The sequence below is a fragment of the Pseudomonas sp. AC193 genome (genome assembly GCF_979258075.1).
This window is the reverse complement of record NZ_OZ409832.1, coordinates 2,647,784-3,105,074: the sequence shown is the minus strand read 5'-3', so window position 1 is coordinate 3,105,074 and position 457,291 is coordinate 2,647,784. Positions and strand designations below refer to the sequence as shown.

Genomic DNA, 457,291 nt, shown 5'->3' with positions numbered 1-457,291 from the left:
CCTTCGGCAGCTCCTACACTGGTATTCGGCGCATAGCAGATCCCTTGTAGGAGTGAGCCTGCTCGCGAAGGCGGCATCAAAGCCACTGCAAATTCCGAAAGAGAATCAAGCCTGCGCCGCCGCACTCACCACCGGCCGCCCCGGCTTACGCAGCGGTTCAAGCCGCGATCCCTCATACCGCGTCTCGCGGAAAAACTTCCAGCGTCCGAACAGGCAATACACGTGCATCACGCGCCCCTGCTCGTGATAGCCCATGCGAATGTGCAGCTTCAGCGCCGGAATATTGTGCGTCTCACAGACGTCCACCACCTTGTTGCAACCCTGCGCCGCCATCGCTTCCCACAGCGCCACTTGCACGTCCACCGAGAGGCTGCTGCCGAAATACGCGCGGATCATCTCACCGCCAAACTCAAAGAATTCACCCTGCTTCACCGGGAAGGTGCAGCCGTAATAATGACGGTCGTGATAGTCGCGAATGCTGCCCCAGATAAACCCGACCGCATGCCCCTCCGCATCGAGGTACATATGCCCGGTGTGACCCTCGGCGGCGAGCTCCGCCATGGTCTCCACGCGGTCACCAAAATGCTTGCTGAACGCGATCGCATTCTCCGGCGTAATGTCGACTTTGCTCAGGCCCTCGTACGGACGCAGCTTGTGCGGCTGCACCGGAGTGACCAGGTCGCGCTCCATCCACAACAGTTCCCAATGGAAAAACACGTAACGTTTCCACAACGTGCCGAAGGTGCGGCCCAGGCCTTTTTGGCGGATGCGTTCTTGTAGTTTTTTGATGAAGCTCATGATGCCCTCCGTGGCCGAAGCCCGGTGTTGTGGATGTCGCTTTTGTGGGTATAGATCACCCTTGGGGGTTCATTTCAAAGTGCCATCTTGGAAAGTATTGCAAGGTATGTAACTCAATCGAGTGCGGCGGTACCGCGTAGAAAATCCTTGTTCAGATCGGCGTAGGAAACCCGTGGAACGCCCGTCAACCGCTGCTCTAGCACGCGGCTCAGGGACTGCTCAGGGTTGAGATAAGCATCACCAAAATCGCCGCCCAGTTGCGTCGGGTGAGCGACGATTTCCAGCACGCCGTCGGTCGGCGAAATGTCATTGCGCAGGTCGATCGGCGTGCACACATAGTCAGCCGTCACACCAGCCAGACTCTGCAAGCGCCAATTGAGCAAACCCTTGAACACGCGCTTGGGCAGATTGAGGTTTTGCCCCAGATTGCGCGCCAGTCGAATCGGCACACCTTGATGCGCGGCAAACCGCGCGACGATCTCGCCGATCGGCCAGATGTTGTGCACGTGCTGATGTGAATCGATATGACTCGGCCGCACGCCGTGATCGACGCAACGCTGCCACTGCGCTTGCAATTCTTCACGCACCGCCTCGCGGTCTTCGCGACTGAGCCACAACCGATGGCGCGGCAGACTCAAGTCGAACACGCCATGGTCGTCGCAGAATGTACGGCGCTTGAGAATCGCCTGACTCAACGGCCGCCCGTAAGTCAGGTTGAAGTGCAATCCAACCCGGCCTTGCAACGTCGGATGCCGGGCCATCGCGCACGCCGCTTCGAACGCCGGCATGTTGGCCATGGCCGTGGCAGAACTGATGACCCCGGCCTGAAAGGCAGCGAAGATCACCGCGTTTTCGTTCGGGCTGAGGCCGAAATCGTCAGCGTTGACTATGACTTGGCGTGGCATGTTCGCCCTCCGTGGTGATCGCAACAGGTTTCAAAACAGGTTTCACTTGCTCGGCACGCCGCGCCCGCCAGGCTTGTACGCGCGGCTTGAGTCGATGCCACAGGCGCAAGCCAAGGCCGAGGACAAGACCACTCGGCCGCCAGGAATAAAAACTCCAGCGCCAGTGCTCCAGTTGTCCGGTCATGCGTTCGTGCAGTTGATGGCTGGAGTTTTCCAGGCTGACCCGCGAGGCATCGATCCAGTGCCAGTGATCGTCGAGCCCCCAGCGAATCCATTCCTCCAGCAGCACCCGGCCACTGCCCAGATCGGCGTATTGCGGCAGGAAGGCGAGGTTGTAATCGTAGAGCCGGCCTTGTTCCAGCAGGCCGAGGCGATAGCTGATGCAGCGCCCGTTCAACTCCAGCGTGACCACCCGAACCAAGCCTTGGCCGGAGAGGGCGATGAACGCGCGTTCGATCAATTGGCGACTGGCTTCGCTGGCAAAAATACCTACGCCTTCGTCACCTTTCCAGCTCACCGCTTCGACTTCGCTGATGGCCTGCAACAACGGGCCCATGCTCATCGCATCGGGAATAATTCTGCGCACTTCAGCGCCACACGCGGCGATCCGCTTGCGCGCCCGTCGCAGTTTGTAGCGCGGATCACCGGAGACTTCCTGATGATCGGCCTCGCTGATCAGGTGCACCGGCACTCGACAACTCAGCCGTCGTTCACCGGTGGAGCTGTGCGCCATCCATTCGGTGAGCGCACTTTCCTCACCGGCAGGTTCGGACAATTCATTGAGTTGCAGCAGCGCGTGGGGCACACGTTGGCGAATCATATTCAGCGCCTGACGCATGTCCTCAGCGCCCAACAACGACAGCAGCGCCAAGCGATCCGCCAGCGGATAACCCAAGTGATGCAGCACCCGAAACGGCACGCCGGCAAAGCGTTCGCGACTTGCCACCAGCGGCAGACACAGACGCAATTCGTCCGCCTCCCAACCCAGCAGGATGTGCAGACGCTCATCCGTACCAAGGGCCTGCTCGGCCGCGCACAACCAACCAAGGTTGTTGAACGGCGTGTGATCCGTCACCCGCAGACGCAGCGCTTCATACGCTGCTTCGGGGAAATCGGCGGCGCACAGTGAAGTGCGCCATTCAAATCGCGTCACCATAGGCTCAGGCCGCCGTTGCTGTTACGGGTGGACGGGACGGTTTGCGCAGTGCGTCCAGACGCGAGCCGCTGTAGCGGGTTTCGCGGTAGAAGCGCCAGCGACTGAACAAGGTGTAAACATTCATGATCCGTCCCTGTTCGGTATAGCCCATGCGCAGGTGCAGCTTGAGCGCCGGGATATTATGAAATTCGCAGACGTCGACGACCTTGTCGCAACCCTGTGCAGCCATGGCTTTCCACAGCTCCAGTTGCAGATCTACCGACAGCTCGGTGCCCCAATACTTGCGGGTCAACTCGCCGCCAAACTCGAAGAACTCGCCGGGTTTCACCGGGAACAGACAGCCGTAGTAATGCCGGTCAAAATAGTCCCGCGAACTGCCCCAGATAAACGCCACGGCAGCGCCTTGATCGTCGAGGTGCATGTGCCCGGTGTGGCCCTCGTTGGCCAGTTCGGCCATGGTGCCGACACGGTCACCAAAGTTACGGGCGAAGGCGCTGGCGTTGTCTGGCGTGATCTTCACTACCTGCAATGGCGGGTAGGGTTTGAGGTTGTGCGGCGGCACCGGGCTGACCAGATCACGCTCCATCCACAGCAGTTCCTGATGGGAAAAAACGTAGTGTTTCCAGGCTTTCGCCAAAGTGGCGCGCAGGCCTTTTTGTTTGATGTGCTCGCTGAGTTTGCTGACGATGCCCATGGTGTGTGCTCCTGAACCTTTCGGCGCAGCGACCCTAATTGTTGAGAGAACGCCTGTGGCGAGGGGATTTATTCCCGTTGGGCTGCGAAGCGGCCCCGCTTTAACAGGATAAGAAGCGACGACTGCTGCGCAGCCGAACGGGGATAAATCCCCTCGCCACAAAAGCTCAATCACATCGGGGTTAAAGTTCGCCTGGCCTTTCTCATGAATGTTCGGAATTGGCTTCATGACGCGATCCAGCTCAGTGCAAACAGGGTCTGGCCTGGCAGATCAAAGCTGACGCGTCCATCGCGGCAGGTGAACGGTGCGTCGCGGCTGCGGTTGTCGGTGCCGAAGTAGCGCAAGGCGCCGTTGTGCAGCGGGCACTTGGCGCCGCTCAGTTCCATGCGCTGCACACGCGTGCCTTTGTTGACGCCGAGCAAGCCGCGCTGATCGTCGCCGGCCATCGCCAGCACATCGACTTCAAAGGAATCGTTCTCCAGCCACAACACCTGATGCAGCCAATGCTGGGCGATAAACTGTTGCGCCAGGCCGACCGGTTTCAACTCGAAACGTTGTTCATCCGCCGAAACCCGCAACATGCCCTTGGGATATTGCGGCTCATCGGCAGCCTGGAACCAGTTGAGCATGCTCAACAAGCCGTCCTGTGAAGCGTTGATCACCACCGACGCCCACCACAGCGAAGCGTAGTGGGTTTCCTGATCGTAGGGGCTGAGGCTGGAGCCGCTGGACATATTGGTCTGATCGAGCAGCAAGGCCTTGCGCGGCTGACCTTTGCTGTCGAGGCCAACCAGGTCGGCGGCGCGGCGCACGCTGTCGCGATAAACGCGCGTGGCGAGCAGGTCGCGAATCATCCATTCGTGCCACGCCAGCGCATCGACCTGATCACCTGATTCGCTAAGCAAACGCCGCGCCCAATCGATCCCGCGTTTATCCGCCGCGTTGTCGGCGAACGGCCCGTTGACCAGTCGCGAACTGGCCGGCATGGCAATGCGCACACCAGCCTTGGCATTCGCCGGATCGCTGCGCACCTGCCGAGCCATGCTGGCGAAAATCGCCTGATACTGCGCGTAGCTCGAATAGTTGAGATTCGGCTCATCGGCAAAACCAATGTAATGCGTGCCTTTGCCGCCCAGCGCTCGGGTGCTGGCCAGCCACGCATCGAGGCCGCTGTTGCTCTGCACATCGGCGCGCAGATCCGCCTGTCGCTGACTGCCAGCGAGCAAGGTGATGTCTTGTTTGATGCCGAAACGATCCTGATACACCTTTCGGAACGCGTCTTCGAAATGCGGGTTCTTCGCCGTCACATCGACAAAACTGTAGTAACTCGCAGCGGTCGGTTTCAGCGCGTCCAGCACGGCGTGGCTGGCCGGCGGCGGCATCACGTAGGGCAGGGCGATGCCCAGATCGGGCGTGCGCCCGAGGACTTTGTCGTGCAGGGTCAAACGGGTGTGCCCGGCTTCTTCGCGCAGCGGCTTCAGTTGCTGCGGATTCTGCGCAAACAGGTTGGCCGTGCCATCCAGCCAGAACGCTGCTTTGCCGCTGCCCTGCAAACGCAGGCGCCAGACCTGTTCGCGCTCGCTGACGGGTAGGGCGACCTGATCGAACTGCCAATAAGCGCGATAAGGTTTCAGCGCCAGTGTCAGTGGTTGATCATCGCCAACGCGCTGCGCCTGCAAACCGCTGACGCCGCCATGAAACTTGCCGGCCAGCACCGCGTGCTCGCCTGGCGCGACTTTGAAATACAACTCGTCGCCGTTATGGGTATCAGCGCTGAAATGCACTTTCGCCGGGGCGAACAATGCGACGGTGCGCTCGTCATGTTCGACGCGATAATTGCGGAAGCTGTAGCCGGGAATTTCCAGTCGATAACTCGCCGCGCCGGGCAGCAGCGGCCAGCTCTGACTGCCACGGGTTTCACTGGCCTTGATGAACCGATCACCCTGCAACTTGCCTTGGCCATCGAGCAAATACACATGTTCTTCATTGGCCTCAGCCTGCCACGCCGGTGTCCAGCGTACGGTTACCGTGTCCGGACGATCCGCTTGCAAATACAGGCTGCCGTCGCGAATCTCGCCCCAGCGCATCGACGCCGCAAAGGCGTCCAGCGACAGGCCGAGACCGAGCAGCAGGGCCAGGCCTTTCATGCGGTTTTCCGCCGTTGCAGCATCAGCCACATCGGTGTGACGTCGCGCGGCAGGATGATCAGGGTTTGCCAGAACGGCACGCCGCTCAAGCGGCAATAAAGCACCAGCATCGCCACCGTCACCGCCAGATAAGCAATCGACGACGCCGCCGCCGCGCCGACGATGCCGTACGCCGGAATCATCACCAGGTTCAGCGCCAGGTTCAGCAGCGCGCCCAAACCCATCAGCATCGACACCGTGCCGGGGCGATTTTTACCGAGCAAGTCCAGGCGCAAAATGCTTGCGTAGCACAGGCCCAACAGCCCCGGCAGCAACGCCAGCAGCGCCGGATAGGCCGGTTGATACACCGCACCAAACAGCGTGACGATCAGCCATTCGCCAATCACCGCCATGGTCAGGCAGGCGCCGAGCATCACCGTCGCGGTCAGGCGCAGGGCCAGCGGCGTGACCTTGTCCATGCCTTCGTCTTGTTGCAGCAGGCGTTTCATCAGCGGCGTGGTTACCGCTTCCGGGACGATCAGCAGCAGTTCGGCGGCGGCGCTGGCCATTGCGTAATGACCGAGGGCGGTGCTGCCGAGCAGGGCGCCGATAAACAGATAATCCGAGCGCAATATCACCTGCTGGAACAGCAGATCCGGATGACTGCGCGCGCTGTAGCGCAGCAGTTCTTTCTGGCTGGCGCGATCCCATTGCAGCTGTAACGGCTGTGCGCGTTTGAGCCAGACCCAACCGGCCAGCACCACCAGACTGATCCCGGCCAGCCAACTGATCAGCGCGGCTTCGAGGGCGGCGCTTTTCCACATCCAGAACAGCGCGAGAAACAGCAGCAGCGGCGCCAGCGATTCGACCAGACGCAAGGCATTGAACGCGACCACGCCACCCGAGGCGTTGTGCAACGTCAGCAAACCGCTTTTCAACACGGTGAGCGGCACCGCCAGCAGCAACAGCCAGGCGAGCAAACCGAGCTGCATCGTCACATCCAGTTCACTGCCGAATTCCCGTACCAGCGCCACCACCAGCAAGGTCAGCAGCGCCGCCAGCAAACAGCCAAACACCAACACCTGACTCAGCAACAAACCCATCGGCCGCTGCTTGGCAGCCTGAAAACCCACCGCCGAATTGAGCCCGCCACTGGTGGCGGCGCTGATCAAGTCGGGCAGGGTGCTGAGCAGCGCAAACAAGCCGCGCTCACTTGGCCCGAGAATCCGCGCCAGCAGCACATTGCGCAGCAAACGCAGGGCGATCATCGCCAGTTTGGTGCCCATGCTCAGCGCCAGATGTTTGAGGTAGGTGCCTCGGCTCATGGCCGCGCCCCGCGAAAAATCCGCCACGACAACAATTCCGGATTGCGCGCGGTGCGCTGACTGACGCCGAAACGCGGCAGGTTCAACGGCTCGCCTTCGCCGCGATAAATGCCGGTGCCGGTGCCGAGCGCGAACGGATAATCGTGATTGGCGATCTGCTCGCGCACGCGTTCATCGTTGTCGCCGTTGGGGTAGCAATACACCGGCAGTGGCCGGTTACAGCCGTTGTACAAAGCATCGCGGCTGCGGCTGATTTCTTCGTTCAGGCGCTGATCATCAAGGCCGGTGAGGATGGCGTGACTGGCGCCGTGCGGGCCGAAACGCACCAGTCCCGAAGCTTCCAGCGCGCGGACTTGATGCCAGTCCAGCGCTTGCGGTTGCGATTCCGTTGGGCATTCGTCGGTGAGTTTTTCCAGCTCTCGCGGGTCAAGCGATTTCAATCCTTGCAGGTAGTGCAGCAACGCTAGGCTGCGGCGGTCGACATCGATGTCATCGAGCATCACCGGCAAGGGGTGATGCATCATTTGCAGGCACTCGATCAAATGCATCCGCGCCTTTTCGCCGTGGCTGCCCCACAGGGTTTCGCCGAGGCTTTCCCACCAGAAACGCTGGCGGCTGCCAATGAAATCGGTGGAGAGGAAAATGCTCGCCGGTAACCTGGTGTTTTTGTAGCAGCGGGAAGGCGTTGACCGCGTTGTCGCGCCAGCCATCGTCGAAGGTCAGCGCGACGCGCGGGCGCTCGGTGCGCAGCGAATTGGGCTGAAGAATTTCCATCAGCGGCACGCAATCGAAATGCTTGCGCAGCCACACCAGCAAATGCTCGAACGCCTTGGGCCCTACGCACAGTTCATTGCGGTGCGGCAGGTTGGCCGCGCGGTCGTTGGCCAGCACCCGGTGCAGCATCAGAATCACCCCGGCGCCGTGCAACTGGTTGCGGCCCATCGACGAGTTGAGATAGAGCCAGCCACTGGTGCGTTTTAGCAGTTGTTTGATCGCCATGGCTTCAGTCCTTTTAACGGTTCTGTTCGGGATTCCACTGGGCATACCGCTGACCGCGCAGGAACTGCCACAGGCCGAGACTCATCCCGGCGAGGGTGACCAGCAGAAACGCAGCGAGGCGGAAGGGTTTTGGCAAACGGTGTTGCGAATCCAGCAGCCCGGCAATCGCGATGGCGTAACCGACCAGTTGCGCGATCAGGGCGAGGCGGTAGAAACCGTGCTCGTTCCACAGCCAGAAATTACTCAGCAGCAGCGGCAGCAACAGGATCGGCGCCAGTCGGCGGATCAGTTTGTGGCTAATCAGCGCAATCGAATACAGGCCATATTTCAGCGGATTGAGCAGCTCACGACGTTGCGCGAGGCTTTGCAAACCGCCGACGGTGACGCGCTGACGGCGCCGGAATTGTTTGTCTGCTTCATCGACACCGTGGTCGATCACTTGCGCTTCCGGCACATAGACGATGCGTTTGTGCGCGACCGGTGCGCAGGTGCTGATAAAGAAATCGTCGTTAACCTCGGCCGGCACGTTCTGGAACAACTCGCGGCGCAGGGCGAGCAGGGCGCCGTCGGCGGAGACCATGCAACCGGTGCGGTTCTCGACCCGGCGCAACCAGCCTTCGTAATGCCGATAGAGACTGTCGCCGACGCTCAAGCCGCCGCCGGTGACCGGGATGACCATGTGTCCGGCGCAACCACCGACCTGCGGATCACTCAGCGGCGCGAGCAGATAACCGAGGGTTTCCCGTGACCATTGGTTGTCAGCGTCGGTGAACACCAGAATGTCGCCAGTGCTCAGCGCTACGCCGGCATTCAGCGTCGCCGCTTTGCCCTGACGCGGCAGGTCGAGGACGGTGATGCGCGGGTCAACGACTTTGTGCGCGCAAGCCACGGTGTCATCGGTTGAACCGTCGCTGGCCAGAATGATTTGCAAAGTGGCTGGCTGATAATCCTGCGCCAGCAACGTGCGCAACTTGTGCTCGATATGCCGCGCCTCGTTGTGTGCGGCAATCACGATGCTGACATTCAGCGGCGGCGCCGGGGTGTGCCGCCAGGCCGGAAACAGCGGCGCGACCAGCGTCAACAGCAGCGGGTAGCCGACGTAGGCGTAGACCGGTAGCAACAGGCACATCCAGAAAATGAATTCAGCCACGGGCAGGCCTCCTGGCGTTCCAATGACACAGACTCAAAATAAACGCGGCGCCGGCCAGGTGCAGACGCACCCAGTGCAGGCCCCACAATTGCAGGGTCAGGCCGATATCGTGGTGTTTGGCGCTCTGGCGCAGGCTGAGCACCAACCCCGGCAGACTGGTGATCGCCACCATGATCGCGGCGTGATGCGGGAAGCCATTGAACAGCGCCGAAATCGCCAGAAAATCCAGCAACCACACCAACAGCGACAACATTGGAAAGCGCAGCAGCCGCAGGCTGAAACCGTGGGTGCGCAGCAGTTGCAGATGACTGCCCTGACGCCACAATTCCTTGCCCATCCACTCGCGCCATTTCATCTCGTAACCCCAGTGCAGGGCGACGCTGTTGTTGATCGACAGCAACCGGGCGCCCTGTTCGTGCAGGCGCAACGTGAATTCCTTGTCCTCGCCGGTGCGCAGGGTTTCGTTGAAACCGCCGACCTTGTCGAACCAGCGCCGAAGCATCAGCAAGTTGGCGCTGGGCAGCCAGTCAACGACGTGCGAAGTTTGCGACGACACGCGCAAGGTGCGCCGTTGCCACGCGGTGGCGTACCACGGCGCTTCGGCGGGGGTGTGCAGATCCAGTGCGAAGACGTCGGCCTGACCGCTGGCCTCCAGTTCGAACAGCGGCTTCAGCCAGTCTTCAGGCATTTCAATATCGGCATCGATAAACGCCAGCCACTCACCGCTGGCGATGGCCGTGCCACGGTTGCGCAGTGCACCGATCAACAACCCCGGCAGCTCCAGCACTTGCGCACCGAACTGGCGAGCGATATGCGGGCCGTCATCGGTCGAGCCGTTATCGACCACGATCAGTTCGCATTCGATATTGGCGGCGAACGCGGCTTTTTGCGCGGCGAGCAAGGTGCGGCCGATGTGTCGCGCCTCGTTGAACATCGGAATGACGATGCTGATTCGGCTCATGCTCTGGCCTCCGTGGTCAGCGGCGCTTGCTCGGCTTTCAGACGCAGGACACTGGTCAGCGCGAGCATGATCCACACGTATTTCTGGTTCGGCGCGCTGAGGAACATCAGGAACAGCGTCAGCGACAGAAAACTCACGCCGAGGTGGGTCATCAGATCCGCCTGATACGCATCGCGGCGCAGCATCCACGCCGCCCGCGCGCGAATCAGGTTGTACAGACCGAGGGCAAGCATGCCGACAAACAACAGCCCGGCAGGCACCCCGAGTTCACTGAAAATCTCCAGATAAGTGTTGTGCGCGCGGCGGTACAAATCGCCGATTTTGCGGTTGGCGGAAAACGCCTTGGCGTAACCGGTGGTCGCGTAATGCAGCGGGAAGGTGCCGGGCCGGAGCCGAGCAGCGGGTTCTCGCGGATCATCTGGCTGCCAACGACGATGTATGAAGCGCGGCGGCCGAGGGATTCGTCCTGCGCCTTGGAACCGGCGCTGAGAATACTCAAGGACTGGATGCGCGCCATGTAACCGGCCGGCATCGCGTAGATCGCCAGCGGCAGCACGATGGCCGCACCGAGCATGGCAAAACCCAGATGCCGTGGACGAATCCGCGTCAGTTGCGAACGGTAATGCCAGCAGCCGATCAACAAGCTCAGCGCCAACACCACCAGCCCGGAGCGCGATTCGGTTTTGGTCATGCCGCCCAGCAACAGCAGGCAGCAACCGCCCCAGAACAACCGGTGCAGCAGGTTCGGGCTACGTATCACCAGCAGCAAACCCATCGGCACCGCGAAGGCAATCAGCATGGCGAAAGCGTTGGGGTCTTCGAGCAGGCCCGCCGCGCGGCCCTGATCCTGGAATTTGGCCGAGAACATCGCCATCGCGCAGGTGGTGCTGACGGCGAGGGTGACGAGGCGGGCGAACAGGTCGAGATTAAGGTCGCGACCGATCAACAGGGTAATGACAAACAGAATCAGGCCGACGCTGAGTTCACGCAGATGCCCTAGTGACATGCCCAGATCATCGGTGTTGAGCATGCTCAAAAAGTACAGAACCATGAACCAGATCAGGTAGCGCCAGATATTGCTGCGCAGGCGCTCCGAAGGAATTTGATGCAGAGCCAGTTGCAGCATCAAAATCACCGCCAGCCCGGCACCGAGCAATTTACTCCCGGAAAACGAACTGTCCTTGAAGAAACCCTCGAACGGCACCAGTGCAGCGATACCGAGCAGGCCCCAGGTCGGCTTGCGGTACAGCACCGCAAAACCGACCAGGCCGAGCACCACTCCCGGCGCCAGAAACGGATAAGGGCTGGCCAGCAAAGCGATGCAGACCAGACCGAGCAAACTGACGATCGAGAGCGGGAAAATCATGCGCGTGCCTCCCGTGCCGTGCGGATGTACAGCTGCGACCAGCGTTCGGCCAGGGCCTTGAGGTCGTAGCGATCCTGTTGCGTGCGTTTTGCGTTATCGCGCAGTTGCCGGGCCAGTTTCGGCTCGCTCAGCAAGGTGTCGAGCTGACGGCTGAGGTCGGCGCAATCGGCCGGTGTCGCGAGTAAACCGTTGTGCCGGTGTTCCAGTACATCGGGAATCCCGCCGACACCGAACGCCACCACCGGCACCCCGGCCTGCATGGCTTCGAGCAAAATCATCGGGGTGCCCTCGGTGCGCGAGCTGATCACCAGCGCATCGAGTTGCTGCCACCACGGTTGCATCGCCGTCTGATAACCCGGCAAACGAATGCGTTGCTGCAACCCGGCGTTGTCGATCCGCGCCTGCAACGCCTCGCGTTCCGGGCCGTCGCCGAGCATCACCGCATCCAGTTGCGGATGTTGATGACACAGCGGAATCAGCGCGTCGAGAAACAGATCAGGGCCTTTCTCACTGCTCAGACGGCCAACGTAACCGGTCAGCCAGCGTTGCCGATCGGCATCGGGAATCATGGCCGCAGCCGCCGGCAAACCGTTGGGAATGACCTGCAATTTATCCGCGCGCACGCTGGCCTCACGGTGCAGCGTGGCAATGCTTTCCGCCACACAGACGACTCGATCCACCGACGCGGTGCGGCACAGTTGCAGGCTGAGCCAGGTGTAAAACTTCTGCTTGCGGCTGCGCGGCGTGAAACCGTGTTGAGTGATGACCAACGGCAGGCGCAACAGCGTTGCGCCAACCCAACCGAACAACAGCCCTTTGAAATTGTGCGTATTGATCAGCGGTTTTTCAGCGCGACGCTGACGCAAGTGCTGCAGCAATTCCGCTAGTCCGGCACAACCGCGACAGTCCACCCCGGCCTCGCGAAAACGCGCGATCAGTTCTGCTGGCGCGTCGAGGAACAGCACCTGATGCTGCCCCGGCGTCGCCAGACAATGATCCAGCAACATGCGCTCGGCCCCATAGAAACCGCCGCTGCTGAGCAAATGAATGATCGGCAGCGCGGCATTCTGGGCGGATGCGCTGCTCAATTGCGCACCCAGTGCAGGAAGCTTGGTACGGTCCAGTTCTTGTGCGGATTGCTCGGCAGCACGTTTTGGTCGTTGATCACCAACAGCACCGGAATGCCCAGCTCGTGGCTGATTTGCGCCGGGTGTTTGAAGCGGTGATCGAAGAACTCACGCACGTAGACGAAGGCAATCGCCAACAGCAACCCGGTGAGCATGCCGAACGGAATGATCAGGCCCGGTTTCGGGAACGCCGCTTCGGTCGGTTCGAACGGCGGGCTGAGCACCCGCGCGTTGGACAGGTCGTCGCTGAGCGAACGGGTGGTGCTGCTTTCGGCGAACCGCTGGGCGTAGGTCGAGAACGCGGCGTGCAGCGCATCGATCTCGGTGTCCATCTGCCGCAGTTTGCTCTGAGTCTGCTGCAACTCGTGGATGCGGTTCTTGAACTGGGCGATGCGCGCGGTTTTCTGATCGATCACCTGCTTGACCACCGCCAGATCGTTGGTGCGTTCCTGAATGCGGTTGCTCACCACTTTGAGGAACTGGCTACGGGTGCGGGCGATTTGCTCGCGGGTCAGCAGCATCGGCTCGCTGCCAGGCTGGAACACCGCCAGATCATTCATGTAGCGGCTGACCTGAGTGGTCAGTTGCTCGCCCATCTGTTTGATCTCCCGATCCTCGAACGCCACGTTGTCGACGGTGGTGGTGAAGGTGTAGGGGAAGGTGTAGTCGTTGAGCTTGTTAGTGCTCGCGGCCGCCAGTGCGGTTTTCAGGTATTCGAGCCAGCGCTGGCTCTGCAGCAGGCGATCCTGATACAGGTTGAGCGCCTGCTCTTCGGTGTTGATCGCGTTGAGGCGGAAGGTGATTTCTTCCTTCGGATCCGACGCGCCGACGCTTTCCAGCAAGGCCTGACGGTTACCTTCCAGGCCATCGAGACGCACTTGGTAGAGCTGCTTTTTCGACTCATAGAACGACTGCGGCAAGTCGATCGATTGCAGGGCCTGACGGCTGACCAGATAGTTCTGCAAGAGGGCGGCGACAAACGTTGTGCCCTGGTGCGGATCGGGGAAGCTGTAGATGATCGAGATCACGTTGGAGCCGGGCAGCGTCTCGATTTTCAGGCTGTCGATGGCTTGCTGGGTCAGGGCGTCGAGCGCGGTGTCACGCACCGGATCGGTCTCCAGCCCGAGCATGTTGCGCACCGGGTTGATCACGTACTGGCGCAGCGGCGAACTGACGTAGCGCTTGAACGGATCGGCCACCAGTTTGCTGAACATGCCCGGCGAAGGCGTGTATTCGCCCTTGTCGCGCAGTTCGCTGATGGTCTGACGGATCAGCGCCGGCGAACGGAGGATATTGCTCTCGGTTTCCATGTCCGCCAGCGACGGTGGAATGAACGTGGCGTTGTCCACGGTGAGTGACGTGGTGGCGTCACCCTGAGAGAGTTTTTTCGACTGCACGATCACCTGCGCGGTGATATCGAAGCTCTGTTTGAGCAACAGCGGCAGGAGCAGGGCGATCACTGCAAAGATCAGGAAGACCCGTTTCACCAGTTGCTTGTTGGCGAAAAAGATCCTGAAGAACTCGTGCAGGTAGTTTTCCTTTGGATTCATGTCGGTCACCTGAGAGTTAGTTGCTGTCACTGTCTTTGTTGTCGACGCGGTAGCCGAAGCTGAACCCGACGCCCTGGAACAGCACCACGTCGGCCAGTTGTCGGGCAAGTTCGCCGGCGCTGGCCAGTTTGGTTTTCGGCACGTAGAGCATGTCGTCCGGTTGCAGGTAGGCGATTTGTGGCGCCTCGCCCGACAAGGCTTTCTCGACGTCGTAGCGCACGGCCTGCACCTGATTGCCGTTGCGGCGCATGATCACCACCGAATCAAGGCGTGCCTTGACGTTGGTGCCACGGGCCAGGGTCAGCGCTTCAAGCACCGAGACCGGCCGGCGGATCGGGTAGGAACCCGGTTGGCCGACTTCGCCGAGCACATAGATTTCGTTGCCGGCGGTGGACTTCAGCAGCACGTCCACGGTCATCCGGCCCGGCAGTTGCGCGTACTTCTTGTTGAGGAAGGTTTCCAGTTGATTGACGGTCATGCCTTGCAGCGGCACAGCGCCGATTTCCGGGAAACTCGCGTAGCCGTCAGTGCCGACGGTAATCTCGCGGCTCATGCCGGTGGCCGGGTGATTCAGCGCGCTTTTCAGGTTTTGCTCGTTGGTCAGCGGGCTGATGATCTGCACGGTCAACTGATTGCGGTTGGGCTGGAACAGCTGTTTGCGCTGATAGGCACGCTGGATTTCTTCGCGAGCCTGATCACTGGTCAGCCCGGCGATTTTTACCGAGGTGTTTGCGCCCGGCAGTTCGATGCTGCCATCCGGCAGCACCAGTTGATTGCCGTTAAGCTGGCTGGCGGCCGTGAAGTTCAGGCCGATCTGGTCACCCGACTGCACGCGGTAAGCGTCCGAGCCGCTGGTGCTGATATGGAAGATCACGTCGAGCACATCCTGCGGGCGCAGGGTTTGCTCGATCTTCGGCATATCCGTCGCTTGGGCGTTGGCCGGCGCGGCGGTGAGGATATTCACCGGCATGTTTTGCGTTTCAGAATTGCTGGAGCAACCTGCGAGCGGCAGCAACAGCAGGACAAGCATTTTGGCGTTCATGGCGTCATCCTTCGCGGTTGCTTACAGGTTTTTGTAAAGCCATTTGGGCATGTAGTACTTGCGCCGGTTGAACACGCTGCCGACCACTTTCGCGCCAGCCTGCGTCAGGCGTTGCACGGCGGCCTGAGCGACTTCCCAGCGGGTGTCTTCAGCGCGCACCACGAACACCACGCCATCGACCTGAGTGCTGATCACCAGGGTGTCGGCGGCGGAATACACCGCGTCGCCGTCGATCACGACGAAGCGATACTGGCTGCCCAGTTGATCAAGCAACGGGCTTAGACGCTCGGCGGTCAGGTGCTCCATGGTGCGGATCGGCCGGCCATTCGGCAGTACATGGAACGGCAGGCTTGAGACCTGCACCACGCAGTCCTGCAACAGCGGCGGGTTGTCCGGGTTGAACAGCAAGTCGCGCAGGCCGCGTTCCTTGCTAAGGTTCAGTTGCTGGGTGAGGTTGCTCGCCGACTGGCTGGCGTCGACCAGCAGCACCTGGCCGCTGCTCATTTGCGCCAACTGGCTGGCCAGCGCCAACGCACTGGTGGTGGTGCCGGCGCCGGGGTTGGCGGCGGTCAGGAACAGGATCCGCAGATCAAGATCCAGCACGGTCGAGGTCAGGTTCGATTCGCTGGGGTTGGCAATGCTCAGGCTTTTGTTGGTTGAACCGTCCATTAGCTTGCTCCGTGGCCGCTGAATACTTTGAAGGGGGTTTTCAACAGAATCTTCAGATCAAGCAAAAGGCTCTGCTCGGCGATGTAGCTGAGGTTCAACTCAACGCGCTGGTCGAAGTCGATGTTGCTGCGCCCGGAGATCTGCCAGAGGCCGGTCATTCCGGGATATATCGCCAGACGGGCGAGGTGACTGTCCTTGTAGCGATAGGCGTTGAACGAGGTCGGACGCGGGCCGACCAGGCGCATGTCGCCGGTCACTACATTGATCAGGTTGGGCAGTTCATCGAGGCTGGTGCGCCGCAGAAAACCGCCGATACCGGTGATGCGTGGATCCTGATCAATCTTGAAGTCGATGGCGTCGGCACCGTGCTTGTTCAGGTGGCGCAGCGACTCTTTCAATTCTTCGGCGTTGGCGACCATGGTGCGGAATTTGTACATGCCGAACTTGCGGCCGCGATAACCGGTGCGTTTCTGCACGAACATCACCGGGCCTTTGCTGGAGTACTTGATGGCCAGCGCGAGCCCGAGCAGCAGCGGCGAAATCAGCAGCAGAATCATCAGCGCACCGAGGCAAGCGACCACGCGGTTGGTGCGCGACAGTTGCCATGGGCGACCGCCGTCACGGCCGGTGAACCAGCCACGGCCCTGACGGTGAATCGCTGCATCGAGGCGCATTCGTTGTTCCGGATCCATGCGTTTATCACGCTGCAGTTGTTGGATCGGTACACCTTTTTCATGTCCAGTCATAAAGTCCTCCGCTGATGTTCAGCCGCGAGCGGCGCGTGGGCGATAGGCAGTCGGGTAGTAGTCGCGAAACCATGCGATGAAGCGTCCAAGTCCTTCGTCCAGCTCTATGCGTGGCTGGAACCCGGTGGCCTGGGCCAGATCGCTGGCGTCGGCACAGGTGTTGAGCACGTCGCCCGGTTGCAGCGGCAGCAGCTCGACAATGGCGTTCTGGCCGAGGTGTTTTTCCATCAGCGCCAGATAGGTTTTCAGCTCGACCGGATGCTGCCCGCCGATGTTGAACAACCGCCACGGCGCCATGCTGCTGGCCGGGTCGGGCTGCTCGCGATCCCACTGCGGTTGCGCTTGTGGTGGGCGATCGGTGAGGCGGGCAATGCTTTCGATGATGTCGTCGATGTAGGTGAAGTCGCGTTGATGCTCGCCGTAATTGAACAGCTTCAGCGGCTCGCCTTCGCTGATTGCCCGGGCGAACTGGATTGGCGACATGTCTGGCCGGCCCCAAGGGCCGTACACGGTGAAAAAGCGCAGGCCGGTGCAAGGAATGCCAAACAGGTGGCTGTAACTGTGCGCCATCAACTCATTGGCTTTTTTGGTGGCGGCGTACAGCGACAGCGGATGATTGACGCCGTCCTTCACCGAATAGGGCGTGTGCTGGTTGGCGCCGTACACCGAACTCGACGAGGCGTAGATCAAGTGCTCGACCGGGTGATGCCGGCAGCTCTCCAGAATGTTGAGGAAACCATTGAGGTTGCTGTCCAGATACGCTCGTGGATTTTCCAGCGAGTAACGCACCCCGGCCTGCGCCGCGAGGTGAATCACCACTTGCGGGCGTTCGTGAGCAAACAGCGCGTCGACGGCCGCGGGATCGGCCAGGTCAACCGTCGCGAGCTGGAAATCGCCGACCTGCTCACGCACCCATTCCACGCGGTCGTGCTTGAGTTGCGGGTCGTAGTAGCTGTTGAAATTATCCAGGCCGACCACCGAGTGGCCGTCGCGCATCAGCCGCAACACGCAATGAGCGCCAATGAAACCGGCCGCACCGGTGACCAGAATCTTCATGGCCGTGGTCGCTTCGGGCGCGATATGGCGCAGGCCGATGCCGCTGTAATGCAGGCCGGCGGCGGCGACGTGTTCCGGGTTGTAGAGGTTGCGGCCATCGACGATGACTTTCGAGCGCAGCTTTTCGGCGAGCAATTCGAAATCGACCACGCGGAAGTTTTTCCACTCGGTGCAGATCACCAGCGCGTCGGCGTCTTCCAGCGTGTCGTCGCGGGTGGCGCACAGGTGCAGATCGTTGCGGTAGCCGTAGAGGCGCCGGCACTCGGACATGGCTTCCGGGTCGTAGGCCTGCACGCTGGCGCCTTCGGCCCACAGTGCATCCATCAGATAACGGCTCGGGGCTTCGCGCATGTCATCGGTATTCGGTTTGAACGCCAAACCCCAGATCGCGATGGACTTGCCGGCCAGACCTTGCGGGAACTGTGCTTTGAGTTTGCTGAACAGGATGTGCCGCTGCAGGTCGTTGACGTCGGTGACGCTGCGCAGCAATTTCAGCGGCATGCCGTTGTGTTCGGCGGTGTGCAGCAGGGCGCGCAGATCCTTGGGAAAGCACGAACCACCGAAGCCGCAGCCCGGATAGATAAAGTGGTAACCGATGCGCGGATCAGAGCCGATGCCTTTGCGCACGGCTTCGATATCGGCGCCGAGCAGTTCGGTGAGGTTGGCCAGTTCGTTCATGAAGCTGATACGCGTGGCGAGCATCGCGTTGGCGGCGTACTTGGTCAGCTCAGCGCTGCGGTTGTCCATGAACATCAATTTTTCGTGGTTGCGGCAGAACGGCGCGTACAACTCGCTCATCTGCTCGCGGGCCGCTTCGTCGCGGGTACCGACGATGATCCGGTCAGGGCGCATGCAGTCGGCGAGTGCGCTGCCTTCCTTGAGGAACTCAGGGTTAGAGACCACGCGTACGTTCAGCTCGGATTTGCCGCGACGCAGCAGTTCACTGTTGGCTGCGGCGAGCACCTGATCCGCCGTGCCGACCGGCACCGTCGATTTGATGATCAGCGTACGATCGGCCTCCATGTGCGAGGCGATCTGGCGAGCGACATTGAGCACGTGGCTCAGGTCAGCAGAGCCATCCTCATCGGCCGGCGTGCCCACAGCGATGAAAATCAGCTCGGCGTGCTCCACCGCATCACTGGCCTGAGTACTGAACAATAAGCGCCCGGCTTTAATGTTTTCTTCCAGGGTGCTGGACAAACCCGGTTCACTAATCGGAGGAACTGCTTGTTGCAGTTGCTTGATTTTATTCGGATCAATATCCACGCATAAAACGCGGTGTCCAACATCGGCAAGTGCTGCTGCTTGTATCAGGCCAACATAGCCCGTACCAAATACGCTCACGTCCATATTGGCGTGCCTCGTAAGACGGTGGAAAGAGTTCGAAATGAGACTGTCAAAAGGGGTATAGCGCAGGGTGAGAAAGGCGTGTCAGCAAAATGACATGTTGCACCTGTATAACAGGCCCATTTTTGGGGGCGAATGGCCATCAAGTGCTTGCTATTGCTGGATTTGTCCCGTTCTTGACGCTTTTTTCACAATTCCATTAATGCGATAAACGGTCGCAGGCCGCGAAATTAGAGGCTTGCAGCAACTGGAGTGTGTCAGATTTGAGTCAACGTTTTTTTGACGCTTTAGGGAAAAGTCAGCCATTTCTTGCGCTTTGATGGCCGGGTGCTAGTGTCAGTTTTTGACCGACAAAACCTTGACCCTTTGCCGTTTCGCGCGTCCGGAAAAGCCATGTTTCGATACCTTAAAGAACTGCTTTTAATTATTTATCTGCTGCTTTATTGCGAATATTACATTGAGCGGTTAAATGCTATCGGCCTCGGTTTTTCTGTACTTCTTTTTGGCGCGATGTTTTTGGCGCTTACTTTAGCGTTATATCTAACGGCCTATATACGCCAGACACTCATACGACATCTATTCGCATTGGCAATGTTTGCCTCGGCGGTATTTTTTGATGTGTATACCCGCGTTACCGCGGATTACCTGAACTACAGCAGCTTCGTCTCGCTGGTGTATTCCGGCGGCTTTATTCAGGAAGCGGCGTATCAGTACCGCGATGCGATCCTGCGCGGGGTGCTCAGTGGGCTGTTGTTACTGTTCGGCATCGGCCTCAAACCTCGGCATGCGCTGGTGGTGCCGAACGCCTTGCGCGTGGCCGCGCCGATTGGTGGGGTTTTGCTGCTCAGCGCCGTGCTGTTTTTACGCGCGGGCGAGGGCGCCCGTGGCTTGCCGATCATGTACACGCCGCTGGCCTATCTGAACCTGTTTGCCTATGAGGCGCTGCACAACACCGTCGGCCCGCGTGAACCAGTGACGCTGGCGCGCGCCTCGCAACCGGTCGGGCATGACATCGTGCTGATCATCGACGAAAGCATCTCCGGCAATTATCTGGACATCAACGCGCCGTTCGGCGTGCACAGCAATCTCAAGCAGGCGCACGCTGGCGTCGACATTTTCAATTACGGCTATGCCGCCTCCATCGCCAATTGCAGCGCCGACACCAACGTCACCCTGCGCTACGGCGGCACCCGCGCCGATTACATGCGCATCAATAGCACGCTGCCGTCGATCTGGCAGTACGCGAAAAAGGCCGGGCTGCGCACGGTGTACATCGATGCCCAGCGCACCAGCGGCAATCTGCAGAACCTGATGACCGACACCGAGAAAAAGGACATCGACGAATTTGTGCAATTCGACAAGACCAGCGTGCGCGACCGCGACATGGCGGCAGCGGCGAAGCTGATCGAGCTGCTCAACGACGACAAAGCGGAGTTGGTGGTGATCAACAAGGTCGGCGCGCATTTTCCGGTGCACGACAAATACCCCGATGCATTCATGGCGTACCGCCCGACGTTGCCGCGCGGTCAGTTCACCGAGGTGGCGGACACTGGTGAGCGCACCGGTTTTAATGGCCAGCCCGATGATTGGGTGCTGTACCGCAATGCCTACAAGAACACCGTGCTGTGGAACGTCGGCGAGTTTTTTGCGCGGGTGTTTGCGCAGGCCAATCTGAACAATGCGTTGCTGATTTATACGTCTGATCATGGCCAGGATTTGCATGAACGCGGTAATCCCGGGCTCAACACCCATTGCGGTGGCGATCCGGTGGAGGAGGAGGGCTTGGTGCCGTTGGTGGTGATTCAGGGTCGCGATCTGAAGACGCTGGATTGGTCGGCGCAGTTGGCGGTGAACAAGGATCGCTCCAGCCACTACAACATTTTCCCGACGCTGTTGCAGTTGATGGGGTATGACCTGGCAGGGGTTGAGGCGGTGTATGGCAAACCGCTGAGCGTGGCGACGGGCGATGAGTTTACGTTTAACTACCGGTTTAATGCGCGGTTAGGGGCGAAGCCGGAGTGGAAGCATATTGATTTGGGGAGCATTGTTACACCGACACAGGCGCCGGCGAGTGTGGCGGCGGGGCAGTGAGTTTTGGGTTGGATGGGCGGGCCCTTTCGCGAGCAAGCCCGCTCCCACAGGTTGATCGCATTGCAAAATGTGGGAGCGGGCTTGCTCGCGAAGACGGTGTGGCTGTCACTGCAAATATTGAGTGTGGTACCGAGCCCGATAAACCCCCGGCGCACACCCCAGCCATCTCAAACACGCACGGTTGAAACTCTGCACATCGCTATACCCCAACCGATCCGACACCTCGACCAACTCCAGCTCTCCGGCCTGCAATAAATCCTCAGCCCGATAGCGCCGATACTCATCCAGCAATTCGGAAAAACTCCAGCCCAACGCCTTCAAGCGTCGCGCCGCTGTGCGTTCGATCAAATGCTGCGCCGCACAAAACTGCTTCCAGTCCGCCGCTGCGAGATCCTCGATCAGGTAATCGCTGAGCTGCTCCAGCAACGTCGATTCGCTGTTACGCCGCGTTTGCTCCAGCAACTCCACCAGCGTGTGTTCCAGCCCCTGATTGCCCGGCGTCAGCGCCGCGACAAACAGCTGTGGATCCAGCCGAATCGCCAGATAAGCATGCTCACCCAGCACCGGCGCCCGAAAGGCGCGCTCATGTTCCTCGCTAGTCGCCGAAAGCAGCGACACGCCGACAACAGGATCACGCCCCAAACCGCTGGCGAGCAATTTGCGCCGCAACATGCTGCACAGGCTGACCAGAATGTAATCGGCAATCGGCGCCGCCGCGCGCAGGCTGCCGGTTTCGACCAGACGCAATTCCACGCGGTCATCCTCACGCACGATCTGCGCATGGAAATGGCCGTTGAAGAAAGGGAAGAACCGCACGAAATAAGCGCAGGCACTTTCCAGCGACACCGCGACATCGAACAGATAGGTCAGGCCATTGGTGGCCGTCGAGACAAAGCGCCGTCCCGCCGCCAGACCGATCAGCGGGTCGCCGGTCTGCTCCAGTGCGAACGCCCAGAAGCGCCGCGACAGCACCAGCGGAATGCGCATGAACGGTGTGCGCAAATCGAACAGGTTGCGATGAAACTGCGCTTCGATGGCGTCCTGCGGGATGCCGCGCGCAAGCAGTTCTTCGATGGCCGGCAGCAGGGTCGGCGCGTAAAAGGCGTTGGCGGGCGGCTGATTGATTTTTGTCATGTAGGGCTCACCGCTTGATTCGGGACACTGGTTAGGCTGGCCGACGTTAAGCGATTTGCCGGAGCAAGACCATGCTTGATTTACGCCAGCTCGACCTCAACCTGTTGCTCGCCTTCGACGCGATCTACCAACAGCGCAGCGTCACCCGCGCCGCCGATGTGATGAGCCTGTCGCAACCGGCGATGAGCAATGCGCTGCGGCGCCTGCGTGAATTGTGCGGCGATCCGCTGTTTATCAAGAGTCGCTTGGGCGTGACGCCGACGCTGGTCGCGCATCGGCTGGCGGACTATGTACGTGCGGCGCTGGAGTCGTTGCGTGATGGTTTGCGGATGATCCCGGCGGCGCGGCAGAACAATCCGTTGCTGCGCATCAGTTGCCTGGATTGCCTGCAACCGGTGCTGCTGGATGCGCTGCTTGAAGCGCCGCATGCCGATTGGCAAGTGCGCTATTTCCAGCCGCGCCGGCGTGATGCGTTGCAGGAACTGGCCAGTGGCAAGCTGGATATTCTCATCGACATTGATCAGCCGTTGGCCGGGTTGAGTGGTTTGCATAAACGTACGTTGGCGGCGGATCACTATGTGTTTGCTTACGGTGCGGCGTTGAAAGAGCCGCCGCGTACCTTGCAGGCATATTTGCAGCAGCCGCAGATTCAGGTGTCGAGCCGAAGGGACGGGTTGAGTCCGGTGGATTTGCAACTGGGGCTTAAAGGACTGCGCCGTACGATCGCGGTGACCACACAAAGTACCCTGTCGGCGAAGCTGATTGCTGATCGTCAACCGTTTGGCTTGAGTTTGCCAAGTCGAGTCGCCAGCGCATTGGGTTTGCAGCAAGCGCCGCTGCCGCTGGAGGATGCGGTGGAGCTGAAACTGGCGCTGTACATCGAAGCGCGATACCGCTTCGAGCGCAGTCGCGAAGAGGCCATGCATTGTTTGTTCAATGCCCTCGGCGAGACCCAGCAAATCCCCGCGAAAACCCAGCACTTGTGGGAGCGTGCGGGCTCGCGGTAGTGAGCCAGCCTCCAGTTTTCTTAATGCAAGAATGCGATCAACCTGTGGGAGCGAGCCTGCTCGCGAAAGCGGTATCTCAGGCACCGCGAGGTTGAATGTGCCGGCCTCTTCGCGAGCGGGCTCGCTCCCACATTCTCCTGCCTGAATGCGATCACCTGTAGGAGCTGCCGAAGGCTGCGATCTTTTGATCTTGATCTTGAAAAACAGATCAAAAGATCGCAGCCTTCGGCAGCTCCTACAGGTGCGACGAGCAGGAGATCGACGGTGGATTAGTGGTTGGCCGCGAGCAGGCGTTGGTCGACGCTGAGGATCGCGTCAACCATCGCCCGCGCCGCCGGGGTCATGGAGTAGCCGACGCGGCTGACGATGCCGTAACCGAGTTGCAGCGCCGGGTCGTTGCGCGGCACGTCAGTGAAATCGAGCAAATGAATCAGCCCTTGATCGACCTGCTCCCGCAACGCTTCCAGCGTCGCCAGACCAATCGCATCAGAACGCAACACCACCCGTTGAATCGCATCAAACTGCGCGCATTCCACGCTCGGATTGAAATCCGGTTCACCCAAAATATCCGCGAGGATCTTGCGAATCATCGGCGGAATCCGCGTGCCCACCACCGGATAATCCAGCAGCGCGCGCAACTTCAAACCCTTCTGCCCGGCCAGCGGATGCCCGGCCCGACAGAAAAAGCGTCCCGGTCGCGTGCGCAGCAATTGCACGTGATACTGCGGATCGCCGACGAAATAGCGCGCATCCGCCACCAGAAATTCGATCTGCTGCTCACGCAACCACAGCGACAATTGCTGCCAGTCACCCTGATGAAAACGCGTGCGAATCGCCGGGTGCGCCTGAATGAATTCCGCCAGCGCTTCCGGCACCAGCACCTGCGCCGGGTACGGCCCGCAACCGAATTGCAGTTCGCCGCCGGTGAGGCCGTTGTACTGGGTCAATTCGTTGTGCAACGCTTGACTGCCGGCAAGCAAACGCCGCGCATGCTGCAACACCAGTTCTCCCTGGCCAGTGAGGCGAAACTCGCGGCTGCTGCGCTCGACCAGTTCGCAATCGAGGTCACGTTCCAGCGTCTGAATGCTACGGCTGAACGCCGGTTGGCTGAGGTTGATCGCTTCCGCCGCGCGGCCAAAATTGCGGTAGTCGGCGAGGGCCACGAGGTGGCGAAGCTGGCGTAAATCCATCATGCGTCTCCTGCATTCTGCGGATACTTTTAATGCATTGGATCGATAGCACGTTGGCTGGCATAAGTACACGCCTGTCCCTCGGTAAACGTCGCCATGTCGCATCCCATGTTCGCTTCCAGCGCTTTCACCCGCACCATTCTCGGCCACGCCGAACAGTCCGGCCTGTGCCCGCAAACCCTGGTGGCACGGGCCGGAATCTGCGCATCGGCTCTCGACGGTCACGACCAGCAAATCCCCGCGCACGCGGTCGAGAAACTCTGGCTTGAATGCGAGCAGGCCGGGGCTGCGCCGACGTTCGGTTGTGAATTGGTCAACGGTCTGGCGACCACGTGCTTGCAAGGCCTGAACATTCTGCTCGACTCTGCACCGACGTTGCGCGCCAGCCTCGATTGCTTTGTGGCGTTTGCGCCGCGCGTGACCAATTACGTCGCGGTCGAGTTGCAGGAGTCCGGCGATGACACGCATTTGCACCTGCGACCGGTGCAAGGCCAGGCCCATCACTTCGGCCTCGATGCAGCAACGATTACCTTGGTGCGCAACATCGCCCGGCGATTGGGCAAGTCGCCCGACGCAGTGTTCGTCAGCGTCACTCTGTGCCCAGCGCAAGCCGCCGGACACTGGCTGCACAACAACGGTATTCGCGTCGAACAAGGCGCTCATCCGCGCCTGACCTTGAAGCGCTCAACCCTCGAAGAACCACTGCTCGGCGCCAATCCGTTTCTGCACCAGAGCATGCTTCGCCACTGGCAAACCGAATCCTCCGCACCCAGTCGCAACGACAGTCTGGAACTGGCGCGGCACTGGCTGACCGCTGGCGATCAACCGATCGAACGCATCGCCGAACGCCTCGGTTATCGCCAGCCGAGCAACTTCATCCGCGCCTTCCGCAAACAGTTCGGCATCACGCCGAAGCAGTTCCGCCTCAATCCGCTGTAAGCACGCCAATGATTGGTTTTTGTCAGCCATCGCTTGTGTGTCAGCGCTGAGGGTTGGGCACCGTGTCAGTGCTGAGCAAACCTGACCGGAGCCCAATAATGATAAGAAAAAGCTCGGTTACGCCCCAAGTCCGTCCGCGACTTGCCCGGCGTGGCCACCCCCGTACGCAACCCCTGACCCTGGCGATTCTCGCCGCACTGTCGAGCCCCGGCTACGCCACCAGTTTCGACCTCAACGAAGACTGGAGCCTGTCGACCAAAACCACCCTGACCCTGGGCAGCAGTTGGTCGACGCAGAACCCCGACAAAAGCCTCATGACCCGTGCCAACGCCTTGCAAGCACAAGGCGTGCGCGCCAATGGCACCAGCGTCAGCGCCGACGATAACCGGCTGAACTTCGAGAAGGGCGACCCGATCTCGCAGAACTTCAAAGGCCTGACCGATTTCAGTCTCGATGGCCAAGGGCAGGGCGCGTTCATTCGTTTCAAATACTGGTACGACCACGCCTACGAAACCCGCAATGGCCGCTTCAAGGATTTCGACGATTCGGGTTGGGATGACCTGAGCAAGTTTCAGGGTTTCAAAACCCTCGACGCTTACGTCTGGAAGGACTTCCAGATCGCCGATCACCCGCTGAACGTCAAGGTCGGCAACCAGGTGTTGTCGTGGGGCGAATCGCTGCTGATCCAGAACGGCATCAACGTGATCAACCCGTTGGACATTTCCGCCTTCAACCGTCCCGGGGTGGAAATCAAAGAAGGCCAGTTGCCGGTGGAGATGATCTCGTTCAGCTTCGGCCTGTCCGACACCCTCAACCTCGAAGGTTTTTATCAGTACAACTGGCGCGAAAGCGCACTCGACGGTTGCGGGACTTTTTTCGCTTCCAGCGATGCGATCCAGAAGGGTTGCGGGCCGCTGTACCTGAGCCAGGTGCAGACCGATCAGCAGATGCAAGCCGCCGGTTTATACGCCTATTCGCGCGGCAACGAGTCGCCGTCGGACAACGGCCAGTTCGGCTTCGCTCTGCGCAATATGATCCCGGCGTTGAACGATGCCGAAGCGGCGATCTACTACATCAACTATCACTCGCGGCTGCCGTATTTCACCCTCGATGCGCGCAACACCTCGCTGCCCGGCACCTTTCCCGGCGGTATTCAGGCGCCGAGTTATGCCGCAGCGTTTCCGGAAAATATTCACCTGTACGGCATCAGCATCAACGGTGTTGAGCCGATCAGCGGCATCTCGCTCGCGGGCGAGTTGAGCTATCGGCCGAACATGCCGCTGGCGATCAATGCGCCGGACATCAACGTCGCGGTGATCTCCGGGCCGGGTGGTAATTCGTGGGTCGATCTGCCGCCGGGTTTCAACACCAATGCCGGCAGTCGTTACGACGGCTGGGTGCGCAAAGGCGTGTGGCAGATGACCGGTTCGGCGACGCAGGCTTTCGACAACATCCTCGGCGCCACGCGTTTGAGTCTGTTCGGCGAGGCCGGTGTCGTGCACATCGACGACCTCGGCGACGAACGTCTGGGCCGCAACGCCGCGTTCGGTCGCAGCGCCCCGCGCAATGGCTCAGCGTGCAACACCGTGGCGTCGGGCGTGACCAATCAGTACTGCACCGACAAAGGTTTCGCCACCGAGTGGTCGTGGGGTTATCGCCTGCGCGCGAGCCTTGAATACAGCGACGTGTTGCCGGGGATCAACCTGATTCCGGCAGTCAACTGGCGCCATGACGTCTCCGGTTATTCCTACGATCCGCAAGGGCCGTTTCAGGAAGGCCAGCAAGCCCTCGGCCTCAGCCTGACGGGCGTCTACATGAACGATTACAGCGTTGAACTGGCTTACAACACGTTCTTCGGTTCCAACGATTACAGCACCCTCGATGACCGCGATTTTGCCTCGGTCAGCTTCAAGGCCGACTTCTAAGGAGAACCCTCATGCGACTGCAATTGTGTGTACTGGCGCTGGCCTGCAGCGTTGGTCTGGCGCAAGCCAAAGGTAACGATCCGGCGCCGCTGGGTAAAACCCTGACGCCGATGGGCTCGGAAATGGCCGCGAATGCCGACGGCAGTATTCCGGCGTGGAGCGGTGGCCTGGCGAGCAACGCCGGTACCGTCGACAGCAAGGGCAGTTACAGCGATCCGTATGCGGCGGAAAAACCGTTGTTCACCGTCACTGCGCAGAATCTGGCGCAGTATCAGAAATTTCTCAGCCCCGGGCAGATCGCGTTGTTCAAGCGCTACCCGGACAGCTACAAAATGAACATCTACCCGACTCATCGCAGCGCCAATCTGCCTAAAGATGTGCTGGAACAAAGTCGCGGCAACGTCGCGAAAACCAGCATGGCTGACGGCGGCAACGGCTTGCACGACTATGCGCGCGGCATTCCATTCCCGCTGCCGACCGAAGGCCTTGAGGTGATGTGGAACCACATGACCCGCTATCGCGGCGGCAGTTACGAGCGCATCAGCAGCTCGGCATTGGTGCGCGAAAACGGCGCGACCAGTTATGTGCGCAACCAGTCGCTGATCAACTTTGCCGACACGGTTTCCGGGCTGGAACCGGGCGCCAATACGCTGTTCCTGTTCAAGAGCCGCGTGCTCGAGCCGGCACGTTTGTCCGGTGAAGCGGTGCTGGTGCACGAACCGATCGACCAGGTCGCCGAGCCGCGTTCGGCCTGGCAATACCTGCCGGGGCAACGCCGGGTGCGTCGCGCGCCGATGATCGCTTACGACAACAGCGCGCGCTACAGCAACGGCCTGATCACCGCCGACAACATCGACGGCTACAACGGCGCGCCCGATCGTTTCGACTGGAAACTGATCGGTAAACAGGAGCTGTTCATCCCTTACAACAGCTACAAGATCGGCAGCCACGCGCTCAAATACGACGAGGTGATCAAGCCCAATCACATCAATCAGGATCTGGCGCGCTACGAGAAACACCGGGTGTGGGTGGTGGAAGCCACGCTCAAGCCAAACGCCCGGCACATCTACGCAAAACGCCGGTTTTATGTGGACGAAGACAGTTGGCAGATTGCTCAGTCGGATCAGTACGACAGCCGTGGCGAGTTGTGGCGCAGCGGTGAATTGCACGCGATTCAGCAGTACGACCATGGCTTCACCTACAACGTGCTGGAGACGTCCTACGACCTGATTGCCGGGCGTTATTACGCCGGCGGCCTGGCCAACGAAGAGACCCAGCCAATGCGCGTCGGGTTCGCGGCGAAGACCGACGACTACACCCCGTCGGATCTGCGGCGTTGGGCTAAATAACCAAAACCACCACAGAACCCCTGTGGGAGCGGGCTTGCTCGCGAAGGCGTCATCAGCTTCAACACTTTTGTTGCCTGATACACCGCATTCGCGAGCAAGCCCGCTCCCACAAGGAAGTGTTTCAAGGGGAGATTGTTTATGCGTCACTGGATTTCTGCTCTAGCGGTCGGCGCCAGCCTCGGCACCGTTCACGCTGCTGACCTTGATGTGAGCCAGGCCAAAGCCCTCGCACAAGAGGCTTACGTCTTCGCCTACGCCACCGTCGAACACGACAAAGTGCTCACCGCGATCAATGCCAAACTGCCGTTCAATCGCCTCTACAGCGAACCGCGTCTGCTTGGCCCGCAAGACAACAAAGTCGTCTCGCCGAACAATGACACCTTCTATTCCCGCGCCTTGCTCGATCTGCGCGCCGAGCCGATGGTGCTGCAAGTGCCGGCGATCGAGGATCGCTACTACAGCTTCCAGTTGGTCGACCTGCGCACCGACAACCTCGACTACATCGGCACCCGCGCCACCGGCAATCAGGCCGGGCGTTATCTGATTGTCGGGCCGGACTGGAAGGGCGAAGCGCCGACGGGTTTTAACGGCGTGATTCGTTCGCCAAGTCGCGTGGTGTTTCTGCTCGGTCGCACCGAGGTAAAAGGCGAGGCCGATCAAAAAGACGCCGCCAAAGTGCTGATGGGTTATGCCCTGCAACCGTTGTCCCGCGTGACCAACAGCGCTGCACCCGACGCACCTGCGCCGTTGCATCTCCCGGCGTATCTGGACACCAAACACGGCGAAGCGCAGGCCCTGTTCAACACCTTTAATGCTTTGGCGCCGTTGCATCAATGGACGCCCAGCGAGCAGGCCAAACTCGCTCGATTCGCCGCGATTGGCGTGCTGCCCGGCAGCGCGTTCGCCCCGGCCGACAACCTTCGCCAAGCCATCGCAGAAGGCGCTGAAGCCGGCCGCGAGCAGGTTCGCGCGGCCTCCAGCCAACTGTCGAAAGAACAGAACGGCTGGTTTCCATCACCGACCAACATCGGCAAATTCGCCGACGATGACCTGACCCGCGCGGCTGTCGCCTGGCGCTACATCTACGCCAACGACGCGGTCGAAGCGGTTTACCCGATGGCCCTGCACGATGCCGAAGGCCAGTTGCTTGACGGTCGCCAGACCTATCGCCTGCATTTCCCCGCCGGGCAGTTACCGCCGGTGAACGCCTTTTGGTCACTGACCCTGTACGACGGCAAAACCCAATTGCTGGCGAGCAATGCCATCGGGCGTTACGCCTTGGGCGATCGCAGCGCCGATTTGCACTACGACGCCGACGGCGGCCTCACGCTGTTGTTGCAAGCGGACGCACCGGCACAGGCCGAGCAAGGCAACTGGCTGCCGACGCCACAAGGCCCGTTCAACCTGCTGCTGCGTTTGTACCTGCCGAAAGCCGCTGCGCTGGATGGCAGTTATCAGTTGCCGACGATTGCGAGGGTCGAACCATGAGTTTGACGATCAATCGTCGCCAGATGTTGGGCGGCATGAGTGTGCTCGGAGGCGGGCTGATGATGCCGCGCTGGTTGCTGGCCGATGAAACCCAAGCGGTCGCGCAAGAGGCGTGGATCTACGCTTTTCCGATGCTGATGCATTACCAGACGATGGAAAAACAACTGCTTGATCCGAGCGCGGCGGAGTACGTCGGCGGCTTCAATCGTTTCCGCCATTACAGCCAGCTCTACACCCCGGCCAATCGCGAAATCGTCACGCCGAACAACGACACGCCTTACTCCTGGACCTGGCTCGATCTGCGCACTGAGCCGCAAGTGTTGAGCGTGCCGGCGGTGGATGCCGATCGCTATTACGTGCATCAACTGGTCGATCAGTACACGCATAACTTTGCCTATGTTGGCGTGCTCAGCACTGGACGCGAGGCGGGGGATTATCTGATCGCCGGGCCGAACTGGCAGGGGCCGACGCCGAAGGGCATCAAAGCCGTGCTGCGCAGTGAAACCGAGATCGTCATGCTGCTCGGGCGTACCGGATTGAAGAACGCCGACGACATGCCGGCAGTGCGCGCATTGCAGGAGCAATACCGTTTGCGTGGGTTGCATGAATACAGCGGCAGCCCGGGCCCGCTGGCCGCGCCGGCGATTGACTGGCCGGCGTGGGACAGCAAAACCGGGTTGGGGCCGACGTTTATCGCGGTGCTTAATCAGATCCTCGCGCTGTGCCCGACCCAGCCTGCAGAACAAGCATTGCGCGAACGCTTCGCACGGATCGGCATTGTGCCGGGGCAGGCTTTTGATTTCGCCGCGTTGCCGGTCGAAAAGCAGCAAGCGATCGCCGCCGGAATCAAACAGGCGCAAGCGCAACTGCAAGAAACCGCCGCGCAAACACGCTCCACGCTTGGCCTGTTTGGTAACCGTGAGGCGATGCATGGCAATTATCTGAATCGCGCGGTCGGGGCGTATCTGGGGATTTACGGCAACAGTGTTGAGGAGGCGTTTTACACTGGCAGCCGACTGGATAATCAAGGGCAACCGTTGCAGGGCGGCCGGCGTTATCGTCTGCGTTTTGCACCGGGGCAATTGCCGCCGGCCAGCGAGTTCTGGTCGCTGACGTTGTATGACTTGCCGGATCGGCAGTTGGTGGCGAATCCGCTTGATCGGTATTGTTTGAGCAGTCGTGATCAATTGCAGCGTGATGCGGATGGTGGGCTGACGTTATGGATGCAGGCGAATTCGCCGGGGGCGGGGGAGGAGAGCAATTGGCTACCGACGCCGCAGAGCGGGGCGTTTAATGTGATTTTGCGCTTGTATGGGCCGAAGCGAGAGGTGGTTGAGCAGAAGTGGCGGATGCCGGTGGTTGAGGTGGTTTCGGCGTAGGCTGGTCGAACGCTTTCGCGAGCAAGCCCGCTCCCACATTTGAAATGCATTCCAATGTGGGAGTGGGGCGTTTAACGTGATTTTGCGCTTGTACGGGCCGAAGCAAGCGGTGGTTGAGCAGAAGTGGCGGATGCCGGTGGTTGAGGTGGTTTCGGCGTAGGCTGGTCGAACGCTTTCGCGAGCAAGCCCGCTCCCACGTTTGAAATGCATTCCAATGTGGGAGCGGGCTTGCTCGCGAAGAGGGCGACGCGGTTTAAGGCGTAACGATATTGAACTGCGGCCCAAACGTATCCAGGCTGCCCATCAACTCGCCCAGTTTCTTGCCGTTGCCTTGCAACTTGATCAAGCCTTTCTGCATCGCCGTCGGGAAATCCAGTTGCTTGAGGCTGATCTTCTCCAGCGTGTCTTTGCTCAAACTGACACTCGCATCCGCCGCTGGATTGAGCCCGGCCCGATGCGTCAGCACACCGTTGCGCAAGGTCAGATTAAAGTCCTTCTGCAGGTCATCAAACGTCCAGTTCAGCGTCAGGTCGTGACTCACAGCCTTGTCGCTGTCCAGCCGTACAGCCAGATAATCAAAGAACATCTCCGGGCTCATCGCCCGCACCATGTCCACCGACACTGACGTGCCCGCATGGGGCGGCACGCCGTTGCGCAGTTCCATCGCGCCAGTCAGGTACATGTTGCGCCAGGTGGCGTTCTCGCTTTGATAACCCAATTGCTCCAGCGTCTCGGCCTGCACTTTGTGCGCCTCGGCGTTGTCCGGCTCGGCGAACAACAACTGATTGCCCAACTGTGCCGCCCAGCGATAGTCACCGCTGGCCATGGCTTTGCGTATTTTTTCCAATACCGCAGCGCCGCCGCCCATGGCCTCGACCGTGCGTTTGGCGGTGTCCACCGGCGGCAGCGGATTGAGGTTGGCCGGGTTGCCGTCGTAGAAACCCATGTAGCGCTGATACACCGCGCGGGTGTTGAAACTCAGCGAACCGTAGTAGCCACGGGTGTACCACTTCTGGTCGAGCGAGCCCGGCAGTTTGGTGATGGTGTCGGCTATTTCCTGTGGCGTCAGGCCCTGATTGAGCAGGTGCAAGGTGCGGTCATTGAGGAACGCGTACATGTCGCGCTGGTCGGCAAGGAACGTACGAATCCGCTCGCCGCCCCAAGTCGGCCAGTTGTGTTGGGCGAACAGCACGTCAGCCTTGTCGCCGTAGCGCGCCAGGCTGTCGTCGAGGTATTGCGACCAGGCCTTGGCGTCACGCACTTGCGCGCCGCGCGGGGTGAGGACGTTGTGCATCATCTGCGTGGCGTTTTCGGCCATGCACAGGGCTTTCAGCTCCGGCAGATACATGTTCATTTCCGCCGGCGCTTCGGTGCCCGGCGTCAGCTGGAACTCAAATTGAATGCCGGCGATGGTGCGGGTTTCCAGTTCCTTGGCGATCAAATCCGTCGGCGGGATCAGCGTGACCGTGCCGCCGGTTGGCGAACTCTTGCCCAGACCGGCATCGACCTGACCGTTTTCACCGCGCGGCAACAGGCTACCGAACTGGTACTGCGCGCGACGGCTCATGGCGTTGCCGGCCATCACGTTTTCGCTCATCACGTGCTCCATAAACCCGGCCGGGGCGAACACCTTGACCTTGCCAGCCTTCACATCCGCCTCGTCGATCACCCCGCGCACGCCGCCGAAATGGTCGACGTGGGTGTGGCTGTAAATGACGGCGACCACCGGTTTGTGCGGACGGTTGGCGTAGTACAGATCCAGCGCCGCTTTAGCGGTTTCGGCCATGGTCAGCGGGTCGATGATGATCAGCCCGTCGTCACCTTCGATGATGGTCATGTTGGCCAGATCGAGACCGCGCACCTGATACAACTTCGGGCTGACTTCAAACAGACCGGCGTGCGCATTGAGCTGGGCCAGACGCCACAGGCTCGGGTTTACCGACTCTGGTGCTTGATCCTTGGCGAGGAAGTCGTAGGCCTGCACGTCCCAGATGACCTTGCCGCTGGCGTCCTTGATCTGACCTTTGAACGGCGCGATCAGGCCTTTGCTGATGGATTCGAAATCGGTGCGGTCGCTGAAGGGCAGCTGCTTCAGAACAGCGGCGTTGCTGGCGATGGTCTGTGCGCTGGGGGCGACGGGCGCGTCGGCGGCGAGCACCGACTGGCTCAGACACGCGGTGATCAGGCAGGCCAACAGGCCGCGGGGGCTCAAAGTGAAACGTTGCATGGCGTCTCCGGTTTTTATCGTTATGGGTGAACCAGTTTCAGAGGGTAGGGCGGCGCTCTGGCGCGGCGGTGATCGTCAACGGACAAAAACCATTCAGGGCCGCTATCCTTGGCGCAGGTTCATTGATCAGGTTTTGCCATGCTTGAGGTTCGCAACGTCTTCAAAAGCTACGCCACCCCCCAGGGCTCCTTGCCGGTGCTGCAAGGCGTCGACCTGACGCTGGAGGCTGGCAGCAGCCTGGCGCTGATGGGCGAATCGGGCAGTGGCAAAAGCACTTTGCTGCACCTGGTGGCCGGTCTGGACAAGGTCGATCACGGCAGCATCCGCAGCGGCGAGCATCGGCTGGAGGAGATGAACGAGGCGCAACTGGCGAACTGGCGGCGTACGGAAATCGGTCTGGTGTTCCAGCAGTTCAACCTGATCGGCAGTTTGCGCGTTGAGGACAATCTGGCGTTTCAGGCGCGACTCGCCGGGCGTCATGAACCACGCTGGCAGGCGCATCTGGTGCAACGTTTAGGCCTTGGCGATCTGCTCAAACGCTATCCGGAACAGCTTTCCGGTGGCCAGCAACAGCGCGTCGCGTTGGGCCGGGCGCTGGCGTCGCAGCCGAAATTGCTGCTGGCCGATGAACCGACCGGCAGCCTCGACGAAGCGACCAGCGATGAAGTGCTGCGGCTGTTGCTCGAATTACTTAATGACACGCCGACCACTTTGTTGATGGTTACTCACAGTCAGCGGGTCGCGGCGCAATTGGCGCAGCGGGTGGTGCTGTCCAAAGGTCGGCTGACGTGATGGTTTTTCGCCAGACCCTGCGCGCGCTGCTCAGCCATTGGCGGCGCCATCCGGTGCAGTTTTTCAGTGTGCTGACCGGGTTGTGGCTGGCGACCAGTTTGCTGACCGGCGTCGAAGCGCTGAACAGTCAGGCCCGCGACAGCTACGCCCGCGCCAGCCAGATGATCGGCGGCGAACCGCAGGCCAGCCTGAGCACGCCGAGCGGCGCAACGTTCACTCAGCAATGGTTTGTCGATCTGCGTCGACAGGGTTGGCCGGTGTCGCCGCTGTTGCAGGGCCGTTTGATCCTCAAGGATCACGAAAATCAGCGGCTGCAATTGATGGGCATCGAGCCGGTATCGCTGCCGACGGACTCGGCGGTGGCCGGGCAGGCCATGCCGATCGAGCGCATCGTCGAGTTCTTCTCGCCACCCGGCAGCACATGGATTTCCCCGGATACCTTGCAGGCCTTGAACCTCGCAGAGGGCGCCACGCCGCAGACGGTTAACGGCCTGGCATTGCCGCCGCTGCGGGTGCAAAAGGACATGGCGCCCGGTGTGTTGCTGGTCGACATCGGCATCGCGCAAACCCTGCTCGAACAGCCGGGGCAACTGTCACGGCTGTTGCTGCCCAAGGACTTTCACGCCGAGTTGCCGGCCTCGTTCACAGGTCAGTTGCAGCTGAAAAGCAGCGGTGAGGAAAACAATCTGGCGCGGCTGACCGAGAGTTTTCACCTCAACCTTGATGCCTTGGGATTTCTCTCGTTTCTGGTTGGCTTGTTCATCGTCCACGCGGCGATCGGCCTCGCATTGGAACAGCGTCGAGGCCTGTTGCGCACGTTGCGCGCCTGCGGCGTCAGTGCGCGAATGTTGATCCTTTGCCTGGTCGTCGAATTGGGCATGCTGGCGCTGATCGGCGGAGTGTTCGGCGTGATCAGCGGCTACTGGCTGGCCAGCGTGCTGCTGCCGGATGTCGCTGCCAGTCTGCGCGGTTTGTACGGCGCGGAAGTGGCGGGGCAGTTGCGCCTGAGCCCTTGGTGGTGGTTCAGCGGCATCGGTTTAAGCCTGTTCGGCGCCTTACTCGCCGGCGGCAACAGCCTGCTGCGCGCGGCACGATTGCCACTGTTGGCCGTGGCCGATCCGCAAGCCTGGCATCAGCAATATGCGCGCTGGTTGCGTCGGCAAGGTTGGCTGGCGGCAGTGCTGCTTGCGATTGCACTGGCTGCGTTGATCTGGGGGGACAGCCTGGCGAGTGGCTTTTTGTTGATGGCCGGGCTGCTGCTCGGCGCCGCGCTGGCGTTGCCGGTGTTGCTCAGCGCGATACTCAATCAATTGCTCGGGCGCAGTCGTTCGGTGCTCGGTCAGTGGTTTCTCGCCGACTGCCGGCAGCAATTGCCGGCGCTGAGTCTGGCGCTGATGGCGTTGCTGTTGGCCCTCGCCGCCAACATCGGCGCCGGCAGCATGACCTCGGGTTTTCGCCAGACCTTCAACGATTGGCTCGAACAACGTCTGAGCGCCGAGCTCTATATCAACCCGAGCAATCCGGCGCAGTCCCGCGAAATGTATAGCTGGCTGCGGCAACAGCCGAACGTCGCAGCAGTGCTGCCCAACTGGCAGGTGTCGGTGACGCTGCAAGGCTGGCCGGCGGATGTCTTCGGCGTGATCGATCACCCGCATTATCGCGAGCACTGGCCGTTGCTCGATTCCAGCGGCAGCGATCCGTGGGGCCATTTGGCGACGGACGATGCGGTGATGCTCAGCGAACAACTCGCCCGCCGCCTGAAACTGCAGGCCGGCCAGCACCTGACGATCCCCACGCCCAACGGCCCATGGTCGCCGCGCATCGTCGGCATCTACGCCGATTACGGCAATCCGAAAGGGCACCTGCTGGTCAACGTCAATCACCTATTGCGCGGCTGGCCGCAACTGACGCCGAACCGCTTTAACCTGCGTATCGAGCCGAAAAATATTCCAACATTGTTGAGCGCGTTGCAGACGCGGTTTCAGCTGGATGACAGCCGCATCGTCGATCAGGCGCGGCTCAAGGGCTGGTCGGTTCAAGTGTTCGAACGCACCTTCGCGGCGACGGCGGCGCTGAACAGTCTGACCCTCGCGGTCGCTGGCGTGGCGCTGTTTATCAGCCTGCTGACCCAGAGTCAGAGTCGCCTCAGTCAACTCGCGCCGCTGTGGGCGCTGGGCGTGACGCGCAAACAGTTGATGCTGCTCAACCTCGGTCAAACCTGGCTGCTGGCGGTGCTCACGCTGGTGTTGGCGTTGCCGTTGGGGATCGCGCTGGCGTGGTGCCTGGACGCGGTGATCAACGTGCAGGCGTTTGGCTGGCGCCTGCCGTTGCGGGTGTTCCCGTGGCAATTGCTGCAACTGATGGGGTTGGCGTTGCTGGCGACATTATTGGCGTCGGCATGGCCGCTATATTCGCTGTACCGCACGCAACCGGCGGATTTGTTGAGGACGTTTGCCCATGAGGATTAACCGCCTGGTGCTGATGCTCGCGCTGCTGCTCGGCGGTTGCGATCAACCGGCGCCTGAGCAGAAGGGCTTTGCCGGGATGGGCGATAAGGCTGAGGCGTACACAGCGGTGGTGCCGGGGCGGGTGTTCAGTTTTCCGGCGGATCACGGCGCGCATGATGGATTTCGCATCGAGTGGTGGTACGTCACCGCCAATCTCAAGGATCAGCAGGGCAACGAGTTCGGCGTGCAATGGACGTTGTTTCGCAGCGCCCTCAAACCCGTGCCGGAGCAGTCGGGGTGGAGCAATCAGGTGATCTGGCTGGGGCATGCGGCGGTGACGTCGGCGTCTGCACATCACGCCGCCGAACGTTATGCGCGCGGTGGCGTGGGCCAGGCCGGCGTTCGCGTGGCGCCGTTTGACGCGTGGATCGATGATTGGCGGTTTAGCAGTCAGGCTGCCGATCCCTTGAGCGATCTACAGCTCAGCGCTCGCGACAAAGACTTCGCCTATCAACTGCACCTCACCTCCAGTCGGCCATTGGTGTTGCAGGGTGAGAAGGGCTTCAGCCGCAAATCCGCAGAAGGGCAGGCGTCGTATTACTACAGTCAGCCGTTTTTTCAGGCCAACGGTACGTTGCAGATCGACGGGCAGACCTACACCGTCAGCGGCCCGGCGTGGCTGGATCGCGAGTGGAGCAGCCAACCGCTGAGCGCCAACCAGACGGGCTGGGACTGGCTCTCGTTGCATCTGGACAGCGGAGAAAAGGTCATGCTCTTTCGCACTCGCCAGAAGGATGGCGCGCCATACCTGACCGGCACGTGGATCGCCGCCGACGGCCAGACGCAAACCCTGAGCGGCGATCAGATCGCCCTCACACCGCAAGACACCGTCAACGTCGCCGGGCGCAAAATGCCGATCCGCTGGGTGATCAGCATCCCCGACAAACACCTCGATATTCAGGTCAACGCGCTCAACCCCAAAGCGTGGATGAACCTGCGCATCCCCTACTGGGAAGGCCCAGTGAACATCACTGGCAGCCACCCGGGCCAGGGCTACCTGGAAATGACCGGCTACTAATTATCCAAACACCACAAACCCCTGTAGGAGCTGCCGAAGGCTGCGATCTTTTGATCTCGCTGGCTAAACAATCAAAAGATCGCAGCCTCCGGCAGCTCCTACACGGATCGGTTTGAACTCGGGTTGCTGTGGTGTCCTCTACAGAGAAACCTGTCGAGGATTGATCATGAGCGACGACCTGCAACCCCCAGACCTCACCACCTGGCAGCGTCTGTTCGACGACGAAACCTACTGGCAGCAATCCCCCGACGCTCACTACCTGGATCTGCAACGCATCGCCGACGACCTGCTCGGCCAAGGCGCCATCGACCTTGAGCAATGGCAGATCCTCCGTGCCAAAGCCGCCGACCTGCACAAGGATTCGCCCGCCATCAACGTCGCCCGTGAACTCGACGACCCCGAAGCCTGAGGACACCCACCATGAAACCCATCACCCCCAGCGAGCACCCCGACGAACCGCGTCCCGCCGGCGAAACCGAGCGCGACAACGACGCCCTGCGCCCCACTGATCCCAAGCAGCGCCAAAGCCACGGCAAAGGCACCCCCAGCGGCGAATCCACCGCGCAAGACACCGCAAAACAATCTCAAACCAAGCCCTGAACAGCGTCTATGCTCAATCGGACATCCGTCGCCAAAAACGTTTTGGCGACGGTGGCTGCCATTCATCACAGGGAAAGTATTGCTTATGAAGCTCCACGCACTGGCCAAAGCCATCACCCTCGCAACCGTACTGTCCGCCACCAGCTTCGGAGCATTTGCCGCCGATATTCCGCTGTCCGCCACCATCGAAGCGGATCAGGTCACCACCAAAGTCGTCACCGTCGATCCCGCCAACCATCAGGTTGTGCTCGAAGGCGCGGAAGGCCGTCAGGTTCACGTACAACTCACCGACAAGGCGAAAAACCTCGCCAACCTCAAGGTCGGTGATCTGGTCAAAGTCCAAGTCCAGCGTTCTGTCGCCGCTTACCTGGATACCGACGTGGATAAAGGTCTGCCTGGCACGACCGAACGCACCGGCGAACTGCGCAAGGCGCCGGGCACTGATAACCCGGGTGGCGAAGCATTCCGTCAGGTTCAGGTGCAACTGAAAATCACCAAAATTGATTTGAAGAAGAATCAGGTAACCCTGGAAAACCCGTCGGGCCAATCGAAAACACTCGACGTGAAAAAGCCTGAGATTCAGGCGAAATTGAAAGATTTGAAAGTAGGGCAGAGCGTCATCGTCACTTACACCGATATATTAAAAGTGACCAGTCAGCATGAAAGCTGAGTATTAACTCTACAGAATGATTGTTCTTGTACAGCTTTGTGTATGAGAACAATCATATAAAAGATTCTGTAGGAAGTTTGCCGGTAAATATCCGAGTGACAGAGTTTTTAACTTTCCAGTACATAAATTTCACAATTCTTCATGACGACATAACCGCCAACTTCAATTAAAATCCCTTCCGTTCGCCCAGTGTCAGGGCTCTTTACCGGTGCATGGATTGCCAGGCCATAACACTGGGCGAACACTTTAAACGAAGCGTATGTATACAAAATTCGGCAACAAAAAAGGGCGACTGAATAGTCGCCCTTTTTTGTGTCTTTAAATTATGCCGATGCTTGCATCCCGGCCTTGCCTCGCTGCTGTTCAAGACGTTTGATCGACGCCTCGTACATTTTCGTACGCCGATGATCCTTGCCGTAGGTGCCTGCGGCGGCGACGGTGCCTGACTGAATGTGATCCAGATAGCTGAAGATCTTGCGTGGCGACAGAAACTTGATGCCATAGCCCAAGCTCACCATGCGATCCTGCAGCGTATATCCAGGCACCCGATCATCCATGCAAAAGTGCAAACCATGAGACTTGGCCAGACGAGCATTCCACAACGTGCAGAAACTCTTCAGATGAGTTTCCCGATACGGCTTCGGCTCTTTGGTTTTCAAACCCAACTGAGTTTTAGCGCGACGGACATAATGCTTGCAGAAACGCGAAGTTAATCGCCATGTCTCTCTGAGCATCCCGCGATTGATTTGCTCGACACAACCGACGGCGGCCATATCCGGATTATTCGCGCACTCGCGCATCATCATCGCAAACACCTCTTTGTTATAAACAAAGGTGTCGGTGTGCAACAGAAACAGATAATCGGTTTCAACCTTGTCCAGCACCAGATCCAGCGCCTTGCCATGCGCGATATGACCCTGCTCACCTTTTACAGAAGGGCGCTCGATCAAATTGATCCAGTCGAGCGTACGCAGATAATCGAGGCTAGCGTCTGCGGAATCGTTGTCCACCACCCACACCGGAATGCGCTGCTCCTGAGCGTGCTCACGCAGCAGCTCAAGGCACATTTTGGTCAAGTCCGGCGTCTTGTAATTCACCAGCACAACGCTGAAATTCGCCTGCTGCTGGGCTGGAAAATCTAAGGCTTTCATATCAGAAGGTCTCATCCGCGACTCATGGGCGACAGTGGTTCATGGGGCGGGATGGTAACGATGGAACCTTAGGTGAACCTTAATTTTGGGGTTAAGGAAGGGGGCGGGGTGTGTCGCGGGGGCGGCAGGCTGGTAGGTGAGTAAGAGAACAGTGGTGCCATCGGGACGTTGCTATGGACGAAGTGACGACGCGACAGCATTGAAGGCGATTGAAAAAAGAAGTAGCAGGAGCGGGTTATTTTTCTCAAGTCACAGTGCTTTTTATTGAAAGTTAGGATTGGGGAAGTTTTAGCGTAAGTAGGTCTAAATAGCACCATCGTTGCGGTAGGCTTTAATGTTAGCGATTGTAATGCTTTCTGCTTTAAAGGTGGCGCTGCATGAGTCATTGATCTCAAGTTTAAATTTGTAGATTTGATCATTATTTGTAATCGATATGCGTGCCACTCCAGTAAAACTGAAATTTTCTACCTTGATGTCTTTGACATTATTAATATAGATACCAAATTCATACTCGTTATATTGTTTTTCTAGCCATTTTTTGGGTGCGAATGCCTGCTCTATTTCGCTATGTAGTTTTAAATAAATGCAATTGCCTTCAAGCCGTGCATAGGAAATACACATTTTTGCTGGCGAGTGGCTCTCTCCAAAAATAGAAGTCCACTGTTTTTTGTTAGAAATTGAAGATGTCCACATGCTTTTTCACTCTGATAAGTGCTGGTATCCAAGTTTTTTCAGTAGAAGGCTATTAACATAGCCCGCTTAGAGAAAATAGCGGTGTCACGTGCAAGAAGCATTATTTTGTTTGATTTCGTGAAAACAATGTCGAGCTTCTTGAAATTAGTTTTTTAATATGTTGGAAGCTTCTTTTTTGCGCTGGGTGGGAATATTGGTTCTTGGATCGGTTTAATGGATGCTGAATTTATTGTCGAGAATGTGTGAAATTAATTTCCACGCTGGGAGTGCAATGGTTCACTATTTGGTGATTGGAAAAATAATGACGACCAGTCCATTGATTTCCGCATGTTGTAGATGTGGCATTGATTAAAGTTGTGTTGCCAATTGATTTTTTTCCGCTTGTGAACGGTGATAGATTCATTTTGATGCTTTCGAAAATGAATCTATACTATTTTGCCGTGGTGAATATTTTGTTTTTTTGTTGGGTTGGTTACTTTTTAAAGTTATATGGCTGTTATGTTCTAAGCTCGACGTATTCTTTGAAAAAAGAATAAAAATTATTAGCTATTTCTTTTGATGGTTTTTTCTTAAACAAGTCATAGCTAATGATTTTCCCGTTTTCAGATGGGCTGCAGTCAATTGCCCAGCAAATTTCATCGTCCTTGAAGTAGATGACTGCATATTGCCTTGGTAGTTCGAATTCTGCTCGGCAGCGCGTGGTGCTGTAATTTACTGTTCCGCCATTGTCGATAGTTGCATCGTTGTCCTCAATTCCGCATATTTCTGAATCCGCTGCGCCACCACCACCGCATACAACCAAAAAATCAAAAAAGTCTTGAGGCAATTTTAGTCCAAGAATACTTTCGAGTTTTTCAACTTGCTCGGTACTTGTGCGGCCAAGCCAAAAAGTTTCTTCGTCCGAATTGTCTAATTTTGTTATCAGATCTTGATAGTTATGCATGGTTGTACTCACTCAAAGTCTTTGGCTCGTTCCTTCCAGTATGCTTTCCTGAATTTTGCATACTGCCAATTCAGAGTTTTGGATCATTCCTGAAACTGTCGCCATCTTCAATAGTACCATGTAGTTCTCTATGGTATTTCTTATGTACGGTGCCGGTAAGCTCTACCATTGGCCCTGGTTCATCACCCGTCACGTGGTGAAGGTTTATATATTTTCCATCTGGACCAATTGGGGCGTTCCCGTTTTTCATAAGATCCAGGTTGCTCCACCCGTCCTCTTCGATTTTTTTGCGTATCCGAGGGTCAACGCTTTTATCTATTGTGCTAGGGATCCCAGGCTCCACGTCTACAGAATTTTTATAGACTTTACGACCCAGTACTTCCTCGGGTTTGTATTTGGTGCTCGAAAATTTGCGAATATCTTTTTCGGGAGTACCCGGCTCCTCCGGGCAATCACCAGGAAAACAACTCAACCCCAACGGATCCACCCACCCCGTAGGGTTAGGCACGTACTGGTAGTTATTCAACCCACCCGCAAGCTTGATCGGATCCGGCGTCAAAAACCGTCCAGTACCCGGATTGTAGTAGCGGTGCCGGTTGTAATGTAACCCTGTCTCCGCATCGAAATACTGACCTTGGAACCGTAACGGGTTATCGATTTCGCTGATGTCCAACTCGGCGAGGTTGCCGTAGGCACGGTATTTCGCCGACCACATGATCTCTCCGCTGTAGTCGGTGAGTTCTTGAGGGGTGCCTAGGTGGTCGAGTTGGTAATAGAACGGCGTTGCCTTTATGGGGCCTTCGCCATCGAGCATGGCCAGTGGGCGGAAGCTGCCGGGTTCGTAGATGTAGGTGCGATAGCGATTCTCGGCGCTTTCGGCGATCAGGCGTTCACCTTGCCAGAGGAACTCGGTGGTCTGACAATTAACGGTTTTCTCAATGCGACGGCCAAAGGCGTCGTATTTGTAGCTGGCATTGCTACCACCGGGCAGGCTGACACCAATCAAACGGTGCTGGCAGTCGTATTGGTATTCGGTGACGAGCTTTTGTCCGGCACCGCGGCGTTCGCGGGCGAGATTGCCGTAGGCGTCGTAGTCGTAATGCCGGTCGCCTTGCATGAGCAGGCGATTGCCTTTGACATTGGCGAGGTTGGCAGCCGGCAGGTCACTTTGACCCAGCAGGTTGCCGGCGGGGTCATGGGCGAAGGTTTCGGGTGTGGCGCCGCGAACGCTGATCAGCCTATCGAGCGGATCGTAATGGTAGCTGCGATTGCCTTTGCGGCTGTCGTCAATGCCGGCGAGGTTGCCGTTGGAGTCGTAGTTGTAGCGACGCTGGAACAGATTGCGATCCTGCTGACCTACGGTGTGCGCTTGAAGCCTTCCCTGTTCGTCGTATTGGTATTGGCTGAGCAGAACGCCTTGTTGGCGCTGTTGTTCACGGCCAGCATCGAACTGGTGCGTAGTCAGGCGCGAACCATTGAGGTCGATACTGCTCAACCGACCGCCGGACAAGTGGCGATAATCGAGCGTGCTGCCGTCGGGGAGTCGGCACTGGCTCAGTTGGCCGACGCTGTCGTACTCGTAACGCGTGGTACCCCAGCCCTGGTGTTCCGTGATCAGTCGGTCTTGTACATCGTATTCATAGGCGAGGGGCCAGAGGCCATCGTTAACGTTTACCAGGCGACCCAATGCGTCGTAGCTGTAATGGATTTCTTCGCCGTCAGCGAGGGTTTTGACCAGCAAGCGGCCAGAGGTGTCGCGCTGATACGCGGTAACCAGCTCACTGCCATCGTCACCGAATTCAGTTTTCTTCAGCAGCTTCCCGTTGAGATCGTACTCGTACGCGGTGCGACGCCCGTCGAAACCGGTTTCCTGCTGGATCAGGCCGTTGGCGTAGTAATCAAGGTGGTAATTTTCGCCGCGTTCGTTTTCGATCTCAGTGAGCAGCAGGCGCGCATTGTCGTAGCGATAACGAAGTTGGCTACCATCCGGGTTGATTCGACGACTGACCAAGTGGAGATTGTCGGCGTATTCATAGCGAGTAATACGCCCAAGCTCGTCGCGTTCTGCGGTGACGCGCCCGTACGGGTTGTATGTGAACGCGCGGTTAGCGCCTCCCGGCAGGGTGATCTGTGCCAGTCGGTTAGCGGCATCCCATTGGTAATGAGTGATCGCTCCGGTTTCTTCCTGACGCGTAATTTGTCTGCCGAGGGCATCGTAGCGGTACTTGCGCTGGCCACCGTCGGGCAGACGCTCCTCCAACAATTGGCCGAGGTTGTTCCAACCCAGCTGGTGGCGGCTGCCGTCGGGATGACGGATCTCCAGCAAGCGGCCTTGGCGGTCGTAGCTGTAGTGTGTCGAGTTACCATCAGGGTCGATTTGTTCGGTGATATCGCCTTGGTCGTTACGCCAGTAAATCCACTTGGCAGTACCGCGATTCACCACTCGGACAAAGCCGTTGTAGTACTCGTAAGTGGTTGGCGCGTCTTCTGGCGGAATCACCGCGACCAAGCGACCTGCTTCGTTGTACTGATACTCGGTGACCGCACCCATCGGGTCTTTTTCTGCGATCAATCGGCCCTTGTCGTCGTAGGCCTTTAAGTGCTCAGCACCATCCGGATCTACTTTGGCGACGAGTCGTGCCTTGTCATCGTGGGTGTAGACCTCTTCGCTGCCATCGGCATTGATAACCGTGACGCTGCCTTTGTCATCCCACGCGTAGTGCGCATCCATCTGAGAGAAACTTGCCCAGTGATGAATGCAACGCGCGGACTTGCCTTCCTTTTCCCATTCCCAGTAAAAACTTGCGCCGCCGGCGAGTTGCCGCTCAAGAATAACGTTTTGCTCGTTGTAGGCGTAACGCTCGGACTCTCCCAGCGCGTTAGTGGCTTTGATCAAGCGATGTTGAGCATCGTATTCATAAGTGGTCAGCGTCTGGACGGTGTTCCAGGCGTCTTCAAGATTGTCAGCCGGAATAAATTGCTGATAATCGATGGCGACAATGTGCTTGCGGTCGTAACGGACGAGTAGGGCGCGGCCGGCCCCATTATCCACGCGCTTGATACGCCCATGGATGTCTCGCGTGATATGCAGGCGGTTGTCGTAGTGGTCGCTTATGGCGATCAGCGTCGCGCCTTTGCTGTTGAAGCGGAAGTGATAGAACTGCGGTTTATCGCCAGCTTGTGTCAGCACGAGTTCGGATGGATCGTCGCCAAGAAAGATCGCGGCTTCCGAAAGGCTGTTAGTGATCGCCGGCCGTTGTACGCTGGGCAGTGGGAAAGTGGTGACCCGGTTTTCGTGATCGGTCCATACAACTTCATCGCCGTTGATGTCCACTCGTTGTGCGAGCGCATGACTCCAGCCATAGCCCAGGCCGCAGTCGATCTCAGCTGCACTGGTTCGGTAAAGGCGAGTCCAACTGAACGGCAGCAAGCCACCGAGCTCACCATCAGTAATTGTCAGCAACTCTTCGCCCGTAACCATAGAGACAGGGCAGCCATTGGTGCAGGTCTTTTTGGCGCACGTAGCACTTTTGTCATCGGGTGTTTTGGACTGATTAGACGCGTCGTCGACTTTTTCTTTCGGTTGTAACGAGCCGCTATGTTTTTTGTCTCGTGGAAACGACGAGGCATCCTTGACCTCTTGCTTCGGAGTGTCCGCCGTTTTAGGTAGCTGCTTCTGGGGAGGCTTTTGCGCCACTTGGTTGCGCGGAGCCCCTTTCGGCGCTTCAGCAGCGGCTTCATCGATCTTCAATGCAGCCGTTTTAGCAGGCTTCATCGGGACGTTTTTGGCGCTAGCGATGACGGGTTTCGACACTTCCGCGTGCGCTGGCAGGCTGTGCTTGTTGCTGAGGGTCATCAGCGTTGAGGCGAGATCCTCAAGGTACTTGACCGCTTCGCCGGACTTCACGGTAGACAGGGCTTTCGTTCCCAGTCGAATGGCGAGACCAGCGCCGCCAGTGAGGCAGATACCGAGTACTATGTTGATCAGAAACTCCGAGGCGATCCCTCCGATGACATCAACCACAACTTGTGGCGGCAACATACCGACCCACGCCACGATTGCCGATACGTAGATGAACATCAGGGGTTCGTCGCTAAGGATCAGCAGCCCCGAGGCGATCGACTCTTTAGATGCCGCGTAAAGTTTGTCGATCTCAATATCTGTCAGGTAGTTCTTCAGCTTTTGATAGTTTTTCTCCGGATGCGCTAGCAGCTCGAAGAGACTCTTGATGTCATCCCAGAGTCGCAGCAGGGCTTCTTCGAAAGTTTTCAACGCTCTTTTGAGCAAAATCTCCGAACGTCCGATACGATCCGCTGCCGAGTAACTGGCCCACTGTGGCTGGAACTTGCCCGACCATTCGCTTTGCAGCCAGCCGCCAAGTTTGCCGATGACACCTTGATACGAATCATAGAGCGCCTTCACATCGCTCTGAGATACGTTGGGAAAAAGGTGATGCGATAGGTTTGCCCTTTCTTGGCGCCTTCGATCACTTTGATACCGCTTGGGCCGATCATGGTTTCGATAACCGGGCCGGTGACGTCGTCGTAGAAGGTGCCTTTGGTGACAGGCTCCAGTTTGACGGGGGTATTACCAATGGGCACGAAGCGCGCTGACTCGAACATGTGAATCAGCGTGAAGTCACCTACCAAAGGGCAGGTAGCATAGGTTTTCACCGCGCCGGTTTCGGTTTTCCGTTCGGTGATAGTCACTTCGTTACCGACCTTGAAGGTCTGGTCGACATCGAGCGCCCAGCCAGTCCAGAAGCCGTCTGCCCACTCCTTGTAATCGCTCAGGCAGTTTCTGAAGTCATTGAGAATCAGGTTCACGTCAGGCGCTTTCGCGTCCAGCACGCGCAGAACCAAGGTACCAATTGGGTCGTTCATGACGTGACTTCCTTTGTCAGCTGTGCAGCGAGACGCTCTGCCATATCTTCTGTGTTTGGGTTCTGGCGCACGAAGCGCTCAACCTTTCTGCGCAAGTTGGCTTCAGGGAATTCGAAGTACAACTGCGGGCAATCCTCTGATAGCCACTGCATCAGGTTCTCGACGACGGTGGTGTGATCCTTTTGCGCGAGGGTATCCAACAGCGATTGGGGCACCTCCCACCACGGCCACTGTTTTGCGGGAGGCACAGTTCTTATGCCGACCTCAAGGGTTTGTCCGTTGATCAAATAGCGTTGGAATACCGGGAGCAACTCGCCTGCTGAGGCGCCTAAACCTTCAATGATCGGGTAGATGTGTCGACCGTCCCAGAACCTGAAAAACACCTCAGTAGCGTCCGGCATTTTTACCTGAGTCAGGCTGCGCAAATGCTCCAGCACCGTTTCCGGCGCGCTGGTGGATACCGCCAGCCAGCCCCAATCCAATGCATCGGTTTCGGCCACCCATTCGAGGAAACGCGTACCGGCCGTGATCTCAGCGAGATAAGGCATGACCGGAAGCCAGTCGGCGTAAGGCGTTCCGCTCCAGATGGACAATAGTTGTGGCGCGGCATTTTGCTGATAAAAAGGTTTTAGCGGCGCGGCATCGCTCGCCGCGCTAATCACCAAGTACAGTCGCTCACCAGTTTGCAGCGGCTGTTGTGCCAGCCAGTCCTTGGGTGTCAGTCGATCAGATGGCACAGGCACCTGCCTTGCATTTTTCGCACTCTTCGCAGAATGGCGCGTTGCGTTTGAGGGTGTTGATTTGCGCCGGGGTCAGGACTTGGCCGGCCTTGTCGGCATCGGCCTGTTTGAGGATGCCGGGCATCAGCGGGGCGGCGCCGGTTCCGGTGCCGGGGCTGCCGCCGGAGTTCATGTTGATCACCGGGCCGCTCATGGTGACGCCGCCGGCGTCGATTTTGATGAAGCTGCCGCCGCCGATGAGGGTCAGTTCGGCGCCGGCTTCGAGCACGACTTTCATGCCGCTGCTGAGGTGGATTTCCTGGCCGGCGTCGATGAATTGGCCGGTGCCGATTTTGATGTGCTGGTTGACGCCCACGGTGAGGTGGTCGTTGGCGCGCGCTTCGACTTTGCGGTCGGCGTAGACGGTGTGGTGTTCTTCGGCTTTGAATTCGCTGTAGCTGTTTTGCTCGACGGTGTCGTGGCGCTCGTTGCCGACGCGGATTTTCTGGTCGTGCTCGATGTTCTCGTCCCAGTCGCGCTGGGCGTGCAGGAAGATCTGTTCCTGACCTTTTTTATCTTCGATGCGCAGTTCGTTGTAGCCGCCACCGCCCATAGAACTGAGTGTCTTGAACGTGCTGCGGGTTTTGTTCGCCGGCAGCTCATACGGGACGGTGTTTTCCTTGTGGTACAGGCAGCCGCTGATCAGCGGTTGATCGGGGTCGCCTTCAAGGAAGGTGACCAGCACTTCCATGCCGATGCGCGGGATGGCGATGCCACCGTATTGCGCGCCTGCCCAAGCGCTGGAGACACGCAGCCAGCAGCTGGTTTTGTCGTCGGCCAGGCCTTCGCGATCCCAGTGGAATTGCACTTTGACGCGGCCGTATTCGTCGCAGTGGATCTCTTCACCTTTGGGCCCAGTGACCACGGCGCTCTGACTGCCGAGGATGCGCGGTTTCGGGTGGTTCAGCGGCGGGCGGTTCGGCACGTCCCACGGCGTGGCCTGAAAGCGGTTGCGGTAACCCTGATGGAAATCGTCTTTCAGCGCGGTGGTGTCACTGGTGACCGACTCTTCCAGCACCTGCGGCTGCTTGCCTTCGTGGAGGACTTCGGTGAGCAGCCAGAGGTCATTCCATTTGGCTTTCGGGTGTTGCGTCAGCGCGAGAAAGTGGCCGCTGACCAGCAATGGCTGATCGCTTTTGCCTTCGGCGAGCTGGAAGTCGCTGCGATGGCGTTCGAGGGCGCGTTTGGCCAGGTGTTTGCCGCGCTCGCGGTCAATGAAACGGCCTGGGTAGTCGTAGTCTTCGAGGTCGGGCAGGGCGTCGCCACGGTTTTCGCTTTCGAGGGTGAGGCGCGGTTTTTCGAAGTCGTAATCGCGGCGGGTGGTGCGGCTGGTGCGAGTTTCCAGGCGCAGGTCGAAGCGTTTGATTACCGGATCGCTGGCGACCATGCCGGAGTCTTGCTGATAGGCCACGGGCGCGAGTTTCGGGAATATCGTCTGGTCATCGCCGAACAGCAGTTTGTGGCCCATGGCGCTGTGCTGGAAGTGGTAGTGAATGCCTTCTTCTTCGCACAGGCGCTGGATGAAATGCAGATCCGATTCATCGTATTGCACGCAGTAAATGCGCTCGGGATAAATCGAACCGGTCTTGAATTCGTAGGCGTTGCCTTGGATACCGTGCTCTTCAAGCACCATGCCGATGATTTTCGGCACTGTAAGGTTCTGGAAGATGCGCTGGTTGACGCGGTGCGCGAGGTACGCGAGTTGCGGGCGCAGGGTCACGGAGTAGCGAGTCAGGCGTTTGCCGGAATCGCCTTGCGCGGCGCGGTAGATCTGGCCGTGAATGCCGCTGCCGTCGGGCGACAGTTGCAGAAAGGCCGGTTTGTGCAGCAGGGTTTCGAGATCCAGCGACGGCTGCTCACTGACCAGCTCCACCTCGAAGACAAAAGGCTGGCTGATGGCTTCCCGGCCTTGCAGGGTAAACACCTGAAAGTCAGCGGAAAGACCTTCGATGGTCAGGGCAAAGTGGGTTTCATTGGCCGGCGCGAACATCCCTTGTTCCTCGTGCTGTCACAAAAATCTGGAGTTGCGAAAACAACATCGACCAGCAGAGCTGGCCGATGCTTGTAACAATCAGCCGTAATTAAACGACTGGAGCACGCCAGTCATCGGAACCCGAAGTACCGGATACTTCGTGGGTCCAGGTGATTTTGCGGTAGGTGAACTGCACTTCTTCCAGGTGGGTGAAGTGCGAGTTGCCTGGATCCTGGCAGTTGTGCATTTTGTTGTTGATGGCGACGATGATCGCGTCTTCCAGTTTGGTGGTGTAGTAGTGCTCTTGGGTACCTTGAGCAGAAGTACGGAACCACTGGATAACGATTTCGCTCATGCGCTCGCCGGAGGTCAGAGCAGCTTGCAGCAGAGGCGAAGCCTTGTCGTAGACCTTGGTGATCACAACTGGCTTGTGAACGCGCTGACCGGTTGGCTGACCGGATTGTGGGTCACGCGGGATGATCACGTCGTGGCTGAAAGCCTGAACCATAACCTGGTCTTCGTGGCCTTCCTGGTAGGTGTTGCCAACGGAGTCGGCGGTGAAGGCGCCGGCAGTGATCAGGCCTTGTTTTTCGCCGGTAACCGACATGTACGCTGGTGTTGCCATGGGGTGCTCTCCTTGCGGAATAAAGTTTAGGTGCCCGGAGGCGAAAACGCCCGGTGGGTGCCTGACAGTTATCAAGGAGCGTGCCAACAGGTTTTAGAGCCAGTGAAACCGGGGAGTTCGCTAATGCGCAGAGCTGAATTCAGGATGACTTACGGTGATTCATGGCGAATGTGCGCAAGAAGTTGCGCAGTGGTGCGCAACTTCTTGCGCACTCGCCTGAAGCCCTTGTCGCCTCTGGTGTGTAGCGGGATTGATGGCCGCGGATCATCAACAAGTGCGCAACTTCTTGCGCATCAAGGCCTGATGCCATCACCCGCTCATTTGAAACGATCCTGCGTTACTGAGGGTCAATCACTCACACCCGCAGACCTGCGTCTGAAAATTCCTCAAACCGAGTGAGACCGAACGACATGAAAATTCTGATGGTTCTGACCTCCCACGATCAATTGGGCGACACCGGCAAGAAAACCGGCTTCTGGCTGGAGGAGTTCGCTGCCCCGTATTACGTGTTCAAGGATGCCGGCGCGCAGCTGACACTGGCCTCGCCCAAGGGCGGTCAGCCGCCGCTGGATCCCAAGAGCGACGAGCCGGACGCGCAGACTGAAGCGACCGGGCGATTTCGCAAGGATTCTGCGGCGCAGTCGGCGTTGGCTTCGACGGTGACGCTGGACTCTGTGAAAGCGGCTGATTTCGATGCGGTGTTTTACCCGGGCGGTCATGGGCCACTGTGGGATCTGGCCGAGGATCGGCATTCCATCGCGTTGATCGAGGCGTTTTATAACGCGGGTAAACCGGTAGCGGCGGTGTGTCATGCGCCGGGCGTGTTGCGCCATGCCAAAGGTCCGGACGGTGAACCGCTGGTCAAGGGCAAGCAGGTGACCGGGTTTACCAACAGTGAGGAAGAGGCGGTGCAGTTGACGAATGTGGTGCCGTTTTTGGTTGAAGATGAGTTGAAGGCCAAGGGCGGGATTTTTTCGAAAGGGCCGGATTGGTCGGTTTACACCCGTGAGGATGGGTTGTTGCTGACGGGGCAGAATCCGGCTTCTTCGGAAGAGACGGCGTTTGCGTTGCTTTCAAGATTGCGCTGAGGTTTTTTTAAGATCAAAAGATCGCAGCCTTCGGCAGCTCCTACAGGGGGAGTGCGCAGCAAAAGGTAGGAGCTGCCGCAGGCTGCGATCTTTTCAGCGGTTACCCGAAAGCGCGGCCAAGCTCTCATCAATTGAGCGCTTTTGGGTTTCGGCATATAAGCCCAACTCGTCGATGGTCGCGCGACCCAGTGCCTGTTCGAGCGCCTGTCGGTTGGAATGCTCGCCATAGTGCGTTTGCGCGGCATCGCCAAGGTTCGACTGAAAAATCCCCGCAGCGCTAACCGGCAGGAAATCTTCGTACACCAGCGGTTCTGCCTTCACGTAGCCATCGCGCAGTAATTGCTCCAGTGACGCGTCGCCAAGTCCTTGCGCCGCAAGTCCCTTTTCCGTAGCGAAATAGCGAAAATACGCCAGCCCTTGTTCGCGCATGCCCTCGACGCTGTCAGGAAATTCGCCAAAGTGCTGAGTCATCAGTGCGTTGTAGTGTGCGGCGTTGGCTTCGTTGGGGAAGTCCCCCAGTTCATCGCGAGCAGCATTCAACAGTAAGTCATACAGGGCGCGACCCTTGGGTGTGAGTGCTGCACCGCGCTGTTCGATTTCGCCGAATCGCGCGCTGTGGCTGCCTTGGGTTTCGTCTTGATCGGTGAAGGCGATCGGCTCATCCAGCGCTTTGAAACTGGTCTGGCGCAGCAAGATCGGGCACTGCCTGCGCGGCGGGCCTTCGATCACGGCTTTCGGGGTGATGCCATGGGCGGGCATTTGCTCTTGCACGCGGTCGATGTCCAGCGTGCGCGGGGTCAGATGGTTGATGTGCGGGCCTTTGAAGGCGACTACGTCGGCGATCAATCGATGTTGAGCGCTGAGCGTCTGGTACTGCGCGGCGGTGACCGTTGCGCTGTGATGCCAGCGAAAGGTCTCCAATGCCTGTAGGACGAACTCCTGTGCTTCGTTTTCCGTCAGTCCGCCAGTCGTTTCTGCCTGGGAAATCAGACGCAACGCTGTAGGGGTAAAGATCGAACGCTTGGCCAGCACGGATTCAGCGAAGGTGCGCACATCGGGATCGTTGATCAATTCCAGCCGCAGCAACGACGTGAAGACCCTGAACGGGCTGACTTGCAGCGAATCCTCATGCACCGCGCGAAACGCCGTGGAATGCACCGGCACACCCGCCGGCGTCAGATCGTAATAACCCACTGGTTGCATGCCCATTACCGCAAACAGGCGGGCGAGGGTGGCCAGTTCGGTCGCAGTGCCGACGCGGATGGCACCGTGGCGTTCCATGTACAGCCGTTCGATTTCGCCGGTGCTTTCCAGTTGCCGGGCAATTTGCGTGTCCCGGTCAAGAACGCTGCGATTAGTCTGTTCGACCAATTCCATCAGCGCGCCGTACAGCGGCACCTCTTCGCGGTACATGTCGGACATCGCTTTGGAGAAGCGTTGGCGGATCAGGTCGGGGCTGACGAACGGCTGCACGGTCATGAAAAAAATTCCTGCCACGGTCACGTATTGGATAGATGAAAAGATCGCAGCCTTCGCCTACGTCGGCAAACGAAGAATCCTACGAACTTCATTCTGCCAACGACTGATCCACCAGTTCGATCCAGTGCATGACTGGCGTGCGGCCGGCGCTGGCCAAGTGGCTTTGGCAGCCAATGTTTGAGGTGACGATCAGCTCAGGACGGCCGCTCTCCAGCGCATTGAGGCGGTTGTCGCGCAGTTGCCGGGCCAGCACCGGTTGGGTCAAAGAGTAAGTCCCTGCTGAACCGCAGCACAAATGGCCATCGGGGACAGCGGTGAGGTTGAAACCGATGCGGGACAAGACTGCTTCGACGGCGCCGCCAAGTTTCAACGCGTGCTGCAAGGTGCACGGGCAATGCACGGCGATGCGTCGTTCGCTGGCGGCGCACACTTGCTCCAGCGGTTCTCGGGTGAGGATCTGCACCAGATCCACGGTCATTTCGCTGACGCGCTGCGCTTTCGCCGCGTAGACCGGATCGTCCGCGAGCAAATGCCCGTAATCCTTGATGAATGCGCCGCAGCCGCTGGCCGTTTGCACAATTGCTTCGGCGCCGTTTTGCAGATGTGGCCACCACGCGTCGATGTTCTGTCGGGCGCGGGCGAGGCCTTTGGCTTGGGCGTCGAGGTGATAATCCAGCGCACCGCAACAACCGGCCTCGGCCACCGGCGTGACGCTGATGCCCAAGCGATCCAGCACCCGCGCCGTCGCGTCGTTGGTGTTCGGCGACAAACCCGGTTGCACGCAGCCTTCGAGCAACAACACACGGCGAGCATGCCGAGGGGCAGGGCGCGAACCGTTGACCAACAGACGCTGCGGCAGTTTGCTCTCAAGCAAGCGCGGCAGCAGTGGGCGAAACGTTGTGCCCACCCGCAGCAGTCCTTTAAACAGTCGCGGATTCGGCGCCAATGCGCGCAGACCTTCGCGCAATAGACGTTGAGCGGCCGGGCGCGGCACCGCGTGGTCGACCACCGCGCGACCGATGTCGAGCAAGTTGTGATAGTCGACGCCGGACGGGCAGGTGGTTTCGCAGTTGCGGCACGACAGGCAGCGATCCAGATGCAGTTGTGTCTGCGCGGTTGGCGGCGCGCCCTCGAGCACCTGCTTGATCAGGTAGATGCGCCCGCGCGGGCCGTCGAGTTCGTCGCCGAGCAATTGATAGGTCGGGCACGTCGCGTTACAGAAACCGCAATGCACACAGGTGCGCAGGATTTTTTCCGCCTCGGCGGCGCGGGGCAACTGTCGCGATTGTTCGCTGAGGGTGGTTTGCATGGCTAGAACTCCGCGTACATCCGCCCAGGGTTGAACAGCCCTTGCGGGTCGAGTTGCGCCTTGAGTTGTCGGTGATAGCGCAGCAATGTCGCGGGCAAAGGCTGAAACGGTGATTCGCTGGCGCCATGGGTGAAGCAGGTCGCATGGCCACCGAGTGACTGGGCGAGGGCATGAATGTCGGTGCTGGAGGATTTCAGCCAGCGTTGCGCACCGGCCCAGTCGATCAGTTGTTCGCCGGGCAAGTCCAGCGGCCCGAGGTTGTTCGGCAGCGACAGGCGCCACAGCGGCTGGCCTTCGTCGAAAAAGCTCAGGCGCTGCTCATTCAAATCACGCCAAAACGACGAGTCCAACGCTTCGCCACCGAGGCGTTGATGCGCTGCGGTCACCGAGCCTTCGCCGCCCTCAAGACGCAAATAAAGGCTTTCGCCATCGTGACACGCGGCGCTGATCGGCAACGGTTGCTGGCCCCACTCGGCCAGTTTGGCCAGCGCCCGCGCACAGTCGATATCGAGGCGAATGCTCAGGCATTGGCGGGGTTTGGGCAGGACTTTCAGCGAGACCTCGGTGAGCACACCGAGGCAGCCGAAACTGCCGGCCATCAGCCGCGACAGGTCATATCCGGCAACGTTTTTCATCACTTCACCGCCGAAACGCAAATGCTGACCGAGGCCGGTGATAACGCGCGTGCCAAGCACGAAATCCCGCACTGAACCCGACCACGGTCGCCGAGGCCCGGACAATCCTGTCGCGATCATTCCGCCGACCGTGGCGCTGTCGGCAAACGACGGCGGTTCGCATGGCAACATTTGCCCATTTTCATCCAGCGTCGCGAGCAGTTCGGACAACGGCGTGCCGGCGCGCGCAGTGATCACCAGTTCGGTGGGATCGTAAGCCACGATGCCGCGATGCGCGCGAGTGTCGAGCACTTCACCGGCCACCTCGCGACCGAGAAACGCCTTGCTGTTGCCGCCCTGAATTTTCAGCGGTGTGGCATTAGCCCGCGCTTCGTTGACCTGATCGAGCAAGGCGTCGACGTCAGCCATCAAAAACGCTCCAGTTCTGGGAAGGGCAGTTGCCCGGCGTGAATGTGCATCGCACCGAATTCAGCGCAGCGGTGCAGAGTCGGAATGTTTTTGCCGGGGTTGAGCAGGCCTTTCGGGTCGAACGCGGTTTTTACTGCGTGAAACAGGCTCAGTTCGTCGCTGTTGAATTGCGCGCACATTTGATTGATTTTCTCGCGACCGACACCGTGCTCGCCGGTGATGCTGCCGCCGACCTGCACGCACAGTTCGAGAATTTTGCCGCCCAAGGCTTCGGCGCGATGCAGTTCGCCGGGTTGGTTGGCGTCGAACAGGATCAGCGGGTGCATGTTGCCATCGCCGGCATGGAACACGTTGGCCACGCGCAAGCCGTATTCTTCGCCGAGGCGGGCGATGCCTTGCAAAACGCCGGGCAATTCGCGGCGCGGGATGGTGCCGTCCATGCAGTAATAATCGGGTGACAGCCGACCGATGGCCGGGAAGGCATTTTTGCGTCCGGCCCAGAAACGCACGCGCTCAGCCTCGTCGCGGGCCTGGCGCACTTCGGTGGCGCCGGCCAGATTCATGACCTCGCGCACGCGTTGGCAATCGTCGTGGACGTCGGCTTCGACGCCGTCGAGTTCACACAGCAGAATCGCCTCGGAATCCACCGGATAACCGGCGTGGATAAAGTCTTCAGCGGCGCGGATGGCGAGGTTGTCCATCATTTCCAGGCCGCCGGGAATGATCCCCGCTGCGATGATTTCAGCGACCGCACGACCAGCCTTTTCCACCGAATCGAAACTGGCCAGCAGCACTTTCGCCACTTGTGGTTTGGGCAGCAGTTTGACCGTGACTTCGGTGATGATCCCGAGCAAACCTTCGGAGCCGGTGAACAGCGCGAGCAGGTCGAAACCGGGAGAGTCGGGGGCGTCGGAGCCGAGGGTCAGGCGTTCGCCTTCGATGGTCAGCACTTCGATTTTCAGCAGGTTGTGCACGGTCAGGCCGTATTTTAGGCAATGCACGCCGCCAGCGTTTTCGGCGACGTTGCCGCCGATGGAACAGGCGATTTGCGAGGATGGATCCGGCGCGTAATACAAGCCAAACGGCGCGGCAGCCTGGGAAATCGCCAGATTGCGCACCCCGGGTTGAACCCGCGCGATACGGGCGGCGGGGTCAATGTGCAGGATGTTGTTGAAGCGTGCCATGACCAGCAGCAGGCCTTTTTCCAGTGGTAACGCGCCACCGGATAAGCCGGTGCCGGCGCCGCGAGCGACCACGGGGACGTTGTTTTGGTGGCAGAGTTTGAGCAGGGTTTGCACTTGCTCGATTCGCCGGGGCAGGGCGACCAGCATGGGTGTGGTGCGGTAGGCGGAGAGGCCGTCGCATTCGTAGGGTTTGAGTTCTTCTTCGCGCCACAAAATGTCGAGATCGGGGATGGCTTGTTGCAGGGTTTTCAACAGTTGGACTTTATTAACGTCCGGCAGCGCGCCGTCGAGGCGTTCGTCATAAAGAATGTTCATCTCACACCCGGTTCCATGGATGCACACTTTCCATTGTGGCGAGGGGATTTATCCCCGTTGGGTCGCGCAGCGGCCCCAATCCTGAGAGTGCGGTGTGTCTGATACCACTCAATGGAAGAGCTGGGGCCGCTGCGCAGCCCAACGGGGATAAATCCCCTCGCCACAGGAATGGGTTGATTACATTCATGCGCGTTGATTACCCAAAAACTCCCGATACAACCGCGCGGTATTCGACGGCTGTTCGACCATCGGCATGTGCCCGACGTTATCCCACACGTCCACGCGCAGATTGGCGATGCCCTTGCTCCAGACCGGCACGCTGCTGACGTCGATCAGCCGATCCTTGCGTCCCCAGAGCAGCAGCGCCGGGCATTTGATGTCAGCGAGTTTCGGCTCCATCGGCGGGCTGGCGCGGAAGTCGCGGAAGATTTCTTCGAGGTCATCGCGATTTTGTTCGTAGCGCTGAGCGATCGCGTCGAGCACCAGTTTCGGCACCCACGGCGGCGATTCCATGGTCATCGCGTAGAAGTTTTTGAACTCTTCGCGGGAATTGATCAGAAACGGGTTATGCCCGCGCGCCAGATGCCGTTCCATGTCGCTGGCCTGCGGTGCAGTGACGCCGGCCGGGTCGATCAAGGCCACCGAGGCGATGCGATCCGGGTACGTCGCCGCCAGCCACGCCGCAATGTAGCCGCCCATCGAGTTGCCGATCACATGGACTTTCTCCACACCGCAGACGTCGAGCAACTGAATCATGCGTTTGGCTTGCAGCGGAATGTCGTAACCACCGCCCGCCTTGAAGCCAGTTTCGCCATGGCCGGCCAGATCCGGAATGATCACTCGATACTGCCGGACAAAATGCCGGGCGAAGCGCAGCCACAAATTCTTGTCGGCGCTGTAGCCGTGCAACATCAGGATCGCGCTGGACGCTTCATAAGGCCCACCCTGCCAGGTCGACACCGTCATCTCGGCGATCGGCACTTCGATTTTGTGCAACTTGTACAACTTGGCCTCGATGGCCATGTTCAGGTCGTACAGCCAATGGCCGACCGCCGGGTAACTCAACCAGCTCCAGGCCACGAATACTGCGAGGGCGACAAACAGCAAAAGCATCGACGTCTTCCTTTTACGTGTTCAGGACAGAATGTGGTCGGCCGGTTTCAGCGCCCGGGTCAACCGGTAATAACTGAAACTGAAGCCGGGAAACATCGCGATCACATGACCGCTCTTGCTTTGATACCAACTGTGGCAACCGCCGGACTTCCAGACCGTGCGCTCCATCTCCCGATGGATCATCTCAGTGTAGGTACGTTCCGCTTCGGGGCGCACTTCGATGCTGCGCAAACCTTTGGTTTTGAGCGTTCTTATGCAGTCGATGATGTAGTTCATCTGCGATTCGATGATGAACAGCGCCGATGTATGGCCAATGCCGGTGTTCGGCCCAGTGACGATAAACAGGTTGGGAAAGTCCGGCAGGCTGGTGCCGAGGTATGCGCGGGGATATTCGGCCCAGACATCTCTGAGTTGTACAGCGTTTTTGCCGCTGACGGGGTAGGAAATAACGCCGTCGGTGGCGTCGTAACCGGTCGACCAGACGATCAGATCCACATCGATGTGTTGGCCATCAACCGTGTTGATTCCGCTTTCATTGATTGAGGCGATGCCATGGTCGCGGCTGTGCAGCGTCACGTTGGGGCGGGTTAGCGCCGGGTAATAGGTGCTGGAGACCAACACCCGTTTGCAACCGATGGTGAAGTCGGGCGTGAGTTTTTCGCGCAGCACCGGGTCAGGCACCTGGCGTTTGAGAAACTTGAGAGCTTGCTTCTGCACCAGATGAATCGCTGGTTTCGAGTATTTGAAAGCGATCACGCGGGTTTCGAATTGCCAGTAAATCAGCCATCTCAGCAGCTTGTAGGCGGGTTTGATGCCGAGCAGCCAACGTTGAAGCGGCCCGAAAACGCGATCCGCGCGGGGTAATACCCAGTGCGGCGTGCGCTGGAAAACGTGTAAATGCTCGACCTCCGGAGCAATCGCCGGAATCACCTGCGCCGCGCTCGCACCGCTGCCAATGATGGCGACGCGTTTACCGCGATAGTCGTAGTCGTGATCCCAATTATTTGTATGAAATGTCTTGCCCTGAAAGCGATCCTGCCCCGCAAAGTGTGGGATCACCGGTTGGCTCAGCGGGCCAGAGGCGTTGATCAGAAACTGCGCGTAGTAAATACCTTTGGCGCTGGTGTAAACCGTCCAGCGTTTTTCCAGCTCATCCCACTCGACGCGCTCGACATTGGCCTGCAGTTCCACGCGCTCGCGGAGGTTGAATTGGTCGATCACGTGTTCGGTGTAACGCTGTAATTCCGCTTGCCCGGCAAACATCTGCGACCAGCGATACGGTGCAAACGACAGGGAATACAGCGGCGACGGCACATCCACCGCTGCGCCGGGGTAGGTGTTTTGGCACCAGGTACCGCCGAAAAAATCGCGTCGCTCCAGCATGCGAAAATCGTCGATCCCGGCCTTGAGCAAATTGACCGCCGCGCACTGGCCGCCAAAACCGCTGCCGATGATCAACACTTGATAACTGCGCATGGGCCTCCTTCTTATAGTTGTTTTTCCGTTTTGCTCCTTTCATGTATAGCCAAATATTCGGCCTGTAGGAGCTGTCGAGTGAAACGAGGCTGCGATCTTTTGATTGTTGTCAGAGCCAGGATCAAAAGATCGCAGCGTGCCACAGCTCCTACAGGGAGTGTGTTGTTGCCGTTTTGTGGCCGCTGGCCGGTGATGGCTATTTAACGTTGCCCTGATAGACTCCCAGCACATCTATTCAATGCTGTGCGCAGGTTCCGTCGAGTCATCGAGGCCCTTATGGGAAACACCGGGGGAAAAGGACTTTCATTGGCCAGGAGGCTTTATACATCGCGCACCATTGGGCTGGCGCTGGGGCTTGTTTGCGTCAGTGTGGCGATGTATCCGCTTGATCCGCCGGCCTGGGTGTGGGCGGTGATGTTGATCAACGGGGCCGTCTGGCCGCATCTGGCGTTTCAATGGGCGCGACGCTCACCCACGCCGTATCACGCCGAACACCGTAATTTATTGATCGACGCCTTTTTCGGCGGCTTTTGGGTCGCGGCGATGCATTTCAATCCGCTGCCCAGCGCCACCACCGTTTCGATGATGGCCATGAACAACGTCGCCATCGGCGGGGTGCGTTTTCTGTTGGCGGGCCTGGCGGCGCAGATTCTCGGGGTTGGCGTTGGTCTTGTGGTGTTTGCCCCGGCATTTGTTGCGGTCACTTCTCCCACACAACTTTACGCCTGCTTGCCGCTGCTGATGCTGTATCCGCTGGCGTTGGGCTGGATCTGTTTCCGTCAGGCCTACACGCTGGGGCAGCACAAACGCGAACTGCTGGCCCTGAGCCGCACCGACAGCCTTACCGGGCTGCTCAATCACGGCGCCTGGAAGGATCAACTGGACAGCATGTTTCAACGTTGCAAGCGACAAACTCAGGGCGCGGCGATTGCCTTGATCGATATCGATCATTTCAAGTCGATCAACGACACCTACGGCCATGTGGCGGGGGATATTGTGTTGCGGCAGTTGAGCAAAATGCTCAAGCAGAACCTGCGCTCCACTGATGTCGCCGGGCGTTATGGCGGTGATGAGTTCTGCGTGATTCTTCCGGACTTGCCGCTGTTCAATGCCGCGCAGGCGATGGAGGCGTTGCGCGAGCGGTTCGCCACGATGGTTTATGAGCAGAATCCGGCGCTGAAGGTCAGTTTGAGTATCGGCCTGGCGGCGTACGACCCCGCGCATGTTGACGCGACCCGTTGGCTCAATGATGCCGATCAGGCGCTGTATGAAGCGAAGGCGGGCGGGCGCAATCGGGTGATCTGCAATTGCGATAGCAAACCGCGACACGAGTTGCTTGATTCGGTCTGATAGCTGCAGCGCATTACCCTTGTGGGAGCGGGCTTGCTCGCGAATGCGGTGGGTCAGACGCTCAAATTGTGCCTGACACGCCGCCTTCGCGAGCAAGCCCGCTCCCACAGTTGACCGCGTTCCAATGTGGGAGCGAGCTTGCTCGGGAAGGGGCCCGCCGACCCAGCGCTTTACTCTTTGACACTCATGTATTCCTTAGCCCACAGGATGTATTCCTCAGGCTGGGTATAGGTGTGCGTCAATTCGGTCGCGCTCAGATCCGATGCCTGAGTGAAGATCTGCCGCTGTTCGCGCAGGCTGTCGTACGTCGCTTTGATCGCCGCAAAGTACGCACCATGACCGTCGATGGTCACGCGCACGCCGAGCTCGGCCAGACGCTTGTCGTCGCGCAGCGCCGGGTTGCCGTAGGTGACCAGCATCAGCGGCACGGTCAGGTGTTCGGCGATCTGTTCCAGTTGATCGAAGTCTTGAATGCCAACCATGCAGATGCCGTCGGCGCCCGCCGCTTGGTATTGCTTGGTGCGGCTGATGATTTCCTGGTTGGGCAGGATGCCGGCGTTGGTGCGCGCGATGATCGCCATTTCCGTGTCGACCCGGGCTTCCAGTGCCGCGCGAATCTTGCCGACGCCTTCGGCCACGGTGATCAGGTCGGTGGATTTGCGGCCGAATTGCGCGGGCAGCAAGGTGTCTTCGATGGTCAGGGCGGCGACACCGGCGCGTTCCAGTTCAACGATGGTGCGCATCACGTTGAGGGCATTGCCGTAGCCGTGGTCGGCGTCGGCGATTACCGGCAATTGCGCAACGCGGCCGATACGGGTGGCCTGTTCGGCGAACTCGCTGAGGGTGATCAGGGCAAAGTCAGGGGCACCGAGCACCTGCAACGAGGCCACCGAGCCACCGAGAATTCCCACTTCAAAACCCAGGTCAGCGGCGATGCGGGCCGACATCGGGTCGAACACCGATGCTGTGTGGTAGCAAGTGTCGGAGGCCAGCAACTGACGGAAGTTACGGCGCAAATCTTGATGAGAAAGCCTGGACATACGAGTTCCACCAATACAAAGGAATGGAAAGGCTTGAGCAAATGTGTCAACGCCGAAGGTTTAAAAGGCTATCACGCGAATGGGTCAAGGATCATGACGAATTTGCGCGGGCAGTGTTGGCGAAGGACTGTTTGCTGAAAGGTATCACCTGTTGGGAGGGGATTTGTCTGTGCTCAGGCAATTTCTGAAGTGAGGAGATTTTTTGAGGAGTGGAGATTACTGTGGCGAGGGGATTTAGCGAAACGTCGCACCGCCCCGATCGGCTGCGAAGCAGTCGTAAGACCGGCAAATGCGGTATGTCTGGATAAATGAGGTGGCTGTTTTGGGGCCGCTTCGCAGCCCATCGGGGATAAATCCCCTCGCCACAGGGGTCTCCTTGGCACATATACCACTATGGCGGATCGTCAGGCAGCGACAGCCTGCTGCTGTTGATTCGGCAGCATCACCGCGCGTACCGAATTGCCCGGTTGCAGCTGCAAACGTTGCGCCGTCAGGCGATCAACCACCAGGCTGCTGCCGACGCGGCGACCGCGGGCGACGGTGATCCGACAGTTTTCCAGACGACGGTTGTGGATCAGCCACAACGGCGCCTGTTCGTCCGGCGTGCCAAGGCTCAAGGTCAGTTCCAGGCTGTCGCGCACGGTGCGGATGTTGCGGATCGGCGCCTCTATCACCGGGCCGCCGTCAAAAATGTCGATGTAACCTTTGTGCGCAAATCCTTCGGCTTGAAGAATCTTCAGCGCCGGCTCGGTATTCGGGTGCGCCTGACCGATTGCAGCCTGCGCCTGTTCGGTGAGCAGGCAGGTGTACAGCGGCTGACGCGGCATCAGTTCGGCGATGAAGGATTTGTTGCCCAGCCCGGACAAGTGATCGGCATGGGTGAAATCCATCTGGAAAAAGTGTCGCCCCAGACTGTCCCAGAACGGCGAACAACCCTGCGCATCAGCGCTGCCGCGTAGTTCGGCGATCATCCTTTCGCCAAACAGATGCGGAAACTCGGCGACGAACAGCAAACGCCCCAACGACAACAATCGTCCATTGCTGCCGGTGCGCTGATCATGGCGCAGGAACAGCGAACACAGCTCCGATTGCCCGGTCAGTTCGTTGTTGAGGAACAGCGTCGGAATCTGCCGCTGAATCCCCAGATCCGGTGCCGAACTGACGGTCAAACCAACGCGATAGTTGTACCAGGGCTCGCGCAAACCAACAGCACCCGACATCGCGCTGACGCCGATCACCCGCTGGTCATCGTCTTCAAGCACGAACAGATAGTCGGCGTCGGCGCGTTCCACCTGTTCGGCGAACGCACGTTGCGCCCAGCGCACCCGGTGGGCCAGGCGATCTTCGTTGGCCGGCAGGGTGGTGAACCCCGGGCCGGCCTGTTGAACCAGCGTCATCAACGCAGGCAGGTCGCTGACTTTGACCGGGCGGACAATCATGCGGTAACTCCTTTTACGCGCCTGTTCGGGCGGCTCACAGGGCAATCAGCCGGATCGGGCTGCCTTCGCTCACGTGCAATGCGGCACACATGGCCGGGGTGAGGGCCAGTGGTTGCCCTGGCTGATAATCCAGTTCGGCGACAATCGCGCGGTAACCGTGCAGCGCGTCATTGCTCAGCAGATAACGGCCACGCGCATCGATCTGTGGTTGCGAATGGACTTGAGCGGTCTGGCTATGGGTGATCGAGCGAATGTTCGCGGTGCGCGCATACAGCGTCGGGCCAGCGTCGAACAGGTCGATGTAGCTGTTGGTTTCGAAGCCTTCGCGCTGAAGAATGTCGAAGGCTTCCTGACCGTCCGGGTGGATGCGACCGATACATTCCTGCGCCGCCAACGGCAGCATTGGCACGTAAATCGGGTACTGCGGCATCAATTCGGCGAGGAAGCGCCGGCTCTGCAAGCCGCACAGGCGCTCGGCTTCAACATAGGGCAAGTCGAAAAAATGCTTGCCCAGTGCATCCCAGAATGGCGAGTTGCCGTCCGCATCGCTGTAACCGACGATTTCGGTAATCACTGCCTCGGCAAAACGTTGCGAATGAGCGGCGATAAACAGCAAACGCGCTCGCGAGAGCAATTCAGAAAATGGCGTGCGCTCCAGCGCCGCGTCGATGTGGAAACCGCGCAGCAAGGTGTGATCGTTGAGGTCGTGGCACAGCGACAATGCAGGCACGCCGTGTTCGATGTTCAGCTCGCGCGAGGCACTGGTGAAGTGGCGGTTGCGCAGGCTGTAGAACGGTTCATCAAAACCCGCCGTCGAGACAATCTCGGAGCAACCGACGAGGCGCCGGTTATCCATATCTTCGAGCACGAAAAAGTAATTCTCCGGGCCGTGCGCGCTCGCATCGCGATCGAACGAAGCGCAGGACGCGGCGATTTTCTCGCGCAACCGTTCGCTGTCATCCGGCAGGGAGGTCACGCCCACCAGACTTTCACGGGCCAATTGTTGCAACTGAGGCAGGTCGGTTATCTCGACTGGGCGTAAGACCAGCATGGATGTACTCCTGTATCAAAAGATTCGGCGAATTCGCCGAACCTGACTATCACTGTCGGTTTCCACGCGCGAAATCAGCGGTCGCCTGATTTGTTGTCAGACGCCGCCCTTTTTTATGTCAGCCATTGCTCGGATCGGGAAGTGCGGTGCTGGCGCCGAGCTTGTTGAGAAAGAACAGGTACACCAGCCCCAGTGCGATCCAGATCAGGCCGAGTTTTTGTGCATCGACGCCCATGTTGTACATGATGGCCGCGACGATGATGAAGCCGATCACCGGGCAGATCAGGTGGCGGATAAACTGGCCGGATTTCTGCCGACGCCAGTAGTAATTGATCACGGTCAGGTGCAGCAGCATGAAACCGCTGAGTGCGCCGAAGTTGACCAGCGAGGTCAGGGTGTCGACCGAATTGATGAACAGGTAGCAGATCAGCAGCGACAGCACCGCGACCAGATAGATACTCAAGTACGGCGTGTTGTGTTTCGGGTGCACCTTGGCCAGCACTTTCGGCAGTTTGCCGTCGCGGGCCATGCCAAACAGCAGACGCGACACGGCGGCTTGCGAGGTGATCGCCACAGCAACGCCCCACGCCAATGCAGTCGCTACGCCGGTGACGGTTGCCAGCCAGCTGCCAGCGGCGATTTCGGCGATTTCATAGAAAGCGGTGTCGGCGGATTTGAAGCCCATGCCGGCTGCCAGATCGGTGGCAATCCAGGTTTGCGCGACGAAAATCACCCCCATCACGATCAGCGTGATCAGTGCGGCTTTGCCGACGCTTTTGCCCGGATCACCTTTGATTTCCTCGGCGAGCGTCGAGATCGCGTCGAAGCCGAGGAACGACAGCACGGCAATCGATACCGCTTGCATCAGCAGGGCGAAGTTGAAGGTTTCCGGGTTGTACAGCGGCGCCAGGGTCAGCTCGCCGTTACCGCCACCGTTGTGCAAGGCCGTCCACGCGTAGAACAGGAAAATGCCCAGCACGACCAACTGTGCCAGCAGAAAAATGATGTTCATCCGCGCCGTGAAAGTGATGCCGCGCAGGTTGACGAAAGTCGCGCTGACCAGGAACGCCAGAATGAAGCCGACTTTCGGAATGTCCGGATACAAATGGTTGAGTGCCATCGCCGCGTACACATACAGCAGCGGTGGAATCAGCAGATAGTCGAGCAGCATCAGCCAGCCAGCGATGAAGCCGACGTGTTGATTGAGGCCGCGTTGCGCGTAGGAATACACCGAGCCGGCAATCGGAAAAGCCTTGGCCATGCTGCCGTAGCTCAGCGCGGTGAACAGCATTGCCACCATGCCAATGATGTACGCCAGCGGCACCATCCCCGGTGCCTCGGCGTTAACGTAGCCGTACACGCCGAACGGGGCGATGGGGATCATGAAGATCATCCCGTACACCACCAGGTCGGTCAGCGTCAGGCTCCGTTTCAATTCTTGCTTGTAGCCGAATTCTTCAATTTCCATGAAGCGCAACTCCTTGTCAGCCAATCGGTCGTTTTAGTTGTTATGTCGGTCCATCGTTTACAGCTTCAGCGGTCTTTCGTTACAGCAATGGCGCGAGGTATCCGGCCCAGCGCGATACGGCTTCGGGGCTGCGCAGCAAATCGTTGCGCACCTCGATCAGCACCGAGTCGAGGCCCCGCGCATCGCCGTGTACGGGCACGGTCATGTCACCCAGTGGATCAATCTTGTACGGCTGATTGCCCGCGACTTTCAGCGGATGTTCGCCGAGGCCATCGAGCAGACGTTGCGCGTACTCCTTTGCTTGACCGAACAGCACGCCGATTTCCAGTGGTCGTGGCTGGCCGTAATACACCGGGGTGAAGCTGTGGATCCCCACCACGCGCACCGGTTGTCCTTGTGCAACGCGTTCATCGATCAGCGTCTGCAAACGCGCATGAAACGGCTTGAACAGTGTCTGACGCCGGTATTCGCGCGTGGCTTCGTCCAGCTCGCGGTTACCCGGAATCTGATAAATCTCGCTCTGTGCCGGAATGCTGTCCGGCGCATGGCGTGGGCGATTCAGGTCGATCAGCAACCGTGAATAGTTTGCGCTCAACAGCGTTGCGCCCAGTTGTTCCGACAATTGCTCGGCCAGTTGCAGCGCACCGATGTCCCAGGCGATGTGTTCACGCGCGGCGGCATCGTCCAGGCCCAGATTGTTCAGGGCTTCGGGGATGTAGCGGCTGGCGTGCTCGCACACCAGAATCAAAGGATGCGTCGAGTCGGCGCGGCTCAGGTTGTAGACCGATCGGGTAAACAACCCCAGCTCGGCGGATTCAGTACAGGCGTGCATAGTGCTCACACAGGTCAGCGGGCGAGAGCTGTTCCGTCAGCGCCAGTTCCTCGGTTTTAAGGGCGTGGTACGTGTCGAGCAACGGCTTGGGCAGCCATTCTTTGAAGGCTGCACTGTCGCGCAGGCAATCCAGTGCCTGGCCCAGCGAGGCGGGCAGGGCAACAATGCCCCGAGCCTTGCGTTGCTCATCGTTGAGTGAATCGGGAATTTCGTCGGTGATCGCGTTCAGCGCCAGACGCTGCTCGATGCCTAAGCGTCCAGCGATCAGTAAGGCGGCCATGGCCAGATGCGGCGAGGCAGTGGCGTCCATGGCGCGGAATTCGAGATTGAACTGGTGGGCCACGGATTTGCCGCCGAGAGTCACGGTCGGGCAGATGCGCAACGCCGCTTCCCGATTTTGCTGGCCGAGACAGGCGTAGGACGCGCTCCAGTGATGTGGCTGCAAACGCTCGTACGAAACCGGCGTTGGCGCGGTGAACGCGCACAGTGCCGGCAAGTAATGCAGAACCCCCGCTGCCCAGTGCTGGCCGATAGACGACAGACCATTGCTTGTACCAGCGTCATACAGCATCGGCTGACCGCCCAGATCGAGCAGGCTGACATGCAGATGCACACCGTTGCACACCGCGTCCGCCGCAGTTTTCGGCGCGAAACTCAGGTCGAGACCCATTTGCCGGGCGATCTCCCGGGTGATCTCGCGCACGTTCACCGCGCGGTCTGCGGCCGCTACGCCGAGCGTCGGACGGCAGGTGATTTCGTATTGATGCTTGCCGTATTCGGGCAGGAACATTTCCGGCTCGACGCCGCCAGCACGCAGGGCGCTGAGTAACCAGCCACCGAATTCGGCACCTTGACGCTGGGCTTCGAGGGAGAACGCCAAGTGTTCGGCTACACCTGCGTGAAGGTTGAATTCGTGTTCAAAAGCGGCGTTGACCTGCAAGCCCAACTCATCGCGATAACGTTCGACTTCATCACGCAGCAGCGTGCGCGGGCAGGCGCCCCAAGGGCGACCATCGGTCTCGCGGATATCGCCGTGAATGAAGTCCAGCGCTGGCGCATTCGCGTCCGGGCCATTGCTGACGGTGACGCGGCTGCTCAGATCCGGGATCAGCCGCAAGTCGCCATAAGCGCCCCATGGATTGGTCGAGGCGATAACGTCCTGTGGCGTCAACGCACTGTTGGCCGGCACCCAGCCGCAACCCGCCGCTTGATAATGCTCAAGCTCATCGGTGGGAAACGAGCGGCCACGGGTGATGCCGATCAAGTCAGTGGTGACGATGGTGGTCATCGGCAGCGGCGTCAGGCGCGCACTCATGGCTGCATCTCCTGCAACCGGCCGAGCACGGTTTGGGTGTCGGTGATCCAGCAGTAACCTTTAATCGCGTTCAGGCAGGCGTTGTGCCGTTCGGCGCTGTAAGTGGCGCAGGCGTCTTCGACCAGCGTGACCAGATAACCGCGATCAGCGGCATCGCGCACGGCCATGTCGACGCATTGATCGGTGACAATGCCGGCGATGATCAGGTGACGGGTTTCGAGGTTGCGCAGCACGTAGTCGATGTTGGTCGAGTTGAACACGCCGGACGAAGTTTTCGGCAGAACGATTTCGTTTTCTACCGGCGTCAGGTCTTCGATGATCCGCGCCTGCACGCTGCCCTTGGGCAGGTGCATGTCCGAAAGTTTGTGATCGAGCGAACGGTCGCGACCATCGGCAGTGAGGCTTTCGATAATAGTGTGCAGCACGTTCTGCTGCGCTTCACGAAAGGCACTGAGCAAGCGCCGTTGATTGGGCACCACCTGCATATGCGTTCGGGTCAGGAAGTACTCGGCGTGCGGATCGTTGAGGTGCGGATCGAACTGCGGTTCGAGCCAGGCACGCTGCATGTCCACCAGCAACAGCGCGGTATGGTCGGTGACAAACGGCAAGTCCCGCGGCGAGCGGTGGGGAAGGCTGAACATCCTTATTTATCCTCCAGCAAGTGGGTGGCGAAGTCGTTGCGCAAGGCGTCGATGCCGTCCAGGCGATCGGCGAGGTTGTCAGTGCGCAGGGTCAGGCAGGCGATCAGCGCCTCGACCTGGGCCAGCGCCGGCACCATGGTGTCGAACGGCGAGGCTGATTCAACCGGGGCGCTGATGATCAAGTCGGCCAGTTCGCGCAGCGGCGAGGCATAAATGTCGGTGAACAGCACCACCCGTGCGTTGTTGGTTTTCGCAGCGGTGGCCACGCGCAGCGCTTGCGTCTGATAGCGGCGATAGTCGAACAGCAGGACGACGTCCTGACGTTGCAGGTCGAACAGCCTGTCGGGCAATTGCGCGTTGTCTTCCAGCGCAAAGCAGCCGGGGCGCAGCAGACGCAAGTGATTGAGCAGGTAAGTCGCCATCAGGCTGCTGAAACGGCCGCCAAAGCAATACACCTGATGCCGCGCGTCGAGCAGCCAGTCGGTCAGGATGCGCACGTCTTCGGGTTGGGTCAGCGATTGGGTTTCGACCAGCAATCGATGGCTGTCGGCCAGGTAATGGCTCCAGGCGTCGTCCTTGTTTTGCTGTGCGCGAGGCTGCAACAGCGTGCGCGGTGAGCGCAGGCGATGATCCATGTCGCTGAGAAGGGCGTCCTGGAATTCGGCGTAACTGCCAAACCCGAGTTTTTTCACCAGACGGACGATGGTCGGATCACTGACGCCGGCGTGATCGGCCAGACGTGCCATCGGCCCCAGACCATTGCGCGGGTACTGATCGAGCAAGGCGCGAACGACTTTGCGCTCCGACGGCGTAAGATCCAGGCCGGGATCGGTGATCAGGTCTCTGAGAGGGGGCATCCGGGCTCCTGCTGGATGAGTTTGTCGAATTTGTTTCACAATTCGCCAAAACAGTATTTATGTAACTGAGGTTACATGTCTAGCGAATTTTTCCTAGGTGGGCCAAGCTGTGAAACAGCTACGAAACGCCCGTGTAACAGGGTCTACGCGGTGGTCGACTGGGCTTGTAGTCCATTGCCCATTGTTGTGTCAGACATTACCGATATTTGCTGACGCGGATCGTCACTGCCTGAACAGCGAGTTGCCCGCTAAGCCCCTGTTTACGGCACAATTGCCGCCCGCGAAGATTGCATTAGTCCATTTCAGACCCTTCGAGTGAGTGATCCCCTGTGCAAACCACCCGGTTGACTCTGATTTGCCATGCTCGAACCGTCGCACAGAAATTGGCGTGTTTTCCTACAAACGAGCCTGTTGAAAATCCGCTGGCGGCGTCCGACTTGCTGGCTGATCGATATGCCACAGCGTCCCGTGTGCTGTGTGGCCCGGAATTGCGTACACAACAGACCGCTGCGTGGTTTGGCGCAAACGCGCAGATCGACGAGGCACTGCGCGATTGCGATTGGGGTCGCTGGCACGGGCAGTCGATCAAGGATCTGCAACATAAGGAAGGCGAAGCGCTGCAAACCTGGCTGGCAGACCCGAGTGCCGCACCGCATGGCGGCGAATCGGTGGTTAAGGTCTCTGAGCGCGTGGCGAAATGGCTGGACGAATTGAAAGCGACGCCTGGCCATATCGTCGCGGTGACTCACCCCTACATCGTGCGCGCGGCGCTGATGCAGGTGGTGCAGGGCGCAGCCTTCAACGCGATAGATGTCGAACCGCTGGCGGCGGTCGAATTACGATTTAACGGTATCTGGCGTTTGCGTTTGCCGGGTATCGACCTTGAGGAAAGATTTTGATGAAACAACTATTGGTCATCGGCATCGGCGCCGGCAATCCCGACTACATCACCATGCAAGCGGTGAAAGCGCTGAATCAGGTCGACGTGTTCTTCCTGATGGACAAGGGCCAGAGCAAGGACAAGCTGATCGACCTGCGCCGGGAGATCTGTGATCGCTACATCACCGACCCCGACTACCGCTTCGCCGAAGCGCATTGCCCGGAACGCGAGCGTGGCGACGTAGATTACACCTCGGCAGTGGTGGATTTGAACCAGGCCAAGCAGCAGACTTTCGAGCGGATGATCAACGAAGAATTATCCGACGGCCAATGTGGCGGTTTCCTCGTCTGGGGCGACCCGGCGTTGTACGACAGCACCGTGCGTATTCTGCAATCGATTCTGGCCGAGGGCCGCTGCGAGTTCGAGTTTGAGGTGATTCCGGGGATCACCAGCGTTCAGGCGCTGGCGGCGCAGCACAAGGTGCCGTTGAACACGATCGGGCGCTCCATCGAAATCACCACCGGCCGGCGTTTGGCGGCGGGGAAGGTGAGTGACACTGACAGTCTGGTGGTGATGCTTGATGCGGAAGATTCCTACCATCATGTGGCGGATCCGCAGACGCAGATTTACTGGGGCGCGTATCTGGGCACGCCGGATGAGATTTTGATCAGCGGTAAGTTGGGGGAAGTGGCTGACGAGATAGAGCGCGTGCGCAAGGCGGCGCGGGCTGAGCACGGGTGGATTATGGATACCTATTTGTTACGCAAGCCTTAGGTCTTCGCTGGTCGGGCGGGCCTCTTCGCGAGCAAGCCCGCTCCCACAGGGGAATGCATTCCAAATGTGGGAGCGGGCTTGCTCGCGAAGGGGCCCGCCCAGCCAACTCAAACCCCACGCCCAAACCGCTCCCGATACACCGACGGCGGCACCCCGACCACGCTGCGAAACGCCACGCGAAAACTCTCCACCGAGCGATACCCGCAGCGCAACGCAATCTGATCGGTATTGTGCGGCGTACTCTCAAGCAGATCCCGCGCCCGCGCCAGCCGTTCATGCTGCAACCACGCCTTCGGCGACTGCCCACTGGCCTCGGTAAAACGCCGCAGAAACGTGCGCTCACTCATCGCCGCTTGGCTGGCCAGATCACGCACTTCCAGCGGCTCATGCAAACGCTCGCGCGCCCATTGCATCACCCGTGACAAATCATTGCGTGGCGTCGCGCTGACCGGCGTTGGAATGAATTGCGCCTGACCGCCGGTGCGCTGCGGCGACATCACCAATCTTCTTGCCACCGAATTGGCGACCTGAGTGCCAAAGTCCCGCGCCACCAGATGCAGGCAGGCATCGATTCCCGCTGCACTGCCCGCCGAAGTGATCAACTGGCCGGAGTCGACGTAAAGCACATCCGGGTCGACGTCGATCGCCGGAAAGCGCTGCGCCAGTTCCGTGGTGTAGCGCCAATGCGTGGTGGCGCCGTGGCCATCGAGCAAGCCAGTGGCCGCCAGCACAAACACGCCGGAACAGATCGACAGCAGTCGCGCACCGCGTGCGTGAGCCTGACGCAACGCCTCGAGCAGGGCCGGCGGCACCGCTGCATTGCGGTCGCGCCAACCGGGAATGATGATGGTGCGCGCCTCGGCGAGCAGTTCCAGGCCACCATCGGCCAGCACTTGAATTCCGCCCATTGCACGCATCGGGCCTTGATCGACGGCGGCAATCGCGTGCTCGTACCACGGGAAATCGAACTCCGGCCGCGCCAGTCCGAAAATTTCCACGGCGATGCCGAACTCGAAGGTACAGAGGCCGTCGTAGGCCAGAATCGCGACCAGTCCTGGTGAAGTAGGCATTTGGCGGAAAATTCCCGGTGAGTGTCTTGTGCGCCACTGTAGCGACTTGCGCCGGCTCGATAAAGTCTGTTCACACCCATCAGACGTAGGAGCAACACCCATGACCAGCCTGGTTCGCGACATTCCTGCCGCACCCTCGGCGATTGCCTTGATGCATTTCAGCAACCGTCTGACCTTCGAAACCGATTGTTCCGACGTGTTCAGCAGCCAGGAGGCGGGGGAGATCGATTTTTGCTGGTCGACGTGCGTGGGCCGCTGGCCTTTGAGCGCGGGCATGTACCGGGCGCGATCAACATTCCGACGCGGCTGCTGACGGCTCAGGGTTTGGCGGGCTACCCGAGCAACACATTGTTTGTGGTGTATTGCGCCGGCCCGCATTGCAACGGCGCCAACAAGGCAGCGGTGAAACTGGCGGCGTTGGGTTATCCGGTCAAGGAAATGATCGGCGGCGTAACCGGTTGGCTGGATGAAGGCTTTGCACTAAGCGTGGCGCACCCCGCCAACACCCCCATCAACTGCGCCTGCTGAATCATCCAATGTAGGAGCTGCCGAAGGCTGCGATCTTTTGATCCTGCTTCTAAAAAAACCAGATCAAAAGATCGCAGCCTTCGGCAGCTCCGACACGGGGATTTGTGAGATTTCTGCTCTGAAAAAGGACTTGTCCTACAGCCTCCGCACCACGACGGCGCAGCCTTTGACTTCGGTCAATCGACTCGCCGATCTTCTGTAAGTATTTGTCGCTTAAACACAATTTACCCTGTGCGCGCCGCCATAGACTGCCGGCCTCTTCGGTTTTTGCTGCTAATTGGCCATGACCGAACGCTGAATCGAAAGCTGCCAATAAAAGCCTCCGCACACAGGAGTTATAAATGAAGAAGCTAGTGATGTTCGGTGCCCTGGCACTGTCGATGTTGTCCCTGACCGCTGTGGCCGAAGACGCCAAACCGATCCGCATCGGTATCGAAGCCGGTTACCCGCCATTCTCGATGAAAACCCCTGACGGCAAACTTACCGGTTTCGACGTGGACATCGGCGATGCGCTGTGCGCGCAGATGAAAGTCAAATGTACCTGGGTCGAGCAAGAGTTCGATGGCCTGATCCCGGCGCTGAAAGTGAAGAAGATTGACGCGATTCTGTCGTCGATGACCATCACCGACGACCGCAAGAAGAACGTCGATTTCACCATCAAGTACTACCACACCCCGGCCCGCTTCGTGATGAAGGAAGGCTCCGGCGTCAAAGACCCGCTGACCGAGCTCAAAGGCAAGAAAGTCGGCGTGCTGCGTGCCAGCACCCATGACCGTTACGCCACTGAAGTGCTGGTGCCGGCCGGGATCGACCTGGTGCGTTACGGCTCGCAGCAGGAGGCCAACCTCGACATCGTTTCTGGTCGTCTCGACGCCATGCTGGCCGACTCGGTCAACCTTAGCGACGGTTTCCTGAAAACCGATGCCGGCAAAGGTTTTGAATTCGTTGGCCCGACCTACGAAGACGCCAAGTACTTCGGCGGCGGCGCTGGCATTGCCGTGCGCAAGGGCGATACCGCCCTGGCTGAGCAATTCAACAAAGCCATCACCGAAATCCGCGCCAATGGCGAGTACAAGAAAGTCCAGGACAAGTACTTCGACTTTGATGTTTACGGTCATTAATACGCCGTAAGAAAAAAGTGGCCCCGTTTGCGCGGTGGCCACTTTTTTTGCGCGTTCTTTTTGCTGTGCAAGACCCCTGTGGGAGCGGGCTTGCTCGCGAAAGCGGTTTAACATTCAGCATCACTGTTGTCTGATACACCGCCTTCGCGAGCAAGCCCGCTCCCACAGGGGATTTTCGCCGTTCAAATATTCAGGAGTTACCCCATGCAACGCATCGACCATGTTCTGCCCTGGAGCCACTTGGGCAGCGAGCGCTCCCTCAGCGTGTTTCGCTACGGCGCCGGCACTCGCAAGGTGTACATCCAGGCCAGCCTGCACGCCGATGAACTGCCGGGCATGCGCACCGCGTGGGAACTCAAGCAACGCCTCAATGAACTTGAACAGCAAGGTCGACTGCAAGGCGTGATCGAACTGGTGCCGGTGGCCAACCCGATCGGGCTCGATCAGCATCTGCAAGGCAATCACATGGGCCGCTTCGAGCTGGGCAGCGGCAAGAATTTCAACCGCGCGTTCGTTGAACTGAGCGCGCCGGTCGCGGCGATGATCGGCGAGCGTCTGGGCGCCGATGCCGAGGCCAACGTCGCGCTGATTCGTCAGACAATGCTCCAGGTGTTCGATGAGCTGCCAGCCCCGGCTTCGCAACTGGAAGCGATGCACCGCTTGCTGCTGCGTCACGCTTGCGATGCCGACATCACCCTCGATCTGCATTGTGATTTTGATGCTGCGATTCACCTATATGCGTTGCCGCAACACTGGCCGCAGTGGCAATCGCTGGCCGCACGGTTGAAGGCGGGCGTGGCGTTGTTGTGTGAGGACTCGGGCGGCAGTTCGTTTGACGAATCCTGTTCGACGCCGTGGTTGCGTTTGGCGCGGGCCTTCCCGGATGCGGCGATTCCCGCCGCGAACCTCGCGACCACGCTGGAGCTGGGCAGCATGGGCGACACCCGCGTCGATCAGGCCCAGGCCAATTGCGAGGCGATTCTGGGTTTCCTCGCCGAGCAGGGTTTCATCAGCGGCGAATGGCCGGCCGCACCGAGCGAGTGCTGCGAAGGCTTGCCGTTTGAAGGCACTGAATATCTGTTCGCGCCGCATCACGGTGTGGTGAGTTTCCTGCGCAATGCGGGCGAGTGGGTGGAGAAGGGCGATGCGCTGTTTGAGGTGGTGGATCCGTTGCAGGATCGCGTGACCACCGTATGCGCCGGCACCAGTGGTGTGTTGTTTGCGATTGATCGCGGGCGTTATGCGGAGCCTGGGATCTGGCAGGCGAAAGTGGCGGGGCGGGTAGCGTTTCGTACCGGAAAGCTGACTAACGACTGAAGGTCATCGGTAAATCTTCTGGCCTCATCGCGAGCAGGCTCACTCCTACATTTGGAATGCGTCCCCCCTGTAGGAGTGAGCCTGCTCGCGATTGCGGCATCAGCAGCACCCAACATTTGGATCCTCACCGAGGAATGTTAGGCTCACCCCCGAACCCGACACTCTGTGAAGGAAGGCTCTATGTTGAAGGCGTTTGCTCTGTTGACCCTGCTGGCGTCCACCGCCGTTCAGGCTCAAACCACGCTGCAATCCGATCTGCCGCTCAAGTACATCGAACAGGTTCACGCTGACGCCGAGCCGCGTCCGCTGGTGATTTTCCTGCACGGTTACGGCAGTAACGAAGCCGATTTGATCGGCATGAAGTTCCAATTGCCAGCGCAGTACAACTACCTGTCAGTGCAGGCTCCGTTGTCGTTGGGCGAAGGACGTTATCAATGGTTTCGCAAGAAAGGCGAAGGTGCCTACAACGGCGAGACCGATGATCTGAAGGTCAGCGGCCAGAAACTGCGGGATTTTGTCGCGCAAGCGGCGAAGAAATATCACACCACCCCGGACAAGGTGTACCTGATAGGTTTCAGTCAGGGCGCGATGATGACTTACGAAGTGGGCTTGCGACCGCCGGCAGCTGTTGGCGGTATCGCCGCGTTGAGCGGGCGCTTGTTGCCGGTGTTAAAAACCGAGCTGAAGGCCGAACAACAACCGCTGCCGCTGAGCATCTTCATCGGCCACGGTACTGCCGATGATCGCGTGCCGTACCACGACGGCACCGAAGCCAAAGCCATGCTGGAGAAGCTCGACTACAAACCGCAATTCCATGCCTATCCCGGCGTTGGCCACAGCATCAGTGCGGCCGAACTGCGGGATCTGAACGGCTGGTTGCAGCAGCTCAATCCTTGAGGATGGTTTTGATCAGCTTGTCGTGGCCGGCCTTGTCGCTGACCCGGGAAATCACCTGAACCAGCGCCATGTGCGTGCCGGAGCCGGCCATCAACGTGGTGTTGAGGGTCTGGCCGCCGCCTTGAGTGGCGGTGCTGTCGACCTGACGCAGGCCAAGGCCGGTGCCTTTCTGCGTCAGACTTTTCTCGCTGAGCTTGTTGAAGTCCGGCAGCGCCTTACGCTGAGCGTCGATGAAGTCCGACACGGTGCCGTCGAGGAACGCGCTGTCGTTGTCCTTGACGTTATTGCCTTCGGGAATCAGGTTTTCGGCGGCGATGACCACGGTTTTCGTGGTCTGGTTGGTGTACATCGTGCCCTTGGCGCCCGTTGGGCTGGTCGGCAACGGGTCGGCCACGAAGCCTTTGGGCAGGACGAAGGTGAACTTGCCGTCGAGCATCGAGACTTTCTCGGCGCTGGCGGTTTCTTTGGCCTTGGCCGCTTGAGCGTTGATGGCGCCGAGGCCGGCGACTGCCGCGAGTAAAAGGACAACGGCTTTTTTGCTCAACAGTGACATTCGAATCTCCAAGGGATGGTCGCGCTTAGGCGGGCGATCATCCCATGCAGAGGCCTGGCACTCCAGCCCGGCTCGTCTGAACCCGCCTCCTGAGGTCGGGTATGCACCTTGTGGCGAGGGGATTTATCCCCGCTGGCGTGCGCAGCGCGCCCATCTTTTTTACGACTGTTGCGCAGCCGAACGGGGATAAATCCCCTCACCACAGGGACAGTTTCAACTTTGAGGTTGGGGCGTTTTAGAGGAAGGAGGTTTTGCCAGCAGCTTGCGGGTAACGCCAAGCATCGCCACTGAAACCGCCACACCCACCGCAAAACCACTCAAGCCCATGCTCGGCAACGTCAGCGCCGACACCAGACAAAACGCTGAAAACGAATACATCCCCGTCGCCGTCGCGCGCAGCAATGCCGCTGTAAACGCCGGCCCGCGCGTCTGCTGGGAAAACACCGCCATCACACTGCCAAGCACCGGGAACACCGCGAGCAAACCGCTCCAGCGTTCACCGACGGTGCTGGCAAGCATCGTCACCACCAGCGTCAACGCCGCGCCGGCAATCATCCGCCAGATCAATTTGTCTGACTTTGGCGCCGTACCCTTCAGCACTGGTTGCACATCCGGAAACAGATAAGGCGAGGCGAGCAGGGCAACCGCCGCCGCCACCACCGAAAACGGCAGCGACGGTGGAATCAGCGACAGCACCAGCGCCAACACAGCCCAGACCGTCATCGATATCGCCAGCGCCCACGGCCAGTTCGCCCGTTGCGCGACCTGCGCATAGGTAATGCAGAAAGCGATCATCGCGAACATTGCCGACAACGCCGCCACCGCCGAATGTGCGGCAAATTGCGGCCCCTGTTCGATGGCGAGGAAAAACAGAATCGGCCCGACCACTACCGGCAACCCCGACAGCCACCCGGCCACGCTCGGCCCCCAGCGCTTGCCCGCCAAAGAAATCAGCAAGAGAAAACCGGGAATCAGCAGCAGTTTGAGGATCAGCACACAGGTGGCTCCGTCGAGTGAGAGACGCTCACGTTAGCATCGACGAACGCGGATTGCTGCATCGTTGTACAAAAATTGTATACAAAGTGCTTGAGCGGATAGCCGACTATGCTCTGCTTATCAGGGCTTGCCGGAGTCGATGCCGCGATGAACAGGACACCGAAGGTGTTACGTGGATGCTGCGGCATAGGCTTGTGGGCCTTGTTGCTCACGCCGACCTGGGCCAATTGGCAGGACGCCGTGCCCGGTGCGCAAATCATCGGCACCGGTGATTTCAGTGTGTTCGGTTTCGATGTCTACAACGCGCGATTGTGGAGTGCCGCGCGACCGCTGGCGGAAGGTCAACCCTTCGCGCTGGAGCTGATCTACCGCCGCACCATCTCTCGGGATGACTTGGTCAAAGCCAGTGTCGACGAAATCAAACGTCTCGGAGGGCCCAGCGTCAGCCCTGCACAGCTTGCCGGTTGGCAGATTCAGATGCAGCAATCCTTCGTCGATGTGCAGGCCGGCACGCGGATCACCGGTGTGTACTTGCCGGGGCAGGGCGCGCGGTTTTTTGTCGGGCAACAGTTGCAGCATGAGGTCGATGATCCGCAGTTCGCCCGGGCGTTTTTCGACATCTGGCTGGATCCGCGCACACGCAGTCCCGAATTGCGCGAGCAATTGTTGGGCGCGAGCCGATAAGATCAAAAGATCGCAGCCTGCGGCAACTCCTACAGGTGCGATCTTTTGATCTTCAACGTAACCGCTGAAACGTCTAAGCTGCGTCTTTCCGACTTGTTTCTGGATGTGTGCGTGAAATTCAGTTTGCCCAAAATCGCCACCGCGCCGTTTTGCCCACCGGAAGTGGCCGGCAGCGTCGCCGTTGATCCCAACGCCTCCTTCTTCAAACGTGTGCTGCGTTTCGCCGGCCCCGGTTTGCTGGTGTCGATCGGCTACATGGATCCGGGCAACTGGGCGACTGCGATCGAAGCCGGTTCGCGCTTCGGCTACAGCCTGTTGTTCGTGGTGTTGCTGGCGAGTCTGGCGGGCATGGTGGTGCAATGCCTGTGTTCGCGGCTGGGCATCGCCACCGGCCGCGATCTGGCGCAACTGTCGCGCGAACGCTACAGCACGCCGACCGCACGCTTGCAGTGGATATTGGCGGAGATTTCTATCATCGCCACCGACCTCGCCGAAGTGCTCGGATGCGCACTGGCGTTTCACCTGTTGCTCGGTTGTTCGCTGACCTTCGGCATCGCCCTGACCGCGTTCGACACGCTGCTGGTGCTGGCCCTGCAGAACCGTGGATTTCGCCGACTGGAAGCGATCATGTTGGTGCTGGTCGCGACTATCGGCGTGTGTTTCTTCGTTGAACTGGTGCTGATCAAACCGTACTGGCCGGATGTTTTTCAGGGTTTCAAACCATCTCTGTCGGCGATCAGCGACGCGGCGCCGTTGTACCTGGCGATCGGCATTCTCGGTGCGACGGTGATGCCGCATAACCTTTACCTGCATACCTCCATCGTGCAGACCCGGATGATCGGCAAGGATCTGGCGAGCAAGCAGGACGCGGTGAAACTGGCGCGCATCGACACTATCGGTTCGCTGGCGCTGGCGCTGCTGGTCAACGCGGCGATTCTGATTCTCGCGGCAGCGGCGTTTCACCAGTCCGGACATACCGACGTGGTCGACATTCAGGACGCCTATCACTTGCTCGACCCGCTGGTCGGTGGCGCGCTGGCCAGCGTGTTATTCGGCGTGGCGTTGCTGGCGTCCGGGCAGAGTTCGACCTTCACCGGCACCATCGCCGGGCAGGTGATCATGGAGGGTTATCTCAATCTGCGGATTCCGTGCTGGCAGCGGCGCTTGATCACGCGCGGGCTGGCGCTGATTCCGGCGTTTATTGGCGTGTGGTTGATGGGCGATAACGCGGTGGGGAAACTGTTGGTGATGAGTCAGGTGGTGCTGAGTTTGCAGCTGCCGTTTGCGCTGTATCCGCTGATTCGCATGACCAATGACAAACAGCTGATGGGGCCGTTGGTGAATCGGTCGCCGACAAGGGTGTTGGCGTGGGGGTTGTTTGTGGTGATCAGTGGCGCGAATGCCTGGTTGATTCTGCAATTGGCTGGCTGAATTTTTGTAGTGTTTGGGCTGGCCTCATCGCGGGCAAGCCTTGCTCCTACATTGGATGTGTGAACCCGATCCTGTAGGAGCCGAGCTTGCTCGCGAAGGGGCCAGAACGTTCAGCGCAGATTTTGAACAGACAAAAAAAGACCCGGTGCAACCAAAGCTGCAACGGGTTTTTGTTGCCAGCAACCAACGGATGTCGTGGATCCGCCGCCTGCCGTTGAACTCTTGCTTACGCGCGTTCCAGCGCCAGCGCCACGCCCTGACCGCCGCCAATGCACAAGGTCGCCAGACCCTTTTTCGCATCACGCTTGATCATTTCATGCAGCAGCGTCACCAGCACACGGCAGCCCGATGCGCCGATCGGGTGGCCCAGCGCAATGGCGCCGCCGTTGACGTTGACCTTGCTCAGATTCCATTGCAGATCCTTGGCCACCGCCAGCGATTGTGCAGCGAACGCTTCGTTGGCCTCGATCAGGTCGAGCTGGTCGATGTTCCAGCCAGCCTTGTCCAGGCAGCGGCGAGTCGCCGATACCGGGCCGATGCCCATGATCGCCGGGTCAACGCCGGCGTTGGCGTAAGCAGCGATTTTCGCCAGTACTGGCAAACCCAAGGCTTTGGCTTTTTCCGCGCTCATCAAAATCACTGCCGCCGCGCCGTCGTTCAGCGACGAAGCGTTGCCAGCGGTGACACTGCCGTCCTTTTTGAACGCCGGACGCAGTTTCGCCAGCGATTCAGCGGTGGTGTCGCCGCGTGGCTGCTCGTCGACCTTGAACGCCAGTGGATCGCCTTTGCGCTGTGGAATCAGGATCGGCGTGATTTCATCGACAAAGCGACCGGCCTCAATGGCGGCGGCAGCTTTCTGCTGGGACGCGGCAGCAAAGGCGTCTTGCTGCTCGCGGCTGATCTCGTATTTGTCGACGAGGTTCTCGGCCGTGATGCCCATGTGGTAATCGTTGAACGCATCCCAAAGACCATCGCTGATCATGGTGTCGACGATTTGCGCGTGGCCCATGCGCAGACCGGTGCGGGCGCCCGGCATCACGTAGTTGGACAGGCTCATGTTTTCCTGGCCGCCGGCGATGATCACGTCCGCGTCGCCGCAACGGATTGCTTGCGCGCCGAGGTGCAGGGCTTTGAGGCCCGAACCGCAGACTTTGTTCAGGGTCAGCGCCGGTACCGCGTGCGGCAGGCCAGCCTTGATCGCCGACTGACGCGCCGGGTTTTGACCTGCGCCGGCGGTCAACACCTGGCCCATGATCACTTCATCAACCTGCGCACCGTCCAGACCGGTTTGTTCGAGCAACTGGCGGATCACCGCCGCGCCCAGATCCACCGCAGAAACGCTGGCCAGGGCACCCTGGAAACTGCCGATCGCGGTACGCGTGGCGGCAACAATGACGACGTCTTGCATTTTCGAATTCCTCACTCGGCAGCGAACTGCATTTCCGGTACATGATCCGGGACGATCAGTTTACCAGCGGTTTTGGCGACGATTTCCTCGAGGCTGACGCCAGGTGCGCGTTCCTTGAGGACAAAAGCGCCATTTTCGATTTCCAGATAGGCGAGGTCGGTCAGCACACGCTTGATGCAACCGGCGCCGGTCAGCGGCAGGCTGCATTTGGACAGCAGCTTGGACTCACCATCTTTCGATGCGTGGGTCATGATCACGATGATGTTGTCGGCGCCCGCCACCAGATCCATCGCGCCGCCCATGCCCTTGACCAGTTTGCCAGGGATCATCCACGAAGCGATGTTGCCTTCAACGTCGACTTCAAACGCGCCAAGCACGGTCAGGTCGACGTGGCCGCCACGAATCATCGCGAAGGATTCGGCGGAGTTGAAAATCGACGCGCCGATGCGTGCCGTCACGGTCTGTTTGCCGGCGTTGATCATGTCGGCATCGATGGTTTCTTCAGTCGGAAACGGGCCCATGCCGAGCAGGCCGTTTTCCGATTGCAGCATGACTTCCATGCCTTCAGGAATGTAGTTGGCGACCAGGGTCGGAATGCCGATGCCGAGGTTCACGTAGAAGCCGTCCTGCATTTCGCGGGCGACGCGCTGAGCCATTTGTTCGCGGGAAAGTGTCATGTTTTTATTCTCCGTCAGCCTGAATTATTTGCGGATGGTGCGCTGTTCGATGCGTTTTTCGAACGTGCCGCAAATGACCCGATCGACGTAGATGCCCGGGGTGTGAATCTGCGTCGGATCCAGCTCGCCGGGTTCGACGATTTCTTCGACTTCAACCACGGTGATCTTGCCGGCGGTGGCGGCCAGCGGGTTGAAGTTCTGCGCGGTGTGACGGTAAACGACGTTACCGAAATGGTCGGCTTTCCAGCCTTTGACGATGGCGAAGTCGCCGGTAATGGACTCTTCCATCAGGTACTTGCGACCCTTGAACTCACGCACTTCCTTGCCATCGGCGACGGGAGTGCCGACGCCGGTGGCGGTGAAGAAGGCCGGAATACCGGCGCCGCCCGCGCGCATTTTTTCAGCGAGGGTACCTTGCGGGGTCAGGATGACTTCGATTTCGCCTTTGAGCAGTTGCTCTTCGAACAGCTTGTTTTCGCCGACGTAGGAGGCGATCACTTTGCTGATCTGGCGATCGGTGAGCAGCACGCCGAGGCCGAAACCGTCGACGCCGCAGTTATTGGAAACGACGGTGAGGTCGCGGGTGCCCTTGCGTTTGATCTCGGCGATCAGGTTTTCCGGAATGCCGCACAGACCAAAGCCGCCGGCGATGACGGTCATGCCGTCCTCAAGCCCGGCCAGGGCTTCCTCGTAAGAACTCACGCGCTTGTCGAAACCTGCCATATGCACCTCTTTTATTATTTGCGGGCGGCTGGCTAGCCGAATGGTTGGAGTGTCGCGCTGGGGGATATATTTGTTAAGTTGATTTTTAAGGTTAATTGATTGATAAAGCTCAATAATCACCGAAATCACCGAAATCACCGAAATCACCGAAATCACCGAAATGGATGATGACCTGTAGGAGCTGCCGAAGGCTGCGATCTTTTGATCTTAAAAAAATCAACGTCAAAAGATCGCAGCCTGCGGCAGCTCCTACATGACCGGGTTTCATGCTCAGAGGTTTTATTATGACCATTAAGCAGATCCGCGCCTTTCTCGCGGTGGCGCAGAGCCTCAGTTTCGCCGTGGCCTGCGAGCGGCTGCACCTGTCGCAATCGGCGTTGAGCCTGACCATCAAAGCTTTGGAAGAAGGTTTGGGCGGGCGCCTGTTCAGCCGCAACACACGCAACGTCGCGCTGACCCCGGAGGGTGAATCGCTGCTGCCATTGGCGCGACGGCTGATCGCCGACTGGGACAACGCCGAAGACGAAATGCGTCAGCGCTTCAGCCTGCAACGCGGGCGCGTGACGCTGGCGGCGATGCCGTCGTTTGCCGGCAACTTGCTGCCGCCGATCCTCAAGACCTTTCGTGCGCGCTATCCGAACGTCAACGTCACGGTCAACGACGTGATCAACGAGCAAGTGCTGGAGATGGTGCGCGATCGTCAGGTGGAATTGGGTGTAGCGTTCGAGCCGATGCAGAACACCTCGATGACGTTCACGCCGCTGTATATGGATCGCTTCGTCGCCGTGGTGCCGAAGGATTCGCCGCTGGCCCGGCTTAGCGAGATCGATTGGCAGACGTTGTTGCAGGAGCCGTTCATTACCTTGCAACGACCCTCGACAGTGCGAGTGATGCTTGAAGAACACTTGCAGGCGCGCGGTATGAAATTGCCGGTGGAGTTTGAGAGTCATCAACTGGCGACGGTGGGACGCATGGTGGCCAGTGGGTTGGGGGTGAGCGCGGTGCCGGCGTTGTGTGCCGAGCAAATGCAGGAATTGGGCGCGCATTGTTTGACGTTGATTGATTCGGTTGAGCGGGCGATTGGCGTGCTGACGGAACCGGGGAATGAACGCTCGGCGGCGGCGCAGGCGTTGTTCGATATTCTCCAGCAGGAAAACTATGCCTGAAACGCATCCCGTGTAGGAGCTGCCGAAGGCTGCGATCTTTTGATCTTTAAGACAAAATCAAAAGATCGCAGCCTTCGGCAGCTCCTACAGGGGGGTGTCAGTGAAGGGGATTTTGGCTGACAAGAGGCTTTCGCGAGCAAGCCCGCTCCCACAGGGGGAAATGCGGTGTCAGGGAGTCAGGTGTTGTGTCAGCAGGGGCAAAACCTGTTCGCAAGACGCTTCGATTTTCAGATCGAGCAAATCATCCGCTCGCGTCCTGCCCAGATTAATCGCAATCAACGGCTTGCCCCGATCCGCGATCACCCGGCACAAGCGAAACGCCGAATACGCCATCAACGACGAACCCACCACCAACAACCCCGCAGCACTTTCCGCCGCCGCCATCGCCCGTGCCGCCGTGTGTGCCGCGACGTTTTCGCCGAAAAACACCACATCCGGTTTCAGCCGTTCGCTGTCGCAATGCGGGCAGCGTGGCGATTGAAAGCGTGCTTCGAACGCCGGGTCGAGCAGGGTGTCGCCATCGGGTGCCTGCACCGCATCGACGCCGGCCAGATACGGGTTCTGCGCTTCCATCACCTGCTGAATGGCATCGCGTTCGCTGCGTTGGGCGCAATCCAGACACAAAACGCGGTGCAGGCTGCCGTGCAGTTCGATGACATCGTGACTGCCGGCCTGATCGTGCAGGGTGTCGACGTTTTGCGTGATCAAGCCGCTGATTCGCCCGTGGCTCTGCAACGTGGCCAAGGCCTCATGCGCAGGATTCGGCCGCGCCTGGCGCACTCGCGGCCAACCCAGCATCGCCCGCGCCCAGTAGCGGCGGCGTGATTCCGGGGCGGCGAGGAACTCTTGATACATCATCGGCTGCCGGCCCCGGCGCACACCGTCGCTGTCGCGGTAATCGGGGATGCCCGAAGGCGTGCTGATGCCGGCACCGGTCAGCACCAGAAAATCGCCATCGGCCATCGCCTGTTGCAGCGTGTCGAGGTGTTCGCGGGTCGGGCTGTCGAGCATGGCAAGCGCTCCGAAGGCTGGAGGATGACATGCAGGTTAGCACTGACTTTTCTGGCCGGGTTATTTACGCGCCTCCAGTATCAGGTTGAACGGTGTCTGTGTGGCGCGGCGAAAATGCTTGAAACCTGCCTCGGTAAATACTTTGCGCAAACGCAATTCCCCAGCCTGCGCACCGAGACCCAAACCCACCTCCTGCGACAACGAATTCGGCGTGCAAATAAACGTCGACGCCGCGTAAAACAACCGCCCGACCGGATTGATGTTGTCGTCCAGCGTATCGTTGGCGAACGGCTCGACCAGCAGCACCGTGCCGTCATCCTTCAACGAATCGTAGGCATGCCGCGCAGCACCGACCGGGTCGCCCATGTCGTGCAGGCAGTCGAAATAGCAGATCAGGTCATAGTCATCGCCCGGGTAACTTTTCGCGGTGCCCTGAAAAAACGTCGCCCGACTGCTCACGCCACCTTCTTCAGCGCGCTGAGTGGCGACGGTGATCGACGGCGCGTGGTAGTCGAAACCGACGAAACGTGAATTGGGAAACGCCTGCGCCATGATCACCGTCGAGGCGCCGTGACCGCAGCCGACATCAGCGACTTTGGCGCCGGCCTCCAGTTTGGCGACCACGCCATCCAGTGCCGGCAACCACTCGGCGATCAAGTGACCCTTATAGCCAGGCCGAAAGAAGCGTTCGGTGCCGGTGAACATGCACGGATGGTGATCGCCCCAGGGCAGGGCGCCGTTGCCGCGCATGGCTTTGACCAGTTTGTCTTTATCGTGGAAAAACGATGCCACCACGCCCAGTCCGCCGGCGACGTACACCGGCGAATCTTCTACGGCCAGCGCCAGTGCCTGTTCTTCCGGCAAGCGGAACTGGCCATCGAGGTGCTCCATGTAGCCAGACGCCGCGTGGGCGCTGAGCCATTCGCGCACCAGACGTGGGTTGCAGGTGGTTTTTGCGGCGAGGGCTTCGGGGCTGATTGGTTGGCTGTCGGCCATCGCCCGGTACAACCCGAGCTCTTCGCCGACGATGACATTGGCCAGCATCGCCGCGCCGCCCATGTCGTTGACCAGTTTGCCCATGAAGTCGTTGAGTCGAGCCTCGTCCATTGTGTGTGCTCCTGAAACAGGATCACAGTCCGGCGGCGTTGACGGTCGAGGCATGCGCCACCGGGCGGTGGTCGGGGATTCGGGCAGGGCGTTCGCTGCGCCCTGCGGCCCCCTCGACTGGGTATAAATGAGTGTAGGAGCTGTCGAGTGAAACGAGGCTGCGATCTTTTGATTTTGATGCTGATTTTCAAGATCAAAAGATCGCAGCCTCGTTTCACTCGTCAGCTCCTACAGGGGAAGGGGTGTGTTTTAGAGGTCGCGGGCCATCAGCGCGTGTTCACTGTCCCACGCGCGGAAGCGTTCCATCACTTGCCAGCCGCGTTTGGCGTAGTAGTCCTGCTTGGATTGGGTGTGCAGGTACAACCGCGCAAACCCGCAGTCCTTCGCCTCCTGACAAATTCCGGCAATCAAACGCTCCGCCAAGCCTTGCCCGCGCGCCTCGGGGCTGACGAACACGCAGGCCAGCCACGGGCCGAGATCCGGCCGATGGGCCAGATCATCGCGGGCCAATGCCGCGCCGCCGATCAGACGTTCGCCGTCCAGAGCAATCAGGCACGACCATTCACCGTTGCTTTGCCCTTGAGCAAATTCACGCTGCCAATCGGCCAGTGGTTGATGCGCATATTCGTAATGAAATTGCTGATGAATCCATTCGGCATAGCGGTCGCTGTGTTGCATGTGATGTGCGAGCCAATCGATTTGCAGTGACATCGGTCGAGTCCGTTTCAGAGGCGGTCGTGCATCAAAAACCAATCCTCCGCCGCTGGCAATCCCGAGGCTGTTGCAGCGGCTTTACAGATTTCCACCATTCATCGGCAAAGCAGCGGTTTTGACGGGTTGCCGGACGATTGGCCGGGACGCCAGGCAGACGCGGCGCGATAGTGATTGAGCGGGGTCACTGCCGGCCCGGTTTTCTATGTCCATAACAAGAACGCAGCGGAGCTCGAATTCATGACTGCACCGATTGATCTGACTGCCTTGAAAGAACGCCAGAAGGTCGCCTGGGCCAGTGGCGACTACGCCGTGATCGGCACCACCCTGCAAATCGTCGGTGAAAACCTCGCCGAAGCCTGTGATCTGCGTTGCGATGAAGAGGTGCTGGACGTCGCGGCCGGCAACGGCAATGCCACGCTGGCAGCGGCGCGACGTGGCGCATTGGTGACGTCCACCGATTACGTCGCAGCGCTGCTGGAACGTGGACAGGATCGGGCGCGCGCCGAACATCTCGACGTGACCTTTCAAGTCGCTGACGCTGAGGATCTGCCGTTCGAAGATGAGAGTTACGACGCGGTGCTGTCGACGTTCGGCGTGATGTTTGCTCCGGATCAGGACAAAGCGGCCGCTGAGCTGGGTCGGGTCTGTCGCCGAGGTGGACGGATCGGTCTGGCCAACTGGACGCCGGAAGGTTTCGTCGGCCAGATGTTCAAAACCCTCGGCCGGCATCTGCCGCCCCCGGCGATCGCCCAGCCACCGTCGAACTGGGGCACGGAAGCTTGGCTGCATGAGCATTTCGATGATCACGATTTTGTCGTGCAGGTAACACGCCGCGAGTTCAATTTCCGCTATCGCTCTGCGGCGCACTTCATCGATATCTTCCGCCATTGGTACGGGCCGGTGCACAAGGCGTTCGCCGCGCTGCCGCCGGAGAGTGGGCAGGCCTTGGAAAGTGATCTGGCGGATTTGCTCAATCGTATGAATCGAGCAGGAGAGGGTTCGCTGGTGGTGCCGAGTGAGTATCTGGAGGTGGTGATCAGCAAACGCTAGTGGAGATCCCCTGAACGCTAGTGGAGATCCCCTGTAGGAGTGAGCCTGCTCGCGATAGCGGTCTGTCTATGAAACATGTATCGGCTGATAGACCGCTATCGCGAGCAGGCTCACTCCTACAATGAGATTGTGGTGGGCCTACTTTTGATGCGCCCGATCAAACCATTCCAGCGCCGTGCGCCAGATGCAGATCCCCAGAAAGTACGCCGACATCAGCAACCACAACCCCATCACCAAAGGGTTGATCACCGGGTGATTGAGCACCAGCGACAAGCTGCACAGCAGCCAGATCGCCGTCACCGCAATGTTGATCGGCATAAACCGGCGCACGCGGAACGGATGCAAAAACTTCATCCGAGTCACCGTCAACAGCGCCAGGCCAATCACCGTTAAAAAGGTGATCCAAGGCCCCGGGCCGATGATGTACAAACACAACGCAACCACATTCCACGCCGCCGGAAACCCGACAAAGTAGTTGTCTTTGCTCTTCATATTGACGTTGCAGAAGCAGAACAGCGATGACACCAGAATCAGCGACACGGTCAGCAGCAGGGTGTAATCCGGCAGCGGAATATAGCGATAGATAAACAGTGCCGGAATAAATACGTAGGTCAGGTAATCGATCACCAGATCGAGGATCGAACCGTCGAAACTCGGCAGCACCGATTGCACATTAACCTTGCGCGCGAGGGCGCCGTCGAGGCCGTCGACGATCAGCGCCACGCCCAGCCACATCAGGCAATGGGTCGGCTGATTTTCCAACAGGGCGAGGGTAGCAAGGAAAGCAGTGACCACGCCGGTCGCGGTAAAACCATGGGCGCCCCATGCTTTGAGCCTGGCGATGTGTACGGTCGATATCACGGGGGCGTTCTCCAGAAAGTGAAGCAAGCCGGGTATCACCCTTGAGTGGCAAGGGCGCCGGCAAACCGGGTCGGGGTTGCAGCTATCGACCGGTCTGGCCGGGATAAGGTTCACCACCCTTGAATCTTAGCTGGCCGATGGAAAAATTCCCGGGGCAAACCGGCGAGGGCCTTGAGTGTCGGCCAAACGGTGCTGGCGCAATGGCCGCAGGGGTCTAGAGTTGCCAGACGCAGTCACTGCCAATGTCTGAGGATGACGCCATGAACACCACTGATTTACTCGAACAACTGCTGCGAGGCCAAGCCTCGACGGGACAACAAAGTAACGCCTCGGCCGGTGGCGGTCTGGGCGGGCTCGGGGGCTTGCTGGGTGGTCTGCTTGGTGGCGGCTCGGGCGCGGCCAGCGGCGGCGGGTCTGCCGGTGGTCTAGGCGGACTGGGCGGTTTGCTCGGTGGACTGCTCGGTGGTGGTGCGGCTGGCGGTGGTGGGTTGGGCGGCGCCTTGGGTGGCGCGTTGGGCGCCGGTGGCGGCACGCAAAGTCGTTCCGGCGGTGGCACCAATTATGCGGCACTGGCGTCGCTGGGGATGATGGCGTTTCAGGCGTATCAAGCCTGGCAACGCAGCCAGGCCAGCACCGCGCCACAACAGATTCCACAAACGGCCAACCTGCTCGCCGGCCCGGACGTCGAAGAACACAGCCACGCGGTGCTGCGCGCCTTGATCGCAGCGGCCAAGGCAGACGGGAGTATCGATGAATCGGAAAAACACCTGATCAGCGCAGAAATCGGCAAGCACACCGACGATCCACAATTGCAGCAATGGCTAGACGCCGAAGTCGCCAAACCGCTGGACGCCAGTGAAGTTGCGCAGTCGGCAAACGGTGACCCCGCCATCGCCGCCGAAATGTATCTGTCCAGCGTGTTGCTGGTGGATGACCAGCAGGATGCCGAACGCAGCTATCTGGATGAACTGGCGGCAGCGCTAGGAATCGATCCGGATTTGCAGGTGCATCTGGAGCAGCAGGCCAAAGGGCAGGCGTAAGCCAACGTCAAAAGATCGCAGCACATTGAGTATTTGTACCTGTAGGAGCTGCCGAAGGCTGCGATCTTTTGATCTGGATTTTCAAATCCAAACCGCATCCCACAACGGATAATCCCCCAACCGCGCAACCAACCCTGCAAAGGGTTCATCACGATATACCGCGCAGCCGCTTTCAAATCCTCCTCCCGCCGCAATGCCCGATCGTAATACCCACGCTGCCACAGCCGCCCCTGACTGCCCCGTCTGAGATTGATCGACCGATAACTCCGCGATTTAACGCGGCACATGAGTTGCGCCAATGAACCTTGTTTAAGCTCAACCAGCCAATACAAGTGATCCGGCATGACGACCCATGCCAGTGATTGAACCGATCCTGATTCTTCTGCCAAGCGTAATTGTTCAACCAACAACCGTCCGAATGAAAAATCGGCAAACACCGGCCGACGCTGATCAACCACCACCGTCAACAGATAAACCTGTCCTGACTCCGAATACCGCCCCTTCCTCAATCCACATCCTTTTGCCGCAAAAGGCATTCCTTTGCCCTCCAAAAATCATCGTCTTTGAACACTAGCCATCCCTCGCCCAAACGCGAATCCAACCCGTTGCACGATGTAACCCCATTACACGATGTGGCCCATGTAGGAGCTGCCGAAGGCTGCGATCTTTTGATCCTAAAAAATCAACATCACAAGATCGCAGCCTTCGGCAGCTCCTACAGATAATTTCGGCAGTTTCGGCAGTTTCGGCAGTTTCATCAGTTTCATCAGTTTCAGTGGTTTCAGGTGTCGCAGGAGATTCATTGGCTGCAAACGCTTCGAAAGGGCCGTCCGTCCGGGCAATTTTCACGTCGATTGAATTTTTCGAAGGCGCGACGCCTCTGCTGCTGTAGAGGCGCGTGAACAGCGTCCTGCCAATTGACCGAGAAAACTGCCATGACCGTCCTGACACGCCTGCATTCCACGCCTGCCCAGCCGCAGGCGATCAATCCTGCCGGGAATATCCGCTGCATTTATGACGCGTTGCTCAAGGATGAAAATCCGCAGGCGTTGGCGCAGTCATTCCTGCACGAGCAACTGCAAAACGCCGGGCAACTCCCGGATACCCTGCCGCAAGACCCGACGACGTGGCACGCCTGGGTGGCCGAACATTGCACCGATGTCGCGCAGCAATACGCCGAATATCTGCAACAACGTAAAGCCGGCGGGGCTCGGCAATTTTTCACCTGCAAGGCGCAGGCGCTGTACTTTCTGCAAGCAGTGGCGCCGACCAAACTGGTCGACGGCGCGTGGTTGTATGGCTTGCTGGCGCAGTGGCAGGATCCGCGTTTCGCCGGTTTGCTCACCACCTATCTGGAAGAACTCGGCGACGGCAACCCCGCGCAAAACCATGTGGTGATCTACCGCAAACTCCTTGCCGAACACGACTTGCAGGACAGCGCCGCGATCGCCGATGAACACTATCTGCAAGGCGCGTTGCAACTGGCGCTCGGCATCGCCGGTGTCGATTGCTTGCCAGAAGTGATCGGCTACAACCTGGGTTACGAGCAACTGCCATTGCACCTGCTGATCACTAGTTACGAACTCAGCGAGCTGGGCATCGATCCCTACTATTTCACTCTGCACGTGACCATCGACAACGCCAGCACCGGCCATGCGCAAAAAGCCGTGCAGGCGGTGCTCGACCTGTTGCCACTGGAGGCTGATCGCGCCGATTTTCTGCGTCGTGTATCGCTCGGTTATCGCCTTAATGATCTGGGGCAGGGCAGTCGCGCGATCATCGAAGGCTTCGACCTTGAGCGTGAATTGTTGGCGATGCTTGAGCGCAAGCGGCCGTTCGGCCAGCACATGCATTCCGACTACTGCCGCTTTGAAGGCCAGACCGTCAATCAATGGCTGTCGACACCTGAGCAATTGCCCGGCTTCATGCAAGCGCTGCAGGACAAAGGCTGGATCAAACGCAACGAAGACCCACAGAACAGCCGCTTTTGGCAACTGATCGCGGGTGACGGTGCGGCGATGTTCGGCGTGTTCAACGCCTATGAAAAACAACTGGTGCATGACTGGATTGCCGGCGATTGGAAATCTTCGGAAAAGCCGAAAGTCGCTCGGCGCCGGCCTCAAACGGCGGCATCGATCGCGGTGCCCGAGCAGGATCCCGATGTGCAGCAACTGAACACGGCGTTGCAAGGTCAGGACGGTCTCACGCAAATCGCGACGCTGATTCCGTGGCTCGCCCCGGATCGCCATGCACACCCGGCCGGGTTGCTCGCCACCCGACGATTTATCGAACTCAAATCACGCCAGCCGTAAGGAAATTTTCAATGAGTCAGGAAGAACAATTCAGCAGCCATGATCTGGCGCTGCTGCAACTGGGCCGGCGCCTTCAGGCCGATGGCTACCGTTTCATCACCCCGACGCCGCTGACGCATCAGCGCGTCAATCAGCGCGACGAAGGGCAAATGGCTGACAGCCTGCGTGATGTGTTTGGCTGGTCGCGGCCGTTCGAACCCGGATTGTTGTCCGCCGACGAACAGCGCCAGTTACAGGAGGCGCAAGTCATCGACACCTACGAAGGCCAACTGAAAAGTCGCGTGCGCTGGTCGAGCCTGGATGATCTGTTGTTCGTGCATTCGGCGTTCCCGACCGACGCGGCGGACTCGGTGTTCTTCGGCCCCGACACCTACCGTTTCGCCCAGATGATCCACGCTCATCTGCAACAGAACTTCGCCCCGATCCATCGCGCGGTCGACATCGGTTGTGGCGCGGGCGTCGGTGCGATCGTGATCGCCCGAGCCCGTCGCGAGGCGCAAGTCCTGGCGCTGGACATTAATCCCGCCGCGCTGCGCCTGACTGCAATTAACGCGGCGCTGGCGGAAGTCGCCAACGTTGAAGTTCACCCCAGTGATCTGTTGCAAGGCGTCGACGGCGAGTTCGATCTGATCGTCGCCAACCCGCCGTACATGGCCGATCCGGCGGAGCGCGCCTATCGCCACGGTGGCGGAACACTCGGCGCGGGACTGTCACTACGGATCGTCGAGCAAGCGCTAAATCGGCTGGCTCCCGGCGGTTCGCTTTTGCTCTACACCGGCGTGGCGATGGTCGATGGCCGTGATCCATTCCTCGACACGGTGCTGCCGCGACTCGATGAAAAACGCTTCGCCTGGACGTACTGTGAAATCGATCCGGATGTATTCGGCGAAGAGCTGCTGAACCCTGGATATCAACGGGTCGACCGGATCGCCGTGGTGGCGTTGACCGTCACCCGAATGGGCTGAAATCAGGCAGGTGCACGATGAACAGGAACCTCGACGACTACAACCGCATGCGCGATTTCTCGGCGACCTCGGAGCCGGCGGCAGTCAAACGCTCGGGCCGTAAAAACGCCGCCGAACACGCCTTGCAGTTCTGCATCCAGAAGCACGACGCTTCGCACCTGCATTATGACTTTCGCCTGGAACTCGATGGCGCGTTGAAGAGTTGGGCAGTGCCGAAGGGGCCGTCGCTGGATCCCAAGGTTAAACGCCTGGCGGTGCACGTCGAGGATCATCCGCTGGATTACGCGACCTTTGAGGGTAGCATTCCCGAAGGGCATTACGGCGCGGGGGATGTGATTGTCTGGGATCGTGGCGTGTGGATCCCGCAGGAGGATCCGCAACAGGCCTACGCCAAAGGCAAGCTAAAGTTCGAGCTGCAAGGCGAGAAACTCGGCGGGATCTGGAATCTGGTGCGCACGCACATGCCGGGCAAAAAGGAGCAATGGTTCCTGATCAAACATCAGGACAGCGCCGCGCGGCCGCAAGATGATTACGACGTTCTGGTCGCTGAGCCGGACAGCGTGTTGAGCGAACGCACCCTCGTCGACAAACCGAAACTCGCCGCCGAACAAAGCAGACCGGTGAAGAAACCCGCCGCGAAATCGCGCAAAAAAGCCACCGGCACGCTGACGGGCGCGCACAAAGCCAAGCTGCCGGCGCAGCTCAAACCCGAATTGGCCACACTGGTCGACAGCGCGCCTGAAGGGCAGTGGAGCTACGAAATCAAATTCGATGGCTACCGGATCATGGCGCGGATCGATCACGACCAGGTGCAACTGTTCACCCGTAACGGTCATGACTGGACGCACAAGCTGCCGCAACAGGCTGAAGCCTTGGCCGCGCTGGGTCTGGAATCGGCCTGGCTGGACGGCGAAATGGTCGTCGCCAACGAGCACGGCGTGCCGGACTTTCAGGCGCTGCAAAACGCTTTTGAAGCCGGGCGCAGCGGCAACATTCTCTACTACCTGTTTGATCTGCCGTATCTCAACGGCGTCGACTTGCGTGAGGTGCCGGTTGAAGAGCGTCGAGCCGCGCTGGCGACCATCCTCGGCGCGCAGAAAAATCCGCTGCTGCGCTATTCCGAAGCCTTCGACGAAACCCCCGACGCGTTGCTCAACAGTGCCTGTCAGATGCAGATGGAAGGCCTGATCGGCAAACGCCTCGGCTCGCCTTACGTGTCGCGACGCAGCGGCGACTGGATCAAACTCAAGTGCAAGCATCGGCAGGAATTTGTCGTCGTCGGCTACACCGATCCGAAAGGTTCGCGCAGTGCTTTCGGAGCGTTGCTGTTGGGTCTGCATGATCGTGACAGCGGCGAATTGCGCTACGCGGGCAAGGTTGGCACGGGCTTCAACGAAGCGACGCTGAAAAGCATTCTGGCGCAGCTGAAACCGTTGCAGGTGAAGAAGGCTGCCGTGGTCAATCCGCCGAGCGGTTTCGAGGCCAAAGGCGTGCACTGGCTCAAACCGAAATTGCTGGCCGAAATCGCCTTCGCTGAAATGACCAAGGACGGCTCGGTGCGTCACGCCGTGTTCCATGGTTTGCGCGATGACAAACCGGCCAAGGACATCACTGAGGAGCGAGCGAAACCGGTGAAGACTTCAGAGACGAAATCCGCAGCTCAAAGCCCTGTGAAAAAAACGGCGAAAAAAGTGCCTGCGGAGAAGGCTGAGACTGCGCCGTCGCAACTCGGTCTGGCCAACGGCAAGGTTCGCATTACTCACCCGGATCGGGTGATCGACGCGGTCAGCGGCACGACCAAAATGCAACTGGCCGAGTACTACGCCAGCGTTGCCGAATGGATTCTGCCGCAACTCAAGGATCGCCCGGTGGCGCTGGTGCGTGCGCCGGATGGCATTGCGGGTGAACTGTTCTTCCAGAAGAACGCCGAGCGCTTGGCGATCCCCGGCATCAGCACGCTGGACAAAGACGTCACCGGCCAACCGGTGATGTTGATCAACAACGCCGAAGCACTGATCGGCGCGGTGCAGATGAGCACGGTCGAGTTGCACACCTGGAACGCGACCACGGTGGATCTGGATAAACCCGATCGCTTCGTGCTCGACCTCGACCCGGATCCGGCGCTGCCGTGGAAAAGCATGGTCGAAGCCACCGCGCTGACCTTGACCGTGCTCGATGAACTGGGCTTGAAAGCGTTTCTGAAAACCAGTGGCGGCAAGGGTATTCACTTGGTGGTGCCGATCACGCGCAAGCTCGGCTGGGATGAAGTGAAGGATTTCAGCCACGCGATCGTCAGCCATATGGCCAAGCTGTTGCCGGATCGATTTTCGGCGGTGTCCGGGCCGAAAAACCGTGTCGGGCGGATCTTCATCGACTACCTGCGCAACGGCCTCGGCGCCACCACCATCTGCACTTACTCGGCGCGTACGCGCGAAGGGCTGCCGGTGTCGGTACCGCTGTTTCGCGAAGAGGTCGGGGAGATCAAGGGCGGCAATCAATGGAACGTGCATAACGTCCACGAGCGGTTGGCTGAGGTTGGCGATGAGCCGTGGGCTGACATGAAGAAAACCCGGCAGAGCATCACCGCCGAGATGCGCAAACGAGTCGGCATGAAAAAGTGATCAGCTGTCGCGCAGCAAGTCGTGGGCGTTAAGCAATTCAAAAGCGATTTCGGGGTTGTTGTTCAGGCCCCGTCGAATCGCCGTTGGAATCGACTTGCGCGTTTTACGGCACAGACCTGGCAGCGCGTCGATTTCGATCTCGATGCCGAGCATGGTGCGCACTTCGTGAAAACCCGGTGAGACGTCGACGCGAATGCCCAACTGCTCGAACATGCGTTTTTGCAGGTGCCGGAGGTCGTCGAGGTTTTTAAGTTTTTCGAGACGCGCGAGCAGGACTTTTTCTTCCTCGCGGGTCAGGCGCAGGATGCGCAAGTCCGCACCGGGTGTGTCCAGCAACGGGTCGCGCCCGCAATCGCAGGCGCCGGGTGGGCAGGGGGAGCGCAAAGGCGCAGTCGTCGTCATGGCCTCCATCATAGAGGCCGTCGGACAGTTTTGCCTATGCGCCTTCAGCGGCCATCCATCGGCTGCTTGCTCCGTGCCGGTTACTGATTCAGGCCTTCGTAATGCACCAGAATGGCGTTGGCGAGGTCTTCATCGCTGGCGTTGATGCCGGGATTTTCCTGACGAACCTGTTGCAACACCGACTCAAGATAAACCCCGCGAATGGCTCCGCCGCTGGCGACAAAGGCAGACAAGTCGTCACGCGCCGGGATCACCATTTTGTGATCCTTGAAGGTCGAATACAGCGAAGCGGAAACGCCGGCCGAAGTGGCCACATCCCCCGCATCGACCTTGGCCATAGCGGAGCCGACGGGCAGGCATAAGAGTAAAGAAGAAACGAGCAATAACTTGCGCATGACGGGGTTCCTCCACAAGCGCTAAGCAAAAAGGGAAGGACTGCATAATGTGAGAGGTGCGCGGAGGGCGGGAGTTCCGTGAGGCGTTAATTCTGCAGACGCGGGCACGCCATGGCGGGTGCCCGGTCTTGACGCGAGTTCTATCAAATCACGCCACAGGCCATGCGGTCACCGCCACCACCGAGGGGTTTTGGCATGTCGGAATGGTTGTCGCCACCGGCATGAATCATCAGCGCGTGGCCTTTGATCTCGGAGATTTTCTTCAGGCGCGGCGCCAGCACCGGGTAGTTGGCGATACCGTCAGCGGTCACGTACACCGCCGGCAGGTCACCGAGATGGCCGTCAGCGTAGGGGCCGAGGTGCTTGCCGGTTTTCTGCGGATCGAAGTGCCCGCCAGCTGCCAGTGCCGCGCCTTTGACGCCGTCCTTCATGCCCGGCTCGCAACTGCCGTTTTCGTGCACGTGAAAACCGTGCACGCCGGCCGGCAGGGATTTCAGATCAGGGGTAAACAACAGGCCATACGGCGTCTCACTGACGGTAATCGAGCCGATCGCCTGCGGTGCACCGTCGGCGCTGACCAGATTGATCGCGACTTTTTCCGTCGCTGCCTGAGCAGTGCCGATTGCGAAGGTGCCGAGCAGGCCTAACCACAGTGCGCGTTTCATAAGCGTTTCCTTGTGCTGCATGAGTTTTCAGAACGACGGACTCAATAGCCTGCCGGCATTAACCGGCGATGAAGACCTTGTCCGCGTGCGTTGAAAAGTAAGACTTGCCGCTCAAACTGAAAGTTTTATCGCCGTTGCCCTGCGCGCAGACATCTGCCGACACGCTCTGGCGCGGCAGACCGGCGCAAATAGGCTTAACTCTAGGACTGACAGGCCTTTACCGGCGTCCCCCAAGGAGAAACACACGGTGTCGATCAAACTGCGTTTAGTGTTGCTGATTGTTGCCATCTTCGCGAGCAAGCCCGCTCCCACATGGGGATTGATGGTGTTACATATATTGCATTTACACCGCAGAAACCTGTGGGAGCGGGCTTGCTCGCGAAGAGGTCAGTACAGTCACCCCAATACTTAAATGCCCGCCCCAAGATTCATGTTCAACCCCCTCCAGCCGATAAGCCCCTGAACGCAAAAGGACTATCAAGTCGGGAACAGACGCGCGGGTTTGCCCTGACGTGATATTCTTCGCGCCAACTTGGTTTGACCTAATTCAGTCTGCTTGCCGCGTGGCGAGCCGACGGAATCCCTGTCGCTCAAGTAGCTGATGCCAATAATGATAAGAAACCAGTTCAGAAGGGACATTAACTGAGGTCGATGCGGTACGTCGGCCTTGTGTGCCCACCCGTCAAAATTGCAGTGTGCCGGAATCTGCGACGCCAGCCTGAGCGTCACCAAAGCGGATCGCATGCTGATAACAGCGACGGGCGGAAGGCGTTTTATCATAGGTGCTACGGATGTTTAAGAAAGTGAACACAGCTCTGCTGGGGCTGGCTTTGGCGATGGGGATGTCGTCCGCCAATGCTGAAGAAGCAAAGAAAGTCGACGTGCTGTTGATCGGCGGCGGCATCATGAGCACCACCCTGGGTGTGTGGATCAATGAGCTGGAGCCAAGCTGGTCGATGGAAATGGTCGAGCGCCTCGACGGCGTCGCCCTCGAAAGCTCCAACGGCTGGAACAACGCCGGTACCGGTCACTCGGCTCTGGCTGAGCTGAACTACACCCCGGAAGATGACAAAGGCAACGTGACGATCCCGAAAGCTGTCGAGATCAACGAAGCGTTCCAGGTGTCCCGTCAGTTCTGGGCCTGGCAGGTTCAGCAAGGCGTTCTGAAGAACCCTCGCTCGTTCATCAACACCACACCGCACATGAGCTTTGTGTGGGGTGATGACAACATCAAATTCCTCAAAAAGCGCTACGAAGCCCTGCAAGCGAGCCCGCTGTTCGCTGGTATGCAGTACTCCGAAGACCCGGCTGTGATCAAGAAGTGGGTTCCGCTGATGATGGAAGGGCGTGACCCGAACCAGAAAATCGCGGCCACCTGGAGCCCGCTGGGTACCGACATGAACTTCGGCGAAATCACCCGCCAGTTCGCTGCCCACCTGCAAACCAAGCCTAACTTCGATCTGAAACTGTCGAGCGAAGTCCAGGACATCACCAAGAATGCCGATGGCACTTGGCGCGTCAGCTACAAAAACCTGAAAGACGGCAGCAAAACCGAAACCGACGCCAAGTTCGTGTTCATCGGCGCGGGCGGCGGTGCACTGCACCTGCTGCAGAAGTCGGGCATTCCTGAAGCCAAGGAATACGCTGGCTTCCCGGTAGGCGGCTCGTTCCTGGTGACCGATAACCCGACCATCGCTGAACAGCACCTGGCCAAGGCCTACGGTAAAGCTTCGGTTGGCGCGCCACCGATGTCGGTTCCACACCTGGACACCCGTGTTCTGGACGGCAAGCGCGTTATCCTGTTTGGCCCATTCGCGACCTTCAGCACCAAGTTCCTCAAAGAAGGCTCGTACCTGGACCTGCTGACCAGCACCACCACCCACAACATCTGGCCTATGACCAAGGTCGGCATCAAGGAATACCCGCTGGTCGAGTACCTCGCTGGCCAACTGATGCTGTCGGATGAAGACCGTCTGAACGCGCTGAAGGAATACTTCCCGAACGCCAAAGCCGAAGACTGGCGCCTGTGGCAAGCCGGCCAACGCGTGCAAATCATCAAGCGTGATGAAGCCGCTGGCGGCGTGCTGAAACTGGGTACCGAAATCGTTGCGGCACAAGACGGCTCCATCGCCGGCCTGCTGGGCGCATCGCCAGGCGCGTCGACCGCTGCTCCGATCATGCTGAGCGTGTTGCAGAAAGTCTTCAAAGACAAAGTGGCTAGCCCAGAGTGGCAAACCAAGCTGCACCAGATCGTGCCAAGCTACGGCACTCAGTTGAACAGCGATCCAGCGAAAGTGGCTGAAGAGTGGGCTTACACCGCCAAGATCCTCGAACTGCCGACGCCTCCACTGATCGGTCAGGCTGCTGCTCCGGCCGCACCTGCGGCTGAAAAAGCTGAAGCACCGAAGGAAAACGCTGCACGTGACATGGCTCTGTAATTAGACCCCTGACACACAAAGCCCACTGTACCGGCGACGGTCAGTGGGCTTTTTTTATCCCTCTATATCCTTATGTATCCCCTGTATCCCCTGTAGGAGCTGCCGAAGGCTGCGATCTTTTGATCTTGTTTTAGAATCAAAAGATCGCAGCCTTCGGCAGCTCCTACAGAATTGTTTCGGTGTTCAGGCGTTGAGACGTCCAGATGTTCAGATGTCAGGGTTTCGCGGAAGCCAGATAAGCGCCAAGTCGCCGCCCCATCTCTTCGCCCAACGCCTGCAACCCACTCAACGGCCGCACCATCACTTCAAACTCGACAATCTTCCCCTGCTCATCAAAGCGAATCATGTCGATGCCTTTCAGCTCTTTCGTCCCGACCTTGGCGCTGAACTCCAGAATCACATTCAAACCATCCGCCGTCGCCAGCTCACGGTGATATTCAAAGTCTTGAAACACCTCGAACACCGTATTGAGGATCATCGACACCACCGGCGCGCCAGGGTAGGGCGTGTGCGCCATCGGTGAACGGAATACGGCTTTGGCGTCAAGCAACTCGGGCAGGGCGCTCAAGTTGCCGGTGCGGATCATCTCGTGCCAGCGGTTCAGTGATTCGGCAACGTTGGGCTGCAGGTTCAATTCGGACATGGATTTACCCCAGAGTTTTTATTGTTTTCGCGCGACCGCAGTCACTCTAGCCTGTAGGAGCTGTCGAGTGAAACGAGGCTGCGATCTTTTGATCTTGATGTTCTAGGATCCAGATCAAAAGATCGCAGCCTTCGGCAGCTCCTACAGATCAGATGTCATCTGATATGCATTTTTCAATTCTATCTGCCTCTGTAACCGGTTCAGTCACCGGCTCAAAATACCCCGGCAGTGCGGTCACTCACGGCAGTCCTTCATTCCGAAGCGTCCAGTGCACCGCAAACCCTGCATTGAGGAGAGCTCTATGTTCAAGATGGCGATTTTCCTGGGTGGATTTCTGACACTGACCATTCTGATCGGCGTGCTCGCGACAATTTCTCCGGTTTGAAACGCGTCGTGAGCAGTTTTCACGACCCGATCCAGCAACAAACCCTAAGGGGTTGTTAGAACTTTTGAAGAAAACCGAACAGCTCAAGTGACCGGTATTAGACTCCCCTGAAGCTCCAATTTTATTTAGGGCTGAGCCCCGATCCATTGTGGCGAGGGAGCTTGCTCCCGCTGGACTGCGCAGCAGGCCCTGTTTTGAACTGAAGAGCGGGGGGCCGCTCGCACCCCAGCGGGAGCAAGCTCCCTCGCCACAGGTTCGGCGTCGTCCTTAACCTTTCGGGGAACCTCCGCCATGCGTCATTCACCATGGACTCACTGATCACCGCGGCCAGCCGTGCGCTTGCGGCGGGGGATCCGTTGGCGGCGCTGAATTTCGTCGCCCTGCGCGAGGATCCGCCGGCGCTGGCGTTGCGCGGTATCGCCATGGCGCAGTTGGGTGATCTGCCGCGTGCCAAGGCGTTGTTGCAGCGGGCGGTGAAGGCGTTCGGTCGCAATGAGCCGCTGTCGCGGGCGCGGTGTCTTGTTGCCGAGGCCGAAGTGGCGCTGGCGGCGCGTGATCTGGGCTGGCCGATGGAGGCGCTGGAGGCGGCGCGTCGGTTGCTGGAGGATCACGGCGACCGGCTCAACGCGGCGCACGCGCGTTACTTGCAGATTCGTCGATTGTTGTTGATCGGTGAGCTGGATGACGCTGAACGGTTGCTCGCTGAACAGGATCCTGCACCACTTCCGCCAGCCTTGCGTGCCGCCCATGAACTGGTGGCGGCGGGCATCGCCTTGCGCAGGGTTCAGGCGCACAGGGCGCAGGCGGCGCTGGTTCGCGCGCAACACGCGGCGCGGGAGGCTGGCATTGAGGCGTTGAGCGTTGAAGTCGAGCACGCCGCGCAAATCCTTGAGGCGCCGGTTGCCAGATTGATCATCAGCGGAAAAGAGCAGCCGCTGAAACTCGCAGAAGTAGAAACCCTGTTCGCTTCAAAAGCGCTGGTCATCGATGCCTGCCGCTACAGCGTGCGCGGCGCCGGCATGACGGTTGGGCTGGCCAGCCGACCGATTTTATTCAGGCTCGCCAGACTGCTGGCCGAAGCTTGGCCGGGCGATGTCTCGCGAGAGGCGCTGATTGCCAAGGCTTTCCGTTTGCAACTCAGCGACGAATCGCACCGGGCGCGGCTACGCGTTGAAATCGGCCGCTTGCGCTCAGCGCTGCAACCGCTGGCGAACATCCGCGCCACGCCTCGCGGGTTTACGTTGGTGGCGGAAGAGGTGGCGCTGCTGACGTTACCGGTCGAGGACAAACATGCGGCGCTGCTGGCCTTGCTCGCGGATGGCGAAGCGTGGTCGAGCTCAGCACTGGCACTCGCATTGGGCAGCAGTCAACGCCAAGTGCAACGAGCGCTCGAGACACTGGCCTCGGAAAACAAAATCCAGTCCTTCGGTCTGGGCCGATCACGGCGCTGGATGACGCCACCGGTGCCGGGTTTCGCGACGATCTTGTTACTCCCGGTTTCGCTGGGCAATGGCTAGGCTGGTCTCAACCAACACGAGGAAGCCCCCATGAAACACGCAAACGCAGAAATCCTTCGCGAGTACGGCCCGTTCGAAGGGATCGACGGCATCCACGGCGTGACCTTCGACGGTCAGCAAGTCTGGTTCGCCAGCGACGGTCAGCTCAATGCGCTGGATCCGGCCAGCGGCGAAACCGTGCGCACGCTCAAGGTCGGCGCTGATGGCGGCACCGCGTTCGATGGCAAGCATTTGTTCCAGATCGCCGACCGCCATATCCATATGATCGACCCGGCCACCGGGCGCATCCTCAACACCATCGCCGCGCCCGGTGGTGGCAACGATTCCGGCATGGCCTGGGCCGAGGGTTCGTTATGGGTTGGTCAGTATCGCGACCGTAAAATCCATCAGATCAACCCGGAAACCGGCGAGATTTTGCGCACGCTGGAGTCGAACCGCTTTGTCACCGGCGTGACGTGGGTTGATGGCGCGCTGTGGCATGGCACGTGGGAAGGCGAGGAGAGCGAGTTGCGGCGGATCGACCCGGATAACGGCGCGGTGCTGGAAAGCCTGACGATGCCCGACGGGACTGGCGTGTCGGGGCTGGAGGCGGATGGCAAGTATCGGTTCTATTGTGGTGGCGGGAATAGCGGGCGGGTGCGGGCGGTGCGTCGGCCCAAATAAATTGAGGGTGGCTGATCTGGCCCCTTCGCGAGCAAGCCCGCTCCCACATTTTGGCCGGTGTACGCCGAACCATTGTGGGAGCGGGCTTGCTCGCGAAGAGGCCCGTCGAGTCAACGCAAAATCACGGTGCACCAAACAGCATCGTCCAGTAAACCCCTTCATCACTACGCGCCTCGCTGGCAAAACCCGCCCCCACTTGGGTAAACATCGGGTTCATCAAATTGGCGCAATGCCCCGGACTGGCCAGCCACCCGGCCATCGCCTTGCCCGGCGAACTCTGCCCGGCGGCAATGTTTTCACCTATCTGCCGTCCTCGATAACCCGCCGCTCTGGCGCGATCCGCCGGCAAATCACCGTCCGGATCACGATGCGCAAAATAATTGCCATAAGCCATGGCCTTACTGTGCCCTTGTGCAGCCGCGCCCAGCGCAGCGTTCCAGCTCAGCGGTCGGGCGGCAGCGAAGCGTTGGCGCCCGCACATCCGTGGCCGGGCGCGGGCGGCATTGACCTCGGCGAGCAGCGCTTTGCCGACGCTGCGGTTATCGCCGACACGGTTGTCGAGCACCGGCCGCGCCAGCACCACCTGCCATTCACTGCGCGAACGGCTGATGCCGATGTCGGCGTACTGACTGTCGAGCAATGCGCCGCAGTAGTGGTCTTGTAGCTGGTCGAAGGCTTCGTCGGCATCCTCGGCACCGACGATGCGGATGCTGCGCACCGTCACCGCTGCATATCCGGACGATTTCAGCGCCTCGCGCATGCCGCCGCCGTAGCCATAGCCGATGGGCAGCGCGAGATTATCTTTCAACGCCAGCGGAGCCAGGCGCTGCGCGGGGCGACGGTCGCAGCGTTGCGGGTGGGCGCGGTAGTCGTTGATGGCCGCGACCAGTTGGCGTTCGGCGCCGGCGTGGGCGGATTGAGCAAACAAAGGCGAAAGCAGCAGGCACAGCGAAACCAGACGAAGTGGGCGGGCGGTGTGGCGCATGGAGTGGACGGCTCAGGAGAGGAAAAAGCGGCGCGTGTAGGACTGGGCTTTTTGGACTTGGTTCAGGGTGGCAGGTGTGGTTTTTTTCTGGGGTATTGATGTGATTTGGCCGGCCCCTTCGCGAGCAAGCCCGCTCCCACACTGGTTTGGTGTACACCGGACAAAATGTGGGAGCGGGCTTGCTCGCGAAGAGGCCAGACCCGCCAACACAAATCTCAGCGATTCAACACATCCCCCATCCACCGCAAATACTCCCCCCGCTCGGAAATCGAGTTATGCCCCGAATCCGGCACCACCTTAAGCACCGCCACCCCCTCGGGAAAATTCCTCAATAGCCGCTCGGTACTGTCCCGCGCAATCACCTCGTCATCACTCGCCGCCAGCAACAACGTCGGCACGCGAATATGCGCCGCGTATTTGCCTGATTCATAACGATCCTTGAGCAACCACTTCACCGGCACCCACGGATATTGCTTCACGGCGACTTCTTCGAGGCTGTTGTACGGCGTCACCAGAATCAAATTCTGCACCGGCCGTTGACTGGCCAGACGCACTGCGACGCCCGAACCCAGACTGCGCCCGATCACCGCCACCTGCGGATGGCTGGCGTACACCTGATCAAACAGCGCCAGCGCATCCTCGGCAATTGCCTCCTCGGAAGGCTTGCCGCCGCTGCCGCCAAACCCTCGATAGTGCAGAAAGTACAGCGCGTAATCCGGGAATGCCGCGGCGAACTCCGGCAGATTGTGCGAGACATCCTCGGCATTGCCGCCGAAATAGATCAGCGCCCGCTGCCCGACACGCTCGCGGGTGGTCACCCAGACGTCGGCATCCGCCATCGATAATTTCAGCCGTGACTCCGCCGTCTCCACCGTGCCGGCCTGCGGAAAATAGATCAGCGAGCGCTGAAAAACGAACAGCGCCGCGCACAGCACCAGGTACACAGCGACGATCAATGCGACGAGTAACATCAGGGTTCGGGACATTCGGCTACTTTTAACGGGGTAAGGAAGTCGGCAGTCGCAGTGTAGTCCAGCGATTTCGCCAGACGGTCTGCGCACACAACATGCAACAGATTCACGCAGCAGGGGAACCAGCATGAGCCACACTGAGGGTTACTCCCGTCGCCGATTGCTCACGCTGGCTGCCGGGGTTTCGGCAGTCTTCACTTTTGATCGGGCGTTGGCCACTGCCGCGCCACCCGCGACTATCCGAGGCCAAACCATGCAGACCCGCGCCATCCCCTCCAGCTCCGAGTCATTGCCCCTGGTCGGTCTGGGCACGTATCGCGGTTTCGATGTGGCGCCGGGCGACCCGGCTTATCGGCAGCTGCCGGCGGTGCTCGATGAGCTGTTCACCAAGGGTGGCACGGTGATCGACAGCTCACCCATGTATGGCCGCGCCGAGCAGACCACCGGCGAACTGCTGTCGATCCATGAACCCCGCTCGCCGGCGTTTCTGGCGACCAAGGTGTGGGTACGCGGGCGCGAGGAAGGCATCGCGCAGATGGAGCAGTCGTTCAGCCTGCTGCGCACCGAACGCATCGACCTGATGCAGATCCACAACCTGCTCGACTGGCAAACCCACCTGCCGACCCTGCGCGAATGGAAAGAGCAGGGGCGCATCCGCTACATCGGCATCACTCATTACACGTCCTCGGCTTACGATGAAGTCGAAGCGGTACTTAAGGCTGAGCAACTGGATTTTCTGCAAATCAACTACGCCCTCGATGATCGGGGCGTGGAGAAACGTATCCTGCCGCTGTGCCGCGAGCGCGGGGTGGCGGTGATCTGCAATCGGCCGTTTGGTGGCGGTGCTTTGCTGGGCCGGCTCAAGGGCAAACCTTTGCCGGCGTGGGTGTCGGACGTCCAGGTCAACAGCTGGCCGCAACTGGCGCTGAAGTTTCTGCTGGCGCATCCGGCGGTGACCTGTGTGATTCCGGGGACGAGCAATCCGCGTTATATGGCCGACAACGTCAGGGCCGGATTCGGGCCGATGCTCACCGATGCGCAGCGGCATCAGTTGATTGCGTTGGTGGGTTAGTCCGTGGCGATATCCAGCTTGCGACGAATCTTGCAGGAGCCGAGCTTGCTCGCGAAAGCGGTGTATCAGTCAGCGAAAATATCGACTGATATGGCCTCTTCGCGAGCAAGCTCTGCTCCTACGGAAAACAGGTTGGCGGTTGGGGTCAGGGGCGATAGCGCAACGCCTCCAGCAATAGTGCAAATGCCGGTGCAGCCTGACGCCGGCTCGGGTAGTAGAGGTGATACCCGGCGAATGTCGGGCACCAATCCTCAAGCACTTGCTGCAAGCGACCATCGGCCAGATACGGCGCGACAATGTTCTCCGGGATGTAGCTCAAACCGAACCCATCCAGCGCCGCATCAAGCAACGGGTAGACGCCATTCAACGTAATTTGCCCGGATACTCGCACCTTCAGGCTTTCGCCATCCTTCTCGAACTCCCAGCTATAGAGCCCGCCGTTGGTGGGCAGGCGCAAGTTGTTGCAGCTGTGGTCGGTCAGGTCGCGCGGGGTTTGCGGGGTGGGGCAGCGGGCGAAATACGCGGGCGAGCCAACCACCGCCATGCGCATGTCCGGGCCGATGCGCGTGGCGATCATGCCTTGCGCAACGTCTTCGCCCAAACGAATGCCGGCGTCGAAGCCCTGGCCGGCGATGTCGACGAAACCATAATCACAGCTGACTTCGACAGCGATGTCGGGATATTTCGGCAGGAACTCCTTGAGTACCGGGCGCAGCAGCCAGTCCAGCGAATGGTCAGTGGCGTTGATGCGGATTTTGCCCGCCGGGGTTTCGCGCAAGTTGCTCAGGGCCGCCAGTTCCACTTCGATCTCTTCGAAGCGCGGGCCGATGGTTTGCAGCAGGTGCTCGCCGGCCTCGGTGGGCGAGACGCTGCGTGTGGTGCGCGTCAACAGGCGCAGGCCAAGGCGCGCCTCGAGGGCGCGAATGGTGTGGCTCAGCGCCGATTGCGAGACGCCGAGCTTGGCGGCAGCTTTGGTGAAGCTGCGTTCGCGGGCCACGGCGAGAAAGGCGAGCAGGTCGGCGGCGTTTTCCCGAAGCATTGATGAGTGTCTCGCATAAGTTTTTTCAAATTCTAGTCGATTATCTGAAGAGTGCGGGTCGGTAAAGTGATGGCATTGATTCTCTGGAGGAACTTGCCATGCACCCGATTGCTGCTTCTGCTCTGACCCTCTCCCTGTTGGCAGATGAAGTGCAGGCCAATGAAAATCCTCGCGTGAGCGTTACGCCCAACGGCTCACAACCTTCGGCCCGTGGCCCGGCGGATTGGTTCACCGGCACCGTGCGCGTTGATGCACCGTTCAAGGGGTCTGATGAAGCGCGGGTCAGTGGCGCGACGGTGACGTTCGAGCCGGGCGCGCGCACGGCGTGGCACACCCATCCACTGGGGCAGACATTGATCGTTACCGCCGGGGCGGGTTTCGTGCAGGAATGGGGACAACCGGTACGCGAGATTCGCCCGGGGGATACTGTATGGATTGCGCCGGGTGCTAAACATTGGCACGGGGCGGCGCCAACCACGGCGATGACGCATATCGCGATTGCGGAAGTGCTTGATGGCAAGGTGGTGGAGTGGATGGAACAGGTGAGCGCTGAGCAATACCCGCAGATCGACTGAGACTACCCCGTGATCCATGTAGGAGCTGCCGCAGGCTGCGATCTCTTGATCTTGCTTTTAAAAATCAAAGTCAAAAGATCGCAGCCTTCGGCAGCTCCTACAGGGATTTTTTTTAGATCATCTGGGGGAGTGAAGAGAGGATTTTATCCAGCGTAATCGGATACTCCCGCACCCGCGCCCCCGTGGCGTTATAGATCGCATTCGCCACTGCCGCGCTCACCCCGCAAATCCCCAACTCACCCACACCCTTGGCCTTCATCGGCGAAGAAATCGGATCGGTTTCATCAAGAAAAATCACCTCCTGATGGGGAATGTCGGCATGCACCGGCACTTCATATCCCGCCAGATCATGGTTGACGAAAAACCCGAGCTTCTTGTCGATCGACAGTTCTTCCATCAACGCCGCACCGACGCCCATGGTCATCGCGCCGATCACCTGACTGCGCGCCGCTTTCGGGTTAAGAATCCGTCCCGCCGCACACACCGCGAGCATGCGCCGCACGCGGATTTCGCCAGTCGCCGCGTCCACAGCCACCTCAACGAAATGCGCACCAAACGTCGACTGCTGATATTGCTTGGCAAGGTCGGCAAATTCGATGCTGTCCTCGGCCACCAACACGCCGTTTTGCGCAGCATTACGCAGCGGCACACGCTTGTCGCCGACGCGCACTTCACCGTCGACAAACTCAGCCTGATCCGCCGCCAACCCGAGCTTGCCCGCCACGGCCTCGCGCAGTTTCATGCACGCGGCATACACCCCGGAGGTCGAGCAGTTAGCGCCAAACTGTCCGCCAGAACCCGACGAAACCGGGAAACTCGAATCGCCCAGATGCACCGTTACATCCTTCAAACCCACGCCCATCATCTCGGCGGCTGTCTGCGCGATGATCGTGTAGCTGCCGGTGCCGATGTCGGTCATGTCGGTTTCCACGGTGACCTTGCCGTCGCGTTCCAGCTTCACCCGCGCGCCCGATTTGACCAGCAGGTTGTTACGGATCGCTGCCGCCACGCCCATGCCGATCAGCCAGCGACCTTCGCGGCGGGTGCCCGGCTGAGCATTGCGTTGGCTCCAGCCGAATTTATCGGCGCCGGTTTGCAGGCATTCGATCAAGCGTCGCTGGGAAAACGGCCGCTCGGTTTTCACCGGATCGACCTGAGTGTCGTTGAGGATGCGGAACTGGATCGGATCAAGTTTCAGCTGCTCGGCCATTTCGTCCATGGCGATTTCCAGCACCATCAGTCCGGGCGTTTCGCCGGGCGCGCGCATGGAATTGCCTTCGGGTAGATCAAGCGGCGCGAGGCGCATCGTGACCAGGCGATTTTCAGCAGCGTAGAGCAATTGACTCGGCTGCGCCGCGACCTCGACTTTGCCGTCCTCCAGGTTGCCCGACCAGCCTTCGTGGGCGATTGCCGTGAGTTTGCCGTCCGCCGTCGCACCCATGCGAATGCGCTGAATGGTGGCGGGGCGGTGGGTGGTGTTGTTGGCCATTTGCGGGCGGGCGAGGGCGACTTTTACCGGTCTGCCAGCCATCCGTGCGCCGAGTGCAGCGAGGATGGAGTCAGCGCGGATGAACAGTTTGCCGCCGAATCCGCCGCCAATGTACGGCGAAATCAGGCGGACTTTTTCCTTCGGCAAACCGAGGGTGGTGGCGATATCGTCGACGCTCCAGGCGATCATCTGATTGGACGTCCACAGCGTCAGCTCATCGCCTTTCCACGCGGCCAATGTGGCGTGCGGTTCCATCATTGCGTGGGACTGATCCGGCGTCGTGTAGGTCTGATCGAACTGCACCGGCGCGGCTTCGAACGCCTTGGCGAAATCACCGTGGCTGACGTCTGGCAACTCTTCTTTCGGCTCGACGCCTTTGTCGCGCACGCTGGCCAGATCGAACTCGCCAGTGGCCGCCACGTAATCAACCTTGACCATTTGCGCGGCGGCGCGCGCCTGTTCGAAAGTCTCCGCAACGACCAAGGCGACAGCCTGGTGATAGTGTTGAATTTCCGGCCCGGCGAGCAGGTGCGCGGCGTTGTATTTGCCCTTGCCGAGTTTGCCCGCGTTGGCGGCAGTGACGATTGCCAGCACGCCCGGTGCGGCTTTCGCGTCTTCAAGGTCGATGTTGTTGATCCGGCCCTTGGCAATGGCTGAGCCGACCATGAAGCCGTAAGCCTGATTGGCCACTGCCTCGTGTTGCTCGTAGGCATACGGCGCCTGACCGCTGGTTTTCAGCGGGCCTTCGACACGGTCGGTGGGTTTGCCGATGACCTTTAACTGGTCGATCGGGTTGGTGGTGGCGGGCGTGTCGAATTTCATGCTTGTTCCCTCGCTTGCGCCAACACCGAACCGAGCGTGCGCTCGACCAGGGTCAGTTTGAATTGGTTGTCGTGGGTCGGCGTCGCGCCATCGAGCAGGCGTGCGCTGACGGCTTTCGCGCCGTCGGGCAGCAGCGCTTCGGCGGCTTCGACGCGCCACGGTTTCGGCGCGATCCCGCCGACGGCGATACGGCCGCTGCCGTCCTTTTGCAGAATCAGACCGACCGAGACCAGCGCAAAGGCGTACGACGAGCGATCACGCACCTTGTGATAAATGTGCGTGCCGCCGACGGGTGCGGGCAGGGTCACGGCGGTGATGAATTCGCCGGGCGTCAGGCTGGTTTCAATGTTCGGCGTGTTGTCGGGCAACTGATGAAAATCGGCCATGGCGATGCTGCGGGTGCTGCCGTCGGGTTTCACCGTTTCGATCTGCGCATCGAGGGCGCGCATGGCGATGGCCATATCGCTCGGATGCGTGGCGATGCAGGCGTCGCTGACGCCGATGATCCCCAGTTGCCGACTGACCCCGCCAATCGCCGCGCAACCACTGCCGGGCTGGCGTTTGTTGCACGCCTGATTGGTGTCATAGAAGTATGGGCAACGGGTGCGTTGCAGCAGGTTGCCAGCAGTGGTCGCCATGTTGCGCAACTGGCCGGACGCGCCGGCGAGCAAGGCGCGGGAGAGCAAAGCGTAATCCTTGCGCACGCGTTGGTCGGCGGCCAGATCGGTGTTGCGCACCAGCGCGCCGATGCGCAAACCACCCTCGGGCGTGTCTTCGATCTGATCCAGGCCCAAGTGATTGACGTCGATCAGGTGCAGCGGGGTTTCGATGTCGAGCTTCATCAAGTCCAGCAGATTGGTGCCGCCGGCAATGAACTTGGCGCCTTCAATCTGCGCCGCTTGCGCAGCGGCAGCGGGGGAGTCGGCGCGGCTGTAATTGAACGGTCTCATGCCGGCACCTCCGCGACTTCAGTCATGGCTTCGATGATGTTTGAGTAAGCACCGCAGCGGCAGATGTTGCCGCTCATGCGCTCCTGAAATTCACTGGCGATCAGTTGCGGGGAATCCGTCAGGCTGGGGCTGACATGGCTGGGAATGCCATCGCGGATTTCTTTGATCACCGACACTGCCGAGCAGATTTGCCCGGGCGTGCAATAGCCGCACTGATAACCGTCGTGCTTGATGAACGCGGCTTGCATCGGGTGCAACTGGTCGGGCATACAAAGGCCTTCGATGGTGGTGATTTCACTGCCTTCGTGCATCACCGCCAAGGTCAGGCAAGAGTTGATTCGCCGCCCATCGGCAATCACCGTGCAGGCGCCGCACTGGCCGTGGTCGCAGCCTTTTTTGCTGCCGGTCAGGTGCAGGTGTTCGCGCAGGGCGTCGAGCAGGGTGGTGCGGTTGTCGACCTCCAGCGCCTGGGGTTTGCCGTTGACTTGAATCGTCACTTTGCTCATGGCGGGTTGCTCCAGGTTGGCCGCATAGGCCTTGAGGCTGATAAACGGGGGCATCGCGAAGGCTGTCGCGGTCACGGCGCCGAGGATTAAAAATCTGCGTCGGGAAATCGTCATGGTTCGATTCCTTGTCTCTCTCAATCAGGGCAGCGGGGTTGCGAATGGCCCAAACGGGCAGCCAGCGTGATCGCCGGTCTCGTTAAGGAGTGACCGCGGGGGGGAGGGAAAGGTTTTGTTGGATTTGCGGTGATGATCAATTCGGATTTTGCGGGGCTGTAGGGGCCTCTTCGCGAGCAAGCCCGCTCCCACAGGGGGAATGCATTTTAAATGTGGGGGTGGGCTTGGTCGCGAAGGGGTCGGCACGACAAACGGTCGATAGTGGCCACTGAATCAACACGGTTTTGTCCGGTCGTATCTGCGGCTGCGCGCACCGTGTCTTGAAGGCAAGGGCAGCGTGGCCGATTCCGTCGTCAAGACCTTGGTTTTAGGGAAGTGTTGAATGAAGCGCGCTACAACGATATTGCTGACCGTGAGCGCCGCCGTTTTGCTCGGTGGTTGTGTGGCGGATTTTGATGATGACCATCGCCATGGCCGGCACTACGACCGCGATCATGGCCGCGATTACGACCATGACCGGCGCTGGGACGATCGCGATGATCACCGCGACGGCCGTCGCTACTATCGTGATCGCGATGATGATTGATTGAATGAAAAAGGGCGTCCCGTGGGACGCCCTTGTTGTTAAAAGTGAGCGCTCGCCTGGACGCGGGATCGCGTAGGCACGGAGGCCTCGATGTCCAGCAAATGGGTGGCGAGAATGTCGCTCAGAAAGCGGAACTGATCGTTGATGCCGACCACTTCATTACTGAAGTGATTGATCGCGGCGGGCATCAGCAGATCTTCGAAAGCTTCGTTGAACACCAGCGCCTGTGTCTTGTGCGACACGTAGTGCTGGTCGTAGTAGTTGCTGCCGAACACCGGGAAACTCACGGAGAGTGTGATGGTGTGAATCATGATGTGAACTCCTCGTTGCGTCTCGGATGTGGCAATCGTGCCTTTGATGGGCGGTGGGCGGAAGGCAATCGTGGCGATGGTGGATATCGATGGCAGTGATGGTTGCGGTTTTGTGGTGAATTTGCTGGCCCCATCGCGAGCAGGCTCACTCCTACAATTTGAAATGCATTCCCCTGTAGGAGTGAGCCTGCTCGCGATAGCGTCCGTCTTGTTACAACCAGACCAACGGCCCATCCCCCGCACCTATACTCAAATCTGCCTCTTCCTGTTCAAAGGACTCCACCACCGTGAACCTGCGTGCGCTGCTCGTCGCCGCACTGTTTCTGCTGGCCGGCTGCGCCACGTCGGCCCGTGCCCCGGTGTCAGCGCCTAAAGCCGTGTTCGTCTCGCCTGCAACCTGGCAGCAGATCGACCGCGAGATCGTCAGCGCCTCCCAGCAGGCCACCGAGCAGGTCAAGCTGTTTGCCCGCGGTTCGATGGAACATTGGCGCATTCGCGTCTATGAGCAAACTGAAGAAAATTTCATCCCGTGGTTCAGCAGCTACTGGACGCAGGAATGGCTGTCGATGAAGGTCAGTTGGTACACCGTCAGTGCCGGTGGCGAACAGGACGCTTCCGCCAAACGCCTGGCGACGTATCTGCTTGAGCAGTATCAGAAAAAAGTGCTGGCGCCAGTGGCGGTGGAGGTCGACCCGGACGCGATTCTCGGTCAGGCCACGGCGTTCTATGCGCAGTTGATGGCCCAGCAGATGCCGCTCATCGCCCAGCGTCATGGCGTGCCGGTTGCTCAGCTCAATGGGCGGTTGCAGAAGATTCCGGCGATCGCGCTCGGCCCTCCGCCAGCGCGCGATGCTTCGTTGTATCAAGTCATCAGCAGCGAACCGCTGAACACGCTGCCGGCGTATGCCGCGCTCATCGACAAGATCCATACCGACGGCGGCGCCAAGGGGATTGCCTCGACGGACGCCGGCATGGCGCCGGTGGCCAAACGCGCGAGCCAGCGCATGGAAGCGGAGATGGCCCCGCGCGGAGCTGCCAGCGCCGTGGCAGCCGCCGCCGGTAAATTGGCCGGTGGCCTGATTTCGGTGGGTGTCGCGGGGATCCGCGCGATCATTCAGGCCAACGATCGCCCCGACAGCGAAGCGTTGATCCGCAACAGTCTCGGCAGCACCTTTGATAAGGCCTGGCTGAAACTGGTGCAGAACCCGACGACCGGCGTCATGGCCGGCACGCTGCACATGGCCGGTCAGGTCGAACGCAATCTGGGTGCGCGGGAGGAACCGTCGGTCGGCTTGGGCGTGAACCGTGTCGAATGGCAGCCGCCGGATTCGACTACTCAGCAGATCGAACCCAACGTACAAGGAGAATGATCATGGCTTACATCGATATTTTCGTGGCGCCTGTGCCGACTGCCAATCGTGAACAGTACAAACAACACTGCGTGATCGCGGCAAAACTGTTCAAGGAATACGGCGCGCTGAGCGTGGCTGAATGCTGGGGCGATGACGTGCCGGACGGCAAGCTCACGTCGTTTCCTATGGCGGTGAAACTCAAAGAAGGCGAAACCGTGGTGTCTGGCTGGCTGATCTGGCCGGACAAAGCCACCCGCGATGCCGGCATGGCAAAAATGATGGAAGACCCGCGCATGCAACCCGACGTCAACCCGATGCCGTTTGATGGGCAGCGCATGATCTACGGCGGCTTCCAATACCTCCTTGAACCGTAAAACGAACACAAATCCCCTGTGGGAGCGGGCTTGCTCGCGAAAGCGGTGTGTCATTCACAATGGTTTCATCTGACAGATCGCCTTCGCGAGCAAGCCCGCTCCCACAGGTTTTGTGTTCACTCGGGTGAGGGAGTGATTCGGCAGCTTTTGCGCTGGCGAATTTCTTCGTCGCTTGGCCGTTCGCGGACAAATTCGAAGCGCGGTTCACCCTCGCTGTAATGCACCAGCCAGCCCCATTCCAGTTCATTTTCGTCCTGCCCAGGATTCGGCGGTCGGGCCCACCATGGCTCTTTGCTGAGGATCTCGCGCATGGCGGCCTCCGGTTGATGGCAATCCTTGAACTATAGCTGCCTGTCGCGAGTCGTCAGTTCAGGCTGTGTAGAATCCGGCGGATTACGATCAACAGGGGAGCAGGGCCATGACCGATGAAGCGAAGCGACTGTTTTTCGCCCTCGACTGCCCGCCGGTACAGCGCAAGGCGATTGCTCAGTGGCGCGGCGAGTTGGGGTTGCGCACCGGCAAACCGGTGCCGGCCGATAACTTTCACCTGACGCTGTTGTTTCTCGGTGCGGTGCCGTTGGCGCAGATCAATGAAGTTTGCCAAGCCGCCAGCAAAGTGCGCACGCCGGGGGAGGCGTTGAGGATTTCACTGGATCGCTTGCAGGTCTGGCATCGTCCGGGCGTGTTGTCGCTGGCGCCTGAGCAGGCACCGCAGGCGTTGTTGCGCTTGGTCTATGCGTTGGAACAGGCGATGTTGCCTTTCGGTTTTGAAGAGACGCCCCGCGAGTTTCGCCCGCACCTGACGTTGGCCCGCGACTACCGCGCGCCGGAGCCGGAAGCCGCTACGCCACCGGAGTTCTTTCTGCGTGCTGAACGCTTTGCCTTGTTTGAATCGCACAAGGGCCGTTATCGCATGCTGCAAGACTGGCCGCTGACCTGACGCGACAAAAAAGGCGCCCGAAGGCGCCTGAGAATTCACCTGAGCCGAGGGAGCCAGGTGAGGCCGTTCATAGAGAGGTTGCAGCGGTGGTAAGGCGCTGCGCGAACGGGAAATCATTAATTCTTTCTGTCATAACACCGAACCACTGTGGGAGCGGGCTTGCTCGCGAATGCGTCAGGCCAGTCGATTCATTTGTGGCTGATACACCGCTTTCGCGAGCAAGCCCGCTCCCACATTTTGGATTTGCGCTGGGGTTATTTACCGAGCTTCACCCGGGTCCAGCCGCGCGTCATGATCCGCTGCGTGGCAATCGGTTGATCCGGCACGGCGTACAACGTCGCCATCACCGCGTCTGTCGGGTACGAGCCCGGGTCGTTGCGGATCGCTTCATCCACCAGTGGCGTGGCCGCCGCGTTGGCGTTGCTGTAGCCGATGCTGTTGGTGACTTCGGCGATGATGTCCGGGCGCATCAGGAAATTCATGAACAGGTAGGCGTTGTCGACGTTGCTGGCATCGCGCGGAATCGCGACCATGTCGTAGAAGCTGCCGGCGCCTTCCTTCGGAATGCTGTAATCGATCACCACGTTGTTGCCCGATTCCACGGCGCGGGCCTTGGCCTGCAGCACGTCACCGGAGTAACCGACCGCCACGCAAATGTTGCCGTTGGCCAGATCGGAGATGTATTTCGAAGAATGGAAATACGCCACATACGGACGGATTTTCATGAACAGCGCTTCGGCTTCGGCGATGTGCGCGGTGTCCTTGTCGTTCACCGGGTAGCCCAGGTAGTGCAGGGCGGCCGGGAGCATTTCGGTCGGCGAATCGAGGAAGCTGATGCCGCAGGCTTTGAGCTTTTCAGCGTTTTCCGGTTTGAACAGCAAGTCCCAAGAGTTGGTCGGGGCGTTGGCGCCGAGCACTTCCTTGACCTTGGCCGGGTTGAAACCGATGCCGATCGAGCCCCACATGTACGGGAACGCATGAGCGTTGTCCGGATCACTGGCGGCAGCGTTTTTCAGCAGCACTGGGTTGAGATTTTTCCAGTTCGGCAGCTTCGATTTGTCCAGCGTCTGATAGACGCCAGCCTTGATCTGCTTGGCCAGGAAACTGTTGGACGGCACGACGATGTCGTAACCGGATTTGCCCGCCAGCAAGCGCGCCTCAAGGGTCTCGTTGCTGTCGAAGACGTCATAGGTCACACGGATGCCGGTTTCGTCTTCGAATTTCTTGACGGTGTCCGGCGCGATGTAATCGGACCAGTTGTAAACACGCAGCACCTTGTCGTTGGCCTGGGCGCCCATGACGATTGCGCCCATTAAGGACAGTGTCAGCAGAGTCCTGCCAAACATTTTCATCGGTACAACTCCATTCTTTTTATTCACGTTACGCAAAGCCCCCTCATCCGACTGACCGAGGGGCTGACTACATTTTTGTAGGAGCTGCGGCACGCTGCGATCTTTTGATTTTGTTTTTCAAGATCAACAGATCGCAGCGTTCCGCAGCTCCTACAGAATTACGGCTGTACATGGAACTATGTGGCGAGGGGATTTATCCCCGCTCGGCTGCGAAGCAGTCGCAAAACCTGAATACAGAGTTTTCAGGTAGAACTGCTGGGGCCGCTTCGCAGCCCAACGGGGATAAATCCCCTCGCCACAGTTGTTCATCAGTGTTGCTTAGGCAGTCGCCGTTGCCGGCTGTTGCCACGACTCATTCGCGGTCTGATCCATTGCTTCCTGAATCGCACGCTTGCGGTTGGCTTCTGCCTTGCGGCCGAAGTACCAGACGAGGAAGGTCACCAGCGACACCGCCAGCAGAATCAGGCTCGCCACCGCGTTGATCTCAGGTTTCACGCCCAGACGCACGGCCGAGAACACTTCCATCGGCAAGGTCGTCGAACCCGGCCCGGAGACGAAGCTCGCCAACACCAGGTCATCCAGCGACAGGGCGAACGACATCATCCCGCCCGCCGCCAGCGACGGCGCGATCATCGGGATGGTGATCAGGAAAAACACCTTGAACGGCTTCGCACCGAGATCCATCGCCGCTTCTTCGATCGACAGATCCAGCTCGCGAAGGCGGGCGGAGACTACCACTGCCACATAAGCGGCACAAAACGTGGTGTGGGCGATCCAGATGGTGACGATGCCACGCTCCTGCGGCCAGCCGATCAACTGCGCCATGGCCACGAACAGCAGCAACAGTGACAGACCGGTGATCACTTCAGGCATCACCAACGGCGCGGTGACCAGGCCACCGAATAGAGTGCGGCCCTTGAAGCGAGTTACACGGGTCAGCACGAATGCCGCCAATGTGCCCAATGCCACCGCAGCAATCGCGGTGTAGCAGGCGATTTCCAGCGAGCGCACCACCGAGCCCATCAGTTGCGTGTTGTCGAGCAAACCGACGTACCACTTCACCGACCAGCCACCCCACACCGTCACCAGTTTGGAAGCGTTGAACGAGTAGATCACCAGAATCAGCATCGGCAGATAAATGAACATCAGGCCGAAGATCAACATGAACTTGGAAAAACCGAAGCGTTTCATCCCCGTGCCTCCATCTCTTTGGCCTGGCTGCGGTTGAACAGCAGAATCGGCACAATCAGGATCAACAGCATCACCACCGCCAGGGCAGACGCCACCGGCCAGTCGCGGTTATTGAAGAACTCTTGCCACAGCACGCGACCGATCATCAGCGTCTCCGGGCCACCCAGCAGTTCTGGGATCACGAACTCACCAACCACCGGAATGAATACCAGCATGCAACCGGCGATGATGCCGTTCTTGGCCAGCGGCACGGTGATTTTCCAGAAGTTGTTGAAGTTGCTCGAACCCAGATCCGACGCGGCTTCCAGCAGGCTGCCGTCGTGCTTGACGAGGTTGGCGTACAGCGGCAACACCATGAACGGCAGGTAGGCGTAAACCACGCCTATATAGACGGCGGTGTTGGTGTTGAGGATCTCGATCGGGTGATCGGTGAGCCCCGTCCACATCAGAAACGCGTTGAGCAGGCCGTTGTTGCTGAGGATGCCCATCCACGCATAAACGCGGATCAGGATCGCGGTCCAGGTTGGCATCATGATCAACAGCAGCAGGACGTTTTGCGTTTCCTTGCCGGTCTTGGTGATCGCGTAGGCCATCGGGAAACCGATCAGCAGGCACATCATCGTGCTCAGCGCGGCGACTTTCAGCGAACCGAGGTAGGCCGACAGGTACAGCTCGTCTTCGCCGAGCATGGTGTAGTTGCCGATGTTCAGCAGCAGCTGGAATTTCTGTTCGGCGTAGGTGTAGATCTCCGAGTACGGAGGGATCGACAGCGCGGCTTCCGAGAAGCTGATCTTCATCACCAGAAAGAACGGCAGCATGAAGAACAGGAACAGCCAGATGAACGGAATACCGATCACCAGTTTTCGTCCGCTGGGCACCAGGCGCAGGAATTGCTGATTGAAGGTTCTCATGAGCGCAGTACCACGCCGCTGTCGTCTTCCCACCAGACGTAGACTTTGTCGTCCCAGGTCGGACGCGCGCCACGGCGTTCGGCGTTGGCCATGAACGACTGGACGATTTTGCCGCCCGGCAGTTCGACGTAGAACACCGAGTGACCGCCGAGGTAAGCGATGTCATGCACTTTGCCTTCGGACCAGTTGTAGCGGAACTCCGGTTTAGTGGTGCTGACCAGCATTTTTTCTGGGCGGATCGCGTAGGTGATCGATTTGTCCTGCACTGAAGTGCTGACGCCGTGACCGACGTAAATTTTCTGCTGCAAGTCCGGGCTGTGAATGATCGCGTGACCTTCAAGGTCTTCCACCACGGTGCCGTCGAAGGCGTTCACGTTGCCGATGAACTCGCAAACCATGCGGCTGACCGGTGCTTCGTAGATGTCGATCGGGCTGCCGATCTGCGCGATCCAGCCCAGGTGCATGATGGCGATGCGCTCAGCCATGGTCATCGCTTCTTCCTGGTCGTGAGTCACCATCACGCAGGTCACGCCAACACGCTCGATGATCTGCACCAGCTCCAGTTGCATCTGCGAACGCAGCTTTTTATCCAGCGCACCCATCGGTTCGTCGAGCAGCAACAGCTTCGGACGTTTGGCCAGCGAGCGGGCGAGGGCGACGCGTTGACGCTGACCGCCGGACAACTGATGCGGTTTGCGTTTGGCGTATTGGGTCATGTGCACGAGGCGCAGCATTTCATCGACGCGGGCATCGATTTCACTGGCCGGCAAACGATCCTGCTTCAGGCCGAAGGCGATGTTCTGCGCGACGGTCATGTGTGGGAACAGCGCATAGGACTGGAACATCATGTTGATCGGCCGCTCGTACGGCGGCATGTCAGTGATGTCCACGCCGTCGAGCAGAATCCGCCCTTCAGTCGGCCGTTCGAAACCGGCGAGCATGCGCAGCAGGGTCGATTTGCCCGAACCGGAGCCGCCGAGCAGGGCGAAGATTTCGCCCTGATGGATCTCCAGGGACACATCGTCCACTGCCGTGGTTTCGTCGAACTTCTTGGTGACACGATCGACTTTCACCAGAACCTTTTTCGGTTGCTGATGACCTTCAAGTGCCTTCCGGTAAGTGCTGGAGGCGTTTGCCATGTGAAACTCCCAACAGGTTTCGTTCGCTCAGCCAACGTGGCCGGGCTTAAGTGGATTGCAAGCCTGCAGGTGCATTTCCGGTCGGATCACATCCCCCTGTGGGAGCGGGCTTGCTCGCGAAAGCGTCGTGTCAGTCGACATCGTTGCTGGCTGACACGACGCTTTCGCGAGCAAGCCCGCTCCCACAGGGTTTTGCGTTGATCCGGCGGTCTTGCTCCTGCCATCCGGCTTGTTCGGCGCCGCCGTCCTGGCTGCCTGGGTCGTACTTGTTGTTATTACAGGTGTTGCTGTTCACGAATGACGGATGTGCGCAGGCACACCCGACGTTCGTGGGGGCAGTAAATCGTGGTGATCTTTGGCTCGTGTCAGCGTTGGTTGCGCTGCGCCGCCCGTTGCCGGCAAGCCGCGCCGAATGCCTGGAAAATCTTCAGGTAGTTCGGGTTGTCCAGCACCTGCCATTCCGGATGCCATTGCACGCCGAGGGCAAAGGTCGGGCTGTCGGCGACCGAGATCGCTTCGATCAAACCGTCCGGTGCCACGGCTTCGGCACGCAGGCCGGGCGCGAGGCGGTCGATGCCCTGGCTGTGAATCGAATTGACCTGAAACTCACCCGGCAACTCGAGCGCTTCGAACACGCCACCGCCCAATACCGTCACGGCATGCGCCGGCGCGTACTGCACGGCGAGTTCCGGGCTGTCGGCTTCGCGGTGATCAAGCATGCCCGGCAGCTCATGCACCTTTTGGTGCAGGCTGCCACCGAACGCGACGTTCATTTCCTGGAAGCCACGGCAGATGCCGAGCACCGGAACGCCCGCCGCGATGGCTGCACGTAATAAAGGAAGGGTCGTGGCATCCCGCGCCGGATCGTGATCCGTGCCGGGTGCGCTGGCCGGGCCTTGATAGTGGAAAGGTTCCACGTTGGAGGGCGAGCCGGTCAGCAACAGACCGTCGAGTTGACCGAGCAGGTCATCGATTTCAGTCAGGTTGCCAAGGGAAGGAATGACCACTGGCAACCCGTTGGCGCCAACGCTGACAGCACGTAAGTACTTGTCACCGCTGATGTGATAGGGGTGCAGGCCAATCTGTTTGACGCACGCTGTAACGCCGATCAATGGCTTGAATGCCATTTTTATTCACCTCGAAGTTTGACACTTGAACGAGCTTTTCCGGAGCTTATCCGCGTTTATTTTAATTAACAACTGCCATGTAAAAAATTCTAAACGCCGTTCATCAAATCTTCATGAATCTAGGGGCTTTGGCGACTGTGTTGGCACGAGAGTGTTAATAAAAGCCCTAAAAATAAACCCTTGGAGGCCAGCTGTTCGCTATTGACTTCACTTTGCCTTTCGGATTGACTGGCTGCGCAACACGGTAGTGAACATAATAATTAACAGCTAAATAGGTGCATCATGTCGGTCCCTCTGCGTACCGTTCAACTCAACGAAGCAAACGCATTCCTTAAGAAATATCCTGAGGTTTTGTACGTCGACCTTCTGATTGCGGATATGAACGGTGTGGTGCGCGGCAAGCGCATCGAACGCACCAGTCTTCATAAGGTTTACGAGAAAGGCATCAACCTGCCGGCCTCGCTTTTCGCCCTCGACATCAATGGCTCCACGGTGGAAAGCACCGGCCTGGGTCTGGACATCGGTGATGCTGACCGCATCTGCTATCCGATCCCTGGCACCCTGAGCATCGAGCCTTGGCAAAAGCGCCCGACCGCACAACTGTTAATGACCATGCACGAACTGGAAGGCCAGCCGTTCTTCGCTGACCCGCGTGAAGTGTTGGCCAACGTCGTGCGCAAGTTCGACGAAATGGGCCTGACCATCTGCGCCGCGTTCGAACTCGAGTTTTATCTGATCGACCAGGACAACGTGAACGGCCGTCCGCAGTCGCCACGTTCGCCAGTCTCCGGCAAGCGTCCGGTATCGACTCAGGTTTACTTGATCGACGATCTCGACGAATACGTCGACTGCCTGCAAGACATCCTCGAAGGCGCGAAAGAGCAGGGCATTCCGGCGGACGCCATCGTCAAGGAAAGCGCCCCGGCGCAGTTCGAAGTCAACCTGCATCACGTCTCCGATCCGATCAAGGCGTGCGACTACGCCGTCCTGCTCAAGCGTCTGGTGAAGAACATCGCCTACGACCACGAGATGGACACCACCTTCATGGCCAAGCCGTATCCGGGCCAGGCGGGCAACGGTCTGCACGTACACATTTCGATCCTGGACAAAGAAGGCAACAACATCTTCGCCAGCGAGGATCCCGAGCAGAACGCCGCGCTGCGTCACGCGATCGGCGGTGTGCTGGAGACCCTGCCTGCGCAAATGGCTTTCCTCTGCCCGAACGTCAACTCTTACCGCCGCTTTGGCGCGCAGTTCTACGTACCGAACTCGCCAAGCTGGGGCATCGACAACCGCACCGTGGCCGTGCGCGTACCGACCGGTTCACCGGACTCCGTGCGCATCGAGCACCGTGTTGCCGGTGCCGACGCCAACCCGTACTTGCTGATGGCGTCTGTCCTGGCCGGTATTCATCACGGTCTGACCAACAAGATCGAGCCGGGCGCGCCGGTTGAAGGCAACAGCTACGAGCAGAACGAACAGAGCCTGCCGAACAACCTGCGCGACGCATTGCGCGAGCTGGACGACAGCGAAGTCATGGCCAAGTACATCGACCCGCTGTACATCGACGTCTTCGTCGCGTGCAAGGAAAGCGAACTGGCCGAGTTCGAAAACTCGATCTCTGACCTTGAGTACAACTGGTATCTGCATACGGTTTGATTGGCTGAGGCCCTCGAAAGCTGAAGAGCCCCTCACCCTAACCCTCTCCCAAAGGGAGAGGGGACTGACCGAGTTGTCTTGAGATATTCAGCGACCTGAACGATCCAGCCGATTATGGATTCGGCAAAGATTTTTCAGGTCGGCGGAGATTCTGAGCATCCCCCAATCAGTCCCCTCTCCCCTCGGGAGAGGGCTAGGGTGAGGGCAGCCATCTCAAGCCAGGCACAGTAACCCGACACCCCCAAATTCCCCCTTGTCGAGCCACAACAATGACAACTACCCGCAACGACTGGGAACAACGCTTCCAGTCTCTGACCATCGAGTCCCGCGCGTTCATCAACGGTGAATATCGCCCGGCGATCAGCGGCGACACCTTCGAATGCTTGAGCCCTGTTGATGGCCGTTTTCTCGCCTCCGTGGCCAGCACCGATGAAGCCGACGCCAACCTCGCCGTTGAAGTCGCGCGTCAGTCTTTCGAGTCCGGCGTGTGGGCGCACAAAGCCCCGGCCGAGCGCAAACGCATCCTGATCCGCTTCGCCGATCTGATCCTGCAGAACCAGGAAGAACTGGCGCTGCTGGAAACCCTCGACATGGGTAAACCGATCAGCGATTCGATGAGCATCGACATCCCGGCGACCGCCAACGCGATCCGCTGGAGCGCCGAAGCCATCGACAAAATTTACGACGAAGTGGCCGCCACCCCGCACGACCAACTCGGCCTGATCACCCGCGAGCCGTCCGGCGTGGTTGCCGCGATCGTGCCGTGGAACTTCCCGTTGATCATGGCCAGCTGGAAATTCGCCCCGGCGCTGGCAGCGGGTAACTCGTTCATTCTGAAACCTTCGGAAAAGTCGCCACTGACGGCGATCCGCATCGCGCAACTGGCGCTGGATGCCGGCATTCCGAAAGGCGTGTTCAACGTGCTGCCAGGCTTCGGCCACACCGTCGGCAAAGCGTTGGCGTTGCACATGGACGTCGACGTGCTGGCCTTCACCGGCTCCACGGCGATTGCCAAGCAACTGATGATTTATGCCGGCCAAAGCAACATGAAACGCGTCTGGCTCGAAGCAGGGGGCAAGAGCCCGAACGTGGTGTTTGCCGACGCACCGGATTTGCGCGCGGCAGCACAAGCAGCGGCCGGCGCCATTGCGTTCAACCAGGGCGAAGTCTGCACCGCGGGTTCGCGCCTGCTGGTCGAGCGTTCGATCCGCGAGCAATTCATTCCGCTGCTGGTGGAAGCACTGCAAGCGTGGAAACCGGGGCACGCCCTCGATCCAGCCACCACCGTCGGCGCCGTGGTCGATCAGCGTCAACTCGACAACGTGCTGCGCTACATCAGCATCGGTCGCGAGCAGGGCGCCGAGCTGATTGCCGGCGGCCAGCGCACCCTCGAAGAAACCGGTGGCCTGTACGTGCAGCCGGCGCTGTTCGACGGCGTGACCAACGCGATGACCATCGCTCAGGAAGAAATCTTCGGCCCGGTACTGTCGCTGATCACCTTCGACACCGTTGAAGAAGCGCTGCAGATCGCCAACGACAGCATCTTCGGCCTCGCCGCCGGCGTCTGGACCAGCAATCTGAGCAAGGCGCACACCTTCGCACGCGGCTTGCGTGCCGGCAGCGTCTGGGTCAACCAGTACGACGGCGGCGACATGACCGCACCGTTCGGTGGCTTCAAACAGTCGGGCAACGGTCGCGATAAATCGCTGCACGCGTTCGACAAGTACACCGAGCTGAAAGCGACCTGGATCAAGCTCTAACTCTTTTACCGCGGCGGTCGCCGGCAGTGATCGGCGACCTTCGGAGAACAAACATGAAACAGCAACACGTCAACAGCTACTACGCCGCCACCCGCAACGAAGTCATCGATTTTCCGATTCTCGAAGAAGCGGTGGACTGCGATGTTTGCATCATCGGCGCCGGCTACACCGGCCTGTCCTCGGCGCTGTTCCTGACCGAAGCCGGCTATAAAGTGACGGTACTCGAAGCGGCGAAAGTCGGCTACGGCGCCAGCGGTCGCAACGGTGGCCAACTGGTCAACTCTTACAGCCGCGACGTCGACGTGATCGAAGCGCGCTATGGCGACAAGACCGCAGAAATCCTCGGCAGCATGATTTTCGAAGGCGCCGACATCATTCGTTCGCGCATCAAGGATTACGACATCAAATGCGACTATCGTCCGGGCGGCATCTTCGCAGCGATGAACAAGAAACAACTCAACGGTCTGGCCGAGCAAAAGCGCGGCTGGGAACGTTACGGCAACAACAACCTGAAGATGCTCGACGCGGCTGAGATTCGTCGCGAAGTCGGTTCCGATGCTTACGTTGGCGGCTTGCTCGACATGCAGGGCGGCCACGTTCACCCGTTGAACCTAGCACTCGGTGAAGCAGCAGCCATCGTGCGTCTGGGCGGCAAGATCTACGAGCAGTCGGCTGCCGTGGAAATCAAATACGGCGAGCCGAATGTTATCCGTACTGCCAAAGGCCAAGTGCGCGCCAAGTATCTGTTGATCGCTGGCAACGCTTACCTGCCGCAAGGTCTGGACAACCGCGTGACCGCGAAAAGCATGCCGTGCGGCTCGCAGATCGTTGTCACCGAACCGTTGACTGAAAAGCAGGCGCGCAGCCTGATCACCAACAATTATTGCGTCGAAGACTGCAATTACCTGTTGGATTACTACCGCCTGACTGCCGACAATCGCCTGTTGTACGGCGGCGGCGTGGTCTACGGCGCGCGTGAACCGGACGACATCGAACAACTGATCCGTCCGAAGATCCTCAAGACCTTCCCGCAGCTCAAAGACGTCAAAATCGACTACCGCTGGACCGGCAACTTCCTGCTGACCATGTCGCGCATGCCGCAATTCGGTCGCATCGAGAAAAACGCCTATTACATGCAAGGCTACAGCGGTCACGGCGTGACCTGCTCGCACCTCGCCGGCAAGCTGATCTCGGAAATGATCCGTGGCGATGCCGAGCGTTTCGATGCGTTCGCCTCGTTGCCGCACATGCCAATGCTCGGCGGCCGCACGTTCTCCGCGCCGTTGACCGCTCTTGGCGCCGTGTACTACTCGCTGCGCGACCGTTTCGGCCTCTAAAGTTACCTCCCCGGCGACGGTCGCCAAGACCGCGCCGGTTTTTATTCTCGTATCATCTGGTACTGATACAGCAGAGATCCAATTGTGGGAGCGGGCTTGCTCGCGAAGAGGCCATTTCAGCCAATACAGATGTCGCCTGACACATCGCATTCGCGAGCAAGCCCGCTCCCACATTTGCTGTATTTTCAAGGCGAGAAGGACTTTTGCCCCACCGTCCATCGAACCTGCTGAGCAACACCACCAAACGTGATTTAATAGCCGCCTTTCACGGTTCCGGGACACGGGAGCAACGTGATCCGCGCCCTCGGCGCGTCACCCGCCACCCACCCCCATCGCCCTTAAGTCGTTCTCACATAAGGCTGTCATGGATACGGGTTCTCGACTCAAATTAGTACGCGAAAGCTACAAACTCTCCCAGCGCGAGCTGGCCCGGCGTAGCGGCGTGACCAATGCCACCATTTCCCTGATCGAACAGAATCGCGTCAGCCCCTCCGTCAGCTCACTGAAAAAGCTGCTCGAAGGCATCCCGATGTCCCTGGCCGACTTCTTCACCTTCGACCAGCCACCGCGCGAACATCAATACGTCTTCCGCGCCAATGAACAGCCGGATCTCGGCCGTCATGGCCTGCGCCTGCTGCTGATCGGTGCCTCGGTGCCAAGCCGCCAGATGCGTTTGCTGCGCGAGCAATACGCGCCGGGCGCAAGTTCCGGTGAAGAGCCGATCGTGCACGCCGAAGGCGAGGAGTGCGGGCTGGTCACGCGCGGCACTGTCGAGTTGACCGTCGACGGCCAGGTGAGCGTTTTGGGCGCGGGGGATGGTTACTACTTTCCCACCACGTTACCGCACAAGTTCCGCAATATCGGCGCCGATGAAGCCGAGATCATCAGTGCGAACACGCCGGCGAACTTCTAACGCAGTCACTCTGAGCAAACTAAAAACCGCAGCGATGCGGTTTTTTTGTGGGCACAAATCGAGCGATCAAAGTTTCAACGTTTAACTACTTCGCCTTCCACTGCCCGCCGCCATTCTCACAATCAATCCGCGCCTGGGCCAAATGCTCAACGTCGTAGTAATACGTGGTCACTTGCGCATTGTCGGGGATGTTCAGCGCCTTGGCGTTTTTGTCCTTGCTGGTGGAGTGCGGGTTGGCGAGCGATTCCTGAGTGATGGTCGCGATGCACGCGGCCTGATAGTGATCCGCACAGTTTTCCACTTTGTTTTTTGTGCTGCTGAGCATGTCTTTGCTTTCGTTGCTGCACGACCAGTCGATGGCATTCACCGGCATGCCTTCGTATTCGTAGCAGCTATGGGTTTCGATGGCCGGCACCGAGGCGCTGGAAGATTGGGTCTGGACGTCGCAACCCTCGGCCATGACGCAAGTCGGGATGATGGCGAACGTGGCGATCAGCAACAGAAATCGAATGTTCATCGGAATTTCCTCGAAGAGGGCGCCGCGTCTAACGATGAATGGGCGCTTTAGAGTTTCGAGGCAGTCCGGAGGAAGGAGGTTCAATCGGTTTTGCGGGCGATCGGACGCCTGTGGCGAGGGGATTTATCCCCGTTGGGCTGCGAAGCAGCCCCAAAACCATACAACTCGGTCTGTCTGGAAAAATCCGTTTGCAGGGTTTGGCGCTGCTGCGCAGCCCAGCGGGGACAAATACCCTCCAAAGGTTTGCGGCAAACATCAAATAATGTGCGCGGAAAAACCCTGTTGATCGGGCGCGACATCATCCTTCAACGTCAACGCCGGAATCTCGTACTCCCCGGCATTCTGCTGGCGAAACGCAATCGGCCGCGTGCTCCACAATTCATCCAGCCTCCGCCCCAATTCTTCACACGTCTCGGCATACCGCGCCTCATCCATGCGGCTGGTGCGATACACCACGAACGGCGGCACCACTTCAAAACCGGGGTAATACAAAATTCCGTGCTGGATCGGAAACAGCAGATCATCCATCGGGCCGTTGATCCCGCGTGAAGCGTAATGCGACTCCCAGCCGCCGGTGGTGACCATCAACATCGCGCGCTTGCCTTGCATTTTTCCCTCGCCATAACGCTCACCCCAGCGGCTGTCGGAATGTTCGCCAACGCCGTAGGCAAAGCCGTAGGCGTAGACGCGTTCGACCCAGCCTTTGAGGATCGCCGGCATCGAAAACCACCACATCGGGAACTGCAGAATCAGTGTGTCCGCCCACTGCAGTTTTCCCTGTTCGCGAGCGATGTCGGCGGCTTGGCTGCCTTCGGCGTACGCCACTTTGGAGTCCAGGGAGGCGTGGAACGGTTTTGTGGTGTCGCGCTCCGGGGCGTCGTCGGCGTCGAGGGTGGTTTTCCAATTCATCGCGTAGAGATCGGAGACCTGCACGGTGTGGCCGGCGGCTTGCAGGCGCTGGACGCTGAAGTCGCGGAGCGAGCCGTTGAGGGAAGTCGGTTCAGGGTGGGCGTAAACCAGTAATACATTCATGTTGTAGCTCCGTTGGCTGAGAACTGCAGGATCAGCGTTCAAGCGGTATATTGGAAATGAATGTCTGATATGTCTGGTATAGCCATGAATAATTTGAGACGCCTTGATATCAATCTGCTGCTCACCCTCGACGTGTTGCTGTCCGAGCACAACGTCACCCGCGCCGCGCAGCGGCTGAACCTGTCGCAGCCCTCTGTGAGTGTGCATCTGTCCAAGTTGCGCGACATTTTTGGCGACCCGTTGCTGCTGCCCGGGCCGCGCGGGATGCGCCCGACGGTGCGCGCCGATGAATTGCGCGAGCCGTTGCGCGAAGCGTTGGAGGCATTGGAGAGGGCGGTCGCGCCGGCCAGCGCGTTTGATCCGGCGCAGGCGACGCACACCTGGAAAGTCGCTGCCACCGATTACGGTGAAACGACGGTGGTGTTACCGGCGCTCAGCGGATTACGCAAACAGGCACCGGGCACGCGATTGGCCGTGATCGATCTGACGCCTGCGCAGTTGATGAAACAGGCGGAGCAGGGCGTCTTCGACATCGCCCTGCACATCAGCGAAGACGCGCCGCTGGAGTTGCACTCGCGGCCATTGTTCACCGAGCGATATGTACTGGCCGGTCGCATCGGTCATCCGGATTTGCAGCGCGTGCCAACGCGCAAAAAGTTCTGCGCGTTGGAACACGTCCTGGTGTCGCGAGAGGGCGGAGGGTTTTTCGGGGTGACCGACAAGGCGTTGGCCGAGGTCGGTTTGCAACGAAAAGTGGTGCTGTCGGTGCCGCATTTTCTGATGGCGATGTCGGTGCTGGTCAGCACCGATCTGGTGGCGATGCTGCCATCACGCCTGGTGCGCGGCAATCCGGCATTGCAAGTGGTCGACGCACCGCTGGCAGTGCCCGGTTACGAAATGGCGATGTTCTGGGGCGAACGCGCGCATCGCGATCCGGCGCACAAATGGCTGCGCGAGCACCTGTTGGCGTCGGTCTGAGACGCTGTCAGGCGTGACTGAGAGCCACCGCAAACGACACAACGATCATGCATGCGAACGCAAAATTGAGATTCATAAGGTGTTCATCCTGAGCCTTTTAAAGTGGGGCCATTCTGAACAGGCTGAAAGCAAAGAAAAAATTCGCCTTGTTGATTGCAATGATCGAAGTAATTGATACCCGCCGGTTTGTGTTTGCTCGAGGGTTTCGCTAGTCTCGCAGAAACCTGCAACTACAAGCACAAACAGGCATATCCATGCACGATCATTCCGCAGCCGAACTGCCTTCATTGCGCCGGCAAAAAATCCTCCTGCTGCTCGAACGGGACGGCAAAGTCATGGCCTCCGAGTTGAGTCAGCACTTCGCTGTTTCCGAAGACACCATCCGCCGCGACCTCGCCGAGCTGGATAACGCCGGTCTCGTGCAGCGGGTTCACGGTGGAGCGCTACCGCGTCCGAAAGATTCCGGCAAGGATTACTTCACGCGGCTGGATGAGACCGATGAGGTGAAAATCCGTCTGGCGCAACTCGCGGCGCAGCAGGTCGAGGACGGGCAGATTGTGCTGTTTGATTCCGGTTCGACGACGTTGCAGGTCGCTCGATCTCTGCGCCCTGATATTCAGATCACGGCAGTGACGGCTGCGCCGATGACGGCGATTGCGCTGGCGGAATTCAAGGGTGTGAAAGTGATTCTGGCAGGCGGGACATTGAATCCGCGAACGATGTCGGCGGGTGGGCATGAGGCGTTGCGCTTGCTGGCGGGGATCAAGGCGGATCTGGCGATTACCGGCGTCTGCGCGATTCATCCGGAGGTGGGGATTACTTCGCTGCATTTTGATGAAGTGCCGGTGAAGCAGGCGATGCTCGATGGCGCGACGCGGGTGATTGCCGTGACTACGGCGGACAAGTTGGGCGCGGTGGAGCCGTTTGTGGTGGCGGGGTGTGAGCGGTTGCACATGTTGATCACCGAGCGGCATGTGGCGTCGGGGAGTGTTGAGGATTATCGACGGTTGGGGATTGTTGTGGAGCAACTACCAGACTGAAACCACCCCTGTAGGAGCTGCCGAAGGCTGCGATCTTTTGACTTTGATTCTAAAAAACAAGATCAAAAGATCGCAGCCTTCGGCAGCTCCTACAAGGGAAGGTGTTGGTTCAACGCAACTTTTCGAGCATTTGGTAGTACCACATGCCGGCAGCCAGCATCGGGTTCCCGAGCAAATCGCCCATCGGCACACGAATGTGCTGGCACGCCGCAAACGTGTCGAACTGCTCCATCTGCCCGGTGATCGCGCGGCTCATGATTTCGCCCATGATGTGCGTGGTGGCGATGCCGTGCCCGGAGTAGCCCTGGCAATACCAGACGTTGTCCGAGAGTTTGCCCAGTTGCGGGATGCGGTTGATGACGATGCCCATCGCGCAGCTCCACTGGTAATCGATCTGTACGCCTTTGAGCGCCGGGAAGGTTTGCTCGATGCACGGGCGCAGTTCGCCGGCGATGTCGCGTGAATCCTTGCCGCTGTAGTTGGCGCCGCCGCCGAACAGCAAGCGACCGTCGGCGGTGAGGCGGTAGTAATCGAGAACGAAGCGGCAGTCGTAGACCGCGAGGTCTTCGGGGTTGATCTGTTTGGCCAGATCACCGAGCGGCGCGGTGGTGACGATGCCGCCCATGGCCGGGAAAATCTTGCCCTTGAGTTTGCCCGGTTCGAGCTTGTGATAGACGTCACCGGCGAGCATCACTTGCTTGGCGTCGATCTGGCCGTGAGCGGTTCTTATACCAGGCTTATCGCCATGAATGATCTCCAGCACTTCGCTGTTTTCGAAGATCAGCGCGCCGAGACTTTCCGCTGCCCGCGCTTCGCCGATGCACAGGTTGAGCGGGTGCAGGTGCATGTTGCGGGTGTTCTTGATGGCGCCGTGATAGAGGTCGCTTTGCAGCAGATCGCGGACCTGGCTGCGGTCGAGCAGGCTGACTTCATCGCCCAGTCCACGACGCACCGCCTCTTCGTAATCGTTGCGCAGATCGGGCATGTGGCTCGGCTTGTAGGCCGCGTGCAGATGGCCGTGTTTGAGGTCGCACTGAATGGCGTATTTCGCCACGCGTTGCTTGATGATTTCGTGTCCGCGCCAACGCAGGTGCCAGATGAAATCGTCGACGTCATCGCCGAGTTTCGCGCGCATCTGTTTGCGCATCGCGCCATCGCCGGAGAGGCTGCCGGTGACTTGCCCGCCGTTACGTCCGGTGGCGCCCCAGCCGATTTTGTTGCTCTCGACGATGGCGACTTTCAGGCCTTTTTCGGCGAGCTCGACGGCGGTGGCAACGCCAGTGAAACCACCACCGATGATCACCACGTCGACCGTGTGTCGACCTTGCAGGGTCGGGTAGTCGGTGTCCTGGTTGAGGGTGGCGGTGTAATAGGAATTGCAGCGTTCGGTCATGTCAGTGTCCACAATTTTCAAGGTCGGTACGCGATCCCTTGTAGGAGTGAGCCTGCTCGCGAAAGCGGTGTGTCAGGCAAATCATTGTTAACTGACAGGTCGCTATCGCGAGCAGGCTCACTCCTACAGGGGGAGGGGTGAGGCTTTAGGCTTCGGTCAGGTACCAACGCCAATCCTGCTCACCCACTTCAGCCATGAACTGCCGGTACTCGGCACGCTTCACCGCCAGATACACCCCAAGAAACTCCTGCCCCAAGGCATCCCGCGCCCACGCCGATTTTTCCAGTGCCTGCAGCGACGTCAGCCAATCAGTCGGCAGCAATTCCTTCGCCTGCGCATAACCGTTGCCTTCAACCGGTGCGCCCGGATCAAGGTTCTCGCTAATGCCGCGATGAATGCCGGCAAGGATCGCCGCCGCTGCCAGATACGGGTTGGCATCGGCGCCGCAAATGCGGTGTTCGATGTGGCGGGTATTCGCCGGGCCACCCGGTACGCGCAGGCTGACGGTGCGGTTGTCGACGCCCCAGGTCGGCGCCAACGGCGCGTAACTGTTGGCCTGAAAGCGGCGGTACGAGTTGGCGTTCGGGCAGAACATCAACAGCGTGTCGAGCAGCGAAGCGAGCATGCCGCCAATCGCCGTGCGCAGCAGCGGCGTACCGGCCGGGTCTTCGGAGGCGAACAGATTGCGCCCCTCGGCATCCGCCAGACTGACGTGCATGTGCATGCCGGTGCCGGCCAGATCATCGAACGGTTTGGCCATGAACGTCGCTTGCATGCCGTGCTTGTGCGCGACCGCTTTGACCAGACGTTTGTAACGCACGGCCTGATCCATCGCCTCCAGCGCATCGCCGTGTTCGAGGGTGATTTCCACCTGACCCGGGGCGTATTCGGAGATTGCCGTGCGCGCCGGAATGCCGTGCAGTTTGCAGGCGCTGTAGAGGTCGGCGAGGAACGGTTCGATCTGTTCCAGCTCGCGTAAACCGTAGACCTGTGTGTGTCGCGGTCGCCCACCGTCGGCATCCAGTGCCGGTTGCGGACGACCGTTGTGATCGCGTTTGGCGTCGAGCAGATAGAACTCCAGCTCGCAGGCCATCACCGGGTGATAACCCTCGGCTTTGAGGCCGTCGATAACCTTGATCAGCAGGTGACGCGGGTCGGCGATGCTCGCTGGCATGCCTTCCTTCGGGTGCATGCTGACTTGCACGGCGGCGGTCGGAATTTGCCGCCATGGCAGGCGCACCAGGCTGCCTTCCAACGGATAGGCACGGCAGTCGATATCGCCGACGTCCCAGACTAGACCGGAGTTTTCAACGTCTTCACCTTGCACGGTCAGACCGAGGATGGTGCTTGGCAGCGGCCGACCACTTTCGTAAACGGCGAGCAGTTCTTCACGGTGCAACAGCTTGCCGCGCGGTACTCCGTTGGCGTCGAGAATGAACAGCTCGATCATGTCGATATCAGGGTTTTGGTCGAGGAACAGGCGTGCGTCTTCAATCGCTGCGAATTTCATGGCAATCACTCAGAGTTGCGCCGCACAGGCGCGCAGATTCGGGCCAAGAGACGGTAGAGGGCGAAAGCCCAGGTGTCCTGGCAGGGATATCGAAAGAGAAAAGGCCTACACGTTTTTCAAACGTGATCAGGCAGAAACGCAGACATCCGGCGGGCGTGCGGAGTGACGCAACTTGGAACGGCGCAGGGCCATGGGGAGATTGACGATACGATTCATGCGCGGCCCCTATGACAGAGGGCGCACACAGCGGAGACGTTCAACGATTTTAGTTGTTGTAGATACGTACTCATAACGCGTGTTTCCGTTGGCGGAAAACGTCGGTGTCGGGGCTGACCCGTCGACCGGTGTGCCCGGATAGTAAGGGGGAATCCGCGGGCGTGTAAACGATCAATGTGAAATATCTTGAACACTCAAGCCGCAAGGAGAATCTGTGGCGAGGGGATTTATCCCCGTTGGACTGCGCAGCAGGCCCAGATTCTTTTGGGGCTGCTGCGCAGTCCATCGGGGATAAATCCCCTCACCACAAGTTTTGCATTCAATCTTTGTCAGTGCGGCGACTCTTGCTCAAGCATCTTCCGCGCTTCAGCAAAACACTTTTCAGCAATCGCCGAGCGCGGTTCGGTCTTGCGCATCACCATCCCCAACGGTGCGAGCACGTTGGCGTCTGGCAGGGTCATGAACGACAGATGTTCAATCGGCTCCTCCATTCCGCTGTCCAGCGGCATGATTGCGCAGCAGAAACCCTGGTGAATCGCCTGTAACAACTGATAGGTCGAATCACTCTCCATGATCGGCTGCGGACTCAAGCCGCGACTGCGAAAACTCAGGTCGATGGATTTGCGGTAATGCATGCCGGTGGTGATCATGCCCAGCGGCAATTGCGCGGCTTCTTCCCAACTCATCTGGGTGCCTTCGAACTGGAAATGCCGGTTGTCGTAGAGCAATCCGACGCGGGTTTGACCGATCTCGAAGAACTCGAAATAGGTCGGGTTGACGTGATCGAGATAGCACACGCCCAAGTCCAGCTGATTGTTGCCCAGACTGGCGATGATCTCGTCGGAGCTGAGCGAGGACAGGCTGAACGTCAACTCGGGATAAGACCCCGACAATCCCTGAATGTAATCGACCGGATTGAAGCTGCTCAGCGGCACCAGGCCGAGGCGCAAACTGCCGACCAGTTGCCCACGACAGGCTGCGGCTTCGGCGAACAAACCATCATGCGCCGCCAGCAACGTGCGGGCCCAGGCCAGTACGCGCTCGCCAGCCTCGGTGAACCCCTCAAAGCGCTGACCACGGTTGACCAGCACCAGATCCAGCTCCTCTTCGAGATTGCGCAAGCGCATCGACAGGGTCGGCTGAGTGATGTGGCAGCGGGCGGCGGCCTGACCGAAGTGACGGGTTTCGTCCAGTGCGATCAGGAATTTGAGTTGTTTGATGTCCACGACGGCACCTGCTCGATGGGATTTCTGGGTGGAGTATTGACGCAGATGCGTACCGCGCACCAAGGGTGCAGGGCGCGACGATCTCATCTGAGGGCGGATTCGTCCAATCGGAAGTGTTTAAAGGCTTATCGACCGCCGGCAAAGTGGCCGATGCGCAGCGTCTGGCGGACGGCGAACTCTTCAAAACCCTGCAAAAAACACAACTGTAGGAGTGAGCCTGCTCGCGATCGCGGCGAGTCAGGCGACAACGATGTTGGCTGGCAATCCGCTTTCGCGAGCAGGCTCACTCCTACAAGGGTTTTGTGGTGCTCGTCTATATTGGGTTGTTTGGGGAAATTTGGGGTCAGCTCAAGACATAGTCCACAGGCTTAAGCGCGGGCGGCATTTCTGCGCCGAGTTCCCAGAGAATATCGCGCTCCAGCGTGCGCACCAGCGCATCCGTGGGCAGGTCGTTTTCGTCGCGGCCAAACGGGTCTTCCAGCTCATCGGCAATCGCATCGAGGCCGAAAAACGTGTAGCTGACAATCGCCGTGAACAGTGGCGTCAACCAGCCCAACGGTTCGGCCATGGCGAAGGGCAACAGGATGCAGAACAGATAAATCGTGCGATGCAGCAACAGCGTGTAGGGAAACGGCAGCGGCGTGGTTTTGATCCGGTCGCACACCGCCTGCGCTTGGGTGAGGCAGGTCAAGTGATTGGCGAGCAGCATGTAGCGCCACTCCGTCAGCTCACCGTTTTGATGCAAGTCGGAACACTGCTGGCCAACCGTTTGCAGAATTCGTCCGCTGTAGTCGGGCGTCTGCGGATCGGGCTTGGGCATGACCCATTGGCTGCTGGCATCCGCTTCGCTTTCTTTACGTAACCGGGCGTTCAGCGCATGGGCGAAGCCACACAGATTGAGCAGCAAAGGCTTGCGCTCGGCGGAGTCACGGATGACGTGGGTTTCGCGAATGATCGAGCGAATGTGCACGATCACCTCGCCCCACGCCTTGCGCGCTTCGTACCAGCGGTCATAACAGGCGTTGTTGCGAAAACTCATGAAGATCGACAGCGACAAACCGAGCAGCGTAAACGGCGTCGCGCTGACACTGGCGAAATAGCTCGGATGGAGGATTTCCACCAGCACAATGGCCGACGCCAACAGCGTGATCATCAGCGCGCGCAACGCGATGCGTTTGGCGATCGAACCCTTGAGGGTGAACAGAATGGCAATGGGATGAATCTTGGGTCGGACGATCATGCTGTTCTGCCCTGGTTATGCATGGGGGCGTGGCGGATCAACCGGTTGTGCAGCGCCACGCCGATGAGTCTAGTTGGCTGCAATGGCGGCGCAGAATAAGAGCGCCAGAAAGGCGCGTCCAATCAGTTCGAATGACCGGGCGATTGATCAAATTGATGACCCCTGAAACCCCTGTAGGAGCAGAGCTTGCTCGCGAAGGCGTAAATACAGTCAATGCATATTTCGACTGGATAGACGCCTTCGCGAGCAAGCTCTGCTCCTACGGATTTTGCGGTGTTTGAGGACGCGGAGTTACTGCGCGCCGAACATGGCGGTTGCAGTAGATGCCTGCGCTGCTTTTCGGGTCGGTGGCGTAGGCAGCGCCGAGTTCTTTGTATTGTGGGTTCATCAGGTTGGCGCAGTGGCCGGGGCTGGCGATCCAGCCGTCGACGACTTTGCGCACGGTGTCTTGGCCGGCGGCGATGTTTTCGCCGACCAGTTGACCGTTGTAACCGGCCAGTTCAGCGCGGTCGCCGGGGGTGCGGCCGTCGCGATCCTTGTGGTCGAAATAATTGTTGTTGGCCATGTCGCGGCTGTGATCCTGGGAAATCGTGCCCAGCGCAGCGTTCCAGGCCAACGGTGCGGCAGCGGCGAAGGCCTGACCACCGCACTGGCGCGGCTGACTGCGGGCGACGTTGAGTTGCTCCAGCAGTTTTTGCCCTTCACTTTGCGTATCGCCGAGTTTGGCCGACAACAGCGGTCGCGCCAGCACAATGCGCCAATCGCGATCGGCGCGGTTGACGCCGACATCGACGAACTGCGGATCGAGCACCACCTGACAAAAACTCTCCTGAATCGCCTGCATCGCCGACGCCGCATCGCGCGGGCCGTTCAGGGTAATCGCCTGCACATTGACCATCGGGTAACTGGCGCTGGCCATGGCTTGCTGCAAATCAACCGCGCCACTGGCCGGCAGGCGCAAGCGCGGATCGGCCGACAGCGGCGGCAACTCATTGGACGCCTGCGAACCGCAGCGTTGCGGCTGGCTGCGGTAGCTGTTGATCGACTCGATCAGTTGCGATTCATCGCTGGCCAGCGCCGGGATGGCCAACACAACGCCAGTGGACAACGCGGCACAACGCAAAACGAATGGCATGAAGCGCATGGAAATCTCCCTTGAGCTGAATGCGCCCATGATGCGCGAAAGGCCCCCGGTGGGTGCAATGTCTTTTTCTTCATTCGGCGGTTTTTTCTGCGCAACTTTGTCTGGCGTTTTGCCGTCTACACTCACCGAAGACCCCGGGATCCGGGCGTCTCACCCACGCAACACGTTGCCCTTAGCGGGCGCTGCCGGAAGAACTGACATGGGATTGAAAGGCTTGGCTGGCTGTTTGGTTTGCATCCTGTTGGCGGGCTCCGCATGGGCCACCGATCAGGCCCCGATCAAGGCGAAGGCTGAAGAGAAAGCGCAGGTGCTGGAGGAGAAAGCGGCGGACAAAGTCAGCAGCGCACCGGCGCCGAGAGCCGAAGCGATTACCCCGACCGAAGCGCAAGCGGTCGACCCTGCCGGCGCTGCACCGCTAGATGATCCGCTGACCTGCCTGGCGCGCAGTATTTACTGGGAAGCCAAAGGCAAAGACACCCCGGAAATGGAAGCGGTGGCCAGCGTGGTGATGAATCGTCTCGGCCACGAAGGTTTCCCCGACACCGTATGCGCAGTGGTCAAACAGGGATCGGAAACCAAGAGCTGCCAGTTTTCCTGGTGGTGCGATGGCAAGGCTGACCAAGTCAAGGAGGATTCCGAATATGCGCTGGCCAAGGAAATCGCCGGCAAAGCGCTCAACCGGCAACTCCCGGATCGCACCCGCGGTGCGCTGTACTTCCACGACCGCAACGTCCACCCGAGCTGGGCCAAGGAGTACCGCAAAACCGCCGAAACGAAAAAATTCCTCTTCTACAAACCGGCCGGTGGCGACGCGCGTTAGGCGCAGACTTGACGCACACAATCGCGCAACCAGCGGTGTGCCGGATCAGCGTCCATGCGCGGATGCCAGAGCATTGAGACGCTGATCGGCGGCATCTCGAAGGGCAGGGCGAAACTGTGCAGGCCGCTGCGCAGTTTGCTGGTGTGGCGCTCCGGGACAGTGGCGATCAAATCGGATTCGCGCACCAGTGTCAGCGCCGCTGAAAAACCGCCGAACGAGGTGACGATGTCGCGCGTTAGCCCGAGCGCGAATAGCGCTTCGTCTACCGGGCCGCTGCTGCGCCCGCGCCGTGAAATCAGAATGTGCTCGCCACCGGCAAAACGCTTGCTGCTGACTTTTCCCGAACTCAAGGGATGCCCCTCACGCACCACACCGATCCAGTGATCCTGAAACAGAATGCGGCTGTGCAGCGTCGGGTCGGTGCTGTCGTCGATCACGCCGGTTTCCAGATCGACGCGGCCCTCGCGCAGCGGCGTGCTGTCCTTGTCGGCCTTCTGCACAAAGCGCAGGCGCACGCCGGGCGCTTCTTCAACGATGCGTGCGAGCAGGGCGGCGGCGAAGGTTTCGACAAAACCGTCGGTGTTGCGCAGGGTAAAGGTGCGTTGTAAACGGCTTGGGTCGAGCACCTCGGCAGGGCGCAAAACCGCCTCGGCTTCCTGCACCAGATGACTGACGCGTTCGCGTAATTCCAACGCACGCGGCGTCGGCACCAGACCGCGACCGGCCCGCACCAGCAGCGGATCGCCGGTGGTCTCGCGCAGACGGGCCAGGGCGCGACTCATCGCCGAAGGACTCAATCGCAGGCACTTGGCCGCGCGGGCGACGCTGCCTTCACGCAGCAGCACGTCGAGGGTGATCAACAGGTTCAGATCGGGTGCGGACATGACATGGCGTTCCATGCAGGTATCGAGTGCAAAGCATGCGTCTTGTGCCTTGTATTGTCGAGGCTCAGGCTATGCAGCATCACCTCTGCCAAGTGAACGCACGATGCCCCGAGAACCCCTGAACACTTCAGCCCGCTGGGCGCTGACCAGTCTGGCCCTGTCGATGTTGATGCCGTCGCTGGACACCAGCATTGCCAATGCCGGCTTACCGATGCTGGCGGCGGCGTTTGATGCGACGTTCCAACAGGTGCAGTGGATCGTTCTGGCTTACCTGTTGACAGTCACCACGCTGATTGTCAGCGTCGGGCGGCTGGGCGACGGCATCGGTCGGCGCCGATTGCTATTGATCGGCATCGGCATTTTCACCGCTGCCTCGTTGTGTTGTGCGTTGGCACCGGGACTGGGTTGGTTGATCGGCGCGCGAGCGGTGCAAGGCGTTGGCGCGGCGATCATGTTTGCCTTGACGGTCGCGTTGGTGGCCGATGCGGTGCCGAAGTCACGGGCGGGCAGTGCGATGGGTTTGTTGGCGACCATGTCAGCGACCGGCACCACCCTTGGGCCGTCGCTGGGCGGATTGTTGATGGCGCATCTCGGCTGGCATTCGATTTTTCTGCTCAACGTACCGCTGGGTTTGCTCAATGCGTGGTTGGTGTTCCGCTATCTGCCGGCAGATCGAGCGATCAGCACGCGGGTTGCCTTTGATTATTTCGGCACCGGGGTGCTGGTGTTGACGCTGGCGGCTTATGCGCTGGCGATGACGCTGACAGGCCTGGCCCTGCCGTTGTTACTGGTCAGCGCGTGCGGCGCGGGGCTGTTTGTTTTTATCGAGATGAGGGTGAAGGCGCCGCTTATTCGCTTGTCGCTGTTTGCCGACCGGCGATTGAGCAGCAGCCTCTTGCTGACGTTATTGGTGACTACCGTGATGATGACCACATTGGTAGTTGGGCCGTTTTACTTGAGCCGAGGTTTGGGTTTGAGCAGCGCCATGGTTGGACTGGTGTTGTCGGTCGGGCCGTTGTTGGCGGCGTTTGGCGGTGTGCCGGCCGGGCGTCTGGTGGATCGCTTTGGCGCGCGCCGGATCGTGCCGGGTGCGTTGCTGGGATTGGCTTGTGGTTGTGGACTGTTGGCGTCGTTGCCGATGAGCCTTGGCGTGTTCGCGTACGTGTTGCCGATTGTAATGGTTGCGGTCAGCTATGCGTTGTTTCAGGCGGCCAATAACACCGGGTTGATGGCCGGCGTGAGTCAGGATCAGCGCGGGGTAGTCTCGGCGCTGTTGGGGCTGGCGCGCAATCTGGGCTTGATCACCGGGGCGGCGGTGATGGGCGCGGTGTTTGCACTGGCGGCGGGGGATCCAACTGAAGCGCCGGCGGCAGCGATTGCCAGTGGTTTACACATCACCTTCGCGGTCGCCACGGCCCTCATGCTGACAACCCTGATCATCAGTCGAACCGCGGTCAAATGTAGGAGTGAGCCTGCTCGCGATAGCGGTATATCAGTCAATGAAGAGATAGGCTGAACCACCGCTATCGCGAGCAGGCTCACTCCTACAGGGGATTTGTGTTGGTTTGTCGGGCAGGGAAGAACAGTTCGAAGCAGGTCACGCCATCCGCACTGTTGGCGCTATACCGGCCCTGATGCAACTGCATGATCGTCGCAACAATCGACAGGCCCAAACCGTTCGATTGCGCTGAACGCTCGCGAGACTGATCCACGCGATAAAAGCGCTCAAACAACCGCGCCAGATGCTCAGGCGCAATGGTCGCGCCGTGGTTGCGCACCCGCAGATAACTGCCCTCAGGCTCAGCGATCGCTTCAACCTGCACTGTCGAATCCGCCGCACCGTACTTGATCGCATTCGCGCAAAGGTTCGCCAGCGCCCGCCGCAGCAACATCGGCTCGGCCCAGATCACACCGCTGCCACGCGCTTCAATGCACACGCCCACATCCGCCGCCAACCCTTCAAAATAATCAGCAATGCGCTGCATCTCGTCCGCCGCATCCAGCTCCTGACGATGGCTCAGCGCACTCGCCGGATCAGTGCGCGCAAGAAACAGCATGTTGTCGAGCATCCGCGTCAGCCGTTCCAGCTCTTCGACATTGGAGGCGAGCAACTGTTGATAGGCTTCGATGCTGCGGTTCTGATGCAGGGCGACTTGAGTTTCGCCGAGCAGATTATTGATCGGCGTACGCAGTTCGTGAGCCATGTCGGTGGACACCTGACTCAACTGCGCAAAACCTTTGGCGAGGCGATCGAGCATGGCGTTGAACGCATCGATCATCGGCAGCAATTCCCGTGGCGCGCCCAGGCTGTCTAGGCGTTCGCCGAGATTGCCGACACCGATGCCATGGGCGTGTTTGGCCATTCGGCGTAACGGCAGCAAACCGCGATACACCAGCAAACAGCCGATCACCGCGAGCAGCAGCGCCGCCAACGTCGCCAGGCCATAAACGCTCAAACGATAATTGGCGAGCATCGCCGTGCGTTCGCTCATCAGCCGTCCGGTTGTGACTTGCAGATTACCCAGTTCACCAGAGTCGATCGCCGCCGCCACTGCCGAAAACGGTACGCCGTCGACGTTCGGCAGATGCTGTACATCGTTCAGCGTCATCGTGTGATTGATCGGCACCGCTGGCAATGTCGGCGTGGTCAAGTTGCCCGGATTGACCACCAGCAATGGCGGTTCACCCGGCGCGCCGATGGTCAGCAGTGCCTCGCGGTTGCCGAGCATGTTCTGGAACAGCGCCGGTTTGTTCTTGATCAGCTCGAGGGTGTTGCTGTCGTTAAGGAAGGTGCGCAACTGGTCGACGCGGCTGACCAGCGAAATGTCGTCGCGGCGAATCAGCTGTTCTTCCAGCTCGCTGTACAGCGCCGCGCCGAGCCCGGCCAGCGACGCGAAGGCGAGCAGGGCGAACACCAGCGCCAGGCGCAGGGTCAGGGAATAAGCCCGTTTCGCGCTCATGGCTGCGTGTCGAAACGGTAGCCGATGCCGCGCACGCTGTGGATCAGCTTGAGCTGGAACGGGTCATCGATTTTCGCCCGTAAGCGGCGTACGGCGACGTCGACCACGTTGGTGTCGCTGTCGAAATTCATGTCCCACACCCGCGACGCGATCAGCGATCGCGCGAGCACTTGCCCGGTGTGCGTGGCGAACAGTTGCAGCAGGGCGAACTCTTTATTGGTCAGGGTGATGCGCACTCCGCCGCGGCTTACGCGGCGTTTGAGCACGTCGATTTGCAGGTCGGCGACTTGCAGTTGTTCATCTTCATGAATCGGCCCGCGCCGGGTCAGGGTGCGCAGACGCGCCACCAGTTCGGCGAAGGAAAACGGTTTGATCAGGTAATCGTCCGCGCCCAGTTCGAGGCCTTTGACGCGGTCGGCGATGTCGTCGCGGGCAGTCAGGAACAGCACCGGCGTGTCGGCTTCCTTGCGTAGTCGGCGCAGGACTTCCCAACCATCCATTTTCGGCATCATCACATCGAGCACGATCACGTCGAAGCTGTGCTCCAGCGCCAGGTGCAAACCGTCGGCGCCGTTGCGCGCCAGGCTTACGCTGTAGCCGAGTTCCTGCAAACCGTTGAGCAGGTAATTGCCGGCCTTGGGTTCGTCTTCGACAACCAGAATATTCATCGATCACTCTCAATGGTCATTGATGCAGCCGCTGCCCTGCACGTCATAGTTCAGCACATGTTCGCGGCCCTGATGGTCGAGGTAGTTGAGTTGCGCCGGAACCACACCGCAGGCCTGAGAAATATCGGTGCTGGAGAGGACTTTGTCGACATCCAGATGGACGTAGAAGGCGGATTTGTCATGGATGACGGCGGTGTCGGGCATGTTCGCGGCAAACACGGAACCGGTGGCGAGGAGGGTGGTGAGGGCGAGCAGGAGGGTTTTCATGGTCAGTCACTCAGTGGTTGGTGTTGATCGGCGTTAGCGCCGGGACAACATCAGGCTACCGAGCGATCCGCACGGCAAACCGACAGCTGAATGACAAAGTTGTAATGAAACACACCCCTGTAGGAGCTGCCGCAGGCTGCGATCTTTTGATCTTGTTTTTAACAGTCAAAATCAAGAGATCGCAGCCTTCGGCATCTCCTACAGGGGTTTTGTGGTGAGGGGTTAGCTCGCGTGGGTGCTGAGGATGCTTGCCACCTGCTGCGGCTGGCAGTTGAGGTACGGCGAGGATTTCAACCAGCGCTGATCCGGGTACCAGGAAAACATGAACTGGCCATCCTTCAATCGATCAATCACTTGCTTGGCAATCTGTGGCCGAACCGCCGGGCAACCCTGGCTGCGGCCAATGCGCCCCTGTTTCTTGCTCCACAACGGATTCACATAACTGGCGGCGTGAATGACGATCGCGCGATCGCGGGCCATGTCATTGAAGCCCGGTTCCAGACCGTCCATGCGCAACGAATAACCGTGGGCGCCGCTGTAACTTTCCTGGGTGCGGAACAGACCGAGGCTGGATTGGTAACTGCCTTCACGGTTGGAAAACTGCGTGGCGAAGTTTTCGCCGGAGTTGGAACCGTGCGCCACCAAATCGCGTAGAACCAACTTCTGTTTGCTCAGGTCGAAAATCCACAAGCGGCGTTCTGTGGACGGTTGCGAATAATCGATGACGGCCAGATGGCGGGACGGCTTCGCCCCATTGTTGACGGCACATTGCATGGCGCTTAATGCACCTTTCAGCGCCTGGGGATTGAGTTCTGGCGCGGCGTGGGCGAGGCTGTTGTAGAGAACCGGCGATGGTTTGCCAGCGGCAAAAACTGGACTGGTCACAGCGACAAGGGTCGCGGTGGACAGCAGAAGTCGGCGCAAAAACGTCAACATTTATAAAGTGTCCTCACTTGCTACTCATTTGGCACTTTGGCTCCTGACTCCCAGTCATAACCGCCACGCCCGAAGATCGAGCCTGACTGTTCAGCACACCTGATGTAAGGTTGACCGTCATCTGGACGGCCATGGATTGGAGTAAAGCAGTTGTTCAAAAAGTACGCATGCTACTTGAGCATTTGTTTGCTCGCTGCGCCGTTTGTCGCTTGTGCCGATGAGCCGCTGCCGCCCTTGCAGACGCTGCCGACGCCACCGGCCGAGTTGCCGGTCGAACCGCAGAGTCCGTTGCAGGCTGTTTTGATCAGTCTGCCGCAGGCCTGTCCGGCGATTGCTGCGCGTCTGAGCGTGGCGGCATTGACCCAGTTGCAGGCGTTCTATGAACAGCAGGACTGGATGCCAGTGTGGGCCAGCGAATCCGGACGTTTGCAGGCTTTACAAGCGCAATTGCCGCTGTTGGCCGACGATGGCCTGAATCCAAAACGCTACCCAGTAGCGAGCATTCCTCCGCAGGACGGTGAACTCTGCGCCGACATCGACATCAGCCGCTACTACCTGCAAGCCCTGCAGGATCTGCATTACGGCAGCCTGTTGCAGTCGCACTTCGAGCCGCTGTGGCATGCCGATGACACCCCGCGTGACCGTCAGGCGGAATTGTTGGCGATTGCCGTGCCGGGCATGCAGGACATTCCGGGCGCCTTCGATCGCGCGCGTCCACACCTCGCGCAGTATCAAAGCTTGCGTCACCTTTATGCCGCGCAACGCCTCAAGGCTTTGCCGCAGTGGCAATCGGTCGGTAATGGCCCGTTGCTGCGTCCGGACATGGAAGACAAACGCGTGCCGGAACTGGCGCAGCGTCTGTACAACGAAGGCTATCTGACCCACGCCGGCAGCACGCCCGGCAACGCTTACGAGGGCGTGCTGGTCGAAGCGGTGAAGAGTTTTCAGGCCAACCATTCGTTGCAGGCCGACGGCGTGGTCGGGCCGGGGACGATTGCCGAACTCAACATCAGCCCGCTGACGCGCCGCGAACAGCTGCGGGTCAACCTCGAACGTTTCCGCTGGATGGCGCAGGACATGGAACCGGATGGGTTGCTGGTCAACGTCGCCGCTGCTGAACTGACTTTGTATCAGGGCGGCCAACCGGTGTGGCAGACCCGCACCCAGGTCGGTCGTGCCGAACGGCAGACACCGCTGCTGAAATCCCGCGTCACGCGCCTGACCCTCAACCCGACCTGGACGGTGCCGCCGACCATCTGGAAAGAAGACAAACTGCCGGCGATCCGCAAGGATCAGACTTTCCTCAGCCGTCAGAATCTGCAAGTGCTCGATGCCAACGGCCAGCCTTTGGCCGCGGCGGATGTCGACTGGGACAATCCCGGCAACATCCTTTTGCGTCAGGACGCCGGGCCGCGTAATCCGCTCGGGCAGATGGTCATTCGTTTTCCCAATCCGTTTTCGGTGTATCTGCATGACACGCCGAGCAAGGCGCTGTTCGACAAGGGGCCGCGTGCGTTCAGTTCCGGTTGCGTGCGGGTCGAGCACCCGATGCAGCTGCGCGATTTGTTGCTGAGCCCGGCGGAAAAGGCCCGTACCGAAACGCTGTTGGCGACTGGCACCACGCATGAATTTCGCCTCTCCGCGCCGGTGCCGATCCTGATGACTTACTGGACGGCGCAAGTCGGCAGCGACGGCCACGTGCGCTACGCGCCGGACATCTACAGCCGCGACAACGCCTTGCTCGCAGGCCTCGACCGCGCACGCTGACTCCCCAGCCATCCCCCAATCCCCTGTGGGAGCGGGCTTGCTCGCGAAGGCGTCGGCACACATTGCACTGATGTGGCTGACACACCGCCTTCGCGAGCAAGCCCGCTCCCACATTTTGTTCATCAGGGTGTCAGTGAGGTGTGATCTGATTTGCCTGCGCAGCGTCTAGCCCCAGTGTCCCCGCAATCCCATGGGGCGAGACTTCGGAACCCGGCATGCAAGCGCTGTTGAACGAGATCCTTGACGCTGTCCGTCCTCTGATCGGGCAAGGCAAGGTGGCTGACTACATTCCCGCCCTCGGCACTGTGCCGTCCAATCAATTGGGCATCGCCGTGTACGGCAACGACGGCGAAATGTACTGCGCCGGCGACGCCGAAACGCCGTTTTCAGTGCAGAGTATTTCCAAGGTGTTCAGCCTGGTGCAGGCCATCGAACATTCCGGCGAAGCGATCTGGGAACGTCTCGGTCATGAGCCGTCAGGCCAGCCATTCAACTCGCTGGTGCAACTGGAATTCGAACGCGGCCGCCCGCGCAACCCGTTCATCAATGCCGGTGCGCTGGTGATCTGCGACATCAATCAATCACGCTTCGCCGCGCCGACCCTGTCGATGCGCGACTTCGTGCGGCGCCTGTCGGGCAATCCGCAGATCATGATCGACAGCAAAGTCGCCGACTCCGAATACCAGCACCGCGCACGCAATGCGGCGATGGCGTATCTGATGCAATCGTTCGGCAACTTTCACAACGACGTCGAGGCAGTGCTGCGCAGTTACTTCAGCCATTGCGCACTGCGGATGAATTGCATCGATCTGGCGCGGGCGTTTTGCTTTTTGGCCAACGACGGTTTTTGCAAACACAGCGGCGAGCAGATTCTCGCGCGGCGACAGACTCAGCAGGTCAACTCGATCATGGCCACCAGTGGGCTGTATGACGAGGCGGGCAATTTTGCTTATCGCGTGGGTTTGCCGGGCAAGAGCGGCGTCGGTGGCGGGATTGTCGCGGTGGTGCCGGGGCAGTTCACCGTGTGCGTGTGGTCGCCGGAGCTGAATGCTGCGGGTAACTCACTGGCAGGGATGGCGGCGCTGGAGATGCTTAGCGCCAGAATTGGCTGGTCAGTGTTCTAACCCAAACACCTCAATCTGTAGGAGCAAAGCTTGCTCGCGAAAGCGTCCTGACATTCAACAAACCCGTTGCCTGACACGCCGTCTTCGCGAGCAAGCTCTGCTCCTACAAGGGTTTTGTGTTGCCTGTTGGGAGGGTGTTCCTATACATTTTCCGGCCGCTCCCTGCATGGTGAATCCGCTTCATGTCTCTTGCACTCGAACGTCTCGTCGCTGGCACCCCGATCCCTTTCGCTGGCAACCGCGTCACCGTGGTCAGCCCCGAACTGGCCGCGCGGTTTCAGCCCGGAGACCACCTGCTGGTCGAGCAGGTGAGTGGCGAGTTGCTGCTGATTCCCGTGGTCGATCAACAAGCGGCCTCGGTGGCGATCGAACGCGCGGCCTCGGCTTTCATCGCGTTGTCGGCGGTCTCTGATGAAGCCATCAGCCAGTTTTTCGACCTGTTCGCACAGCGTCTGGAAACCGCAGAGAGCTGGGCGCAGATCGAAGCGGCGAACCTGGCCGACATCGAACGTGCCAAGGCGCGCGGCCGTTCCACCACCCGATTGCTCGCCGATGAGCGCATGCGCCGCGACATGATCGCCGGCCTGCGCGCCTGGCGTGATGCCGCCGCGACGCGCGGCAAAGTCATCAGCAGCGTCGAGCACGATGGCTGGAAAGTTGAGCAAGTGGTCTCACCGCTGGGCATCGTCGCGTTTGTCTTTGAAGGACGGCCGAACGTGTTCGCCGACGCAGCCGGTGTATTGCGCACCGGCAACACCGCCGTGCTGCGTATTGGCAGCGATGCCTTGGGCACCGCGCAAGCCATCGTCACCCACGCCTTGAATCCAGCGCTGGCCGAGGCAGGTTTGCCGGCCGGTGCGGTGTCGTTGGTGGAAAGCGTCAACCACGCCGCCGGTTGGGCGATGTTTGCCGACCGGCGTTTGTCGCTGGCCGTGGCGCGCGGTTCGGGTCGTGCGGTGAGTCAATTGGGCAGCATCGCCCAGCAGGCCGGCACCGCCGTCAGCCTGCACGGTACGGGTGGGGCGTGGCTGATTGCCGATCGTGACGCAGACGCCAAACGCTTCGCCGCGGTGGTGCGGAATTCGCTGGATCGCAAAGTGTGCAACACGCTGAACGTCTGCCTGATCCAGCGTGAGCGTGCGGCAGAACTGGTGCCGTTGTTTCTTGATGCGCTGCAGCAGGCCGGCACCGCACGCGGTCAGGGCTGCAAATTGCACATCGTCGAGGGCAGTGAAAGTTACCTGCCGAGTGAATGGCAGAACGCGACGGTCGAGGTGTATCGCGCCGAGGGTTATCAGACTGAAGCCTTGGCTGAACCGCTGGCGGAATCGGCATTGGGCCGCGAGTGGGAGTGGGAAGAAACCCCGGAAGTCAGCTTGATGATCGTTGACGATCTGGATCAGGCGATTGCGCTGTTCAACCGCTATAGCCCGCAGTTCACGGTGTCGTTGATCAGTGAAGATGCGGCGGTTCAAGAGCGTTTTTACAACGCGGTGAATGCGCCGTTTGTGGGCAATGGCATCACCCGTTGGGTCGATGGGCAGTACGCGCTGAACAAGCCGGAACTGGGGCTTTCGAACTGGGAGAGCGGGCGCTTGTTCGCACGCAGCGCGATTCTTTCGGGGGATGGCGTGTTCACGGTGCGCAGCCGCATGAGCCAGATCGACCTGAGCGTAAAACGCTAAACAGTGCGATATAACCTGTGGCGAGGGGATTTATCCCCGTTGGGTCGCGTAGCGGCCCCAAAAATCGGGCCTGCTGCGCAGTCCAACGGGGATAAATCCCCTCGCCACAAGTGTTCACTCGGCGTTGTTGCGGCGACGGAATAATTATCACAGTGCGGCGGCGGTGGCGTTTGTTGGAATGGTGTTGGGCAGGGGAATGCCCTCACCCTAACCCTTTCCCGGAGGGAGAGGGGACTGACCGAGGTGTTTGTGCAAGTTACGCCGACCTGAAAATGCTGTGCCGAACTCATATTTTGAAAACACCACAAATCGGCTCCCTCTCCCTCGGGAGAGGGCTGGGGTGAGGGGCTACAATTCCAGTCAAGCCATATCAATAAAGCGAACAAAAAAGGGCCCGCTTCTTTATAAGGAAGCAGGCCCTTTCAATTATTAAAGTAGTGAATCAGCAGAACCGATCAATCACCCGAACTTCGTTCTTGTTCTGCATCGAGTCCCACGCCTGTTTCAGCGTTTGCAGAACATTACCGATGAAGTCCCGATCGGCCGCGGCTTTCTTGCCGACATAGCCGTGGCCGCGGCGGTACATCTTCAGGCGGGCCAGCAGGTTCTGGTTGTTCTGGTCGAACTCTTCTTCACCAGCGTGGGGCGCCAGGCAGTCGATATGCACCTGACCCGATTTGCTGATCCACAGAATGTGGCTGTCGTGGCTGTCTTTTTGCGCAGCGAACATACGAGCCAGTTCTTCGATAGTAGGTTGATTGTTCAGATTCATAATGTTGCCCCTTGACCAGTCTGGTTATCTTTCAAAGTTGATTCGCTAATACAAGTAGCCCATCGGTTAGTTGATCCCTGGCACCGAAACCAGGACGTCAGCGCTCGCCCGTTGAAATACGGGGTCGTGCATCTGTTGCATGTAGTCGTGTTGAATAACTGCTACGCAATAGCGTCACAACGAGGAGAAGCAGCGAAAACCGGGAGGCTCCTTGCCGACCTGTGCAGCGTCGACCACAAGCGTCTTGAGAATTTTCGCCAGCGCTTCTCGTCCTTGTACTGGACGTTCAGGCCAGGTCAGCTTCTTCAATCTGCCTTGTGGGCAGCGTGTATCCGGAAAAAACAACTCGGCGGTCAGACGAGTTTGCTCAAGCGTGTTACCGATGTTCCCGATCGGGGAACGTCTTCATCATGCAAAAGCAAAACGACGCCGTCAACAGTTATGTAGTGATTATTTTTGCTCACTACATATTGTCGGACAAAGCTGTTTTGGAATGAGAAAGGATCCGTTCAAACAACGGAAAAAGGCGTGTGCAGGACGTAAAAGGTGCACGGGTAACCGTCTACTTCACCCTGCCGTCGGGTGAATTCGCCGCCGCTCAATCGAGGGATGAGCCCGGCCCAGAAGCGTTGCGCAGGCAGGTTGGCGTATATATGGAAAATTTGCCATTGCCCGGGGATCCGGCTCAAGAGGGTGGAGACGACAAACTGGGCGACACCTTGGCCACGCCAGCGTCGGGCGAGGAAGAAATAGCTGATGTTGTGCTCGGCGCTGGGGAGGTGGGTCTGGTTGTCGACGATGATGAAACCGGCGAGTTCGTCGTCGACGTGGATCAGGAAGGGTTGGGTGGCGGGGTGGCGCCAGTAGCGTTCTTCCAGTTGGTTGGGGAAGAAGCCGTGGTGGGCGAGTTTTAGTGGGAGCCATTCGCTGAGATCGTGCAGGTAGAACTGCATGAGATTGTTGACGGTGTCGAGGTCGTCGCGTTGGGCGGGGTGCAGGGTGATGATGGGCATGGCGTCAGCTCCGCAATGGCATTCCCCCAGTGTGGACTCTGTACTCTGTGGCGAGGGGATCTATCCCCGCTGGGTTGCGCAGCAACCCCTCTTTTGACTCTTAAAAAGCAGGGGACTGCTGCGCACTCCAGCGGGGATAAATCCCCTCGCCACAAGGTTGCAACAAATCAGAATTATTTGGCTGTGCGCTTGGCTGGGCTGCGGGTGGATTTGCGCTTTTTCTTCCACGGTGTCGCCGCTTTGCCGGTCGGCGGTGGGCCGCTGATGGTCAGGCTCAGCGCGGAGCAGCGTGTCACTTGCTTGCTCATCCACGCCGCTTGTTTGGTGACGAATTCTTCCAGACTCATCTCGCCGCTTTGCACCATGTCCAGCGCCTGTTCCCAGATCGCCGTGGTGCCGGGGTCGGCAATCGCGCGGGGCACGGCGTCGATCAGGCTGAACGCGGCGGGTGTGGCGGCCAGCGCCTTGCCGTTCTTCACCAGATAACCACGATCGAGCAATCCTTGAATGATCGATGCGCGAGTGGCCTCGGTGCCAATCCCGGTGGTGTCCTTGAGTTTCTGCTTGAGCAGCGGATCTTCCACCAGTTTGGCGACATTCTTCATCGCCTTGATCAGATCGCCTTCGGTGTAAGGCTTGGGCGGCTGCGTCCACAGATCTTTGAACTTCACGTCGGCCACCGCGCACTCAACACCTTGGCTCAGCGCTGGCAGGGTTTGCGGTGCTGGCGCCTCGCGTCCCTTGGCCGGTGCGAGCGCCTCAGGCAATGCGCGCTTCCAGCCCGGCTCGATAATCTGCTTGCCCACCGCGCGCAGCGCTTCACCGGCGCAATCGAAGTCGGCCTGAGTGCGATCGTATTCGTGGTTGGGCAGGAACTGCGCCAGATAGCGCGCGCGAATCAGCGTGTAGACCGCGCGATGTTTGCCGGTCAGGCGCTCAAGGTTCTTCGCTGCTGCTGTGGGAATGATGCCGTGGTGAGCGCTGACCTTGGCGTCGTTCCACGCCCGCGACTTGCGCTGAGGCTCGAGAAAGCCGTTCAACGCTTCAAGGCTCGGGTCGGCCTGGCGTAACGCCGCAAGAATCCCCGGCGCCTCGCTGTGCTGACTCAGCGGCAGGTAACCGCAATCACTGCGCGGGTAGGTGACGACTTTGTAGGTTTCGTAGAGTGCCTGGGCGATGTCGAGGGTTTCCTGCGCGCCGAGGCCGAGTTTCTTCGAGCAGACTTCTTGTAACGTGCCGAGATCGAAGGGCAGGGGTGCCACTTCGCGCATACGTTCGGTGTGCAGTTTGACCACTCGGGCACTCGCCGCATTGCCGATGGCCGCCGCCGCTTGCTGAGCCAACGCTTGATTGAGGCAACGATCCTGATCATCACAAGCATCCGACGGCGCCCGCCACTGCGCGGTGAACGGCGTGCCGTTGTGCAGCAGATCCACGTCGATCGCCCAGAACGGCACCGGCACAAAATCGGCGATGCTGCGGTCGCGATCCACCACCAGACGCAGGGTCGGTGTCTGCACGCGACCCACTGGCAGCACGCCTTGATAACCCGACTGCCGACCAAGCAGCGTGAACAGTCGACTCATGTTCATGCCGATCAGCCAGTCTGCTCGCGAACGGCCTAGCGCCGAGTGGTACAGGCTGAAGGTTTCGGCACCCGGTTTCAACGCTGCGAGCGCCTTGCGGATCGATGCTTCGTCCAGCGCCGACAGCCACAAGCGCCGGATCGGCCCGCGATAGCGGCAGTGCTCGACCAGTTCGCGGGCGATCATTTCGCCCTCACGGTCGGCATCGGTGGCGATGATCAGCTCGCTGGCCTCGCCGAGCAGACGCTTCACCGCTTTGTACTGGCTCGCGGTGCGCGGCTTGACGGTCATCTTCCATTTTTCCGGAATGATCGGCAGATCGGCCAGCACCCAGCGTTTATAGCGCGCGTCGTAGGCATCCGGCGGCGCGGTTTCCAGCAGATGGCCGATGCACCAGGTCACTGTGACATCCGTCCCCAGCCAGCAGCCGTCGCCCCGGCGCTTGGCACCGAGTACGGCCGCAATGTCTTTGGCCTGGGAAGGTTTTTCACAGAGGTACAGCCGCATAACCACCATCGTTGATCGTTGTTCTGGAGGTGCACAGGATGGCTTTTGTTGCGCTGGGGGCAACTTTTATCTGTATGGATATACAGATAAAAAGTGTTGCGGGGTCTGTTGGCCCTCACCCTAGCCCTCTCCCAGAGGGAGAGGGGACTGATCGAGGGATATCGGGGAAGTACGCCGACTTGAAAGATTGGTAGGGAATCCATAATCGACACAGCACATCCAGGTCGGCGCATGACGCCAGACACCTCGGTCTGCTCCCTCTACCCCTGGGAGAGGGCTGGGGTGAGGGGCTCTTGCCGTTCGGCTGTCCACCACCCGCAACCACATCACTTGGGCTATACCTGAACCGGTCTCTTCGCAGTCCTCAGGAGAAACCCCCATGAAAACCTCCGGCCCCAGCCCTGTCATCAACCTCGAACAACTCGTCGGTTGCCTGCTGGTGAAATTCCACGGCATCCAGGTCGCCGCTTCCTCACACGTGCTGATCCTCAACGAAGCCAATTACCCGCCGGTCTATTATGTCCCCCGCGAAGACATCGACGAAAAATATTTCGCCCGCACTGACCACACCAGTTATTGCCCGTACAAGGGCGACGCAAGTTATTTCAGTCTGCAAATCCCCGGACACGAAGGCGCCAATGCCGTGTGGACGTACGAAAACCCCAAAGTCTCGGTCGCGCCGATCCGCGATTACGTGGCGTTCTACCCCGATCAAGTGAAGTTCGAAGTGATCAAGGCCGACCCTTAGTAGTTCAGGTCAATAAACGGCTGATCCAGTTTCGCATCGAGGCCGAGCCGCAGAATCGTCTTCAGCGTGGTGGTCATCGCGTTCAAGTCATTATCAAAACCACCGTGCGAGGTGTCTGCTTTAGTGCCCGGCCCATAGGTCATTTTCACGTCGTTGTAGAGGTGCAGGGTTTTCGCCGACTCTGCACTCAGGCCGTTGCCGGTCAGGGCAAAACCTGTGGGGATTTTGTTGCCCCAGTAGAAGTAGTTCCATTGCACGGTCATGTCCTGCGCGGCGATGTTCCACTCGCACAAATCAGGTTTGCTGAAGTCCTGATACGCGCCGTCGAGACTCTTGGCCATGCCGAGCAACGGCATGCGCTGCAATTCTTCATAGGAGCGCGACACCAGATAGAGCAGCGACTTGTGATAGATACCGATGACGTTGTCATCCTGCTCGCGGTTGTCCGACATCATGTGCAGGTGGAAGTCCTTGCGCTTGAGGCCGCCGCCCTCGATGACTTTGCGGAAGGTCGAGTTGGCGAAGTCGAGCGTGCAGGCCGGCGCGAGCAGTGTTGAGGTGGCAATCGGCAGGCCTCTCGCCCAGAGCAACTGGATCAGGTGGCCATTAATCAGCGAGCCGGCGGAGTGGCCGATCAGGTGCAATTCGATCTTGTCGGCGCCGACATCCGCCGTGAGTTTTTTCAGATTGTCGGCCGTTTCAATCAGCCCGCGCGGGGTGAATCCGGCCACCGACGCGGCCTCGGCGTTCTGCTTCATCTGGCTCCACTGATCGCCACCGAGTTTTTTAGTGGCCATTTCCACAGTGCGATCCAGACCTTCGGTGGCTTTGTCCTTGATCACTTTGAGCACGTCGCCCAAGCCACCTGAATCTGGAAACAGGCCGGGCAGGGCATCTTTGACGATGTCGGTCAGCGTCTCCAGCACCCCGGTGCGCCAAGTGATGAATAGCGGATAGACGCCGTTTTCGAGGAAGTACGGCGCCATCGCGCAAATGCGTTTGATCGAATCCTGCTCCGAGTTGAGCCCGCCGTGAGCGTAGATTGCGATGCGCAGAATTTTCGGTTTTTGCCCGGCGGGGAGTTTGTCGAACCAAGCCTTGGGCGATTCGCGGACGATGCGCGCGACGGCGGCGCGCACGTTTTCCACATCGGTCAAACGTGGGCCGATGCTGCCGTTGTTTTCCATGACGATGGTCAGCCCGTAAGCCTGATCGTTGGTCAGCGCGGCCGGGCCTTTACGGGCGGCTGTCGGTGCTTCAGCGGAGAACAGCGAGACGCCTTCACGCTTGGCGCTGGAGGTCGGCAAGGCATCGCGGAACACCGATTCTCCCTGCGCTTTATCGAGCCGCGAATTGCGCGAAATCGCGCCGTGTCTGATCGGCACGCCAAGGCCCACGGCCCAGGCATCGGTGCCGTTGGCCAGCCAGTCCTCGTAGGTGAGAATCGCAAACCCCGAGTAACCCCAATCGGTCGACCAAGAGTTCTGCACGATAAATCCATCGTGGGTGTAGCCGATCAACGCGAAGGCGTGGCCGCCCTGAGGCTTGGCGTTCCATTTGATCACCGGCAATTGCGCGGTGCTCTGGAAGGCTTTGGTGTTGGCCTTGGGTTTGAGTGCCCAACCGGAATGCACATTGGCCGACACGTACAGCGCGCCGGTTTCGTAGAGCGCCGCCATCATCGACGTGATGTCGTCTTTTTCCACACGGTAATAAACCCCGAGCGGGCGAGTGACGGCGTCTTCCGCCCAGTTCGGCGCGGGGGCTTCGAAGTCTGGCACCGAACCGTCGGCGGCGACGGTGTAGGGCCACAGACTTTTCTCGCAGACGCCGTGCTTGTGCCAGCCCTTGAGCGCGCCACGGCAACTGGAACCGGCGTAATCCTCGCCAGGCCATTCGTCGTAGAGCTTGGCCAAATGGTAGAGCTGGCGCGGGCTGGTTTTCACCGAATCGCGATCGCGGCGCCACAGCAAATAGTTGATCACGGCGGACAGGCCGAACCCGGTGCAGGCGCCTTCCTTGCCTTGGTACAGCACCATTTCGCGGCCGAGATAATCGGCCAGTGGGCTGCTGACTTCAGCGTCTGCCGGGAACGAGGCGGGCAGCGATTGAACGCGCGCGGTGAAGATCCGGTCGCGCAGGTCGAGGCGATCAGGACGGGCGTCGAGGGTGATGGTGGTTTGCGCGAGGGCGAAGCGGGAGGCGGGCATGATGGAGTGCTCGATTCGACCCCACGTCACCAACGCAGTCCTGCGCCGCAGGGATTAAAAAGGGTGAGGGTTATCGTAGACGAGATTTGGCGGGTGGGCGCGAAACGCGATGGCCGAGCTGAGCCCCTGTGGTGAGGGGATTCATCCCCGATGGGTTGCGAAGCAGCCCCAATGCCTTCAACTCGGTGTGTCAGGTACACCTTGTTTGCAGGTTTTTGGGGCTGCTTCGCAACCCAGCGGGGATAAATCCCCTCGCCACAGGTTTTCTTTCTACTGGGAAATAATGGGTGGAGTTAGTTTTTATCGAGGTCGATATTTTTGGTCTCACGCAAAAAGATCATCCCCACCACCAGACTCACGCCGGTAATCAACACCGGGTACCACAGCCCATAAAAAATATCCCCGGTGTACACCACCAACGCAAACGACACCGTTGGCAGAAACCCGCCGAACCAGCCATTGCCAATGTGGTACGGCAGCGACATCGAGGTGTAGCGAATCCGCGTCGGGAACAGTTCAACCATCAGCGCCGCCAGCGGCCCGTAGCACATGGCCGAAATAATGATCAGCGCCACGATCAGCGCGACAATCATCGGCTTGTTGATCTGCTGCGCATCAGCCTGTTGCGGGTAGCCGGCGAGGGTGATCGCGCCGCGCAAAGCGGCTTCATCGTAGCCGTCGAGCTTCACGTCACCGACGCTGATTTGTATCGCACTGCCAGCCGGCGCAGCGACGCTGGAGTAGGGCAGGCCTTGCTTGACCAGGAAGGTTTTCGCCTTGTCGCAAGGGCTGTCGAATTTCGCCTTGCCGACCGGATCGAACTGGAAAGTGCAGGTCGCCGGATCCGCCATCACCGTGATCGGCGCCTGACGGCTGGCCTGATCGATGGCCGGGTTGGCGTAGTGCGCCAGCGATTTGAAGATCGGGAAGTACAGCGCCGTCGCCAGCAGAAGGCCGAGCATCAGCACCGGTTTGCGTCCGACCTTGTCCGACAGCCAGCCGAAAATGATGAAGAACGGCGCACCGATCACCACGCTGATAATCAGCAAGGTGTTGGCCACCGCCGGATCCATTTTCAGGAACTGGGTGAGGAAGAACAGCACGTAGAACTGCGCCGCGTAGAAGGTCACCGCTTGCCCGGCGTTGATGCTGAACAGCGCGATCAATACGACTTTGAGGTTTTCCCATTTACCAAAGGATTCGCGGATCGGCGCCTTGGAGGTTTTGCCTTCTTCTTTCATTTTCAGATAGGCCGGCGACTCGTGCAGGCTCAGGCGAATCCAGGTGGAAATGCCCAGCAGCACGATCGACAACAGGAACGGAATGCGCCAGCCCCACACTTCAAACTGATCGCCGGTGAAGTAGCGGCAACCGAGCACGACGAGCAACGACAGCAACAGGCCGAGGGTCGCCGTGGACTGAATCCAGCTGGTGTGGAAACCGCGTTTGCCGATCGGCGCGTGTTCCGCCACGTAGGTCGCCGCGCCGCCGTATTCACCGCCAAGCGCCAGGCCCTGAAGCATGCGCAGCACCACCAGAATGATCGGCGCGGCGATGCCGATGCTGGCGTAGGTCGGCAGCAGGCCGACGCAGAACGTCGCCACGCCCATCAAAATGATCGTCGCGAGGAAGGTGTATTTACGCCCGATCATGTCCCCCAACCGACCGAACACCAGCGCCCCGAACGGCCGCACGATAAAGCCTGCGGCGAACGCCATTAGCGCAAAGATGAACGCCGTGGTGTCGTTGACCCCGGCGAAAAACTGCTTGCTGATCACCGCCGCGAGGGCGCCGTAGAGGAAGAAGTCATACCACTCGAACACCGTCCCCAGTGATGAAGCGAAGATGACTTTTTGTGTGTCATTGCTGGTTGTGGCGCTGCTCGCAGCGGCCAGCGGCTGAGCGTGTTCTGACATATCGGTATCCCTCACAGTGATTGTTTTTGTTGTTCCACTGATGCTCGATGTCCATGAATCAAACGCATATCCCTGTAGGAGCTGCCGCAGGCTGCGATCTTTTGATCTTGGTTTTGATTTCAAAAATTCAAAGTCAAAAGATCGCAGCCTTCGGCAGCTCCTACAGGGTTTGGGCCAGTTCCGGTTTTGCGGTGCTGCTCCTGATGTGGGGGTTGAGAATGAGTTGTGCCGCTTTCTCGGCAATCATCAGCGTAGGCGAACAGGTGTTGCCCGAGGTGATGCGCGGCATGATCGAGGCGTCGGCGATGCGCAAACCGGGCACGCCGTGGACGCGTAGTTGCGCATCCACCACCGCGTCACCGTCATTGCCCATCCGACACGTGCCGACGGGATGGAAAATCGTCGTGCCGATTGTCGCTGCCGCTTGCTGCAATTCTTCTTCGCTTTGCAGGCTGGCGCCGGGCAAATACTCGACCGGTTTGAACGCTTGCAAGGCAGGGGCGCTGACGATGCGCCGGGTCAGCCGAATCGCATCCGCCGCCACACGCAAATCCTCTGGATGACTAAGGTAGTTGGGTTGAATCAGCGGCGCTTCCTGCGGATCCGCCGAACGAATGTCGATGCGCCCACGACTCTGCGGACGCAGATCGCAGACAGAAGCGGTGAACGCAGGGAAGCTGTGCAACGGCTCGCCAAAGCGCTCCAGCGACAGCGGCTGCACGTGATATTCCAGATTCGCCGAGGTCTGCTCCGGCCCCGAACGCGCAAACGCGCCCAACTGACTCGGCGCCATCGACAATGGCCCGCTGCGGTCATACAGATAACGCAGACCCATGCCCATCTTGCCCCACACACTGCCGGCGATCTGATTCAGGGTGCGCGCGTTTTCCAGTTTGTAGATCAGCCGTAATTGCAGGTGATCCTGCAGATTGCCGCCGACGCCCGGCAACTCATGAATCACGCCGATACCCAGGCGTTCCAGCAGCGGTCGCGGGCCAATCCCGGAGCGCTGCAAAATGCTCGGCGAACCGACCGAACCGGCGCACAAGACGATCTCTTTACGCGCCTTGAACTGTTTGACCTGACCTTCATGCCGCGCACTGACTTTTGAGGCGCGACCGTTCTCCAGCAGGACACGATCCACCTCAACCCCGGTCAGCACCGTCAGGTTCGCCCGGTCGCATACCGGTTTCAGAAAAGCCTTCGCCGCGTTCCAGCGCACGCCGGATTTCTGATTGACCTGAAAGTAGCCGCAACCCTCGTTGTCGCCCTGATTGAAGTCATCGATGCTGGCAATGCCGCTCTGTTCGGCGGCACTGCGAAACGCATCCAGAATCGGCCACGACAAGCGCTGTTGTTCGACCCGCCATTCGCCTCTGGCGCCGTGAAAATCAGCGGCGCCGGCAAAGTGGTTTTCGCTCTGTTTGAACAGCGGCAGCACGTCGTTCCAGGCCCAGCCCGGATTGCCCTCGGCCGCCCAGCCGTCGTAGTCGTTGGCCTGGCCGCGCATGTAAATCATGCCGTTGATCGACGAGCAGCCGCCCAGCACTTTGCCGCGCGGATAGCTCAGCGCGCGGCCATTGAGGCCGGCTTGTTGTTCGGTTTTGAAGCACCAGTCGGTGCGCGGATTACCGATGCAGAACAGGTAACCCACAGGAATGTGAATCCACGCATAGTTGTCGCGTCCGCCGGCTTCGAGCAGCAACACGCGCTGCTGCGGATCAGCCGACAGCCGATTGGCCAGCAAGCACCCGGCGGGGCCGGCGCCGACCACGATGTAGTCGAATTCATCGAGGGAAGTCTGCATTCCCTGACCTCACTTATTGTTTTTGTTGTCGGACACTCTAGTTGTTAGCTTTCGTCAAAAGAATGTTAGTTTTTGCGCAGCCGCTGTGCGTTTTTAAACAGCCTCACTAGACAATAGCCGACAAGGACACAGCATGTTCGACTGGAACGACCTGCGGTTTTTTCTCGAACTGCAACGCAGCGGCCGCCTGCTCACCGCCGCCCGGCGCCTCAACACCACCCACGCCACCGTCGCCCGCCACATCGAAGCCATTGAAAAAAGCCTAGGCACTGCGTTGTTTGTCCAGCACGCGCAAGGTTATGAGATGACCCCGGCGGGGGAGGCGCTGCTCAAGCATGCGGAGGCGATGGAGAACGTGGCGTTGCTGGCGCAGGAAGAGATCACTCAATCGACGGCGCCGCTGGGCAAGATTCGCGTTGGCGTGACTGAGGGGCTCGGCATCAAATTCCTCGCCAGCCGCATGATCGGCTTGTTCGATCGCTATCCGGGGCTGGAAGTGGAACTGGTCGCCGTGCCGCGCTTTGTCAGCATTCTCAATCGCGAGGCGGAGATCAGTATTCATCTGGAACGGCCGGCGGCGGACATGCTGGTCACGCGCAAACTCACCGATTATCGATTGGCGCTTTATGCCAGCCAAAGCTACCTCGACAAAGCGCCGCCATTGAGCAGCCGTGAGGATTTGGGCCGGCATGCGTGGATCGGTTATGTCGACGATTTGCTGTTCAGCCAGGAACTGATGTTCCTCAACAGCTTCTGCCGCAGCCCTCGGGTGGTGTTTCACAGCACCAGCGTCATCGCCCAGCAGGAAGCGGCGCGGTCGGGGTTGGGGATTGCGGTGTTGCCTTGCTACATGGCGGCGTCGGATCCTGATCTTGTGCCGTTACTGCCGGATGAAAGCATCGAGCGCAGCTACTGGATCAGCACACGGCGGGAGCTGCACAAGTCGGTGCGGCTGCGGGTGGTTTGGGACTATGTGGTGGGGTTGTGTGAGGCGGAGCAGGGGTTGTTGCTTAACCTTTGAAAATCAAAAGATCGCAGCCTTCGGCAGCTCCTACAGAGATCGGTGTAGGAGCTGCCGAAGGCTGCGATCTTTTAATCTGGCTTGATTAATATATGGAAATCCGTATATTCGGTTTTCCATATGTATCGAGCCCGCCCGATGATCACCCCCACCGAAGTCTTCAAAAGCCTGGCCGATGAAACCCGTGTCCGCGCCATTCTGCTGATCGCCAATCAAGGTGAGCTCTGCGTCTGCGAGCTGATGTGTGCGCTCGATGACAGCCAGCCCAAAATCAGCCGCCACCTCGCGCAACTGCGCAGCAACGGTCTGTTGCTCGATCGCCGTCAGGGCCAATGGGTCTATTACCGCCTCAATCCGGATCTGCCGGCGTGGATTGGCGACATCCTGCAAGTGACGGCCAAGGCCAACACCGAGTGGCTCAAAGACAACGCCGCACGCCTGCACAACATGGATGGCCGTCCCGTGCGCGACGCCTCGTGCTGCTGAATCTTCTACCGGAGCAACCCATGCGAATCCTGTTTATGTGCACGGCCAACAGCTGCCGCAGCATCCTCTCAGAAGCCCTGTTCAATCATCTGGCACCCGCCGGATTCGCAGCCGTCAGCGCTGGCAGTTTCCCGAAAGGGCAGGTGCTGCCGCGCAGTCTGACCACGCTGCAACAGGCCGGCATCGCCATCGACGGCCTGCACAGCAAAGGCAACGACGCCTTCGAAGATAACCCGCCCGACATCGTCATCACCGTCTGCGACAAAGCCGCCGGCGAGACCTGTCCGGTGTACTTCGGCCCGGCCCTCAAAACCCATTGGGGACTGGAAGATCCGTCCGAAGTGAACGGCGACGAAGCCGCGATCAACGCCGCTTTCCACGCCACCCTCGCGCGCATCGAACTGCGCTGCCAAGCCTTCCTCGAATTGCCCTTCGCCCGACTCAGCCGCGAGCAACTGCAACGCGAGCTCGACCGCATCGGCGCGCTCTAAGGAGAACCCATGTCCGACCATTTGCCCAACCTCGACCCAAGCCTGTTCGACGACGTCAAACCCTCGACCCCGGGCGAACACAAACCGCGCATCCTGCTGCTCTACGGCTCAACCCGCGAGCGCTCCTTCAGCCGCTTGCTGGTCGAAGAGGCGGCACGTCTGCTCGAACACTTCGGCGCCGAAACACGCATCTTCAATCCCTCCGGATTGCCGTTGCCCGATGACGTCCCCGTCGATCATCCGAAAGTACAAGAACTGCGTGATCTGGTGCTGTGGTCCGAAGGGCAGGTGTGGTGCTCGCCGGAACGTCACGGCGCCATGTCCGCCGTGTTCAAGGCGCAGATCGACTGGATCCCGCTGGAACTCGGCGCCGTGCGCCCGACCCAAGGCAAAACCCTCGCGGTGATGCAAGTCTGCGGCGGTTCGCAGTCATTCAACGTGGTCAACCAGTTGCGCGTATTGGGCCGCTGGATGCGCATGTTCACCATCCCCAACCAATCCTCGGTGCCGAAGGCCTACATGGAATTCGACGACGCCGGGCGAATGAAACCTTCACCGTTCTACGACCGCGTCGTCGATGTGATGGAAGAACTGGTGAAATTCACGCTGTTGCTGCGTGGCCAGCAAACGCATCTGGTCGACCGCTATTCCGAACGCAAAGAAAGCGCCGAGCAACTCATGAATCGCGTGAATCAGCGTTCGATCTAAGCGCCCGGCCGGCTGCTCGCCGCCGGCCCATGCAACTAAGTTCTCGCGCCACAGGTCACTCACTCAGCGGAGGTTGATTCAATTCCCACGACCTCGAACATTGAAGACGCTGCCCGTGGCCACACACCTCGATCGTCGCAATAACCTGTCACTCGACAGCCTCAACTTTTTCCTCGCGGACGTGCGCGACGGGCTCGGCCCTTATTTGGCGATTTACCTGCTGGCGGTACATCACTGGGATCCGGCGAGCATCGGACGGGTCATGACCATCGCCGGCATCGCCGCGCTCGTCACGCAAACGCCGGCGGGTGCGCTGGTCGATAACACCCGGCGCAAACGGGCGATCATTGCGATTGCGGCGCTGCTGGTGACAGGCAGTTGTCTGCTGCTGCCGTTCGTGACGTCCTTTAGCCTGGTCGCATTGACCCAAGCCCTCAGCGCCGTCGCCGCTTCGATTTTTGCCCCGGCCATTTCCGCGATCACCCTCGGCATTACCGGCCCGCGCGCCTTCACCAGACGCACCGGACGCAACGAAACGTTTAACCACGCCGGCAACGCTTGCGCGGCATTGTTGGCCGGGGTGTTCGCCTACCTGTTCGGCCCGGTCGCGGTGTTCTATCTGATGGCGGCGATGGCGATTGCCAGCGTCATCGCCGTCTCTTTCGTTTCGCCCAAAGCCATCGACCACGACGTCGCGCGGGGCCTCGATCCCGGCGGAGCGGGGCACGGCACACAACCGTCGGGGCTGACGGTGTTGCTCAAAAACAGACCCCTGCTGTTGTTCGCCATTTGCTGTGCGTTGTTCCACTTGGCGAACGCGGCGATGTTGCCGCTGGTGAGCCAGAAACTCGCGCAAGCCAATCTGCAGATGGCCACGCCGTTGACCTCCGCCTGCATCGTCGCGGCGCAACTGGTCATGGTGCCAGTCGCGTTGCTGGTCGGGGCCAAGGCCGATGTCTGGGGACGCAAACCGCTGCTGCTCGCTGGCTTCATGATTTTGCCGTTGCGCGGCGTGCTTTACATCTTGTCCGACGACCCTTATTGGCTGGTTGCGGTGCAATTGCTCGACGGCATCGGCGCGGGGATTTTCGGCGCGCTGTTTCCGGTGGTGGTGAAGGATCTGACGTTGGGTACCGGGCACTTCAATGTCAGTCTGGGGGCGCTGTCGACCGTGTTTGGATTGGGCGCGGCGTTGAGTAACAGCCTGGCGGGGTTTGTGGTTCAGGCGGCGGGGTACAGTGCGGCGTTTTTGACGTTGGCGGGGGTGGCGGCGGTGGCGTTGGTGTTGTTGTGGGTGGCGTTTCCGGAGACGTTGCAGCGTTCAACGGTTGATACGAATGATCGGCAAAACGAGAGGCCTCGAGCGACGGTGCCTTGAAGATCAAAAGATCGCAGCCTTCGGCAGCTCCTACTTTGATCGTGTGTAGGAGCTGCCGAAGGCTGCGATCTTTTGATTCTGGCGGCCTGAAAGCGCCAGAATCAGGTAAATTCTTCGGCAGCTTTATTGATGAATATTCACAGGGAGGCACCACCATGAGCGAAGACAACAAAGTCAAAGGCCCGGCGTCCTACTTCCCCTCCATCGAAAAAACTACGGTCAGCCCATCGACCACTGGCTCAACCTGCTCGCTGGCCACACCGACAAAAAACACATGGAACTGGTCACCTGGCTCAAGACCGAGCACGGCATGGGCCACGGCCACGCCAACGCACTGGTCGCGCATCATCTGGCCAACAGCAAAAAATGAGGGCAGTCCTCATTCACACGACACACAGCCAAGGCGCCACCGATGCCGCTCAGCTTCCATAAAATGCACGCCAACGGCGACGACTTTATCCTCGTCGACGCCCGTCACAGCGCCAACCCGATCACCAGCGCAATTGCCCAACGACTGGGCGACCGCCACCGAGGCATCGGCTTCAACCAACTCGCCGTGCTGCTCGACTGCGCCGACGCGGATGCCCGACTGAAATTCTGGAACGCCGATGGCTCGGTGCTCGACGTTTGCGGCAGCGCAACCCGTGGCGCTGCCGACCGATTGATGCGCGAGGCCAGCCGCAAATCGATCACCCTGCGCACAACGCGCGGCCTGCTCAATTGCGAACGCACACCCAGCGGATTGATCTCGGTTGATATGGGTGAGCCGCTTTTTCAATGGATGGACATTCCGCTGGCCGAGGAACACGACACGCTTGCATTGCCACTGCCTGGCAATCCGGTCGCATGCAGCATGGGCAATCCGCATTGCACGTATTTCGTTGACGACCTCAGTGGCCTCGACATCGCCGCGCTTGGCCCGGCGATTGAAAGCAATCCATTGTTTCCTCGCAAAACCAATGTGCACTTCGTGCAGGTGATTGATCGTCAGCACATTCGCTTACGCATCTGGGAACGTAACGGCGGCATTCCGCTCGGCTCCGGTTCATGCGCCTGCGGTGCCGCCGTCAATGGCATCCGCAAAGGCCTGCTCGATCGCAACGTCGAAGTCGAATGCGACGGCGGCAGCGTTCACGTCCATTGGAACGGCAAAGGCAACGTCACCCTCAGCGGCCCGGTAGAACCGATCTACTCCGGCACAATTCCGGATAGCCAACTAAAGCCCAACGCAACCCCACTGTAGGAGCTGCCGAAGGCTGCGATCTTTTGACCTTAACGCCGCCACATTCCCCCAACCCTAAAAAGTCATCAACCCTCAAACAAACACCCCGGTCAGTTCCTTCTCCCTCCGGGAGAGGGCCATCCAAAACACCGTGCACACCACCGTTCTAAACAACAAAAACCAAACCTGTTTAACCGAAGCCTCCAGTAACCACCCAAGCCCTACAACGCCTTGCGCCTTTGCCTACGACTAAGCCAGAATCGCCCGGCTTGTGCGTCTAGGGCGTGGGCTCTATCGTCTGTCGGTCACTGAAAAACAGTGATCGGGTTTGGTAGCCCGCCATAACTAGTCGCATCGCGCACCGTTCGCAGACCGCTTCAGGTTTGTCGTCAATGGTGGCCATGCGCAGGACACCTTCGGGTGTGCCGGTTTCCTAGTTACCGGTCTACCAACCCGCGTGTGGCCGCCACCCTTCGTTTGGTAGCGAAGGTGAAGGCTCCTCTTTAATAACTAGGAGTTTCACCATGTTCAAAGTAACCCCCAACCCTCCCGCAACCGACACCACATCCCCCTACGAATCCCTCGACTCGAAAAAACTCCACGAAGCCGCCGAACGCGCCCTCGACCACTACCTCGGCCCCGCCGACATCATGGCCAGCACCAACGAACCCGAATCCATGTTCCTCGCCAACCCGGCGTACGACACCGAATCCCTGCTGGCCAACGCCAGCGAATCCCTCGGCAGCGCCACCACCATGCTCAACGACTTCGCAGCCGTGCTGAACACCTCGCATCGCAAGACATTGCTCGGCATCGCCCAGGTCGTGATGCTCGGCGAACTCGCCGTCAACCAAGCGCTGGACAACGTCGAAATCGCTAAATAGCCAGCCACCCGGTCGAGGAGGAAACCCTCCTCGACACACGGTGTCTCACGGTGGCTGGCACAGGGCCACGCCTTGCGCCCCCCGGCCTCGACTGTCACCCTTCGGGCCGTTCTTCAAGGATCAGAACAAGGAATCATGGATGAGTGGATACGTTCCCAACCCGCCTAAAAACTACCGCTACGAAGAAGCCAAACCCGTCGATATTCATGCCCAGCGTTGGGCTGAGTATGAGAAATATGGGAAAGCGCCTGCGTCTCCAAGCGAAAAAGTCGGTATCGCCTTGCGTATTGGTGTGTTCTTCGACGGCACCGGTAACAACGCGAATAATACCGCTCTCGGGTTGCTATGCGCTGCTCACCACCCCATTGCGGCACAGGATATCGAAGCTAGCTGCAAGCCGTTTATGAAAGATCCAGATAGCAGCTACGCCAACGACACTAGTAATGTTTATAAGCTCAGTGAGTTGTACTTCGCGCCCCAAATCGCCGAAGGTGAAGGTTCTCAAAAGCAAGCTTTTCGCGTGGTTTATGTCGAGGGGATCGGAACTCGATCAGGCAATGAGGACAGCACATTTGGGGCTGGTACTGGTCGGGGTGATACCGGTGTGGCAAGCCGGGTGCAACTCTCATTCGACGATATCAAAACCAAAATTGAAGATGTACTGCAAACCAATCCCGACAGTGAAATCACATCACTAAAGTTCGATGTGTTCGGCTTCAGTCGTGGCGCAGCCGCTGCACGGCACTTTGCCAATCAAGTGGTGCGTGGTAAGCAAGGGCCCTTAGGTGAGGTTTTGCGGAGTAATGCAAGTGACTTCAGCCGTACCTTCATCGATCAATATCAAAGCAGTATCAATATTGGATTTATTGGGCTCTACGACACAGTCCCGTCAGTTGCTGGATGGTCAAACCTGGGCAATGTTAAAAGCCCGGTAGCAACGGGTATCAAGTTGTACCTCGATCCTCGTTTTTTTACGGATGTAGTCCAGTTGTCGGCGCGCGACGAGTGCAGAGCCAACTTCGCCCTTAGCTGCGTGAAGGACCAACATACGGAAATTATGCTTCCAGGCGTTCATTCCGACATTGGTGGTGGATACCGAGATGAGATTGAAGAGTGTGTGCTGATCAGCCCAATGCAAACGCTTGAAGTGGGGCAGTTTACTGATGTGTCTACTACTTCGATTTATAACGATGCTGTGATTGTGAGGAATCAGTGGATCGCTAGAGGCTGGCCGGAAGCGATGCTGGAAGTCGTCACTCCTGATCCACTCATCCTGCCAATTGATAGGGAACGAATCACGCCGCGCAAGCGCATATACGCCGCGGTGCAGCTCAAACGCCCTGTTAGCGGCCGGTTGTCTAGGGTGTACCTGCGAGTGATGTACCAATTGGCAAAAGAAAAGGGTGTTCGTTTCAACGATATGCCAGGCACGGAGGCGCTGGCGGTGCCATCAGAACTGCAAGCAATGTGCGATCGGTTTGTGGCAGGTGACTACAGCACCACTTCTCAAGAAGAAGTGCTGATGAAGCTCAAGTACATTCATAAGTCAGCGAACTGGAATCATCCCCTTGGACGAAGGGATGGCAGTGGCATCCGCGCCGTTTACATCAATGCACCTACGGCGGACGGGATTCGAGTCCAACATCCTCACGTACCAGACTGGACACTATGGTAATGAAATTAATCGTCACACTTGCATGTGCCTTATTCATGACTGGCTGCCAGTCTGCTGATCCGCTATCGGGTGAAAACGATCCAAAGTCCGAATGGTGGGAACTGGCCTTTACTGAACCTGATTACATGAAAGTCTGGGTAGAGGACAGCTCTGTCCAAGACATTACCGGTAAGGTTTACTTCCGGGCTGGTGGCGGCTCCGCGGCAGGTGGAGAGCCTGACAACGGAAAGGAAACTGCCCGGGGCTGGACAGCAGTGGGTGGTAGCGGGAAGAGAGTGGTGGGTGCCGATCTACCTGAGCGTATCTATGTCCGCTGGCAATCAATTGCAGAGCAGAAAACCTGGCAGGCGTGGGTCGATATCCCCGAGGAAGCCCGACAAATTATGGTGACCTCCACTACTCGGCGCTGTCCAGAGACACCAGAGAAAACGGCGCGCTTCATGGCCTCAGTCTATTTAGGGCTCGCTCCGGGCGGCGTGGTGCAAGTGTGGGTAAGAGATTCATGCCGACGGCCAATTAAAGTGGCGCGAGTTCAAGGCGAAATTGAACCGCTAGGCCCCGAACAGGGGAAGAACGGTGGTCGCTATGCCTATCCAGTGAGCGAAAAAGCCAAGCGTTATATCGACCAGTACGGCATCCCTTACGGGAGTTGGTAGCCGTCAAATGAGTCGATTGTTAATCGCGTTTTGCGTGCTGCTAGTGGCCGGTTGTCAGTCAAGTGATCCGTTATCGGCCAAAAATGATCCGAAGTCGCCCTGGTGGGAGCTCGGTTTTGCCGAACCTCATTACATGAAGGTTTGGGTGGAAGACACGTCTGTCGAAGATATTAAGGGCGAGACGTTTCTCAGCACTGGTGGTGGATCCGCATCGGGCGGTCAACCAGAAGATGGAACCGAGTCTGCACGCGGTTGGCACGGTGTAGGAAGTTCAGCAAAAGCAGTGGTGGGCGCTGACCTCCCCAAGCGAATTTTCGTTCGGTGGCAATCCATCGTAGAACCTCAAACCTATCGTGCGTGGATTGATATACCCGAAGAAGCCAGACAACTAATGCTGACTTCGGTCAACCAACGCTGCGCAAAAACTCCAGAGCAAGAGGGACGCTATATTTCCTCAATGTATTTGGGGCTGGCTCCCGGCGGCGTAGTACAGGTCTGGGTAAGAAACTCGTGCCACCACCCCGTCAAAGTCGCCAAGGCTCAAGCCGAAATCGAACCGTTGGGCCCGAGTCAAGGTAAAAACCAAGGTCGTTACGCGTACCCGGTCAATGAAAAATCCAAGCGATATATCGAGAAGTTCGGCATTCCGTTTGGCAGTTGGTAATCAAGAAAACAGATTGGATGCTCTGGTAATGAAAGGAATCGTGGTGCTGCTGAGCGGATTATTGTTGGCGGGATATCGAAAAATTCGGCATTCCTTACGATAGCTGGTAGTCGTTACAAGTGATTGGAAGCTTCGAAATGAAAGGATTCGTGACACTGCTGGGCGCATTACTTCTGGTGGGATGCCAGTTGGCAGGCCCCGAGACTGGCGAAAACGACCCTAAGTATCCTTGGTGGGAGTTGGTGTTCGTGGAGCCGAACTACATGAAAGTCTGGGTCGAGGACAGCTCCGTCCAAGATATTAATGACAGGGTTTTTTTCAGGGCTGGTAAGAGCACTGCCGCCAGTGGACAACCAAGCCTGGAAGCCGAGTCGGCCCGAGGTTGGGGCGTCGTAACTGGTTCCGGAATGCCGGTGATTGGCGCCGACTTGCCCAAACTCATCTTTGCGCGTTGGCAGTCCATAACAGAGCAAAAAACCTACAGGGGTTTCATTGCCATTCCAGAGGAGGCGAGACAACTGATGGTGAAGTCGACGCACCAGCGCTGTCAGGAAACACCTGAGAAAACCGCTCGATTCATGGCGTCGCTTTACGTAGGACTCGCCCCAGGCGGTGTGCTCCAAGCGTGGGTCAAGGACTCATGTCGAGAACCGGTCGCGGTCGCTCGGGGACAAGGCGAGATTGAACCGCTAGGCCCGGAGCAGGGAAAGCATGGTGGCCGGTATGCGTATCCCGTCAGTGAAAAGGCGAAGGCATATATCGACAAGTACGGTATCCCGTATGGGAGTTGGTGAGTCTTGCGCCAATGAAACGGATCCTTACTCTTTTATGCGCGCTGTGGGGTACTGGTTGTCAGCCGAATGACCCCCTATCAGCGAAGAACGATCCCAAGTCTTCTTCGTGGGAACTAGGATTTACCGAGCCTTACTATATGAAGGTATGGGTCGAAGACAGTGCCGTAGAGGACATCAACGGCAAGGTATTCAGACGCACGGGCGGAGGTACTGCCGCCGGTGGGGAACCGGAAAACGGTAAAGAATCCGCACGAGGCTGGCACGCCGTGGGTGCTGCCACCAAAGCTGTGACTGGAGCCGATTTACCCAAACGCATTTACGTGCGTTGGCAGTCCATCGTTGAGCCGCAGACCTATCAGGTTTGGGTAGATGTACCCGAAGAGGCAAGACAATTGATGGTTGCGTCGGTGAATCAACGATGCCCAGAAACGCCAACGCAACAGGCTAGCTACAGCGCCTCAATCTATTTGGGATTGGCTCCTGGGGGAGTCGTGCAGGTGTTCGTTCGTGACTCATGTCACCGTCCCGCCAAGGTAGCTAAGGCACAAGCCGAGATCGAACCTTTGGGGCCAAGTCTGGGAAAGAACCAAGGACGATACGCGTATCCGGTCAGTGAAAAGTCGAAGCGTTACATCGAGAAGTACGGCATCCCTTATGGGAGTTGGTAGCCGAAGGGCCAAAGTGTACGTTTCCCGAATATTGCCGCAAAATCTTATTAAGCAGAGGGTTTCGATTTCTTGCGATTGAACGTTTGCTTTGAATGTAAGAGACCGCTTTCGGCCGAAGCTGCTTTCGAACCAAATCGGACGTTCAGCAGTAGCTCCGGCAATGTGTTTTCTGACATGCTTCCCTTGAGTCCATCGCAAAACTGAATTCACGGGTACTTTGATCCCATGGCCACAGGTCTTAGTGATACCAACCTTGATTACGTACTGGGGATCATTCAAAAAAACCCAAATACCGAATTAAGTGTTATGTGTGAGCACCTGCAGATCGACAGTCGCGATCTTCTGAATCAATTGGCGATCTCAGTAGCAAGACTGTTTATTACGGGCGCTCGCGATTTTCATTACTCTGATGAGGTGATGAATATTGTCATCAGCGATATCGTCGATTTGTCCCTGCACGCGGAGATGCCCCAGCCGGCATTCTCTATCTACCAGGCATTTGATGCAGGCGAGTATTGGCACAGCGGCGATGACCGCAACGTATTTCCTTGGGAGAAGTGGACAAGGCCTGAGCTCGATAGAATTTTGTGTGAGGCTAATGACGGCGCGACCGGGCTTTCGAAGTAGGGCCGACTGAACTCCCAAAGGATCGCTTCTGACCGATAGCTGCCACTCACGAACGACTGCTTTCGGCCAGAAGCGGACGATCGCGACTGACCGCTTTTGACCCAAAACAGCCATACATCGTCTATACAGTCATGGTCGATTCTGTTCAACGTCCGCCCGGCTTTGTCAGCCCCCGTGACAAACCTTGTATTTTTTGCCCGACCCACAGGGGCATCTGTCGTTTCGCCCAGGGCGTTGCGATTTGATCTTTGCTATCTCCACGTCGAGGCTCATCTTGATCGCATGACCGATCTTCATTAAGTCCTTCGAGAAAGTGTCGTCGATGATCAGACGGAGATACATTGTAGCAGCCGTAAGACCTTTTTCGTCGGCCTCTTCGATAAGACGCTTGCCTCTTTCCTTATTCTCAACTCCGTGTTTGCCTTCGTATAAAATCCGTCCCAGTTCCATCTTGCATTTGGTGCAATTTCGGGTAACACCTGTTTCCAAGGCCTCAACAGCATTCTCGGGAGAGTAGTGCGGCGAGCCTTCCTCGTTGTAAATAATGAATAGACCTAGGTCGGCGAGGGGATCCCCGTGCTCAACTGCAAACCGCATCATGGCGAGTGCTTCATCATGACGGCCATTCATCCGCAGGTACTCTCCGAATTGGACGCAAGCCTCAACATGTCCGCGCTTGGCGGCTTCCTCAATCGCTAGAGCTCCGAGTTGCTGTGTTTCGTCCTTCACCTCCTTGTAGTAGGTAAGGCGCCCGAAGCGATACAGAGCTTCTGTGTCGGCACGTTTCACTAGCGCTGCCTGATCCCCCTCCAATGCCATTTGCACGTAGGTAATAGAGAGTGAATCCAGATCGGCACTAATTTCACAGGCTGCCCGGTACATCTCAATTGCCATAGTTAGGAGTGATTGTTTGTGCGTATTTTCTGTTCGAGAGATGATTACCGCCCTCTCGTTCAGGGCAATCATTGATTGCGCCTCCAAGATCAAGCCTGCGGCAAATTTGCTCTCGAAATCATCGAAGCGAGTCGCTGCCTTCCAGAGAGCTTGCTGACTGGAAACGTCGCCTACTTCTTCCAACTCTACGGTGGGCAAATCCTGGTCTTTGTTGAGCAGGAGGAAGATGCTCTCGAAGATGCCAACTAAAATCTTCCGAGCCAGGATCGCCTTGTTTACGTCACCAGCTGGGTTGGGCTCCACAGCGTTATCAGCCAAATTTGAGGGCCGGATCACGCTGTGGACTGCGTCGTTTCCCAGATTGCGTATCTCATGGAGAGAGCGACTAAGCGACCAGTCAATGAGCTGGCATTCTTTCAGCTCATTGATTCGCGAATAGAGATCTTTCTTCTCGAACTCGATGTAAAACTGTGACGCTAGGGTAGTCACTAGACACTCTGCAACACGCCTGAACTCAGCCAGCGCGTAGTCCGGGTACGCCATGAAAACATCCAGTGCCCGCCGGTAGAACCTTTCCGCGCTTGGCTCGAGGTGTCGGCAAAGATCAACGTCGGTTAGCGTTCTCTTAGTGTTCACTTCGTACATCCTTGTTTAGACGTCGGGTCATCATCGGAGTCTGATGCATCTGGAGCAGACATTGCCAGCCCCCTTGGAATCGGCCTTTGCCGCCAGTGAATAGTGAATCGCCCGTGATTTCGTAGAAATACTTGAATGACCGCTTCTGGCCGAAAGCAGCCCTACCAACACATTCATCTTCACGAGCTGTTTCCGGGCAATCACTGACTCGCGAGGTATTCCTCAACCAACGATCGTGAACTCAGCCCCACCCAAAACCTCCCCATTAACCATCACCCACACCCCATGCACCCCACCAAAATGCTTCCGCGTCGTAAAATCCTTTATCACCTGCCTTCTACCCACAACCACCTCCCCAAACCCCACCAAATCCACCACCTTCAACTTAAAAACCTTCCGCGAAACCCCGCCATTCGCCTTCACATAGTCAATCGCATAATCAATCACCAGCCGCTGTTCATGTGCCACCGTCGACTTCACCGAAAACGACAAGCCAATCCCATCTCCCAACCTCACAACACCCGGCACAACCCGCACATCGATCAACTCAACCTCAGCCTTCTTCCCCGCACCAATTACCGCCAACGCGCGCATATCCCCCTGCTTAATCAAACTCCTCAGCGCATGCTTGGCAATCCAGGCCGTATGCTTTTCCTCCAGCGACCACCCCTCAATCACATCCAGCACCCAACCCGGATGTTCCTTCGTTACATCATTCAAATGATTTGCCACGGACTTGCGCACGTACAAACTCTCGTCCGCCTTCAACCGATCCAATATCCCCGCCGCTAAATTCGGATTCGCCTGCACCGTTTCCAGTCGAAACGACCAGGGCAGGCGAGGGCGGCTGCCTTCGCTGGCCAGGCGACGCACATGGTGGTTCTCATCCAGCGCCCAGTCATGCATCAGTTCCAGTGAGCGTTCCAAGTCACTGCGCAGAAAGTGGCGAATGGCGAATTCAGAAGAGCCAAACGTGGTGAAGTACTTCAGCGCATCCATCGAGGTATCGAACGCATGCGCGCCATAGCTGGCGACGTAATGCGGCAGGCACATGCTGACGAATCCGCTATTCAGCCTCGGAGCAAGTTCAAACAGCACTTCGAGGGAATCTTCATACCCGAGCGGCAAAACAGCGTGCAGGCTTTCGCTGACGCGGGCCATGCGTTGCATCACCGATAGCTCGGCGAGTCCTTCATTGGCATGTTTGAGAAACGCTTTGGCCTTGAACGCGGGGTACACCGCGCTCATTTCGTCGGCGATGTGTTGCAGGCGTTCGGCGTTGAAGATTTCTTTGAGCGCGGGTGCGGCGGTGTCGGTTGTGCTCATGGTCAGGTCATCGGGGTGTTGATGAAGGCTTCGAGGCTTTCCGCGTAGGCGGTGTATTGGGCGATGCGCGGGTAGCGGTGGTCGTCGATCTGGTCGGGTACGACGAGGCCGGTGAAGCTCCACGCGACCGCGAGGCTGATGCCATCCTGGGCGAGCGTGCCGTCGGTGGGCAGGTGGTAGGTTTCAAGTTGTTCTTCGAGGGCGGTGAAGGCGGCGGCGAGTTGGCTTTCGACGCGCTCGACCCACGGTTGGTATTGGATGTCGGCCGGGCGCAGGTTGCGTTCGTAGTAGAGCTGCACGGCTTTTTCGCAGGCGGCGAGGCTGAGGCCGATCAGGCGCAGGGCTTGGGCGCGTTGGCTCAGGTCTTTCGGCAGCAGGGTTTTGCCGGTGGCGGCTTCGAGGTAGTCGAGGATGAGCGTGGAGTCCATCAGTACGACGCCGTCGTCGAGGATCAGTGTCGGCGCTTTGACCACCGGGTTGATCTGCTGGAATTGTTCGAAGTGGCGGAACACCGAGACCGACTCGTGTTCGAGGTCGATGCCCAGGCGCTTGGCGGAGATCGCCACGCGCCGCACGTAAGGGGAGTCGAGCATGCCGATCAGTTTCATGACGCGTTCCTTCAAGTCGAACCGGTGGGAAGGCATAACCTAGCCGAGCTTGAAGCAATTGTCAGTTGTCGAAGCCGACCTGTTGGTGAATTTCGTCGACCCTGATCCGCTCGCTTTGCGGGCGCCTGTCGCTGGCGATGCGTTTGGTGCAGATCTGTACTGGATATGGGCAATCCTGCTGATCTGTTCTTTTATATGGACGGCAGCGCCCCTGAATCCGGGGGGATGCGAAGGCTACAGGGCAGTTCTGAATAAAAACTCTGGCGGTCGAGAGTCATCGGTCGCAGGTCTTCGTTAGCCGTTTGTCTTCTATATACAGCCGCTCGATTGAATTTCTTGCTATAAACGCACTCCGAGTACCGCCATGAAGCCTGTGTCAGAGCAGTTTCCGGGCTTTGCCGGACGAATTCGCTAGATTTTCTGTTGCTGAGGTCGCAAGTCGGCCTTAGACTGCCGCCCCTCGTAAATTGAGTGCCGGGTGGCATTTGCAATAAACGATGCCTTTTCGACAGCCGCACGCGGTTTGCCGAAACGCTCCCTAATTCGCCTTAATGCACGTTTTTTTATAGAGATATCAATGACAAAGGACAAGTTGCTGGCCATGCCGGCAGATGACTACATGAATGCCGAGCAGCACGCTTTTTTTTCTGAGCTGTTGCAGAACATGAAAGTCGAAACCCACGAGCGCATTGAGCAAAATCGCATCGCCATCGAAAGCCTGGACACTCCGGCTGATCCGGCGGACGCGGCTTCGGTTGAAGAAGAGCGCACTTGGCTGGTGAACGCGATCGATCGCGACCAGCGCATGCTGCCGCAACTGGAACAAGCCCTTGAGCGCATCAAGGAAGACAGTTTTGGCTGGTGCGACGACAGCGGCGAGGCCATTGGCCTGAAGCGTCTGCTGATCAGCCCGACCACCAAGTACTGCATCGAAGCTCAAGAGCGTCACGAGCAGATCGACAAGCACCAGCGTCAGGCTTGATGCTGTGCGGTGACCCATGAATGTGGGTCGCCAGCAAAAGATCGCAGCCTTCGGCAGCTCCTACACGGAGATGTCGGGGCTGCGATCTTTGCTTTTGCTCGTCCGCAACATTTCCCGCCGATTCATTGACCTGCTGCAAGACCCCACGACTAACTGGACCATAGATAATGGCGTTGTAGTGGCGTTTAATGCAGTTACAACAATGAAAACAAGCGTGGGGTGATGATATGACGAGAGATGGATCTCTGGTTGGGGCTCTGCCTGCACCAGTGCTGTTGCCGAGAAACCGCTGGCTCGCACCGACCCTGCAAAGCATCGCCCTGATGCTGTTGTTGGCCGGCATGACCTTGGGTGAGTGGTCGCTGTACCTCGCAATGCCGTTGGCGGTGCTGATTGTCTGGCTGCCGCGCCTGCGCTCCCGAGCCGTACCCGCTGCACAGCCTGCCGATTCCGGCAGCGCTATTTCTGAATTGACCCGCGACCTTTCCTACACGACCAGCCATAACGCCTTGTCGGCGGCCGGCGTTGCCTTTTCGGTGAAGGAACTGGCGAGCAAACTCGAATCGCAACTGAATGCCGCCGCGCAAATCGTCAGCAACGCCGAAGTGATGATCGCCACTGAACACGCGACCTCGCAACTCAGCCGCGAAGCGCTCAGCGCTGCCAGCGAAGCCCATCACAGCAGTGCGGCGGGGCGCACGCAATTGCTCGATTCGATCTCGCGCATGCACCAACTCAGTCAACGCGCCAACGCCAGCCGCGAATTGATCGAAGCCTTGAGTGTGCGCAGCGATGACATCCAGCGGGTGACGCTGGTGATTCAGTCCATCGCCAGCCAGACCAATCTGTTGGCACTCAACGCTGCCATCGAAGCAGCCCGCGCTGGCGAGCACGGGCGCGGTTTTGCCGTGGTCGCCGATGAGGTGCGAGGATTAGCAGCGCGAACCGCATCGGCGACCGGCGAAGTCGGCGAGATGGTTGCCGACATTCAGCAACGCACCGCGCAAGTGGTCGAGCAGATTCGCGAGCTGTCCAGCGACCTGCGCACCGGCGTCGAGCAGGTCGAGCACACCGGTCAGCACCTGGAAAACATCGCGCGACTGGCCGCTGGCGTGGAAACCCAGGTCGGCGAAATCGCCCGGGGCGCGGAAACCAACCGCGAGCAACTCGACAGCCTGTTTAAGGCTATCGAGCAAATGCGCAGCGATCTGGCGATCAGCGATCAACAGACCCGCCGCCTCGCCGACGCCGCCGTGCAGATGGAAGGGCAGGCGGAAACCATCAGCGAACGGCTCGCCGAAGTCGGCCTCGATGACTATCACCAGCGTATCTACGACCTGGCGCGCGAAGGCGCTAATCGGATTGCTGCGCAGTTTGAAGCCGATATAGATCAGGGCCGGGTCAGCCTGGAGGATCTGTTTGATCGCCATTACCAACCGATCCCGAATACTCAACCGGCGAAATTTCAGACCCGTTTCGATCGCTACACCGATCAGGTGCTGCCCGCGATTCAGGAGCCGTTGCTGCCGCGTCACGAAGGGCTGGTCTTCGCCATTGCCTGCACGCAACAGGGCTATGTGCCGACGCACAATCAGGCATTCAGCAAGCCGTTAACTGGCGATGCGCAGGTCGATGCGCTGAACAATCGCACCAAACGCAAGTTTGCCGATCGCACCGGGATTCGTTGTGGCAGCCATCAACAACCGGTGCTGTTGCAGACCTATACCCGCGATACCGGCGAGTTGATGCATGACCTGTCGGTGCCGATCATGATCAAGGGCCGGCATTGGGGCGGTTTGCGTCTGGGCTATAAACCCGAAGGTGCGCGCTGAGCGATTGTTACCTTTGCTGCAATGAATCTGTGCACGGCCGTTGCTGTTTCCTCCCGTAGAAAACCATTAATCTAACTACGTAGTTAGCTAGCTAATGATTTTGGGAGGTCAGCATGCAGTGCAGAGTTGATGTCGCCGTGATGATCGGCAGCGGTGTCCCCGAGGGTTTACGCGCGATGGGGCAAAGCGTCTGCTGGGTGGTGTTATTGAATGGAGAGCGGCGCGGCACCGCGTTCGCCAGTCGCGATGAGGCGGAAGAGTGCAAGGCCGCATGGCTTGCAGAATTACAAGCCAAGGCGGGTGACAGCCTGCACTGATCGGTTTTACTTGCCGCGGTGCAGGCGTACGTTCAACTCATCGACCATGACCGCTTCATCGCCGTCGGCACGTAACCATTCTTTGAGCAATTGCGCTTGTTGTGGCGACCAGAAGTCGGCGTCGATCAATTTGACGTCCGCAGGCAGCGGATGGGCCTCGATGAAATCGTCGATGGCGGAGCCTTCCGAAGGCAATCCCAGTTGGTCGAACAGGGTCGTCAGATTGTTTGCTGTCAGTTCCATCGTATGCTCCTTGGTGTGGGCGCCGGGATGACGCGATCAAACACTCTCTTTATCTGAGGCAGCCGTTCGCCAGGAGTTCGATTTTCGATTCAAGTGATCGGGCTAGCGCACAGGCTTCGTTATGGTCTTCGCGGAAACCTCTTACACGACCCGTCGATTTTTCCTTGATGTGAAAAAACGAGTTGCCAGCCGGTACCACTTGAAAACGAGGTGTCTGATCATCTGGTGTGGCGATACGCAGGATCAGCGGCGATGTGGTGCGTGCATCAGAGGGCAGGGCAAAGTGGGTTAGAGTGCACATATGAAGTCCTTTTCATCGTTCGACCCCTATTTACAGGTCGTTTCGGGTAGTCGTAATGAGCATTGCTGCTCTAGAATCGCCAATACCTGTTGACGACGGGGCTTATCTAAAGCAATTTTTCATTTGCGATATGTCGGAAAAGTGCTTTTTTTCGTGAGAATTTTCCCTAAAGTTCGTAGTCAGTTTTATCTGTCGGCCACTGAGGATTTTTCCTTCAAGCTCTGGCGACAGTTGAGGCAAGTTTCGCGAGTGACATTCCAGTAGTCTAAGAACCTCGCGAACGATGAGCTGTCGGCTCGCTTCGGACTTTTATTTGAGTTATTTGGCAACACTGTCGGCCTGGCCGTTTTTTTGCCGTGCGCGTTTTCCGTGTGCGGCTTTTTCAGATGTGGGGATGTTTCTTTGGCAGTCAGTAACCTCGATATGCATGCTTTGTTCGTGCTGGGTGATTTGCGCGCGAAGCTGGTCAAGCTGTTTCAATCGCGTTTTGTTTACATCACCGAGCAGAGCGCCGAAGGCATTTACGTCGCCGAAATCGACACCGAAAGTGCCTTGGTGGTCGATGACAAACCCGGGCTTAAGCTCAAGGTTGGCGATCATTTCAGTGCGTCGGTCTTGCCCAGCCGTGAAGGCGGCAAGATGGACATCCGTTTTCGCGAAATCAAACTGACGGTCTATGGCTTGGGCGACTACGCCTTTGTCACGACGGCCGATGGCCAGGCGATTCTGTTCAAAGAAGGCCACAGCGTAGTCACGGTGTTCGCCGCCAATGAGCAACTGCAGGAAGGCCTGACCAAAACGCTGAAAGCCGTCACCGCCAAAGCCGCCAAATGGCGCAAAGGCGAACTGGTGACCTTCAAGGCCAGCGAGTGAGCCGGGCGGACTTCCACTCGCAGAACCTCGACACGGCGCGCGAGGAAGCCCAGCGTTTGTACGCGTCGAAGGCGCCAATGCAGGGCGCCTGGCTGGGCTGGGTGGCGTCGCAGATCTACACCTTGCGGCCGGCGGAATACGCCGCCATGGTCAGACGCTAGCTACAAAGCTTGCAGGAAAAATCTGAAACATAACCTCGACCGGATCATCTACCTGAAAACACTGGAACCTCGGCTACAGTCAGTTGACTGAGTATTCAGAGGCTTGCGGTCTTCTGTCAGGCCATCCTGCCAATGCTGTGAACAGCACGAGGGGTAATAGATGAACGGATTTCGACGGTTATTGGCCGCCAGCGTGGCGACATTCGGGATGCTGACGTCGGCGCAAGCGGTGATGGCGGCCGAGACGCCAATCCATTTCGCTGACCTGAACTGGGAAAGCGGCAGCCTAATCACCGATGTGTTGCGCATCATCGTCGAGAAGGGCTACGGGCTGCCGACCGACACGCTGCCCGGCACCACCATCACGCTGGAAACCGCGCTGGCCAACAATGACATTCAGGTCATTGGCGAGGAGTGGGCCGGGCGCAGTCCGGTGTGGGTCAAGGCTGAGGCGGAAGGCAAAGTGGTCAGCGTCGGCGATACCGTCAAAGGCGCCACCGAAGGCTGGTGGGTGCCGGAATACGTGATCAAGGGTGATCCGGCCAAAGGCATCAAGCCGCTGGCGCCAGACTTGCGCAGTGTCAGTGACCTGAAAAAATACAAGGACGTGTTCAAGGATGCGGAAAACCCGAGCAAGGGCCGGTTCCTCAACAGCCCGATCGGCTGAACCTCGGAAGTGGTCAACAAGCAGAAGCTGACGGCGTACGGGTTGCAGGACGACTACACCAATTTCCGCAGTGGTTCGGGCGCGGCGCTGGATGCCGAAATCAGTTCATCGATTCGTCGCGGTAAGCCGGTGTTGTTCTACTACTGGTCGCCGACGCCGCTGCTGGGCAAATTCAAACTGGTGCAACTGGAAGAGCCGGCGTTTGATGCCGAAGCGTGGAAGACGCTGACGGATGCCGATAATCCCAATCCAAAACCGACCCGTTCGCTGGCTTCGAAGCTGTCGATTGGCGTGTCGACGCCGTTTCAGAAGCAGTATCCGCAGATTACCGAGTTCTTCAGCAAGGTCGATTTTCCGATTGAGCCATTGAACAAGGCGTTGGCCGAGATGAGCGAGAAGCACACGGCACCACGGGAAGCGGCGGTGGCGTTTATGAAGGCGCATCCGGATGTGTGGCAGGCCTGGTTGCCGAAGGATGTGGCAGACAAAGTATCCGCAAGTCTATAGCCGACGCGATCCTGTAGGAGCTGCCGAAGGCTGCGATCTTTTGATTTTGATTGTTTTAAAAGCGAGATCAAAAGATCGCAGCCTTCGGCAGCTCCTACAGGTTTTTTTAGAATTTCGTTGCCACCGCCAATTCAAAAGTACGCGGCGTCCCGAGGTAATATGCCGGCGACACATGCGCAAATTCGGCATACACCTCATTGGTCAAATTGCGCACCCGCCCGGTCACAGTCGTGTGCGAATCCACCTTGTAGCTGAGGAAGCTGCCGAACAACGTGTACGACGGCACTGTCATCGTATTGGCCGTATCGGCAAACACCGACGCCACATAGCGCGCATCAACCCCTCCTTGCCATTGCGGCGAAAAATCATAAGTCAGCCACAGGTTCCCCACGCGATCCGGTACGTTGGTCGGCGTGTTGCCCTTGCGCGACACCACCACGCCGGCAGCGTTTTTCTCGGTGAAATCGTCGTACTGCGCATCGACCCAGGCGAAGTTGCCTTCGGCCAACAGCTTGTCGGTGATCCGCAGCGAACTGGCGATCTCAATGCCTTTCGACGTTTGCTGGCCCACCGGAATGCTGCTGGTCGGATCCAGTGGATCGGTCACGGCGAAGTCTTTGCGCTCAATCGTATACGCCGCCAACGTCGCCGAACCGCGCCCGTTCAGATATTCGAACTTGCTGCCGATTTCCCATTGCTTGCCCGTCGAGACGTCGAAGTCCTGGGTGCCGTTCGGTTGCTCGGCGGCGGTGCTGTATTGCACGTAAACGTTGGCCGACGGGATGAACTGGTACGTCAGGCCGGCGCGGCCAGTGAGCGGTTCCCAGCTGCGTCTAAGGTGCTTGGCATTAGCGGCGGTCACCACTCGGTGGTTGGTCACGTCGAGGTCGATATCGTCATAACGCAGACCGGTGAGCAGCGACAGTTTGTCGGTCAACGCCAAGCGGTTTTCCACGAATAAGGCTTTGGTGGTGACCTCGTTGGTCTTGTCGCTGATCAACGCCGGGTTGGTGCCGGGTATGTCGTAGAAATGCCCCGGCCGGTAGTTGTTCGGATCAACTGTGCTGGCGCCTTTGACGTTCAGCGGATAGTTGGTGGTCTGGTTGACCTTGTATTCGAAACCGCCCGACCACGTCGTCTCAAGTCCCAACAGCGTGTTGTCGTGGCGCAGTTCGAACTGGTTGCCGTTCTGCTCACCCTGATGGCGCACCTGATACGCGGTTGAGCGGTTCACCGCCGTGTTGTCGGCGTTGTACTGGTAGGTTTCGAGGTTGCGGTAATCGCGCTGGCTGTCGAGGTGATACAGCGTGTTGCGCAGTGTGGTGCTGTCGTTGATGCGGTAGTCGATGATCGAGCGCACCCAGATGGTTCGTTGCTCGTAGCGGCCGTCCTCGACGTTGTAGTTGTTGAAGCGGTTGTGTTTGTCGATCTTCAGCTCGCCGGCCTTGGGATTGAGCACTGGGGTTCCCCAATACGGACTGTCCTCGTGCTCGTCCTGGTATTCCAGCGCCAACGTGTGCGACAGATTTGGCGTCAGGTCGCTGAGCAACGAGAACGCCACGCTCCAGGCATCGCGTTCCTGGCGGTCGATGTAGCCGTTGCTGGTGTTGTGGCTGACGTCGAGTCGGGCGTAGTGCTGGATGTTGGCGCTCGGCTCGGTCAGAGCACGGTTGAGGCCGAACGCGGTTTCGGTGGTGTCGTAAGTACCGTAGCTGACCCGGCCTTCGATGGCTTGTTCATCGCGCGTGGCGAGTTTGGTCACGTAGTTCAGCGAACCGCCGACCGAGCCTGCGCCGTTGATCAGCGACGACGGGCCGCCGACCAGTTCCACCCGGTCGTAGATCCACGCGTCCACCGGTCGGGCGAGACCGCCGGAGACGTTGATGCCGTTGAACATCTGCGTGATCTGGCTGCTGGTGAAGCCGCGATAAGAGACGAATCCGCCGAAACCCGGCGGTGCGCTGGCATTGACGCCGGGCAGGGTGTTGGCGGCGTCCTGGAAGTTCTGCGCGCCGTGGCGTTCGATGTCGTTGCGGTTGGCGATGGCCACCGAGGCCGGGGTGTCGCGCAGGCTGAGGCCGAGGCGCGAGGCCATGCCGCTGGACTGGTCGAGGCTCAGGCCCGGTTCGGCGCCGGATTCGCCATCGATGGTGATGGGCGCCAGATCCACGGTGGATTGCGCCCAGACGTTGACGGACAGGCAGCCGCACAGGCTCGCCAGCAAAGTGAGTTGTTTCATCATTGAATCCTGAATGCTTGTCTAGGCGTCAGCGCACAGGCACACGCCGCGCGTTGGCGCAGTGGGCTGACAGATCAAAAAGGCAGAAATACTCAGGCGAGCGGTGGGGCGCGAGGGTTGGCCGAGGGCCAGGTGAAGCGGGCAGGGAGGTCGGCGCTGACAATGGGCGCCAGCGGCGGGCTGTGTTGTTCCGGCAGAACGGCGAGGGTCAGGCTGGAGTTGAACGCCGGGCCCATGCCGCCGCCGACCGAGCACAGCGGACAGCCGAACGCCTTGGACAGGGTCGGCAGTTTTTCTTCGGTGGGGTTGTTGGCGATTGGCGCTTGCGTGGCCGGGTCGACCGTACAGAACTGGCCGCCGATACCGTTCAGCTGCATGCCGACCATTTGTCCGTGACCGATGCTGCAGGCGAACACGTTGAACAGGACGCAGCAATACAGCATCCAGGCCAGCAGTGAGCGATCGGTACGGGAGAATTTCATGGGGCGGCACTTTACCGTACCGCCGATCGGTCGTGCACTTCAAAAAATGCCAACTAGGATGATTTGTTCAAATCCCTTTCCAAGGATTCTCGACCATGACCTTTGTGTTGGCTCAATGGCTGGTGACGGTTTTTGCGGTGATCGCCCTGGTGCATGTGTACTGGGCGCTGGGCGGGCAATGGGCGGCGGTGGCGGCCGTGCCGCAAGTGCCGGTGCAAGGTTTGGTGGCGACGGTGCGCCCGGCGTTTAAACCTTCCGGCTGGATCACGTTGCTGGTCGCGGCGGCGCTGTTGGTGATTGCGGCGCTGGTGTGTATGCGGGTTGGTTGGGGATTCGCGCCGGTGCATCACTGGTCGCTGCAATGGGGGATCAGCGCGATTGCGCTGTTGCTGTTCGCCCGGGCGATTGGTGATTCGAACCTGGTGGGGTTTTTCAAAGAGGTCAAAGGCTCACGGTTTTCGCGGCTTGATACGTGGGTGTATTCGCCGTTGTGCGTGGTGCTTGGCGCTGGATTGTTGGCTGTTGCGTGGGTGTGAGCAGACGCCCACCCAGAGGCCGAACTCTCATTTCCACTGTAGGAGCTGTCGAGGCAACGAGGCTGCGATCTTTTGGCTTTTAAAAGATCAGGATCAAAAGATCGCAGCCTCGTTGCACTCGACAGCTCCTACAGACCCACAATCACACAGTCCCATGGTTCCGCAGCACCTATAAGCGTTGGGGTTTCAGGGTTTGGCCACTCGCCATAGGTACCATGCGGCGACTGTGCGGTGTGGGCTCCAGGCCTGGCCGATGTCGATCATCTGTTTGCGTGTCGGTTGTACGTCGAGGCTTTTCAAGCGCCGATAACCTTCACGCACACCGAAATCATCCGCCGGCAGAATGTCCATGCGTTCAAGGCTGTAGATCAGCAGCATTTCCACCGTCCAGCGACCGACCCCGCGCAGGCTGATCAAGCGTTCGATCAGCGCCTCATCGTCCATCGCCAGGGCCGTCGCATAATCCGGTACCACGCCGTCCAGCGTTGCTTGGGCGATCCCTTGAATGGTCGCGATCTTGCCGCCCGAAAAGCCGCAACTGCGCATTCGATCAAAGTCAGTCGCGAGGATCTGCTCGGGGCGCGGAAAGGACTCTCCGCCAAACAACCCCACCAGCCGCCCGACAATTGCATCCCCAGCCTTGGCGTGCAGTTGCTGATAAGCGATCGCGCGCACCAGCGACTCGTACGGATCACGCGCCGGATGCGGTTGATGCAGGCACGGGCCGACAGCGGCGATGTGCTGCTGCCAGTCTTCGTCGAGCGCGGCCAGAAACTCGCTGGCCGCTTGATAGGCGGACATGCTTTTCAAAAATTGCCTTTTGTTGATCGATCAATTGGTCAGAAGGCCAGGGGTTGCGTGAGCTGTACCGCGGCGTTTTCCAGCCTGAGCAGAAATGCCTTGCGCGGCTGTCCTCCACCATAGCCGGTGAGCGAGCCATCCGCGCCGATCACCCGATGACACGGCACCACAATCGACAACCGATTGTGTCCATTGGCCAGGCCCACCGCGCGACTCGCGCCGGGTTTGCCCAGCGCGGTGGCGATGGTGCCGTAGGTGCTGGTCTGCCCGTAGGGGATTTGCTGCAGCGCCGACCAGACCTGCCGCGCAAACTCGCTGCCGGGCAAGTGCAGCGGCACGGTAAATTCGCTGAGTGTGCCGGCAAAGTACGCCGCCAGTTGCTGTTCGATCTGCTGCAGATGTCCGTTGTGTCCCGGCACGACCGCATAGCCGTAGCGGTTCTGCAATTCCTCGACTTCGCGGGTCAACGCCGGGCGATCAAGAAACTCCAGCAACACCAGCCCACGACGTTCGGCCATGGCGATCATCGGCCCCAGCGGCGTGGTCAGGCGGGTGAACAGCAGCGGTTCACTCTGCGCCGCGCGCCCCGGCGTGATGTGGAATGACTTCTGAAACGCATCACGAAAACCGCTGAGCGATTCATAGCCCGAGTCGAACGCGGCGTGATCAATCGACGTGCCTTGCTTGATTCCGCCCAACGCCATGCCCAATCGACGCGTGCGCAGCCAGGCATGGAAGGTCATGCCGAAATGCTGTTTGAACCAGCGCCGCAACTTCAGCGGCTCGATGCCTTCGGCGAGCAATTGCGCATCGCTCCAACGCACCTCGGGATCAGCTTCGACTGCTTTGAGCAGCGTCTGCACCCAGTCCGGCGCAATGGCGGCGGCGTCCAGCGGTTTGCAGCGCAGACAGGCGCGATAACCGGCCGACATGCATTCATCGGCATGGGCGAAAAACTCGACGTTCTCCGGTTTCGGCTTGCGCGCCGTGCAACTCGGGCGGCAGAAAATCCCGGTGGTTTTCACGGCCGTGAAGAACACGCCTTCATAGGCAGTGTCGCGTTCAAGCATGGCGCGAACCATCTCGGCGTGGGGCGGCAGGACAGCGGTTTGTATGTTCATGGCTTGAGAGTAAAACCAGATTGTCGATGGCTCCACCGAAAAATCGACAGTGAATTCCCACATCACCTGAACTACCGTGTAGGAGCTGCCGAAGGCTGCGATCTTTTGATCCTTGGACGCGGAGCGTCCGCGGCTGCATTCCCACGCAGAGCGTGGGAACGATCAGATCAAAAGATCGCAGCCTTCGGCAGCTCCTACACTGTGTGAGGCGTTGAGTTATGCATCCGTTTTCCATTCATCACATCGACCACATCGTCCTGCGCGTCGAGGATCTGCAACGCAGCATCGATTTCTACGGCCAGGTTTTCGGCGCCGAGGTGGTCAAGCGCAACGAGCCGCTGGGCCTGATCCACCTGCGCGCCGGCACCTCAATGATCGACCTCGTCGACCTGCAAGGCGAACTCGGCCGCAAGGGCGGTGGGGCGGCCGGGGTCGAGCGGCGTAACGTCGATCACTTCTGCCTGCGCATCGAACCGTTCGATGAAGTGGCGCTGACCGAACATCTGCAATCCTTCGGCCTGACCGTGGCCAAAGCCGAATCGCGTTTCGGCGCTGAAGGCAAAGGCCTCTCACTGTACTGCTTCGACCCGGATGGCAATCAGGTCGAACTCAAAGGCCCGTCCGAGGCGTAAACCTCACGCACGTTTCGCCAGCAGCAACACCGAAGCCGCCGCCGACAACAGTCCCGCGCAGCACCGATTGAAAATGCGCTTGCCGCGTGGCTCGGCGAACCAGCGGCGCATGTGCAGGCCCATGTAGGCGTAGGCGCTGATGGCGATCCACTCCAGCGACAGAAACAGCACACCCAACACGGCGAACTGTGCTGGCACCGGGCGGCCAGGGTCGACGAACTGCGGCAAAAACGCGGTGAACAACAGGATCGCTTTCGGATTGCCGGCGGCCACCAGAAACTCCTGTCGCGCCAACGCCCAGAATCCCACCGAAGCCCCGGCTATTTCCTCCTCGGTTTCGGTGTTGGCGCGCCACAGTTGCCAGGCCATGTACAACAAATACGCCGCGCCCACGATCTTGATCGCCTGAAACAGCCATTCCGACGTCTGCAACACCACCGACAGACCGGCGCCCGCCAGCGCAATCATCCCGGCAAACGCCAGAATCCGCCCGATACCCGCCGAGCAGGCGCGCTGAAAGCCGTAACGCGTGGCGTTGCTCACCGACAGCAAATTGTTCGGGCCGGGGGCCATGTTCAGGGCGAAGCAGGCGGGGAGAAACAGCGACAGCGTGGCCAGATCCATGACAGCACTCCAGAAACCAGAAGCGCATTTTTATCACAGCCCCCGTGCGGCCCGACCCGTACAGTCAGGCAGTGCTGTCGCGGTACAGCGCCCGGCGGTACTGGCGAAACCGTTCGAACTTTTTGCGAAATCTGAAACTCTGAAAGGTCAGAGGGCGGTGGTTTCGTCTTAAAAAACTAGTCGTCGGGTCAGAAAAATGACCTGTGCCGTGTAAAATCCCTCGATGCGATGCCAACCCCGAATGGCCCCAGGCGGCCTCACCAAGAGCGATCTACATGCAAGCAAAGGCCCGTGAAGTTTATGTGCCACCGGTGCTGCAAGATCTGCGAGCCGGCACTGCCGACCTGCACATCGCACTGGAAAAACGCCTTCCTTTTTTCTCCGACGCCCTCGATATTCAGGCTTTTCAACGGCTGATGCAGGCTTACTACGGCTTCTACCTGCCGCTGGAAAGCGCATTGCTGGACAGCCACTGCATCCCCGCCGATTTCGATCTGACGCCACGTCTCAAAACCGCCACCTTGCACGGCGACCTGCAAGCGTTGGGCGTCGCGGATGAAGCCATCAACCGCCTGCCGATCTGTAGCCAATTGCCGCAGATCAATTCCGGCGCCAGCTGCCTCGGCATACTGTACGTGCTCGAAGGCGCAACGCTCGGCGGGCAAATCCTGCGCCGGGAAATTTCTGCGCGGTTAGGCCTGGAAGCCGATAACGGCGCGGCTTTTCTCGATGTCTACGGCGCCGTCACCGGCCGTCGCTGGCGTGATTTCATGGAATACCTGGGCAGTCGACCGATGGATGCGGACGAGCGCAAGGCCGTGGTGGCGGCCGCACACACCACATTCAGCTGTTTCGAGCGCTGGCTCGAAAGCCGGGAGGTACTGGCATGACTCCGCAAGACAAACAAGCCTTTGAAGAACTGCTGGCCAACTGTGCCGACGAACCGATTCGGTTCCCTGGCGCGATCCAGCCGCACGGGTTGCTGCTGACCTTGAGCGAGCCTGCGCTGGAGATCATTCAGGTCAGCGCCAACATCGAGAGCCTGCTCGGCCGTCCGGCGCTGGAGTTGATCGGACAACCGCTGCAAAGCCTGATTGGCGATGAACACGCCGCGCAAGTACGCGAGACGTTGCAACAGCCAACTTTGTCCGACTCGGCGCCATTGCTGTTTCGACTCAACGACATGGCGTTCGAAGGCTTGCTGCACCGTCATCAAGGCGTGTTGATTCTCGAACTGGAAATCCACGTCGAAAACTTCCAGCCGCGCAACGTCGCCGGCAGCGAAACCCATTTGGGCCGCATGCTCCATCGGCTGCAAGGCGCGACGACGTTGCAGGCGCTGTACGACATCAGCGTCAAAGAAATTCAGGCGATGACCGGTTACGACCGGGTGCTGATTTATCGCTTCGAAGAAGAGGGCCACGGCCAAGTCATTGCCGAAGCGTCCGATCCGTCGATGGAAGTGTTCAACGGTCTGTTCTTCCCGGCGTCCGACATTCCCGAGCAGGCCCGCGAGCTGTATCGCACCAACTGGCTGCGGATCATCCCGGATGCCGCGTACGAGCCGGTGCCGCTGGTGCCGAAGCTGCGTCCGGACACGCAAACGCCGCTGGACTTGAGTTTCGCCACGCTGCGCAGCGTGTCGCCGATTCACTGCCAATACATGAAGAACATGGGCGTGTTGTCGTCGATGAGTATTTCCCTGCTCAAGGGTGACAAACTCTGGGGCCTGATCAGCTGCGGCAACCGCGAACCGCTGCATGTGCCGCACGAATTGCGTGCCGCCTGCCAGACCATCGGCCAGGTGTTGTCGCTGCAAATCAGTGCGATGGAGGCGCTGGAAGTCAGCCGTCAGCGCGAAGCAAAAGTCGACGCGCTGGCGATGCTCAATCAAGCGATGATCGACTCGCCGCAGAATGTCTTCGACGGTCTGGCTAACCAGCCCGAAGTGCTGATGGCACTGACCGGCGCCGGCGGCATTGCGATCATCGAAGACAAGCAATTGCACCGTTACGGCAACTGTCCGGAGCCGGACGAAATCCGCGCCCTGCACAAGTGGTTGCAGGACAGCGGCGAGGCGGTTTTCTCCAGTCATCATCTGGCCAGCGTTTACCCGCCGGCCGCGCAGTATCAGCAAGTCGCCAGCGGCGTGCTCGCCATGAGCCTGCCGAAACCGGTCGACAACGGCGTGCTGTGGTTCCGCCCGGAGGTGAAGGAAAACATCAATTGGAGTGGCGATCCGCGCAAACCGCTGGATCTGGAAAACTCCGACGCCGGCCTGCGGTTGCGCCCGCGTACGTCGTTTGAAATCTGGAAAGTCGAGATGGCCGGGATCTCCACCAAATGGAGCCACGGCGATCTGTTTGCGGCCAACGATCTGCGGCGTTCGGCGCTGGAAAATGATCTGGCGCGGCAGGTTCGACGCGAGCAGGAAGCGGTGCGTGCCCGTGATGAACTGGTGGCGGTGGTTTCCCACGATCTGCGCAACCCGATGACGGTGATCTCGATGCTCTGCGGCATGATGCAGAAGGCTTTCAGCTCTGACGGCCCGCATACGTCGCGACGGATCTCCACGGCCATCGACACCATGCAACAAGCGGCCGGGCGCATGAACACGCTGCTGGAAGACTTGCTCGACACCTCGAAAATCGACGCCGGGCGCTACACCATCACCCCGCAGAAACTCGACGTCGGGCAGATGTTTGAGGAGGCACAATCGCTGCTCGCACCGTTGGCAATCGACAAGGACATCAGCATTTCCTTTGAGGCCGACGCGGATCTGAGCATTCATGGCGATCCTGAGCGGCTGTTTCAGGTGCTGTCGAATCTGATCGGTAACGCGATCAAATTCACTCCGCGTCTGGGCACCGTCGGCGTGCGTGCGAAGTCGGTGGGCGATGAAATTGTCTTCACCGTGCGTGACAGCGGCGAGGGTATTCCCAAGGAGAACCTGCCGCACGTGTTCGATCGTTACTGGACGGTGAAGGACGGCAACCCGACTGGCACCGGTTTGGGTTTGTACATCACCCAAGGCATCGTCGAGGCTCATGGCGGGCGGATCGTCGCCGAGAGCGAACCGGGGCAGGGCAGCGAATTCCGCTTCACCGTGCCGCGTCTGGACTGATCGGTTTAAGAATCTCTGTCTAACCACAATCCCCTGTGGGAGTGGGCTTGCTCACGAAGGCGTCGGCACATTCAACATGGATGTGCCTGATCTGGCGCTTTCGCGAGCAAGCCCGCTCCCACAGGGGATTTGTGTGGGCAGGGTGATTTTCTTCAATACCGGGGATCGGGCGCTGGTTAGGGTGGGCGCCTTGTTCCTTGTTTTGAAGCAGGTGTGCGATGAGTCTGATTGTTTCGATGGCGGCGTTTGCGCTGGCGGCGTCCATCACGCCGGGGCCGGTGAATATTGTGGCGTTGAGTTCGGGGGCGCAGTTCGGCTTTCGCGCCAGTCAGCGGCATGTCGCCGGGGCCACGTTAGGGTTTGTGTTGCTCTTGGTGCTGATGGGGTTGGGGCTGCATGAAGTGCTGCAGCTCTGGCCATTCATGACTCGCGTGGTGCAACTGGCCGGGGTGGCGTTTTTGCTGTTCATGGCGTGGAAACTGGCTACCGATGATGGGCAACTGAACGCCAAGGGGTCAGCGCGGGCGCCGTCGATGCTATACGGCGCGGTGATGCAATGGCTCAACCCCAAGGCGTGGCTGGCCTGTGTAGCGGGGATGGGCGCGTTTGTCGCCGATGGTGAGGCGCGGCTGGTCTGGCAGTTTGCGGCGGTGTATCTGGTGATTTGCTATGTGTCGGTGGGTTGCTGGGTGTATGCCGGGACGTTCTTGCGCGGGTATTTGAGCAATGCGGCGGGGATGCGCTGGTTTAACCGCAGCATGGCGCTCTTGCTGGCAGTCAGCGCAATCTACCTGCTGATCACCTGACCCCTTGTAGGAGTGAGCCTGCTCGCGATAGCGGTCTTTCAATAAAAAATGTGTGGCTGACACACCTCTATCGCGAGCAGGCTCACTCCTACATTGGATCGCGGTCAGCCACGATATTGGCCGGGGGTTGCGGCCAGGTGTTGTTTGAACGCGCGCTGAAAATGCGCTTGATCAGCAAACCCAGCCTCCAGCGCCACATCGGCAATCAACTGCCCGCCACGCAAACGCTCGCGGGCAAACTGGATGCGCTGATTGACCAAAAATGCATGCGGGGTCATGCCGTAATGCTGCTTGAACGCGCGGATCAAATACGACGGTGACAGCTGCGCCGCCGCGCAAATATCCTCAAGGCTGAGCAGTTCCGTGCAGTGCTCACCAATGAAATCCGCCGCCCGTTCCAGTTTGTAATTCGGCTCGCGCAACGCTTGCCCGGCGGGGTTCAGGCGCAATTGCAGATCGCTGAAAAACTCCACCGCCGTGCTCTGTTTACGTAGCACATCCTGCTGATCGTCGACCAACACTTCGTACAGCGCCATCAAGCCGCGAAACAGCGCCGCATCCTGCAAGTGCGTGGCGGAAAACCGGCGAAATTCCAGATCCTCACCAAACCCCAACTGATGCTGCAAATCCGTCAGCCACGGCGTTTCGACGTACAGCATCACGTACGACCACGGCTGATCATCAATCGGATTGCAGGCATGCACGTCGCCCGGATTCATCAACACCACGGTGCCCGCCGCCACCTCGAATTGCGCCTGTTCATGCACATAAGTACTGCGCCCGGCAGTGATCGCGCCGATGGAAAAGTGCGCGTGGGAATGCCGGGCGTAACAGACTTCGCGACCATCGGCGATGGCCCGCGCTTCGATAAAGGGCATGGCGTCGTCGCGCCAGAAGCGCGGGGCTTTTTCAGGGTTTTTGGCGGCAGCGTGTTTCATTATGGTTATTCCCGGCAGGCCAGTGCCCGAGTGTATTAGCTCTGGCCGGCAAAGGCCCGTTCCAGTTCGGCAATGTCGAGTTTTTTCATTTTGAACATCGCCTGCATGGCCCGCTGCGACTTGCTGGTGTCGGCGTCCAGCATCATCTGCATAAACGCCACCGGGACGATTTGCCACGACACGCCGAACTTGTCCTTGAGCCAGCCGCATTGCTGGGCCTCGACCGGGCCGCCCGCAGACAGTTGGCCCCAGAAATGGTCGACTTCTTCCTGATTCTGACAATTGACCTGAAACGAAATCGCTTCACTGAACGTGAACATCGGCCCGCCATTCAGCCCGGTAAACGTATGGCCATCGAGCTCAAAACTGACGGTCATCACCGCGCCTTCCGGCTTGCCGTGAAATTCCTGACCGACCTTGCTGTAGTGGGTCAGGCCGGTGATTTTCGCGTGATCGAAGATCGAGCAGTAGAACTTCGCCGCCGCTTCGGCCTGATCATCGAACCACAGGCACGGCGTGATTTTTTGAAAGCGTTGCATGACAGTCATCCTCGGCAGGTTAGACACGCTGGACTTTCAGCGTAGACAGTACTTGGTCGAATGGCCGTGCCGTAGATCGACAAGTCGCGGCGTCAAAAATCCCAGCGCGCCGCCAGTTGCAAGCTGCGCGGTTCGCCGTAGAAGCCGGTGCCGAAGTTGCCGAGGCCGGTGTAGTAGGTTTTGTCGAAGACGTTTTTCACGTTGAGCGTGGTGCTCAAATGTTCGTTGAAGCGGTAGCGCGCCATCGCGTCGACCAGGTAATAACTGTTCTGAGTAATGCGCACGTTCTGATCGGCGTCGGGCTGGAACACGTTGCCGAAGAATTCGCTCTGCCAACTGATGCCGCCGCCCAGGGTCAGGTTTTCCCAGACACCGGGCAGGCGATAGCTGCTGAACAGGCGGACTAACTGCTCCGGCGCGGTGGTTTGCAGGATCGAGGCATAGACCGGATCGCCGTTGGCATCGCGGGTGTGGTTGTAGGCGTAACCGGCGGAGAGGTTCCAGCCGTCGGCGACTTCGCCAGCCAGTTCTAACTCGAAACCTTTGGTGGTCGCGCCTTGCACCGCGCGATAAACAGCCTGCGTGTCGAAGCCGCTGACCTGCTCGGCGACGTTGTCTTGTTCGATGCGAAACACGGCAAAACTGGCGTTGACCCGACCGTCGAAATATTCGGCTTTTATCCCCGCTTCATAGCTGTCGCCTTGCACCGGGTCGAGCACTTGGCGCGAAGCGTCCTTGCTCAGTTGCGGCTGATAAATGCGCGTGTAACTGGTGTACAACGAGTAGGTAGCGTTGAGGTCGTAGACCGCGCCGGCGTAAGGCGTGACCACGCCGGTCTGGCGGTAGCCATCGCGCACATCGGCCGTGGCCGGGTCGCTGTAGTCGAGGTGGTCGCTGGCGGTGAAATCACTGACGCGTCCGCCGAGGATCAGCGCCAGATCGTCGCTGGCCTTGAAGCGGGTCGAGACGTACGCGCCGGTCTGGCGTTGGCTGATGTCGTCGGTGCCGATCTTCGGGATATCGGGTTTGGCGAACTCGCCGTGCCAGTCGAAAATACTGCCGTCCAGCGGCGGATAAACCGAGCCGTACACCGGGTTGTTCTGGCGCGAGTTCATCGACATGAAACCGACGATCATCTGGTGCTCGCGACCGAACAACGAGAACGGCCCACCGAGGTTGAGATCGACGTTGTCCTGCACCTCGTCGCCCTTGAATTTGCCCATATACAGGAACATGCCATCGCCCGTCACCGGGTTCGGATTGCCGCCGCTGGCCGAGCCGAGCAAGGTGTCGTGCTCGCGGTGTTTGCGGTCGTAGCTGAGCTTCAGCGTCCAGTCGTTTTGCAGTTGTCGGGCGACGGAAGCGAACACAGTCTGATTGGTGAAATCGCGACGGCTCCAGTCAGTGGCCGGGTTGAACGAGCGAGAGAAATTCGTCCGTGAACCATCGCTGTAGAACATCGGAAAACCGGTCCAGCTCGCGCCGCGTGAGCGAGTGTTTTGCTGGTCGAAACCGAAGGTCAGCAGAGTGTCCGGACTGAGATCGGTTTCGACGATGGCGTAAGCGATGTCCTTGGTGTTCTGGTAGTGATCGGCGTGGGCGCTGCGCTCCTGATGAACGCCGACAAAACGTGCACGCAGGTTGCTGTTCAGAACGCCGGAGATATCGGCTTCGCTGCGGTAGTTGTCCCACGACCCGACGCTGCCGCTGAGCGCGGCTTTGAACGCCGGAGTAGGGCGTTTGCGGATCAGGTTCACCGTGGCCGAAGGGTCGCCGGAACCGGTCATCAAACCCGTTGCGCCCTTGATGATTTCGACGCGGTCGAAAGTTGCCATGTCGGTGCTGGTGGTGCCGTAATCGTAGACGCCGTCGTAGTCGGTATTGACGCCGTCGTACTGGAAATTGGTGATCGGCGCGCCACGGCTGGAAAACTCCCAGCGCTCGCTGTCGTAGTTCTGCACGATGATTCCCGGTGCACGGCGCAGCACATCGGCGATGCCGTTGGCGCCTTGGTCATCGATTTGCTGGCGGGTGATCACGGTCACCGACTGCGGGGTTTCGCGCAGCGACAGCGCCAGGCCGGTGGCGGATGCGCTGACGCCGGTGGTGTAGGCGTGAGTGTCCTCGGTGATCGCGCCGAGGGTTTTGCCGTTGATGGTGGTGGCGTCCAGTTGTAGCGGACTTGCAATGGCTGCGCTGCGCAAAACATAACCGCCGTCCGATTGCGGCTGGGCTTGCAGGCCGCTGCCCTTGAGCAGGATTTGCAGCGCCTGTTGTGGCGTGAAATCGCCGCTGAGGCCGGGGCTGCGCTTGTCCGCTGCAAGGTCATTGTGCCCGGCGATAAACACGCCGCTCTGTTCGGCGAAGCGGTTGAGCACTGTGACCAACGAACCGGGCGCAACCGAATAATGCTGAATCTGTCCCTCCGCCAACGCGCACACCGCTGGCATGGCAGACGCCACGGCCAGGGCAAAACGAGTGCGGGCGAGGGTAGAGCGCAACATGGAGTTCCCGGGGCGATCAACGAAGTGAGGGCTGCTTGGGGTTAACCGAATGAACCCGCCAAAAGGGAACCGCGATATGAAAAAAATCCTCAGGCTTTCGGCCCGACGCTGACCCACCAATCGAAGGTTTTGTTGATGCGGATCGGCAGCGCCGCTTCCAGCAGACGCAAGGCTTGATCGGTGTCCTTGAGCGGGAATGAACCCATCACCGGTAACGCGGCCACGACCGGATCGCAATGCAGATGCCCCGCGCGATAACGGCTGAGCTCCTCGATCAACTTGCCCAGCGGCAGGTTATCGGCCAGCAACACACCCCGGCGCCAGGCCTCGCGGGAAAGATCGGCAGCGCTGGCGATGTTCATGCGTTCAGTGCTGAAGTTGATTTGCTGACCGGCCTGAATCACGGCGGTTTCGCCCTGACGGTTAGTGGCTTCGACCGCGCCTTCAAAGACATTCAGTACGGTGTTGTGCTCGTTCTGCCGTACGCTGAAACGCGTGCCCAGCGCACGCATGCGGCCATGTTCGGTCTCGACCCAAAAGGCTCGGCCGAGGTCTTTGGCGGTGTCGATCAGCACTTCGCCGGCACGCAGTTGCAGCAGGCGCTGGTGCGCATCGAAACGCACGTTCAAGGCACTCAAGGCGTTGAGCCAGATGCGACTACCGTCGCTCAACGTCGCTTCGCGGGTTTCGCCGGTGCCGGTCGAGAGGTCGGCGGTCAATCGCTCGACTGAATCCATCAGCGGCGTGTTGCGCTCGATCGCCCATCCGGCCATGCCGGTCGCGGCCAGAATCAGCAAACCTTTGAGCGACTGACGACGGCTGATCGACGTGCGCGCGCTGCTGCGCAAGGTGTGGCTGACGGCTTCGGTCTCTTGCTGCAACGGCGCAAAACGCTGGCCGACCCGTTCGATATAACGCCAGGCGGCCTGATGCTCGGGGCTCTGTGCCAGCCAGGCCTGCCAGCGCAGATGTTCCTGTTCGGCGACCGGCTCGTCATGCAATTGCACGTACCAGTGCGCCGCTTGTTCGAGGCTGGCGTGGCTGAGTGTTTGCGTGGCGTTATTCAATCAGCAGACCATCGAGTTCGGCTTCAAGAATGGCGCAATGCATCATTGCCTGCGCCAGATATTTCTTGATCATCCGTTCGCTGACGCCGATTTGTTCGGCGATCAGTTTGTAGGGCATGCCGTGCAATTGCGTGAGGATGAACGCGTCGCTGACCCGCTGCGGCAGGCGCTGGAGCATGGCGTCCACTTCCAGCAGGGTCTCGACGATGATCGCCTGTTGCTCGGGCGAGGGCTGCAGGGCCGGCGGGCGATTGGCGAGGGTTTCCAGCCAGGTCTGTTCCAGTTGCCGACGGCGCCAGTGATCGACGCACAAGCCGCGGGCAATGGTCGCCAGATAAGAGCGTTCGTGGACTTCGCCGTTGAAGGTTTGCGGACGCTTGAGCACGCGGATGAAAGTGTCATGCGCAAGGTCGGCGGCATCCATTGCGTTGCTCAGGCGCCGACGCAATAGCTCGTGCAGCCAGCGGTGATGGCTGAGGTAGAGATTCTGCACGAGTGAGGTGTCGGCGACCGTCATCAGAGCAAGCGTCCAGAGTGACCGTTGCGGGTCTAAATAGGAATGGGTCGCGATTAAAGCAAAAGGACGCAGGTCGCGCAAATGATATTGGTTTGCTTTTAGGCGGTGGCGTTGATGGTTTGAGCTGAATGTAGTCTTAATGACAAATACCCGAGTCAAAAAGACCTTTATTGATCTGTGTCAATTTGACTCTGGTTTTTGCAGGTGGCTGATTTTGTTGGATTATAAATCTGGCACGAGACTTGAAGTGGTCAAGGTACAAAACTGAACAGCTCAGGAGTCCGCCACCATGCTCACTTTCTTCGAAAGCCCGCTGAACGTTCTGCACCTGTCGAGCAAAGTCCTTGTTGCCGGTCTGATCATGCTGCTGTCCGGGATCTACGGCGCTTATCTCTACGACGGCCACATGCCGATTGCGCTGCTGGTGGCGATGCATGCGCTGACCATCCTCGGCCCGACCCTGATCAAAATCGGCTACGTCATGCGTTTATTGGCGCAGTATCGCCTGCGCGGCCCGCGATTGATCCTGCAAACCGCGTAACCCCCTGTGGGAGCGGGCTTGCTCGCGAAGACGTCGTCACAGCTGCCTATTCGCTCCCTGACACACCGCTTTCGCGAGCAAGCCCGCTCCCACATTTGGTATGCGGTGTTGGCGGGATCAGCGGCCGGCGCTAACAGGGCTGGATTTGAGGTGATTTGGCGGCGGCGGACATCACTCCTGTGGGAGCGGGCTTGCTCGCGAATCCGTCGTCACAGCTGCCTATTCGCTCCCTGACACACCGCTTTCGCGAGCAAGCTCGGCTCCTACAGGGTTAGCGGTGTTTTTTGGATATCAGTTGCGCTCAGCCACCATCAGTAATGACTGCGGCACCGGGCTTTGCGGGTGCTGCGGCTCTTGTAGGCCGACCAGCCGCAACCCGGCCATATCCAGCGCATTGAACCAGCTCGACAACGTGCGGAAATACCACGGCATCGGCTGCCACTGGCCCTTGAACCCGGCGAACGATTCTTCGCGCCAGCCATCCTGATAATCGCCTGCCGCAACGGCCCATGGGTGCAACGTCTGGATGATCAGGGCGCCGCCCGGAGCCAGCAGGTCATTCATCGCAGCCAGCAATGGAATGATGTCCTGATGCAGCAGCGAAAAATTCGCGCAGATCAAATCGTAATCCCCGCCAACATCAACCTTCGCCTCGACCAACGCGTCGTAGTCGGCTACATGCACGGTGCAAGTGCCGGCCAGACGTGCCGCGCCCACCAGCGTCGCATCGCCATCGACGCCCACCGCCTCAATTCCCCGATCCGCCAACGCCCGCAGCAACCAGCCTTCGCCGCAGCCCAGATCAAGCACACGCGCCGGCTGACGCCCGATAATCGCCAGTAGAACGGCTTGATCTGTCACCTGCTGGCGGCTCTCAATGGCACCGCTGCGGATGACGTCGATCCACGCGTCGGCGTTGGCGTGCCAGCTCTGCAGCAGGGCGGATTCAGGGGTGGGCATGTCGGTCTCCGACAGGGTTGAAAGAAAGCAGTCCGGGAGAACCACAGTATGGACGCCGCGCCGCATTCAGCGAGCTTACCAAAGGGCATCAGTCTGCACGGCGGGCAGGTACCGATTGCGTGTATGCTCTGCTCCTTTCCTGTCTCACTCCGCACGCCTGCATTCGATTCCTTGCGTTTTGAACCCATGGCGCGTGCCTCCCTATGCTGGAGCCCTAATGATTTCGCAGAGCTTCATCGACCCGTGCGACTCGCCCGAACGTCTTGCCGTGCTGCACGGCTATGAAATCCTCGATACCCCACGCGAAGCGGATTTTGACGAGCTCGTGAGCCTGGCCGCCGCCATCTGCGACGCGCCAATTTCGGTGATGAACCTGATAGACCGCCACCGCCAGTGGTTCAAGGCGGAAACAGGCTTGGGAATCCGCGAAACACCCTTGGACGTTTCCATCTGCCGTCACGTCCTTCTGCAGCCTGGCATCACCGTCATACCCGATCTGCGCGCTGACCCGAGGATGAGCTCCAACCCGCTGGTGACGGCCGATGAGGGTTTGCGCTTCTACGCCGGCTGCTTGCTGGAGACGGCGGAAGGCTACGGCCTCGGGACGCTGTGCATTCTCGACCGACACCCGCGACAGCTGAGCCCGCAACAGAAAATCGCCCTGGTGACGTTGGCCAAACAGGTCATGGCGCAAATGGAGCTGAGGCGCTCGCTGCGGCAGAAAAATCAGCTGCTTGAGCAAAAGGACATGCTCCTCAAGGAAATCAACCATCGGACGAAAAATCACCTGCAACTGATCATCGGGTTGATCCAACTGCAAATACGCCAATTGGCAGATCCCGTCGCCCGCGCAGCACTCGTCGATACCAGCCGACGGATCATGAGCATCGCTGCCGTCCACGAAAAGCTGTATCAGGCCGATCAAGTGGAAACGGTCAACGCAGGTATTTATCTGGCCGAGTTGATCGATGGGCTGCGCGGTTCAGCCTCGGCGCAAACACGCTTCGTGATCGACCTGGACGACGTCATCCTGCCGCTGGACAAGGCGATCCCGTTGGCGCTGGTGCTGAATGAACTGGTCACCAATGCCCTTAAATACGCCTACGCCGACAAGTCGGCGGGGGACGTGTTTATCGAGCTGAAGGCGGCTGCTGGTCAGGTGCTGTTGAACGTGACGGATAAGGGCGCGGGGCTGCCTGCGGGGTTTGATCTGAAACAGCATTCGTCCGTGGGAATGAAGATCATCAAATCGCTGACCCGCCAACTGCGGGGCGAGATGTCGATGCTCAATATGAGCCCGGGTTTGCAGTGTTCGCTGAGATTTCCGTTTTAAGGCCGTAAGTATCGCCTTGCAGGTCGTTGAGGTTGGCGCGGGACATTGATGAGAATCTCTCATGAGGGGCGCGGGATTAATCCATGAAAGCAGGTTGCGCACGGACGCGCGACCCCCGAGAGTTGATTACAGTGCAAAAGTGTTTGGCTGAGTCCGGCTATTTTTCTTTGAGGAATTGCTGCGTCAGGTCAAACGGGCGATCACTTGAAAGCCGCGAGTGCCTCTTTCAGCGCCCCATCTGCACGTTCAGCCGTCTGCGCGTCGCCGTGTTTTTTCAGCAGTTCACTGACCTCGTGCAACTGTGCTGCGCTGAGTCCCACGCGCAGGCTCGCCGCCATGTGCGAGCGCAATTGCGATTCCACCCCCGGCGTTGCCGCCAGCGCCCCGACGGTCGCCAGTTCGCGGCTTTGCCAGTCGAGGTTGTCGCGCTCGAAGATGTCGCCGAACAGGTGGGTTTGCAGGAACTGGTTGGCTACCGGGGCGAACTCGAACACCGGGCCTTTCACCGGAGCGCCGGAGATCTTCGTTTGATTGGCGGTGCCGGCGGCCAGCAGTTCATCACCGGTCGGAATCGCCCGGCTCGGTTCACGCCCCGGCGCATCGTCAATGCCGCGCTGTTTGCGCGCTTGCACCACAGTCATCAATTCGTTCAAGGCGTTCAGGCTGCGCGGGAAGCCGACATAGGCGTAGAGCTGCACGAGAATTTCCCGGGTTTCGCTGATGGTCAGGCCGGCATCGAGTCCCTGGTTGAGCGCCGTGTTGAGGTTGGGCATGTCGCTGGTCGCCATGAACGCGGCGATCAGTGGAATCGATTGTTGTTGGCTGGACAAAGTTGCTGCGCTTGCTGGCGTACTGGTCATGGGTTGCGATGCCTCGGCTGCGTGAGTGGTAACGCTGAACATTGCCCCGACACTCAGACAGAGCGCCATGAGTGCGGGGCGGGCGGCGTGGTTGCGGACGTCGATGTTCATCAGATCAACTCCGTTCAGGTCGTGAAGCGGTGCCGCGCGGGGGCCGTGGCCAGCGTGCGGATTTTCAAGATGTCACTCGGTACAAAAATTCAATTAACGCGTGACAGGGTGATCGCTCAGCCAGCCGTTCACGCGTTCCATGGTCCTGCGCTCCTGCTCACCCTCCATCACAAAACCTTCCAGCACCTTGGCTTTCGGCGCGTGCTGGACGAGGATGCTGCGGCTATACCCAGTCCACGCTGGATCAGCCCGGCGACCACGCGGGTATTGCCCGAGCGCGAGAAGTACGCGACCAGAATCCGCGAGCCTGAGCGCGGTGTTTCACTGGTGCTTTGCGTGTCGGCGAGCGACAGCAGCGGGGCGCTGGCCAATGCGGCGATCACCGTGCGCCGCAGCGGATCGTGATCGTTACTCATCGGCCGACGCGCGCCTTGAGAGCCTCGGGATAACGCTCGCCTTCGATACGGATTTGCGCCAGTGCGGTGTCAATTGCCTTGAGTTCAGCAGCGTCGAGCGTGATGTCCGCGCCGCCGAGGTTTTCTTCCAGGCGATGCAGTTTGGTCGTGCCCGGAATCGGCACAATCCACGGTGCCTGTGCGAGCAGCCAAGCCAAAGCGATCTGCGCCGGTGTGGCTTGTTTCTGCGCGGCGATCTGACGGATCAACACGACGAGGCCCTGATTGGCTTGCAGCGCCGACTGGCTGAAGCGCGGCACGATGCTGCGAAAATCGTCGCTACCGTAAGTGGCCTCCGCCGACACCGTGCCGGTGAGGAAACCTTTACCTAGTGGGCTGAACGGCACGAAGCCGATGCCCAGCTCCCAAAGCGTCGGCAGGATTTCCTGCTCGGGCTCGCGCCACCACAACGAGTATTCGCTTTGCAGCGCGGTGACTGGTTGTACTGCATGGGCGCGGCGAATGGTTTGCGCACCGGCCTCCGACAGGCCGAAGTGCTTGACCTTGCCTTCGCTGATCAAATCTTTCACCGCGCCGGCGACGTCCTCGATTGGCACGTCCGGATCGACGCGGTGCTGGTAGAGCAAATCGATGTAATCAGTCTTCAACCGCTTCAACGAACCCTCGACGGCCTCCCGAATGTGCTCGGGGCGGCTGTTGAGAATCTGCTGCTTATTGTCGTCACCGAAGGTGAAGCCGAACTTGGTGGCGATGACGACTTTGTCACGAACGGGCGCCAGTGCTTCGCCGACCACCTGCTCGTTCAGGTAAGGGCCGTAGACCTCGGCGGTGTCGAAGAACGTCACGCCTCGGTCAACGGCTGAACGGATCAGTGCAATGGCTTGTTGGGTATCCGTCGCCGGGCCGTAGCCGTGACTCAAGCCCATGCAGCCAAAGCCGAGGGCGGATACTTCGAGTGAGCTGTTGCCGAGTGTGCGCTTGCGCATGTCGATCTCCCGTTGGCGTTGGGAGAACAGTAAGCGAGCTGACTGGTGAGGACTAGACGGGTAAAACAGGATGGCTTGATGAGTTGTGCTCATTAATAGACTGGGAGACGCACGTCCAAGACCGTTCGTGGCAACCGAGCAAACCTTTTCCAGACTGAATGATCTCTAACTTGAAGTTGAATAGCTGAGGTGCACCATGAATAAATCAACCGGCGGCTGCCTGTGCGGCGATGTCCGTTTCGAAGTGTCCGGCCAGCCTTACCGCGTCGGCATCTGCCATTGCCTCGACTGCCGCAAACGCCACGGCGCGCTGTTCCACACCTCGGCCATATTCCCCGAAGACGCGCTCAAGGTCAGCGGCGAAACCCGCGACTACAACGGACGATTCTTCTGCCCGCGCTGCGGTTCTCCCGTATTTACGCGTTCGGAAGATGAAGTCGAGATTAACGTCGGATCGCTCGATGAGCCGGATCAGTTCAAACCCACTTACGAACTCTGGACGATACGCCGGGAGGCGTGGTTGCCGGCACTTCCGTTGGCTCACCACTATGAACGTGACCGGGAAAGCACGGGCCGAACCGAAGAATAATTGCAGCCCATAATCTGCCTTTGTGGGAGCGGGCTTGCTCGCGAATGCGGTGTATCAGTCAGCCCGACATTGACGGACAGACCGCATTCGCGAGCAAGCCCGCTCCCACAGGGGACTGTGTGGATCTCAGAATTGAGGATTGGCACACATCATTGTGGGAGATGGGTGTGGATCTCAGAATTGAGGATTGGCACACGTCATTGTGGGAGCGGGCTTGCTCGCGAAAGCAGTGGATCAGTCAGCCCAACATTGACGGACAGACCGCATTCGCGAGCAATCTCCCACAGGGGATGGGTGTGGATCTCAGAATTGAGGATTGGCACACGTCATTGTGGGAGCGGGCTTGCTCGCGAAAGCAGTGGGTCAGTCAGCACAGCAATGTCTGATTGAATGCTTTCGCGAGCAGGCTCGCTCCCACAGGGGAGAGTGTGTATGACCAGCAATTTTAGCCGCGAATAAAGGCCAGCAGATCCGCGTTAATGGTATCGGCCTCCGTCGTCGGCATCCCGTGTGGAAACCCCGGGTACGACTTCAGTGTGCCGTTGGGCAGCAACTTCGCCGACAACGGCGCCGAGTTGGCGTACGGCACAATCTGGTCATCCTCACCGTGCATCACCAACACCGGCACGGTGACTTTCTTCAGGTCTTCGGTGAAGTCCGTCTGCGAAAACGCCACGATCCCGTCGTAGTGCGCCTTCGCCCCGCCAATCATGCCCTGGCGCCACCAATTGGCGATCACCCCTTCGGACGCCTTCGCCCCTGGCCGGTTGTAGCCGTAAAACGGCCCGGTCGGAATATCCCGATAGAACTGCGCGCGACTCGCCGCTAAATTCGCCTGAAACTCATCGAACACCGATTTCGGCAACCCACCCGGATTACTCTCGGTCTGCACCATCAACGGCGGCACCGCGCTGATCAACACGCCTTTGGCGACGTTGTCCTGGCCATGCCGGGCGATGTAATGAATGACCTCACCGCCACCGGTCGAGTGGCCGACATGCACCACGTTCTTCACGCCCAAGTGATTAACCACCGCCAGCGCATCATCCGCGTAGTGATCCATATCGTGGCCATCCCAGACCTGGCTCGAGCGCCCGTGGCCACGGCGGTCATGGGCAATCACCCGAAAGCCTTTGCCAAGGAAAAACAGCATCTGCGCATCCCAATCGTCCGAGCTCAGCGGCCAGCCGTGGTGGAAGTGGATCACCGGCGCGTCTTTCGGGCCCCAGTCTTTGTAGAAGATTTCGACGCCGTCTTTGGTGGTGACAAATCCCATGTTCGCTACTCCAGACCAATGTGATGGATAACCCGCGCGGTGGGCGCGGACCGGTATCGCTCATGACGCGTTTTCTAAGGGGATGGCTCGGGTGCGAGCCGTTATCAACTGTAGGATTAAAGTCGACATCTGCATGACCGGTGGTCGCAACGTCTGGCTTCATGCGCAATTTAGGCTTTGCTGAAAGGGATAAGCCGAGGCGCGCGTAGGCATGTTTGGCCACAGCGGCGCCCCTTCAGAACACCGTGAGTCTGAGGAATTTCCCCGATGCTGACCTTGAATATCAATGGCAAGGATCAGGAGCTCGATGTCCCAGCGGACATGCCGTTGCTCTGGGTTCTGCGCGATGTCGCGCACCTGACCGGTACCAAATTCGGCTGCGGCATGGCCCAGTGCGGGGCCTGCACCGTGCACGTCGACGGGGCGCCGTTGCGCGCCTGCATCACGCCGGCAACCGCCGTGGCCCACGGGCAGAAAATTCTCACCATCGAAGGCCTGTCCACCGACGGTTCGCACCCGGTGCAGCAAGCCTGGGCTGAACTTGACGTGGTGCAGTGCGGTTACTGCCAGTCGGGGCAGATCATGTCTGCCGCCGCATTGTTAGCGAAAATCCCCAAACCCACCGACAGCGATATCGACCAGGCGCTCTCCGGCAATATCTGCCGCTGCGGCACCTATCCGCGAATCCGCGCAGCGGTGAAGCGTGCATCGGAAATCGGCTGATGGATTACGTGGGAGTCGGGTGATGAATAGTCCTGTATCGCGTCGGGGTTTTCTCAAGGGCAGCGCCGTGTTGGGCGGCGGCTTGGTGGTGGCGTTCGTCGTCCCCGGCGGACATAAGTTTGCCTATGCGGCCGAGAACGAAGGCAAGGTCTTTGCGCCGAATGCGTTTTTGCGCATCGCGGCGGACAACAGCGTCACCGTGTTGCTCGGGCATTCGGAGATGGGCCAGGGCATCTGGACGGGCCTGACCATGCTGATCGCCGAAGAACTGGATGCCGATTGGTCGAAGATCCGCGTCGAGCATTCGCCCGCATCAGCAGCGGATTACGGCATGCCGGGGTTTGGCGGCATGCAGATTACCGGCGGTTCGACGTCGACATGGATGGAGTTCGATCGCTATCGGCTGGCAGGCGCGACCGCTCGGCAAATGTTGGTTGAAGCAGCGGCGAAGCGTTTTGAAGTGGCGCCCTCGGCGATTCGCACTGAGTCGGGCGTGGTGATTGCCGGCGATCAACGTGCAACTTACGGCGAGCTGGCGGACGCCGCCGGGCAACTCCCCGTGCCGGATCCGAAATCGATCACTTTCAAGGAAGCCAAGGACTGGAAAGTCATCGGCAAACCGACCAAGCGCCTCGACACGCCGGAGAAAATCACCGGCCGCGCCAAGTTCGGCATGGATGTGCAGTTCGAAGGGCTGATGACGGCGATGGTCGCGCGCGCGCCGGTGTTTGGTGCCAGCGTCAAATCCTTCGAGGGCGCCGAAGCGTTGGCGGTGCCGGGCGTGCACAAAGTGCTGCAGGTACCGACCGGTGTCGCGGTGATTGCCGAGCATTATTGGGCGGCGAAGCTCGGGCGAGATGCGCTGAAGATTGACTGGGATCTGGGCCCGCATGCGGATCTGAGCAGTGAAAAATTGCTGGAGAGTTTCCGCAAACTGGCCACGACGCAAGGCACGTCAGCCAGTCAGGCCGGGGATGCCAAGGGTACTTTTGGCAAAGCCACGAAGAAAATCGATGTCGAATACAGCGTGCCGTATCTGGCCCACGCGCCGATGGAACCGCTCAATTGCACGGTGAAGATCAGTGCCGAGAAATGCGAGATCTGGACGGGGACGCAGTTTCAGACGCTGGATCAAATGGTCGCCGGCAAGATCACCGGGCTGAAGCCTGAACAAGTGGAAATCCACACCGAGTTTCTTGGCGGCGGTTTTGGGCGTCGAGCCAATCCAACGTCGGACTTCGTTGCCGAAGCCGTGCAAGTGGCGAAAGCCGCGGCTATGCCGGTGAAAACCGTGTGGTCGCGGGAAGATGACATTCGTGGCGGTTACTACCGGTCGATGTTCCTGCATCAGGCGAAGATCGGTTTGGGCGCTGATGGTTTGCCGTCGAGTTGGCAGCATGTGTTGGTCGGGCAGTCGATTATGACCGGCACGCTGATGGAGGCGACGATGGTCAAGAACGGCATCGATCCCACTTCGGTCGAAGGCGTTTCCGACAGTCCTTACGTCAAAGGTCTGGCCAATCATCAGGTCGATCTGCATTCGCCGCAAACCGGCATCAATGTGTTGTGGCTGCGCTCGGTGGGCCATAGCCACACCGGTTTTGTCATGGAATCGTTGATCGATGAAATGGCCACGGCGGCGGGCAAGGATCCGGTCGAGTACCGACGAACCTTGCTCAAGGATCATCCTCGGCATCTAGGTGTTTTGAATCTGGCGGTGGAGAAGGCCAATTGGAAGGCTCCGTTGCCGGATGGTCATGCACTCGGCGTGGCGGTGCACGAATCCTTCGGCAGTTACGTGGCACAAGTCGCCGAGGTGTCGCAGGACAATCTGGCGATTCGCGTGCACCGCGTGGTTTGCGCGGTGGACTGCGGGATCGCGGTGAATCCGCAGAGCATCGCCGCGCAGATGGAATCGTGCATCACCTTCGGCCTGGGCATGGCGCTGCACAGCAAACTGACGCTCAAGGACGGCGCGGTGATGCAGTCCAACTATCACGATTATCAGGTGCTGCGGCTCAACGAGATGCCGGTAGTGGAAGTGCACATCGTGCCCAGCAGCGACAAACCCGGCGGCATCGGCGAGGCCGGTGTGCCGCCGACTGCGCCGGCGGTGGCCAACGCGGTGTTCGCCCTGACCGGGCAGCGTCTGCGCGAGTTGCCGCTGCAACTGTCGGGGGTGTGAGATGAAACGACATCTAGTGTTGGGCACGGTGGTTTTGCTGGGGCTCGGCGGTTATGCCTCGGACTTGTTTGCCGATGATCAGGAAGCATTGAAGGCGTTCGGCACGGTGCAGAAAGTCTTCCAGAGCCCGCGCTGCCAGAACTGCCATATCCCCGGCGATTCGCCGCTGCAGTTCGACGCGGGCGTTCCGCATGCGATGAACGTGGTGCGCGGCATGGACGGCAAGGGCGCGGCCGGTTTGCCCTGCGCCACCTGTCACGCGGAAAACAATCCGCCGGCCAGTTACGGCCCGCATGCACCGCCGGGTGCGCCGCATTGGAGCCTGCCGCCGGCGGCGCACAAAATGGCCTGGATCGGCCTGCCGCCGGACAAACTCTGCGCGATGATCAAGGATCGTTCCAGCAACGGCGACCGCGATTTCGCGGCGCTGATCAAACACGTCAGCGAAGACAAACTGGTGTTGTGGGGCTGGAATCCCGGGGCAGGGCGCGCGCCGGTGCCGGTGCCGCATGACATTTTTGTCGAGCAATTCAAGCTCTGGGCCGACGCGGGCGGGCCGTGTCCGGTGGCGGGCATCTGATGGGTGAACCTGCGCTGATTTGCGCTACGCTGAAAGTCATTGATGCCAACGGAGTGTGCGAATGCTGGTTCCAGGAAAACCTGCCAATGAAGCGGCGCGAATTCAGGTGCTGCACGGCCTCGACCTTCTCGATTCGGCGCCGGAGGAGCGTTTCGATCGGCTGACGCGGCTGGCCAAACGACTGTTCAATGTGCCGATTGCGCTGGTGACGCTGGTCGACAAGGATCGTCAGTGGTTCAAGTCCTGCGTGGGCCTGGCGGCTACCGAGACACCACGGGATATCTCGTTCTGCGGGCATGCGATTCTCAATGATGGTCTGCTGCTGGTGCCCGATGCGCGGGAGGACGTGCGCTTCCACGATAATCCGCTGGTGACCGGCGAGCCGAATATTCGCTTCTACGCCGGCTATCCGCTGACCGTGCCCAACGGCAATAAAATGGGCACGTTGTGCCTGCTCGACACCAAACCTCGCGAACTTGATGACGAAGAACGCGCGCTCTTGCGTGATCTGGCGGAAATGGCCGAGCAAGAGTTGACGGCCGTGCAGATGGCGAGCATGGACGAGTTGACGTTGCTGTCCAATCGTCGCGGGTTCAAGCAACTGGCGCAGCATGCGCTGGACGCCTGCGCACGGCTGGAGCGGCCGGCGACGTTGCTGTTTTTCGACCTGAATGATTTCAAGCAGATCAACGATCTATACGGGCATGCCGAGGGCGACAGCGCGCTGAAGACCTTTGCCGATGTGCTGCGAATTGCCTTTCGCGAGAGCGATGTGGTGGGGCGGTTGGGTGGGGATGAGTTTGTCGCGCTGCTGACGGGGTCGAGTCATATCGAAACCACGGCGATCATGGCGCGGCTCAAGGAGATCCTTGAAGAGCGTAATGCCACGCTGCATCGGGGTTATGCGATTCGCTTCAGCGTCGGGCAGATCGAATACGACGCCAAACGCCATGAAACCGTGGATCGCTTGCTGGCCGACGCGGATGGCGCGATGTATGCGCACAAGCAGGCCCTGAAGCGCTGTTGATTCGGGTTCCCATCGCTGGCAGGCCAGCTCCCATAGGTTTCTCGGGTGCTCTCGTTATCCCGTCTCCCCACAAATTCCTTGTAGGAGTGAGCCTGCTCGCGAAGGCGTCCATCCCTTCAACATCATCATTGCCTGACCCACCGCTTTCGCGAGCAAGCCCGCTCCCACAGGTTGCGCGGGTGCTCACAAAACCCCGTTTCACCACAAATCCCCTGTGGGAGCGGGCTTGCTCGCGAAGGCGTCCATCCCTTCAACATCATCATTGCCTGACCCACTGCCATCGCGAGCAGGCTCACTCCCACAGGTTTCTCGGGTGGTCACAAAATCCCGTTTCACCACAACCCCCTGTAGGAGTGAGCCTGCTCGCGAAGGCGTCCGTCCATTCAACATCATCATTACCTGACCCACTGCCATCGCGAGCAGGCTCACTCCCACTGGTTTCTCGGGTGTTCCCCAACCCCCGTTTCACCCTAGATCCCCTGTGGGAGCGAGCTTGCTCGCGAAGGCGTTCGTCAATTCAACATCATCATCGCCTGACCCACTGCCATCGCGAGCAGGCTCACTCCCACAGATTTCTCGGGTGTTCACAAAACCCCGTCACACCACAAATCTCCTGTAGGAGCGATAGCGCCCGGCCATTCAACATCGTCATCGCCTGACCCACCGCCATCGCGAGCAGGCTCACTCCCACAGGTTTCTCGGGTGTTCACATAATCTTGTTTCACCACAAATCCCCTGTAGGAGTGAGCCTGCTCGCGATAGCGCCCGGCCATTCAACATCATCATCGCCTGACCCACCGCCATCGCGAGCAGGCTCACTCCTACAGGTTTCTCGGGTGTTCACAAAACCCCGTCACACCACAAATCCCCTGTGGGAGCGAGCTTGCTCGCGAAGGCGTCCATCCCTTCAACATCATCATTGCCTGACCCACCGCTTTCGCGAGCAAGCCCGCTCCCACAGGTTTCGCGGGTGATCACAAAAACCCGTTTCACCCTAGATCCCTGTGGGAGCGAGCTTGCTCGCGAAGGCGTCCATCCCTTCAACATCGTCATCTCCTGACCCACCGCCATCGCGAGCAAGCCCGCTCCCACAGGAGGCGGGGTTGCGGGCATAAAAAACCCGCCAGGTTGGCGGGTTTTTTATCGGCTAAGCGAAGATCACTCTTCGATGTTGCCCATGGCGGTGGTGTTGAAGCCGCCGTCGACGTACATGATTTCACCGCTGATGCCGGACGCCAGGTCGGAGCACAGGAAGGCGCCGGCGTTGCCGACTTCGTCGATGGTGACGTTGCGACGCAGCGGAGTTTGCGCTTCGTTGGCGGCCAGCATTTTACGGAAGTTCTTGATGCCCGACGCTGCCAGGGTACGGATCGGGCCAGCCGATACGCAGTTGACGCGGGTGCCGTCCGGGCCGAGGGAGCCGGCCAGGTAACGGACGCCAGCTTCCAGCGAAGCCTTGGCCATGCCCATGACGTTGTAGTTCGGCATGGTGCGCTCGGCGCCCAGGTACGACAGGGTCAGCAGGCTGCCGTTGCGGCCTTTCATCATTTCGCGGCCGGCTTTGGCCAGGGCTACGAAGCTGTAGGCGCTGATGTCGTGAGCGATGCGGAAACCGTCACGGGTGGTGGCTTCGGTGAAGTCGCCGTCCAGTTGGTCGCCCGGGGCGAAACCAACGGAGTGGACGATGCAGTCCAGGCCATCCCACTTCTTGCTCAGTGCTTCGAAGACCTTGGCGATTTCTTCATCGCTGGCCACGTCGCACGGGAAGCACAGCTCAGGGCTCGAACCCCAGCCTTGGGCGAATTCTTCAACACGACCTTTCAGTTTGTCGTTCTGATAAGTGAAGGCAAGCTCAGCGCCCTCGCGTTGCATGGCGGCAGCGATGCCGGATGCGATGGACAGCTTGCTGGCGACACCGACGATCAGTACGCGCTTACCGGCGAGAAAACCCATGTGTTGCTCCTCTTTCAGGTTATTGCGCAGTGGCTGGTGCCAAAAAAGCGGCTTCCAGCAACTGCTGTGTATACGGATGTTGGGGGGCGGCAAAAATACTTTGCGCGTCTCCCTGTTCGACCACTTGGCCATGCTTGACCACCATCAACTGGTGGCTCAGCGCTTTGACGACAGCCAGGTCATGGCTGATAAACAAATACGTCAGGTTGTACTTGGCTTGCAGTGAACGCAACAGCTCCACCACTTGCCGCTGCACCGTCCGGTCGAGCGCCGAAGTCGGCTCGTCCAGCAGGATCAGCGCCGGTTTCAGCACCAAAGCCCGGGCAATGGCAATTCGTTGCCGTTGCCCACCGGAAAACTCGTGGGGGTAGCGGTGCCGGGTTTCCGGATCCAGACCTACCTCCTTCAATGCCGCAATAATCGCCGCCTGTTGCTCCTCAGCGGTGCCCATCTTGTGAATCCGCAGACCTTCGCCAACGATATCGCTGACACACATGCGCGGGCTCAGGCTGCCAAACGGATCCTGAAACACCACCTGCATCTCCCGACGCAACGGGCGAACCTCGTTCTGCGTCAGGCAGTCTAGCTGCTTGCCTTCAAAGCGGATCGCGCCTTTGCTGCCGATCAAACGCAAAATCGCCAGACCCAGCGTGGATTTGCCAGAACCGCTTTCCCCCACAATCCCCAAAGTCTGACCCTGAGGCAGGCTGAAATTGATGCCGTCCACTGCCTTGACGTGATCCACCGTTCGCTTGAGCAGGCCTTTCTTGATCGGGAACCAGACTTTCAAGTCCTCGACCTCAAGCAACGGCGCGCCGATTTTATTGGTCGCCGGGCCTCCGCTGGGCTCCGCACCGAGCAATTCCCGAGTGTACGGATGCTGCGGCGAACGGAACAGCTCTTCGCACGATGCCTGTTCGACGATGCAACCGCGCTGCATGACACATACACGATGCGCAATTCTTCGCACGAGGTTCAGATCGTGACTGATCAGTAACAGCGACATGCCCAATCGCGCCTGTAATTCCTTGAGCAAATCGAGGATTTTCAGCTGAACGGTCACGTCCAGTGCCGTGGTCGGCTCGTCGGCAATCAGCAGTTCCGGCTCGTTGGCCAAGGCCATCGCAATCATCACGCGCTGGCGCTGGCCACCAGACAATTCATGGGGCAGGGCCTTGAGGCGCTTGTGCGGCTCGGGGATGCCGACCATTTCCAGCAGTTCCAGCGTGCGTTTGGTCGCGACTTTGCCGGTCAGGCCTTTGTGGATGCCGAGGATTTCGTTGATCTGCTTCTCGATCGAGTGCAACGGGTTCAGCGAGGTCATCGGCTCCTGAAAGATCATCGCGATGCGATTGCCGCGAATGTGGCGGATGGTTTTTTCGCTCAGGCCCAGCAGATTTTGCCCGGCGTAATTGATGCTGCCGGCTGGATGGCGGGCCATCGGGTAGGGCAACAACCGCAGGATCGAGTGTGCAGTTACCGATTTGCCCGAGCCCGATTCGCCGACCAACGCCAGGGTTTCGCCACGCTTGATGTCAAAACTCACGCCCTCGACGACGCGGTGCACGCGCTCGCCGAAACCGAATTCGACGGCGAGGTCACGCACTTCGATCAGATTGTCCTGATTCATTTCACTTCCTCGGGTCGAAGGCATCGCGAGCAGACTCGCCGATAAACACCAGCAAACTCAACATCAAGGCCAGCACGGCAAAGGCGCTGATGCCCAGCCACGGCGCTTGCAGGTTGGATTTGCCCTGCGCGACCAGTTCACCCAGCGACGGACTGCCGGCCGGCAAACCGAAACCGAGAAAGTCCAACGCGGTGAGGGTGCCGATGGCGCCGGTGAGGATGAACGGCATAAATGTCATGGTCGAGACCATCGCGTTGGGCAGGATGTGGCGGAACATGATCGCGCCGTTCTGCATGCCCAGCGCCCGCGCCGCGCGCACGTATTCAAGGTTGCGACCCCGGAGGAACTCGGCGCGCACCACGTCGACCAGGCTCATCCACGAGAACAGCAACATGATCCCCAGCAGCCACCAGAAATTCGGCTGCACAAAACTGGCAAGAATGATCAGCAGGTACAGCACCGGCAGCCCCGACCAGATCTCCAGAAAACGCTGCCCGGCCAGATCGACCCAGCCGCCATAAAAACCCTGCAGTGCGCCGGCAATCACGCCGATGATCGAACTCAACACGGTCAACGTCAGCGCGAACAACACGGAAATACGGAAGCCGTAAATCACCCGCGCCAACACGTCGCGACCCTGATCGTCGGTACCGAGCAAGTTGTCCGCCGACGGTGGCGCCGGCGCCGGGACTTTCAGGTCGTAATTGATGCTCTGGTAGTTGTACGGAATCGGCGCCCACAACACCCACGCATCCTTGGCCTTGAGCAGTTCGCGGATGTACGGGCTCTTGTAGTTGGCTTCCAGCGGGAATTCGCCGCCAAACGTCGTTTCCGGATAGCGCTTGATCGCTGGGAAATACCAACTGTTGTCGTAATGCACCACCAGCGGCTTGTCGTTGGCGATCAGCTCGGCGCCGAGGCTCAGACCGAACAGGATCAGAAACAGCCACAGCGACCACCAGCCGCGCTTGTTGGCCTTGAACAGTTCGAAGCGGCGGCGGTTGAGAGGGGACAGGTTCATCTCAATGCTCCCGGCTTTCGAAGTCGATGCGCGGATCGACCAGGGTGTAGGTGAGGTCGCCGATCAGTTTCACCACCAGCCCGAGCAGGGTGAAGATGAACAAGGTGCCGAACACCACCGGGTAATCGCGGTTGATCGCCGCTTCGAAACTCATCAGGCCGAGACCGTCGAGGGAGAAGATCACTTCCACCAGCAAAGAGCCGGTGAAGAAGATGCCGATGAACGCCGAGGGGAAACCGGCAATCACCAATAGCATGGCGTTGCGAAACACGTGGCCGTAGAGCACGCGATGGCGGGTCAGGCCTTTGGCCTTGGCGGTGACTACGTACTGTTTGTTGATTTCATCGAGGAAGCTGTTTTTGGTCAGCAGGGTCATGGTCGCGAAGTTGCCGATTACCAGTGCCGTCACCGGTAGCGCGAGGTGCCAGAAGTAATCGAGGATCTTGCCGCCGAAACTCAGCTCATCGAAGTTGTTCGAGGTCAGCCCGCGTAACGGAAACCAGTCGAGATAACTGCCGCCGGCAAACACCACAATCAGCAGGATCGCAAAGAGGAACGCCGGGATCGCATAACCGACGATGATCGCCGAACTGGTTCAGCACGTCGAAGTGGCTGCCGTGTCGCGTGGCCTTGGCGATCCCCAGCGGGATCGACACCAGATACATGATCAGCGTGCTCCACAGCCCCAGCGAGATCGACACCGGCATCTTTTCCTTGATCAGGTCGATGACCTTGGCGTCGCGGAAAAAGCTGTCGCCGAAATCCAGCGAGGCGTAGTTTTTGACCATGATCCACAGGCGTTCCGGGGCCGACTTGTCGAACCCGTACATGTGCTCGATTTCCTTGATCAGCGCCGGATCCAGCCCTTGCGCGCCGCGATAGGAGGAACCGGCCACCGAGACCTCGGCACCGCCGCCAGCGATGCGACTGGTGGCGCCTTCGAAGCCTTCGAGCTTGGCGATCATCTGTTCCACCGGGCCACCGGGCGCAGCCTGAATGATCACGAAGTTGATCAGCAGAATGCCGAACAGGGTCGGGATGATCAGCAGCAGTCGCCGAAAAATATACGCCAGCATCTGATTACTCCGTGCCCGCAGGGTCGGCTTGCAGTTTGGTTTCGACTTCTACCGCCGGTTTAGCGTCAGGCTTGACCCACCAGGTGTTGATGCCGATGTCGTACTTGGGTGAGACCTTCGGATGGCCGATGTGATTCCAGTACGCCACGCGCCAGGTCTTGATGTGCCAGTTGGGCACCACGTAGTAGCCCCACTGCAACACGCGATCCAGCGCGCGGGCGTGGGCCACCAGGCTGGCGCGCGAGTCGGCATTGATCAGGTTCTCGACCAGTTGATCGACGATCGGATCATTCAAGCCCATGGTGTTGCGGCTGCTGGCCTTGTCGGCAGCGGCGCTCATCCAGAATTCGCGCTGCTCGTTACCCGGCGAATTGGATTGCGGGAAGCTGCCGACGATCATGTCGAAGTCCCGCGAGCGCACGCGGTTGATGTACTGCGAAACGTCGACGCGGCGGATCACCAGTTCGATGCCGAGGTCGCTGAGGTTGCGCTTGAACGGCAGCAACACGCGTTCGAATTCGGTCTGGGCGAGGAGGAATTCGATCACCACCGGTTTGCCGGTGGCGTCGACCATTTTGTCGTCGACGATCTTCCAGCCAGCCTCTTGCAGCAGTTGATAGGCCTCGCGCTGGTGATTGCGGATCATGCCGCTGGCGTCGGTCTTCGGGTTGTCGAAGGCTTCGCTGAACACCTGCGCCGGGAGCTTGTTGCGGAACGGGTCGAGGATCGCCAGTTGATCGGCGTCGGGCAGGCCGGTGGCGGCCATTTCCGAGTTTTCGAAATAGCTGCGGGTGCGGAAGTAGGCGCCGTTGAACAGTTGTTTATTGGTTCGATTCGAAGTCAAACAGCAGACCGAGCGCCTGGCGCACCCGTATGTCCTGGAACACCGGACGGCGCAGGTTGTAGACGAAACCCTGCATGCCGGTCGGGTTGCTGTTGGGGATCAATTCCTTGATCAAACGGCCCTCGGTGACCGCCGGGATGTTGTAAGCGTTGGCCCAGTTTTTCGCGGTCATCTCCAGCCAGAAATCGAACTGCCCGGCCTTCAGCGCTTCGACGGCGACGGTGTTGTCGCGGTAGTAATCGCTGGTCATCGTGTCGAAATTGTAGAAGCCACGGTTGACCGGCAGATCCTTGCCCCAGTAATCCTTGACCCGCTCGTACCGTATCGAACGGCCGGCCTTCACTTCGGCAACTTTGTACGGGCCGCTGCCGAGGGGAATTTCCAGATTGCCCTTGCTGAAATCGCGATCGGTTCACCAGTGTTTTGGCAGCACCGGCAACTGGCCGAGAATCAGCGGCAACTCGCGATTATTGTTGTGCTTGAACTTGAACAGCACTTTCAGCGGGTCTTCGGCGATGACTTCGGACACGTCGCTGTAGTAGCCGCGATACATCGGCGAGCCTTCCTTGGTCAGCGTGTTGAAGCTGAACACCACGTCGTCGGCGCGCACTGGATGACCGTCGTGGAAACGTGCTTCGGGGCGCAGGTAGAACCGCACCCAGCTGTTGTCCGGAGCCTTTTCGATCTTGCCGGCGATCAGGCCATATTCGGTGAACGGCTCGTCGAGGCTGTGCTTGGTCAGGGTGTCGTAGATCTGCCCGATGTCATCGGCCGGCACGCCTTTGCTGATAAACGGGTTGAGGCTGTCGAAGCCACCAAAACCGGCCTGACGGAATACGCCGCCCTTGGGCGCGTCGGGATTCACGTAATCGAAATGCTTGAAATCGGCCGGGTATTTCGGCGGCTCGTTGTACAGGGTCACGGCGTGTTGCGGGGCGGCAAACGCCAGCCCGGCGAACAGCAAGCCGCTGGCCTGGACGAGCAGGGCGCGGATGGGTTTCATCGATCTTTCTCCGAAGACTTCAGCCACCACGCGCTCAGGCCCAGGGTGTAGGGCGGCGTGGTGACGAAGGCCAACCGGTTGCGGTAGGCCAGGCGGTGATGATTCAGGTACCAGTTGGGAATGCTGTAGTGCTGCCAGAGCAGCACGCGGTCGAGCGCCTTGCCGGCGGCGACCTGTTCATCGCGGGTGCGCGCGGCGAGCAATTGTTCGAGCAGGTGATCGACCACCGGGTTGGCGATGCCCGCGTAATTTTTGCTGCCCTTGACGCCGACCTGACTGGAATGGAAGTACTGCCACTGCTCAAGGCCCGGGCTGAGGGTCTGGTTGAGCGTCATCAGGATCATGTCGAAATCGAACTGATCGAGGCGCTGTTTGTACTGCGCGCGATCGACCGTGCGCAGGCGCGCGTCGATGCCGATGCTGTTGAGGTTCTCAATGTACGGCTGGAGGATGCGTTCCAGATTCGGGTTGACCAGCAGCAGTTCGAAACGCAGCGGCTGGCCGTCGGCGTTTTGCAGGCGCTGGCCGTTGAGCTTCCAGCCGGCCTCGGCGAGCAGGGCCAGCGCTTTGCGCATGGTCTCGCGAGGAATGCCGCGGCCGTCGGTTTGCGGCAACGTGAACGGCTCGGTGAACAGCTTGGCCGGCAGTTGCTCCTTGTACGGTTTGAGCATCAGCCATTCGTGTCCGACCGGCAGGCCGCTGGCGCTGAATTCGCTGTTCGGGTAGTAACTGGTGGTGCGCTTGTAGGCATCGCTGAACAGCGCGCGGTTGGTTCAGCTCGAAGTCGAACATCAGCCCCAGCGCTTCGCGGGTTTTGACGTCGGCGAACGTGGCGCGGCGGGTGTTCATGAACAGGCCCTGACTCTGGGTCGGGATCTGGTGCGGGATCTGCGCCTTGATCACGTCGCCACGGCGGATGGCCGGGAAGTTGTAGCCGTTGGCCCAGTTCTTCGCCTGATGCTCGATGTAGATGTCGAACTCGCCGGCCTTGAACGCTTCGAAGGCGACATCGCTGTCGCGGTAGAACTCGACTTCCATGCGATCGAAGTTGTACTTGCCGCGATTGACCGCCAAGTCCTTGCCCCAGTAATCCTTGACCCGCTCGAAGATCAACTGCCGGCCCGGCGTCACCGAAGTAATGCGATACGGGCCGCTGCCCAGCGGCGGTTCGAAGGTGGTGGCTTTGAAATCGCGGTCTTTCCAGTAGTGCTGCGGCAGCACCGGCAATTCCCCGAGGCGCAGGATCAACAGCGGATTGCCCGAGCGTTTGAGCACGAAGCGAATGCGCTGCGGATTGAGGATATCGACGCGCAGCACTTCCTGAAGGGCGGTGCGGTACAGCGGATGGCCGTCCTTGAGCAGCAAACGATAGGAGAACGCGACGTCGTAAGCGGTGATCGGCGTGCCGTCGTGGAAACGTGCCTCGGGGCGCAGATTGAACACCACCCAGCTGCGATCTTCGCTGTATTCCACCGATTGCGCGATCAAGCCATAGCTTGACGCCGGCTCGTCACCGGAAGGCGAATACTGGCCAGTGCCGACCATCAGCGGCTCGTTCAGCTCGTTGATGCCGTACTGGAGGAAATTCGGCGTGGTGACCGGGCTGGTGCCCTTGAAGGTGTATGGGTTGACCGTATCGAAGGTGCCGAACGCCATCACCCGCAACGTACCGCCCTTGGGCGCTTGCGGGTTGACCCAGTCGAAGTGGGTAAATCTGGCCGGGTACTTGAGCGTGCCGAACTGCGCATAACCGTGACTTTCGGTAATCGTCGCGCTTGCGGTTGAGCTCAAGGCCAGGCTGATCAGGAGCAGGAGGAGGGGACGCTTCAAGTCAGATCTGATCCAGGCGGCTTGGGCTTTGTGGGCCGTACAGTAACAGCTTGTCTGGACAGGAAAAAGATCGCGGGTTAATGGGGGGTTAATCCGCTTGCCTGACAGCCCCTCACCCTAGCCCTCTCCCGGAGGGAGAGGTGACTGACCGAGGTGTTTGCGGAAGGTACGCCGACTTGCGATACCGAGCCGAACTCAAATTCTGAATAGCCCCCAATCGGCTCCCTTTCCCCTCTACCCCTTGGGGGAGAGGGCTGGGGTGAGGGGGATAGATCTCAAGAACACCAAAAAACCCGAACCAAAAAAAAGCCCCCGAAATCTCAGGGGCTCTTCTATCAGTGCGGCTGATAAACCGTAAGCATCTGCCCCGGCTTCAAAGCCTTGCTCGCACCCGGATTCCAGCGCTTGAGATGCTGCATCTCAACATTGAAACGCTTGGCCACCACGTACAACGTGTCGCCGCGCTTAACCTTGTACTGAGTCTGCTGCTTGCTATCGCCTTTTTTGCTCTTGCTGTTGGCCGCAATCACCGTGTTGACCCGGCCCGAGCTGCGGCTCTTGGTTGGTTTGCTCGTGTCGCGCATCACCAGGGTCTGACCAACCTTGAGGTTCTTGCCGGTCAGCTTGTTCCAGCGTTGCAGATCCTTCACTTCAACCTTGTTGGCCTTGGCGATGGAGCCGAGGTTGTCGCCACGCTTGACGCGGTAGGCGCGTTTCAGCTTCGCCACTTCCGTCGGATCAGCGCCTTCAAACACCGGTTTCAACGAGCGTTTGCTAATCAACTCGTCCGGCGACATGGTCTGCAGGCTGGTGGTCAGCAATTGCGCCTTCGACGTTGGCACCAGCAAATGCTGAGGGCCGTCGACGGTGATGCGCTGTTTGTAGGCAGGGTTGAGCTGGAACAGTTCGTCTTCGTCGATGTTGGCCACTTCAGCGACTTTGGACAGGTCCATGCGCTGATTGATTTCGACGACCTGGAAGTACGGTTCGTTGGCGATCGGGTTGAGGTTGACCCCGTACGCTTCCGGCGACTGCACCACTTGCGACAGCGCCAGCAACTTCGGCACGTAGGCCTGGGTTTCCGACGGCAGCGGCAGGTTCCAGTAGTCGGTTGGCAAACCGAGTTTCTCGTTACGTTCGATGGCGCGGCTGACCGTGCCTTCACCCGCGTTGTACGCGGCGAGCGCCAGCAGCCAGTCACCGTTGAACATGTCGTGCAGACGGGTCAGGTAATCGAGTGCAGCGGTGGTCGAGGCGGTGATGTCGCGACGACCATCGTAGAAGCGGGTCTGACGCAGGTTGAAGTAACGCCCGGTGGAAGGAATGAATTGCCACAAGCCAACCGCGTCAGCGCGGGAGTAGGCCATCGGGTTGTAGGCACTTTCAATCACTGGCAGCAGTGCCAGTTCCAGCGGCATGTTGCGTTCTTCGAGGCGTTCGACAATGTAATGAATGTAGAGACTGCCGCGATCGCCGGCGTTCTCAAGGAATGAAGGATTGCTGGCGAACCACAGGCGCTGTTGCTCGATGCGTGGGTTCACGCCCAGGCCTTCCTGCAACTGGAAGCCCTCGCGCATGCGCTCCCAGACGTCCTGAGGAATCTGTGGAGTGGGCTTTTCGCTGAGCCAGATCGGCTTTTGCTTGGCTCGCGCAGCAATGTTCGGCGTATGGGTCGCTTCAGTCTGCGGAGCATGGCTTGAACAGCCCGCCAGCGTGGCGGACACAGCCACCGCGATGGCTTGCGCCAAGCGGGTCAATGCGTCTGAATTGACGGACTTACGTATGGATGACGACATTGGCTGGAAGTAAGTTCCGGGCAAAAATGTCGGGCGATTCTAGAAAGCGCACCCCCTGCGGTCAACCATTGAGAATTTCTGTACCAAGCAGACCAGTGCTTAGAACTTATCTTTCCAAGCCCGCAGAGCCGCAAAAACCTCACTCGGCGCCCGGTTTTGAGCGCCTGCCCGTTCGTCCACTTTTTGTTTAACTAATGTTTCAGCGGTGCGTAAAAACGGATTTGTGAGCTTTTCCAGTGCCAAAGTTGACGGCAGGGTCATCACGCCGTTTTGCCGTTGTTGGGTAACTTTTTCCAGACGGGCGGCAATGTCGGCATTGGTCGGTTCGACCGCTGCGGCGAATTTGAGATTGCTCAGGGTGTATTCGTGAGTGCAATAGACGAGGGTGTCTTCGGGCAGTGCGGCGAGACGGCTGAGCGAGTGGTGCATCTGATCGGGCGTACCCTCGAACAGGCGACCGCAACCCGCGGCAAACAGAGTGTCGCCGCAGAACAGCAGACCGTGGTGATAATAAGCAATGTGTCCCAAGGTGTGACCGGGCACCGCATAGACATCAAAGTCCCAGCCGAGCACGCTGGCGGTGTCGTTGTCGTTCAGCGCCACGTCGCGCGCCGGGATATTTTCGCTGGCCGGGCCATAAACAGTGGCGCCGCTGAGGTGTTTCAAACGTTCGACGCCGCCAACATGGTCATGGTGATGGTGAGTGATCAAAATATCGCTCAAGACCCAGTCCGGATGTGCATCAAGCCACGCCTCGACGGGCGCGGCATCACCCGGGTCGACCACGGCGCAACGTTGGCTGCGGTGATCTTGTAACAACCAGATGTAGTTATCGGTGAACGCGGGCAGGGCACTGATCTGTATCATCGTCGGAATTCGCCAAGCGGGAAACATTGGCGCATCTTAGTAGTTCCTGGCGCTTTGGAGAATGCGATGAGTGATAAAGCGTTCGCACAGGCTGATCCTGACTGGCTGGCACTGATCGGTGCCGCCCGTGAATGGCTGTCCGGCCCGCTCGGGCAATTTCTGCTCGACGAAGAGCGGCGCATGCTCGAAGACGAGCTCGGCCGATTCTTTGGCGGTTATCTGGTGCATTACGGCCCGTCCGCTGAAACCCCACCGTCGGCGCCGCAAGTGCAGCGCAACGTGCGCCTTGGCGCGCCGCTGCCGGGGGTCGAGATTGTCTGCGAAGAGCAAGCCTGGCCATTGAGCGAGCATGCCGCCGATGTGGTGGTGATGCAGCACGGTCTGGATTTCTGCCTGTCACCCCACGGTTTGCTGCGCGAAGCAGCGAGCAGCGTGCGCCCCGGTGGCCATTTGCTGATCATCGGCATCAACCCGTGGAGCACGTGGGGCCTGCGTCATGTTTTCGCCCACGACGCCTTGCGTCAGGCGCGCTGCATCTCGCCATCGCGGGTCGCCGACTGGCTCAACCTGCTGGGCTTCGCGCTGGAGAAACGCCGCTTCGGGTGCTATCGTCCGCCGCTCGCGTCAGCCAAGTGGCAGGGCCGTCTGGCCGGCTGGGAACGCAAGGCCGGTGACTGGCAATTGTCGGGTGGCGGCTTCTATTTATTGGTCGCGCGCAAGATCGTGGTGGGCCTGCGGCCGTTGCGGCAGGAACGTCGTGAACCGATGGGCAAGCTGATTCCGCTGCCGATGGCCAAGGTCAACCGCCGCCGCATCGAACCGTAAACCTTCTTTTAATTGTGGCCGGGTTTGTCCCGGCCTTGGTCATTGTCGATCCGTGAACGGCAAGGCACGTATTTTTCTGGATAGAGTGGCATGAGCGAAAGCGTTGAAAGCGTCGACACCGTAGAACTGTTCACTGACGGCGCCTGCAAAGGCAATCCCGGCCCGGGCGGCTGGGGCGCCTTGCTGGTGTGCAAGGGCGTTGAAAAGGAACTGTGGGGCGGCGAAGCCAACACCACCAACAACCGCATGGAATTGCTCGGCGCCATTCGTGGCCTCGAAGCCTTGAAGCGTCCGTGCGAAGTGCTGCTGGTGACCGACTCGCAATACGTGATGAAGGGCATCAACGAGTGGATGGCCAACTGGAAGAAGCGCGGCTGGAAAACGGCGGCGAAAGAACCGGTGAAAAACGCTGACTTGTGGAAAGAGCTCGACGAGCAGGTCAACCGCCACACCGTCAAATGGAAGTGGGTGCGTGGGCACATCGGCCATCATGGCAACGAGCGGGCTGACCAGTTGGCGAACCGTGGTGTGGACGAGGTTCGCGGGTACAAGCAGAGCTGATTTCTTCCGTTGTACCGTGGTGTTGCCATTCGCGAGCAAGCCCGCTCCCACATGGGCTCAGTGTTGAACTCAAAATTTGTGGGCAACCAAAATCCCTTGTGGGAGCGGGCTTGCTCGCGAATGGGGCGCCACGGTCTGACTGAAACACCCCGCCGAGCGTGTTAACATCCGCGTTTTTGCACGATTGACCCGTTGAGAGCTGAGCACTGATGGCCACCAGATCCGTTGTACTCGATACCGAAACCACCGGCATGCCGGTGACCGATGGTCACCGGATTATCGAAATCGGTTGTGTCGAACTGATCGGTCGGCGCCTGACGGGCCGGCATTTCCACGTCTATCTGCAACCGGACCGCGAGAGTGACGAAGGCGCGATTGGCGTTCACGGCATCACCAACGAATTCCTCGTCGGCAAGCCGCGTTTCAATGAGGTCGCCGACGAGTTCTTCGAGTTCATCAAAGGCGCGCAGCTGATCATTCATAACGCGGCGTTCGACGTTGGCTTCATCAACAACGAATTCGCCTTGATGGGCGCGAAGGATCGCGCTGACATCACGCAGCACTGCTCGATCCTCGACACCCTGATGATGGCCCGGGAACGTCACCCGGGACAGCGCAACAGCCTCGACGCCTTGTGCAAACGTTACGGCGTCGACAACTCCGGTCGTGAACTGCACGGCGCGTTGCTCGACTCGGAGATTCTTGCCGACGTCTACCTGACCATGACCGGCGGCCAGACCAGTCTGTCGCTGGCGGGCAATGCTTCTGACGGTAACGGATCGGGCGAGGGCGCGGACAACTCTGCCACCGAAATTCGTCGGTTGCCGGTAGATCGCGAGCCTGCGCGGATTATTCGCGCGACTGAAGATGAATTGGCGGCGCATCTGGTGCGGTTGGAGATTATCGCCAAGTCGGCGGGTGGGCCGGCGATGTGGACACAGATTGCTGAGGCTGACGCTCAGGCCTGAAGATCAAAAGATCGTCCGATCGCGGCCCGAGCCTTCGGCAGCTCCTACAGGGGGCGCATTCTCATGTAGGAGCTGCCGAAGGCTGCGATCTTTTAATTTGTGGACATGAAGCCAACTGGCCACCCTCGCCACATTCGCTGCAACCCTCTACCCTGAGTGCATTGGCAGATTCATTTCTGCCGCCTCAGGACGCTGAGCCCCATGTACAAAGATTTGAAGTTTCCGGTGTTGATCGTCCATCGCGACATCAAGGCCGACACGGTCGCCGGTGACCGCATCCGTGGCATCGCCCGGGAACTGGAGCAGGAAGGTTTCAGCATCGTCTCTGCCACCGACTACACGGAAGGGCGTCTGGTCGCGTCGACCCATCATGGCCTCGCGTGCATGCTGATTGCCGCCGAGGATGCCTCAACCAACTCGCACCTGTTGCAGAACATGGCTGAACTCATTGGCCTCGCGCGGGTGCGCGCCCCGGATCTGCCGATCTTTGCCCTGGGCGAACAAGTCACCCTGGAAAACGCCCCGGCCGATGCCATGGCCGAGCTCAACCAGCTGCGCGGCATTCTCTATCTGTTCGAAGACACCGTGCCGTTTCTCGCCCGGCAAGTGGCGCGGGCGGCGCGCAAGTATCTGGATGGTTTGCTGCCGCCGTTTTTCAAAGCATTGGTGCAGCACACCGCCGACTCCAACTATTCCTGGCACACCCCCGGCCATGGCGGGGGCGTTGCCTATCACAAGAGTCCGGTGGGGCAGGCGTTTCACCAGTTTTTCGGGGAGAACACGCTGCGTTCCGACTTGTCGGTGTCCGTGCCGGAACTCGGCTCGCTGCTCGATCACACCGGCCCGCTCGCTGAAGCCGAGGCGCGTGCGGCGCGCAATTTCGGCGCCGATCACACCTTTTTCGTGATCAATGGCACCTCGACCGCCAACAAGATTGTCTGGCACTCGATGGTCGCTCGCGATGATCTGGTGCTGGTCGACCGCAACTGTCACAAGTCGGTGCTGCACGCGATCATCATGACCGGCGCGATCCCGTTGTACCTGTGCCCGGAGCGCAATGAACTGGGGATCATCGGCCCGATCCCGTTGAGCGAATTCAGTCGCGAATCGATTCAAGCCAAGATCGATGCGAGCCCGCTGACCAAGGGTCGCGCGCCAAAAGTCAAACTGGCGGTGGTTACCAACTCGACCTACGACGGCCTCTGCTACAACGCCGAGCTGATCAAGCAAAAACTCGGTAACAGCGTCGAAGTCCTGCATTTCGACGAGGCCTGGTACGCCTACGCGGCGTTCCACGAATTCTTTGCCGGACGTTACGGCATGGCCACATCACGCAGCGAAGACAGTCCGCTGGTGTTCACCACCCATTCCACGCACAAACTGCTCGCGGCATTCAGTCAGGCCTCGATGATTCATGTGCAGGACGGCGGTGCACGGCAGCTGGATCGTGACCGTTTCAACGAAGCGTTCATGATGCACATCTCGACCTCGCCGCAGTACAGCATCATCGCTTCGCTGGACGTGGCGTCGGCGATGATGGAAGGCCCGGCCGGACGTTCGTTGTTGCAGGAAACTTTTGATGAAGCGCTGAGCTTCCGTCGGGCGCTGGCCAATTTGCGTCAGCACATTGCTGCCGATGACTGGTGGTTTTCGATCTGGCAGCCGCCGGGCGTCGAAGGTATTGACCGCGTGCAGACTGAAGACTGGTTGCTGAAACCCGATGCCGACTGGCACGGTTTCGGCGATGTCAGTGACGATTACGTGCTGCTCGACCCGATCAAAGTGACCCTGGTGATGCCGGGTCTCAACGCGGGCGGTGCGTTAAGCGAAAAGGGCATCCCGGCGGCGGTGGTCAGCAAATTCCTCTGGGAACGTGGACTGGTCGTCGAAAAAACCGGCCTGTATTCGTTTCTGGTGTTGTTCTCCATGGGCATCACCAAAGGTAAATGGAGCACGCTGCTCACCGAACTGCTGGAGTTCAAGCGCAGTTACGACGCCAACGTGCGTCTGGAGACTTGCCTGCCTTGCGTAGCGTTGGAAGACACCGCGCGTTATCGCGGCATGGGCCTGCGCGACCTCTGTGATCAGCTGCACGCCTGTTATCGCAGCAACGCCACGGCCAAACACCTGAAACGCATGTACACCGTGCTCCCCGAAATCGCCATGAAACCGGCTCACGCCTACGATCATCTGGTGCGCGGCGAAGTCGAGGCGGTGCCGATTGATGAGCTGGAAGGAAGGATTGCCGCCGTGATGCTGGTGCCGTACCCCCGGGAATTCCGCTTATCATGCCCGGCGAACGCTTTACCGAATCGACGCGTTCGATCATCGATTACCTGAAATTTGCTCGCACGTTCGATAGCAGCTTCCCCGGTTTTGTCGCGGATGTGCATGGATTGCAGCACGAAGACGAGGGCAATGGGCGGCTATACACCGTCGATTGTGTGAAGGAATGAGGACTTTTCCCAGTATGCAACCGGCCGTGAATCCCAAATACCCAGGCCTGTCGGTGCGTGTCGCCGACGAAGGTTTTGCGCCCTATATCTGGGGCAGCGACTTCAGTTTTGAGGTGGCGGCGTATGGCGCGGCGGTGATTGGTCAGCCTGTCGAGCAGTGGCGGGTGACGCCGATCGTGCCGTACCGCAAGTGCTACGGCATCGACCCCGAAGAATTCAGCAGTTTCCGCGATGCGCCGGACAGTGCGATTTTCATGGCGTATCTGGATGATGAGGCGGTGGGCCATTTGGTGATCAGCACCAACTGGAACGGTTTCGCCCACATTGACGAATTGGCGGTGCACGCGCCGGCCCGGCGGCATGGCGTGGCCAAAGCGTTGCTGGATGTCGCGCAATTCTGGAGCCGCAAGAAGAAGCTGCCGGGGATCATGCTCGAAACGCAAAACAACAACCTCGGTGCTTGCCGGTTGTATGAGCGTTGCGGCTATGTGATTGGCGGTGTCGACGAGTTGCGCTATCGCGGCATTGATCCGAACACCGCTGAAGTGGCGCTGTTCTGGTACCGATTGTTTGATAACCCGCTGGAAAATCCGCTCAGTTCGACAACATCGCCTCGGCTTGTTCCGTGACGATCGCCAGCAAGGTCTGAATTGCCGCTGACGGCGCGCAGTGTTTATAGGTCAGCGCGTAGAGGCTGATCGGCACCGCCGGCGACAGTGGGCAGACATCGAGGCCGCCGGCGCGCGCACCGAGGGCGGTGAACGGGTCGACGATGGCCAGGCCTTCGCCTGCCTCAACCATGCTGCGCATCATCTGATGGGTTTGCACGCGAGTCTGGATGCTCGGCGCCGGGCGCAAGGCCTGGAGTTTGTTTTCCAGTGCCGGGCTTAGCGGATCCTGACCGTCGAGGCCGACCATCGCCTGACCGGCCAAATCCTGTAGAGAAATGTATTTCTGCTTCGGCTGCAGCCAACCGTGGGGCGCGAGCAGTTGCAGTTTGCCGTGGGCCAGTGGCTGGCAATCGATGTCGGGATGTTCGGGATCGTGCAGGCTCAGACCCAGATCGCTTTCGCGCAGCAGCAGGGTGCGGACGATGTCGCGGGTCGGCGCACTGAGCAGGCTGCACGGTGCATCGGGCAGGCGTCGGCGCAGGGCGGCGAGGCTTTGCGGTAATAGATGTTGGGTGAGCGGCGGGGTGCCGATGATGCGCAAGGGAGGGGCGAGGTACTGTTTGAGGCTGCTGGCCAGACGCTGAACCGGCTCGAGCGCTTCATAAACGTGGGCGATTTCGACTTGCAGCGCCCGCGCTTCCGGCGTTGATTGCAAGCGCCCGCGAACGCTGGCGAACAGCATGAACCCCAACTGACTCTCGGCTTCGCGCAAACGCTCTTCGACCTCGGTCACTGGCAACTGCAGCCATTCGGCGGCGGTGCCCAGGTGACCGGTCTGCAAGAGCGCCTGAATCACTTCGATATGGCGTAAACGCATGCGTGAAGTCCATGTTCAGCAGGTGGGGTCAGTGACTGATCCTAACCCAACTCTGCGCATATGACTTCTGCTCATAACGACGAGTTATGAAGCGACGGTTGGCTCAGGTTCGCGGGTCAGGGTGATACCCGACTGAACCAGTTCGAACGTCTGGTCGTCGATCTTCTTGATGCGATCGCCGATGGCCAGTTTGTAAATCGGCTCCGAGCCAGTGAGACCGTCTGCCGACGGGTTGGATTCCTGGAATTCATGCACGGAATAAACGCGGCCTTCCGCATCTCTTGCATGGAACTGACCGACGAGTACTGCTGCCATCTGTTTAGAACCTCTGGAGATAAAACGCTTGATTTGCGGTTTTAAGACCGCCACTCAGCGCTGTAAGTTTTCCTGCACGAAAAAAATATTCAGCAGCCGGGATTTTTCCCTCGTCTGCTGGTGGAATCGTCACGGGATCATCTATAACTACAGGCTCCCCCACGGACATCGAGAGTCTTCCATGAGCAATGTCTATAACGTCGCCGTCATAGTCGGTAGCCTGCGCAAAGCATCGATCAACCGAAAAGTCGCCCTGGCGCTGGCGGAGCTGGCACCGGCGAACCTGAAACTGAGCATTGTCGAGATTGGCGATCTGCCACTGTATAACGAAGACATTGATGGCGATTCACCGCCGGCAGCCTACAGTACTTTCCGGCAAAAAGTCGGTTCTTCCGACGCGGTGCTGTTTGTTACGCCGGAGTACAACCGCTCGGTGCCGGCGCCACTGAAAAATGCCATCGACGTCGGCTCGCGGCCGTATGGCAAGAGCGCCTGGAGCGGCAAGCCGGGCGCGGTGATCAGTGTTTCGCCGGGGGCCATTGGCGGTTTTGGCGCGAACCAGCACCTGCGCCAGTCGTTTGTGTTTCTCAATGTGCCTTGCATGCAGCAACCAGAGGCTTATCTGGGCGGTGCGGGGACAGCGTTTGATGAGGCGGGGAAGTTGAGTGAATCGGTGAAACCTTTTCTGCAAAGCTTTATCAACGCTTACGGACAGTTCGTCGAGCAACACAAAAAATAGTTTCTCCCGAGTTTCCTGATGTAGGCGGACAATGTGGGAGCGGGCTTGCTCGCGAAGGCGGTGTATCAGTCGACATCTGTGTTGTCTGACACACCGCCTTCGCGAGCAAGCCCGCTCCCACATTTGATTTTCTCTGTTCCTGACTTTTGAAGGCTGTTGCGGATGCTTGCTGCGTCACTGATTTTCCTGCTGACCATTACCCTTGTCATCTGGCAACCGAAAGGCCTCGGCGTCGGCTGGAGTGCGACGCTCGGCGCCGTGCTGGCGTTGATCTTTGGCGTCGTGCATCTGAGCGATATCCCGCTGGTCTGGCAGATCATCTGGAACGCCACCGGCACCTTTGTGGCGCTGATCATCATCAGTCTGCTGCTCGACGAGGCCGGTTTCTTCAATTGGGCTGCGTTGCACGTGGCGCGTTGGGGGCGGGGCAGTGGGCGCAAGCTGTTTGCCTTTATGGTGCTGCTCGGCGCGCTGGTGTCGGCGCTGTTCGCCAATGACGGCGCGGCGCTGATCCTCACGCCGATCGTGATTTCCATGCTGCTGGCGCTGCGCTTTTCCCCGGCAGCGACCCTGGCCTTCGTCATGGGCGCAGGCTTTATCGCCGACACCGCAAGCCTGCCGCTGGTGGTGTCGAACCTGGTCAACATCGTCTCGGCAGACTTCTTCCACATCGGCTTCAACCGCTACGCGGCGGTGATGGTGCCGGTCAACTTCGTCAGCGTCGCGGCGACGTTGGGCATGTTGCTGTGGTTCTTCCGCCGTGACATTCCCAAGGCCTACGACCCCGATCAACTTGAACGCCCCGAAACCGCGATCCACGACAAAGCCACGTTCTATGCGGGTTGGGCGGTGTTGGCGATTCTGTTGATCGGCTGTTTCGCCCTTGAGCCGTTGGGCATTCCGATCAGTGCGATTTCCGCTGTCTGCGCCGCACTGCTGCTGGGCATCGCCGCGCGCGGTCACAAGATCTCTACGCGCAAGGTGATGAAAGAGGCGCCGTGGCAGATAGTGATTTTCTCGCTGGGCATGTATCTGGTGGTCTACGGCCTGCGTAATGCCGGGCTGACAAGCTATCTGGCCGGCTGGCTGGATGTGTTTGCCGGCCACGGCGTGTGGGGCGCGGCGCTGGGCACCGGTGTGCTGACGGCACTGTTGTCGTCGATCATGAATAATTTGCCGACGGTGCTGATTGGTTTGCTGTCGATCGATGCGAGTCAGGCGAGTGGGGTGATCAAGGAGGCGATGATTTACGCCAACGTGATAGGCAGCGACTTGGGGCCGAAGATCACGCCGATTGGCAGTCTGGCGACGTTGCTGTGGCTGCATGTGCTGGAGCGCAAGGGGATTCACATTGGTTGGGGGTATTACTTCAAGGTCGGGATTGTGTTGACGGTGCCGGTGTTGTTGGTGACGTTGGCGGCTTTGGCGCTGCGTTTATCTATTTAGACCGTGTTGGCCTCTTCGCGAGCAAGCCCGCTCCCACAGGGGAATGCATTCCAAATGTGGGAGCGGGCTTGCTCGCGAAGAGGCCATTTCAAACACCAAAAATCTTAGGCCTGCCCCGGCACATTCGGCCAAAGATCCGACACCAGAAACAACCGCTCCGCCTCTTCCCAATCGCCCCGCGCATTCTCGGTCAGGCGCACCAGTAATTGCGCCGGCGCCATCGGTTCCAGCTCCTCCAGCCACGCCTGCAAATGCACTTCGCTCCAGGTTTGATCCGCCGGGTAATGCGCCGGGGCCAGCCATGCGTGACGGGGCAGGGGTTGCCAGCGGCCGGCCGGGCGCTGTGCGACGAACGCTGGCCAATCCTTTTGATGCAACCAACTGCCGCGCAGATGCTGCGGGTGCGCGCCGCATGGCGACTCAGCCTGACCAGGCCACGGATACAGCAGATAACCGCCAAGCCACAACTGCGCGCTGAACGACTCGATATCCAGCGCCGCCAAGGCTTCACGGCTTTCCGGTCGTGCGGAAATCGGCAGTTGATGACCGGCCAGATGCGCCAGTTTTCGATCCAGCCGATCATGACAACCCGGCCCCAGCCATTGCGCCGAATCACGCCCGTCGCCCTGTTGCGGCCCGAGGTACAGCTTGATCGCCAGTTCCAGATGATGCACGCCATCGCGGTCACGCAGCAGCATGTCCAGTTCGCCGAGCGTATGGCCTTCGCGGCGGATCGGCAGGTTGGCGGCAATCAACTCGATCCCCGGCGCCTGCGCCACGGCAAATTGCCACAGCCGCTCGTAATACAGGCCCAGACGCCGCGTGCGCGCCTGCGATAACCAATGCAGCAAACCGTAACTGTCGCGGTCGAGCTGGCGCAGCCAATGTTCGAGGCGATGCGGGTCATCCACCCAGTCGCTGCCGGCCAGCGGATGGCGCTGCGGCCACGGCGTGGTGGCGAGCATCGGCGGGGCGAGGATCACCCACGCCAGATCCCGCACTTCCGGATGGCGCAATTGGTGAGGCAACTGGAGCAGGTCGGGAAATAGGATCATCTTGCGAGCATAGCCGTAAACACGAGCGCGCCCTCGAGGCTGAAAGGATTTTGTCTATCTGGCGCTTTCGCCCATAATCCTGTTTTTCGCGTTTTCGATTGTCCGCAGAGGTCGCCATGGAGCAATTTCGTAATATCGGCATCATCGGTCGCCTGGGCAGTTCCCAGGTGCTGGATACCGTCCGCCGACTGAAACGGTTTCTGCTCGATCGTCACCTGCATGTGATCCTCGAAGACACCATCGCTGAAGTGCTGCCGGGCCACGGCCTGCAAACCTCGTCGCGCAAGATGCTCGGCGAAGTCTGCGACATGGTCATCGTCGTCGGCGGTGACGGCAGCCTGCTCGGCGCCGCGCGCGCGCTGGCCAAACACAATATTCCGGTGCTGGGCATCAACCGTGGCAGCCTCGGCTTCCTCACCGATATTCGCCCGGATGAACTGGAAGTCGAAGTCGCCAAGGTGCTCGACGGCCACTATCTGGTGGAAAACCGCTTCCTGCTGCAAGCCGAAGTGCGCCGGCATGCCGAGGCCATTGGCCAGGGCGACGCGCTCAACGACGTGGTGCTGCACCCCGGCAAATCGACGCGGATGATCGAGTTCGAGCTGTACATCGACGGCCAGTTCGTTTGCAGCCAGAAGGCTGACGGCCTGATCGTCGCGACGCCGACCGGTTCCACGGCTTACGCGCTGTCCGCCGGTGGCCCGATCATGCATCCCAAGCTCGATGCCATTGTGATCGTGCCGATGTACCCCCATATGTTGTCGAGCCGGCCAATTGTGGTCGATGGCAACAGTGAGCTGAAAATCGTCGTGTCGAAAAACATGCAGATTTACCCGCAAGTCTCCTGCGACGGGCAGAACCACTTCACCTGCGCGCCGGGCGACACCATCACCGTCAGCAAGAAAGCGCAGAAGCTGCGCCTGATTCACCCGCTCGACCACAACTACTATGAAGTCTGCCGCACCAAGCTCGGCTGGGGCAGCAAGTTGGGTGGTGGAGGCGACTGATGCTCGATCCCGCGCGCAGTTATGACCTGATTGGTGACGTGCACGGATGCGCCCTGACCCTCGAACACTTGCTTGACCGACTCGGTTATCACAAGCAAGGCGGGGTCTGGCGGCATCCATCGCGCATGGCCGTGTTCGTTGGCGACATCATCGACCGTGGCCCGCGCATTCGCGAGGCGCTGCACATCGTCCATGACATGGTCGAGGCCGGGCAGGCCTTGTGCATCATGGGCAACCACGAATTCAACGCACTCGGCTGGAGCACCCCGGCGCCACCGGGCAGCGGCAAGCAGTTCGTCCGCGAGCACACCAAGCGCCATGCGCGGTTGCTCCACGAAACCCTGACGCAGTTCGAAGGCCATCCCGGCGACTGGCACGATTTCCAGCGCTGGTTCTATGAGCTGCCGCTGTTTGTCGACGCCGGACGTTTCCGCGTCGTGCATGCCTGTTGGGATGGCGGCCTGATCGAACCGCTGCGCGCGCTGTTCCCTAATGGCTGCATCGACGAGCATTTCCTCCAGGCCTCGGCCGTACCGGATAGCTTCGCCTGCACCGTGTTCGACCGTTTGCTGCGTGGCACCGACATGCGCCTGCCTGATGGTTTGACCATGACCAGCGGCGACGGTCTGGTGCGTTCGTTCTTCCGCACTAAGTTCTGGGAAGACGACCCGAAAACCTACGGCGACATCGTCTTTCAGCCCGATGCCTTGCCGGAACCGGTGGCGCAAACGCCGCTGACTTCCACTGAAAAGAATTCCCTGCTGCGCTACGGCGTCGACGAGCCGTTGCTGTTCGTCGGCCACTACTGGCGCAGCGGCAAACCGGCGCCGATCCGGCCGAACCTCGCGTGTCTGGATTACAGCGCCGTGCTCTACGGCAAACTCGTTGCTTATCGCCTGGATCAGGAAACCTTCCTCGATCCAAATAAATTTGTCTGGGTCGATGTTGAGCGGCCGGAGGTGCTGCAATGAGTTCGGTAGCGGTATTACGTCTGCCTTTAGGCGTGGATCTGAGCGGTTTCGTCAAACTGCTGCAACGCATGCAAGTGCCGCATCGCGTCAGTGAAGAGGCGGGCGAGCAAGTGTTGTGGGCGCCGTCGGAAATCAGCGAAGACGTGCGCTCACTGTACGAACGCTTCCCGGCCGGTGATCCCGATCAGCAACTGGACATTCCCGTCGCGCCGACCGTCAAACGCCCAAGCTTCGCCGAACAACTGAAATACGCCAAGGCCACCGGCTTCATTCTGCTGCTGTGCCTGATCGTCGGCGGCCTGACTTACCTCGGTGAAAACCTGCAAACCCTGCGCTGGCTGACCTTCCTCGACTTCCAGGTGGTCGGCGAATACATCCATTTCACGCCGTTGGCCGACAGTCTGGCAGCGGGGCAGTGGTGGCGTCTGGTCACGCCGATGCTGATCCACTTCGGCATCCTGCACCTGGCCATGAACGGCATGTGGTATTGGGAACTGGGCCGGCGCATCGAGTCGCGGCAGGGCAGCATCAACCTGATCGGCCTGACGCTGTTGTTCAGCCTGGTCTCAAACTATGCGCAATACATCTGGAGCGGCGCGACGCTGTTCGGCGGCCTCTCTGGTGTGCTGTACGGTTTGCTCGGGCATTGCTGGATCTTCCAACTGCTGGCGCCGAACCCGGCTTATCGCCTGCCGCGCGGCGTGTTGGTGATGATGCTGGTGTGGTTGCTGGTGTGCATGTCCGGGGTGATCTCGGTCATCGGTTTCGGCGAAATCGCCAACGCCGCCCACGTCGGCGGGTTACTCATCGGATGCTTCACCGGTTTGTTGGGTGGTTTGTATAACCGCCGTAAACTGGCCGCCTGAATTTTTTTGTAGATAAAGAGCACGGAGACCCTGATGTCCTCTTTTAACGACATGATCAACAACATCACCCCGGACATCTACGAGAGCCTGAAACTGGCCGTGGAAATCGGCAAATGGTCGGACGGTGGCAAACTCACCGCCGAGCAGCGCGAGCTGTCGTTGCAGGCGATGATCGCCTGGGAAATCCAGAACCTGCCTGAAGATCAGCGCACCGGTTACATGGGCCCGCAAGAATGTGCATCGAAGTCGATCGAAGTGCCGAACATCCTGTTCAAGTCGGATGCTATCCATTGATCGAGATTGGCCGCGGTGCAATCAGCAAAATGTCGGCGCGCCTCGACGGGCCGAACGTGCAATACGCGTTTCGTCTGGATGACGTCGAGGTGCCGGTCAATCCCATGATCGGCACCACGGTGCGTCTGGAGTACCTGGGGGCGATCCACTGCACCCATTGCGGGCGCAAGACTAAAACCAGTTTCAGTCAGGGCTATTGCTACCCGTGCATGACCAAACTGGCGCAATGCGATCTGTGCATCATGAGCCCGGAGCGTTGCCACTATGACGCCGGCACCTGCCGCGATCCAGCGTGGGGCGAGCAGTTTTGCATGACCGATCACGTCGTGTATTTGTCCAATTCGTCGGGCATCAAGGTGGGCATCACCCGTGCAACGCAACTGCCAACGCGCTGGATCGATCAGGGCGCGTGTCAGGCGTTGCCGATCATGCGCGTGTCGACCCGGCAGCAGTCGGGTTTCGTCGAAGACCTGTTCCGCAGCCAGGTCGCGGACAAAACCAACTGGCGCGCGTTGCTCAAGGGCGATGCGGCAACGGTGGATCTGGCGCAGGTGCGCGATCAGCTGTTTGAAAGCTGCGCCGAAGGCCTGCAAGGTTTGCAAGAGCGATTCGGCCTACAAGCTATTCAGACGATTGCCGATGTAGAACCTCTCGAAATCCGCTATCCGGTCGAGCAATACCCGGCCAAAATCGTCAGCTTCAACCTGGACAAGAACCCGATTGCCGAAGGCACGTTGTTGGGCATCAAAGGCCAGTACCTGATCTTCGATACCGGCGTGATCAATATTCGCAAGTACACGGCTTATCAGCTCGCCGTGCATCAATAAGGACTCCAGCATGCGCACCGAACAACCGAAGATGATTTACCTCAAGGACTATCAGGCGCCCGAGTACCTGATTGACGAAACACACCTGACCTTCGAGTTGTTCGAGGATCACAGCCTGGTGCACGCGCAGTTGGTCATGCGCCGCAACCCGGCGCGTGGCCCGGGCCTGCCGCCGCTGGTACTCGACGGCCAGCAACTGGAATTGCTCTCAGTGACCCTGGCCGATAAAGAGCTGGGCGCTGCTGACTATCAAGTGTCCGAGAACCATCTGACCCTGCAGCCGACCGCCGAAACCTTCACGGTCGACACCAGCGTCAAGATCCACCCGGAAACCAACACCGCACTGGAAGGCTTGTACAAGTCCGGCACGATGTTCTGCACCCAGTGCGAGGCCGAGGGTTTCCGCAAAATCACTTATTACCTCGACCGCCCGGACGTGATGAGCAAGTTCACCACCACCGTGGTCGCCGAACAGCACAGCTATCCGGTGCTGCTCTCCAACGGCAACCCGATTGCCTCGGGCCCGGGCGAAGACGGCCGGCACTGGGCAACGTGGGAAGACCCGTTCATGAAACCGGCGTACCTGTTCGCGCTGGTGGCCGGTGATTTGTGGTGCGTTGAAGACACCTTCACCACCATGACTGATCGCACCGTCGCGCTGCGCATCTACGTCGAGCCGGAAAACATCGACAAGTGCCAGCACGCGATGAACAGCCTGAAGAAGTCGATGCGCTGGGACGAAGAGGTTTACGGTCGCGAATACGATCTGGACATCTTCATGATCGTCGCCGTCAACGACTTCAACATGGGCGCGATGGAGAACAAGGGCCTCAACATCTTCAACTCCAGCGCCGTGCTCGCTCGCGCCGAAACCGCCACCGACGCTGCCCACCAGCGCGTCGAGGCGATCGTTGCCCACGAATACTTCCACAACTGGTCGGGCAACCGCGTGACCTGCCGCGACTGGTTCCAATTGTCGCTGAAGGAAGGTTTCACGGTGTTCCGTGATTCCGGCTTCTCCGCCGACATGAATTCGGCAACGGTCAAGCGCATTCAGGACGTGGCTTACCTGCGTACCCACCAGTTCGCCGAAGATGCCGGCCCGATGGCCCACGCCGTGCGCCCGGACAGCTTCATCGAGATTTCCAACTTCTACACCCTCACCGTGTACGAAAAGGGTTCGGAAGTGGTCGGCATGATCCACACCTTGCTCGGCGCCGAAGGCTTCCGTAAGGGCAGTGATCTGTACTTTGATCGCCATGACGGCCAAGCCGTGACCTGCGACGACTTCATCAAGGCCATGGAAGATGCCAACGGCGTTGACCTGACCCAGTTCAAACGCTGGTACAGCCAGGCCGGCACACCGCGTCTGGCGGTGAGCGAGTCTTACGACGCCGCCGCGAAAACCTACAGCCTGACCTTCCGCCAGAGCTGCCCGGAAACCCCGGACAAAGTTGAAAAACTGCCGTTCGTGATTCCGGTCGAATTGGGCCTGCTCGACAGCAAAGGCAACGAAATTGCCCTGCGCCTGAGCGGCGAAGCATCGGCGCAAGGCACCACCCGCGTGATCTCGGTGACCGAAGCTGAACAGACTTTCACCTTCGTCGACATCGCTGAACAGCCGCTGCCATCGCTGCTGCGCGGTTTCTCGGCGCCGGTGAAACTGAGTTTCCCGTACAACCGCGATCAACTGATGTTCCTGATGCAGCACGACAGCGACGGTTTCAACCGCTGGGATGCCGGTCAGCAACTGTCGGTGCAAGTGCTGCAAGAACTGATTGGCCAGCAGCAGAAGGGCGAAAGCCTCAAGCTCGACCCGCGTCTGATGTCGGCGCTGCGTACTGTGCTGTCGGACGAATCGCTGGATCAGGCAATGGTCGCCGAAATGCTCTCGCTGCCGGGTGAGGCTTACCTCACTGAAATCAGCGAAGTGGCGGATGTTGATGCGATCCATATCGCCCGCGAGTTCGCGCGCAAGCAATTGGCCGAAGGCTTGTTCGAGGCGCTGTGGCTGCGTTATCAGGCCAACCGTGACCTGTCGAAGAAGACCCCGTACGTCGCCGAAGCCGAGCACTTCGCCCGTCGCGCGCTGCAAAACATTGCGCTGTCTTATCTGATGCTCAGCGGCAAGCCGGAAGTATTGGCGGCGGCGCTGGAGCAGTTTGAAAACGCCGACAACATGACCGAGCGCCTGACTGCGCTGGCGGTGTTGGTCAACTCGCCGTTCGAAGAGCAGAAAGCGCTGGCGCTGGCGAGTTTTGCCGAGCACTTCAAGGACAACCCGCTGGTCATGGATCAGTGGTTCAGCGTGCAGGCCGGCAGCACTTTGCCGGGCGGTCTGGAGCGTGTGAAGGCGCTGATGCAGCATCCTGCGTTCAACATCAAAAATCCGAACAAAGTGCGTGCGCTGGTCGGTGCGTTTGCCGGGCAGAACCTGATCAACTTCCATGCGGCCGATGGTTCCGGTTATCGCTTCCTCGCGGATCTGGTGATTGAGCTGAACGGCTTCAACCCACAGATCGCTTCTCGCCAATTGGCACCGCTGACGCGCTGGCGCAAATATGACGATGCGCGCCAGGCGCTGATGAAAGGCGAGCTGGAGCGAATTCGGGCGTCGGGGCAGTTGTCGAGTGATGTGTATGAAGTTGTAAGCAAAAGCCTGGCGTAACGCCGATCCCTGTAGGAGCTGCCGAAGGCTGCGATCTTTTGATCTTGATGTTTAAAATCCAAAGATCGCAGCGTGCCGCAGCTCCTACCGGGTTTAGATGGCCTGCACGACAAAATGTGGGAGCGGGCTTGCTCGCGAAAGCGCAGTGCCAGAGACGAAGATGTCATCTGATACACCGCTTTCGCGAGCAAGCCCGCTCCCACAGTTGGTTTTGCGTTCTGTAGGCGCTGACGAGTAAAACGAGGCTGCGATCTTTTGATCTTGATGTTTAAAATCCAAAGATCGCAGCGTGCCGCAGTTCCTACCGGGTTTAGATGGCCTGCACGATAAAATGTGGGAGCGGGCTTGCTCGCGAATGCGCAGTGCCAGAGACGAAGATGTCATCTGATACACCGCATTCGCGAGCAAGCCCGCTCCCACAGTTGGTTTTGCGTTCTGTAGGAGCTGACGAGTGAAACGAGGCTGCGATCTTTTGATCTTGATGTTTAACATCAAAAGATCGCAGCGTGCCGCAGCTCCTACAGGGTTTAGATGGCCTGCACGATAAAGTGTGGGAGCGGGCTTGCTCGCGAATGCGGAGTGCCAGAGACGAAGATGTCATCTGATACACCGCATTCGCGAGCAAGCCCGCTCCCACAGTTGGTTTTGCGTTCTGTAGGAGATGACGAGTGAAACGAGGCTGCGATCTTTTGATCTTGATGTTTAAAATCCAAAGATCGCAGCGTGCCGCAGCTCCTACCTGGTTCAGTTTTTCAGGTCAAAGCGATCGAGGTTGGTGACTTTGGTCCAGGCAGCGACGAAGTCCTTAACAAACTGCTCCTTCGCATCCGAACTGGCATACACCTCAGCCAATGCCCGCAACTGCGCATTGGAACCAAACACCAGATCCACCCGCGTCGCCGTCCACTTCACATTCCCGGTCTTGCGATCGCGTCCTTCAAACTCATCCGCATCCCGCGATGTCGGCTTCCACTCCACGCCCATGTCCAGCAGGTTGGTGAAGAAGTCATTGGTCAGCGCTTCAGTCTGGCTGGTGAAGACACCATGACGGCTCTGCCCGACGTTGGTGTTCAACACCCGCAAACCACCCAGCAACACGGTCATTTCCGGCGCGGTCAACGTCAGCAGTTGCGCCTTGTCGATCAACAGCGCCTCCGCCGATACCGAGTATTTGCCCTTGCTGTAGTTGCGGAAACCATCGGCAATCGGCTCAAGGAAACCAAACGACTCGACGTCGGTTTGCTCCTGCGTGGCATCGGTACGCCCTGGATGGAACGGCACGCTAACAGAATGACCAGCGTTTTTCGCCGCTTGTTCGATGCCCGCATTGCCTGCCAGCACGATCAGATCCGCCAGCGAGACTTGCTTGCCGGCTGCGCCGCCATTGAACTTGTTTTGAATCCCCTCAAGGGTACTCAGCACTTTATCCAGTTGCTCAGGCTGGTTGGCCTGCCAGAACTTCTGCGGTGCCAGACGCAGACGGCCACCGTTGGCGCCACCGCGTTTGTCCGAACCACGGAACGTCGAGAGTGCCGCCCAAGCCGTCGAGACCAGTTGCGAAACCGATAGACCCGACTCCAGGATTTTGCTTTTCAGCGCGGCGGCGTCGCTGTCGTCGATCAGCGGGTGCGTGACGTCTGGAATCGGATCCTGCCAAAGCAGTTCTTCGCTCGGCAGTTCCGGGCCGAGGTAGCGCGACAGCGGGCCCATGTCGCGGTGGATCAGTTTGTACCAGGCGCGGGCGAAGGCGTCGGCCAGTTGCTCAGGATTGGCGAGGAAGCGCCGGGAGATTTGCTCGTAGGCCGGATCGAAACGCAGCGCCAGGTCAGACGTCAGCATGGTCGGCGAAAGTTTTTTGCTCGGGTCATGGGCGTGTGGAACCGTGCCGGCACCGGCGCCGTTTTTCGGGATCCACTGGTGCGCACCGGCGGGGCTTTTACTCAGCTCCCACTCGAAGCCGAACAGGTTTTCCAGATAGTTGTTGCTCCACTTTGTCGGCGTGGTCGTCCAGGTCACTTCGAGGCCGCTGGTGATGGTGTCGGCGCCTTTGCCGGTGCCGAAAGCGTTGCGCCAACCGAGGCCTTGTTCTTCCAATCCAGCCGCTTCCGGTTCCGGCCCGACATTGTCGGCAGGCCCGGCGCCGTGGGTTTTACCGAAGGCGTGACCGCCGGCGATCAACGCCACGGTTTCTTCGTCGTTCATGGCCATGCGGCCGAAGGTTTCGCGGATATCGTGGGCGGAGGCGACGGGATCGGGATTGCCTTCAGGGCCTTCCGGGTTCACGTAGATCAAACCCATCTGCACGGCGGCGAGAGGGTTTTCCAGATTGCGTTCGCCCTGATCGGTACGGCTTTCCTCTTTACCGTGCAAATCCGGCTCCGCCACGAGCGTGCCGTCACCGGGCTCCTGCATCGGTGCGTTGTCTTTGCCATAGCGACTATCGCCGCCGAGCCATTCGTGTTCCGAACCCCAGTAAACGTCCTCGTCCGGTTCCCAGACATCGGCGCGGCCACCGGAATAGCCGAAGGTTTTGAAGCCCATCGATTCCAGCGCGACGTTACCGGTGAGGACAATCAGATCCGCCCAGGAAATATTGCGGCCGTATTTTTGCTTGATCGGCCACAGCAAGCGACGGGCCTTGTCGAGGCTAACGTTGTCCGGCCAACTGTTGAGCGGGGCAAAACGCTGTTGACCCGAGCCAGCGCCACCACGGCCATCCGCGGTTCGATAGGTGCCGGCGCTGTGCCAGGCCATGCGCACGAAGAGCGGGCCGTAATGGCCGAAGTCTGCCGGCCACCAGTCCTGGGAGTCGGTCATCAGCGCGGTGAGGTCTTGTTTCAGGGCTTGGAAATCGAGGCTTTTGAAGGCGCTGGCGTAGTCGAAGTCCTTGCCCAACGGATCGGACTTGGGCGAGTGCTGACTCAGGATTTTCAGGTTGAGTTGATTCGGCCACCAGTCACGGTTCGTCGTACCACCACCGGCGGCGTGGTTGAACGGGCATTTCGATTCGTTTGCCATGTTCGAGTCCTTATCAGGTCTGCTACGGCCGGCTCGTGCCGACTTCGGACTTGTAAGGCTAGACCCGACTGGGCAAGTCAGCTAATAGGCCGACTGATGGACACTGATAGGCACAGTCTTTTATTGCCTTACACGTGTAGGAGCTGCCGAAGGCTGCGATCTTTTGATCTTTCCTCTAAAAGATCAGGATCAAAAGATCGCAGCCTTCGGCAGCTCCTGCATTGGCATTGAGGCGAAAAATATTCAGGTGGATTGGGCGGTGTCGTCTTCTGGCACTTCGTCCAGGAGGTCTTCCTGGCCCGGCAGTTCAGTAATCACGCTGAAATCCGTGACCTCAACCGCGCCTTCCCCATATCCCAGCAGATGAAAAGAAAACGCCTTTCGCTGCTGCGGGTTATCAAAGCTGAAATCCATCTCCAGCGGTTGATCCGCCGTGGCGACCATTTCCGTCGGCAGACCCAACTGCACGTCTTTCTCGAATTCCTTGGCCTTGAGCTGAATAAAAGCCGTTTGCTGCGGATCAACCGCACGCACGGTCAGGCGCACGCGGGTGTAAGAACCTTTGGGCATTTCCAGGTATTGCGCGCCGATCAGGTTGTCAGCCCAGTCGTCCTTGATCTGCGCTTGCAGCGGGATGACGTTGGTGCTGCCGAACTGATAGCGCTGATTGAGTGGGGTGCGCAGCAGTGACAGGTCGAGTGCGTTGGCACGCGCCGCGATTTGCCGGGCAGGGTGGCCGCTGTATTTACCTTTGTACGTGGCGCTTTCGGCAATGAACCCGGCGCTTTCGTAGTAGCGGCAGCGGCGCGGCATATCGCATTCGGAGAAGATGCCTTGGCCATTGTGGTAACGCAGTTTGCCGTTGGTGAAGGACATGATTTCGCGACCGGAATCGTAGTCGCGGAACAGCGAACGACCGCTGAGTGCCGTGGGTACCGGCAGGTCGAAATAGTCGAGGATCGACGTGCTCAGGTCGACGTGGCCATACACGCCTTTGTTCAGTCGTGGCAGTTGTTCGTGCTCGGGCGCCAGCGTCAGGTTGAAACCCCAGGAGGAGGCGAGTCGAACGCCATCGATGCCATGGGATTCATCCGAAGTAATCACTACCAGCGTGTCTTTCAACACGCCTTGGCGTTCGAGACCGCTGAGGAACTGCTCCAGCGCGTCATCGAGATAACCGACGGCGGCTTGTTTGGGCGTTTCATAACGCTCCAGATATTCCTCCGGGGCGGAGTAGGGCTGATGCGTGCCAACGGTTAGTAGCGTGAGCATCCATGGCTGTTTCTGCTTCTTCAGTTCACCGACATAGTCCAGCGCACCCTCGAAGAAGGCCTTGTCATCCTTGCCCCAAGGGAATTCCAGGTAGTTGCTGTTGGTGAACCATTCCAGACCATGGGTCGCATCGAAACCGATGTGCGGCATGATTTTGTCTTTGGCCATGAAGCGCAGCCCTGCGCCTTGCAGGTAATGCGTGCTGAAACCGTGCTGGCGCAGTTGCGCCGGCAGACAGGCCTGATTGCGTTCATGCAGGGTGAGCATTTCCACGCCTTTGGGCGTGCCGTTGTTGAGCTTGTCGTAATCGCCGCAGAGCATCGCGTACAGGCCGCGAATGGTCTGGTGCGTGTGCAGCACGTAATCCGGAGTGTTCATGCCGCGCTCGGCCCAGCGGCTGAGGTTGGGCATCAGGTCTTCCTGATAATGGCTGCCAATGGCTTCGCGGTTAGCGCGGAGGTAGGCGCCGGGAATGCCTTCCAGCGCGATGATCAGCACGTTGCGCGCCTGGCCCGGCGCGGCCAGCAATTTGTGGCCATTGAGGTCGACGTCGGTGAGCCCGGCCATTGCCGGCGCGGGTTCTTCAATATCGCCGTCGAGCCATTCTTCGCCCTGAATCTGCAGATCGGCGACTTCGCTGGCGAGCAGTTGGTGCGGCAAGTTGTACAACCGCCACGGATCAGCTTCGTTCGGCCACAGATTCTGTGCGCCCCAATGCGCGGCGAACAACACCAGTGGCACGCTCCACACCGCGCGGGGCAGGGCTGGGCGAGTGACGCCGCGCCCGAGATACCGGGTCAGCAGCCAGACCATCAGCGCCAATAGCAAAACAACGCCCACCGCCGGATGCGCCAAACCGCCGCCGGTGGAGTTTTCGACAAATTGCGGATCGATCAGGTAATGAATGTCGGAAGGTGTCGGCAAGCGGCCGACTGCGCTCACCAGTTCAGCAGTCGCCACCGCCAGCAGGCCCCAGAACAACAGCACCGGCAGCGCCAGCCACCAGGCGCGACGATGCAGCAAAACCACCAGCGAACTGCCAATGGCCAGATCCGACAAATACCCCAGCGGTGACGACCAGCCCAATACCGCGCGCAGGCACACCGGTACGATCAGCACCAGAATGATCAACGAGACGAGGCGGGCATGCGGATGCCGCAAACGGTGAAAAAGAGCGCTCACAAAAAAAAGACCTTAGCGTCATTAAAACGTCAAAAAAGTGTGGGCGATGATACCAAGGGTGGGCGGACTGATCGCCCTTTTAAACTATTGGGCGATCTGCTTTGGGCAGGTGCTGAATGGCTTGAAGCCCACAGCGGCTCTACAGTTGCCCAACAATCGTCGATATTTCTATCGGCGTGTTTATTGTTTCAGCCTGTTTAATAACTCCAGAACCCAATCAAATCCCCTGTGGGAAAGGGGCAACCTTGCGCTGCCCCTTTATTCGTTACGCTGCGACTTCTTCGCGCTTCACCACCAACGTCAAAATGTCATAACTGGCCACCAGTTCACCGAGCTGGTTGGTGACTTCCACATCCCACGCCACCACGCCTTGCGGAATGCCTTGCGGGCTCTTCTTGCCTTGGTCGATCTTGCGTTTGCAGGTCAGGCGCGCCTGAATGGTGTCGCCGATACCGACCGGGTTGATGAAACGCAAAGTGTCGAGGCCGTAGTTGGCCAGCACCGGGCCGGGCGCAGCGGAGACGAACAGGCCAGCGGCCGCCGACAGCACGAAATAGCCGTGGGCGATGCGTTTGCCGAACTGCGATTCCTTGGCGGCGATGTCGTCGAAGTGCATGTAGAAGTGGTCACCGGACAGACAGCCGAAGTTGACCAGATCCGCTTCGGTGACAGTGCGGCGGTGAGTCAGCAGCGACTCGCCGATCTGCAGATCCTGGAAGTGTCGACGGAATGGATGCACTTCGGTCTCGATGACTTTTGCGCCGCGCACGTGTTCACCGGTGACGGCAGCGAGCATGGTCGGCGAGCCCTGCAAGGCGGCGCGTTGCAGGTAGTGTTTGACCGCGCGCAGGCCGCCGAGCTCTTCACCGCCACCAGCGCGACCCGGGCCGCCGTGTTTCAGTTGTGGCAGTGGCGAACCATGGCCGGTGGATTCGGCAGCGGATTCGCGATCCAGCACCAACAGACGCCCGTGCCAGGCCGCGGCAACCGGAATGGCTTTGGCGGCGATTTTCGGATCTTTGGTGACGAGGCTGGCAACTAGACTGCCCTTGCCGCGCGCGGCCAGCACCAACGCTTCATCGAGATCGTCGTAAGCCATCAGTGTGCTGACCGGGCCGAAGGCTTCGATGTCATGCGCGCCACCTTCGGCGTGCGGATCACGGGCCAGCAACAGCGTTGGAGCGAAGAATGCGCCTTGGCTGACGTTTGCGCCGCGCGGTTCGAAACCGTCCTCAGCGCCGAACAGTTGATCGCAGCTTTGCAGCAAGCTTTGCAAGCGTTCGCCGACGTCCTTCTGCTGATCATGGGAAGCCAATGCACCCATGCGCACGCCTTCCACGGATGGATCGCCGACGACGACTTTCGCCAAACGATCGCGCAGACGTGTGGCGACGGCGTCGATGTGTTGCTTGGGCACGATGGCGCGGCGAATCGCCGTGCATTTCTGCCCGGCCTTGGTGGTCATCTCGCGGGCGACTTCTTTGATGAACAGCTCGAACTCTTCGTCGTCCGGGGTTACGTCAGGGGCGAGGATCGCGCAGTTCAGCGAGTCGGCCTCGGCGTTGAACGGCACCGAGTTGCGGATCAGGTTCGGGTTGACGCGCAGCTTGGCGGCGGTGTCGGCGGAACCGGTGAAGGTCACCACGTCCTGGCCTTGCATGCGGTCAAGGAGGTCGCCGGTGCTGCCGATCACCAGTTGCAGGCTGCCGGTCGGCAACAGGCCCGAGGCATCCATCATGCGTACCACGGCCTCGGTCAGATAACTGGTGGCGCTGGCCGGTTTGACAATGCACGGCATGCCCGCGAGGAAGCACGGCGCGAATTTTTCCAGCATGCCCCAGATCGGGAAGTTGAACGCGTTGATGTGCACCGCGACGCCGCCGCGCGGCACCAGAATATGTGTGCCGGCAAAGGTGCCGAGTTTGCCCAAGGGCAGCGCCGGGCCTTCGTGGACGATGTTGCCCGACGGCAACTCACGCGCGCCGAGGCCGGCGTAGGTGAATAGCGTGCCGTTGCCGCCCTCGATGTCGATCCAGCTGTCGGCGCGGGTGGCGCCGCTGTGGTGCGAGAGCGCGTAAAGCTCTTCCTTGCGTTCGCTGAGGTACAGCGCCAGGGCTTTGAGGCGTTGCGCGCGTTGCTGGAAGTCGAGCTTCATCAGTTCGGTGACGCCTTGGCGGCGACCGAAGTCGATAGCTTCGGCGAAGTCCGGGCGCTCTTCATGCGTGCGCGCCAGTTCGTGGCCGTCGATGGCGCTGCGCAGGATTTGCGCGCCGTGCTGGCCGATCCAGCGGCCGGCGAGGAAGCTTTGCAGGGTAGGGGCGTGGGACATGAAATAAGCTCCTGTGCTTGAAATTAGTGTTGGCTGGCGCCGGACGCGCCGATGCCGGTCATCGAACGGATGAACTGAGTAAGTCCGCTCCCACATTGGTTCGTGTTGATGCCTGGCTCATTGAGCACCACCATTCCCCTGTAGGAGTGAGCCTGCTCGCGAAAGCGGTGTGTCAGGCAACTTCAGTGTTGAATCTGATGACGCCTTCGCGAGCAGGCTCGCTCCCACATGGTTTTGTGTTGATGCCTGGTTCATTGAGCACCACCATTCCCCTGTGGGAGTGAGCCTGCTCGCGAAAGCGGTGTGTCAGGCAACTTCAGTGTTGAATCTGATGACGCCTTCGCGAGCAGGCTCGCTCCTACATGGTTTTGTGTTGATGCCTGGTTCATTGAGCACCACCATTCCCTTGTAGGAGTGAGCCTGCTCGCGAAAGCGGTGTCTCAGATGACATCAATGTTGAATCTGATGACGCCTTCGCGAGCAGGCTCGCTCCCACATGGTTTTGTGTTGATGCCTGGCTCTGTGAGCACCACCGTTCCCCTGTGGGAGCGGGCTTGCTCGCGAAAGCGGTGTGTCAGGCGACATCAATGTTGAATCTGATGACGCCTTCGCGAGCAAGCCCGCTCCCACATTGTTTTGTGTTGATGCTTGGCTCATTGAGCACCACCATTCCCCTGTGGGAGCGAGCCTGCTTGCGAAAGCGGTGTGTCAGGCGACATCAATGTTGAATCTGATGACGCCTTCGCGAGCAAGCTCGCTCCCACATTGTTTTGTGTTGTTGCTTGGCGCTGTGAGCACCGCCATCCTCTGTGGGAGCGGGCTTGCTCGCGAAAGCGGTGTGTCAGGCGACATCAATGTTGAATCTGATGACGCCTTCGCGAGCAGGCTCGCTCCCACATTGTTTTGTGTTGATGCTTGGCTCATTGAGCACCACCATTCCCTTGTAGGAGTGAGCCTGCTCGCGAAAGCGGTGTGTCAGGCAACTTCAGTGTTGAATCTGATGACGCCTTCGCGAGCAGGCTCGCTCCCACATTGTTTTGTGCTGATGCCTGGCTCTGTGAGCACCACCGTTCCCCTGTGGGAGCGAGCCTGCTTGCGAAAGCGGTGTGTCAGGCGACATCAATGTTGAATCTGATGACGCCTTCGCGAGCAGGCTCGCTCCCACATTGTTTTGTGTTGTCTTTTAGAACTGGTCGAAATCGAGGACGACTTTGTCGCTCACTGGGTACGCCTGGCACGACAGCACATAGCCCGCCGCGACTTCGTAATCTTCCAGCGCATGGTTGCTGTCCATGTCGACTTCGCCTTCGATGACTTTGCACTTGCAGGTCGAGCACACGCCGGCCTTGCACGAGTACGGCAGCTCCAGGCCTTGCGCATTGCCGGCATCGAGCAGGCTCTGGGTGTTGCGCGGCAGTTCGAACGCCACGGCGCGGCCGTCGCTGATCACGGTGATCTGGCTGACCCCGGCGTCGAGCATCTGCGCGGCTTCGCGGGCTTCGCGTTTGTGCTGGCTACCGGCAGCGGCGAACAGTTCGAAGTGGATGCGCTCGGCGCCCATGCCTTTGGCCTTGAGGCTGTCGCGTACGGTTTCGGTCATCTCTTGCGGGCCGCAAATGAACGCTGCGTCGAGGGCTTTGACGTCGAGCCAGCGGCTGAACAGTTGCTCGCATTTCTGCGCGTCGATGCGACCGTTATAAAGGTCAACATCCTGCTGCTCGCGGCTGAACACGAAGATCAGATTGAGGCGTTGCAGGTAGCGGTTTTTCAGGTCTTCCAGCTGTTCACGGAACAATGCGCCCGAACTAGAGCGGTTGCCGTACAGCAACGTGACGCGGCTGTGCGGTTCGTTCTCCAGCGTGGTTTTGATGATCGACAGAATCGGCGTGATGCCCGAACCCGCTGCCACGGCGAGGTAATTGCCATGCCGCGCCGGATCCAGATCAACATGGAAATGCCCGGCCGGCGGCATCACTTCCAGCGTGTGCCCGGGCTGCAATTGCTCATTGGCAAACGCCGAAAACCGCCCGCCGGCCACGCGTTTGATCGCAATGCGCAGTTCGCCGTCATTGACCCCGGTGCAGATCGAATACGAGCGGCGCACTTCTTCGCCGTCCATCTGCGTGCGCATCACCAGGTGCTGGCCCTGAGTGAACTGAAAACTGTCCTGCAAATGCTGCGGAATGTCGAAGGCGATGGACACGGCGTCACGGGTTTCGCTGCGTACATCCTTGATGGTCAGGCTGTGAAATTTGCTCATTATTGTTCTCCCGACACGGCGCTGTGCCGTTCAGATGCACTTGAAATAGTCGAAGGGCTCGCGGCAATCGCAGCAGCGGTACAAGGCTTTACACGCGGTCGAACCGAACTCGCTGAGCACTTCGGTGTGGGCGCTGCCGCACTGCGGGCAGAGCACCGTCGGGCTCTCGCCGAGCAGCGTGCGTTTGCTTGCGCTGCCATCGGGCGGGGCGATGCCGTAAGCGCGCAGGCGTTCGCGGCCATCGGCGGTGATCCAGTCGGTCGACCACGCCGGGGTCAATTTGCGCTCCAGTTTCGGCGCAGTGAATCCGGCCTGTTCCAGCGCGGTGCGGATGTCATCCTCGATCACTTCGGTGGCCGGGCAACCGGAGTAGGTCGGCGTGACCACCACGTGCAGATGCCCGGCCTGCCAGTCGAGATCGCGGACGATACCCAGATCGACCACGCTGACCACCGGCACCTCCGGATCCATGACTTCGGCGAGGGTCGCCCAGGCCTTGTCCAGATCACCGAGCAGCGCCTGCCGGGCGCCGCGATCGCTGGTGATCAGCTCACCAGGTTGCATCGGGGTACGCTCGGGGCAGGAACTGCATTTCTGCGAGCAAAATGCCCAAGTGTTCGCTGTGCAGACCGCGACGGGCATTCAGATAGAAGTAGCTCGGCGCTGCCGGGACGGGCAGGGTGGCGCGGGCGAATACCTCGTTAACCGTGGTTTGCCATTGCGCAGCGACGCTGGCGATGTCCGGGGAAATACCGGCCGCGCACAGACGTTGTTCGCTGTCGTCAGCGGCGATCAGTTCGACGGTAAAACGCCAGACTTCCGGAATCGCCGCGAGCATGCGCCGATGGCTTTCTTCGGTGCCATCGCCCAAGCGCTCGATCCACTCGCCGGAGCGGCGCAGGTGATAGGTGACTTCCTTGACCGCCTTGGCGGCGATCCCGGCAATGCGTTCGTCGCTCGACTGGCTCAGGCCCTGCAACACCGGCAGGTGCCAGGCGTCGTAGAGGAATTGCTTGAGCATGGTCACGGCGTAGTCGCCATTCGGTTGCTCGACCAGCAGCAGATTGCGGTAGGCACGCTCGTCGCGGCGGAAGGCCAGATCATCGGCATCGCGGCCGTCATCCAGCAACTCGGCAGCGTATTCCAGCCAGTGCCGCGCCTGGCCAACGAGGTCGAGGCCGACGTTCATCAGCGCCAGTTCTTCTTCCAGCGCTGGCGCCTTGCCGCACCATTGGCACAGACGCTGGCCCTGAATCAGGGCGCTGTCACCGAGGCGCAGCAGGTATTCGATCAGATCGGTTTTATCGTTCATGGTCGACCTCACATGTGCCCGACTTCGGCCGGCAGTTCGTAGAAACTGGCGTGGCGATAAACCTTGTCGTCAGCCGGGTCGAACAGTGGGTCTTTTTCATCCGGCGACGAGGCGGTGATCAGCGCCGAAGGCACCACCCACAGGCTCACTCCCTCGCTGCGACGGGTGTAGAGCTCGCGGGCGTTTTCGATGGCCATGGTGGTGTCGGCGGCATGCACGCTGCCGACGTGTTTGTGATTGAGGCCGTGCTTGCTGCGCACGAAAACTTCGAAAAGGGTCCATTGGGACATGTCATTCACTCCACATCAGTTCGGTTAGTGCGGCTGACAATCGATCGTTCCCACGCTCCTGCGTGGGAATGCAGCCCGTGACGCTCCGCGTCACTGGACGCAGAGCGTCCCTTGAGGCGTTCCCACGCAGAGCGTGGGAACGATCAGCAGTCGTGCCTTGGGTCAGGCGGCGTTTTTGTTGTTTTTTTTACGGGCATGGGCGACGGCGGCTTCGCGTACCCAGGCGCCGTCTTCAATGGCTTTGCGGCGGGTGGCGACGCGTTCCTGATTGCACGGGCCGTTGCCCTTGAGCACTTCGTAGAATTCGTTCCACTGGATTTCGCCGAAGTCGTAGTGGCCGCGCTCGGCGTTCCACTTCAAGTCAGGATCGGGGCAGGTGCAGCCGAGCAGTTCGAGCTGCGGGATGGTCTGGTCGATAAAGCGCTGGCGCAGTTCGTCGTTGCTCTGGCGTTTGATCTTCCAGGCCATCGATTGCGCGCTGTTCGGCGAGTGCTCATCGCTCGGGCCGAACATCATCAGCGACGGCCACCACAGGCGATTGATCGCGTCCTGCACCATGTCTTTTTGCGCCTGAGTGCCGTGACGCATCATGGTCAGGAGGATTTCGTAGCCCTGGCGCTGATGGAAACTCTCTTCCTTGCAGATGCGCACCATGGCCCGCGAGTAAGGTCCGTACGAAGTGCGCTGCAGCACCACCTGATTGACGATCGCGGCGCCGTCGACCAGCCAGCCCACCGCGCCCATGTCGGCCCAGTTCAGCGTCGGGTAATTGAAGATGCTCGAATACTTGGCTTTGCCGCTGTGCAGCTTGGCGATCTCTTCATCGCGGTCGGCGCCGAGAGTTTCCATCGCGCTGTAGAGGTACAGACCGTGGCCAGCCTCGTCCTGAATCTTCGCCATCAATTGCAGTTTGCGTTTGAGTGACGGTGCGCGAGTCACCCAGTTGCCTTCCGGGAGCATGCCGACGATTTCGGAGTGGGCGTGCTGGGAAATCTGCCGGATCAGCGTCTGGCGATACGCATCGGGCATCCAGTTCTTCGCTTCGATCTTGATTTCTGAATCGATTTTTTCCTGGAAGGCGCGTTCCTCTTCGGACATCTCCGCAAGGTCTTTGATGCGCTTGACGCCGGTTTCTACAAGCTGTGCGTACATTATTGTTCTCCTGCCTCAGGTTTTTCGAAGGCATGTTCGAGGGCATGGAGAACTTTATAAGTGATACGGAAATTAATATCAAACACAAAATAACGTGTCGTATGTTTTTTCTGTATCGCTTCGGATGAGTGGTGAGCGTTGCCGCGCATTTGCAAAGCGGAAAAACGCGCACGGCGATGCTCGGCAGAGCATCGCCGTGGTTTTGCAGGGGGAGGGAGGGATTGCAGCGAGCAGCGAAGGCCTTGCACCTTCGCCGCTGTTATTGCTTTTAAGCTTTCACGCGTTTGTCGATCACATGGCAGGCCTTGCCTTCCGAGCGTTTGATCGAGAATGGCGGCTGCAGCAATACCCGTGAACTGATACCGATGTAGGTCTTGATGTGCTTGCTCAGCTCGCCGCACAGGGCTTTCTGCTGTTCATCACTCAAGCCTTGATGCTCGGTCTTGAGCTCGACGTGGACATCGACGCTGTCGAGATTGCCGTTGCGATACAGGTGAATCTCGTATGACTCCGACAGCTGTTTGACTTTCAGCACCTGCTCTTCGACCTGGGTCGGGAACACGTTGACGCCGCGGATGATCAGCATGTCGTCGCTGCGGCCGGTGATCTTGTCGATACGGCGCATCGGGCGTGCGGTGCCCGGCAGCAGGCGAGTGAGGTCGCGGGTGCGGTAGCGGATCATCGGCAGGGCTTCTTTGCTCAGCGAAGTGAACACCAGTTCGCCCATCTGCCCGTCCGGCAGCACTTCGCCGGTGATCGGGTCGATGATTTCCGGGTAGAAATGGTCTTCCCAGATCGTTGGGCCGTCGCGGCTTTCCGCGCATTCCATGGCTACACCCGGGCCCATGATTTCCGACAAGCCATAGATGTCCAGAGCAGTGATGCCCAAGCGTGCCTCGATGGCGCTGCGCAGTTCGGCAGTCCACGGCTCGGCACCGAAGATGCCCAGGCGCAGGGCCAGTTTATGCGGGTCGATGCCCTGACGTTCGATCTCGTCGGCGATGTTGAGCATGTACGACGGCGTGACCATGATGATGTCGGGCTGGAAATCCTTGATCAGCTGCACTTGTTTTTCGGTCTGGCCGCCGGACATCGGGATCACTGTGCAACCGAGGCGTTCGGCACCGTAATGCGCGCCGAGGCCGCCGGTAAACAGGCCGTAACCGTAGGAGATGTGCACCTTGTCACCGCGGCGGCCGCCGCCCGCGCGAATCGAACGGGCAACGATGTTGGCCCAGGTGTCGATGTCGTTCTGCGTGTAACCGACCACGGTCGGTTTGCCGGTGGTGCCGCTGGACGCGTGCAGGCGCACGACGTCATGCATCGGTACGGCAAACATGCCGTAGGGGTAGTTGTCGCGCAGGTCGGATTTGGTGGTGAACGGAAATTTCGCCAGATCGTCCAGCGAGCGAATGTCGTTCGGGTGCACACCCAGCGCATCGAAGCGTTGACGGTACAGCGGCACATTGTTGTAGGCGTGGTTGAGGCTCCAGCGCAGGCGCTCGAGTTGATGCTGACGCAACTGGTCGACGCTGGCGGTTTCCAGCGGATCCAGTTCTGGGTTGAGCACGGCTTGGGCAATTGGCATGTTCATGACTTCACTCGAATTATTTTTGTGTTTCAGCCCCGGTGGCGCAGGGCTCTGAGTGCATGCCCCAAGGATACCTGTCGGCACCTCGGGAATCGCGGTTCTTTAGTCGGATAAACGCTCGATCACCAGCGCGATGCCTTGACCGACACCGATGCACATGGTGCACAGCGCATAGCGGCCCTGACGCTCTTCCAATTCCTGCAGGGCGGTGGTGACCAGTCGCGCGCCGCTCATCCCCAGCGGATGGCCGAGGGCAATGGCGCCGCCGTTCGGGTTGACGCGTGGGTCGTCATCGCCCAGACCGAGTTCACGCAGCACCGCCAGACCTTGCGCGGCGAACGCTTCGTTGAGTTCGATGACGTCCATGTCGGCGAGGCTGAGGTTGGCCAGTTCCAGCACCTTGCGCGTGGCCGGCACCGGGCCGATGCCCATGATCCGTGGCTCGACGCCAGCGGTGGCCATCGCCACGACCCGGCCGCGTGCCTTCAAACCGTAACGCTGTGCGGTTTGCGCATCGGCCAGCAGCAAGGCGCAGGCGCCGTCATTCACGCCCGAAGCATTGCCGGCGGTGATGCTGCCGCCCTCGCGGAAGGGTGTGCCGAGTTTTTGCAGTTGTTCCAGCGTGGTGTCGGCGCGCGGGTGTTCGTCATGCTCGACGACTTTGGCCGGGCCTTTGCGCTGGGGGATTTCCACGGCAACGATTTCTTTCGCCAAGCGTCCGCTGGCCTGCGCGGCCGAGGCGCGTTGCTGGCTGCGCAGGGCGAAGGCGTCCTGGTCGGCGCGGGAAATGTTGAACTGTGCGGCGACGTTTTCTGCGGTCTCCGGCATCGAATCAATGCCGAAGATTTTCTTCATCAGCGGATTGACGAAACGCCAGCCGATGGTGGTGTCGTACATCTCCGCCGAACGGGAAAACGCGGTTTCAGCCTTGCCCATCACCAGCGGTGCCCGCGACATCGATTCGACGCCGCCGACCAGCATCAGCCCGGCCTCACCGCTGCGAATCGCCCGTGCGGCAGTGCCGATCGCATCCAGCCCTGAACCGCACAAACGGTTGAGCGTAGTGCCTGGCACGCTGACCGGCAGCCCGGCCAACAGCGCCGACATGCGCGCAACGTTGCGGTTGTCTTCACCGGCCTGATTGGCGCAGCCGTAGATCACGTCGTCGACCTGGCTCCAGTCGACTTGCGGGTGGCGGCGCAACAGTTCACGCAGCGGCACCGCACCGAGGTCGTCGGCGCGCACGCTGCTCAAACTGCCGGCGTAGCGACCGATCGGGGTGCGCACGGCGTCGATGATCAGAGCGTCATTCATGGGGAGTCTCCGGCGTCAGCACGGTGCCGCGCACTTTGTAGGATTTGCCGTGGAACAGGGCGATCAACTGGCCCTGCTGGTTTTCAATGCGCACGTCGTAGTTGCCAGTGCGGCCCGAGCGCGATTGCTCGGTGCAGCGTGCAGTGAGCGTGTCGCCCAACTGCGCGGGCGCGATGTAGTCGATGCTGCAACCGATCGCCACGGTGGCGTCGTTGTAACTGTTGCAGGCAAAGGCAAACGCCGAGTCGGCGAGGGCGAAGAGGAAACCGCCGTGGCAGGTGCCGTGGCCTTGAATCATGTCGGCGCGCACGCCCATGCCCAAGGTGCAACTGCCGGGCGCGGCGCTGATCAGGCGGATGCCCAAGCCTTGGGTGGCGGCATCGCGGTCGAACATGGTTTGCGCGCAACGGCTGGCGAGGCTCATGGCTTCAAGGCTGGTCATGGAATGTGCTCCCTTCGGCGACTTTGCGGCGCAACAGCAGCGATGGCCGATAGCGTTCTTCGCCGTAACTGGCTTGCAGGTGGTCGAGGACTTGGGTGATCTGCGCCAGGCCGATGCGCTCGGCCCAAGCCAATGGGCCTTGCGGATAATTGACCCCGGCGCGCATGGCCAGATCAATGTCTGCTGCCGAGGCAACGTCGTGCAGCACGGTGTCGGCGGCTTCGTTGGCGAGCATGGCGACGGTGCGCAGCACGGCGAGGCCCGGCGTGTCGCTGAGCAGACTGACCTGCAGGCCGGCGCTTTGCAGCAGGGCGATGCCTTGTTCGCGGGCGTCAGTGCTGATGTCTGCCGAGCAGCTGATGGCGATACGTTTGGCGCTGGCGTAATCGAAAGCCAGGTCGATCAGGATCAGGTTGCGCAAACCATCTTCCTTGGCGCGTTGGCTGGCCATGCGCCCGTCGCTCAGGGCCAATACCGCGTCGCCGACCCTTAACAGGCCTATGCCATCGCGCTTGATCACGCTGGTTTTCAGGCGTGGCAGCAAATCGTTGAGGACGCCGAGATCGCCTTCGACCATGCAGCTTTCGACGCTCGCATTGCTGCTGATTTGTTGCGGCTGCGGGCGTTGCGCGCCTTCGTTGTAATTGTAGAAACCACGTCCGCTTTTGCGGCCGAAACGCCCGGCGTCGACCAGTTCTTTCTGGATCAGCGACGGCTGAAAACGAGTGTCGCCGTAATAGGCGTCGAACACCGAACAGGTCACCGCGTAATTCACATCGTGGCCGATCAGATCAGTGAGTTCGAAGGCGCCCATAGCGAAGCCGCCAGCCTCACGCATCAGCGCGTCGAGGGTGGCGCAATCGGCGGCGCCTTCCCGCAACAGGCGCAGACTTTCGGCGTAGAACGGCCGGGCCACGCGATTGACGATGAAACCCGGCGTCGAACGGGTGTGAACCGGTTGCTTGCCCCAGGCTTTGGCCGTCTCGAACAAGGTCTGGGCGAGGGCGGGATCGCTGGCCAACCCGGAGACAATTTCCACCAATGGCATCACCGGCGCCGGGTTGAAGAAGTGCAGTCCGAGCAGACGTTCCGGGCGTTGCAGCCCTGCAGCAATGCTGGTGATCGACAGTGAAGAAGTGTTGCTGGCGAGAATGCAGTCATCGCCGCAAAGACTTTCCAACTGTTTGAACAACCCGCGTTTGACTTCAAGGTTTTCGACAATCGCTTCGATGATCAACGTGCAGTCGGCCAGCGTTTCGATGGCTTCTACCGCGTGCAGGCGAGCGACGATGGCGCCGCGCTCATCCGCCGCGAGTTTGCCTTTCTCCACGCGTTTGCCGAGTTGGCGGTCGATACCGTCGATGGCTTGCGCGGCGGCGCCCGGACGATTATCCAGCAGCAACACCGAATGCCCGGCTTGCGCCGCGACTTGCGCAATGCCGGCGCCCATGGCGCCGGCACCGATCACGGCGATTTTTGCGTTGCGGTCGAGTGCGCTCATGTTCAGCGACCCTTGAACGCTGGGGTGCGTTTGTCCATGAAGGCGCTGACGCCTTCGCGGTAATCCTCGCTGCGCCCGGCCAGCCGTTGCAGGTCGCGCTCCAGCTCAAGCTGTTCATCGAAGGTGTTGCTGAGGCTGGCGTTGAGGCTGCGTTTGATCAGCGCCAGACCGTAAGTCGGTTGTGTGGCCAAGTGGCGGGCGAGGGTCAGCGCTTCGTCGCGCAATTGCGCGTCATCGACGCAGCGATAGATCAGCCCCCATTGCTCGGCCTGTTCGGCGCTCAAACGGTTGCCGAGCAAGGCCAGGGCTTTGGCGCGGGCCATGCCGACCAGTCGCGGCAACGTCCAGGTGCCGCCGGAATCCGGGATCAGGCCGATTTTGCAGAACGCTTGAATGAAGCTCGCCGAACGCGCCGCCAGCACCAGATCGCAGGCCAGCGGAATGTTCGCCCCGGCCCCGGCAGCGACGCCGTTGACCGCGCAAATCACCGGCATTGGCAGATCGCGCAACTGGCGGATCAGCGGGTTGTAGAAGGTTTCGATCGACACGCCGAGATCCGGCGCTTCAGTGCCTGGCGCGACATTGCGGTCGCTGAGGTCTTGCCCGGCGCAGAAACCACGACCTTCACCGGTCAGTAGCAGCACGCGCACTTCCGGGCTCTGCCGCACCTGCTTCAGCGCTTCCTTGACCTCCAGGTGCATGGCGGTGTTGAAGCTGTTCAGTTGCTCGGGCCGGTTGAGGCTGAGCAGGGCGACGCCGGCCTCGATGGAAAACAGGATGTGTTCGAAGTTCATGGGCAAGGCTCTCCGGGAGATCGTTCGATTCGATTACTGGCCGCGAAACTGCGGCGCTCGCTTGTCTTGAAAGGCGCGGATGCCTTCATCGCGGTCGTCTGTGCCGGCCAGCAAGGTGAAGGCGTGGCGCTCGAAACGCAGGCCGCTGGCCAGATCGGTGTCCATCGCCTTGAGCAGCGCTTCCTTGGCCAGACGCACGGCCAATGGCGCTTTCGCGGCGATGGCGTGGGCGATCTGCAGGGCGCGTTCGACGGTGAATTCCGGCTGGGTGATTTCGCTGACCAGGCCGGCGCGCAGGGCGTGGCGGGCGTCGATGGCTTCGCCGGTGAGCACCATCTGCATCGCCAGGGATTTACCCACGGCACGCAGCAATCGTTGGGTGCCACCGGCGCCGGGCATGATCCCGAGGTTGATTTCCGGCTGACCGAAACGCGCGTCTTCGCCGGCAATCAGGATGTCGGCGTGCATCGCCAGTTCACAGCCGCCACCGAGGGCGAAGCCGTTGACGGCGGCGATCAGCGGCTTGCTGAAGCGGGTGATGGTTTGCCACGAGGCTTGGCGCGGGTCATTGAGGATGCCGACCAGATCGCGCTCGGCCATTTCCTTGATGTCGGCGCCGGCGGCGAAGGCTTTGCGGCTGCCGGTCAGCACCACGGCGCGGGTGTCGGGGTCGGTTTCGGCGGCGCTCAGTGCAGCGGCGAGTTCGCCGAGCAGTTCGGTGTTGAGGGCATTCAAGGCCTGCGGACGTTGCAGGGTGATCAGGCGCACAGCTTGCAGCTGTTCAACGGCCAGGGTTTGAGGCATGGCAAAGGCCCTCACGGAGCACGCTCGGCTAATGCCGGCTTGTTGTTGGTTCGACGTCAGGCGTCGGTTTTGCCGGAGTATAGGCTTAACGTGATACGTAAATGCAAGATTGAAATGTGATTAACGTGTCTCAAATGGAAGATTGTGGAATTTGCTACAGCTCGTTGGTTCTTGGTTGGCGTTGAGTAACTAATTGAAAACAAACGAATATTGTTTGGTTTTGTGGGGCCGGGATTGCCGATGAACGGTGTTCGACAAAAGCGATACGTTTTTCTCTCTTCACTGCATCGGAATGATGTGATACAAATCAAGCCTGTTTACGCATCGCTTTGCGTATCTCACCGCACAACGTCCACCAAAGGAGCCTGCGATGACCTGTTACAGCCTTGATGGACTGACCCCGGTGGTCGACCCTTCGGCCTATGTGCATCCGTCAGCGGTATTGATCGGCGACGTGATCATCGGCCCGCATTGTTATGTTGGGCCGCTGGCCAGTTTGCGCGGCGACTTCGGCCGCATCGTGCTGGAGGAGGGTGCCAACCTGCAGGACACCTGCGTGATGCACGGCTTTCCCGACAGCGACACGGTGGTCGAGCGCAATGGCCATATCGGCCACGGCGCGGTGTTGCACGGTTGCCGGATCGGCGCTGATGCGCTGGTCGGGATGAATGCGGTGGTGATGGACAACGCACGAATTGGCGCACGCTCGTTTGTCTCGGCGGCGGCGTTCGTCAAAGCAGGATTTGAATGCCCGGAACAGTCATTGGTGATGGGCGCACCGGCGAGTATCAAGCGCGTATTGAGTGATCAGGAAGTGGCGTGGAAACAGGCCGGCACTCGCGAGTACCAGGCGCTGGCCCAGCGCTGCCTCACGCAGATGCAGGTGTGCGAACCGCTGAGCGAACCTGAAGCGGATCGCCCGCGGATAAGCGACAGCGGCTTGCGCCCAAAAGCATCTTAATCCCAGTGAGATCAGGTCTTTCTGTGGTTGCAGGACTTTGTGGTGAGGGGATTTATCCCCGACGGGCTGCGAAGCGGCCCCAAAAGCCGGGACTGCTGCGCAGTCCATCGGGGATAAATCCCCTCGCCACAGGGTTCACTCATAAAGGTTTTGATTCGGTATATTCCATTCTTTTTTTCAACCCGGTACGCCCATGTCATCGCTGACACCTTTGAACCACCTCATCACCCGTTTCCAGGAGCAGACGCCGATCCGCGCCAGTTCCTTGATCATCACGCTGTACGGGGATGCCATCGAGCCCCACGGCGGCACGGTGTGGCTGGGCAGTCTGATCCAGTTGCTCGAACCGATCGGCATCAACGAACGGCTGATCCGTACTTCGATTTTTCGCCTGACCAAAGAAGGCTGGCTGACCGCCGAAAAAGTCGGCCGCCGCAGCTACTACAGCCTCACCGGCACCGGGCGCCGGCGCTTCGATAAGGCCTTCAAGCGCGTGTACAGCTCAACCGTGCCGGCGTGGGATGGTTCGTGGTGCCTGGCGATGCTCACGCAATTGAGCCAGGACAAGCGCAAGCAAGTGCGCGAAGAACTCGAGTGGCAAGGTTTTGGTGCGATTTCGCCGGCCGTGCTGGCGTGCCCGCGCAGTGATCGCGCTGACGTCAACGCGACGTTGCAAGACCTCGGCGCGCTCGAAGACACCATCGTTTTCGAAACCACCGCGCAAGACGTATTGGCCTCCAAAGCCCTGCGTGCACAGGTGCGCGAGAGCTGGAACATCGAGGAACTGGCGGCGCATTACAGCGAGTTCATCCAATTGTTCCGACCGCTCTGGCAAGCACTGCGCGAGCAGGAAAACCTGCTGCCGGCCGACTGCTTCATGGCACGTCTTCTGCTTATTCATGAATACCGCAAACTGCTGCTGCGCGACCCGCAACTGCCTGACGAATTGCTCCCCGGCGATTGGGAAGGCCGCGCCGCCCGCCAGCTGTGCCGCAACATTTACCGATTGATCTACGCCAAGGCCGAAGAGTGGCTGAACACTGCGCTGGAAACCGCTGACGGGCCGTTGCCGGATGTCGGCGAGAGTTTCTATCGACGTTTTGGCGGCTTGAAATAAGCGCCACAAGGAGGGAGCCGCACTGTTCAGGAAGAACGCTTGGATTGACGTAGATAATAAAAACAAGCCTGCGTGAGGCCAGACATGATTTCTTCAACTGCACAACGCCGTGACGGCTTCGATCAATGGATCCACCAGATCAACCAGATCTGTGGCGCCTTCAACGCGCAAACCCTCGGCGCCGATTTCTCCGGGCGCATTCGCGAGTACCAAAGCGGTGCGCTCAAGCTGAGTTTTGTCGACGCCTGCCAAGCGCGGCTGTATCGCACGCCGACGGAAATCGCTGCCGGCGAGGGCGGTAAATATTTTGCCGTGTTCCAGCTCGAAGGCTCGGCGGGCATGGCCCAGGGCGACAACAAAGCCTTGCTCTCGGCGGGCGACATCACCCTGATCGACGCCTCGCGCCCGAGCGATTTCACTTACCACGAAAACTCGCGGCAACTGTCGCTGATCCTGCCGACGCATCTGGTCGAGAAGACCTTGCGCTTCAATCAGGTCAAGTGCGGCCACCGCATCCCGGCGAGTTCGCCGATGGCCATGCTCTCGCACCATTTGATTCTCGACGCGACGCGGCAGAAGAACCTCAGCCTGAGCGAAAGCGAAGCGACGCTGGAGGCGATTGTCAGCCTGCTGCGCCCGGCGATCAGCCACAGCGAAGATTGCAGCGATCTGCATGAACGGATCTTTCAGAAGACCCTGGCGTGCATCGACGAGCACATTCGCTGCGAAGAGCTCTGTCCGGAATGGCTGGCGCGAGAAGTCGGGATGTCGGTGCGCGGGCTGTACCGGATCTTTGCAAAAAAGGGTTTGGTGGTGGCGCGCTACATCAAGAATCGGCGGCTGGATTTGTGTGCCGAATCGCTGCGTCAATCCGGGGCTGAGCAGAAGCTCTCGGTGCTCGGTTATTCCTGGGGCTTTTCCGATTCGAGCCATTTTTCCACGGCATTCAAATCACGTTTCGGCATTGCGCCGGGGGAGTACCGCAGGCAGCACGCCTGAGGCTCAGTAGTGCATGCCGTCATCGATGGCGATGCCTTGCGCGCGCATGGCTTTGATCAGCTCCGCCCGGGTGCCGGGCAGGTTGAGCATGGTTTCGTGGCGCAACTGCGCAATCTCGTCAGCGCTGTACGGCTGATAGTGCGCAGGCGTGCTTTTGCCAGCCATGCCGTCCTCGCGAATCAGCCAGTTGAGCAGGTCGGCCAGTTGCGCGTTGTTCAGCGCTGATTGCGACATGCCCGGCACGCGCACCAGAAACTCCCGGCCACCGGGCACCTTCAGGAAGTTGCCGACGAAACCGGTCAGACGCGGCGTGTCGTTGGCGGCTGAGCCGCTGCCGTCGGGCAAGTGGCAGCCAGCGCATTGCAGTTGGTAGTTCACGCCGACGCTGTAACCCGCCTGGGCGATGGGCGTTTGCGGCGATTCGTTGCCCGGCGCATGCCGCTGATTGGGGTTGGGAATGGCCCGGGCGTAAACCGCTGGCGCGGCCAACACCAAAGCCAGCCCCATCACGAACAAATGACGCATAACAACATCCTCAAAATTCACACAAACCCTGTGGGAGCTGCCGAAGGCTGCGATCTTTTGATCTTGATCTTGAAAAACAAAGTCAAAAGATCGCAGCCTGCGGCAGCTCCTACAGGGGGTTTTTGGTGATCAGGTCAGACGGCCACACCGCGAATAATCGAAACCGTGCAGTGGTAGATGTGCGATTTCGCCGCCAGGCACCAGTTCACGTCGTTGTTGTTGAACGGTCGATACGCCGGCTCTTCGCTGTCGTTGCGCGTACAGGCGCACTGCGCGCAGCTCTGTTTGCCGCAGCAATCGTTGTACGAAATGATGTAATCCTTGCCGTCCGCCGGGTTGCGGCAGGTGCCGATCCAGGTCACTTGCGAGGCTTCGGTGCCGGGTGGGCACGAGGTCACCGAGCCGCCGCAGCAACTGCACAGAAAGCCGTCGATCGAGCAGTAGCGCCAGTAGTCGCAGCTGTTCGGATCACCGGGATCGCCGGCCTTGGGATTGTCCGCCGCCAGCGCCTTGCTGGTGCGATCCAGCGGCAACAGCAGCGGCAGTGCGGCGCCGGCGACCATCAGCGAGCCCATGCGCGCCAGCAGTTTGCGTCGCGACGTGGTGTCAGCCACGCGGCGGGTCGAGCGCTCAAAGAGCAGATCCAGCAGTTTCATAAATGTCTCCCTGCTCAGTGGCTGTGGCTATGGCCGTGACTGTGGTCATGCGGCTGCGGCTGGCTGTTGAGGTATTCCTGCAGCGTGGCGCTGTGCAGGTGTTCGACCTCGAACAGGCTGTCGAGATGCTCACGGGAATTGACCAGACCTTTGGCGCGCAAGGTGCCGGATTTGTCGATCAGCGCCGCGTACGGCAGCTTGCCGATCTGGTAGGTCATGCCGACTTCCGGGCCGACTACGTAGGTCATGTCATCGAGTTTGTGTTCGCGGATCAGCGCTTGTTGGGCATCCATGTCGCCGTCGCTGATAAACACCACGTCGAGGCGATCGGCTTGTTGTTTGGCGATGGATTTGATCGCCGGCAGCAGCGATTTGCAGATCGGGCAGGTCGGCGAGAGGAAGAACAGCAACTGGTTCTTTTCCCCGGCATAACCAAAATTGACCGGACGACCATGACGATCAGCAGCGGTCACTTGCGGCGCCGCTTCGTTGACCGCCACACCCTTATCGACCATCAGCGCACCGGCCGGAGCAATGCGCCCGTGCAGCACGCCGATCTGCCGCACCAGGCCCATCACCGCGAACGCCAGCGCAATCAGCAGCACCCACAACAGCACGTTGGAAATCATCAGACCTTGCATAAATCACCTACCAATCAATTTGAGCAGAAGAGGGGAGTTGGCCAGCAAGCCGTCGGCGGCGGCGTAGATCAACAGCGCGACAGCACTGGCGGCGACGGTGACGAAACCGTCGAAGAAACCCAGGTCGCGAACGATCGGCGTGCTGCTCGCCAGTAACGCCAGAGCCACCAACACCGCGTTGCGCGCCAGCAGCACCGGGCGCAGTGGCTGTGCCTGATCCGGCCCGGCACAGCCGCAGTCGATGTCACGCCGACCGCGCCACAGGTTGATGCCGATAGCCGCGGCGTACAGCGCGATCAACACCGCTGCGCTGACCGCTGCGATCGCGCGGCTGAATGGCACCAGCAACGCAAACGCGATAAGCAATTCCAGCAGTGGAATCACTCGGCCAATCGGCCGTACCAGCGTTTCGGGCAGCAGTTGATAGTCCGCCAGTTGCTTGGCAAACCGCCCCGGTGCGCGCAGCTTGTGCGTCGCCGCGCTGGCCAGCAGCACGGCGACGGCCAGCGCACTGGCGATGATCAAAATCGGGTCAAGGGTCATGACTGAACCTCCTCAGTAGCTCATGACTTGCGTCGCGGTTTTCGCGACTTTCGGCATGCTCGATTGAAGCTTGTTGGTGCTCAGATCGAAGACCTGCAAACCGCCCTCGACGTCAGCGCCGAGCAGCAACGGTTTGTCGTCGCCAGTGGCTTGCAGGCTCCAGACCGGCGTCGGTGCTTCGAGGGTCGCGACCTTCTTGCCGGTTTTGATATCGAAGGCCCAGATCAGCGTGCTCGGGTCTTCCCACTTCATCGCTTCGTGGGCGTCGTGCATCAACACGTACAGGCGATCGAGCTTCGGTGCGACCGCCATCAACTGCCAGCCGCCGGGGGCCCAACCGGTTTTCTTTTCGGCGTCGTTGACCAGCGACCACGCCGGCAGAATCTTCGGCGCGTCGCCGGCAAAGTCGACCGGGCGCACAGTGCCGGTGGTGGTGACGAAGTAGTAGGTGTCGCCGACGTTGACCGCGCGCTCGTTGAGCTTCTCGGCGTTCGGGTCGAAGAACGGCGTGCGGCTGCGCGCGGTTTCCTGGCCCTGATCATTGAGGGTGACCACTTGCAGGCTGCCGTCGCCGCACAACGAGGCGAAGCGGCGGTTGCCAACCGGGTAATTGAGTACGCAACCGGGGATGGCGATTTCGCTGCTGACCGCATGGGACTGGGTGTCGACCACGGTCACCGAGGTCGATGGGGTGAAGTTGTAGACGTACACGAAGCGGTCATCGCCGCTCGGTTTCAGGCCGTAGCGCTGGGTCAGGGATTCGGCGCGTTTGCTTGGAATCACCACTTCCCACGAGGGCGACAGCGTCGAGGTGTCCCACGCGGTGAGCACGTCGGTGCGGGTGCCGCGAGTGCCGCGCGAGTAGAACAGGTCGGCGCTGTACAGGGTTTTGCGGTCGTGGCTCAGGGCCGATGGCGCGGCAAAACCGGTCGGCACCATGCCGAGGATTTTCTTCTTGTCGGGATCGACCACGGTGACGCGGCCCATCACGAAACTTTCGAATTCGACGTCGACCACATAAGCGCGGTGCGCTTCGGGCGGGAACGCCAGCGTGGTCTGGCCGATGGTGTCGGGCGGCAGATCGGCATGGGCGCTGTTCAAGCCGAGCATCAGCAGGCTCAAGCCCAGCGCTGACGGTACGGTGATCCGGTTGGTTCGCATTGAAGGGGGACTCCCTGACTGGTGCCCTGAAAAGTGGGTGCCAGTGGATTCTGCCTCTGCGGCGAAACCGGGGAATTGCTGTGTCTGCCAAGTGCTTGTGTGTCTGTGCCAGTCGCAATTGGCAGCCTTGCCAACACGACTGGCAGGCAGGGCAAAACCTGCTTTGGCGGCAGGCCAGACAATCCACATCAGCTCCCGTCGCCACCAATCCCTGTAGGAGCTGAGCTTGCTCGCGAAAGCGGTGGGTCAGGCAACTCCTGTTCTGAATGTGCTGACGTCTTCGCGAGCAAGCTCGGCTCCTACAGGGATTGGTGTGTATTCACTGATTTTTTGGATGTGTCTTCTATGTCCCTGCTCAAATTCGCCTGTGCTTCGTTGTTTTCTCTGACACTCGCCCAAGCCGCCGTCGCCGCCGATTGTGCGGCGGATTCATCCCACGGCGCACAAATTTTCAACACCGAATGCGGCGTCTGCCACGCGGTTAAAAAAGACGTCACCGGCATGATGGGCCCCAACCTCAACGGCGTGATCGGACGCAAATCCGGCGCGCTGGCAGGCTTCAGCTATTCCCAGGCGATGCGCAACAAAGACGTCACCTGGCAGGCCGAGACCATCGCCGAACTGATCACCCAACCCCAGGCCTACGTGCCCGGCACTTACATGCCCTACATGGGCCTGGCCTCGAAAGATGATCGTGAGGCCGTGGTGTGTTTCCTCAAATCCAAGGAGGCTTTATGAGCAACGTTGCAATGCTGCCGCAAGTCGCGGCGTTCATTGATCGTCGACATGGCTGCTTTATCGATGGCCAGTGGCAATTCGCTGACGGGCCGACGATTGCCGTGGTCGATCCGGCCACCGGCCAGACCTTGTGCGAAACCCTCGATGCGCCGACCGAACTGGTCGAGCGCGCGGTGCAGTCTTCGCACGCGGCGTTCAAGTCTGGCGTGTGGTCGGGGCTGCGCCCGGCCGATCGCGAGCGCATCCTGCTGAATTTCACCCGCCTGGTCGAGGAGCACGGCGAAGAGCTGGCGCAACTGGAAACCCTCAGCCAGGGCAAGTCGATCAACATGGCACGCGCGCTGGACGTCAACGCCACGGTGGAATTCATGCGCTACATGTCGGGCTGGGCGACCAAGATCGAAGGGCAGACCTTCGACGTGTCGATTCCGCTGCCACCGGGGACAAAATTCACCACGTTCACCAAACGCGAACCAGTGGGTGTGGTGGTCGGCATCGTGCCGTGGAATTTTCCATTGATGATCGCCGCGTGGAAGTTGATGCCGGCGCTGGCCACCGGTTGCACGGTGGTGATCAAACCGGCGATGGAAACTCCGCTGACCGCAATGCGTCTGGCTGAATTGGCGCTGGAGGCGGGTATTCCGGCAGGCGTGTTCAACGTGGTCACGGGCGGCGGGGCTTCGGTCGGCGGCGCGCTGACGGCGCATCCACTGGTGAGCAAGGTGTCGTTCACCGGTTCGACGGCGGTGGGCAAAACCGTTGGTGTCGCGTGCATGGCCAACATGACCCGTTTTGCGCTGGAACTGGGCGGCAAGAACCCGATGATTCTGCTGGCTGATGCTGATGTTGAAAAAGCCATTCAAGGCGCGATTCTCGGTGGCTTGCTGAACAACGGTCAGGTGTGCGCGGCGGCGTCGCGCTTCTATGTGCATCGTTCGATTCACGACCAGTTTGTCGAAGGTCTCGCGGCAGTGGTTTCGGCCATGCCGATTGGCGCGGGGATGAACTGCGAGGCAGCGATTAATCCGCTGGTGTCACGCAAGCAGCAACAGAGCGTGCTCAAGCACATCGAACTGGCCAAGCGTGAAGGCGCGCGAGTGGTGTGTGGCGGTGAGCTGCTGGAAGGCGAGGGTTTCTACGTGCAGCCGACGGTGCTGGCGGACGTTGATCACAGCATGGCCGTGGCCCGTGAAGAAGTGTTCGGCCCGGTGTTGGCGGTGATTGCGTTTGATGATGAAGACGCGATGATCGAGTTGGCCAATGACAATCCGTATGGGTTGGCCGCGAGTTTGTGGACGAACGATTTGAGCAAGGCAATGAACCTGGTGCCGCGTATTGAAGCGGGCACGGTGTGGGTGAATGCGCATGTGCTGCTGGATCCGGCGATGCCGTTTGGCGGGGTCAAGCAATCGGGGATGGGGCGAGAGTTTGGCAGGACGGTGATCGAGGCCTACACCGAACTGAAATCGGTGTGCATAGCCCATTAATTCACTTACAACCAATAACCTGTGGCGAGGGGATTTATCCCCGTTGGGTCGCGCAGCGGCCTCTCTTTTGATTCAGAAAAAGATGGGCCTGCTGCGCAGGCCAACGGGGATAAATCCCCTCGCCACAGGGGGCGGTGTTAACTCTCTTTGTCGTCGAAGATGTCTTCAATGTGCATTTCGAACGCGCGGGCAATCTGGAATGCCAGCGGCAAGCTCGGGTCGTAGCGTTCGTTTTCGATCGCATTTATGGTCTGTCGCGACACGTTCAAGCGCTCCGCCAGATCAACCTGCGACCACTTGCGCTCGGCGCGCAGTGCCTTCAGACGGTTTTTCATTGGTAGCGGCGTCGCGCAATCTGCAGCCCAACAATCCACATCAAACCCATCACCGGCCACACGCATGTCCACGGAATGTGCGGCGCGCCGACGTTTTCCAGAAACCCGTAACTGAACGTCAGCAGTGCCGAAGCGGCGAAGGCAAAACCGAGGGCTTCGAACTGGATACGCAGATGCATTTCATCCATGCGCCGCATGTTGCGCACGATGGCCCAGCACATCAGGCCTGCCGGAATGATCGGGGTCAGGGCCACCACGGATCGCAGAAAAATGTTGGCGTCCAGCAGGGATTGGCTGGCGATCAGGGAAAGGCTCAACACCAGCACGTAGAGAACCGATGCGGCGCCCATTTCGAGGTAGTAGCGGTTCATTCTTCACTTCCTATGTAAAAGACCCTTTACATCCTCGCCGAAGAATTTGCCGATGTAAAGCACGCTTTCCATGAGCTCAAAAAAACGGGGCGGCATGATCGTTGATCAGGCCGCCCCGCAGGTGTTTCAGTCAGTCAGATCAGTGCATTTTGCTGTGATCGTGACCTTCCATGTTGGTCAGCGAGCGAACCGGTGCTTTGACCTCGAGGGTTTCTTTCTCGCCCTTGGCGTTCTCGACGGTCAGGGTCAGCGGCACGGTTTCGCCTTCTTTCAGCTGCGCGCTCAGGCCCATCAGCATCACGTGGTAGCCGTTCGGATCAAGCTTTACGGCTTTGCCAGCCGGCAGTTCGACGAACTTCACCGGGCCCATGCTCATGACGTCATTCTTCATGGTCATTTCGTGGATCTGCACGTCTTTGGCGATCGGTGTGGCGACGCTGAGCAACTTGCTGTCGCTGTCGGCCGTGACGGTCATGAATGCGCCGCTGGCGGTCTGGGTCGGCACGGTGGCGCGAACCCAGGCATCGTCGACTTTGGTCTGCGCAGAGGCCTGAAACGCCAGGCCCATCAGCGACAGGGCAAGCGCAGCACGTTTGATGTTGTTCAGAACAGGGTGCATCAGCAAACCTCCATAACGGTAAGCAAGTCTTCCGTGCATTCTTCTGCCGAAAGCGAGGTGGACAGGCCCAGGCGCAGGCCGCCACGGGAGTCGTAGACGTAACTGGTCGACGTGTGCGAGATGGTGTAGGTGTCGCCGGCCGGGACTTTCTCGTAGAACACGTCGAATTCCTTGGCGGTGGCCTTGGTTTCTTCAACGCTGCCGTACAGCGCGACGAAGCTCGGGTCGAAGGCTTTCATGTAGGCGTCGAGGATTTCCGGGGTGTCGCGTTCGGGGTCGAGGGTGATGAAGATCACCTGCAAACGATCGCCGTCCTTGCCCATCAGTTTCTTGATTTTCGCCGCGCGGGCGAGGGTGGTGGGGCAGACCGCCGGGCATTGAGTGAAGCCGAAGAAGATCATCGGCATCATGCCGCGAAAGCTCGACAGCGACATGGTTTCGCCGTCAGTGTTCTTCAGCTTGAAAGTGCGTCCCAGGATCTTGTCGCTCAGATCTTTGCCGTACTTGTACGACAGTTCGCCGCGGGTGTCGCAGCCGGCGAGCAGGCCGAGCCCGAGTACGCCCATTCCCGCAAGCACCTTGCGGCGAGTCAACAAAGCCGTCATCTAATACCGCCTTTTGCAGCCCGCCCGTCGACAGGACGGGCGGTGGTTAACCGTAAAAGCGGCGCATGATACCAAACTGACGGCAACGACCGGCTCCGGATCGCCGTACGGCGTAGGATCTGGCGACAAAAGGTGTAAGAAAAAGTGACCGGTAGCGCGTGAGCGTCAGAGAGGGCGGCCCGTCGGACGCCTGTTTGTCTTGCCACCCGTTGTCATCAAATGAAAAGCCATTGTCGCCTGATGCGAAGCGATTGCCTGGCGCGCGACCTAGAGTCAGGTCAACGCCAATCGAGCGATACGCCCAACCTTGCAGGGAGAATAAGAAAAATGGCCAAAGCAGTGCGCTTCTACGAATCCGGTGATCCCGACGTGCTTCGCTATGAAGATGTCGACGTTGGCGATCCCGGCCCAGGCCAGGTGCGTCTTCGTCATGTGGCGGTGGGCCTCAACTACGCCGACACCTACTTTCGCAACGGCACTTACCCGATCCCGCTGCCTAACGGCATGGGCGTTGAAGCCTCCGGCGTGGTGCAGGCCATCGGCGAGGGCGTGAGCAATGTGCGGGTGGGCGATCGTGTCACCTACACCGGGTTTCTTAATACCTTGGGCGCCTACAGCACTGAGCGTCTGATATCCGCCGCACCGCTGATCAAACTGCCGGAAACCATCAGTTTCGAAACGGCTGCCGCGATGACCATGCGCGGGCTGACCTCGGCTTACCTGATGCGGCGCATCCACGACTTCAAAGCGGGCGACAGTATCTTGCTGCACGCTGCTGCCGGTGGCGTCGGTCTGATCGTTTCGCAATGGGCCAAGTTGCTCGGGCTGACGGTCATCGGCACCGTCTCCACCGAGGCCAAAGGCGAAATCGCCCGTGCCCATGGCTGCGACCATGTGATCAATTACAGCCATCAGGATGTCGCGCAACAGGTTCGTGAATTGACCGACGGCGTTGGCGTCAACGTAGTGTTCGACAGTGTTGGCAAGAACACCTTCATGGGCTCGCTGGACTCGCTCAAACGTCGCGGTCTGATGGTCTGCGTCGGTACGGCTTCCGGGCCGATTCCGCCGGTCGATCCGATGTTGCTGGCAATGAAGGGCTCGCTGTTCATGACCCGCCCGGCCTTGGCTGACTACATCGCCGACCCCGAGGAAAAAGCCGCGTTGGCCGGCGAGCTGTTCGACCTGGTCGGCAGTGGCCGGATCAAGATCGAAATCAACCAGCACTACGCGTTGCAGGATGCCGTTCAGGCCCACCGTGACCTGGAATCGCGCAAGACCACCGGCTCATCGATTTTCGTCATCTGAAGGAGTCGTCAGCCATGAGAGTCGAACAACTGACGTGCAGCATTGGCGCCGAGCTTGAAGGCGTCAGCCTTGCCGACGCGGTACATGACGACGGTCTTTTTGCCGAAATTCGCGCGCAATTGCTCAAGCACCGCGTGTTGTTCCTGCGTAATCAGGACATCAGCCGTGCCGATCACGTGGCCTTTGCCCGGCGCTTCGGTGAGCTTGAAGATCACCCGATGGTTGGCAGCGATCCGGATCATCCCGGGCTGGTGCGGATCTACAAGAGCCCGGAGCATCCGCCGGAACGCTATGAAAACTCGTGGCACACCGACGCCACCTGGCGTGAGGCGCCGCCGATGGGTTGTGTCTTGCGCTGTGTCGAATGTCCGCCGGTGGGCGGCGACACCATGTGGGCCAATATGGTCGAGGCGTATGCGCGCTTGCCGGAAGACGTGAAGATCAAGATTGCCGATCTGCGTGCCCGGCACAGCATCGAAGCCAGCTTCGGTGCCGCGCTGCCGATCGAAAGACGCCTGGCGCTTAGGGCGACGTACCCCGATGCCGAGCATCCGGTGGTGCGCACGCATCCGGACACGCTGGAAAAAGTGCTGTTCGTCAACGCCTTCACTACGCATTTCAGCAATTACCACACCGCTGATCGAGTGCGTTTCGGCCAGGACGCCAACCCCGGCGCAAGTGAGTTGCTGCGCTACCTGATCAGCCAGGCGTACATCCCGGAATACCAAGTGCGCTGGCGCTGGAAACCCAACAGCATTGCGATCTGGGACAACCGCAGCACCCAGCATTACGCCGTGATGGATTACCCGTTGTGCCATCGCAAGATGGAGCGTGCCGGGATCGTCGGCGACAAGACTTACTGATCGACCCTTACTGCATTCGCACTCGAAAACGCCAGCCCGGTGCGAACCCGGCTGCGCGGACAATCATAAAAAAGGAGTACCCCATGCAATTTCTCGACGATTCCCTGCACCCGGAAAACATGGAAAAAGTGGTGATCACCGTGGCTCCGTATGGCCCCGAGTGGATGCCGGAAGATTTCCCCGAAGACATCCCGCTGACCATGGATGAACAGGTGCAGAAAGCGGTCGATTGCTACGAGGCGGGCGCCACTGTCTTGCACCTGCATGTGCGGGAACTCGACGGCAAGGGTTCCAAGCGTCTGTCGAAATTCAATGAGCTGATTGCCGGTGTGCGCGAAGCGGTGCCGGACATGATTATCCAGGTCGGCGGTTCGATTTCCTTCGCCCCGGAAAGCGATGGTGAAGCCGCCAAGTGGCTGTCCGATGACACCCGGCACATGCTCGCGGAGCTGACACCGAAACCGGATCAGGTCACGGTGGCGATCAACACCACCCAGATGAACATCATGGAGTTGCTGTACCCGGAATACCTTGCAGGCACCTCGCTGGACAACCCGGCCATTCATGCCGCATACAGCGAAATGACCGTGCCGGCCGGCCCGGCCTGGGTCGCCGAACATTTGCGCCGGTTGATGGCCGCAGGCGTCCAGCCACACTTTCAGCTGACCGGCATGCATGCCCTGGAAACCCTGATGCGTCTGGTGCGCAGCGGTGTGTACATGGGCCCGCTGAACCTCACCTGGATCGGCATCGGCGGTGGTTTCGACGGGCCGAACCCGTTCAACTTCTTTAACTTTATCCATCGCGTACCGGACGCGTGCACCCTGACGTCCGAGTCGTTACTCAAGAACGTGCTGCCGTTCAACACCATGGCGTTGGCGATGGGCTTGCATCCGCGAGTCGGCAATGAAGACACGATCATTGATCACAAGGGCGATCGCTTCGGGTCGGTGCAACAGATTCAGCAGACCGTGCGCATTGCCCATGAACTGGGGCGCGAGATTGCTACTGGCAAGGAAGCCCGCGAGATTTATCGCATTGGCGTGGCGTATCAGAGCATCGAAGAAACCTTGCTGGCCAACGGCATGGCGCCCAACCGCAAGGCCGGGCAAAAAGGTCTGCCGCAACGCGGCTGACTGAACCGGGCGAGGGGCCGCTGGCCTCTCGTTCGTTGCGTTACCCCAACAGCTCGATAACAACAAATACAACAAAGTTTCGAGGAGGCTGCATGGCCTATCACCCCAGCGCCAGCGATGACGACGATAACGACGTCGGTGTTGCGCGCACATATGCCTGGATCGTTTTTGCCCTGACGTTCGGCTTGTTGATTTCCGATTACATGTCGCGTCAGGTACTCAACGCGGTGTTTCCGATGCTCAAGGTCGAGTGGGCCTTGAGCGACAGTCAACTGGGCTTGCTCAGTGGCATCGTCGCGTTGATGGTCGGGCTGCTGACCTTTCCGCTGTCGCTGCTGGCCGACCGTTTTGGTCGGGTGAGAAGTCTGGCCTTTATGGCTTTTCTGTGGAGCGTGGCCACACTGGGTTGCGCGGTGGCGCAGGACTATCCGCAGATGTTCATTGCGCGGTTTATGGTCGGTGTCGGCGAGGCGGCTTACGGCAGCGTCGGCATCGCGGTGGTGATTTCGGTGTTTCCCAAACACATGCGCGCCACCCTCGCCAGCGCGTTTATGGCCGGTGGTATGTTCGGCTCGGTGCTGGGCATGGCGTTGGGTGGGGTGATCGCTGCGAAGATGGGGTGGCGCTGGTCGTTCGCTGGCATGGCGCTGTTCGGACTGGTGCTGGCGCTGCTGTATCCGCTGATCGTCAAACAGGCGCGGATTGCGCCGCAGTGCGCAACCCGTGCGGCGAGTAAAGCCGCGGCGGCGATCAAGCGTCCCCTGAGCACCTTGTATTCCAGTCGCTCGGTGGTGGCGACGTACATCGGCAGCGGTTTGCAGTTGTTCGTCTGCGGCACGGTGATCGTCTGGATGCCCAGTTACCTCAACCGTTATTACGCCATGGGCACCGACAAGGCCGGTGCGGTGGCGGCGGTCATTGTGTTGTGCAGCGGCGCGGGAATGATTGTCTGCGGGATGATCAGTGATCGGCTGTGCCGTCATGCGCCTGAGCGCAAAGTCGCATTGGCCATCGCTTATTGTCTTGGCAGTTGCTTGCTGCTTTCGGCGGCCTTCGCCTTGCCGGCTGGGCCCGCGCAATTGCTGCTGATCGGCCTGGGCATGTTGATCGCCACGGGCACCACCGGACCTGCCGGGGCGATGGTTGCCAACCTGACGCATTACTCGGTGCACGGCACAGCTTTCGCCACACTGACCCTGGCCAATAACCTGCTGGGGCTGGCGCCCGGGCCCTTCATCACCGGCAAATTGTCCGATCTGATCGGCCTGCACGCCGCTTTTCAATTCGTACCGCTGGTGAGTATCGCGGCCGCCGCAGTGTTCTTCTACGCGCGCAGTCATTACCTCAAAGACATTGCCCGGCTGGCGGGCGAACGCGTCAGCGACCCGGTCAATGAAGTCGCCTGCGAGGTGAAAGTATGAGTCGTCTTCCTGCGTTGCGCGTTGCTGTACCAGACAACAAATGCCCGCCGAGAGGAGGGCGGTCACTGTTTGAGTTCGCCGATAAAAGCCTGGCGCTGTTCAACGTTGACGGTGAGTTGCTGGCCATCGACGACAGCTGTCCCCATCAGGGTGCATCGCTGTGTGGCGGTCGGCTGGAGGGCCAGGTCATTCAGTGTTGCGCGCATGGTTTGCGCTTCGATCTGCGCAGCGGCTATTTGCTCAATTCGAAGCAGGTCAAAGTCACATGCTACCCGGTTGAAGTCATTGATGGTCAGGCGTTTATCGTCCTCGCTTGCGAGGAGTCTGTGGCATGAGCACCGTTGCGCTTACCCGTATTCATAGCCAGACACGCGAGTTGGCACCGGGGTTTATCGTCAGCCTGATCGTCGCCGCAGCCGCTTCGTTTTTGTCCGAGCATTACGGTGCACCGGTGATGCTGTTCGCGTTGCTGCTGGGCATGGCGCTGAATTTTCTGGCCGGTGATGGCGTGTGCAAGGCCGGCATCGAATTTACTGCGCGCACGGTGTTGCGCATTGGCGTGGCGTTGCTGGGTATGCGCATCACCCTTGAGCAAATTGCCGCGCTGGGCTGGAAGCCTGTGGCACTGGTGGTGTTTTTGGTGGTGGTGACCATTGGCGTGTCAGTCGTGGCCGCGAAGGCGTTGGGCTTTCAGCGCTTGTTCGGCATGCTCACCGGCGGCGCCACGGCAATTTGTGGCGCTTCGGCGGCGTTGGCGCTGGCGGCGGCGCTGCCCCATCACCCGCAGAAAGAGCGGGCCACGCTGTTTACCGTCATCGGCGTTTCGGCGTTGTCGACCACGGCGATGATTGTCTACCCGATGATTGCCAAGTGGCTGGAACTCTCGCCGCAAGTGGCGGGCGTGTTTTTGGGCGCGACCATTCATGACGTCGCGCAGGTAGTGGGTGCCGGTTACAGCTTGTCGACGGAAACCGGTGACACCGCCACGGTGGTGAAATTGATGCGCGTGGCCATGCTGTTGCCGGTGATTGTCTGCGCGGCGATGGTCACGCGTTTGCAGGGGGCTGATACGTCAGGGAAACGCCCACCATTGCTGCCTTGGTTTGCCGTCGGTTTTCTGCTGCTGGCCTGTATCAACAGCACCGGTTGGGTAGCGCCGGCAGTGCAAGGCGCGGTCAATGAGCTGTCGCGCTGGAGCCTGGTGATTTCCATCAGCGCACTGGGCATGAAGACACAGCTCAAGGAGCTGGCCGCCGTTGGCATCAAACCGATTTTGCTGATGATCGGCGAGACGGTGTTTCTCGCGGTGCTGGTGCTTCTGGTGTTGCACTGGGGTTTCTAAGGTAAGGCAGGCCGCACCGTGCTGACTCGTCGGCCCGGTGCGGTAGTTAAACCGGTGCCAATCACACCGGTTTTTTCGCGGCGACTGTACCAGCAGTCGCCGTTTTTTGCCCGCCAGGTGGCGGGCGGCATGTCGAACTGGGTAATGAACCAGCGGGTGAAGGAGCTGGCCATCGAATAGCCGAGCAAGTCGGCGATGCGGCTCAGCGAGTAGTTGGGATTTTCCAGGTAGCGCAACACCAGATCGCGTCGCACTTCATTGATCACATCGTTGAAAGCACAGCCGTCGTCCTTGAGGCGACGTTGCAGCGTGCGCACGTTCATGCCTTGGGTCTGAGCAATTTGCTCGATGGTGGCGCGGCCCATCGGCAACAGCAGATAGATAGCCTTGCGCACTTCAAGCAGCAGCGAATGGCTTTCATGACCTTGCAGGGAGTCCAGATAACTCTGCGCATAGCGCGCCATGGCCGGGTCGGCGTTAGGGTTGGTGACGTCGAGGCTGGCATCGGAACAGACGATGCCGTTGAACTCGCTGCCGAACTCCAGCGTGCAGCCGAACAGGCGTCGATGCAGTTGCAGATTATCGGGCGCCTGATGCGTGAAGTTGACGCTGTAGGGATGCCAGTGCGTACCGAGCAGCGCCGAGCACAGACGGAACATCACGCCGATGGCCAACTCGGTGGCCTGTCGGCTGGGCATCGGCGTTTGCGTGACCACTTCTTCGCGAATGATCACCATCTTGCCGGCCTCTTCAACAAAGATCGCCAGTGAGTCATTCATCAAGTGCCGGTATTGCACAACCACCTGCAGGGCGTCACGCAGCGTGCGCTGATGGCTGAGCAGCAAACTGACCACGCCGAAATCTGAAAGCTGACGGGATTCGGCCATGCTCAGGCCGAACGTCTGGCAGCCACTGGCGGCCGCCGAGTCTTCCAGTAGCCGCACCGCCGAATCAATCGGAATGCGCTGCTCGGGCGCCAGCAGCTGTGCTTTGCTCAGGCCGACTGCCGCCAGTACATCACGCGGATTGAAGCCAAGGTATTGCGTGACCTCCAGGTAGTTGGTCAGGACAGCGGCGCGAACAAGCGTGGGCATGCTGGGTTCTTTCCTGGTTCGATAACGATAAGGAAGTACTGGGTGACTATATCCAGAGCATCTGCAATTGAACAGTTGCGACAGCGGCTGTGTTAACGCTGTCGCAAAGTCGTGAACAGCGATCCGTGTAGGAGCTGCCGAAAGCTGCGATCTTTTGATGTTGTCTTTCAAAAACAAGATCAAAAGATCGCAGCCTGCGGCAGCTCCTACGGGGGCGGCATCCGTCCGGCGGAGGAAATTCTGTCATCAAAAGAAAAGTGCCTGACGTCCAATGAAAAGCACCCCGGCCGAGCGCTCTTTAATGTCGACACAACAAAAAGATTCTGGCGAAACAGCCAGTCGAGTCATCGAGACAGCGAAGGTGTTGACGTGGACAAATTGCAGACTGCCGCAACCGTTCTGATCGTACCCGGCCTGCGCGAGCATGTGGCCGAACATTGGCAGACGCTGCTTGAGGCGCGTCTGGAAAAAGTCCGCAGTGTGCCGCCGCTGACCACCGACAAACTCGACCTCGCTGCGCGCGTTCGAGCGATTCAGCAGGCACTGGAGCAGATCGACGGCCCGGTGATTCTGGTAGCCCACAGCGCCGGCGTGTTGATGGTGGCGCACTGGGCGGCGCAGCACTCGCGTGCAATCAAAGGTGCATTGCTAGCGACGCCACCGGATCTCGATGCTCACTGGCCGGCAGGCTACCCGTCGCCCCAGACCCTGCAAGCGCAGGGCTGGAACCCTCTACCCCGTGGCCCATTACCGTTTCGCAGCCTGGTCGCTGCCAGCACTAACGATCACCTCGCCAGCCTCGAAGCCGTCACCCACCTCGCCGAAGGCTGGGGCGCTGAGCTGCGCTCGCTGGGAGCTGTGGGTCATCTCAACCCGGCCGCCGGTTTTGGCGCGTGGCCGGACGCCGAACTGTTGATCCAGGAACTGGATCGTTGATTCAGACGCCGGCTGGCTGAACGCCTGCCGGCACGTGCCCTCACTTCTGAAAACGTCTTCCCGCACACCGGGAAAGCGCGAGGGCGGCTGCGCTTAAAAACAACTACAAAAAAGCGGAGAAGACACGATGCACATCACCAAGCGCCATGGGCTTGCGCCTTCGCGTTACACCTTGCTGGCCTCGGCCATTCTGGCCGCAGCGCTACCGAGCGCCCATGCGGTCGAGATCGATACGGGCAATCCGGACTGGACGGCGCGGCTGGATAACACCGTCAAATACAACTACGGCGTACGCACTGAAAGTGCCGACAAACGGATGTTGGCCACGCCGAACAACAACGACGGCGATTACAACTTTCGCAAGGCCGGCACCAACATCAGCAACCGCATCGACCTGCTGACCGAGATGGACGTGGTCTACAAAAACTCGATGGGTTTTCGCGTCAGTGCGGCCAGTTGGTACGACCAGGCCTATGAAAATACCGGCTCCAATTCCAATCCTTTCGTCAATGGCAACGACGCACGATCGGGTCTGGTCGCCAATGACCCACGTCTGGCCGGCGTCAGCCAAGACAACGTCGGCAACGGCAGCCCGCACCTGAGTCGCTACGCACAGCGTTATTACACCGGGCCTTCCGGGGAAATTCTCGATGCTTTTGTGTTTTACAACACGGAAGTCGGCGAGCAATCGCTGCTGAGCCTCAAGGCTGGTCAACACAACGTGTTCTGGGGCGAAACGCTGCTCAACCCGGTGCATTCGGTCAGCTACGGCCAGTCCGGCCTGGATCTGGCGAAACTGTCGGCGTCGCCCGGCACTGAAGCCAAGGAGCTGTTCGTCCCGCGCAAGCAATTATCGACGTCCTTCACCGTCAACCCTGAGCTGACGTTGGGCGCTCAGTATTTTCTTGATTGGGACGCTGCTCGCTTGCCGGAGGCCGGCACTTACTACGGCGGCTCCGATCTGGTTGGTTTCGGTGCGCAGTCTTTTCTGCTCGGCAACACCAATGGCGTGGTGCCCGGCAGCCCGCTGGGCTGCGGCGTCGCTCCGTGCAACGGCCTGACCAATGTACGTCGCGGGCATGACCTGACGCCGGGCAGCAGTGGTGACTGGGGCGTCATGGCCAAGTGGTCGCCTGCGTGGCTCGACGGCACGCTCGGTTTTTACTACCGCAAGACCTCCGACATTCTCCCTCAAGCCTGGTTGAACGCCACCGGCCTGACATCGCTGAATGCCAACGGCAGCCGCCCGGCGGGGCAAGTGCCGGGCGTCGTCAACATCCTCAACTCATTGAGCACCAGCAGTTACCAACTGGCGTACGCCGACAACATTCAGATTTTCGGCCTGAGTTTGTCCAAGGACGTGGGCGGAGTGAGCGTCGGCTCGGATCTCAACATCCGGCACAACATGCCACTGGCGAGCATTCCGGCGATTGTCAGCTCGACCAGTCCTGCGGGGTTGGGCGCAGGTTTAGGGCTGTTGCCGGCACGCACCGCCGAGACGGGCGTGATCTACGACACGCCAAGCCGTGGCGACAGCATGAGCGCCACGGGTGACACGCTGCACTGGACGCTCAATGGTTTGATGTCACTGCCGAAGACGCCGCTGTTCGATTCGGCAACCCTGCTCTCCGAGCTGTACTACAGCAATCTGCTCAAGCTCGATGACAAGAACAAAGCGCTCTACAAAGGCGAGGACAGTTATCGCGGCATCGACGCGCCCACCCGGGATAACTGGGGCATCGCGATCAACTTTACGCCGACCTGGTACCAGGTGCTGCCAGGTGTTGATTTGAATATGCCGCTGTCGATCAACGCCGGTCTGGCCGGGGTGTCGCCGGTGTCCGGTGGCGGTGCGAAAAACACCGGCAACTATGCGGTCGGCCTCGGTGCCGTGGCGTACAACAAATACTTTATCGACCTCAAATACGTCGACGCTTTCGGCAAGACCGACAAGTGCGACACCAGCGGCCTGAGCTCCGGCGCCGACCAGGCCGGCAAAGGCGATGGTTCGACACCCAACGCGTTCAGTGGCAACCAGAACTACGCCTGTTACGGCGGCGGCTACTCGGCATTTTCCGGTGGCGGCGCGACCACGGCTGACCGTGGCGCCGTGTACCTGACGATGAAAACCACCTTCTGATTCAACCTTGGCTCAAGTCTCACAGACAGGAGAACCACACGATGAAATTCGTCCATACAATGCTCGCCGTTTCACTGACCATGGCGATCGCCGCGCAAGCGCAGGCCGCCGTTTCGGCGCAGGATGCGGCCAAACTGGGCAATAACCTGACCCTCGTCGGCGCGGAAAAAGCCGCCAATGCCGACGGTTCGATACCCGCTTATACGGGCGGGCTGACCACACCGCCGGCCACCTACAAAACCGGCGACAGCATGCGCCCGGATCCTTTCGCTGACGAGAAACCGCTGCTGGTGATCGATGGCAAGAACGTGGATCAGTACAAGGGTGAGCTCTCGGCGACGGCGGTCGAACTGGCCAAGCGTTTCGCCACGTTTCACATCAATGTCTACCCGACGCACCGCACCGTCTCACTGCCTAAAGCGGTGCTGGACAACGGTGTGAAAAATGCCACGGGCGCCAAGTCGCTCGAAGGTGGTCTGGCCGTCGACAATGTTCTGCCGGGGGTGCCGTTTCCGATTCCGCAATCGGGCAACGAAGCGATGTGGAATTTCCTGCTGCGCTATCAGGGCGTCAACATCAGCTCAAAATACGACTCATGGAATGTCGACGCTGCCGGGGTTGCCAGTCTGGCTATTACCGGGCAGGCGTTCATCTCCTACCCGATCTATGAAAACCTCGCGCAACCGATCAGCAGCGCTGACGTGTATTACCAGATGAAGCTGACGTACACCGGCCCGGCGCGCCGTGCGGGTGAAGCGATGATGCTCAAGGACGCCGCCAACCCGTTGCAACAACCGCGTCGCGCCTGGCAATACCTGCCGGGGCAGCGCAGGGTCAAACTGGCGCCGAACCTGGCGTACGACACGCCGAACCCGGGCACTGCCGGTGCGGGTACTTATGACGATGTGTTCGTGTTCAACGGCGCACTGGATCGCTACGACTGGAAGCTGGTCGGCAAGCAGGAAATGATCGTGCCGTACAACACCTACAAACTGACCTATGCCCAGGATCCCAAAGCGTTGACCACCGCCAATCATGTGGCGCCTGACTACGTGCGTTGGGAGAAGCACCGGGTCTGGGTGGTGGAAGGCAATCTCAAGCCCGGCGCCCGGCACATCTATCAGAAACGCCGCTTCTATCTCGATGAGGACAGCTGGGCAGCGCTGGCCTCCGACCAATATGACGCCCGTGGACAGCTTTATCGCGGCTCGTTTGCCTTTCTCAGCCAGAGCTACGACAAACAGGTGCCGGACTCGACCCCTTTCATGATCTACGACCTGGTCGGCGGCACCTACAACATCAACGGCGTCGTCGGGCCTTACGGCGGCATCAAGTACATCGATCCGCTTTCGAAGGCGCAATGGTCGTCGGAGTCGTTGGCCGGCAGCGGTATTCGCTAGAGGGCGCGGTATGCATTGGCAGAAAAAATACGGCGGTGTGACGCTCGGCATGTGCCTGCTGCTGTTGCAGGGCGTCGCCCGCGCGGACGGCTATTTCGATGTGCTGGATCAGCCTGCCAGAGTCAGTGCCCTGGCAGCCAGCAGTGCGCTGTCCGGCGTGGCCCGGGCAGGGGCACGACTGGTTGCCGTTGGGCAGCGCGGGCACATCGTTTACTCCGATGACGGCGGCCAGCATTGGCAACAGGCCGCCGTGCCGGTGAGCTGCGACCTCACGGCGGTGAATTTTTCTTCGCCGTCACAAGGCTGGGCGGTCGGTAATGACGGGGTGATTTTGCACAGCAGCGACGGCGGGGTGACGTGGCGCAAGCAGCTCGACGGGCGCCAGATCGGCCCGTTGCTGATCGAGCACTATCAGGCACTGGCCCGCGCTGAACCGGCTAACGAGCAATGGCCGTTGCTGGTTGCTGAAGGCCGGCGGCAGGTGGAGCAGGGCGCGGATAAACCGTTGCTCGACGTCTGGTTTGCCAATGATCAACTCGGCTATGCGGTGGGTGTCTTCAACCTGATCCTGCGCACCACGGACGGAGGCAAACACTGGATGCCGTTTCAGGATCGCACCGACAACCCGCAGGGTTTTCACCTCAATGCGATTGCCGCCACGGGGGATGCGCTGTACATCGCCGGCGAGCAGGGGCTGTTGCGTAAATGGGATGCAGCGCAACAGCGCTTCGTCGCCGTGCCCACACCCTATCAGGGCAGTTTTTTCGGCGTGCTTGGCAAGCCGGGTGAAGTGATTGCTTACGGACTGCGCGGCAACCTTTTGCGCAGTACCGATGGCGGACGCAACTGGATCGCGCAGGACAATGGCTTGCACACGAGCATTACCGCCGGGTTTGTCGACACTGACGGGCATTACCGATTGTTCACGCAGGGCGGGCAGATGCTGGTCAGTCACGGCAATGGTGCGCAGTTGCAATGGCGGCATGAGCCCGAACCATTACCGGTGACCGGCGCAGCACAGACGGCCGATGGCGCGATGCTGGTCGTGGGTACCCGTGGTGTTTCGACACTGCGCAAAGAATAAGAAAACAACCCTAAAAGCGAGAACCCGGATATGGGCAATATCGAACAAGACAGCATGCCGGTGATCCGTGATGTACGTGATTTCGAGTGCAACTCCGGCAGTCGGCTGGAGCGCATGGTGTTCAATTTTCGCCCGCTGTTCATGTTGCTGATGGCCATGATCACCGTGGTGCTCGGTTACATGGCCGTCACCCGTCTGGAGCTGAAACCGAGTTTCGAAAAAATGATCCCGCAGAGTCAGCCGTACATTCAGAACTACCTCGAGAATCGGCAGGCGCTGCGTGGTCTTGGCAACTCGGTGCGGGTAGTGGTCGAGAACACCCGGGGCGATATTTTCGATCCTGCCTATCTGGACGTGCTCAAACAGGTCAACGATCAATTGTTCCTCACGGCAGGCGTCGACCGCGCCTGGATGAAGTCGTTGTGGAGCCCGGCGGTACGCTGGACGGAGGTCACCGAAGAAGGCTTTCAGGGCGGCCCGGTGATGCCCGACGCCTATCAGGGCACCCCCGAGCAAATCGAGCAGTTGCGCCAGAACATCTCCCGCGCCGGCATCATCGGCAGTCTGGTGGCGAGTGATTTGAAGTCGAGCATGCTCGTGGTGCCGTTGCTGGACAAGGCTGGCGCCGGCGCTCAGCCAATCAACTACCGTGACTTCTCGCAGATGCTGGAAGAGCAATTGCGCGACAAGATCGAATTCGCCGGTGACAGCGCCGCGCGTAAGGCCGGCAAAGAGGGCGATGGCCCTTACAAAGTGCGCGTAATCGGCTTTGCCAAGCTGATGGGCGACCTGATCGATGGCCTGATTCAGGTGATGATGTTCTTCGCGCTGGCCGTGATCACATCGCTGCTCATCATTTATCTCTACACCCGGTGTGTTCGCAGTACTTTGCTGGTGGTGGGTTGCTCGTTGGTCGCAGTGGTCTGGCAACTGGGCCTTGTCGCGTGGCTGGGTTATGCCATCGATCCATACTCGGTGCTGGTGCCTTTTCTGATCTTTGCCATCGGCGTATCCCACGCCGCGCAAAAAATGAACGGCATCATGCAGGACATCGCCCGGGGCACGCACAAACTGGTCGCCGCGCGCTATACCTTTCGCCGCTTGTTCATCGCCGGCGTCACTGCGTTGTTGGCGGATGCTGTCGGGTTTGCCGTGCTGATGCTGATCGACATTCCGGTGATCAAGGATCTGGCGATCACCGCCAGTATCGGTGTCGCGGTGCTGATCTTTACCTCGCTGCTGCTGATGCCGGTGGCGCTGTCTTATGTCGGCGTGGGCGCGAAAGCCGCCGAGCGTGCGCTGAAAATCGATACCCGCGCTGACCGCCACAAAGGTTTCGGCAGGTTGTGGGACTGTCTCGACCGCTTCACCAGCGCCAAGTGGGCGACGGGCGCGGTAGTGGTGGCGGTGTTGATGGGGATCGGCGGATTCGCGATCAGCCTGCATCTGAAAGTCGGTGACCTGGAAAGCGGTGCGCCTGAACTGCGCGCCGACTCCCGCTACAACCGCGATAACGCCTGGATCACTGCGCATTACGCACTGTCCAGCGACCTGTTCGCGGTGATGATCAAGACCCCGCCCGAGGGCTGCCTGAGCTACAAAACACTGATCCTCGCCGATCGGCTGGCGTGGGAACTGCAACAGTCTTCAGGGGTACAGGCCACTGTTTCGCTGGTCAACGCGGTTCGGCAGATCACCGCCGGTACCTATGAGGGCAACCCGAAACTCAGCAGCATCCAGCGCAATCAAGACGTCCTTAACTATGGCGCGCAGCAGGCTTCGGTCAACTCGCCAGAACTGTTCAACACCGATTGCTCGGTGATGCCGGTGATTGCCTTTCTCAAGGATCACAAGGCCGAGACCCTCGACGAGGTGGTCGCGATTGCCGACCGCTTTGCCCGTGAAAACAGCAGCGACGAGCGCCAGTTTTTGCTAGCGGCGGGCAGTGCCGGCATCGAGGCGGCGACCAATATCGTCGTGCGCGAGGCCAATCGCACCATGCTGCTGTACGTGTACGCCGCCGTCACATTGTTTTGTCTGGTGACCTTCCGCAGTTGGCGCGCGACGCTGGTGGCGTTGTTGCCGCTGGTGCTGACGTCGATTTTGTGTGAAGCGTTGATGGTGGTCATGGGCATTGGCGTGAAAGTCGCGACGTTGCCGGTGATCGCTTTGGGCGTGGGCATTGGCGTCGATTACGCGCTGTACCTGCTCAGCGTGCAGTTGCACTATCAGCGTCAAGGTCTGCCGTTATCCGCAGCGTATCGCAACGCCGTGGCGTTCACCGGGCGCGTGGTTGGGCTGGTCGGGATCACCTTGGCGGCGGGCGTGGTGTGCTGGGTCTGGTCGCCGATCAAGTTTCAGGCGGACATGGGGATTTTGCTGACGTTCATGTTTCTGTGGAACATGCTCGGAGCACTGGTGTTGATTCCAGCGTTGTCGCATTTTCTGTTGCGCGGGGTGTCGGTCAAGCAATGGGTTCAGCCGCCAACCGCTGAACCCATTGAGTGCCTTAAAACTCAGGCGTGTACTTCACGCTGAACATCACATTGCGCGGGTCGCCGAAGTTGTTGTTGCCGTTGAGCTGGTTGTACGCGGAGGTGTAGTAGCGTTTGTCGAACAGGTTGTTGGCGTTCACTGCCAGGCCAATTTCCTTGCTCAACTGGTAGCCAAGGCGTGCGCTCCACACGGTGTAACCCGCCACGTCGTAGGTGTGTTCGTAACCCAGCGTATGGCTTTGCGTGGTGAAACCGAGGCCGGTGCTGACGCGTTCCCAGTCGCCGCTGAACTGGTAATCGCCCCACACGCGTAGCATGTGTTTCGGTGTCCAGGTGCTGAAGACTTTGCCTTCGTTGTCCGGGTCATCGAGGTACTTGGTGGTGTTGTAGGTGTAGCCGGCGAACAGTTGCAGATTGGTCAGCACTTCGCCGCTGATCTCGGCTTCAATGCCCTGGCTGCGGACTTTGCCGGCGGCGTTGGAGCAATACCAACCGTCGCAGATCATGCCTGACGCGAGGTCGTTGACGGCGCGGTTTTCCTGGTCGTAGCGGAACACGGCCAGCGAGGTGTTGACCCGGCCGTCCATCAATTCGCCTTTGAGGCCAACTTCGTAGTTGCTGCCGATCACCGGTTTCAGCATCGTGCCGCCGGCATCGCGGTTGGTCTGTGGCTCGAACACGTCGGTATAGCTGGCGTAGACCGCCCATTCGCGGCTCAGGTCATAGACGATGCCGGCGTACGGCGTGACTTCGCCGGTTTCGTTCGCGGTGCTTTCCGGCTGCTCGATCGCCGCACCGAAGGCTCTCTGTGTCGCGTACTTGTAGCTGTAGTCATACCAACTGACGCGCGAGCCGAGCACCAGCGTCAGCGAGTCGATCGGTTTGACGCGCCAGCTGCCATACAAACCCTTCTGACGAACGTCGTACTTGCTCGGTGTGGCTTGGCCGCCCGGCGTATTGAGGATGCCTTCGTAGCTGATGTCCGGGCGATCGTGATCGATGTCGAAGATCGTGTCGGTGGTGTTGTTGTTAAAGGTTCGGGCGTATTTATCGTCGGAGGTGTATTTGGAATAGTTGCCGCCGAGCATCACTTCGTGGGCCATGGACAAGGCGTCGAAGTGGCCGGTGATGTTCATGTCGAGACCGAGTTTGGTCGCGTCGAAATCGGTGGCGAAATCGGCGTACTGAATGCCGCTGCCATCGGGATTGATCCCGTCGCCGCTGGTTTGCAGACGTTGACTTTTGCCCTTGTTGGTTTCGTCCATGCGCACCGCGCCGACCTTGAACGCCCAATCGTCGTTGAAGCTGTGCTGGAGGTCGGCGTACAGCGTGGTGACGTCGATGTCCAGATGGTTCCAGCGCGCGCCGCCGTAAGTCGAGCGCGGCACATTCAGCGGCTTGCCGTCGGAGTAGCGGGGCAGGCCACGGATCATCGGGCGCGACTCGCCATCGGAGTTGCTGATCGCCAGACCGAGTGTGGTGTCGTCACGCAGGTCGAAGTCCAGTGCGCCGTACAGCGAGTGGGTTTTGCTCCATTCGTAATCGACGAACGATTGGCTCTGGTCTTCGTCGGCAACGAAGCGACCGCGCACGCTGCCCGTCGAATTCAACGGGCCACCGGCGTCCAGTTGCAGGCCGTAGTGATCCCACGAACCGGCCTTGCCAGTGATGGTCACGGTGGGTGCGTTTTGCCCGCGTTTGCGCACCAGATTGATCGCGCCGCCGGGGCTGCCGGTGCCTTGCAGCAGGCCGGAAGCACCACGGAGGATTTCCACGCGGTCGAAGAAAATCAGATCCTGCGTCGCCCAGTTGCCTAAGGCGTAAGTGTTGCGTGGGATCGGCACGCCGTCGTACTGCCAGTCATCGATCTGAAAACCGCGCGAGGTAATGATCATGCCTTTACCCACGCCCTGAACGCCGACCAGACCGGTGGTTTTGTTGACCGCGTCTTTCAGATCAACCAGATTCTGATCATCCAGCTGCTTGCGCGTCATCACGGTGATCGACTGCGGAATTTCCTTGAGCGTGTGCGTGCCTTTGCCGATGGTTACGGCGCGTGCAGCGTAAGAACCGGAGCCTTCAGTCGTGGTGCTGTCGAGGCTGCGTTCAACGATGTTGGTGGCGTCCAGTTGCAGCGAAGCGCTGTTGTCGCTGGCCGGCTCGACACTGAAGTTGCCTTGCCCCGTGACGCGCAGCTGCAAACCGCTGCCGGCGAGTGCCTTTTGCAGCGCTTGCTCGGCTGGCATCTGCCCGATCACCGCCGGCGCGCGCTTGCCCTGCACCAGCGCGGGTTCCAGCGAAATGATCTGCCCGCTCTGGCCGGCAATCGCGTTTAGCGTACTGGCGAGTGGGCCGGCCGGCAGGTTGAACGATAAGTCTTGCGCCAGCGCTGAGGTGCTCAGTGTCGCCAGAGCAACGGCTGCAGAAAGGTTACGGGGCCACGTGTTGAACACAACAATCTCCTGTTTTTGTTAAAGCGTCAGGAGATAGGTCGGATGAGAAATGAAAACCGGACACAAACAAGAATGATTTCCATAAAATATTTTTTCGCATTCATCTTTTGCTGATCATGGTCAGCCACGGGCTGTAGCGATTGATGCGGATTGGCAGGGTTTCGGCCAAGGCGTCCAGGGTTCGATCGGGGGCGTCGAGCGGGAACACGCCTTGCACGCGCAAGCCGCGCACTTCGGGGGCGACGCGCAGGAATCCGCGATGATAAGGGCGCAGCGCGTCGATCACTTGTTCGAGGGATTCATCGAGCACGTTCAAGCGGCCGTTCAACCATTCGGCGCGACCGCGTTCATCGTCGCTGGCCAAGGTGATGTTGCGCGTGGAGAGCAGCGCTGCCTGACCTTCCTTGACCACTCGCGTGGTGCCATCGAACAACCGCGCTTCGACCGAATGCTGCAACACCACCAGGCGGCTGGCGTCCGCTTCCTGAGCGACGAGGAAGCGAGTGCCCAACGCGCGCATTTCGCCCTCGGCGGTGCGTACGATCAGTGGGCGATTCGCATCCGGCGCGACATCGATCACCAGCTCGCCCCGGCGCAGGATGACCAGGCGCTGGCGGTCATTGAAACGCAGATCCACCGCGCTCTCGGCATTCAGGCTCAAGCGGCTGCCATCGGCCAGATTGAAGTTCTGCCGATGACCGCGAGCGGTGTGCAAATCGGCCAGCAGCGACTCGCCGAGCTGAGTTTTGCTGCCCAGCAACAGACCGCCGCCGAGCAGGCCGAGACCGGCGATTACGCGCAAGGCGTCGCGCCGCGAAGCCTGTGGCTTCAACAAGACCTGACGAGCTTCGCCGGCCTGACCGGGTAACCGTTGATCCAGCGTGCGAAACGGTTTGAACGTATCGCCGAGGCGTTCCTGCAATGTGTCCCAAGCCTGACGGTGCGCGCGATCCATCAACAACCAGGCGTTGAAACGCTCCTGCAGTCTGGCGTCGGGTGTGCCGGCGCGCAGCTTGACCATCCAGTCGATGGCTTGCTCGGTGACCGGGTCGATGCGCCGCTTGCTCATGGCGCCACCTCGCACAGATAGCACTTCAGCAACGCCTGTTTCATGTAGCGACTGACCGTGCGCTCCGACAACCCGAGTTTCTGCGCAATCGCCACATAGCTGAGGCCATCGAGTTGGCTATAGAGGAACGTGGTTTTGACGATCAGCGGCAAGCCATCAATGGCGCGGTCAATCGCGACCAGCGCTTCGATCAGTTGCAATTGTTCTTCAGGGGAGGGCGCCAGTGCTTCGGGCAGCGTCGACAAACGCTCAAGGTAGGCCAACTCCAGCTTGCGCCGGCGATGACGATCAAACACCAGACGACGGGCAATGGTCGACAGGTAAGCGCGCGGCTGTTCGATGCTGTCCGGATCGACGCGCGCCACCAGCAATTGGCAAAACGTATCGGCAACGGTGTCCTCGGCGTCCGCGTGGTTGCGCACCTGGCGATTGATATGTTGCAGCAGCCAACGGTGATGATCGCTGAAGAAAAATCCCAGCTTGCTGGACGGAGGAGAGTGCACTGGTGGGCTTTTCCAGATGTTAGTGAGAATCTCTCTCAATATTACCTGTGCCGTCAGATGCAGCGCAATGTTCCTGAAGGGCCACACACCCAACTGTGGCGAGGGAGCTTGCTCACTATATGGTCGGCTTGACCATCTGATTGTCTTGATTGGTGTACTTAGCGCTTTCGAACCTGTCGGCACTGGCGGAAAGATTTGATGTGTTTGTTGCGACGGATGCATCTGGCGTTCAGAACCATCTTGTAGCAGTTCGCTTGGAACTATATGACTCAAGGCGGCGCGGATGATGAACTGGTTCTCGGTGACGCTTCAAAGGCGAGATGTTCAGATTCTTTGACTTCGAGAGGGTCTTTCAACTTAAGCGAGTTTTGCAGATAGCCTTCAGTGTCGAAATCGCCAAAGGGGTCGAAAGTCATGCGCTGAGCTGCTTATTGCTGCGCCTTTTTTCCTGAAGGTACCGGCCCTGAAGGGCCATGATTTCAGACTTGCTCAGCACGCCTTTCCTTTTCAGATTGACGAGCAATTGTTCAACGCCATCGAGTTCGACGGCATCACCTGCCAGACGCGTAATCGTCACTGCCATGCGGCTCAGGCTATCGCGATCGCCGGTAACCTTATGCGCTTTGGCGAGCTTACGAACTTCAGTGGCGACACTGTCGGTCATTTTCAACGTCCTCAATTTTTCTCCCTCAAATCATAGCATGGCGTCTGATCTGCAAATTTGCCAGACAGCGCCTGACCCGTCAGCAAGCAGATTGATACGGCGAATGTACAAATGCTTATTGTCCCATTTGAGTTGACGGTGAAACGCTTTTCAGCCGATTTATCCTTTTTCAATGCGTCAGTAATCTGTACCCAACTTGAACGCAACAACAAATCCAACATTGAAAAAGGACGCACACCATGACCACTCCAACCTACAACCGCTTGAACAAAGACGACGCTATCGTGCTGCTGGTTGATCACCAGACCGGTTTGATTTCGCTGGTGCAGGACTTCTCGCCGAACGAGTTCAAGAACAACGTGCTGGCACTCGCTGACCTGGCGAAGTTCTTCAACCTGCCGACCATCCTCACCACCAGTTTCGAACAAGGCCCGAACGGCCCGCTCGTACCGGAGCTGAAAGAGATGTTCCCGGACGCGCCGTACATTGCTCGCCCAGGTCAGATCAACGCTTGGGACAACGAAGACTTTGTTAAGGCGATCAAGGCGACGGGTCGTAAGCAGATCATCATTGCCGGTGTGGTGACGGATGTGTGTGTGGCGTTCCCGACTCTGTCGGCGCTGGCGGAAGGGTTTGAGGTGTTTGTGGTGACGGATGCTTCCGGTACTTTCAATACCACCGTGCAACAGGCCGCGTGGAGCCGCATGACGCAGGCCGGTGCGCAGTTGATGAACTGGTTCTCGGTGGCGTGTGAGCTGCACCGCGACTGGCGCAACGACATTGAAGGGCTGGGTAACTTGCTGTCGCAACGGATTCCTAACTATCGCAACCTGATGAATGGCTACTCGGCGCTGACGGCTCAGAAAAAATAAACTGCTGTAGCAAAACCAAAAGCCTGCCCTGAAAAGCAGGCTTTTTTGTTCCGACAAATAACCTGTGGCGAGGGGATTTATCCCCGTTGGACTGCGCAGCAGGCCCCTGCTTTTTCAGTTAAGAAGCGGGGCCGCTGCGCAGCCCAACGGGGATAAATCCCCTCGCCACAGTTACGGCATCATCCTATTCACCGGTGGTGGCCATCAGGCCACTGACCCGCGATATCAGCGTCTCAATAGCAAACGGCTTGGTCAGCACCTGCATCCCCGGGCCGAGTTGGCCGTTGCCGATCACCGAATGTTCTGCATAACCGGTAATGAACAAGGTCTTCAACTGCGGGCGGATCTCCCGGCCGGCATCGGCCATTTGCCGGCCGTTCATCCCGCCCGGCAAACCGACGTCGGTAACCAGCAGGTCGATGCGTGCATTGGAGCGCAGTGCCGCCAGCCCTTCAACGCTGTCGGCGGCGACGAGCACGTCATAGCCGAGGTCGCACAGCACATCCGCCAGCAGCAGGCGCACCGTGGGTTCGTCGTCGACAATCAAAATCGTCTCGCCCACAGCGGTCACCGCAATCGATGTGCTTTGCGTGTCGTCGTGATTTTGCGGCGCCTGGCCGTGATAGCGGGGCAGGTAGATCGACATCGTGGTGCCTTGGCCCACTTGCGAATGGGCGCGCACCTGGCCACCCGATTGCTTGGTGAAACCGTAAATCATCGACAACCCCAGGCCCGTGCCCTGGCCCAAAGGCTTGGTGGTGAAAAACGGGTCAAAGGCTTTGGCGATGATTTCGGCGGACATGCCTGTGCCGGTGTCGGCCACACTCAGGCAAAGGTATTGCCCGGCGGGCATCTCCAACGCCTGAGCAGATTCGTCATCCAATGTTCGATTGGCTGTTTGCACGGTGATGCGTCCGCCATCGGGCATCGCATCACGGGCGTTAATGCATAAATTCAACAGTGCGTTTTCCAACTGACTCCCATCGACCAACGCTGGCCAGAGGTCGCTTGCGCCTTCGGTTTTCAGCAGGATGCTCGGGCCGACGGTGCGCTGGATCAATTCAGTCATGCCGACAATCAAGGTATTAACGTCGGTGGGCCGTGGATCGAGTGTTTGCCTTCTGGAGAACGCCAGCAGGCGATGGGTCAGAGCAGCCGCACGTTTGGTGGCGCCCTGCGCCGTGACCATGTACTTGTCGACGTCCTCCAGGCGACCTTGGGCGATGCGTCTTTCCATCAGCTCAAGCGCTGCGGAAATGCCGGCCAGCAGGTTATTGAAATCATGCGCCAGCCCACCAGTAAGTTGCCCGACGGCTTCCATTTTTTGCGATTGGCGCAACTTCTCTTCGGCCTGCATGAGGTCAGCCGTGCGCGCCGTCACCCGTTGCTCCAAAGTGTCATTCAGCGCACGCAGTGCCGAAATCGCGCGGTCTCGGTCAGCCTCGACATTGCGCCGGTCTTCGACATCAATGAGTACGCCAGGAAAGCGCAGCGGGGTGCCATCATCGTCACATTCGACGCGTCCGTTGGCTTCAATCCAAGTGTATTTGCCATCCGCACCGCACACGCGATACTGGTGGGAATAGGGGCCGCCACGGGCGATGACTTCGTTAATCGCGCGGGTAAGTCCGTCCCTGTCATAGGGGTGCACGGTTTGCACCACTTGCTCCAGGCTCAGACCGTCGCGACCCAGCGCCGGATCAAGATTGAAAACCCGGGCAAAGGCTTCGTCGACGGTGAAGCGATCAGTCGGCAGATGCCAGTGCCAAGTGCCGATAATTGCACCGGCGGCGAGGGCCAGTTGCACACGCTCGACGTTCTCGCGCGCCACCGCTTCGCTGACCCGCAGACGCTCCTCGGCGTCGCGACGCGCGGTCACGTCGCTGAAAAAAATCGCAATCTGTCGATCGGCAGGATCGCCAACGCGCACGGCGCGCACATCAAACCAGCGCTCAAAGGTATTCGCGTAATTCTCGAAATTCGCCGGCTCGCCGGTTTTGGCCACGTGCCCGTAAGTCTCGAACCAGAAACTCTCCAGATTGGGCGCAAACTCGGTGACCCATTTACCCCGCAAGTTGACCCCGGCCTGACGCTCGAACGCCGGGTTGGCCTCAACAAAGCAGTAATCCACCGGGCGGTCGTCAGCGTCGAATTTGACTTTGACGATGGCGAACGCCGCTTCGATGGTTTCCAGAATCGTGCGGAAGCGCTCTTCGCTGAGGCGCAAGGCATTTTCGGCATGGCGTGAGCGCGTCAGGTCGAGCATGGCGCCGATCATGCGTACGGCGCGACCGTCGGCATCGCGCATCAGATACCCGCGATCGACGACCTCGGCGTAGGAGCCGTCTTCGCAGCGAAACCGGTATTCGGCGCTCCAGTCGGTAGACGTGCCATCAATGACGGCGCGGATCGAGGCTTCGACACGCGGCCGATCCTGCGGGTGAATCCGCGCAAAACACCAGTCACTGTTGGTCTCGGTGGCGGTTGCCGTGTAGCCGTAAGCCTGTTGCAGGGCTTCGTTCCAGGTGATCCGGTCAGCGGTCAGATCCCAATCCCAGACCGCATCGCTGGTCGCCTTGACGGCCAATCGATAGCGCTCCCGGGTTTCGGCAACCGCACGGCTCGCCAAATGCAATTGATCAGCCAGATCCTGCGCGCTGTCCTGCTTGGCGGCTCCGACGTTGCCCAACGCCAGACGCAGCCGCGTGACCTCGGCCTCAAGCTCCTCGCGAGTAAGATGTTCCAGGATGTCACCCTTCGTGCGTTATTGGTTTTGGGGTCTGACTGCCATTGCTCACGCAGGCGCATCACTCATTGACACGATTGACCTGCCGCACAGAGGTTAAGTTGCACCGGGAAAGAAGGGCAATCCCCGGTGCGTTGTTTGATGCTGGCCGCCGTCAGCCGTGCACGGGGTAATCGGTATACCCTTCGTCGTTGCCGCCATACACGGTGGCCGGGTTCAGCGCATTGAGGGGCCAGTCATTGGCGATACGCGCGGGCAGATCCGGGTTGGCCATGAACGGGCGTCCGAAGGCGACAAAATCAGCCAGCCCGGAATCCAGCAATTTCGCCCCGGATTCAGCGTTATAGCGTCCGGCATAAATGATTGCGCCGCTGAAGGTCTCGCGCACGGCCTGACGAAATGACAACGGCATTGCCGGGGCATCGTCCCAATCGGCTTCGGCGATGGACAGGTAGGCGATGCCGACGTCTTGCAAAACTTTGATCGCTTCGATGTAAGTGGTGTGTGGATCTTCTTCGACCATGCCCAGGTAAGTTCGCGCTTCATCGGTGGTGGTGAACAACGGCGCGAAACGCACACCGACTTTTTCCTTGCCGATGCACTCGGCGACACCCGCCACCACTTCACGCAAAAAGCGCAGGCGATTGTGCAGCGAACCGCCGTATTGATCGTCGCGAAGATTGCTGTGCGCGGAGATGAACTGGTTGACCAGATAACCGTTGGCGCAGTGCAGTTCGATGCCGTCGAAACCGGCGTCCATCGCATTGCGCGCGGCTTGAATGTACAGCTGAATCAGTTCCTGAACTTCATCGGTGCTCAATGCACGCGGGGCCGACGGGGCGACCAGTTCACCCACGCCCGGCGCGGTTTCGATGAACACGCTGACACGCTCGGTGGCCAGCGCCGAGGCCGATACCGGCGCTGCGCCATTCGGTTGCAGCGCAGTGTGGGAGACGCGGCCGACATGCCACAGTTGCGCGAAAATAACACCGTCAACGGCGTGCACCGCTTCCGTGACTTTGCGCCATCCAGCGATTTGCTCCGGGGTATGAATGCCGGGTGTCCAGGCGTAACCCTGACCGCGTGGTTCGATCTGCGTGCCTTCGGTCACCAGCAGACCGGCGCCGGCCCGTTGCTGGTAATACTCGGCCATCAACTCATTGGCAATATTGCCCGGTTGGGTGCTGCGCTGGCGGGTGAGGGGCGGCAGGACGATACGGTTTTTCAGGGTGTGCAGGCCGAGCGTCGCGGGTTGGAAATAAGGGCTGTTGTGCATGGAGGTACCTTGTTCGACTGGTCTTATTAGACCAGTCGACTATTTCGAGGATAAAAATAAAACCGCGTAGCACGGTGATGAGGTTGAGCGATGAATCAGCCGAGCATTTTCAACAGTTTCTCGGCGACAGCGGCAGAGCTGGCGGGATTCTGGCCGGTGACCAATTGGCCGTCCGCAACCACATGCACCTGCCAGTCAGCGACTTTGGAGTAACGCCCGCCGAGACGCTGAAACTCGTCTTCGATCAGGAACGGCACCACGTCGGTCAGTCCGACGGCGGCTTCTTCCGAATTGGTGAAACCGGTCACCTGGCGATGCTGAATCAGCGGTTTGCCTGCCGCATCGACGACGTGACGCAACACGCCCGGCGCATGGCAGACAAAGCCGTGGGGCTTGTTGCTGCGGGCAAAAGCTTCGATCAACGCGATCGAGTGCGAGTCTTCGGCCAGATCCCACAGCGGGCCATGGCCGCCGGGATAAAACACAGCATCGAAATCCTCTACGCTGACCTCGGCCAGACGCCCGGTGCTGGCCAGTGCCTGCTGCGCTGCCGGGTCGTTGCGAAAGCGATCGGTCTCGGCAGTCTGCGCGCCGGGCTCATCGCTTTTCGGATCGAGCGGCGGCTGGCCACCGGCCGGCGACACCAAAGTGATCTGCGCACCGGCATCCTTAAAGGCGTAGTAGGGCGCGGCAAACTCTTCGAGCCAGAAGCCGGTTTTACGGCCGGTGTTGCCGAGCTGATCGTGGGAAGTCAAAACCATCAGAATTTTCATAGAGCACCCTGGTTTGATCGGTGACGTCGTGGCGCAAAGGATTCGCGTCACGCTTATACCCGCAAATGCGGTTGACGGGGCGCAGCATAGTTTCCAATTAGACCAGTCGTCTAGTAATTTTTTCTCAACAGGTTTTTACTCGGCAGGTATGGCAAACTCGCCATCCTCTGAAATAAACGACTGGTCTATTGCCTGGTAATTTGCGCCCCATGAAACCGACCTACGACGACACCCGCCAGCACTTGCTCGACACCGGCCACCGGATGATGGCCGAGAAGGGCTTCACCAGTGTCGGCCTCAACGAAATCCTGCAAACCGCCGGTGTGCCCAAGGGCTCGTTCTATCACTACTTCAAATCCAAAGAGCTTTACGGCCAGGCCTTGCTCGAGGATTACTTCGTCGGATATCTGGCCGACATGGAGCGGCGCCTGACCCTGCCGGGGCTGACCGCCTATGAACGGCTTATGGATTACTGGCAGGGCTGGCAAGACCGCTGCACCCTCGAAGGCCATGGCGATGAGTGCCTGGTGGTAAAACTCAGCGCCGAAGTTGCCGACCTGTCCGAATCGATGCGCCTGACCCTGCGCGACGGCGCCGAGCAAGTGGTCTCGCGCATCACGCTGTGCATCGAGCAAGGCCAGGCCGAAAAGACCCTGCCGACCGGTGATGCCCGGCATCTGGCGGAAACCCTGTATCAACTGTGGCTGGGCGCCAGTTTGCTGAACAAACTGCAGCGTACGGGGCAGTCGCTGAACACCTCGATGGCAATGACCAAAGCACTGTTGGCCAGCTAATTTGGCTTGATGGTGAGCACGTGCACCGTTCGTCCAGTACCCGGCACTTGCGCGGTGCCGTTGTCTCTCACCTTTAAGCGCGGATTTTCCGTGCGGCCGAGCGGAGAGCCAGTCATGGACATCGATGAAAATGCACCGGGTAACAAGTCGCAGCAAGACGTGACGCGAACCACGGACAATGAAACGGGACACGACCCGAAACGCGATCAACCGGAGGTTCCGTTGCCTGCCGATGACGAGTCACCGCTCGACGAGGACATGACGGATGTGGACGCCGCCAACTCGGTATCGAGTGAGCATCCGCCAGCGCAGTGAGGGGATTGCCATGAGCACGTCATTCAAGGTCGGCGACGCGGTGCGCTGGAACAGCGAGGCCGGCGAGATTCGCGGCACGGTGGTCAAGGTGCATACGCGGGATGTCGAGTTCATGGGACGGCATCGACCTGCTTCAAAGCAAGAGCCCCAGTACGAAGTCAAAAGCGACAAGACCGGGCATCTGGCGATGCATCATGCGGCGGCATTGCAGGTGAATCACAGCGTGAGCCACCCAATAAAATAAACAGTGGTGAGAAGGTTTAACCCAATGCTCTGTGCTCCTGTCAGGCATTCACCTGCTGACGGGTAGCCCCCCAGCACAGCAATGACCCTACCGTCACCAGCACCGCACCCTGCCAGAACTGCGCATTCAGTGCCGCGCCCAGCCACACCGCGCCAAACGCCGATGACAGCACCGGCGCGGAATACGAGGCGGTGGCGAGTAACGTGAGGTTGCCGCGCAAAATACCCATGTTCCACAACGCATAGCCACCGGCCATGGCCGTGCTGGCGGCGATCAGCTCCAGACTGTTGCGCAGGGAGAAGGCCGGCATTATCTCGCCGCTCACTGCGTATTTGCCCCACAGGACAATGGCCGTCAGCACGAAAAACAGCACCACAAGATTCTGTCCTCCGGCATAACGCCGGGTGATGTTGCAGTACAACGCGAACGTGATCGCACAGGCCAGCGCCAGACTGTAACTGAGCGGATTGGACTGAACGTTGGCGACAATGGAGTCCACCGACAAGCCCTCGCCGCTGACCACCCAGACTATGCCGAACAATGCCAGCGCCGTGCCTGGGACAATCATCCAGCGCGCCTTTTGCCCGTTCATGACAATCGCCAGCAACACGGTCAGGCACGGCCACAAGTAATTGACCACTCCCAGCTCAATCGCTTGATAACGACTGTTGGCGAACCCCAGCGCCAGCGAAAGGCACACTTCGTACGCCACAAACAACGCGCTGCCGCCGATCAGATAACGCCACGATGTAGCCCGCAAACGCGGTCGCCCCAACAGGGCCATGAGCATGACGGCCCCTAGCGAGTAGATCAGTGCCGAACCCGCCAACGGGCCGAACATCTCACTAACGCTGCGGATCAATGCGGCGGCGGTGCTCCACAAGATAATCGCCAACAAGCCACAGGCTGTGGCGCCACGTTCACTTCTGACTGACATCAACGCTCTCTGAGTTAGCGGTTCGAAGAAGGGCGCTACACCTTCAGTTCAAACCGTGTCGTTGCTTCCAGTCACCCGGATAGACCACGTAGCCAAACAAGGCATGACCGCCGTAAATGAGCTCAGTGCCTTCAGGAATCCACAGCATCTGCCCGGGTTCGACCCGGTGATGCTCGCCGTTGGCCGTGAGCTCAAAGCAGCCTTCGATGACGAAGATGACTTCGTCATACAGCAAAGTCCAGCTGACTTCGGCGCCTTCCCAGCGAGCGAAGCCGACGCCCAGGTTCGGCGAGACCTCATTGCTCAGCGCTCGCGCAACCATCGCTGCGCCGGGCGGGCCGCCGCGATGGACAAAGTCGAGATCGCGATGGTCAATGCGGTGTACCGGGCCTTTGCCAGTCAAGGTTTTCACAGTTCGCTCCGGCTGTTCCACGCGGCCAGGCGGATGCGGGTACGCACGCCCAGACCGAGCAACGGTTCGGGTGGATTGCGTGATGGCATGCCGGTGACGTTGCGAATATCACTCAGCGATTGTGAGTCGGCACCCACGGCCAGATCCGCCAGCAACGTGCCGGAAATCGTGCCCCATGCCGCACCGACACCATTGTCGCAAGCGGTCGCGTAGACACCGTCTTCCAGCTCACCGAAGAAGTTGGTGAAGTTGCGCGAAATGGCGTAGACGCCACCCCAAGTGTGCGTGAATTCAACGTTAGCCAATTGCGGATATCGCGAGATCAACGCCTTGCGATGGCCAGCACGAATTTCCTGCCGAGTGCTGTCGCTGACGCTTTTGCCGTAACGCGGCACATGCTTGTACGTGTTGCGGATCATCAGGCGTCGATCCTGGGTCATGCGCACGGTGGTGCCGGCATGGTCGGCCGGAGTCAGCCCCCAGTCAGCCTGCATGCCGATGGCGTCCATTTCTGCCTGAGTCAGCGGGCGCGTCCAACTGGCAAAAGTCATCACTGGCAGCAGACGACTGCGCAGGTAGCCGAACTCCTGGGTGAAAATACTCGTTCCCAGCAACAGGCGCGGCGTGCGGATTTGCCCGTCGCGACCTTGCAGCAGCCATTGTCCCTGAGCATCACGTTGCAAACCCTGAATCGGCGACTCTTCGAGCAACTCGACGTTGCCCGGCAGCGAGTCGGCCAACCCCCTCACCAACGCGGCCGGCTGCATCAGATAGCTGCCCGGCGTGTACACCGCGCGACGGTAGTGGCGGGTGCCGAGAACGTTGGCCAGTTCATCGCCCTCGACGCTGTGAAACGGCTCACCGAGTTCACGCATCAAGTGTTCGAAATGCTCCAGATACGCCAAACCCCGTGCACCGACTGCGCCCTGATATTTACCGGCGTGTGACCATTGGCAATCGATCCGGTGTTCGCCGATCAAGCGTTGCAACTGCGCGATGGCGCTGCGGTTCAACCCGAGCAGGCGCTGTTTGTGGGCCGGATCCGGATGTTCCAGAGCCATCTTGTGCGGCAAGTCGATAACGAAACCGGAGTTGCGCCCCGACGCGCCGTAACCAACACGCTGGGCATCGACCAGCACGATACGTGCGTCCGGTACATGTTCGGCCAACTGGCGGGCGGCGGCCAGCCCGGCAAAACCGGCGCCGATCACGGCGTAGTCAACCTGTTGCCGACCTGTCAGCCGACGCGGTGCAACTGGCGCGGGCAGGGCGGCGTACCAGCCGCAGTCCTGGTCATCGTGTGGCAAGTGAATTGCGCGGTTGTTCATAGTGTTGTTCTCAGGCCACGTTGGATTGGGCGAGTTGGCAGGTTTGCAGCCAGGCGCTGCGCTGTTGTTGTGCCTGGCGTCCGAGCAAGGCGAAGGCGCGCAAGGCACCGCTGTCATCGTGGAACGCCGCACTCAAACCGTCGGCGGTCGGTTCGATTCGCCATTGCCCCGCGCAGTCGGGCGGTGCCGGCAGCAGGCAGAGTGGCGCGGCGGGGGTTTTCACCGTCACCGGCATCAGCGGGTAACGCACGGCGGTTGGCTGCCCGAGCAGTGTGCGGGCCAAGGCATCAATGCCCTGATTGATCGGCGCCAGATACGGCATCAGTTGTCCGTTGATTTCGATGCAGTCGCCCAAGGCATAAATGCCCGGCGTCGATGTCTGCAAACAGTCGTCGACCTTGATCCCGCGTCCGCACGCGATGCCGCTGGCGGTGGCAAGATCATGGTTGGGTCGCAGCCCGATCGCCGATAGAACCAGATCAGCCTGATGCGTTTCGCCGTTGGCCAGGGTCAAGTCGAAGCCGTGTTCGCCACGTTCGATGCGCTGCAGGGTGGTCTGCAGGTTCCATTGCACACCCAGGTCGCCAAGGGCGTTTTGCAGATGCTGACCCGCCGCTTGCGGCAATAGACGTTCCATCGGCCACGCGCCGAGGCCAATCACGCGAACCTCGTAGCCGCTGCTGGCCAGGTCATTGGCGAACTCACAGCCAATCAGCCCGTCGCCGAGGATCGCGATGCGCCGCACGCCCTCGAGGTGAGAGCGGAAGGCCTGATAGTCGGCGAGATTATTGACGCTGACCAAGGCCTCCGAGCACCCTTCGACCGGCACGCGGATCGGCGCCGCGCCGCTGGCCAGTACCAGTTGCCCGTAACTCATTTCCCCCAGATTGGTGTGCAAACGCCCGGACGCCGCGTCAATTCGCTCGACATGGCAGTGCGGGTAAACGCGAATGCCCAAACGCTGCTCGATCGCCAACGGACTTTCACTGGCCAGCGCGGTCGCACTGCGTCCCTGAGCCAAGGCAATCGATAGGGCAGGTTTGGAATACACGTGCCCGCATTCACGCGTCAGCACGCGAATCTCTATATTCGGATCTTGCTTGCGCAGCGCCGCTGCCAGGCCGTAGCCGGCATGACCGCTACCGATGATGACCACCGGCCCGGCCACCGCGGCGATGGGTTTCGGAGCGGCGACGGCAGCGATAACAGGCTTGGCACCGATCGCGGCGATTGGCGCCGGCGCGGGCGCTTCGCTGATTTCGATCATCTCGAAATCGCTTTTGCCAACCTTGCATTCCGGGCACAACCAGTCATCGGGAATGTCCTCCCAGCGGGTTCCGGCGACAATACCGTCCTCGGGCCAGCCGAGGGCTTCGTCGTAGATCCAGCCACAAATAATGCACAGCCACTTTTTCATGGTTCAGTCCTCACTCGCCCTGAATGCGCACGGCCAGGTTCTTGGTACGCACATAGCTGTAGAGCGCTTCCTGACCTTTCTCGCGACCGTAGCCGGACAGACCGACGCCCCCAAACGGTGTCTCGATGCCGCCGGCATACCACTCGTTGATGAACACTTGGCCTGCGCGCAAACGCCGGCCGCAGCGCAAGGCGCGGTTCAGATCTTGGGTGAAGACACCGGCCACCAGACCGAAATCGGTACCGTTGGCCAAGGCAATCGCTTGCGCTTCAGTGTCGAACGGCATGATTGCCAGCACCGGGCCGAACACTTCGCTTGAGGCAATTTCCATGTCGGGAGTGACATCGCAGAACACTGTCGGCTGCATGTAGTTGCCGGTGGTTCCGCTAAGCGCTTCGCCACCGGCGACCACTCGCGCGCCTTGCGCTTGCGCCCGTTGGCACATCGCTTCGATGCCGCGTAACTGGCCCGAGGAAATCACTGGCGTCAGCTCGGCGTTTTCCGCGCCGGGGCCAACGCGCAAGTTGCGCGCCATTTGGGCAACCTGTTCGACCACTTCAGCGTAAATCGAGCGCTCTACCAGCAACCGCGACATGGCCGAGCAGACCTGCCCGGCATTAAAGAAAATGCCGTTGCGCACACTGCTCAGCAGTTGCTCACGATCAACATCGGCGAACACCAGTGCCGCGGATTTACCGCCCAACTCCATCACGCTCGGCACCGCGTTTTCAGCGGCGGCGCGCAGGATACTCTGGCCGGTCGGCACCGAACCGGTGAAGACGATCTGGTCAACCTGTTTGTGCCCGGCCAGATAAGCGCCGACTTCGCGGCCACGCCCGCAGATCAGATTGACCGCGCCCTGCGGCAGGCCCGCGCGCTCGATGGCCTGCATCAACACACACAGACCCAACGGCGAAAGCTCCGGCGACTTCACCACCACGGCATTGCCTGCGGCGAGTGCCGGTGCCAGGGAGCGGGCACAGATGGATACCGGAAAATTCCACGGCACGATCTGCAGGGACACGCCCATGGGTTCGTAAACGGTGAAATCCATGTAGCCGTTACCCAGCGGCACGGAAATACCTTCGATTTTGTCGGCCATCCCGGCGTAGTACTCGAAGTACCGCGCCGCTTCGGTGAACTCGTCGCGGGCGTCGTTCAGGGTTTTGCCGTTTTCGGCACAGAGAATCTGCGCGCCTTCTTCGGCGACCAGACGAATCTGTCGGGCAATTTCCAACAACCAGGTGACGCGCTGCGCCGGACGCACGCGCATCAGGTCGCCGCCGTCAGCGCAACGGCGCGCGGCCTGCAAGGCGCGCTCGGCATCGTCGACACTGGCCTGGGCCATGGTCGCGACCGGCTGATTGTCTGCCGGGTTGAGAATGGTCAAGTGTTGGTCGCTGTCGACCCACTGCCCGTCGATGAAGTTGAGCCAATGTGTGGTGGTCATGTTCATTCTCCCGCAGAGGCTGGCTTGACGCTGTCGAGCAGCGAACGCGCGGCCCACTTGTGGAAGTAATGGGTTGGCAAATCCATTTCCGGAGAGAACGCACCGCCGTTGTAACCCGGCGAACTGCGACCTTTTTGCATGCCTTCAACTGAAGCGATGTCCTCGGCGAACACCACACGCCACGACGCCATGACTGCATTGCGAGCGGCTTCGTAATGCGGGTCGAGCGCCTCGTCACCGACATAGAACAAGCGCAGATGCTCAACGGTTTTACCCGGAGCGATCGGCTCCAGCATCATCGCAAACGCGTGGTCGGCCTGGATGCCGAGCAGCACGTTAGGGAAGAACGCCACGTATTCGGCGTTGCGCAGGCGATCCGCTGGCCACGACGGGAAGGTCGGCAGGTGCGTACCGGCGACGTCCGACAGGTTGTAGGCGTAGCTGCCCTGACCGGCGAATTGATCAAAGAGAATGTTGTAGTGGTCTTCCAGGCGTGAGTAGGTGTTCAGGCTCGGGTGCACCCACGGCAAGTGATAGGCCTCGCAATAGTTCTCGACCGCCAGTTTCCAGTTGCAGTTGACTTCGATCGCCATGGCACCGCTGTTGCCTTCGCGACGCATCAGGCTCATGCCGTCGTCGCCAAGGAACTGCTTCCAGCGTTCGGTCAACGGGGCGAGGGCGTCTTCCAGTGCAGGGGCATCGCCAGACAGATTGATGAAGACCATGTCCATCCAGATCGCGCTGCGCAGCGCTTTCAAACCATGTTTTTCACAGGCGAAACGTTCGTCTTTGTGCTGGTTGATACCACCCACGTGCGGGGTGCCGCGCAAGGCACCATTGAGGTCATAAGTCCAGGAGTGGTAAGGGCAGCGGATCATGCCCTGGACGGTGCCGGCTTCCTGCACCAGCTTCACGCCCCGGTGGCTGCACACGTTGTGGAAGACCTGCACCTGACCTTCACGGTTGCGCATCATCAACAGCGGCAGTCCCATAAAGTCCACGGGTTTGACGTAGGCATTGGTTGGCAAGTCGGTGGCGAAACCGATGCACGCCCAGTTCTTGCCCATCACCTGATCACGGTCGAGTTCGAAGTAGTGTTGCTCGGTATAAAAATCGTTGGTCAGGCCGTGAGCGTGCTCGATAGGGGCGAGGACGTTTTCCAGGCTGTGTACGGGAATGAGGTTGGCGATGCCCATTATTGTTTTCTCCAGATCGCACGGTAGGTCGGCCTTTTCGGCCTGTGGCTGGATTGATTCTTGAGGTCGGGGCAGGGCGCGAACAAACCATTTTTCGACGCGGATTGATGAGAAAAAGTCATTTATGAGCGGTGCAGTCATTCATGCCGAAATCTCATCAATCGATGAGATTAAATGGTTTGTTGCGTGCCGATGGCTCGCTCATTGTTGGTCGCGCAATGGGTGACAGACGTTGCCTACAAAAAATCCCGTACAGCGCCTACTACAAAAACAAGGGAGATAGCTGATGCGTGCCAAAAGTGGCCTCTTCAAAGGGCTCAATCCAACAGTGACTGTCGTGTCGGTTGCCATGGTCGTTGCCTTCGTTCTGCTCTGCGCGTTAAAAGGCGATCAGGCAACAGTGGTGTTCAAGACCGCATCCGACGCCATCCTCCACAACTTCAAATGGTTTTATCTGGCCCTGGTCAGCGGCCTGCTTGGCGTGTTGCTGATGATTGCGTGCAGCCGTTACGGCGCACTCAAACTGGGTCGAGAGCATGACGTTCCGGAGTTCAGTTTCAGCGCATGGATTGCGATGCTCTTCAGTGCCGGCATGGGCATTGGCTTGATCTTCTGGTCGGTTGCCGAACCCGTTCTGCATTACGCCAATAACCCCTTCGCGCCGGGTCTGAGTGATGAAGCGGCAACGGTTGCGATGCGCCTGACGCTGTTTCACTGGGGCCTGCATCCGTGGGCGATCTTCACCATGATTGGCGTCAGCCTGGCTTATTTTGCTTATTGCAAAGGCTTGCCACTGGCGCTGCGCTCGATCCTCTATCCGCTGATTGGCAAACGTATCTATGGGCCGATCGGTCACGTGGTGGATATCCTCGGCGTGGCAATCACCGCGTTTGGTGTCTCTCAATCCCTGGGCCTTGGCGTGGTGCAAATCAATACCGGTCTGCATCAGGTATTTCAGATACCGGTGAGCATCGGTTTTCAACTGTCGATCATTGCATTTGTCAGCTTCATCGCAGCGGTGTCGCTGGTGGCGGGTTTGTCCAAAGGCATGAAACGCCTGTCGACCTTGAACATGTGGCTGTCATTCGGGCTGATGTTGGTGGTGCTGTGCCTGGGCCCGACGCGCTATATCCTCAATTTTTTCTTTGAATCGATGGGCGATTACGTCCAGCACATTGTCGGTCTGAGTTTCTGGACCGACACCCAGGCCGACACGTCGTGGCAGAACAGTTGGACAGCCTTTTACTGGCCTTGGTGGATGACGTGGGGGCCGTTCGTAGGCTTGTTCATCGCGCGAATTTCCAAGGGACGAACCATTCGCGAACTTATTCTCGGGGCGTTAGTGGTGCCGACGCTGGTGACCATTTTGTGGATGTCGGTATTCGGCGGGGCGGCATTAAAAGACGAGCAGCAGGCCCGTCATGCCCACGCACAATTGCCGGTGGCCGAGCAGGTTGAAGCGCAGCCATTTACTGGCGGCCCGGTACTGCAAGCGACCCAAAAAGAAACCACCGCCGCGATGTTCACGTTGCTGGAGCGGCTGGACGGCCCGGTCACTGGCGCTATCCTTTGTGTGATCGTTTGTTTGTTGCTGGCCGTGCATTTCGTCACGGCGGCCGATGCCGGGACGCAAGTGCTGTGCATGCTCAACTCGGTCGGCAGCATCAACCCGCCCAACTGGATTCGGGTGTTGTGGTGTGTGCTGGAGGGGGCGATTGCCGGCGGGTTATTGCTCGCTGGAGGGCTGGTGGCAATTCAGATGGCAAGCATCATTATCGGCCTGCCCATCGCCGTGTTTCTCTTGGTCACTGTCTACAGTCTGATCCGCAGCCTGCGGGCCGATACCATGAGTTCGGTCGAGGGTGTGATGGTGATGCGCGCCACCGCCAACGATCCGACAACACAAGCGGAGAACGGCGCTTTCGCAGCGGTAATGGCGCCCCGCGAACTGGCGTGAATTGACAGTTTTTCAGAAGTAAAAAGGCACCGGCGTTTATATCGCCGGTGCCTTTTTTTCAAGCTGCGATCGTTTGCCCAAGATGGCTCATCAACCACTGCCGGAAGCGATTGACGCTTTGTCTGTTCGCGGCTCGGCCCATGGGCTCGAGCATGCAGAACTGCGCATCGGTGCGAAGATACACATCAATCGGTTTAACCAGATTGCCGTTGTGCAGATGGTCTCCCATCAGGTTCGACCAAGCCAATGCAATGCCTTGTCCGGCGAGCGCCGATTGAATCAGCATTGAATAGCTATTGATGTTGATCCGCCGTCGCGGTGTCGGCACCGGGTAGCCCAAATGATCAAACCAGTCCTTCCAGCCGATCCAGTCACTTTGCGGATCCTCCAGCCATAACCAGGTGCATTCACCCAAGTGCTGTGGATCACTGATTTCTGGGTGCTGAGCGAGATAGGCCGGGCTGCACACCGGGAAAATTTCCTCACTGAACAGCGGCGTAACCAGCATATTCTTCGGTGGTGTGCTGCAGTAATACAGCGCCAGATCACAATCAAGGCGCGAGAAATCGCTGATCTGATCCGTAGCGATAATGCGCAGGTCAATTTCTTCGTTCTGTCGCTGAAATTCCGAGACCAGCGGCAATAGCCATAGCGATGCCATCGCGGTACTGGTCACCACCGTCACCTGCTGCGCGCCACGCCAATGTCGGACACCAGCCGTTGCGTGGGCGAGTTGTTGCAGGTTCTCGCGCACAGTTTCACAGTACTTTTTGCCAGTGACGGTCAGGTTGATTTCACGCGTGGTACGCGCGAACAGCGGTGTGCCCAGATAATCCTCGAGCACACGAATCTGTCGGCTGATTGCGCCTTGCGTGACGTTGAGTTCACGGGCGGCCAAGGTAAAGCTCAAATGCCGGGCGGCGGCCTCGAATGCCACCAGACTGTTGAGCGGTGGCAGCGGTTGCAGTTTCATCAGGCGATCACTTTTTTATAGGTTTTGTGCAGCGTTCGCGGATTGTGCAGAAGGCGCCAAACCGCCGCTACTTTTTTGTGACCGATCAGTGCTGATGACGACAGAAGGCAATGCGGGATGGCAGATTCGATGAGATTACGATGGCAGCGCCGCTACGACAGCGCTGCCACCGATTTGATGTTTAGCCGGCCAACGTCGCGTTATCGATCACAAACCGATACTTCACATCACCCTTGAGCATCCGCTCATACGACGCATTGATCTGATCCGCCCGGATCAATTCGATATCCGAAACGATGCCGTGCTCGGCACAGAAATCCAGCATCTCCTGAGTTTCAGCAATACCGCCAATCATCGAACCCGCAATCGTGCGACGCTTCATGATCAGGTTGAACACGTTCGGCGATGGATGCGACGTGGCCGGCGCGCCGACCAGGGTCAAGGCACCGTCACGTTTGAGCAGCACCAGAAACGCATCGAGATCATGCGGCGCCGCGACAGTGTTGAGGATCAAATCGAAGCTCTTTGTATGCGCAGCCATTTCCTCAGGATTGCGCGACACCACCACTTCATCGGCACCCAGCGCCAACGCCGCTTCGCGCTTGGATTCTGAAGTCGTGAAGGCAACAACATGCGCACCCAAGGCGTGCGCCAGTTTGATGCCCATGTGGCCCAAACCACCGATGCCAACCACGCCGACTTTTTTGCCAGGCCCGGCGTTCCAGTGGCGCAGCGGTGAATAAGTGGTGATGCCCGCACACAGCAGCGGCGCGACGGCGGCCAGTTGCGCTTCGGGATGGCGGATGCGCAACACGTAGCGTTCATGCACGACGATGTTTTGCGCGTAACCGCCCATCGTCCAGCCCGGTGCGTCCGGGGTCGGGAAGTTGTAGGTGCCGATCATGCCGTCGCAGTAGTTTTCCAGCCCGGACTCACAGTCGTCGCAGTGTTTGCAGCTGTCGACGATGCAACCGACGCCGACCAGATCACCCACCTTGTAATCGCTGACATGCGCGCCCACCGCCGACACCCGACCGACAATTTCATGCCCCGGCACACAAGGGAATTGCGTGCCGGCCCATTCCGCGCGCACCTGGTGCAGGTCTGAATGGCAGATGCCGCAGAAGGCGATATCGATCTGCACATCATGGGCCGCCGGGGCGCGGCGGTTGATCTGCATTGGCTCAAGGGGTTTGTCGCCAGCGTGGGCGCCGTAGGCTTGTACAAGCATGGGAACATCCTCAATCGGTTTGTCGTGGTGACATTCTTCGCTTTTCGGTGGGCCGGGAAGTAGTGCATTCCTGTGCGATCCTTGCCTGATCCTGTGCGCCGTTGTGACTTTGCGGTGACAGACGCTCGCGGCGTTTGCGGGTAATCTGCCGGTTCGCTGCATAAAACAAAAAACTCAAGCAGGAGTCATTGATGCAACCAATCCGTCTCGGTCTGGTGGGCTACGGCAAGATTGCTCAGGATCAACACGTCCCGGCGATCAACGCCAACCGCGCATTCCAGTTGGTGTCTGTCGCCACGCAAGGCAAACCTTGCGCTGGCGTAGAGAATTTTCAGTCGCTGAGCGAGTTGCTCGAGAACGGCCCGCCGGTGGATGCGATTGCCTTTTGCACGCCGCCGCAAGGTCGCTTCGCCCTAGTGCAGCAAGCGCTGGCGGCGGGCAAACATGTGCTGGTGGAAAAGCCGCCGTGCGCAACGTTGGGCGAGGCCATGGCCTTGGTCGATCAGGCAAAAGAGCAGGGCGTCAGTGCCTTGTTTGCCTGGCATTCACGCTATGCACCGGGCATCGAAATCGCCCGTGACTGGCTTGCCACGCGCACTTTGCAAAGCGTGCAGATCGACTGGAAAGAAGATGTGCGCAAGTGGCACCCCGGCCAGACGTGGATCTGGCAACCCGGCGGCCTCGGCGTATTCGATCCGGGCATCAATGCCTTGTCGATCGTCACTCACCTTTTGGCGCTGCCGCTGTTTGTCGAATCCGCAGAGCTGCGCGTGCCGGAAAACTGCCAATCACCGATTGCCGCTTCGATCAAAATGTCGGATGCGCAGCAGCTCGATGTGCGAGCGGAGTTTGATTTTGATCATGGGCACGATGAGTTGTGGAGTATTGAGATTCGTTGCAAGGAGGGCGTGCTGCGGCTGGATAACGGTGGGGCGCTGTTGAGTATTGATGGCGTGCGTCAGGCGGTATCGGAAGAGGGCGAGTACGCGGCGGTGTATCGGCATTTTCAGCAGTTGATTGCCGAGAGGGGCAGTGATCTGGATTTGCAGCCGTTGCGGTTGGTGGCGGACAGTTTCTTTGTCGGTAGCCGGGTATCGGTCGCCCCTTTCTACGACGCCTGAAGAAACCAAATTTTATGGCCTGACAAATTCCAAATGTGGGAGCGGGCTTGCTCGCGAATGCGGTGTGTCATTCAGCAATCAGAGTGGCTGAACGGACGCCTTCGCGAGCAAGCCCGCTCCCACAGGTTTTTAGAAACGGTCAAGCCTGTATGGCTCGTTTCTCGGCATCTCACGCAACGCCATCCCGACAACCATCTCCGCCGTCACCGCCGCCTGCGTCAGCCCCAAATGCTGATGACCAAACGCAAGCAAAACCTTGCCCCCGCACACCTGATCAATCACCGGCAGTGAGTCCGGCAATGACGGCCGAAAGCCCATCCACGGTGTCGCCGCTTCAGCACTCAGATCCGTGCGAAACAAGCCCTGACTCAACCGATGCAACTGCCACGCGCGCTCCATGCTCGGCGGTTTCTCCAGTCCCGCAAATTCAACCGTACCCGCCAGCCGCAACCCTTCGGTCATCGGCGTCATGATGAACTTGCGTTCCAGCGAGGTGACCGGGAAGGGCAGTCGACCTTGTTCCTGCGGCAACATCAGGTGATAACCGCGCTCGGTGTCCAGCGGTACTTTTTTGCCGGTCAGCGCGGCGGTCAGTTTCGCCGAGTGCGCGCCGCAGGCAATCAGCACGCGGCTCGCAGTCAAGCCTCCATTTCCGGTAATCAGCGAAACGCCGTTTTCCTGAACAAGGCCTCCCTGCACCTGCTGTTGCAGAAAACTCACGCCGCAGGCTTTTGCCGCTTCAACCAATTCGCAGACCACCCGGTACGGGTCGATGAAATGCCCGGTGCGCGGAAAAAACAAACCGCCCTGAATCTGCTCGCTGAGTTGCGGCGCCGTGTCCTGAATCGCCTTGGCCTGCCAGTAATCGACAGGCACTTCCTGCTGTCGCAATCGAGCTTGCAACGCGCCGATGGCCTGACGTGATTCCGGGCGTTCGAACACCAGCAACGAGCCGTCGACTTTCAGCAAGTCCGGCCGCTGGATGTCGGCGAGCAAGCGCTGCCACGCATCCAGACTGCTTTCATTCAGCGCGCGTAATCCGGCCACGGTTTTCTGAAACGGTTCCGCCCGCAGGTTCAGCAGCAGCCGCGTGAACCACGGCAAGGCGCGGGGCAGGTATTTCCAGTCCAGCCGCAACGGCCCCATCGGGTCGAGCAGCATGGCCGGCAGGCGTTTGAGGATCGACGCATCGGCAATCGGGAACACCTGTTCGGTCGCTAGATGCCCGGCGTTGCCGAAAGAAGCGCCGTGGCCCGGTAGCTGTTGATCGATGACGACCACGCGCAAACCCTGGCGGGCAAAACGCAAGGCGCAGGCGACGCCGATGATGCCGGCGCCGACCACAGCGATGTCGTGGGAGACGTTATTCGTCATTGGTCAGTGCTTCCCTGTGCCCATCGAGCAGGCGACTCAGGTGCAACGGATTTGCGTGTTTCAGTGCTGTCGGCAACAAGCTGTCGGGGAAATCCTGATAACAGACCGGGCGCAGAAAACGCAGGATCGCCGCCGTGCCCACCGACGTTGTGCGCGAGTCTGACGTCGCCGGGAAAGGCCCGCCGTGCACCATTGCATCGCAGACTTCGACGCCGGTCGGCCAGCCATTCACCAGCAAGCGTCCGGCCTTGCGCTCCAGTGTCGGCAGCAGCGCGCGGGCGTGATCAAGGTCTTCATCATCCAGGTGCAGCGTCGCAGTCAACTGACCTTCCAGACGCTCGGTGACTTGGCGCATTTCATCCACGCTGGCGCATTGCACGATCAACGATGCGGCGCCAAACGCCTCGGCCTGCAGATGGTGATCAGCGAGGAAATCGGCGGCGTCGCTGACAAACACCTGCGCCTGACCCTGATTCGGGCCGCTGCCGATCTGGCCGATGGCGGCGACATTTGCCCGAGCGTTTTCGGCCAGCGCATTCACCGCCGATTCATAGGCGTTGAAGATCCCCGGGGTGAGCATCGTCTGCGCCGGACTGTTTTTAATCCGTTCGGCCGTAGCGGCGATAAAACTGTCTAGCGCTGTACTTTTCAGCGCAATCACCAATCCTGGATTGGTACAAAACTGCCCGGCGCCCAATGTCAGCGAAGCCACAAACCCTTCGGCCAATGCCTGAGTGCGCTTCTGTAATGCCGCCGGAAACAGCAGCACCGGGTTGATCGAACTCATTTCCGCATACACCGGAATCGGCTCGGGCCGCGCCTGCGCCGCTTGCATCAACGCCAGTCCACCGCTGCGCGAACCGGTAAAACCCACAGCTTTGATGCGTGGATCGCGGACCAACGCAATGCCCACTTCGCGCCCGGAACCGTACAACAGCGAAAACACACCGTCCGGCAAACCACGGGTTTTCACCGCCCGTGCCACCGCGCGGCCAACCAGTTCACTGGTGCCGGGATGCGCACTGTGCGCCTTGACGATCACCGGGCAGCCGGCCGCCAGCGCCGATGCCGTATCGCCGCCCGCCACCGAAAACGCCAAGGGAAAATTGCTCGCGCCGAACACCGCCACCGGCCCCAGCGCAATCTGCCGTTGACGCAGATCCGAACGCGGCATCGGTTGACGATCCGGCTGCGCGTTATCGACGCGCACATCCAGCCATTCGCCCGCGCGCACGGTGCGCGCGAACATTCGCAATTGTTGGCAAGTGCGCCCGCGTTCACCCAGCAGGCGAGGGCGCGGCAGGCCTGTTTCAGCCATGGCGCGCTCGATCAATTCATCGCCGAGGGCTTCGATTGCCACGGCGATGCTTTCCAAAAAATCAGCGCGGACATTCAGGGTTGTTTCGCGATAAGCGTCGAACGCCGCCCAGGCCAGCGCGCAAGCCTGCTCGACGTGTTCCGCCGAACCGCCGGCATAGGCCGGTTCCAGCGTGGCGTTCGTGGCCGGGTTGATGCCCCGAATGGCTTCGCGATTACCCGCGACAATGTGCTGCCCGATCAGCATGTGGCCCGTCAGCGTCATGGTGGTTTCCCGATAAAAAAGTGATGCCCGCCGTGAGCTAAAAACTTCACGGCAGGCGAAAGCAAGGATCAGGCGAAGTTCTGTTCCGCCGACCAGTTCTCGTACCAGTGACGGAACAGCGCGTACTGCTTCTCGGCATACCGACGTTGCGAGTCGCTCAACGCATCGGTTTCGTTGAAGTGCAGGGTGTATTCCTTGTCGCCGTTGAGCACCATCAGATGCTTGTAATACAGCACCAGATCGCAGCCTTCATCGAACGACGACAGCACCGCCAATGCCGATTCCAGCTCCCGCGCCTGACGCCGCGCATTCGCATCACCTTGGGCCGCCTTCTTGCTCAGCGCGACCAATTGCAGCACCTCGCGGGGCAGGGCGTTGCCGATGCCGGTGATCGCGCCGGTGGCGTTGCAGTTGACGAAACCGTGCACCACTTGCGTGTCGACGCCGACCATCAGGGTCACGTTTTCATCTTTGGAGGTGATGTTTTCAGCGGCGTAGCGCAGGTCGGCGCCGCCGCCAAATTCCTTGAAGCCGATCAGGTTCGGGTACTCGCGGCGCAGTTCGAAGAACAGGTCGGCGCGGGTGGCGAAACCGTAGTAAGGGCTGTTGTAGATCACCGCTGGCAGGTTTGGCGCCGCTTGCAAAATGGCCGCGAAGTGCGCTTTTTGCGCAGTCACCGAGGCACCCCGAGACAGCACGCGCGGAATCACCATCAAACCCTGCGCGCCGACTTTCGCCGCGTGCGCCGCATGGGCAACCGCTTCACGAGAATTCACCGCGCCAGTGCCGACAATCGTTGGAATGCCCGCTGCCACCAGACGCGCCACGCCTTCCTGACGCTCGGCCTCGGTGAGCAGCGGCCAGTCACCCATCGAACCGCAATACACCACTGCGCTCATGCCGATGTCGATCAGCTCGCGACCCTTGGCCACCAGCGCGTCGAAGTCCGGTTTGCGCTGCGCGGTGCACGGGGTCATCAGGGCCGGCATGCAACCGGTGAAGATGTTGTCGCTCATTGTTTTACTCCTTGGCACATCGTTCAAATTGAGGTGAAAAGTCTGCGTGGCGGTTTAAATGCCCCACGCGAACGGGTCTGTTTCGTCGATCAGCAAGGTGCTGTCGGCGGTCATGTAAGCGCGGCCGGTGATGTACGGGCGAATGCGCTCGCCCTCCCATTCGAAGCGGCCTTCGAATTGGCTGCCGGTGATGCTCGCCTGCACCCAGATCGCGCCGGGTTGCAGCTTGTCGTCGGCGGCGAGGCAAGCGAGTTTGGCGCTGGTGCCGGTGCCGCACGGGGAGCGGTCGTAGGCTTTGCCGGGGCACATGACGAAGTTGCGGCTGTCGGCAACGGCGTCGTCAGCGAACAGCTCGATGTGGTCGATCACCGCACCGTCTTCGCCATGAATGCCTTGGTCTTCGAGGGCCTTGAGCATCGCCCAGGTGTAGGCGGTGAGGTGTTCGACGTTGTCCATCGTCAGCGTCTGGCCGTGTTCGGAAACGAGGAAGAACCAGTTGCCGCCATAGGCGATATCGCCGAAGACGCGGCCGAACCCCGGCACGTCCACCGACACTTGTTTGCGATGACGGTAAGCGGGGACGTTGCCCAGCGTGACCGAGCCGTCATCATGCAGCGTGGCGCTGACCGGGCCGACCGGTGTGTCGATCTTGTGCACGCCCGGCTGGATTTTTCCCAGGTACTGCAACGAGTTGATCAGGCCGATGGTGCCGTGGCCGCACATGCCGAGGTAACCGGCGTTGTTGAAAAAAATCACCCCGCACGTGGCGTCCGGCGATACCGGTTGGCAATACAGCGCGCCGACCAGCACATCGTTGCCGCGCGGTTCCAGCAGGCAGGCACGGCGCCAGGCATCGTGCTGATTGCGCAGGGCATCGCGTTTTTCCACCATCGTGGTGCCGGCCAGATCGGGGAAACCGCTCATCACCAGACGCGTGGGTTCACCGCCGGTGTGGGAATCAATGACGTGTACTTCTTTCATGAATAGATCCCGTTGGATGATTTCAGTAGGCGCCGGCAGGGCGCGCGGTCACGGTCGAAGAGGTTTCGGCGACTTCGCTTTCTTCATCGTCTTCTTCCAGACGCAGCAGGTGCGCCGGTACGCCCGTCGCGGCGCCCCAGTAATAAATACCGGTGGCGCAAACGGCGACGACGATGGTGTCGAACGGATGAGCGAGGATGCCGAGGCCACCAAAGGTGCCGAGTTTCGACAGGACGATGGTTACTGCGTAGAAGGCGATCAACCACGCGGAGGAGCGCACCTGGCTGGCCAAATTGAGGTGCGCGGTCGGCACGAAACGGCCGCACAGCAGGTACACAACGAACATCAGAATTTGCAGGCCAAGCAGCCACGACACGGTGTTCCAGCCCGACCAGTAAACGATCAGCGCGGCGATGATGAACGACACCGGCCCGAGCACGCCCATGCACTTGACCCGGAACGGACGCGGCATGTTCGGCGCATTGCGGCGCAGTGCAGCCACCGAAACCGGTGCCACGGCGTAGCTCAGCACCAGCGCGGCGGAGACCACGTTGATCAGCGCTTCCCACGACGGAAATGGCAGCGTCCAGAACACCGACAGGGCAAAGGTCAGCCACAGCGCCGGACGTGGGATGCCGGACTTCTCATCGATGTGGGTGAAGACTTTGAAGAAGGTGCCGGTCTGCGCCCAACCGTAGATCACGCGCGGCGTGGCGTTCATGTAGATGTTGCCGCAACCGCTTGGCGAGATCACCGCGTCGGCGACCACCAGATAGGCCAGCCAACCCACGCCCAGCGCCAGTGCGATGTCGCGATACGGCAGGGAAAACTCTTTGCTGATCCCAGCCCAGCCATTGGCGAGCATTTCGGTCGGGATGCTGCCGAGAAAGGCCATTTGCAGCAGCACATAAATCAGCGTCGACAGCAGCACCGAGAGAATCAACGCGATGGGAATAGTGCGCTGCGGATTCTTCACTTCACTGGCCACCGAGATGATCGGCGTCAGCCCCAGATAGGCGAAAATCACGCCGCCCGCCGACACTGCCATTTCGATACCGGACAAGCCGAACGGCGCAAAACCTTGCACGTGAAAGTTGGCCGGTTTGAAGAAGGTGAAGAGCACGCCGATCACCAGCAGCGGCACGATGAACTTGAACACGCTGACCAGATTGTTGGCCTTGGCGAAGGTCTTCACGCTGCGGTAGTTGAGCAGGAAAAACACGCAGAGCAGGCCGAACTGCACCATCCAGCCGAGGATCGTCGGGTTGCCGCTGCCCGCTTGGGTCAGCTCGGGAAACCATGCCGCCGCGTATTGGCGCGAGGCAACCACTTCGATCGCCACCAGACTGGAAAACGCGATCAGGGTGATGAAGCCCATCAGGTAGCCGAGCAGCGGCCCGTGGGAGTAAACCGGGTAACGCACCACGCCGCCGGCACGCGGTAATGCCGCGCCCAGTTCGCAGTAAACGATGCCCAGCAACAACACGGCAAAACCGCCTAGCAACCAGGAGAAAATCCCCGCCGGCCCGGCAATCGCCGACACGTGACTGGCCGCGAACAACCAGCCGGAACCGAAGATCGCTCCGAGCCCGATAAATGTGAGGTCGATCAGTGAAAGCTGTTTTTTGAACTTGCCTTGGCCTGACATGGCATCGCCTTCTTGTGAGTTATTGGATAGGCAGTTGTGTCACTGGGACGGCCAGACTTTGAACTCATCGACGGCATGGCGATTGATGTTTTGCGGCGGGTTGGATGACGAAATCAGCACAATGGCGCAGATTAATCGCGGCCCTCGACAGGCCTGCATTGATCCTGCAATCTGCACGCGAACGCCCCAGGGCGGGCACTTGGCCGATCCGCGTTTGAAGAGGAATCCGTAATGCAGCAAGCGTTTTCGATCCTGTCCCAAGGCATCGGCGGCCATCGTCCGCAGACCCTGGAAGAGTTACTGGCCGGTGCGGCGCTGCTGTTGCCGATGCTCGACGTGATCCCCAATGCGGCGATTTTCATCAAGGACACGCAGGCGCGTTACGTGCTCGCCAACCGCACGTTGGTGCAGCGTTGTGGCTTGAAGGATTTGCGTCCGTTGCTCGGTAAAACCAGTGCGCAGGTATTCCCGGCGCAACTAGGCCCGGGCTATACCGAGCAGGATCGCAAAGTGCTGGAGGAGGGCTTTGTGCTGGAGGATCAGCTTGAGCTACACCTGTACGGCAGTCGCGAACCGGGCTGGTGCCTGACGCACAAGCAGCCGCTGTACAACCGTGACGGGGTGATTATTGGGCTGGCGGGGATTTCGGTGGATCTGCAATCGGCCAGTGAAACGCATCCGGCGTTTGAGCGATTGGCGGCTGTCGATGAGCATATTCGTGGGAATTTCAATCGTCGGGTGACCTTGGTGGAATTGACCCGGATTGCTGGTATTTCCGTTGCGCAACTGGAGCGTTACTGCAAGCGCGTGTTCCATTTGACGCCTCGACAGATGATTCAGAAAGTGCGGCTGGAGCATGCGCATCGCCTGCTGCATAGCGATTTGCCGATCACTGACGTTGCGCTGCAATGCGGTTATACCGATCACAGTGCGTTCACTCGCCAATTCAAGGCATCTACCGGTTTCACCCCTCGCGAGTATCGACAGGCCACTTCTCAGTGAACGACTTTAATCCCCTGTGGGAGCGGGCTTGCTCGCGAAGGCGGTGTACCTGCAACGTGGATACTGAGCCTGCCGCCGCCTTCGCGAGCAAGCCCGCTCCCACAGGTTTTGCGTCGTATACAAAATCCCTGGCACACCACAAATCATTGTAGGAGCTGAGCTTGCTCGCGAAAGCGGTGTGTCTGTCACGATGATTTTGAATGTGCCAACGCCTTCGCGAGCAAGCTCGGCTCCTACAGGATTGTTGTGTTACTGGGGGCTGTTGAACTGGTCGGAATAGCTGCCGGTCATCAATGCTCAAGCGGGTGAGTGACCTTCCATTTTTCGGCAAAGGCTTTGCCTTGCTCGATTTGTTCGGGTGTCATTTTTTCAGAATAATCTTCTAATGTCTCCCGATTATCCTCTATTTCATACTTGTCATTATCCAGGCCCGCTAAAAAGAAGATAAGGCCATAAGCCTTCACCCTATCAAATGAAAAGCCATAGTAATTTGGATTGCTTGCATACTCTCGAGCAAGTAAAGCAATACCATTTTTGTCACCTGCCTTCGCAGATTCCTCTAGCCAATACCGGGAAATTGATAGATCTCCGTTATCTTCATAAACAGAGGCTGCATATTCAATCATTGCCTTTGGATAGCCATTTTCAGCCGCTCGCTTATACCACTTGATGACTTCTTTGCGGCGCTGTCCAAACCACCAAAAAAAGCCCTCGCCAGCTGAGTAACTCCTGGCAAGCTGATATTGTGCGTATGGGTAGCCTCCCTCTGCTGATTTAATCAGCATATTAAGATCAGAATTGCCAACGTATAATAAATAGGCGGCTTCCATGTCGCCGGAAGCAATTTTTTCCCGTGCAATCTTCTCAAATTCTAATTTCCATTCGTGCTGGGTTTTATCACCTTTTGGGCAATCCTTGACGATGGTACATAATATATCTCCATCACTTAGAGCCAGACGAAGCAGGGAATTAAAGTTTCCTTGATTGGCAGAGGGTACCAGCCACTCACGAGTATCTTCCACTCTGTGGTTCTTTGCATAACGAAGCTCATCCTGTAGATGAAACCACTCTCCTACAACATCCGACTCGGCCACCCAATCATTTAGTTTGCTTAGTTGTTGTAAATCATTTGAGGCAAACCTTTCCATTAACGTTTTTTTAAACTCTCGATCCCATTCATCCCAGCTTTTTTCCCCTTTTGGACAAAATGAAGCGGTGACACACAGCTTAACGTTGTGAGACAACTGATAGAGGGAGAATAAATTACCTTGATTAGCGGAAGCCACGAACCACTTTAGCGACTCTTTCGAGTCTAACGTTTTATTAAGTTCCAGTTGACGAAGTTGTTCCGCTAAATAAAATTGTGCTTCTGCATCGCCAGCCTCAGCGGCAATGCGCAATTCAGGTTCTGCATTTTTTTCTTGGTTGTATAGTGAAATGCCGCGTTCCTTGGCTGCCTGCTGCTTTGGCGTGAGCACTGCAAATGCAGTGATTGAATTGAATAAAAAGAGCAAACCTGCAATCGATTTAATTATATTTTTATAATGATTCATTTTCCTTCCTTGTGTAGTTGAGAAGCGAGCGCCGTATTCCATGTGCTGTTTGACACTAAGGGGCGAAGTGCAGCAGGTAAATATTTCGAGACGTGTGTTGTCGAGTCCGCACTGCAAATCGGAGCTCTTCAATCGGCAGACTTGATGCCATTTTCAAAAAAACTCGTATGACAATAAAAACCCCAGCGATCGAAAGACCTCAGGGGTTTTCGTGTGCAGAACATCTCGTGTTTACGCTGAGCCACTTCGCGCGCAGGGTGGGCTAAAAGTGCCCTGCACAACCATGATTATACGTCGCTCAAGCAGAGCAGAGACAGTTGGAAACGCCTGAATCAGGTAGTCGGAAAACGCTATTTCAACCTAACAGATCCCGGTGGTCGATCTGCTCGGGCTGGTGGTGGTTTGTTGATGGCGCAGGTCGATCCATAACACCGCTCTCCGGCAGCTCTTACACAATCCCCGTGTATTTCACGGCGGCAGCCGCCCGCGAAGGCACGTTCAGCGTGCGCAACAACGACGACACATGAATACGCACCGTGAACGGTGAAATATCCAGTTCGCGGGCAATTTCCTTGTTGGTCTTGCCTTGGGCGATCAAGCGCAGCACGTCCTGCTGACGGGGCGTGAGGGCGGCGCCGGTTTCCAGCGGCAACAGCCCGGACGGCGCAAACTTCACCAGTACTTCACCTTCGCGAATCGCCAGAATCGCCTGACCGATTTCATCGGGGGCGATGTTTTTGCCGATAAAGCCGTCGATACCGGCGGCCATCACTTCATTGATCAATGCTTGATCATCGACCATCGACACCACGATCAATGTCGTGCGCGGCAAGCGTCGACGCAGCTCGGCGAGTTGGCTGACGCAGGTCAGTCCGGGGAATCTGAGATCGAGAATCAGCGTGTCCGGCTCGTCACCCAAAGGCAAAAGGGCCAGTACGGCGTCGAGGTCACCGGCTTCCTCAAGGACGGCGTCAGGCAGCAAACGCTGAACCGTGCGCAGCATCGCTTCGCGAAACAACGGGTGATCGTCGGCTATGATAATTCGGCAGGTCATGGCGTGACCCTCCCTGGGTCAGGCGTGGCTCAAGGTCTGCACACTAGCACCGAGCGCAAGGGTTGCCTGTAGGCTGATTCGGAATCTGACGATTGCCGCACAAGGACGTTTACCATGAAGTTCGAGAAAAACACTGAACTCGATCAGGCCAATCTGCGCATTATCATCGCCAGCATTGCCGTGGTTTACATGCTCATACTGGGCTTTTTGCCGGGCCAGCGCTTCGATACCTATCTGCCGGTGATCACCTACATCATCGTGTTTTTGCTGGCCTCGATCGGCTTGCGTCAGGCGATTGCGCGCTGGCCGGGGCATTATCCGGCGCGACGGATTTTCGCCATGGTTCACGATTACACCGGCACCTGCTTCGGGCTGGTGATCGGTGGTGAGGCGGCGTTGCCGCTGTATGCGGTGATTATCTGGGTCAATCTCGGCAACGGCATGCGCTATGGCTCGCGCTATCTGGCGATTGCCACGGCGCTGGCGTTAGTGGCGTTGATGTGTGTTTATCGGCTGACGCCGGTGTGGCAAGCGCAGCCGTTTATGGTGTTGATGCTGATGCTCACCAGCACGGTGATTCCGTTCTATGCGCACTTGTTGCTGGAACGTACGCGCAAGGCCTCCGAAGAAGCGGTGGCGGCGAATCTGGAAAAGTCGCGATTTCTCGCTCAGGCCAGTCATGATTTGCGCCAGCCGATTCATTCGATTGGACTGTTTACTGCGTGCCTGCGTGAGTCGCGCTTGGGTGAGGACGAGCGGCGGTTGGTCGACAACATCGACCGTTCGTTGCTCAACGTCTCTCAACTGTTCCGCTCGATTCTCGACCTGTACACCCTCGACAACGGGCGCGTGTTGCCCAAACTGCAAAGCGTGAATCTCGGCGAATGGCTGGCGGAGCTGATCCGTCAGAACGCCGAGGCGGCGCGTTGGGCCGGGGTGGAGCTGCGTTTGCGTCCTTGTTCCTACTGGGTTCAGACCGCCCCGGCGTTGCTGGCGACCATGGTGCAGAACGTGCTGTCCAACTGCTTCAAATACGGTGCGCAGCGGCCGGTGTTGATCGGCGTGCGCCGGCGCGGGGCAGGGCTGGCCATCGTGATCCATGACCGTGGCAATGGCATCGCCGAAGAGCATCTGGGCAAGGTATTCGAGGAGTTTTATCGGGTGCGGCAAGTGCGCGACAAGGATGTCGAAGGCGTTGGGCTAGGCCTGTCGATCGTCAAGCGTCTGGGGGAGTTGATCGGTGTCGGCGTTGATCTGCGTTCGCAGCTCGGGCGGGGAACGGCGGTGAGCTTGTACGGCTTGCCAATCGCTGCGCCGCCGCAGGTAACGGTCAATCGTGATGAGGCGCGTCAGGTCGGTCTGCTGACCGGGTTGAAGGTGTGTCTCGTAGAGGATGATCGCAACGTATTGCTCGCGACTTCGGCGCTGCTGGAGCGCTGGGGCTGCTCGGTTCAGGTCGAGTTGACGGCCGAGGATCTGATCACAGACTGCGACATCATCGTTGCCGACTATGACCTTGGGACTCACGCTACCGGCATCGAATGCATCGACAATGTGCGCAAGCAGAGAGGCTGGGCAGTGCCGGCGATGATCATAACCGGGCACGACGTCGAAAAAATCCAGGCAGCCCTGCACGACCGCGACATTGCCATCCTGTCCAAACCGGTACGCCCGGCCGAGCTGCGCGCGACCTTGAGAGCCCTGCGCGACCGGCAACCCGAACCCGCTGAAAGCGTTTCGTGAACGATCATCGCGGACACACCAAAAATCCCTGTGGGAGCTAGCCTGCGAGCGATTTGGCCAGCAGGCTAGCTCCCACATTTTCAGATCAGCGCTTGCACAGGTAATCCTGGGTGATGGTGGTCTGCAGGCAGTTGTACTGCCCCATGGTGCGGCAGATGTTTTTCTCGGAGCCGGTGACCTCGGCGTTTTTGTAGCCCCAGGTCTTGCAGCGTTGTGCGGCGACGGTCAGGCCTTGTTCGGCGCTGGTCTGGCCGCTTTCGAATTGGCCCAGTTCATAGGAGACCTGGACGACGCCATCATTTTTGCTGCCGCCGGTGGCTTCCCACTGTTTCGGCGTGGCACAGCCAGTCAGAAACAGGGCGCTGAGAGTGAGTGTTGCGATCAGGGTTTTCATGGGCAAACGGTGTCCTTTACCGGGCGGGGAAGTTATTGCATTGGAATGGGCGAGGCGCCTTTCGGCAGGCATGACAGCGGCGGCGTCATGATGCCCATGCTTGCCACGGCTATGATTGCGCCACTGGGCAACTCGCAGTTGTATTCGCCGGCCGGGGTGTAGGCGGTGTAGTAGGTGAGGGTGCTGTCGCTGCGGATGTTGTCGATTTTCGACACCGGTTTACCGATCACTGTCTGAGCGCGTTCTTTCATACTCGCTTCGGTGGGTTTGGCGGTCTGGCAGCCGGCAACGCCGAGTAGCATGGCGCCGACCGCGGCGATCTTGCAGAGGTTTGTATGGAGTTTCATGGTGGTTCTTCCTTGGTGTTGTTTTGATTTCCAGGCACAACGATCCCCCACGCTGCGAACAGGCAACGTTGAGGAACATCGGGGGTTGCGGGGGAATATAACGCCGGGTGGCAGGACGGTCGATTAGCACAAATGTGCTAGTGCGGCGCGCAACAGTCGGCTCGCTGGAGCCGCCCGCTGGGCCAAGGAAGATTACTGTGGGCTGTTGAACTGGTCGGAATAACTGCCCGTCATCAACGCGGAGGCAACACGATCAGAACCGACCCCGACGCGGGAATAGGCAACCCGGTTGACGCCGGTACGGTCGGCGCCATCAGAAGCCAGTGCGCCCGCGCCGACATGATCGGCACCGTCAGAAGCGACGGCACCCGCGCCGACATGGTCAGCACCATCAGAAGCGACCGCACTAGCGCCGACATGATCAGCACCATCAGAAGCGACCGCACCAGCGCCGACATGATCGGCACCGTCAGACGCTACAGCGCCTGCACCGACGTGATCAGCTCCATCTGAGGCGACCGCACCCGCCCCAACGTGATCAGCACCATCCGAAGCCAACGCCTGCGGCTGCGCCGCCCAGACATTAGGCACCACCACGGTCGCCACGACCGCCAGAAGCACGCCTGACAACAGCTTGTGTTTCATAGTTTTCTCCACGCCCCGGCAGCCACAAAGCGATAAGGCATCGTCCGCCGCGTATTGGCTGGCGCCACGACTCATTTGGCTGGGGTCAGTCTGGTTGGCGAAAGGCACGGGCACGCTGTCAAGCATGCGGGTGTCGACAGAATCATGATCGAACTGATTGAGTATAGATCGCGATAGCGAGGCGGCGCGGCGGGGGGATCGACGGCTGTTAGGCGCTTCTCTTCCTGTACTGGTCAGGCACAGTTGAAATCAATCTAAAAACGCCACGGCGGTTCTGTGAGCCTTTGCTAGGCTCAAAGATGTAGGCGAAGACGCAGACTGATGCGCAATCGGATAGCAAGGGGACGTGGGGCGCGTTCCGAAGGGTTCACGGTTAGAAAGATCTCCGCGCTGAGATCCAGCCCTTATGCCGTGTGAAGCAGCTGAGACCGTTACTTTTCACCCTTGGTTCAGTACTGTGAGACTCCCGATAAACCTTGTAAGCCAGAGACCAGCACTGGCCGCCTACTCAAACACCAAAGCCCGCCCCGTGCGGGCTTTGTCGTTCTCCACAGGTCTCCCTTGTACCCCTGTGGCGAGGGGATTTAGCGAAACGTCGCACCGCCCCGTTGGGCTGCGAAGCAGCCCCCCTCGACAATTTCGAATCAAACCCCAAGACTTACATCCCAGCCAAAGCCTGCGCCAAATCCCCCCTTAGATCCTCAACATCCTCAACCCCCACCGACAGCCGCACCAACCCGTCACCAATCCCGAGTTTAGCCCGCGTCTCAGCCGGAATCGTCGCATGCGTCATGATCGCCGGATGCTCGATCAAACTCTCCACGCCGCCCAGACTTTCCGCCAACGCAAAGATCTTCACGTTCTCCAAAAACCGTCGCGCACCGGCCAGATCACTGTTCAGATCAACAGAAATCATCCCGCCAAAACCACGCATCTGCCGCTTGGCCAACTCATGCTGCGGATGCGACGGCAGCCCCGGATAGTAGACACGTTTAACCTGCGGCTGCTGCTCCAGCCACTGCGCCAGCTCCAGCGCATTGCTGCAGTGACGCTCCATGCGCAGTGCCAAAGTCTTCACCCCGCGCAAGGTCAGAAACGCATCGAACGGCCCGGCAATCGCCCCGACGGCGTTTTGCAGAAAACCCAGTTTCTCTGCCAGTTCAGCGTTCTGCCCAACCACGGCAATCCCGCCAATCACATCGGAGTGGCCGTTCAAATACTTGGTGGTCGAGTGCAGCACGATGTCGAAACCCAACTCCAGCGGCCGCTGGATATAGGGGCTGGCGAAGGTGTTGTCGGCAACGCAAATGATCCCGCGTGCGCGGCAGATGCGCGCAATCGCGGCCAGATCCGACAGGCTCAGCAGCGGGTTGGTCGGCGTCTCGACCATGACCATCCGCGTGTCGTCCTGCAATGACGCTTCGAACGCCGACAGATCGGCCAGGTCGACGAAGCTGAAACGATGCCCGGCGCTGCGCTGACGCACCTTGTCGAACAGACGGAACGTGCCGCCGTACAGATCGTTGCCGGAGACAATGTGCGAACCGGCATCAAGCATTTCCAGCACCGTCGAAATCGTCGCCAATCCTGAAGCAAACGCAAACGCCCGCGTGCCACCTTCAAGATCCGCCACGCAACGCTCCAGCGCAAACCGTGTCGGGTTGTGCGAGCGGCCGTAATCGAAACCTTTGTGCACGCCGGGGCTGTCTTGCAGGTAGGTGGAGTTGGCGTAGATCGGCGGCATCAGCGCGCCGGTGGTCGGATCCGGTTCCTGCCCGGCGTGGATCACCCGGGTCGCGAAACCTTGGGATTTAACGTCGTGCTGACTCATGCGAGGGATCTCCGTAATTGGTTGAGCATGTCGACGCGGGTGATCAGGCCATGGAAGCCCGAAGCGTCAGCGATGATGGCGACGAGGCCACGGCTGAGCACGCTTTCCAGCTCGGCCAGATCGGCGTTCGGCGCGAGGGTTTGCAGCTTGTCGGTCATGGCGCTGGTCACCGGTTTGCGGAAGTGCGCGGCATCTTCATGGACGCCGAGCAGGATGTCCGACTCATCGATCACGCCGACCAGTTGCTTGCCGTCGATCAACACCGGCAACTGCGAAACGTCGGCCAGGCGCATGCGCTGGAACGCGGTCAGCAGGGTGTCGTCGGGGCCGACGCTGATCACCCGGCCATCTTCAAAACGACGGGCAACCAGGTCGCGCAAGTCGCCATAACCTTTGCGTTTGAGCAGGCCCTGATCGGTCATCCATTGATCGTTGTAAACCTTCGACAGATAGCGCGTGCCGGTGTCGCAGACGAAACTGACTACGCGCTTCGGCTCGGTCTGTTCGCGGCAATAACGCAACGCGGCGGCGAGGAGGGTGCCGGTGGAGGAGCCGCCGAGAATGCCCTCGGCCTTGAGTAATTGACGGGCGTGATCGAAGCTTTCTTCGTCGCTGATCGAGTAGGCGTGGCGCACGCTGGAGAGGTCGGTGATCGACGGAATAAAGTCTTCGCCGATGCCTTCCACCGCCCATGAACCGGGCGTCGGCAGGCTGCCGTCGCGGCTGTATTGCGCCATGACCGAGCCGACCGGATCGGCCAAGACCATTTCCAGATCCGGTTGCACGCGTTTAAAGAAACGGGTCAAACCGGTCAGCGTGCCAGCCGAGCCAACGCCCACCACAATCGCGTCCAGATCATGTTCGGTCTGCGCCCAGATCTCCGGCGCGGTGCTGCATTCGTGGGCCAGCGGGTTGGCGGGGTTGTTGAACTGGTCGGCGAAAAACGCGCCGGGAATGTCTTTCGCCAAACGCGCGGCGACGTCCTGGTAATACTCGGGATGGCCCTTGCCGACATCGGAGCGGGTGATGTGCACCTCGGCGCCCATGGCTTTCAAGTGCAGGACTTTCTCGGTGGACATTTTGTCCGGCACCACCAAAACCACCCGATAGCCTTTGGCGCGGCCGACCAGTGCCAGGCCCAGACCGGTGTTGCCGGCCGTCGCTTCGACGATGGTGCCACCCGGTTGCAGACGGCCATCGCGTTCGGCGGCGTCGATCATCGCCAGGCCGATACGATCCTTGATCGAGCCGCCGGGGTTTTGCGATTCGAGTTTGAGAAACAGCGTGCAGGGCCCGGTATCAAAGCGGGTCACTTGCACCAGCGGAGTGTTGCCGATCAGCCCAAGTACGGCAGGGCGGGATTCCTTTGACATGTCTTCACCTCGGTGTTGGTGATTGATCGCGTTCCATTCGCGCAGAAGATGCTCGCAAGCAACATAGGCCCGGTTGGCACCTCTCGCAACCCCGATCCCCGTAGGAGCTGCGGAACGCTGCGATCTTTTGATGTTGGTTTTTGAAGGGCAAGATCAAAGGATCGCAGCGTTCCGCAGCTCCTACAGGGTGGAAGGGATCATGAGGATTTCTTGTGATGATCAGGATTATATTGAGTTTGATTCACTTGCGACCGATGCCGACAATGCCCGCCATCAACAAGACATTGGAGTTGTTTGTTATGGCACTGGCCCATTCCCTTGGATTTCCGCGCATCGGTCGCGACCGCGAACTGAAAAAAGCGCAAGAGGCGTTCTGGAAAGGAGAACTGAACGAAGCGGGCCTGCGTGACGTCGGGCGCGAACTGCGCAAAGCCCATTGGGACTTGCAGAAGAACGCCGGCATCGAGCTGTTGCCGGTCGGCGATTTCGCCTGGTACGACCAGGTGCTAACGCACTCGCTGATGTTCGGTGTGATCCCGGAGCGCTTCCGTCCGCACGACGGCAAAGCCAATCTGCACACCCTGTTCGGTATGGCGCGTGGCGTCAGCGACAGTTGCTGCGGCGGTGCCCACGCCCAGGAAATGACCAAGTGGTTCGACACCAACTACCACTACCTCGTCCCGGAATTCAGCGCGGATCAACAGTTCCAGTTGGGTTGGGAACAGTTGTTCGAAGAAGTCGAAGAAGCCCGCGCGCTGGGGCACAACGTCAAACCGGTGATCATCGGCCCGCTGACCTATCTGTGGCTGGGCAAGGCCAAAGGCGCTGAGTTCGACAAGCTCGATTTGCTCGATCGTTTGTTGCCGCTGTACGGGCAGATCTTCTCGCGCCTCGCTGCTCTGGGTGTGGAGTGGGTGCAGATTGACGAGCCGATTCTGGTGCTCGATCTGCCTCAGGAATGGAAGAACGCATTCGAGCGCGCCTACAACCAGATCCAGCGCGATCCGCTGAAGAAACTGTTGGCCACGTACTTTGGTGGTCTGGAAGAAAACCTTGGTCTGGCGGCGAATCTACCCGTCGACGGTTTGCACATTGATCTGGTGCGTGCGCCGGAACAGTACCCGACGATTCTTGATCGTCTGCCGGCGTATAAAGTGTTGTCGCTGGGTGTGGTCAACGGCCGTAACGTCTGGCGCTGCGATCTGGAAAATGCTCTTGCGACTTTGCAGCATGCCCATGAGCGTCTGGGTGATCGCTTGTGGGTGGCGCCGTCCTGCTCGCTGCTGCACAGCCCGGTGGATCTGGGCCGTGAAGACAAGCTGGATGCCGAACTGAAAAGCTGGCTGGCCTTCGCCGTGCAGAAGTGCGAGGAAGTGGCGGTTCTGGCTCAGGCGGTTAACGAACCGGAAGCGCCGCGAGTATTGCGGGCATTGACCCAGAGCCGTTCGGTGCAGGCTGCGCGTGCTGCATCGCCACGCATTCACAAACCGGCGGTTCAGGCGCGTGTGGCGGCGATCACTGCCAAGGACAGTCAGCGTCAATCGTTGTTTGCCCAGCGTATCGCCAAGCAGCGTGCCGGGCTCGATCTGCCGCTGTTTCCGACCACGACGATAGGTTCATTCCCGCAAACCGCATCGATTCGTCTGGCTCGCCAGTCGTTCAAGCAAGGCAAGCTCAGCGAAGCGGAATACACCGAGGCGATGCACAGCGAAATCCGCCACGCGGTGGAGATTCAGGAGCGTTTGGGTCTTGATGTGTTGGTGCACGGTGAAGCCGAGCGCAATGACATGGTCGAGTACTTTGCCGAGCAACTCGACGGCTATGTGTTCACCCGTTTTGGCTGGGTGCAGAGCTACGGTTCGCGTTGTGTGAAACCGGCGGTGATTTTTGGTGATCTGAATCGTCCGAAAGCCATGACCGTTGAATGGATTCGCTACGCCCAGGGCCTGACCCGCAAGGTTATGAAAGGCATGCTGACTGGCCCGGTGACCATGCTGATGTGGTCGTTCCCGCGTGAGGATGTCAGCCGTGAAGTGCAGGCGCGGCAACTGGCGCTGGCGATCCGTGATGAAGTGGTGGATCTGGAAGCCGCCGGCATCAAGATCGTACAGATCGACGAAGCGGCCTTCCGTGAAGGTCTGCCGTTGCGTCAGGCGCAGTGGCAGCATTATCTGGATTGGGCGACCGAAGTGTTCCGTTTGTGCGCCTCGGGCGTGCGCGACGAAACGCAGATCCACACGCACATGTGCTACAGCGAATTCAACGACGTGATCGAGTCCATCGCGGCGATGGATGCCGACGTGATCACCATCGAAACTTCGCGCTCGGACATGGAATTGCTGGAGGCTTTCGAAGCTTTCGCCTACCCGAATGAAATCGGCCCGGGCGTCTACGACATCCACTCGCCACGGGTGCCGGATGCGTCGGAAATGGCCAATCTGTTGCGTAAAGCGGCCAAGCGTATCCCGGCGGAGCGCTTGTGGGTCAATCCTGACTGCGGCCTGAAAACCCGTGGCTGGCCAGAGACCGAAGCGGCGCTGGTGCACATGGTCACCGCTGCCCGGCAACTGCGCAAAGAATTGGCCTGAACACAAAACCTGTGGGAGCGAGCCTGCTCGCGAAGGCTGTGGGGTTCTTTCTGACTGCGTATGCATTGACTGGCACAGAACCAATGTGGGAGTGGGCTTGCTCACGAAGGGGGCGGCACATTCAGCATTGATGTGACTGAGCGGACGCTTTCGCGAGCAAGCCCGCTCCCACAGGGACTTGAGGCGTATGCGGATGCATTGACTGGCACAGAACCAAAGTGGGAGTGGGCTTGCTCACGAAGGGGGCGGCACATTCAGCATTGATGTGGCTGAGCAGACGCTTTCGCGAGCAGGCTCACTCCTACAAGGGATCAATGCTTGCTCATCAGGCCGTGCAGGACGCCGAGGCGCAGGCCGGGTTCGGAGGGGGCCATTTGCGAGATGCCGAATACTTTGAACGCCGCGAGCATCAACACCAATCCCCCGGGCAGGATGCTTTGGCGGTGCGGTTGCAGGCCGGCGAGGTGCAGCTGTTGCACATTGCTCACTTTCAGCAGAAGCAGGGCCAGGCGCAACAGGCCGGCGTAGGTGATGCCGTCCTTGCCGAAGTCATTGAGGTGATTGGCCTTGAGCACTTTGGCCAGCATCCGCGCGGTACCCGACGAGCCGATGGTCTGCTGCCAACCCTGACTCCGATAACGCCGGGCAACCCGTTCAAATTGCAGGATGGCGAAACGTTCGGCTTCTTGCAGGGCACTGGCAGAAATTTCGCCGCCGCGAAAGAACCGCGTACTCAACGTGCCGCTGCCAATCGCGATGCTTTCGGTCAGCAACGCTTGCGAGCCCTGGCCGAGAATCAGTTCGGTGGAACCGCCGCCAATATCCACCACCAGACGCATGTCTTCAGCACCCGGCAGGGCATGCGCCACACCGGCGTAGACCAGTCGCGCTTCTTCTTGTCCGGAAATCACATCAATGGGAAAACCCAGATGCCGCTCGGCGCTGGCCAAAAACAACTGCGCATTGTCTGCCTCACGGACGGCACTGGTCGCCACCGCACGAACCCGACCGGCCTCGAAACCGCGCAATTTCTTGCCGAACCGCGCCAATGCCTGCCAGCCCCGATCCAGTGCCAGCGCATCCAGCGCGCCGCCGTCAAAACCTTCGGCGAGGCGCACCGGTTCGCGCAGGGTTTTCACTTCCTGAATCAGCAGGCCTTTGCGACTGCGCAGCGACTGGCCGATCATCAAACGAAAGGCATTCGAACCCAGGTCGATGGCGGCAAACAGCGGGGCGTCTGGTTTCATGGGAATCCTTGCTGAATATCCGCCGGAAGGCTCGAGACGGTTTGCGAGGATTCTGCCGTTCCGTTGATGACATCCTGATGACGGGGCAGGGGCGGTTCAGTGAATTTGTCGCTGTCATGACACTGTCATTATTCAGCGTCTATGCTGGGGTCAATACATCGCGTGTTCTTGAAGTTTCTGCTGCCAGTTTTGGCAGCTTTTTTTTGCCCAAAATTCTCTGATCCCCATCTCCCAACCTAAACGAAGAACCTGTAGGAGCTGCCGAAGGCTGCGATCTTTTGACGTTGATCTTTTAAAAGCAGATCAAAAGATCGCAGCCTTTGGCAGCTCCTACAGGGGAATGCGTTAGCAGGCTTGTGGGGTTTCACCTCGGGCCAGGCGCGCGTTGATGTCGTCGATGACCTCAGGCAAATCAGCAATGGTGTCGATCAAGTAATGCGGGCGCGACGGCGCGAACATCTTGCCGATACGCTCACGCTCTTCCGCGAGACGATCCGACGGCAACGCTTTGAACTGTTCGTAGGTCAATCCCAGCGCATTCCCCGAGCAAGTCAACGCCACCGTCCACATCCCCGCGCTACGCCCTTCAAGAATCCCCGGCCAGGTGTCATCAACCTTGACGCACGCGGCCACATCATCGATGCCCAAGGCAATCACGTTGGCCAACGACTGCGCCGGATACGGCCGGCCATTGGGCACTTCATCGGTGGCGACGACATGGTCAGCGACATAACCATTCTCTCGCGCCAGCTCGACAACCTTGGCCATCACCACCGCCGGATACCCGGAGCACGAACCAATCTTCAAACCCTTGTCGCGCAACGCCGCAATTGCTTCGAGCGCACCTGGAATGACCGCCGAATGCAGGGCGATTTTCTCGATCTGCAACGGCATGAAACGCTCGTAGATCGCTGTCACATCTTCATCACTCGGCAAGCGATCGAACGCGGCGCGATAGCGCTCGGCGATCTGCGGCAGGTTGCATAGCGTGCGAATGTGATCCCACTTGCCCATGCCCATCGGGCCACGCGCTTCTTCCAGCGATACCGCGACGCCGAACTCGGCAAAGGCCTCGACGAAAATCTGCGTCGGCGCAAACGAGCCGAAATCGACAACGGTACCGGCCCAGTCAAGGATCGCGGCTTGCAGGTGAGTCGGGTTTTTGTACTGCATGGTCAAATCTCCGTTTTCGGGTAAGCGTGGGCCGTCCCTCGGCAATGAGGTAGGCGGTTTCAAGGGTCAATGCTGATCAGGTCAGCGGTGGATTCGAATCAAACAGTTCGGCAATCACCGGTCGGTTGCGGCGGATGCCGAGACAGCACAGGTGGTATTCGATGAAAAACGGGTGATCGACAAAGGTTATCGGCGTGGTGCCCGGGGTTTCGGCGTACTCGACCGCCGAGACAAAACCGATGCCGATGCCTTTGACGATCGCGTGCACGATGGCTTCGCGGCTGTTCAGTTGCATGACGCGGTTGAGGTCGATGTCGAGGCGCTTGCAGCTTTCTTCGACCAGTTGCCGGGTGCGCGCACTTTGCTCACGCATCACCCATTTCTCGCGGCTGATTTCGCTGATGTGAACCTGCGACTGGCTGGCCCACGGATGGTCATCGCGCACCACGGCAATAATCGGATAGCGGTGATACAACCGGGTGTGGAAGCGCTCATCGAATTCCGACAACGCCAGAATCGCCACGTCGATATCGAAGTTGAACAGCCGCGCGAGGGTTTCCTTTTCCGAGGAAAACGAGGTTTCCAGTTCGATGTCCGGGTGCCGCTGCATCAGCTCGTAGGTCAGATTCATCGCAATCGGCGGCGACACCGCGCCGAGCCGCAGCATGCCGTTCTTGCGTTGCTTGAAACTCTGCAGCAGTTGCACCGCTTCGTCCTCCTGGCCGAACAAACCTTGAGTGATTGCGTAGAGCTTGTGCCCGGCGGAACTCATCTCGATGTAGCGCCCGCGCCGATGGAACAGCTCGACCGAGAAGGTTTTCTCCAGTGCGTTGACCTGCTCGCTGACGGTCGGCTGACCGACGCTGAGGTACTCTGCCGCGAGGGTGAAGCTGCCGGTTTTCGCCACTGCATGAAACGAACGCAACCACTTGTGATACTGGTACATGCAAGCCCCATCAGCGTCGGATGAACAATGCCACTGCCGCGCTGCACAGGCAGGCGCTGGTGACCACTATGAAGATGAGAGACGTGTTTGCCGTGGTGTCAAGCAAACGACCGATCAAAGGCTCGGCGAGGCCGGCAAACAGATAGGACGAAAAGTTCATGATCCCGGTTGCGGTGCCGGCGCGTTTGGCACCGACCAGATCCGGGCACAGCGCCCAGAAACTCGACGCCGGGCCATAAACGAAGAAGCCGCAAAGGAACAACGCGACCAGGCCGATCACGCTGTGCGGCGGCAGGCTCCACATCCACAAACTCGTCGCGGCGCCAAGGAACATGTAGAGCATGATCGCCAGATAACGCTTGGAGCCGAACAGCTTGTCTGACACCCAGCCATTGCTCAACGCCCCGACCGCCATGCCGACGGGGAGGGCGACGGTGATCCATTTCGGGTCGATCATGCCGTCGCCGCTTTTCCAGTCAGCGCCGAGAAAGTGCACCGGCACCCAGACGATCAGGCCGTAGCGCGCCGCGTTCTGAAAGCCCAGTGACAGCGCGGCGATCAGCAGGCGCGGATTCTTCAACACGGCTTTATAGCGTTGCGCCGAGGTCTCGACTTCGCCATGCGCGGCTTCCTGATGTTTGTCGTCAGCGTTGGCCACGCCGGTATCGCCTACCGGTTCGAAGCCCAGATCCTGCGGGCGTTCACGAGCAACCAGATAGAAAATAATCCCGCCGGCCAGCATCAGCAGCACCGGCAAACGGAAGATCCAGCGCCATTCCAGTTGCAGCACTTCAAGCACGACGATGGAGGTGACGTACGACAGAATCGACGCGCAACCGGCGGCGAAAGTGTAGAAGCCATAGACCTTGCCGCGTTCACCCGCCGCCCACCAATTGGCGATCAGCCGACCGCCCGGCGCCCAGCCCAAGGCCTGAAAGTACCCGTTGACGCCCCACGGCAGGATCAGACTGGTGAAACCGCCGGCAAAACTGGTCACCCAGTTTGCCGCGCAGGACAGCACCGCACCGAGGGTCATGATGCGCCGGCCACCGAACTTATCGGCGAGGTTGCCGTTGATGGCCTGGCCGACGGCGTAGGCCCAGAGCATCGCCGCAGAAGCCCAGCCAAGAGTTTCCTTGCTCAAACCGAACTCGGCCTGAATGCCCGGAATGGCAAAACCGAAGGTCTGCCGGCCGGTGTAGAAAAACAGGTAACAGAACATCGCCGCCAGCAGCATGCGCCACTGCGCGACCCGGAACGAGGCAGAACGTACGGCGAGACCAGGCATTGTTTCGGCACGATTCATGATCTTTTCCTTATTGTTGTGGGTTCCCGCCGTTTGTCGTCGGCGGGTGCACTCTTTTTCGGTGCGGCAGGAAATCACCACGGCTATGAGCCGCAGGCGGTGCTTGGGTGGATCGGGTGGCGTCGGGCGTCAGGCAGCTTGTGAACCGATGAAGTTCTTGCCGCGCGCGCCCTGCATCGCGAGGTGGATGATGTCTTCGGCGTCCTTAGCCGAGACGCCGTAATCGGCGAACTCGGTTTTCACTCCGAGGCTGTGGAGGAACTCGCGCAACTGCTGTTGCGCGGTGAGCAGATCTTCGCCGAATACCCGTTGCAAGATGCGGTCACGGGTGGCGTCGTGACCCCAGGCCAGACCGAGCACCAGCGGCAGGGTGAAGGAGCAGGCGATGCCGTGGGGCAAGCCGTGGCGCAGGGTCATCTCGTAGGAAATCGAATGCGCCAGCGCGGTTTTGGTGTTGGAAAACGCCAGCCCGGCCTTGAGCGCGGCGAGTGCCATGCGCGTGCGCAACTCTTGGCTCGACAGATCTTTTTGCAGACGCGGCAGGCATTCGAGAATGTCTTCAATCGCAGAAATGGCGAAAGTGTCGGAGACCGGATTGGCGTTGACGTTCCAGATCGCTTCCAGCGCGTGGGACAACGCATCGAGCCCGGTGGACACGGTGACGCTGGCCGGCACGGTGAGCATCAGTTGCGGATCGATGATCGCCACGCGCGGCCAGGTGCAATCCAAGTGCAGTGAGTATTTCTTCTGGCTGGCGCTGTCCCAGATCGTCGCCCACGGCGTGACTTCGCTGCCGGTGCCGGCGGTGGTCGGCGCAGCGATCAGCTGTTTGCAGCGCGCCGGGGTAAACGCCTTGCCGGTCGCCAGCAGGGTCAACAACTCATCGAAATGCCCGGATTCGGTGCCGACGATCAACGCTTTGGCGGTATCGATGGCGCTGCCGCCCCCGACCGCGAGCACCACATCGCAATCGCCGGCCTGCTGCCAGAACTGCTCATACGTGCTGCGCAAATGGGCGACGTCAGGGTTGGGCTGAACGTCTTCGAACACGTAGACCAGACGCTCACCGAGCAACGCTTGCAGGCGATCCACCAGCCCCAGCCCACGGGCCTCAGGGAAGGTGACGAGGGCCACGGTTTGCTGGTCGGTAATGGCAGCGAGGTCTTGCAGGCTGCCCCAGCCGAAACGGGTATCGACGGGGTTCTGGAAGCGGGCAGTCATGGTGGATCCTTATTGTTGTTGTCGTGTGGCGCCATACTCAGCGCCCGTCGACAACGGCTCAAATCGATAATTCGCAGGTTTGAATCGGCTCAGCCGATAGCTGTTCGACGTCAGTGCGCCGAACCGCTCTGGATCGCCGCACGCAGGCGACTGGAGAGGGTGTCGGCGACGATCACCATGAAGGTGATGACGATGATGCAAGTCGCGGTTTCCGGGTATTTGAACAGTTTCAGGCTGCTCACCAATTCGAAACCCAAGCCGCCGGCGCCGACCATGCCCAGCACCGTGGCCGAGCGCAGATTGACTTCGAAGCGGTACAAAATCACCGCAATCCACGCCGTGATCACCTGCGGTAAAACGCCAAACACGATCACCTGCAACGGTCGGGCACCGGTCGCTTGCAGCGCTTCAATCGGTCCTTGATCGATCTCTTCGATGCTCTCGGCGAAGAACTTGCCGAGCATGCCCAGACCATGCAGCGCCAGCGCCAGTACGCCGGGGAACGGGCCGAGGCCAACGGCCGAGACGAAGATCAGCGCGAGGATCAGTTCGTTGATGCTGCGGGTGAAATTCAGCGCCTGACGGGTGATGTGAAACACCCAGCGATTGCGGCTCAGATTGCGCGCGGCGAGAAACGACAGCGGAATCGCCAGCAACACACCGAGCAGGGTGCCCCAAATGGCGATCTGTAAGGTTTCCACCGCTGGCGCGACCAGGCGCGGCAGGATGCTCAGATCCGGCGGAAAGGTGCGTGAGAGAAAGTCACCAATCTGCGGCAATCCCGCTGCCAGTTCACCGAGGCTGAGTTGCGCACCTTGCGCGCTCCAGTTCAGCGTCCACAGCACGATCAGGACGATGCCGGCGGTGGTCAGCCAACCGCGTGTGCCACGGGGCCGCTCGCCGACCCACTGATAGTTTGGTGATTGCATGCTCAGGCCCTCGAGGCGGTGCGGTAGGACAGGGTGGGCGCCGGGACGTCAGCGGAGTGTTCTGCCGATTGCCCCGGATAGATTCGCGCCAGATCTGCGTCGGTCATGCTCGACGCTTTGCCATCGAACACCAGATTGCCGTGAGCGAGGCCGACCACGCGGTCGCCGAACTCGCGGGCATATTCGACCTGGTGCAGATTGCACAGCACGGTGATGCCCAGTTCGCGGGTGGCATCGCGCAGGTACTGCAACACCAGTCGCGCGGTTTTCGGATCGAGGCTGGCGATCGGTTCATCGGCCAGAATTACCTGCGGTCGTTGCGCCAAGGCGCGGGCAATACCGACGCGCTGCTTCTGCCCGCCAGACAATGAATCGGTGCGCTCACTGGCCTTGTGCGCCAGTTCGACGCGTTCCAGGCATTGCATCGCCAGCGCCACATCGTCACGGCGAAACAGTTGCAGAATCGAGGCGAGGGTGCCGACGGAACCGAGGCGCCCGGTCAGCACATTCTTCAATACGCTCAGGCGCGGCACGACGTTGTGGTGCTGAAAAATCATCGCCACTTCTCGGCGTAAAACGCTTGTGTCCGGGCAGGCGAGGGCATCAATGCCCGCCACGTTCAGCGTGCCGCTGTCGGCCCGCGCCAAACGATTGATGCAACGCAGCAAGGTCGATTTGCCGGCGCCGGACTGACCGAGCACCACGACAAATTCGCCCGCAGCGACGTCAAGGTCGATGCCGCGCAACACCGGGTTGCTGCCGTAGTGTTTGCTCAGTTGGCGGATGCTGATCATTTCATGCTCCGCAAATCGAGATCGAGCACCTTGGCGGTTTCGCGCACCACGTCATAGGACGCGTCGGTGGTGGGCTGGAAGCCATTGAGCACACCCTGATCGCCCCACGGCACGTCCTTGATCGAAGCCAGTGCGTCGGCGACTTTCTTCTTCAACTCCGGGTCAAGCGCCTTGCGCCAGACCATCGGCGATTCGGGGATCGGCTTGGAACTCCAGACAATTTCGAAGTCATCCTGCTTGACCGCACCTTTGGCCACGGCGCTGGCGAAGATGCGGTCAGCCACGGCGGCGGCGTCGACTTTCTTGTTCTCGACCGCGAGGATACTGGCGTCGTGGGAACCGGAGAAAATCACGCGTTTGAACAACGTGTCCGGCACAAACCCGGCCTGCTCCAGTCCTGCTTTCGGGAACAAATGACCGGACGCCGAGCTCGGGTCGACGAACGCGAATGTATGGCCCTTGAGGTCGGCCAGCGAATGGATGCCGCTGTCCTTGCGCGCCAGGATCACGCTTTTGTAAGCGCTCTGGCCGGTCTTCTTGGTCACCGCCACGGAGAACGCTTCGACATCGGCTACCGAGGTCGCCAGCACGTAGGAGAACGGCCCGAGGTAGGCGACGTCGAGTTTGCCCGAGCGCAGCGCTTCGATGATGCCGTTGTAGTCGGTGGCCACGAACGGCACCACCGGCATGCCGATTTTGGCTTGCAGATCGTCGAGCACTTGTTTGCTCGATTCGATCATCGCCTGGGAGTCTTCCGAAGGAATCAGGCCAATGGTCAGTTTGTCCTTGGCCCAGCCTTGGCTGGCACTCAGGGCAAGTACGGCAAGGCTGGCGGCACGCAGAAACTGGTTAATTGTTTTCATGGCATTCCACGGTGTGGTTGGGAGTTGCCACAGGCTAGGTCTGTCACGTGACAGTCATTCAATCAATTCAATATGCGAAACCGCAGCTAACTATTGATGGAGTCTATGGATGTCGAGCGCCAAATTGCGGGCCTTTCTCGCCGTCGCCCGCCACGGCAGTTTCAGTGCCGGGGCGCGGGCGTCGGGGCTGAGCCAACCGACACTGACCACGCAAGTGCAAAGTCTGGAGCGACAGCACAACGTCGAACTGTTTCATCGGCGTGGGCGGCGGATTGAGCTGTCCGATGTCGGTCGGCAATTGCTGCCCATCGCGCAACGGCTGGCCTTGCTGGAACTGGAAGCGCATAACCTGCTGCGTGATTCCGGGCGGCTCGACAGCGGCCAGCTCAAGGTCGGTGCGGTGGGGCCGTTTCATGTGATCGAAATGGTCGACAGTTACCTGCAACAGCATCCGAATATCGACGTGTCGATCCGCGTGGGTAACTCGGCGCAGGTGTTGTCGGATTTGGAAAACTATGTGACCGATATCGCGGTGTTGGCCGGGCGTCAGGATGATCCGGCATTGTGTTCGGTGCGTTATGCGCGGCACGCGATCATCCTCTTTGCCCACCATGAACATCCGCTGGCCAATCGCGGCAGCGTGCGCCTGGAGGAGTTGGAAGGGCAGCGCCTGCTGCAACGTGAGCCCGGTTCGACCACACGGCTGGTGCTGGAGCAGGCACTGAATGCGGCGCAGGTAAAACCGCGCATCGCCATGGAAATCGGCAGTCGCGAGGCACTGCGTGAAGCGGTGGTGCGCGGGTTGGGGCTGGGTGTGGTGTCGGAAGCGGAGTTCATTGCTGATCCAAAAATCCGCACGATCAGAATCGATGGCGAAGAACTCTTTACCGAGACTTATCTGTACTGCCTGGCCGAGCGGCGTTCCAGTCGGCTTATCTCATCGTTTTTCGATGCGGCGCTGAGTTGATTTGCAATTTCGCTTAAGGCTTGGCTAATATACGTTCCATATACACATCGTATCGGATTCATATATGGGCATCGTAAAGATTTCAGAGGACATGCACGAGAACCTGCGTATCTCCAGCAACGCTCTCAGCCGCTCGATCAACGCGCAAGCCGAGCACTGGATGCGTATCGGCATGCTCGCCGAACTGCACCCCAACCTCGACCACAGCGCCATTTGCCGCTTGCTGATCCGCGCCGAACAAAATGGCGGGCTCGACCTGCAACAACTGACTCAGGAAGCCGTCAGCGCATGAGAAACCAGATCAAGATCAACACCCCGGCCGACATCGCTCAATCCCGCGCTGCCGGCAAACTCGCCGCTGAAGTGCTGGCAATGCTGGTGCCGCACGTCAAGGCCGGCGTGACCACCGATGAACTGGATCGGCTGTGCAACGACTACATCGTCAACGTGCAGAAAGCGGTGCCGGCCAACGTCGGCTATCACGGCTTTCCGAAAACCGTCTGCGCCTCGGTTAATGACGTGGTGTGCCACGGGATTCCGTCGGGTACGCCGTTGAAGGATGGCGACATCGTCAACCTCGACATCGCGGTGATCAAGGACGGCTGGTTCGGTGACACCAGCCGCATGTACGTGGTCGGTGAGGCGACGCCTGAGGCGCAGCACTTGATCAAGACCACTTACGAAGCGATGTGCGCGGGTATTCGCGTGGTGCAACCGGGCGCGACGTTGGGCGACATCGGCCACGCGATCCAGAGCCTGGCGGAGAAGGAAGGCTTCAGCGTCGTGCGCGAGTATTGCGGGCACGGGATCGGCAAGGTTTATCACGATGAGCCGCAGATTCTGCATTACGGCTTTCCCAATCAGGGCATGAAGTTGAAGGCGGGGATGATTTTTACCGTGGAGCCGATGCTCAATGCCGGCAAGCGCCATGTGAAGAACATGCCCGATGGCTGGACGGTGCTGACCAAGGATGGCTCGTTGTCGGCGCAGTGGGAGCATATGGTGGCGGTGACGGAGACGGGCTTTGAAATTCTCACCGCCTGGCCCGACGACATCGAAGGCTATTCCCCGATCACCTAAACACCATAAACCCTCTGTGGGAGCTCGCTCGCGAAGACGCCGTGTCAGTCAACATCAACATTGAATGACACAGCGCATTCGCGAGCAGGCTCGCTCCCACAGTTGGAATGCACTCCTGTAGGAGCTGTCGAGTGAAACGAGGCTGCGATCTGTTGATCTTGTTTTTAACAGCAAGATCAACAGATCGCAGCCTGCGGCAGCTCCTACAAGTTATGTGGTGCGTGCAGGGACGCTTTGCAGCCAATCAAGCACCTCATCCCACAACGGCTGTGCGCTTTCACGGAAGTAACCCATGTGCCCGTACGGTTTGCTGCCCAGTTGCGGCTGCAGATCCAGCAATGTCAGCGGCGCATTCACCATGGCTTTGACAAACGCATCGCGCGAACGCGGCGGCGCCCACGGATCATCGACCGACGTGGCGAAAACGCATGGCGTTGTGACCTCGGCGTAGAGCGCATGCAGATGGCTCATCTCGGGGTCGTCGAAGTAGTAGTGGGGGAATTTGCACCAGCGTTTCCAGTCGTTGTAAACGCCCAGCGGCAAATCATCGCCCATGCCCAGCATGCTCCAGGCCATGTAGCCTTTGCGGGCGACAATCACCGGCAGCACAAACGTCCACATCAGACGGATTTTCCAGGCCTCGGTTCGGGACATCCAGCCGCTCCACCCCGCGCCACTGCCCAGGGTGTAGCAAGCTGTCAGGGCGGGGTGATTGGGCAACAGACCAATCGCATGACCACCAAACGAATGGCCGACCCAATACAGCGGCAATGCTTCCTGGCTTAGCAGATCCACTGCCGCCGCCAAATCCTGATAAGCCCAATCCAGATAAGACATCTCAAAGCCTTTGAGCGAAGCCGGTTTCGACTCACCGATGCCCCGGTAATCGAGGGTCAGCACGTGAAAGCCCTGGCGCGCCGCGTGCTCGGCAAAACGCCGATAAAAGCGCTGCTGGACCCCGGTAGCACCGGCCATGATCAGGTTACCTTTGACGACGCCCGCTGCGCCGTAGCGCTTGGCGGACAACGGATAACCATCGCGGGCAATGAGGGCGATGTCCTGTCTCTGGATCGATTCGGCAAAGGCTGCGGCCATGGTGTTCATGAAATTGTTCCGAGTGAGTTGAGCAAAGCCTTCAGCGACCTTTGAACTGCGGTTCGCGCTTTTGCATCATCGCCATGACGCCTTCGCGGACATCCTCGGTTTTGATCAGGGCCAGCAGTTGTTCATCAAGCGTCGACAGTGCCGCATCGTCTCCCTGATCCTGCGCCAGAAACGCCGATTGCAGCGTCGCCTGAATCGCCAGAGGCGCAGCCTTGGCAATGCGTTCGGCGTATTCGATGGCGCGTGCCAGAGTCTGGCCGGGTGCGACCACTTCGGTCAGCAGGCGCATGTGCAGGGCGGCATCGGCATCGAACTCTTCCGCCGTGAGCATGTAGCGCATGGCGGCGGTCCAGCCCGCTGCGCGGGTGAAGCGCACGGTGGAACCGCCGGCGGGAGAGATCCCGCGCAACACTTCCAGATGAGCGAAACGGGCATTGGTGGCGGCAATGCTGATGTCGGCGTTGAGCATCAATTCGATGCCCGCCGTCCAGCAAATGCCTTCAATGGCAACCACCACCGGTTTACGCCTGCGCGGTTTGGAAACGCCCCATGGGTCGATGCCTTCTTCAGGATACTTGAAGGCGCCTGACACCAGTTTTGGCGTCAGTTCCATCAAGTCCAGACCCGCAGTGAAGTGCTCGCCATGGGCGAACAGCACGGCGCAGCGCAGTTCGTCATTGCGCTCATACTCGCCGATGGCCAATGCCAGGTCCGTCAGCATTGCACTGTCGAATGCGTTGCGTTTGCCGGCGCGATCCAGACCGATCAAAAACAACTGACCGCGTTGTTCGCGGGTGACTCGGCCGGGGCCACTGTTGGCTTCGTTCATCTCTGCTCTCCCTGATTTTTTGTCGGCGGCCAGTTACTGACCATCCGTTCGGTAAATAGAAACTAAACGAACAGTTGGTAACCGTCAAATTGAGAAGGGCAGGCTTATGTCATAGAATCACCGCCAGTTATCCGGATCAGGAAATACTCGTGCGACCGTTGAAAATCCCCCGTGAAGAGCTGCTTCTGCGGTGCGCCAATACCTTCAAGCGCCTTGGCTATCATGGCACCACCATGGACGTGCTTGCGTCCGCTTGCGGCTTTACCAAGGCTTCGTTCTATCACCACTATCCGAACAAGGAGGCCTTGCTGCGTGACGTGCTCGACTGGACGCATCAGGTCATCAACCAGACCTTGTTTGCCGTGGCCTTCGACGAAAAACTCACGCCACAAGAACGCCTGAGCAAAATGGGCCGCAAGGCTGCGCGGCTGTTTCAGGATGACTCGATTGGTTGCCTGATGGGCGTGGTGGCGGTCGATGCGGCGTACGGTAAAAGTGAATTGCTGGAGCCGATTCGCGGTTTTTTCGATGCATGGGCCAAGGCGTTTGCGCATTTGCTGGAAGGCGAGGTCGATGAGGGACAAGCCTTGCTGACCGCTCGACAATGGGTGGCGGATTACGAGGGGGCGATTCTGCTGGCGCGGGTCTATGGTGACGCGGCTTACATTGATGCGGTGACGCGTCGGGCGCTGGAACATTTGAGTGCCTGTCAGGCACCGACATAAGGCTTACCCGCTGGGTGTCGTGTCCTCGACAGTTGTCAGTCACGACACACACTGATTTCTTATCCAATCAGGGAGCAACACGATGAGTGTAATCACCCCGGCCGTGATGGCCGATCTCGCGCCCGACGGCGTGCTGCATGCCGCCATCAACTTCGGTAACCCGGTGCTGGCGCAGCGCAGAGCAGATGGTGCGCCGCAAGGTGTTTCGGTGGCTTTGGCGATAGCGCTGGCTGCCGAGTTGGGTGTCGAGCTGGAGATGCGTACGTTTGATGCGGCGGGCAAGGTTTTCGCGGCGCTGGAGGAGGGCGTATGGAACCTGGCGTTTCTCGCCATCGAGCCGGTGCGCGAGGCTCAGATTGCGTTCAGTGAGCCTTACGTGATCATTGAAGGGACTTATCTGGTCGAGGCGCAGGCCCCGTATCGCAACGTCGAGGATCTCGATCAGCCAGGATTGCGATTGGCCGTTGGCAAAGGCGCAGCCTACGACCTGTTCCTCAGTCGCACGCTGCAGCACGCACAATTGGAGCGTGCCGAAACCTCGGCGGGTGCCGTTGACCTGTTTATCGAGCATCACCTGGATGCCGCCGCCGGTGTCCGTCAGCCCTTGCAGAAAGTCGCGGATGCCGACGCGCGTTACCGCGTGCTGGACGGTGCATTCACGGCGATTCGCCAGGCCATGGCCGTGCCCCGTGGGCGCAGGGCCGGCGCGGCGTATGTGCGGGCGTTTGTCGAGCGCAAGAAGGCTGAAGGGTTTGTCGCTGCAGCGCTCGCCGAGAGCGGGCAGGGCGATGTGACGGTGGCGCCTTGAGACCAAAAAAAGGGCCACCGCGGCCTTGAGGCGCAAACACGGTTTAATTGTAGGAGTGAGCCTGCTCGCGATAGCCTCTATGCGAGCAAGCCCGCTCCGACATTTGGAATGCATTCCTGTAGGAGCTGTCGAGTGAAACGAGGCTGCGATCTTTTGATCTTGTTTTTAACGGCAAGATCAAAAGATCGCAGCCTTCGGCAGCTCCTACAGGGGTTTTCAGTGGGAGCCGGCGGCTTTGTTGAGGTCGCTTTCGCTCCATTCGGTGTAGACGCAGGCATCAGCCGTGGCCCAGCGCACTTGCACAGGATCGCCAGCCTTGAGCGGCATGCCCGCGGCTGACAATGCTTTCACCGTCATTGAGGTTCCGCCGGAGGTGACCACGCTGCACGTCTGGCTCTCGCCGAGGAACAGCACCTCAACCACCTTGGCCGCCACTTCATTCCACCCCGACGGCAACGGTTCGCTGATCGCTTGCGCCACGCTCAACGCCTGCGCTTTTTCCGGCCGCACCATCAGCAACACATCCTGATCGGTGTGCAACCCAGCGGTCAGGCGAATCGATAATGACTGCCCTTCAAAAGAAGCCGCCGCATTGCCCTGCGCCTTGAGCTTGAGGAAGTTCGAGTTACCGAGGAACGACGCGACAAACGCATTCGGCGGATTCTGATACAGGTCATAACCACTGCCCAATCCAACAATCTTGCCGTGACTGAAAATCGCGATACGTTGCGACAAGCGCATGGCTTCTTCCTGGTCGTGGGTCACGTAAACGATGGTGATGCCCAGACGACGATGCAGTTGGCGCAATTCATCCTGCAAATCCTCGCGCAGCTTTTTATCCAGCGCACCGAGCGGTTCGTCCATCAACAGAATGCGTGGTTCGTAAACCAGCGCCCGGGCAATAGCCACGCGTTGTTGCTGGCCGCCCGAGAGTTGCGAAGGGCGGCGATGGGCGAATTGCTCAAGCTGCACCAGTTTCAGCATCGCATCGACACGCTTCTCGCGCTCCGCCGTCGCCAGTTTGCGAATCGCCAGCGGGAAGGCGATGTTGTCGCGCACCGACAGGTGCGGGAACAGCGAATAGCGCTGGAACACCATGCCGATGTCACGCTTGTGCGGCGGCACATTGACCAGCGATTCGCCGTTGACGAGGATTTCGCCGCTACTCGGCGTTTCAAACCCGGCGAGCATCGACAACGTGGTGCTTTTGCCCGAGCCGCTGGAACCGAGAAAAGTGAGGAATTCACCGTCCTTGATGTCCAGCGAAATGTTGTCGACGGCGGCAAAGTCGCCGTAGTGCTTGTTCAGGTTGCGCAGGCTGACCAGGGGTTTGTCGTTCTGCTGGGAAGCGTCTTTGATCACGGCACTCATGTCGTACTCCTGGCGCTCAGGCGCTGATTTCGTTACGCCGGCGCAATGCGGCGGCGATCACCATGACCAAAACAGACAAGCCGATCAGCAGCGTCGAAGCGACGGCGATCACTGGCGTCAGGTCCTGGCGCAGGGTGGTCCACATTTTCACGGGAAGGGTTTGCAGGGTCGGGCTGGCCATCATCACGCTGAGCACCACTTCGTCCCACGAAACGAGGAAGGCGAAGAGGGCGCCGGCAACCATGCCCGGACGGATCGCCGGGAACGTCACCTTGAACACCGCTTGCAGGCGTGACGCACCGCAAATCACCGCCGCGTCTTCAATCGACTGATCGAATAGCTTCAACGAGTTGATGATCGAGATGATGGTAAACGGCAGCGCGACAATCACATGGCTGACCACGAAGGCGAACATGGTCCCGGTGTAACCGAGCTTGAGGAACAGCGCGTACACCGCCACGGCGATGATCACCAGCGGCACGATCATCGGCAGGGTGAACAGACCGTAGAGCATTTCCCGGCCGGGAAAACGTCCGCGCACCAGCGCGAACGCAGTCGGCAAACCAAGGGCCACGGCGCAGATCGTGGTCAGCACAGCGACCTTGAGGCTCGCCGCTGCAGCGTTCATCCAGTCAGGATTGGAGAAGAACTGGCCGTACCATTTCAGCGTCCAGCCCGGTGGTGGAAACACCAGCCACTGCGAGGAGCCGAACGACAGCAGCACGATAAACACGATCGGCAACAGCAGGAACAGACCGATCAGCCCGGTGGTTGCATACAAGCCGAAGCGCATCCGGCGGCTCATCGCATTGGGGGTCAGGAGCATGTCGGCTTACCTCGCGTTACTGGCGCCAACCGGGGATTCCGGTTGAAGCTTCAGGTAGAAGTAGAACAGCACCAAAGTGATCGCGATCAGCAACGCGGCGCCGGCACTGGCCAGGCCCCAGTTGAGGAACGATTGCACCTGCTGAATGATGAACTCCGGCAGCATCATGTTCTGCGCCCCGCCGAGCAGCGCCGGGGTCACGTAGTAACCGAGCGACATGACGAACACCATCAAACCACCGGAGGCCAGACCCGGCCGGCACAGCGGCAGGAACACCCGGAAGAAGTTGCTCCACGGACTGGCGCCGCAGATCGAGCCGGCCTGCAGGATCATCGGGTCGATGGCCTGCATGGTCGCCTGCAACGGCAGCACGATGAACGGAATCATGATGTAGCTCATGCCGATCACCACGCCGGTGAGGTTGTGCACCATCTCCAGTGGCTGATCGATGATGCCCATCGCCATCAACGCCTTGTTGATCACGCCCGACGCTTGCAGCAGCACCAGCCACGAATAGGTGCGGGCGAGCAGGCTGGTCCACATCGACAGCAGCACGATGTTGAGAATCCAGCGCCCCCAGCCGCGCGGCACCAGAGTGATCGCCCAGGCCAGCGGAAAGCCCAGCAGCAAGCTGAACAGCGTCACCAGCCCGGCCACCGAAAAGGTGTTGAGCAGCACTCGGGCATAGGCCGAGTTGGCGAACAGTTGTTCATAGTTGCCGAGGCCCGGGGTCGGTTCGAGCACGCCGCGCAGCAGCAGGCCGATCAACGGCGCGAGAAAAAACAGGCCGATGAACAGCAGCGCCGGCACGAGGTTGCCGGCGCCGCGCCAGCGTTGTCTGAGGGACGGGGCTTGCTGCATCGCAACCGCCTGTGTTCCGTGGGCCGAACCGGCAGCGCTTTGGGCGCTGCCGGTGGCAGTGGAGGGACGGGACGCGGTGGCCGCCATTTTCATTTGACCAGCCATTCGTTCCACCGTGTCGCGATGGCCTGGCCGTTTTTGGCCCAGTACGCGAAATCAAGAGTGATCTGATCCTTAGCGTAGGCAGTCGGCAGGTTGGGGGCCAGCGCCGAATCCAGACGCTCCACACTGTCGAGGTTGACCGGGGCGTAGGCGGTCAGGTTGGAGAAGTCGGCCTGGCCTTTGGCGCTGCTCGCGCTGGCGAGAAACTTCATCGCTGCGTCCTTGTTTTTCGAGCCCTTTGGAATCACCAGAATGTCGGCCATGACCAGGTTCTGTTTCCAGCTCACGCCGACCGGCGCGCCGTCTTCTTGCAGGGCGTGAATGCGACCGTTCCAGAACTGGCCCATGCTCGCTTCACCGGACGCCAGCAGTTGCTGCGACTGCGCGCCGCCGCCCCACCAGACGATGTCTTTCTTGATGGTGTCGAGTTTCTTGAAGGCGCGATCCAGATCCAGCGGGTAGAGCTTGTCGGCAGGTACGCCATCGGCCAGCAGCGCCAGTTCGAGCACGCCGGGGCTTGGCCATTTGTAGAGGGCGCGTTTGCCCGGGTAGGTCTTGGTGTCGAACAGGGCGCTCCAGTCCTGCGGCTTGTTGGCGCCGAGTTTGCCCTCGTTGTAGCCGAGGACGAAGGAGAAGAAGAACGAGCCGACGCCGTAATCGCTGACGAAACGCGGGTCGATCTTGTCGCGCTGGATGACTTTGAAATCGAGGGGTTCGAGCAGGCCTTCAGCGGCGGCGCGCAGGGCGAAATCGGCTTCGACATCGACCACGTCCCACTGCACGTTGCCGCTCTCGACCATGGCTTTGAGTTTGCCGTAGTCGGTCGGGCCGTCCTGCACGACGGTGATGCCGCTGGCCTTGCTGAACGGATCGGCCCAAGCCTGTTTCTGCGCATCCTGGGTGCTTCCACCCCAACTGACGAAGTTCACGCTGTCGGCCGCCATTGCAGCCTGGCCGGTGACGCTGAGCAGTCCCGCGAAAAGGATCGCGGTTGCAGCTTTGTTCAACACCATGTTCACGCCCTCATTGTTGTGTTTTTGAGCGGGCTTGCGTTGTTGCCCGCCTATCGGGAGCAGTAGATGGACGTTCGTTGGAGTGTCCGGTCTATGGAATATCATATTATGGTATTCCAAACTTTGTGCAAGCACTTTGCCTTACCGGTTATCTGGCGGCTGTCCTTTTTTGTGGTTCGAAGAAATGAATCTGAAATGCAAGCCCCCTCCCACATTTTTAGCCTGGCCGCCCGGGGTTATTCGGTGAAGGGAATGCTTTCGACGACTTCCAGGTCATACCCGGTCAGGCCGGCGTATTTAAGCGGCGGCCCAAGATGCCGCAGCTTACCCACCCCCAGATTCTGCAAAATCTGCGCCCCAGTCCCCACCTCGGAATAAATCCGCGATTGCGAACGACTGAACTGCCGCGGCGGCTGGGTCAATTGCGGCACTCGCTCCAGCAGCGCCTGCGACGACTCGTGATTGGCCAACACCACCACAACCCCATGCCCCTCAGCCGCGACCCGTTGCAGCGCCGCCCACAACGTCCAGTTGGTCGGCCCGCTGTACTCGGCGCCGACCAGATCCCGCAGCGGATCAATCACATGCACACGCACCAGCGTCGGCTCTTCGCGGCGCAGATCCCCCATGAGCATCGCCATGTGCACGCCGCCCTCGATGCGATCCTCAAAGGTGATCAAACGGAACGTGCCATGCACCGTCGGCAGCTCACGTTCGCCAATCCGCTCGATGGTGTGTTCGGTGCTCAGGCGATAGTGGATGAGGTCGGCGATGGTGCCGATCTTGATCCCGTGCTTGCGCGCAAACACTTCCAGATCCGGACGCCGCGCCATGGTGCCGTCGTCGTTCATCACCTCGACGATCACCGATGCCGGCGTAAACCCGGCGAGGCGTGCCAAATCACAACCCGCCTCGGTATGACCGGCGCGGGTCAGCACGCCACCTTCCTTGGCGCGCAGCGGGAAGATATGGCCCGGCTGCACCAGGTCTTCAGCGCGGGCATTCGGCGCGACAGCGGCGGCAACGGTGCAAGCGCGATCCGCTGCCGAGATACCGGTGGTCACGCCAACCGCTGCTTCAATCGACACGGTAAACGCGGTGCTGAACACGCTGCCGTTGGCCGGCACCATTTGCTCAAGACCCAGACGCTGGCAGTGGTCGTCGGTCAGCGTCAGGCAAATCAGCCCGCGTGCTTCACGGGCCATAAAGCTGATCGCTTCTGGCGTGCAACGGTCGGCGGCCAGTAACAGGTCGCCTTCGTTTTCGCGGTCTTCGTCATCGACCAGCAAAACCATTTTGCCGAGACGATAATCTTCGATGATTTCTTCGATGCTGTTGAAGGCCATGCTGGACTCTCAGGGTTCGTTGGAAATATATTGGTATACCATAATACAAAATCAACAAAGAGGTCACTATGAAGGCGTACTGGATTGCTCATGTGGACATCGCCGATGCCGATCACTACAGCCAATACACCCAGCGCGCACCGGCGGCCTTCGCTGCGTTCGGCGCGAAGTTTCTGGCGAGGGGCGGGCGCAGCGAAGCGATGGAAGGGCGCGAGACGCCACAGCGCAGCGTGGTGATCGAGTTTGAGAACTACGAAAAAGCCGTGGCGTGCTACCACTCGGCGGCGTATCAGGAAGCGAAAAGTTACCGTGAAGAATGGGCGAGGGCGGAGATCATCATCGTCGAAGGCATCACCCCAATTTAAGACTCACCGTTAAGCCCCTGTAGGAGCTGCCGAAGGCTGCGATCTTTTGATCGTTCCCACGCTCCGCGTGGGAATGCAGCCCGGGACGCTCCGCGTCCCTTTTTAGAGCCGAACGCGGAGCGTCCGAGGAGGCGTTCCCACGCGGAGCATGGGAACGATCAATGTGATCAGCGGATAAAGTGGATCTTGCCGCTATCATCATTGCCCATATAGATCCCATAAACCCCGGCCAGGCGCTCTTCGATATAGCGCTCAAGAATCTGTCGGATCGCCGGGTAATAGATCTGCTCCCACGGAATGTCTTCCGGCGCGAAGAACTTGTAAGCCAAGGTCTCCAGTCCGAACTGCCCGGTAATCTCCAGGGCGATCGCGCGGAAGATGATGTACACCTCGCTGATCTTCGGCACGCTGAAAATCGAGTACGGCGAAACGATTTCCGCGCGCACGCCGCTTTCTTCCCAGACTTCACGAATGGCCGCTTGCTCAGTGGTCTCGCCGCTTTCCATGAAACCGGCGGGCAGCGTCCAGGTGCCCGGGCGCGGCGGGATCGCCCGTTGGCACAGCAGATATTTGCCGTCCTGCTCGATGATGCAGCCGGCAATGATCTTCGGATTGACGTAGTGGATGTAGCCGCAGCCGCGACACATCAGGCGCTCGTGCGTATCGCCCGCCGGTATCTGCTGACCGAGGTCAGGGCCACCGCATTTCGGGCAATAGCTCGGGCTGAACATATCAGTGACCTATACGGGGTTCTTTCAGTGCGATAGGCAGGGTCATGGCCGGCGTGCCTTTAACGACAGAGCCGGTCTCTTCCTGCTTGCGCTTGAGATAGTCGAGCGCTACCGCAGCGGCAGCGCGAACGTGATCAACACAGGCCTGATGCGCCACCAGCGGATCGCCGCTCTTGATCGCCTCGACCATTTTTTCCATTTCCTGATTACTCGCGCCGCGACGGTTTTCCTGCGACACCGAAGTCGCACGCAGGTAGCTGATGCGTGCCTGCAACTGACGCAACTGAGTCGCCGCAACATGGTTGCCCGAGCCTTCGAGCAGCACGTCGTAGAAACCTTGCACCGAGTCGATCACCTGCTGCAACTCGCCGTCCTTGAGCGCCTTGCGGTTCTCGTCGAGGGCTTTTTCCAGGGCTTTGATGTCCTTGGCTTTGGCGCGCAGGGTGAACAGCTGCACGATCAAACCTTCGAGTACGCAACGCAGTTCGTAGATGTCGACGGCATCGGCGAGGGTGATGATCGCCACGCGCGGGCCTTTGGCATCGGCAAACTCAACCAGACCTTCGGATTCCAGGTGACGCAAGGCCTCGCGCACGGAGGTGCGGCTGACGCCAAGGCGATCGCACAGATCGCGCTCAACCAGACGATCACCGGGCATGAGCTGGAAATTCATGATCGCGCTACGCAGTTTATCCAGCACGATTTCGCGCAGGGTAACGGGGTTGCGATTGACCTTGAAGCTGTCGTCGAGTGGCTGGCGTTTCATGGGATCCGCTCTTTCGGTTGGCTGTCCATGCCAGACGGGCATCTAAACAGCCGAGGGGTTAACTGGGGCTTCGGCGTCGGCTTCGGCGAAGGCTTCACGGGCCAGCCGGAAACTATCCACGGCTGCCGGAACGCCGCAATAAATGCCGACCTGAAGCAGAATTTCGCGTATTTGCTCACGACTCAGGCCGTTACGCAAGGCGCCACGCACATGCAGCTTGAGTTCGTGCGGACGGTTGAGCGCCGAGATCATCGCCAGGTTGATCATGCTGCGCTCCTTGAGCGACAAACCTTCACGACCCCAGACATGGCCCCAGCAGTATTCGGTGACCATTTCCTGCAGCGGGCGGGTGAAGTCGTCGGCGTTGTCTATCGAACGCTGCACGTAGGCTTCGCCGAGTACCTGAGTGCGGATCTTCAGGCCTTTTTCATACTTCTCGTTACTCATAAATCCTCCTGTGACCACGATCCCTTGTAGGAGTGAGCCTGCTCGCGATAGCGGTGGATCAGTCGACATCAATGTTGAATGTCAGTCCGCTATCGCGAGCAGGCTCACTCCTACAGGGTTTTGTGTGAATCCGTCAGGCCAATGTCGGCAACGGGCCGAGCTTGCCTTTGTGGTAGATCATCGGTGTCACCGGTTGCGCAGGCAGGATCAGGTTCTTCACCGCGCCAACGATGATCGCGTGATCGCCGCCGTCGTATTCACGCCACAATTCGCACTCGATGATCGCGGTGGCTTTGGCGAGAATCGGGTTACCCAATTCGCTCAAATGCCACTCGATACCGGCCGCCTTGTCCTTGCCTTTACCGGCAAAGGCATAGGCCTCTGCGGTCTGGTCAGCCGACAGCAAATGAATCGCAAACTTCTTGCTGTCACGCAGAATCGGATAAGTGTCGGAGGCGTAGTTAGGGCAGAACAGCACCAGCGCCGGGTCAATTGACAGCGCACTAAAAGCGCTGGCGGTGATGCCGACAATGCCGCCCTCCGGGTCAACAGTGGTAACCACCGTGACGCCGGACGGGAAGGAGCTCATGACGTCTTTGTAAATGCCGGGTTCGATCATTTCGCAGGACTCCTAGCGCATCACAAACGGATCAGGCATTGGCGCCTGAGACAAGTTGATCCACACCGTTTTCAGTTCGGTGTAGGCCAGCACCGAATCGATGCCGCTTTCGCGTCCATAGCCACTGTTTTTGAAGCCGCCGATCGGCGCCATCGCTGACACCGCGCGGTAAGTGTTGACCCAGATAATCCCCGAGCGCACATCGCGAGCGAGGCGATGCGCCCGGCCCAAATCACGCGTCCAGATGCCGGCGGCAAGGCCGAACTGCGAGTCGTTGGCGATGGCCAGCGCCTCGGCTTCATCTTTAAAGCGAATGACCGAAGCCACCGGGCCGAAGACTTCTTCCTGCATGATCTTCATCGAATTGCGATCGCATTCGAACAGCGTTGGCTCGTAGAACCAGCCGTCACCGAGATCGGTCGGCCGCTTGCCGCCAGTGCGCAACCGCGCGCCCTCAGCGATGGCATCAGCGACCAGACCTTCGACCACCGCCAGTTGCTGCGCGGTCGCCATCGGCCCCATTTCACTGGCGTCTTCCTGCGGGTTGCCGATGCGAATGCGCTGGGCGCGTTCGACCAGTCGATTGACGAATTCGTCGTAGATTTCATCCTGCACCAAAAGGCGTGAGCCAGACACGCAACTCTGCCCGGACGCCGCATAAATCCCGGCAATCGCGCCGTTGATCGCGCTGTCCAGATCGGCGTCGGCGAAGATGATATTCGGCGACTTGCCGCCCAGCTCCAGCGACAACTTGGCGAAGTTCTCGGCGCTGCTACGCACCACATGCCGCGCCGTCGCTGCGCCGCCGGTGAAGGCGATTTTGCGGATCAGCGGATGGCGGGTGAGGGCGGCGCCGGTGCTCGGGCCATAACCGGTGACGACGTTGACCACACCCGGCGGAATCCCGGCTTCGAGGGCCAGACGCGCCAGCTCCAGAATCGTCGCCGAGGCGTGCTCGGACGGTTTGATCACAATCGTGTTGCCAGCGGCGAGGGCCGGGGCCAGTTTGATCGCGGTCAGATACAGCGGGCTGTTCCACGGAATGATCGCCGCGACCACACCCATCGCTTCGTGCACGGTGTAGGCGAACAGATCAGGCTTATCCAGCGGCAGCGTGCCGCCTTCGAGCTTGTCGGCAAGACCGGCGGTGTAGTGGAAAAATTCGGGCAGATAGCTGACCTGGCCACGGGTTTCGCGGATCAGTTTGCCGTTGTCGCGGCTTTCCAGCTGCGCCAGTTGTTCTTTATTTTCGGCGATCAAGTCACCGAGACGGCGTAGCAGTTTGCCCCGTGCGGTGGCGGTCAGGCCGCGCCAGGCCGGGCTGTCGAAAGCAGTTTGTGCCGCTTGCACGGCGCGTTCGACGTCCGCTTCATCAGCGTCAGGCAATTCTGCCCAGGCTTGCGCGGAGGCCGGGTTGAGGCTTTCGAAAGTCTTGCCGGAGAGGGCGTCGACCCATTCTCCGCCGATGCACATCTGGAAGCGTGCGAGTGTCATGCAACGATCCCCTGTATAGGGTTTTGTCGGGAGTGTGCGAATTGGAGAAATTCCAGCAGCGTCTGATTGACCAGACGCGGGGACTCTACGGGCATCATATGCCGTTGCTCGGCCAGCACGGCAACCTTCGCACCGGGGATGCGTCGGGCCAGTTGCTCGGCCATTTCCGGGGTCGAACCCGGGTCGAGTTCGCCGGTGGCGATCAGCGTCGGCGCTTGAATACTGCCCAAGTCGTCAACGCGGTACATGTCTTGGGTGGCGAACAATTCATAAGTGGTCAGATAGCCTTGCGGATCATTACCGGCGAGGGTCTGGCGGATCGCCGCGATCTGCGCCGGGTTGGCCGCCTGATACTCGCGGCTGAACCAGCGCGACAGCGCCGCTTCGGCATTGGCGTCCGGGCCGTGCTCGGCTGCTTGCGCGGTGCGAGCAATGACGCCGGCTCTCTGTTCTTCGCTGCGGTTGAACACGCTGTTCAACACCACCAGGCTTTGCAGGCGCTCCGGGTAATGCAGGGCAAAGGCCCGCGCGACCAGACCGCCCATGGAGAATCCGATCACCGCTGCCTGTGGCAGATTGAGGTGATCGAGCAACTCCAGCAACTGGTCGGCGTAACCGAGCAGGTTGGTGCCGCTGGCCGGTCGCGGGCTGGCGCCATGACCGAGCATGTCGTAGGCGATCACCCGGTATTGGCTGGACAGGCCGACAATCTGGCCGCCCCACATTTCTTTATTCAGGCCCACGCCGTGGATCAAAACCACGGGCTGGCCTTGGCCGGTCGCCAGGTAACTGGTGCCAGCCGGGGTGAGTTCAGCGGTGAGCCGAATCATGGAGCGCTCCTGCAATGCCTTTTTATTGTGATTACTGGGCTTTTTCGGCGGCCAGTTCTTCCAGATCGATGTAGCGGTTGCCGATGCGCGGGTGCAGGCGACCACCGTCGGCGCAACCCAGCACGACAACGATTTCGTCGGCACGCGGCGCGTCTTCGATCTGCATTTCCAGGGTGATGTAGTGCGAACGCTGACCTTCGTCGTCCTTGTGCATCATCGGGATCTGAATCGAAGTGCCCGGGCCGCCGCGCTTGTTGGTGAAGCTCAGGTAGCTTTTGGCGTTGACGGCTTCGCGGTAGTGGTTACCGAAGCGCAGGGTGTGAATCACGGCTGAGGCGTGTTCGATCTCGCCATCAGCACCGACCACGGCGGCTTTGCCGTAAGCCTCGATCTTCTCCGCACCGCCGATGATGCCGACCAGACGCTCGACCATCAGCGCACCGAGGTCGGAGCAGTTGGCGCGGATCTGCGGTTTGAGGTCTTCGACGAAACCGTTGCCCACCCAAGGGTTTTTCATCACCACGGCGAGGCCGACCATGGTCACTGGCTTGTCGGTTGCCTTGCCGCCTTCGATGAAGGTTTCTTCGACATAGCTGACGATCTTGCGAATTTCGAAACTCATGAGCTGCTCCGTAGGGGGGATTGAGAGTGTCTGTGCGTCTGATGGTATACCATAATACCGATCGTGCAAGTCCCCCTAACAAGATTCCCTTCATCCATCCGACGAATCCTCCGTCATAACAACGCGAAATCCCTGTAGGAGCTGCGGCACGCTGCGATCTTTTGACTTTTAAAAGCCAGGATCAAAAGATCGCAGCCTCGTTTCACTCGTCAGCTCCTACAGGGGGATGCGTTCAGCCCGTGCGGTTAACAAAAGATAACGTGGCGCCGATTGTCAGACGTTTCTAAAGCCCGATAGGATGAGCCAGCTTCCGAAGTGGCTCTGGATTGCGGGTTTCAGGACTATGCTTCTGATCTGCCATCAGCGGAGCACACTTGCGGCGCCCTTGAAGGCCAAATGGCCTAACAATAATAAATAGGGGAAGGTCTATGAGTCGTTGCCGCCCGCCGGCGTTACGCAACACCGCGTTGCTGGCCACAGCACTCTCTCTGCTGGGCTTTGCCACGTTGTCGGCACCCGTCATTGCCGCTGAGGCCCCGGCCGACGTGGTCTATGCCACCGAATCCAGCAAAGCCGCAAAAAGCCTGATTCTTGATGTCGTCCACGCCGGTGCGCGTCTGGTCGCGGTCGGGGATCGCGGGCACATCGTCTATTCCGATGACCAGGGCAAAACCTGGAAGCAGGCCAAAGTGCCGAGCCGGCAACTGCTGACTTCCGTGTATTTTGCCGACGACAAACACGGCTGGGCGGTCGGCCACGACGCGCAAATCCTCGCCAGCGAAGACGGCGGTCTGACCTGGACCAAGCAATTCGAAGACCTCAAACGTGAATCGCCGCTGCTCGACGTCTGGTTCAAGGACGTCAACAGCGGCTTTGCCGTGGGCGCTTACGGTTCGCTGATGGAAACCACCGACGGTGGCAAACACTGGGAAGACGTTAGCGACCGCCTCGATAACGAAGACCAGTTCCACCTCAACGCCATCGCGGCGGTGAAAGACGCCGGCCTGTTCATCGTCGGCGAGTCGGGCAGCATGTTCCGCTCCGCCGACTGGGGCCAGACCTGGGAAAAACTCGAAGGCCCGTACGAAGGTTCGCTGTTCGGCGTGATCGGCACGGCCCAGGCGCAAACCCTGCTGGCCTACGGCTTGCGCGGCAACCTCTACCGCTCCAGCGATTTCGGCAGCACCTGGGAACAGGTCGAACTGAAAGCCGCGCGCGGTGCACTGGAATTCGGTCTGTCCGGCGCAACCTTGCTGCCCGACGGCTCGATCGTCATCGTCGGTAACGGCGGCTCGGTGGTCAGCAGCAGCGACAACGGCGAAACGTTCAGCGTCTTCAACCGTCCGGATCGCATCTCGCTGTCTTCCGTCACCGCGGCCGGCGACGGCAACCTGATTCTGACCGGGCAGGGTGGCGTTCACACCACTCAGCCAAACGGCGCCGAAGTTAATAATAAGAAGGCGGGGCTATGACTTCCTTGATCACTCCTCAGCAGGAAAAGGCGACGTTTCTTGAACGCCTGATCTTCAACAACCGCCCGGCAGTGATTCTGATCTGTCTGGTGGTGAGCATTTTCCTGTTCTGGCAGGCGACGCTGATCCGCCCGTCGACCAGTTTCGAAAAAATGATCCCGCTCAAGCATCCCTTCATCGAGAAGATGATGGAGCACCGTAACGACCTCGCGAACCTCGGCAACACCGTGCGCATTTCGGTCGAAGCGACTGACGGCGACATCTTCTCCAAGGAATACATGGAGACCCTGCGTCAGATCAACGACGAGGTGTTCTACATCTCCGGCGTTGACCGTTCCGGTCTGAAGTCGCTGTGGAGCCCGAGCGTACGCTGGACCGAAGTGACCGAGGAAGGTTTTGCCGGCGGTGAAGTGATCCCGCAGAGCTACAACGGCTCGCAGGACAGCCTCGATCTGCTGCGCAACAACGTGCTCAAGTCCGGCCAGGTCGGGCGTCTGGTGTCCAACGACTTCAAGTCGAGCATCGTTGATATCCCGCTGCTCGAGTCGTACCCGGATCCGCAGGATCAGGGCAAGCTGCTCGCGCTGGACTACCGCCAGTTCTCCCATGAACTGGAAGACAAGATCCGCACCAAGTTCGAAGCACAGAACCCCAACATCAAAATCCACATCGTCGGTTTCGCCAAGAAGGTTGGTGACCTGATCGACGGTCTGGTGATGGTGGTGCTGTTCTTCGGCATCGCGTTTGTCATCACCCTGATCCTGCTGCTGTGGTTCACCAACTGCGTGCGCAGCACCATCGCGGTGCTGAGTACGACGCTGGTGGCGGTGGTCTGGCAGCTTGGTTTGATGCACTTCTTTGGCTTCGGACTCGATCCGTATTCGATGCTGGTGCCGTTCCTGATCTTCGCCATCGGTATCTCCCACGGCGTGCAGAAGATCAACGGTATCGCCCTGCAATCCAGTGAGGCGGATAACGCCCTGACTGCTGCGCGACGCACTTTCCGCCAACTGTTCCTGCCGGGAATGATCGCGATTCTCGCGGATGCGGTGGGCTTCATCACGCTGCTGATTATCGATATCGGCGTGATCCGTGAACTGGCGATCGGCGCGTCCATCGGCGTCGCGGTAATCGTGTTCACCAACCTGATCCTGCTGCCGGTGGCCATTTCCTATGTCGGCATCAGTAAGCGTGCGATTGCCAAGAGCAAGAAAGACGCGAACCGCGAACACCCGTTCTGGCGTCTGCTGTCGAACTTCGCCAACCCGAAAGTCGCACGCATCTCGGTGGTGCTGGCGCTGATCGCTTTCGGTGGCGGCCTCTGGTACAGCCAGAACCTGAAAATCGGTGACCTCGACCAGGGCGCACCGGAACTGCGTCCGGACTCGCGCTACAACAAGGACAACAACTTCATCATCAACAACTACTCGACCAGTTCCGACGTGCTGGTGGTGATGGTCAAGACCAAGGCTGAAGGCTGCTCACGCTACGAAGCCATGGCGCCGATCGACGAACTGATGTGGAAGATGCAGAACACCGAGGGCGTGCAGTCGGCGATCTCCCTGGTGACCGTGTCCAAGCAGATGATCAAGGGCATGAACGAGGGCAACCTGAAATGGGAAACCCTGTCGCGTAACCCCGACGTGCTGAACAACTCGATTGCCCGCGCAGACGGCCTGTACAACAACAGTTGCTCGCTGGCACCGGTGCTGATCTTCCTCAACGATCACAAGGCTGAGACCCTCGATCGTGCGGTGGCTGCCGTGCAGGAATTCGCCAAGGACAACAACAAGGACGGCCTGGAATTCATCCTCGCGGCCGGTAACGCCGGGATCGAAGCAGCCACCAACGAAGTCATCAAACAGGCTGAACTGACCATCCTGATTCTGGTGTACATCTGCGTGGCGGTGATGTGCATGATCACCTTCCGTTCGTGGGCCGCGACCTTGTGCATCGTCCTGCCGCTGGTGCTGACCTCGGTACTCGGCAACGCGCTGATGGCGTTCATGGGCATCGGCGTGAAAGTCGCGACGCTGCCGGTGGTGGCGCTGGGCGTGGGGATTGGCGTCGACTACGGCATTTACATCTACAGCCGCTTGGAGAGTTTCTTGCGTGCGGGGCTGCCGCTGCAGGAAGCCTATTACCAGACGCTGAAATCTACCGGTAAGGCAGTGCTGTTCACCGGTCTGTGCCTGGCGATCGGCGTGTGCACGTGGATCTTCTCGGCGATCAAGTTCCAGGCCGACATGGGCCTGATGCTGACCTTCATGCTGCTGTGGAACATGTTCGGTGCGCTGTGGCTGCTGCCGGCACTGGCGAAGTTCCTGATCAAGCCGGAGAAACTGGCGGGGCAGAAGGGTAACTCGCTGTTTGCGCATTGATCTGAAGGGCTGAAACGACAAAGCCGCAACCTTAGGGTTGCGGCTTTTTTATTTACCGAATTCCATGCAGATCAAATGTAGGAGTGAGCCTGCTCGCGATAGCAGCGTGTCAGTCGGTAAAGGGTTACCTGATACACCGCTATCGCGAGCAGGCTCACTCCTACAAGGGATTTATGGTGTATCAGGAGAGTTCGGTGCCGAGCACTACGCTGAGCGCACTACGCGCATCATCCAGCTGCACCAACGTCGCATGCCGCGCGCCAAGGGCATCGCGGTTCTCAATGGCAGTCAAAATCGCCTTATGCCGCGGCAACGCCAATTCATGCAAATTCGGCCGCTGATTCGAATGCTTCAACGCTTCAGCAATCGCCACTGACAACATATTGCACAGATTCGCCAGCAAATCATTGTGCGTCGCATCGGCAATCCGGCTATGGAAATCCAGATCCGGCTGCAACAAGGCTTCCGGCGTCGGCGCCGCTTCCATGCGCTGATACGCTTCACCAATCGAAGCAATATCCGCCTCGGTCGCATGCTGAGCGGCGAGGGCGGCTGCCGCCGGTTCAATGATGCTGCGCACACTGGTCAGCACATTGAAGAACTCATTCTGCGGGCTGCTTTGCATCAGCCAGTGCAGCACGTCCGGGTCGAGCATGTGCCACTCGCGGCGTGCCTTGACCACCGTGCCCACACGCGGCCTGGAATACACCAGACCCTTGGCCACCAGCACTCGCGTGGCTTCACGCAACACCGGGCGGCTGACCGCGTACTCTTCGCAGAGCAAGGCTTCGGCGGGCAGTTTGTCGTCGGGCTTGAAGCGTCCGGAGACGATCTGCATGCCCAGTTCCTGGACGATGCGCGAGTGCATGCTTTTGCGGTCGGAGGGTTTGCGGTAATCCATGGGGAACGGCGCGATCCTGAGCGATGGAGATGCCGCGCATCATAGCAGGCACCAGACAAACTTGAGGGAGTACACAAAAGCAAATGTAGGAGTGAGCCTGCTCGCGATTGCGGTGTGTCAGCTGAACAATTGCTGACTGACACACCGCAATCGCGAGCAGGCTCACTCCTACAGGGGAATGCATTCCAAGGTAGGAGCTGCCGCAGGCTGCGATCTTTTGCTCTTAGTGGGAATGACGCGGCACTTCAGCCCCACGGCAACCCACCAAAAAGTCAAAGTCACACCCCTGATCCGCCTGCAGCACATGGTCGATGTACAACTGACGATAACCGCCCACCAACAATTGCTGCGGTGGCTGCAAATCAGCCATGCGCGCTGCCAGCTCAGCATCCGCAATATCCAGGTGCAAGCGCCCGGTGGCGCAATCCAGCTCGATCCAGTCGCCTTCCTTTACCGTCGCCAAAGGCCCGCCTGCCGCCGCTTCCGGCGCCACGTGCAAAACCACCGTGCCGTACGCCGTGCCGCTCATCCGCGCATCGGAAATGCGCACCATGTCGGTCACACCCTGCGCCAACAGCTTGGCCGGCAAGCCCATGTTGCCGACTTCAGCCATGCCCGGATAACCCTTCGGCCCGCAGTTTTTCATCACCAGAATCGAATCTTTATCGACATCCAGCTCCGGATCGTTGATCCGCGCCTTGTACATATCAAAGTTCTCGAACACCACCGCGCGACCGCGATGCTGCATCAGTTCCGGCGTGGCTGCGGACGGCTTGAGCACCGCACCTAGCGGTGCCAAATTACCGCGCAACACACAAATGCCGCCGTCGGCGCGAATCGGATTGTCGAGGGTGCGGATCACTTCGTCTTCGCCATAGATCGGCGCGTCCTTAGTGTTCTCGCCAATGGATTTGCCGTTGACGGTCAACGCATCCGGATGAGGAATCAGATTGGCTTCTCCGAGGCGACGCAATACCGCCGGTAGACCGCCAGCGTAATAGAACTCTTCCATCAGGAAACGCCCGGACGGTTGCAGGTCAACGATGGTCGGCATGCCGCGACCCATGCGCGTCCAGTCATCCAGATCCAGCTCGACGCCGATGCGCCCGGCGATGGCTTTCAAGTGAATCACCGCGTTGGTCGAACCGCCGATGGCCGCGTTCACCCGGATAGCGTTTTCAAAGGCTTCTTTGGTCAGAATTTTCGACAGCTTCAAATCTTCGCGAACCATCTCCACCGCGCGCATGCCGGACATGTGCGCCAACACATAACGTCGCGCATCCACCGCCGGAATCGCCGCGTTGTGCGGCAGCGAAGTGCCGAGTGCTTCAGCCATGCAGGCCATGGTCGACGCGGTGCCCATGGTGTTGCAGGTGCCCGCCGAACGCGACATGCCGCCCTCGGCCGCAAGGAAATCGTCGATGGTGATAGTGCCAGCCTTGACCTGCTCGCTGAGCTGCCAGACCACTGTGCCGGAACCGATATCTTTGCCTTTGTGCTTACCGTTGAGCATCGGCCCGCCGGTGACGACGATGGCCGGCACGTCGCAACTGGCCGCGCCCATCAGCAGCGCCGGGGTGGTTTTGTCGCATCCGGTCAGCAGCACCACGCCGTCAATCGGGTTGCCGCGAATCGCCTCTTCAACGTCCATGCTCGCCAGGTTGCGGGTGAGCATGGCGGTCGGGCGCAGGTTCGATTCGCCGTTGGAGAACACCGGGAATTCCACCGGAAAACCACCGGCCTCGATCACCCCGCGTTTGACGTGCTCCGCAATCTGGCGGAAGTGCGCGTTGCACGGGGTCAGTTCCGACCAGGTATTGCAGATGCCGATGATCGGCTTGCCATGGAACTGGTGGTCGGCGATGCCCTGATTCTTCATCCAGCTGCGGTACATGAAGCCGTTCTTGTCGGCCGTGCCAAACCATTGGGCGGAGCGCAGGGTGGGTTTCTTATCAGACATGATCGATTCTCTTATTGTATGACTATAGTGTTCCAGCTACGGCCTAATCTAAGCGCAAAATCCTAGGTTTGGAAGTGTTGTTGGTGAATTAGTATTACTATATAGTCGTTTTCGACGGAGGGATGGCCCTGACGGTTTTCCGCGAGAGGCGTCCCCAGAGGTTCTATAAAAACAACAATCGGAGACCGATCTCATGAGCCAGGAACTGCGGCTAATCCGGCGCATAACGCTGAAACTGATTCCCTTCCTGATCCTGCTGTACCTGATCGCCTATGTGGATCGCTCCGCCGTCGGCTTCGCCAAGCTGCACATGGGCGCCGACATTGGCATCGGCGATGCGGCTTACGGCCTCGGCGCCGGGCTGTTCTTCATCGGCTATTTCCTTCTCGAAATCCCCAGCAACCTGATGCTCGAACGCTTCGGCGCACGCCGCTGGTTCGCGCGAATCATGATCACCTGGGGCGCCATCACCATCGGCATGGCCTTCGTCCAGGGCCCGCACAGTTTCTACGTGATGCGCTTTCTGCTCGGCGCGGCCGAGGCGGGCTTCTTCCCCGGCGTTCTCTACTACATCACCCAATGGTTCCCGGTGCGCCATCGCGGCAAGATCCTCGGGCTGTTCATCCTTTCGCAACCGATCGCAATGATGATCACCGGACCGGTGTCCGGCGGTTTGCTCGGCATGGACGGTGTGTTGGGCCTGCACGGCTGGCAGTGGCTGTTCATCGTCATCGGCACTCCGGCGATCCTGCTGACCTGGCCGGTACTGCGCTGGTTGCCGGACGGCCCGCAGCAAGTGAAATGGATGGATCAGGCCGAGAAAGACTGGCTGACCGGTGAACTGAAAAAGGATCTGCAGGCATACGGCCAGACCCGCCACGGCAATCCGCTGCATGCACTGAAAGACAAGCGCGTGTTGCTGCTGGCGCTGTTTTATCTGCCGGTGACGTTGAGCATTTATGGCTTGGGTCTGTGGTTGCCGACGTTGATCAAACAGTTTGGCGGCAGCGATTTGGTGACTGGGTTTGTGTCGTCGGTGCCGTACATCTTCGGGATCATCGGCTTGCTGATCGTGCCGCGCAGTTCTGACCGTTTGAATGATCGCTACGGGCATCTCGCCGTGCTTTATGTGCTGGGTGCGATTGGCCTGTTCCTCAGCGCGTGGCTGACCTTGCCGGTGGCGCAACTGGCGGCGCTGTGTCTGGTGGCGTTTGCGCTGTTTTCCTGCACGGCGGTGTTCTGGACCTTGCCGGGGCGGTTCTTTGCCGGCGCGAGTGCGGCGGCGGGGATTGCGTTGATTAACTCGGTGGGGAATCTCGGCGGGTACATCGGGCCGTTTGTGATTGGGGCGTTGAAGGAATACACCGGCAACCTCGGCTCCGGCCTGTATTTCCTCTCGGGGGTGATGGTGTTCGGCCTGATCCTGACGGGCGTTGTCTATCGCGTACTGGAACGCAAACACGTCCTGCCGGTTGACCAGTTCGCCGCCAGCGCACGGGGCGCCACCCGCACCTGACTGACCTACACCGGTTCCCTGTAGGAGTGAGCCTGCTCGCGATAGCGGTCTATCAGTTGACAACTTTTTGGCTGACACACCGCTATCGCGAGCAGGCTCACTCCTACAAGGATCTGCGGTGTTTCGAATAACACAGGAGAAGAACATGCATCTGGTTCAATTCGAATTAAGCAACCGCGAACGCCGTGTCGGCGTGGTCGACAACGGTGTGGTGCGCGAAGTACAGGACGCCCGCAGCGTGCGCGATCTGGCGCTCGCCGCCATCGAGGCCGGCAACACCCTTGAGCAGCAAGTGCAAACCCTCGGCCTCGGCAGCAGCCACGACTACAGCGAACTGCTGTCGCAACTGCGCATCCTGCCGCCACTTGATCACCCGGATCCGGCGCACATGTTGATCAGCGGCACCGGCCTGACCCACCTCGGCAGCGCCTCGGCCCGCGACAAAATGCACCAGCAGGCCGGCGACGAAGCGACGATGACCGACACCATGCGCATCTTCAAATGGGGCGTGGAGGGCGGCAAACCGGCGGCGGGGCAGGCCGGTGTGCAACCGGAATGGTTCTACAAAGGCGACGGCAGCATCGTCGTGCGTCCGGGCCAACCGTTCCCGGTACCGCCATTTGCCGAAGACGCCGGCGAAGAACCTGAGATGGCCGGCCTGTACATCATCGGCAACGACGGCAAGCCGTATCGCCTCGGTTTCGCGGTCGGTAACGAGTTCTCCGACCACATCATGGAACGCAAGAATTACCTGTATCTGGCGCACTCGAAACTGCGCAGTTGCAGCTATGGCCCGGAACTTCGCACCGGTGAATTGCCTCAACATCTGACAGGCACCAGCCGCATCCTGCGTGACGGCGAAGTGCTCTGGCAGAACGAGTTTCTCAGCGGCGAGGCGAACATGTGCCACAGCCTCGCCAACCTCGAATACCACCACTTCAAGTACAGCCAGTTCCTGCGTCCCGGCGACGTGCACATTCATTTCTTCGGCACCGCGACCCTGTCGTTTGCCGATGGTATTCGCACCCAACCGGGTGACGTCTTCGAAATCAGCCAAGCCGAATTCGGCGCACCGCTGGTCAACGGCATCGTTCCGGTTCCAGCGGCGTTTGAACCGGACAGCATCGGCACCCTTTAAGGAGATCCCATGACTCAGATTCTCGGTCACAACTACATTGGCGGTCAGCGCAGCGCCGCTGGCAATGTAAAACTGCAATCGGTCGACGCCACCACGGGCGAGCAACTGCCCCACGATTTCATTCAGGCCACGGTTGAAGAAGTTGACGCAGCGGCCAAGGCTGCCGCTGCCGCCTACCCGGCGTATCGCAGCCTTAGCGCTGAGCGCCGCGCGCAGTTTCTCGATGCGATCGCTGATGAACTGGATGCCCTCGGTGATGATTTCGTCGCCGTGGTCTGCCGCGAAACCGCATTGCCGGCCGGGCGTATTCAGGGTGAGCGCGGACGCACCAGCGGACAGATGCGTCTGTTCGCCAAAGTGCTGCGCCGTGGTGATTTCTATGGCGCACGGATTGATCTGCCGCTGTCGGATCGTCAGCCATTGCCACGCCCGGATTTGCGTCAGTACCGCATCGGTCTCGGCCCTGTAGCGGTGTTCGGTGCGAGCAACTTTCCGTTGGCATTTTCTACTGCGGGCGGCGACACCGCTTCAGCGCTCGCCGCCGGTTGCCCGGTGGTGTTCAAGGCCCACAGCGGTCACATGGTGACAGCAGAACTGGTTGCTGATGCGCTGATTCGCGCCGCAGAAAAAACTGCGATGCCGGCCGGTGTGTTCAACATGATCTACGGCGGTGGCGTTGGCGAATGGCTGGTCAAGCACCCGGCGATTCAGGCGGTCGGTTTCACCGGTTCGCTCAAGGGTGGTCGTGCACTGTGCGACATGGCGGCGGCGCGCCCGCAACCGATCCCGGTGTTCGCCGAGATGTCGAGCATCAATCCGGTGATCGTTTTGCCGCAGGCATTGGCCGAGCGATCCGAAACCATCGCCCGCGATTTGACCGCTTCGGTGGTGCAAGGCTGCGGCCAGTTCTGCACCAATCCTGGCTTGGTGATCGGCATTCGTTCGCCAGAGTTGAGTGCGTTTGTGCAGCAGGTTTCTGGTTTGATCGGTGATCAACCGGCGCAAACCATGCTCAACGCGGGCACCCTCGGCAGCTACGGCAAAGGCTTGCAGAAGCTGCTGGCGCATCCCGGCATCGAACATCTGGCCGGCAATCCGCAGCAGGGCAATCAGGCGCAGCCGCAGCTGTTCAAGGCTGACGTCAGCCTGTTGATCGAGGGCGATGAAGTCCTGCAGGAAGAAGTGTTCGGCCCGACCACGGTAATTGTTGAAGTGGCGGACAAGGCGCAACTCAGCGCGGCGTTGCAGGGTCTGCACGGTCAACTGACGGCGACGATTATTGGTGAATTGGCGGATTTCGAGCGCTTCGCTGAACTGACGCCGCTGCTGGAGCAGAAGGTCGGGCGGATCTTGCTTAACGGCTATCCAACTGGCGTTGAGGTGTGCGATTCGATGGTGCACGGCGGGCCGTATCCGGCCACCTCCGATGCACGCGGCACTTCGGTCGGCACGCTGGCGATCGACCGCTTCCTGCGCCCGGTGTGCTTCCAGAACTACCCGGACAGCTTGTTGCCCGAGCCACTGAAAAACGCCAACCCGCTGCGCATCCAGCGCCTGGTTGACGGCAAACCCTCGCGCGACGCGCTCTAAAACCACCCCCAATCCCCTGTGGGAGCGGGCTTGCTCGCGAATGCGCTGTATCAGAAACACATTTGTAGACTGACACAACGCATTCGCGAGCAAGCCCGCTCCCACAGGGGTTGTGCGTTCACAATGAGCTATCATTGCCGGTTTCCCCCTGAAAGACTTGATTGCCATGACTGCCCAAACCCTTCTCAACGCCCTCGAACACTGCGGTATGGTCGAAATCGACGGCCTGCATGCCTTCGAATTCGCCCTCGACGAAGACGACAATCTGCACATCGAATGCATCGATGGCCGAGCGGCCAAGCATTGGGAATTTACCCCGGCTCAAGTTGCAGCGGCCACGTTCGATGACTCGCTGCAGAGCTGGCTGATCGTCGGCTATTTCAATGAAACCAAAGTGATCGGCGAACACCGCCTGGTGTGCCATGGCGATGTCGTCAGCAGCAGCGATGATGAGGATGACACTGATGAAAATGCGTAAATTCTGGCCGCTGCTGATGGCCGGCAGCGTGGGTGCCATGGGCCTGTCTACGGCATCGGCAGAAAGCTTTCAATTGCTGGTCGGTTCTTACACCGCCGGCACCAGCCAGGGCATCTATCGAATGAAATTCGACAGCGCCACTGGCCAGATCGACGCCAAGCCGCTGCAAGTGGTGAAGAGCGAAAACCCGTCGTGGCTGACCCTGTCCAAAGACCAGCATCGCCTGTTCGTGGTCAATGAAAACGGCCCGGGCCAGAAAGACCCGGTTGGCCGCGTCAGCAGCTATTCGATCGATCCGAAAACCCACGCCCTGACCCTGATCAATCAAGTACAGAGCCTGGGCAACGAGCCGACCCATTCGAGCCTCAGCGGCGACGCCAGCCACCTGTTCGTCAGCAACTATTCGGTGGTAGAAGATCCGGGCGGAACCTTGGCGGTGTTGCCCGTCGGTGCTGACGGCAAGCTGAAACCGGTAGTGCAAATGAGCGCGCACCCGGCGAGCCGGGTCAACCCTGAGCGCCAGGCGTCGAACCACGTGCACTCGACGATTTCCTCGCCGGACGGTCGTTACGTGTTCTCCAATGACTTGGGCGCTGACAAGGTCTTCATCTACCAATTCGACCCGAAAGCCAACCCTGATCTGCCGCTGACCCCGGCGAAAACCGCGTTCGTCGCTATGCCAGCCGGCAGCGGCCCACGTCATTTGCTGTTCAGCGCTGACGGCAAACATGCCTGGCTGACCATGGAAATGAGCGCGCAGGTCGCGGTGTTCGATTACAACGATGGCGTGCTGACGCAAACCCAACTGGTCGATCTGGCCGCCGGTCAACCGACCTCGGACAAGGCCGGCGCGGCGCTGCACACCTCGGCGGACGGCAAGTTCCTCTACGTCAGCAACCGTGGCACCGCGAATCAGATGGTGGTGTTCAGCATCGATCCGGCGACCGCTCAGCTCAAAGAGCTGCAAAAGCGTTCGGTTGAAGGTGATCATCCGCGCGAATTCAGCCTCGATCCGAGCGGCAAGTTCCTGCTGATCGCCAACCAGAAGAGCAACCAGATTGTTGTCGTTGAACGCGACAGCAAGACCGGTCTGCTCGGCAAAACCGTGCAGAAACTGCCAATGGACGCCCCGAGCGACCTGAAGTTTATGGTGCGACAATAAGCCACAGGCCCCGGTTTACGGGGCCTGTCTCTTTGTATCAATCGCGCTGATATTCGGTAATGCTACAAAGCATTTCAAGCGAGTAACCGTCGAGCGTTAAGTTTGCTTCACAGCCCAACCGGGCAAGCAAGCCAACCGAACACGAGGGTTACCGCCATGAACTTCAATCTCTTCTCCGTTATCGCCGCTTCCGCCATCTCCGCCACCGTTGTGCTGCCAGCCAGCGCCAACGTTGAAATCAACAGCAAAAAATCCCACACCCAGAGCTACACCCAAAAATACCTGCAACAGAGCGCCAACTTCTACGCTGCTCTGGATCACAAAGCCCAACACTGAAAGTCTGCACAAAACTCCCCTGTAGGAGCTGCCGAAGGCTGCGATCTTTTGATCTTAAACGTCAAAAGATCGCAGCCTTCGGCAGCTCCTACATGTTTGTGCGCGTGTGGTTTGATCGTTCCCACGCAGAGCGTGGGAACGATCCGTAAAGACCGTCGCCCCCGTGTTCGTGAAGCACGGTCATAGGTTTTCTCAAACGCGCAAATAGACCGGCTAAATAATCAACGCAACTGATGTTCACTATGGAAAACCCTGAGTGGTTGCCCGTGCTGTTTTGATCGATTCTGTGGCCATCGAAACATGCCCACGGGAGAACACCATGGCCAGCGCAATCATCACTTCAGCCAAACGCGGCGCCTACCTGGCCATCGGTCTTTACCTGGCCGTTGTACTGGTCGTCAGCATCGCCTCGCAGATGGAACACACTTTCGACGCACCGATAGACGTCGCCCATCCCGGCATCCAGTTCGAAGTCCGCTCGCAGAGCGTGATGGTCGACCGGGCTGAACTCGCAGGAGTCGGCGGCGCATGAAAGGCTACAGACTTTGGGTCATCGCCAGTCTGGCGGTCATGACTAACGGCGCTTCCTTACTGGGTGTCGGCCAAGGCTCGGTGGGCGGGCTGGCGCGGGCCATAGAGGCCAATCACAGCATTGCGCACAACATTGAACGGGCGAATACGCTGGGGCTGATGGCGGGGAATCCGCCGGTGAAGGTTTCGGCGGATTTCCTTGGGCCTTTCGAAGTGGATTGCATGGCGCTTGGGATGTGCAATGCGCTTGCCTAGACACCGCAATCCATTGTGGTGATGGAATTTATTGTGGCGAGGGGATTTATCCCCGATGGGCTGCGAAGCAGCCCCAAATCCTGCAACTCAAATTTGCCTGACACACCGCATAGAATGGTTTCACGACTGCTTCGCAGCCGAACGGGGATAAATCCCCTCGCCACAATAATACCCTCACCACAGGATTGATCATTCCCACGCTCCGCGTGGGAATGATCAATCAGGCAGGAAGTTGAGGGTTACTTCTTCATGATCGAGGTGAAGAGGTCGGACGCGAGGAAGTTGTGCAACCAAGCCTGCAGGCGCGGATAAGGCGTCTGCGCAAACCACTCGCGATCCACATGCGCGAACTGCCGAACAAACGGCAGCAGGGCGATATCCGCCAGGCTCGGATGATCAGCCAGCAAATAATCGCGATCCTGCAACAACCCCTCCAACCGCTGCAAAAACACCACGCCCTGAGCCCGATAAACCTCCATTGGCTGTTCCGGATACCGCTCGGCATACTTGTAGCGATTCAAATCCACCTTGAACCCCTGATCGTTCGCCTCGATCAACTCGGCAATTCGCGAATCTCCATCAAACAACCAGTTCTGCGGGTCATTCTGCGCCAGCGCCCAGCGCATGATTTCCAGGCTCTCATCAATCACCCGACCATCCGCATCCAGCACCGGCACCGTGCCCTTCGGCGAGATCGCCAGCATCTCCGACGGTTTGGCTTTAAGGCTGACCTCGACAATCTCCACCGGCACGCCCGAATAACGCAACGCCATCCGCGCCCGCATCGCATACGGACAGCGGCGGAACGAGTACAGCGTATTCATTTCACCTCCAGGGTGCTCAAACCATTGCCCTGACGCTGCACCTGAATCTGCACCGGAATCCGTTCGTGCATTTCCTGTACATGGGAAATCACCGCGACCTTACGGCCCTGGGCCTGCAAACCATCCAGCGCATCCATCGCCAGTTGCAGCGACTCCGGATCGAGGCTGCCAAACCCTTCGTCGATAAACAGCGATTCGATTTTCAGCGTGCTCGACGCCATCGAGGCCAGACCCAGCGCCAACGCCAACGACACCAGGAACGTCTCGCCGCCAGACAACGAATGCACCGAGCGCAGTTCATCGCCCATTTCGGTGTCCATCACCAACAAGCCGAGCATGCTGCCGCCGCGTTTCAGGCGATAGCGTTTGACCAGTTGGCGCAGTTGCACGTTGGCGTGATGCACCAGCAAATCGAGGTTGTAGGCCTGGGCGATCTTGCGGAACGTATCGCCGGTGGCCGAGCCAATCAGCGCACTGAGCCGCGCCCAACGCTGATACTCGGCATAGGCATCAGCAATCTGCTGCGCCAAGGCCTGATTGGCATTCTGCCGGCGCTGATCTTCGACCTGTTCAGCGCGAAGTTCAGCGCATTGCTGCTCGCTGACGTTGAACTGGTTCTGCAAATCCGTCAGGGCCGTGGCGAGTTGCTCGGCCTCGAGATTGCCGTTGTGCTGAGCCTGATGTGCGGCTAAGCGCTCGTCACGTTCCTGCAACAGCACTTTGGCCTGCTCGATGGCTTTTTCGTTTTGCTGCAAGTGTTGGCGCAGCTCAGCGAGTTGCGCGTCGTCAACCCGCAGCAGGTCTTCGAGGCCACCGTCATCCAGCTCCGGATGACGAGCGCGCCAGTCGGCAATCTTGCTGGCCAGATCCTTGTCTTCACTTTCCAGAGCCTGCAAATGTTGTTGCTGCGCTTTGAGTTCGGCGGCGATCTGCACAAGCTGCGTGCGCACACTTTGCAGTTCTTGCGCGGTACTGGTTTCGGCGGCGCGCGCTTGCTCCACGGCCTGTTCCAGTTGCTGCTGCCACTGTTCGGCGCTGCTGTGCTCGCCGAGCAATTGCGCCAGCTTCTGCTGGCACAGTTGCTGTTGCTCGGCCAGCGCATTGAACTGCTGCTCAGCCGTTTGTGCCTGCAACACGCGGGTCTGCTGCCGATCCTGTTCTTTATCCAGCGTCTGCTGCCGTTGCTGCTGTTCGCTCAGTTCTTCCTTTTGCTGATCGAGTTGCGTCAGACGCTCGGCGATCTGCCGGTCAAGCTGCATAAACGTCGCTGCCGGCTCCAGGCGCAGGGCTTCAAGGGTCTCGGCCGGCAGCAGAGGGCCGAATGCCGTCAGTTCTTCATCGAGGCGTTGACGGTCGCTGCTCAGTTCGCGCTGTTGATTGCTCAGGTGCTGCGCGGCTTGCTGATGCGCGGTTTCCGCCTGACGCAATTGTTGAGTCAACCGCGCCGCATCCTGTTGCAGGGTGAGCAGGGTGCTCTGGCGCTGTTCGTCCTGCGTGATGCTCTGGTTCAATTGCTCGTTCTGGCGCATGAGCCAGGCGTCGCGTTTGTCGGCGTCCTGATTGAGCAACAGAGCAGACAGCGGGTGCGCATCGAGGCTCGGCGCGAGGGCCTGTTGCTGGTTCGCCAGTTGCTCCTGTTGTTGCAGCAGTTCTTTCTGCTGAGCAATGACAGCGCCGACATCGGCCCGCAATTCGCTGAGTTTTTCCTTGAGCTGATCGACGACTAGCTGAGCGTTGGCCTGTTCGCTTTCATCGTGGCGACCGAGGCTTTGCAGCAGCGCTTCCGGCTGGTGATACGGGTGCTCATTGCTGCCACACACCGGGCACGGTTGATCGTCCTGCAACTGCGCGCGCAACTCTTCGACACTGGCACTGCGCGCCAGACGCTGGCGTTCAAGCAGTTCGCGGGTGACGTTGAGGGTTTGCTCGGCGACGGTCAGTTCGGCTTTGGTTTTGACGCCGTCCTGGGTCAGGCGCTCACGCTCCTGCTGCGCATTGAGCTGGCGTTGTTGCAACTCGGCGCCGCGCTTGTCCAGATCCTGTTGAGTGGCCCACAGCCGCGACAGGTCTTCGAAAGCGCGCAGTTGTTTGCGGTTGTCCTGCAACAGCGCACTGAGAATGCCGATCTGCTCGGCGACGGCATCCGGTTCGGCGCCGGCCTCTTTGAACAGCACTTCGAGTTGTTGCTTCTGGCTGGCGAACTCTTCAGCGCTGCGCGTGGCGTTTTGTTCGAGGTTGGCCAGTTCGGCCTGACCTTTGTTCAGGCGATTGCCGATCAGCATCAACTGCTGGAGACGATCGCGATAGGCATTCCACGCATCGCTCAATGGCGCCAGATGAGCGCTTTGTTCCAGCTCAGCGGCGATGCGTTGCAAGCGTTCGGCGACCTGCCCCTGCTTTTCCTGCAAGGCTTGAATGGCGCTCTGGCCCTCGGTGCAGGCCTGTTGCGCAGTGGCTTTGGCCTCAGCGCTCGCGGCCACATCTATGGCCAGACGGGCGAGGGTGCTTTGCTCTTCGAAGGCCTGACGCAACAGCGGCGCGTTTTCAGATTGGCGTTGCTGCGCCTCGGTCAGCGCGACTTTGGCGGCCTCAAGATTCTGCTCGAGTTGCGTCTGACGTTCAGTCAGTTCGGCGTGCTGGCGGGTGTGCTCGGCAATCTGCGCGGCCAACGGCGTCAACAACGCATCGAGTTCGGTTTTGCGGGCGAACTGGTGCCGTTGCGGGCCGAGTTGTTCCAGACGCGTCAGCTTGATGCGTTCGCCGGCCAGACCTTCTGATTGCTGCTGAGCGCTGTGCAGTTGCTCGCTGGCGGCTTGCTGCGCGTCCTGCAGCAGACGCAAATCCTTGAGCCAACTGTGTTGCTGCTCCAGTTGCTTCAATTGCGCCTGCTGCAACTTGAGTCGCTGCTGTGCAGCGTTGAAACGCTCATCCAGTTCGGCGCGCGCTTCGGGGGCGAGGGGAGTGACGCCAGTGGCCTGATCCTGCAACAGCTTGTGCGCTTCGCGGGCCTCTTTGGTCTTGTCGAATGCACGACGGCCGAGGCGGGTATACAGCGCGGTGTCGGTGAGTTTTTCCAGCAGTTCGCTGCGGTCGTTGTCGTCCGCTTTGAGGAACGCGCTGAACTCGCTCTGCGCCAGCAACACGGCGCGGGTGAACTGTTCGAAGTTCAGGCCCAGTGCGGCTTCCAGTTGGGTTTTGTATTCGCCTTTCTGGCTGGCGAGCAGTTGATCCTGATCAATGTCACGCAGGCTCTGGCGGCTGGCCTGCAACTTGCCGCCAGCCTTCTCGCGGGCGCGGTTGGCTTCCCAGCGCGCCCGATAGCGACGGCCATCAACTCCGACGAAATCCACCTCGGCATAGCCTTCGCCGGTGCCGCGACGCAGCAAAGTGCGCGGGTCACCCGTGGCGATCTCGCCATCAGCATCGGGCACTTTGGCGTCACGGCCGGTGTTGTTCAGGCGCGGTACAGCGCCGAACAATGCCAGGCACAAGGCGTCGAGCAGGGTACTTTTACCGGCGCCGGTCGGCCCGGTAATCGCGAACAAACCGGCACTGGCCAGCGGTTCAGCGGTGAAATCGATCTCGAACGGCCCGGCCAGCGAGGCGAGGTTTTTCAAGCGAATGGCGAGAATTTTCATGGCTGCTCGCCCTCCAGTTGCACGTCTTGCAGCAGTTCGGCGAAGTCCTTCAGCGTCTGCTCGTCGACCTCGCTGCCGTAGTTGTCGAGCCAGGCGCGGCTGAACAATTCCTGCGGGGTGAGTTGATCGAGTTCGATGAGCGCGGTGCCATCCTCCTCGCCGTCAGCGCCACGCTTGCCAGCGTATTCAGCGGCGATGCGCACCAGGCGCACGGCTTTGCCTTGCAGGGCGTTTTCCACTTGATGGCGCAGATCGGGCTGCGGCTCGTCGAGGGTCACACGCACTTCCAGCCATGGCTGGCGCTGGGTTTCAGCGAGCAGGTCGATGTTCGGCAGGTCGGCCAGTTGCAGGAGAATCTCGGCCAGCGGTGCCGGGCCGATGCGTTGCAGATTGACCGAACGCGGAATCAATATCGGCTCGACGCTGACCAGGGTTTCGCCGTCGAGGGTGACGTCGAGAATCTGATGCTGATAACCGATTTCCGAGAACGACAACGGAATCGGCGAACCGCTGTAGCGAATGCGCTCCTCGCCGTTGACCTTCTGTGGCTTGTGCAAATGGCCGAGGGCGACGTAACTGATGCTCGGCCCGAACAGACTGGCGGGCAGCGCTTCGGCGTTACCGATGATCAGGCTGCGCTCGGAGTCCTCCGAGACCGAGCCACCGGCCATGTGCGCGTGGCTGATGGCGATCAGCGCCTGACCCGGTTTGCGTTTGGCGTTGGCGGCTTCGATCAGCCATTCATGCACCTGACCGATGCCGCGCAAATAGTTGTCGCCCAGGTGTGCACCGGTGACTTCGGCCGGGCGCAGAAACGGCAGCGCCAGGCACCACGCGGCGATGTCGCCTTTGGCGTTCGGCAATGGCAGCAGCAGACGTTCGGAATCGAGCTGGCCGTCGTCCAGCCACAGCACGCGACCAAGCGCGTGGGTGCGCAAGCGGCGCATCAACGGCGCGGGCAGTTCGATGCGCGAGCCGGAATCGTGGTTGCCGGCGATCATCACGATGGTCAGCAAGGGCTGCTGCTCGTGGGCGTTGACGATGAAATCGTAAAGGCATTCCTGGGCTTTGACCGGCGGATTGACCGTGTCAAAGATGTCACCGGCAATCAGCAGCACATCCGGCTGCGCCAGTTTCAATTGGCGCAGCAGCCATTCGAGAAAACAGGCGTGCTCGAAATCGCGCTCCTGACCATGCAGGTTTTGCCCAAGGTGCCAGTCGGAGGTGTGAAACAGACGCAAGGCGGACTCCGCAACAAAAAGAGGTGATGGCCGCGCGGGAATTAAGAGGCGGCGAAAGAGGGGGAGAGTTTACTGGCAAAACTACACCTGTGGTCGAAGTCAGTCTGTTGGAATGGAGATGCAGGTTAGAAAGGGAACCCTGTGGCGAGGGGATTTATCCCCGCTGGGCTGCGAAGCGGCCCCAAATCCTGCAACTCAATATGCCTGACACACCGCATGGTCTGATTTTGCGGCTGCTGCGCAGCCGAACGGGGATAAATCCCCTCGCCACAGGGGGGGCTCCTACATTCTCGAGAGTGGTTATTTGGGGTAGAGCGGTGGCAAGCCGCTGTCACCCACCGGGTCGTGCACGCGCTCGGCGGTCGGAATCGTGCGGATTGCCCGCCACAAATCCTCGCCCTGCCAATGCTGCCCGGTTTCGCTATACAAGGCGCCATTGAGCCCATCCAGCGCATCCGACAACGGCACAAACCGCGCCGCCATGTCCGCCAGCGTCTCCGGCTGCTGACGCGCCCAGGCATCCAGCGCCTGCCGCGTCGCCTGAGGGTCATTGGCCTGGCTCGCGCGCTTGATGTCGTCGAGCAAGGTGCGCGGGCTCGGGCCGGTTTGTGCGGCGCGCAGGATCGCCGGCTGCCAGCGCGCTCGCCACCACAGACCAAAGCCGAGCAGGGTGGTGCAGGCCAGTATCAGCGTGCTGAGTTTCCACCACCACAGCGTGTCGTTATCGACAATCCCCGGTTGCAGATTGCCCGTCGGCGTGTCGACTTGCAGGCTCGGGTTATTGGCGACTTGCAGGGTGCGCGCGGGCAGGCTGCTGTGTTCCAGATGATCTTCGAAGGTGTTCCACCACACCACGTCCACCGTCGGCAGATCAATCGAGCCGCTGCGGCTCGGCACCAGCGCTTCGCGTTCTTCACGGCTACCGATCAGGCCACGGTCGCTGCTTTGATTGCTCAGCACCGGTTGATCGGGGTAGCGGCGCAGGCCATTGACGTCGGTGGCAGGCAGGGCGGGCAATTGCGAAGCGGCCAGACCTTCGACTTTCAGGGTCAGGCTGCGGGTCAGCGAATCGCCGATCTGCGTGTGTTCCGGCTCCGGATTCCAGCTCTCGCTCAAGCTCAGGCTGCGTGCCGGCAACCACGGTGCATCAGCAGGATAAGTCAGCGGTTTGGGCTTGACCGTCAGCGGAATTTCCGAAGAGGTGACGCGCATCAGTTTGCCCGGCTTCGGCCCTTGTGGGCTGGTGTCCTGGGCCGGTTGCGTGTCGACCAGCGTGGCGCTGAAAGTCTGCGGGGTGATCGTCAGCAAACCGCTGTGCTGCGGATAGATCGCGTAGCGCATTTCGATGACGCCGTGGCGCACACCGTTGATGTCTTTCTCGTAGGTGCGCGTGTCGCCGAGCTGCTCAACCCGTGCATCGACGATTTGCAGCGGCGACAGGCTGCTGTCGTCGTACAGCGAAACCGAGTGATAGACGCGCACAGTCAGGATCGCCTGCGCCTGCACATACACGCTGGACTGATCGAGACTGGCTTCGATAAACACCGGATCAAGGCTGTTCTTGTCTTCGCGGGTGTCGCTTTCGACCACCTGCACGGTGATCGGCTGGCTCTGCACCTCGCCCATTTGCAGCGAGGGAATCACCACGCTGCCGTTCTCTTTCGGCAGCAACGTGATGATCCAGCGTGTGGTCGCGCGGTTGTCGCCGTTGAGGGTATTGAGCTGGTTGACCTGCCGCGTGCCACGCACTTCGAACAGCGGCTCCAGCGGGGTCAGGTCGGGTTTGCCGAACTGGGTGACGTCGCTGATTTCGAGGGTGAGCTCGACCGTCTCGCCGGAATTCAGGCGACTGCGATCCACACTGGCGATCAGCTCGGCCGCGTTGGCGGTCGTGCAGAGCAGCAGGGGCAGCAAGAGAGCGGTGAAGCGGGTCATCGAGTGTTTTCCTGATCCTGATGTTGTTGCTGTTCGTACCAGAATTTGCGTCGCAGCAGTTCGCCCGGATCGTCCGGGATTTTACCCAGCCATTGTTCCAGTGCCTGACGTTGCTCGCCTTCTAGGTTGTCCTCGGTCGGGCGCAGCGTCGGCACGGTGTTGGTTTCCTCTTCCTCATCGTTGCTGCCCGGCACCTCATTGGGGCCTGGCTGCGGCGGTGTGGTCGGCGGCGGTTCACTGGCAGACTCGCCGGATTGCGCCTCACTCTGGGTTTCGCTTTTCACCGCTGGTGGCGGCGCGGTGGGTGGCGGAGGTTCACCGCCCGGCAGATTCTGTTCGGGCTGCTGGCTTTCCGGTTCGACCGGTGGCGGGGTGTTTTTCTGCTTCAGCAGATTTTCCACCAGCGCCTTGTTGGTCTGTGCCGGACGCAGATCCGGTTGCAGCTCCAGCGCCTGTTCATAGGCGTCGATCGCCGCGTCCAGCTCACCGCTTTTCGCCAAAGCGTTGCCACGATTGTAGTGGGCGCGGGCATCGCTGCCTTCGGCAAAACGCTGGGCGGCGCCACTGTAGTCGCCAGCCTCGTACAACGCCACCCCTTGCCACTGGTGATCGTCAAAATGTTCTGCGGCTTCGGCGGGGCGTTTCTGTTTGAGCAAGTGCAGGCCTTGCTGGTCGGGGCGCAGCCACAAGTCTTCGAAGTCAAAAGCGTAGCTGGGCTGCGGCAGGCAGAACAGCAGCGGCAGGCAAAACAGCCAGCCACGCCGCCCAGCACAGGCCGCGAGCAGCAGCAGTGGCAGCAGCAACCAATAACCCTGGTCGGCCCACGTGTCGAGGCGCACGGTCTGGCCATCGCTGCGCAAACTGCGCGGGCCGTTGAGCAGGCCGAGTGCGCCGAGATCGGCTTCATCCAGACGCGCCGCGTGGTAGTCACCGCCGACGCTATTGATGAACGCCGCCAGGCCCGGGCTGTCGAGTTGCGGCACACGGATCGCGCCTTGTTCGTCCTTGAGGAAACTGCCGTCCTCCTGCGCAATCGGCGCACCTTCGGCGGTGCCGATGCCGAGCATCAACAGCTGCGCCGATTGCCCGTTGAGCGCCCGCCGAATGCCTTGCCGTTCATCTTCGCTCAGCGACGAGCCGACCAGCAGAATCCGCCCTTGGCCGAGTGCTCCTTGTTTGAGTAAGTCCAGCGCTTTAGCGACAGCGAGATCGGCGCGATGACCGCTTTCCGGCATCAGCGACGGCTTCAGCGCGTCGAGCAGATTGCGGCTGGTCGCCAGATCATCCGACAGCGGCACCAGCGTGTGGGCGCTGCCGGCGTAAACGACGATGGCGGTCTGCGCATCGCTGCGCGCCTGCAACAGGTCGAACACCTTGCGCCGCGCTTGCTCCAGTCGCGTCGGCGGTGAGTCGGTGGCGAGCATTTCCGGGGTCAGTTCCAGCACGATCACCAATGGGTCGGCCGGTTTTTGGCTGGTCTGTTCGACGCGCTCCCAGCTCGGCCCGAGCAACGCGAGAATCGTCAGCAGCCACGCCACGCCAAGGGCCACCCACGGCAGTTTGCTGTCGCGACCGCTGCCGCCACTGAGCAGGGTGGCGTGGAACGCCGGCGGCAGAATCATCTGCCAGCGTCCGGCGCGTTTTTGCCGGTGCCAGAGTTGCCAGATCAGCCAGCCGAGCAGCGGCAGCAGCAGCAACCACCACGGACGGAACCAGTGCGGCCAGAGGGCAATCATCGACGCCTCCGCAGACGCAGGCGTTTGAGACGCTCGCGCCAGTCAGGCAGCGGACTTTGCAGATTAAGCTCCTTGTTGAACAGGCGTTGCAGCGGGTTGTCCGGCCACAATTCCCGGGCGACCAACAACAGGCTCAACCACAGCGCCAACGCCAGTGGCCAGTGATACAAGGCTTGCGCGGGACGTGCCTGGGTCGGTTGTTGGGTCACCGGTTCGAGCTGGTCGAGGGTGTCCTTGATCGCTTGCAGTTCCTGGCCATCATGCGCGCGGAAGTATTGCCCGCCGGTGACTTCGGCGATTTCCTTGAGCGCCGGCTCGTCGAGATCCAGGCTTGGATTGACGCCGAGCAGGCCGGTCGAACCGCTGTCCTCAGGATTGGCGCCGATGCCGATCGGGTAAATCTTCACGCCTTCGCTGGCCGCCAGTTTTGCCGCCGTCAACGGATCGATTTCGCCGCCATTGTTGGCGCCGTCGGTGACCAGAATCAGCACACGGCTTTGCGCCGGACGCATGCGCAGGCGTTTCAGGCCGAGACCGATGGCGTCGCCGATGGCTGTGTTTTTGCCGGCAATGCCGATGCGCGCCTCATCGAGCCAGACGCGCACGGTGTGGCGATCAAAGGTCAGCGGTGCTTGCAGGTAGGCCTGACTGCCGAAGAGGATCAAGCCAACGCGGTCGCCGTCACGGCTTTCCAGGAAGTCACCGAGCAGATGCTGCACCAAGGACAGGCGACTGACTTCTTCGTCCTGCCACTGCATGTCGGGGAAATCCATCGAGCCGGACACGTCCACCGCCACCAGTAAGTCTCGGCCGCTGGCGGCAATCGGCAGCGGTTCGCCGAGCCATTGCGGGCGCGCAGCGGCAGTCAGCAGTAGCAACCACAACAACATGAACGGCGCTTGCTGGCGCCACGCAGGCAAATTGGCGCGGGCACGACGGCGGGCGAGGCCTTCGAGGTCGGACAGAAAGCTGACTTTCAGCGCCGGTTCGCCGCTGTCCGCTACCGGCAGCACGAGGCGCATCAGCCACGGCAGCGGCAACAGCAGAAAAATCCACGGCCAGGCGAACTCAAACATGTTTGCGAATCCACGTGTCGACGGCTTGCGTCAGGCCGGCAATGGCTTTGTCGTCGAGTTTGCATTCCGGTTTGTACGCGCCTTCGACCAGCACCATCCAGCGCGTCAGGCCAGCGGCGGGGCAACGGTTGTCGAGGAACGCCAGCCATTTTCGGCCATTAAGGGTGTGGCTCTGGCTGTAGGGATAATGGTTGCGACACAGGCGTTTGAGCAGGCCATTGACCTGTTGCAGCCACGCGCCGGCCGGGGCACCGTCGTAGGGTTTGGGCATCTGCGCCAATTCTGCGAGGGCGGCAACGCGCACCGGATCGAGTGGCTGTTCAGCGCGCACGATCGGGCGTTTCTTCATGGGAATGAAACGGCGCAGGCGCCATACGGCGTAACCGAGCAGCGGCAATAACAGCAGTAATAACCACCAGCCCGGCGCCGGAGGCCAAAAAGCAATCGGCGGCGGCGAGATCAGCGGTTGCAATTGGTCGAGGCCGTTCATCGACCTTTCCCCGGACGCTGCGGATTGAGGAATTCGCGCATCTGCTCGACCATTTCACTCTGCGTGCTCAACGGCATCAGCAGCACCCGCAGCTTCTGCGCGAGCAATTCCCAGCGTGCGATGCGCGCTTCGGCCTGCGCGCGATAGGTTTGGCGCAGATCGAAATTCAGCGTGTCGAGCTCAAGCTGGGCGCCACGTTCGGCGAATCGTAAAAGGCCGGCGGCGGGGAGGGCGTGATCGAGTGGATCGGAAATCGGCAGCATCAACAGGTCGCAATGACGCGCCAACAAGCTCAGTTGTTGCTCGGCGCTGTCGGACAGCGCGCGCTCATCGCAAATCACAATGGCCAGACTGCCGGGGCGCAGCACTTCGCGGGCGCGGCGCAGGGCCACGCCGAAGGCATCGCGATCCGGCTCACGTTCGCTGTGCAGCGATTGATTGACCTTGACCAAACGATTGAGCAATTGCAGCAGGCTCTGCTTGCTGCGCCGAGGCTTGATTTCGTAGTGCTCGTTGTCGCCGAACACCAGCCCACCGACCCGGTCGTTGTGGCCGAGCGCGGCCCAGCCGATCAGCGCCGCGGCTTGTGCGGCCAACACCGATTTGAACATCAGCCCGGAGCCGAAAAACAGCCGCGTGCTTTGCTCGACCATGATGAAAATCGGTCGTTCGCGTTCTTCATGGAACAGCTTGGTGTGCGGCTCTTGCGTGCGAGCGGTGACGCGCCAGTCGATGGTGCGCACGTCGTCGCCGGCCTGATACACGCGCACCTGGTCGAAGTCGACACCGCGACCACGGAATTTCGAGTGATGCAGGCCGATCAGCGGGCTGCGCTGGCTCGGCGTGGAAAACAGCTGCACTTCACGCACCCGGTGACGCATCTCGATCAGCTCGGCGAGGCTGACGCGGATGCCCGGTTGGGAAGGCTGGGGGGCATTCATGGGGGTCAAGCGACGGCTACGACGTCGAGAATCCGCTGCACCACCCGATCCTGATCGATGCCGGCGGCTTCGGCTTCAAACGACAAAATAATGCGGTGACGCAACACGTCGAACAGCACCGCTTGAATGTCTTCCGGGCTGACGAAGTCGCGACCGGCCAGCCAGGCGTGGGCGCGGGCGCAGCGGTCGAGGGCGATCGAGCCACGCGGGCTCGCACCATAGGCAATCCACTCGGCCATCTCCGGATCGAACTTGGCCGGCGTACGCGTGGCCATGACCAGTTGCACCAGGTATTCCTCCACGGCGTCGGCCATGTACAAGCCAAGGATTTCCTTGCGTGCAGCGAAGATCGCCTGCTGGCTGACCCGGCGCTCGGGCTTGGTCTCGCCATTCAGCGCTTCGCCACGGGCCTGTTGGAGGATGCGGCGTTCGACGGCGGCATCCGGGAAGCCGATTTTTACGTGCATGAGGAAACGATCGAGCTGCGCTTCCGGCAGCGGATAGGTGCCTTCCTGCTCGATCGGGTTCTGCGTGGCCATCACCAGAAACAGCGGCGACAGCTCGTAGGTGCTGCGGCCGACACTGACCTGACGCTCAGCCATGGCTTCGAGTAGCGCCGATTGCACCTTGGCCGGGGCACGGTTGATTTCGTCCGCCAGCACCAGGTTGTGGAAGATTGGCCCTTGCTGGAACACGAAACTGCCGGTTTCCGGGCGATAGATCTCGGTGCCGGTGATGTCGGCCGGCAGCAGGTCAGGGGTGAACTGGATGCGATGGAACTGGGCTTCGATGCCCTCGGCGAGTTCTTTGATCGCTTTGGTCTTGGCCAGACCCGGGGCGCCCTCGACCAGCATGTGGCCGTCGGCGAGCAGGGCGATGAGCAAACGCTCGATGAGTTTTTCCTGGCCGAGAATCTGCGTTGAAAGAAAGGTTCGCAGCGCCAGCAGCGCTTCACGATGTTCCATCGGTGACTGTTCCTGGAAAGGGGTGGCCACAGGCGTTCGGATAACGCCGGGGCTGGGGGCGTTACTTTAATCCATCGCGGGGGGTGGCGACTAACGGCATTTTGCGCAAAGTGCGGGAAATGACTGGGGGAATTGTTGGATTTTTGTAGCAGGGGAGTGATTGGTTGCCTGTGCTGGCCCTATCGCGAGCAGGCTCACTCCTACAATGGATCGTCGTATACCGACCTGTAGGAGTGAGCCTGCTCGCGATGGGGCCAGTCCGGATACCATCACACCTCGTTAATAAACGTGCCCGTCCCATCCAGAATATTCGTCAGCGTCTCCACCACCTCATCCAGATCAACCATATCCGGGTTAAAGCTGATCTCCAGCACATCATCCCCATTCAACGCATCAGCATCCGCCGCGCCGATTTCAATTTTCAGCAGCGTCGAGGTCAACGTGACCTTCACGCCGTCCAGCGTCGATGGCTCGCCGTCCAGGGTGATTTCCAGCTCATCCTCGTCCGGATAGCGGCTCATCAGGAACATGTCGCCCTTGTCGCTGTGGCAGCAGAGCATGGCCATGTTGTCTTCTTCGTCGTCGCATGGGTTGACGATCAATAGGGCGGTGGTCATTTGCATGGGGAATTCCTGGTGGGCTAACGCGGTAGACAGTGCGCAAAAAGTGCGATTTTGCCAGCCTGAGGGAATTTCTGCTGAAACATCATCGAATGCAGGGCTGTTCTTAAAGACTATTCCCAGAGTCGAGTAAGAAAAATCCGCTGGCCTCGTAGGGTTTTTGAGAAGAATAAAAATAGCGTGAATTGGAGGCCTTTTCGCTTGTTTTGACGGATGTTTGCCGTCAGATTTTGCTGTTCGAACGCAACGGAGTGCGATGGCCAACATGCAAAAAAGGATGTCTTTTGATGAAGCGATATTTCCAATGGGCGCAAGAAATCAGTCATCTGTCCGAGGAGCAGGTGGAACAGCTTTACCAGCGCTACCTCAACGGCGAAAAAACCGCCGACCTGATTGCCGAGTACAAACTGCCGGGTACCGTACGCAGTGTGCTGAAAGTGCTGCCGCCGATCGTCAGTGCTGACCTGACATGCCCATATTGTGAATTGCCGATGTGGATGCACCGACCCTCACGCGGCACTCCGGTTTCCCTGCGCAGTGCTTACAAATGTGTGAATTGCGAGCATCAATACTTCACCGCCGGTGCGGGCTCACGGCGCAGTGTTTGTGGTTGTGATGCCTGTGTCCGCCTGCGCAAACAGCAACTCGCCGATCAGGCCGAACGTGACCGCAGTGATCTGGCCGCACGCTACGGTACGCCAAGCCCACCGGTGCCCTTTGCCAGTCTTGGATTCCAGCAAAAAGTAGCTCTGCTGGCGTTACTGGATGACGGCGGTCAAGGCGCAGGCGAACGCATTGCCGCGCTTGATGCTGAAATCAGAGGGGAAAAGCTCACGTCCACCGACGCTTTCAGTGAAGAGTTGGTGAAAGGTCTGCACGAGGCGGGCGCCTTGCAGGTCGATACGGCATCGGACATTCGGGCGTTCAATCGGGCCGACGAGTTCAGCATCAGCACGTATTCGGCCGTTTACTGGCGGGCCAATGTCGCGCTGGACGAATGCGTGCGCTGCACGCGCGATATGCTCTATCTGGCCCTGTACGAAGAGTTGTCCGGGCCTGTACTGCCAGGGTGGAAACGTGAGTTGTACGCATTGATCTTCAGGCTCGCGCGGGAGGAATCCATTCAATACGTTCACCTGCAGGCCAATATGGTCGGTACGGCGTTCACCGCCGAAGCCCGCGCCGACTCAGTGATCGGCACATTGCTGCAGAACTTCTCGGTCAGTCAGATCTACTACTTCGCCAGAGTCGCGGTGAAAAGCGCTGCGCATTTCTATGCCACCGGCAACTCCAAGGGTCGCACTCACGCCTCCAACACCATTCCGCGCAACATGCAGAGCACCGCGCAGCTCGCGTTGGCGGAGAACTGGCGCAAGGACAGCTACCGCGATACGCGCGTGCCGCAGCCGGCCATGACCCGCCTGCTTTACGACGTCGTGCTCAAAGACAGTGGTGCCGGTTTTTCCAAGTCGCCGGGGCTGTTCTGGCGAGACGAATTTGTGCCTCGGTTTCTCACCGGCTCGCCGGTCGCCGCGCTACAGGTCGACTATCCGCAGTTGTTCTGCCGCGAGTGCGACTCCAGCAATGTCGACGCCAGCATGGACAAATTGACCCTGCAGATGCAGTGCTACGACTGCGCCACCGTGAGCAAATTCCGGGCCTACGAAGAGTTGCCGGACTGATCCGTGTCAAAAGCCAGTGCTGAACCGGATGCCACGCTCAGGGTCGATAGAACGGCCCTGAGGGTTTTCGTTTCTGGATATGTAGCCGTCACGGGGCGGCGATTGGCACGAATGTCCCGTAAAACCGGGCATTCCCCCCGTCGTTTTCCGCCACGGCTGCTAGTGTTTACCGGTGCGAAAGCCTTCATTTACCTGCCTATGAACGAATATGTCGCAGCACCGCAAGCAGACACATTGTCGCAGCCATTAAGCTGCGCAACGGATGAGCACCCGTAAAGGCATTGTCGGCAAGCCTGGCAGTCGCTTTTGCAGATGCCCATTCAATGGAAGGTGAATGTGACCTGAGTGTCTCGTCCAGCTTCACCCACCTGTCCCCCTGTTTCCTCTGCCCGAGAATCAGGAACAGGGCGACACAAGCCCCGAAAGGGGTGTTGCACGCGACGCTTTCCATCAATAACAAGCTTAAGCGGAGTACCACAGATGGCGTTCTTCACCGCAGCCAGCAAAGCCGACTTCCAGCACCAACTGCAAGCGGCACTGGCGCAGCACATCAGTGAACAGGCACTGCCACAAGTGGCGCTGTTCGCTGAACAATTCTTCGGCATCATTTCTCTGGACGAGCTGACTCAACGTCGCCTCTCCGACCTCGCTGGCTGTACTCTCTCTGCGTGGCGCCTGCTTGAGCGCTTCGATCACGCGCAACCACAAGTGCGCGTTTACAACCCCGATTACGAACGTCATGGCTGGCAGTCGACCCACACTGCGGTCGAAGTCCTGCACCACGACCTGCCATTCCTCGTCGACTCGGTTCGTACCGAACTGAACCGTCGCGGCTACAGCATCCACACCCTGCAAACCACCGTGCTCAGCGTGCGTCGTGGCAGCAAGGGCGAGTTGCTGGAAATCCTGCCGAAAGGCACCCAGGGCGACGGCATTCTGCAAGAGTCGTTGATGTACCTGGAAATCGACCGCTGCGCCAACTCGGCCGAACTGAATGTGCTGAGCAAAGAGCTGGAACAGGTTCTCGGTGAAGTCCGCGTTGCGGTCGCCGATTTTGAGCCGATGAAAGCCAAGGTGCAGGAAATCCTCACCAAACTCGACAACAGCGCGTTCGCCGTCGATGCCGAAGAAAAGAACGAAATCAAAAGCTTCCTGGAATGGCTGGTGGGCAACCACTTCACCTTCCTTGGCTACGAAGAGTTCGTGGTCACCGATCAAGCCGATGGCGGCCACATCGAGTACGACCAGAACTCCTTCCTTGGCCTGACCAAACTGCTGCGCACCGGCCTGACCTACGACGACCTGCGCATCGAAGACTACGCGGTGAACTACCTGCGCGAACCGACCCTGCTGTCGTTCGCCAAGGCTGCGCACCCGAGCCGTGTGCACCGTCCGGCTTACCCGGATTACGTGTCGATCCGTGAAATCGACGCCGACGGTAAAGTCATCAAAGAACACCGTTTCATGGGCCTGTACACCTCGTCGGTGTATGGCGAGAGCGTGCGGGTCATCCCGTTCATCCGCCGCAAGGTCGCCGAAATCGAACACCGCTCCGGCTTCCAGTCCAAGGCTCACTTGGGCAAGGAACTGGCGCAGGTACTCGAAGTGCTGCCGCGTGATGACCTGTTCCAGACCCCGGTCGACGAGCTGTTCAGCACCGTGATGTCGATCGTGCAGATCCAGGAACGCAACAAGATCCGCGTGTTCCTGCGCAAAGACCCGTACGGTCGTTTCTGCTACTGCCTGGCCTACGTGCCGCGCGACATCTATTCCACCGAAGTTCGCCAGAAGATCCAGCAAGTGCTGATGGAGCGCCTGAAGGCTTCCGACTGCGAATTCTGGACGTTCTTCTCCGAGTCCGTGCTGGCTCGCGTTCAGCTGATCCTGCGTGTCGACCCGAAAAACCGTCTCGACATCGATCCGCTGCTGCTGGAAAAAGAAGTCGTGCAGGCTTGCCGCAGCTGGCAGGACGACTACGCCGCACTGACCGTCGAAAGCTTCGGCGAAGCCCACGGCACCAACGTGCTGGCGGACTTCCCGAAAGGCTTCCCGGCCGGTTACCGCGAGCGTTTCGCTGCGCATTCGGCCGTGGTCGACATGCAGCACCTGCTGAGCCTCAACGAAAAAAATCCGCTGGTGATGAGCTTCTATCAGCCGCTGGGCCAGGTCTCCGGTCAACGCGAGCTGCATTGCAAGCTGTATCACGCCGACACGCCGCTGGCGCTGTCCGACGTGCTGCCGATTCTGGAAAACCTCGGCCTGCGCGTGCTGGGTGAATTCCCGTACCGTCTGCGTCACACCAATGGCCGCGAGTTCTGGATTCACGACTTCGCGTTCACTGCCGCTGAAGGTCTGGATCTCGACATCCAGCAACTCAACGACACCCTGCAGGACGCCTTTGTCCACATCGTCCGTGGCGAAGCCGAGAACGATGCGTTCAACCGTCTGGTGCTGACTGCCGGCCTGCCTTGGCGCGACGTCGCACTGCTGCGCGCTTACGCCCGTTACCTGAAGCAGATTCGTCTGGGCTTTGATCTGGGTTACATCGCCAGCACCCTGAACAACCACACCGACATCGCTCGCGAGCTGACCCGGTTGTTCAAGACCCGCTTCTATCTGGCGCGCAAGCTCAGCGACGACGATCTGGAAGACAAGCAACAGCGTCTGGAACAAGCGATTCTGACTGCACTGGACGACGTGCAGGTGCTCAACGAAGACCGCATCCTGCGTCGTTACCTCGACCTGATCAAAGCGACCCTGCGTACCAACTTCTATCAGACTGATGCCAACGGCCAGAACAAGTCGTACTTCAGCTTCAAGTTCAACCCGCACGCGATCCCTGAACTGCCGAAGCCAGTGCCGAAGTTCGAAATCTTCGTCTACTCGCCACGCGTTGAAGGCGTGCACCTGCGCTTCGGTAACGTCGCTCGTGGTGGTCTGCGCTGGTCCGGACCGTGAAGAAGACTTCCGTACCGAAGTCCTCGGCCTGGTAAAAGCTCAACAAGTGAAGAACTCGGTCATCGTGCCAGTGGGCGCGAAGGGCGGCTTCCTGCCGCGTCGCCTGCCTCTGGGCGGCAGCCGTGACGAGATCGCCGCCGAGGGCATCGCCTGCTACCGCATCTTCATTTCCGGTCTGTTGGACATCACCGACAACCTGAAAGACGGCGCGCTGGTGCCGCCATTGAATGTGGTTCGCCACGATGATGACGACCCGTACCTGGTAGTGGCGGCGGACAAGGGCACTGCAACCTTCTCCGACATCGCCAACGGCATCGCCATCGACTACGGCTTCTGGCTGGGTGACGCGTTTGCGTCCGGTGGTTCGGCCGGTTACGACCACAAGAAAATGGGCATTACCGCCAAAGGCGCGTGGGTCGGCGTACAACGTCATTTCCGCGAGCGCGGCATCAATGTTCAAGAAGACAGCATCACCGTAGTGGGCGTCGGCGACATGGCCGGTGACGTGTTCGGTAACGGCCTGTTGATGTCCGACAAGCTGCAACTGGTCGCTGCCTTCAACCACCTGCACATCTTCATCGACCCGAACCCGAACCCGGCGACCAGCTTCGTCGAGCGTCAGCGCATGTTCGACCTGCCGCGTTCGGCGTGGACCGACTACGACACCAGCATCATGTCCGAAGGCGGCGGTATCTTCTCGCGCAGCGCGAAGAGCATCGCAATCTCCCCGCAGATGCAGGAACGCTTCGACATCAAGGCTGACAAGCTGACCCCGACCGAACTGCTGAATGCCTTGCTCAAGGCGCCAGTGGATCTGCTGTGGAACGGCGGTATCGGCACTTACGTCAAGGCCAGCACTGAAAGCCACGCCGATGTCGGCGACAAGGCCAACGATGCTCTGCGCGTGAACGGCAACGAGCTGCGCTGCAAAGTCGTGGGCGAGGGCGGTAACCTCGGCATGACCCAACTGGGTCGTGTGGAATTCGGTCTGAATGGCGGCGGTTCCAACACCGACTTCATCGACAACGCCGGTGGTGTGGACTGCTCCGACCACGAAGTAAACATCAAGATCCTGCTGAACGAAGTGGTTCAGGCCGGTGACATGACCGACAAGCAACGCAACCAGTTGCTGGCGAGCATGACCGACGAAGTCGGCAATCTGGTGCTGGGCAACAACTACAAGCAGACTCAGGCGCTGTCGCTGGCGGCGCGCCGTGCTTATGCGCGCATCGCTGAGTACAAGCGTCTGATGGGCGATCTGGAAGGCCGTGGCAAGCTGGATCGTGCCATCGAGTTCCTGCCGACCGAAGAGCAACTGGCCGAGCGCATTGCTGAAGGCCACGGTCTGACCCGTCCTGAGCTGTCGGTGCTGATCTCGTACAGCAAAATCGACCTCAAAGAGCAGCTGTTGGGCTCCTTGGTGCCGGACGACGATTACCTGACCCGCGACATGGAAACGGCGTTCCCGCCGACCCTGGTCAGCAAGTTCTCCGAAGCCATGCGTCGTCACCGTCTGAAGCGCGAGATCGTCAGCACCCAGATCGCCAACGACCTGGTCAACCACATGGGCATCACCTTCGTTCAACGACTCAAAGAGTCGACCGGCATGAGCCCGGCGAACGTGGCCGGCGCTTACGTGATCGTGCGCGACATCTTCCACCTCCCGCACTGGTTCCGTCAGATCGAAGCGCTGGACTATCAGGTTGCCGCTGACGTTCAACTGGAGCTGATGGACGAGCTGATGCGTCTGGGCCGCCGCGCGACACGCTGGTTCCTGCGTGCCCGTCGCAACGAGCAGAACGCTGCCCGTGACGTCGCGCATTTCGGTCCGCACCTGAAAGAGCTGGGCCTGAAACTCGACGAACTGCTGAGCGGCGAAATCCGTGAAAACTGGCAGGCGCGTTATCAGGCTTACGTCGAAGCCGGTGTGCCGGAATTGCTGGCGCGTATGGTGGCGGGCACCTCGCACCTGTACACCTTGCTGCCGATCATCGAAGCCTCCGACGTGACTGGCCAGAACCCTGCCGAAGTGGCGAAAGCCTACTTCGCCGTGGGCAGTGCGCTGGACATCACCTGGTACCTGCAACAGATCAGCGCGCTGCCGGTGGAAAACAACTGGCAAGCCCTGGCCCGTGAAGCGTTCCGTGATGATGTCGACTGGCAGCAACGCGCGATCACCATCTCCGTCCTGCAACAGGGCGACGGCACACTGGACGTGGAAGCACGTCTGGCGCTGTGGATGGAGCAACACGAAAGCATGATCTCGCGCTGGCGCGCCATGCTGGTGGAAATCCGCGCTGCGAGCGGCACGGACTACGCCATGTACGCGGTGGCCAACCGTGAACTGCTGGATCTGGCGTTGAGCGGGCAAGCAGTAGTGCCTGCAGCGACAGCGAATGCCGAGCTTGAAACGGCATAAGTAAGCGCTGAATGAAAACGCCCCGGTATCGTGAGACGCCGGGGCTTTTTTGTACTCAACGCAGGTAACGGAGAATCATCGGCCATCGGCGGTTATAGAACCGCGTCGTAGAGCTAATCAGGACGATTCGGCCCTTTTGATCGATCACTACGGACTCTCCTTTCGCACCGTTAGCGCGGAGCCATCCGGTTCTGTCTGCGAACGACATGTCTGGCTGACCATTGCTTTTGAACTGGGCGATCGGGATGAAACTATCCTCGCTAAGAAGCTCCCAGGAAGTGCCTGTGAGAACAATATTTCTTGCGTTGTCGACTGCCCCGCTCGTCCAGACAAATCTTTCATCTCCGCTCGGAGGGCTTATGACAGGCTTTCCATCAGCGAAAGCCGGATCAATTTCCCCATTCTCGTTCAGGCCAATCAGCAGGCCTTTTTGGGGTTCAGCAGAATCAGAGCCCACACAAAGAAGCTTGTTTTGATCAGTGACTATAATCTGATGAATAGACGTTCTTCTTCCCACATCTTTCAGAAGGAAGAACCCGCCCTCACCGAAGCGTGTATCCAGTTTTCCTGACATAAAGTACCGAGCAACCATCCCGACCCATGCACCGTCTACGTCCACCCAGCCTGACACCAAAATAAGATCGGGTGTGGGCTGGACTAAAAAATGAGCCGCCACGTCGTGATACTTCGGGTGCGTTACGCGGAAATAACCGGCGCCATTGGCGAAATCTCTATCAGGCGTTCCGTCAGGGTTCAGTAACGCCACATTGCCATCGAGGTTGTACAGGATTTTCCCATCAGGTGTTATGACTGCCTGACTGTATGAGCTGGAGGTGGAGTTCGGATCCTGAGAGGATTTTGCATGCAGATGTGGCATTTGATCAGGACGTGGAATAACAACTCTGCCACCTTCGCCAAAACTTTCTACGTAGTGGCCTGAAGGATCCAGTAAAGCGAAACCTGGGTCGGAAATCTGACCGGGATACAGGTGGAATCCAATGAGCAGAATATTTCCGGTTTTCTCGTCTACCAAGATGCTGCTGACAGCGGATGAGCCTTCGGCAGCGAATGTGCCTTTTATTTGCCCACCGACCCCGAATGTTAAATCCGCTGTGCCGTCATCCAGTAACCGGCCGACGAGGAAGTCATTGAGAATGGAGCACGCGAACAGCAAGCGACCGCTCTGGTCAATCGTCAGATATTCGCCTCCTCCTGAAGAGCGCTGTGGAATTTTGATGACGGCTTTACCTGCGTTACCAAACTCGAGATCAGGACGTGCTTGGCCTTTTGTGGTTTGTAGTGAAGTCATTCAACACCTCGGGATGTCTGTGGAGTCAGGGTTGAACATCGCTGTCGCGGTTCAAGCCAGAAACTCATTAGGTAGCCCATCAGTGCTGGTCGTCTACTGTCAACTCTGACAGTAGACAGGGTTGTTTTTGCAGGGGCGAATAAGGGGTTTGCTTGAACTGGCCTCGTCGCTGGAAAACCAGACTCCCACAGGTTTTTTGTTGAACTCGATCCTTGTGGGAGCGGGCTTGCTCGCGAAGAGGCCCCTTACATTCAATACAACTTCTGAGCCGGTTTAGTATCAAGCATCGACACTTTATCCGCAGGTCGTGCGACTAAATTGTTGAGCGATTGGTCAAACTTTTGCAGCGCCCGTACTTGCACGTCTTGCTGCTGATTAATATCGGCGACAATCTCTTCCGAGCGTTTGAAGTCCGCCCACACCGGTGTCAGTTCTTTCGCTTCTGAACCTTTCGCCGTGCCGATGTAGTTCAATCCCGCATCATAAAAATCGGCACTGACATCAGCCTTGATATCCGAGCTGCGCGAGGTGATCAGCTGGCTGTGAGTGTCGACGATTGCGGTGACATCCGGTTTGGCTGCACGCAAGCTTTGCATGTCCGGATACACCGTCACCGAGCCGAACTGGCGTTGCAGGGAGGCGTTGACCCATTCCACCGCCATGTCCGGTTTCGAGCTGGCGACGTAGGCGTCGTGGATCGGCTGTACCAGCAGGCTCTGGCCGAAACCGGTGCCGGCGTTGGCTTGATAGTCGCGCAGGTATTCGCGGTTGCTCTGGGTGCTTGGGCTGTAGACCACGCCGAGCGATACGCCGGGACCGCTTTTTACCTGAGTCGCGCTACTGCGACCGGTTGGATGCGGCAGCAGGGTATCGAGAGACGAGACTGCTTTTGGCGCCGTCGGCACTGAACAGGCGGAGAGGGCTAAAACCGATATCGCCAACATACTGGTGAACGCAAGTTTCATGGTGTTTCTCCCGTGAAACAACATCAGTCGGAAAGTTTAAAGTTGCCGTCAATGACGGCAGTTAATTCAGACTACCCCCGTCGCACGGCAAATAAGCTGACAATTTGCTGTCTGGTTTTGTATTGAATAGTTTTATTTGCTGTAAACCGATCCGGTTAATTGCATCGGGATATAAAAAGGCGCAAATCGGCAATTTGCGCCTTTTTATTTATGGCTGGCTAAACAACCATCAGTTTTTCAGCGGAATCAGCACTTGCTCATCCGGGGACAGCACCATGAACACCAGCAACTTGGCTGGCTTGGTTTGGCTGGCGTTTTTCGAGACCAAATGCTCGGAACCGGCCGGTTCGTACCAGAACTGACCTTTCTTGTAGGTGATCGCCTGTTCGCCCTTGACCTGAGAGATCACTTCGCCTTCGAGCACGTAGGCCATCGCGGTGCCGTCGTGTTTGTGGGCGATGGAAGACTGGCCGGGTTTGTAGTCGACTTCGATCATCATGGCTTTTTTGCCGGGGGCGTTTTTCAGCATCTGGTCTTGCAGTACGGTGACTTTTTCCGAGGGGTCGTGGGCGAAGGCCGAGGTGGAGAGGGCCAGGGCGAGGGCGGCAGCGACAAGGTGCAGGGTTTTCATGGTGGATTACCGGTTGGGGGTGGTTGGTAATCACAGTAGTCCGAGGGGCGGGGCAAGCAAACGGCCAATATTCGGGAAGATTGGGTGACCAATTGGCGGGGTTTACGGAAAATTATCGGTGGCCGGAAACCGCTTTCGCGAGCAAGCCCGCTCCCACAGTGGAGCGCATTTCAAATGTGGGAGCGGGCTTGCTCGCGAAGGCGTCAGATCAGACGATGGGGAAGCTGTTGAAGTCCACACTATTGGCCAGGCGGCTATCGATCAGGTCTATAAACCCCTGCGCTTCAGGCCGGTTGAAATGCGCCTGCATCGCCGCTTCCGACTGCCAGCGCGCACTGACCGTCCAGCGGTGGCTGTCCTCGGGGCAGCGGTCGACCAGGTAGGAATCGCAGCCCGGCGTTTCGCGCAGGGTTTCGACGATCCTCTGCAGTTGCTTGCCCAGCTCGTCAGAGCGGCCGGCAGCAGCCTGCACCTGCACCGTGTTGATCACTTCGTTGGACATTGCTCACACTCCTGAATCAGGCCGGACGAATCCTGCTCATTGAGGGATAACGCCTGTGCAGAATAGGCCTGCACCCGCCGATCACCAATAACCAATCGGCGGTTAATCCGTTAGGCCAATCGCTCAGGCGACTTGCTGGAGAATGTCGCGGAGGCGATCGAGGGCGATATCAATGTCCAGCGTCTCAATCGCGCCGAAGCCAAAGTACAAACCATCACGCGGTGTCTGCTGGTAATAGAAGCCATTGATGGCGTAGAGGCCGACTTCGACCTTTTTCGCCAGTTCGATCACCAGCGGCAGGTCGATCGGCACTTTGCAAAACACCGCCATGTGGAATCCGGCACTGGCCGGTACCGCATCAAGCCAAGGCGACAGATCGCTGGCCATGCGCGCCAGAATCCGTTCGCGGCGCTGCGCATAAATCGTGTGGCAGCGGCGAATATGCTTGAGCAAACAGCCCTCGGCGATGAACTTGGCCAGCGCCCATTGCGGCAGGGTGGACGCGTGCAAATCGGTGAGCTGCTTGGCGCGGATCACCGCTTCAAGGATCGCCGGCGGCAGAATTCCGTAGCCCAGGCGCAACTCGGGCAGCAAGGTTTTCGAGAAGGTGCCGACATACGCGACGAGACCGCGCTGGTCGAGGTTGTACAGCGAATCAGTGGGCCGGCCTTCGTAGCGAAACTCGCTGTCGTAGTCGTCCTCAATGATGATTGCGCCGAGCTCATGCGCACGCACCAGCAAGGCTTCGCGGCGCGCCTGACTCATCGGCATGCCCAACGGAAACTGGTGCGACGGCGTCACGTAAATCAGCCGCGTGCCTTCGGGAATGTGTTCGACCTGAATGCCCTCGGCATCCACTGGAATACCGACCACGGTGGCGCCGTGCGTGCCGAACAGCAGGCGTGCTGGCGGATAACCCGGATCTTCCATCGCCACCAGACTGCCGGGACGCAGCAGCACGCGGGCGATCAGATCCAGCGCCTGCTGCGCGCCGTTGCAGACCACGATGTCTTCGTCCTGACAGTTCACCCCACGAGAAAATGCGATGTGTCGGGCAATCGCGTTGCGCAGCGACGGCAAACCTTCGGCAACGCTGTAAAAGCCTTTCGACTGCACCATCTGCCGCATCGCATGAGCGACGCACCGACGCCAGTCATCCTGGGGAAACTGGCCCTTGCTGGTGGCGCCGCCAATGAAGTCGTAACGCAGCGAACCTTCCAGTGTCGGGTGCCGCAGAAATACCGGCAGATTGCGCCAGCTCTCGATCACCTCGGCACTGGCCAGTTCGCTGTGACTTTGCTTGCGCTGAACCTGCGCCGGGCGCGCGTTGACGTAGGTGCCTTTGCCGATCACGCCGGTGAGGAAGTTTTCGTAAGTCAGTTGCGCGTAAGTGTCGGAGATGGTCTTGCGCGAGATCCCCAGTTGCTCGGCGAGCAAGCGGCTGGGCGGCAATTGCGTGCCAGCGGCCAGACGCCCGGATTCGATGGCGCCGCGCAGCTGTTGGTACAACTGACCGGCGAGATCCTTGCGGCCGTTGATCACGACATGAAGTTCCATACCGACGTGGCTCCGAGGCAATGTGAAGTGCCCGCCAGATTAGCGCTGTTGGGCGATTGGCAGAAGTTGCGCAGCACAAATACCCGAAATTGGCATAAACCCCTGTAGGAGCTGCCGAAGGCTGCGATCTCTTGATGTTGCTTTTTAAGATCAAGAGATCGCAGCCTTCGGCAGCTCCTACAGGGGATTTGTGTTGAACCCGCTATTGGTGTGGCACTTTTCCGTGGAATTGGGGCTGTAACGCTAGCCTCTCGGCGCTTACTTTGAAGTCTTTATTGCGCCTGCCGAGATCAAGCCATGTCCCCGCGTCTGGATTACTACAGCGCTTCACCCAAAGCGATGAAAGCGATGATTGCCATGGAGGCGCTGACCAGCAACTTGAGCATCGAACAGCCGTTGCTGCAACTGATCAAGATCCGCGCCTCGCAACTTAATGGCTGTGCGTTTTGCACGGATATGCATTCGGTCGAAGCCCGGCGAGCGGGGGAGAGTGATCGGCGGTTGTATGCGATTGCAGTGTGGCGTGACAGCGGCTTTTTCAATCCTCGTGAACGCGCGGCACTGGCCTGGGCGGAGGCGGTGACCTTGTTAGCTGAGAGCCATGTGCCGGATGACGTGTATCAGCAGGCGCGGGAGCAGTTTAACGAGGCGGAACTGGTCGACCTGACCATGGCCGTGACCACGATCAACAGCTGGAATCGCCTGGCGGTGAGTTTTCGGCAAACCCCGAGCGATTGACCCAACACCGATCAAAACTGTGGGAGCGGGCTTGCTCGCGAAGGCGTCGCTTCAGTCACCATCCTTGTTGAATGACACACCGCATTCGCGAGCAAGCCCGCTCCCACAGGTTTTGTATCCATCCGTTAGTTAGTTGTTGTTAGTTGGATTTAGTGTTGCCTGGGCAACACTTATGTTGCTCTAAGCACACTCCGTCAAGCCGATATAACCTAAGCGTTATTGGTTCTTTTGCCACAGCCCTCCGCTCGTCTAGCATCGGCCTCCAAGGGGAAAAGCTTACTTTTGGGGATCCTGCGTTCTATTTGCACTTTCCGATCTAACAGCCTTCGCTGCCTTCCTGTTTTATAAAACTACAGCAGACATTGCCGTGCACTGATGGCCGACGACTTTTGGTTGGCAGGGCCGGGTATTAGCTGCGATTCAAGGAGCTGTTGCATGTATTACCGTTCGCGTTCATTACTCGCTGCTGCTGTGCTCACGTCCATCTGGCAACTTCCCGCGCAAGCTGACGATGAAGCCAAACTCGATACCGTATTGGTGACCGGCACTCGTGGCACATCGCGCACCGTGCTGGATTCGCCAGTGCCGGTCGACGTGCTCACCGCTGATGACCTGAAAGCCGCCGGCGCCGCGGATGGCGAATTGGGCGCAGCGTTGCAGACGCTGTTGCCATCGTTCAGCCTGCCGCGCCAGTCCAACTCCGGCGGTGCCGACCATGTACGCGCCGCTCAACTGCGGGGCATGAGCCCGGATCAGGTGTTGGTGCTGGTCAACGGTAAACGCCGGCACACTTCGGCGGTGGTCAACGATTCCTCGAAGATCGGTCGCGGCACGGCGCCGGTGGATTTCAACTCGATTCCGATCAGCGCGATCAAACGCATCGAAGTGCTGCGCGATGGCGCCGGTGCGCAATACGGCTCCGATGCGATTGCCGGGGTGATCAACATCATCCTCGACGACGCGCCCGAGGGCGGCGAAGTGACGACGAGCTACGGCGCCTATCACACCCATCAGGACGCGATCGGCAAAACCACCACCGACGGCCAGAACAGCGTGACCACCGCCAAGATCGGCACGCGCCTCGGCGAGGAGGGCGGCTTCATTCGCGGCGGCACCGAGTACAAGGATCGCAACCCGACCAACCGCGCCGGTTTCGATGGCTTCGACGACATCCCCAACCAGCGCAACTATGTGATGGGCGACGGTATCGCCCGCGACGTCAACCTGTGGTTCAACAGCGAACTGCCGCTGGCCGGCGGCAAGGCTTACAGCTTCGGCACCTACAACCAGCGCCACACCACCGGCGCCGAATTCTATCGCTACCCGTACGAGCAGCCGCAGTTCTATCCCAACGGCTACCTGCCGCAATCGCTTGGCGACAACAAGGACGTCTCCGCCACTGCCGGTTTCAAAGGCATGATCGGCGACGACTGGGACTTCGACAGCAGCGTCACCCATGGTCGTAACCGCTTCGATGGATCGACCCGACGCACCCTCAACGTCAGTCTCGGTGAAGACTCTCCCACCGAATTCGATACCGGCGATTACGAGTTGCGCCAGACCACGACCAACCTCGATTTCACTCGCGAACTGCGCCTCGGCGAACGCTCATTTGTGTTGGCCGTCGGCGGCGAATACCGCTACGAAAACTACCTGACTTACGCCGGTGACGCGGCTTCCTATGTCGGCTCCGGAGCCGATGGCGCCAATGGACTGCGCCCGAGCGAAGAGTCAGATCTGGATCGCAATGTGTTCGGCACTTACGCCGAGTTGTCCGGCGATCTCACCGACCGTTTCTTCGTTGATGCCGCCACGCGCTGGGAGCATTACGACGATGCCGGCAGCAAACTCACCGGCAAACTCAGTGGCCGCTACAAACTCACCGAGCAGTGGGCGGTGCGCGGCGCGGTGTCGAACAACTTCCGCGCGCCGTCTCTGGCGCAAAGCGGTTTCCAGAACACCACCAGCAACTTCGGCGACGGCGGCACGCTGACCGATATTCGCGTGCTCTCGGTCAACGATCCGATTGCCCGCGCATTGGGCGCAGAAAAACTTGATCCGGAAACCTCGAAAAACTTCAGCCTTGGCCTGACCTTCCAGTTGAACGAACGCTTCGATGCGTCGCTGGACGTGTTCCGCATCGACGTCAAAGACCGCATCACCCTGTCACAACGCATTGGCAGCGATGCGCTGGAAAACTACATCAATGACAACTTCGGCGTGGCCGGCATACATGACGTCAACTTCTTCACCAACGCCGCCGACACCAGCACCCACGGCGCCGAATTGGTGCTCAACTATCATCAGCCGTTTTACGAAGGGCAACTCGGCCTGACCACCGCGTACACCTACAACCACACCAAAGTCACCAGCACCAAAGGCACGCCGTCGCAATTGACCGCGCTGGGCATCGGCAATGACGCGCTGGTCGGCGTCGAAGAAACCAACACCTTGACCGACGCCGCGCCGAAGGATCGCTTCATTTTTTCCGCCAACTGGGCCAGCGAACATTGGGGCTTGCTCGGACGTCTGACCCGTCAGGGCGAGACTACTCGTGTGTTTGATTTCGGTGATTCGCAACCGGAGCAGACCTACGGTGCTGTGTGGCAGCTGGATGCCGAGGTGGCCTACAAATTCACCCCGAAATTCAACATCGCTTTGGGCGGCAATAACCTCACCGACAACTACCCGGAACGCTCCGGCTCGGCGATCAACTACGGCGGCAACCTGCCGTACGACGTGCTCTCGCCAATCGGTACCAACGGCGCTTACTACTACGCTCGCGCCACCTATGGTTTCTAACGCCGGGCCGGGGCGGCATCTGCCGGTGTTCCAGGCGCTGTTGATCACGCTGGGCATGGTGATCACCACCGACATCCTGAAAACCGCGCCGACCGTGGCGCTCAACGTCGGGCCGGAGCACTTCTACCTGGTGTGGGTGCTTGGCGGCGTGGCGTCGATGATCGGTGCGCTGTGCTTTGCGGAAATGGCCACAGCGTTTCCGCATCCCGGCGGCGACTACCATTTTCTGCGCACAGCGTATGGCGAGCGCATGGGGTTTCTGTTCGCCTGGTCGCGGTTTTCGGTGATGCACACCGGGTGGATTGCGTTGTCGGCGTTTATGTTTGCCGATTACGTAAATGCGGTGGTGCCGTTGGGACAGTTTGGATCGGGGCTGTTTGCCGGGGCGGTGATCGCGGCGTTGGTGCTGCTGAATCTGACGGGCAAGCACATCGGTTTCATCACGCAGACATTGCTGGTTGGCTTGCTCGCGTTAGGCTTTTTGAGCATCGCCAGTGCGGGGGTTTTTCTGGCGTGGCAAGGGGTTGAGCCGCCGCTGCCGAACTCGTCGGTTACGCCGGAAAACACCGGTATGGCCGGATTTTCGGCGGCGATGATTTTTGTGTTTCTCGCGTTCGGCGGCTGGAGTGATGCGGCGACGTTATCGGCGGAAGTGCGCGATGGTCGGCGAGGGATTTTCATCGCCATGATCGGCGCGCTGACGGTGTTGATGATTATCTATCTGGCGCTGAATTGGGCGTTTGTTCAGGGGCTGGGATTTGCCGGTTTGGCGGCGAGTAATGCGCCGGCAGTTGAACTGCTCAACCGTGCTTTTGGCGCGCCCGGGGTCATGCTGATTCTGCTGATGGTGGGGATTGCAGCGATCGCCACGATCAATTCGACGTTGCTGGTTGGCGCGCGGACTACCTACGCCGCTGCTCGCGATGTACCGCAGTTGCGCAGTTTTGGTGATTGGGATGATCGCCATGGCGTACCGCGCAAAGCGTTGCTGGCGGAGGGCGCGGTGGCGTTCTTGCTGGTGTTGTTCGGCAGTTTTACCCAGAGCGGGTTTAACACAATGGTCGAGTATTTGACCCCGGTGTATTGGTTATTTTTGAGTTTGAGCAGTGCCGCGTTGATCATATTGCGGCGGCGCTTTCCGCGCGTGCCGAGGCCGGTGCGGGTGCCGTTGTATCCGCTGTTGCCGTTGCTGTTTTTTGGGTTGTGCCTGTACATGCTGTATTCCAGCGTGACTGTAGTGGGGTATGGGGCGTTTTTGGGGATTGGCGTTCTTTTGGTTGGCGCGGTGGTTTTGGCCGGGTTGAGTCGCTTAACGGCAGACCCTCACCCCAGCCCTCTCCCAAAGGGAGAGGGGGCCGACCGAGGTGTCTTGAGTGATACATCGACCTGAAAAACCGAGTCGTTTATGGATTGTGTAAGGCATGTTCGGCAGACCGAGCCGATTATGGATTCGCCAGAGCACGTCCAAGTCGGCGTACCTCTCAAATATCCCCCAATCAGTTCCCTCTCCCTCGGGGAGAGGGCTAGGGTGAGGGGCTTTTAAGCTGTGCCTCAATCGACCTGAAAAAACCGAGTCGATGCTGGATTCGCCAAAGCAAGTCCAAGTCGGCGAACCTCTCAAATATCCCCCAATCAGTTCCCTCTCCCTCGGGGAGAGGGCTAGGGTGAGGGGCTCTTAAAACGACACCTCCGCCGGCTGCGACAACCGCAGTACCGACAAGTCTCCGGTAATGCGCTTGTACGCCAATCGGATCGCCTCAATATCGCTGCCACGCTTGGCACTGTTCTCATGCAAAATCACAATGACTTTAGTGCTCAAACGCTCCGGCTCCTTCGCGCCTTTATCGCTCCACTGTCCATAAGCATCGAGCACCGTGAACCCATCCGGAAAACGCGGCGTCACTTCCTTGTCGAGAAACTCGCGCCAGCGCGCCGGGCTGACCGCGCCTTCCTTGCGATCGATCGACCCCACCGAGAAGTACAACTCAGTGCGCAACCACTGCGCCTGCGCCGGCCGTGAGGCATCGCCTTGCAGGGTTGAACTGGCGGGATCGTGGGTGTGAACGGAAGCAGGAGGAGGGCTGGCGCAACCGGCGACTGCGACGAACAGTGCCGCCAGTAAAAGACGTTGAGGCATGGAACATCCTTATTGATGATTGGGCGAACCCGGCGAGTATAAGGTCGCCGTTTCATCACCAATAAAGACCTAAAAAGCAGGCTGATAGGCGCTTCAGGAATAACCCTTGGGTCGCTGCGCAACGAACGATCCGAAAGCCTGTAGGAGCTGTCGAGTGAAACGAGGCTGCGATCTTTTGATCGTGTTTTTTTACAAGACAGGATCAAAAGATCGCAGCGTTCCGCAGCTCCTACAGGGGTATTAGGGTGGGGGCGATGCCAATGCAATGCCGGCCGCTCCCAGCCGTTTGAGAATCTCGAACAGCAGATCACTCTTGGTCACCCCGACAATCCTCGGGCTGCCGACATAACCGGTCACCGTCAGCGTAATTCCGTCCGGCGACAACTTGCTGAAGCGCACAAACGACGCCGGTTTTTCGAGGATGGTTTCGTTCTCGTGGTAGGTGTTCAGCAGCAGATCCTTCACTGCCTCAGGATCGATATCCAGCGGAAACACCAACTCCAGCGACGCGACACCCTGAGCGCTGCCACCCAGCGTGACGTTGCGCAGATTCTGCGAGATCAACTGCGAGTTCGGCACGATCACAATCGAGCGATCGCTGAGCTGAATTTCGGTGGCGCGCACGTTGATCCGGCGGATATCACCCTCGACGCCGCTGATGCTGATCAAATCGCCCACCTTCACCGGCCGCTCGGTCAGCAGAATCAGACCGGAAACAAAGTTCTTCACGATCTCCTGCAAACCAAAACCAATACCCACCGACAGCGCACTGACGATCCACGCCAGGTTCGTCCACTGCACGCCCAACGACGACAGCGTCAGCAGAATCACGAACGCGTAACCGATGTTGGAAAACAGCGTGCTCAGTGACGCGCACATCCCCGGATCCATGTCGGTTTTGGGCAGGAATTCATTGTCGAGCCAACGACTCAGGGCGCGGATCAGCCAGATACCGATCAACAGCGCGAGTACCGCGTTAAGCAAATGCGAAGGGACGATGTTGAACTTGCGCAACCCGGCACCGCCGAGGATCGCCATGATGTTGGTCGCCAACTGCCCGAGCGTGGTGCCGATGCCACCGACAAACAAGGCGATCACCGCCAGCAGTAACAGCGCCGCGCGGCTGAAACCGGACAATAGAATCGAGATCTGATCGAGGCGCCGATCGCCTATTCCCAGTAACTGTTTGAGCGCCTTGCCGCTCGCATGCTTGGGCGAGAACGCGTATTCGCAGCCGTCCTTGATCACCTGAATCAGCAAGTAAAAACCCGACAGCACAATGTAGGCCCAGACCACTTCATAGGTGATGAAACGGGCCAGCGATACGTAACCGGTGAGCAGCGCAATCGCCGAGACGAACATCGAAATACTGGCGATGGTGTACATCACCCCGGCGAACGTACTGTTCGCCTGCGTGTCATTGGCGGCGACCAACGCTTTGCGCACCTTGCCGACGCGCAGCAGCAATGTCACCACAATCACCATGACCACAATCGATGTCACGCCGCGCCCGGTCAGAACGATCTGACTGCTCATGCCGGTGGCGTTGCACACCTGCACCAGCGTCACCAGCACCAGCAATGTGCCGGAAAGAATGCGTGGGAAGCGCTTCAGTGCCTGCGCGACCTGATCGTGAATGGCCGGCAAGCGCCACGATGGATGATCGATCGACAACAGCGCACGACTCAGCCCGGTAATCAGCACGCAGGCGTACACAGCCTTCTCGAATTCCTCGGAAAACGTCGACAGCACCGGCGTCAGCGGCGCGTGACGGGTGAGCGCGTAATACAGCACATGCAAGGCGAGAGCGGTGGTCGCAATCGTCGCCAGCGCCGAAGCAAACGCCAGCGCACTGCGACGCAAACGTCCCTCGGGCATGCGATGAATGCAAACCCAGGTCAGCCCGCGCTCGGCCAGACGACGGCCGAACGTCCACACCACCAGTGCCAGCGCGAGCAGCACCAGCGTATAAAAATGCCGCCCCGGCGCCCACACCGTCGCCCAGGTGTCAGAAACTTGATCAACGAAAAAACTGAAACGCTGCCGATCATCCCGCGAAGGATTGACCAGCGGTGCCCAGAAGTCCGGGTTCAACACACTCAGGGTGCCGAGCGTCAACTCGCTTTCAAGCAATGTGCGGCGGATGCCGGCGATCTGCGTGATCAGATCCGCCGCACTTTGCTTCAGCGCCGCCAGACTTTTCAGCGTGCCGTCGACTTTGTTTTTTTGCTCCGTCAGCGTCGCTCGCTGGGCGACGATATCCGCTTGCTCGGCGGCGATCTCGGTGTCCGGCGCTGCGCCCAAAACGCCCAGTTGCACCGTCAGTTGCGCCTGTTGCGGTAACAACGCCGCCGACAATTTATCGACGTCCAGAATGAACGCCTGCACCCGATCCTGTGGGCCTTCGAGTTGGTTGTAATTGTTCGCGGCGGAGATTTGCTGTTTCAGGCCATCGAGGCGTTGTTGCAGGGCTTGCAGGTCACTTTGCGAAATGACCGGGAGCGGCGCGGCGGCGGTCGCGGCAGGTGCTGGCAGATCGGCGGCCCACAGCGATGGACTGCCGGCGGTGAGCAGCATGAATGCGATGAGAAACAACGACTTCAACGTGTTGCGCATGGGACAGACCGACTCTCGATGAACACACAGTCTAAGAGGTTAGGTGATCAGGCCGGTCGAGGGGAAAAAGTTTCAGGGCGGCCCACTTGCCGACGAGGGCGGGTGTGCCGTGTAAGGCCTTGCGGTGCAGCAGGTGATGGCCTGAATCGAACTGACAGTGGCCGCTTCTGCAGCGACTCACTGTCAGCATGATAAGCGACCGCTAAGACATCTCAGGCCCTTCGAGATGGTAAACCGTGGGTTCTGCGGAAAAGTAATCTTCCAGACCCTGCATGAACAGCCGATGGTCTTCACTCGCTTCGAAGCCTGGCGTGTGATCCTCAAGTGATTGCCATTTTACGATCAGATTGAAAACGTCGGCGGTTTCGATCCCTTGCGCGAGCACGTGGCCCTTGTAGCCCTTGGCACGCATGAGCAACGGCGCGACCTCGGCAAACGCCGTTCTGAACCTTTCAATGTGTTGTTGGTGTAGGGGAAGTACAGCGATCTCATAAATCATGCGATGTTCCTCGGGAAGGACTGAAACGATTTGAAGTTCACACTGGCGTGACGATCGAGGGCCTGACCTCGATCACGATCTTTCCTTGAACACCGTTGTTGGGCGTCTCAAGCAATTTGTGAGCGAGGGGGAGGTCGGCGAGTGAAAAGACCGCGCCAACGTGTGGGCGCAGCTGTCCGCGTGCGACCAGTGCGCTCAGTTCATCCAGCTTGCCGCGGTTCTGGCGGGTGAACACGAAGTGGATACTGGCGTTCTTGCCCCAGGCCTGAACGAGGTTTTGCGGTTGGGCGATGTCGACAATCGTCACGATACGGCCCAGTTGCGCGAGTGCGTCCGGGCTGCGCGACAGCGTGTTGCCGCCGATGGTGTCGAACACCACATCGACCCCGTGGCCAGCCGTTTCGCGAAGGATGACGTCAACGTAGTCCTCTTTTTCGTAGTCGATGACGGTGTCGGCACCCAGGCTCCGAGCGAACTCGACATTGGTTTCACGCACGGTTGTGAACACTCTGGCGCCCATCGCTTTTGCCATTTGGATGGCCACATGCCCGACGCCGCCAGCGCCGCCGTGCACGAGGATACTTTCGCCGACTCGCAACGCCGCCCGGGTGACCAATGCCTCCCATGCCGTCCCGCCCACCAGCGTCAGACTTGCCGCCTCGAGATGGCTCAACGAAGGCGGTTTCTTGCCGATGATGGTTTCGGCGGCGACGTGGTACTCGGCGTAGCTGCCCGCACCGTCGAATATCTGCGGGGTGTACCAAACCTCGTCCCCTGGAGTAAACGCCGTTACTCCTGGCCCGACCGCTTCGACAACGCCTGAGACGTCGTGGCCGGTAATGCTCGGCAGCGATACCAGATCGGGATAATCGCCACGGCGGATCTGGTAATCCAAAGGATTGATGGAAGTCGCGTGGACTCGAACCAGCACTTGGCCCGCTTGCGGCAAGGGTTTGGGCACGTCGTGCAGCTCGAACGCGTCAGGGCCTCCGAAGGCTTTTAGCAACATCGCTTTCATGGTGTTTCCTCATATCTATAAAAAGGGATATCGAGATATCTCGATATTGTGCGGTAAAAAAATCTACAGCTCTTTTCCTATGATCTCGGCCAGAACACTGATGGTTGCTTCATTGCGTTTGTAGTACGTCCACTGACCAATGCGCCTGACTTCGACCAGGCCCACACGTTGCAGAGTTGCCAGATAACCCGACACCGTTGACTGAGACAGCCCGATGCCTTCTTGAATGCTGCTGACGCAGACCCCAACCGTGTGAACGTCGCCCTCGTCCTGCGCGGGGAAGTTCTTCACGGGATCCTTGAGCCCCTTCAGGATTTGAAGGCGGGTAGGGTTTGACAGCGCTTTGAATATTTCGAGTAAGTCCATGCGCCGAGGATATCGAGATTTACCGATATGTCAATGCGATGTTCGATGAGATTTTTGGTGGCGCTCCGAAGCACAAAATTTTCAGGGCAGAAGGTGGAGGAGTTGTGGATCAAGCGCGTCAGCCCCTATTTCCAGCAGCGCGAGGGTGACCGGTAATTTAAAACGCCGCCGCCCGGCGCTGCCTGGATTGAAATACAGCCGATCGCCGCGCCATTCAATCAAGGGTTTGTGCGAGTGGCCGGTAATGACGATTCGGGTGTGGCTATCGAGCAGAGCGGGAACATCGGCGATGTCGTGGGTGAGCAGGGTTGGCCAGCCGTTGAGGTTGAGGGTGAGGTGGTCGGGGAGGTCGGTGGCCCAAGGCAGGTTCAGGTCGTTGTTGCCGCGCACGGCGTGAACCGGGGCGATTTGCGCCAGTTGGCTGAGGATGTCAGCGCTGCCGATGTCGCCACCGTGGAGGATCTGTTCGACGCCCTCGATCGCGGTTAACGCTTCGGGGCGCAGGAGGCCGTGAGTGTCGGAAATGATGGCGATTTTCATGGAGGAGAGATTAGCAGGGTTGGTCTGGATGGCGGTGTTCAGCCGAAAATGCCAGAGTGCGCTTACGCCCCTTTAATGATCTGCCAAGGAACTTGCAATGCCCGCAGGAAAACGTGAACTGGCGCGCATCGAGCGCCGGCTGATCACCACGCTGACCGAAGCGTGCGAAACGGCAAAAAGTGAAATCAAAGGCTTTACCTGGCTCACTCACACGGCTGATCTGAATGCACTGGCTGAAACACTGAAAATCATCTGGGTGTTCGAAACCCTGGCCGACAGAAAGCTCGCCGAGGTTGACGCAAAAGCACAGATCTTCGCACTGACGGCTATTGCGCTGAATGAAGCGGGTATTGAGCTGAAACTGACAGATCGCAATGTTCGCTTTGATTCTGAGCAGGAGTGCGAAAACGCTCAGGGTGGCGATTGGCAAAAGCGTTTGGCCAAAGGGTATTGACGCTGGCTAAAGAAATCGAAAACTCTTGTGGCCCTCAGAGCAGGATGTGATCGAGAGGATGTACCACGACTTGCCGTTGATGCCGTAAAGAATTAGACATGCGGCAGCGCTTGCATCAACTGTTCAACGACCTTGGCCTCGATAGCCCCCTCACTGGCACCTCGCTCAAAAACAGCGCAACACGCTGATGCATCGCCCTCACGAACACGATAGACAGCGATAACACTGCCCGGCCCGCAACCGGTGTGCCCGCAGAGGGAATGCCCGCCGCCAATCGTGCCCTGCATCACCCCAAGGCCGTAGCCCGGAGTGATCCATGGGCGCCCGGGTATCGGGCCGCCCAATGTTCGCGCGGCCTGCATTGCCTGGCGCAAATTCGAGGAGAGCAAGTCAGTGCTGAGGAGGCGATCCAGAAATAGCGCTGCTTGCGAAACCGGTCCGAGTCAGCAGACCGTGATAAACCCAGGCAGGGTCGTAATTCAAGGTGCTTCCAAGGTGAGTCGTTTGTAAGTCTGCGCGCGTTTTAGCGAAGCGAACATTCGACAGACCCAGTGGTGAAATCGCCCGCTGTAGCACCGCCTCTTCAAGCGTCAGATCTGTTAGCCGCTGAATTAGCCTGCCGATAAGCAAATAACCGACATTTGAATAACGCCAACCGGTTCCGGGACTGTGTCGAAGTCGAGCAGCGTCAAGCCGTTGCATCATTTCATCTGGCGACCAGGCCGATTCGTCATTCCTGACGGCTGCGTGATACTCCGCAAGATCGCCGTAATCGGCCAGACCTGCTTCATGCCGCAGAAGCTGACGCAGCGTGAAAGGCTGATCAGTCACTGGCTCGTCTAACGTAGTCAGCCCATCTCGTACCAGCGACAGGGCTGTCGCCGCCAAAACTGTTTTGGTGAAGCTCCACCAAGGCACCGTCAGTTCTAATTGTTCAGGCGTTTGTACCTGACCATTTGATATGAGCGAACTGAGCATTGGCTTCCCTGGGCTATTAAGTGAATCAGCAGGCCGACAAGATAGCTCACTCTCATTCTTCGTGACCCGATATCAATCCCTGTTCGAATGGTGTTCGGGCTCCCATTTCGTCAAGCCTCGTGTTTTCGACCAAGCTCGTTCGATCACGCGCTCAGGGGATCGATATGAAAGCCGTACTCCACACGATCAAGCACGAAGTCATGAAGGCCATTCCGCCGACCGTATTTTTCTTCATTATTCTGCACATCGTCGCCCTCATCCGTACGTTGATGATGAAGGGCACAGGCGTTTCGATGCCGGTCTCCACGTCAATCCTGATCGCGTCGCTGGTGCTCGGCAAATCCGTGCTGGTCGCGGACATGCTGCCGTTCATTAATCGCTTTCCGGAAAAGCCACTGATCTGGAACGTCACCTGGAAAACGCTCATGTACGCGCTGGTGGCGCTGGTCGTTCATTATCTGGAGCGGCTGTATGAGTTCTGGAAAGAGGCACACAGCTTCATGGACGCGAACGCCACGTTGTGGACTTCGATGAACTGGCCTCAATTCTGGGCAGTGCAGATTCTGCTGATTACTTTGATCTTCGTGTATTGCGTCTTTTCAGAACTGACGCGCGCATTGGGTCGAGATCGATTGAAGAGAATGTTCCTCTGCCCGCTGCCACCAGACATCAACAAAGATTTGTAAGAAGAGAAGAGGCTAGGGCGTAGCGCCCTAGCCGATAGCAGAGGTTACTTTTTCTTCTTCGCCGGTTTGTCGGCCTTCTCTGATTTCTTGGCCTTTTCAGGCTTGCTATCAGCTTTCTTGGTGGCTTTCTTATCGGCCTTCTTATCGGCTTTTTTCGGTTCGGCGTCTTTTTTCTTGTCTTTCTTATCGGAAGATTTCGAAAGCGCTGAGGCTGCCGTTGATTTCTTTTCCGGTGACGACTTCTTGTCCTTCAAGTCCTTGCTGGCCTTGGAAGCTTCACCTTTGCTTTTCTTCTCGTCTTTAGCCACGTTGATCACCTCTCGGAGCATGCCGGTATTGGCACATTGCCTGTGGGAATACTCACAAGCTGATCATTAGGCGAGTGCGTTCTGAAGCGGTTCAAATTTTATCGAAGCGTCGCGACAGGCTGTTGGCAGAGAAAAGCAGACGCACAGTCTCAATGTTTGTGACCGTGTTTATTCTTGTGCTTGTGGTCATGGCCGGAGTGATGGTCGTTATCGTCAGCCAGGTTATTGCCCACTGCACCGCCGGCGGCGCCGCCCAATCCCGCGCCGATCAGACCGCCAGTTGATCCGCCCAGACTGGCGCCAACGACCTGGCCACCAGCGGCGCCGATACCGCCGCCAATCGCCGCTTCAGTTTTCTTGCCGCTTTTTGCACTGATTGCACCCCCGGTTGCACCGCCAACCCCGGCACCGATTAACGCGCCAGTGCTTCCCCCGACCGATTGACCGACAACACTTCCAAGCGCACCACCGAGCCCTCCGCCCAATGCTGTGTTGGTGGTTTCACCGGCGACGGCGTAATGAGCAACAAACAGACTTAATGCTGCAACCGATAATGATTTGCGCATCGAACTCACCTCAAACTTTTCAAATGAGCAGGAAAGTTTGTTGGCCCGACCTGAGCAGGTCAATGCGCATTCGTCCGTGCATTAATCTGAGTCAAGCAATTGCCGGGTAGGGGTACCGTTTATCGCGTAAGCCGTCAGATTCGTAGTGCGAGTTTTGAAGATCGACGGAGTGCCTATTACGAGTTTCAAGATGATCTTCTGTGACACAAGCGCTCGTTGATGAGTGGCCGCTACCGGCCATAAGCAGACATTCGTAAATGTCCGTTTTCGACCCAAAGCTGAAGTTGACGAAAGTCAGAAATCGGCCATAGCTGTCGCTTAATCTTTTGTTCGCGAAAAAAATGTCGAACCTAGTGGATCTACTTATAGATAAATGTATAGCTGACAATGTAGCTACCTATTTTGTTTGCGCGGGCACTCACCCAAACGGTCTTCATACCCTGCTTTATATTTTCCTCTAAGTGCATTTTATTCGTGCAGAGCTCAATTCTGCGGTGCGTATTTGTATCTTCGATCCACAGACCTGCCTCGCAATGACTAAATCTTCCGATGGAAGGCCCAGGGTAGGTTATTTCATATGAAGACTCATAACTAATAATCTTGCCAGGCAGAAGATAGGCGGCGGTCGCATAAATATTGACAGACAAGCCAAACCCTAAGCAAAACCAACCAATAAAAGAGTCTAAAGTTCGTTTTGCTATTTTGCCACCAGGACGCCGGTATAGTGTGCCAGTTACGGCGGTAAGCCCACTAATAGAACCGATCAACAGGTATGTCGTCCACTCGGGGATTTCAGGCATTAAAACTGTTCGCGCTGAAATACTAGAAGCCCAGCCAGCATAATAAAACCATGCACCAAAGAGCAGAAACGCTATCACTGAAAAAACTATTTTTTTTGATTTTTCCTCAAGCGTGCTGAGTTTCATTTGTAGCATGTTTTGATTTCTTCGTGCTCGAATTAATTATTAAAGCGTCGTAGGTGTTATTGACGACTACCAGATCGCGACTTGAGCCGACAAACGCCAAACGCCAAACGCCAAACGCCAAACGCCAAACGCCAAACGTCAATTGCCACTGCTAGCATATCGAACCTTGGGTAGTGCGGAACAATTGCCGAGAACTCCTGTATGGCAAAAGTCCAGTGACGTGGCAACAAGCCTCGCTGCACTCGGCAGGGGAATACTGGTGAGAATAGTACACAAATTCTGTTTTTTGAACGTCTGCTTTTGGCCGGAAGCAGCCAGTCGCTGACAGCCTCATTTAGCTGCCAGGTTTTCTTTCGGCCAAAGTGAACCTTGTCCTTAAGGTTGTTGTAACCCCGACGAGAGTTGCAATGGGTTCGCCTGCTGAACGCTACAAACACGCCTGCTCACATGGTTCTGCCGATGGCTTGCTCGTAGTAGGAAAGGAAATGCTGCCACTGCGACTCATCCCAGAAAGAATGCCGTCTGAGTTGAGGAATGTCGTGACGCGCTGCGCCCATGGCCGTGGCGCGACCGCGAGATTTTTCCAGGTCGAGCAACGCCAGTTCGAAGTCGAAGTCTGCGTCGGTAATCGATGCCTTGATAAAGATGTGCTTGGAACGCATGCAACCGTGCTGCCATTTGCCTGAGTGCATCCGCGCCAGCATTTGCGCTAAACGTTCAAAAAGTCGCTGATGCTGCTCTGTCGTCAACATGCTTGCAGCGCCTTGGCTATACCAGGTATCCAGATCGATGAAGCCACCGAGGTCTTCGGTAACTAAAACACCTTGCCAAGTGCCTTGGACTTTTCTCGCACCGTAAAACACCGGTCTTGGTGCGTTCACGCCCAGTTCCTCGAGCCTGGAAAGGGCAATACCTTCACGCAGTGCGGTGGGCCGGCCAGTGGGGTAGCGGAGGCTACGAAACAGGTGGCCGGTCTGACGCTTCACGAAGAACGTCCTGTTATCGTGAACGATCAGTTGGACGCCGCTAGTGCCGCTCCGGCGCACATTCGGTGGTTCCACCCACGACCCGGACGTACCCCACCAAAATTCAAACTCATCGCGTGCACGGCCCATTGTGTGCTCCATTTATTGTAGAAATCTGTTTGCTTGCGACGGTTGCATTATGGTCGCAATAGCACCTCAGTCTATTGGTGGACGTCAATAGTTCCCCGTCATTCGCAGATGTTAGTGCTTGGTTTTGGCTTTTACGCAACTACGTGGCGAATATGGGCAATGGGAGGGATACTCCCAAGTCTCAAGACATCACGGAAGGAATTGCTTGAATGGAGTGCCTGATCCGAATCGCAATGAAAGCGGACGCTGCCGCCATCAGCCAAGTCATCATTGGCACCCTTCGCGAGTCCAATGCTCAGGACTATTCAGCCGAAATCATCAACCAAGTGGAGCTGAGCTTTTCTCCACAAGCGATCCTCTGTTTGATGACGCAGCGTCAGGTGTTCGTCGCCCTACTCGAACATCGTATTGTTGCAACGGCCAGTCTTGATCAGGACGTTGTGCGAAGTGTGTTTGTCGAGCCGGCTTATCAAGGGAAGGGCATCGGGAGACAGCTGATGAAAAGCATTCAATCAAGCGCCATTGCTGAAGGGCGCAACCTGCTGCGTGTCCCTTCTTCGATCACGGCTGAGGGCTTTTATGCTTCGCTAGGCTTTATAAAAATCCGAGACGCATTTCACGAGTCCGAGCGCACGATCATCATGTCGAAGACGTTGGATGTGTAGCTTGACTGTATGAACTCAAATGACGATCGGTATCACGGCTAAAAAGGCTTGAAGTGGCGACGGCAAGTCGCCACTGAACGGGTTACTCAGTCCGTAACTTCAACCCTGTCCAACGCCCGATTCACCGCCAATTCTCCAAGCATCACCACCTGCGCAATGCCCAGCAACGTCCTGCGAATCGGGCCATCTACCAACCCCGCAACATCACCCAGCATGATGGAAGCTGAGGCCAGTGATTCGGATGCGTTAACCAGTAATGACTCGGTGTCCGTTTCCGGATTCACCAAAAACATCGTACTCGCCTGATACGGCGCAGCCATGATCGCCGCAGTCGGGTTGAGGTAATGATCGAGCGCACGTTCAGCCGCGTCGTGCATTTTTCTGGAATCGAGTGATTCGTACGGAGAGGTTGGATCAGTGTCTGGAGGGTTCGGCGTTATCTTGAACATGTTCTTCATTTTCCATTTGTGTGGCCGCCACTCCGAGCTACTAAACAGGGGGTGGCAGCTGTGCGCAGGTTAGTAGACCGGGGAAAAGAAGAAAGCCGGCGCGCCCGAAGGCGCCCTACACACAGCCGCCATCAAGTGCAGGTACGCGAATACCTTTCTGACGACGTTTGTGCACTTTCATTTACCACGGGCTACTAAACCCGATCACTGCGAATCAGTGACGCGAATCAAGTTAACGGTGGCCCGCAAAGCGCACAAGCCGGCGGATTCTGGCGTAGTCGTAGGCAAAGGCGCAAGGTGTTGTAGCCTTTCGGGCGTAACGCCAAGTGTCCTTAAACACAACGCGAAAAACGTTAAACACACTCCTACTCAGCCGCACTAACAACCCCGTCAAAGCGTCGTAATCTGCCCATTCCGATCCAGCTCATACACCTTGTTCCCCTGCAATTTCTCCTTCAGCCAACGCTCCGCTTTGCCCAGCGGACGTTGCCGCGCCCAGAGCAAATCCACGCCAATCTGCCAGTCCGTATGCGGATACGCCGTGAGCTGCAACTCGACCAATTCACCTTTGGCCAGTTCACGTTGAATCAGCTGCCGGGGCAGGGTGGCCCAGCCGAGTCCGGCGCGCACCATTTCCAGGAGTGCCAGATAACTTTCCGCTTGCCACAACTGCGTCGAGCGCAGGTATTCGCTGCTCGGCAGTTTGCTCGCGTGGGCGCTGAAGGCGAGGCGGCGGTGGACGTGCAGGTCGTCGAAGGTGACGTTGTCAAGTTGCGCCAGCGGGTGATCCGGGTGGCAGACGTGCAGCATGATCAGTTTGCCCAGTTGCTGGAACGCCAGTTCCTCAGGGTAGCCCGGTTGGGAGAAGGCGACGCCGAGTACGGCTTGGCCGCTGCTGACCAGTTCGCTGACGTCGCCGTGCACCGGGTGGCGGATGATCAGGTCAACGAAGGGGAAGGTCTGCTCGAAGGCTTTGAGTACCGGCATGATCGGGCCGTACGGTGTTTCGATTGCCAGCGTCAGGCTGGGTTCGACGTTGTCCGAGAGGCAGTCGGCGTGGGCTTCGAAGGTCATGCAACGTTCGAGCACGGCTTCGGCCTGGATCAGCAGTTTGTGGCCGCTGGCGGTGAGGGTGGGGCTGCGGTTGCTGCGGTCGAACAGGTCAACGCCGAGATCGGTTTCGAGGTTGGCAATCGCCGCGCTGATGGTCGATTGGGTCTTGCCGAGTTTGCGCCCGGCGGCGGAGAACGAACCGCTTTTGACCACTTGGACGAACATCAACAGTTGATCGAGTGAGAAGCGCAAGCGGTGAACTCCCGGGTCGAAGAAGAGGGGTGAAACTGCGTCATCAATAACCGATTTCGCCGCGTTCGCGCCATCGAAAAAAGCGATGGTTGCTAATTTGTTTCATCGCTATAAACGTTCAACTATGGCCCCGCGTCAAACGATCTCCGGGGCGGTTCTACCCTTCAAACGCCCCTGAGAATGCCCGCGATCTCAACAGATGCCGCACCTTCAGGAGCGTGTGAAATGACCACACAACGCATTCATCCGGTGGACGAGGTTTTGCCGCTGCGACAGTTGTTCACGTTTGGCTTGCAGCATGTTTTGGTGATGTACGCGGGGGCGGTGGCGGTGCCGCTGATTCTCGGCAGCGCAATGGGGCTGACCTCGGCGCAGGTCGTGTTGCTGATCAACGCCAACCTGCTGACCTCCGGTGTGGCGACGTTGATTCAGACTTTGGGCTTCTGGAAATTCGGCGCGCGTTTGCCGCTGATTCAGGGCTGCTCGTTTATTGCGCTGGCGCCGATGATCATGATCGGCAAGGAGTTCGGGCTAAGTCAGATATTCGGTGCGGTGATCGCGGCGGGATTTATTACCATCGCGCTGGCGCCGGTGTTCAGCCGACTGCTGCGCTTCTTTCCGCCGGTGGTGATTGGCAGTTTGATCACCATTATCGGTATCTCGCTGATGCCAGCGGCGGCGATCTGGTTGGGCGGTGGCAATCCTGATTCAGCGGATTTCGGCAACCCCGCCAATCTGTTGCTGGGCCTGGCCACGGTCAGCGTGACGCTGGTGATCTACGCCAAATTCAAGGGATTCCTCGGCAACCTCAGCGTGCTGATCGGCTTGTTCGCCGGCAGCCTGATCGCGGCGGCGTGCGGCATGACCCACTTCAGTCGGGTGAGCGAAGCGGCGTGGTTTGAGCTGAGTGCGCCGATGGCATTTGGTGCGCCGGAATTTTCGCCGGTGCCGATTCTGATCATGACTCTGGCGATGCTGGTGATCATGGCCGAGACCACCGGCAACTGCCTGGCGATCGGCAAATTGACCGGCAAACCAACCACACAGCAGACCCTCGGCAACGCGTTCCGCGCCGATGGTTTGTCGACCATGCTCGGCGGCTTGTTCAACAGTTTTCCGTACAACGCCTTCACGCAAAACACCGGTTTGATTGCGCTTTCCAACGTGAAGAGCCGCTTCGTCGTCGCGGCGGCCGGGGCAATCATGGTGCTGATGGGCTTGTTCCCGAAGCTCGGCGCGTTGATCGCGGCGGTGCCGACACCGGTGCTCGGTGGCTGCGCGATCGTGATGTTCGGCATGACCACGGTGGCCGGTATTCAGGAGCTGTCGCGGGTGCAATTCGAGGGCACTCGCAACGGCATCATCGTCGCCGTGTCGGTGAGTGTCGGCGTGCTGCCGATGTCCTTTCCGGCGCTGTTCGAGCACGTCGGCCCAACGCTGAAACTGGTGCTCGACAGCGGCATTTTCCTCGGTGCGATCACCGCCATCGTGCTCAATATTCTGCTCAACAATGAAAAAAAATCGACCGAAACCATCGGCGCTGCATCGGCTGAATTGGCCGACTGACTTTTGTTTTCCACTGCCCAGGAGTTACCCATGAATCAATTCACTCAGCTCATTCCAGCAGGCGTCAGCGATCTCGATCTGGCGTTGCTGCGCCAGACCATCGCCTTGTCCGAGGCCTCGAAACAGCGTGGCCGCCACCCGTTTGCTGCGTTGGTCGCCGACCGCAACGGCAAAGTGATCGTCGAAGCGGGGAACAACTCGATGCCGCCGGAAGGCGATCCGACCCAGCATGCGGAACTGGTTGCGGCGGCTGCGGCGGCCAAGTTGCTGACGCCGCAAGAGCTGGAACTGTGCACGCTGTACACCAGCGCCGAACCTTGCTGCATGTGCGCTGGCGCGGTGTATTGGACGGGCATCGGGCGGGTGGTTTATGCGTTGTCGGAGCACGCGTTATTGGGACTGACGGGTGACCATCCGGAGAACCCGACGTTCTCGCTGCCGTGCCGCGAAGTGTTTGCCAAGGGGCAGCGCAAGGTCAGTGTGTTCGGGCCGATGCTGGAGGGGGAGGCGGCCGAGCCACATAAAGGGTTCTGGTCTTAACGTTTGAACACTGCATTCCCGTTGGGAATGCAGTGCATGAAATCATTGAATTTCTCTTGTCACACTGGCCGGCGTAATTTGCTGAAAAAGGACATGGAGACCTGCCAGTGAAATTATCCTCAGCTGAAAAATTCGACAACTCCCGCGCCAATGAATACGCGAAGCAAAGCCGCATCGCTTTGGCCGGTTATGACGCCTGCCATGATCTGGCGGCGTGCATGCTGGCTGCGAGTCTCGGGCAGTCACGGCCGGCGAAAATTCTGGTGGTCGGCGCTGGCGGTACGGCGCAGGAAATCATCGCGATGGCGGCACTGGAGCCGGACTGGAGTTTCACTGCGGTCGATCCTTCCGAGCCGATGCTGGACGCCGCCGTGCAACAGCTACAGGCAAACGATGTGCTGCACAGAACCGAGATTCATCTTGGTCATGTCGATGATTTGCCGGAGGACGAATCCTTCGACGCGGCCACGCTCATCGGTGTGCTGCATCACCTGGATGGCGACGAGGCCAAACGCGAAATTTTGCGATCGATTGAGGCTCGGCTCAAACCCGGCGCACCGCTGATTGTGGCCGGCAATCATTACGCTTACGCCAGCCAACCGTTATTGCTGGAGGCATGGGGGCAGCGCTGGCGGCAGCAGGGCGCGAGCGCCGATGAGGTGCAAGCAAAACTGGGGAAAATTCTTCAGGGTGCTGATCCGCCGCACTCTGAGGCGGCGGTTCAGGCGTTGTTGCAGGAGGCGGGTTTTGCTCAGGCGACGCGTTTTTTCAGCAGTTTATTCTGGGGTGCATGGCTGACGGTTAAGGAAGAGCAACCGCGCACCTTCGAAAAACGCGCTGATTAAACCGTAAACCGCGATACCACTTTGCTCAATCCGATCGCCAGCTTCGACAGTTCATTGCTGGCAATCGACGTTTGATCAGCCGCCGATGTGCTTTGAATCGACAAATCCTTGATGCTCATCAAATTCTGATCTACGGATCGGGCAACGTGTGCCTGTTGCTCGGACGCCGTGGCGATCAACAGGTTGCGTTCGTTGATGTCAGCCACCGCAGCGGAGATATCGCGGATCGCCTGACCTGCCTGACGGGCAATTTCCAGGGTTCTGATGGCTTCGGCGCTGCTCTGCTGCATCGACAACACGGATTTGTCCGAGCCGGCGAGGATGCCGCTCATCATTTGCTCGATTTCTTGAGTCGATTCCTGTGTGCGGTGAGCCAAGGCTCTGACTTCATCGGCGACCACGGCAAAACCCCGGCCTTGTTCGCCCGCGCGCGCGGCTTCAATCGCGGCGTTCAAGGCCAGCAGATTGGTCTGCTCGGCAATCGCCCGGATCACGTCCAGCACCTTTCTGATGCCTTGGGTTTGCTGTGCCAATTGCTCAAGGTCGTTGCTCGTCTGACCGACCGCACCGGCGAGGTTCTCAATCGACGAAATGGTCTGCGATACCCGATCCAGACCGGTCTGCGCGGCTGTGCCGGATTGCTGAGTGGACTTGGAGGCCGACACGGCATTGCGCGCAACATCTTCCACCGCCACGGTCATCTCGTTGACGGCCGTTGCTGCTTGTTCGGTCTCGACGTTCTGGCGTTGTATGCCGCTTTTCGACTCTTCGGTGATCGCACTCATTTCTTCAGCCGCCGAGGCCAGCAACGAAGAGGATTCGGAGATGTGATTGATCGTGCTTTTGAGGTTGCTCAGCATGGTCGCGGCTGACTGTTGCAGCGCCGTGAGTTCATCCGCGCCTGACACTTCCACGTTGCCGCGCAGATCGCCTTCGGCAATTTTCTGATTGACGTTCAGCAGTGCCTGCATCGGCAATACGATGCTGCGGGTAAAGAAAATGGCGATCGACACCGTGAGTGCCAAGCCAATAATGATGATCGCGATCACCCACATCTGACCGCTCTCAAACGCAGCGCGCGCGGCGACGCCCGATGTGGCAGCGCCAGCGGTGTTAACGCCGGCCAACGTATCGATACCGTCCATCAAATCCACCGCTAAAGGAGCGGTGACGCTGCGTATATAGGCAAAGGAGTCTGCCTGGGATTGCTTGTCCGCCTGCGCCAGCAAGACTTCGACTTTGTCGTGGTAGTTTTTTACCAGCGCCTGGACTTTCTCGTATTTTTCGCGCTCGGCCGGCGAAGAAACATTGGGGTCGTAGTTACGGGTCACTTCATCGAGTTTGTTCTCCAACTCGATGACTTTGGCGCGGGACTCGCCGTTATCGTTCGCCCCTTGAACAATAAAGTTTGTCAGCGCAAGGCGGACGTTGTAGGCGGTCGACTTTATTAACGCAGACGCCTGAATGCTCGGCAGCCAGTCGACTTCCAGCCTTTTCGCCTGCGCGCCAATGGCCGACATTTTCCAGGCGGACACACCGCCCAAGCACATCAACAAGAGGCTGATCACCCCAAAGCAAAGGGTGGCGCGTGCGCTTAGCCGTATGCGTCTGATCATCATTTTTTTAGAGGTCCAGTATAAATTGACAGTTTCCATGGCCCGCGATTGGCCGAGGGTGGGGTAGGTTAGCTACGCACCCACGTTAGCGGCCCACGGAAACCAGAAACATCAGGTAAACCCTAAAAACAGCGGCGATCGATACACGTGCCGGCCATCCGCCGGGCACGGTCGCGCCTGCCGATCGCGGCCTCGTGTGGCATTCGACTTCTGATCTATAGTCACTGAATCGGCCACCGGACTCGGCCAGTACGACCCGCAGGAACGCGAGAATTGATCACTCGACTGCAAGCACTCAAGTTGATGCAACTGGACATCGCCTTGCCGGCCTATACCGTGCCCACCTGCACGACGATCGCCGCAACACTGTTTTTGGTCTTCGCCGTGCCGTTCAGCTTTGTCACTTCGCTGCCGCCGAGCGCTTTTTTACAGACACTGCCGTGGGTGACGCTGTTGCTGTTTATGCAATGGGCCTGCTGGAGCATTTTTGCTGACGTGCTGGAAGACATTCCGAGCGTGCGGCATTTGACGTTATTGGTGTTTGGGCTGTTGCTGACGCTGTTCTTCGGCGCGTTCGCCTGGTGGCTGTTTGACGATCACATTCTTGGACTGATGTGCGGCTCGCAAGGGATGGCGGCGAGTGTGCTGTTGGTGATCAATCTGCTGCGTAAACGGTTTCAGGCGGGTCAGCCCTGAATCCCTGGCATCACGATATTCGCTTCAATCTTCTTGCCCATGCTGATGCGCGGTTCGATCGAATAACCCAACGCTTCATAAAAAGCCGCCACGCTCGCATTGGCGCTGATGATCTGCAGATTAATCTTCATGCAACCGCGCGCAATCAGCGCGTCCTCGGCGTGACGAACCAGTTTGGCTCCCAAGCCTTCTCGACGATGTGCGGGGTGCACCGCCACCGAGTACAACCAACCGCGGTGGCCATCGTACCCGCCCATAACCGTGCCGATGGCTTCTTCATCTCTTACAGCCACGAAAAACAGCTCATCGGCGACGGCGAGTTTTTTGTCGATGGTGAGGCTGGGAGTGTTATGGGCGGTTTCGTAACCGAAGACGGTTTCCCATAACGCTATTACCGCGTGTCGGTGGTGGTTGTTTGAATAGTTGGCAATGACGTCCATGGCGCGGCTCTTGAGTTGAATGAGCTGACGCTAGCGCTCTGTGGTTTGTGTGTCCAGGGGACTTCAGATTGGATGGATGACAAAATTATCTGCAAAAAGCCGCATACATCGTTGATGTCCACCTACGCTAAGACCGTTCAGGCCATTGTGATCGTCGTGCAGCAGCGATCAAAGACTTGCGATTGCAACCCATTGGTACAGGCGGAACCTGACCTGAGTGGTTTATTTCCTGGAAACCCCGGAAATCAATGATCAAGTCACGTAGAGCCTTTTGAAATCCGGCGCAGTGAGATGACCCCAGACCAGATTTACTCGCATATCCGCATTGTCCTCAGCATCATCCTCGGGCTGGGTATAACGACGTTGCTTAAGGGAATCGCTTCGATCATCGAACACCCGCGCCAATTTGGATGGTCGTGGATACACATGAGCTGGGTGGTCTGGGCGCTCATTTCAATCATGACGTTCTGGTGGTGGGAGTTTCGTCTTACGCAGGTGCCGGTGTGGACGTTCGAGTCCTACTTTTTCATTGTCTGCTATTGCGCCCTTTATTTCATGGTGTCGACGATGCTGTTTCCGTCAGACGTGAGGGAGTTCGGCAGCTACGAAAACTACCTGCTGGAGCGACGTGCCTGGTTCTTCGGGCTCATCGCGCTTATCACGGCCATGGATCTAATCGACACCTCCCTCAAAGGCAACGCCCGCTGGCAGACGCTCGGAGCGGCGTATACCGCCCACACCGTCATCATGCTCGGTATCGTGGTGATTGGTATTACCCAGAAACGGCGTCGAGTACAGCTGACTCTTGCGCTGTTTACCCTGATCTATCAGGTCGGCTACTTTACCGTCGAATACTTCACGCTTTTAGCGGACTGAGTGTTAAGAACAGCCTTAGGCTGGCCACCGCACCGGGTTTCAAGACGGTATTTGGCAAAATTATTTCAGCGAAAGCAGACGCGATCGAGCTGCGGCGTTATGAAGGTCAACAAGGCGCGTAGCGTTTACTTCGATACAGATTCAATGGATGGAACACGAGCATATGGACATGAAATCAGTCTTCATCGCTGCGCTGAGCGCTTTATCGCTGGCTCAAACATCGCCGTCTCTGGCGGACAACAGCAACGGAAAAAACCTCTTCGTGCAGCGCTGCGCGATGTGTCACGGCGCTGATATCAAAGGTACAGGGCCGCTGGCGCATAAAAGCAATCCGCCGACGCCGGATCTGACAACAGCCGCTTTCAAGCAACGGCTGAGCGATTACCCGGGCGTCATTGTGTCGTCGATCATCCTTCGGCCAAACGGTGATTTGATCCCGAGAACGTTGCGCGAGAACGGTGTGAAGGTGCCGCCGCATGCCTGGAGTGTTAAGGATTTTCGCGATTTGAATCAGTACATGAAAAGTGTCATTTCAAAACGTTGAGGGCTGCGGATCAGGGCCTGCTGCGCGCAGCCCAAACATTCAGTGACCACCTCGGCAGACTTGCGCTATCTTTCCTGCGACTCACCTGCAAAGGGTGATCCCCGCCAGTAAGGACGCTTTATGAATCAACTGTCGCAACGCCTCAATCTGTTCGCGCTGACCCTGATGGGGGCGCTGGCCACCACCTGTGTTCTGGCCCCGCAAAGTTTCGCGAGCGAAGGCTCCGTCAGCGGCCCGGTCGCCAACACCAAGGTCACCGAGCCATACGTGCGCATGATGGCCCGTGAGGCGTATTTCTGGGGTTGGCCGATGGCCAATATTTTCAACCGTCGCCAAGCGTTCAAGGATCTCCCTGAACCTGGCTTGATGGGCGGCATTGTTCCGGTCGCGCCAATCAATCGACTGTCGATGCTTAGCGATTACATCGATCCGGCCGAACGCCTGGTGGCGTGCCCGAATCAGGACGTGGTCTACGGCGCGGGCAGCATCGCGCTGGATCTGGAACCGGTGGTGTTGCAGGTGCCGGATTTCGGTAGTCGCTTCTGGGTGTACCAAGTGGTGGATTTGCGTTCCGACAGCTTTGCCGAGCTTGGCAAAATGTATGACACCAAACCTGGTTTCTATCTGTTGGTGGGCCCTGACTGGAAGGGCGCAGTCCCGGCCGGGATCACTAAGGTGTTCCGCTCGCGCACCAACACCGGTTTCGTGATTCCTCGGGTGTTCCAGGACGATAGCGCCGCCGACCGTGCGGCCATTCAGCCATCGTTGTCGGGCGTCGACATGTACCCGCTGTCGCAATTCGACGGCAAGGTCAAACACCGCGATTGGGCAAAACTGCCGAAATTCCCGGCGCAGGCCGCCGGCAGTGGCGAAACCAAATGGGTGATCCCGGAGAAATTCTTCGACGAGTTGCCCGCGCTGCTCAAGGACGCCAAACCGCTGCCGGGCGAAGAAGTTCGCTACGCACAAATGGCCGCACTGGCCGCCATTGCCAAGGCCGATCCTCAGCTCAAAGCCGCGATGATCGATGAAGCGAAAAAAACCGACAGCGAAGTGATCGACCCGCTGTTGCAGTTCCGTAACTACGGCCTGCAATTGCCGGATCACTGGAGCACCATCAGCAACGGCGCGGCGTTCGGCACTGACTATTTCAGCCGTACCGCCGTCGCGCGCTCGAATATCTTCGTCAACCAGCAGAAAGAAACCAAGTACTTCTATCAGGATCTGGACAAGACCGGCACGCGCCTCAACGGGCAAAACGGCTACACCGTGACCTTCGCCAAAGGGCAACTGCCACCGGTCAAAGGCTTCTGGTCGCTGACCCTGTACAACGAACAGCACTTCTTCTCGCCGAACGACCTCAAGCGCTATTCCATCGGCACCAAAAACAAATCCCTGCAAGCCAATGCTGACGGCTCGCTAACAATTTACGTGCAGAGTGATTCGCCGGGCAAGGACAAGGAAACCAACTGGCTGCCGACGCCCAAAGGTGCGGATTTCTCGCTCTACATTCGCGCGTACTGGCCTGAGCCGGCTGCGCTGAACGGCCAATGGGTGCCGCCCGCTGTTGTCAAAGCCAATTGATCGCAAGGACGTTTACGATGAACACGTTAGCAAAATCACTGACAGCGCTGAGCCTGGCCGTATCGATCAGCGCCAGCGCCCAGGCCGCCAGCCATTACCAGCAATTGGCCGACCTGCCGTTCGCTGGCGGTTACCCGACGCTCGAAGGCGTGGCGCAGCTGCAAAACGAATTGCTCTTCCAGCGCGCCGTGCAGTCGTACATCTGGGCTCTGCCGGCGTTGAACATGTACGCCATGAAAGAGGGCTCGGAGAAAGCTTTCGGCGCCGGTTACAACGTGCTGCCGATCTGGAAGGATCGCCTCAACGCCAAGACCCGCGTGACCACGCCCAACTCCGACGTGATCTACGCCATGGGCTATCTGGATCTCAAGCAGGACGGCCCGATGGTGATCGAAGTGCCGCCGGGTTTGCAGGGCATTCTGGATGACTTCTTCCAGCGGCCGATTTGCTCCGAGGGCCAGATTGAGGGTCGCCAGTGGTGTGGCGATGTCGGTCTGCCGGGGCCGGACAAAGGGCAGGGCGCCAAGTACCTGGTGCTGCCGCCGGATTTCAAGGGCGAGGTACCGCCGGGCTATCTGACGTATCGCTCGCGAACGTACGGCGTGTTCGTGTTCTGGCGTGGCTTCTTCAAAGATCCTAAACAGCTCGATGCGCCGGTCGCGGTCATGGAGAAAACCCGTATCTATCCGTTGGGTAAACAGGCCACGGCCAAAGCGATGGTGTTCCCCAACGCCTCGAACACCCCGGTCAACATGCTGTACCCCACCGATGGCAGCGCTTTCGACATGCTGTCGCGGTTTATCGAACACGAATACGTCGACCCGCAGGACATGGAAATGCGCGGAATGCTCGCCGCACTGGGCATCATCAAGGGCAAGCCGTTCCAGCCCGACAAGGCCAGCCGTGATCTGCTCGACAAAGCGGCGAAAACCGCCAGCAAGATCGGCCATGCGATCTCTTACACGCCGCAGACGATTGTCGCCAACGGCACGTGGTACCCGGATCGCAAGTGGCTGAACGTATTCCCCGGCAACGCCACGTTTACCGCCGACACGTTCAACTACATCGACCCGCGCACCGGCTTCTTCACCAACGCCTATTCCGCCAGCCCGGGCATGGCCGTGAACATGGAAAACGTCGGCGCCAAGTACCCGGCCACGTTCGTCGATGCCAAGGGTGAATTCCTTTCCGGCAGCAACAGCTACACGCTGAACCTGCCCAAAGGTATTCCCGCAGCATTGTTCTGGTCGGTCACCGCGTACGACTCGATAACCGCGTCCGGCCTGGACAACGGCCAGCCGTTTCCATCGATCAATACCATGGACAAACCGGTCGCCAATGCCGATGGTTCGATCGATGTGCATTTCGGCCCGGACTCACCCGGCGCCGGTAAAACCTGGATCAAAACCCTGCCGGGCGAAGGCTATTTCGTGATTCTGCGCCTGTACGGCCCGACCAAAGCGTTCTTCGACAAAGTGTGGAAGCCGGGGGATTTGCACAAGCAATGATTTGAGAGGTTCTTGAGCGGCATGGGAGCCTCAGCGTCCTTATGCCCTCAATACGCTTGCCGACGGCGCCCGTCGCAATGGAAACTTGATCCCCGCAACGTCGCAAGAAATCGTTGAACAGGACACCCCGGTGATCAGAAACATTACGGACATGGATTTACGCCTGCTGCGGATTTTCGCCATCGTGGTTAAGTGCGCTGGTTTCACCGCTGCGCAAGCTGAGCTGAACATGAGTCAGTCGAACATCAGCACGCATATTTCCAGTCTGGAAAAACGTTTGGGCTACCGGATTTGCGAGCGCGGCAAGGGCGGCTTTCGCTTGACCGAAAAAGGTCAGCGGATTCTCAAGGCGTCAGCGGCGCTGTTTGGTGCGGTGGATGCTTTCCGTGATGAAACATCGATAAAAATTCATATGTTTGTAGGCTGGGTTCTGGAATTTCATATGTTTGGAAAAGGCAGCAGAGAAGAACGGCTGACCGTGATCAGCCGTCGTTGGTTGGCAAGGCGCGGGCTAGTCCCATTGCCCTCTGTAAAGCCCATAGCACTTGCATAGCGCAGGCACACCGGAAAGATCCAGTTCGGCGTCATACAAATGCCTTGCGCCCAGCTTGAGCATGGCGTTTTGCGAACGAAGATTATTAGGCGCGACGTGGAAGTAGACGATGTCATACGCCTTGAACGCATGCTCCAGCATCAATCGCTTAAGCTCGCGATTGGCCGGCCCGCCCCATTTCGCCCGCGTCAGAAAGGTGTAACCGATGGCGATTGCGTCAGGCTGGTCGGGCGGCGAGTAGTAGCTCGACATGCCGACGATCTGCCCGGAGGCAATCTCGATGACGGCGAGAGCTTTGCCGCTGGCCAGGCGCGCGGCGAAGTAGGGCGCGAAGACCTGTCGTTGATAGCGATCCGTGGCCGGGTGGCCGGCCCAGATCAGCGGGTCACTCGCCGCCAGCAGCATGCCTTCAAAATCACTGTCGGCGAGTGGTCGCAGTTGCAGCGTGTTGCCGCTTAAATCGGGTTGGTTATCAAAGTCGCGCACTGGACGGGTTTCCTTGTCAGGTGAGTCCTGAGAAAGAAACCAGTCTAGGGCGCGGGCTGATCAAGGAAAGATCCAATGGATCGGTATTTCAGGGAGCCATCGTTAAATGCTCCGGGATTACCAGACCGTCAGAGCGAAAACCGCGCCACCACCCGACTCAGTTCAGTCGCCATTTTCGACAACTCGTTGCTTGCGACCGAGATTTGCTCGGCAGCACTGGTGCTCTGCATCGACAGGTTTCGGATGGTGATCAAATTCTGATCCACCGATTTCGCCACGCACGCTTGCTGTTCGGACGCGGCGGCGATCAGACAGTTGCGCTCATTGATCTCTGAGACCGCGTGAGTAATTTCCGAGATTTCCTGTCCCGCTTCACGTGCGATCGCCAGTGCGGCGATCGCGCCGTTGTTGGTTTCATGCATCGACGACACTGCTTTTTCTGACCCGGCCTGGACGCTGCCGATCATTTGCTCGACTTCCAGCGTCGACACTTGGGTGCGATGCGCCAGTGCCCGCACCTCATCGGCCACCACCGCGAAGCCGCGCCCTTGTTCGCCCGCTCGCGCGGCTTCGATGGCCGCATTCAATGCCAGTAAATTGGTTTGTTCGGCAATGGCATGAATGACATCCAGTACTTTGGCAATGCCTTGGGTTTGCGTGGCGAAATGCTGGATTTGCACGCTGGTGCTCTCCACGGCGCAACTGAGGTTTTCAATCGAGGTGATGGTTTCGGCAACGCGTTCGAGGCCACGGTGGGCGGAGCTTTCGGATTGTTGAGTCGAGTGTGACGCGGCCACGGCATTGCGCGCGACTTCTTCAACCGCTGTGGTCATTTGGTTAACGGCGGTCGCCGCCTGCTCGGTTTCAACACGTTGTTGCTGGATGCCTTCGTTGGATTCTCGAGTGATGGCGTTCATCTCTTCGGCCGAAGACGCCAGCACGGAGGACGACTCCGCGATGCGGTGGATGGTGTCTTTGAGGTTGCAAAGCATCATCGCCGTCGCAGTTTGCAGTTCGCTCAATTCATCTTTACCGGTGACCGCAACCGTGCCGCGCAAGTCGCCTGAAGAGATCTTCTGCGTGGCGAGCAGCAGTTGGCGCAGGGGCGTGACCAGGCTTTTAGTAAAGAAAACCGTGATGACCAAGGCCAAGGTCAGGGCCACGCCGATGATGACAACCGTCGTCGTGTAACCGCGCTCTGCCGAATGCCGAGACACGGCGGTGGAGTGTTCAGTTTCGCTGATCATGAAACGGTTGAGTTTGTCAGCAGACGACAGTACTGCTAACGCGGCCGGGGCACTGACCAAGTTGATGTAATGGCGATAAATCTCTAATGGCGTCGTTTTGTCCATCGCCAGAATAACGTCGACTATTTCAAAGTAGGTATTAACGTTGGCTTCCACGGATTCGAAAATTTTGCGCTCTTCCGGGCTGTTGACCAGTTTCTCGTATCCTTTGACACTGTCGAGTAACTCTTCTTTTTGTACGCGGAGTTTTTCACCGAGTACTTCTTTTTCATTTTTGTCGCTAAGTGCATAAGTCAGAATCCCGACACGCATCTTATACGCGGCAAATTCGATCATATCGGCTTGCTTGATGCCGGGGATGGCATCGCTGGCCAGGCTGTCTATGCCGTCCTGCAACTCGTCTGTCGTCCACAAAGACTGGGCTCCCAATCCGATCAGCAGTAAGCACAGCAAGCCGAAGCTGAGTAAGGTTCGAGGCAAAAGCTTGATGTTTCTTATCATTGCATTCTCCAATAAATATCAATGGGTTTACCAAGCCTCAAATGGTTGGCGGGAGCAATCAGGCGTTCCTGAAAACCCATGAAATTCAGTATTCCGTTAATTGATTTGATCAACACAAGCAGGCTTTTTAAACAACACGCCTGGAACCATGTCAGGCGTGTTGAAACTTGATCTGGATCAAGTTGTGCGGTTTGGCCCATGCCTAGGCTGATGACAGGAAAGTAAGAACGCCGACCGGGTGGCTGAACTCGGGTTAATCATTTAACGAGGCAATGCCTATGATTCGCGAAGTTGAAGGCGATATTTTATTGAGCGACGCCCAAGTGATTGCGCATGGCATCGCGCCCCACGATCCGTTTGATTCCGGGCTGGCGCTCGCCTTGCGTGAACGCTGGCCGTCGCTGGTCGTTGATTACCGTCACGCCGCGCACGCCAAGGCCCATAAGCCGGGAGAGATCTGGTGCTGGGCCGGTGTTGATGAGCAGGGTCATGTGCGCTGTATCGTTAACTTGCTGACGCAGGATTCCCTGCATTCGGGGCATGCAGCCAAACCCGGCAAAGCCACATTGAAAAACGTCAGCCACGCATTGCGCGATCTGGCGAAATACATCGTCAGTGAAAACATCAGAAGTGTCGCGTTGCCGCGCTTGGCAACGGGGGTGGGCGCGCTGGACTGGAGCGAGGTCAAACCGCTGATTGCAAAGTATCTGGGGGATTTGAACGTCGACGTCATTGTTTACAAGGAATACCACAAAGGCGTGAAAGCGCCGGAACAGCTCGGTCAGGCGTAGCGCGCTCAGTCTTTCGCTGCCTCCCTGCAAAAGGACTTTTTGCAGGGAGTAGAGCAGGGCTTGCGGCGTGTTGGAATATCTTTGGTCTTTTAAGGAAATACGATGGTCGACGTGATCACGCCCACTACCGGCAATGGCTCCGCTGCAAAAACTCTTCGCCGGGCGCCGCGTCCTCGGCGTAGTCAGGCCGGTGACGTTGCTCCCACACAAAGTGCTGCGCGACTGGAGCGCTTTGTTGTCGAGGAAGAGACTCAGGCGCGGCAGGCAGCAACCGAGGCCGCGGTGCAGGACATTCTGCAAAAAATCCCCGAGGGTGATACCGACGGGCTGATCAAAACCCTGTGCACATTGATGGCGGGGCTGCCTCCCGACGATGCGGTGGTGTTGCGCAACGTGCTGGTCAGTGAGGAAAACCGTTTGCTGGCCGATCAACGACTGCTGCATCCGGACGATCAATTAGCGCCTGACTGGCGCAAGGGTGGATATCCCTATAAAAACTTGCTGTCGCGGCGCAGTTACGAGCGCGAGAAATATCGTCTGCAAGTTGAGCTGCTCAAGTTGCAGGCCTGGGTCAAGGAGACCGGGCAGAAAGTAGTGGTGTTGTTTGAAGGTCGCGATGCGGCCGGCAAGGGTGGCTCGATCAAACGGTTCATGGAGCATTTGAATCCACGCGGTGCACGGATTGTCGCGCTGGAGAAACCCAGCGAAGTCGAGCGCGGCCAATGGTACTTCCAGCGCTATGTAAAACACTTGCCGACGGCGGGCGAGATCGTGATGTTTGACCGCAGCTGGTACAACCGCGCCGGCGTCGAGCGCGTCATGGGTTTTTGCTCTGACGATGAATACCTCGAGTTTATTCGTCAGGCCCCCGAGTTCGAACGGATGCTGGCGCGCAACAACGTTCACCTGATCAAATTCTGGTTTTCGGTCAGTCGGGAAGAACAGCGTCGGCGTTTTGCAGAGCGCGAAAAACATCCGCTCAAACAGTGGAAGCTCAGCCCCATCGATCTGGCTTCGCTGGACAAGTGGGATGACTACACGAGAGCCAAAGAGGGCATGTTCACGCACACCGATACGGTCGATGCACCATGGACGGTGATCAAGTCCAACTGCAAGAAACGCGCACGGCTCAGCGCCATGCGTTACGTGCTGCACAAGTTGCCGTACGCGGGCAAAGACTTGAAGAATATTGGTTCGCTTGATCCGTTGGTGGTGGGGCGTGCCAATGTTGTTTACGAACAGGGTGAACGGGGATTGCCGATCTCGTTGTAATCGTCTCGGCTAACGGTGGCGTACCGAGTTCACCGCTTCATTCGTGGCGGCGGTGTTCTCGGTACGTGAGCGACCGGCTTAACGCTGGTAACGATTGCCCGGCCGCTGCAATCCCAGATGATCCCGCAGCGTGCTGCCGCTGTACTCAGTGCGGAACAACCCGCGCTGTTGCAGCAACGGCACTACGCCGTCAACGAAGTCATCCAGACCTTCCGGCAGGAACGGCGGCATGATGTTGAAGCCGTCGGCAGCCTGGCCGACGAACCATTCTTCAAGGGTGTCGGCGATGGTTTTCGGCGTGCCGATCACGGTGTGATGGCCGCGCGCGCCGGCGACTTTCAGGTACAACTGGCGAATCGTCAGGTTTTCCCGTCGCGCCAGATCGATGAACAAGGCCTGACGGCTTTGCATCGAATTGCTTTGCGGCAGCTCTGGCAACGGGCCGTCCAGGTCATATTCGGACAGGTCGAAACCACCGGCCATGCCCGCGAGCATCGCCAGTCCAACCCGTGGCTCGACCAGATCCTGTAGCTGTTGGTATTTATCTTCCGCCTCGCTTTGAGTGCGGCCGATTACCGGCGAAATCCCCGGCATGACTTTCAACTGCTCAGGACGGCGGCCGTAGCCGGCGAGGCGACCTTTGACGTCGGCGTAAAAGGCTTGGGCGTTGCTCAGGGGCTGTTGTGCGGTGAACACCACTTCAGCGGTGCGCGCGGCCAAGGCCTTGCCCGGTTCCGAGGAGCCGGCCTGAATCAGCACCGGGTAACCCTGTGGCGTGCGCGGAATGTTCAGCGGCCCGCGCACCCGGTAGTTTTCGCCGTGGTGATTGAGTACATGGAGTTTGTCCGGCTGGAAAAACACGCCGCTGGTTTTGTCGCGGATGAAAGCGTCGTCTTCGAAACTGTCCCACAGGCCGGTGACAACATCGATGAACTCTTCAGCGCGCTGATAACGGTCGCCGTGTTCGAAATGCTTGTCGCGGCCAAAATTCAGCGCTTCCAGATCGGTCGCCGAGGTCACCAGATTCCAGCCACTGCGCCCGCCGCTCAAGTGATCGAGGGAGGCGAACTTGCGCGCCAGTAAATAGGGTTCGTTGTAGCTGGTAGAGACCGTCGACACCAGGCCGATACGCTCGGTCACTGCTGCCAGACCCGAGAGCAGCACCAGTGGATCGAAGACATCGCCAGCGGTGGTGAACTGGCCCAGTTCCGGCGAGCCCATCAAGGCCAGGTTGTCGGCGAAAAATATAGCATCGAACTTGCCGCGCTCGGCGGTGGTGGCGAGGTTTTTGAAGTGCTGGAAATCCAGTCCGCCGCCGGCCCAGGCACGCGGATGGCGCCAGGCGGCGAGGTGGTGGCCGCTGCTCATGAGAAACGCGCCCAGGCTCATTTTTGCTGTTGTCATAGTGTCCTCAGAAGTCATAGCGCAAGGTCAGGCCGGCAGTGCGCGGCTGGCCTGGCGAGGCGGTGTAAAGACCGTTGGAACCACTGCCAACAGCCAGGTAATACTCACGATCGAAGGCGTTTTTCACCCACAGCGAGGCGTCCAGCAAACCGTCGCCGTAGTCCATGCGCGCGCCGACCGAGAAGTTGGCGAGGCCGTAGCCGTCGATCTTCGCCAGGTCGGAGTTGTCGAGGGTACCTTCGCTCTCGGAGCGATAGGCATAGCTGCCGGTGGCGTAAGGTTCGATGCGGTCAATGCGCGGCCACTTGTATTCGCCGTTGATGTTGCCGATCCAGCGCGAGGCGCCAGCCACACGCTGGCCACTGAGGTCGCAGTTGGTCTGGCCGGGGTTTTCCGAGGGGCAGGGCGCGTCTTTGAACGACAAATACGTGACGTCGTTGAACGAGCCGTTGACGTTCAGCGTCAGCCCGCGCACCGGCACGGTGGTGGCCTCAAATTCGAGTCCGCGTGAGCGCACGGTGCCGGCGTTAGTCAGCAATTGGTAGCCGGTCAACGAGCCCGGCGGCTGGTAGTAAGTGGTGGCTTGATAGCCGTTCACGCCCGTCCAGAATACGTTCGCGTTGAGTTGCAAACGCTGGTCGAACAGCTGACTTTTGATCCCCAGTTCCGCATCGTTCGCCCGCTCGGGGCCGACCAGCAATGACTCAGCGCCAGCGCTCGGTGCCGAGCCGACCGCAAGGTTGACGCCGCCGGATTTTTCGCCGTGGGACAACGAGGTGTAGCCCAACACATCGTCGCTGAAGTGGTAGCTCAAACTGGCCAGAAACGACGGTGCGGCGTTGTACAGGTGCAGGTCACCGGTGTCGTAGGCGCCGACCTGGCCGGCGCGGATCGCGTTGCCATCGACCACGCCCGGGATCACCACTGGCGTGCCGCCACCCTCAGGGGCGAAGCGCTTGACGTTGGCTTCTTTTTCTTCGTAAGTGCCACGGATGCCGGCGCTAAAATCGAGGCGGTGGGTCAGGTGCCAGGTGCCTTGGGCAAAAAGCGCGTAGCTCTCGGTGTCGATCTTGCCGTTGACCTTGCTGCTGACGTTGTTCAGCGCATTGAGATTGGCGCCGATCAGGTTGAGATCCGCCAGCGGCCCGAGGTCGGTGAAGATGCGGTTGCCGAGGTCTTGCTTGAACGCGTAGGCGCCAACCACGTAATCAAAGAACTCGCCTTTAGGCGAAGCCAGGCGCACTTCCTGCGAGAACTGCCGGTCGTGGACTTCGTAGCCGAAGTCGTTGATCACCGGGACTTCCAGTTGGTCGGCGTCGTTGGCCGGGTTGAAGTGCCAGCTGCGATAAGCACTGATCGAGGTCAGCGTGTAGCCGCCGGCGAGGTTCCAGTTGGCTTCGACGGAACTGGCGTTCTGGTGCACGCTGACGTTCTGGCGGCCATCGATGTTGCTCTCGCCCACCTGCGGATTCGCGCCAACGAGTGCCGCGCGGCGCCAGAACACGGGCCCCGCGCCGTAAATCACGCTGCTGCCGCTGCTGGAGTTTTCGCTGTTGTATTCGTTGATCCAGCGCAGGCTGAAATCGTCGTTGGGTTTGAACAGCAATTGCCCACGCAAACCTTCGCGCTCACCACCGAGCAGCGTGCGGTCGTCGTGGCGATTGTTCAGGTAGCCGTCATCGCGGGTGCGATAGAACGACAGGCGACCGGCGAGGGTGTCGGTCAACGGCCCGGACACCGTACCTTTGCCCTGAAAGTAGCCGTCCTGCCCACCCGACACTTCGAGGCTGCGCTCGGGGGTGAACGTCGGGCCACGGGTGGTGATGTTGAGCACGCCCGCCGTGGTGTTTTTGCCGAACAACGTGCCTTGCGGCCCGCGCAGCAATTCCAGTTGCTCAACGTCGAGCATGTCGAACGCGGCCATGCCGGGACGGCCGAGATAGACGTTATCCAGGTAAATCCCGGCGCTGCCTTCGAGGCCATCGCTGGCCGGGTTGTTGCCGATCCCGCGCACGGCAAAACTGGAAACCCGCGCATGGACATAAGCGACGTTGACGCTCGGCAAGGCCTGTTGCAGATCCTGAATCTTGTAGATGCGCTGGGTTTCCAGGTTGGCACCGCTGAGCGTGGTGATCGGCGTCGGTACGTCTTGCGACTGTTCTTCGCGACGGCGCGCGGTCACGGTGACCTGTTCAAGCCGTGGCGTCGAGTTGTCGGCTTGAGTTGCCGTCGGTGTGGACGCTTCGGGCTCATCGGCGGCGAAGCTCTGGGTCGAGCAGAGGACACCGGGCAGCGCCAGCCATAAGGAAAAGCTCAGGGGCTTGAGGCGATGGGCCGTGGTGGCCGAGTAACGTAAAAGCATGGACGCAGAGCTCCTTTTTTTGCCGCGCGACGCAATCGGTCGGGCTCGGTAGGAGTGCCATGCTAGAGCGTGTGAAGGAGAGAAAAGGGGCCTGCGCGGACAACCTATGGTTCGCCGCAGACAAGTGACTCAAACCGCGATCGACAGTGCTCGCTCAGCCGCGAAAACAGTGGGCCGTGGCACGTAACGTTGAGGTTGCAACGGCACATCATCACGCCGCCATTTGCCGGGACTTTCGCCGGTCCAGCGACGGAACGCGCGATTGAAACTGCTCGGCTCATTGAAGCCCAGTCGATAGCAGATTTCGTTGATCGAGCAGTCGGTCTGGCGCAGGTAACTGAACGCCAGTTGTCGCCGGCAATCGTCGAGCAACGCCTTGAAACTGCTGTCGTGTTTGAGCAAGTGCCGATGCAGATTGCGCACGCTCATGCCGAGCTCGTCTGCGACACGACTTTGCTGAACTTCACCCAGAGGCAAGTAACGAATAATCGCCGCGCGCACCCGCTCCGGCAGATTCAGGCGTCGTTGCCGTTCGAGGTAGTCGTTGAGCACGCCATCGAGTCCTTGGGCCACGGCGTGATTGGCCGTGGTCAGCGGCGCATCCAGCCAGCGGTTGCTGTATTCGATGGCATTTTCGCCGGCGTCGAAGCGGATCGGGCAACCGAGCAAACGTGTCCAGCGCAGCGGATCTTGTGGGGCAGGGCGGGCCAGGCGCACGCCGTGCACGATCGGCAAATCCACCCAGGTTTGCCGGGTGAAGCGCACCGCGCAGGCAATCGACGCTTCGGTGGCGATCTGCTCCACCTCGGCGCCGTCGGCCACGCCGTAAACCATGCGCGTGGTGTGCGGCCCGCGCACCAGACTCATTGCCGCCGACGTGGTGATCACCGGGGCGTAACGCACGCCCCGTTGCAACGCTTCAATCACCGTCGAACTGCTTTGCGCGGCGAAAAACAACCCGTGAAAATCGGTCGGATAACTGTGCTGCGCCACTTGCAGACCAAAACATTCGTCAGCACTGATGCGCCGCGCCGCCCGCCAGAATGCGCTCATGGCGGGGAGGGCGATGCGCTGATCAGGGTCATGCAGATGACAACGGCTGATACCGGCCTCGCTCAGCAGCGGGGCGGCGTCGATGCCCTGTGCTTCCAGCGTGCGGGCGATGACCTGGGCCCAGGTGGCAATGGTATCGGTGCTTGGCATGGTGGTTCTCCGGCGTGTTCGGTTATCCGTCCTCGGGGTGATTCAGGCGAGGCCTTCGGCGGCCAAGGTCTGCACCACTGATTCCCGCGCGCGGAAGCGACCGAGTGCGGCCTGCAGCGCAGGGAAATCGTTGAGCACACCGACGCGAGCGCTCCAGCCGAGGAACACGCCGAGGTAGGCGTCCGCCACGGTGAAACGATCACCGACCAGATACTCGGTTTGCGCCAGTCGTGCTTCGATCGGTTTCAGTGCGTTGCTCAGTTGTTCCAGCGCACGCTGGCGAATGCCGGGGAATGCGCTTTCGTCAGCGCTGTAACGCTCTGGGCGGTTGATCGGGCGAAACGCGCCGACGTGGATCTCGGTCGCCACGTAACCGAGCCAGCCTTGAATCTGCGCTCGCTCGACCGAACCTGCCGGTGCGAATAATTCTGTGCCGGGTTTGAGGTCGGCGAGGTACGGCAGGATCGCGGTGTTTTCGGTAAGCAGCGTCTGGTTATCCAGCAACAGCGCTGGTACACGGCCGGTCGGGTTGATCTGGCGATACGGCGAGTTCGGGTCGCCAAGGGTCACGCGCTCGACGTTGATCGGCAGTTGCAATTCGTGGATCACGACATGGGCAGCGAACGAGCAGGCACCGGGGAAAATGAACAACGTGGTCATGGAGAGTCCTTGTTTTAGCGGCTGGCTTGTGGGGTTTGCGAAGCGGTGTCGGTGTGTTGCAGGGCAGCCTCGATGAAGCGCGGCTCGGCCCAGGTTTTCACTTCAAAACCTTTGCGGATCAGTTTCGCCTGGAGCGCCAGATCGACGCTGCGCTGCAAGTTGTCGAGGAACGGCGCGTCGAGCTGCGGGGCGAAAATCTTTACCAGCGATTGGTCTTTGGCATCGGTGGTGAGGATGTCTGCGGGGAAGCTGGCGAGTTTTGAAACCAGGTTGATGTAGTCCTGTTTGTGGTCGTCGTTGCGCAGCCAGGTGATGGCGGGTTGTTGCGCCTTGATCAGGCGCGCGACCAGTTCTGGATGTGCGTCGACGAAGGCGCCACGGCCTAACAGCACGGCTTGCATGCTGCCGGCGCCATCGAGGTCGACGGTGGTCAGCGGCAATTCGGCGAGGCCGCGTGCCTTCAGCGCAATCACGCCGGCGCCCGACCAGGTCGCGTCGATTTGCTTGGCGGCGAGTGCCGCGTTGGCGGCGTTGTAGTCGAGGTTGACGACTTTGTAGTCGCTCTCTTTCAAGCCTTGGTGCGCGAGTGCCGAGGCAAACGAAAGTTGCGTGGCGGTGCCTCGGAAGATAGCGACGCGTTTGCCTTTCAGCGCTTCGAGGGTGGTGATGCCCGAGCCCGGCTGTACGGCGAGATAGAGTTTGACGTCACGGGCCGTCGCACTGAGCAAACGCGTGTCGAGACCACCAGCCTTGCCGATGATCGCCGGCAAGTCGCCGAGGTAAGCGAAGTCTTCCTGGTTGTTGGCCAAGGCCTCATTGATCGCCGGCCCCGCACCTTTGAAGAAGTCCCAACGAATCTTGATGCCGTCCTTTTCGAACTCCTTTTCCAGGGTTTGTCGGTCGCGTAACACATCGACAATCCCGGCGCCGCTGGGCGTCGGCCCGGCGCTGATGTCAGGCACGGCGATACGGATTTCCTTGACCGTATCGGCCAGCGTCAGACTGGAAACGAGTAAAGCGGCGAGGGTAAGCGCGGCTTTCGGAAGGGAAATTCTGCTAAACGACGTCGTTCGACTCACACGGATGCTCCTGCAAATTCCAGCGAGGTGCCGGATCGAAGGCGCAGGTATAGCGGCGTACACACGCAGAAATAAAATAATTAAAAATGTGCTGGTTAGTCGCTTTGGGCATATGAGCGACAGCGCATAGCTTGGGACAGCAATGCCTTTCAGGCATAAAAACTATGCCGAGCCAAATCCCCCTCAGACACCCGTTGTTCACTGTAGGAGCCGAGCGTGCTCGCGAAAGCGTCAGCCCAGGCAATGCAGTGTTGAATGACCCACCGCCTTCGCGAGCAAGCCCGCTCCCACAAGTTTTTTGTAGTACACAAAACCCCGAGCACACCCCAACCCCCCTGTGGGAGCCCACAAAATCCCTGTAGGAGTGAGCCTGCTCGCGAAGCGTCAGCTCAGGTAACGCATTGTTGAATGACCCACCGCTTTCGCGAGCAAGCCCGCTCCCACAGGTTTTTTGTAGTACACAAAACCCCGAGCACACCCCAACCCCCCTGTGGGAGCCCACAAAATCCCTGTAGGAGTGAGCCTGCTCGCGAAGGCGTCAGCTCAGGTAACGCATTGTTGAATGACCCACCGCTTTCGCGAGCGAGCCCGCTCCCACAGGTTTCTTTGTCGCCCACAAAATTCCGGAGCACACCCCAAATCCTTGTGGGAGCGAGCTTGCTCGCGAAAGCGTCAGTTCAGGCAATGCATAGTTGAATGACCCACCGCTTTCGCGAGCAAGCTCTACTCCTACAAGTTTTTCTGCCATACACAAAACCCCCGGCACGCCACACCCCCCCCTGTGGGAGCGGGCTTGCTCGCGAAGGCGTCAGCTCAGGCAATGCATTGTTAAATGACTCACCGCTTTCGCGAGCAAGCCCGTTCCCACAGTTCGTAATGTCATGCACACATTCCGGGGCGCGCTTCAAAACCGCTGCGTCAGCGTTGCGTCTCACCCGGCTCCACTTCGGCGGCGGCAGCTTTGACAGGCACTCCATCAACAAACGCTTCATGCGCTTCAGGATCGAGATTGACCTGGTGACGCTCACCCAGCGAGCTATAGCGATCGCGCAGTTTGCGCAGATCCCGTGAACCCATTTTATCCAGCCCCAACGTCGCATTCTGCGCCGCCGTGGTCGCGCGAATCAGTTCATCAATCTTCAGATGTAAAATGTCGTTGTCGCGGTTTTGTGTGTTCTGGATCAGAAACACCATCAGGAAGGTGATGATGGTGGTCGACGTATTGATGATCAGTTGCCACGTATCGTTGTAGTGAAAGTACGGCCCGGTCAGTCCCCAAACCCCAATCAAGACGATCGCGAGGAGAAAAGTTTTCGAGCTGCCGGCCCAGTTTGATAGGCCTTGGCAGAAACGTGCAAAAGTCATGAGTGCGAGCTCTCGTTGAATGTAACGAGTCTGACCGCAGCCAGTTCTTGAAATTCTTTTTTACATTTAGACCGCTCGTCGCCATGTTTGCGCGCGACCGTCGCTGCTGGAAAACCTTCTTGCAGGTCGCCCATCATCCTCTTTGAACTCTGCGTCAAACTCCCCCGTCCTCTGCAGTGAGGGGCTCAGGGCAATCCTTGCTGCGCAGTCCCGTTAAACGTTTTCATTCAGAAGGCGAGGGACGACATGAATACTTCAGACAGCAGAGCAGGATCTCAGACCGGCGATCCGGCAGGCAGCAAGCCTGAGCACGACTTTGAGCATTTAAAGGAAGAGGTCACCGAGGCGTTGGGCGGCGCGAGGCATCAAGCCGATGCGCAGTTTGGCCAATATCGCGACACCGCCGCCGATCAGATCGAGGCATTGGCGCAAGGTGCGAAAAGCTTTGTGTCGGAACTGGAGGACAAGGACTCACTGGGCATGTCCGACTACCTCAGCGACATGGCGGAGTCGATGACGGGGCTGGCCGGCAATCTTCGCGGCAAAAGTGCCGAACAGCTCTTGCACGATGCGGCGGATCTGGCGCGCAGCAATCCCGCGCTGTTCATTGCAGGGAGCATTGCCGTGGGGTTCGGATTATCGCGATTCCTCAAGGCCGGCACGGGCGCGGCGGTCACCGTCAGCGCCCAACACGATCCGGCAGCAGGCAGTTCCTCCATGCCGCCATCAGACGGTTATGGCGCCCATCGGCCTTATGAAACGTCGCCCGCACCGACCCCCGTTGCGCCAGTCGCGAAAGGAGAACTGTGATGAACAGAGACGATCCGGATCTGCCGGGCACAAGACCTCTTGCGCAACCTGACGACGCTTCAGTCGTCGGTCTGCTTCGACAGCTGTCCCGCGAAGTGCCCGCGTTATTCACCAAGGAACTGGCCTTGGCCAAGGCCGAACTGCAAACCAGCCTCACCACGCTGAAGGCCGGCATTGCAGCAGTGGCGGGCGGTGCAATCGTTTTTCTGGCGGGTTTCATCATCCTGCTGATGTCGGCGGTCTACGCTTTGAGCCTGTTCATGGCGCCGTGGCTGGCAGCGTTGATCGTCGGTGTTGTGGTGATGATCATCGGCTTCGCCATGTTGCAAACCGGCAAGAAACAATTCGAGCCGTCCCATTTCAAACCTGACCGGACGCTGGACGCTCTGAACAAAGATCAGGAAGCGCTGCGGAGGAAAGTCTCATGAATACTGAACTGGATATCGAATCGCAAAAAAGTCCCGAGCAGATCGAACGGGAAATCGACGCGCAGCGCGCCAGCATCGGCAACATCGTCGACCAGCTGGAAAGCAAGTTCACCCCCGGTCAGATGTTCGACCAGGCTTGGGGCCTGATGCAAAACAACGGCTCGACGTTTATCACTAACCTCGGCACCAGCGTGCGCAACAACCCCGTGCCTGCGGTGCTGACCTCGGTGGGTCTGTTGTGGCTGATGATGAGCCAGAACCGGCCGCCGGTGCCGCAACCCGTCTATCGAACCGGGCCCGATCAGGACAAGGCCGGGGAATGGGCGGATGGTTTGGCGGACGGTATCGACAGTGCGCGCGACCATTTGCACCAGACGGCCGATTCGCTGAAAGAAGGTTACCAATCGCTGAAAGGCAAAGCCGCACACTTGGGCGACAACGTTGGTGCCGCCAGTGAGAACCTCAGCCATGCGATGCACGATGCCGGTGATCGGTTAGCGCGCAACTCACAGGTATTGGGTCAGCAGTTCAATCAACTGCTCAAGGAACAACCCCTGGTGGTCGCCGCCGCCGGCATCGCTCTGGGCGCCTTGCTCGGTGCCGCGTTGCCAACCACCAGCACCGAGCAGCGCATGATGGGGCGCACCAGCGCCGGGCTGGTCGACAAGGTGAAAAAACAGGCGCAGGAAGGCTACGAAGCGGTTCGCGATACCGTGACGAAAACCACTGAACAAGAGGCTGTCGCCGCCCGTTCAGACTCCTCGCCTGCAACATCGTCGCCCCCGTCCGCCGATCTTTCCCAAGGCTTGGGCACCTCCTGATCGCGGAGAACCGGAGGCCCGCAATGGGCCTCCTTGCCGGGGCCAATGATCGTCGCTTGATCAGTGAAAACACATTGAATGGTGGGAATGATGTCCGAACCTGCAACGCCTTCCGAAACGTCTTCACGAAACTGGTTTAGCCATCTCACAAACGCTGGCTGGGGAGGTCGCGCCTTCTGGCTAGCGCTGGCGTGCGTGGCTGTTTTGTTGATGGTCAGCGGCTATGGCGCATTTGTCGGCGCCAACAAGGCGAATCTTTATTTTGCTTTTCTGGGCGGACTGTCCGGATTTGGCGCCACCGCATTAGGGGCGGTGGTGGCGATAGCGTTGCGCGACATCGCTGCGCGTACCCAGGACATCATGCTTGGGTTCGCGGCCGGCATGATGCTTGCCGCCAGTTCTTTTTCGCTGATTCTGCCGGGCATCGAAGCGGCACAGGCCTTGTGCGGCAATCAGTTGCTGGCGGCTTGTGTGGTGGTGGCCGGGTTGGCGCTGGGCGTGGCGCTAATGGTCGGACTGGATCGCTTCGTGCCGCACGAACACGAAAAAAGCGGTCGGCGCGGGCCTGAAGCGAAGCGCATCAATCGAGTCTGGCTGTTTGTATTGGCAATCACTCTGCACAACCTGCCGGAAGGCATGGCGATTGGTGTGAGTTTCGCCAACGGCGACATGCAGGTGGGTCTGCCGCTGACAACCGCCATTGCCATTCAGGATATTCCCGAGGGGCTGGCGGTTGCGCTGGCACTACGTGTAACGGGGCTTTCGGCACTGCGAGCGGCGCTGATCGCCGTCGCTTCAGGGCTGATGGAACCCATCGGCGCCATCGTCGGTTTGGGCGTTTCCAGCAGCTTCGCGTTGGGGTATCCGATCGCTCTCGGTCTGGCGGCTGGCGCGATGATTTTTGTGGTGTCCCATGAAGTCATTCCAGAGACCCATCGCAATGGTCACGAGACGCCCGCGACCCTTGGATTGATGCTTGGTTTTGGAGTGATGATGTTTCTCGATACGGCGTTGGGTTAACGCGCGTTATTTGCCCTCAAGAATCTTGAAGGCATCATCCAGCGGCGCATAGCCGACGACTTTTCGCGTTTCATCAATCGAAAGGCGCTTGTATCGATTGTCCGAAACGCCATGGACAACGTGGAATCCGTTCAGCTCGGCATCCGCGCAATCGCGCAGCAATGCGACGACGTCCCGCACACTGATAAACGCCGCAACGTCCCTGTGGCTGTGCGCTTCACCCGGGTGAAACTCGTTTACGTTGGCAATGCGCACGGCGACGGTGGTCATCGCACCGTCGTTGGCATGCAGCGATGCCAGTGCTTCGCCGAACGCTTTGCCGACCCCGTAAAGATTGCCGGGCCGGGGCGCCATGCTTTCGTGGACTTGTACATCCTTGGGGTAGCCTTCGATGGCCTGAGCGCTGCTGGCGAAGATGAAGCGCTTGCAGCCTTGCGTCTTCGCGGCGAGCAGCATGTTGTAGGTGCCGACGATATTCACTGGCAGGACGGAGGTCATGAAATCCGCGTCCGGATTCGGATCGGCCGCCAGGTGAATGACGGTGTCGATGCCTTCGCAGGCTTCATGGCAACGGGATAAATCGGTGATGTCGAGGGCGAAACGTTCGCTGGAATCGGCAAGTTTTGATACGTCTATATCGGCTAAGCGCAGAACCAGTTCATCGCCATACGCTTTGTAGAAGGCGCTGCCGATCTTGCCGGCAGCACCCGTGACTAATATTTTTCGTGCGCTCATGTCCGTATGTCCTCAGGGTGAGATTCCATTCTGGTTCTCGACCGACCGATGAGTACCATCCTTCTTCGCTTCCAATCAAGGTGTTTGCCAAACCCCACCCTCGGCGACAGGCACTTCGTCCAGATCGTAAGGGTTGACCCCTTCGAGGCAGCCGACATTGAAGCCGAACTCTTGCGGATTTGTACTGCGTCGGTGGTGCGTGTAGATCCCGCAGTTGCCACAGAAAAAATGCTCGGCTACGTGCTTGCCGAATTGGTAGGTCCGGAGCGCCGATTCGCCCCGGATGACCTTTAAGTCCACCGCCGGAACCGCTGCCACGACCGCGCCTTTGCGTTTGCAAAACGAACAATCGCAACGGTGCGGGGCCGGGAGACCCTCAGGCAAGTGCAGCTCAAGAATCACCGCGCCACAGTGGCAGCTGGCGCGGTGATCGACGCGGATGTGTGTGTTGCCGATTTGTTTAAGCATCGCAGTCCACCCCTCGGGTCTGCCGCATTAAGCTCAAGCCTCTGTCCAGTCCACGGTCGCCGTTTCACGCCACTTCACCTCCGTGACGCCGAATCGCTCGGCCTGAGGCTTGGATACGACTTTCAATGGCGGCTTGCCCGGTTTCGGAATCGGCGCGATGCCGGCATCACAACTCGCCCAATGCCAGGCATCGGCATTGCGCATGGTTTTCGCGCGTATGACGAAAGACTTCGGCTGCCCGTGAAGCTTGTATTCAATGACGAAAATGTCTGTCTGGCTCATGAGTTACTCCTTACGCTCATACGCCAATGAGTGGTGTCGAGAGAAAAAAATTCCAAGAATTTTTACGATGCGAACGACGCGGATAACAGCGCCGCGAAATCAACGCAAACTGCTTAAAAAAAGGAACCAGAGGACTCGCAAAAACTCTGAATCCTCTGCTCCTTTTTTAGCCGCTGAATGAAGCTTACGTAGCCAGAACCGCAACGCCGTCATCGAGCTCGGGCAAGGCAATGTGGCTGTCGCCTGGCGTCAGAATGACCTTGCGGCAATCCTCCTCACGTTTATCGAAAATCCTGTAGCCCTCGGCAGCCTGTTCGAGCGACATGCGATGGCTGATGATCACATCAGGGGAGAGCCGGCCTGTTTCGATGTGTCCGAGCAGTTCCGGGAGGAAACGATGAACGTGGGTCTGGCCCATTTTGAATGTCAGGCCTTTGTCAAACGCGTCGCCGAACAGAAAGCCATGAATGAACCCCGAGTAAACGCCCGGGACACTGACAATGCCACCGCGTCGCACGGCGGCGATGCACTGGCGCAAGGCTTTGCCGCTGCTGCCTTCGAGTTTGAGGGTGGCGAGGACGGTTTCGGTGGTGCTGCCTTTCGCTTCAAAACCCACCGCATCCACAGCACCGTCAACGCCACGCATGCCCTTGGTCTGGCGGATGATGGTGTCGGCGGGGTCATCGTCCTCATCAAAATTGATCGGGATCACGCCATAGGTTTTCTGCGCATAGGCGAGGCGATAGGGGTGGTGATCGACCATGAAAATCTGCTCGGCGCCGAGCATCCGCGCACACGCCGCGCTCAACAGACCCACCGGGCCGGCGCCATAGATCGCCAGGCTTGAACCCGGCCCGATGTCTGCATTGGTGACCGCCTGCCAAGCGGTGGGCAAGATGTCGGAAAGGAACAAAACCTTCTCGTCCGACAGGGTGCCCGGCACCTTGAACGGCCCGGTGTTGGCTTTGGGGACGCGCACGTATTCTGCCTGGCCGCCGGGCACGCCACCGTACATATGGCTGTATCCAAACAGCGCCGCTCCGGAAGGAATGGCTTTTTTATTGAGGATCGCGCCACGGCCGGTGTTGGTGGTTTCGCAAGCGGCGAACAAATCCATCTGACAGAAAAAGCAGCTGCCACAGGCAATCACAAAAGGGATCACCACGCGGTCGCCCGGCTGCACGGCAGTCACCGCTGACCCCGTCTCTTCAACGATGCCCATGAACTCATGGCCGAAAATATCGCCGTGCTCGACGGTGGGAATTTTGCCGCGATACAGATGCAGGTCGGAGCCGCAGATCGCTGTGGCGGTCACGCGCAGGATGATGTCGTCGCTTTGCTCGATAACCGGATCAGGAACCGTGTCGACCTTGACGCTGTGCGCGCCGTGATAAGTGAGTGCTCTCATGACGTCTTACCCGCTTCAGCTGGATGGTAAGCGGGAGAGGAGGAACGGCGAACGTAAGTTCATAGATTCAAGGACACAAATGACTGGCGGTCGCCAACGCGGCCACTTGTGCGATTTTTTAAACCTAATGGCTTAGCCACCGGTCGACTGCAGGAGCCTGTAACTCTGATAGTCGGAGGTAGCGTTAATGATCGGTGTCGTGATCCCTGCACATAATGAAGAGCGCCATATCAGGGCCTGTCTTGAGTCGGTTCTGTTCGCGGCGCAACATCCTGCATTGGCGGGCCAGTCGGTCTCGGTAGTGGTCGTCCTCGACGATTGCACCGACCACACCGGGCGGATCGTTTCAGCGCTGGGCGTGAGCACGATCGTGGCCTCTTTTCAGAACGTGGGAAAGGCCCGAGCCACCGGCGCAGAGCACTTGCTGGCCGCCGGCGCGAAATGGCTTGCCTTCACCGATGCCGACACCGCCGTGCCCGCCGATTGGCTGGCACGGCAGATTGAATTCAAAGCCGATGCCGTCTGTGGCACCGTCGAGGTGGACAGCTGGAACGAGCACGGTGAGTCGGTTCGCTCAAAGTACCTGGAGCATTATCAGTTCATCGAAAACCATCGGCACATCCACGGTGCCAATCTCGGCTTGAGTGCCGAGGCCTACCGCAACGCGGGTGGATTCCAGCATCTCACTGCCCACGAAGACGTCCATCTGGTGGGTGATCTCACGCGGATTGGTGCTCATATCGTCTGGACGGCGACAAATCCGGTGATCACCAGCGCTCGCAAGGATTACAAGTGTCGCGGCGGATTTGGTGAGTACCTGGCCAATTTGAGTACGTCACTGGCCGTGCCTGTGCTTGATCAACAAGTCAGTACCGGTGTTTCTCTTTGACGCGAATGTAGGCGGGAGCGGAAATTGCAGTACATCGATTGGATGCAGTGGCCGGCCATGGTCATTACGGTAGCCTCTGCCTGGTTTATCGGATCGCAACGAGCCTACCGGCGAATGATCGCTTTCTGGGGATTCATCCTCAGCAATGCGCTCTGGGTGATTTGGGGGCTGCACGCCGACGCCTACGCGCTGATACTCCTTGAGTGCATCCTTTTGGGGATGAATGCCCGAGGCTTCAAGAAGAATTTCGACGGCCACCGTCAATCTTGAGCTTGTTGGTTTTCCTTGCCCTTCGCGTTTTTCCTCAGCCCGCGAAGGTTCATCAGAAACAGACAAATCTGCAAAACGATCAACGCGTACGCCCCGGCATAGGCGCCCCAAATCACCCACAACACATTGCTCAGGCTAAAGCAGATAAAGCCGAACATTCGCCTTGCCGGTCGCTGCGATCCAATCAGCCATGCGGCGAGAACGGTCACAACCATCGCTGGCCATTGCACCCAATCCAGATAAGCCAAAATATCCTCCTGGCACAGTACGGTTTATGCATTTGGGCTTGACCACCTTCCTGTAGTTAAACCTTAGGTGTCCTGCACGAATAAGGGTTCCTTCACCGATTCTCGCCACTGGATCGTTCGCAGTCGTGTCGGGTCTAGATGCTGACTGAGAGATATCGCAAAGGGCCGGACAGGTGAACAAAGCAATCAACGCACACGAGTTGAACATCGACCTTCAGGGTGGTGAAGAAACGGCCCTGTTCAAATGGCTGCTCGCCAGTTTCTTGATGGGTAAGAGGATTCAGGGCGCTATCGCGGCCAAGGCCTATCAGGTGATTGTTGAGCAGCACCAGCGCGATACGCCGCAGAAACTGGCGCACTGCAGCCATCGACAATTGGTGGTGATGCTCGGCCAGGCTCACTACGTGCGTTACGACGAATCAACGGCATCGCGATTGCTGGCATTGGCGCACAAGCTCAACGCCGAATACGACGGCAAGATCGGCAATGTCGTTGAGGCGAGCGCCGATCGTCAGGCCTTCGAAAAACGTCTGGGTGAATTCGAAGGGATCGGGCCCAAGACCGTCGAGATTTTTATGCGCGAAGCCGCCGCAGTGCTTTTTTACACGAGCCAGCGAGGCCGGACCCGTTGCCTTTTGTAGTTGGGGGTTTAGAAGAGGGGGCGCTACGCTCCCCAACGGGGATAAATCCCCTCGCCACAGGGGGCTGTATTGTGATTTGGTTGAACTAAAAGCTGACCGGCTCGTCAGGATATTAAGTTGTCCATTCAACCACTGACGGATATCCGCATGCACACCTATACCCTGGAATACCTGTTTAACGGCAAGCCGCGTAGCCACACCTTCGAACTCAAAGACACCCATCTGGCCGAGCATGAAGCGGCCATGCATCTACTGGAGTTGCATTTGGGCGATGCCGAAAACGGTTTGCTGATGCCCACGGCAGACGCCACCCCGGAAGAAATTCTGGAACAGGCCGAGCGGGTAGGGTTGACGCAGATTCGCGTGGTCAATCAATCGCGATGAGGCAGCGCCGATTGCAGTGTGCGTTGCAACACTGCAATCGGGCCTGAAACGCGGGGATCAGCTTTCGGCGGTTTCGCTCGGGGTTGTAGCGGCCTCGGCGTCCAGCTTGAGGCGGTCAGCCTTGCTGACGTATTTCGGCTTTTTTGGCGCCAGTTTGGCGCTGGCCTTTTTGGCCTTTTCCTTGAACAACTGCTTGAGTTTCTTTTGACGGTTCATCGGTTTTACTCGGTTTTATAGGCGCAATAGCAACTAGCGAAGAGCGTACACGTAAGCGTCGATGGTTGAGCCGTCTGCCAGCGTTACCTGCGTCAGCAGGCGCTGGTATTCAGAACCTTCGAATTCATCGAGCGCTGCCCAGTGTTCGGCGAAATTCTCGGAAGAGAACACGTAGCCGGCAATGTCGTCGCCATCGTCGGCAATGATCAGACCGGGATAACCCAATTCCGCGCCCCAACCGGCTTCGGCCAAACGGCCTTTGAGCGTGGCAGTTTCCCAGACGCCGCCGATCTCTAGCATGACATGCTCATTCGGTCGCCCCGGGCCCAGGGTTCCATAAACGAATAGACGCTCCACGTTTGCTCTCCGCTGGAAAAGGGGTGAATCCTGACCTATGGATCGAGTCCAGGCAATCAACAACTGGGGTCACAGCGATATAAAGTCCCGAACGGCTTTAATCGTCGGCGCCGGTGCCTCTTCCATCAGCCAATGACCTGCCGCTGGAATCACCACTTCCGTGACGTTGTCGGCGGCGTTGCGCATGACGATCGCCTCGTTGTTGCCGAAGGATTTCTCGCCGCCCACCGCCAGCACCGGCATGCTCAGGTGTTTTTGCAGGACAGGCTCGTTGTCGAGGGCATCCTGACGAATGCTTCGAAATTGCGCGAAAGCGGCGTGCATGGCGCCCGGGCGCGCGTAGAGTTTGGCGTAGTGCTGACGGGTTTGTTCATCGACCTTGGCCGGGGTGCCGGCGAACTCGTTCCAGAAGCGGTCAAGGTAGATGCGCTCGCGGCCAGCCACCAAGCGCTCCATGTCCTTACCACCAAAATCGAAGTGCCAAAGCATCGGCGAACGCACGATGTCGTTCCATGGCGTAATGCCGGGCACGGGCGCGTCCATCACCACCAAACGATCGGTGAGCTGCGGATAGCGTGCGGCGTAGGCAAACGCGACCATCGTGCCGATGTCATGTCCGATGACCACCGAGTGTTCGATTTTCAACGCGCTCAACACCGCGCGAATGTCACCGGCCTGAGTCTTCTTGTCATAGCCACCCTCGGGGATCGACGACAACCCCATGCCCCGCAGATCCGGCACCACCACCGTGTGATCGCGCGCCAGATCCGTTGCCAGCGGCGCCCACATGTCGCCGGTATCGCCAAAACCATGCAACAGCACCACCGCCGGGCCTTTGCCGCCGACCCGAACGTGCATCGTCGCGCCTTCGACCTTGATGTCCTGCGTCTTGAAGCCTGCGGGGAATGGCGTGATGTCAGCGTGGGCTGGGAGGCTCAGCGCGAGCAGGGTGAGGGCGGTCAGCAAGGGACGGATCATGTCGGTGGCTCCGGATGCGGGGGTGGTGTCGGGGGAATGGAATGAGCGTAGACGCATCCAGAACACCGGTAGGAATTTCAGCCGAAGCCTTTTTTGTGTATGGCGCCAAATGACGAAAAAACGGCGGGATATGTCAAGTCGGCAAAAAAAACACAAGGCAGCCTACGGACACTGCTTTTCACCCAATAAATATAAGAAAGGATCTGACGATGATGAACACGAGCGACCGGCTCAAGCGCTGGTGCGGCGCGTTCGCCTTGCTGGCGGCGGGCATGTCTTCGGCACTGGCGGCCGATAAGCCGAACATTCTGGTGATCTTCGGCGATGACATCGGTATCACCAACATCAGTCGCTACAGCAACGGCATCATGGGTTACCAAACGCCCAACATCGACAGGCTGGCCAAAGAAGGCGTGATGTTCACCGACTATTACGGCGAACAGAGCTGCACCGCCGGGCGCGCGGCATTCATCACCGGCCAGCATCCGGTGCGCACCGGCCTGACCAAAGTCGGCATTCCCGGCGCCGTTACCGGGCTCAAACCCGAAGACCCGACCATCGCCGAACTGCTCAAGCCGCAGGGCTACGCCACCGGCCAATTCGGCAAAAATCACTTGGGTGATCGCGACGAATACCTGCCGACCCAACATGGTTTCGACGAGTTCTTCGGCAACCTCTATCACCTCAATGCCGAAGAAGGCCCGGAAGACCCGGACTGCACGAAGAACCCGGCCATGGACAAGCTGTTCCGCCCGCGTGGCGTGATCCGCAGCAGCGCCGACGGCAAAATCGAAGACCTCGGCGCGCTGACCAAAAAACGCATGGAAACCATCGACGAGGAATTCCTCGCGGCCTCGACCAACTTCATGGACAAAGCTGTCAAGGCGAATAAACCGTTCTTCGTCTGGTTCAACTCGACGCGCATGCATTACTACACCCACATCAGTGACAAAGTCGCGGGCAAGTCGGGGCAGGGCGAGTACAACGACGGCATGCTCGAACACGATGGTCAGGTCGGTCAGTTGTTGAAAAAACTGGATGAACTGGGCGTCGCCGACAACACCATCGTTATCTATTCCACTGACAACGGCGTGCACTTCAACCAGTGGCCGGACGCGGGCATCACGCCGTTCCGTGGCGAGAAAAACACCAACTGGGAGGGTGGTTTCCGTGTGCCGGCGATCGTCCGTTGGCCGAACCACATCAAACCCGACACCATTTCCAATCAAATCATGTCGCACCAAGACTGGATGCCGACCCTGCTTGCCGCTGCCGGCGTGACGGACGTCAAAGAGCAATTGCTCAAGGGCTACAAGGCCGGCACCAAGGACTTCAAAGTGCATCTGGATGGCTACAACTTCCTGCCGTATCTGGAAGGCAAAGAAGCCAAAGGCCCGCGCACCGATTTCTACTACTTCAGCGACGACGGCAAATTGCTCGGCGTCCGAGACGGCGATTGGAAGTTGGTGTTCGCTGAGCAGCGCGCGCATAAATTCGATGTCTGGCGCGATCCGTTTGTCGAGTTGCGCATCCCTAAAGTGTTCAACCTGCGACGCGATCCGTTCGAGCGCGCGGATACTGATTCCAACAACTACAACCAGTGGTGGGACAAGAAGGTGGGCGTCGTCGGTTTGCCGGCGATGGCGCGGGTTCAGCAGTTCCTTGCCACCTTCCAGCAATTCCCGCCACGTCAGCGCCCGGCGACATTTACGGTCGATCAGATGGTCGAGAAGTTCATGCAGTACAAGGTGCAGTGATCGGATAAGGCCGATGTCAGAAGGGGCGCACCGGTTGGTGCGTCTCACAGTAATGTTGGCTTAATGCGGTTGGGTTGATATCTCGCCTCATTGATAGTCAGCCCATTATTCGACGGCTACACTCCACCCCATGAAACGCTATCTGCGGTTTTTCCTCCTTTTTGTGATCAGCCTGACGCTTCCCCTCAGCGGGATGGCGGGCGTGCAGACGTCGACCGAGCCTTGCCCGATGCAGTCGATGGGCATGGCGATGATGGACGGCATGGGGATGGACTGCTGCAACGACATGAAAAGCCCCGTCGACCACGGCAAACCGTGCAAGTCGGGTCAAGAATGCAAGACCGGTGGCATGCTGCAAGTGTCGATCATCAAGCCTGCCGTCACCCTGTTCAGCCCCGTCGTGCAGCGCTCTGCCGGCGATTCCGTACCTGTCTCGACCCCGTCCGGGGTGTGGCGTCCGCCACGCGTTTGATTCCTGTCGCACCTTGAAGCGCATCCCGATTTAACGGGGTGACATGGCTGCGCGCGTGTTTTTCGCGCGGGCAGCGGCTCATCACAGGAATCTTCACCATGAACTCCAAGTGCTTTGGCGCAGGATGGTCGCTTGCGACCGTCCTGGCGACGAGCGTGCTTGCGTGGCCGGGTCTCGCCAGCGCATTGACGCTCGACGAGGCCTTACGGTTGGCCGAAAACACCGCGCCGTCGTTGATCGCTCAAGACGCAAAAATCCACGCCGCCAGCAGTGCCGTCATTCCTGCCGGCGAATTGCCTGATCCCAAGTTGCTGTTGGGCGTGCAGAACTACCCCGTCAGCGGTCCGAATCGCGGCAGCCTCGACGATGACTTCATGACCATGCAAATGGTCGGCGTCCGCCAGGAAATGCCCAACGCCGACAAGCGTCAGGCGCGCATTGAAGTAGCCAGCGCGGCGGTTGAGCGTGCGGCCGCCGAGCGTCGCATTGAACGCTTGAACGTACGCCAATCCACCGCCCTGGCGTGGATCAGCCGTTATGCCGTCGAGCGCAAGGACGCGCTGTTCCAGGATTTCTACAAAGAAAACCGCCTGCTCGCCGATACGGTCAACGCGCAAATTGCCGGCGGCCGCGCGCAGCCGGCAGACGCGGTGACACCGAAACAGGAAGCGGCGCAACTCGCCGAGCAGCAGGACGATCTGCAGCGCCAACGTGCGCAAACGCGGGCCGCACTCAAACGCTGGATCGGCCCTGCGGCCAACGACAAACCCACGGGGCGCTTGCCGGAATGGCCGGTGGATACCTCGGGTGTCGCGCACAAACTTCAACATCACCCCGACCTCGCGGCGTTTGTGCCAATGACCCGCGAAGCGGAAGCGCGCGTGCGCGAGGCTCAGGCGCAAAAGAAATCCGACTGGAGTTGGGAGCTGGATTATCAGCACCGTGATCGCCAGTTCGGCGACATGGTCAGCGTGCAGCTGTCGTGGGATTTGCCGCTGTTCCCCGAAACCCGGCAGAACCCGGTAATTGCCGCGCGGCAAGCCGAGCTGAGTCAGCTTGAGGCCGAGCGCGACGCCATGTCACGCGAGCACACCGAGCAGCTGGAAAGCCAATTGGCCGACTTCGAACGCTTGAATCGTGCGGTGTTACGCAGCCAGAAGAGTCTGTTGCCGCTGGCCGAAGAAAAAGTCGAATTGAGCATGGCGAGTTATCGCGCCGGCAAAGGCGATCTGAATGCAGTAGTGGCGGCGCGGCGTGAGCTGATTGAAGCGCGCCTGAAACAGGTTGACGTCGAAGAGCAGCGCGCGCTGACCAATGCGCGGCTGTATTTTGCTTATGGGGAGTATGCGCAATGAGCCTTAACCGAAACGGGGCATGGATCGCAGGCATCGCGTTGCTGGTGGGTGGTGCGGGTGGTTATTGGGTGGCTGATCTACGCAAAAGCGCGGCCCCTGAAATGTCCGCAGCACCCAATATGAACGCGTCGGCCGAACGCCAAGCGCTGTACTGGTACGACCCGATGTACCCGCAGCAGAAGTTCGACAAACCGGGCAAATCGCCGTTCATGGACATGCAACTGGTTCCGCAGTACGCCAGCGGTTCCGATGATCGAGCGACGATCAGCGTTGATCCCGCCGTGATGCAAAACCTCGGGATGCGTGTAGCGACAGTCAGCCGTAGCGTCTTTCAAACCAGCCTCGATGTCAGCGCCATCGTTGCCTTCAATGAGCGCGATGTCGCAGTGATTCAAGCGCGCACAGCGGGTTTCGTCGAGCGGGTTTATGCGCTTGCGCCCGGCGATGTGCTCAAGGCCAATGCGCCATTAGCGGACATTCTGGTGCCGGAATGGGCGGCGGCGCAGACCGAGTTTCTGGCGCTCAAGCGCATTGGCGATAAGGGTTTGCTGGACGCAGCTCGTCAACGTCTGCGGCTCACCGGCATGCCGTCCGCGCTGATTGCGCAGGTCGAGCGCGGCGGCAAGGTTCAGCCGTATCTGACACTGACTAGCCCGATCGGCGGGGTGTTGCAGGAACTCAATGTCCGCCTCGGAATGAGCGTCGCGGCGGGCGAAACCCTGGCGCGGGTGAATGGTTTGGGCAGCGTGTGGCTGGCCATGGCGGTGCCCGAAGCGCAAGCCGCGTCGATCGCTGTTGGGCAAGCGGTTGTTGCCCGATTGCCAGCGTTTCCGGGCAGGCCTTTCGAAGGCGAAGTCAGCGCGATTTTGCCGCAAACCAATGCTGACAGCCGAACCGTGCGCGTGCGGGTTGAACTGCCCAACCCGGATCAGCGCCTGCGCCCCGGTCTGACTGCGCACGTCACGTTGAATCAGCGTTCGGCAGACAGCGTGTTGTCGGTGCCCAGTGAAGCGGTGATTCGCACCGGACGCCGCAGTCTGGTGATGGTGGCTGAAGACGCCGGCCGTTACCGTCCGGTCGAAGTGCAAACCGGTCAGGAGAGTGCCGGCAACACCGAGATCATCAAAGGACTTGAAGAGGGCCAGAAGGTCGTGACGTCGGGCCAGTTCCTGCTGGATTCCGAGGCCAGCCTCAAAGGCATTGTCGCTGGCGACGGCATGGGCAACATGGAGGGACAGCCATGATTGCCGCGCTGATTCGCTGGTCGGTGGCCAACCGATTGCTGGTGTTGCTGGCGACGTTGTTCGTGACGGCGTGGGGCATCTGGTCGGTGCAAAACACTCCGATCGATGCGCTGCCGGATCTCTCCGATGTACAGGTGATCATCCGCACGCCGTACGCGGGGCAGGCGCCGCAGATTGTTGAAAATCAGGTCACCTATCCGCTGGCCACCACCATGTTGTCGGTGCCGGGCGCGAAGACCGTGCGCGGTTATTCGTTCTTCGGCGACAGCTATGTGTACGTGCTGTTCGAGGACGGCACCGACCTGTATTGGGCGCGTTCGCGGGTGTTGGAATATCTCAGCCAGATCCAGACCCGCTTGCCGGCCAGCGCGAAACCGGCGCTAGGCCCGGATGCCACGGGCGTAGGCTGGATCTATCAATATGCGTTGGTGGATCGCACCGGCGGCCACGATCTGGCGCAACTGCGCGCATTGCAGGACTGGTTCCTCAAGTTTGAACTGAAGACCCTGCCCAACGTTGCCGAAGTGGCCACGGTGGGCGGTATGGTCAAGCAATATCAAGTACAACTCGACCCGCTGAAAATGGCCAGTCTGGGCATCACTCAAGCGCAAGTCAGCGAGGCCATCGGCAAGGCCAATCAGGAGGCGGGCGGTGCGGTGCTGGAAATGGCCGAGACCGAATTTATCGTACGTGCTTCGGGTTACTTGAAGAGTCTTGAGGACTTCCGGGCGATCCCGCTCAAGCTCGGTTCGGGCAGCGTGCCGGTGACTTTGGGCGATGTCGCGACGATTCAGCTGGGCCCGGAAATGCGCCGGGGCATCACTGAACTGGATGGCGAAGGCGAGACCGTTGGCGGCGTGGTGATTTTGCGCAGCGGCAAAAATGCGCGCGAGACCATCGCCGCCGTCAAAAGCAAACTCGATGACCTGAAACGCAGCCTGCCGCCCGGCGTCGAGATCGTCACCACCTATGACCGCAGCAAGTTGATCGACCATGCCGTGGAAAATCTCAGCCATAAACTGATCGAAGAGTTCATCGTCGTGGCGTTGGTCTGCGGGATTTTCCTTTGGCACCTGCGCTCGTCGCTGGTGGCGATCATTTCGTTACCGGTGGGTGTGCTGATGGCTTTTATCGTCATGCGTTACCAAGGGATCAACGCCAACATCATGTCACTGGGCGGCATCGCCATTGCCATTGGCGCGATGGTCGATGCGGCGGTGGTGATGATCGAGAACGCGCACAAAAAAATCGAGGCGTGGCACGCGGCTCATCCCAGCGAAGAGTTGAAGGGCGAGCGGCACTGGCAAGTCATGACGGAGGCGGCGACGGAAGTGGGGCCGGCGCTGTTCTTTTGTCTGCTGATCATCACCTTGTCGTTTATTCCGGTGTTCACGTTGCAGGCGCAGGAAGGGCGCTTGTTTGGCCCGTTGGCCTTTACCAAAACCTGGGCAATGGCAGCCGCCGCCGGTTTGTCGGTGACGCTGGTGCCGGTGCTGATGGGCTATTGGATTCGCGGACGGATTCCCGGCGAACACCAGAATCCATTGAACCGTTGGCTGATCCGCATTTATCAGCTGGCGCTGGATGTGGTGTTGCGCCGGCCGAAAATCACCTTGCTAGTGGCGGCTTTGGTGTTTCTCAGTGCGCTATGGCCGCTGTTGCGTTTGGGCGGTGAATTCCTGCCGCCGCTGGACGAAGGCGATCTGCTGTATATGCCCTCGGCGTTACCGGGCTTGTCGGCGCAAAAAGCCGCGCAACTGCTGCAACTGACTGACCGGCTGATCAAGACGGTGCCGGAAGTCGAGCACGTCTCCGGTAAGGCGGGGCGCGCTGAAACAGCAACGGATCCGGCACCGCTGGAAATGTTCGAAACCACTATTCAGTTCAAACCGCACGATCAGTGGCGACCGGGCATGACTCCGGAAAAACTGGTGGAGGAGCTGGATCGCGTGGTGCGGGTGCCGGGGCTGACCAACATCTGGATACCGCCGATTCGCAACCGTATCGACATGCTCGCCACCGGCATCAAAAGTCCGGTCGGGGTGAAGGTCGCCGGAACTGATCTGGGGCGAATCGATGCCGTCACCCAAGCGGTCGAGCAAGTGGCGAAACAGGTGCCCGGCGTCAGCTCGGCGCTGGCCGAACGCCTGACCGGTGGCCGCTACATCGACGTCGATATCGACCGGCAGGCAGCGGCCCGTTACGGCATGAACATCGCCGATGTGCAGGCGATCGTCAGCGGTGCCATCGGTGGCGAGAACGTTGGAGAAACCGTCGAAGGGTTGGCACGCTTCCCGATCAACGTGCGTTATCCGCGTGAGTGGCGCGACTCGCCGCAAGCCTTGGCGCAGTTGCCGATCTACACCGCCTCCGGCAGCCAGATCACCCTCGGCACTGTGGCGAACATTCGCATCACCGATGGCTCGCCGATGCTCAAAAGCGAAAATGCCCGACCGTCAGGCTGGGTCTACATCGACGTGCGGGGCCGGGATATTGCGTCGGTAGTCGCCGATCTGCGCACAGCGGTCAATGCCCACGTCACGCTGGAACCGGGTATGAGCTTGAGTTATTCGGGGCAATTCGAGTTTCTCGAACGGGCCAACGCCCGGTTGAAACTGGTGGTGCCGGCCACATTGCTGATCATCTTTGTGCTGCTCTATCTGACCTTCAATCGTTGGGATGAGGCGGTGTTGATCATGGCCACGTTGCCGTTTGCGCTGACGGGCGGGGCGTGGTTTCTCTATCTGCTGGGGTTCAATCTGTCGGTCGCGACCGGTGTTGGATTTATCGCGCTGGCCGGGGTTTCTGCCGAATTCGGCGTGATCATGTTGCTCTACCTGAAAAACGCCTGGGCCGAACGGGAAGCGCTTGGCGAGCGCACCGAGCAAGGCTTGCTGGCAGCGATTCGCGAAGGCGCGGTGCAACGGGTTCGCCCCAAAGCGATGACCGTGGCCGTGATCATCGCGGGGCTGTTGCCGATCCTGTCAGGCAGCGGCGCGGGCAGCGAAGTCATGAGCCGCATCGCCGCGCCGATGGTCGGCGGCATGGTCACAGCGCCTTTGCTGTCGCTGTTGGTGATACCGGCGGCGTATCGTTTGATGCGTCGGCGTAGCGTTGTTCGCGGCGGATAAAATCCGGGCAGGAGGTTCGGCTGAACGCAACGTTCAGCCGAACACTACGGCCGGCGCCGCTTCGGGGTACTCAGTCGTCATATCCGCGAGGCATTTTTGCATCAGCCGCGCATCCCTCGGCAAACGGCTGGAAAACCTCTGCCAGCCTGAGATCTGCAAATTGACAGGCATTTCAACCAGCCCGGTAATCGCGTCCCAGAAAGCATCCCAGTTACAGCCGTACCAATCAGGGAAACCCAGGCTTTCACGCAGCAACGCGTGAAGTTCGGCGGAACTCGTCACTTCACTCAAATCAATGGTTACAGTCTGTAATCGCGACATCGTCAGCATCCTGATTTTTCACAGATGGGAACATGACCCCTGTGGGAGCGGGCTTGCTCGCGAAGAGGCCAGCACATTCAACTACATTGTTGTCTGAACAACCGCTTTCGCGAGCAAGCCCGCTCCCACAGGGGATCAGTGTTGATCAAGTTTCTTTTGTGTTTGTCGAGCGGTCAGATTGTTGTACTTACATTCAAACCGCCCGCTCACCCAACCGCTCCACCAACCTCACCAGATACCCATCCGGATCCTGAACAATAAACTCGCGCTGACCCACCTCCACATCCGCCGCCCGGTACCACGTGTCCTTGCACTCGCGGTACAGCGCAAACCCTGCATGACCCAGTTTCTCGATGACGGGGGCGACGGCGACAACATCAATCTGCAAGTTGATACCTCTGCCAAACGGCTTTTCCAACGGCGCGGTCAGCCACTGACCCGCCTGCGGATCGACTTGCTCCAGCATGACTTGGGCGCCGTTGAGATCCAGATACGCAAAGCCGTGTTCCGGGCGCTGGTAGGCGATGGTGAACCCCAGGCAGGACACCCAGAAATTCAGGCTGTCCGGCAGGTCGGTGACCATCAATTCCGGGACGAGCGTGTTGCGTTTGAACATGAGGTGAATTCCGTTTCGTTGAATATTTCGGCGCGAGTCTATCTCGAATCGCTATCCAATCCACACACTCAACACCCCGGCAGTCAAAGCGACCAGCGCCGTATTCAGACACACCAGCGCAAAGCCAAACCTGACCAGTTCACTCTCTTCTTTGGCCTGTGTTTTGGCTAACCCCAGAATCAGCATGACGATCGACAACGAGCCCAATGCCGCATGCCCGGCTGCGCTGTTTTGTACCGCTGCCAACAACAGACGCGAGGACTCGGGCAGCATCGCGATGGCGGGCATGAAGATCGCGTTGCCGCCGACGTTCGATCCGGTCATGTAGCCTGACAGCGCACCCAGCAGTGCAACCAGCGAGGTCGCGGCGCTGGGCGAAAGACCCGCGAGCAATTGCATCAGGCCCGCGAGAAAACCCGCTTTGACCATCATCTGCGACATCGCCAGAAAGAAGAAAATCGTCAGCAACGGCCGTTTGGCGCGCGCAGCCAATCCGCTCAGCATGCCGCTGTCGGTAACGGTCTTTCGCGTGTGAAAGCTTAACCCGATCAACACCAGAAGCAGTGCCACACCGGGTGACGCCAGTGGTTTCCAGCTGACCTGAGCACCTTGCACCACCCAGTGATTTTGCCAATCAGTGATTGCCCACAACACTTTCAGCGCGACGATGCTGACGATCAACAACAGATACGGCCAAGCCTGACGTGGCCAATGCAATTCATCGTGTTCGCTCATGTTGCGAGACCGTCGCCATAGTCCGGCAGACAACGCAGCAGTCGCCGTGACCAGGCCCGCAGCAACACCGGCGACTTCCGGCCCCAGCCAGCGACTGGTGCAATACAACACGCTGGTGAAGATCAACCAAAACGCGCCCAGCGCCCGCCATTCCTGCCATTGCCGCGCACCCGCCAGATACAACGCCAACGCTGCCAATCCGAGGAAAACCAGCGCACTGGTCAGCGCCGACGTCTGCGCCAGCATGGCGGCATCGAGATGCGCCAACGAAGCACCGATCACCGAGGCCAGGCCCAATGTGCCCCACGGCATGATCGCCATCCCGGTGAGCGCAATGCGCAAGGCAACCCGGCGTTCGAATAGACTTAACAGCAGCGGCACCGTCGCAATCAGCGACACACCGAAACCGGTCATCGCCTCCAGCAATGGCGCCAGCCCGAGCACGATAAACACCACTTGATCGCCGCGTCCCAATCCGAGCGAACGCACCCATTGGCTGACGGCCAGATTCACGCCCAGCCGCTCGATCACCATCACAAACGCCAGCCCCGGCACAATCACGAATGCAGTGCTGGCGAACAACACGGCGGTGTCTTGAGCGGCGGCCAGCAGGCTGCTCGATTGCCAGGCATCAGCTGCGCCTGCAATCCAGAGCACCATCACCAGCAGCGTGCCGGCGACAGCGGCCTGAACCGGAGGCCGGCGCAGTACGACCAACATGGCGGTCACCAGCAAAACAGGGGAGAGATGAAACAGTGCGTCCATGGCCAACATTACCCTGTGCAAGTTCTCGATCAGCCGGCGAATGCCGACTGCGAGCAAGATAATATTTCGCGCGACTGGATAAAGGTGCGCAGTTTTCTGCTAGTTTTCGAGAAATTTTCTCGCGAGCCTGACATGGTCAAAAGCGCTGCTGCACCTCAATCACTGGATAAATTCGACCGCGCCATCCTCGAACTGGTCCAGCGCGACAACGCCATGCCACTGCGCCTGATGGCCGAGCAGGTCAATCTGTCCACGGCGGCGGTTCAGCGCCGCATCAAGCGCATGGAAGAGGCGGGCGTGATCACCGGCAATGTCGCGGTTGTCGATCCGAATGCGGTGGGTCGCCCGATCACCATCATTGTTGAAGTCATGGCCGAGCGAACCAGCATCGAGGCACTCGAAGCGATGAAGACGCACTTTCGCGTGCCCGAGGTTCAGCAGTGCTACTACGTCACTGGCGAAGTGGATTTTGTCTTGGTGCTGACGGTCGCCAGCATGCAGGAATATCAGGCGCTGGCGCGGCGATTGTTTGCCGAGAACACCAACGTAACGTGGTTCAAAACCATCGTGGCGCTGGATCGGGTGAAGGTCGGGCTTGAGGTGCCGGCGGGTTGATGCGGCGCGGCTGAAAAAGCTATCGCGAGCAGGCTCACTCCTACAGTTTGAAATGCGTTCCCCTGTAGGAGTGAGCCTGCTCGCGAAGGGGTAGTCGGGCCACCGCAAAAGCCCCCTCAACCCCCCAATCCATCCAAAAACCGCGAAATCTGCCGCGCCCCGCAAAGCCGAACCACCGGCACCTGCGGCGCAATCGCCAGCCGATTCGCCTCGATGCTCGGCCGATTCACCCGGTCGTAATTCCAGACAAATTTCAAAAACCCCAAAAACGCCTTGTCCAGCCGTTCCGTACAACCCGCCGGCAGATCCGCCCGAGGCTTGTTCAGCGCGCTGCGCAGAATCACTCGCTTGATGCAGACAACGCGAGGCGTATCGAGCCAAACCACCAGGTCGGCGCGAGGCAATCGCAAATCAAACGTGCGCCGCGAATAATTGCCCTCGCACACCCACGCATCGCCGGCGACAGACTGACGTACTCGCTCGCGGAAAATTTCATTGTCCGGTTCGATCCAGCCGGGCTCCCAGAACAGTGTGTCCAAATGAACCACCGGCAGCGACAGTCGACGACCAATCTCGCGGGCGAGGGTGGATTTACCGCTGCCCGAATTACCCAAAACCACAACGCGCTGCATGTGCAAATCCCTTGCTGAAAAAAAGCGCGCAAGTCTAAAGCAATCCTTGATCGAAGGCGCAGCAAAAGGCGTCACTTGGTCAGCCTGATCGGCGCTGCGCTTGAGATGTCCGCAACCGTTGGGCAAACTCCGCCGTTTGACTGGCTGCCACACCTTCGCGAAGGGTCGCAAACCGCCAAAAACCGTCGCTCGAAGGAGTCTTTTGTTGAACCACAACACCTTGTCCCAACGCCTGGAACGCGTGGCTGCGCACGTGCCGGCGGGCGCACGTTTGGCCGATATTGGTTCCGATCACGGCTACTTGCCGGTGGCGTTGATGCGTCGTGGCGCGATCAGCTCGGCGGTGGCGGGGGAGGTCGCGTTGACGCCGTTTCGCGCCGCTGAACGTACCGTGCGCGAAAACGATCTTGAGCAACACATCACCGTGCGCCATGCCAACGGTCTGGCGGCGATCAAACCGGGCGACGCGATCACTGCGCTGACGATTTGCGGCATGGGCGGCGAGACGATTCGCGACATCCTCGACAGCGGTAAAACCCATCTCAGCGGCGAAGAGCGTTTGATCCTGCAACCCAACGGCGGCGAGCAGCCGCTGCGTCAGTGGTTGATGGACAACGGCTACACCATCCTCTGTGAAGAGCTGCTGCACGAAAACCGTTTCTACTACGAAATCATCGTCGCCGAACGCGCTGGGCCAGTGGCTTACACCGACGAAGAACTGTATTTCGGCCCACTGCAAATGCGCGCCCGCAGCGCGGCGTTTCTGAGCAAATGGCAGCGCAAGTTGAAGTACAAACAGAAAACACTGGCGCAGTTCGCCCATGCGCGCGATGCAGTGCCTGAGGCGAAAGTGCAGGACACCGCCCGACAGGTGCGCTGGATTACTGAACTGTTAGCTTGAGCGGCAGAACCGATCGGGGCGGCACGCCTCAAGTGCCGCCGATACGCGGCCCGCGCCAACCACCACAATGCGTTTGCCTGCTCCATTACCCATTTCAACGTCCCTGTACGCAGCGAAAAAAGTTCGAACTGATGGGTGATTGTAGCGTCCACCCACAGAGGCAACGCATCGCGCGCACATTCGCGGCGATGGCAAATTCAGTGTTCAGGAGACAATCATGAAGAAAATCTGCGCGTGTCTGGGGATCTGCAGCGTGATGCTGCTGCAAGGTTGTTACGAGGGTTCCAACGATGCTCCCAATAAGGAAGGCGACAAGAGCAAAGCGTCGCTGCAAATACAGCAGGACAAGCCTGAAGACAGTAAATGAACCCGATGGGTGAGGGAGCAATATCCCTCACCCTCTATCGGTTTAGCGGCTGGAATTAGAGGTCGCGCCATGGGTGATGTGCTTGGGCCCCGCCAACGCCCAAGCAATCAAACCGAACAACGGCACAAACACGATCAGCACGATCCACACGCCTTTAGTACTCGATTTTCCCTCGCTTTTGCGCACCCGATTGATGGCCCAAAGCTCGATAAGCAGAAGAACTGCCGCCAGTACGATCCACACGGTTTCGATATGCATTGGCTACCTCCTGATGGTCTAAGCGTTAGGTGGCCTTAGGTGCGTTGGGTTCATTTATTTTGTGGAATGCCTGATCACACGGTCGACTCCAGCGCAGCGTGGTCGCTGACCACGTTTGCCCGCGCGTGTTGAAAGCGCAAAAAATCCTCGACCGGCATCGCTTTGCCAAACAGCCAGCCCTGACCGAAGTGCACACCATTGGCGCGCAAGTAATCCCGTTGTGCCTCGGTTTCGATGCCTTCGGCGACGATCTTCAATTGCAGACTCTTGGCCATCTCAATGATGTGGCCGGTGACCGATCCGGTCGCTGCATCCTGTTCAATGTTGTCGACAAACGATTTGTCGATTTTCAGCACGTCCAGCGGCAGCCGTTGCAGGTGTTGCAGGCTGGAGAAGCCAGTGCCGAAGTCGTCGATCGCGGCCAGATAACCCAGTTCGCGGGCGTGATTGACCGTGGTGCGAGCGGCGTCGATGTCGAGGAAACCGCGTTCGGTGGCTTCCAGCCAGATCTGATTCTGCTGCACACCGGCCTTGTGCAATGCAGCCTCCAGGCCGGGCAGGAAGCGCCCGCTGCTGACGTCCCTGGCGGCGAGGTTGATTGCCACGTGCAGGCCGCGCTCCTTGACCAGCAAGGGGCCGAGGTCGCACATCACCGAATCGATGACTTGGTCGGTGATCGACAGAATCAGGCCACTGCGTTCGGCCAGCGGAATGAACGCGTCGGGGCAGACCATCGAGCCGTCGGGATGCTGCCAGCGCACCAGGGCTTCGGCGCCGACACAGGCGCCATCGCTGAGGCTGACAATCGGTTGATAGTGAACGACGAATTCGCGATTACGCACCGCCAGTTTCAGCTCGGCCAGCGGCGACAGGCGTTGGCGTGTGCGGCGCACAATCAGCAACACCAACAGGCCGGCGAGCAAACCGCCGATGGGCAACAGCAGCATTTCCCGGCGAACCAGCCCCTGCATCAATTCATGCCGGGAGATCGCGGCAATCGCCACCCAGTCACCGCTGTGCACGAGGGTGTAGAGGTAACCCCCGTCCAGAGCCGAATGCGAACCCGAGTGCACGCGGCTGAGAAAATGCTCCGCTCCCGGTCGCGAGGCGCTGACCAACTGGCCCGCTGCGGTGCCGACCGTCAGATGCATATCCTCTTCGAGCATCACATGGAGGAATTGTGCTGGGTCGACCAGCACATTGAACGCCGCGTATTGCAGCGCCATCATCGGCTTGGCCGGGACGATGCGTGACTGCACACCGAGCGACACGCGCACGCCGTCGGTGGTGGTGAAGTCCTCCGGCCATGGCGTTGCGTGGTGTCCGACCGGGCCCCAGGAACCGCAGGCATAAATCTCTTGCTCGACATAACCGACCGACTTCACTGAAAAGGTGTTGATGGTCAGCAGGCGCATCTCGTCGATGCTCTCGGGTGTGCAGGGCGCCAGGCTTGAGTCGGCGATAGTTTTGAGGGCGCTGGCGGCTTCGTTGAATGTGCCGCTGGCCCGACTGGAGGCGACGGCTGCGAGGGTTTCCAGACGCTGTTGCGCGGCGTGCAGATTGAGCACCCAGGCCAGATAACCCATCAACAATACGGGAAGCAAGGCACACGGAAACCCCAGGAGAATGCTCCCCCAGACGATGCGTTTTTTGTTCATTTGTCGCCACCTTGGCCCAAGGCCTGTGACGTGCGCACAGCACGGCTGTCTTCCAGCAAAGACAGATTACGGCGGCGCTGGCGGGCAAATATTGCTGTGGATCAAAAACTCAGCTGAATGGATAAAGCCGTGCAGAAACACTGCGCAGGCCACGGGTTTTCCGCCATCTTTCGAAATAGCTACTAAGGTTTAAAGCTGTATTCACCACGCAAGACTCCGGTGGTGCCGTCAGTCGCCTGCCACGGGGGAAAACGCTGGACAAGGAGGTTTTCATGCAAAGCGCTTGTGTGCATCCATTCAGCGGGCATGCCCCGCACTTTCTTCGCAGTGCCTTGCTGGTCGCCATGGCCAATGCCCTGACCCTGACCGATGCTTACGCCGCCTGTGGGCCGCTGGCTGCTGGCGCCTATAACGTCTCGCAAACCTGCACGCCGGCTGCCGGTATCGACGCCACGATCAGCACGCAAGCGGGCACGAGCATCACCACCACGGCTGGCTCCTCGGTGCTCGTTCGCGGCAACAACAGCAACTCGGCGCTCAGCCTCAGCGGCACGACCGTCAACAGCACACCACCGACCGCCGCCAACGCAGTGTTTTCCAATGTCATCGGCACGACCGGCAACGCGACGCTGACCGTCGACGGCGGCACCAACACCGTCAACATCGGCGGCAGCGGCCTCGATGCGCTGGCGATCACCAATGCCGGCGCGGGTTCTTCGACGGTCACGGTGACGTCCGGCACCACCCTGAACATCCTCAACACGGTCGTCGGCAACGAGCATGACGGCATCGACGTCAACGGCAGCGGCGGCGGGGCGATCAATGTCAGCCACCAGGGCAATGGGCAGATCACCCTGCTGGGCGGTAACGGAATCTGGACGAAGGCCACGGGCAGCGGCGACAACAACGTCAACGTCGGTGCCGGGGTGAACATTCTGGTGAACAACGATGATGCGCTGTCGGCCGGTCTGCCGATCATCGACGACACCTTGCCGACCGCTGGCGTCGGCAACCACGCCGGGGTGCATACCCGCGCGATCAACGGCAACACCACCGTGGTGAATGCGGCCAGTGTTCAGGGACTGGGCATGAACGCCTTCGGCATCTTCACTGAAGGCGGCGCTGGCAACACGCTTTTGAGCAACAGTGGCACGATCAACACCGACGGCCTCAACGGCTTCGGCATTCGTGCGATTTCGACCGTTGGCAGTATCAATGTCGTCAACAACGGCGCCATCACTACCACTGGCGGCGGTGGCCACGGGATTTACGCCAACGACAATACTGGTGGGCTAGGTTCGATCAGTATCGAAAACAATGCGCCGATCAACGTCGGCAACATCGCCAGTAATGTCGGTGCGCGGGCGATCTATATCATCAAGCGCGGTACCGGCGATGTCACCGTCACGGGCAGTGGCGATCTCACCGTGCTCGGCGCGCAGAGCACCAATCGCGCTTACGGCATCATCGTCAGCGCCGAACAGAATAATGTGCTGATCGATTACTCCGGCAACATCACCGCCAGCGGTTTCGGCGCGGGCGGCATTCGGGTGGATTCCACGGGAGGCAACGTCCGGGTCAACTATGCCGGCGATCGCATCGAGACGTTCAACAGCAATGCCAACGGTATTTACGCTTCCACGCAAGCGCCAACGGGCACGGTCGACATCAGTGCCAGCGGCACGATCATCACGCACTCCGACGCGGGGACGGGCGACGGCAGTGGCATTGGCTCATTTGGTTTGCAGGCGCTGACGCTGGGCGGAAATGTCAGCGCGGTGTTCACCGGCACGCTGATTGACGTCAACGGGGCTGGCGCGGCGATTCTTGCCGGTAGCGCGTTCAACGGCGGCACGGGCGCGGGCACGGTGAATATCAGCAATAGCGGGCAACTGATCGCTCGCGGTGATCAGCAGCGTGGCATCCGCACGTTGTCCGGCGATGGTACGCAAACCATCGTCAACACCGGCTCGATTCAAACGCAGGGCGCCAGCAACAGTCAGGGGATTCTGGCTGAAGCGTCGGGTGCGGCGAATGTTTCGGTCACGAATAGCGGAGCGATCACCTCGCGAGGGACGAATTCATCGGGTATCGCCGCGTTGACCGAGGGCGGCGTTGCCAACGTCAGCAACAGCGCAACGATTCAGGGGGGCTGGGCCGACAGCAGCGGTATCGCCTTGGGTGGTGCGACGCAATCGCTGAACAACACAGGCGTCATCGGTGCGCTCAGCGATGTCGCTGTGCGTGGTGATGCGACCACGCCCGGCACGACGTTTACCCTCGACAACATTGGGCAGATGACCGGCTCGGTGAACGCTGTGAGTGTGGCGAGCACGGTGGCCAACAGCGGCACCTGGACGCTGCGCAATTTTACCGATTCAACCGGCAGCGGCACGCGGGACACGTGGGGAGTGGCGGCCAGCAACCTCGGTACTTCGGGCGCCAACAGTATCGACAACAGCGGCGTGATCCGTCTGGCAGAGCAACCGGCGAGCGGTATCGTCAATTTCAATAGCAGTGGTGCGTATCTGCCGTTTGGGCAGACGTTCAACACGCCGACTGCGGGCGGTGCGGTGCAGGGGCAGTTGCTTGGCGTTAATCGCTTCACCAACAGCGGCACCCTCGATCTTCCGGGCGGCGGCAACACCGTCGGTAATGTGCTGCTGATCAGCGGCGCATCCACGCCGGGCACTAACGGTGGCGGGGTGTTCGTCTCCAATGGCGGTCGCTTGCTGCTCAATACCACGCTGAATGCGGGAGGTGCCGACAGTCGTTCTGACATGTTGGTGGTCGACTCGATCGCGACCGGTAGCGGCGGCGCCACCGGGCTTGCGGTGCGCAATGTCGGCGGGCAGGGCGCGGTGACGCAGGGCAACGGTATCGCGGTGGTCGAGGCGCTCAACAACAGCGCCGGAGCCGGTGATGCCAATGCGTTTCGCCTGGCCAGCCGCGTGGTCGCCGGGCCGTATGAGTATCGCCTGCAGCAGGGCGGCGATGATGGCAGTGCGCGCAACAGCTGGTTTCTGCGTTCCGATGCGCCCGTGCCGGATGGGCCGCCAGAGCCGCCTGCGCCTCCGACGCCTCCAGATCCGGATCCAACGCCCGATCCCGACCCGACGCCAGACCCCGATCCAACACCTGCACCTTCACCTGCCCCGGTGCCCAACTATCGCCCGGAAGTTTCTCTGTACGGTGCGGTACCCGCATTGGCGCTGGTTTACGGGCGGACGATGGTCGACACCCTGCACGAGCGCGTGGGCGAAGAACGCCTGAACGCCGGCGATCCACTGCCCAAAGAAGATGAATCGACGACGACACCGTCCATGGGCTGGGGCCGGGTGATTTATCGCAGCGGCAAGCAGGATGGCGATCGCAAAAACGCCCTGGGCAACACGCCTGAATACAACTATGACCTGACGGCGTTTCAGGTCGGCACTGACCTTTATCGCAAGGTCAGAACTGACGGCAGTCATGAGCAGGCCGGTATCTCGCTGTCGGCGGGCACCATCGACGCGGGCGTCAGCCATTACACCCGTCGCAACGCCGGGGAAGACACCTTGCGTGCTTATGGTTTGGGCGCCTACTGGACGCACTTCGGCCCGTCCGGTTGGTATCTGGATGGCGTGTTCCAGGTCAATCGCTTCGACGTCGAAGCCAAACCGAGCAACCTGCCGAAACTGAAAACCCGGGGCTGGGGCTACACCGCTTCGCTGGAGAACGGCTACCCGTATGAGTTCGACAAAAACTGGTACATCGAACCGCAATTGCAGGCGATCTACAGCTACGTCGACCTCGATAGCAGCGACGACGCCGGCGCAAAAATCCGCTTCCGCGACGTCGACTCACTGATCGGCCGTGCCGGTGTGCGCATCGCCAAGGATTGGGACACCGAAGGCGTCGATAAAAGCGCACGACGCACCAATGCGTGGATTCGGCCGAGTGTCTGGCATGAATTCAAAGGGCAGCCGAAGACCGAGTTTTCTTCGGAGACGGGTTACATCCCGTTCGAGTCGGATATTCAGGGCACGTG

General features: G+C 59.4%; 403 protein-coding genes and 19 pseudogenes (1 of these 422 only partly in view). 173 read left to right on the top strand and 249 right to left on the bottom strand.

What is annotated here, in order from left to right; genetic code table 11:
- Positions 1–105: 105 nt before the first annotated feature.
- The 17 genes and pseudogenes from ACZZ0D_RS14000 to ACZZ0D_RS13920 all read right to left on the bottom strand — a co-directional run.
- A complete protein-coding gene (locus ACZZ0D_RS14000) occupies positions 106–798 on the bottom strand; it encodes an N-acetyltransferase (protein WP_463553571.1) in 693 nt (230 codons plus the stop codon).
- Positions 799–911: 113 nt separating this feature from the next.
- Entirely contained in the window at positions 912–1,703 is a 792-nt protein-coding gene (locus tag ACZZ0D_RS13995) for a ChbG/HpnK family deacetylase (protein ID WP_463553570.1), read from the bottom strand.
- Positions 1,675–2,859: a GNAT family N-acetyltransferase gene (locus tag ACZZ0D_RS13990; RefSeq protein ID WP_463553569.1), complete on the bottom strand. Its 1,185-nt coding sequence runs from the start codon at positions 2,857–2,859 to the stop codon at positions 1,675–1,677. The genes ACZZ0D_RS13995 and ACZZ0D_RS13990 overlap by 29 nt, the downstream gene beginning before the upstream one ends.
- A gap of 4 nt (positions 2,860–2,863) precedes the next feature.
- The gene (locus tag ACZZ0D_RS13985; RefSeq protein ID WP_053119122.1) at positions 2,864–3,553 is read right to left on the bottom strand and encodes a GNAT family N-acetyltransferase; all 690 of its coding nucleotides are present in this window, start codon (positions 3,551–3,553) and stop codon (positions 2,864–2,866) included.
- A gap of 224 nt (positions 3,554–3,777) precedes the next feature.
- On the bottom strand, positions 3,778–5,700 hold the full coding sequence (locus ACZZ0D_RS13980; RefSeq protein ID WP_463553568.1) for a hypothetical protein: 1,923 nt from the start codon (positions 5,698–5,700) through the stop codon (positions 3,778–3,780).
- A complete protein-coding gene (locus tag ACZZ0D_RS13975; RefSeq protein WP_053119195.1) occupies positions 5,697–7,004 on the bottom strand; it encodes a lipopolysaccharide biosynthesis protein in 1,308 nt (435 codons plus the stop codon). The genes ACZZ0D_RS13980 and ACZZ0D_RS13975 overlap by 4 nt, the downstream gene beginning before the upstream one ends.
- Positions 7,001–8,003: pseudogene (locus ACZZ0D_RS13970) on the bottom strand (polysaccharide deacetylase family protein). Before ACZZ0D_RS13970 ends, ACZZ0D_RS13975 begins: the two are co-directional and overlap by 4 nt.
- Before the next feature lie 13 nt (positions 8,004–8,016).
- A complete protein-coding gene (locus ACZZ0D_RS13965) occupies positions 8,017–9,153 on the bottom strand; it encodes a glycosyltransferase (RefSeq protein ID WP_463553567.1) in 1,137 nt (378 codons plus the stop codon).
- Positions 9,146–10,114: a glycosyltransferase gene (locus ACZZ0D_RS13960; protein ID WP_463553566.1), complete on the bottom strand. Its 969-nt coding sequence runs from the start codon at positions 10,112–10,114 to the stop codon at positions 9,146–9,148. The genes ACZZ0D_RS13965 and ACZZ0D_RS13960 overlap by 8 nt, the downstream gene beginning before the upstream one ends.
- Positions 10,111–11,480: pseudogene (locus ACZZ0D_RS13955) on the bottom strand (O-antigen ligase family protein). The gene ACZZ0D_RS13960 and the pseudogene ACZZ0D_RS13955 overlap by 4 nt, the downstream one beginning before the upstream one ends.
- Complete coding sequence (locus ACZZ0D_RS13950) at positions 11,477–12,568, bottom strand: glycosyltransferase family 4 protein (RefSeq protein WP_463553565.1); 1,092 nt, start codon at positions 12,566–12,568, stop codon at positions 11,477–11,479. Before ACZZ0D_RS13950 ends, ACZZ0D_RS13955 begins: the two are co-directional and overlap by 4 nt.
- Complete coding sequence (locus ACZZ0D_RS13945) at positions 12,565–14,157, bottom strand: GumC family protein (protein ID WP_053119136.1); 1,593 nt, start codon at positions 14,155–14,157, stop codon at positions 12,565–12,567. Before ACZZ0D_RS13945 ends, ACZZ0D_RS13950 begins: the two co-directional genes overlap by 4 nt.
- Positions 14,158–14,173: 16 nt before the next feature.
- Complete coding sequence (locus ACZZ0D_RS13940; protein WP_053119138.1) at positions 14,174–15,199, bottom strand: polysaccharide biosynthesis/export family protein; 1,026 nt, start codon at positions 15,197–15,199, stop codon at positions 14,174–14,176.
- A 21-nt stretch (positions 15,200–15,220) separates the two neighbouring features.
- Positions 15,221–15,868, bottom strand: a complete 648-nt coding sequence (locus tag ACZZ0D_RS13935) for a CpsD/CapB family tyrosine-protein kinase (RefSeq protein WP_008084477.1) — start codon at positions 15,866–15,868, stop codon at positions 15,221–15,223.
- Positions 15,868–16,614 (bottom strand): sugar transferase, encoded by a 747-nt coding sequence (locus tag ACZZ0D_RS13930; protein ID WP_463553564.1) that lies wholly within the window; start codon positions 16,612–16,614, stop codon positions 15,868–15,870. Before ACZZ0D_RS13930 ends, ACZZ0D_RS13935 begins: the two co-directional genes overlap by 1 nt.
- 18 nt (positions 16,615–16,632) lie before the next feature.
- Positions 16,633–17,670 carry an NAD-dependent epimerase gene (locus tag ACZZ0D_RS13925; protein WP_463554808.1) on the bottom strand — a complete coding sequence of 346 codons (1,038 nt, stop codon included), beginning with the start codon at positions 17,668–17,670 and terminating at the stop codon, positions 16,633–16,635.
- 12 nt (positions 17,671–17,682) lie between these two features.
- Positions 17,683–19,020, bottom strand: a pseudogene (locus ACZZ0D_RS13920) (UDP-glucose dehydrogenase family protein); the annotation flags it as partial.
- A gap of 390 nt (positions 19,021–19,410) precedes the next feature.
- Between ACZZ0D_RS13920 and ACZZ0D_RS13915 the strand changes: the two are divergent.
- The gene (locus ACZZ0D_RS13915) at positions 19,411–21,108 is read left to right on the top strand and encodes a sulfatase-like hydrolase/transferase (protein WP_463553563.1); all 1,698 of its coding nucleotides are present in this window, start codon (positions 19,411–19,413) and stop codon (positions 21,106–21,108) included.
- A gap of 105 nt (positions 21,109–21,213) precedes the next feature.
- Here the strand turns inward: ACZZ0D_RS13915 and ACZZ0D_RS13910 are convergent, their stop codons facing one another.
- Positions 21,214–22,242, bottom strand: coding sequence for a helix-turn-helix domain-containing protein (locus ACZZ0D_RS13910; protein WP_463553562.1), 1,029 nt, complete (start codon positions 22,240–22,242; stop codon positions 21,214–21,216).
- A gap of 71 nt (positions 22,243–22,313) precedes the next feature.
- Between ACZZ0D_RS13910 and ACZZ0D_RS13905 the strand changes: the two genes are divergently transcribed.
- Positions 22,314–23,249: a LysR family transcriptional regulator gene (locus ACZZ0D_RS13905; protein WP_463553561.1), complete on the top strand. Its 936-nt coding sequence runs from the start codon at positions 22,314–22,316 to the stop codon at positions 23,247–23,249.
- A gap of 269 nt (positions 23,250–23,518) precedes the next feature.
- Here ACZZ0D_RS13905 and ACZZ0D_RS13900 read toward each other — a convergent pair whose 3' ends face one another.
- Positions 23,519–24,439 carry a LysR family transcriptional regulator gene (locus ACZZ0D_RS13900; protein ID WP_053119153.1) on the bottom strand — a complete coding sequence of 307 codons (921 nt, stop codon included), beginning with the start codon at positions 24,437–24,439 and terminating at the stop codon, positions 23,519–23,521.
- Between the two features lie 96 nt (positions 24,440–24,535).
- Between ACZZ0D_RS13900 and ACZZ0D_RS13895 the strand changes: the two genes are divergently transcribed.
- The 6 genes and pseudogenes from ACZZ0D_RS13895 to ACZZ0D_RS13870 all read left to right on the top strand — a co-directional run bounded on the left by ACZZ0D_RS13895 (position 24,536) and on the right by ACZZ0D_RS13870 (position 31,519).
- A complete protein-coding gene (locus ACZZ0D_RS13895; RefSeq protein WP_463553560.1) occupies positions 24,536–25,378 on the top strand; it encodes an AraC family transcriptional regulator in 843 nt (280 codons plus the stop codon).
- A gap of 98 nt (positions 25,379–25,476) precedes the next feature.
- Positions 25,477–27,303, top strand: coding sequence for a DUF1302 domain-containing protein (locus ACZZ0D_RS13890; protein WP_463553559.1), 1,827 nt, complete (start codon positions 25,477–25,479; stop codon positions 27,301–27,303).
- Positions 27,304–27,314: 11 nt separating this feature from the next.
- Positions 27,315–28,652: a DUF1329 domain-containing protein gene (locus tag ACZZ0D_RS13885; RefSeq protein ID WP_053119160.1), complete on the top strand. Its 1,338-nt coding sequence runs from the start codon at positions 27,315–27,317 to the stop codon at positions 28,650–28,652.
- A pseudogene (locus ACZZ0D_RS13880) lies at positions 28,630–28,770 on the top strand (DUF4381 domain-containing protein); the annotation flags it as partial. The gene ACZZ0D_RS13885 and the pseudogene ACZZ0D_RS13880, both read left to right, overlap by 23 nt.
- Before the next feature lie 20 nt (positions 28,771–28,790).
- Positions 28,791–30,140 (top strand): DUF1254 domain-containing protein, encoded by a 1,350-nt coding sequence (locus tag ACZZ0D_RS13875; protein ID WP_463553558.1) that lies wholly within the window; start codon positions 28,791–28,793, stop codon positions 30,138–30,140.
- Complete coding sequence (locus tag ACZZ0D_RS13870) at positions 30,137–31,519, top strand: DUF1254 domain-containing protein (RefSeq protein ID WP_463553557.1); 1,383 nt, start codon at positions 30,137–30,139, stop codon at positions 31,517–31,519. The genes ACZZ0D_RS13875 and ACZZ0D_RS13870 overlap by 4 nt, the downstream gene beginning before the upstream one ends.
- 253 nt (positions 31,520–31,772) lie before the next feature.
- Here the strand turns inward: ACZZ0D_RS13870 and ACZZ0D_RS13865 are convergent, their stop codons facing one another.
- Complete coding sequence (locus ACZZ0D_RS13865) at positions 31,773–33,746, bottom strand: alkyl/aryl-sulfatase (protein WP_463553556.1); 1,974 nt, start codon at positions 33,744–33,746, stop codon at positions 31,773–31,775.
- 138 nt (positions 33,747–33,884) lie between these two features.
- On the opposite strand from ACZZ0D_RS13865, the gene ACZZ0D_RS13860 reads away from it, so the two are divergent.
- The 6 genes from ACZZ0D_RS13860 (at position 33,885) to ACZZ0D_RS13835 (ending at position 39,333) form a co-directional block, all read left to right on the top strand.
- Complete coding sequence (locus ACZZ0D_RS13860; protein WP_282357393.1) at positions 33,885–34,538, top strand: ABC transporter ATP-binding protein; 654 nt, start codon at positions 33,885–33,887, stop codon at positions 34,536–34,538.
- The gene (locus tag ACZZ0D_RS13855) at positions 34,535–37,006 is read left to right on the top strand and encodes an ABC transporter permease (protein WP_463553555.1); all 2,472 of its coding nucleotides are present in this window, start codon (positions 34,535–34,537) and stop codon (positions 37,004–37,006) included. The genes ACZZ0D_RS13860 and ACZZ0D_RS13855 overlap by 4 nt, the downstream gene beginning before the upstream one ends.
- Positions 36,996–38,063, top strand: coding sequence for a lipocalin-like domain-containing protein (locus ACZZ0D_RS13850; RefSeq protein WP_463553554.1), 1,068 nt, complete (start codon positions 36,996–36,998; stop codon positions 38,061–38,063). The genes ACZZ0D_RS13855 and ACZZ0D_RS13850 overlap by 11 nt, the downstream gene beginning before the upstream one ends.
- 166 nt (positions 38,064–38,229) lie before the next feature.
- A complete protein-coding gene (locus ACZZ0D_RS13845) occupies positions 38,230–38,472 on the top strand; it encodes a hypothetical protein (protein WP_053119173.1) in 243 nt (80 codons plus the stop codon).
- A gap of 11 nt (positions 38,473–38,483) precedes the next feature.
- Positions 38,484–38,663 (top strand): hypothetical protein, encoded by a 180-nt coding sequence (locus tag ACZZ0D_RS13840; RefSeq protein ID WP_053119175.1) that lies wholly within the window; start codon positions 38,484–38,486, stop codon positions 38,661–38,663.
- Positions 38,664–38,748: 85 nt separating this feature from the next.
- Entirely contained in the window at positions 38,749–39,333 is a 585-nt protein-coding gene (locus ACZZ0D_RS13835; protein ID WP_053119178.1) for a hypothetical protein, read from the top strand.
- A 323-nt stretch (positions 39,334–39,656) separates the two neighbouring features.
- On the opposite strand, the gene ACZZ0D_RS13830 is transcribed toward ACZZ0D_RS13835, so the two are convergent.
- From ACZZ0D_RS13830 to ACZZ0D_RS13795, 8 genes are all read right to left on the bottom strand, one after another.
- Positions 39,657–40,484, bottom strand: coding sequence for a glycosyltransferase (locus tag ACZZ0D_RS13830; RefSeq protein ID WP_463553553.1), 828 nt, complete (start codon positions 40,482–40,484; stop codon positions 39,657–39,659).
- Positions 40,485–40,787: 303 nt separating this feature from the next.
- Positions 40,788–41,177 (bottom strand): Imm50 family immunity protein, encoded by a 390-nt coding sequence (locus ACZZ0D_RS13825; RefSeq protein ID WP_212549144.1) that lies wholly within the window; start codon positions 41,175–41,177, stop codon positions 40,788–40,790.
- A 496-nt stretch (positions 41,178–41,673) separates the two neighbouring features.
- The gene (locus tag ACZZ0D_RS13820) at positions 41,674–42,120 is read right to left on the bottom strand and encodes an SMI1/KNR4 family protein (protein WP_463553552.1); all 447 of its coding nucleotides are present in this window, start codon (positions 42,118–42,120) and stop codon (positions 41,674–41,676) included.
- Between the two features lie 70 nt (positions 42,121–42,190).
- Positions 42,191–46,543 carry an RHS repeat-associated core domain-containing protein gene (locus ACZZ0D_RS13815; protein WP_463553551.1) on the bottom strand — a complete coding sequence of 1,451 codons (4,353 nt, stop codon included), beginning with the start codon at positions 46,541–46,543 and terminating at the stop codon, positions 42,191–42,193.
- Complete coding sequence (locus ACZZ0D_RS13810) at positions 46,540–47,004, bottom strand: hypothetical protein (RefSeq protein WP_463553550.1); 465 nt, start codon at positions 47,002–47,004, stop codon at positions 46,540–46,542. The genes ACZZ0D_RS13815 and ACZZ0D_RS13810 overlap by 4 nt, the downstream gene beginning before the upstream one ends.
- The gene (locus tag ACZZ0D_RS13805; RefSeq protein WP_463553549.1) at positions 47,001–47,741 is read right to left on the bottom strand and encodes a DUF4123 domain-containing protein; all 741 of its coding nucleotides are present in this window, start codon (positions 47,739–47,741) and stop codon (positions 47,001–47,003) included. The genes ACZZ0D_RS13810 and ACZZ0D_RS13805 overlap by 4 nt, the downstream gene beginning before the upstream one ends.
- The gene (locus ACZZ0D_RS13800) at positions 47,731–49,773 is read right to left on the bottom strand and encodes a type VI secretion system Vgr family protein (protein ID WP_159812492.1); all 2,043 of its coding nucleotides are present in this window, start codon (positions 49,771–49,773) and stop codon (positions 47,731–47,733) included. The genes ACZZ0D_RS13805 and ACZZ0D_RS13800 overlap by 11 nt, the downstream gene beginning before the upstream one ends.
- Positions 49,774–49,864: 91 nt before the next feature.
- Positions 49,865–50,380, bottom strand: coding sequence for an Hcp family type VI secretion system effector (locus ACZZ0D_RS13795; RefSeq protein ID WP_007919523.1), 516 nt, complete (start codon positions 50,378–50,380; stop codon positions 49,865–49,867).
- A 410-nt stretch (positions 50,381–50,790) separates the two neighbouring features.
- Between ACZZ0D_RS13795 and ACZZ0D_RS13790 the strand changes: the two genes are divergently transcribed.
- The gene (locus ACZZ0D_RS13790) at positions 50,791–51,468 is read left to right on the top strand and encodes a type 1 glutamine amidotransferase domain-containing protein (RefSeq protein ID WP_426617825.1); all 678 of its coding nucleotides are present in this window, start codon (positions 50,791–50,793) and stop codon (positions 51,466–51,468) included.
- Positions 51,469–51,561: 93 nt separating this feature from the next.
- Here the strand turns inward: ACZZ0D_RS13790 and hglS are convergent, their stop codons facing one another.
- The 6 genes from hglS to ACZZ0D_RS13760 all read right to left on the bottom strand — a co-directional run bounded on the left by hglS (position 51,562) and on the right by ACZZ0D_RS13760 (position 59,387).
- Positions 51,562–52,947 (bottom strand): 2-oxoadipate dioxygenase/decarboxylase HglS, encoded by a 1,386-nt coding sequence (gene hglS / locus ACZZ0D_RS13785; RefSeq protein ID WP_463553548.1) that lies wholly within the window; start codon positions 52,945–52,947, stop codon positions 51,562–51,564.
- Between the two features lie 88 nt (positions 52,948–53,035).
- Positions 53,036–54,256 (bottom strand): glycolate oxidase subunit GlcF, encoded by a 1,221-nt coding sequence (gene glcF, locus ACZZ0D_RS13780; protein WP_463553547.1) that lies wholly within the window; start codon positions 54,254–54,256, stop codon positions 53,036–53,038.
- 2 nt (positions 54,257–54,258) lie between these two features.
- Positions 54,259–55,299 carry a glycolate oxidase subunit GlcE gene (gene glcE, locus ACZZ0D_RS13775; RefSeq protein WP_463553546.1) on the bottom strand — a complete coding sequence of 347 codons (1,041 nt, stop codon included), beginning with the start codon at positions 55,297–55,299 and terminating at the stop codon, positions 54,259–54,261.
- Positions 55,299–56,798, bottom strand: coding sequence for a glycolate oxidase subunit GlcD (gene glcD, locus ACZZ0D_RS13770; RefSeq protein WP_463553545.1), 1,500 nt, complete (start codon positions 56,796–56,798; stop codon positions 55,299–55,301). Before glcD ends, glcE begins: the two co-directional genes overlap by 1 nt.
- Positions 56,799–56,981: 183 nt before the next feature.
- Positions 56,982–57,911 carry an alpha/beta fold hydrolase gene (locus ACZZ0D_RS13765; RefSeq protein ID WP_212546123.1) on the bottom strand — a complete coding sequence of 310 codons (930 nt, stop codon included), beginning with the start codon at positions 57,909–57,911 and terminating at the stop codon, positions 56,982–56,984.
- A gap of 21 nt (positions 57,912–57,932) precedes the next feature.
- Positions 57,933–59,387: a flavin-containing monooxygenase gene (locus ACZZ0D_RS13760; RefSeq protein ID WP_463553544.1), complete on the bottom strand. Its 1,455-nt coding sequence runs from the start codon at positions 59,385–59,387 to the stop codon at positions 57,933–57,935.
- Positions 59,388–59,663: 276 nt separating this feature from the next.
- On the opposite strand from ACZZ0D_RS13760, the gene ACZZ0D_RS13755 reads away from it, so the two are divergent.
- The gene (locus ACZZ0D_RS13755; RefSeq protein ID WP_463553543.1) at positions 59,664–60,737 is read left to right on the top strand and encodes a diguanylate cyclase; all 1,074 of its coding nucleotides are present in this window, start codon (positions 59,664–59,666) and stop codon (positions 60,735–60,737) included.
- A 170-nt stretch (positions 60,738–60,907) separates the two neighbouring features.
- On the opposite strand, the gene ACZZ0D_RS13750 is transcribed toward ACZZ0D_RS13755, so the two are convergent.
- The 8 genes from ACZZ0D_RS13750 to ACZZ0D_RS13715 form a co-directional block, all read right to left on the bottom strand.
- Complete coding sequence (locus ACZZ0D_RS13750; RefSeq protein ID WP_053119221.1) at positions 60,908–61,777, bottom strand: isocitrate lyase/PEP mutase family protein; 870 nt, start codon at positions 61,775–61,777, stop codon at positions 60,908–60,910.
- Between the two features lie 404 nt (positions 61,778–62,181).
- The gene (gene astA, locus ACZZ0D_RS13745) at positions 62,182–63,216 is read right to left on the bottom strand and encodes an arginine N-succinyltransferase (protein ID WP_463553542.1); all 1,035 of its coding nucleotides are present in this window, start codon (positions 63,214–63,216) and stop codon (positions 62,182–62,184) included.
- A gap of 34 nt (positions 63,217–63,250) precedes the next feature.
- Positions 63,251–64,267 (bottom strand): arginine N-succinyltransferase, encoded by a 1,017-nt coding sequence (locus ACZZ0D_RS13740; RefSeq protein WP_463553541.1) that lies wholly within the window; start codon positions 64,265–64,267, stop codon positions 63,251–63,253.
- A 118-nt stretch (positions 64,268–64,385) separates the two neighbouring features.
- Positions 64,386–65,735, bottom strand: a complete 1,350-nt coding sequence (locus ACZZ0D_RS13735) for an APC family permease (protein ID WP_463553540.1) — start codon at positions 65,733–65,735, stop codon at positions 64,386–64,388.
- A gap of 79 nt (positions 65,736–65,814) precedes the next feature.
- Positions 65,815–66,567, bottom strand: coding sequence for an N-formylglutamate amidohydrolase (locus ACZZ0D_RS13730; RefSeq protein WP_463553539.1), 753 nt, complete (start codon positions 66,565–66,567; stop codon positions 65,815–65,817).
- Positions 66,551–67,882, bottom strand: coding sequence for a type I glutamate--ammonia ligase (locus tag ACZZ0D_RS13725; RefSeq protein ID WP_463553538.1), 1,332 nt, complete (start codon positions 67,880–67,882; stop codon positions 66,551–66,553). The genes ACZZ0D_RS13730 and ACZZ0D_RS13725 overlap by 17 nt, the downstream gene beginning before the upstream one ends.
- A complete protein-coding gene (locus ACZZ0D_RS13720; protein ID WP_463553537.1) occupies positions 67,879–68,523 on the bottom strand; it encodes a cysteine hydrolase family protein in 645 nt (214 codons plus the stop codon). Before ACZZ0D_RS13720 ends, ACZZ0D_RS13725 begins: the two co-directional genes overlap by 4 nt.
- Positions 68,524–68,525: 2 nt before the next feature.
- Entirely contained in the window at positions 68,526–69,380 is an 855-nt protein-coding gene (locus ACZZ0D_RS13715) for a MurR/RpiR family transcriptional regulator (protein WP_159812478.1), read from the bottom strand.
- A gap of 329 nt (positions 69,381–69,709) precedes the next feature.
- On the opposite strand from ACZZ0D_RS13715, the gene ACZZ0D_RS13710 reads away from it, so the two are divergent.
- Complete coding sequence (locus ACZZ0D_RS13710; RefSeq protein ID WP_463553536.1) at positions 69,710–70,279, top strand: histidine phosphatase family protein; 570 nt, start codon at positions 69,710–69,712, stop codon at positions 70,277–70,279.
- A complete protein-coding gene (cobF, locus tag ACZZ0D_RS13705) occupies positions 70,279–71,034 on the top strand; it encodes a precorrin-6A synthase (deacetylating) (protein WP_053119239.1) in 756 nt (251 codons plus the stop codon). Before ACZZ0D_RS13710 ends, cobF begins: the two co-directional genes overlap by 1 nt.
- Before the next feature lie 107 nt (positions 71,035–71,141).
- Here the strand turns inward: cobF and ftrA are convergent, their stop codons facing one another.
- Complete coding sequence (gene ftrA, locus ACZZ0D_RS13700) at positions 71,142–72,104, bottom strand: transcriptional regulator FtrA (protein ID WP_463553535.1); 963 nt, start codon at positions 72,102–72,104, stop codon at positions 71,142–71,144.
- 100 nt (positions 72,105–72,204) lie between these two features.
- On the opposite strand from ftrA, the pseudogene ACZZ0D_RS13695 reads away from it, so the two are divergent.
- From ACZZ0D_RS13695 to ACZZ0D_RS13680, 4 genes and pseudogenes are all read left to right on the top strand, one after another.
- Positions 72,205–72,632: pseudogene (locus tag ACZZ0D_RS13695) on the top strand (rhodanese-like domain-containing protein).
- A 341-nt stretch (positions 72,633–72,973) separates the two neighbouring features.
- Positions 72,974–73,753 carry an ABC transporter substrate-binding protein gene (locus ACZZ0D_RS13690; RefSeq protein WP_053119245.1) on the top strand — a complete coding sequence of 260 codons (780 nt, stop codon included), beginning with the start codon at positions 72,974–72,976 and terminating at the stop codon, positions 73,751–73,753.
- A 204-nt stretch (positions 73,754–73,957) separates the two neighbouring features.
- On the top strand, positions 73,958–75,070 hold the full coding sequence (locus ACZZ0D_RS13685) for a succinylglutamate desuccinylase/aspartoacylase family protein (protein WP_463553534.1): 1,113 nt from the start codon (positions 73,958–73,960) through the stop codon (positions 75,068–75,070).
- Between the two features lie 180 nt (positions 75,071–75,250).
- Positions 75,251–75,967: an alpha/beta hydrolase gene (locus ACZZ0D_RS13680; RefSeq protein ID WP_400647741.1), complete on the top strand. Its 717-nt coding sequence runs from the start codon at positions 75,251–75,253 to the stop codon at positions 75,965–75,967.
- Here the strand turns inward: ACZZ0D_RS13680 and ACZZ0D_RS13675 are convergent.
- Together ACZZ0D_RS13675 and ACZZ0D_RS13670 are read right to left on the bottom strand one after the other, a co-directional pair.
- A complete protein-coding gene (locus tag ACZZ0D_RS13675; RefSeq protein ID WP_053119253.1) occupies positions 75,957–76,520 on the bottom strand; it encodes a DcrB/PsbP domain-containing protein in 564 nt (187 codons plus the stop codon). The genes ACZZ0D_RS13680 and ACZZ0D_RS13675 overlap by 11 nt on opposite strands.
- Positions 76,521–76,733: 213 nt before the next feature.
- Positions 76,734–77,516, bottom strand: coding sequence for a hypothetical protein (locus tag ACZZ0D_RS13670; RefSeq protein ID WP_212545993.1), 783 nt, complete (start codon positions 77,514–77,516; stop codon positions 76,734–76,736).
- 147 nt (positions 77,517–77,663) lie between these two features.
- Between ACZZ0D_RS13670 and ACZZ0D_RS13665 the strand changes: the two genes are divergently transcribed.
- Together ACZZ0D_RS13665 and ACZZ0D_RS13660 are read left to right on the top strand one after the other, a co-directional pair.
- Positions 77,664–78,200 (top strand): chalcone isomerase family protein, encoded by a 537-nt coding sequence (locus tag ACZZ0D_RS13665; RefSeq protein ID WP_463553533.1) that lies wholly within the window; start codon positions 77,664–77,666, stop codon positions 78,198–78,200.
- 111 nt (positions 78,201–78,311) lie between these two features.
- Positions 78,312–79,631, top strand: coding sequence for an Nramp family divalent metal transporter (locus ACZZ0D_RS13660; RefSeq protein WP_463553532.1), 1,320 nt, complete (start codon positions 78,312–78,314; stop codon positions 79,629–79,631).
- A 226-nt stretch (positions 79,632–79,857) separates the two neighbouring features.
- Here the strand turns inward: ACZZ0D_RS13660 and ACZZ0D_RS13655 are convergent, their stop codons facing one another.
- Genes ACZZ0D_RS13655 through ACZZ0D_RS13645 form a run of 3 tightly spaced genes read right to left on the bottom strand, consistent with a single transcriptional unit; the run spans position 79,858 to position 82,439 of the window.
- Complete coding sequence (locus tag ACZZ0D_RS13655) at positions 79,858–81,039, bottom strand: acetyl-CoA C-acetyltransferase (RefSeq protein ID WP_463553531.1); 1,182 nt, start codon at positions 81,037–81,039, stop codon at positions 79,858–79,860.
- Between the two features lie 11 nt (positions 81,040–81,050).
- Positions 81,051–81,716 carry a CoA transferase subunit B gene (locus ACZZ0D_RS13650; RefSeq protein WP_463553530.1) on the bottom strand — a complete coding sequence of 222 codons (666 nt, stop codon included), beginning with the start codon at positions 81,714–81,716 and terminating at the stop codon, positions 81,051–81,053.
- A 24-nt stretch (positions 81,717–81,740) separates the two neighbouring features.
- Positions 81,741–82,439 (bottom strand): CoA transferase subunit A, encoded by a 699-nt coding sequence (locus ACZZ0D_RS13645; RefSeq protein ID WP_053119263.1) that lies wholly within the window; start codon positions 82,437–82,439, stop codon positions 81,741–81,743.
- Positions 82,440–82,723: 284 nt separating this feature from the next.
- Here ACZZ0D_RS13645 and ACZZ0D_RS13640 point away from each other — a divergent pair, with 284 nt between their 5' ends.
- Positions 82,724–83,605 carry a LysR substrate-binding domain-containing protein gene (locus ACZZ0D_RS13640; protein WP_463553529.1) on the top strand — a complete coding sequence of 294 codons (882 nt, stop codon included), beginning with the start codon at positions 82,724–82,726 and terminating at the stop codon, positions 83,603–83,605.
- Between the two features lie 168 nt (positions 83,606–83,773).
- Here ACZZ0D_RS13640 and ACZZ0D_RS13635 read toward each other — a convergent pair whose 3' ends face one another.
- The 3 genes from ACZZ0D_RS13635 to ACZZ0D_RS13625 all read right to left on the bottom strand — a co-directional run bounded on the left by ACZZ0D_RS13635 (position 83,774) and on the right by ACZZ0D_RS13625 (position 86,434).
- A complete protein-coding gene (locus tag ACZZ0D_RS13635) occupies positions 83,774–84,616 on the bottom strand; it encodes an NAD-dependent protein deacetylase (RefSeq protein ID WP_463553528.1) in 843 nt (280 codons plus the stop codon).
- A 60-nt stretch (positions 84,617–84,676) separates the two neighbouring features.
- Positions 84,677–85,723 (bottom strand): class I SAM-dependent methyltransferase, encoded by a 1,047-nt coding sequence (locus tag ACZZ0D_RS13630; RefSeq protein ID WP_053119269.1) that lies wholly within the window; start codon positions 85,721–85,723, stop codon positions 84,677–84,679.
- 249 nt (positions 85,724–85,972) lie between these two features.
- Entirely contained in the window at positions 85,973–86,434 is a 462-nt protein-coding gene (locus ACZZ0D_RS13625; protein WP_463553527.1) for a GNAT family N-acetyltransferase, read from the bottom strand.
- 240 nt (positions 86,435–86,674) lie between these two features.
- Between ACZZ0D_RS13625 and ACZZ0D_RS13620 the strand changes: the two genes are divergently transcribed.
- The gene (locus ACZZ0D_RS13620; RefSeq protein WP_400647723.1) at positions 86,675–87,487 is read left to right on the top strand and encodes a class I SAM-dependent methyltransferase; all 813 of its coding nucleotides are present in this window, start codon (positions 86,675–86,677) and stop codon (positions 87,485–87,487) included.
- A 138-nt stretch (positions 87,488–87,625) separates the two neighbouring features.
- Here the strand turns inward: ACZZ0D_RS13620 and pcsA are convergent, their stop codons facing one another.
- Entirely contained in the window at positions 87,626–88,348 is a 723-nt protein-coding gene (pcsA, locus tag ACZZ0D_RS13615; protein ID WP_053119275.1) for a phosphatidylcholine synthase, read from the bottom strand.
- A gap of 260 nt (positions 88,349–88,608) precedes the next feature.
- On the opposite strand from pcsA, the gene ACZZ0D_RS13610 reads away from it, so the two are divergent.
- A complete protein-coding gene (locus ACZZ0D_RS13610; protein WP_463553526.1) occupies positions 88,609–89,388 on the top strand; it encodes a tellurite resistance TerB family protein in 780 nt (259 codons plus the stop codon).
- A gap of 81 nt (positions 89,389–89,469) precedes the next feature.
- Here ACZZ0D_RS13610 and ACZZ0D_RS13605 read toward each other — a convergent pair.
- A pseudogene (locus tag ACZZ0D_RS13605) lies at positions 89,470–89,924 on the bottom strand (REP-associated tyrosine transposase).
- 399 nt (positions 89,925–90,323) lie between these two features.
- On the opposite strand from ACZZ0D_RS13605, the gene ACZZ0D_RS13600 reads away from it, so the two are divergent.
- Genes ACZZ0D_RS13600 through ligD form a run of 3 tightly spaced genes read left to right on the top strand, consistent with a single transcriptional unit; the run spans position 90,324 to position 95,286 of the window.
- Complete coding sequence (locus ACZZ0D_RS13600) at positions 90,324–91,700, top strand: iron-containing redox enzyme family protein (protein WP_463553525.1); 1,377 nt, start codon at positions 90,324–90,326, stop codon at positions 91,698–91,700.
- Between the two features lie 11 nt (positions 91,701–91,711).
- Complete coding sequence (locus ACZZ0D_RS13595) at positions 91,712–92,665, top strand: methyltransferase (RefSeq protein ID WP_463553524.1); 954 nt, start codon at positions 91,712–91,714, stop codon at positions 92,663–92,665.
- A 17-nt stretch (positions 92,666–92,682) separates the two neighbouring features.
- Positions 92,683–95,286 carry a DNA ligase D gene (gene ligD / locus ACZZ0D_RS13590; protein WP_463553523.1) on the top strand — a complete coding sequence of 868 codons (2,604 nt, stop codon included), beginning with the start codon at positions 92,683–92,685 and terminating at the stop codon, positions 95,284–95,286.
- Here ligD and ACZZ0D_RS13585 read toward each other — a convergent pair whose 3' ends face one another.
- From ACZZ0D_RS13585 to sodC, 3 genes are all read right to left on the bottom strand, one after another.
- Positions 95,287–95,688, bottom strand: a complete 402-nt coding sequence (locus ACZZ0D_RS13585; RefSeq protein ID WP_212549173.1) for a hypothetical protein — start codon at positions 95,686–95,688, stop codon at positions 95,287–95,289.
- Between the two features lie 80 nt (positions 95,689–95,768).
- Positions 95,769–96,083 (bottom strand): DUF2388 domain-containing protein, encoded by a 315-nt coding sequence (locus ACZZ0D_RS13580; RefSeq protein ID WP_053119287.1) that lies wholly within the window; start codon positions 96,081–96,083, stop codon positions 95,769–95,771.
- A gap of 143 nt (positions 96,084–96,226) precedes the next feature.
- Positions 96,227–96,748, bottom strand: a complete 522-nt coding sequence (gene sodC, locus ACZZ0D_RS13575) for a superoxide dismutase family protein (protein WP_159812454.1) — start codon at positions 96,746–96,748, stop codon at positions 96,227–96,229.
- Between the two features lie 791 nt (positions 96,749–97,539).
- Between sodC and mqo the strand changes: the two genes are divergently transcribed.
- A complete protein-coding gene (mqo, locus tag ACZZ0D_RS13570) occupies positions 97,540–99,186 on the top strand; it encodes a malate dehydrogenase (quinone) (RefSeq protein ID WP_463553522.1) in 1,647 nt (548 codons plus the stop codon).
- Between the two features lie 214 nt (positions 99,187–99,400).
- On the opposite strand, the gene ACZZ0D_RS13565 is transcribed toward mqo, so the two are convergent.
- Positions 99,401–99,829, bottom strand: a complete 429-nt coding sequence (locus tag ACZZ0D_RS13565; protein WP_159812453.1) for a nuclear transport factor 2 family protein — start codon at positions 99,827–99,829, stop codon at positions 99,401–99,403.
- 690 nt (positions 99,830–100,519) lie between these two features.
- Here ACZZ0D_RS13565 and ACZZ0D_RS13560 point away from each other — a divergent pair.
- Both ACZZ0D_RS13560 and ACZZ0D_RS13555 read left to right on the top strand, forming a co-directional pair.
- A complete protein-coding gene (locus tag ACZZ0D_RS13560; RefSeq protein ID WP_463553521.1) occupies positions 100,520–101,731 on the top strand; it encodes a helix-turn-helix domain-containing protein in 1,212 nt (403 codons plus the stop codon).
- 30 nt (positions 101,732–101,761) lie between these two features.
- Positions 101,762–102,394, top strand: coding sequence for a Vgb family protein (locus ACZZ0D_RS13555; RefSeq protein WP_463553520.1), 633 nt, complete (start codon positions 101,762–101,764; stop codon positions 102,392–102,394).
- Positions 102,395–102,515: 121 nt separating this feature from the next.
- Here the strand turns inward: ACZZ0D_RS13555 and ACZZ0D_RS13550 are convergent, their stop codons facing one another.
- A complete protein-coding gene (locus tag ACZZ0D_RS13550) occupies positions 102,516–103,379 on the bottom strand; it encodes a CAP domain-containing protein (RefSeq protein WP_212549179.1) in 864 nt (287 codons plus the stop codon).
- Between the two features lie 215 nt (positions 103,380–103,594).
- Positions 103,595–104,365, bottom strand: a complete 771-nt coding sequence (locus tag ACZZ0D_RS13545) for an alpha/beta hydrolase (protein ID WP_463553519.1) — start codon at positions 104,363–104,365, stop codon at positions 103,595–103,597.
- A 112-nt stretch (positions 104,366–104,477) separates the two neighbouring features.
- On the opposite strand from ACZZ0D_RS13545, the gene ACZZ0D_RS13540 reads away from it, so the two are divergent.
- The gene (locus ACZZ0D_RS13540; protein ID WP_463553518.1) at positions 104,478–105,422 is read left to right on the top strand and encodes an aldo/keto reductase; all 945 of its coding nucleotides are present in this window, start codon (positions 104,478–104,480) and stop codon (positions 105,420–105,422) included.
- Between the two features lie 145 nt (positions 105,423–105,567).
- Here the strand turns inward: ACZZ0D_RS13540 and ACZZ0D_RS13535 are convergent, their stop codons facing one another.
- Complete coding sequence (locus ACZZ0D_RS13535; RefSeq protein WP_463553517.1) at positions 105,568–106,461, bottom strand: LysR family transcriptional regulator; 894 nt, start codon at positions 106,459–106,461, stop codon at positions 105,568–105,570.
- 98 nt (positions 106,462–106,559) lie between these two features.
- Between ACZZ0D_RS13535 and ACZZ0D_RS13530 the strand changes: the two genes are divergently transcribed.
- On the top strand, positions 106,560–107,036 hold the full coding sequence (locus ACZZ0D_RS13530) for a (R)-mandelonitrile lyase (protein WP_463553516.1): 477 nt from the start codon (positions 106,560–106,562) through the stop codon (positions 107,034–107,036).
- A 112-nt stretch (positions 107,037–107,148) separates the two neighbouring features.
- Here the strand turns inward: ACZZ0D_RS13530 and paoC are convergent, their stop codons facing one another.
- Genes paoC through paoA form a run of 3 tightly spaced genes read right to left on the bottom strand, consistent with a single transcriptional unit; the run spans position 107,149 to position 110,917 of the window.
- The gene (paoC, locus tag ACZZ0D_RS13525; RefSeq protein WP_463553515.1) at positions 107,149–109,347 is read right to left on the bottom strand and encodes an aldehyde oxidoreductase molybdenum-binding subunit PaoC; all 2,199 of its coding nucleotides are present in this window, start codon (positions 109,345–109,347) and stop codon (positions 107,149–107,151) included.
- Positions 109,344–110,297, bottom strand: a complete 954-nt coding sequence (locus tag ACZZ0D_RS13520) for an FAD binding domain-containing protein (RefSeq protein WP_463553514.1) — start codon at positions 110,295–110,297, stop codon at positions 109,344–109,346. The genes paoC and ACZZ0D_RS13520 overlap by 4 nt, the downstream gene beginning before the upstream one ends.
- Positions 110,294–110,917 (bottom strand): aldehyde dehydrogenase iron-sulfur subunit PaoA, encoded by a 624-nt coding sequence (paoA, locus tag ACZZ0D_RS13515; RefSeq protein ID WP_463553513.1) that lies wholly within the window; start codon positions 110,915–110,917, stop codon positions 110,294–110,296. Before paoA ends, ACZZ0D_RS13520 begins: the two co-directional genes overlap by 4 nt.
- A 382-nt stretch (positions 110,918–111,299) precedes the next feature.
- Between paoA and ACZZ0D_RS13510 the strand changes: the two genes are divergently transcribed.
- Positions 111,300–111,503, top strand: a complete 204-nt coding sequence (locus ACZZ0D_RS13510) for a hypothetical protein (protein WP_463553512.1) — start codon at positions 111,300–111,302, stop codon at positions 111,501–111,503.
- A 38-nt stretch (positions 111,504–111,541) separates the two neighbouring features.
- On the opposite strand, the gene ACZZ0D_RS13505 is transcribed toward ACZZ0D_RS13510, so the two are convergent.
- On the bottom strand, positions 111,542–111,814 hold the full coding sequence (locus ACZZ0D_RS13505) for a hypothetical protein (protein ID WP_053119320.1): 273 nt from the start codon (positions 111,812–111,814) through the stop codon (positions 111,542–111,544).
- Positions 111,815–112,101: 287 nt separating this feature from the next.
- On the opposite strand from ACZZ0D_RS13505, the gene ACZZ0D_RS13500 reads away from it, so the two are divergent.
- Positions 112,102–113,184: a hypothetical protein gene (locus ACZZ0D_RS13500; RefSeq protein ID WP_463553511.1), complete on the top strand. Its 1,083-nt coding sequence runs from the start codon at positions 112,102–112,104 to the stop codon at positions 113,182–113,184.
- A 2-nt stretch (positions 113,185–113,186) separates the two neighbouring features.
- The gene (locus ACZZ0D_RS13495; protein WP_053119325.1) at positions 113,187–113,540 is read left to right on the top strand and encodes a DUF1428 domain-containing protein; all 354 of its coding nucleotides are present in this window, start codon (positions 113,187–113,189) and stop codon (positions 113,538–113,540) included.
- A 116-nt stretch (positions 113,541–113,656) separates the two neighbouring features.
- On the opposite strand, the gene ACZZ0D_RS13490 is transcribed toward ACZZ0D_RS13495, so the two are convergent.
- Positions 113,657–113,851, bottom strand: a complete 195-nt coding sequence (locus ACZZ0D_RS13490; RefSeq protein WP_401239026.1) for a hypothetical protein — start codon at positions 113,849–113,851, stop codon at positions 113,657–113,659.
- A 107-nt stretch (positions 113,852–113,958) separates the two neighbouring features.
- Here ACZZ0D_RS13490 and thpR point away from each other — a divergent pair, with 107 nt between their 5' ends.
- On the top strand, positions 113,959–114,480 hold the full coding sequence (gene thpR, locus ACZZ0D_RS13485; RefSeq protein WP_463553510.1) for an RNA 2',3'-cyclic phosphodiesterase: 522 nt from the start codon (positions 113,959–113,961) through the stop codon (positions 114,478–114,480).
- Positions 114,481–114,734: 254 nt separating this feature from the next.
- Here the strand turns inward: thpR and ACZZ0D_RS13480 are convergent, their stop codons facing one another.
- From ACZZ0D_RS13480 to ACZZ0D_RS13460, 5 genes are all read right to left on the bottom strand, one after another.
- Positions 114,735–115,832, bottom strand: coding sequence for a polyamine ABC transporter substrate-binding protein (locus ACZZ0D_RS13480; protein WP_159812438.1), 1,098 nt, complete (start codon positions 115,830–115,832; stop codon positions 114,735–114,737).
- 318 nt (positions 115,833–116,150) lie between these two features.
- Complete coding sequence (locus ACZZ0D_RS13475; RefSeq protein ID WP_008086901.1) at positions 116,151–117,023, bottom strand: ABC transporter permease subunit; 873 nt, start codon at positions 117,021–117,023, stop codon at positions 116,151–116,153.
- Entirely contained in the window at positions 117,020–117,901 is an 882-nt protein-coding gene (locus ACZZ0D_RS13470) for an ABC transporter permease subunit (RefSeq protein ID WP_163005261.1), read from the bottom strand. The genes ACZZ0D_RS13475 and ACZZ0D_RS13470 overlap by 4 nt, the downstream gene beginning before the upstream one ends.
- A gap of 29 nt (positions 117,902–117,930) precedes the next feature.
- Positions 117,931–119,073: an ABC transporter ATP-binding protein gene (locus ACZZ0D_RS13465; protein WP_053121089.1), complete on the bottom strand. Its 1,143-nt coding sequence runs from the start codon at positions 119,071–119,073 to the stop codon at positions 117,931–117,933.
- A gap of 365 nt (positions 119,074–119,438) precedes the next feature.
- Positions 119,439–120,200, bottom strand: coding sequence for a gamma-glutamyl-gamma-aminobutyrate hydrolase family protein (locus ACZZ0D_RS13460; RefSeq protein ID WP_212545961.1), 762 nt, complete (start codon positions 120,198–120,200; stop codon positions 119,439–119,441).
- 282 nt (positions 120,201–120,482) lie between these two features.
- On the opposite strand from ACZZ0D_RS13460, the gene ACZZ0D_RS13455 reads away from it, so the two are divergent.
- The 4 genes from ACZZ0D_RS13455 to ACZZ0D_RS13440 all read left to right on the top strand — a co-directional run bounded on the left by ACZZ0D_RS13455 (position 120,483) and on the right by ACZZ0D_RS13440 (position 125,869).
- Complete coding sequence (locus ACZZ0D_RS13455; protein WP_159812436.1) at positions 120,483–121,859, top strand: glutamine synthetase family protein; 1,377 nt, start codon at positions 120,483–120,485, stop codon at positions 121,857–121,859.
- Between the two features lie 269 nt (positions 121,860–122,128).
- Positions 122,129–123,619, top strand: a complete 1,491-nt coding sequence (locus ACZZ0D_RS13450; RefSeq protein WP_159812435.1) for an aldehyde dehydrogenase — start codon at positions 122,129–122,131, stop codon at positions 123,617–123,619.
- Between the two features lie 53 nt (positions 123,620–123,672).
- On the top strand, positions 123,673–124,956 hold the full coding sequence (locus ACZZ0D_RS13445; protein ID WP_463553509.1) for an NAD(P)/FAD-dependent oxidoreductase: 1,284 nt from the start codon (positions 123,673–123,675) through the stop codon (positions 124,954–124,956).
- Positions 124,957–125,320: 364 nt separating this feature from the next.
- Complete coding sequence (locus ACZZ0D_RS13440; protein ID WP_053121083.1) at positions 125,321–125,869, top strand: cupin domain-containing protein; 549 nt, start codon at positions 125,321–125,323, stop codon at positions 125,867–125,869.
- Between the two features lie 85 nt (positions 125,870–125,954).
- On the opposite strand, the gene ACZZ0D_RS13435 is transcribed toward ACZZ0D_RS13440, so the two are convergent.
- Both ACZZ0D_RS13435 and ACZZ0D_RS13430 read right to left on the bottom strand, forming a co-directional pair.
- Positions 125,955–126,386 carry a hypothetical protein gene (locus ACZZ0D_RS13435; protein ID WP_159812434.1) on the bottom strand — a complete coding sequence of 144 codons (432 nt, stop codon included), beginning with the start codon at positions 126,384–126,386 and terminating at the stop codon, positions 125,955–125,957.
- A 255-nt stretch (positions 126,387–126,641) separates the two neighbouring features.
- Complete coding sequence (locus ACZZ0D_RS13430; RefSeq protein ID WP_463553508.1) at positions 126,642–127,418, bottom strand: NAD(P)H-dependent oxidoreductase; 777 nt, start codon at positions 127,416–127,418, stop codon at positions 126,642–126,644.
- 84 nt (positions 127,419–127,502) lie between these two features.
- Here ACZZ0D_RS13430 and ACZZ0D_RS13425 point away from each other — a divergent pair, with 84 nt between their 5' ends.
- Positions 127,503–128,396: a LysR family transcriptional regulator gene (locus tag ACZZ0D_RS13425; protein WP_463553507.1), complete on the top strand. Its 894-nt coding sequence runs from the start codon at positions 127,503–127,505 to the stop codon at positions 128,394–128,396.
- Between the two features lie 254 nt (positions 128,397–128,650).
- On the top strand, positions 128,651–129,436 hold the full coding sequence (locus ACZZ0D_RS13420; RefSeq protein WP_463553506.1) for a DeoR/GlpR family DNA-binding transcription regulator: 786 nt from the start codon (positions 128,651–128,653) through the stop codon (positions 129,434–129,436).
- Positions 129,437–129,545: 109 nt separating this feature from the next.
- Here the strand turns inward: ACZZ0D_RS13420 and ACZZ0D_RS13415 are convergent, their stop codons facing one another.
- The 5 genes and pseudogenes from ACZZ0D_RS13415 to ACZZ0D_RS13395 form a co-directional block, all read right to left on the bottom strand.
- The gene (locus tag ACZZ0D_RS13415) at positions 129,546–130,829 is read right to left on the bottom strand and encodes an NAD(P)/FAD-dependent oxidoreductase (RefSeq protein ID WP_400750852.1); all 1,284 of its coding nucleotides are present in this window, start codon (positions 130,827–130,829) and stop codon (positions 129,546–129,548) included.
- Positions 130,830–130,974: 145 nt separating this feature from the next.
- A complete protein-coding gene (locus ACZZ0D_RS13410; protein WP_401238987.1) occupies positions 130,975–132,339 on the bottom strand; it encodes a glutamine synthetase family protein in 1,365 nt (454 codons plus the stop codon).
- A 545-nt stretch (positions 132,340–132,884) separates the two neighbouring features.
- Positions 132,885–133,781: a LysR family transcriptional regulator gene (locus tag ACZZ0D_RS13405; protein WP_463553505.1), complete on the bottom strand. Its 897-nt coding sequence runs from the start codon at positions 133,779–133,781 to the stop codon at positions 132,885–132,887.
- A gap of 343 nt (positions 133,782–134,124) precedes the next feature.
- Entirely contained in the window at positions 134,125–135,021 is an 897-nt protein-coding gene (locus tag ACZZ0D_RS13400; RefSeq protein WP_463553504.1) for a bestrophin family protein, read from the bottom strand.
- Positions 135,022–135,312: 291 nt separating this feature from the next.
- Positions 135,313–136,165: pseudogene (locus ACZZ0D_RS13395) on the bottom strand (CAP domain-containing protein).
- Positions 136,166–136,364: 199 nt separating this feature from the next.
- Between ACZZ0D_RS13395 and ACZZ0D_RS13390 the strand changes: the two are divergent.
- Entirely contained in the window at positions 136,365–136,985 is a 621-nt protein-coding gene (locus ACZZ0D_RS13390; RefSeq protein WP_463553503.1) for a cell wall hydrolase, read from the top strand.
- On the opposite strand, the gene ACZZ0D_RS13385 is transcribed toward ACZZ0D_RS13390, so the two are convergent.
- Positions 136,982–137,869: a LysR family transcriptional regulator gene (locus tag ACZZ0D_RS13385; protein ID WP_212549201.1), complete on the bottom strand. Its 888-nt coding sequence runs from the start codon at positions 137,867–137,869 to the stop codon at positions 136,982–136,984. The genes ACZZ0D_RS13390 and ACZZ0D_RS13385 overlap by 4 nt on opposite strands.
- 103 nt (positions 137,870–137,972) lie before the next feature.
- Here ACZZ0D_RS13385 and ACZZ0D_RS13380 point away from each other — a divergent pair, with 103 nt between their 5' ends.
- Positions 137,973–139,385 carry an MFS transporter gene (locus tag ACZZ0D_RS13380; RefSeq protein WP_463553502.1) on the top strand — a complete coding sequence of 471 codons (1,413 nt, stop codon included), beginning with the start codon at positions 137,973–137,975 and terminating at the stop codon, positions 139,383–139,385.
- 28 nt (positions 139,386–139,413) lie between these two features.
- Here the strand turns inward: ACZZ0D_RS13380 and ACZZ0D_RS13375 are convergent, their stop codons facing one another.
- The 4 genes from ACZZ0D_RS13375 to ACZZ0D_RS13360 form a co-directional block, all read right to left on the bottom strand.
- Entirely contained in the window at positions 139,414–140,829 is a 1,416-nt protein-coding gene (locus ACZZ0D_RS13375; protein ID WP_463553501.1) for a heavy metal sensor histidine kinase, read from the bottom strand.
- Positions 140,826–141,497 carry a heavy metal response regulator transcription factor gene (locus ACZZ0D_RS13370; protein WP_159812423.1) on the bottom strand — a complete coding sequence of 224 codons (672 nt, stop codon included), beginning with the start codon at positions 141,495–141,497 and terminating at the stop codon, positions 140,826–140,828. The genes ACZZ0D_RS13375 and ACZZ0D_RS13370 overlap by 4 nt, the downstream gene beginning before the upstream one ends.
- 9 nt (positions 141,498–141,506) lie before the next feature.
- Positions 141,507–141,764: a DUF2790 domain-containing protein gene (locus ACZZ0D_RS13365; protein WP_282359305.1), complete on the bottom strand. Its 258-nt coding sequence runs from the start codon at positions 141,762–141,764 to the stop codon at positions 141,507–141,509.
- Positions 141,765–141,986: 222 nt separating this feature from the next.
- The gene (locus tag ACZZ0D_RS13360; RefSeq protein WP_053121034.1) at positions 141,987–142,700 is read right to left on the bottom strand and encodes a murein L,D-transpeptidase catalytic domain family protein; all 714 of its coding nucleotides are present in this window, start codon (positions 142,698–142,700) and stop codon (positions 141,987–141,989) included.
- Between the two features lie 150 nt (positions 142,701–142,850).
- On the opposite strand from ACZZ0D_RS13360, the gene ACZZ0D_RS13355 reads away from it, so the two are divergent.
- The 3 genes from ACZZ0D_RS13355 (at position 142,851) to ACZZ0D_RS13345 (ending at position 147,276) form a co-directional block, all read left to right on the top strand.
- Positions 142,851–144,467: a L,D-transpeptidase family protein gene (locus ACZZ0D_RS13355; protein ID WP_463553500.1), complete on the top strand. Its 1,617-nt coding sequence runs from the start codon at positions 142,851–142,853 to the stop codon at positions 144,465–144,467.
- Positions 144,468–144,682: 215 nt separating this feature from the next.
- Positions 144,683–145,591 (top strand): glutaminase B, encoded by a 909-nt coding sequence (gene glsB, locus ACZZ0D_RS13350; RefSeq protein WP_426620407.1) that lies wholly within the window; start codon positions 144,683–144,685, stop codon positions 145,589–145,591.
- 182 nt (positions 145,592–145,773) lie between these two features.
- Positions 145,774–147,276 carry an aldehyde dehydrogenase family protein gene (locus ACZZ0D_RS13345; RefSeq protein ID WP_463553499.1) on the top strand — a complete coding sequence of 501 codons (1,503 nt, stop codon included), beginning with the start codon at positions 145,774–145,776 and terminating at the stop codon, positions 147,274–147,276.
- A gap of 442 nt (positions 147,277–147,718) precedes the next feature.
- Here the strand turns inward: ACZZ0D_RS13345 and ACZZ0D_RS13340 are convergent, their stop codons facing one another.
- The 3 genes from ACZZ0D_RS13340 to ACZZ0D_RS13330 form a co-directional block, all read right to left on the bottom strand.
- Positions 147,719–148,048, bottom strand: coding sequence for a hypothetical protein (locus ACZZ0D_RS13340; protein ID WP_053121022.1), 330 nt, complete (start codon positions 148,046–148,048; stop codon positions 147,719–147,721).
- 509 nt (positions 148,049–148,557) lie between these two features.
- A complete protein-coding gene (locus ACZZ0D_RS13335; RefSeq protein WP_463553497.1) occupies positions 148,558–149,061 on the bottom strand; it encodes a GNAT family N-acetyltransferase in 504 nt (167 codons plus the stop codon).
- 173 nt (positions 149,062–149,234) lie between these two features.
- Positions 149,235–151,154: a DNA topoisomerase III gene (locus ACZZ0D_RS13330; RefSeq protein WP_463553496.1), complete on the bottom strand. Its 1,920-nt coding sequence runs from the start codon at positions 151,152–151,154 to the stop codon at positions 149,235–149,237.
- A gap of 379 nt (positions 151,155–151,533) precedes the next feature.
- On the opposite strand from ACZZ0D_RS13330, the gene ACZZ0D_RS13325 reads away from it, so the two are divergent.
- Positions 151,534–151,902 carry a DUF427 domain-containing protein gene (locus ACZZ0D_RS13325; RefSeq protein ID WP_463553495.1) on the top strand — a complete coding sequence of 123 codons (369 nt, stop codon included), beginning with the start codon at positions 151,534–151,536 and terminating at the stop codon, positions 151,900–151,902.
- On the opposite strand, the gene ACZZ0D_RS13320 is transcribed toward ACZZ0D_RS13325, so the two are convergent.
- The 3 genes from ACZZ0D_RS13320 to ACZZ0D_RS13310 all read right to left on the bottom strand — a co-directional run bounded on the left by ACZZ0D_RS13320 (position 151,899) and on the right by ACZZ0D_RS13310 (position 157,835).
- On the bottom strand, positions 151,899–154,112 hold the full coding sequence (locus tag ACZZ0D_RS13320) for a C1 family peptidase (protein WP_463553494.1): 2,214 nt from the start codon (positions 154,110–154,112) through the stop codon (positions 151,899–151,901). The genes ACZZ0D_RS13325 and ACZZ0D_RS13320 overlap by 4 nt on opposite strands.
- Positions 154,113–154,405: 293 nt before the next feature.
- Entirely contained in the window at positions 154,406–156,028 is a 1,623-nt protein-coding gene (locus ACZZ0D_RS13315) for an MFS transporter (RefSeq protein WP_053121012.1), read from the bottom strand.
- A 160-nt stretch (positions 156,029–156,188) separates the two neighbouring features.
- On the bottom strand, positions 156,189–157,835 hold the full coding sequence (locus ACZZ0D_RS13310) for a GMC family oxidoreductase (protein WP_463553493.1): 1,647 nt from the start codon (positions 157,833–157,835) through the stop codon (positions 156,189–156,191).
- A 133-nt stretch (positions 157,836–157,968) separates the two neighbouring features.
- On the opposite strand from ACZZ0D_RS13310, the gene ACZZ0D_RS13305 reads away from it, so the two are divergent.
- From ACZZ0D_RS13305 to ACZZ0D_RS13240, 14 genes and pseudogenes are all read left to right on the top strand, one after another.
- Positions 157,969–158,856 (top strand): LysR family transcriptional regulator, encoded by an 888-nt coding sequence (locus tag ACZZ0D_RS13305; protein WP_463553492.1) that lies wholly within the window; start codon positions 157,969–157,971, stop codon positions 158,854–158,856.
- 138 nt (positions 158,857–158,994) lie between these two features.
- Complete coding sequence (locus ACZZ0D_RS13300) at positions 158,995–159,342, top strand: metalloregulator ArsR/SmtB family transcription factor (RefSeq protein ID WP_463553491.1); 348 nt, start codon at positions 158,995–158,997, stop codon at positions 159,340–159,342.
- A 20-nt stretch (positions 159,343–159,362) separates the two neighbouring features.
- Positions 159,363–159,833 carry an arsenate reductase ArsC gene (locus tag ACZZ0D_RS13295; RefSeq protein ID WP_463553490.1) on the top strand — a complete coding sequence of 157 codons (471 nt, stop codon included), beginning with the start codon at positions 159,363–159,365 and terminating at the stop codon, positions 159,831–159,833.
- Positions 159,834–159,842: 9 nt separating this feature from the next.
- The gene (arsH, locus tag ACZZ0D_RS13290; protein ID WP_212545937.1) at positions 159,843–160,541 is read left to right on the top strand and encodes an arsenical resistance protein ArsH; all 699 of its coding nucleotides are present in this window, start codon (positions 159,843–159,845) and stop codon (positions 160,539–160,541) included.
- A gap of 115 nt (positions 160,542–160,656) precedes the next feature.
- Positions 160,657–161,919: an MFS transporter gene (locus ACZZ0D_RS13285; protein ID WP_463553489.1), complete on the top strand. Its 1,263-nt coding sequence runs from the start codon at positions 160,657–160,659 to the stop codon at positions 161,917–161,919.
- A gap of 155 nt (positions 161,920–162,074) precedes the next feature.
- A pseudogene (locus tag ACZZ0D_RS13280) lies at positions 162,075–162,289 on the top strand (DUF4287 domain-containing protein).
- Between the two features lie 42 nt (positions 162,290–162,331).
- The gene (gene dapF / locus ACZZ0D_RS13275) at positions 162,332–163,162 is read left to right on the top strand and encodes a diaminopimelate epimerase (RefSeq protein WP_463553488.1); all 831 of its coding nucleotides are present in this window, start codon (positions 162,332–162,334) and stop codon (positions 163,160–163,162) included.
- 503 nt (positions 163,163–163,665) lie between these two features.
- On the top strand, positions 163,666–164,025 hold the full coding sequence (locus tag ACZZ0D_RS13270; RefSeq protein ID WP_159815177.1) for a DUF6124 family protein: 360 nt from the start codon (positions 163,666–163,668) through the stop codon (positions 164,023–164,025).
- Between the two features lie 139 nt (positions 164,026–164,164).
- The gene (locus ACZZ0D_RS13265) at positions 164,165–165,700 is read left to right on the top strand and encodes a phospholipase effector Tle1 domain-containing protein (RefSeq protein WP_463553487.1); all 1,536 of its coding nucleotides are present in this window, start codon (positions 164,165–164,167) and stop codon (positions 165,698–165,700) included.
- The gene (locus tag ACZZ0D_RS13260; RefSeq protein ID WP_463553486.1) at positions 165,700–166,356 is read left to right on the top strand and encodes a DUF2931 family protein; all 657 of its coding nucleotides are present in this window, start codon (positions 165,700–165,702) and stop codon (positions 166,354–166,356) included. Before ACZZ0D_RS13265 ends, ACZZ0D_RS13260 begins: the two co-directional genes overlap by 1 nt.
- Positions 166,357–166,363: 7 nt before the next feature.
- The gene (locus tag ACZZ0D_RS13255; protein ID WP_463553485.1) at positions 166,364–167,020 is read left to right on the top strand and encodes a DUF2931 family protein; all 657 of its coding nucleotides are present in this window, start codon (positions 166,364–166,366) and stop codon (positions 167,018–167,020) included.
- 137 nt (positions 167,021–167,157) lie between these two features.
- Positions 167,158–167,814, top strand: coding sequence for a DUF2931 family protein (locus ACZZ0D_RS13250; protein WP_463553484.1), 657 nt, complete (start codon positions 167,158–167,160; stop codon positions 167,812–167,814).
- An 11-nt stretch (positions 167,815–167,825) separates the two neighbouring features.
- The gene (locus tag ACZZ0D_RS13245; protein WP_463553483.1) at positions 167,826–168,482 is read left to right on the top strand and encodes a DUF2931 family protein; all 657 of its coding nucleotides are present in this window, start codon (positions 167,826–167,828) and stop codon (positions 168,480–168,482) included.
- 225 nt (positions 168,483–168,707) lie between these two features.
- Complete coding sequence (locus ACZZ0D_RS13240; RefSeq protein WP_463553482.1) at positions 168,708–169,109, top strand: hypothetical protein; 402 nt, start codon at positions 168,708–168,710, stop codon at positions 169,107–169,109.
- A 165-nt stretch (positions 169,110–169,274) separates the two neighbouring features.
- Here the strand turns inward: ACZZ0D_RS13240 and ACZZ0D_RS13235 are convergent, their stop codons facing one another.
- The 3 genes from ACZZ0D_RS13235 to ACZZ0D_RS13225 form a co-directional block, all read right to left on the bottom strand.
- Entirely contained in the window at positions 169,275–170,648 is a 1,374-nt protein-coding gene (locus ACZZ0D_RS13235; protein ID WP_463553481.1) for a DUF4145 domain-containing protein, read from the bottom strand.
- A gap of 213 nt (positions 170,649–170,861) precedes the next feature.
- Complete coding sequence (locus tag ACZZ0D_RS13230; RefSeq protein WP_463553480.1) at positions 170,862–171,965, bottom strand: DNA alkylation repair protein; 1,104 nt, start codon at positions 171,963–171,965, stop codon at positions 170,862–170,864.
- 2 nt (positions 171,966–171,967) lie between these two features.
- Positions 171,968–172,573 (bottom strand): glutathione S-transferase, encoded by a 606-nt coding sequence (locus ACZZ0D_RS13225; protein WP_463553479.1) that lies wholly within the window; start codon positions 172,571–172,573, stop codon positions 171,968–171,970.
- A 577-nt stretch (positions 172,574–173,150) separates the two neighbouring features.
- Between ACZZ0D_RS13225 and ACZZ0D_RS13220 the strand changes: the two genes are divergently transcribed.
- From ACZZ0D_RS13220 to ACZZ0D_RS13210, 3 genes are all read left to right on the top strand, one after another.
- Positions 173,151–173,555: a TraR/DksA family transcriptional regulator gene (locus ACZZ0D_RS13220; protein ID WP_007907888.1), complete on the top strand. Its 405-nt coding sequence runs from the start codon at positions 173,151–173,153 to the stop codon at positions 173,553–173,555.
- Between the two features lie 227 nt (positions 173,556–173,782).
- Entirely contained in the window at positions 173,783–175,387 is a 1,605-nt protein-coding gene (locus tag ACZZ0D_RS13215; protein ID WP_463553478.1) for a methyl-accepting chemotaxis protein, read from the top strand.
- 113 nt (positions 175,388–175,500) lie between these two features.
- Positions 175,501–175,704 carry a hypothetical protein gene (locus ACZZ0D_RS13210; RefSeq protein WP_053120974.1) on the top strand — a complete coding sequence of 68 codons (204 nt, stop codon included), beginning with the start codon at positions 175,501–175,503 and terminating at the stop codon, positions 175,702–175,704.
- A gap of 6 nt (positions 175,705–175,710) precedes the next feature.
- On the opposite strand, the gene ACZZ0D_RS13205 is transcribed toward ACZZ0D_RS13210, so the two are convergent.
- Both ACZZ0D_RS13205 and ACZZ0D_RS13200 read right to left on the bottom strand, forming a co-directional pair.
- Positions 175,711–175,947 carry a DUF2789 family protein gene (locus tag ACZZ0D_RS13205; RefSeq protein WP_053120972.1) on the bottom strand — a complete coding sequence of 79 codons (237 nt, stop codon included), beginning with the start codon at positions 175,945–175,947 and terminating at the stop codon, positions 175,711–175,713.
- A 49-nt stretch (positions 175,948–175,996) separates the two neighbouring features.
- Positions 175,997–176,248, bottom strand: coding sequence for a hypothetical protein (locus ACZZ0D_RS13200; protein WP_082341449.1), 252 nt, complete (start codon positions 176,246–176,248; stop codon positions 175,997–175,999).
- A gap of 402 nt (positions 176,249–176,650) precedes the next feature.
- Here ACZZ0D_RS13200 and ACZZ0D_RS13195 point away from each other — a divergent pair, with 402 nt between their 5' ends.
- From ACZZ0D_RS13195 to ACZZ0D_RS13185, 3 genes and pseudogenes are all read left to right on the top strand, one after another.
- Positions 176,651–177,121 (top strand): hypothetical protein, encoded by a 471-nt coding sequence (locus ACZZ0D_RS13195; protein WP_082341448.1) that lies wholly within the window; start codon positions 176,651–176,653, stop codon positions 177,119–177,121.
- Positions 177,118–177,282 carry a hypothetical protein gene (locus ACZZ0D_RS13190; RefSeq protein WP_463553477.1) on the top strand — a complete coding sequence of 55 codons (165 nt, stop codon included), beginning with the start codon at positions 177,118–177,120 and terminating at the stop codon, positions 177,280–177,282. Before ACZZ0D_RS13195 ends, ACZZ0D_RS13190 begins: the two co-directional genes overlap by 4 nt.
- Before the next feature lie 160 nt (positions 177,283–177,442).
- Positions 177,443–178,456, top strand: a pseudogene (locus ACZZ0D_RS13185) (ABC transporter substrate-binding protein).
- 106 nt (positions 178,457–178,562) lie between these two features.
- Here the strand turns inward: ACZZ0D_RS13185 and ACZZ0D_RS13180 are convergent.
- On the bottom strand, positions 178,563–180,695 hold the full coding sequence (locus tag ACZZ0D_RS13180) for a TonB-dependent receptor (protein WP_463553476.1): 2,133 nt from the start codon (positions 180,693–180,695) through the stop codon (positions 178,563–178,565).
- Positions 180,696–180,787: 92 nt separating this feature from the next.
- Entirely contained in the window at positions 180,788–181,177 is a 390-nt protein-coding gene (locus ACZZ0D_RS13175; RefSeq protein ID WP_159815167.1) for a DUF2946 domain-containing protein, read from the bottom strand.
- 95 nt (positions 181,178–181,272) lie between these two features.
- Here ACZZ0D_RS13175 and ACZZ0D_RS13170 point away from each other — a divergent pair, with 95 nt between their 5' ends.
- The gene (locus tag ACZZ0D_RS13170; protein WP_053120960.1) at positions 181,273–181,713 is read left to right on the top strand and encodes a DUF3995 domain-containing protein; all 441 of its coding nucleotides are present in this window, start codon (positions 181,273–181,275) and stop codon (positions 181,711–181,713) included.
- 186 nt (positions 181,714–181,899) lie between these two features.
- Here the strand turns inward: ACZZ0D_RS13170 and ACZZ0D_RS13165 are convergent, their stop codons facing one another.
- Together ACZZ0D_RS13165 and ACZZ0D_RS13160 are read right to left on the bottom strand one after the other, a co-directional pair.
- Positions 181,900–182,514, bottom strand: coding sequence for a DNA-3-methyladenine glycosylase family protein (locus ACZZ0D_RS13165; protein WP_463553475.1), 615 nt, complete (start codon positions 182,512–182,514; stop codon positions 181,900–181,902).
- 38 nt (positions 182,515–182,552) lie between these two features.
- A complete protein-coding gene (locus ACZZ0D_RS13160) occupies positions 182,553–183,635 on the bottom strand; it encodes a bifunctional transcriptional activator/DNA repair enzyme AdaA (RefSeq protein WP_463553474.1) in 1,083 nt (360 codons plus the stop codon).
- Between the two features lie 218 nt (positions 183,636–183,853).
- Here ACZZ0D_RS13160 and ACZZ0D_RS13155 point away from each other — a divergent pair, with 218 nt between their 5' ends.
- The gene (locus ACZZ0D_RS13155; protein ID WP_212549238.1) at positions 183,854–184,267 is read left to right on the top strand and encodes a VOC family protein; all 414 of its coding nucleotides are present in this window, start codon (positions 183,854–183,856) and stop codon (positions 184,265–184,267) included.
- 3 nt (positions 184,268–184,270) lie between these two features.
- Here the strand turns inward: ACZZ0D_RS13155 and ACZZ0D_RS13150 are convergent, their stop codons facing one another.
- On the bottom strand, positions 184,271–184,891 hold the full coding sequence (locus ACZZ0D_RS13150) for a LysE family translocator (protein WP_159815658.1): 621 nt from the start codon (positions 184,889–184,891) through the stop codon (positions 184,271–184,273).
- Positions 184,892–185,166: 275 nt separating this feature from the next.
- Between ACZZ0D_RS13150 and ACZZ0D_RS13145 the strand changes: the two genes are divergently transcribed.
- The 3 genes from ACZZ0D_RS13145 to ACZZ0D_RS13135 all read left to right on the top strand — a co-directional run bounded on the left by ACZZ0D_RS13145 (position 185,167) and on the right by ACZZ0D_RS13135 (position 188,821).
- Positions 185,167–185,781: a biliverdin-producing heme oxygenase gene (locus ACZZ0D_RS13145; RefSeq protein WP_463553473.1), complete on the top strand. Its 615-nt coding sequence runs from the start codon at positions 185,167–185,169 to the stop codon at positions 185,779–185,781.
- Complete coding sequence (locus tag ACZZ0D_RS13140; RefSeq protein ID WP_463553472.1) at positions 185,778–188,015, top strand: ATP-binding protein; 2,238 nt, start codon at positions 185,778–185,780, stop codon at positions 188,013–188,015. The genes ACZZ0D_RS13145 and ACZZ0D_RS13140 overlap by 4 nt, the downstream gene beginning before the upstream one ends.
- Positions 188,016–188,233: 218 nt before the next feature.
- A complete protein-coding gene (locus ACZZ0D_RS13135) occupies positions 188,234–188,821 on the top strand; it encodes a LysE family translocator (RefSeq protein WP_463553471.1) in 588 nt (195 codons plus the stop codon).
- A 104-nt stretch (positions 188,822–188,925) separates the two neighbouring features.
- On the opposite strand, the gene ACZZ0D_RS13130 is transcribed toward ACZZ0D_RS13135, so the two are convergent.
- The 5 genes from ACZZ0D_RS13130 to ACZZ0D_RS13110 form a co-directional block, all read right to left on the bottom strand.
- Entirely contained in the window at positions 188,926–189,759 is an 834-nt protein-coding gene (locus tag ACZZ0D_RS13130; RefSeq protein ID WP_463553470.1) for a helix-turn-helix transcriptional regulator, read from the bottom strand.
- Between the two features lie 35 nt (positions 189,760–189,794).
- Positions 189,795–190,298: a VOC family protein gene (locus ACZZ0D_RS13125; RefSeq protein ID WP_053119343.1), complete on the bottom strand. Its 504-nt coding sequence runs from the start codon at positions 190,296–190,298 to the stop codon at positions 189,795–189,797.
- A gap of 92 nt (positions 190,299–190,390) precedes the next feature.
- Positions 190,391–192,748 (bottom strand): TonB-dependent siderophore receptor, encoded by a 2,358-nt coding sequence (locus ACZZ0D_RS13120; protein ID WP_463554807.1) that lies wholly within the window; start codon positions 192,746–192,748, stop codon positions 190,391–190,393.
- Positions 192,749–192,891: 143 nt separating this feature from the next.
- Entirely contained in the window at positions 192,892–193,869 is a 978-nt protein-coding gene (locus tag ACZZ0D_RS13115) for a FecR domain-containing protein (protein ID WP_463553469.1), read from the bottom strand.
- Complete coding sequence (locus tag ACZZ0D_RS13110; RefSeq protein ID WP_463553468.1) at positions 193,862–194,386, bottom strand: sigma-70 family RNA polymerase sigma factor; 525 nt, start codon at positions 194,384–194,386, stop codon at positions 193,862–193,864. The genes ACZZ0D_RS13115 and ACZZ0D_RS13110 overlap by 8 nt, the downstream gene beginning before the upstream one ends.
- Positions 194,387–194,675: 289 nt before the next feature.
- Here ACZZ0D_RS13110 and ACZZ0D_RS13105 point away from each other — a divergent pair, with 289 nt between their 5' ends.
- Positions 194,676–194,927 (top strand): transmembrane sensor/regulator PpyR, encoded by a 252-nt coding sequence (locus ACZZ0D_RS13105; protein ID WP_463553467.1) that lies wholly within the window; start codon positions 194,676–194,678, stop codon positions 194,925–194,927.
- Positions 194,928–195,218: 291 nt separating this feature from the next.
- Here the strand turns inward: ACZZ0D_RS13105 and ACZZ0D_RS13100 are convergent, their stop codons facing one another.
- Complete coding sequence (locus ACZZ0D_RS13100) at positions 195,219–195,887, bottom strand: class I SAM-dependent methyltransferase (RefSeq protein WP_463553466.1); 669 nt, start codon at positions 195,885–195,887, stop codon at positions 195,219–195,221.
- A gap of 178 nt (positions 195,888–196,065) precedes the next feature.
- Between ACZZ0D_RS13100 and ACZZ0D_RS13095 the strand changes: the two genes are divergently transcribed.
- Positions 196,066–197,220 (top strand): sensor histidine kinase, encoded by a 1,155-nt coding sequence (locus ACZZ0D_RS13095; RefSeq protein ID WP_282359106.1) that lies wholly within the window; start codon positions 196,066–196,068, stop codon positions 197,218–197,220.
- Positions 197,221–197,420: 200 nt separating this feature from the next.
- Here ACZZ0D_RS13095 and ACZZ0D_RS13090 read toward each other — a convergent pair whose 3' ends face one another.
- From ACZZ0D_RS13090 to ACZZ0D_RS13080, 3 genes and pseudogenes are all read right to left on the bottom strand, one after another.
- Positions 197,421–198,191 (bottom strand): carboxymuconolactone decarboxylase family protein, encoded by a 771-nt coding sequence (locus ACZZ0D_RS13090; protein WP_463553465.1) that lies wholly within the window; start codon positions 198,189–198,191, stop codon positions 197,421–197,423.
- A gap of 93 nt (positions 198,192–198,284) precedes the next feature.
- Positions 198,285–198,607: pseudogene (locus ACZZ0D_RS13085) on the bottom strand (hypothetical protein).
- On the bottom strand, positions 198,604–199,593 hold the full coding sequence (locus ACZZ0D_RS13080) for an aldo/keto reductase (RefSeq protein WP_463553464.1): 990 nt from the start codon (positions 199,591–199,593) through the stop codon (positions 198,604–198,606). Before ACZZ0D_RS13080 ends, ACZZ0D_RS13085 begins: the two are co-directional and overlap by 4 nt.
- 196 nt (positions 199,594–199,789) lie before the next feature.
- Here ACZZ0D_RS13080 and ACZZ0D_RS13075 point away from each other — a divergent pair, with 196 nt between their 5' ends.
- Entirely contained in the window at positions 199,790–200,182 is a 393-nt protein-coding gene (locus ACZZ0D_RS13075; RefSeq protein WP_401238844.1) for a GFA family protein, read from the top strand.
- Positions 200,183–200,627: 445 nt separating this feature from the next.
- Here ACZZ0D_RS13075 and ACZZ0D_RS13070 read toward each other — a convergent pair whose 3' ends face one another.
- A complete protein-coding gene (locus ACZZ0D_RS13070) occupies positions 200,628–201,458 on the bottom strand; it encodes an alpha/beta fold hydrolase (RefSeq protein WP_463553463.1) in 831 nt (276 codons plus the stop codon).
- 267 nt (positions 201,459–201,725) lie between these two features.
- On the opposite strand from ACZZ0D_RS13070, the gene ACZZ0D_RS13065 reads away from it, so the two are divergent.
- From ACZZ0D_RS13065 to ACZZ0D_RS13050, 4 genes are all read left to right on the top strand, one after another.
- Positions 201,726–202,181 carry a (2Fe-2S)-binding protein gene (locus ACZZ0D_RS13065; RefSeq protein WP_003224136.1) on the top strand — a complete coding sequence of 152 codons (456 nt, stop codon included), beginning with the start codon at positions 201,726–201,728 and terminating at the stop codon, positions 202,179–202,181.
- A 22-nt stretch (positions 202,182–202,203) separates the two neighbouring features.
- Complete coding sequence (locus ACZZ0D_RS13060; protein ID WP_463553462.1) at positions 202,204–204,366, top strand: xanthine dehydrogenase family protein molybdopterin-binding subunit; 2,163 nt, start codon at positions 202,204–202,206, stop codon at positions 204,364–204,366.
- Position 204,367: 1 nt separating this feature from the next.
- Positions 204,368–204,946 (top strand): hypothetical protein, encoded by a 579-nt coding sequence (locus tag ACZZ0D_RS13055; RefSeq protein ID WP_159815511.1) that lies wholly within the window; start codon positions 204,368–204,370, stop codon positions 204,944–204,946.
- A 61-nt stretch (positions 204,947–205,007) separates the two neighbouring features.
- Positions 205,008–205,973, top strand: coding sequence for a sensor domain-containing diguanylate cyclase (locus tag ACZZ0D_RS13050; RefSeq protein WP_159815512.1), 966 nt, complete (start codon positions 205,008–205,010; stop codon positions 205,971–205,973).
- A 1,158-nt stretch (positions 205,974–207,131) separates the two neighbouring features.
- Here the strand turns inward: ACZZ0D_RS13050 and fabI are convergent.
- The 8 genes and pseudogenes from fabI to gloB form a co-directional block, all read right to left on the bottom strand.
- Complete coding sequence (fabI, locus tag ACZZ0D_RS13045) at positions 207,132–207,926, bottom strand: enoyl-ACP reductase FabI (protein WP_463553461.1); 795 nt, start codon at positions 207,924–207,926, stop codon at positions 207,132–207,134.
- 19 nt (positions 207,927–207,945) lie between these two features.
- A complete protein-coding gene (locus tag ACZZ0D_RS13040) occupies positions 207,946–209,556 on the bottom strand; it encodes an ABC transporter ATP-binding protein (protein WP_463553460.1) in 1,611 nt (536 codons plus the stop codon).
- A 1-nt stretch (position 209,557) separates the two neighbouring features.
- Positions 209,558–210,577, bottom strand: a complete 1,020-nt coding sequence (locus ACZZ0D_RS13035) for an ABC transporter permease (RefSeq protein ID WP_282358821.1) — start codon at positions 210,575–210,577, stop codon at positions 209,558–209,560.
- 1 nt (position 210,578) lies between these two features.
- A pseudogene (locus ACZZ0D_RS13030) lies at positions 210,579–211,653 on the bottom strand (microcin C ABC transporter permease YejB).
- A gap of 4 nt (positions 211,654–211,657) precedes the next feature.
- Positions 211,658–213,500 (bottom strand): annotated as a pseudogene (locus tag ACZZ0D_RS13025) (extracellular solute-binding protein).
- Positions 213,497–215,330: pseudogene (locus tag ACZZ0D_RS13020) on the bottom strand (extracellular solute-binding protein). Before ACZZ0D_RS13020 ends, ACZZ0D_RS13025 begins: the two co-directional pseudogenes overlap by 4 nt.
- Before the next feature lie 335 nt (positions 215,331–215,665).
- A complete protein-coding gene (locus ACZZ0D_RS13015; protein ID WP_282358147.1) occupies positions 215,666–217,126 on the bottom strand; it encodes a LysM peptidoglycan-binding domain-containing protein in 1,461 nt (486 codons plus the stop codon).
- A gap of 99 nt (positions 217,127–217,225) precedes the next feature.
- Positions 217,226–217,993, bottom strand: a complete 768-nt coding sequence (gene gloB, locus ACZZ0D_RS13010; RefSeq protein ID WP_463553459.1) for a hydroxyacylglutathione hydrolase — start codon at positions 217,991–217,993, stop codon at positions 217,226–217,228.
- A gap of 66 nt (positions 217,994–218,059) precedes the next feature.
- On the opposite strand from gloB, the gene ACZZ0D_RS13005 reads away from it, so the two are divergent.
- The 5 genes and pseudogenes from ACZZ0D_RS13005 to ACZZ0D_RS12985 all read left to right on the top strand — a co-directional run bounded on the left by ACZZ0D_RS13005 (position 218,060) and on the right by ACZZ0D_RS12985 (position 223,432).
- A complete protein-coding gene (locus ACZZ0D_RS13005; RefSeq protein ID WP_053119387.1) occupies positions 218,060–218,818 on the top strand; it encodes a class I SAM-dependent methyltransferase in 759 nt (252 codons plus the stop codon).
- A gap of 90 nt (positions 218,819–218,908) precedes the next feature.
- Entirely contained in the window at positions 218,909–219,379 is a 471-nt protein-coding gene (gene rnhA, locus ACZZ0D_RS13000; protein WP_053119389.1) for a ribonuclease HI, read from the top strand.
- Positions 219,380–219,588: 209 nt separating this feature from the next.
- Positions 219,589–220,347, top strand: a complete 759-nt coding sequence (dnaQ, locus tag ACZZ0D_RS12995) for a DNA polymerase III subunit epsilon (protein WP_463553458.1) — start codon at positions 219,589–219,591, stop codon at positions 220,345–220,347.
- A 276-nt stretch (positions 220,348–220,623) separates the two neighbouring features.
- Positions 220,624–222,803, top strand: a pseudogene (locus ACZZ0D_RS12990) (Orn/Lys/Arg family decarboxylase).
- A 14-nt stretch (positions 222,804–222,817) separates the two neighbouring features.
- On the top strand, positions 222,818–223,432 hold the full coding sequence (locus ACZZ0D_RS12985; RefSeq protein WP_282358149.1) for a GNAT family N-acetyltransferase: 615 nt from the start codon (positions 222,818–222,820) through the stop codon (positions 223,430–223,432).
- Here the strand turns inward: ACZZ0D_RS12985 and ACZZ0D_RS12980 are convergent.
- Positions 223,398–224,291 carry a LysR family transcriptional regulator gene (locus ACZZ0D_RS12980; RefSeq protein ID WP_463553457.1) on the bottom strand — a complete coding sequence of 298 codons (894 nt, stop codon included), beginning with the start codon at positions 224,289–224,291 and terminating at the stop codon, positions 223,398–223,400. The two genes, ACZZ0D_RS12985 and ACZZ0D_RS12980, sit on opposite strands and share 35 nt — an antisense overlap.
- A gap of 84 nt (positions 224,292–224,375) precedes the next feature.
- Positions 224,376–224,606, bottom strand: coding sequence for a hypothetical protein (locus ACZZ0D_RS12975; RefSeq protein ID WP_053119399.1), 231 nt, complete (start codon positions 224,604–224,606; stop codon positions 224,376–224,378).
- 181 nt (positions 224,607–224,787) lie between these two features.
- Between ACZZ0D_RS12975 and ACZZ0D_RS12970 the strand changes: the two genes are divergently transcribed.
- Together ACZZ0D_RS12970 and ACZZ0D_RS12965 are read left to right on the top strand one after the other, a co-directional pair.
- Entirely contained in the window at positions 224,788–225,345 is a 558-nt protein-coding gene (locus ACZZ0D_RS12970; RefSeq protein ID WP_159815522.1) for an NADPH-dependent FMN reductase, read from the top strand.
- A gap of 162 nt (positions 225,346–225,507) precedes the next feature.
- Positions 225,508–226,791 carry an arsenic transporter gene (locus ACZZ0D_RS12965; protein ID WP_463553456.1) on the top strand — a complete coding sequence of 428 codons (1,284 nt, stop codon included), beginning with the start codon at positions 225,508–225,510 and terminating at the stop codon, positions 226,789–226,791.
- Positions 226,792–226,895: 104 nt separating this feature from the next.
- On the opposite strand, the gene ACZZ0D_RS12960 is transcribed toward ACZZ0D_RS12965, so the two are convergent.
- On the bottom strand, positions 226,896–227,846 hold the full coding sequence (locus ACZZ0D_RS12960) for a DUF1853 family protein (RefSeq protein WP_463553455.1): 951 nt from the start codon (positions 227,844–227,846) through the stop codon (positions 226,896–226,898).
- Positions 227,847–227,962: 116 nt separating this feature from the next.
- Between ACZZ0D_RS12960 and ACZZ0D_RS12955 the strand changes: the two genes are divergently transcribed.
- Genes ACZZ0D_RS12955 through pepN form a run of 6 tightly spaced genes read left to right on the top strand, consistent with a single transcriptional unit; the run spans position 227,963 to position 234,479 of the window.
- Positions 227,963–228,853, top strand: coding sequence for an NAD(+) kinase (locus ACZZ0D_RS12955; protein ID WP_003224174.1), 891 nt, complete (start codon positions 227,963–227,965; stop codon positions 228,851–228,853).
- A complete protein-coding gene (locus tag ACZZ0D_RS12950; protein ID WP_463553454.1) occupies positions 228,853–229,824 on the top strand; it encodes a metallophosphoesterase in 972 nt (323 codons plus the stop codon). Before ACZZ0D_RS12955 ends, ACZZ0D_RS12950 begins: the two co-directional genes overlap by 1 nt.
- Positions 229,821–230,690: a rhomboid family intramembrane serine protease gene (locus ACZZ0D_RS12945; protein ID WP_463553453.1), complete on the top strand. Its 870-nt coding sequence runs from the start codon at positions 229,821–229,823 to the stop codon at positions 230,688–230,690. The genes ACZZ0D_RS12950 and ACZZ0D_RS12945 overlap by 4 nt, the downstream gene beginning before the upstream one ends.
- Positions 230,691–230,723: 33 nt before the next feature.
- Positions 230,724–230,984, top strand: coding sequence for a YeaC family protein (locus tag ACZZ0D_RS12940; protein ID WP_007919229.1), 261 nt, complete (start codon positions 230,724–230,726; stop codon positions 230,982–230,984).
- On the top strand, positions 230,981–231,811 hold the full coding sequence (locus tag ACZZ0D_RS12935; RefSeq protein WP_053119411.1) for a DUF2797 domain-containing protein: 831 nt from the start codon (positions 230,981–230,983) through the stop codon (positions 231,809–231,811). The genes ACZZ0D_RS12940 and ACZZ0D_RS12935 overlap by 4 nt, the downstream gene beginning before the upstream one ends.
- Before the next feature lie 10 nt (positions 231,812–231,821).
- Complete coding sequence (gene pepN / locus ACZZ0D_RS12930) at positions 231,822–234,479, top strand: aminopeptidase N (protein ID WP_463553452.1); 2,658 nt, start codon at positions 231,822–231,824, stop codon at positions 234,477–234,479.
- Positions 234,480–235,223: 744 nt separating this feature from the next.
- On the opposite strand, the gene katG is transcribed toward pepN, so the two are convergent.
- The 14 genes from katG to paaF form a co-directional block, all read right to left on the bottom strand.
- A complete protein-coding gene (gene katG / locus ACZZ0D_RS12925; protein WP_463553451.1) occupies positions 235,224–237,497 on the bottom strand; it encodes a catalase/peroxidase HPI in 2,274 nt (757 codons plus the stop codon).
- Positions 237,498–237,740: 243 nt separating this feature from the next.
- Entirely contained in the window at positions 237,741–239,951 is a 2,211-nt protein-coding gene (locus ACZZ0D_RS12920) for an LTA synthase family protein (protein WP_463553450.1), read from the bottom strand.
- A 265-nt stretch (positions 239,952–240,216) separates the two neighbouring features.
- Entirely contained in the window at positions 240,217–242,280 is a 2,064-nt protein-coding gene (gene paaZ / locus ACZZ0D_RS12915; RefSeq protein ID WP_463553449.1) for a phenylacetic acid degradation bifunctional protein PaaZ, read from the bottom strand.
- Positions 242,281–243,463: 1,183 nt separating this feature from the next.
- Positions 243,464–244,540: a 1,2-phenylacetyl-CoA epoxidase subunit PaaE gene (gene paaE / locus ACZZ0D_RS12910; protein WP_463553448.1), complete on the bottom strand. Its 1,077-nt coding sequence runs from the start codon at positions 244,538–244,540 to the stop codon at positions 243,464–243,466.
- Positions 244,541–244,570: 30 nt separating this feature from the next.
- A complete protein-coding gene (paaD, locus tag ACZZ0D_RS12905; RefSeq protein WP_463553447.1) occupies positions 244,571–245,104 on the bottom strand; it encodes a 1,2-phenylacetyl-CoA epoxidase subunit PaaD in 534 nt (177 codons plus the stop codon).
- The gene (paaC, locus tag ACZZ0D_RS12900) at positions 245,091–245,852 is read right to left on the bottom strand and encodes a 1,2-phenylacetyl-CoA epoxidase subunit PaaC (RefSeq protein WP_463553446.1); all 762 of its coding nucleotides are present in this window, start codon (positions 245,850–245,852) and stop codon (positions 245,091–245,093) included. The genes paaD and paaC overlap by 14 nt, the downstream gene beginning before the upstream one ends.
- Positions 245,853–245,860: 8 nt before the next feature.
- Positions 245,861–246,142, bottom strand: coding sequence for a 1,2-phenylacetyl-CoA epoxidase subunit PaaB (gene paaB, locus ACZZ0D_RS12895; RefSeq protein WP_008079627.1), 282 nt, complete (start codon positions 246,140–246,142; stop codon positions 245,861–245,863).
- 162 nt (positions 246,143–246,304) lie between these two features.
- The gene (gene paaA, locus ACZZ0D_RS12890; protein WP_053119427.1) at positions 246,305–247,294 is read right to left on the bottom strand and encodes a 1,2-phenylacetyl-CoA epoxidase subunit PaaA; all 990 of its coding nucleotides are present in this window, start codon (positions 247,292–247,294) and stop codon (positions 246,305–246,307) included.
- Between the two features lie 268 nt (positions 247,295–247,562).
- Entirely contained in the window at positions 247,563–248,888 is a 1,326-nt protein-coding gene (paaK, locus tag ACZZ0D_RS12885) for a phenylacetate--CoA ligase PaaK (protein ID WP_463553445.1), read from the bottom strand.
- Positions 248,889–248,987: 99 nt separating this feature from the next.
- The gene (gene pcaF / locus ACZZ0D_RS12880) at positions 248,988–250,199 is read right to left on the bottom strand and encodes a 3-oxoadipyl-CoA thiolase (protein WP_463553444.1); all 1,212 of its coding nucleotides are present in this window, start codon (positions 250,197–250,199) and stop codon (positions 248,988–248,990) included.
- Positions 250,192–250,641, bottom strand: a complete 450-nt coding sequence (gene paaI / locus ACZZ0D_RS12875; RefSeq protein WP_053119433.1) for a hydroxyphenylacetyl-CoA thioesterase PaaI — start codon at positions 250,639–250,641, stop codon at positions 250,192–250,194. Before paaI ends, pcaF begins: the two co-directional genes overlap by 8 nt.
- Positions 250,628–252,142 carry a 3-hydroxyacyl-CoA dehydrogenase PaaH gene (paaH, locus tag ACZZ0D_RS12870; RefSeq protein ID WP_463553443.1) on the bottom strand — a complete coding sequence of 505 codons (1,515 nt, stop codon included), beginning with the start codon at positions 252,140–252,142 and terminating at the stop codon, positions 250,628–250,630. Before paaH ends, paaI begins: the two co-directional genes overlap by 14 nt.
- A gap of 2 nt (positions 252,143–252,144) precedes the next feature.
- The gene (gene paaG, locus ACZZ0D_RS12865; RefSeq protein ID WP_053119437.1) at positions 252,145–252,936 is read right to left on the bottom strand and encodes a 2-(1,2-epoxy-1,2-dihydrophenyl)acetyl-CoA isomerase PaaG; all 792 of its coding nucleotides are present in this window, start codon (positions 252,934–252,936) and stop codon (positions 252,145–252,147) included.
- A 33-nt stretch (positions 252,937–252,969) separates the two neighbouring features.
- The gene (paaF, locus tag ACZZ0D_RS12860; protein ID WP_463553442.1) at positions 252,970–253,740 is read right to left on the bottom strand and encodes a 2,3-dehydroadipyl-CoA hydratase PaaF; all 771 of its coding nucleotides are present in this window, start codon (positions 253,738–253,740) and stop codon (positions 252,970–252,972) included.
- Between the two features lie 370 nt (positions 253,741–254,110).
- Here paaF and paaY point away from each other — a divergent pair, with 370 nt between their 5' ends.
- From paaY to feaR, 3 genes are all read left to right on the top strand, one after another.
- Positions 254,111–254,701, top strand: a complete 591-nt coding sequence (gene paaY, locus ACZZ0D_RS12855) for a phenylacetic acid degradation protein PaaY (RefSeq protein ID WP_463553441.1) — start codon at positions 254,111–254,113, stop codon at positions 254,699–254,701.
- Positions 254,702–254,894: 193 nt separating this feature from the next.
- Complete coding sequence (gene paaX, locus ACZZ0D_RS12850) at positions 254,895–255,818, top strand: phenylacetic acid degradation operon negative regulatory protein PaaX (RefSeq protein ID WP_008079637.1); 924 nt, start codon at positions 254,895–254,897, stop codon at positions 255,816–255,818.
- Between the two features lie 84 nt (positions 255,819–255,902).
- On the top strand, positions 255,903–256,817 hold the full coding sequence (feaR, locus tag ACZZ0D_RS12845) for a transcriptional regulator FeaR (RefSeq protein ID WP_400749500.1): 915 nt from the start codon (positions 255,903–255,905) through the stop codon (positions 256,815–256,817).
- Between the two features lie 3 nt (positions 256,818–256,820).
- Here the strand turns inward: feaR and ACZZ0D_RS12840 are convergent, their stop codons facing one another.
- The 5 genes from ACZZ0D_RS12840 to ACZZ0D_RS12820 form a co-directional block, all read right to left on the bottom strand.
- Positions 256,821–257,342 carry a c-type cytochrome gene (locus ACZZ0D_RS12840; protein WP_282357852.1) on the bottom strand — a complete coding sequence of 174 codons (522 nt, stop codon included), beginning with the start codon at positions 257,340–257,342 and terminating at the stop codon, positions 256,821–256,823.
- Positions 257,343–257,476: 134 nt separating this feature from the next.
- The gene (locus ACZZ0D_RS12835) at positions 257,477–257,998 is read right to left on the bottom strand and encodes a methylamine dehydrogenase light chain (protein ID WP_008079640.1); all 522 of its coding nucleotides are present in this window, start codon (positions 257,996–257,998) and stop codon (positions 257,477–257,479) included.
- Between the two features lie 14 nt (positions 257,999–258,012).
- A complete protein-coding gene (mauD, locus tag ACZZ0D_RS12830; RefSeq protein ID WP_008079641.1) occupies positions 258,013–258,639 on the bottom strand; it encodes a methylamine dehydrogenase accessory protein MauD in 627 nt (208 codons plus the stop codon).
- A 3-nt stretch (positions 258,640–258,642) separates the two neighbouring features.
- On the bottom strand, positions 258,643–259,182 hold the full coding sequence (locus ACZZ0D_RS12825; protein ID WP_463553440.1) for a MauE/DoxX family redox-associated membrane protein: 540 nt from the start codon (positions 259,180–259,182) through the stop codon (positions 258,643–258,645).
- 12 nt (positions 259,183–259,194) lie between these two features.
- Entirely contained in the window at positions 259,195–260,343 is a 1,149-nt protein-coding gene (locus ACZZ0D_RS12820) for an amine dehydrogenase large subunit (protein WP_053119457.1), read from the bottom strand.
- Between the two features lie 345 nt (positions 260,344–260,688).
- On the opposite strand from ACZZ0D_RS12820, the gene ACZZ0D_RS12815 reads away from it, so the two are divergent.
- Positions 260,689–261,081 (top strand): c-type cytochrome, encoded by a 393-nt coding sequence (locus ACZZ0D_RS12815; protein ID WP_463553439.1) that lies wholly within the window; start codon positions 260,689–260,691, stop codon positions 261,079–261,081.
- Positions 261,078–262,568: an aldehyde dehydrogenase family protein gene (locus ACZZ0D_RS12810; RefSeq protein WP_463553438.1), complete on the top strand. Its 1,491-nt coding sequence runs from the start codon at positions 261,078–261,080 to the stop codon at positions 262,566–262,568. Before ACZZ0D_RS12815 ends, ACZZ0D_RS12810 begins: the two co-directional genes overlap by 4 nt.
- A gap of 137 nt (positions 262,569–262,705) precedes the next feature.
- Here ACZZ0D_RS12810 and ACZZ0D_RS12805 read toward each other — a convergent pair whose 3' ends face one another.
- From ACZZ0D_RS12805 to ACZZ0D_RS12790, 4 genes are all read right to left on the bottom strand, one after another.
- Complete coding sequence (locus ACZZ0D_RS12805) at positions 262,706–262,903, bottom strand: helix-turn-helix transcriptional regulator (RefSeq protein ID WP_463553437.1); 198 nt, start codon at positions 262,901–262,903, stop codon at positions 262,706–262,708.
- Complete coding sequence (locus tag ACZZ0D_RS12800) at positions 262,900–263,274, bottom strand: hypothetical protein (RefSeq protein WP_463553436.1); 375 nt, start codon at positions 263,272–263,274, stop codon at positions 262,900–262,902. Before ACZZ0D_RS12800 ends, ACZZ0D_RS12805 begins: the two co-directional genes overlap by 4 nt.
- Before the next feature lie 139 nt (positions 263,275–263,413).
- Positions 263,414–263,893, bottom strand: coding sequence for a copper chaperone PCu(A)C (locus ACZZ0D_RS12795; protein WP_463553435.1), 480 nt, complete (start codon positions 263,891–263,893; stop codon positions 263,414–263,416).
- Positions 263,893–264,498, bottom strand: a complete 606-nt coding sequence (locus tag ACZZ0D_RS12790; RefSeq protein WP_463553434.1) for an SCO family protein — start codon at positions 264,496–264,498, stop codon at positions 263,893–263,895. The genes ACZZ0D_RS12795 and ACZZ0D_RS12790 overlap by 1 nt, the downstream gene beginning before the upstream one ends.
- Positions 264,499–264,825: 327 nt before the next feature.
- Here ACZZ0D_RS12790 and ACZZ0D_RS12785 point away from each other — a divergent pair, with 327 nt between their 5' ends.
- The 6 genes from ACZZ0D_RS12785 (at position 264,826) to ACZZ0D_RS12760 (ending at position 270,568) form a co-directional block, all read left to right on the top strand.
- Complete coding sequence (locus tag ACZZ0D_RS12785; protein ID WP_053119471.1) at positions 264,826–265,806, top strand: quinone oxidoreductase family protein; 981 nt, start codon at positions 264,826–264,828, stop codon at positions 265,804–265,806.
- Positions 265,807–265,820: 14 nt separating this feature from the next.
- Positions 265,821–266,669: a TauD/TfdA dioxygenase family protein gene (locus tag ACZZ0D_RS12780; RefSeq protein ID WP_463553433.1), complete on the top strand. Its 849-nt coding sequence runs from the start codon at positions 265,821–265,823 to the stop codon at positions 266,667–266,669.
- An 83-nt stretch (positions 266,670–266,752) separates the two neighbouring features.
- Complete coding sequence (locus ACZZ0D_RS12775) at positions 266,753–267,805, top strand: beta-keto acid cleavage family enzyme (RefSeq protein ID WP_053119475.1); 1,053 nt, start codon at positions 266,753–266,755, stop codon at positions 267,803–267,805.
- Between the two features lie 92 nt (positions 267,806–267,897).
- The gene (locus ACZZ0D_RS12770) at positions 267,898–269,226 is read left to right on the top strand and encodes an MFS transporter (protein ID WP_212549287.1); all 1,329 of its coding nucleotides are present in this window, start codon (positions 267,898–267,900) and stop codon (positions 269,224–269,226) included.
- Positions 269,223–269,561, top strand: coding sequence for a Rieske (2Fe-2S) protein (locus ACZZ0D_RS12765; RefSeq protein ID WP_463553431.1), 339 nt, complete (start codon positions 269,223–269,225; stop codon positions 269,559–269,561). The genes ACZZ0D_RS12770 and ACZZ0D_RS12765 overlap by 4 nt, the downstream gene beginning before the upstream one ends.
- Positions 269,558–270,568, top strand: coding sequence for a YeiH family protein (locus ACZZ0D_RS12760; RefSeq protein ID WP_426619840.1), 1,011 nt, complete (start codon positions 269,558–269,560; stop codon positions 270,566–270,568). Before ACZZ0D_RS12765 ends, ACZZ0D_RS12760 begins: the two co-directional genes overlap by 4 nt.
- On the opposite strand, the gene ACZZ0D_RS12755 is transcribed toward ACZZ0D_RS12760, so the two are convergent.
- Complete coding sequence (locus ACZZ0D_RS12755) at positions 270,565–271,662, bottom strand: AraC family transcriptional regulator (protein WP_463553430.1); 1,098 nt, start codon at positions 271,660–271,662, stop codon at positions 270,565–270,567. The genes ACZZ0D_RS12760 and ACZZ0D_RS12755 overlap by 4 nt on opposite strands.
- A 369-nt stretch (positions 271,663–272,031) precedes the next feature.
- On the opposite strand from ACZZ0D_RS12755, the gene ACZZ0D_RS12750 reads away from it, so the two are divergent.
- From ACZZ0D_RS12750 to ACZZ0D_RS12730, 5 genes are all read left to right on the top strand, one after another.
- Positions 272,032–272,598, top strand: coding sequence for an RBBP9/YdeN family alpha/beta hydrolase (locus ACZZ0D_RS12750; protein WP_463553429.1), 567 nt, complete (start codon positions 272,032–272,034; stop codon positions 272,596–272,598).
- A 127-nt stretch (positions 272,599–272,725) separates the two neighbouring features.
- Positions 272,726–274,738 (top strand): DUF1302 domain-containing protein, encoded by a 2,013-nt coding sequence (locus ACZZ0D_RS12745; RefSeq protein ID WP_463553428.1) that lies wholly within the window; start codon positions 272,726–272,728, stop codon positions 274,736–274,738.
- A 41-nt stretch (positions 274,739–274,779) separates the two neighbouring features.
- A complete protein-coding gene (locus tag ACZZ0D_RS12740) occupies positions 274,780–276,138 on the top strand; it encodes a DUF1329 domain-containing protein (RefSeq protein WP_463553427.1) in 1,359 nt (452 codons plus the stop codon).
- Positions 276,139–276,148: 10 nt separating this feature from the next.
- Positions 276,149–277,222, top strand: coding sequence for a WD40/YVTN/BNR-like repeat-containing protein (locus ACZZ0D_RS12735; RefSeq protein ID WP_463553426.1), 1,074 nt, complete (start codon positions 276,149–276,151; stop codon positions 277,220–277,222).
- A gap of 30 nt (positions 277,223–277,252) precedes the next feature.
- Positions 277,253–279,760, top strand: coding sequence for an efflux RND transporter permease subunit (locus ACZZ0D_RS12730; RefSeq protein ID WP_463553425.1), 2,508 nt, complete (start codon positions 277,253–277,255; stop codon positions 279,758–279,760).
- On the opposite strand, the gene ACZZ0D_RS12725 is transcribed toward ACZZ0D_RS12730, so the two are convergent.
- The 5 genes and pseudogenes from ACZZ0D_RS12725 to ACZZ0D_RS12705 all read right to left on the bottom strand — a co-directional run bounded on the left by ACZZ0D_RS12725 (position 279,732) and on the right by ACZZ0D_RS12705 (position 284,406).
- Positions 279,732–282,170 carry a TonB-dependent siderophore receptor gene (locus ACZZ0D_RS12725; protein ID WP_463553424.1) on the bottom strand — a complete coding sequence of 813 codons (2,439 nt, stop codon included), beginning with the start codon at positions 282,168–282,170 and terminating at the stop codon, positions 279,732–279,734. The two genes, ACZZ0D_RS12730 and ACZZ0D_RS12725, sit on opposite strands and share 29 nt — an antisense overlap.
- A 100-nt stretch (positions 282,171–282,270) precedes the next feature.
- Positions 282,271–283,239, bottom strand: a complete 969-nt coding sequence (locus ACZZ0D_RS12720; protein WP_212545859.1) for a FecR domain-containing protein — start codon at positions 283,237–283,239, stop codon at positions 282,271–282,273.
- Positions 283,236–283,742 (bottom strand): sigma-70 family RNA polymerase sigma factor, encoded by a 507-nt coding sequence (locus ACZZ0D_RS12715; protein WP_463553423.1) that lies wholly within the window; start codon positions 283,740–283,742, stop codon positions 283,236–283,238. The genes ACZZ0D_RS12720 and ACZZ0D_RS12715 overlap by 4 nt, the downstream gene beginning before the upstream one ends.
- A gap of 308 nt (positions 283,743–284,050) precedes the next feature.
- A pseudogene (locus ACZZ0D_RS12710) lies at positions 284,051–284,158 on the bottom strand (cell filamentation protein Fic); the annotation flags it as partial.
- Entirely contained in the window at positions 284,155–284,406 is a 252-nt protein-coding gene (locus ACZZ0D_RS12705) for a hypothetical protein (RefSeq protein WP_212549296.1), read from the bottom strand. The pseudogene ACZZ0D_RS12710 and the gene ACZZ0D_RS12705, both read right to left, overlap by 4 nt.
- A gap of 239 nt (positions 284,407–284,645) precedes the next feature.
- Here ACZZ0D_RS12705 and ycaC point away from each other — a divergent pair, with 239 nt between their 5' ends.
- Positions 284,646–285,278, top strand: coding sequence for an isochorismate family cysteine hydrolase YcaC (gene ycaC / locus ACZZ0D_RS12700; protein ID WP_053119500.1), 633 nt, complete (start codon positions 284,646–284,648; stop codon positions 285,276–285,278).
- Positions 285,279–285,462: 184 nt separating this feature from the next.
- Here the strand turns inward: ycaC and ACZZ0D_RS12695 are convergent, their stop codons facing one another.
- The 3 genes from ACZZ0D_RS12695 to ACZZ0D_RS12685 all read right to left on the bottom strand — a co-directional run bounded on the left by ACZZ0D_RS12695 (position 285,463) and on the right by ACZZ0D_RS12685 (position 290,073).
- Complete coding sequence (locus ACZZ0D_RS12695; protein WP_463554806.1) at positions 285,463–287,925, bottom strand: PAS domain-containing protein; 2,463 nt, start codon at positions 287,923–287,925, stop codon at positions 285,463–285,465.
- Between the two features lie 253 nt (positions 287,926–288,178).
- Complete coding sequence (locus tag ACZZ0D_RS12690; RefSeq protein WP_463553422.1) at positions 288,179–289,300, bottom strand: alkene reductase; 1,122 nt, start codon at positions 289,298–289,300, stop codon at positions 288,179–288,181.
- Between the two features lie 95 nt (positions 289,301–289,395).
- Entirely contained in the window at positions 289,396–290,073 is a 678-nt protein-coding gene (locus ACZZ0D_RS12685; protein WP_463553421.1) for a type 1 glutamine amidotransferase domain-containing protein, read from the bottom strand.
- A 209-nt stretch (positions 290,074–290,282) separates the two neighbouring features.
- Here ACZZ0D_RS12685 and ACZZ0D_RS12680 point away from each other — a divergent pair, with 209 nt between their 5' ends.
- From ACZZ0D_RS12680 to ACZZ0D_RS12670, 3 genes are all read left to right on the top strand, one after another.
- A complete protein-coding gene (locus ACZZ0D_RS12680; protein WP_053119504.1) occupies positions 290,283–290,867 on the top strand; it encodes a TetR/AcrR family transcriptional regulator in 585 nt (194 codons plus the stop codon).
- 114 nt (positions 290,868–290,981) lie between these two features.
- A complete protein-coding gene (locus ACZZ0D_RS12675; protein WP_053119506.1) occupies positions 290,982–291,182 on the top strand; it encodes a hypothetical protein in 201 nt (66 codons plus the stop codon).
- Positions 291,183–291,192: 10 nt separating this feature from the next.
- On the top strand, positions 291,193–291,426 hold the full coding sequence (locus ACZZ0D_RS12670) for a hypervirulence associated TUDOR domain-containing protein (protein WP_159814545.1): 234 nt from the start codon (positions 291,193–291,195) through the stop codon (positions 291,424–291,426).
- A 40-nt stretch (positions 291,427–291,466) separates the two neighbouring features.
- Here the strand turns inward: ACZZ0D_RS12670 and yddG are convergent, their stop codons facing one another.
- The 7 genes and pseudogenes from yddG to ACZZ0D_RS12635 all read right to left on the bottom strand — a co-directional run bounded on the left by yddG (position 291,467) and on the right by ACZZ0D_RS12635 (position 298,166).
- Positions 291,467–292,363 carry an aromatic amino acid DMT transporter YddG gene (gene yddG, locus ACZZ0D_RS12665; RefSeq protein WP_463553420.1) on the bottom strand — a complete coding sequence of 299 codons (897 nt, stop codon included), beginning with the start codon at positions 292,361–292,363 and terminating at the stop codon, positions 291,467–291,469.
- Positions 292,364–292,406: 43 nt separating this feature from the next.
- Positions 292,407–292,775 (bottom strand): ethanolamine utilization protein EutQ, encoded by a 369-nt coding sequence (locus ACZZ0D_RS12660; protein WP_463553419.1) that lies wholly within the window; start codon positions 292,773–292,775, stop codon positions 292,407–292,409.
- Positions 292,772–294,103, bottom strand: coding sequence for an NAD(P)/FAD-dependent oxidoreductase (locus tag ACZZ0D_RS12655; protein ID WP_212549304.1), 1,332 nt, complete (start codon positions 294,101–294,103; stop codon positions 292,772–292,774). Before ACZZ0D_RS12655 ends, ACZZ0D_RS12660 begins: the two co-directional genes overlap by 4 nt.
- Positions 294,104–294,113: 10 nt before the next feature.
- A complete protein-coding gene (locus tag ACZZ0D_RS12650) occupies positions 294,114–295,370 on the bottom strand; it encodes an FAD-dependent oxidoreductase (RefSeq protein WP_463554805.1) in 1,257 nt (418 codons plus the stop codon).
- Positions 295,359–295,520 (bottom strand): annotated as a pseudogene (locus ACZZ0D_RS12645) (rubredoxin); the annotation flags it as partial. The pseudogene ACZZ0D_RS12645 and the gene ACZZ0D_RS12650, both read right to left, overlap by 12 nt.
- A gap of 10 nt (positions 295,521–295,530) precedes the next feature.
- Positions 295,531–296,970 (bottom strand): aldehyde dehydrogenase family protein, encoded by a 1,440-nt coding sequence (locus ACZZ0D_RS12640; RefSeq protein WP_463553418.1) that lies wholly within the window; start codon positions 296,968–296,970, stop codon positions 295,531–295,533.
- Between the two features lie 2 nt (positions 296,971–296,972).
- The gene (locus ACZZ0D_RS12635) at positions 296,973–298,166 is read right to left on the bottom strand and encodes an aromatic ring-hydroxylating oxygenase subunit alpha (protein ID WP_212545847.1); all 1,194 of its coding nucleotides are present in this window, start codon (positions 298,164–298,166) and stop codon (positions 296,973–296,975) included.
- 286 nt (positions 298,167–298,452) lie between these two features.
- On the opposite strand from ACZZ0D_RS12635, the gene ACZZ0D_RS12630 reads away from it, so the two are divergent.
- A complete protein-coding gene (locus tag ACZZ0D_RS12630) occupies positions 298,453–300,123 on the top strand; it encodes a BCCT family transporter (protein ID WP_463553417.1) in 1,671 nt (556 codons plus the stop codon).
- A gap of 58 nt (positions 300,124–300,181) precedes the next feature.
- Here the strand turns inward: ACZZ0D_RS12630 and ACZZ0D_RS12625 are convergent, their stop codons facing one another.
- Complete coding sequence (locus ACZZ0D_RS12625; RefSeq protein ID WP_463553416.1) at positions 300,182–301,096, bottom strand: LysR substrate-binding domain-containing protein; 915 nt, start codon at positions 301,094–301,096, stop codon at positions 300,182–300,184.
- A gap of 181 nt (positions 301,097–301,277) precedes the next feature.
- Positions 301,278–302,327: an NAD(P)-dependent alcohol dehydrogenase gene (locus ACZZ0D_RS12620; RefSeq protein WP_463553415.1), complete on the bottom strand. Its 1,050-nt coding sequence runs from the start codon at positions 302,325–302,327 to the stop codon at positions 301,278–301,280.
- 191 nt (positions 302,328–302,518) lie between these two features.
- Between ACZZ0D_RS12620 and ACZZ0D_RS12615 the strand changes: the two genes are divergently transcribed.
- Positions 302,519–303,448, top strand: a complete 930-nt coding sequence (locus ACZZ0D_RS12615; protein ID WP_463553414.1) for a Gfo/Idh/MocA family protein — start codon at positions 302,519–302,521, stop codon at positions 303,446–303,448.
- A gap of 129 nt (positions 303,449–303,577) precedes the next feature.
- Here the strand turns inward: ACZZ0D_RS12615 and ACZZ0D_RS12610 are convergent, their stop codons facing one another.
- The 5 genes from ACZZ0D_RS12610 to ACZZ0D_RS12590 all read right to left on the bottom strand — a co-directional run bounded on the left by ACZZ0D_RS12610 (position 303,578) and on the right by ACZZ0D_RS12590 (position 310,049).
- Positions 303,578–304,822 carry an NAD(P)/FAD-dependent oxidoreductase gene (locus tag ACZZ0D_RS12610; protein ID WP_463553413.1) on the bottom strand — a complete coding sequence of 415 codons (1,245 nt, stop codon included), beginning with the start codon at positions 304,820–304,822 and terminating at the stop codon, positions 303,578–303,580.
- The gene (locus ACZZ0D_RS12605; protein WP_463553412.1) at positions 304,812–306,404 is read right to left on the bottom strand and encodes an aldehyde dehydrogenase (NADP(+)); all 1,593 of its coding nucleotides are present in this window, start codon (positions 306,402–306,404) and stop codon (positions 304,812–304,814) included. The genes ACZZ0D_RS12610 and ACZZ0D_RS12605 overlap by 11 nt, the downstream gene beginning before the upstream one ends.
- Before the next feature lie 68 nt (positions 306,405–306,472).
- Positions 306,473–307,420: a dihydrodipicolinate synthase family protein gene (locus tag ACZZ0D_RS12600; RefSeq protein ID WP_463553411.1), complete on the bottom strand. Its 948-nt coding sequence runs from the start codon at positions 307,418–307,420 to the stop codon at positions 306,473–306,475.
- Between the two features lie 54 nt (positions 307,421–307,474).
- Positions 307,475–308,401 carry a 4-hydroxyproline epimerase gene (locus tag ACZZ0D_RS12595; RefSeq protein WP_463553410.1) on the bottom strand — a complete coding sequence of 309 codons (927 nt, stop codon included), beginning with the start codon at positions 308,399–308,401 and terminating at the stop codon, positions 307,475–307,477.
- 22 nt (positions 308,402–308,423) lie between these two features.
- Positions 308,424–310,049 carry an APC family permease gene (locus ACZZ0D_RS12590; RefSeq protein ID WP_463553409.1) on the bottom strand — a complete coding sequence of 542 codons (1,626 nt, stop codon included), beginning with the start codon at positions 310,047–310,049 and terminating at the stop codon, positions 308,424–308,426.
- Positions 310,050–310,280: 231 nt separating this feature from the next.
- Here ACZZ0D_RS12590 and ACZZ0D_RS12585 point away from each other — a divergent pair, with 231 nt between their 5' ends.
- Complete coding sequence (locus tag ACZZ0D_RS12585) at positions 310,281–311,051, top strand: PAS domain-containing protein (RefSeq protein WP_463553408.1); 771 nt, start codon at positions 310,281–310,283, stop codon at positions 311,049–311,051.
- Between the two features lie 290 nt (positions 311,052–311,341).
- On the opposite strand, the gene ACZZ0D_RS12580 is transcribed toward ACZZ0D_RS12585, so the two are convergent.
- Positions 311,342–312,604 carry a tetratricopeptide repeat protein gene (locus tag ACZZ0D_RS12580; protein ID WP_463553407.1) on the bottom strand — a complete coding sequence of 421 codons (1,263 nt, stop codon included), beginning with the start codon at positions 312,602–312,604 and terminating at the stop codon, positions 311,342–311,344.
- 448 nt (positions 312,605–313,052) lie between these two features.
- Positions 313,053–313,658, bottom strand: coding sequence for a LuxR C-terminal-related transcriptional regulator (locus tag ACZZ0D_RS12575; RefSeq protein WP_463553406.1), 606 nt, complete (start codon positions 313,656–313,658; stop codon positions 313,053–313,055).
- 114 nt (positions 313,659–313,772) lie between these two features.
- Between ACZZ0D_RS12575 and ACZZ0D_RS12570 the strand changes: the two genes are divergently transcribed.
- Positions 313,773–315,401 (top strand): ATP-binding response regulator, encoded by a 1,629-nt coding sequence (locus tag ACZZ0D_RS12570; RefSeq protein WP_463553405.1) that lies wholly within the window; start codon positions 313,773–313,775, stop codon positions 315,399–315,401.
- Between the two features lie 85 nt (positions 315,402–315,486).
- Here the strand turns inward: ACZZ0D_RS12570 and yecR are convergent, their stop codons facing one another.
- The 5 genes from yecR to ACZZ0D_RS12545 form a co-directional block, all read right to left on the bottom strand.
- Positions 315,487–315,795: a YecR family lipoprotein gene (yecR, locus tag ACZZ0D_RS12565; protein WP_007918065.1), complete on the bottom strand. Its 309-nt coding sequence runs from the start codon at positions 315,793–315,795 to the stop codon at positions 315,487–315,489.
- A gap of 32 nt (positions 315,796–315,827) precedes the next feature.
- Entirely contained in the window at positions 315,828–316,142 is a 315-nt protein-coding gene (locus tag ACZZ0D_RS12560; RefSeq protein ID WP_463553404.1) for a hypothetical protein, read from the bottom strand.
- Positions 316,143–316,334: 192 nt separating this feature from the next.
- Complete coding sequence (locus ACZZ0D_RS12555) at positions 316,335–316,763, bottom strand: hypothetical protein (RefSeq protein WP_463554804.1); 429 nt, start codon at positions 316,761–316,763, stop codon at positions 316,335–316,337.
- 682 nt (positions 316,764–317,445) lie between these two features.
- Positions 317,446–318,618, bottom strand: a complete 1,173-nt coding sequence (locus tag ACZZ0D_RS12550; RefSeq protein WP_463553403.1) for a cystathionine gamma-synthase — start codon at positions 318,616–318,618, stop codon at positions 317,446–317,448.
- Positions 318,615–319,991 (bottom strand): pyridoxal-phosphate dependent enzyme, encoded by a 1,377-nt coding sequence (locus ACZZ0D_RS12545; RefSeq protein ID WP_053121219.1) that lies wholly within the window; start codon positions 319,989–319,991, stop codon positions 318,615–318,617. Before ACZZ0D_RS12545 ends, ACZZ0D_RS12550 begins: the two co-directional genes overlap by 4 nt.
- A 299-nt stretch (positions 319,992–320,290) precedes the next feature.
- Between ACZZ0D_RS12545 and metE the strand changes: the two genes are divergently transcribed.
- Positions 320,291–322,579 (top strand): 5-methyltetrahydropteroyltriglutamate--homocysteine S-methyltransferase, encoded by a 2,289-nt coding sequence (metE, locus tag ACZZ0D_RS12540; protein ID WP_463554803.1) that lies wholly within the window; start codon positions 320,291–320,293, stop codon positions 322,577–322,579.
- 311 nt (positions 322,580–322,890) lie between these two features.
- Here the strand turns inward: metE and ACZZ0D_RS12535 are convergent, their stop codons facing one another.
- From ACZZ0D_RS12535 to phnD, 8 genes are all read right to left on the bottom strand, one after another.
- A complete protein-coding gene (locus ACZZ0D_RS12535; protein WP_463553402.1) occupies positions 322,891–323,826 on the bottom strand; it encodes a Ppx/GppA phosphatase family protein in 936 nt (311 codons plus the stop codon).
- A 345-nt stretch (positions 323,827–324,171) separates the two neighbouring features.
- Entirely contained in the window at positions 324,172–324,999 is an 828-nt protein-coding gene (gene phnX / locus ACZZ0D_RS12530) for a phosphonoacetaldehyde hydrolase (RefSeq protein ID WP_212546109.1), read from the bottom strand.
- Positions 325,000–325,075: 76 nt separating this feature from the next.
- Positions 325,076–325,945 (bottom strand): LysR substrate-binding domain-containing protein, encoded by an 870-nt coding sequence (locus tag ACZZ0D_RS12525; RefSeq protein WP_053121214.1) that lies wholly within the window; start codon positions 325,943–325,945, stop codon positions 325,076–325,078.
- A gap of 10 nt (positions 325,946–325,955) precedes the next feature.
- Positions 325,956–327,251: an MFS transporter gene (locus ACZZ0D_RS12520; protein ID WP_463553401.1), complete on the bottom strand. Its 1,296-nt coding sequence runs from the start codon at positions 327,249–327,251 to the stop codon at positions 325,956–325,958.
- A 129-nt stretch (positions 327,252–327,380) separates the two neighbouring features.
- Positions 327,381–328,472: an iron-containing alcohol dehydrogenase PsrA gene (gene psrA, locus ACZZ0D_RS12515; RefSeq protein WP_400751117.1), complete on the bottom strand. Its 1,092-nt coding sequence runs from the start codon at positions 328,470–328,472 to the stop codon at positions 327,381–327,383.
- A gap of 110 nt (positions 328,473–328,582) precedes the next feature.
- Positions 328,583–329,401, bottom strand: coding sequence for a phosphonate ABC transporter, permease protein PhnE (gene phnE, locus ACZZ0D_RS12510; protein WP_212549319.1), 819 nt, complete (start codon positions 329,399–329,401; stop codon positions 328,583–328,585).
- A gap of 2 nt (positions 329,402–329,403) precedes the next feature.
- The gene (gene phnC / locus ACZZ0D_RS12505; protein ID WP_159814587.1) at positions 329,404–330,195 is read right to left on the bottom strand and encodes a phosphonate ABC transporter ATP-binding protein; all 792 of its coding nucleotides are present in this window, start codon (positions 330,193–330,195) and stop codon (positions 329,404–329,406) included.
- A complete protein-coding gene (phnD, locus tag ACZZ0D_RS12500) occupies positions 330,192–331,058 on the bottom strand; it encodes a phosphonate ABC transporter substrate-binding protein (protein WP_463553400.1) in 867 nt (288 codons plus the stop codon). Before phnD ends, phnC begins: the two co-directional genes overlap by 4 nt.
- Positions 331,059–331,167: 109 nt before the next feature.
- Between phnD and ACZZ0D_RS12495 the strand changes: the two genes are divergently transcribed.
- The 3 genes from ACZZ0D_RS12495 to map all read left to right on the top strand — a co-directional run bounded on the left by ACZZ0D_RS12495 (position 331,168) and on the right by map (position 333,105).
- On the top strand, positions 331,168–332,025 hold the full coding sequence (locus tag ACZZ0D_RS12495; RefSeq protein ID WP_463553399.1) for a LysR substrate-binding domain-containing protein: 858 nt from the start codon (positions 331,168–331,170) through the stop codon (positions 332,023–332,025).
- 64 nt (positions 332,026–332,089) lie between these two features.
- A complete protein-coding gene (locus ACZZ0D_RS12490; protein WP_007918027.1) occupies positions 332,090–332,317 on the top strand; it encodes a ParD-like family protein in 228 nt (75 codons plus the stop codon).
- Positions 332,314–333,105 (top strand): type I methionyl aminopeptidase, encoded by a 792-nt coding sequence (gene map, locus ACZZ0D_RS12485; protein ID WP_463553398.1) that lies wholly within the window; start codon positions 332,314–332,316, stop codon positions 333,103–333,105. The genes ACZZ0D_RS12490 and map overlap by 4 nt, the downstream gene beginning before the upstream one ends.
- A gap of 210 nt (positions 333,106–333,315) precedes the next feature.
- On the opposite strand, the gene ACZZ0D_RS12480 is transcribed toward map, so the two are convergent.
- The gene (locus ACZZ0D_RS12480) at positions 333,316–334,209 is read right to left on the bottom strand and encodes an alpha/beta hydrolase family protein (RefSeq protein ID WP_463553397.1); all 894 of its coding nucleotides are present in this window, start codon (positions 334,207–334,209) and stop codon (positions 333,316–333,318) included.
- Positions 334,210–334,240: 31 nt separating this feature from the next.
- Complete coding sequence (locus tag ACZZ0D_RS12475) at positions 334,241–335,038, bottom strand: crotonase/enoyl-CoA hydratase family protein (RefSeq protein ID WP_053121199.1); 798 nt, start codon at positions 335,036–335,038, stop codon at positions 334,241–334,243.
- A gap of 149 nt (positions 335,039–335,187) precedes the next feature.
- Between ACZZ0D_RS12475 and ACZZ0D_RS12470 the strand changes: the two genes are divergently transcribed.
- Together ACZZ0D_RS12470 and ACZZ0D_RS12465 are read left to right on the top strand one after the other, a co-directional pair.
- Positions 335,188–335,763, top strand: a complete 576-nt coding sequence (locus ACZZ0D_RS12470; protein ID WP_038368069.1) for a TetR/AcrR family transcriptional regulator — start codon at positions 335,188–335,190, stop codon at positions 335,761–335,763.
- Between the two features lie 82 nt (positions 335,764–335,845).
- Entirely contained in the window at positions 335,846–336,571 is a 726-nt protein-coding gene (locus ACZZ0D_RS12465) for a transporter substrate-binding domain-containing protein (RefSeq protein WP_463553396.1), read from the top strand.
- A 216-nt stretch (positions 336,572–336,787) separates the two neighbouring features.
- On the opposite strand, the gene ACZZ0D_RS12460 is transcribed toward ACZZ0D_RS12465, so the two are convergent.
- The 5 genes from ACZZ0D_RS12460 to ribBA form a co-directional block, all read right to left on the bottom strand.
- Positions 336,788–337,942 carry an ABC transporter ATP-binding protein gene (locus ACZZ0D_RS12460; RefSeq protein ID WP_212546099.1) on the bottom strand — a complete coding sequence of 385 codons (1,155 nt, stop codon included), beginning with the start codon at positions 337,940–337,942 and terminating at the stop codon, positions 336,788–336,790.
- Positions 337,943–337,958: 16 nt separating this feature from the next.
- Positions 337,959–338,768 carry an ABC transporter permease gene (locus ACZZ0D_RS12455; RefSeq protein WP_007918021.1) on the bottom strand — a complete coding sequence of 270 codons (810 nt, stop codon included), beginning with the start codon at positions 338,766–338,768 and terminating at the stop codon, positions 337,959–337,961.
- A 6-nt stretch (positions 338,769–338,774) separates the two neighbouring features.
- Complete coding sequence (locus ACZZ0D_RS12450) at positions 338,775–339,722, bottom strand: ABC transporter permease (protein WP_053121191.1); 948 nt, start codon at positions 339,720–339,722, stop codon at positions 338,775–338,777.
- Positions 339,719–340,744: an ABC transporter substrate-binding protein gene (locus tag ACZZ0D_RS12445; protein ID WP_212546097.1), complete on the bottom strand. Its 1,026-nt coding sequence runs from the start codon at positions 340,742–340,744 to the stop codon at positions 339,719–339,721. The genes ACZZ0D_RS12450 and ACZZ0D_RS12445 overlap by 4 nt, the downstream gene beginning before the upstream one ends.
- A gap of 236 nt (positions 340,745–340,980) precedes the next feature.
- On the bottom strand, positions 340,981–342,090 hold the full coding sequence (gene ribBA / locus ACZZ0D_RS12440; protein ID WP_463553395.1) for a bifunctional 3,4-dihydroxy-2-butanone-4-phosphate synthase/GTP cyclohydrolase II: 1,110 nt from the start codon (positions 342,088–342,090) through the stop codon (positions 340,981–340,983).
- A 68-nt stretch (positions 342,091–342,158) separates the two neighbouring features.
- Between ribBA and ACZZ0D_RS12435 the strand changes: the two genes are divergently transcribed.
- Positions 342,159–342,455, top strand: coding sequence for a DUF1330 domain-containing protein (locus tag ACZZ0D_RS12435; RefSeq protein ID WP_463553394.1), 297 nt, complete (start codon positions 342,159–342,161; stop codon positions 342,453–342,455).
- A gap of 167 nt (positions 342,456–342,622) precedes the next feature.
- Here ACZZ0D_RS12435 and ACZZ0D_RS12430 read toward each other — a convergent pair whose 3' ends face one another.
- The 7 genes from ACZZ0D_RS12430 to ACZZ0D_RS12400 form a co-directional block, all read right to left on the bottom strand.
- Positions 342,623–343,186, bottom strand: coding sequence for an NUDIX hydrolase (locus tag ACZZ0D_RS12430; RefSeq protein ID WP_463553393.1), 564 nt, complete (start codon positions 343,184–343,186; stop codon positions 342,623–342,625).
- A 1-nt stretch (position 343,187) separates the two neighbouring features.
- Positions 343,188–343,952 (bottom strand): GntR family transcriptional regulator, encoded by a 765-nt coding sequence (locus ACZZ0D_RS12425; protein ID WP_053121182.1) that lies wholly within the window; start codon positions 343,950–343,952, stop codon positions 343,188–343,190.
- Positions 343,953–343,994: 42 nt separating this feature from the next.
- Positions 343,995–344,399 (bottom strand): carboxymuconolactone decarboxylase family protein, encoded by a 405-nt coding sequence (locus ACZZ0D_RS12420; RefSeq protein WP_053121180.1) that lies wholly within the window; start codon positions 344,397–344,399, stop codon positions 343,995–343,997.
- Between the two features lie 133 nt (positions 344,400–344,532).
- The gene (locus ACZZ0D_RS12415) at positions 344,533–345,018 is read right to left on the bottom strand and encodes a flavin reductase family protein (RefSeq protein WP_053121178.1); all 486 of its coding nucleotides are present in this window, start codon (positions 345,016–345,018) and stop codon (positions 344,533–344,535) included.
- Positions 345,019–345,030: 12 nt separating this feature from the next.
- Positions 345,031–346,512 carry an aldehyde dehydrogenase gene (locus ACZZ0D_RS12410; protein WP_053121176.1) on the bottom strand — a complete coding sequence of 494 codons (1,482 nt, stop codon included), beginning with the start codon at positions 346,510–346,512 and terminating at the stop codon, positions 345,031–345,033.
- A complete protein-coding gene (locus ACZZ0D_RS12405; protein ID WP_426620338.1) occupies positions 346,509–347,342 on the bottom strand; it encodes an alpha/beta fold hydrolase in 834 nt (277 codons plus the stop codon). The genes ACZZ0D_RS12410 and ACZZ0D_RS12405 overlap by 4 nt, the downstream gene beginning before the upstream one ends.
- Before the next feature lie 31 nt (positions 347,343–347,373).
- Positions 347,374–347,964, bottom strand: coding sequence for an amino acid synthesis family protein (locus ACZZ0D_RS12400; protein WP_007917992.1), 591 nt, complete (start codon positions 347,962–347,964; stop codon positions 347,374–347,376).
- Positions 347,965–348,392: 428 nt separating this feature from the next.
- On the opposite strand from ACZZ0D_RS12400, the gene ACZZ0D_RS12395 reads away from it, so the two are divergent.
- Both ACZZ0D_RS12395 and ACZZ0D_RS12390 read left to right on the top strand, forming a co-directional pair.
- A complete protein-coding gene (locus ACZZ0D_RS12395) occupies positions 348,393–349,436 on the top strand; it encodes a WD40/YVTN/BNR-like repeat-containing protein (protein ID WP_159815098.1) in 1,044 nt (347 codons plus the stop codon).
- Positions 349,433–351,817: an efflux RND transporter permease subunit gene (locus ACZZ0D_RS12390; protein ID WP_053121170.1), complete on the top strand. Its 2,385-nt coding sequence runs from the start codon at positions 349,433–349,435 to the stop codon at positions 351,815–351,817. Before ACZZ0D_RS12395 ends, ACZZ0D_RS12390 begins: the two co-directional genes overlap by 4 nt.
- Positions 351,818–351,998: 181 nt before the next feature.
- Here the strand turns inward: ACZZ0D_RS12390 and ACZZ0D_RS12385 are convergent, their stop codons facing one another.
- Together ACZZ0D_RS12385 and ACZZ0D_RS12380 are read right to left on the bottom strand one after the other, a co-directional pair.
- Positions 351,999–352,718, bottom strand: coding sequence for a FadR/GntR family transcriptional regulator (locus ACZZ0D_RS12385; RefSeq protein ID WP_158830926.1), 720 nt, complete (start codon positions 352,716–352,718; stop codon positions 351,999–352,001).
- 223 nt (positions 352,719–352,941) lie between these two features.
- On the bottom strand, positions 352,942–354,678 hold the full coding sequence (locus tag ACZZ0D_RS12380; RefSeq protein WP_463553392.1) for an IlvD/Edd family dehydratase: 1,737 nt from the start codon (positions 354,676–354,678) through the stop codon (positions 352,942–352,944).
- Positions 354,679–354,871: 193 nt separating this feature from the next.
- On the opposite strand from ACZZ0D_RS12380, the gene ACZZ0D_RS12375 reads away from it, so the two are divergent.
- The 8 genes from ACZZ0D_RS12375 to ACZZ0D_RS12340 all read left to right on the top strand — a co-directional run bounded on the left by ACZZ0D_RS12375 (position 354,872) and on the right by ACZZ0D_RS12340 (position 361,684).
- Positions 354,872–356,194, top strand: a complete 1,323-nt coding sequence (locus tag ACZZ0D_RS12375) for an MFS transporter (protein ID WP_159815096.1) — start codon at positions 354,872–354,874, stop codon at positions 356,192–356,194.
- A gap of 145 nt (positions 356,195–356,339) precedes the next feature.
- Positions 356,340–357,332 (top strand): AraD1 family protein, encoded by a 993-nt coding sequence (araD1, locus tag ACZZ0D_RS12370; protein WP_463553391.1) that lies wholly within the window; start codon positions 356,340–356,342, stop codon positions 357,330–357,332.
- Between the two features lie 9 nt (positions 357,333–357,341).
- Positions 357,342–358,922 carry an aldehyde dehydrogenase (NADP(+)) gene (locus tag ACZZ0D_RS12365; RefSeq protein WP_463553390.1) on the top strand — a complete coding sequence of 527 codons (1,581 nt, stop codon included), beginning with the start codon at positions 357,342–357,344 and terminating at the stop codon, positions 358,920–358,922.
- Positions 358,923–359,088: 166 nt separating this feature from the next.
- Positions 359,089–359,400, top strand: a complete 312-nt coding sequence (locus ACZZ0D_RS12360; RefSeq protein WP_463553388.1) for a DUF5629 family protein — start codon at positions 359,089–359,091, stop codon at positions 359,398–359,400.
- Entirely contained in the window at positions 359,387–360,562 is a 1,176-nt protein-coding gene (locus ACZZ0D_RS12355; RefSeq protein WP_463553387.1) for a lactonase family protein, read from the top strand. The genes ACZZ0D_RS12360 and ACZZ0D_RS12355 overlap by 14 nt, the downstream gene beginning before the upstream one ends.
- Positions 360,563–360,718: 156 nt before the next feature.
- On the top strand, positions 360,719–360,898 hold the full coding sequence (locus tag ACZZ0D_RS12350) for a hypothetical protein (protein ID WP_007917967.1): 180 nt from the start codon (positions 360,719–360,721) through the stop codon (positions 360,896–360,898).
- Between the two features lie 319 nt (positions 360,899–361,217).
- Positions 361,218–361,430 carry a hypothetical protein gene (locus ACZZ0D_RS12345; RefSeq protein ID WP_064392964.1) on the top strand — a complete coding sequence of 71 codons (213 nt, stop codon included), beginning with the start codon at positions 361,218–361,220 and terminating at the stop codon, positions 361,428–361,430.
- On the top strand, positions 361,427–361,684 hold the full coding sequence (locus ACZZ0D_RS12340) for a hypothetical protein (RefSeq protein WP_053121152.1): 258 nt from the start codon (positions 361,427–361,429) through the stop codon (positions 361,682–361,684). Before ACZZ0D_RS12345 ends, ACZZ0D_RS12340 begins: the two co-directional genes overlap by 4 nt.
- 239 nt (positions 361,685–361,923) lie before the next feature.
- Here ACZZ0D_RS12340 and ACZZ0D_RS12335 read toward each other — a convergent pair whose 3' ends face one another.
- The 10 genes from ACZZ0D_RS12335 to ACZZ0D_RS12290 form a co-directional block, all read right to left on the bottom strand.
- Entirely contained in the window at positions 361,924–362,508 is a 585-nt protein-coding gene (locus ACZZ0D_RS12335; protein WP_463553386.1) for a glutathione S-transferase, read from the bottom strand.
- On the bottom strand, positions 362,505–366,146 hold the full coding sequence (locus tag ACZZ0D_RS12330; protein WP_463553385.1) for an SbcC/MukB-like Walker B domain-containing protein: 3,642 nt from the start codon (positions 366,144–366,146) through the stop codon (positions 362,505–362,507). Before ACZZ0D_RS12330 ends, ACZZ0D_RS12335 begins: the two co-directional genes overlap by 4 nt.
- Positions 366,143–367,387 (bottom strand): exonuclease SbcCD subunit D C-terminal domain-containing protein, encoded by a 1,245-nt coding sequence (locus tag ACZZ0D_RS12325; RefSeq protein ID WP_463553384.1) that lies wholly within the window; start codon positions 367,385–367,387, stop codon positions 366,143–366,145. Before ACZZ0D_RS12325 ends, ACZZ0D_RS12330 begins: the two co-directional genes overlap by 4 nt.
- A gap of 300 nt (positions 367,388–367,687) precedes the next feature.
- A complete protein-coding gene (locus ACZZ0D_RS12320) occupies positions 367,688–369,322 on the bottom strand; it encodes a BatD family protein (protein WP_159815089.1) in 1,635 nt (544 codons plus the stop codon).
- Positions 369,319–371,058, bottom strand: coding sequence for a tetratricopeptide repeat protein (locus ACZZ0D_RS12315; protein WP_463553383.1), 1,740 nt, complete (start codon positions 371,056–371,058; stop codon positions 369,319–369,321). The genes ACZZ0D_RS12320 and ACZZ0D_RS12315 overlap by 4 nt, the downstream gene beginning before the upstream one ends.
- Positions 371,055–372,134 (bottom strand): vWA domain-containing protein, encoded by a 1,080-nt coding sequence (locus ACZZ0D_RS12310; protein WP_053121138.1) that lies wholly within the window; start codon positions 372,132–372,134, stop codon positions 371,055–371,057. Before ACZZ0D_RS12310 ends, ACZZ0D_RS12315 begins: the two co-directional genes overlap by 4 nt.
- The gene (locus ACZZ0D_RS12305) at positions 372,127–372,624 is read right to left on the bottom strand and encodes a DUF4381 domain-containing protein (RefSeq protein ID WP_053121136.1); all 498 of its coding nucleotides are present in this window, start codon (positions 372,622–372,624) and stop codon (positions 372,127–372,129) included. Before ACZZ0D_RS12305 ends, ACZZ0D_RS12310 begins: the two co-directional genes overlap by 8 nt.
- The gene (locus tag ACZZ0D_RS12300; RefSeq protein WP_463553382.1) at positions 372,621–373,565 is read right to left on the bottom strand and encodes a DUF58 domain-containing protein; all 945 of its coding nucleotides are present in this window, start codon (positions 373,563–373,565) and stop codon (positions 372,621–372,623) included. The genes ACZZ0D_RS12305 and ACZZ0D_RS12300 overlap by 4 nt, the downstream gene beginning before the upstream one ends.
- Before the next feature lie 5 nt (positions 373,566–373,570).
- Entirely contained in the window at positions 373,571–374,530 is a 960-nt protein-coding gene (locus ACZZ0D_RS12295; RefSeq protein ID WP_003218556.1) for an AAA family ATPase, read from the bottom strand.
- Between the two features lie 269 nt (positions 374,531–374,799).
- Positions 374,800–375,153, bottom strand: coding sequence for a hypothetical protein (locus ACZZ0D_RS12290; RefSeq protein WP_401237586.1), 354 nt, complete (start codon positions 375,151–375,153; stop codon positions 374,800–374,802).
- Positions 375,154–375,437: 284 nt separating this feature from the next.
- On the opposite strand from ACZZ0D_RS12290, the gene ACZZ0D_RS12285 reads away from it, so the two are divergent.
- Both ACZZ0D_RS12285 and ACZZ0D_RS12280 read left to right on the top strand, forming a co-directional pair.
- Positions 375,438–376,832, top strand: a complete 1,395-nt coding sequence (locus tag ACZZ0D_RS12285; RefSeq protein ID WP_463553381.1) for a hypothetical protein — start codon at positions 375,438–375,440, stop codon at positions 376,830–376,832.
- A gap of 480 nt (positions 376,833–377,312) precedes the next feature.
- Positions 377,313–382,209, top strand: a pseudogene (locus ACZZ0D_RS12280) (NAD-glutamate dehydrogenase).
- A 55-nt stretch (positions 382,210–382,264) separates the two neighbouring features.
- Here ACZZ0D_RS12280 and ACZZ0D_RS12275 read toward each other — a convergent pair.
- From ACZZ0D_RS12275 to pdxR, 5 genes are all read right to left on the bottom strand, one after another.
- Positions 382,265–383,518 (bottom strand): hypothetical protein, encoded by a 1,254-nt coding sequence (locus ACZZ0D_RS12275; protein ID WP_463553380.1) that lies wholly within the window; start codon positions 383,516–383,518, stop codon positions 382,265–382,267.
- Positions 383,519–383,769: 251 nt separating this feature from the next.
- Positions 383,770–384,483, bottom strand: coding sequence for a hypothetical protein (locus ACZZ0D_RS12270; protein ID WP_053121126.1), 714 nt, complete (start codon positions 384,481–384,483; stop codon positions 383,770–383,772).
- Between the two features lie 229 nt (positions 384,484–384,712).
- The gene (locus tag ACZZ0D_RS12265) at positions 384,713–385,114 is read right to left on the bottom strand and encodes a cupin domain-containing protein (protein WP_212546079.1); all 402 of its coding nucleotides are present in this window, start codon (positions 385,112–385,114) and stop codon (positions 384,713–384,715) included.
- A 208-nt stretch (positions 385,115–385,322) separates the two neighbouring features.
- A complete protein-coding gene (locus tag ACZZ0D_RS12260) occupies positions 385,323–385,616 on the bottom strand; it encodes a putative quinol monooxygenase (RefSeq protein WP_053121122.1) in 294 nt (97 codons plus the stop codon).
- A gap of 123 nt (positions 385,617–385,739) precedes the next feature.
- A complete protein-coding gene (gene pdxR / locus ACZZ0D_RS12255; protein WP_463553379.1) occupies positions 385,740–387,173 on the bottom strand; it encodes a MocR-like pyridoxine biosynthesis transcription factor PdxR in 1,434 nt (477 codons plus the stop codon).
- Positions 387,174–387,470: 297 nt separating this feature from the next.
- Between pdxR and ACZZ0D_RS12250 the strand changes: the two genes are divergently transcribed.
- From ACZZ0D_RS12250 to ACZZ0D_RS12240, 3 genes are all read left to right on the top strand, one after another.
- Positions 387,471–387,911 (top strand): carboxymuconolactone decarboxylase family protein, encoded by a 441-nt coding sequence (locus tag ACZZ0D_RS12250; RefSeq protein WP_159811461.1) that lies wholly within the window; start codon positions 387,471–387,473, stop codon positions 387,909–387,911.
- A 435-nt stretch (positions 387,912–388,346) separates the two neighbouring features.
- Positions 388,347–390,713 (top strand): TonB-dependent receptor plug domain-containing protein, encoded by a 2,367-nt coding sequence (locus ACZZ0D_RS12245; RefSeq protein ID WP_463553378.1) that lies wholly within the window; start codon positions 388,347–388,349, stop codon positions 390,711–390,713.
- A complete protein-coding gene (locus ACZZ0D_RS12240; protein ID WP_463553377.1) occupies positions 390,703–392,103 on the top strand; it encodes an APC family permease in 1,401 nt (466 codons plus the stop codon). Before ACZZ0D_RS12245 ends, ACZZ0D_RS12240 begins: the two co-directional genes overlap by 11 nt.
- A 285-nt stretch (positions 392,104–392,388) precedes the next feature.
- On the opposite strand, the gene ACZZ0D_RS12235 is transcribed toward ACZZ0D_RS12240, so the two are convergent.
- From ACZZ0D_RS12235 to ACZZ0D_RS12210, 6 genes are all read right to left on the bottom strand, one after another.
- A complete protein-coding gene (locus ACZZ0D_RS12235) occupies positions 392,389–392,850 on the bottom strand; it encodes a DUF3574 domain-containing protein (protein WP_159811458.1) in 462 nt (153 codons plus the stop codon).
- Between the two features lie 240 nt (positions 392,851–393,090).
- Positions 393,091–395,466, bottom strand: coding sequence for a DUF3772 domain-containing protein (locus ACZZ0D_RS12230; protein ID WP_463553376.1), 2,376 nt, complete (start codon positions 395,464–395,466; stop codon positions 393,091–393,093).
- 202 nt (positions 395,467–395,668) lie between these two features.
- Positions 395,669–395,965 carry an antibiotic biosynthesis monooxygenase family protein gene (locus ACZZ0D_RS12225; protein ID WP_463553375.1) on the bottom strand — a complete coding sequence of 99 codons (297 nt, stop codon included), beginning with the start codon at positions 395,963–395,965 and terminating at the stop codon, positions 395,669–395,671.
- A 37-nt stretch (positions 395,966–396,002) separates the two neighbouring features.
- Positions 396,003–396,983, bottom strand: a complete 981-nt coding sequence (locus ACZZ0D_RS12220) for a zinc-dependent alcohol dehydrogenase family protein (protein WP_463553374.1) — start codon at positions 396,981–396,983, stop codon at positions 396,003–396,005.
- Between the two features lie 63 nt (positions 396,984–397,046).
- Positions 397,047–397,349: an ArsR/SmtB family transcription factor gene (locus ACZZ0D_RS12215; protein ID WP_053119590.1), complete on the bottom strand. Its 303-nt coding sequence runs from the start codon at positions 397,347–397,349 to the stop codon at positions 397,047–397,049.
- Positions 397,350–397,430: 81 nt separating this feature from the next.
- Complete coding sequence (locus tag ACZZ0D_RS12210) at positions 397,431–397,889, bottom strand: metallophosphoesterase family protein (protein ID WP_463553373.1); 459 nt, start codon at positions 397,887–397,889, stop codon at positions 397,431–397,433.
- Between the two features lie 97 nt (positions 397,890–397,986).
- Here ACZZ0D_RS12210 and ACZZ0D_RS12205 point away from each other — a divergent pair, with 97 nt between their 5' ends.
- A complete protein-coding gene (locus tag ACZZ0D_RS12205) occupies positions 397,987–398,343 on the top strand; it encodes a hypothetical protein (RefSeq protein ID WP_463553372.1) in 357 nt (118 codons plus the stop codon).
- Positions 398,344–398,435: 92 nt separating this feature from the next.
- Here the strand turns inward: ACZZ0D_RS12205 and ACZZ0D_RS12200 are convergent.
- Positions 398,436–399,321, bottom strand: a pseudogene (locus ACZZ0D_RS12200) (serine hydrolase domain-containing protein).
- A gap of 164 nt (positions 399,322–399,485) precedes the next feature.
- Between ACZZ0D_RS12200 and ACZZ0D_RS12195 the strand changes: the two are divergent.
- A complete protein-coding gene (locus ACZZ0D_RS12195; RefSeq protein ID WP_463553371.1) occupies positions 399,486–400,007 on the top strand; it encodes a hypothetical protein in 522 nt (173 codons plus the stop codon).
- Between the two features lie 44 nt (positions 400,008–400,051).
- Here the strand turns inward: ACZZ0D_RS12195 and ACZZ0D_RS12190 are convergent, their stop codons facing one another.
- The 4 genes from ACZZ0D_RS12190 to ACZZ0D_RS12175 form a co-directional block, all read right to left on the bottom strand.
- Complete coding sequence (locus ACZZ0D_RS12190) at positions 400,052–400,324, bottom strand: hypothetical protein (protein WP_463554802.1); 273 nt, start codon at positions 400,322–400,324, stop codon at positions 400,052–400,054.
- 140 nt (positions 400,325–400,464) lie between these two features.
- Positions 400,465–400,881: a glycine zipper domain-containing protein gene (locus ACZZ0D_RS12185; RefSeq protein ID WP_463553370.1), complete on the bottom strand. Its 417-nt coding sequence runs from the start codon at positions 400,879–400,881 to the stop codon at positions 400,465–400,467.
- 359 nt (positions 400,882–401,240) lie between these two features.
- Positions 401,241–401,816 (bottom strand): hypothetical protein, encoded by a 576-nt coding sequence (locus tag ACZZ0D_RS12180; protein ID WP_463553369.1) that lies wholly within the window; start codon positions 401,814–401,816, stop codon positions 401,241–401,243.
- Between the two features lie 434 nt (positions 401,817–402,250).
- Positions 402,251–402,922, bottom strand: coding sequence for a lipopolysaccharide kinase InaA family protein (locus ACZZ0D_RS12175; protein ID WP_212546055.1), 672 nt, complete (start codon positions 402,920–402,922; stop codon positions 402,251–402,253).
- A 209-nt stretch (positions 402,923–403,131) separates the two neighbouring features.
- Between ACZZ0D_RS12175 and ACZZ0D_RS12170 the strand changes: the two genes are divergently transcribed.
- A complete protein-coding gene (locus tag ACZZ0D_RS12170) occupies positions 403,132–403,587 on the top strand; it encodes a GNAT family N-acetyltransferase (RefSeq protein WP_463553368.1) in 456 nt (151 codons plus the stop codon).
- Between the two features lie 86 nt (positions 403,588–403,673).
- Here ACZZ0D_RS12170 and ACZZ0D_RS12165 read toward each other — a convergent pair whose 3' ends face one another.
- Together ACZZ0D_RS12165 and ACZZ0D_RS12160 are read right to left on the bottom strand one after the other, a co-directional pair.
- Complete coding sequence (locus ACZZ0D_RS12165; protein ID WP_053119610.1) at positions 403,674–404,036, bottom strand: DUF6124 family protein; 363 nt, start codon at positions 404,034–404,036, stop codon at positions 403,674–403,676.
- A 390-nt stretch (positions 404,037–404,426) separates the two neighbouring features.
- The gene (locus ACZZ0D_RS12160; RefSeq protein ID WP_282353463.1) at positions 404,427–405,341 is read right to left on the bottom strand and encodes a LysR family transcriptional regulator; all 915 of its coding nucleotides are present in this window, start codon (positions 405,339–405,341) and stop codon (positions 404,427–404,429) included.
- A 225-nt stretch (positions 405,342–405,566) separates the two neighbouring features.
- Here ACZZ0D_RS12160 and ACZZ0D_RS12155 point away from each other — a divergent pair, with 225 nt between their 5' ends.
- From ACZZ0D_RS12155 to ACZZ0D_RS12145, 3 genes are all read left to right on the top strand, one after another.
- On the top strand, positions 405,567–406,907 hold the full coding sequence (locus ACZZ0D_RS12155) for a nucleobase:cation symporter-2 family protein (protein ID WP_463553367.1): 1,341 nt from the start codon (positions 405,567–405,569) through the stop codon (positions 406,905–406,907).
- Between the two features lie 30 nt (positions 406,908–406,937).
- On the top strand, positions 406,938–407,447 hold the full coding sequence (locus tag ACZZ0D_RS12150) for a nucleoside deaminase (RefSeq protein WP_282353458.1): 510 nt from the start codon (positions 406,938–406,940) through the stop codon (positions 407,445–407,447).
- A gap of 107 nt (positions 407,448–407,554) precedes the next feature.
- A complete protein-coding gene (locus tag ACZZ0D_RS12145; RefSeq protein WP_463553366.1) occupies positions 407,555–408,292 on the top strand; it encodes a class I SAM-dependent methyltransferase in 738 nt (245 codons plus the stop codon).
- Here ACZZ0D_RS12145 and ACZZ0D_RS12140 read toward each other — a convergent pair.
- Positions 408,289–409,911 (bottom strand): methyl-accepting chemotaxis protein, encoded by a 1,623-nt coding sequence (locus ACZZ0D_RS12140; protein WP_463553365.1) that lies wholly within the window; start codon positions 409,909–409,911, stop codon positions 408,289–408,291. The genes ACZZ0D_RS12145 and ACZZ0D_RS12140 overlap by 4 nt on opposite strands.
- 270 nt (positions 409,912–410,181) lie before the next feature.
- Here ACZZ0D_RS12140 and ACZZ0D_RS12135 point away from each other — a divergent pair, with 270 nt between their 5' ends.
- Complete coding sequence (locus ACZZ0D_RS12135) at positions 410,182–410,604, top strand: hypothetical protein (protein WP_463553364.1); 423 nt, start codon at positions 410,182–410,184, stop codon at positions 410,602–410,604.
- On the opposite strand, the gene ACZZ0D_RS12130 is transcribed toward ACZZ0D_RS12135, so the two are convergent.
- Positions 410,595–411,044, bottom strand: coding sequence for a GNAT family acetyltransferase (locus ACZZ0D_RS12130; RefSeq protein WP_463553363.1), 450 nt, complete (start codon positions 411,042–411,044; stop codon positions 410,595–410,597). The genes ACZZ0D_RS12135 and ACZZ0D_RS12130 overlap by 10 nt on opposite strands.
- A gap of 291 nt (positions 411,045–411,335) precedes the next feature.
- On the opposite strand from ACZZ0D_RS12130, the gene ACZZ0D_RS12125 reads away from it, so the two are divergent.
- The 5 genes and pseudogenes from ACZZ0D_RS12125 to ACZZ0D_RS12105 form a co-directional block, all read left to right on the top strand.
- Positions 411,336–411,920 carry a hypothetical protein gene (locus ACZZ0D_RS12125; RefSeq protein ID WP_463553362.1) on the top strand — a complete coding sequence of 195 codons (585 nt, stop codon included), beginning with the start codon at positions 411,336–411,338 and terminating at the stop codon, positions 411,918–411,920.
- Positions 411,921–412,089: 169 nt separating this feature from the next.
- Entirely contained in the window at positions 412,090–412,464 is a 375-nt protein-coding gene (locus ACZZ0D_RS12120; RefSeq protein ID WP_463553361.1) for a cytochrome c, read from the top strand.
- A gap of 120 nt (positions 412,465–412,584) precedes the next feature.
- Complete coding sequence (locus tag ACZZ0D_RS12115; protein WP_463553360.1) at positions 412,585–414,048, top strand: DUF1254 domain-containing protein; 1,464 nt, start codon at positions 412,585–412,587, stop codon at positions 414,046–414,048.
- Between the two features lie 17 nt (positions 414,049–414,065).
- On the top strand, positions 414,066–415,556 hold the full coding sequence (locus ACZZ0D_RS12110; RefSeq protein WP_463553359.1) for a DUF1254 domain-containing protein: 1,491 nt from the start codon (positions 414,066–414,068) through the stop codon (positions 415,554–415,556).
- A 130-nt stretch (positions 415,557–415,686) separates the two neighbouring features.
- Positions 415,687–415,980 (top strand): annotated as a pseudogene (locus ACZZ0D_RS12105) (LysR family transcriptional regulator); the annotation flags it as partial.
- Between the two features lie 87 nt (positions 415,981–416,067).
- On the opposite strand, the gene ACZZ0D_RS12100 reads toward ACZZ0D_RS12105, so the two are convergent.
- From ACZZ0D_RS12100 to ACZZ0D_RS12090, 3 genes are all read right to left on the bottom strand, one after another.
- Positions 416,068–416,595 (bottom strand): GNAT family N-acetyltransferase, encoded by a 528-nt coding sequence (locus ACZZ0D_RS12100; RefSeq protein WP_463553358.1) that lies wholly within the window; start codon positions 416,593–416,595, stop codon positions 416,068–416,070.
- 128 nt (positions 416,596–416,723) lie between these two features.
- Positions 416,724–418,343: a methyl-accepting chemotaxis protein gene (locus ACZZ0D_RS12095; protein WP_463553357.1), complete on the bottom strand. Its 1,620-nt coding sequence runs from the start codon at positions 418,341–418,343 to the stop codon at positions 416,724–416,726.
- Positions 418,340–418,543 carry a hypothetical protein gene (locus ACZZ0D_RS12090; RefSeq protein WP_463553356.1) on the bottom strand — a complete coding sequence of 68 codons (204 nt, stop codon included), beginning with the start codon at positions 418,541–418,543 and terminating at the stop codon, positions 418,340–418,342. Before ACZZ0D_RS12090 ends, ACZZ0D_RS12095 begins: the two co-directional genes overlap by 4 nt.
- Positions 418,544–418,621: 78 nt before the next feature.
- Between ACZZ0D_RS12090 and ACZZ0D_RS12085 the strand changes: the two genes are divergently transcribed.
- Together ACZZ0D_RS12085 and ppk2 are read left to right on the top strand one after the other, a co-directional pair.
- Positions 418,622–419,134: a macro domain-containing protein gene (locus ACZZ0D_RS12085; RefSeq protein WP_463553355.1), complete on the top strand. Its 513-nt coding sequence runs from the start codon at positions 418,622–418,624 to the stop codon at positions 419,132–419,134.
- A 102-nt stretch (positions 419,135–419,236) separates the two neighbouring features.
- Entirely contained in the window at positions 419,237–420,406 is a 1,170-nt protein-coding gene (gene ppk2, locus ACZZ0D_RS12080; protein ID WP_400748735.1) for a polyphosphate kinase 2, read from the top strand.
- A 78-nt stretch (positions 420,407–420,484) separates the two neighbouring features.
- On the opposite strand, the gene ACZZ0D_RS12075 is transcribed toward ppk2, so the two are convergent.
- From ACZZ0D_RS12075 to ACZZ0D_RS12050, 6 genes are all read right to left on the bottom strand, one after another.
- Complete coding sequence (locus ACZZ0D_RS12075) at positions 420,485–421,810, bottom strand: LLM class flavin-dependent oxidoreductase (protein WP_463553354.1); 1,326 nt, start codon at positions 421,808–421,810, stop codon at positions 420,485–420,487.
- Positions 421,811–421,817: 7 nt separating this feature from the next.
- Positions 421,818–424,172: a TonB-dependent receptor gene (locus ACZZ0D_RS12070; RefSeq protein WP_463553352.1), complete on the bottom strand. Its 2,355-nt coding sequence runs from the start codon at positions 424,170–424,172 to the stop codon at positions 421,818–421,820.
- A 129-nt stretch (positions 424,173–424,301) separates the two neighbouring features.
- Entirely contained in the window at positions 424,302–425,375 is a 1,074-nt protein-coding gene (locus tag ACZZ0D_RS12065) for an AraC family transcriptional regulator (protein WP_212546034.1), read from the bottom strand.
- Between the two features lie 42 nt (positions 425,376–425,417).
- Positions 425,418–426,035: a glutathione S-transferase C-terminal domain-containing protein gene (locus ACZZ0D_RS12060; RefSeq protein ID WP_400644403.1), complete on the bottom strand. Its 618-nt coding sequence runs from the start codon at positions 426,033–426,035 to the stop codon at positions 425,418–425,420.
- A gap of 14 nt (positions 426,036–426,049) precedes the next feature.
- Positions 426,050–427,087, bottom strand: a complete 1,038-nt coding sequence (locus tag ACZZ0D_RS12055; RefSeq protein WP_426620480.1) for an ABC transporter substrate-binding protein — start codon at positions 427,085–427,087, stop codon at positions 426,050–426,052.
- 945 nt (positions 427,088–428,032) lie between these two features.
- Positions 428,033–428,479 (bottom strand): low affinity iron permease family protein, encoded by a 447-nt coding sequence (locus ACZZ0D_RS12050; protein ID WP_246542000.1) that lies wholly within the window; start codon positions 428,477–428,479, stop codon positions 428,033–428,035.
- A 246-nt stretch (positions 428,480–428,725) separates the two neighbouring features.
- Here ACZZ0D_RS12050 and ACZZ0D_RS12045 point away from each other — a divergent pair, with 246 nt between their 5' ends.
- The 4 genes from ACZZ0D_RS12045 (at position 428,726) to ACZZ0D_RS12030 (ending at position 431,558) form a co-directional block, all read left to right on the top strand.
- A complete protein-coding gene (locus ACZZ0D_RS12045) occupies positions 428,726–429,289 on the top strand; it encodes a hypothetical protein (RefSeq protein WP_401237647.1) in 564 nt (187 codons plus the stop codon).
- Positions 429,289–429,717 (top strand): phage holin family protein, encoded by a 429-nt coding sequence (locus tag ACZZ0D_RS12040; RefSeq protein ID WP_159811416.1) that lies wholly within the window; start codon positions 429,289–429,291, stop codon positions 429,715–429,717. The genes ACZZ0D_RS12045 and ACZZ0D_RS12040 overlap by 1 nt, the downstream gene beginning before the upstream one ends.
- Positions 429,714–430,538, top strand: coding sequence for a DUF3618 domain-containing protein (locus tag ACZZ0D_RS12035; protein WP_463553351.1), 825 nt, complete (start codon positions 429,714–429,716; stop codon positions 430,536–430,538). The genes ACZZ0D_RS12040 and ACZZ0D_RS12035 overlap by 4 nt, the downstream gene beginning before the upstream one ends.
- A 90-nt stretch (positions 430,539–430,628) precedes the next feature.
- Entirely contained in the window at positions 430,629–431,558 is a 930-nt protein-coding gene (locus ACZZ0D_RS12030; protein WP_053120443.1) for a ZIP family metal transporter, read from the top strand.
- Positions 431,559–431,564: 6 nt separating this feature from the next.
- On the opposite strand, the gene ACZZ0D_RS12025 is transcribed toward ACZZ0D_RS12030, so the two are convergent.
- The 4 genes from ACZZ0D_RS12025 to ACZZ0D_RS12010 all read right to left on the bottom strand — a co-directional run bounded on the left by ACZZ0D_RS12025 (position 431,565) and on the right by ACZZ0D_RS12010 (position 434,451).
- The gene (locus ACZZ0D_RS12025) at positions 431,565–432,293 is read right to left on the bottom strand and encodes an NAD-dependent epimerase/dehydratase family protein (RefSeq protein WP_463553350.1); all 729 of its coding nucleotides are present in this window, start codon (positions 432,291–432,293) and stop codon (positions 431,565–431,567) included.
- A 75-nt stretch (positions 432,294–432,368) separates the two neighbouring features.
- Entirely contained in the window at positions 432,369–432,761 is a 393-nt protein-coding gene (locus tag ACZZ0D_RS12020) for a GFA family protein (protein WP_463553349.1), read from the bottom strand.
- 33 nt (positions 432,762–432,794) lie between these two features.
- The gene (locus ACZZ0D_RS12015; RefSeq protein WP_159811412.1) at positions 432,795–433,043 is read right to left on the bottom strand and encodes a DUF6555 family protein; all 249 of its coding nucleotides are present in this window, start codon (positions 433,041–433,043) and stop codon (positions 432,795–432,797) included.
- Positions 433,044–433,227: 184 nt separating this feature from the next.
- Positions 433,228–434,451: a zinc-dependent alcohol dehydrogenase gene (locus ACZZ0D_RS12010; protein ID WP_053119670.1), complete on the bottom strand. Its 1,224-nt coding sequence runs from the start codon at positions 434,449–434,451 to the stop codon at positions 433,228–433,230.
- A 187-nt stretch (positions 434,452–434,638) separates the two neighbouring features.
- On the opposite strand from ACZZ0D_RS12010, the gene ACZZ0D_RS12005 reads away from it, so the two are divergent.
- The gene (locus ACZZ0D_RS12005) at positions 434,639–435,340 is read left to right on the top strand and encodes a glycosyltransferase family 2 protein (RefSeq protein WP_400748705.1); all 702 of its coding nucleotides are present in this window, start codon (positions 434,639–434,641) and stop codon (positions 435,338–435,340) included.
- A gap of 24 nt (positions 435,341–435,364) precedes the next feature.
- On the top strand, positions 435,365–435,610 hold the full coding sequence (locus tag ACZZ0D_RS12000; RefSeq protein ID WP_053119674.1) for a hypothetical protein: 246 nt from the start codon (positions 435,365–435,367) through the stop codon (positions 435,608–435,610).
- On the opposite strand, the gene ACZZ0D_RS11995 is transcribed toward ACZZ0D_RS12000, so the two are convergent.
- A complete protein-coding gene (locus ACZZ0D_RS11995) occupies positions 435,601–435,858 on the bottom strand; it encodes a hypothetical protein (RefSeq protein WP_212546024.1) in 258 nt (85 codons plus the stop codon). The two genes, ACZZ0D_RS12000 and ACZZ0D_RS11995, sit on opposite strands and share 10 nt — an antisense overlap.
- A 173-nt stretch (positions 435,859–436,031) precedes the next feature.
- Between ACZZ0D_RS11995 and ACZZ0D_RS11990 the strand changes: the two genes are divergently transcribed.
- The gene (locus ACZZ0D_RS11990; protein ID WP_463553348.1) at positions 436,032–436,499 is read left to right on the top strand and encodes an HhH-GDP family DNA glycosylase; all 468 of its coding nucleotides are present in this window, start codon (positions 436,032–436,034) and stop codon (positions 436,497–436,499) included.
- A 147-nt stretch (positions 436,500–436,646) separates the two neighbouring features.
- On the top strand, positions 436,647–436,883 hold the full coding sequence (locus ACZZ0D_RS11985) for a hypothetical protein (protein WP_426620268.1): 237 nt from the start codon (positions 436,647–436,649) through the stop codon (positions 436,881–436,883).
- Between the two features lie 57 nt (positions 436,884–436,940).
- Here ACZZ0D_RS11985 and ACZZ0D_RS11980 read toward each other — a convergent pair whose 3' ends face one another.
- The 3 genes from ACZZ0D_RS11980 to ACZZ0D_RS11970 form a co-directional block, all read right to left on the bottom strand.
- Complete coding sequence (locus tag ACZZ0D_RS11980; RefSeq protein ID WP_463553347.1) at positions 436,941–437,099, bottom strand: DUF2986 domain-containing protein; 159 nt, start codon at positions 437,097–437,099, stop codon at positions 436,941–436,943.
- A 33-nt stretch (positions 437,100–437,132) separates the two neighbouring features.
- Complete coding sequence (locus ACZZ0D_RS11975) at positions 437,133–437,456, bottom strand: gamma-glutamylcyclotransferase family protein (RefSeq protein ID WP_463553346.1); 324 nt, start codon at positions 437,454–437,456, stop codon at positions 437,133–437,135.
- Between the two features lie 69 nt (positions 437,457–437,525).
- Positions 437,526–438,434, bottom strand: a complete 909-nt coding sequence (locus ACZZ0D_RS11970; RefSeq protein WP_282353372.1) for an alpha/beta fold hydrolase — start codon at positions 438,432–438,434, stop codon at positions 437,526–437,528.
- A gap of 212 nt (positions 438,435–438,646) precedes the next feature.
- On the opposite strand from ACZZ0D_RS11970, the gene ACZZ0D_RS11965 reads away from it, so the two are divergent.
- The 5 genes from ACZZ0D_RS11965 to ACZZ0D_RS11945 all read left to right on the top strand — a co-directional run bounded on the left by ACZZ0D_RS11965 (position 438,647) and on the right by ACZZ0D_RS11945 (position 446,393).
- Positions 438,647–440,191: an arylsulfatase gene (locus ACZZ0D_RS11965; protein ID WP_463553345.1), complete on the top strand. Its 1,545-nt coding sequence runs from the start codon at positions 438,647–438,649 to the stop codon at positions 440,189–440,191.
- Between the two features lie 130 nt (positions 440,192–440,321).
- The gene (locus ACZZ0D_RS11960) at positions 440,322–440,663 is read left to right on the top strand and encodes a hypothetical protein (RefSeq protein WP_463553344.1); all 342 of its coding nucleotides are present in this window, start codon (positions 440,322–440,324) and stop codon (positions 440,661–440,663) included.
- A gap of 98 nt (positions 440,664–440,761) precedes the next feature.
- Entirely contained in the window at positions 440,762–442,018 is a 1,257-nt protein-coding gene (locus ACZZ0D_RS11955) for a TolC family protein (RefSeq protein ID WP_463553343.1), read from the top strand.
- Complete coding sequence (locus tag ACZZ0D_RS11950; RefSeq protein WP_463553342.1) at positions 442,015–443,262, top strand: efflux RND transporter periplasmic adaptor subunit; 1,248 nt, start codon at positions 442,015–442,017, stop codon at positions 443,260–443,262. Before ACZZ0D_RS11955 ends, ACZZ0D_RS11950 begins: the two co-directional genes overlap by 4 nt.
- Positions 443,259–446,393, top strand: coding sequence for an efflux RND transporter permease subunit (locus tag ACZZ0D_RS11945; RefSeq protein ID WP_463553341.1), 3,135 nt, complete (start codon positions 443,259–443,261; stop codon positions 446,391–446,393). The genes ACZZ0D_RS11950 and ACZZ0D_RS11945 overlap by 4 nt, the downstream gene beginning before the upstream one ends.
- A gap of 33 nt (positions 446,394–446,426) precedes the next feature.
- On the opposite strand, the gene ACZZ0D_RS11940 is transcribed toward ACZZ0D_RS11945, so the two are convergent.
- The 3 genes from ACZZ0D_RS11940 to ACZZ0D_RS11930 form a co-directional block, all read right to left on the bottom strand.
- Positions 446,427–446,714, bottom strand: a complete 288-nt coding sequence (locus ACZZ0D_RS11940) for a barstar family protein (protein WP_463553340.1) — start codon at positions 446,712–446,714, stop codon at positions 446,427–446,429.
- Between the two features lie 193 nt (positions 446,715–446,907).
- Positions 446,908–447,330 carry a bleomycin resistance protein gene (locus ACZZ0D_RS11935; protein WP_463553339.1) on the bottom strand — a complete coding sequence of 141 codons (423 nt, stop codon included), beginning with the start codon at positions 447,328–447,330 and terminating at the stop codon, positions 446,908–446,910.
- 51 nt (positions 447,331–447,381) lie between these two features.
- Positions 447,382–448,830, bottom strand: coding sequence for an L-lactate permease (locus ACZZ0D_RS11930; RefSeq protein ID WP_463553338.1), 1,449 nt, complete (start codon positions 448,828–448,830; stop codon positions 447,382–447,384).
- 132 nt (positions 448,831–448,962) lie between these two features.
- Between ACZZ0D_RS11930 and ACZZ0D_RS11925 the strand changes: the two genes are divergently transcribed.
- Positions 448,963–449,445 (top strand): Lrp/AsnC family transcriptional regulator, encoded by a 483-nt coding sequence (locus ACZZ0D_RS11925; protein ID WP_463553337.1) that lies wholly within the window; start codon positions 448,963–448,965, stop codon positions 449,443–449,445.
- A gap of 116 nt (positions 449,446–449,561) precedes the next feature.
- On the opposite strand, the gene ACZZ0D_RS11920 is transcribed toward ACZZ0D_RS11925, so the two are convergent.
- Positions 449,562–450,077 carry a P-loop NTPase family protein gene (locus ACZZ0D_RS11920; protein ID WP_463554801.1) on the bottom strand — a complete coding sequence of 172 codons (516 nt, stop codon included), beginning with the start codon at positions 450,075–450,077 and terminating at the stop codon, positions 449,562–449,564.
- 205 nt (positions 450,078–450,282) lie between these two features.
- Between ACZZ0D_RS11920 and ACZZ0D_RS11915 the strand changes: the two genes are divergently transcribed.
- Positions 450,283–450,978 (top strand): tRNA (adenine(22)-N(1))-methyltransferase, encoded by a 696-nt coding sequence (locus ACZZ0D_RS11915; protein ID WP_463553336.1) that lies wholly within the window; start codon positions 450,283–450,285, stop codon positions 450,976–450,978.
- A gap of 217 nt (positions 450,979–451,195) precedes the next feature.
- Complete coding sequence (locus tag ACZZ0D_RS11910; protein WP_172680105.1) at positions 451,196–451,345, top strand: hypothetical protein; 150 nt, start codon at positions 451,196–451,198, stop codon at positions 451,343–451,345.
- A gap of 42 nt (positions 451,346–451,387) precedes the next feature.
- On the opposite strand, the gene ACZZ0D_RS11905 is transcribed toward ACZZ0D_RS11910, so the two are convergent.
- Positions 451,388–451,603, bottom strand: a complete 216-nt coding sequence (locus tag ACZZ0D_RS11905) for a PLD nuclease N-terminal domain-containing protein (RefSeq protein WP_053119696.1) — start codon at positions 451,601–451,603, stop codon at positions 451,388–451,390.
- A gap of 74 nt (positions 451,604–451,677) precedes the next feature.
- Positions 451,678–453,261: an EAL domain-containing protein gene (locus ACZZ0D_RS11900; protein ID WP_463553335.1), complete on the bottom strand. Its 1,584-nt coding sequence runs from the start codon at positions 453,259–453,261 to the stop codon at positions 451,678–451,680.
- Positions 453,262–453,533: 272 nt separating this feature from the next.
- Here ACZZ0D_RS11900 and ACZZ0D_RS11895 point away from each other — a divergent pair, with 272 nt between their 5' ends.
- A protein-coding gene (locus tag ACZZ0D_RS11895) for an autotransporter outer membrane beta-barrel domain-containing protein (RefSeq protein ID WP_463553334.1) crosses the window boundary here: on the top strand, positions 453,534–457,291 show its 5' portion. 136 nt of this gene lie beyond the right edge of the window; the window shows 3,758 of its 3,894 coding nt (coding positions 1–3,758); its start codon is at positions 453,534–453,536; its stop codon lies off the right edge, out of view.

Coding starts and splice junctions, on each gene's coding strand:
- ACZZ0D_RS14000 (WP_463553571.1), bottom strand. CDS start 798: ATGAGCTTCATCAAAAAACTACAAGAACGCATCCGCCAAAAAGGCCTG.
- ACZZ0D_RS13995 (WP_463553570.1), bottom strand. CDS start 1,703: ATGCCACGCCAAGTCATAGTCAACGCTGACGATTTCGGCCTCAGCCCG.
- ACZZ0D_RS13990 (WP_463553569.1), bottom strand. CDS start 2,859: ATGGTGACGCGATTTGAATGGCGCACTTCACTGTGCGCCGCCGATTTC.
- ACZZ0D_RS13985 (WP_053119122.1), bottom strand. CDS start 3,553: ATGGGCATCGTCAGCAAACTCAGCGAGCACATCAAACAAAAAGGCCTG.
- ACZZ0D_RS13980 (WP_463553568.1), bottom strand. CDS start 5,700: ATGAAAGGCCTGGCCCTGCTGCTCGGTCTCGGCCTGTCGCTGGACGCC.
- ACZZ0D_RS13975 (WP_053119195.1), bottom strand. CDS start 7,004: ATGAGCCGAGGCACCTACCTCAAACATCTGGCGCTGAGCATGGGCACC.
- ACZZ0D_RS13960 (WP_463553566.1), bottom strand. CDS start 10,114: ATGAGCCGAATCAGCATCGTCATTCCGATGTTCAACGAGGCGCGACAC.
- ACZZ0D_RS13945 (WP_053119136.1), bottom strand. CDS start 14,157: ATGAATCCAAAGGAAAACTACCTGCACGAGTTCTTCAGGATCTTTTTC.
- ACZZ0D_RS13940 (WP_053119138.1), bottom strand. CDS start 15,199: ATGAACGCCAAAATGCTTGTCCTGCTGTTGCTGCCGCTCGCAGGTTGC.
- ACZZ0D_RS13935 (WP_008084477.1), bottom strand. CDS start 15,868: ATGGACGGTTCAACCAACAAAAGCCTGAGCATTGCCAACCCCAGCGAA.
- ACZZ0D_RS13930 (WP_463553564.1), bottom strand. CDS start 16,614: ATGACTGGACATGAAAAAGGTGTACCGATCCAACAACTGCAGCGTGAT.
- ACZZ0D_RS13925 (WP_463554808.1), bottom strand. CDS start 17,670: ATGAAGATTCTGGTCACCGGTGCGGCCGGTTTCATTGGCGCTCATTGC.
- ACZZ0D_RS13915 (WP_463553563.1), top strand. CDS start 19,411: ATGTTTCGATACCTTAAAGAACTGCTTTTAATTATTTATCTGCTGCTT.
- ACZZ0D_RS13910 (WP_463553562.1), bottom strand. CDS start 22,242: ATGACAAAAATCAATCAGCCGCCCGCCAACGCCTTTTACGCGCCGACC.
- ACZZ0D_RS13905 (WP_463553561.1), top strand. CDS start 22,314: ATGCTTGATTTACGCCAGCTCGACCTCAACCTGTTGCTCGCCTTCGAC.
- ACZZ0D_RS13900 (WP_053119153.1), bottom strand. CDS start 24,439: ATGGATTTACGCCAGCTTCGCCACCTCGTGGCCCTCGCCGACTACCGC.
- ACZZ0D_RS13895 (WP_463553560.1), top strand. CDS start 24,536: ATGTCGCATCCCATGTTCGCTTCCAGCGCTTTCACCCGCACCATTCTC.
- ACZZ0D_RS13890 (WP_463553559.1), top strand. CDS start 25,477: ATGATAAGAAAAAGCTCGGTTACGCCCCAAGTCCGTCCGCGACTTGCC.
- ACZZ0D_RS13885 (WP_053119160.1), top strand. CDS start 27,315: ATGCGACTGCAATTGTGTGTACTGGCGCTGGCCTGCAGCGTTGGTCTG.
- ACZZ0D_RS13875 (WP_463553558.1), top strand. CDS start 28,791: ATGCGTCACTGGATTTCTGCTCTAGCGGTCGGCGCCAGCCTCGGCACC.
- ACZZ0D_RS13870 (WP_463553557.1), top strand. CDS start 30,137: ATGAGTTTGACGATCAATCGTCGCCAGATGTTGGGCGGCATGAGTGTG.
- ACZZ0D_RS13865 (WP_463553556.1), bottom strand. CDS start 33,746: ATGCAACGTTTCACTTTGAGCCCCCGCGGCCTGTTGGCCTGCCTGATC.
- ACZZ0D_RS13860 (WP_282357393.1), top strand. CDS start 33,885: ATGCTTGAGGTTCGCAACGTCTTCAAAAGCTACGCCACCCCCCAGGGC.
- ACZZ0D_RS13850 (WP_463553554.1), top strand. CDS start 36,996: ATGAGGATTAACCGCCTGGTGCTGATGCTCGCGCTGCTGCTCGGCGGT.
- ACZZ0D_RS13845 (WP_053119173.1), top strand. CDS start 38,230: ATGAGCGACGACCTGCAACCCCCAGACCTCACCACCTGGCAGCGTCTG.
- ACZZ0D_RS13840 (WP_053119175.1), top strand. CDS start 38,484: ATGAAACCCATCACCCCCAGCGAGCACCCCGACGAACCGCGTCCCGCC.
- ACZZ0D_RS13835 (WP_053119178.1), top strand. CDS start 38,749: ATGAAGCTCCACGCACTGGCCAAAGCCATCACCCTCGCAACCGTACTG.
- ACZZ0D_RS13830 (WP_463553553.1), bottom strand. CDS start 40,484: ATGAAAGCCTTAGATTTTCCAGCCCAGCAGCAGGCGAATTTCAGCGTT.
- ACZZ0D_RS13825 (WP_212549144.1), bottom strand. CDS start 41,177: ATGTGGACATCTTCAATTTCTAACAAAAAACAGTGGACTTCTATTTTT.
- ACZZ0D_RS13820 (WP_463553552.1), bottom strand. CDS start 42,120: ATGCATAACTATCAAGATCTGATAACAAAATTAGACAATTCGGACGAA.
- ACZZ0D_RS13810 (WP_463553550.1), bottom strand. CDS start 47,004: ATGAACGACCCAATTGGTACCTTGGTTCTGCGCGTGCTGGACGCGAAA.
- ACZZ0D_RS13800 (WP_159812492.1), bottom strand. CDS start 49,773: ATGTTCGCGCCGGCCAATGAAACCCACTTTGCCCTGACCATCGAAGGT.
- ACZZ0D_RS13795 (WP_007919523.1), bottom strand. CDS start 50,380: ATGGCAACACCAGCGTACATGTCGGTTACCGGCGAAAAACAAGGCCTG.
- ACZZ0D_RS13790 (WP_426617825.1), top strand. CDS start 50,791: ATGAAAATTCTGATGGTTCTGACCTCCCACGATCAATTGGGCGACACC.
- hglS (WP_463553548.1), bottom strand. CDS start 52,947: ATGACCGTGCAGCCGTTCGTCAGCCCCGACCTGATCCGCCAACGCTTC.
- glcF (WP_463553547.1), bottom strand. CDS start 54,256: ATGCAAACCACCCTCAGCGAACAATCGCGACAGTTGCCCCGCGCCGCC.
- glcE (WP_463553546.1), bottom strand. CDS start 55,299: ATGGCTGACGTCGACGCCTTGCTCGATCAGGTCAACGAAGCGCGGGCT.
- glcD (WP_463553545.1), bottom strand. CDS start 56,798: ATGAACATTCTTTATGACGAACGCCTCGACGGCGCGCTGCCGGACGTT.
- ACZZ0D_RS13765 (WP_212546123.1), bottom strand. CDS start 57,911: ATGCTTTTGCTGTTTGTCGCCCTCGCAGTATTCGTGGCCTGGAGCTGG.
- ACZZ0D_RS13760 (WP_463553544.1), bottom strand. CDS start 59,387: ATGCGCAGTTATCAAGTGTTGATCATCGGCAGCGGTTTTGGCGGCCAG.
- ACZZ0D_RS13755 (WP_463553543.1), top strand. CDS start 59,664: ATGGGAAACACCGGGGGAAAAGGACTTTCATTGGCCAGGAGGCTTTAT.
- ACZZ0D_RS13750 (WP_053119221.1), bottom strand. CDS start 61,777: ATGTCCAGGCTTTCTCATCAAGATTTGCGCCGTAACTTCCGTCAGTTG.
- astA (WP_463553542.1), bottom strand. CDS start 63,216: ATGATTGTCCGCCCGGTCAAAGTCAGCGACCTGCCTGCGTTGATGACG.
- ACZZ0D_RS13740 (WP_463553541.1), bottom strand. CDS start 64,267: ATGCTGGTCTTACGCCCAGTCGAGATAACCGACCTGCCTCAGTTGCAA.
- ACZZ0D_RS13735 (WP_463553540.1), bottom strand. CDS start 65,735: ATGGAAATTGAAGAATTCGGCTACAAGCAAGAATTGAAACGGAGCCTG.
- ACZZ0D_RS13730 (WP_463553539.1), bottom strand. CDS start 66,567: ATGCACGCCTGTACTGAATCCGCCGAGCTGGGGTTGTTTACCCGATCG.
- ACZZ0D_RS13725 (WP_463553538.1), bottom strand. CDS start 67,882: ATGAGTGCGCGCCTGACGCCGCTGCCGATGACCACCATCGTCACCACT.
- ACZZ0D_RS13720 (WP_463553537.1), bottom strand. CDS start 68,523: ATGTTCAGCCTTCCCCACCGCTCGCCGCGGGACTTGCCGTTTGTCACC.
- ACZZ0D_RS13715 (WP_159812478.1), bottom strand. CDS start 69,380: ATGCCCCCTCTCAGAGACCTGATCACCGATCCCGGCCTGGATCTTACG.
- cobF (WP_053119239.1), top strand. CDS start 70,279: ATGAAACAACTATTGGTCATCGGCATCGGCGCCGGCAATCCCGACTAC.
- ftrA (WP_463553535.1), bottom strand. CDS start 72,104: ATGCCTACTTCACCAGGACTGGTCGCGATTCTGGCCTACGACGGCCTC.
- ACZZ0D_RS13690 (WP_053119245.1), top strand. CDS start 72,974: ATGAAGAAGCTAGTGATGTTCGGTGCCCTGGCACTGTCGATGTTGTCC.
- ACZZ0D_RS13685 (WP_463553534.1), top strand. CDS start 73,958: ATGCAACGCATCGACCATGTTCTGCCCTGGAGCCACTTGGGCAGCGAG.
- ACZZ0D_RS13680 (WP_400647741.1), top strand. CDS start 75,251: ATGTTGAAGGCGTTTGCTCTGTTGACCCTGCTGGCGTCCACCGCCGTT.
- ACZZ0D_RS13675 (WP_053119253.1), bottom strand. CDS start 76,520: ATGTCACTGTTGAGCAAAAAAGCCGTTGTCCTTTTACTCGCGGCAGTC.
- ACZZ0D_RS13665 (WP_463553533.1), top strand. CDS start 77,664: ATGAACAGGACACCGAAGGTGTTACGTGGATGCTGCGGCATAGGCTTG.
- ACZZ0D_RS13655 (WP_463553531.1), bottom strand. CDS start 81,039: ATGCAAGACGTCGTCATTGTTGCCGCCACGCGTACCGCGATCGGCAGT.
- ACZZ0D_RS13650 (WP_463553530.1), bottom strand. CDS start 81,716: ATGACACTTTCCCGCGAACAAATGGCTCAGCGCGTCGCCCGCGAAATG.
- ACZZ0D_RS13645 (WP_053119263.1), bottom strand. CDS start 82,439: ATGGCAGGTTTCGACAAGCGCGTGAGTTCTTACGAGGAAGCCCTGGCC.
- ACZZ0D_RS13640 (WP_463553529.1), top strand. CDS start 82,724: ATGACCATTAAGCAGATCCGCGCCTTTCTCGCGGTGGCGCAGAGCCTC.
- ACZZ0D_RS13635 (WP_463553528.1), bottom strand. CDS start 84,616: ATGCTCGACAGCCCGACCCGCGAACACCTCGACACGCTGCAACAGGCG.
- ACZZ0D_RS13630 (WP_053119269.1), bottom strand. CDS start 85,723: ATGGACGAGGCTCGACTCAACGACTTCATGGGCAAACTGGTCAACGAC.
- ACZZ0D_RS13625 (WP_463553527.1), bottom strand. CDS start 86,434: ATGTCACTGCAAATCGATTGGCTCGCACATCACATGCAACACAGCGAC.
- ACZZ0D_RS13620 (WP_400647723.1), top strand. CDS start 86,675: ATGACTGCACCGATTGATCTGACTGCCTTGAAAGAACGCCAGAAGGTC.
- ACZZ0D_RS13610 (WP_463553526.1), top strand. CDS start 88,609: ATGAACACCACTGATTTACTCGAACAACTGCTGCGAGGCCAAGCCTCG.
- ACZZ0D_RS13600 (WP_463553525.1), top strand. CDS start 90,324: ATGACCGTCCTGACACGCCTGCATTCCACGCCTGCCCAGCCGCAGGCG.
- ACZZ0D_RS13595 (WP_463553524.1), top strand. CDS start 91,712: ATGAGTCAGGAAGAACAATTCAGCAGCCATGATCTGGCGCTGCTGCAA.
- ligD (WP_463553523.1), top strand. CDS start 92,683: ATGAACAGGAACCTCGACGACTACAACCGCATGCGCGATTTCTCGGCG.
- ACZZ0D_RS13585 (WP_212549173.1), bottom strand. CDS start 95,688: ATGACGACGACTGCGCCTTTGCGCTCCCCCTGCCCACCCGGCGCCTGC.
- ACZZ0D_RS13580 (WP_053119287.1), bottom strand. CDS start 96,083: ATGCGCAAGTTATTGCTCGTTTCTTCTTTACTCTTATGCCTGCCCGTC.
- sodC (WP_159812454.1), bottom strand. CDS start 96,748: ATGAAACGCGCACTGTGGTTAGGCCTGCTCGGCACCTTCGCAATCGGC.
- mqo (WP_463553522.1), top strand. CDS start 97,540: ATGTTTAAGAAAGTGAACACAGCTCTGCTGGGGCTGGCTTTGGCGATG.
- ACZZ0D_RS13565 (WP_159812453.1), bottom strand. CDS start 99,829: ATGTCCGAATTGAACCTGCAGCCCAACGTTGCCGAATCACTGAACCGC.
- ACZZ0D_RS13560 (WP_463553521.1), top strand. CDS start 100,520: ATGGACTCACTGATCACCGCGGCCAGCCGTGCGCTTGCGGCGGGGGAT.
- ACZZ0D_RS13555 (WP_463553520.1), top strand. CDS start 101,762: ATGAAACACGCAAACGCAGAAATCCTTCGCGAGTACGGCCCGTTCGAA.
- ACZZ0D_RS13550 (WP_212549179.1), bottom strand. CDS start 103,379: ATGCGCCACACCGCCCGCCCACTTCGTCTGGTTTCGCTGTGCCTGCTG.
- ACZZ0D_RS13545 (WP_463553519.1), bottom strand. CDS start 104,365: ATGTCCCGAACCCTGATGTTACTCGTCGCATTGATCGTCGCTGTGTAC.
- ACZZ0D_RS13540 (WP_463553518.1), top strand. CDS start 104,478: ATGAGCCACACTGAGGGTTACTCCCGTCGCCGATTGCTCACGCTGGCT.
- ACZZ0D_RS13535 (WP_463553517.1), bottom strand. CDS start 106,461: ATGCTTCGGGAAAACGCCGCCGACCTGCTCGCCTTTCTCGCCGTGGCC.
- ACZZ0D_RS13530 (WP_463553516.1), top strand. CDS start 106,560: ATGCACCCGATTGCTGCTTCTGCTCTGACCCTCTCCCTGTTGGCAGAT.
- paoC (WP_463553515.1), bottom strand. CDS start 109,347: ATGAAATTCGACACGCCCGCCACCACCAACCCGATCGACCAGTTAAAG.
- ACZZ0D_RS13520 (WP_463553514.1), bottom strand. CDS start 110,297: ATGAGACCGTTCAATTACAGCCGCGCCGACTCCCCCGCTGCCGCTGCG.
- paoA (WP_463553513.1), bottom strand. CDS start 110,917: ATGACGATTTCCCGACGCAGATTTTTAATCCTCGGCGCCGTGACCGCG.
- ACZZ0D_RS13510 (WP_463553512.1), top strand. CDS start 111,300: ATGAAGCGCGCTACAACGATATTGCTGACCGTGAGCGCCGCCGTTTTG.
- ACZZ0D_RS13505 (WP_053119320.1), bottom strand. CDS start 111,814: ATGATTCACACCATCACACTCTCCGTGAGTTTCCCGGTGTTCGGCAGC.
- ACZZ0D_RS13495 (WP_053119325.1), top strand. CDS start 113,187: ATGGCTTACATCGATATTTTCGTGGCGCCTGTGCCGACTGCCAATCGT.
- ACZZ0D_RS13490 (WP_401239026.1), bottom strand. CDS start 113,851: ATGCGCGAGATCCTCAGCAAAGAGCCATGGTGGGCCCGACCGCCGAAT.
- thpR (WP_463553510.1), top strand. CDS start 113,959: ATGACCGATGAAGCGAAGCGACTGTTTTTCGCCCTCGACTGCCCGCCG.
- ACZZ0D_RS13480 (WP_159812438.1), bottom strand. CDS start 115,832: ATGAAAATGTTTGGCAGGACTCTGCTGACACTGTCCTTAATGGGCGCA.
- ACZZ0D_RS13475 (WP_008086901.1), bottom strand. CDS start 117,023: ATGAAACGCTTCGGTTTTTCCAAGTTCATGTTGATCTTCGGCCTGATG.
- ACZZ0D_RS13465 (WP_053121089.1), bottom strand. CDS start 119,073: ATGGCAAACGCCTCCAGCACTTACCGGAAGGCACTTGAAGGTCATCAG.
- ACZZ0D_RS13460 (WP_212545961.1), bottom strand. CDS start 120,200: ATGGCATTCAAGCCATTGATCGGCGTTACAGCGTGCGTCAAACAGATT.
- ACZZ0D_RS13455 (WP_159812436.1), top strand. CDS start 120,483: ATGTCGGTCCCTCTGCGTACCGTTCAACTCAACGAAGCAAACGCATTC.
- ACZZ0D_RS13450 (WP_159812435.1), top strand. CDS start 122,129: ATGACAACTACCCGCAACGACTGGGAACAACGCTTCCAGTCTCTGACC.
- ACZZ0D_RS13445 (WP_463553509.1), top strand. CDS start 123,673: ATGAAACAGCAACACGTCAACAGCTACTACGCCGCCACCCGCAACGAA.
- ACZZ0D_RS13440 (WP_053121083.1), top strand. CDS start 125,321: ATGGATACGGGTTCTCGACTCAAATTAGTACGCGAAAGCTACAAACTC.
- ACZZ0D_RS13435 (WP_159812434.1), bottom strand. CDS start 126,386: ATGAACATTCGATTTCTGTTGCTGATCGCCACGTTCGCCATCATCCCG.
- ACZZ0D_RS13430 (WP_463553508.1), bottom strand. CDS start 127,418: ATGAATGTATTACTGGTTTACGCCCACCCTGAACCGACTTCCCTCAAC.
- ACZZ0D_RS13425 (WP_463553507.1), top strand. CDS start 127,503: ATGAATAATTTGAGACGCCTTGATATCAATCTGCTGCTCACCCTCGAC.
- ACZZ0D_RS13420 (WP_463553506.1), top strand. CDS start 128,651: ATGCACGATCATTCCGCAGCCGAACTGCCTTCATTGCGCCGGCAAAAA.
- ACZZ0D_RS13415 (WP_400750852.1), bottom strand. CDS start 130,829: ATGACCGAACGCTGCAATTCCTATTACACCGCCACCCTCAACCAGGAC.
- ACZZ0D_RS13410 (WP_401238987.1), bottom strand. CDS start 132,339: ATGAAATTCGCAGCGATTGAAGACGCACGCCTGTTCCTCGACCAAAAC.
- ACZZ0D_RS13400 (WP_463553504.1), bottom strand. CDS start 135,021: ATGATCGTCCGACCCAAGATTCATCCCATTGCCATTCTGTTCACCCTC.
- ACZZ0D_RS13390 (WP_463553503.1), top strand. CDS start 136,365: ATGGGATTGAAAGGCTTGGCTGGCTGTTTGGTTTGCATCCTGTTGGCG.
- ACZZ0D_RS13385 (WP_212549201.1), bottom strand. CDS start 137,869: ATGTCCGCACCCGATCTGAACCTGTTGATCACCCTCGACGTGCTGCTG.
- ACZZ0D_RS13380 (WP_463553502.1), top strand. CDS start 137,973: ATGCCCCGAGAACCCCTGAACACTTCAGCCCGCTGGGCGCTGACCAGT.
- ACZZ0D_RS13375 (WP_463553501.1), bottom strand. CDS start 140,829: ATGAGCGCGAAACGGGCTTATTCCCTGACCCTGCGCCTGGCGCTGGTG.
- ACZZ0D_RS13370 (WP_159812423.1), bottom strand. CDS start 141,497: ATGAATATTCTGGTTGTCGAAGACGAACCCAAGGCCGGCAATTACCTG.
- ACZZ0D_RS13365 (WP_282359305.1), bottom strand. CDS start 141,764: ATGAAAACCCTCCTGCTCGCCCTCACCACCCTCCTCGCCACCGGTTCC.
- ACZZ0D_RS13360 (WP_053121034.1), bottom strand. CDS start 142,700: ATGTTGACGTTTTTGCGCCGACTTCTGCTGTCCACCGCGACCCTTGTC.
- glsB (WP_426620407.1), top strand. CDS start 144,683: ATGCAAGCGCTGTTGAACGAGATCCTTGACGCTGTCCGTCCTCTGATC.
- ACZZ0D_RS13345 (WP_463553499.1), top strand. CDS start 145,774: ATGTCTCTTGCACTCGAACGTCTCGTCGCTGGCACCCCGATCCCTTTC.
- ACZZ0D_RS13340 (WP_053121022.1), bottom strand. CDS start 148,048: ATGAATCTGAACAATCAACCTACTATCGAAGAACTGGCTCGTATGTTC.
- ACZZ0D_RS13335 (WP_463553497.1), bottom strand. CDS start 149,061: ATGCCCATCATCACCCTGCACCCCGCCCAACGCGACGACCTCGACACC.
- ACZZ0D_RS13330 (WP_463553496.1), bottom strand. CDS start 151,154: ATGCGGCTGTACCTCTGTGAAAAACCTTCCCAGGCCAAAGACATTGCG.
- ACZZ0D_RS13325 (WP_463553495.1), top strand. CDS start 151,534: ATGAAAACCTCCGGCCCCAGCCCTGTCATCAACCTCGAACAACTCGTC.
- ACZZ0D_RS13320 (WP_463553494.1), bottom strand. CDS start 154,112: ATGCCCGCCTCCCGCTTCGCCCTCGCGCAAACCACCATCACCCTCGAC.
- ACZZ0D_RS13315 (WP_053121012.1), bottom strand. CDS start 156,028: ATGTCAGAACACGCTCAGCCGCTGGCCGCTGCGAGCAGCGCCACAACC.
- ACZZ0D_RS13310 (WP_463553493.1), bottom strand. CDS start 157,835: ATGCAGACTTCCCTCGATGAATTCGACTACATCGTGGTCGGCGCCGGC.
- ACZZ0D_RS13305 (WP_463553492.1), top strand. CDS start 157,969: ATGTTCGACTGGAACGACCTGCGGTTTTTTCTCGAACTGCAACGCAGC.
- ACZZ0D_RS13300 (WP_463553491.1), top strand. CDS start 158,995: ATGATCACCCCCACCGAAGTCTTCAAAAGCCTGGCCGATGAAACCCGT.
- ACZZ0D_RS13295 (WP_463553490.1), top strand. CDS start 159,363: ATGCGAATCCTGTTTATGTGCACGGCCAACAGCTGCCGCAGCATCCTC.
- arsH (WP_212545937.1), top strand. CDS start 159,843: ATGTCCGACCATTTGCCCAACCTCGACCCAAGCCTGTTCGACGACGTC.
- dapF (WP_463553488.1), top strand. CDS start 162,332: ATGCCGCTCAGCTTCCATAAAATGCACGCCAACGGCGACGACTTTATC.
- ACZZ0D_RS13270 (WP_159815177.1), top strand. CDS start 163,666: ATGTTCAAAGTAACCCCCAACCCTCCCGCAACCGACACCACATCCCCC.
- ACZZ0D_RS13265 (WP_463553487.1), top strand. CDS start 164,165: ATGAGTGGATACGTTCCCAACCCGCCTAAAAACTACCGCTACGAAGAA.
- ACZZ0D_RS13260 (WP_463553486.1), top strand. CDS start 165,700: ATGAAATTAATCGTCACACTTGCATGTGCCTTATTCATGACTGGCTGC.
- ACZZ0D_RS13255 (WP_463553485.1), top strand. CDS start 166,364: ATGAGTCGATTGTTAATCGCGTTTTGCGTGCTGCTAGTGGCCGGTTGT.
- ACZZ0D_RS13250 (WP_463553484.1), top strand. CDS start 167,158: ATGAAAGGATTCGTGACACTGCTGGGCGCATTACTTCTGGTGGGATGC.
- ACZZ0D_RS13245 (WP_463553483.1), top strand. CDS start 167,826: ATGAAACGGATCCTTACTCTTTTATGCGCGCTGTGGGGTACTGGTTGT.
- ACZZ0D_RS13240 (WP_463553482.1), top strand. CDS start 168,708: ATGGCCACAGGTCTTAGTGATACCAACCTTGATTACGTACTGGGGATC.
- ACZZ0D_RS13235 (WP_463553481.1), bottom strand. CDS start 170,648: ATGTACGAAGTGAACACTAAGAGAACGCTAACCGACGTTGATCTTTGC.
- ACZZ0D_RS13230 (WP_463553480.1), bottom strand. CDS start 171,965: ATGAGCACAACCGACACCGCCGCACCCGCGCTCAAAGAAATCTTCAAC.
- ACZZ0D_RS13225 (WP_463553479.1), bottom strand. CDS start 172,573: ATGAAACTGATCGGCATGCTCGACTCCCCTTACGTGCGGCGCGTGGCG.
- ACZZ0D_RS13220 (WP_007907888.1), top strand. CDS start 173,151: ATGACAAAGGACAAGTTGCTGGCCATGCCGGCAGATGACTACATGAAT.
- ACZZ0D_RS13215 (WP_463553478.1), top strand. CDS start 173,783: ATGACGAGAGATGGATCTCTGGTTGGGGCTCTGCCTGCACCAGTGCTG.
- ACZZ0D_RS13210 (WP_053120974.1), top strand. CDS start 175,501: ATGCAGTGCAGAGTTGATGTCGCCGTGATGATCGGCAGCGGTGTCCCC.
- ACZZ0D_RS13205 (WP_053120972.1), bottom strand. CDS start 175,947: ATGGAACTGACAGCAAACAATCTGACGACCCTGTTCGACCAACTGGGA.
- ACZZ0D_RS13200 (WP_082341449.1), bottom strand. CDS start 176,248: ATGTGCACTCTAACCCACTTTGCCCTGCCCTCTGATGCACGCACCACA.
- ACZZ0D_RS13180 (WP_463553476.1), bottom strand. CDS start 180,695: ATGAAACAACTCACTTTGCTGGCGAGCCTGTGCGGCTGCCTGTCCGTC.
- ACZZ0D_RS13175 (WP_159815167.1), bottom strand. CDS start 181,177: ATGAAATTCTCCCGTACCGATCGCTCACTGCTGGCCTGGATGCTGTAT.
- ACZZ0D_RS13170 (WP_053120960.1), top strand. CDS start 181,273: ATGACCTTTGTGTTGGCTCAATGGCTGGTGACGGTTTTTGCGGTGATC.
- ACZZ0D_RS13165 (WP_463553475.1), bottom strand. CDS start 182,514: ATGTCCGCCTATCAAGCGGCCAGCGAGTTTCTGGCCGCGCTCGACGAA.
- ACZZ0D_RS13160 (WP_463553474.1), bottom strand. CDS start 183,635: ATGAACATACAAACCGCTGTCCTGCCGCCCCACGCCGAGATGGTTCGC.
- ACZZ0D_RS13155 (WP_212549238.1), top strand. CDS start 183,854: ATGCATCCGTTTTCCATTCATCACATCGACCACATCGTCCTGCGCGTC.
- ACZZ0D_RS13150 (WP_159815658.1), bottom strand. CDS start 184,891: ATGGATCTGGCCACGCTGTCGCTGTTTCTCCCCGCCTGCTTCGCCCTG.
- ACZZ0D_RS13145 (WP_463553473.1), top strand. CDS start 185,167: ATGCAAGCAAAGGCCCGTGAAGTTTATGTGCCACCGGTGCTGCAAGAT.
- ACZZ0D_RS13140 (WP_463553472.1), top strand. CDS start 185,778: ATGACTCCGCAAGACAAACAAGCCTTTGAAGAACTGCTGGCCAACTGT.
- ACZZ0D_RS13135 (WP_463553471.1), top strand. CDS start 188,234: ATGAGTCTGATTGTTTCGATGGCGGCGTTTGCGCTGGCGGCGTCCATC.
- ACZZ0D_RS13130 (WP_463553470.1), bottom strand. CDS start 189,759: ATGAAACACGCTGCCGCCAAAAACCCTGAAAAAGCCCCGCGCTTCTGG.
- ACZZ0D_RS13125 (WP_053119343.1), bottom strand. CDS start 190,298: ATGCAACGCTTTCAAAAAATCACGCCGTGCCTGTGGTTCGATGATCAG.
- ACZZ0D_RS13120 (WP_463554807.1), bottom strand. CDS start 192,748: ATGCCAGCGGTGTGCGCGTTGGCGGAGGGACAGATTCAGCATTATTCG.
- ACZZ0D_RS13110 (WP_463553468.1), bottom strand. CDS start 194,386: ATGACGGTCGCCGACACCTCACTCGTGCAGAATCTCTACCTCAGCCAT.
- ACZZ0D_RS13105 (WP_463553467.1), top strand. CDS start 194,676: ATGCTCACTTTCTTCGAAAGCCCGCTGAACGTTCTGCACCTGTCGAGC.
- ACZZ0D_RS13100 (WP_463553466.1), bottom strand. CDS start 195,887: ATGCCCACCCCTGAATCCGCCCTGCTGCAGAGCTGGCACGCCAACGCC.
- ACZZ0D_RS13090 (WP_463553465.1), bottom strand. CDS start 198,191: ATGAACATCGACGTCCGCAACCACGCCGCCCGCCCCGCACTCATGGCG.
- ACZZ0D_RS13080 (WP_463553464.1), bottom strand. CDS start 199,593: ATGCGCAAGCGCACACTCGGCAACAGCTCACTCGAAGTATCCGCCCTC.
- ACZZ0D_RS13075 (WP_401238844.1), top strand. CDS start 199,790: ATGAATAAATCAACCGGCGGCTGCCTGTGCGGCGATGTCCGTTTCGAA.
- ACZZ0D_RS13070 (WP_463553463.1), bottom strand. CDS start 201,458: ATGGGATTTGTCACCACCAAAGACGGCGTCGAAATCTTCTACAAAGAC.
- ACZZ0D_RS13065 (WP_003224136.1), top strand. CDS start 201,726: ATGCTGACCTTGAATATCAATGGCAAGGATCAGGAGCTCGATGTCCCA.
- ACZZ0D_RS13060 (WP_463553462.1), top strand. CDS start 202,204: ATGAATAGTCCTGTATCGCGTCGGGGTTTTCTCAAGGGCAGCGCCGTG.
- ACZZ0D_RS13055 (WP_159815511.1), top strand. CDS start 204,368: ATGAAACGACATCTAGTGTTGGGCACGGTGGTTTTGCTGGGGCTCGGC.
- ACZZ0D_RS13050 (WP_159815512.1), top strand. CDS start 205,008: ATGCTGGTTCCAGGAAAACCTGCCAATGAAGCGGCGCGAATTCAGGTG.
- fabI (WP_463553461.1), bottom strand. CDS start 207,926: ATGGGTTTTCTCGCCGGTAAGCGCGTACTGATCGTCGGTGTCGCCAGC.
- ACZZ0D_RS13040 (WP_463553460.1), bottom strand. CDS start 209,556: ATGAATCAGGACAATCTGATCGAAGTGCGTGACCTCGCCGTCGAATTC.
- ACZZ0D_RS13035 (WP_282358821.1), bottom strand. CDS start 210,577: ATGAACCTGTCCCCTCTCAACCGCCGCCGCTTCGAACTGTTCAAGGCC.
- ACZZ0D_RS13015 (WP_282358147.1), bottom strand. CDS start 217,126: ATGTCGTCATCCATACGTAAGTCCGTCAATTCAGACGCATTGACCCGC.
- gloB (WP_463553459.1), bottom strand. CDS start 217,993: ATGATACAGATCAGTGCCCTGCCCGCGTTCACCGATAACTACATCTGG.
- ACZZ0D_RS13005 (WP_053119387.1), top strand. CDS start 218,060: ATGAGTGATAAAGCGTTCGCACAGGCTGATCCTGACTGGCTGGCACTG.
- rnhA (WP_053119389.1), top strand. CDS start 218,909: ATGAGCGAAAGCGTTGAAAGCGTCGACACCGTAGAACTGTTCACTGAC.
- dnaQ (WP_463553458.1), top strand. CDS start 219,589: ATGGCCACCAGATCCGTTGTACTCGATACCGAAACCACCGGCATGCCG.
- ACZZ0D_RS12985 (WP_282358149.1), top strand. CDS start 222,818: ATGCAACCGGCCGTGAATCCCAAATACCCAGGCCTGTCGGTGCGTGTC.
- ACZZ0D_RS12980 (WP_463553457.1), bottom strand. CDS start 224,291: ATGCGTTTACGCCATATCGAAGTGATTCAGGCGCTCTTGCAGACCGGT.
- ACZZ0D_RS12975 (WP_053119399.1), bottom strand. CDS start 224,606: ATGGCAGCAGTACTCGTCGGTCAGTTCCATGCAAGAGATGCGGAAGGC.
- ACZZ0D_RS12970 (WP_159815522.1), top strand. CDS start 224,788: ATGAGCAATGTCTATAACGTCGCCGTCATAGTCGGTAGCCTGCGCAAA.
- ACZZ0D_RS12965 (WP_463553456.1), top strand. CDS start 225,508: ATGCTTGCTGCGTCACTGATTTTCCTGCTGACCATTACCCTTGTCATC.
- ACZZ0D_RS12960 (WP_463553455.1), bottom strand. CDS start 227,846: ATGATCCTATTTCCCGACCTGCTCCAGTTGCCTCACCAATTGCGCCAT.
- ACZZ0D_RS12955 (WP_003224174.1), top strand. CDS start 227,963: ATGGAGCAATTTCGTAATATCGGCATCATCGGTCGCCTGGGCAGTTCC.
- ACZZ0D_RS12950 (WP_463553454.1), top strand. CDS start 228,853: ATGCTCGATCCCGCGCGCAGTTATGACCTGATTGGTGACGTGCACGGA.
- ACZZ0D_RS12945 (WP_463553453.1), top strand. CDS start 229,821: ATGAGTTCGGTAGCGGTATTACGTCTGCCTTTAGGCGTGGATCTGAGC.
- ACZZ0D_RS12940 (WP_007919229.1), top strand. CDS start 230,724: ATGTCCTCTTTTAACGACATGATCAACAACATCACCCCGGACATCTAC.
- pepN (WP_463553452.1), top strand. CDS start 231,822: ATGCGCACCGAACAACCGAAGATGATTTACCTCAAGGACTATCAGGCG.
- katG (WP_463553451.1), bottom strand. CDS start 237,497: ATGGCAAACGAATCGAAATGCCCGTTCAACCACGCCGCCGGTGGTGGT.
- paaZ (WP_463553449.1), bottom strand. CDS start 242,280: ATGTCCCACGCCCCTACCCTGCAAAGCTTCCTCGCCGGCCGCTGGATC.
- paaE (WP_463553448.1), bottom strand. CDS start 244,540: ATGAGCAAATTTCACAGCCTGACCATCAAGGATGTACGCAGCGAAACC.
- paaD (WP_463553447.1), bottom strand. CDS start 245,104: ATGCAACCTGGTGAGCTGATCACCAGCGATCGCGGCGCCCGGCAGGCG.
- paaC (WP_463553446.1), bottom strand. CDS start 245,852: ATGAACGATAAAACCGATCTGATCGAATACCTGCTGCGCCTCGGTGAC.
- paaB (WP_008079627.1), bottom strand. CDS start 246,142: ATGTCCCAATGGACCCTTTTCGAAGTTTTCGTGCGCAGCAAGCACGGC.
- paaA (WP_053119427.1), bottom strand. CDS start 247,294: ATGTACGCACAGCTTGTAGAAACCGGCGTCAAGCGCATCAAAGACCTT.
- paaK (WP_463553445.1), bottom strand. CDS start 248,888: ATGAACATGCCAATTGCCCAAGCCGTGCTCAACCCAGAACTGGATCCG.
- pcaF (WP_463553444.1), bottom strand. CDS start 250,199: ATGAATGACGCTCTGATCATCGACGCCGTGCGCACCCCGATCGGTCGC.
- paaI (WP_053119433.1), bottom strand. CDS start 250,641: ATGACCAGCCTTGAAGCCATGAGCCTCGCCAGCCGTTGCGCGCAAACC.
- paaH (WP_463553443.1), bottom strand. CDS start 252,142: ATGAGCGCACTCGACCGCAACGCAAAAATCGCCGTGATCGGTGCCGGC.
- paaG (WP_053119437.1), bottom strand. CDS start 252,936: ATGAACTTCGAACACATCCTGTTTTCCATCGAGGCCGGCGTCGCCCTG.
- paaF (WP_463553442.1), bottom strand. CDS start 253,740: ATGCCTCAAACCCTGGCCGTTGAACAGCTGCAAGCTGTGCGCCTGATC.
- paaY (WP_463553441.1), top strand. CDS start 254,111: ATGACCTGTTACAGCCTTGATGGACTGACCCCGGTGGTCGACCCTTCG.
- paaX (WP_008079637.1), top strand. CDS start 254,895: ATGTCATCGCTGACACCTTTGAACCACCTCATCACCCGTTTCCAGGAG.
- feaR (WP_400749500.1), top strand. CDS start 255,903: ATGATTTCTTCAACTGCACAACGCCGTGACGGCTTCGATCAATGGATC.
- ACZZ0D_RS12840 (WP_282357852.1), bottom strand. CDS start 257,342: ATGCGTCATTTGTTCGTGATGGGGCTGGCTTTGGTGTTGGCCGCGCCA.
- ACZZ0D_RS12835 (WP_008079640.1), bottom strand. CDS start 257,998: ATGAAACTGCTGGATCTGCTCTTTGAGCGCTCGACCCGCCGCGTGGCT.
- mauD (WP_008079641.1), bottom strand. CDS start 258,639: ATGCAAGGTCTGATGATTTCCAACGTGCTGTTGTGGGTGCTGCTGATT.
- ACZZ0D_RS12825 (WP_463553440.1), bottom strand. CDS start 259,182: ATGACCCTTGACCCGATTTTGATCATCGCCAGTGCGCTGGCCGTCGCC.
- ACZZ0D_RS12820 (WP_053119457.1), bottom strand. CDS start 260,343: ATGCGAACCAACCGGATCACCGTACCGTCAGCGCTGGGCTTGAGCCTG.
- ACZZ0D_RS12815 (WP_463553439.1), top strand. CDS start 260,689: ATGTCCCTGCTCAAATTCGCCTGTGCTTCGTTGTTTTCTCTGACACTC.
- ACZZ0D_RS12810 (WP_463553438.1), top strand. CDS start 261,078: ATGAGCAACGTTGCAATGCTGCCGCAAGTCGCGGCGTTCATTGATCGT.
- ACZZ0D_RS12805 (WP_463553437.1), bottom strand. CDS start 262,903: ATGAAAAACCGTCTGAAGGCACTGCGCGCCGAGCGCAAGTGGTCGCAG.
- ACZZ0D_RS12800 (WP_463553436.1), bottom strand. CDS start 263,274: ATGAACCGCTACTACCTCGAAATGGGCGCCGCATCGGTTCTCTACGTG.
- ACZZ0D_RS12795 (WP_463553435.1), bottom strand. CDS start 263,893: ATGCACCCTGTTCTGAACAACATCAAACGTGCTGCGCTTGCCCTGTCG.
- ACZZ0D_RS12790 (WP_463553434.1), bottom strand. CDS start 264,498: ATGACGGCTTTGTTGACTCGCCGCAAGGTGCTTGCGGGAATGGGCGTA.
- ACZZ0D_RS12785 (WP_053119471.1), top strand. CDS start 264,826: ATGGCCAAAGCAGTGCGCTTCTACGAATCCGGTGATCCCGACGTGCTT.
- ACZZ0D_RS12780 (WP_463553433.1), top strand. CDS start 265,821: ATGAGAGTCGAACAACTGACGTGCAGCATTGGCGCCGAGCTTGAAGGC.
- ACZZ0D_RS12775 (WP_053119475.1), top strand. CDS start 266,753: ATGCAATTTCTCGACGATTCCCTGCACCCGGAAAACATGGAAAAAGTG.
- ACZZ0D_RS12770 (WP_212549287.1), top strand. CDS start 267,898: ATGGCCTATCACCCCAGCGCCAGCGATGACGACGATAACGACGTCGGT.
- ACZZ0D_RS12765 (WP_463553431.1), top strand. CDS start 269,223: ATGAGTCGTCTTCCTGCGTTGCGCGTTGCTGTACCAGACAACAAATGC.
- ACZZ0D_RS12760 (WP_426619840.1), top strand. CDS start 269,558: ATGAGCACCGTTGCGCTTACCCGTATTCATAGCCAGACACGCGAGTTG.
- ACZZ0D_RS12755 (WP_463553430.1), bottom strand. CDS start 271,662: ATGCCCACGCTTGTTCGCGCCGCTGTCCTGACCAACTACCTGGAGGTC.
- ACZZ0D_RS12745 (WP_463553428.1), top strand. CDS start 272,726: ATGCACATCACCAAGCGCCATGGGCTTGCGCCTTCGCGTTACACCTTG.
- ACZZ0D_RS12740 (WP_463553427.1), top strand. CDS start 274,780: ATGAAATTCGTCCATACAATGCTCGCCGTTTCACTGACCATGGCGATC.
- ACZZ0D_RS12735 (WP_463553426.1), top strand. CDS start 276,149: ATGCATTGGCAGAAAAAATACGGCGGTGTGACGCTCGGCATGTGCCTG.
- ACZZ0D_RS12730 (WP_463553425.1), top strand. CDS start 277,253: ATGGGCAATATCGAACAAGACAGCATGCCGGTGATCCGTGATGTACGT.
- ACZZ0D_RS12720 (WP_212545859.1), bottom strand. CDS start 283,239: ATGAGCAAGCGGCGCATCGACCCGGTCACCGAGCAAGCCATCGACTGG.
- ACZZ0D_RS12705 (WP_212549296.1), bottom strand. CDS start 284,406: ATGACCGACAGTGTCGCCACTGAAGTTCGTAAGCTCGCCAAAGCGCAT.
- ycaC (WP_053119500.1), top strand. CDS start 284,646: ATGACCACTCCAACCTACAACCGCTTGAACAAAGACGACGCTATCGTG.
- ACZZ0D_RS12690 (WP_463553422.1), bottom strand. CDS start 289,300: ATGCACAACAGCCCTTATTTCCAACCCGCGACGCTCGGCCTGCACACC.
- ACZZ0D_RS12685 (WP_463553421.1), bottom strand. CDS start 290,073: ATGAAAATTCTGATGGTTTTGACTTCCCACGATCAGCTCGGCAACACC.
- ACZZ0D_RS12680 (WP_053119504.1), top strand. CDS start 290,283: ATGAAACCGACCTACGACGACACCCGCCAGCACTTGCTCGACACCGGC.
- ACZZ0D_RS12675 (WP_053119506.1), top strand. CDS start 290,982: ATGGACATCGATGAAAATGCACCGGGTAACAAGTCGCAGCAAGACGTG.
- ACZZ0D_RS12670 (WP_159814545.1), top strand. CDS start 291,193: ATGAGCACGTCATTCAAGGTCGGCGACGCGGTGCGCTGGAACAGCGAG.
- yddG (WP_463553420.1), bottom strand. CDS start 292,363: ATGTCAGTCAGAAGTGAACGTGGCGCCACAGCCTGTGGCTTGTTGGCG.
- ACZZ0D_RS12655 (WP_212549304.1), bottom strand. CDS start 294,103: ATGAACAACCGCGCAATTCACTTGCCACACGATGACCAGGACTGCGGC.
- ACZZ0D_RS12650 (WP_463554805.1), bottom strand. CDS start 295,370: ATGATCGAAATCAGCGAAGCGCCCGCGCCGGCGCCAATCGCCGCGATC.
- ACZZ0D_RS12640 (WP_463553418.1), bottom strand. CDS start 296,970: ATGACCACCACACATTGGCTCAACTTCATCGACGGGCAGTGGGTCGAC.
- ACZZ0D_RS12635 (WP_212545847.1), bottom strand. CDS start 298,166: ATGGGCATCGCCAACCTCATTCCCGTACACAGCCTGGAAAACGTCCTC.
- ACZZ0D_RS12630 (WP_463553417.1), top strand. CDS start 298,453: ATGCGTGCCAAAAGTGGCCTCTTCAAAGGGCTCAATCCAACAGTGACT.
- ACZZ0D_RS12625 (WP_463553416.1), bottom strand. CDS start 301,096: ATGAAACTGCAACCGCTGCCACCGCTCAACAGTCTGGTGGCATTCGAG.
- ACZZ0D_RS12620 (WP_463553415.1), bottom strand. CDS start 302,327: ATGCTTGTACAAGCCTACGGCGCCCACGCTGGCGACAAACCCCTTGAG.
- ACZZ0D_RS12615 (WP_463553414.1), top strand. CDS start 302,519: ATGCAACCAATCCGTCTCGGTCTGGTGGGCTACGGCAAGATTGCTCAG.
- ACZZ0D_RS12610 (WP_463553413.1), bottom strand. CDS start 304,822: ATGACGAATAACGTCTCCCACGACATCGCTGTGGTCGGCGCCGGCATC.
- ACZZ0D_RS12605 (WP_463553412.1), bottom strand. CDS start 306,404: ATGACGCTGACGGGCCACATGCTGATCGGGCAGCACATTGTCGCGGGT.
- ACZZ0D_RS12600 (WP_463553411.1), bottom strand. CDS start 307,420: ATGAGCGACAACATCTTCACCGGTTGCATGCCGGCCCTGATGACCCCG.
- ACZZ0D_RS12595 (WP_463553410.1), bottom strand. CDS start 308,401: ATGAAAGAAGTACACGTCATTGATTCCCACACCGGCGGTGAACCCACG.
- ACZZ0D_RS12590 (WP_463553409.1), bottom strand. CDS start 310,049: ATGTCAGGCCAAGGCAAGTTCAAAAAACAGCTTTCACTGATCGACCTC.
- ACZZ0D_RS12585 (WP_463553408.1), top strand. CDS start 310,281: ATGCAGCAAGCGTTTTCGATCCTGTCCCAAGGCATCGGCGGCCATCGT.
- ACZZ0D_RS12580 (WP_463553407.1), bottom strand. CDS start 312,604: ATGAATCATTATAAAAATATAATTAAATCGATTGCAGGTTTGCTCTTT.
- ACZZ0D_RS12575 (WP_463553406.1), bottom strand. CDS start 313,658: ATGACCTGCCGAATTATCATAGCCGACGATCACCCGTTGTTTCGCGAA.
- ACZZ0D_RS12570 (WP_463553405.1), top strand. CDS start 313,773: ATGAAGTTCGAGAAAAACACTGAACTCGATCAGGCCAATCTGCGCATT.
- yecR (WP_007918065.1), bottom strand. CDS start 315,795: ATGAAAACCCTGATCGCAACACTCACTCTCAGCGCCCTGTTTCTGACT.
- ACZZ0D_RS12560 (WP_463553404.1), bottom strand. CDS start 316,142: ATGAAACTCCATACAAACCTCTGCAAGATCGCCGCGGTCGGCGCCATG.
- ACZZ0D_RS12550 (WP_463553403.1), bottom strand. CDS start 318,618: ATGAGTCAGCACGACGTTAAATCCCAAGGTTTCGCGACCCGGGTGATC.
- ACZZ0D_RS12545 (WP_053121219.1), bottom strand. CDS start 319,991: ATGTCAAAGGAATCCCGCCCTGCCGTACTTGGGCTGATCGGCAACACT.
- metE (WP_463554803.1), top strand. CDS start 320,291: ATGGCACTGGCCCATTCCCTTGGATTTCCGCGCATCGGTCGCGACCGC.
- ACZZ0D_RS12535 (WP_463553402.1), bottom strand. CDS start 323,826: ATGAAACCAGACGCCCCGCTGTTTGCCGCCATCGACCTGGGTTCGAAT.
- phnX (WP_212546109.1), bottom strand. CDS start 324,999: ATGCAGTACAAAAACCCGACTCACCTGCAAGCCGCGATCCTTGACTGG.
- ACZZ0D_RS12525 (WP_053121214.1), bottom strand. CDS start 325,945: ATGTACCAGTATCACAAGTGGTTGCGTTCGTTTCATGCAGTGGCGAAA.
- ACZZ0D_RS12520 (WP_463553401.1), bottom strand. CDS start 327,251: ATGAATCGTGCCGAAACAATGCCTGGTCTCGCCGTACGTTCTGCCTCG.
- psrA (WP_400751117.1), bottom strand. CDS start 328,472: ATGACTGCCCGCTTCCAGAACCCCGTCGATACCCGTTTCGGCTGGGGC.
- phnE (WP_212549319.1), bottom strand. CDS start 329,401: ATGCAATCACCAAACTATCAGTGGGTCGGCGAGCGGCCCCGTGGCACA.
- phnC (WP_159814587.1), bottom strand. CDS start 330,195: ATGATCAGCATCCGCCAACTGAGCAAACACTACGGCAGCAACCCGGTG.
- phnD (WP_463553400.1), bottom strand. CDS start 331,058: ATGAAAACAATTAACCAGTTTCTGCGTGCCGCCAGCCTTGCCGTACTT.
- ACZZ0D_RS12495 (WP_463553399.1), top strand. CDS start 331,168: ATGTCGAGCGCCAAATTGCGGGCCTTTCTCGCCGTCGCCCGCCACGGC.
- ACZZ0D_RS12490 (WP_007918027.1), top strand. CDS start 332,090: ATGGGCATCGTAAAGATTTCAGAGGACATGCACGAGAACCTGCGTATC.
- map (WP_463553398.1), top strand. CDS start 332,314: ATGAGAAACCAGATCAAGATCAACACCCCGGCCGACATCGCTCAATCC.
- ACZZ0D_RS12480 (WP_463553397.1), bottom strand. CDS start 334,209: ATGAACACCATGGCCGCAGCCTTTGCCGAATCGATCCAGAGACAGGAC.
- ACZZ0D_RS12475 (WP_053121199.1), bottom strand. CDS start 335,038: ATGAACGAAGCCAACAGTGGCCCCGGCCGAGTCACCCGCGAACAACGC.
- ACZZ0D_RS12465 (WP_463553396.1), top strand. CDS start 335,846: ATGAGTGTAATCACCCCGGCCGTGATGGCCGATCTCGCGCCCGACGGC.
- ACZZ0D_RS12460 (WP_212546099.1), bottom strand. CDS start 337,942: ATGAGTGCCGTGATCAAAGACGCTTCCCAGCAGAACGACAAACCCCTG.
- ACZZ0D_RS12455 (WP_007918021.1), bottom strand. CDS start 338,768: ATGCTCCTGACCCCCAATGCGATGAGCCGCCGGATGCGCTTCGGCTTG.
- ACZZ0D_RS12450 (WP_053121191.1), bottom strand. CDS start 339,722: ATGAAAATGGCGGCCACCGCGTCCCGTCCCTCCACTGCCACCGGCAGC.
- ACZZ0D_RS12445 (WP_212546097.1), bottom strand. CDS start 340,744: ATGGTGTTGAACAAAGCTGCAACCGCGATCCTTTTCGCGGGACTGCTC.
- ribBA (WP_463553395.1), bottom strand. CDS start 342,090: ATGGCCTTCAACAGCATCGAAGAAATCATCGAAGATTATCGTCTCGGC.
- ACZZ0D_RS12435 (WP_463553394.1), top strand. CDS start 342,159: ATGAAGGCGTACTGGATTGCTCATGTGGACATCGCCGATGCCGATCAC.
- ACZZ0D_RS12430 (WP_463553393.1), bottom strand. CDS start 343,186: ATGTTCAGCCCGAGCTATTGCCCGAAATGCGGTGGCCCTGACCTCGGT.
- ACZZ0D_RS12425 (WP_053121182.1), bottom strand. CDS start 343,952: ATGAAACGCCAGCCACTCGACGACAGCTTCAAGGTCAATCGCAACCCC.
- ACZZ0D_RS12420 (WP_053121180.1), bottom strand. CDS start 344,399: ATGAGTAACGAGAAGTATGAAAAAGGCCTGAAGATCCGCACTCAGGTA.
- ACZZ0D_RS12415 (WP_053121178.1), bottom strand. CDS start 345,018: ATGATCGAACCCGGCATTTACAAAGACGTCATGAGCTCCTTCCCGTCC.
- ACZZ0D_RS12410 (WP_053121176.1), bottom strand. CDS start 346,512: ATGACACTCGCACGCTTCCAGATGTGCATCGGCGGAGAATGGGTCGAC.
- ACZZ0D_RS12405 (WP_426620338.1), bottom strand. CDS start 347,342: ATGATTCGGCTCACCGCTGAACTCACCCCGGCTGGCACCAGTTACCTG.
- ACZZ0D_RS12400 (WP_007917992.1), bottom strand. CDS start 347,964: ATGAGTTTCGAAATTCGCAAGATCGTCAGCTATGTCGAAGAAACCTTC.
- ACZZ0D_RS12395 (WP_159815098.1), top strand. CDS start 348,393: ATGAGTCGTTGCCGCCCGCCGGCGTTACGCAACACCGCGTTGCTGGCC.
- ACZZ0D_RS12390 (WP_053121170.1), top strand. CDS start 349,433: ATGACTTCCTTGATCACTCCTCAGCAGGAAAAGGCGACGTTTCTTGAA.
- ACZZ0D_RS12385 (WP_158830926.1), bottom strand. CDS start 352,718: ATGGATTACCGCAAACCCTCCGACCGCAAAAGCATGCACTCGCGCATC.
- ACZZ0D_RS12380 (WP_463553392.1), bottom strand. CDS start 354,678: ATGTCTGATAAGAAACCCACCCTGCGCTCCGCCCAATGGTTTGGCACG.
- ACZZ0D_RS12375 (WP_159815096.1), top strand. CDS start 354,872: ATGAGCCAGGAACTGCGGCTAATCCGGCGCATAACGCTGAAACTGATT.
- araD1 (WP_463553391.1), top strand. CDS start 356,340: ATGCATCTGGTTCAATTCGAATTAAGCAACCGCGAACGCCGTGTCGGC.
- ACZZ0D_RS12365 (WP_463553390.1), top strand. CDS start 357,342: ATGACTCAGATTCTCGGTCACAACTACATTGGCGGTCAGCGCAGCGCC.
- ACZZ0D_RS12360 (WP_463553388.1), top strand. CDS start 359,089: ATGACTGCCCAAACCCTTCTCAACGCCCTCGAACACTGCGGTATGGTC.
- ACZZ0D_RS12355 (WP_463553387.1), top strand. CDS start 359,387: ATGAAAATGCGTAAATTCTGGCCGCTGCTGATGGCCGGCAGCGTGGGT.
- ACZZ0D_RS12350 (WP_007917967.1), top strand. CDS start 360,719: ATGAACTTCAATCTCTTCTCCGTTATCGCCGCTTCCGCCATCTCCGCC.
- ACZZ0D_RS12345 (WP_064392964.1), top strand. CDS start 361,218: ATGGCCAGCGCAATCATCACTTCAGCCAAACGCGGCGCCTACCTGGCC.
- ACZZ0D_RS12340 (WP_053121152.1), top strand. CDS start 361,427: ATGAAAGGCTACAGACTTTGGGTCATCGCCAGTCTGGCGGTCATGACT.
- ACZZ0D_RS12335 (WP_463553386.1), bottom strand. CDS start 362,508: ATGAATACGCTGTACTCGTTCCGCCGCTGTCCGTATGCGATGCGGGCG.
- ACZZ0D_RS12330 (WP_463553385.1), bottom strand. CDS start 366,146: ATGAAAATTCTCGCCATTCGCTTGAAAAACCTCGCCTCGCTGGCCGGG.
- ACZZ0D_RS12320 (WP_159815089.1), bottom strand. CDS start 369,322: ATGACCCGCTTCACCGCTCTCTTGCTGCCCCTGCTGCTCTGCACGACC.
- ACZZ0D_RS12315 (WP_463553383.1), bottom strand. CDS start 371,058: ATGATTGCCCTCTGGCCGCACTGGTTCCGTCCGTGGTGGTTGCTGCTG.
- ACZZ0D_RS12310 (WP_053121138.1), bottom strand. CDS start 372,134: ATGTTTGAGTTCGCCTGGCCGTGGATTTTTCTGCTGTTGCCGCTGCCG.
- ACZZ0D_RS12305 (WP_053121136.1), bottom strand. CDS start 372,624: ATGAACGGCCTCGACCAATTGCAACCGCTGATCTCGCCGCCGCCGATT.
- ACZZ0D_RS12300 (WP_463553382.1), bottom strand. CDS start 373,565: ATGAATGCCCCCCAGCCTTCCCAACCGGGCATCCGCGTCAGCCTCGCC.
- ACZZ0D_RS12295 (WP_003218556.1), bottom strand. CDS start 374,530: ATGGAACATCGTGAAGCGCTGCTGGCGCTGCGAACCTTTCTTTCAACG.
- ACZZ0D_RS12290 (WP_401237586.1), bottom strand. CDS start 375,153: ATGCAAATGACCACCGCCCTATTGATCGTCAACCCATGCGACGACGAA.
- ACZZ0D_RS12285 (WP_463553381.1), top strand. CDS start 375,438: ATGAAGCGATATTTCCAATGGGCGCAAGAAATCAGTCATCTGTCCGAG.
- ACZZ0D_RS12275 (WP_463553380.1), bottom strand. CDS start 383,518: ATGACTTCACTACAAACCACAAAAGGCCAAGCACGTCCTGATCTCGAG.
- ACZZ0D_RS12270 (WP_053121126.1), bottom strand. CDS start 384,483: ATGAAACTTGCGTTCACCAGTATGTTGGCGATATCGGTTTTAGCCCTC.
- ACZZ0D_RS12265 (WP_212546079.1), bottom strand. CDS start 385,114: ATGAAAACCCTGCACCTTGTCGCTGCCGCCCTCGCCCTGGCCCTCTCC.
- ACZZ0D_RS12260 (WP_053121122.1), bottom strand. CDS start 385,616: ATGTCCAACGAAGTGATCAACACGGTGCAGGTGCAGGCTGCTGCCGGC.
- pdxR (WP_463553379.1), bottom strand. CDS start 387,173: ATGGAACTTCATGTCGTGATCAACGGCCGCAAGGATCTCGCCGGTCAG.
- ACZZ0D_RS12250 (WP_159811461.1), top strand. CDS start 387,471: ATGTCCCCGCGTCTGGATTACTACAGCGCTTCACCCAAAGCGATGAAA.
- ACZZ0D_RS12245 (WP_463553378.1), top strand. CDS start 388,347: ATGTATTACCGTTCGCGTTCATTACTCGCTGCTGCTGTGCTCACGTCC.
- ACZZ0D_RS12240 (WP_463553377.1), top strand. CDS start 390,703: ATGGTTTCTAACGCCGGGCCGGGGCGGCATCTGCCGGTGTTCCAGGCG.
- ACZZ0D_RS12235 (WP_159811458.1), bottom strand. CDS start 392,850: ATGCCTCAACGTCTTTTACTGGCGGCACTGTTCGTCGCAGTCGCCGGT.
- ACZZ0D_RS12230 (WP_463553376.1), bottom strand. CDS start 395,466: ATGCGCAACACGTTGAAGTCGTTGTTTCTCATCGCATTCATGCTGCTC.
- ACZZ0D_RS12225 (WP_463553375.1), bottom strand. CDS start 395,965: ATGATTTATGAGATCGCTGTACTTCCCCTACACCAACAACACATTGAA.
- ACZZ0D_RS12220 (WP_463553374.1), bottom strand. CDS start 396,983: ATGAAAGCGATGTTGCTAAAAGCCTTCGGAGGCCCTGACGCGTTCGAG.
- ACZZ0D_RS12215 (WP_053119590.1), bottom strand. CDS start 397,349: ATGGACTTACTCGAAATATTCAAAGCGCTGTCAAACCCTACCCGCCTT.
- ACZZ0D_RS12210 (WP_463553373.1), bottom strand. CDS start 397,889: ATGAAAATCGCCATCATTTCCGACACTCACGGCCTCCTGCGCCCCGAA.
- ACZZ0D_RS12205 (WP_463553372.1), top strand. CDS start 397,987: ATGCCCGCAGGAAAACGTGAACTGGCGCGCATCGAGCGCCGGCTGATC.
- ACZZ0D_RS12195 (WP_463553371.1), top strand. CDS start 399,486: ATGAAAGCCGTACTCCACACGATCAAGCACGAAGTCATGAAGGCCATT.
- ACZZ0D_RS12185 (WP_463553370.1), bottom strand. CDS start 400,881: ATGCGCAAATCATTATCGGTTGCAGCATTAAGTCTGTTTGTTGCTCAT.
- ACZZ0D_RS12180 (WP_463553369.1), bottom strand. CDS start 401,816: ATGCTACAAATGAAACTCAGCACGCTTGAGGAAAAATCAAAAAAAATA.
- ACZZ0D_RS12175 (WP_212546055.1), bottom strand. CDS start 402,922: ATGGGCCGTGCACGCGATGAGTTTGAATTTTGGTGGGGTACGTCCGGG.
- ACZZ0D_RS12170 (WP_463553368.1), top strand. CDS start 403,132: ATGGAGTGCCTGATCCGAATCGCAATGAAAGCGGACGCTGCCGCCATC.
- ACZZ0D_RS12165 (WP_053119610.1), bottom strand. CDS start 404,036: ATGTTCAAGATAACGCCGAACCCTCCAGACACTGATCCAACCTCTCCG.
- ACZZ0D_RS12155 (WP_463553367.1), top strand. CDS start 405,567: ATGACCACACAACGCATTCATCCGGTGGACGAGGTTTTGCCGCTGCGA.
- ACZZ0D_RS12150 (WP_282353458.1), top strand. CDS start 406,938: ATGAATCAATTCACTCAGCTCATTCCAGCAGGCGTCAGCGATCTCGAT.
- ACZZ0D_RS12140 (WP_463553365.1), bottom strand. CDS start 409,911: ATGATGATCAGACGCATACGGCTAAGCGCACGCGCCACCCTTTGCTTT.
- ACZZ0D_RS12130 (WP_463553363.1), bottom strand. CDS start 411,044: ATGGACGTCATTGCCAACTATTCAAACAACCACCACCGACACGCGGTA.
- ACZZ0D_RS12125 (WP_463553362.1), top strand. CDS start 411,336: ATGACCCCAGACCAGATTTACTCGCATATCCGCATTGTCCTCAGCATC.
- ACZZ0D_RS12120 (WP_463553361.1), top strand. CDS start 412,090: ATGAAATCAGTCTTCATCGCTGCGCTGAGCGCTTTATCGCTGGCTCAA.
- ACZZ0D_RS12115 (WP_463553360.1), top strand. CDS start 412,585: ATGAATCAACTGTCGCAACGCCTCAATCTGTTCGCGCTGACCCTGATG.
- ACZZ0D_RS12110 (WP_463553359.1), top strand. CDS start 414,066: ATGAACACGTTAGCAAAATCACTGACAGCGCTGAGCCTGGCCGTATCG.
- ACZZ0D_RS12095 (WP_463553357.1), bottom strand. CDS start 418,343: ATGATAAGAAACATCAAGCTTTTGCCTCGAACCTTACTCAGCTTCGGC.
- ACZZ0D_RS12090 (WP_463553356.1), bottom strand. CDS start 418,543: ATGGGCCAAACCGCACAACTTGATCCAGATCAAGTTTCAACACGCCTG.
- ACZZ0D_RS12085 (WP_463553355.1), top strand. CDS start 418,622: ATGATTCGCGAAGTTGAAGGCGATATTTTATTGAGCGACGCCCAAGTG.
- ppk2 (WP_400748735.1), top strand. CDS start 419,237: ATGGTCGACGTGATCACGCCCACTACCGGCAATGGCTCCGCTGCAAAA.
- ACZZ0D_RS12075 (WP_463553354.1), bottom strand. CDS start 421,810: ATGACAACAGCAAAAATGAGCCTGGGCGCGTTTCTCATGAGCAGCGGC.
- ACZZ0D_RS12070 (WP_463553352.1), bottom strand. CDS start 424,172: ATGCTTTTACGTTACTCGGCCACCACGGCCCATCGCCTCAAGCCCCTG.
- ACZZ0D_RS12065 (WP_212546034.1), bottom strand. CDS start 425,375: ATGCCAAGCACCGATACCATTGCCACCTGGGCCCAGGTCATCGCCCGC.
- ACZZ0D_RS12060 (WP_400644403.1), bottom strand. CDS start 426,035: ATGACCACGTTGTTCATTTTCCCCGGTGCCTGCTCGTTCGCTGCCCAT.
- ACZZ0D_RS12050 (WP_246542000.1), bottom strand. CDS start 428,479: ATGACTTTTGCACGTTTCTGCCAAGGCCTATCAAACTGGGCCGGCAGC.
- ACZZ0D_RS12045 (WP_401237647.1), top strand. CDS start 428,726: ATGAATACTTCAGACAGCAGAGCAGGATCTCAGACCGGCGATCCGGCA.
- ACZZ0D_RS12040 (WP_159811416.1), top strand. CDS start 429,289: ATGAACAGAGACGATCCGGATCTGCCGGGCACAAGACCTCTTGCGCAA.
- ACZZ0D_RS12035 (WP_463553351.1), top strand. CDS start 429,714: ATGAATACTGAACTGGATATCGAATCGCAAAAAAGTCCCGAGCAGATC.
- ACZZ0D_RS12030 (WP_053120443.1), top strand. CDS start 430,629: ATGTCCGAACCTGCAACGCCTTCCGAAACGTCTTCACGAAACTGGTTT.
- ACZZ0D_RS12025 (WP_463553350.1), bottom strand. CDS start 432,293: ATGAGCGCACGAAAAATATTAGTCACGGGTGCTGCCGGCAAGATCGGC.
- ACZZ0D_RS12020 (WP_463553349.1), bottom strand. CDS start 432,761: ATGCTTAAACAAATCGGCAACACACACATCCGCGTCGATCACCGCGCC.
- ACZZ0D_RS12015 (WP_159811412.1), bottom strand. CDS start 433,043: ATGAGCCAGACAGACATTTTCGTCATTGAATACAAGCTTCACGGGCAG.
- ACZZ0D_RS12010 (WP_053119670.1), bottom strand. CDS start 434,451: ATGAGAGCACTCACTTATCACGGCGCGCACAGCGTCAAGGTCGACACG.
- ACZZ0D_RS12005 (WP_400748705.1), top strand. CDS start 434,639: ATGATCGGTGTCGTGATCCCTGCACATAATGAAGAGCGCCATATCAGG.
- ACZZ0D_RS11985 (WP_426620268.1), top strand. CDS start 436,647: ATGCACACCTATACCCTGGAATACCTGTTTAACGGCAAGCCGCGTAGC.
- ACZZ0D_RS11980 (WP_463553347.1), bottom strand. CDS start 437,099: ATGAACCGTCAAAAGAAACTCAAGCAGTTGTTCAAGGAAAAGGCCAAA.
- ACZZ0D_RS11970 (WP_282353372.1), bottom strand. CDS start 438,434: ATGATCCGTCCCTTGCTGACCGCCCTCACCCTGCTCGCGCTGAGCCTC.
- ACZZ0D_RS11965 (WP_463553345.1), top strand. CDS start 438,647: ATGAACACGAGCGACCGGCTCAAGCGCTGGTGCGGCGCGTTCGCCTTG.
- ACZZ0D_RS11960 (WP_463553344.1), top strand. CDS start 440,322: ATGAAACGCTATCTGCGGTTTTTCCTCCTTTTTGTGATCAGCCTGACG.
- ACZZ0D_RS11955 (WP_463553343.1), top strand. CDS start 440,762: ATGAACTCCAAGTGCTTTGGCGCAGGATGGTCGCTTGCGACCGTCCTG.
- ACZZ0D_RS11950 (WP_463553342.1), top strand. CDS start 442,015: ATGAGCCTTAACCGAAACGGGGCATGGATCGCAGGCATCGCGTTGCTG.
- ACZZ0D_RS11945 (WP_463553341.1), top strand. CDS start 443,259: ATGATTGCCGCGCTGATTCGCTGGTCGGTGGCCAACCGATTGCTGGTG.
- ACZZ0D_RS11940 (WP_463553340.1), bottom strand. CDS start 446,714: ATGTCGCGATTACAGACTGTAACCATTGATTTGAGTGAAGTGACGAGT.
- ACZZ0D_RS11935 (WP_463553339.1), bottom strand. CDS start 447,330: ATGTTCAAACGCAACACGCTCGTCCCGGAATTGATGGTCACCGACCTG.
- ACZZ0D_RS11930 (WP_463553338.1), bottom strand. CDS start 448,830: ATGGACGCACTGTTTCATCTCTCCCCTGTTTTGCTGGTGACCGCCATG.
- ACZZ0D_RS11925 (WP_463553337.1), top strand. CDS start 448,963: ATGGTCAAAAGCGCTGCTGCACCTCAATCACTGGATAAATTCGACCGC.
- ACZZ0D_RS11920 (WP_463554801.1), bottom strand. CDS start 450,077: ATGCAGCGCGTTGTGGTTTTGGGTAATTCGGGCAGCGGTAAATCCACC.
- ACZZ0D_RS11910 (WP_172680105.1), top strand. CDS start 451,196: ATGAAGAAAATCTGCGCGTGTCTGGGGATCTGCAGCGTGATGCTGCTG.
- ACZZ0D_RS11905 (WP_053119696.1), bottom strand. CDS start 451,603: ATGCATATCGAAACCGTGTGGATCGTACTGGCGGCAGTTCTTCTGCTT.
- ACZZ0D_RS11900 (WP_463553335.1), bottom strand. CDS start 453,261: ATGAACAAAAAACGCATCGTCTGGGGGAGCATTCTCCTGGGGTTTCCG.